The following is a 461,373-nucleotide window of genomic DNA, read 5'->3' on the forward strand; positions in this document are numbered from 1 at the left end:
CGACGAAACCGCCGCCCGCCTCCATGTAGGCCTCGAGCCCCGCTTCCTGCTCGGGGTCGAGCACATCGCCGCCCCCGGTGAGGAAGACCACCGCGTTGAACGTGCCGAGCCGCTTGGCGTTGGTGAACACGGCCGGGTCGTCGGTGGCCTCCGTACGGAAGCGGCCGGCGGCCGGGCCGGTGAGGCCGATGCTCTCGACGGCGGCGATGCCCGCGTCGACCGTCGGCGACTCGGCCGTCGCCGAGCCGTGGAAGACGAGCACCCGTACGTTCGCGCCGCCCGGCGGTGACGGCAGGGATAACGTTGTCGCCGCCCTGGCCGACGGCGGGTCCGGATCCGGCTCGGCGGCGGCCGGCGGGCCGCCGAGCAGGGAGACGGCCAGGGCGCCCGCCCCAAGTGCCGCCACTGCCATACCTGTTCTCGATCTCGACCGGTGATGTGGTGTGCGCTTCATGGGTCACCCATCCCTCTGAGGTCACAACGACAGCCGTTGAAGCTAGACCTCTTTGCACGGTTCGCCAAGGGCTATGGCTGCAACCGGACGAACTTTGTCCTGGGTGTGGATAAACCACTGCCGTCCCGCTACGGTGTGGGCCGTCCCCAGGGGCCCCCGTTGGCCCCGCCCCCCGTCAATCTCCTCTGAAGACCGGAGAGTTCGACATGGACAGACGCAGCTTCAACCGTCGCCTGCTCGCGGGCGGGGCCGTCGCCGCCACCGGCGTGACATCGTTGTCTCTCGCCTCCGCCTCCAGTGCCACATCCGACACGGCCGCCGCGGCGGCCCCGCTGAGGACTGCCCCGGCCGGAGGTCAGATACGCCGTCTCAAGCTGTACGCGGAGAAGTCGGCCGACGGGCGTATGGGATACGGCCTGGAGAAGGGCAAGGCCACCGTGCCCGGCCCCCTCATCGAACTCAACGAGGGCGACACCCTCCACATCGAGTTCGAGAACCTGATGGACGTTCCGGTGAGCCTCCACCCGCACGGCGTGGACTACGACATCGACAACGACGGTACGCGGATGAGCGGGAGCCATGTCGAAGCGGGCGCCACCCGCACGTACACCTGGCGCACCCACGCCCCCGGCCGCCGCCCCGACGGCACCTGGCGGCCGGGCAGCGCCGGGTACTGGCACTACCACGACCACGTCGTGGGCACGGACCACGGGACCGGCGGCATCCGCAAGGGCCTCTACGGCGGTCTGGTGGTGCGCCGCAAGGGCGACATCCTGCCGGACAAGCAGTTCACCATCGTCTTCAACGACATGACGATCAACAACCGGCCGGCCGCGGACCCGCCGGACTTCCTCGCCACCGTGGGCGACCGGGTGGAGATCATCATGATCACGCACGGCGAGTACTACCACACGTTCCATATGCACGGTCATCGCTGGGCCGACAATCGCACCGGCCTCCTCGCCGGCCCCGAGGACGTGAGCCGGGTCATCGACAACAAGATCACCGGACCCGCGGACTCGTTCGGGTTCCAGGTCATCGCGGGCGAGCACGTCGGGGCCGGGGCCTGGATGTACCACTGTCACGTCCAGAGCCACTCCGACATGGGCATGGCCGGTCTCTTCCTGGTGGCCAAGCCGGACGGCACCGTACCGGGCCACGGGGACCACGGAGCCCACGGCGCGGCGACGGCGAAGGACGGGCCGGCGAGGGCGGCGCCGGCGAACGGAGCGCCGGCGAAGGAGGCGCCGGCCGCGCAGCCCTCCGGCGGGACCCACCACCACTGAACGCCGCGCGGGCACGGCCGGGCCCGGCCGGGGCCGGCCGTGCCCGCGCGGCGGGGCGTACGGGCCGGCGTGACCCACATCACTTTCACCGCCGGCGCCTTTTCGTTATCGGCGCTCCGCTCCAGGCTCTCCCCTGCGCAAGCATCTCCAACGAACGGGACGGTCGGCGTGCGGCAGAGCACAGGAATCGAGCGGGACACGGAGCTGGTCCTCGCGGCGCGGAACGGTGACCCGTGGGCGAGGGACCAGCTGATCACCGCCCACCTGCCCCTCATCCACACCACCGTGGCACTCGCCATGCACGGCCGCCACGGTGCCGAACACGTCGAGCACGTCGTGCGGGAGACGATGCTCCGCGCCCTGGACGGGCTCTCCACCCTGACCGACCCCGGGGTCTTCCGGCCCTGGCTGGTCGCCATCGCCGTGGACGGGATCCGGCGGCACCGGCACCAGCAGCCCGCCGGGTACGGCGACAGCGCGGCCGCCGGACAGCTCCACGCGACGGGGGAGGCGTACGAGATCACCGAGGCGGCCCGCTGGCTGGACCCGGACGACGGCGAACAGCTGGCCCTGTGGTGGCTGGAGTGCGCGGGCGAACTGACCCGCTACGAGACGGCGGCCGCCCTGCGCTGGCCCGCCGAGGAGGCACCGGCCCGGATCGAGGCCGTCCGGGCCCGGCTCGACGCCGCGCGTGTCGTCGCCGGCGCGGTGGCGGCGAACCCGGCCTGCCCCTTCCTGGCCCGGGAGGCGGCGGACTGGGACGGCCGGCCCTCCGCCCCCTGGCGTGACCACCTGGCCCACCACACGCTCGGCTGCGGGCACTGCGCCCCGCGCTGGCACGCGCTGGTCCCGGCGGAACTCCTGCTGGCAGCCGCCTCTCCCGTCCTGGCGGCACGCACGGACGAGGCACCGTGGGGGCCGACGACGCCGGCCTCCGCGTTCGCCGCCGCCCCCGGCCCGTACACGGCCACCGGCGGTGACCCGTACCGCACGTCCGAAGGCGCCGACCCGTACGACACGGCCCGGCTCGGCGAGCACGAGCCCGACCACGCGGCGGATCTGACGGAGCCGTACCTGCTGGCCGGCACCGCGGGACACACCCGGCCCCGCGTACCCCGGTCCGCACCCGCCTCCGCGGCCTCCCAGGCGCCAGGCAGGAACGGCACGCGCGCGGCCCTCCGGCGCCGTCGCCAGACGCAGGAGCGGAGCCGGCGCCGCGCCGTCATCGCCGCCGGTGTGGTGGTCATGGCGGTCACGGGTGGGGCGTTCTCACTGTCGGGGGGCCGCGGCGGGGACGACGAGATCCTCGAGGCGAACCGTGTGACGGCCCCGGAGCTGGACCTGCCCCTCGACCAGGACCCGTCCACCCACTCCGGGTCCCCCTCCGCGGCGGCGACGACCCCCTCCACCTCCCCGTCCGCCTCCAGGTCCGCCTCCGCACACCCCACCGCCTCGGCCACGCCCGGCGCGCGGCCCACCACCGCCTCGCCCCGCCCGGTCCGCACGGCCAAGCCCGCCCCGGTGAAGACGACCCCGCCACGCACCCAGGCTCCGACCCCGGACGCGACCAGGCCCGGCTCGGGTGACGAGGCCGGGAACGGGACGGGCACGGGCCCGCAGAACGACCAGGGGCAGGGCTCGGAGGCCGACCAGGTCATCGCCCTGGTCAACGCGGAGCGCGCCAAGGCGGGATGCGGCCCGCTGAGCGCGAACGCGACCCTGACCAGGGCGGCGCAGGGCCACTCCGACGACATGGCGGCCCGCGACTTCTTCGACCACACCAACCCCGACGGCGCGGGACCGGGGGAGCGGGTGACGGCCGCCGGGTACCCGTGGTCGACGTACGGCGAGAACATCGCCATGGGCCAGAGCAGCCCCGCGCAGGTCATGGAGTCGTGGATGAACAGCCCGGGCCACCGGGCGAACATCCTCAACTGCGACTTCAAGGAGATAGGGATCGGCATCCATTCCCAGGGCGGCCCGTACTGGACCCAGGTCTTCGGCGCCCGCTGACGGGAACGGGGCGGCTCGCGCCGGCGCGAGCCGCCCCGCTCCTCGGGCGGTCAGGCCGCCGAGGTCCGAACGGTCGCCGCGACGTGCGGACGGTCTCGCACCGTTCACGCGGCGTCCGGCAAGCCGCGACGGACCGACCGGAAGGCGCCCGTACCGTAGGTCCTTGGGCGGCCGAGCGCCGCCCCGAGGAATCGACGACCAGGAGCCCCGCACCGTGATCGCCCGCGAACCCCGTCCCCTCCGCAGCGTGCGCCGGCGCCGCCGCCGGCTGTCGGCCCTGGCCTGCCTCCTCGCCGCCGGGGCGGCCGCATGCACCTCGTCCGGTGACCAGGGGGACGGCGACTCCGCGCCCACCTCCCGGCCGCCCGCCGCCGCCCGGCCGGTCGTCCCGCCCGAGCCCCACGTCGGATTCGACTACCAGATCGGCGGACCCTACGCCCCGCCGCCCGGGGTGCGCGCCGTCTCGCGCGACCGTACGGCGGAGCCGGCGAAGGGGCTGTACAACATCTGCTACGTCAACGCCTTCCAGGCCCAGCCGGACGCCACCGACTGGTGGGAGGAGCACCACCCCGACCTCCTCCTGCGCGACGCCGGGGGAGAACCGGTCGTCGACGAGGACTGGGACGAGGCCCTCTTCGACGTCTCCACACCGGCCAAGCGGGAGCGCCTCGCCGAGATCGTCGGCGAGTGGATCGGCGGCTGCGCCGACGCGGGCTACCAGGCCGTCGAGGCGGACAACCTCGACTCGTACGAACGGTCCCGGGGCCTCCTCACCCCCGAACACGACCTCGCCTTCGCCGGGCTGCTCGTCGCCCGCGCCCACGCCGCCGGACTCGCGATCGGGCAGAAGAACGCCCCCGATCTCGCACAGCGGGGCCGGAGGCTCGGCTTCGACTTCGCGGTCGCCGAGGAGTGCGGCCAGTACGACGAGTGCGGCCCCTACGCGACCGCCTTCGACGACCGGGTGCTCGTCATCGAGTACGAGCGGACGGGCCTGGCCCGCGCCTGCGCGCGCTGGGGCGGCAGGCTCTCGGTCGTCCTGCGCGACACGGACGTCCGCCCCGCGGGGAAGGCCGGGTACGTCCGCGCGACCTGCTGACGGACGGCTCCGCGCGACCTCCCGACGGACGGCTCCGCGCGACCTCCCGACGGGGGCGGCCGGGGCACCGCCGCGAGCCGCCCCCGACCGGTCAGGGGCGAAGCGCGGTCGGTACGTAGTACGGACGGTTGTGCGCGGCCACGGGAGGGGACTGGTACGACCAGGCACCGGCCGCCGCCGTCGCGTCGCCGACGAGGGCCAGGACGTCGCGCCCGAGGTCGCTCTCCGGGGCGTGCACCGCCAGCCGGGCGCGCCCCGCGTGCGCGGGCGCGGCCAGGTCGTACCAGCGGTACGGCTGATAGACGTTCATCGGGCCGGCGAGCAGGCGTCCCTCCAGATCGGTGCCGTAGCCGGTGACCGGGGCGGAGTTGGCGACGGCGGGGACGAGTCCGTCGAGTTCCGCCGTGAGGCCGACCAGCGGACCCAGGTCCTGCTCCAGGGTGCCGTCCGCGCCGATCGCCGCCGCCGCGCACCGTACGCTCCAGGTCTCGCCCGCGGGCCCGTTGAGCGACGGCAGGTCGACCTCGAACCGGCCCGGGTACTTCGGTTCGGCGTAGAGCTCGCGTCCGGCCCTGATCGCGAACGGGTTGTCGCAGACGACATGGACGCGCGCGATGCCGAGCAGCTTCGTCTGGTCCCAGCCCTGCGCGTACTGGGCGTAGCTCAGCCGCGGCAGCCGCCCCTCCGTGCCGCTCGGGAAGGCGACCACGTTGAACTCGATCTCCTGGGTGACGCCGCCACCGAACGCGTACTGCGCGAAGTACAGCTGGTAGTCGACCGAGACGAGGGCGCGCCCGTCCTCGAACGAGGCCGCGGTCAGATCCGGGTGGTGCTTCGCGAGCAGCTCCCGTACCGGCCCGGGCGCGACCAGCCAGTCCACGCCGATCTGGTGCAACGCCCCGTAGTGGAAGGGGAGCCGGAAGGGCTCGGACACCGGCGGCAGGGGCAGCGGGGACGGCGGGTTCGACGGTGCGGTCATTCCGGGACTCCTCGGATCGGTGAGGTCTCACTGTCGGTGCGGGAGGTCGGGGGCGTGGCGAGGGACACCGGGCGGTCGCGGGACGCCAGGTCCGCCTCGACGCGCTCCGCGCTGCGCAGGGCGAGCGCGGCCATGGTCAGCGTCGGGTTGGAGGTGGCCACCGAGGGCATGCTGCCGCAGCCGACCGCGTACAGGCCGGGGTGGTCCCAGCAGGCCTGCCAGGAGTCGACCACCGAGGTGGCGGGGGAGTCGCCCATGACGTGGGTGCCGGCGGCGTGGCCCGCCCCGCGATAGCCGTACACGCGGCCGTCGTGCTCGAAGCGGCCGGGCCAGGCCGCCGCCGGGGTGTAGTCGGTGTGCTCCTCGGCTCCCAGGAGCTCGAAGAGCTGGTCCGACACCGCCCCGGCCGCCGCCATCCCCGCCTTCACGTGCGCGTCGAGGTCGTAGGTGACGAGCGGGCGGGGCAGTCCCAGCGGATCACGCTCGGACGGGTGGAGCGTGACCCGGTTCGCGGGGTCGGCGCTCTGCTCCATCTCGAACTGGAGGGTGAACTGACGGCGGATCCGGTCGCCGACCGCCTTCCTCAGGTCGGCCCCGAAGAGGCCGCGTCCGTGGAGGAAGTGCCGCACGTCGGTGTCGACGGGCCCCTTGGCCCAGACCCAGCCCCAGGTCCCGAACTCCACACGGAACGGCGCCCGGAGCCGGCGCGCCGGGCCCGCCCGGAAGCCCTCGAAGCCGGAGACCGAGCCGGGACCCCGGTACGGCCCGGCGTCCTCGGGCAGCAGGCCCCAGGTCAGCAGGACGGGATGGTCCATCAGGTTCCGGCCGAGCTGGCCGCTGCGTTCGGCGAGCCCGGAGAGGAGCAGCAGCCGGGCGTTCTCCACCGCGTGCGCGGCGAGCACCACGACATCGGCGTGCGCGACGGAGACCCTCCCGTCCGCCGCGTGGTACTCGACGCCCGTGGCCCGCCCGCCCCCGTCGACGAGGACGCGGCTCACCACGGACCGGTCCCGGAGGGTGACGCCGTCGCTCCAGCGGCCCTGGGTCTTGAGGGGTGTGTACTTCGCGTACGAGGGGCAGTGCGGGATGCAGCTCGCACTGCCCACGCAGCGGCTCTCCGGGTCCGGCCGTCCGTGGCGGCCGCGCGGGACGTACCCGCGACCGGCGTCGTACCGGGGGTCCGGGACGCCGTTGCGCGCGTGTGGGGTGCCGACCACCCGCAGCTCGACCTCGCGCCGGGCCACCGGATCCCGCACGCGCCGCCCGTCGAGGCGGGCGGCGAGGACGCGGTCCAGACGGGCGGCCGGCAGCGGCCGCATGGGGAAGACATAGCCGTCGGGGAGCGGCAGCCCGAGCTGCTCGCGCTGCTCGTCGGCGTCGCCGGCCACCCCCAGCTCCTCCTCGGCCGCCCGGTAGTCGGGCTCCAGGTCCGCGTAGCCGAGCGGCCACCGCCGCCCGTACCCGAAGGCCTCGGTGTCGAAGTCCTCCGGGAGCATGCGCGGCGCGAGTCCGGTCCAGACGTTGCCGGTGCCGCCGTTGGCGCGGACGTAACCGCTGGCGTAGGGCAGCGGGCCGTCCTGCGGGAGGTGCCCGGCCGTCCGGTAGCCGGGGGTCCCGTCGGCGCCGACGAGGTCCGTCACCCCGGGCGAGGGCGCTTCCGTACGGGGCCCGAGGGGCGAACCGGGAACCATGCCGGAGGCCGCGAGATACGTGGTGAGGGGATCGCGGGCGGACCCGCCTCCAGGATCCGCTGCGCCCGCCTCCAGGACCAGCACCCGGCGCCCGTACCGTCCGAGCCGGTGGGCGACGAGCGAGCCCGCGACCCCGGCACCGACCACGATCACGTCGTAGCGCGTCACGGCCCGCTCCCCTCGATCGTGCCGAGGCCTTCGTGGCGGCCGGGAGCCTCGGCCCAACTCCCGTATCCACCAGGCTCCGTGGCGGGGGCCCGGAGCCCGGCCGCCTTCCACACCAGGCCCTCGGCGTAGGCGCGCGGGGAGACCAGGAAGGGCGGTGGTCCCGGCCAACTGCCCGTGTACCAGAGGTGGGTGACCGCCTCCGCCGCACTCCGCAGCTCCGGGTCCCCGGCGTCGTCGGGTTCCTCCGGCAGTTCGCGCAGCAACCGCGCGTACCGCCGCGCGCCGAGCTGCTCCGCGGCGACCGCACGGTACGCCTCGGCCATCCCGGTGGCGTCCAGCTCCGCTCCGTCGAAACCGGTCAGCCGTGCCGACAGGGAGGTGAAGCGCTGTGACTCGTCTGTGAGGGGCACGCGGGCATGGGTGCCCATCGTCTCCCGAGCCATGCGCCGCGCCCCGGGAAGGGCTTGATCGCGACCCTGGGCGCTCGGTTCCCCGTCGCCCGCGCCCTGGACGCCGGCCGGCGTACCGCACCGGTAAACATGAGAGTTGTTCACTTTCCATTGACAGGGCGGGTCCGGGGACCCGAAAGTGCCGTGAGCCATCCGCACGCCGCCGATCGAAGCGAGTCCTCATGACAGCGCCCCTACCCGAGTTCCCGGCCGGTTTCCTCTGGGGAGTCTCCGCCTCCGCCTTCCAGATCGAAGGCTCGCTCACGGCCGACGGACGCGGCCCCTCCAGCTGGGACGCCTTCACCGTCGAAGAGGGCCGCGTCAAGGACGGCTCCCGCGCGGACGTGGCCACCGACCACTACCGGCGCTACCGCGAGGACGTCGCCCTGATGGCCGAACTCGGCGTCGGCGCCTACCGGTTCTCGGTCTCCTGGTCCCGCGTCCTGCCCGAGGGGCACGGCCGCGTCAACGACAAGGGACTGGACTTCTACGACCGGCTCGTCGACGAACTCTGCGCCTCGGGGATCGCCCCGGTGCCCACGCTCTTCCACTGGGACACCCCGCTCGCCCTGGAGAAGGAGGGCGGCTGGCTCGTCCGGGACACCGCCGAGCGTTTCGCGGCGTACGCCTCGGTGGTCGCCGACCGGCTCGCCGACCGCGTACCCCGGTGGATCACCATCAACGAACCCGCCGAGGTCACCCTCCTCGGCTACGGCCTCGGCGAGCACGCCCCCGGCAGACGTCTGGTCTTCGACGCCCTGCCCGCCGCCCACCACCAGCTCCTGGCCCATGGACTCGGCGTACAGGCCCTGCGCGCGGCGGGCGCCCGCGAGATCGGCGTCGCCGTCTCCCACAGCCCCGTCTGGACCGCCGGCGACACCGACGACGACCGGGCGGCCGCCGAGCTGTACGACACGCTCACGAACCGCCTCTTCGCCGACCCCCTCCTGACCGGCGCCTACCCGGCCGGCCTTGCCTCGCTCCTGCCCGGACCCGTCGCGGACGACCTCAGGACGATCTCGGAGCCCCTCGACTGGTACGGGATCAACTACTACAACCCGATGCTGGTCGGCGCCCCGCGGCCGGCCGCCGACGCGTCCACCGAGGCGCCGACCGCCGGGTCCTCGTTCGGCGGCATCGAGATACCCCCGGACCTCCCGTTCGACATCCGGCAGATCGAAGGACGCGAACTCACCGACTTCGGCTGGCCGGTGGTCCCGGACGGACTGCGCGAACTCCTCGCCACCATGCGCGAGCGCTACGGCGACCGGCTGCCGCCCGTCTGCATCACCGAGAACGGCTGCTCCTACGGGGACGGCCCGGACCGCGAGACGGGGCGGATCGACGACGCCCGCCGGATCGCGTACCACGACGGCCACGTCCGCGCGCTGCACGAGGCGATGGCCGAGGGTACCGACGTCCGCGGCTACTTCATCTGGTCGATCCTCGACAACTTCGAGTGGGCGGAGGGGTTCCGGCAGCGCTTCGGGCTCGTCCACGTCGACTACGAGACGCTGGCGCGCACGCCCAAGGAGTCGTTCGCCTGGTACCGCGACCTGATCAAGAGCGGCAGATGACCGCCGAGGGGACGACGGCGGACGGAACCGCCGCCGCGCCGGCCCCCGGGACCGGCACCCCGGCCGGCGGGCGATGGGTGGGCGCGCTCTCCCTCGCCAACCTCGGGGTCTGGGTCGGCTGGTTCGGCCCGCTCCAACTGCTCCTGGCACGCCAGGCCGAACAGCTCACCCCCGACCACAAGGCGTCCACCCTCGCCCTGGTGACGGGGGTCGGCGCGGCGGTGTCGATGGTCGCCAACCCGGTCTTCGGCGCGCTCTCCGACCGGACGACGGCGTCCGTGGGCCGGCGGATCCCCTGGGTGATCGGCGGAGTGGCGGGCGGCGCGGCCGGACTGCTCGTCCTCGCCGCGGCGCAGAGCGTCGCGACCGTGATCGTGGGCTGGTGCCTGGTCCAGCTCGCCCTCAACGCGGCCTTCGCCGCGCTCACGGCGGCCGTCCCCGACCAGGTGCCGCCGCGGCGCCGCGGGCTGGTCGGCGGCTGGCTCGGCGTCTCCCAGGTCGTCGGCATCCTGGTGGGCACGGCGCTGGCCACGGTCGCGGGCGGGGTGGTCGGCGGATACCTGGCCTGCGCGGTCTTCACCGTGCTCGCGGCCGTTCCGTACGTCGTGATGCGGCGCGACACCCCGCTCGCCCCGGCCGACCGGCCGGTCTTCCGGTGGCGGACGTTCCTCGGCGGCTTCTGGATCGACCCGCGCCGCCATCCCGACTTCGGATGGGCCTGGCTCACCCGGTTCCTGATGAACCTGTCGTACTCCATCAGCACGATGTACCTGCTCTACTACCTGACCGACGCCGTGCGCTACGACGGTGACGCGGACAACGGCGTACTCGTCCTCACGGCGCTCAACGCGCTCACCCTGCTCTCCACGGTGGTGATCAGTGGCATCCGGTCGGACCGCAGCGGCCGGCGGAAGTGGTACGTGATCCGGTCCGGCCTCGTCATCTCCGCGGCCACCCTGCTGCTCGCCGTCTGGCAGACCTGGACGGGCGCCGTCGTCGCCTCCCTGGTGCTCGGCCTCGGTTTCGGCGTGTACACGGCCGTGGACTTCGCCCTGCTCACGGACGTGCTGCCGACGGCGGAGGACCGCGGCAAGGACCTGGGCGTCATCAACATCGCCAACGCGCTGCCGCAGGTCCTCGCCCCCGTGATCGCCGCCCCGGTCGTCACCCGCTTCGGCGGCTACACGGCCCTCTACGCCCTCGCTGGAGCCCTGGCCCTCGCGGGATCGGTCCTGGTACGCCGTATCCGCTCGGTCCCTTAGGCGACGGCTCGCCGTCGTCTACGGGCGGGCGGCCCCACGGCACCGCTCGGCCCGCCGCCGGGCCGCCTCGTCCGGCGCGGACCCCGGACCGCCGCCCCCGGACCTCAGACCTCGGGAAGGGACGGATGGGACGTCCACGGGGTCGGTGCGGTGATGGCCCAGCGTTCGTGGTCCCGCCAGTCCCCGTCGATGTAGAGGTAGGCGGGGGAGAGGCCCTCGTGGCGGAAGCCCAGTCGCCGGACCACGGCGAGTGAGGCCGTGTTCCCCGGCTGGATGTTGGCTTCGAGACGGTGGAGCCGCAGCTCGGTGAACGCGTACTCCAGGACGGCGGTGAGCCCCTCGGTCATGTAGCCGCGCCCCGCGGACGGGGCGAAGGCCGCGTAGCCGAGGGAGGCGCCCTGGTAGCGGCCCCGGATGATCGAGTTGATGTTGACCATGCCGGCTGCCGCGCCGGTCTCCCGGACCCGGATCAGCAGGCCCCGGTTGGTGCCGTCGTCGAAACGGCCCATCCAGGTCCGGAACTCCTCCGCGGTGGTGGGCAGTTGCATCCAGGGCCCGTGCAGCTCGGAGCTGGCGCGCACGAGCGAGCAGAACTCTTCCTGGTCGGCGAGGGTGAGCGGGTGCAGTGCGACCCGTGACGGAGTGGTGATCATGGGCCCACGGTATCCCCGCCCCCGGAGGAGGACAGGAATCGTTCCAAAACCGTCCCCAGCGGCGGTATAGGGTCGCTGGAGACCGGCCCGGACGCGACGGCCGGACGCGACGGGGGGCTCGCATTGGAACGCCTGGCCGAAGAGGACCGGCCCGCGCCCGCGGTGCTGCCCCCGCGGATGCGGGGAGGACTCGGGCTCACGGCGGTCGTCGCCGCCCTGGTGGTCGTCGCCCTCGGGGTCCTGTACACCGACGCCGGCCGGCCAGGCAGCGTGGACGCGCGGATCCTGGCCGCGGTCGAGGGAGTGGGCCCCCGGGCGCGGGACGTCGCCCTGGCCACGGACTTCCTGGGGGAACCCCTGGGCGCGGCGGCCCTGGTCGCGGCCGTCGTCACGGGCTGTCTGCTGCTGCGGCGGCCTCGGGCGGCGGTGCTCGTCGTCGCGGGCGTCGGCATCGCCGTGGTGACCACCAGGCTCCTCAAGCATCTCGTGGGACGCACCATCCACGGCGACGAGAACCTGTCGTACCCGAGCGGGCACACCGCCTTCCTCACCGCGCTCGTCCTCGTCGTGACGCTGCTCGCGACCGGCCGGACCGGCCTCGGCAGGACGGCCGGCACCGCACTCGTGCTGCTCGTGGCACTGGTCGCGGGCGTCGCCATGGGCTGGGCCCAGGTCGTCCTGGGCGCCCACTACCCGACCGACGCCCTCGGCGGCTGGTTCACCGCGCTGGCGGTGATCCCGGCGACCGCGTGGGCGGTCGACCGGGTGGCCGACTCCGTTCGGCGGAAGGCCGGCTGACGTGACGTCACCCCCACGGGGTGACGTCACGCCGAGCCACTCACACCACGCGCCGGAAGACGGGCTTCACCGGCCGCCCGCCCAGCCACGGGGTGGGGTCGGCGGCGTCCAGGGCCTTCCGGTACACCGCGCACGCCTGGGCCACCACGTCGACCGTGCGGTCGATGTCCTCGTCGTCGAGCGCGCTGCTCACCACGAACGACGGGGCGAGCACCCCGCCCGCGAGGAGCCGGCGCAGGAACAGCGTGCGGTACTCCTGCGACGGCTGCAGGTTCTCGTCGAGGGTTCCGAACACCAGGTTGCTGGCCCGGCCCCGCACGACGAGGTGGTCGCCGACGCCCATGGCGGCCGCGGCCTCGCGGACCCCGGCGGCAAGCCGCTCGCCGAGGGCGTGCAGGCGCGCGGTGATGCCCTCCTCGACATAGGTGGTCTGCACCGCCGTCGCCGCGGCGAGCGCGTGCGTCTCCGCGCCGTGCGTGGTGGACAGCAGGAACACCCGGTCTCCGGAGTGGCGCAGCCCGCCCCACTCCATCAGTTCGCGGCGCCCGGCGAGCGCGGAGACGGCGAACCCGTTGCCCAGCGCCTTGCCGAACGTGGAGAGGTCGGGGACGACCCCGTACAGGCCCTGCGCCCCCGCCTCGGACCAGCGCAGACCGGTGATCATCTCGTCGAAGACCAGGACGCAGCCGTGCCGGTCGGCCAGCTCGCGCAGTCCCGCGAGGTACCCGGGCGGGGGCTCCGTGTGCCCGGCCGGTTCGAGGATGAGGCAGGCCACCTCGTCCCGGTGGCGGGTGAGCAGCTCCTCCGTGGCGGCCAGGTCCCCGTAGGGGAACGCCACGGTGAGCTCGGTGGTCGCCGCCGGGATGCCGGCGGACATCGGCGTGGTGCCGATGAACCAGTCGTCGACGGAGAAGAACGGGTGGTCGCCGCAGACGGCCACCCGCGGGCGCCCGGTGACGGCGCGGGCGAGGCGTACGGCGGCGGTGGTGACGTCGGAGCCGTTCTTCGCGAACTTGACCATCTCGGCGGTCGGCACCGTGGCCAGGAACCGTTCCGCGGTCTCGACCTCCAGGATGGACGGCCGGACGAAGTTGCCGCCGCGGTCGATCTCCCGCCGTACCGCTTCGAGCACGCGCGGGTGGGCGTGCCCGAGACTGACCGACCGGAGCCCGGAGCCGTACTCGATGTAGCGATTGCCGTCGACGTCCCACACATGGGCGCCGCGGCCGTGACTGATGACCGGGGCCAGGTGCTCGGGGTACTGGTCGTCGCCCTTGGCGTAGGTGTGCGCGCCCCCGGGGATCAGGGCGTGCAGCCGCTCGTTGGCCTGCCGCGAGCGGGGCAGCCGGAACTCTTCGGTCTCTTCGGTGTCCACGCGGACTTCACTCTCCAGGGCGTCAGTGCTTGTGCTTGAGGGCCTCGGCGAGGCTCGGCGCCTCCCGGTCCCGCGGGGACATCGACACGGGCGGCAGCGGCCAGGGGATGGCGAGTTCCGGGTCGTCGAACGCGATCGTCACGTCCTCGGCCGGATCGTGCGGGCGGTCGATCCGGTACGAGGTGTCGGCGGTCTCGGTCAGCGCCTGGAAGCCGTGCGCGCACCCCGCCGGGATGTACAGGGTCGTCTGCGTCTCGCCGGACAGCTCGAAGAAAGCCCGGTTGCGGTAGGTCGGCGAGTCCGTCCGCAGGTCCACGACGACGTCGAAGATCCTGCCGTACGAGCACCGCACCAGCTTGGCCTCGCCGGCGCCGGAGCGCAGGTGCATGCCGCGCAGCACGCCCCGGACCGAACGGGACACGCTGTCCTGGACGAAGGCGTGCGGGTCGAGACCGACCGAGCGGATCACATCGGCGTCGAACGTGCGGCAGAAGAAGCCGCGTTCGTCGGCGTACGGGGTGGGCTCGAACAGGTACGCGCCGTCGATCTCCGGGACTGCGATCGCTTTCATGGTGTCTCCCGCAGGGCGTGGGCGTGGGCATGGCCGGTCCTCGGGAACACGGCCGCGGTCAGTGCGGTGAACTGGTCGTCGAGCTGCCGGGCGACGGTCAGGTTCCGCTCGGCGAGGGTCCGCCGCAGCTCCGGCGCCCGCCGCTCCAGTTCCCGGAACCGGTCGAGCAGCCGGTCGGCGTCGACCTCTCGGGCCGGGTGGCAGTACGCGCCGAGGCCCATCCGGTCCATGAGCGCGTCGCTCTTCGCCGCGTAGCTGAGCGCGAGCGTCGGCGCGCCGACCTTCAGCGCGCAGACCAGGTTGTGGTACCGGGTCGCCACCACGGTGTCGGCGGCCGCCATCTCCTTCATGAGGTCGGCGAGCGAGGCGGTCTCGGCTGCCGTGACCAGCGGGGAGTCCACCGCGGCGAGGATCGCGTCGACCACCTCGCGGTCGACGTCGTCGCCGGTGAGCAGCCGGACCGGCCTGCCGTCCTCGGCCAGGGCGCGGACGAAGCGGGTCGTCCCGTCCAGGTAGCGCCGGTGGATCTCCTCGGCCCGGGCGCGGTCGTCGTCGCCGCCGTGGAAGGCCATGACGCCGACGCACACCGGGCCGGGCCTCTCCGACGGGGTGCTCGACGGCGGCGTCGGGAGGGCGAAGGCGAGGTCCGGGTGGACCTCGTCGCGAGCGGTGTCGACACCCATCGCCCGCAGGGCGTCGCGGGACTGCTCGTCGCGGTACGACCGGTACGCGGCGAGCCGTGCCGACCGGCGGACCAGGGCCCGGGTCGCCCGGTTGCCGATCGGGGCGGCGCCGACGCCGACCAGCGCGACCCGGGTGCCGAACAGCCTGCCGGACGCGCAGAGCAGGAGCAGGGCGTACGGGAAGCCCCACGGCCGCAACGGCAGCGTGGCCTCCAGGACGCCCATGCCCGGCACGATCACCACGTCGTGCCGGCGCACCCAGGCGGCGGTGCGGACGGCGTCGACGAGTTTGCCGATCCCCTTGCCCACGACCGCGCCCGCCCGTGACGCGGTCCGGTACTCCCCGCGGTACCAGTGCAGCCGTGTCGCGGGGAGCCCGTGCCGGAGCCGTACGACCTCGGGACCGCCGCACATCGCGTCCACGACCGCTTCCCCGTGGTCCCGGCGGAGATAGGCGAGCACGGCCTCCATCGACCCGTCGTTGCCGAGGTTGCCCGAGCCGAGCAGTCCGAACAGTCCGACGCGGACCGGGTGCCCCGCCGGAGGCCTCATGTCCGCCTGCCTTCCCGGCCGGCCACGATCGCGTCGAGGGAGACGGTGAGCCGCGCCGGGTCGACCGGGGCGCGGTCCTCGACCCGCTCACCGGCGCCCGGCCGGACCCGGCTGGTGGCCCAGGAGACCAGGTGGCCGTAGCAGGCGCGCCGGTCGGCGGAGGTCAACGGCGCCCGTCGGATCGCCGCGACGAAGCCCCAGACGTACTCGGCGAGCAGCCGGGGCGTCGGGTGCAGCGGACCGGCCCGGCGCGGGTCCAGGTTGACGCACCGGGAACGCTTGGAGGGGTTGGCCCGCTCGGCGCGGGTGGGGTGGTCCCGGCGGAAGTACAGCAGCTCCGGCACCTGGTGGAAGGGCCCGTGCAGGCCGATCTCGGAGACGAACGTGCGGTCCGCGTGGTGATAGCTGTCGTGCGGCTTCACCCGGCGCAGCACGTCGGCCCGCATCACCCCGTAGAAGTCGTCACCGCCGGGCTCGAACAGCATGCTGCGGAAGCGCTCCGGCGCGCGCGGCGAGTCGGTGGAGAGCGTGTACTCGTACGGCACCTTGACCCGGCCCTCGCCGTCGATGACGGCCTGGTCGGCATGGGCCAGGATCACGTCGGGCCGCTCGTCCAGCGCGTCCACGCAGCGCCGCAGCAGGTCCCGCGCGTACAGGTCGTCGTGCGAGGCCCACTTGAACAGTTCGCCGCGGCACTGGGTGAACACGTAGTTGTGGTTCGGTGCGGCGCCGATGTTCCGGGGCAGCCGGATGTACCGGATGCGCGCGTCCTTCGCCGCGTACGTGCGGCAGATGTCCTGGGTGCCGTCGGTCGAGGCGTTGTCGGAGATGACCAGCTCGAAGTCCTCGTAGGTCTGACCGAGCAGGGCGTCGAGCGCCTCGGCGAGGTACTCCTCGCCGTTGTACACGGGCAGGCCGATGCCGAGCCGGGGTGGGGCGGTCATGATGTCCTCACTTCGGGAAGGGGGTTCTGGTGGTGCTCGCGCAGGGCGGAGCGCAGCTCCAGCCACCACACGGCCGAGCTGCCGAGGGTCGCGGCGGCGACACCCCAGGCCGAGCCGACCGTGCCCGCGGCGACCGCCCCGCCGAGCCCGCCGCCGACATAGAGGGTGGAGGCGATCAGCTGGCAGCGCAGGCTGCGCCGGGCCGCGGCGAGCGCGCGGAGCCCGGCGGCCGCGCCGGTGCCCAGGCTCGCGGCCGCGACGCCGAGCGCGGCCGGCACGATGAGCTCCGAGGCGGCCTGCCAGACGTCGCCGAGGACGAGCTCGCCGAGCCGGTCCGGCACGAGCAGCAGTGCCGCGCCCCAGAGCAGCGCGGCGACGGCCTGCCCGCCGCCGAGCAGGAGGCAGAACACGCGCAGGCGGTGCGGCGCCTGCCGCAGCACCCGTGCCGCCTCCGCGACGGTCACCAGCGACAGGCCCATCAGGACGGCCAGGAACGGGCCGAGCAGGAGCTCGGCGCCCCGGACCACCCCGACCGCGCTGACGCCGACGATCGCGCCGAGCCCGTACGCCCGCAGCTGGCCCGCGCCGCTGACGCCCACGTTCTCGACGAGGTACCGGTAGCCGAGGTCGCGCTGCTCGCGCATCCACGAGCGCGCCCCGGCCGGCCGGGGCGCGATACCGGACTGGAGGTAGCCGTATCCCGCGGCGACCGCGGCCGACGCCCCCCAGGCGAGCACGAAGGCGGCCACGCTGCCCACGCGGGCCGCCACGACCATGGCCGGGACCAGGGCGACGCCCATCACGACGTCGTTGACGAACGCCTTGCGCCCGGCACCCGCGGCGAAGAACGAGAACCGCCAGGCGTCCTGGAGGAGCAGCCCCGGCAGCACCACACCGAGGCAGGCGAACGCGGAGCCCACGGGGCCGCCGACCCCGAGCCCGAGGGCCAGGCACACCGTGCCGACGACGACGCCGACACCGAGCGCGGTACCCGACGACCGGGCCACCGCCCCGCGCCAGGACGCCTCCGGCACGCCGCTGAAACGGACCATGAGCGGGTCGGTGGCCAGCCCGCGGGAGATGCCGAGCACCACGCCGAAGGTCACCCAGGCCAGGCTGAACACGCCGAACGCGTCCAGCCCGAGCGAGCGCGCCACATAGATGCCCACCACGAAGTTGGTCGCGCTCGACGCCGCCTGGTCGGCGAGCCCCCAGGACAGCCGGCCGGCCATGGCACGCCGCGCGGCCGGCCGGCCGGGTCCGGCCGGGTCCGCGGGCGTCGTCGTCCTCTCCCTCTCGGTGCTCGTCACATCACGCCTTGATCAGTCCGGCGGAGGCCAGCGCGTCGGCCGCGCCGGCCACCGAGTCGAACGGCAGCCCGGACCGCTCGGCGACATCCAGCAGACCGCGCTCGCCGTCGGCCATGCTGAGCACCCACAGCATGGCCATCTGGGCCTGCTTGGCGTCGCTGCGGCCGCCGAGCGAGTCGTACAGCCCGCGGCGTCCCAACTGCGGTTCACCGTACGGGCTGAGGTTGACGTACCGCCGGTTGCGGTCGAGCAGGGAGAACGCCTCCCGGCAGACGGTCAGCGTGTCCTCCATCGCCTCCGGGGAGACGAAGCCGGGGTTGTCCGCCGAGGTGTGGTACTCGGGGTACCCGGCGTACGGGGTCCGGCTGAGCGAACCGACACCGAGATCGAAGCCGGGCGAGCAGTACTGCCGCTCGTCGTAGCCGTACGGAGTGAACTCGGTGATGTGGTGCGGGCGTTCGGAGGAGGTCAGGACGTGCCGCAGCACCCGGTCGATCTCCGCGTCGCCGCGCCTGCTCCGCTTGTACGTCAGCCGGCCGGGGTCGCCGGCACAGGCCAGCACGAGCCCGTGCCTGACCTTCTCGATCCGCTCCGCGTTGCGGGCGAGCCAGGTGATCGCACCGATGGTGCCGGGCGCGTAGATGAACCGGTAGGTGTAGTACGGCGTCTCCTCGGCCAGCGCCATCGCCAGGAACGTCGCCACCGCGATGCCGGCCAGGTTGTCGTTGGCCAGCGAGGGGTGGCAGACGTGACAGGAGACGATCACCTCCTCGGCGACCTGCCCGGGGACCACGTGCTCGGCGTAGGTGAGGTGCCCGTCCGCGAGCGTGGAGTCGACGCACACCTCGTACTCGCCGTCCGGCAGCGCGTCCAGGGTCTCCTGGGCCAGGCAGAACCCCCATTCCGGCGTGTAGTAACTGGTCCGGTACGGCACCCACGTCGGGTGGTCCGGCAGGGTGTGCAGATGCTCCCGCAGCTCCGACAGCGGCATGGTCCGCGCCACCGGCACGCTGTAGCCGAGCACGTGCAGGCTGGACGCCGCGAAGTCGACGACCCGGTTGCCCGCCGCGTCGGCGATGTACGCGTCCCGGATGTTCCACTCCTGGGGCACCGTCCAGTCGAGCACCTGCGTCCCGGTCGGCACCTCGTGCACCTCCAGCGGAACGTACTCGCCGACAATGTCCAGGGTGGCGCGCACCCCGTCGCCGGTGATGCTCCGGCAGAGCGGGTAGAGCCGCTCCACCAGTGCGTGCATCCGCCCGCCGGCCGAGGTCGTCGGCTCCTCGCCGGCCGCGGTCATCGGCGCCACCGCAGGGTGTCGTCGACGGTGCCGTTCTCGGACGCCGCGCGCAGCACGGCGAGCCGGGTGAAGCGACGCTCGAAGCCTTCCCGCGTGAGGGCGAACTCGCGGTAGGCGTCGGCGAGTTCGAGCGCGCCGCGCTTCACCGACCACTCGCAGTCGAAACCGGGCAGCGCGGCCCGGAACCGGGAGAAGTCCACCCGGTACGAGCGCGGATCGGCACCGGTCTCCCCGGTGATCACCACCTTCGAGCCCGACACCGCCTCGGCGACCTGCCCGGCGATCTCGGCGACCGTGACGTTGTTGATCTCGCTGCCGATGTTGAACGCCCGGTCGTGCACCGCCTCGCGCGGAGCCGTCAGCGCGGCGGTGAAGGCCCGCGCGATGTCGGCGGCGTGCACCAGCGGACGCCAGGGCGTGCCGTCGGACATCACGAGCACCTCGCCGGACAGCAGGGCGTGGCCCACCAGGTTGTTCAGCACGATGTCGGCGCGCAGCCGCGGCGAGAAGCCGAACGCGGTGGCGTTGCGCATGTACACCGGGCTGAAGTGGCCGTCGGCGAGCGCGTGCAGATCGTCCTCCACCCGCACCTTGGACTCCGCGTACGGCGTCACGGGGCGCAGCGGGGCGTCCTCCGCCACCAGCGCGTCACCGCCCGCGGCGCCGTAGACGGAACAGGTGGACGCGTACAGGAAGCGCCCCACCCCGGCCTCCTTGGCCAGTCGGGCGAGCCGTACGGAGGCGTGGTGGTTGATGTCGTAGGTGAGGTCCGGCGCCAGCGACCCCAGCGGGTCGTTGGAGAGCGCGGCCAGATGGATCACGGCGTCCACCCCGGCCACGTGCTCGGCCGTCACGTCGCGCAGGTCCACCCGATGTCCGGACGGGTCCGCCGGCGACGGGCCGAGCACGCAGTCCGCGAACAGGCCGGAGTCGAGACCGACGACCTCGTGCCCGGCGGCGGAGAGGACCGGGGCCATCACGGTGCCCAGGTAGCCCTGGTGTCCCGTCAGCAGTACGCGCAAGGTTCATTCCCCCAGATCGAGAGTGAGTTTGGTGACCGCGAACGCCTCGGCGTACCGCGCGTGGCATTCGATACCGCGGATCCGGGCCAGGCCGAGGAAGGCCTCCCGGTCGTACCAGGGACGGTGCCGCTGCGAGGGGTAGTGCTCCTGCAGCAGCCGTACCTTCTCCTCGGCGACCTCCGGCGACAGCGGTTGGTACGCCATCGGCCGACCGAGGTCGCCGTCCCACTTGACGATCTCGTAGCCGAGTACGAGATGGTCGCGGAACGCGGTGGGAAGCAGCCGTGCCAGGCCGCGATGATCCTGGTGCGCGTCGTCGGTGCGCGGCGCGAGGATCACGTCGGGCTCGGTCCGGGCGCGCAGCTCCTCGACCGCGGACTTGGCCTCCTCCCAGTGCGCGGGCAGCCGGCCGTCCGGCAGCTTGAGCACGGTCAGCCGCAGGTCGGCTCCCGGGCAGAAGGCGGCGAGCGCGGCGCGCTCCTCCTCCTCACGCTCGCCGCCGCCGCCGGAGAGCACCAGCGCGTCGACCCGTACGCCCGGCCGCGCGAGGCACAGGGTCAGCAGCGTGCCGCCCGCGCCGATGGCGATGTCGTCGCAGTGCGCCCCCACCGCGACGATCCGCTCCAGGCTCCCGGAGCCGAGCCGGATCACGCGGACCCCGCCGACGCGCCCGTGCTCACGCCGTCCCGCTCCCACACGGCCCACGGGCGGTCGCCGCGGGTGTACGCGGCGTCGAGCGCGGCCCGCTCCTTCACGGTGTCGGTCGGCTTCCAGAAGCCGCGGTGCTGGTAGGCCACCAGCCTTCCGCGCTTGGCCAGTTGGGCACAGCCGTCGGCGACCAGGTCGCCGTTCTCGGGTATGTGGTCGAAGACCTCCTGGCGGAGCACGAAGTAGCCGCCGTTCTCCCACAGCGGCATGTCGCTCACCGCCGTGATGCCGCCCACCAGACCGTCGTCACCCAGGTCCACGCAGTGGAACGAGGACTGCGGCGGCACCACCATCATCGACGCGCCGGCGTCACGCCGGGAGAACCGGTCGATCATCTCCGGCAGCGGGGCGTCGGTGAGCACGTCGGCGTAGTTGGCGAGGAACATCTCGTCGCCGTCCAGATGGTGGCGCACCCGGCGCAGCCGCTCGCCGATCGGCGACTCGATGCCGGTCTGCGCGAACGTGATCGTCCAGTCGGCGATGTCGGTGGAGAGCAGCTCGGTCCTCCCGCCCCGCAGGACGAAGTCGTTGGACGTCGTCTCCTCGTAGGTGAGGAAGAAGTTCTTGATGTGGTGGGCCCCGTACCCGAGGCACAGGATGAACTCCGTGTGCCCGAAGGACGCGTAGTAGCGCATGACGTGCCAGATCAGCGGGCGGGGACCGACCATCGCCATCGGCTTGGGGATGTCGTCGGTGGCTCCGCTGCGCATCCGCAGCCCGTAACCGCCGCAGAACAGGACGACCTTCATGCCTTCACCTCGACAACGCTCAGTTCCGGGATGGGGAAGACGAGCCGGCCGCCCCACTCGTGCACGAAGGACAGCTGCTCGACCAGCTCGTCCCGCAGGTTCCACGGGAGGACGAGGACGTAGTCCGGCCGGTCGGCGGCGATCCGCTCGGGCGGCAGGATCGGGATGCGGGTGCCCGGCGTGAAACGGCCGTGCTTGTAGGGGTTGCGGTCGACCGTGTAGGCGAGCAGGTCGGGCCGGATGCCGCAGTGGTTGAGGAGGGTGTTGCCCTTGCCCGGGGCGCCGTAGCCGACCACCGTCTCGCCGCGCTCGGCGGCGTCGATGAGGAACCGCAGGAGGTCCCGGCGCACCTTGGCCACCCGGGCGGAGAACTCCGCGTACCCGGACAGCTCCTGGAGCCCGGCGGCCTTCTCCCGGTCGAGGACCTCCGCCACCCGGCGGCTCGGCTCGCCGGCCACCTCGGACGGCCGCGCCCACAGCCGGATGGAGCCGCCGTGCGTGGGCAGCAGCTCGACGTCGACGAGCGTGAGCCCGCCGCTCGCGAGCGCCCGGGCGGCGGACGCCACCGTGTAGTACTGGAAGTGCTCGTGGTAGATCGTGTCGTACTGGTTCTCCTCGATCAGGGTCAGCAGGTGCTGCACCTCGACGGAGACCCAGCCGTCGTCCGCGACCAGGGCGCGCAGCCCTTCGGTGAAGCCGACCACGTCGGGGATGTGCGCGTACACGTTGTTGGCGACGACCAGGTCCGCCGGGCCGTGCTGGGCGCGGACGGCCGAGCCCGTCTCCGGCGAAAGGAACGCCGTGAGCGTGGGCACCCCCGCGTCCCGGGCCGCCGCACCGACGTTCACCGACGGCTCGATGCCGAGGCAGCGGATCCCCCGGTCCACCACGTGCTTCAGCAGGTACCCGTCATTGCTCGCGACCTCGACCACGAAGGCGTCGGGGCCGAGCCCGACCCGCCGCACGGCGTCGGCGACGTAGGTGCGCGCGTGCTCCACCCAGGAGGTCGAGTACGAGGAGAAGTACGCGTACTCCTGGAACGTCTCCTCCGGCGTGATCAGCGGCGGGATCTGCGCGAGCCAGCAGTCCGTGCAGACCCGCAGGTGCAGCGGGTACGCGGGCTCGGGCCGGTCCAGTCGGTCCGCGGCGAGAAAGCTCTCGCACGGCGGAGTCGCCCCCAGGTCGACGACGCTGGCCAGCGCCGCCGAACCGCAGAGTCGGCATCGTGTCATTTCTCCTGCCCCCCATCTCCGCTCGCGCGGGTGCCCCGCGGCGAGCCGGTCTCTTCATGCCCTGCCGGCGGCGCGCTGGTCCCGCCGCCCGACCCCACCGCGATCGCGGTGCGGTACTCCTCAAGGAGGCGTTCGAGCCCGACGGACGGGCTGAACCCCTTCTCGTAACGGCGCCGGGCCGCCTCACCCATCTCCCGGTTGCGGTCCGGCTCCGCCGCGATCCGGCGGATGCGGGACGCGAGCGAGGCGGGATCGCCCGGCCGGTGCAGCAGGCCGGTCACCCCGTCCTCGACGAGTTCGACGAAGGCGCCGTGAGCGGCCGCGACGGCCGGGACCCCCGCCGCCATCGCCTCCGCGACCACCAGGCCGAAGGTCTCCATGGCCAGCGAGGGAGCCAGCACGGCCACCGACCGCGCGACGGCCCTCCGGCACTCCTCCGGGTCCCACAGCCCGGCGTACCGGACGTCCTCCCGGCCCGCCGCCCAGGCGGACACCTCGGGCTCCAGCGGCCCCGCCCCGGCGATCACGAGCGGCACGCCCACACCGCCGCCCGCCGCGACCTCGTCCCAGGCGGCCATGAGCAGCCGTACGCCCTTGGTCTCCGCGAGCCGGCCGAGGAAGAGCAGCTGCTCGCCCGCGCCCTTCCGGAGGGTGCCCGGGTCGGGCACGAAGTTGTGCTTCACCGCCAGCCGCTCGGCCGGCATCCCGGAGCGGACCAGGACGTCGCGCTGGGCCGAGGAGATGCAGAGGAACCGCTCCACACCGGACCACCAGCGCCGCCGGTTGACCGTCAGGCTGACCGCGAGCGGCACCGTCGCCAGCCGGGAGTTCCGGTAGCAGCCGTGCCGGACGGCGGGCAGCGACGCCGCCGAGCCCACGCACTCGGTGCACTGCCGCCCGGCCCGGTGCAGCGTCCCCGGCGGGCACACCTGGGTGTAGTTGTGCAGCGTGGCGACGACGGGAACGCCGACGTCCGCGCAGGCGGCGAGCACCGAGGGCGAAAGGAGCGGGAACACGTTGTGGACGTGCACCACGTCCGGCCGGTCGGCGCGGAGCCGGGCGGTGAGCTCCGCGCGGGACGCCGGGTTCCACGGCACGAGCAGCGGCACCGCGACCTTGCCCAGCAGGGAGCGGGCGGCGATGTCGTCACTGCGCCGCTCGAACAGGTCGACCCGGTGGCCGGCCGCGCGCAGCAGCCCCACCTCTTCGTCGACGACCCGGTTCTCCCCGCTCGGCTGCGCCGAGGAGTAACGGTTGTGGACCACGAGGACATGCATGCTCAGGTCACCTCCTGGCCCAGAGCGGGATACGGCGTCGGGTGATGTCGTGCGTCGGTACGGGCGTGGCCGGGGCGGGGACCGCGAGGAGCGAGGCGGCCAGGGCCAGATGGAGCAGATACGCGGAGGCGTCGCCGAGACCCACCTCGGTGTACGAGGAGATCCCGCAGTAGCCGATCAGGAAGATCGCGCAGGCCCTCGGCAGCGACGGCGGCCGCAGCAGCGCGACACCGCCGAGCACGATGACGATGGCCGCCACGAGGGTGACGCCGACCAGCCCCTGCTCGTCGTAGACGGCCAGCCAGCTGTTGTCGATCGGCAGGCCGTCGAACGACTTGTCGCCCAGGCCCGTGCCGAACACCCTCTCGCCGGTCGTCCGGGGCGCCGAGAGGAGCGCGTCCCAGACCTTGGCCCGTCCGGTCAGGTTGGCGAAGTTCTCCTGGCTCTGCCCGCGCAGGAACCACGCCCGCAGCGCGGAGCTGAACACCACCGCGGCCACCGTCGCGCACAGCACCGCCCAGGCGAAGAACCGGCGGGCGGCGGCGCTCGTCAGGATGAGCGAGCCGATCGCCAGCACGAGCCCGATGAGCAGGCCGAGCGTGGCCGTCCGGGTGTGGGTCATCGCGAGCAGCACGAGGGACGGCACGATGACCACCGCGGCACCGGCGCCGGTGGTCCGGCGGCCGAGCAGGAGCAGCACGGCGAGCCCGATGACCACCGCGGCGTACTGGCCGATCTGCGGCGGGGTCAGCGGCCACAGCGCGCCGACCAGACGCCCGCCGTAGTACTCGGGCATGGCCGTCGCCGGTGAGACGGCCAGGCCCGCGGCCACCAGCACCAGGACCGCGAAGTACATCCGTATGTGGTGGCGGACGAAGGTCAGTCCGCCGTCCCACCAGCGGGTGAGCAGCCACAGCGTGGCGACGAAGAGAGCCAGCCGGGCGCAGCGGAACAGCGCGCCGACCCCGACCTCCAGCTGCACGCTGGCGATCAGACTCGGCACGAGCAGCAGCGTGAGCAGGAGGACGAACGCGCTGGGCCGGATCCGCAGCCGGGGGTTGAGTGCCAGAGCCAGCGCGAACGCCGCGACCAGCGCGCCCATGGTGGCCATCTGAATGAGGGAGCGGGGGATCGCGACCACGGTCTTCGCCCCCGCCGAGCCCAGCGTGTTGAGGCCCAGCAGCGCCCAGACGATCCCGACGGCCTTCGGAGTGCCGCCGGGGCGCGGCCCGTCGGCGGGGCGTGGGCCCGCCGGGTCCGCCGCGAACGGCGGCCGGTCGTGCCTCAGATCGTCGTCCATCTCAACCACCGGCCCGGGGGCCGAAGCTGCTGCCGGCGTCCTGCCCGTACGGTGCGCCCTGCCACTGCCGGGAGTCCAGCGCCCGGCTCCGGTCGCCCGCGACGAAGTTCCACGGACCCTGGTACAGGTTGCCGTGCCAGCGGTTCTGCTGCCGGTGGGTGATCGCCTCCGCCACCCGCCCGCCCTTGTACGGCGACCAGTCCGGCGAGGTGCCGTCGTTGGCGAACACCGCCATCCGCGCGCACTCCGCCGCGCAGCCCACGACGGACGGGTCGAGGACGAAGCGGTTGCCCCGGATGTCGACCCGCTGCGTCTTCCACCGGCAGTCTCCGTAGAGCGGTGCGACGGCGATCGCGGGCCGCGCGCAGCGGCCGGTGTCCTTCACCAGGAGGGTGCAGTAGCCGGTGGACGTGTTGGCCGGGCTGTTGCAGAACCGGTCGGCGTTCTCCCAGAGGGTGATCCCGTTCCAGTTGTTCTCCAGCACGTTGCCGTAGATCTCGATCCTGTCGGTGCGGGCCGGGATTCGCGGTTCGCCTCCGGCCTCGGAGACGTAGACCGTGGCGTACGGGAAGTCGTCGCCGTCCCTCGCGTACGCGCGGCCCTCGACCCAGTTGTTGCGCCGGATCGTGTTGTTCCGGACGACCGCGTTGTAGCTGGTCTCGTACATCAGCGCGGCACCGTCGTTGGACTCCAGCAGGTTGTCCTCGACGAGGAAGTCGTTGTTGTTGTTGTCGGCCCACAGTCCGGCGCCGCGGTTGGCGTGCACCCAGTTGCCGCGTACGTCGGCGCCGTCGACGGCCCAGAACTTGATGCCGCCGGTGCAGCCGCAGCCGGGCTGCCGCCGCTCCCAGTCGTCGGTGTTGTTGCCGACGATCTCGTTGCCCTCGACCACCAGGCCGCGGAGGGAGTCACCGGTCTTGTAGGCGTTCATGCCGTACTGGCCGTTGTCCCGCAGACAGCTGGCGCGGACCCGCTGGCGCGCACCTGCCATCAGGCCGGCCCCGGAGTTGTACTGGACGGTCGTGTGCTCGATCACCCACCCGTCGGCCATGTCGTGGTTGACCACGCCCTCGTCGTGCGGCGCGATGAAGCGCTCCACGGTCAGATGGCTGAGGGTCACGCCGGTGGCCGTGCCGCCGAAGGCGTACTGGTTGACCTTCCGGCCGTCGAGCACCGCGCCGGGCGCGCCGATGTAGCGGTCGCCCTCCTTGACGATGACCTGCGCGTAGGGGTCGGACTCCAGAGTGTGCCTCCCCGGTCGCAGCCAGAACGTGGTGTGCGGAGGGCTGTTCTCGGTCTTGGTGGCCAGATCGCCGACGACCGCGGGGTCGACCGTCACCGCCCCCGGCGGCGCGGTCACCGGCCCGGGTACGGCCCGGTCGCACACCCGGGCCCGGGAGGTGGCGGGCGCGCCGGGCGCCTCGGAGACGTGGGAGGAGGCGGACGCGCCGAACGGGGCGGCCGCGCCGGACCCTCCGGTCGCCCGCGCCGGGGCGTCCGGTGTGCTCGTGCAGCCGGTCGCCACCAGCAGGACCACCGTCAGTGGTGTCACCGCCCAGGCCCCGTACCGCCCCCTGATCCCCACGCGCCCCCCTAGCCGCTGAACCCGAGCACGGTGGTGAACCCGGACACGCCGTCGGCGTGGCCGGTGCCGACCAGCGTGGTGGCGGGTTCCTTGCGCCCGAAGCCCGCGGAGTACCAGCCCAGCGGCGGGTGGTTCTCCCCGCGATGCGCCCGCCAGGACAGCTCCCCGGGCAGGTCGAGCACCGCCGAGCGGTCCTCGCCGTCCCGGGTCCAGGTGAGCAGCGCCCGGTTCCCCGTCAGGTCGGCGGAGACGGCCGGACCCAGGTGGAACGCGAGACGCACCGCACCGGGGGCGCCGCGGACCTCGTCCACCACGCGCAGCTCCCGGCTGGCGGCGGTCAGTTCCACCCGGCGGCGGTGCACGGAGCGCTGGTAACCGTCGTGCTCGGCGCACCAGCGGGCCGTTCCCCCGGCGGGGCCGGGCGACGGGTCCGCCACCAGGACGCGGGTGCGGGCGTGCCGGGTCCACAGGAACGGACCGCCCGAGACGGACTGGTCGCCGCCGTCCCACTGCAGGGTGTTGTGGCCGAGGGTCGACCGGAAGTACTGCCGCCACTCGGGCTGCCCGTGGTAGCAGAACGTGCCCGGGTCGGCGAGCACGTCGACCCCGTCGTGCCGGACCTCCACGGACAGCGCGTCGGCGTGGGCGTGCGCGGCGATGGACAGGAACCCGTGCGGGCCGCCGTCGCAGCGGCACCAGATCTCCCCGGGGCCGCGCAGGATCGTCATGCCCGCGTCGGCGAAGTGGGCCGGCCGCCTCGCAGGGCGGGTCACCGCCGGTCCCGTGCTCGCGTACGGCCGGACGAGCGCGGCGAGCAGCGGCGTGCGGACATCGGTGCCCGTCACCTCCGGCCACCAGTCGAGCCGGCCGAACACGGCGCCCCCGGTGGCGAGGAGCGAGGCCCAGCGATCGGTGCCCGCGCCGTCCACGATGAGACCGTGCCCGTCGTCCGCGTCGCCCTGCCGCGGCGGCCGTAACCGGCCGTCCACGACGGCGGCGAGCGCGTCTGTCATCCGCAGCAGCACCAGCCGGACGGTCGCGGGGACCGGCAGGCCGGCCGCGTCCGCCTCGGCGACCGCGGCCAGGCCGAGTTCGAGCACCAGCCCGTGGTACTCGGTGGCCAGCTCACGGTTGAGGCCCGAGCCGAAGGTGTTGCTCCGCAGATGCCGGTCGAGGGACCGCATCGCGTCGGCCCGCCAGCCCGCCGACGACGGGAACCACGCGAACGCGCAGGCCGCGGCGAGCTGACCGGCGGCCTCGGCGATGATGTGGTTGTTCGCCGAGGACCCCCGGCTGGGAAAGGCGGCCAGCCAGCGCTGGTGGTGCCAGATCTGCTTCCGCGCCACCGGGTTGTCCTCGAACAGCGCGGCCGCGCCCGGCCAGCCGTCCAGCAGCCGGCGGATCCACACCCAGGACAGGAGCCGGATCCCCAGTTCGATGCCGCTGATCCAGTGCACCCCGCGCAGCGGCGCGTTCGCCGCCCACCACAGCCGCAGGTGCTTCGCCACCCGCTCGGCGTACCGATCGTCCCCGGTGACCGCGTAGGCGGCGGCGAGCACGGTGAGGTACTGGTGCCGGGACAGCTCCCAGATCTGCTTGATGTCCCCGACCGTCTCCTCCTTCCGGTAGGGCACGTCGAAGGCGTACCCCCACGGGGCCCGCCGCCCGGTCTTCGGGTCGTACCACCAGTCCGGGTCGGTCAGGTCGTCGCGGTGCACCCCGAAGTACTCGGCGTGCCCGGCCATCAGCCGGTCCGCCTCGGCGACGAGCCGCTTCGCCGCGTCCGGCGGCACGGCGGCGATCGTCCCGGCGGGCAGGACGGCGGTGAAGCGGGCGCCGGTCACGTCCGGCGCGTCCGGCAGCGCCGACCGCCAGCGCCGTCTGCGCACCGTGTCGCCGACCCGTCCGCCGACCTCCTGGGGCCCCATCCGGGACAACCGCCGGAGGTACCAGCCCGCACTCATGGTCATCGAGCGCCCGCCAGGGTCACGGGCGCGCCACCGGCCAGACCGGCCTGTACGGCGAGGGTGGCCGCCGTGGTGGCGACCAGGGACTCCAGCGGCACCGGCATCGGCCCACCGGTGCGCACCGCCTTGACGAACGCGGCCAGCTCGGCGTTCTGCCCCTTGTTCCTGGCCTGCGGCAGCCGGGAGCTGACCCAGCGCTTGGTGCCGTAGACCGAGGCGCGGACGAAGTCGTCGAGCCGCAGCACCTTGCCGTCGGCGACGAGGTCCAGCGTCTCCTTGGGGAAGCTCGACGCTCCGGTGGTGACGTAGCTGATGGTGGCGGTGGACCCGTCCGGGTAGCGCAGCACGACCTGGAGGTCGTCGCTGCCGGACGTCGAGACCGCGTACACCGAGACCGGATCGGCGCCGAGCAGCCAGCTCGCCGTGTCGATGAAGTGGCCGCCCTCACCGGCGAACCGCGAGCCCTCGGTGCCCTGCTGGAGGTACCAGCTGCCGTGCTGCAGCCGGCCCGCGTTGACCAGGTAACGGAGGTTCGCCGGGCCGGTCCGGACGCCGAACCGGGCCTTGGCCTCCTGCAGCAGCGGCGCGAACCGGCGGTTGAAGCCGACCTGCAGCCGGTCGTTGCCGGACTCCTCCACGGCCGAGAGGACCCCGGCCAGCTCGTCCTCGGAGAGGGCGAGGGGCTTCTCCACGAAGACCGACTTGCCGGCGAGCAGCGCCCTGCGGGTCAGTTCGGCGTGCGAGCTGTGCCGGGTGACGACGAACACCGCGTCGATGGATGCGTCGCCGAGCACCGCGTCGAGATCGGTGGTCGCCTCGGCGAAGCCGAACTTCCGCTGCGCGTTGGCCGCGGACAGCGCGGTCGTGGTGACCACGGTGGACAGTTCGACGCCGTCGCGCTTGGCCAGGTGCGGCAGCAGCATCGACGTCGCGTAGTTGCCCGCGCCGACGAACGCGAGGCGCACCGGCGCGTTCGCCGGCCGGGACAGGGCGGGCGCTCCGGCACCGCGGCGGACCGCGGGCACGGCCACCGCCGGTGCCGGGGCCGATGCCTCGTCCTTCTCCTCCGGGTACCGGAACAGCACGGCCACGGCCTTCAGGTCGCCGTCCTTCAGCCGCCGGTACGTGTCGACGGCGTCGTCGAAGCCGGCGACGTGGGACACCAGGGGCTCCACGTCGACACTGCCGCGGGCCATGAGGTCCAGGAAGCACGCCAGGTTGCGGCGCTCGGTCCAGCGGACGTAGCCGATCGGGTAGTCCCGCCCCTCCAGCTCGTACTCCGGGTCGTAGCGCCCGGGGCCGTACGAGCGGGAGAACCGGACGTCCAGCTCCTTCTCGTAGTACGCGTTCCACGGCAGGTCCAGGCGGCACTTGCCGATGTCGACGACGCGGCCGCGGTCCCGGCACAGCCGGGCGGCGAGCTCGACGGGCTGATTGCTGCCGCCGCCGGCGGCCAGGTACACCTGGTCCACGCCGTGACCGTCGGTGAGTTCGGCGACGGCGGCCTCCACGGCCGTGGAACCGGGATCACCGCAGGCCACGGCGCCCAGGCGCTCGGCGAGCTCGCACCGCGCCGGGTCGGGGTCGGCCCCGACGACGCGGACGCCCGAGGCGGTGAGGAGCTGCACCACCAGCTGCCCGATCAGCCCGAGACCGATGACGAGCGCCGTTTCGCCGAGCTGCGGCTCGCCCTGCCGGACGCCCTGCATCGCGATCGATCCGACGGTGCCGAAGGCCGCGTACCGCGGCGCGAGGCCGTCCGGCACCTTGGCGTAGAGGTTCTTCGGCACCCAGTTCAGCTCGGCGTGCAGGGCGTGCTCGTTGCCCGCGCAGGCCACGACGTCGCCGACCTTCACGTCGTCGACGCCGGGGCCGACCTGCTCCACCACGCCGCACAGCGAATAGCCCAGCGGGGTGTACGAGTCCAGCTTGCCCATCACCTTCTGGTAGGTGGCGGGAAGCCCGTTGGTCGCCACGCTCTGCATGACCTTGGCCACCTGGTCCGGGCGGGAGCGGGCCTTGCCCAGCATCGACATGCCGGCCTCGGAGACCTTCATCAGCTCGGTCCCGGTCGATATCAGCGAGTAGGAGGTGCGGACGAGCACGCCGCCCGGCTTGCACCCCGGTACCGGCACGTCGAGCACCGCGAGTTCGCCGGTCTTGTAGTTCTGTACAACCTGTTTCACCGAAGTCCCCTTGTTCCTAAGCTTTCTCGTGCGTGTCCCGGCCGGACCCGGAGGTCGCGCCGCGATACCAGTACTCGAGGGTCAGCACGTGCCAGAGATGCTTGGAGAAGTCCCGCTGCCCGGCGGCGTCCTCGGCGACCATGCGCGCCAGCGCGTCGCGGCGCAGGAAGCCGTTCCGGACGAGGACGCCGTCGTTCACCACCTCGCGCACCAGCGGGGCCAGATCCCGGCTCATCCAGGCCCGCAGCGGGGCGCTGAACAGACCCTTGGGCCGGTACACGATCTCCCGTGGCAGGACCGAGGTGGCCGCCTCCTTGAGGACGGCCTTGCCCTGCCGCCCGACGATCTTGCGGTCGCCGGGCACGGCGAACGCCGCCCTGACCACCTCGACGTCCACGTACGGCACCCGCACCTCGGTGGACGCGGCCATGCTCGACCGGTCCGTGTACGCGAGGTTCAGGCCCGGCAGGAACATCCGGGCGTCGCCCAGGCACATGCGGTTGACGAAGTCGTCGAGCTCGTTGTCCTCGTAGACGTCCGCGTGCTCGGTCAGCACGTCCCCGACCGTCCCGGCCAGATCCGGGTTCACCAGGGCGAGCAGCTCCTCCTGGTCGTACATGGTGTAGCTGCGCCGGAACGCGGTCTCCTCCGGCAGGTCGGCGAAGGAGAGGAACCGCTTGGCGAAGCGCACCGACCGGTAGCCCCGGCGGGCCGTGGCCACCGGCAGCCGGTCCACCGCCGCGGACACCCCGCGCCGCAGCGGGCCCGGGACGCGCTGGTAGCGCAGCGCGATCGTGTTGGCCAGGTGCTTGCGGTACCCGGCGAACAGCTCGTCGGCCCCCATCCCCGAGAGCATCACCTTGACCCCGGCCTCCCGGGCGGCCGAGCAGATCAGGAACGTGTTGATCGCGGCGGGGTCGCCGATCGGCTCGTCCAGGTGGTACGTCATCCGCGGCAGCAGATCGAGCACGTCCGGAGCGATCTCGATCTCGTGCAGGTCGACGCCGAACCGCTCGGCCACCTGACGCGCATAGCGGAGGTCGTCCGGCATCGCCTCGAACTTGGCGTCCTCGGCGCGGAACCCGATGGTGTAAGCGGAGATCCCGGGCCGGTCACGGGCCGCCAGGGCGGTCAGATAGCTGGAGTCGAGCCCTCCGGAGAGGAACGTCGCCACGGGCACGTCGGCGAGCAGATGGCGCCGGGTCGACTCCTCGACGATGGCGGCCACGTCCGGCAGTTCGCCCCCGAGGGCCCGCTCTCGGCCCTCGGCGGCGACGTCCTTCAGGTTCCAGTACCGGCCCCGGTCCACCCGGCCGTCGGGCCGGACGCGCAGCCAGCTCCCCGGGGGCAGTTTCTCCGCCTCGCGGTACGCGCATCGCGAGTCCGGCACCCAGTAGTAGAGGAGCGAGGCCACCAGCGCCGCGTCGTCCACCCCCAGCGATCCGCCGGTGGCGGCGGCCAGCGCCTTCAGCTCGGAGGCGAAGACCAGACCCTCCCCGCGCCGGAGCAGGAACAGCGGCTTGATGCCGAGCTGGTCCCTGGCGAGCACCAGCTCCCCGGTGCGCTCGTCGAAGATCCCGAACGCGAACATGCCGCGCAGCCGGGGCAGACAGTCCGAGCCCCAGCGCCGCCACGCCTCCAGCAGCACCTCCGTGTCCGAGGTACCGCGAAAGCGCACCCCGCCCGCCGCCAGCTCGGCCCGCAGCTCGGGCGCGTTGTACAGCTCGCCGTTGTACGTCAGCACGAGTCCGTCGGAGACCATCGGCTGCGCGCCGGTCTCCGACAGGTCGACGATCGCCAGCCGGCGGTGCCCGAGGTGCACCTCGCCGTCACCGGCGCGATGGCTGTACCGGCCCGCCCCGTCCGGACCGCGGTGCGCGAGGGTGTCGGTGAGCCGGTCGGTCACGACCTTCCCGTCCGGCCATCGGTACGTGCCTGCGATGCCACACATGTCCTACCGCCCCTCCTGGTCGTCGTTGTCCGGAACCCGCGCCGCCCACATCGGCAGCCGCTCCGCCTTCCGCCGCCCGGTCCCGTTCGGCCGGGCCGGCCGTTCGCCCTCGCCGCGCGGCGCGGCGTGCGGCCCGTCCCACAGCGTGCCGTCGGTCCGGTCGGCCGGATCGGGGTCGATCAGCACCACACCGATGACCGCGATGCGCTGGTCCGCGAGGTGCCGCGCCACGGTGTGCAGCCAGGCGGCGCTGCCGTGCCCGGCGCGTACGACGAGGACCGTCCGGGTGCCCAGGTGCTGGAGGTCGGTCCACGCCGTACCGGGTGCCACCGAGCCGACGCCGAGGCGCCGTTGCTGGTGCGGCACGGAGGCGGCGCGCTCGGCGCTCACCACCGTCGGGTCCTCCGGCTTCGGGCGGCGATGCGTGAGCGGCAGTCCGGGCAGACCGTCGATGACGGCCACGGGCCCGTCCGCCGCGAGCGCGCCGGCCAGGTCCAGGGCGATCCCGGTGGTGGCACGGGCGGAGCCCAGTTCGAGCAGCGACACCGCTCCCGCGGAGCCCCGGACGGTGCGGGCCAGGGATGCCGTGAGCCGGGTCCGGGCCGCCCGCGCCCGGCGGCGCTGCCACAACCGGGGTGACCGGCGGGGCAGTTCGGCGATGACGGAGGCGCCGAGGTTCGCCGCGATCTCCCGGCGCAGCACCGGGCGGTCCGCCACCACCGCGCCCACCGCGGCCACCGCGAGCCCGAGGGCGAGCCCCAGGGCCAGCCCGATCGCGGCGTTCATGGCGGCGGTCCTGGGCAGGGAGTGCCGCACCGCGCGGGGCGCGTCCACGATCTGCGTACCGGCGATGAGCCGGGGCGTGCCGATCCGCGCCTCCGCGGCGCGTCGGCCGAAGTCGGATATCTGCGAGGTGAGTTCGGCCCGGCGGGCGAAGAGCGACTCCATGTTCGCCGACACCTTCGGCCCGTTCTCCGCGGACCCCTCGCCGATGGCCTTGTCGACCTGGGCGAGGTCGGCCCGCAGCCGGTCCCGCTGGTCGAGCAGGGCCTTGGACTCGGCGTTCGCGGCTTCCCTTATGCGCCTGACGTGGTCCGCGACGAACGCGTCGGCGAGCGCCCGGGCGCGCGCCACGGCCTCCGCGTCGCTGTCACCCGCCACGTCGATCCGCAGCAGGTTGTTGGTCAGGCCGACACCCTCGTAGTCCTTCATGAACTCCTCGGGCTTCTCCCGGGAGCCGAGGGACCGCAGCGCCTGGTCGGCGATCCGGGTGGTCTGCAGCAGCGCGGCGTCGGTCCGGATGAGGGTCCCCGGGTCGTTGGGCTGGTCCTCCTGGTGTGCCACCAGGAGCTTGGTCGTCGCGGTCGGCGGGGGTGGCATCAGCACGGCCATGGCCACGCCGAGGAGGAGGCCGATGAGGGCCATGGAACCCCAGAGGCGGCGTCGCCTGCGGACCGCCACCACCAGCACCTGGAGGTCGAGCAGGGGAGCGGGGGACGCCGACTCCGGCGTCGTGCGGGTCGTCACCCTTCACCCCCGGTCGCGTCGGCGCCGACCGCGACGGCCTGCGGGGCGGTACGGCGGGGACGGCCGGACGAGCGCGCGGGACGGGCCCAGACCGCGCCGGCGAGGACGGTGCCGACGACCTCGTGCCGGGCGTCGGCGCAGGCCTCGGCGATCCCCGCGAGTTCCCCTGCGGTCCAGCTGCCCGCGCTGACCACGACCACGGCACCGGACTCGCCCGCGCGGTCCGGCACCATCGGCCGGGACAGCGAGACCCCGACGACGTGCAGGACGAGCAGACCGCCGCCCGAGGAGTCCGGAGAGGAGTCGTTCCCGGCCTCGGCGACGAGCTGTTCGGCCGCCCGGCGGGCGACCTCGTCGCCGTCCGGGACGACGACCAGCAGCCGCCGGGGGGCCGGCAGCCGGTCCCGGAGGCGGGCGCACACCCGCCGGTACCGGATCCGCCGGCTCTCGTCGTCCCCGGAGGCTCCCGGGGCCGGGAGGTCCCAGCGGACGTCGACGCCGAGCAGACGGCGGAACAGTGCCCGGGGGCCACCGCCCTTCTTCCGGTGCGCGGCCCGTTCACCGGGGACGTCGACGGCGCCGAGCAGCGTCGTGCCCAGTGCCGCGGTGATGTCCGCCCCGGTGCGCGGCCGACGGCCCATGCGCGCGGCGGCGAGATGGCCGATGACCGCGCACAGGACGAACAGCAGCGCCCCGGCGACGATGAGCTGCACCCTCGTCGGCGGTGCCTCCCCGGCCGGCCGGGCCGCCGGGCCCATGACGACCATGGCGGGCCGGTCGTCGGTCGTCTCGGCCTTGTCCAGCTTGTCCACGGCCTCCTGCAGCGCGGTGCGCAGCTTCGCCAGCTCGGTACGGGTCTGCACGCTCTCCACGCTCTGCCCCGGACCGGCCTCGTCGGCCAGCTCGTTGATGCGGCGGGTGGTCTTCACCACCAGCTGCCGCAGTGCCTCGGGCCGCGCCGCCGCCTCGGGGTCGCTCTCGGCTCCCATGATCTGCGCGGCGAAGGTGACGAACTGCTGGGCGACCGTGTCGGACAGACGCTGTGCGCGCTCCGGGGTGTCCGCCGTGCCCGAGATCTTGATGATGTTCCCGTCCGCGGCCTTGGCGCTCACCCGGTCCCGCAGCTCGATGCCGTCGACACCGGCCCAGCCGAGCTCGGCGGCCGCGCGGTCGACCACCACCGAACTGGTCGCGATCTCCGCCTGGGTCAGCAGCTCGCGCTCCTCCCACGCCCCGGGCAGCAGCACCGATGCCGATGTCGTGTAGCGGGGCGGAAGAAGCAGGGAGGTGCCGTAGCCGAGGAGCGCGCCCACCACGGCCAGGACGGTGAGAAGGCGCCCACGCCGACGGAGGATCCGTCCGATCGTGACCAGACGTATGGTGTCATCGCTCAACGGCGCGGCCTTCTCCCCGTCCGGACCGGGCCGTTCAGCGACACGGGGGTCTGATCACGGCAGGCGGCGGCGTAGGCGGCCAGCAGCGACTGCTGCGAGTGCCGCCAGGCGAGCTGCCCGCTGATGCGTTCCTGGCCGATCTTGCCCATCCGGGCGCGCTCCTCCGGGTCGTCGAGGAGCCGCGCGACGAGCCCGGCGAACGCGGCCTCGTCGTTGGCGGGCGCGTACACGGCTGCGTCACCGGCGGAGACCCGTGCCTCCCGGAGGTCGAACGACACGATGGGCCGGCCCATCACCATGTACTCGAGGACCTTGTTCATCGTCGACACGTCGTTGAGCGGATTGCGCGGGTCGGGAGAGAGGCACACGTCCGCGGTGGACAGGTAGCGCGCCAGGTCGGCGTCCGGAATGCGGCCCGTGAACTCCACCTGTTCCGAGAGCCCGAGCCGCCGGGACAGCTCGACCATCGCGTCGTGGGCGTCGCCGGAGCCGATGAACACGGCGTGCCAGTCGGTCCGCCCGAGCTCGTCGCGCAGCTTCGCGAGGGCCCGCAGGGCGTAGTCGACGCCGTCCTGCGGTCCCATGACACCGAGGTAGCACAGCAGATGGGGCTTGCCGTGCTTCAGTTCCGGCTCGGGCGGCACCGGGTGGAACCGGTCGATGTCGGGCGCGCTGCGCACCACGAAGACGTCCTCCGGCCGTCGGCCGCCACGGCGCAGCGCGACGTCCCGGTAGCTCTCGTTCGTGGCGAGCACCACGTCCGCGGCCCGGTAGGTCATCCGCTCCAGCGCGCACACGGCGCGGTAGAGCAGGTCCTCGCCTCGGTCGAACCGGGAGAGGTACAGCTCGGGCACCAGGTCGTGCTGGTCGAAGACGAACCGGGCGCCGCGCCGCTTCAGCCAGCGGGCCGGCAGGAACAGCAGGTCCGGCGGATTGCAGGCGTGGACCACGTCGACCGGGCCGACCTCGCGCGCCAGCCGGATCGTGTGCCACAGCGCCGTCCCGTACTCCCGCAGGTAGCCGGCCGGTCCGCCGGTGGCGGCGCGCAAGGGGTAGCGGTGGATCCGCACCCCGTCGATCACCGCCTCCGGCTCCGTGTCCCGCTTCTCTCCCCGGGGGCAGATGACGTGCACCTCCCAGCCCGCGTCGCGCAGTGTCGTGCACTCCTGCCACACCCGCCGGTCGAAGGGCACCGACAGGTTCTCCACCAGGACGAGCGCGCGCCGAGCCGGCCCGTCGTCCCCGTTCATGTCACCAAGCAAGGCCCACGTACCCCGGTTCGGCCCGGCGCGCGTCGGCGTCGGGAAGATGGATGAGATCGACGATCACCGGGCTGTCGCCATGGGGCAGCGCCGCCAGGACGGCCGGATCCCCGGTCCCGACCAGGCACACCTCGGCATGGTCGAGCACCTCGTCGACGGAGTCCGCGAGCAGCTGCGCGAGGTGCGGCAGCCGGGTCTCGATGTACTCGCGGTTCGCGCCGAGCAGCCGGGAGAGGTTCACGTTGGGGTCGTAGATCCGCAGGTCGTACCCCTTGCCGAAGAGCCGCTCCGCCAGCTCGACGAGCGGGCTCTCGCGGAGGTCGTCGGTGCCGGGCTTGAAGGACAGCCCGAACATGCCCACCCGGCGTTTGCCGGTGCGCTCGACCAGCTCGACCGCACGCTGCAGATGGTCGGCGTTGGAGGGGAGCACATGGGCGAGGATCGGCACCGAGACGTCGTGCCGCCGTGCCGCGTGGACCAGGCTGCGCAGGTCCTTCGGCAGGCAGGAGCCACCGAAGGCGAAGCCGGGCCGCAGATAGGCGGGGCTGATGTTGAGTTTGCGGTCGGCCAGGAAGACGTCCATCACCTGGTGCGAGTCCACTCCGAGCGCCTGGCACACGGCGCCGAGTTCGTTCGCGAAGCCGATCTTGAGGCCGTGGAAGGCGTTGTCCGCGTACTTGATCGCCTCGGCCGTCGGGACCGGCACCCGGAACACCTCGCCGGGCAGCCCGTCGTACAGTGCCGCGACGACGTCGCCGCTCGCCGGGTCGAGCTCGCCTATGACGGTCTTGGGCGGGTCGAAGAAGTCCCGCACGCTCGTGCCCTCGCGCAGGAACTCCGGGTTGACCGCGACCCCGAAGTCCACCCCGGCCGTGCCGCCGGAGAACTTCTCCAGGATCGGGACCAGGAGGTTCAGACACGTGCCCGGCAGCATGGTGCTGCGGAACACGACGGTCTGCCGGCCGCCCCGCTCGGCCACTGCGGCGCCGATCTCCTCGGTGACCCGCTCCAGGTAGGTGGTGCACAGGCTGCCGTTGGGCTCCGACGGCGTGCCCACACAGACCAGCGACACATCGCTGCCCATGATCGCCTCACGGACGTCCCGGGTGGCGCGTAACGTGCCGGCCCGCACGACGTCGGCGATGAGCTCGCCGATCCGCTCCTCGACCACCGGGGCCTTGCCGTCGTTGACCAGGTCGACCTTCACCTGGTTCACATCCACGCCGATGACCTCGTGACCGAGGCTGGCCAGGCACGCGGCCGACACGCAGCCCACGTAGCCGAGCCCGAAAACGCTGACTCTCATGCCCTGTTCCTCCCCCTGGGCAGGCCCTTGCGGCCTGCCGTCCCCGAGCCGACCGGACGACGTCCCCCGCGCATCAGTAGGCCCCCTTTCCGTGGATCACCGCACGCAGCGTCTTCCACAAGATCACCGTGTCCAGGGCGAGCGACCAGTCCTCCACGTAGCGCAGGTCCAGCCGGACCGCCTCCTCCCACGACAGGTCGCTCCGTCCGCTGATCTGCCACAGGCCGGTGAGCCCGGGCTTCACGAGGAGACGTCGCCGGATGTCCGGGCCGTACGCGGCGGACTCCTCCGGCAGCGGGGGCCGTGGGCCGACCAGTGACATGGAGCCGGTGAGCACGTTGAAGAGCTGCGGCAGTTCGTCGAGCGAGTAGCGGCGCAGCACCGTTCCCACCCGGGTCACCCGCGGGTCGCGGCGGAGCTTGAACAGCAGGCCGGCGCCCTCGTTGCGGTGGGCCAGCTCGGCCCGCGCCGCGTCGGCCCCGACGACCATGGTGCGGAACTTGAGAATGGTGAACTCCCGGCCGTCCTTGCCGACCCTGCGCTGGCGGTAGACCGCCCCGCCCCGGCTGTCCACCAGGACGAGCAGCGCGACCAGCGCCATCAGCGGTGCGAAGAGCATCAGCAGGAGCGCCGCGCCCATCCGGTCGACGACCTCCTTGACCGCCCGGCGACCGCCGGTGAAGGTCGGCATGCTGACCCGCAGCAGCGGGATCCCGAGCACCGCGTCGACGTGCAGCCGCGGGCCCGCCACCTCCATGAGGACGGGGGCGACGACCATCTCGGCGTCGCTGCCCTCGAGGTTCCACGCCAGTCGCTGCAGCCGGTCGGGCGACCAGTGAGGGTCGGGTGTGACCGCGACGACCCGGTATCCGTCGCGGCGCACATGGCCCGCGACGTCGGCCAGTTCACCGACGACGGGCACCCCGTCCACCTGGTCGGCGTCGAGGCCGGGGCTGTCCGCCGTGCACACCGCCTCCACGCGCCAGCCGAGGTGCGGGAACTTGCGGGTCCGGTCGATCAGGTCGCGCACGGTGGCCCGGCTGCCTGCGGCGAGCACCGGGCGCAGACACCGTCCCTCCTTCCTCTGTCTGTGGAGCCAGAGGCGGAGCAGATAGCGCTCGGTCATGGTGACGAGCGCGATCACCGGTATCGCGACGAAGATCCAGAGTTTGATGTTCCGCGAGGTCAGGGCTATCCCGACCAGCGCCAGGACGACGGCGGCCGTGCACAGGGAGCGTCCGAGCCGGCGGAACTCCTCGGCGCCCTGGCCGAGTACGGCCGGGGACCAGGACCGGCTCACCGCGAGCGCCGCGAGCACGAGCAGCTCGGTGGCGAAGGCGAGGATCCTCCACTTCTCGTGCCAGTTGGCCGCGTCACGGCCCCCGAAGAATCCACCGATCGCCGCCACCACGAAGGCGGTGGCCACGGTGTCACTGGTGATCACGGTCCGGCGGTACCGCTGTTCCCAGTCGATCGTGGCACGACTGAACGATCCGTTCTCCAGACGCCCGGGCGCCGATGGAAAAGGACTGACTAACTCACCCTGCTGCACAGACCCCCCCAGGGCGTCAGTGGGCTCGACGTGTTGGCTCCACACGGTTCCTCCCCCCGGGAGGCACCCCCGCCCCCCGCGCCGCTCCTCCCCTCGGGAGGCCCCCGCCTCCCGCGCCGCGCTGTTCCTCTCACCAGGGAGGGCCCCCGCCTTCCCCGGGCATGACGTACCGGTGTTGCAGCGTCACGTGAACACGCTCATTCAGGCGACAGGGGACGCCGTTGACGGCCGCCCCCGGCGCTGGATCGAAAGATCATGTTTTGTCGCCTGGTGTCCGAGCTGTGAAGCATGGTCAATCTAGAGCATCGGGGCCCGTCTGGAGAGGGGATGTATGCAATTTGTGCTGAACCTTTGAAGGTGAAGTCACCGAAGGGTGACGGCCGCCGATCGCCTTGACGACGGGTACATGCCGGGTGACCTGTGACGACGCGATCACTCCGGGCTTCCGGCACCTCCGGTTCCGCGCCGAAGCGGAGGTGCCGGGAGAGTCGTGCTTGGCTTGTTCTTTAGCCTGTTCGCGCCGAAGTGCGTCCGTCCTGACCCCTGTGGAGACCACGCGCCCCCCGTCGCATGTTTCAGTCGACGTCGGCCCGTGTCGTGCCCATCCTCAGGCCGTCGACCCAGTGGACCGATTCGACGTCCGTGATGGTGGAGCCGTACGAGCCCCAGCGGGGGACGTTCCCCTTGAGATCCCAGGTCCGCGCGTTCCGTCGGTCCGCGACCAACCGGCCGTTCACATAGAGGAGTACGGAACCGGTCGTGGAGGACCGGGCGTCGATGCCCAGCTCGATCCTGTTCCATGTGCCCGGCGTCCAGGCGACGTCGCCGAGGGCGATCCACTGCTCGCCCGGGGCGACGTACCAGATCTTCAGCCGGCTGTCCTCGACCTTCATGATCACCGGGTAGTTCTGGTCGTGTTCGGCGCCGGTGCCCCACGACTTCCACTGGAAGACGGTCTGGGCGTCTCCGGTCTTCGTCATGGACTCCCAGCCGAACCAGTACGTCCGGCCGGACGTCAGGGTGCGCCCGGCGATGCCGTGCCCCTCGCACCGCTCGGACCCCACCGCCTTGGTGAAGCCGAAGACCTTCCCGCGGCCGTCGCCCCAGTCCGGCTGGTAGACGTACGACGGGGAGTCGCAGAGGACCGCGTCGAACACGGCGGTGCCGCCGTTGTCCGCGTCGCCGTTCCACTCGACGGACGCGTGCGCGGGCGTCGCCAGGACCGGCGGGAGTGCCGCGGCGAGAGCCGCGACGGCCGACAGCCACCGGCGCCGGCGGCGGGCCGGCCGGTCGGCGGGGGAGTGAGGGGTGGCCGAGGGGGAGACGCGGGGGGCACCTCGGGTGACGCTGTGATGCATGAATTCCTCCGGAGGGGAGAGCAGAGTCGGCAAGAGGCGCGCGCCCGGGTGGTGTTGGGGGTGTTCACGCCCCGGGCGCGCGTCTCCGGCTCGGGCTCAGCCGAGGCGGACGGTGACCTTCTGGGGTGCGCCGGCCCGGCCGGTGAGGTCGCCGAAGGTGAGCTTCAGCGACTCGCCGGTCGTGGCGGCGGTGACCGTGGCGGGCGTGGACAGCACCTTGGTCACCCTGCGGTTCCAGACGATGTCCAGTGAGGTGGCCTGCCGGGCGGGGTCCGAGACGACGAGGGTCGCCGTGCCGTTGCGGTGTTCCCGTACGAGCACGGAGGCGGGGGCGCTCGCCCGGAGCCGCTCGACGGTGCCCGCGCTCCAGAAGTTCACCGCGGTGAGCCCCAGCCTCGGCACCCGAACGCCTTGCTGCGCACGGGAGTTGGCGAGGATCCGCAGCCATCCCCGGTCGTGGGCGCGGAGCGCGGTGGTCCGGGCGCTCGCCCCCGGGAGCAGGACGTACGCGTAGTCGCCGTCGGTCGGGTCGACGCCGTGGTCGGTGAAGAGGGTCAGGTAGCGGCGGGTGACGGGGTCGGGGGTGCCGCCGGTGTTGATGTCGCGCCAGGAGCCGGTGCGTTCCTCGCGCACCGCGCCGAGCCTGGTGCCGCCGGGGAAGACATAGCCCGCCTGCCCGGCGATATGGGCCCAGTCGGCGTCGCCGAAGGTGGCCTTCCACCCCTGGGTCACCGGCTGCGGCCGGCCGTCGACCGTGAGCACCGGGGCTCCCGTGGCGCCGAGGGCGCGGTTGTCGACGGTGGTCTCGACGGTGTGGCCGTCCGTGGCGGTGATGCCCGCGCCGAGGCAGACGACGGAGTCGTCGAGGCAGAACCAGGACTTCCTGGCGTCCAGGGTGCTGGACAGCCCCTTGAGGTGCTGGCCGATGGCGGCGTACTCGCCGTCGGTCGTGCCGCCGACCCAGGCCGCGTCCGGCATGGGCTGCCCCCAGTTGCCGCCCTCGCCGTCGGCGAGCGGCTTGCGCGAGGCGGTGATGCCGGGCAGCCGGTACGGGTCGACGGTGGGCCAGTAGGCGTCCGAGTACTGCTCCAGACCGAAGTCGCCGCCCCACCAGGAGAGCCAGCCGGCGCCCGTGTGGTAGCCGCGGGCGTGCTCGCCGTTGCCGAACTCGTAGTGGGCGATGCGGTTCGAGGCCATGGAGAAGGAGGCCGTCCAGTCGCGGCGCCGGTGGGTGGCCCGCGCCATGCTGGGGAACAGCCGGTGCTCGACGGGCTCGGGGGCGGCTTTCACGGAGGTGTCGTCCTGCAGCGCCTGCAGCAGCGATGCCCTGATCAGGCTGAGGCCGGGGTTCTTGAGCGCCGGGTAGTAGGAGTCGCGCTGGAGCCAGCCCTTGACCATCGCCCGCCAGCGGGCGTTCTCCTCGGGGCTCGCCCCCTGGCCGACCAGCAGGATGGTCGCCATCAGACCGTGGGCCCGCTGGTGATCGCTGGTGCCGACGCGGCTGATGCCCCGGCTGCTGACGTTGTCCATGATCAGGCCGTTGTGGATGAACGGCGCGACGGCCTTCTCGATCGTGTCGAGGAAGAGCTGCGTGCCGGGCCCCGTCACCTCCCAGCTCGAACCGCGCAGCAGGGCGAGCAGCCGGCCCACGCCGTCGTGCAGGACCGCGCCGTAGCCGCCGATGTAGGGGACCTTGCGGTGCTGGACGAAGGACCCGTCGTCGTAGAAGCCGTCGCCCGAGGTGACGTAGGGGAAGACGGGGGCCAGGGCCTGGGCCGCCAGCGTGATCTTGGCGGGGTCCTTGCCGACGATTCCGCGCAGGACGACCCCGCGGCACAGGTCGACCCGGTTGGCACCGGTGCTGGTCCCGGTGTACGAGGCGAAGACCGTATCCGGCACGAACGCGTCCACGGCCCGGCAGTAGTCGGCTATCCGCGTCGCCGACAGGTGGTCGTACATCAGTACGCAGGTGTCCATCAGGGCCTGCGGAGCGCCGATCTGCCAGTTGTACCAATTGCCGTACCGCGTCGTGCGCTCGTTGTAGACCTCGGCGTAGAGGTGGTCGAGGCCGGTGAGGACGGCGTCGCGGAGCGCGGTGTCGCCGGTGAGTCCGGTGCCCGGCTGCGCGTACGCCTCGGCCATGGTCCGCAGCCGGTTGTAACTGTCGTTCATGGTCGCGGAGAAGGCGTACGACTCGGCGTCGAGATCGGGCTCCGGGTCGGCCCAGGAGCGGCCCGGCCAGAGCGAGCCGCTCGCCGGCGTCATGGTCGCCAGGTAGCCCGCCGCGGTCGAGCCGAGCGTGCCGAGGATGCCCCGGAACGGTTCGGCCGTCGGGCTGAAGCCCGTACCGAGGATGAGCTCGCGCCACTTGCCGCGCAGGACGTCGAACTCCCCGTCGGACGTGGCGGTGAACGTCCCCGCGGTGCCGGGGACTTCGGAGGCGCCGGACGGGTGCGCGAGCGTCCCGGTGAGTCCGAGGGCGAGCGCGCCCCCGCCGGCGGCGTGGAGGAAGGTGCGGCGAGGCCAGGGAGATGGCATGGGGGACGACCTTTACGGGAGGAGCGCGTCGTTGCCTCGGCGCTGTCGCTGGCTCGTAAGCGTGGGGTTTCTAACACGCAGAAAAGCAAGAGAGCAACGCTTTGGACAGGAACAGCCACTGATTGTCTGTTCGATAAAGAACAGACAGGATCGATCGCAAGGTGGCTACACTGCTCCTGAACTGGGCCGTCGTTCGAGGGGAGCGGGGAAGTGCACGCGGAACACAGGCATCAGGCGATCCTGCGCAGGCTGCGCGAAGAGGGCTCCCTCCGGGGCAGCGACTTCGCCGCCGAACTGGGAGTCTCCCCGGTCACCGTCCGCCGCGACGTCGAGGTGCTCGCCGACCGCGGCCTGGTCGCCCGGGTGCACGGCGGGGCCATGCTGCCCGAGACCTGGGCGGAGACCGCACCCGCCGACGCGGACCCCGTCGCACCGGCCCGCCGCCGGGAGCGTGTCATCGGCCTGATCGTGCCGTCCGCCGACTACTACTACCCCGAGGTCATCAAGGGCGCGCGCGAGGCCGCCGCCGCCCGCAGCGCCCGGCTGGTCCTCGACATCTCGGGATACGACGCGGACGAGGAGCGCGCGCAGGTCGAGCGGATGATCGGCGACGGCGTCGACGGACTCCTCGTCGTCCCGACCGGGCCGCGCGGTTGGTACGAGCACCTGCCGGTCCCCGTCGTGATCGTGGAACGCAGGCCCGAGTCGGACGAGATGGCCGGCATCGACCACGTCGTGTCCGACCACGTCCACGGCGCGCGCCTCGCCGTACGGCATCTCGCGGAGGCCGGTCGCACCCGCCTCGCCCTGCTCGTGCGCGGCACCAGCCCGACCGCGCAGTGGATCATCGAGGGCTTCGAGGCCGGCGTCCGCGCGGCCGGGCTCGAAGCCCCGCTGCCGACGTCCGTCCTGGACACCGGCGACGCGGGCCCCGGGAGCCCGCAGTACGACGAACCGGTCGAGGAACTCCTGGAGGCCGTGACGGCCGGCCGGGTCGACGCGGTCATCGCCCATCCCGACAACCACGCGCTCGCGCTGCTGAGACGGCTTCGCGCGCGATCCGTCCAGGTCCCCGGCGACGTCGCGATCGTGGCGTACGACGACGAGGTGGCGGGACTCGCCGACATCCCGCTGAGCGCCATCGCCCCGGCGAAGCACGAAGTCGGTGCTTCCGCCGTGGAGTTGCTGGTGCGCAGGATCGAGCAGCCGGACGCTCCCCGGCACCGGCTGTTCGTCCTTCCGCGGCTGCGGGTGCGCTCCTCCAGCGGCGGCTGAGCGGAACGGGCCCCCCGGGACGGCGCCCAGGACGGGCCGGACGCTCCTCCGCGTCCCCGGCGAAGTCGTCCCCGCGACGTCGTCCCCGCCGTCAGCCGGGGGCGCCACCCGGCCCCGGTGCGGGGCCGTCGCGCCGGATCCGGGCGAGCACGATCACGGCGTCGTCGGTGGGCGCCTCGGGCAGCAGTCGCGCCAGGACGTCGTCCGCCGTCTCCTCCAGCGTGCCGTCCGCGCCTTCGAGCCGGGCGCGCAGCGCCGCCATCCCCTCGTCGATGTCGACGCCGCGGGCCTCGACGAGGCCGTCGGTGTACAACGCGAGGGTGTCGCCGTCGTGGAGCTCGATGTCGGTCGTACGGAACGGCACACCGCCGACGCCCAGCGGCACCCCCAGCACCTCGTCGACCGACTCGACCGTGCCGTCCGCCCGGCGGAGCAGCGGCGGCAGATGGCCCGCGTTCGCGACGCGGGCCAGTCCGGTCGTCGGGTCGTAGCGGATGTAGAGGCACGTGGCGTACGCGATGCCGGCGTCCTGGGCGCAGACGTCGAGCTCCTCCAGGAGGCTGTCGGGATCCAGGTTCTGGCGGGCCAGCGCCCTGGCCGTGATGCGGAGCCGCCCCATCGCCGCCGCCGCGGGCACCCCGTGACCCATCACGTCGCCGACCACCAGGGCCACCCGGCCGCCGGGCAGTTCGATCACGTCGTACCAGTCGCCGCCGACCTCGGTGGCCTGGCTGCCCGGCAGGTAGCGGTGGGCGACGCGCACCGACGGGCTGCTCGCGAGGGCCGTGGGCAACAGTGCGCGCTGGAGGGTGAGCGCGATGTCCTGCACCCGGCTGTAGAGCCGTGCGTTGTCCAGGCACAGCGCGGCACGGGAGGCGAGCTCGCCGGCCAGGCTGAGGTCCTCCTCGGTGAAGTCCGGACGGCCGGCCGCGCGGCCGAACATGGTGATGCCCTGCACCGTGCCCCGTGCGATCAACGGAGCGATCAGCAGCGAGGTGAGACCGCTGTCGACCAGGAGCCGGGCGCGGGCCTGGTGGACGACCGTGTGGGTCATGAAGTCGGCGTCGACCGGTACGCAGACGGGGCGGCCCGTCGTGAGGGCCTGGTGGATGCTCGATCCGGGCGGATACGTCACGCGCTCCAGGCCGCCGACCAGTTCGGCGGCGGGCGGCGGCAGACAGGTGCCGGCCGCGATCCGGCGGGTGAGCAGCGCCGACTCCGGATCGAGCACCTCGCGCTCGTCCTTCCACTCCACGACCTCCACCACGGAGGCGTCGCAGAACTCGGGAACGGCCGTCGCGACCAGCTCGCGGGCCGTGACGTTCACGTCCAGCGTGGTGCCGATACGGGCCGCGGCCCGGTCGAGGAGCGCCAGCCGCTGTCTGCCGGCGGCCGCCTCCACGAGGGCCTGCTCCCGGTCGGTGACGTCCACGAGGAGACCGCCCACGCCCGCGCGCGAGCCGACCGCCCGGCTGAGCGGGAACAAGCTCACGGAGCGGACCTGCTCCCGGTCGGGCCGGCCGGGGGTGCGCAGCACGACCAGCGTGCTCACGACGGTCCGGCCCTCCTCGGCGACCGCCCGCAGCATGCGCTCGTACTCACCCCCGTCGGGCGTGATCATGAACTCGGCCATGGTCCGGCCGATGTGGTCCTCGACCGGGGTCCCGTCCATGTCCGCCAGGGCCTGGTTGAGGTGGACGTACCGCAGGTTCTCGTCGAGCATCACCAGGCCGATCGGACACGTCGCGAACAGCGCGTCGAGAAAGGCCAGATTGGTCTTCACCCGGTCGAGCCCGGCACTCTCGCTGGCCAGGCCGAGAATGACGGACCGGCCCTCGGCGCCGGTCACCGGGAAGACGCGGAACCCGCAGTCGAAGACCCTGCCGTCCCGGTGCAGCGTCGGTACCCGGGCCCGCCAGTAGCCCAGCGTGCGACCGCGCTCCGCGAGACGCTCCGCCGCACCGGCCCCGTCGAGGGGAGCGGCGGGAAAGAGCACATCGGCCGGCCGGGACAGCACCTCCGCGGCCTCGTGTCCGAAGAGCCGCTGCGCACCGGGCCCCCAGTAGCAGATCAGCCCGTCCTCGTCGATGCCGAGCACGGCCACGGCCACGTGTTCGAGCAGTGTCCCGGGCTCCGACCAGAGCGGCCCCGGGGCCTGCTCGTCCCCCGGCCGACCCCCCGGTCGAGGAGAGGACACACGGCCCCCTTTCCGGGCACGGACGGACGGCGGGCGAGCTGCTCACCGGCGGAGCGGGATGCTCACGTCAATTCTGCCCGCGCGCGCCGGATCGGACATCACGGAGACCGCCGGACCGGGAAGGTGCCGGCGGTCTCCGCCGCGCCGCGACCCGTCGGGCACCCGGACGGCACCGCACGTCACGGCACCTGCGAGGTCTCCGACAGGGCGGCTCGGGCCGCTTCCTCGGCCACGGCCCGGTCCTCCGGGACCAGGCCGATACGGGTGCGGCGGTCGAGGAGGTCGGAGGTGTCGAGGGCGCCTTCGTGGCGGACGGCCCACACCAGCTCGGCGCCGGTGACCGGGTGGCCGGGGACGACGGGCCGGGCGAGGGCGGGGTCCTCCAGGCCGAGCCGGTGCACGGCGGGCGCCTCGGAGCCGTAGCGGTACACGAGCCGGGCCGGGACGTCGAGCCCGGCGAGTACCTGCGGCCGGGCGGCGCCGACGAGCGGGACGGACGCGGTGCGGCACGGGCCGGCGCTCAGCCCGCCGGCGGTCACGGCGGCGTCGACGGCGTCCTGGGCCATGCGGCGGTACGTGGTCAGCTTGCCGCCGACCACGGTGACGACGCCGGAGGGCGAGGTCAGCACGGCGTGCTTGCGGGAGATGTCGGCGGTGCGGCCCGCCGCGTCCCGGGTGTCGAGCAGGGGACGCAGGCCCGCGAACGCCCCGACCACGTCGGCGCGGTGGACGGTCACGTCGAGGGCGGAGCCGAGGACGTCGAGGAGGAAGCCGATGTCGGTCTCGGGGACCTCCGGAACGTCGGGGATGTCGCCGTCGACGGGTTCGTCGGTGAGGCCGACGTACACGCGTCCGTCACCCTGGGGCAGGACCAGCACGAAGCGGTTCGACTCCCCGGGGATCGGGATGTGCAGACCCGCGGAGAGCCGGCCGAGCTGCTCGGAGCGCAGGACGAGGTGGGTGCCGCGCGAAGGCCGCAGGCGGACGTCGTCGACGAGGCCGCCCGCCCAGACGCCGGCCGCGTTGATCACCGTACGGGCGCGGATCCGCAGCTCCTGGCCCGTGGTCTCGTCGCGGACCAGAGCACCGTCGCGGTGGAGTTCCAGGGCCCGCGTGCGGGTGAGTACGTGGGCGCCGTACGCCGCCGCCGTGCGGGCGATCGCGGTGACCAGACGGGCGTCGTCGGAGAGCCGGCCGTCCCAGGAGAGCAGTCCGCCGCGCAGCCCGGTGGGGCGGAGGGCCGGGGCGAGGTGCCGGGTCTCGACGGCGGAGAGCGTGCGCGGCTGGGGCAGCGTGCTCCGCGAGGTGCGGGCGCCGACGCGCAGCAGGTCGCCCGCGAGGAATCCGGCGCGGGCCAGGGCGGCCTGGCCGCGGCTGACGAGCGGGGTCAGGGGGAGGACGAAGGGCTGCGCGCGCACGAGGTGGGGGGCGGTGCGTTCCATGAGGATGCCGCGCTCGACCGCGCTCTCGTGGGCGACGTCGAGCTGTCCGGAGGCGAGGTAGCGCAGTCCGCCGTGGATCAGTTTGGAGCTCCAGCGGGACGTCCCGAAAGCGAGATCGTGGGCGTCGATCGCGGCGACGGTGAGCCCGCGGGTGGCCGCGTCGAGCGCGGCACCGGCGCCGGTGGCACCCAGGCCGACGACCAGGACGTCGACCGCGCTGTCGGCGGCTCCGCCGGTGAGCCGGTCCAGTTCGCGCAGGCGCCGCCGCGCGTCGAGGGAGGAGCCGGGCAGGGCGGGGCTGCTCGTGGGGTTCATGGGGCGATGGTCCTCTCCAGCAGGGTGCGCAGCTCGTCGAGGAAGGCGGCTTCGCTCAGTTCGGGATCGGTGTCGTCGGTCATGGTGCGCAGCGAGAGCGTGAAGGACTGGACGACGAGCAGCAGGGACCTGGCCTGCAGGTCCGCCCGGACGCGGCGTACGGAGCCGTCCTCGTGGCCGTCCTCGAGTGCCGTGTGGAGGAGTCCGAGCAGGGCGTCCTGGCTGGCGCCCCGGCGGTCGAGGATGTACGGCAGCAGCAGCTCGGGATCGACGTCGATGATCTTGTGGAAGAGCGGGTGGGCCCGGAACGCGGCGGCTCCCGCCACGAGCCCCGCGACGATCCGCTCCCGCTCGGGCCGGTCCTCGTCGGCGGGCGGCATCGCGCCGGCCGCCACGGCGATCCACTCACGGGTCATCAGGTCGCCCACGAGGCTGCGCACATCGGGCCAGCGCCGGTAGATCGTCATCCGGGACACGCCCGCGCGCCGGGCGATGTCGGTGAGGGTGGTCCGCCGTACGCCGACGGCGAGCACGCAGTCGCGTGCGGCGTCGAGCACGGGATCTGCGTCTTCATGGTTGTGACGAATGGGCGTCATCTGTCACAGTGTAATGCCAGCGTCGGCCGCGTGGCAGCGCCATCCGTGAAACAGACCGTAAGGAACCCTTTCGAAGTGGACATGTTGTGGAGCGGTTGGGGCGACCCGGCCAAGGCGGCACCCCTGCCCGACTCGGTCACCGGCCTCCTGCGTGACCTGCTCGGCGTCACCCCGCGCGAGAGCGGCCCGGCGGACCTCGCCGACATAGAACCGCCCGCCCCGGCGCTGGCCGACGAGGCCCGCGCCGCGCTGCGGCAGGCCGTCGGCGCGCCCGACGGCCTGCGGGAGGACGCGGAGAGCCGCGTCCGGCACACCCGCGGCAAGTCGACCCCCGACCTGCTGCGCATCCGTGCCGGAGAGGTCGACGACATCCCCGCCGCGGTCGTGCTGCCCGGCGACCACGACGAGGTCCTCGCCGTGCTGCGCGCCTGCGCCGAACACGGCGTCGCCGCCGTGCCCTTCGGCGGCGGCACCTCCGTCGTCGGCGGCCTCGCGCCCACCACCGAGCGCCCGTTCGTCGCGCTCGACCTGCGGCGGCTCGACCGGCTGCTCGCCGTCGACGAGGTCTCCCGCACCGCGACGCTCCAGCCCGGCCTGCGCGGCCCGCGGTGCGAGGCCCTCCTCAACGAGCGCGGCTGGACCCTCGGACACTTCCCGCAGTCCTTCGAATGGGCGACCGTCGGCGGCTTCGCCGCGGCACGCTCCAGCGGCCAGGCGTCGGCCGGATACGGCCGCTTCGACGAGATGGTCCTCGGCCTGACGGTCGCCACCCCCGAGGGGACCCTGGAGACCGGCCGGGCCCCGCGCTCGGCGGCCGGCCCGGACCTGCGCCAGCTGATCCTCGGCTCCGAGGGCGCCCTCGGAGTGATCACCGCCGTGACCGTCCGCATCCGTCCGCTCCCCGCGAAGCGGGTCTACGAGGGCTGGCGCTTCACCTCTTTCGAGGCAGGCACGGCGGCACTGCGCCGACTGGCCCAGGACGGTCCGCGCCCCACCGTGCTGCGGCTCTCGGACGAGTCGGAGACCTTCATCGGTCTCGCGCAGCCGGACGCCATCGGCAGCGCCGAAGTCCCGCAGAACCCGGGCTGCATGGCCATCGTCGGCTACGAGGGCACCGAGGAGGAGACGGCCGCACGCCGTGCCGCCGCCTGCGAGATCCTCCTCGCCTGCGACGGCGAGCTCATCGGCGAGGAGCCCGGCGACAAGTGGGAGCACGGCCGGTACAACGCTCCCTACCTGAGGGACGCGCTGCTCGACGCCGGAGCCTTCGCCGAGACGCTGGAGACCGCGGCCTTCTGGTCCGCCGTCCCGGGCCTCTACGCGGCCGTGCGGGACGCGCTGACCAGCACCCTCACCGAGGCCGGCACGCCGCCGCTCGTCATGTGCCACATCTCGCACACGTACGAGAACGGCGCCTCCCTGTACTTCACCGTCGTCTCCGCGCAGGGGAAGGACCCGGTCGCGCACTGGGAACCGGTGAAGCGGGCGGCCAACGACGCGATCCTGGCCGCGGGCGGCACCATCAGCCACCACCATGGCGTCGGCACCGACCACCGCGACTGGTACGCCCGGGAGATCGGCCCGCTCGGCATCCGCATGCTGCAGGCCGTCAAGGCCGAGGTCGACCCCTCCGGTGTGCTCAGCCCCGGAGTCCTCATCCCCGTCCGCTGAACCCTACTTCTGCCGCCCGGAGGCCAGATCCATGCGACAGTTCACCGCCGTCGTCAACCCCACCGCAGGGGGTTCCAGCGGCACGGCGGGTCTGCTCCCGCTGGCCCGTCTTCTGCGGGAGGCGGGTGCCAGGCTCGACACCGTCTACAGCCGCAGCCTGGAGCACGCCCGAGAGCTCGCCCAGGAAGCCGGAGCACGGGGGCACGTCGTGCTCGCCGTCGGCGGTGACGGCATGGCCGGCTGCGTCGGCGGCGCGCTCAGCGGTACGGACACGGTCTTCGGCCTCGTCCCGGCGGGGCGCGGCAACGACTTCGCCCGCGCCCTGGGCCTCCCCTCGGACGCCCGGCAGCTCGTCGAGACACTGCTCCACGGCGAGCCGCGGGCCGTCGACACCATCGAGGTGGAGTCCGCCGTGCACGCGAGGACCTGCGTGCTCGGCAGCGTGTACGCGGGCGTCGACGCGGTGGCCAACCGCCACGCCAACGCCTCCCGCGTGCTGCGCGGCGCGGCCTCGTACTACGCGGGCGGGCTGCGGGCGGTCCTCGGCTGGAAGCCCGCCACGTACCGCGTCACCGTCGACGGGGTGCGGCACGGGCGCACCGGCTACACCGTGGTCGTGGCGAACTCGGGCTACTACGGCTTCGGGAGGAACGTCGCACCGGGCGCGCGGATCGATGACGGTCTGCTCGACGTCGTGGTCATCAAGCAGGCGCCCAAGCGGCTCTTCTTCGCCATGATGAACGAGCTGAAGACGGGCGTGCACGTGAACCGGCCCGAGGTCGAGATCCTGCGCGGCAAGGAGGTCCGCCTCGAAGCGGACCGTCCCCTTCCGTACGGCGCGGACGGCGAGGTCGACGCTGTGCTGCCAGTGACCCTCAGGGTGCGGCCTGCCGCGCTGAACGTCCTGGCCTGACCGGGGGTCATGTGTGCGCGGGGCGACCCGTCACCTCGCCGGGGGACCGGGCGGGGGCGGGGCGTCCCCGCGCAGCCGATGCCCCACGGTCTCCAGTGCGTCGGCGAGCAGGGCGATCTGCCCGGGTTCGAGGGCGTCGATGAACAGCTCGCGGACGAGGGCGACGTGTCCGGGGGCGGCGTCGGGCGTCGCCGACAGCCGCACGAGGACCTCGTACTGCGGATGCGAGAGGCCCTCGTCGCCCTTGAGCTGCTGCTCCACGCGGCGGGACATCAGGCTGCTCGCCACGGCTCGTCCTGGCCGCACCGCGGCGCTTCTCCGCCGCCGTGCTGCTGTCCGGCACCCTGCCCTGGGACGCCGGGCTGCCCGAGGAGACCGGTCGGCTCGCCGGGCTCCCGGTCTTCTGGGGGCGCGACACCGCGGACACGGTGATCCCCGCCGATCTGGTCGCACGCACGGGCGCCTGGCTGCGGGAGCGGTCCGGAGCGGACCTGCGCGAGTGGACCTGTCCGGACCTGGGCCACGGCATCTCCGCCCAGGAGATCCGCGACATCCGCGACTTCCTGGCGACCGCGCCCCCGCGCGGCCCGGTCGGCCCGACATCACGAAGGCCGGACATCACGGATGCCTGACGTCGAAGAGGCCTGACGTCGAAGAGGACGGACGCGAAACCCGCGGGTGGCGTTCTCCGCCTCGGGAACCATTTCCCGGGGCGGGCTCCTCCTGCGGTCGGACGCCGGGATGGCCGGGGGAGGGATTTCGCTCAACTGCCTTGTGCGCAAGGGTGCATGAGACGCATCGTCCACCTCCCGCAAGGACCTGACTCTGTGCGAAGCACCCGCATAGCTCCCCTCGTGGCCATCAGCGCGGTCGCGACCCTCGTGCCCGCTCTCACGCCCGCCGTCGCCTCCGCTGCCGAACCGGTCACCTCCCGGACGGTCTCCGCCGACCCCTTGAAGCAGTACACCCAGCAGATACCGCGCTGGAAGCGCTGCGAGGCCGAGGCACCCGAGAACTACCAGTGCGCGACGCTCAAGGTGCCGCTCGACTACTCCCGGCCGAACGGCAGGAAGCTCGACATCGCCGTGTCCCGGATCAGGGCGACCAGCCCCCAGAAGCGACACGGTGTCCTGCTGCTCAACCCCGGCGGTCCCGGCGGCCCGGGTCTCGACATGCCGCTGTGGATGGGGCCGGAGCTGCCGGACGCGGTGAAGGAGCGGTACGACCTCATCGGCTTCGACCCCCGCGGCGTCGGGCGGAGCTCGCCCGTGAGCTGCGGCCTGAACGCGGACGAAGCGGACTGGCAGCGCCCGTACAAGGCGGCGACGTTCGACAGGGACGTCCGCTGGGCGCGGACCGTCGCCGAGAAGTGCCGGGCGAGGAGCGGCGACGTCCTGCCCCACCTGACCACGCGCAACACCGCACGGGACATGGACGTCATCCGTGCCGCGCTCGGCGAGAGGAAGGTCTCGTACCTGGGCTACTCCTACGGCACGTACCTGGGCGCCGTCTACACGCAGATGTTCCCGCGGCGGACCGACCGGTTCGTGCTGGACAGCGCGGTCGACCCGGAGCGGATCTGGCGCGGCATGATCCAGGTGTGGGCGGAGGGCGCGGAGCCCGCCTTCGCGCGCTGGACCGCGTGGACCGCCGAGCGGCACGCCACGTACGGGCTCGGCGACACCCCGGCCGAGGTCGGGAAGACCTACTGGGGCCTGGTCGCACGGGCGGAGCGCGAGCCGATCGACATCCAGGGCACGTTCGTGACCGGCGACGACATCCGCGCCGGCCGGGCCATGTTCTTCGACGTGAAGGGCGCGGCCGAGGCGATCGTCGAGCTCAGGAAGGCGGCCGAGGGGACGTCCTCCCCGGCGCCTTCGGAGCGTGCCACGACGCCCCGTCACGTACCGCCCGCGTTCGCCCGCGCCGTCCCCTCGGACAACTCGGACGCCGCCTTCTGGGCCGTGGCGTGCGCCGACACCCGTTCGTGGCCGCGCGACCCGGAGCAGTACCGCCGCGACGCGATCCGCGACAAGGCCAGGTACCCGCTGTACGGCGACTTCGCGTCGAACATCAAGCCGTGCGCGTTCTGGAAGAACGGGTCCGAGCCGGCCACCAGGGTGAACAACTCCGTCGGAGCGCTCATCCTCCAGAACGAGTGGGACTCCCAGACGCCGCTGGTCAGCGGCGAGGGGCTGCGCCGGACGATGAAGGGCGCCCGGATGGTCACCGTCCTCGGCGGCCAGGGCCACGGTGTCTACGGATCCAAGTCCTGCGCCGACGTGACCGCCACCGCCTATCTGACGACGGGCAGGCTGCCGGCCGCCGACGTGACCTGCCGGGCCACGCCGGCCCAGGCGCAGAACCGTCTGGACCTGCCGCTGCCGACGCCGCCGGGCATCCCGGGCCTGGACCGCTTCTGACCCGCACGACGAACGGCGAGTGACAGGGGCCCCGTGACGCGGGGGCCCTGTCCCGGCGCGCCGCCGGTCCCCGTCCTGGCCTCTCGCCGGTCCCGTCCCGGCCTGCGCCTCCTCGCCGGTCCCGTCCCGGCCCGCGCCTCGCCGCCGGTACCGGCGGCGAGGTCAGGAGCCGGCCAAGTACCCGGCGAGGGTGGTGCGTCGGCGATGGAGGTCGTCGATACGGGCGTCGGTGGACGCCAGTTCACGGAGCATCAGATCCCGGATGTCGGCGCACCAGTCGAACGCCGTCCCGTCCTCACCGGTGCACGGCAGGACGACCCGGATCACCTCGGTGGGCAGCCCCGCGGCCAGCAGGGCGCGGACCTTGCGCACGGTACCCACCGCGTCCTCGTCGTACGCGCGATAGCCGTTCGGGCCGCGACGCGCCTCCAGCAGCCCCTGCGCCTCGTAGTAGCGCAGCAGCCGGGTGCTCACCCCGGTGCGCCGGGACAGCTCCCCGATCAGCATGCGTACCCCGCCTTCCGCTCCGTCCGGGAGCGAGTTGACCTTGACATCAGTGTCAACGGTTAGCGTCGGGCCATGACGAATCATTCCCCGCGTCCCGCCGACCGCTCCTTCCTCTTCGTACTGGGCAGCTCGCGCGCCGACGGCAACACCGGGATACTCGCGAGGGCCGCCGCCGAGGCGCTGCCCGCCGACGTCCCGCAGCGCTGGATCGACCTGAACACGCTGCCGCTGCCGGACTTCCAGGACGGACGCCACGAGGAGGGCGACTGGCCGGTCTCGGAGGCCGAACGGATCCTCCGGGACGCCACGACGGAGGCCACCGACATCGTGATCGCCTCACCGCTGTACTGGTACACCCTCTCCGCCCAGACGAAGCGCTACCTCGACTACTGGTCGGGCTGGCTCGGCGTTCCCGGCCTCGACTTCAAGCAGCGGATGGCGGGCCGGACGCTGTGGGCGGTGGCGGCCATGGCGGACGAGGACGAGGCTGTCGCCGACGGCATGGCCACGACCCTGAACAACACGGCGGCCTACCTCCGGATGCGCTTCGGTGGAGTCCTCCTCGGCAACGGCTCCCGCCCGGGCCAGGTGCACGGCGACGAGCGGGCGCTGACCCGGGCGAAGACGTACTTCGCGGGGGAGGCGCCACTGGCGCTCTTCCCGCACGAGCGGCGGGCGGAGTCCGCGGAGCGGGCGGCGGAGACGGTCGGCGCTGCGGTCTGAGCGCGCGGAGACCCGCGGGCGGAGCGCTGACCCGGCCGGACGCGGCGGGTGCGCTGTGTGACGGAGGTGTGGGCCGAGAGGTGCCTGACCGGAGGGCCCACGCGTCAGGTGCCTGGGGTCCGCTCTCACGGACGGGGCGGCAGCTTGCCCTGACTCCTGGCCGGGCCCTCGGCCCCCGTGGGCAGGCCCTCGGGGGCCGCCGCGCTTCGGGCGACCGCCGTGTGCAGCGCCCGCAGGGCGATCAGGAGGACGCCGATGTCGTCCAGGTAGACAGGGTCCGGGATCAGGTCGATCGGCGAGACCGTGTAGACGACCGCCGCCCAGAACAGGGCCTTGGACTGCAGCGGCACCCCGGCGTCCACCAGTAGCCGGCGGGTGCGGAGGACGCGTACGAGCAGAACGGCGGCGCATGCCGCCACCGCGAGCAGGAGAACCAGGGCCACGACGAGCCAGACGTTGCCGTCCACGCCGCTCTCCTTCCTCCGTGAGGTCCAGGCCGCGCCGATGCGCGCCGATGGCCAGGGTACGACGCCGGGCGCGCTCCCCGGCGTCGTACGCCGAGCCTGCTCCACGCGGGCCGGTCTGCGATATGCCCCTTTGGCCCTACTTAAAGCGTGACTCAGAACACTCTCCGCAACGCTTTGCGCATGGATCCGGGAACCCAGGGCAGGCGGCCGAACCGCCGGTGACACCGGCAGGGGGACTCTGAGGAACGAAAGGCCATACGCGACGTGACGGCAGCACAACAGACCATCCATGTGGGCGGAGAGTGGCGCGCAGCCCTGTCCGGAGCCACGCGCGAGATCATCGACCCCGTCGACGCGACCGCCTTCGCGGTCGTCGCGGAGGGCGGTGTCCAGGACACCGACGAGGCCGTGGCGGCGGCACGCGCCGCGTTCGACGACGGTTCCTGGCCGCGCACACCGGTCGCCGAGCGCGCCGCCCTGCTGCGGCGGGTCGCCGACCTGCTGGAGCGCGACCGCGAGCGGATCGGCGCCCTGGAGAGCCAGGACGCGGGCAAGACCCTGGAGGAGGGCCGCGTCGACGTCGACTGCGTCCGCGACGCCTTCCTCTACTTCGCCGACCTCGTCGAGAAGGAGGACGGCGGACGGGTCGTCGACGCGGGTTCGGCCGACATCCGCAGCGTCGTCGTGCACGAGCCCGTCGGGGTCTGCGCCCTGATCACGCCGTGGAACTACCCGCTGCTCCAGGCCAGCTGGAAGATCGCGCCCGCCCTCGCCGCCGGCAACACCTTCGTGATCAAGCCCAGCGAGATCACCCCGCTCAGCACCGTCGTCCTGGTCGAGCTGCTCCTGGAGGCCGGGCTGCCGCTCGGCGCGGCCAACATCGTCACCGGCCCCGGCCACACCGTCGGCGCCCGGCTCGCCGAGCACCCCTCCGTCGACCTCGTCTCCTTCACCGGCGGTCTCGTCAGCGGCACGAAGGTCGCCAGGGCCGCCGCCGACAGCGTGAAGAAGGTCGCCCTCGAACTGGGCGGCAAGAACCCCAACGTCGTCTTCGCCGACGCCTGTGCGACGCCCGAGGACTTCGACACCGCCGTCGACCAGGCGCTCAACGCCGCCTTCATCCACAGCGGCCAGGTCTGCTCCGCCGGCTCCCGCCTCATCGTCGAGGAGTCGCTGCGCGAACGTTTCGTCGCCGAGCTCGCCCGCCGGGCCCGACTGATCCGGCTCGGCCGCGGCACCGACGCGGGCGTCGAGTGCGGACCGCTGGTCTCCGCGGCCCAGGTCGCGCGGACCGAGGAGTACGTGGCCTCCGCCCTCGGCGAGGGCGCCGTCCTGCGCGCGGGCGGCGAGCGCCCCGAAGGCCCCGGCTACTTCTACCGGCCCACCGTCCTCGACCGCTGCCACCGCCGCATGCGCGTCGTCCGCGAGGAGATATTCGGCCCCGTCCTCACCGTGGAGACGTTCCGCACCGAGGAGGAGGCCGTCACCCTCGCGAACGACACCGAGTACGGCCTCGCCGGAGCCGTCTGGACCTCCGACCCGGACCGCGCCCGCCGCGTCGCGGCCCGGCTGCGCCACGGCACCGTCTGGATCAACGACTTCCACCCGTATCTGCCCCAGGCCGAATGGGGCGGCTTCGGAAAGTCCGGCATCGGCCGCGAACTGGGCCCCAGCGGCCTCGCCGAGTACCGCGAGGCCAAGCACATCTACCAGAACCTCGCCCCGCGCCCCGTGCGCTGGTTCGCGGGCACGACGGCGAAGGACCGGGCATGAACGACCAGCACGTCTACGACTACGTCGTCGTCGGCGGCGGCACCGCCGGTTCGGTGATCGCCTCCCGGCTGACCGAGAACCCCGACGTCACCGTCGCCGTGATCGAGGGCGGCCCCAGCGACGTCGGCCGCGACGACGTCCTCACCCTGCGCCGCTGGATGGGCCTGCTCGGCGGTGAGCTGGACTACGACTACCCCACCACCGAGCAGCCGCGCGGCAACTCGTACATCCGCCACAGCCGCGCACGCGTCCTCGGCGGCTGTTCCTCGCACAACACCCTCATCGCCTTCAAGCCCCTGCCCTCCGACTGGGACGAGTGGGCCGGGGCCGGAGCCGAGGGCTGGGACGCGGCGTCGATGGACCCGTACTTCGCCCGGCTGCGCAACAACATCGTCCCCGTCGACGAGGCCGACCGGAACGCGATAGCCCGGGACTTCGTCGACGCGGCGCAGAACGCGCTCGGCGTCCCGCGCGTCGAAGGCTTCAACCGGGAGCCCTTCCACGAGGGCGTCGGCTTCTTCGACCTCGCCTACCACCCCGAGAACAACAAGCGGTCGTCCGCCTCGGTCGCCTATCTGCACCCGTTCCTGGACCGGCCGAACCTGCACATCGCCCTGGAGACCTGGGCGTTCCGCCTGGAGCTGGAGGGCACCCGCGCCACCGGCGTGCACATCCGCACCAAGGAGGGCACGGAGCACGTCGTCCGCGCCCGGCGCGAGGTCCTGGTGTGCGCCGGGGCGGTGGACACCCCGCGCCTGCTGCTGCACTCCGGCATCGGGCCGCGCGCGGACCTGGAGAAGCTCGGCATCCCCGTCGTGCACGACCTGCCCGGCGTCGGCGAGAACCTCCTCGACCACCCCGAGTCGGTCATCGTGTGGGAGACGCACGGCCCCATCCCGGAGAACTCCGCGATGGACTCCGACGCCGGGCTCTTCGTCCGCCGCGACCCGGAGTCCGAGGGACCGGACCTGATGTTCCACTTCTACCAGATCCCCTTCACCGACAACCCCGAGCGGATCGGCTACGAACGGCCCGCGCACGGCGTGTCGATGACCCCGAACATCCCCAAGCCGCGCAGCCGCGGCCGGCTCTACCTCACCAGCGCCGACCCCGAGGTCAAGCCCGCGCTCGACTTCCGGTACTTCACCGACGAGGACGACTACGACGGCCGGACGCTCGTGGACGGCATCCGCGTCGCCCGGCAGATCGCCGCGAGCGAACCGCTGGCCGGATGGCTGAAGCGCGAGGTGTGCCCCGGACCCGAGGTCACCTCCGACGAGGAGCTCAGCGCCTACGCCCGCCACGTCGCGCACACCGTCTACCACCCGGCCGGCACCTGCCGGATGGGCTCCGCGGACGACGAACTCGCCGTCGTCGCACCCGACCTGAGGATCCGGGGCCTCGACGGCATCCGGATCGCCGACGCGTCCGTCTTCCCGACCATGACCGCCGTGAACCCGATGATCGGTGTGCTCATGGTCGGCGAGAAATGTGTGGACCTGCTGGGAGGCACCCGACGATGAACGACCCGACGCAGGACACCACCGAGCCCGTCTTCTCCGTGCGCGAGCTGTGGAAGGTCTTCGGCCCGAAGGCCGACCGCGTGCCCGCCGACAAGGAGCTCGCCTCGCTCGACGCCGCGGAGCTGCGCGAGCGCACCGGCTGCACCGCCGCCGTCCGCGACGTCTCCTTCGACGTCCGCAAGGGCGAGGTCTTCGTCGTCATGGGCCTCTCCGGCTCGGGCAAGTCGACGCTCGTCCGCTGTCTCACCCGGCTCATCGAACCGACCTCGGGCAGCATCTCCATCGATGGCGAGGACGTGCTGTCCATGGACAGCGGCCGGCTCCGCGAGCTGCGCCGGCACCGCGCGTCCATGGTCTTCCAGCACTTCGGGCTGCTCCCGCACCGGACCGTGCTCGACAACATCGCGTACGGGCTGGAGATCCAGGGCGTGGGACGCGGCGAACGGCGCGCACGCGCGGCCGAGTTCGTCACCAAGGTCGGCCTGGAGGGCATGGAGAACCGCAGGCCGAGCCAGTTGTCCGGCGGCCAGCAGCAGCGGGTCGGACTGGCCCGCGCGCTCGCCGTGGATCCCGAAGTCCTGCTGTTCGACGAGCCGTTCAGCGCGCTCGACCCGCTCATCCGCCGGGACATGCAGGAGGAGGTCGTCCGGCTGCACCGGGAGGAGGGCCGCACGATGGTCTTCATCACCCACGACCTGAGCGAGGCGCTGAAGCTCGGCGACCGCATCGCGCTGATGCGCGACGGCCGGATCGTGCAGCTCGGCACGCCGGAGGAGATCGTGGGCGCCCCCGCCGACGACTACGTCAGGGACTTCGTCCGGGACGTCCCGCGCGAACAGGTGCTGACCGTCCGCTCGGCGATGCGCCCCGCGCTCGCCGACGAGCACGAGGCGGGCGCCGCGCTCGCCCCGAGCGCCACCGTCCACGAGGCCATCGAGGCCGTCGCCCGTACGGGCGTGAACGCGCGGGTCGTCGAGAACGGCCGCTGCCTCGGCGTGGTCGACCACGCCGGACTCCTCGGTGTCGTCGCCGGGGTCCCGGCCGCGACGGGGAAGGCGGTGGCCTGATGTACGCCCATACGACCTGGCCGCCGCCGGGCGGCACTGCCGCGAACTCCCTCGCGTGGCCCGGCGCCACGACCGCCGCCACGGGCCGGGTGACGCGCCGCCCCGCGCCCGCCGCCGACGCCACGGGGCGGTGGGGCCGATGACCGCCACCGTCACCCCCGCCTCCCCCCGCCCCACGACCGCCCCCGACACCGCGCCCGGTGCGCTGCGCGCGCTCGCGCGCCACCGCGGCCGTCTGATCGGCGCCGGCGCCGCCCTGGCGCTGGTCCTCGGAGCCGTACTCCTGGGCGGCGGCAGCTGGCCCGCCTCGCTCGCCGTCGACCTGTCCGGACCACTGGAGCGCACCAGCGACTGGATCATCGACAACCGTGACGGCCACCCGCTGTTCCTCTACTTCCTCGGGCACGTCAGCAACGTCGTCGTCGTGTCCGTCCGCGCGGTGTACCTGCTGCTGCTCGCCCTCGGCTGGGCCGGCGTCACCGCCGCCGCCGGGCTGCTGGCCTGGCGGGTCGCGGGCGTCCGCCTCGCACTGACCTCCGTCGCCGCCTTCGGCGCCTGCGGACTGCTCGGCATGTGGGTGCCGACCATGCAGACGCTCGCCCTGATGGTCGTCGCCGTCGCCGCCTCCGTACTGCTCGGCGGTCTCCTCGGCCTGGCCGCCGGCGTCTCCGACCGGATGCACCGGATCCTGCGGCCGGTCCTCGACACCATGCAGGTGCTGCCGGCCTTCGCGTACCTGCTGCCCGTCGTCCTCGTCTTCGGCATCGGCGTCCCCGCCGCCGTCCTGGCGACCGTCGTCTACGCCGCCCCGCCCATGGCCCGGCTCACCGCCCTCGGGCTGCGCGGCGCGGACGCCGGCGTCATGGAGGCCGCCGCGTCCCTCGGCGCCACCGGCAGGCAGCGCCTGCTCACGGCCCGGCTGCCGCTGGCCCGCAAGGAGCTCCTGCTCGGTGTCAACCAGTCGATCATGATGGCGCTCGGCATGGCCGTCATCGCGTCCGTCATCGGAGCGGGCGGCCTCGGCGACCGCGTCTACCAGGCCCTGGCCTCCGTCGACGTCGGCGCCGCGCTCGCCGCCGGCGTGCCGATCGTGCTGCTCGCGATCGTCCTGGACCGGGTCACCGCCGCCGCCGGAGAGCGCCTCGGCGCGGCCCCGGCCCGCGGGTCCCGGCTCGGCTGGGCCGTCGCCCTCGGGGCGACGGCCGTCGTCGCCGTCGCCGGCCGGCTGACCGACCGGCTCGGCTGGCCCGAGGCGTGGACGGTCGATCTGGCCGAGCCCGTCAACACGGCCGTCGACTGGATGACCGCCCACCTCTATTCCGGTGTGCCCCTCGTCGGCGGTACCGCCGACTGGGCGAGCGGGTTCACCACCTGGGTCCTCAACCCCCTGCGCGACGGCCTGCAGTGGCTGCCCTGGTGGGCCGTCCTGCTGACGGTCGGCGCCCTCGCCCTGTTCATCGGCACCTGGCGCACCGCCGCGACCGCCGTCCTCGCGATGGCCGCGATCGGCGTGCTCGGCGTCTGGGACCCGGCGCTGGACACCCTGTCGCAGGTACTGGCCGCCGTCGCCGTGACCCTGCTGCTCGGCGTCTCGCTCGGGATCGCCGCGGCCCGCAACACCCGCCTGGGCCGCGCGCTGCGTCCGGTGCTCGACGTCTTCCAGACGATGCCGCAGTTCGTGTACCTGATTCCCGTGGTCGCCCTGTTCGGCGTGGGCCGCGCCCCCGCCGTCGCGGCCGCCGTCGTCTACGCGCTGCCCGCGGTCGTACGGATCACGGCCCAGGGCGTACGCGGAGTGGACCCGGCCGCCATGGAGTCCTCGCGCTCGCTCGGCGCGACCGGACGGCAGCAGCTGTTCCAGGTCCAACTGCCGCTGGCCCGGCCCGCGCTGCTGCTCGCCGTCAACCAGGGCGTGGTGCTCGTCCTCGCCGTCGTCGTCATCGGCGGCCTCGTGGGCGGCGGCGCGCTCGGTTACGACGCGGTGTTCGGCCTCGCCCAGGGCGACCTCGCCACCGGTCTGGTGGCCGGTGCGGCGATCGTCTGCCTCGGCCTCATGCTCGACCGCGTCACCCAGCCGACCCAGCGCCGTGACCTCGCGGGAAAGGGGGCCTGAGATGGCTCGCACACGTATCGCCCTCGGCGGCTCCGCCCTCGTGACCGCCGCCGCCCTGGCGGCCGGCCTCACGGGCTGCGGCGCCGCCGACATGACCCGCCAGTCCTCCCCGTACGCCGACGCGAAGGGCTCCCGTACGGTGACGCTCTCCGTGCAGTCGTGGGTGGGCGCGCAGGCCAACGTCGCCGTCGCCCAGTACCTGCTGGAGCACGAGCTCGGCTACCGCGTGGACACCGTACAGATCGACGAGGTGCCCGCCTGGGACGCGCTCAGCCAGGGCCGGGTGGACGCCATCCTGGAGGACTGGGGCCACCCGGAGCAGGAGAAGCGGTACATCGACGACAAGGGGACGATCAGCCGCGGCGGCGATCTCGGGGTGACCGGCCACATCGGCTGGTTCGTGCCGACGTACTTCGCCGAGCGGCACCCCGACGTCACCGACTGGAAGAACCTGAACAAGTACGCCGACGAGCTCCGCACCGCGGAGAGCGGCGGCAAGGGACAGCTGCTCGACGGCTCCCCGTCGTACGTGACGAACGACAAGGCCCTGGTGGACAACCTGGACCTCGACTACCAGGTCGTGTTCGCGGGCTCCGAGGCGGCGCAGATCACGCAGATCAAGCAGTTCGCCAAGGAGAGGAAGCCGTTCCTGAGCTACTGGTACAAGCCCCAGTGGCTCTTCGAGAAGGTCCCGATGACGGAGGTGAAGCTGCCCGCCTACCAGGAGGGCTGTGACGCCGACGCGGAGAAGGTGGCGTGCGCGTACCCGCACACGCCTCTGCAGAAGTTCCTCAACGCCCGCTTCGCGGACGGCGGGGGCGACGCGGCCGCCTTCCTGAAGAAGTTCCGCTGGACGACCGGCATGCAGAACGACGTCGCCCTGATGATCGCGGACCAGAAGCTGTCGCCGCAGGAGGCGGCGGGCCGCTGGGTGAAGGAGAACGAGGCCACCTGGCGGACGTGGCTCCCGTCCTGACGGGGTGCGAAGGGCCGGGCCGGGTGTGTGAGCCCCGGCCCGGCCCTCCGCACGTCCTCACCCCCGGACCCCGGGCTTCGCCGGGGTGCCCCGGCCCCGGGCGTACCGCCGGCCGAGGGGCTCGGCGCTCAGTCCGTGCAGCACGATGCTGACCATGACGGTGATCACCATCACCCGGGAGACGAAGTCACCGCCACCGGCTGCGGGCAGCTCGATCGCGGCGAGCAGGCCGAAGACGACCGAGGCCACGCCTCGCGGCCCCATCCACCCCAGGAACAGCCGGTCGGAGAGGGACAGATCCGTACCGATGAGCGCGATCATCACCGGCACCATCCGCACCAGGGTGCAGGCGAGGACGGCGTAGAGCACGACGGACAGATGGAACCCGTCCCAGAACTCGTCACTGACCAACTGCCCGAAGAGGAACCACAGGGCGAGCGTCGACAGGGTCACCAGGTCGTCCGTCATCCTCACGGTGCCCTCGGGGAGATGCCGCATCGCCGGGGCGACGCAGACACCGGCCACGAACGAGGCGACGAAGCCGTTGCCGCCCAGGAAGACGGAGAGGGAGTACGCGGCGAGGGGCACGCTCAGCACCGCGAGGCGTGCCGCGGCGGGCAGCGTCCAGCCCTTCGCCCAGGACCGGCGCAACAGCCGTCCGGCCAGCCAGCCGACGAGCGATCCGGCTCCGACGGCCCAGCCCGCCGCGCCGACGGCGTCGAGGAGCGCCTCGGCGTAGTCGGCGCCGGCCGTGTGGTACTCGGCCGCCGCGGCGACACAGATCAGGAACGCCGGTGAGACCACGCCGTCGCTCAGGCCACCCTCGACGTTGAGCAGCTCCCGCAGACGCGCCGGGATGCGCTCGTCCCGTACGAGTGCCGCGGCGGGTGCCAGATCGAGGGGGACGACGACCGTCGCCAGGGTCGCGAGCACCCATCCGGGCCGGTCGGGGAAGAAGGCGAGCGCGGCCAGGAAGGCGGCGCCCAGGGTCAGCGGCAACGCGCCGCCGAGGAGCCGGGCGACGACGCTCCGCTCCCTCCGGATGGCCCCGGCCGGAACCTCGGTCGCGTCGACGAAGAGCAGCAGCGCGAGGACGACCTCCACCGCGCGTTCGAAGCCGGCCAGGTCGCCGAAGTCGAAGACGAGCGGCGGGTCCGAGCCGCTGGTGAGGGCGATGCCCGCCACCATCATGGCGATCGGTGCGGTGATGCTCCACAGCGCGAGCCGGCGCGACAGGACGCACCAGGTGAACAGAATGCCGGCGATGACGGTGACGGCAAGCAAGACATCCGTGCTTTCGGAGGGGCTCGGTCCCGGCGGGTTCGTCCCGACGGTGGAGAGGCAGCGTATGGCGAATGCCGCGCCGACCCGAGCCAGCACGCCGCTCAGGCGGACGCTTCCCCGTCCTGCCGCCGGTCCGGTACGGCGCCCGTGCCGAACGCGCGGCGGTAGGCGGCGGGCGACACGCCGAAGGCCGTCCGCATGTGCGCGCGCAGGGAGTTCCCGGAGCCGAGTCCGGCGCGATGGGCGACGAGGTCGATCGGAAGGTCGGTCGACTCCAGGAGTTGCCTGGCCAGTTCGAGGCGCTGGGCCGTGAGCCACTGCACCGGGGTCGCCCCGACCTCGTCGCGGAACCGCCGGGTGAAGGACCGCAGGCTCATCCGGGCGTGCTCGGCGAGCCGGGCCAGGGTGAGGGGCTCGGAGAGGTGTTCCAGGGCCCAGGCGCGGGTGGCGGTGGTGCTGGCCAGGGTGGGCTCGGGCACGGGCCGGTCGATGAACTGGGCCTGCCCGCCGTCCCGCCAGGGGGGCACCACGCACATGCGGGCGGCCCGGTTGGCGACCGAGGCGCCGTGGTCGCGGCGGATCATGTGGAGGCACAGGTCGACCCCGGCGGCGACGCCCGCGGAGGTCAGCACGTCGCCGTCGTCGACGAAGAGCACGTCCTCGTCCACCTTGACCCGGGGATAGGCCCGGCGGAACTCCGGCGCCAGGTTCCAGTGGGTGGTGGCCGGCCGGCCGTCGAGCAGCCCGGCGGCGGCGAGCACGTACGACCCGGTGCAGATCGAGACCAGTCGCGTGCCGGGGCGGATGCCGTCGATGGCCGCGGCGACCTCGGGCGGCAGCGGGCCGCCGCGGCCGAGCTCCGGCATGGCGTGCGTGGGAGGGAGGACCACGGTGTCGGCGGCGGCGAGCGCCTCGGGACCGGCCGCGGGCTGCACGGTGAACCCGGCGTCGCTGAGCACCGGGGCGCCGTCGGCCGTGCAGATCGTGACCTCGTACAAGGGGCTGCCGTCGGCGTCCACGGCGCTGCCGAAGACCCGCGAGGGGATGCCGAGCTCGAACGGTGGCACCCCGGGCAGGGCGAGGACGGCGACCCGGTGCGGCGTCGGTGCCGCTTCCCGTGCGGTGCCGCTGGTCGCTTCGGCTGAAATCCTCATGGCCAGATCCTGTCACATGCTGGCCAAACGGCCAACACCGTGAGGGGCTCCGGCACCGGATCGTGGACGCATCGCCGCCGGAACGGTCCGGGGCGAAGGGATCGAGACGGAAACGAGGCGGACAGCATGCGTGCGGTGGTCGTGGAGCAGTGGGGCGGACCCGAGAACCTGGTCGAGCGCGAGGTGGAGCGCCCCGAGCCCGGCCTGGGCGAGGTCCTGGTGCGGGTCCACGCGGCAGGGGTGAACCCCGTGGACTGGAAGACCCGGGCCGGCGGTGCCCTCATCGAGTGGGGCGCCGTTCCGGCCGTCGGATGGGACGTCTCCGGCACGGTGGATGCCGTCGGCCCCGGCGTGGGGATCTTCCACCCCGGCGACGAGGTCTTCGGCATGCCGCTGTTCCCCCGGCAGGCCGGCGGATACGCCGAGTACGTGGTCGCCCCGGCGCGGCACCTCGCCCCCAAGCCCGCCTCCCTGACCCATGTGGAGGCCGCGGCGCTGCCGCTGGCGGCGCTCACCGCCTGGCAGGCCCTCGTCGACGCGGCGGACGTCCGCCCCGGGGAGCGGGTGCTGGTGCACGCGGCGGCCGGGGGAGTGGGACACCTCGCCGTGCAGATCGCCAAGGCGCGCGGGGCGTACGTCATCGGCACGGCGAGCGCGGGGAAGCACGAGCTGTTGCGAACGCTGGGCGCGGACGAGGTGATCGACTACCGCGAGACCCGCTTCGAGGACGTCGTCTCCGATGTGGACGTCGTCCTGGACGGTATCGGCGGGGAGACGGCCGAGCGCTCCCTCGCGGTGCTCCGCGACGGGGGCAGGCTCATCACCCTGCCGGGCCCGGACGACGTCCCCGCCGCGCGCGACGGTGTACGGGCGGCCTGGGTCCTGGTGGAGCCCGACCACCTCGGTCTGCGCGAGATCGCGGCCCTGGTGGAGCAGGGGAGGCTGCGGCCTGTGGTCGAGGTCGTCGTGCCGCTCGCGGAGGCGGCGAAGGCCCACGCGATCGGCGAGCAGGGCCGGACCACGGGCAAGATCGTCCTGACGGTCGCCTGAGTCGGGGGACGGGGCGGGCCCGGGCGGGCAGGGGCGGGCCCGCCCCCGCCGGCCCGGTACCGCCGCCCGGGGCCCCGGGGGCGCCGTGGAGAATGATCATCCGCGTGTCCCGCCCTCGAAAGGCCCTCGATGAACCTGCCCGCTTCCGGCCGTCGTGTCCTCGTCAGTGGTGCCTCCCGGGGGCTGGGGAGAGCGGTCGCGCAGGCGTTCGCGGCCAACGGTGACCGGGTCGCCGTCCACTTCGGCTCGCGCGCCGAGGAGGCCCGCGTCACCCTGGACTCCCTCGACGGAACGGGCCACGTCCTCGTCGGGGGCGACCTCGCGGACCCGGCCGGGGCCGTGGCCGTGGCCGACGCGGCGGCCGGGGCGCTCGGCGGGATCGACGTACTGGTCAATAACGCGGCGGTGAACCTCCGTCACCCCCTCCCCGAGACCCCGTACGAGGAGTGGGTGGAGGTCTGGCGGCAGCACGTGTCCGTGAACCTGCTCGCCACGGCGAATCTGAGCCATCTCGCGGCCCGCCGCATGATCGACCAGGGCTCCGGCGGCCGCATCGTGAACATCGGCTCCCGCGGCGCCTTCCGCGGCGAACCCGACCACCCGGCCTACGGTGCCACCAAGGCGGCCGTGCACGCGCTCGGCCAGTCGCTCGCGGTCTCGCTCGCCCCGCACGGGATCGCCGTCGCCTCGGTCGCGCCCGGATTCTTCGCCACGGAACGGGTCTCCTCCCGCCTGGAGGGGGACGAGGGCGCCGCGATCCGGGCCCAGAGCCCGTTCGACCGGGTGGCCGAACCCGCCGAGATCGCGGCGGCCGTCCTGTGGCTCGCCTCCCCTGCGGCGGAATGGTCGTCCGGAACGATCCTCGACCTCAACGGAGCCTCGTACCTCCGCAGTTGACCTTGAACGGAACCTGAACGTCGAACTCGGCCTTCACGTAGCCGGCGCCGAGCCCGAACTCCATTCGCCCGTCATCGAAACGGTCGATGCTCGCCACATCACGCGCGAGAAGTGGTGGGGTTGTAGAACGGTGTGTTCAGCACGAACGTCGTCAGGCGTTCACGCCGAAGCGTAAGGGGAGCCGGGAGGGAATTGCGCCTGTCTGCCACACGTGTATTCCGCCGTCAGTGCGCCGAGTGCGTCGGGATGATCTCAACCATTTCTCCAGCGAGGTTCTTTCAGCCATGCCAGGGAGAGCGGGGTGCGAACGCGACGGAAAGGCCACGTATATGACGTCCTCTCAGTAAGGGGCGAGGGTGTGATCGGAAGCGGGTCGGTGCGTACGGTGTACCGCCCGGGAGTCAACTCGTCACGGCCTCCGGAGTCCCAGGTGCCGTCAAGTCGGCCGCACGGGAGTTGTGTTGGTTCCATGGCAACGGCGGAGGGTCCACACCGTTGGCCGGAGTGCGGCGGGATGCCGAGGTCTCGCTCTAGACTCGGTCAGGGTTTGGTAAAGCCAGGTACGGCTCGCGGGGGGAGCCCCGCACAAAACGATTGGGTAGCCAGTGCTTCTGAAGACGTTCGGCTGGTCGTTCGCGGTGACCGCGCTCGGCCTCGTCGCGGCCGTGCTGTACGGGGGATGGGCGGCCTTCGGGATCGTGGCGATCCTGTCCATCCTCGAGATCTCGGTGTCCTTCGACAACGCGGTGGTCAACGCCGGGATCCTGAAGAAGATGAGCGCCTTCTGGCAGAAGATCTTCCTCACCATCGGTGTGCTCATCGCCGTCTTCGGCATGCGGCTGGTCTTCCCCGTCGTGATCGTGGCGATCAGCGCCAAGGTCGGCCCCATCGAGGCCGTCGATCTGGCGATCAACGACGCCGAGCGCTACGAGCAGCTCGTCACCGACGCCCACCCGTCGATCGCCGCCTTCGGCGGGATGTTCCTGCTGATGATCTTCCTCGAGTTCATCTTCGAGGACCGTGACATCAAGTGGCTCGGCTGGCTGGAGCGCCCGCTGGCCAAGCTCGGGAAGATCGACATGCTGTCGGTCTGCATCGCCCTGGTCGTCCTGGCCGTCAGCGCCATGACCTTCGCGACCCAGGCCCACCAGCACGGCGGCCTGCACGTCGACAAGGCGGCCACGGTCCTGCTCTCCGGCGTCTTCGGTCTCATCACGTACCTCGTCGTCGGCGGTCTCTCCGGCTACTTCGAGAACAAGCTGGAGGAAGAGGAGGAGCGCGAGCACGAGGCCGAGGAAGAGGCCCGCAAGAGCGGCAAGAAGGTCCCGGCGGTCGTGATGGCCGGCAAGGCCGCGTTCTTCATGTTCCTCTACCTGGAGGTCCTGGACGCGTCCTTCTCGTTCGACGGTGTCATCGCCGCGTTCGCCATCACCAACGACATCGTGCTGATGTCGCTCGGCCTCGGAATCGGCGCGATGTACGTCCGTTCGCTGACGGTCTACCTGGTCCGTCAGGGCACCCTCGACGACTACGTCTACCTGGAGCACGGCGCGCACTACGCGATCGGCGCCCTGGCCGTGATCCTCATGATCTCCATCCGCTACCAGATCCCCGAGGTCGTCACCGGACTCATCGGTGTCGTCCTGATCGCCTGGTCCTTCTGGTCCTCCGTCCGACGCAACCGCAGGCTGGCGGCCGACGAGGGTGAACAGTCGGGAGCCACCGAGAAGGCCGAGGTCCCCTCCGGCGTCTGAGCCGGCCGGCCGGCGCGCGCCCCGGGGCGCGCCGGCTCGGATCACGCGGCGGGGGCTCGCGTCGTGCACCTTCGACGCGGCGTCCAGCGGGCCGCCGCGGCGCCCGAGCTCGCCCGTGGCGATCGGGAACCAGGGGATGAAGGCGATGTGCTCGGCCTCGGCGTGGGCGAGCACGTCCTCGGCCGCCCGGTTCGTCCTACCGAGCCTCGCCCCGCATGAAGGGGGGCCGGTTCGTCAGCTGTTGCTCCGTCCACGCCAGTCGCTCCTCGAGCGGTGGGCGGAGGGGGGCGGGTGCGACGGAGAGCACGCCGGTCAGGAGCTTCCGGCAGCGCGCGAGCACCATCGGCATCGCGGGCGCGATGACGAGGATGTCGTCCAGACCGACCCGGAGGAGACTCTCCCAGCCGGGCACGGGCAGGATCACCCGCACGGTGCCCGACGCGTCGGCGATCGCACGGGTCTCCTGTCCGACCGGTCCCGCGGCGGCACGGCGGAGCAGGTCCTCGACCGCGTCCAGGGCCTGGACGGCGGTGGCCGGATCGTTGATCGCCGAGGACAGCGCCCGCAGAGCGATGTCGGACAGCAGCCGGAAGGCGAGCCCGGGGTCCTGGTGGAAGGTGCGCTCGGAGCCGGCGACGACCGCCTTCAGGACCTCGGCCGCCTTGACCGTGCCGTGGTGCACGTCGGCCACCGGGTCACCGTCGTACAGGACCTCTCCCACCTTCACCCGCAGGACGACGGCCGCGCCCCCTCGTCGTGCCGCGGCCACCAGCGGAAGCAGGTTGAACTGCTCCACCAGCACGGACGCACCCCGCCAGGGGACCGACGCGGTGACGGAACCGGGCAGCAGGGGCGCTCCCGGCGGGGAGTCCCGGAAGCCCGCCTCCTCGCCCGGCGGACAGTAGACGTCGAGTACGTGGAGGCCACGGTCGCGCAGCTCGTCGAGGACATGGGAGAGCTGGATCGAGCGCAGCGCGACGAGCTGGAGGCGACGGACGAACACGAACGCGGCGGCGGCCATGACCAGGGCGGCGATCGGCACGGCCACGGACACCGTGCTCTGCGAGCCGATGGCCAGGACCGCGGTGACGGAGTAGACCAGCACACCGAGGACGAAGGCGAACACGCGCCATACGAGCGGGTCGGAGCGGAACAGGGCGAGGCGATGGCTGAAGTTGCCCGCGGCCCACTGCACGACGAGGAACATCAGCGAGAAGATCAGGGCGGTGACGCTGAGGACGCCCACACCGAGCACGTTCAGGACGGCAACGGCGCGGTCCCCGGCGACCCGGGAGCCGCCGTCGATCGCGGGGAGCAGGATGCCGAGCGCCACCGCCACGCCGGCGGCCACCGCGTGCGTGATGCCGGCGCGCAGCGCCCGCCGCGGGCGGACGACACGTTCGGCCGCATGCCCCGCGCCCACCGTCGTCATCGGCGGCTCAGACACGACCGCGTCCGCTCGCGTGCTCCCCTGAGCAGCGGCGGATGGTATGAGTCGGCATCGCCACCTCCCCGTCTCGGCGTCGTGACCCACTCTGCGCGGCTTCCGCCGCGCGTGCCCGCGTTCGGCGTACGAACGGATGACCCGGCACCGGCCCGGGGTCGTCCGGGACGTTCCGGCCGGGGCACGCCCGGTGGCCGCGCCGCCGCCCCTCCCGCGTCCGTACCGTGCTCCGCTACGAGCGGACGCCGACGGGGCCCGGCGGCCGTCGCCGTCGGCGCTGACGCACCTCACGTCCTGGCGGCCGACCGCCACCCGTCGGGTTCAGTGCTCGCAGAGCGAGAACTCTCGCTCGTAGAGCTGCTCGTTGTGCTCGTCGACGAAGAACTTGCGTTCCCGCATCAGCTGTTCGCGGAAGTCCCTGGCCTGGTCGAGCGTCATGGTCGAGGTGTCGGACCACGGCTGCTGCGGCGGCACGTCCGAGGTCGAGACGATCTTCTCCGACGGATCGACCAGGAAGAACGCGAGGATCTTACGATGTCCCGCCCGGGTGGGATCCGCGAGGCGGAACGAGCCGACGCGGTGCTGCAGGATGTTCGGGAACGCCAGGCAGCGGCCCGCCGGCGTCGAGGCCGATCCGAGCAGCTGGTTCAGCGAGTCCTCGTCCTCCAGCCCGTACACGTCACGCAGACCGTTGTCGTCGTTCTGCTCGTACTCCGGATCGTCGAGTGCCGCACGGAAGCTCAGCCGGCTCTCGGTGATGTTCTCGCTGTCCCAGTAGTAGATGCCGGTCGAGACGATCCGCTCGTTCACCATCCCCTCGACGTGCCACGAGCCGCCCGCGTACTCGGGCTTCTCCGGGGTCAGGTGAATCGTGGCGAGCTTGACGATGACCTGGAGACCGCGGCCGCGCAGATCGACCCGGGCGGAGGCGTCGGGCACCTCGGGCGCGGTGAAGGCCGGGGCGTCCGGCACGACCGGGCGGCGGTTCTCCCACCAGTCGTCCTGCGCCGTCTCCCAGGCGCGGACGGCTTCGGCGTACGCCGCGTCGTCACTGTGGTCGGACTTCTCCGGGTGCTTCGGCTCGGAGTCGTACCACCCCCATGGATCGGTCACGATCCGCACGGGCCGCGGATGACGCAGGTCGGTGAGCACGTTCTCCAGCAGCGGACGCATACGGGCGAACAGGTCCGGCAGGACGGCCGCCAGTTCGCGATGGGCCTCGGGGTGGACGTTGTTGACGTACGAGCGGAAGGAGACCTCGCCGTCGTCGTCGATGTCGACGTCCGTGGGCAGCCACTGGAACCGCTCCGAGAACTCGTACGTCGAGTAGCGGTTCGTCGGGTTCTTCCAGGCCCGCTCGTGTGTCCCGCTCACGTCCTTCACCAGGCAGTACAACGAGGGGTGCACCAGGTCGAGCACCTGGCCGTCGGAACCGGGATGCCAGTCCAGATCCGCTTCGGGGACGTCCTCGAGCACCCGGACCGCCTCGCGCAGCCGGGCCTGGAGCTTGTCGTCGATCAGGGTGTCCGACTGCCAGACCCCGTCGACGGCCGACACCTCGAGGCCGGTCCGCGGGTCCCGCAGGGCGGCGTAGTGCGCGAGTTCCGCCAGCACGTAGCGGACCTGCGCCTCCGTGAGGCCCTGGGCGATCGCCTCCTTCGTCCAGCGGGCGACGACGGCGGGGTCGTTCCTCTTGTCGAACCATTCCGGCTTCGCCCGTATGTGGGAGCTGCACTCCATCAGCTCGAGTTCCCGCAGCGTCCGGGGGGTCGCGAACGAGAGGGAACGGGACGAGTGGAAGGGGAGCGGGAAGGCAGACAGGCCGGTCAATTCTCTGGGTCCTCCGAGTCGGTGTTCGGTGGCGGGAAGCCTACTTCAGCGGACTGACACCACGGCCTCGGTCCTTCCCGGGCGCAGCCGCGGCGCTGCGGGCGCGGGCCGGACACGTGCCGTGTGCCCGGACGAGGGCCGTGGGCCCGGAGGCCGGGTCACCCGCAGGCGGCGGCCAGCGCTGCGGTGAGTTCCTCGGCGAGCCCGGTGATCACGGGGAGATCGAACGCCAGGGCGTTGTACTGCAGCCAGCACCGCAGGCCGCCCTCCGGCTGCTCGACCACGGTCAGTTCGGGCACGCCCCGGTCGCCACCCGGCAGTGGCCAGGGAACGGTGCTGCCGCGCGGCAGCTCCCACGGCTCGCAGGCCAGACCCGGCAGCTGCGCGGGCGCGGCCCACGCCTCGTAGCGGAGCCAGGCCGCGAACGGCGCGGACGGGCTGAACTCGGCGAACGGGTACAGCTGGTGGTCCAGCGCCTCGGCGTAGACCACCCGCAGCCGGTCCACCAGCTCGGCGAAACCGGGCTGCCCGCTCGCGTCGACCCTCAGGAGCAGCGACTGGACGAAGCAGCCCACCGTCCGCTCGGCGTCGGGGCGAGGGCGTCCGGGCACCGGGGTCATCACGACCAGGTCGGGATGACCGCTGCGGCTCGCCAGCAGTCCGGTCCAGGCGGCGGCGACGGCCAGGAAGGGGGTGGCTCCCAGTTCGGCCGCCCGGGCCCGCAGGGCTTCGGCCGACGCCGCAGGCACCTCGAACTCGTGCGCCTCGGTGAGGACCTCCTCCACCGCGCGGCGGCCGGCGAACTGCTCGACGGCCTCCGGCGCTCCGGCCAGCGCCGTCCCGAAGTGGGCCCGCGAGGCGGGCCAGTGCGCGTTCGCCCAGTCCACCAGCTCCTGGTAGCCCGGGCCGGAGCGGGCGGGCGGCGCCGACCGGCCCCGCCGCAGCGCCGAGTAGCAGACGCCGAGGTCGGCGAGGAGCACACCGACCGACCAGCCGTCGGACACCATGTGGTGCGTCGCGACCAGGACCACGTGGTCGGTCTCCGAGCGGCTGACCACCAGGAGGCGCGTCATCGGGTCGCGGGCCAGGTCGGTGAGACGGTCGCGTTCGGCAAGGAGCAGGGCGTCCACCTCCGCGTCCGCGGCCCCCGGTGCCTCGGTCAGGGTGATCCGCACCCGTGGCTCCTCGTCGAGGACCGCCCGCACCACCCCGTCCGCCACCGTCTCGAACCGGGTGCGCAGCGCCGGATGGCGCCGGACCACCTCGGTGAGCGCCCGGCCCAGGGTCGTCGGTTCGAGCCGGTCGGTGACGCGGAACAGCGCCGTCACCGCTCCGGCGTCACGCCCGGGTGCGTCGGCCATCCAGCGGAAGAAGTTCTCCTGCTGCGAGGTGAGGGCGACGGCGTGCGGCTGCGCACGGAGCGCGGCCAGGTACGGCGTCACGGTCTCCGCCCCCGCAGACGATCCGGCAGTGGCGGCCGGCCGCCGGTCGGAGCTGTCGACCCACGCCGCCTGGGCGCGCAGCGAGGGGCGCTCGAAGACCACGGCGGTGCCCGCCCGGATCCCGAACTCGTCGCTGATGCCGGCGGCGAGCTGGACCGCCCGGAACGAGTCGCCGCCGAGCGCGAAGAACTCGGCGGCCACATCGGTGACCGGCCGGCCGAGCAGCCGCCGCCAGAGCGCGGCCAGCCGGAGTTCCGTCGGGGTCGCGGGAGCGGCAACCGGACCGGTGGACTCCGGGGGCAGGTCGAACAGCGGGCGGAGCCGGTGCTTGACCACCTTGCCGCTCGGATTCCGGGGCAGGTCGTCCGCGAGCAGGATGCGTACCGGCAGCTCGGGCCGGCTCAGCCGGGCGCTCAGGAACATCCGCAGTTCGTCCGGGTCCAGGCCGCCGGGGCCGGCCACCACGACCGCCACCGGGACGGCGCCCATCACGGGGTGGGGCAGCCCGAGCGCGGCGGCGTCGGCGACCGCGGGGTGCTCGTGCAGCACCTCCTCGATCCGCAGCGTGGAGACCTTCAGGGCACCGCTCTTGATGACGTCGCTCTCCCGGTCGACCAGGTACAGGTAGCCGTCCGCGTCGAGGCGTCCGACATCGCCCATCCGCACCCAGCCGTCCCGGAACACCTGGGCGCTCCGCCCGCCGTCGCCCACATACCCACGGGGCGGTCCGGGCTGGCGCAGCCAGACCTCGCCGACCTGCCCGGTCGGCAGCGGCAGCCCGTCCGGGCCGAGGATCCGGAGGTCACGGGGGTCCGCCGGGCGGCCCAGCGAGCCGGGACGGCGCCTGTCCACCACGGTGGAGATCTGCGCGGGGGAGGCCTCGGCGGAGGTGTAGGTGTTGACCAGCGTGGCGCCCGGCAGGGCCGCGGCCAGCGCGGCCGCCACCGGTACGGGAAGCGCGGCGGCCGAGGAGTTGACCAGACGCAGACTCCGCAGGTCGTGCCTCTCCGCGGTGCCCGCGTTGACCAGTTCGATCACCATGGAGGGCACCAGGAAGGCGGTCCCGACCCCGAACCTCTCGACGGCGCCGCCGAACTGCTCCGCGTCGAAGCGGGGCAGGCTGAGGACGGCGGGCGCGGCGGTCAGCGCGGTGAGCAGCATCACCTGGCCCGCGTTGGTCCCGATCGGGAAGGCGTGCAGGGCGTGCCGCGAGTGCGCGTACGCACGGCGGCGGGGGTACGCGGCCAGTCCGGCGGTCAGGTTGCCGTGGGCGGCGACGACACACTTGGGCGCCCCGGTGGTGCCGGAGGTGCCGATCACCTGGGCCGGGTCGGCGGGGCCCACCCGGTGCGGCGGCTCGTCCGGCGGCTCGGGGTGCGCCGCGAGAAGGGCGTCCAGACGCAGTTCCGGCAGGCCCGGTACGGCGGGTGGCCCACCGTCCGTCAGAACGGTGCCGGCCTCGGCCAGCGCGGCGAGGGCCGCGGTATCCGCCTCGGAGAGGTCCTCACGGGCCGGGACGGGCACCCCGCCCGCGTACTGGACGGCGAGGAAGCCGACCGCGTACCTCTCCCAGCGTGTGTTGGAGAACCGCAGCACCACCCTGTCGTGAGGCTCGACTCCGGCGGCGGCCAGCCCGGCGGCGGCGCGCAGTGCCTCCTCGCGCCAGCGGCGGTAAGTGAGTTCCCCGCCGCCGACGACCTGCAGCGCCAAGCGGTCCGGGTGTTCGGTGGCCCGCGCGTCGAGGAGTTCCGGGACGGTCGTCGCGGCGGGCGGCACGGTGGTGGCGATGGCGATCTCCGGTGCGATTCGGTGGGATTCGGCGGTTCGGCGGTTCGGCGGTTCGGCGATTCGGCGGTTGAGCGGCATTCGGCGTCGGGCCGAGGGCGGGCGGGCCCCGTCGTGGAGTCCGGGCCGCGGCTGCCCGGACTCCACGACGACGGGATCCGTACCTGGATCCGAAGTCCGAAGGAGGTGTCAGTCCAGCCGGCCCACGGCCTCCTCCTCGCTGAGCGCGTCGATCTCCGCGATGAGCAGAGCCTCGACCCGGGCCGCCAGGGCCGCCGGGGTGGGGCTCTCGAAGACGTCGCGGATCGACATGTCGAGGCCGACGTCGGCCCGGATACGGGCGGCGACCCGGGTGACCAGGAGCGAGTCCCCGCCGAGGGCGAGGAAGTCGTCCAGCACGCCGACCCTCGGTACGCCGAGCACCTCCTGCCAGAGCTCGACCACCAGAGCCTCGGCATCCGTGCGGGGCGCCAGATACGCGTCGACCGCGCCCACCGGCTCAGGGTCGGGCAGAGCCGCGGTGTCGAGCTTGCCGTGAGAGGTGAGCGGAAGCGTGTCGAGGAGGACCACGGCCTCCGGCACCATGAAGGCCGGCAGCCGCAGCGCCAGGTGCTCGCGCAGCTCGTCCGCCTCCGGAGCGGCCGCGGCCCCGTCCGATGCGGTCGGCCGTACGACGGCGTAGGCGACCAGCCTGCGGCCGTCGCGGACCACGACGGCCGCCTGGCCGACCGCCGGATGGGCGGTGAGGGCGGCCTCGATCTCGGCGGGCTCGATCCGGTAGCCGCGGATCTTCACCTGGCCGTCGGCTCGACCGAGGAACTCCAGCTGCCCGTCGGTGCGCCACCGTACGCGGTCCCCGGTGCGGTACATCCGGCCGTCCGGGACATCGGTGAACGGATCCGGCAGGAACGCCTCCGCCGTCAGCTCGGGCCGGGCCGGGTATCCGCGCGCCAGGCCGTGCCCGCCGATGTACAGCTCGCCCTCGGATCCGGCGGGCAGCAGCCCGCCGCGCTCGTCCAGGACGTAGAGCCGCACCCCCGGCAGCGGACGCCCGAGCGGCGGCCGCTGTCCGGCGGCGGCCCCGTCCACGGGGCGGCCGCCGAGTTCGCCCGCGGTGACGATGACCGTGGCCTCGGTCGGGCCGTACGTGTTGACCAGCCGGACGATGTCGCCCTGCCGCTCCCGCCACTGGGCCACGGTGGCCGAGCGCGCCTCGGAACCACCGAGGATCACCAGCCGCAGCGCCGGTGGCCACGGGGTCGCGTCTCCGAGCGAGACCAGTTCCTGCCAGTACGCGGTGGGCAGGTCGAGAACGGTGACGGAGCGCCCGGACTCGCCGCGCAGCAGGTCGGGCAGGCTCCGGCCGCCGTCGGGCAGCAGGACGACGCAGGCGCCCGCGGTCAGAGCGGGCCAGATCTCCTCGGCGTGGGTGTCGAAGCCGATGGAGGCGAACTGGACGATCCGGTCGCCGGGTCCGAGCCCGTAGCCCTCCGGTCCGGCCATCCACCGCACGCGCTCGGCCAGAGCCGCGTGCTCGACGGCGACGCCCTTGGGGACACCGGTGGATCCCGAGGTGTAGAGGATGTACGCGAGGCCGCCCGGTACGGTCCCGGGCAGCGGCGCGGCCGCCGCGGGCCCCGTGCTACCGGAGCCGGCGTCCACCGGTCCGGCGGGCCCGCCCGTGCCGCGCGGACCGTCGACGGCCGGCTCCGGGCGACCGGGCTCCGGGACATCCAGTCGGGGGACGCCCAGCTCGGGTCCACCCCGCTCCGGACCTCCGACCCCGGTGAGCAGCAGGGCGGCGTCCGCCTCGCCGAGCATCAGCCGCTGCCGCTCGACCGGGTGCGCGGGGTCGAGCGGCAGATAGCCGGCGCCCGCCTTCCAGATCGCCAGCAGGGCGGTGACCAGCGCGAAGGAGGGGGCGATCCGGACGCCCACCGCACGGCCCGCCACGGGACCCAGTCGGCCGGCCAACTCATCGGAGGCGTGGTCGAGTTCCTCGTAGGTCATGATCCGCCCCGCGCAGGCGAGAGCGGGAGCGTCGGGGTGGGCGGCGACCTGGTCGGCGAAACCGCGCAGGATCGGCCGGGCGCCCTCGGCGACTGCGGGTCCCGAGCCGAGGGCGAGCAGCGCGGCGCGCTCCTCCCCGGGCAGCAGCCAGTCCCCGTGCAGCGGGACCTCCACGTCCACGACCGCCCGGGCGAGCAGGTCGCGCACCCGGCGGCCCAGGGCCTCGACCGTGGCACGCTCGAAGAGCTCCCGGTCGAAGCAGAACGACAGCGTCATCCCGCCGTCCGGGGTGCGCCAGCTGTCCAGCAGCAGATCGGTCTTGGCCCGATCGAAACCGGAGTCCATGCTCGCCGTCCGGACGCCCGCGGGCAGGCCGGTCCGCTCGTCGGCGCCGGCCAGCTCGTACTGGCTCTGGTGGACGAACACCGCCTGGTAGAGCGGGCCGACGCCGGGCAGCACGGGCAGCCCCAGTGCGGCGGCCACCCGCTCGACCGGGACGTCCTGATGGGACAGCGCGGCCATCGTGGCGGAGCGCACCCGGCGCAGCACGGTGTGGAAGCCGGGATCGCCCGTGAGGTCGGCCCGGATCACGCCGGTACGGGAGAAGTAGCCGAGCAGGGCTTCGTGGGCGGTCTCGTTGCGGCCGGCCAGCGGGGTGCCGACGGCGAAGTCGGTGGTGCCGGTCCAACGGGCCAGGACGCACTGGTACGCGGCGAGCAGCACCATGAACGGGGTGCAGCGCTGCTCACGGGCCAGGGCGTCGACTCCGGAGACGAGGTCGGGCCCGAGGGCGAGTTCGGCGAAGCCGGCCGGATGGGCGGGTTCCGCGGGCCTCGGGTGGTCCAGCGGCATCCGCAGGGCGCCGACGCCTGTCAGCCGTTCGCTCCAGTACCGGAACGCGTCCTCGGCCGCACCGCCGTCGAGCCTCGACCGTTCGGCGAGCGCGAAGTCCCCGAACTGCATTTCCAAGGGCGGGAGTTCGGCGGGTCCTTCGCCGATCTCCTCACGGTACAGCGCGAGCAGGTCGCGCCACAGCACGGTGAACGACCATCCGTCGGAGACGATGTGGTGGACCACCACGCTCACGGCGTGCTCGTGCTCCCCGGCGCTGACCAGGACGGCCCGGAGCGGCGGCCGCTCGGCCAGGTCGAAGGGCGCGTTGACGAAGGGGGCGCACGCGGCGGTGAAGGACTCCTCCGCGTCGTCCCGTATCGGAACCAGGGTGAGTGCGATGTCCCGCACGGGCTCCACGAGCTGGACGGGCTGCTCGCCGTCCGTGGCGAACCGGGTGCGCAGCACCCGGTGGCGGGCGGTGAGCCGGGTGAGCGCCGCGCTCAGTGCCCGCGGATCGACCGGACCGCTCCAGCGTCGATTCAGGTACATGTTGAACCCGGCGTCCTCCGGGTTCAGTTGCTGGAGGAACCAGAGGCGGCGCTGCTCGTCGGTCAGCGGATGCCGGGCGATCGGGGTCGGGGCGGTCATGCGTTCCTCTCACTCTTCGCGCGGGCCTGCGGAGCCTCGGGACCGGCGCCTCGCGCACGGGTCCGCAGGGTCTCCAGGCCGATCAGATCGTCGGACTCGGCGTCCGGGACTTCCCGGTCGAAGCGGGCCAGGACGGGAATGCAGAAGCTGACGAGGGCCAGCGCGGCCATGGCGAGGCCGAACACCAGATAGAGCAGGCCGATACCGCGCCCTTCGCCGGTGCCGATCAGCGCGCCGACGCTGGAGGCCAGTGCACCGCCCTCGTCCATCAGGGGCTGCAGCAGCCCGGGGCCCGCCGGAGCGACCAGGGCGAAGCCGATCGGCAGGGTGGACCAGGCGACCATGGTGTTCACCGCGATCACCCGGCCGTGGAAGCGCATCGGCACCTTGGTCTGGACGACCGTCGCGTAGATGCCGTTCAGCAGCGCGAGCCCGTAGGTCATGCCGAACGCGCCGACGGCGACCACGGTCACCGAGGGCCGCAGGCCGGTGACGAAGCACGCGGCGGCCAGGCCGAGAGTGGCGATCATGACGCCGCGCAGACGCATCCGGCGCGGGCCGCCCCAGACCAGCAGGGTGAGGCCGCCGAGAACGGCGCCCAGGCCGGCCGCCGTGGAGACCCAGCCCGCCGCGGCGGTCGTGGAGAAGGAGAGCACCAGCGGGGTGACGAGCAGGAAGAGCGGGGAGAGGAAGATGTTGAGCACCGCGAACCAGAACAGCATGGCCCTGAAGTGGCGGCTGCCGAGCGCCCGTCGGAAGCCCGCCCGGATCTCGGCGCCGACGCTCTCGCGGCGGGTGGCCGCCATCGCGTCGGGGAAGCGCACCGCCAGGGTGATGCCCGTGGCGATCACGTAACTGACGACGTCGAAGACCAGGATGCCGCCGAGGCCGATCACGTGCAGGATGCCGACGGCGATCAGCGGAACGAGGAACTGGGCCAGGCCGAGAGCCATCTGCACCACGCCGTTGGCACGGCCGAGGAAGCGCTTGGGCACCAGCTGCGGCACCGCCGAGCCCCAGGCGACGCGCTGGAACGCGAGTGCGACGGACAGCAGGGAGATCATCACGTAGGCGTGCCAGATCTCCAGCGAGCCGCTGAGGTGGAGGGCCAGCAGCACCGCCTGGGTCAGACCGGCCGCGATGTCGCCCCACAGCATCACCCGGCGGCGGTCGCCCCGGTCGACGATGGCGCCGGCCAGCGGGGCGACCACGATGCTGGGCACCAGTCCGAAGGCGGCGAGCAGGCCGAGGTGGAGCAGCGAGCCGCTCTGCAGGTAGATCCAGATCGGCAGGGCGAACTCGGTGAGGGCCGAGCCGATCATCGACAGCTGCTGGCCGGTGGCGATCGTCAGGAAGCGGCCCATGGTCGGGCGCACGGGCCGGCGCCTGCGGGCTTCACGGGACTCCGCCGGCGGCCCGGACCGCTCCGCCGTCCCCTGCCGTCCGGGATCCGGCTCAGGAGCAGGTGCGGTGTCCGGGACGTCGCGGGACAGGCCGGCCAGCCACCAGGTGGCGTCGGCGGTGCGTTCGTGCCGGGCCTCCTCACCGGCGGCGATCGAACGGTGCACCCCCGTCAGGATGTCGGCCAACTCCTCGGCTCGGTACTTGAGATAGAAGTGACCGGCTTCGTCGAGGACCACCACGGCGGCGGTTCCGGTGATCCGGTGCCACTCGCGGAACCGCTCCTGGTAGAACTCGGTCGCCGGATCGCGGTCGCCGCAGACGGCGATCACCGGCGCCGTGAGGGTGCCACCCTCGCCCTCGTACAGCTCGCCGAAGTAGCGCTCGGCACCCTGGGTCCCGACCCGGCGGTTGCGCACGATCAGCCGCAGCTGCTCCTCGTCCACCTCGTCCACGTCCAGACCCGCCGCGGCCAGGGCGTTGATCATGCCCTGGTCGCTGCGGAGGCGGGCGGCCAGTCCGGCGAAGCGTTCGGCCAGCGCGGCGCCGCGGCCCTTCGGGCGGGCGAAGGGGAAGATGCCTCCGAGGTGGACGGCGTCGATCTCCCGGCCGGCCGCCTCCACCCGGCGGGCGATCTCCACGGTCAGCCGGACGCCGACCCCGCAGTGCCCGTAGAGCACCAGCGGTCCCTTGACGTTCGCGACGATCTCCTCGGCGCAGAGCCGGGCGACCTCGTCGATGTCGAGCGCCTCCTCGCCCAGCTCGTGGCCGGGGACGGCGATGGAGTGCAGGGCCCAGTCCGCGGGCATGGCGTCGGCGAGCGGCTTGTAGATCAGCGCGCTGCCACCGCCGTAGGGGGCGCAGACCACACTCGCGGCCACCTGGCGGCGCTCGGGGGTGAGCAGGTGCAGCAGCCGGCGCGGGCCGCGTTCGCCCTCCGGGGTGGCCACCAGCCCGGCCAGCCGACGGACCGTCGGGTACTTGAAGAGGTCCATCACACCGACCGGGGTGGCCAGGTCGGGGAAGGCCCGCCGCATCCGTGCGACCACCTGCGTGGCGAGCAGGGAGTGACCGCCGAGTTCGAAGAAGTCGTCCAGGGCGCCGACCCGGGGGACGTCCAGCAGGTCCGCCCACATGGCGGCGATCACCTGCTCGGTCTCGCCCTCGGGATCGACCTGGGCGCCGGCCGCCGGGCCGTCCGCCGGCGCGGGCAGCGCCTTCCGGTCGACCTTGCCGTGGGCGAGCAGCGGCAGCCGCTCCAGGACCACGTAGCGGGCCGGGACCATGTAGTCCGGCAGGACCTCGCCCAGGGCGGCGCGCAGCTCGGCGGCGGCCGGTGCCGCGCCGCCGGCGGGGCGTTCCAGATAGGCGACGAGGTTCTGCCTGACGCCCTCGCCGCGGGCCAGGACCACCGCCTGGGTGATGCCGGGCAGCGCGGTGAGCGCGGCCTCGATCTCGCCCGGCTCGACCCGGTAGCCGCGGACCTTGATCTGGTCGTCGCCACGGCCGAGGTAGTCCAGTGTCCCGTCGGTGCGCCAGCGTGCCAGGTCGCCGGTGCGGTACATCCGCGGCCCGCCGGTCGCGGGGGTCTCCGGGCCGCCGGTCGCCGGGACGCCCCGGCCGGTGCCGTACGGGTCCGCCCCGGCCTTCCTCGCGCCCACCGGAGCGGCGTACGGAGCGGCGTACGGAGCGGCGTACGGATCCGGCAGGAACCGTTCGGCCGTCAGGTCCGGCCGCCCGAGATAGCCGCGGGCCAGCCGGTCCCCGCCCAGGTACAACTCACCGGTGACACCCGGCGGAACGGGATTGCGGGCCTCGTCGAGGACGTAGCAGCGGCCCCCCGCCAGCGGGGTGCCGATCGGGGTGTTGCCCGGCGCGTCCAGGCCGTCGGCGGTGACCTCGTGGACGGTGATCCCCACCGTCGCCTCGGTCGGCCCGTAGTGGTTGAACACCGCGCACCGGCCGAGCGCGGCGATGCCCGCGGCCCACGACCGACCGCTGGCCTCGCCGCCGAGAACCAGCGCACGGCGCGGCAGCAGCCGCTCCAGCGGCGCGTCGGCGGTCAGCGCGGCCAGATGGGAGGGCGTCATCTTGAGGTGGTCGATGCCGGCCCGCTCGATCTCCTCGGCCAGTTCCACGCCTGCGATCCGGCGCGGCAGGAGGTGCACCCGGCCACCGGTCGTCAGGGCCAGGTAGAGCATGGTCATGCTGAAGTCGAAGGCGAGCGACTGGAGCAGCCCGAAGGAGGCGCCGGGCGCGATCCGCAGCCGCTCGCCCGCCCCCGCCAGGTAGTTGAGGAACTGGCGGTGCTGCACCGCGACACCCTTGGGCGTACCGGTGGAGCCCGAGGTGTAGATCACGTACGCGAGGTGGTCGGCGCCCGACACCTCGGCGAGGGGCGCTCCGTCCTGCTCCGTGGCGGCGGCGCCGTCGTCCGTCAGCAGGTCGACCGCCGTATGGTCGCCGCACCGCGCGCGGAGCACGGTGTCGGTGATCAGGACCTTGGCACCGGCGTCGGCGACCAGGTGGGCGAGCCGGGCGGGGGGCTGCTCGGGGTCGAGCGGCAGATAGCCGCCGCCGGCCTTGAGGACGGCGACCAGGGCGACCGCCAGCTCGGCGGACTGCTCCAGGCAGACGGCCACCCGGTCGTCGGCACCCACGCCCAGCGCCCGGAGGCGCCGGGCCAGGGCGTTCGCCCGGCGGTCGAGGTCGCGGTAGGTCAGCGTGCGGTCCTCGAAGACCAGCGCCGGCGCGTCCGGCGTCCGTGCCGCCGCCCGGGCGAGGGCCTCGGTGAGCGTGGCGGGGCCGCCGTCCGGCAGCGGCGGACCGGCGGCCCAGGTCTCCAGGACGGCCGTCCGCTCGGCCGCGCCGAGCATCGGGATCCGGTCGACCGGCAAGGCGGGGTCGGCGGTGCCGGCCGAGGCCAGCAGCTCGAACCGCTCGACGAACCGTTCGACGGTGCCGGCGTCGAAGAGGTCGGTGCGATACGTGAACAGACCGTAGAGTCCGCCGTCCGCCTCCTCGCGCATGTAGAGGGCGAGATCGGCGTGGGTGGTCGTGGCCTCGTAGCCGAAGCCCTCGGCGTCCAGGCCCCCGGGACCTCCCGCGGGCACGGCGGTGTGGTCGCCGTAGTTCTGGAAGGCGAAGGTGGTCTGGAAGACGGCGGCGCGGCTCACGTCGCGTTCCACCGAGAGGTCGTTGACCATCTGCTCGAACGGCACCTCCTGGTGCGCGTACGCGTCGAGCGTGGTCTCGCGGACCCGGCTGATCAGCTGCCCGAAGGCGAGGTCGGCGGAGAGCCGGGCGCGGATCGGCAGCATGTTGACGAACGCCCCGACCACGTTCTCCAGTTCACGGTGGAGACGGCCGGCGACGGCGGATCCGACGGCGAAGTCGCGTTGGCCGGTGTGCCGGCTCAACAGGACCTGGAACGCGGCCATCAGCACCATGTACGTGGAGGCGCCGTAGGACCGCGCCACCTCGCCGATCCGCAGGGAGAGCTCCGGGCTCCAGCGGAACTCGGTCGCGGCCCCGTCGAAGGTGAGCAGCGGAGGCCGGGGACGGTCGGAAGGCAGTTCCAGGGCCGGTACGCCGTCGAGCTCGGCGCGCCAGTACGCACGGGAGGCGTCGAGCCGACCGCTCTCCAGGCGGTCCCGCTGCCAGGCCGCGTAGTCGCCGAACTGCACATCGAGGGGCGTGAGTTCGCCCGGCGCGCCATGGGCGTGGTGGGCGTAGCGGAGATCGAGCTCGCGGTTGAGGAGGTCGATCGACCAGCCGTCGCTGATGATGTGGTGCATCACCAGCGCCAGGACGTGGTCGTCCTCGGAGACGCGCACCACCAGAGCGCGTACCAGCGGTCCGGCCTGGAGGTCGAAGGGCTCCGCGATGACCGCGCCGAGCGCGGCGGCGGCGCGCGCCTCGGGGTCCGGGTCCGCGCCGGCGTCCACGTACGCGGCGGCGAACGGCGCGGGCTCGGCGAGCTTCACCTCGGCGGTGCCGGCCTCGGTGGTGCGGAAGGTCATCCGCAGGCTCTCGTGCCGGGCCACCAGATCGGTCAGCGCGGCATCGAGGGCGGCACGGTCGAAGGCGCCCCGGAACCGGCGGGCGGGTGCCAGTGTGTAGGCGGTGGAGCCGGGTGCGAACTGGTCCATGAACCAGAGCCGTTCCTGACCGCTGGAGAGCGGTGGCGCGGTGTCCGCCGGGCGGGGGTCCACCACCCGGGCGGGGGCTGCGGCGCCGCGCAGCCGCTGGCTGAGCAGGGCACGCTTGGCTGCGGACCAGCCGGTGGGCAGGTCCTGGGTATCCGTCATCGGGTTCCTGTTCGGGCGTTCGGCAGGGGAATCGGAGGATGCGGGCGCGGCGGGTCCGGGCACGGCGGAGAGGCCTGTGCCCGGTGGGACGGGCGCAGGTTCGGGGCGGAGCTGTGCGCGATCGGCGGAGGCCGGATCGGGCCCCGCAGTGCGTGATCGGGGGGTGCCGGGCGTGCGGTGGGGCGACGCCGGGCTCGCGGTGGGGCGGGTGCGGCGCCTACCGGAGCGCGCGGACGGCGGCGGCGATGCCCGACGGGGTCGGGACGTCGAAGAAGATGTCGAAGTCCACGTCCACGCCGAGTGCGTCGCGGATCCGGGCGGCGATCTGCACCACCGTCAGGGAGTGCCCACCGAGGTCGAACAGGTCGTCCTCGGGGCCGACATCGGGCAGGCCCAGTACCTCGGCCCAGATCCCGCGGACCGTCGCGGTGGTCTCGTCCGCGGAGTCCGCCGAGTCGGTGGAGTCGGCGGAGTCCGCGGACTTCGCTGTGTCGAGGGCGGCGGCCGTGCCGGTGGCCTGTGGCGCCGGGACCTCGCGTGCCGGGACGGGCAGGGCCCGCCGGTCCAGCTTGCCGTTCGGGGTGAGCGGCAGACGTTCCATCGTGAGCCAGCGCTGCGGCGCCATCGCGGCCGGCAGCGTACGCGTCAGGTGGTCGCGCAGTTCCGCGGGGGAGGGGGACCGGGCACCGGTGGCCGGGACCAGGTAGCCGGTCAGGAAGGGCTCACCGTCCTCCTCGGTGCGCACGGCGACGGCGGCCTCGGCGATGTCGGGGTGGTCGAGCAGCGCGGACTCGATCTCGCCGAGTTCGATCCGGTGGCCGCGGATCTTGACCTGGTCGTCGATCCGGCCGAGGAAGTCGAGTGCGCCGTCGGGCGTCCGGACGGCCTGGTCCCCGGTGCGGTAGAGCAGGGTGCCGGGCGGGCCGAACGGGTTCGGCACGAAGCGTTCGGCGGTGAGTTCGGGTCGGCCGAGGTAGCCGTGGGCGACACCGTCGCCGCCGATCAGCAGCTCTCCGGGGATGCCGAGCGGCGTGGGACGCAGCTGTGCGTCGACGACGTAGGTCTGGGTGTTGGCGATCGGGCGGCCGATCCCGACGCGTTCGGGCTCGGCGGGTATCTCGGCGCAGGTGGACCAGATGGTGGTCTCGGTGGGCCCGTACACATTGAACAGCCGGGCGGTCCGCGCGCGCAGATCGCGGGCGAGCGGGAGGGGCAGCGACTCCCCGCCGGCCAGGCCCGTGACGGTGCCGAGTGCCTCGGCACCGGCTCCCGCCGTGAGCATGACCCGCCATCCGGACGGGGTCGCCTGGACATGGGTGACGCCCTCGCCGCCGATGAGCGCGAGCAGCCCGGGGCCGTCCACGGCGAGGCCGTCGGGGGCCAGGACCAGGCGGCCACCGGTGATCAGCGGCAGGTAGAGCTCGAGGGCGGAGATGTCGAACGAGAGCGAGGTCAGGCCGAGCCAGGCGTGCCGGGGGCCGGAGTCGAGCAGGCCGGCGAAGGAGGTGAGCAGGTTGACCAGGGCCCGGTGGCCGACCGCGACACCCTTGGGGCGGCCCGTGGAGCCGGAGGTGTAGAGGACGTAGGCCACGTCGTCCGGACCGGGGGAGGCGTCGGGGGCGGTCTCGTCCGGGGCTTGGCGCGCGGGCCGCCGCCTCGATGGGCCGTCGCCGGCCTCCGCCGACGGCACCGGGAGCCGCAGGACCGCGGGGGCGGCATCGGCGACCAGGGGCGCGGGCTCGCGGTCGGCGAGCACCAGGACGGCTCCGGAATCGCGCAGGACGAGCGCGAGGCGTTCGGCAGGGTAGCCGGGATCCAGCGGAAGGTAGGCGGCGCCGGTGGAGAGGGTGGCGAGCAGTGCGGCGGGCAGGTCGGCGGTGCGGTTCAGATGGAGGGCGACCAGGTCGCCGGGCCGCACGCCTTCGGCGCGTAGTGCTGCGGCCAACTGATCTGTACGGAGGAGCAGTTCACGATAGCTGAGGCGGCGGTCGACGGCGCTGACCGCGATCGCCTCGGGGGTGGCGGCGGCCTGGGCGCGGACCAGGTCGAGCACGGTCCGGTCGGCCGGGTAGGGCCGGTCGGTGGCGTTCGGAGCGGTCGTGACGGAACGGAGTTCCGCGGCGTCCAGAAGGGGCAGGTCGAGCAGCGGCGCGGCGGGCGAGGCGACCGCGCCGGCGAGCAGGGTGCTGTAGTGGCGGGCGATCCGGCGGGCGGCGTCCGGGGCGAGCACGGCCGGGTCGTACTGGAGGCTGAAGTCGATGCCACCGCCCGGGGTGTCGGCGGTGTCGGGGGTCTCGACGATCTGGAGGTGGAGGGTGTTGCGGGCGGTGCGGTTGAACACGGACCAGTCGATCCGGGCACCGGTGCCCGCGAACTCCGGGTCCGGACCGCGCCGACGGTAGCCGAGCGAGACCGGGGCCAGGCCGACGCGGGGACCCAGCCCGGCGACGGCGGTGCCGAACGGCACGCCGCGGTACGGATATCCGGCCCGGAGTTCGGCCCTGACGGCGGAGGCGAAGGCGGCGAAGGTCGGCGACCCCTCGACGGCAGGTGCGTGGACGGGCAACTCGTTGACGAACATCCCTATCTCGTCGGCCAGTTCGGGAGTCCGGGTGGAGAAGGGCACGGACACCGGCACCGCTTCGCCTCCGTAGCGGCGCAACAGTCCGTGGAGGGTTGCGAGCAGGAACTCGAAGACCGTGGTGCCGCCCCGTGCCGCCGCGGCGGCCAGCTTGCGGACCTCTGCCCCGCCGGCACGCCACTCGATCGCGTCACCGGCTCCGGCGGCGGTCGGGGTGCGCGGCGCGCCGGGCAGGACCGGTTCGGTGGCGGCGGCCCAGCGCGGCCCGTACCACTCGGCGGCCCGCCGCACGGTGTCCGGATCCGCGGTCGGCCCGGCCGCTGCGGCGGGGGCGGGCAGGGGTGCGGAGGCGTACGCGGTCGCGAGGTCCCGGGTCAGGACGTCCTTGGAATGGCCGTCGAAGACGGAGTGGTGCGCGGTGAACAGCAGTTCGGCGCTCCCGTCGGCGCGGCGGTACAGGGTGAAGCGGCTGAGGGGGCCGTCCTCCAGGGCGAAGGGACGAGCGGTGTCCTCCTCCAGCCGTTTCTCCAAGTCGGCCTCGTCCGCGGGCGCTTCGAGCGTCACCAGTGCGGGTCGCCGCACGGCGGGTTCCTGCCGGACCTGGCCGTCACGCTCCACCAGGCGTGCGGCCAGGGCCGGATGACGTCTCGTCAGGGCGTCCACGGCGCGGCCCAGTGCCGCGGTGTCGATCAGGTCGAAGGAGATCCGCACAGGCATGTGGAACGCCTCGCGGGCCAGTCCCAGCCGATCGGTCAGCCAGACCCCCTGTTGAGCCGGGGAGGCCGGAATACTGTCGGTCAGGGAGAGGGCTTCGGACATCTGCGGCTCACTTAGGACGTCGGAGCGGAGTGGAGGAGCGGCGCGGGGGAACGTACGGACGCGGCATGGGGCACGGGCTACCGCGTATCGCCGCCCAGGACGCCGACGGCGTCCGGGGCGGCCTGGTTCGGTGACGGCACCGGCCGACGTGCGACGTAGGTCCACCCCCCGGGGACCGGTCGACGGCCGTGAGCGGTCAGGACCACCGGACACGCCAGGATGCCCCGAGGCGTCTGGTATCTCCGGCCCCGCCCGATGAAGACCATTGGTCCAGACCTGTCGAGAGATTCGCACAACGCGAAAGCACCGTCAAGAGCCGTCCGCTGCCCGGAATCAGCCTCCATGTCCACGCCGAGTTCTACCGACGTGCCCCTAAACATCCGTGTGTATGATCGGCCCTGACTGTCCGTCAACAGTTCTTCTTCCAGGGGTGGATGAGCCACGCTCCGACCTTCGCCCCTGCCGTCTTCCGGCTGCCGGGGGCGAGTGCGGGGCATGGTGGCGGGGGACGTGGTCGGCCTCGCTCCGCTTGTCGTCGATCAAGGGATCGAAGGGCAGGTGGAAGGGGCGTCCGGAGCCGCGCGGCGGGTTCCGGGAGAGCCGTCGGTGTACAGGGCAGGACGGACCAGGCGAAGGTCAAGATCCGACGCCGGCCGACGAGCGTGCGACGCCGTGCGGAAGGCGTCAGGGACTCGCTCAGGCGCGACCGCTCCTAGGGCCTGTCGTCAAACTCCCGTCTGCCCCGCGATGCTCTGTACGGTGCTCCCGGCGCGGGCGTCGCCCACCCCGTGCGCCCCTCCCGTGCCGGGCGCACGGCACGGGTGACGGGTAGCGTGGATCGACGGAGGGGCAGGACGACCCGCTGGTGAGACAGCCGAGGACGGGACCACTCCAGTGCCCTGCGGCGATCCGGACGAACCCGAGCGACCCCCGGTACGAGGGCGTCCCGCAGCGGTCAACGCGTTCGGTTATGTCGTCGGCTACCTGCTGCGGTGAGCGCGCCCGCGGGACGAGGCGGCCGGGCGTCGGACGTGGGCCGCGGAAGCCCCGAGGGCCGGGTCAGTGCGGCGGAGGCTGGATGACCGTGCGCAGCCGCTCCAGGTCCTGCGGCGTGAAGCCCGAAGGCCGCATCACGGCGTTCCAGCCGTCGACGTACGCGGCCTTGTACGTGTGACCGTGGCCGTCCGGCACCCCCGTGGAGAACGGCAGGTCCGCCGTGACCTGCCAGAAGGTGACGAAGGGGATCCAGACCATCCCTTCGAGCACGTCGCCGCCGGGGGCCTCGCCGATCCAGTCGGGCTCGGAGAGCGCCAGATCCGGGCTCCACCAGACGATCGGATCGGACGGGTGGACGAGGTACAGCACCCGCGTGCCGTTCCACGGGGCGTCCTCCGGAGCGATCCCGGTGGTCGGGTCGTCCGTGAACCGCACGGTCCGGCCCTGCTTGTAGACGGGGTCGATCTCCGGGCTTCCCGCGTCGCGGTGGTCACTGAACTCGCGGAACAGGGTGTTGAAGTTCGGCGGGCCGGCGAACAGGGTGCCGGCGGTGCGGTTGCGCAGATCGTACTCGCCGCTGAACGCCGCCTCGCCGCCGAACGACCCCAGGCTCTCGCCGGCGACGAACAGCCGTGGGCGCCGGTCCTGCGGCAGCTTGGACCAGACGTCGTAGACGGAGTCGAAGAGCTCCCGGCCGGCCTCGCGCGCCTTGGACTGGTCCACGAGGTAGGAGAGCCACGACGGCAGGTACGAGTACTGCATCGCCACGGTGGCCGAGTCGCCGTCGCCGAGGTACTCGAAGGAGTCCACGGCGGCGGGGTCGACCCAGCCGCTACCCGTGGTCGTCATGACGAGCAGGTTGGCGCGCTCGAAGCCGCCCGCCCGCAGGAGGTCCGCGACGGCCCGCTCGGCGCGGGTCTCCGCGTCGTCGGAGGTCGCGAGTCCGGCGTAGGCCCGTACCGGCTCCCGCGCCGGGCGGTGGGTGAACGCGCCGATGTCCGTGGCCGACGGACCGCTGCCGGTGAAGACCCGGCCCTCCCTGCCCAGGGTGTCCCACGGCACCAGCGATCCCGGCCCGCCGGAGCGCAGGGCGGACGTGGGCTGGTGCACACCCTCCGGCGTCTCGTTGTCACGCACCGAGAACGCCTCGTTGGCTCCGTTCACGAACCCGGCCAGCAGGACGCCGCTGACGACCGACCAGGACAGGCCCGCCACCACGAGCCAGCCGACGACCCGGGCCGCGCGCGGCCCGATCCAGCGGCGGAGGAGACGGGCGCACCACCGGTACAGGCGGCGCAGCCCCCGGCCGGCGAGCAGCAGGAGCCAGAAGACGAGTACGGCCACGAGCGGGGAGACGACGGTGGTCAGGATGTCGTGCTCGGTGACCCCCATGAGCGAGCGGATCTCGTGCTGCCAGTACTGGCCGAGCCCGAACGACAGGGCGTACAGCACGATCGCGCAGACGACGAAGACCTGCCACGACCCGCGCGAGGCCTCTCGTGCCTCCTCGCGGTCGGCGAACGCGCGCCACACAGAGGCCGCGACCACACCGAGCCCGTAGCCGATGGCCGCGCTGATGCCGCAGATCAGCCCTTGGAGCACCCCGCCGCGAGGCAGCAGCGACGGGGTGAAGGAGAGGCAGGCGAGGAGGAGCGCACCCCAGCAGCCGGGGAGCGTGAGACGGAGACGCGGACGGCGCCTCCCACGGCCCGTGACCGGCTGGGCGGCGTCGGAGCCGCTGTCGGATCCCTCAGTTCTCGCGGTCTCCTCTTTCGCGTCCTCCGGGCCCGGGACGTCGTCCGGCGCGGGCCTCTCCACCTCAGGAGCCATCGGTGCCGTCCGGGAGACGATCCGGCGCGGTCACCGTGCCGGCGGATTCAGGAGGGCGCCGGAGTGGGTGCCCGGTCGGGTGTCCTCACCGGGCGGCGGGGACGGCTGGGCGCTCAGGAGCGCGGTGAGGATCAGGCCGAGCACCGCGATCAGCGCGAAGAGGATGGCGGCCGGCCTGCGGAGATTTCGTCTGCCCCTACGGCCGGACGACGGGCGGGACTCTTCCGGTACGGGCGGGAACCGCTGGATCAGCGTGGCGAAGAGAGCAAAGAGCTGTGGATCGTCGCGCGCGAGGCGCTGCTCGATCTCGGCGAGCACACGCCGGTCGTCCGTGGAGTGACTCATGGCGACCTCCTCGGTACCACGCGGGGCGGAGTCGAGGCTCGGACGTTCCCTCGATCGCGCCCGCGTTCCATTGTGACCGCATAAGCCCCGGGGGGCCTCCGGGGCGAGGGGCGGCGCAGCGGAGGCTTGCGCACCCGGAGGCCTCCTGGGCCGTCGGACCTCCGTACCCAGGACCCTCCGCGCCCCCGTACCCCGCGCCCGGCGCCCCTGGCCGCGGAGCGCCAGAAGGGGCGACGCCGCGTGCGTCGCCCCCCTTTCGCCTCCGGCCCTCAGCGCGGGGCGCGTACCGGGTCCGCGGCCGGGTCCGCGCGGCGGTCCGGGGCGGTGTCGGCGCGGACGGCCTCGGCGTCCGCGCCGCTGTGGCGTTCGGCCCATGTCTCGAGCGCCGCCCTGCAGGCGTGGTCGAGGTGGTGGACCCCGGTGAGGTCCAGGACCACCCGGCGGTCGCCGGGGAGGGCCTCCAGGCTGTCGAGTATCTGCGGCAGCCTCAGGAACGTGATCGTCCCGTGGAGCCGTACGCGGACCGCGTCACGTCCGTCGTCACTGTGCTCGATCCGCAGGTGCGAGGCCTCCCAGGCGGCTTTCGCGACCGACAGGACGAGGCCGATCAGCACACCCTCGAACATGCCGACCGCGACGATGGACGTCGCCGTCGCCAGCAGGACGAAGGCCTCGCCCCGGTGACGGCGCCAGAGTGTCCGTACGCCCTTGAACGGGATGAGCTTCCAGCCGGCGTGCACGAGGATCCCGGCCAGGGCGGCCAGCGGGATGTACGCGAGGACGGCGGGCAGCAGCGCGACGAAGAGCAGCAGCCAGACACCGTGGAGGACCCGGGACGCCTTCGTCCGGGCGCCCGCCTCGACGTTCGCCGAGCTGCGCACGATGACCGCCGTGAGCGGCAGCGCTCCGAGCAGGCCGCACAAGGTGTTGCCCGCGCCTTGTGCGACGAGTTCCTTGTCGTAGTCCGTCCGCGCTCCGGTGTGCAGCCGGTCGACCGCCGCCGCGCTGAACAGCGACTCGGCGGAGGCGATCAGGGCGAAGGCGAGCACCGTGCCGAGGAGGGCGGGATCGGCGAGGGAGGAGAGGGCGTCGGACCCCGGCAGGTGGACGGCTTCCAGGACGCCGCTCACCCGCACGGTCCCCACCGGAAGGTCGAACAGCGCGGTCGCGAGGGAGGCCAGGAGAACCGCCACCAGGGCACCGGGTACCGCTCGGGCCCGGCGCGGCATCCGGCGCCAGGCGACGATGAGGACGACGGTCCCGGTCCCCACGGCGAGCGACACCAGGGCCGTACGGCTGCCCAGGACGTCGACCAGGGCCCCCGGCAGGCCGGTGAGTTTGTCGAGGCCGGAGTCGGGGGCGGGAATCCCCGCCGCCGCATAGAGCTGCCCGGCGATGATGACCAGGCCGATGCCCGCGAGCATGCCCTCGACGACGGAGAGGGAGATCGCGCGGAACCAGCGGCCCCAGCGGAGGAGGCCCATGGCGATCTGCAGCAGGCCGGCCGCCAGCGCGACGACTCCGAGCGCGGGGAGACCGAAGGTACGGACCGTCTCGAGGACGAGCACGGTGAGGCCGGCGGCGGGACCGGAGACCTGGAGGCTGCTGCCCCGCATCAGGCCGGTGACGATGCCGCCGACGATGCCGGTGATGAGACCCAGTTCGGCGGGGACGCCGGAGGCGACGGCGACGCCGATGCAGAGGGGGAGGGCGACGAGGAAGACGACGAGCGAGGCGGCGAAGTCCTGGCGGAGGAAGGGGAAGGAGCGCGGCATCCGGACGTCCCCCGTCACGGCGTCTCGAAGGCGTCTGCCCCGGAGCGGCACTCCAGGACGGCGCCGGGGGGCACCTCGTGGTCCCGGCCGCGGGGGCCGTGGCTGTCGTGCGGTGGGAGGAGGCCGTCCGCCGGGCTCCGTCCGACGCGGGCGGAGGAGCGTGCGCGGAGCAGGGGGGCATGGTCGATGAGGGGCTGCATGAATGTTTCCTCCTGGCGCGCCGCGGGGGCGCGTCGGGCTGACAGGTCGGCGCGTGGTGAGGCCGCCTGTCAGCAGAGGAACACCTGGAGGGCGGAGGAGTCGTGACGGGCGAACGGTCTCGTCCGGGCCGGGCCCCCGGCGCGGCCGGCCGGCCGGTCCGTGAGGTGTGCGGTACGCGTGACGAGCGGTGGCGGACCGGGAGGGCCCGCGGCCGCGGTGCCGGACCGCCGACGGTCACGGTGGAGGACGGACCCTTGGGACGCGTCGGCCTTGCCGTCCCCGGCGTCCGCGAACGCGGGCGCCGCGGCCTGCTGGGCACGGGACTGTTCGGCCAGGGGCGAGGGACCGGAGGGGGCGGGCAGGACGAAGGTGCCGCAGACGAGGGCGAGGAGGAGGAGCGTCACGCGCAGGGCGGCGGAGGTACGGACGGACATCGACGACAACGCTCCTCCCGCTGGTCACACCCTCATCGGAATTCACCAAAGCAAGCCCAAGGGCGGGTCAACGAAGGGTAATGCGCCCCGGTGGACAGCACCCTGCGACATCGGTGCTGTGCGAGCGTTTTCGAATGGAATCGGCCTGATGTTGACGCGAACGGCAGCGTCGGAGCGCTGTGCGCTCCCGGAGTCGGTCAGGTCGGCCCTCGCCGTCGGCGCGTTCTCCGCGTCGTCCGGAGGGTTGCGCGACCCCTTGACGTGCCTCGTGCGGCCTCCCTACTGTCGCGCCAGAATTTCGAACGCCTGACGAAATATCGAACGAACGGCAAGGGGCAAGTGCTGTGCGGATCACGGTTATCGGCGCGCGTCTCTTCCATCCGAAGGGCGCGGACGCGTCGGCCGGATCGTCCGCCGCCTGACCTTCGCGCCGTTCGCGCGGCCGGAAGGCCACGGATATCCATGCCTGCGATCTCGAACCATGTCCGAAATCTCGAACGTGAAGGACGGTCTGTGACCGACGACTCCTCCCCGCCCTCCCGCCGGCCCGCCGAGCACGCGCTCGCCGTGCTCGGCCTGGGGGCGCCCGCCCCCGCGCCCGCCGACTCCTCCCCGCACACCTTCCCCGGCGGTGGCCGCTGGCGCACCGAGATCCCGTCCTGCGAGGGCCCCGAGGCGCTGGCCGTCGTCCTGGCGGAGGCCGAGCGGCTCGACGTCCCGGTGCACCGGATCAGCCAGGGCAGCGGCGTGTGGATGCTGACCGACGCGGAGATCGCCGAGATGGTCGCCGCCACCGCCGAACGCGCCGTCGAACTCTGCCTGTTCACCGGCCCGCGCGGCACCTGGGACATCGGCGGCTCGGTGCGCACCGACTCACGTGGGGCCGGACCCCGCGCACGGGGCCACGACGCCGTCGCCGGGTGCGTCGAGGACGCCGTCCGCGCCACCGAACTCGGCGTGAGATGCCTGCTCGTCGCCGACGAGGGCGTGCTGTGGACCCTGCACCGGGCGCGCCTCAAGGGTCTCCTCCCGGCGGACACCACGCTCAAGGTCTCCGCGCTGATCGGCCCGGTCAACCCCGCCTCGTACGCGGTGTACGAAGGGCTCGGCGCCGACTCGATCAATGTCCCGAGCGACCTGACGCCGGATCATCTCACCGGCATCCGGCGGGTTTCCGCGGCCCCCATGGACCTGTACATCGAGGCGCCCGACGACCTCGGCGGCTCCGTGCGGATGTACGAGCTCGCCGAGCTGATCCGGCGCGGCGCGCCGCTCTACCTGAAGTTCGGCCTGTCCAGGGCTCCCGGGATCTACCCGTACGGCCACCATCTGCGGACCCTCGCCCTGGACACCGCCAGGGAGCGGGTGCGGCGCGGCCGCCTCGCCCTGGACCTGCTCGCCCGGCACGGCGCGGACGGCGCGATGGCGCCGCTCGGCTCCCGGCTGCCGGGGCCCCTGAATCGCTTCGATCTCGACGACGAGAAGAACGAGGACCGATGACCATGAGCAACCGCAGCGCCGCCGTGATCGGCGCCCTGGCCGTGACCGCCTCCCTCGTGCTCACCGCCTGCGGGCAGAACGCGGAGGGCGGCGGCAAGGACGACTCGGGCGGCGCCGAGGGCGCCACCATCGGCATCGCCATGCCGACCCAGTCCTCCGAGCGGTGGATCGCCGACGGCAGGAACGTCGTCAAGAACCTGGAGGCGAAGGGGTACCGGACCAAGCTCGTCTTCGGCGAGGACGATCCGGACCAGCAGGTCGCCCAGATCGAGAACCTGATCACGCAGGGCGTGAAGGCACTCGTCGTCGCCGCGATCGACAACAAGTCCCTGAACAACGTGCTCCAGCAGGCCGCCGACGCGGGCATCCCGGTCATCGCCTACGACCGGCTGATCCTCGGCTCGAAGAACGTCGACTACTACGCCTCCTTCGACAACACGAAGGTCGGAGAGCTCCAGGCCACGTACATCGTCGAGAGGCTCGGCCTGGAGGACGGCTCGAAGAAGGGCCCGTTCCGCATCGAGCTGTTCGCCGGGTCCAACGACGACAACAACACCAAGTACTTCTTCGACGGTGCCATGAGCGTGCTCAAGCCGTACATCGACACGAAGCGGCTGGTCGTCGGATCCGGCCAGACCGCCCTCAACCAGGTGACCACCCTGCGGTGGGACGGCGGCCAGGCGCAGCGACGGATGGACGACATCCTGACCTCCGCCTACAAGACCGAGCGGGTCGACGCGGTGCTCTCCCCCTACGACGGCATCTCGATCGGCATCCTGTCCGCGCTCAAGTCCGACGACTACGGCTCGAAGTCGAAGCCGCTGCCGGTGGTCACCGGCCAGGACGCCGAACTCGCCTCGGTGAAGTCGATCATCGCGAGCGAGCAGACCCAGACCGTCTACAAGGACACCCGGGAGCTCGCGAAGGTCGCCGGGAACATGATCGACGCGGTGCTGCACGACAAGAAGCCGGAGGTCAACGACGAGAAGACCTACGACAACGGCAGCAAGGTCGTCCCCGCCTACCTGCTCCAGCCGGTGAGCGTCGACAAGGCCAACTACGAGCAGGTCCTGGTCGGAGGCGGCTACTACACCGCCGCGGACCTGAAGTAACCGGGGGAGGCGACCATGACGGGACCCGTCCTGGAGATGCGTGCGATCGGCAAGACCTTCCCCGGAGTCCGGGCGCTCTCGGACGTCACGCTGACGGTCCGCCGGGGCGAGGTCCACGCGCTCTGCGGGGAGAACGGCGCCGGCAAGTCGACCCTGATGAAGGTCCTCTCCGGTGTCCACGCGCACGGCGGTTACGAGGGAGAGATCCTCTTCGAGGGAGCGGTCTGCCGCTTCCGGGACATCCGGGCGAGCGAACGCCTCGGGATTGTGATCATCCATCAGGAACTGGCGCTCGTGCCGTACCTGTCCATCGCCGAGAACATCTTTCTCGGCAACGAGCGGGCGACGCGCGGAATCGTCAGCTGGAACGAGACGCTGAAGGAGGCGGCCCGGCTGATGCGCCGGGTCGGCCTCGACGAGCATCCGCAGACCCGTGTCGCGGACATCGGCGTCGGCAAGCAGCAGCTGGTGGAGATCGCCAAGGCGCTGTCCAAGGAGGTGAAGCTGCTCGTCCTGGACGAGCCCACCGCCGCTCTCAACGACGAGGACAGCACCCAACTCCTCGGTCTGATAGCCGATTTGCAGGGGCAGGGCATCACCTCGATCATCATCTCCCACAAACTGGGGGAGATCCGGCGGGTCGCCGACAGGGTGACGATCCTGCGCGACGGCCGGAGCGTCGAGACGCTCGACGTGGCGGATCCGGCCACCACCGAGGACCGCATCATCAGCGGCATGATCGGCCGGGACCTGGACCACCGGTTCCCCGACCGCACACCCTACGCGGGCGACCCGGGCACCGCCCCTGCCCTGGAGATCCGCGACTGGACCGTGTTCCACCCCATCGACCGGCGGCGCAAGGTCGTCGACGGGGTGTCGCTGTCGGTCCGGCGCGGCGAGATCGTGGGCATCGCGGGCCTCATGGGCGCGGGCCGCACCGAGCTGGCGATGAGCGTCTTCGGCCGCTCGTACGGGCGGTACGGGGGCGGCACGGTCCTCAAGGGCGGTACGGCCATCCGCACCCGCAGCGTCCCGGAGGCCGTCGCCCACGGCATCGCGTACGTCACCGAGGACCGCAAGCACTACGGGCTGAACCTCATCGACACCATCGGGCGGAACATCTCGCTCGGCGCGCTCGGCCGGGTCGCCCGGCGGGGCGTGGTCGACGCCCACGAGGAGCGCAGGGTCGCCGAGGGGTTCCGTACCTCCATGAACATCAAGGCGCCCACCGTCTTCGAACCGGTGGGACGGCTGTCCGGCGGCAACCAGCAGAAGGTCGTCCTCAGCAAGTGGATCTTCGCCGGGCCGGACGTGCTGATCCTGGACGAGCCGACGCGCGGCATCGACGTCGGCGCCAAGTACGAGATCTACACGGTCGTCGACCGACTGGCGGCCGAGGGCAAGGCGGTGATCGTCATCTCCTCCGAACTGCCCGAGCTGCTCGGCATGTGCGACCGGATCTACACCATGTCCGCGGGCCGGCTCACCGCCGAGGTGCCCCGTTCGGAGGCGAGCCAGGACGTGCTGATGCGCCACATGACCAAGGAAGACACGAGGGAGAACGACGATGAGCGCTGACGTCACGGCCGAGAAGCCGGTGGCCCGACCGGCCGGGGGAACCATCCGGCCGCTGCTCGACGGCATGCGTCGCAACATGCGCCAGTACGGCATGCTCATCGCGCTCGGCGTCATCGTGGCGCTGTTCGCGGTGTGGACCGGCGGCGACCTGCTGCTGCCGCGCAACGTGTCCAACCTGGTGCTGCAGAACAGCTACATCCTGATCCTCGCGATCGGCATGATGATCGTCATCGTGGCCGGGCACATCGACCTGTCGGTCGGCTCGATCACCGCGTTCGTCGGCGGTGTGGCGGCCGTGCTGATGGTCCAGCACGATCTCCCGTGGCCCGTCGCGGCGCTGCTGTGCCTGGCCATCGGCGCCGTCGCGGGCGCCGCTCAGGGTCTGCTCATCGCCTATGCGGGGATGCCGTCGTTCATCGTCACGCTCGCCGGCATGCTGGTCTTCCGGGGCCTCACCGAGGTCTTCCTGGAGGGCCGGACCCTCGGCCCGTTCCCCGAGGGCCTGCAGAAGCTCGCCAACGGCTTCCTGCCCGAGGTCGGCCCCACCACGAACTACCACAACCTGACCCTGGTGCTCGGCCTCGTACTGATCGCCGTGGTGATCCGGCAGGAGGTCCGCGACCGGCGTCGGCAGAGCGCGTACGCGCTCGACGTGCTTCCGGCCCGGCTGTTCGCGGTGAAGCTCGCCGCGCTCACGGCCTCGGTCCTCGTCTTCACGTTGCTGCTCGCCAGTTACAAGGGCGCGCCGGTGGTGCTGCTGATCCTGGCGGCGCTCCTGGTCGGCTTCGGCTATCTGATGCGCAACGCGGTCATCGGCCGCCATGTGTACGCCATCGGCGGCAATCTGCCGGCGGCGAAGCTGTCCGGCGTACGGGACCGCAAGGTCACGTTCCTGGTCTTCCTCAACATGGGCATGCTGGCGGCACTCGCGGGTCTGGTCTTCGCGGCCCGCTTCAACGCCGCCTCCCCGAAGGCCGGCCTCAACTTCGAACTGGAGGCCATCGCCGCCTCGTTCATCGGCGGCGCGTCGATGAGCGGCGGCGTCGGCACGGTGCTCGGCGCGATCATCGGTGGTCTCGTGCTCGGTGTGCTGAACAACGGCATGAACCTCGTCGGCATCGGCACCGACTGGCAGCAGGTCATCAAGGGGCTCGTCCTGCTGGCGGCGGTCGGTTTCGACGTGTGGAACAAGCGACGGGCCGGCGCGTAGCACCGCGGAGCGATCTGAGGACGCCCGGTGTCATGGAGGCGGCCCGGGTGCGCGGGCCGCGCGGAGTCAGGGGGCCGCCCTGTCGGCCAGGCCGTGCTCGCGGCGTGACCGAAGGGGCTCCTCCTGGGCGGCGTCGGCCGCGGGAGCGGTGACGACCTTGGGGAGGGCGCCCGGGTGCTCCCGCGCGAGCCAGCCGACCAGCTCCTCCCGTACGGCGCACCGCGTCGTCCACAGGTCGTCGGCGTCCTTGGCGGTCACGATCGCGCGTACCGTGATGCCGGTCGGCGAGGTGTCGGTGACCGCGAGGTCCCAGGCCCGCCCGTCCCATGTGGCGCACGTGCCGAGGAACTCCTCCAGGTGCTTCCGCGCGAGGGCGACCGGCGTCGTGTGGTCGCAGTGGACGAAGACCGCCCCCGTCATCTCCGCGCCGCCGCGCGACCAGTTCTCGAACGGCCGCGAGGTGAAGTACGAGACGGGCAGCGTGACACGGCGCTCGTCCCAGGTCCGGACCGTCAGGAAGGTGAGGGTCACCTCCTCCACGACACCCCATTCGCCGTCCACGACGACGGTGTCCCCGATGCGGACCATGTCGCCGAACGCGATCTGGAAGCCGGCGAAGAGGTTGCTCAGCGTCGACTGGGCCGCCACGCCCGCCACGATGCCGATGATGCCGGCCGAGGCGAGCAGGGACGTGCCGAGGGTCCGGAAGGAGGGGAAGGTGACGAGGGCCGCGGCGGCGGCGATCACCCCGACGCCGACAGACACCACCCGCATGATCAGCGTGACCTGGGTACGGACCCGGCGGAGCCGGGCGGCGTCGCGTGAGCGTCCGGCGTACCGCGCGTACGAGGACTCGACGACGGCCGCCACCGTCCGCACCGTCAGCCAGGCTCCGCCGCCGATCAGGCACAGCAGCAGGAAGCGGCTCACCGCCTCCGCGTGCTCGACGAGCGGTCCCCGGTCCGGCGACGCCATCGGGTAGGTCCAGCGCAGCAGCGCGGCCATCACGACGACGTACAGCGGCGTGCGGCAGCGGCGCAGCAGCCCCCACAAGGGGGTCTCCGGATGCCGCGCGTCGGCGAACCGTGCCAGCAGGTCCGCCACGCGGCATACGGCGAGGGCCGCCAGCGCCGAGCCGCCGACGGAGATCGCCAGGCGAATTGCGCTCTCCATGTGCTCCCCAGGGATGAGACGAACAGATACGTCCTGTACGCCTGACCGCCTGCGAGTACGCCAAACACATCCGCCGACGCGGGGGTGGGAGCCGAGGTCCGGGGTACGCGAACAGCATCCGACCCCCAAGGGAGGACACATGGGTCTGGGAGTCTGCATCATCCTGATCGCCGTCGGAGCCATCCTCGCGTTCGCGGCCGACTGGCAGATCGAGGGGGTCGACCTCGATCTCGTGGGGCTGATCCTCATGGCCGTCGGCATCGTCGGCACCGCCGTGTACACGAGCATCCTGCGGCGCCGTCGGGTCGTCGTTCCGCCGGTCGCCCCGACGGTGACCGAGGACGACCGGCGGGGCCTGCGCTGAGTGGTGGCTCCGGTCCTGCGGTGCGGCGGGTGGCCGGGGACGGGCCCGTCCCCGGCCACCCGCCGCACCTCCGTCGTGGGCGGCCGGATCACGACCGGCCGGCGCTCACAGGGGCCGGCAGAGGAGGGCGGCGGGCTTGTCGCCCCTCGCCCAGGCACCGCTGTGCGCGACGCCGGCCGCGTACTCGCCGTCGCCGCACTGGCCCTTGTAGTCGCCGAGGGCGAACTCGCCGCCGGACGCGCCGGCGGGACGGTTGTCGCCGCGGTCGAACCAGAGCGTGCGGCCGGTCTTCGGCAGGGCCCGGGCGGCCTCGGCGCACAGCACGGCGGACACGGCCCGGCCGCGGAGGCTGTAGCCGACCATGAACTGGTTCGCCGGGCACTGGAACTTGGTGTAGCCGCCGGCCCAGTCGCCGTCGGTGACGTGCCGCTCGTCGGTCACCACGGTGAACGCCCCGGCGGGCGCGGCGAGTCCGTGGGCTCCGGTGTCGGTGCACAGCCCGCGCCCGCCGTCGTGGGAGAGACCGACGATCCGCTCACCGTCGGGGCAGGCCGCCTTGCGGGCGCCGCGGTCCCAGTCGCCCTTCCCGCGGGCGCGCAGTGACTGGACGAAGTCGGTGTGGTCCGTGCTGAGCATGTTCCAGGAGTCGGCGACGGGTACGGCGCCGGACCTGCCGGGGGTGCCGACGAGCCGCTGCCAGTGCGGGGCGCGCCAGTCGTCGCCGTCGAGGATGCCGGAGCGCCGGCCCTCGGTGTCGTAGTCCAGCAGCTTCCACCGGCCGTGGCCGGTGAAGCCGACCGCCGGCCAGTAGGCGAAGTCGGCGTCGTGCGCGACGAGGTAGTCGACGAAGTTCGCGAACCACGTCCGGCCCTGCGGAGAGGTCTCGTCGGCGCCGATGCCGAACTCGCTGATCCAGACGGGCGCGGTGTAGTGGCGCCGGGCGTCGTCGGCGACGAAGAGAGCCTGGCGCCGCAGGGTCTCGAAGAGCTCCGCGCGGGGGAGTTCCTGGTACCGCCAGTCGCTGGTCTCGCCCGTGCCGGTCGCGCCGGTGTGCCGGGGGCCGGTGTAGCCGTAGAAGTGGGCCGAGTAGACGAGCTTGTCCGAGGCGACCAGGGTGTGGGACAGCTCGCGGGCCGGTTCGAGGGTGGGCCGCCCGTGCGGGGTCAGGTCGGTGGGTATGCCCTGCCAGTTGATGCCCTCGACGATGACCAGGAGGTCGGGGTTGGCCTCGGTGAGCAGCCGGTCGCCGACCCGCTGGGAGGCGGCCCACCAGTCGTGGTCGTCGCCCCAGCCCCAGTTGGCGTCGTCCATGACCGTGCGGCGGACCTCGTTGTAGAGGTCGGCGCCGACGACGCGCTTGTCGTTCTTGTAGCGCTTGGCGAGGAAGAGCCAGTCGGCCTCCCACTGGGCGGTGGACTGGCTCGTGTTCCACCGTTCGTTGCCGTCCAGCCCGCAGCACCAACGGGAGGTGTTGGTGTGGTTGTTGAGGATGACCGCGAAGCCCTCCGCGGTGGTCGCCGCGATCACCGCGTCGAAGACCTGGAGCGGGGTCCTGCCTCTGAGGGCCGGGTTGGCCGCGACGGCGGCGTCCGGCACGACCCGCTGGTCGTGCAGCATCTCGTTGGAGAACGGCAGTCGGATGCTGTTGGCGCCGAGCCGGTGGAAGTCGGCGAGGACCGTCGCGAGGGGGACACGGTCGAGGCCCAGGGGCACCTGGTCGGACTTCTCGGCGTCGTGGTGACTGGCGGGGTCGTTCACGTCCCCGCTGCCGTTGTACGACCCCTGGGCGCCGTGCCAGTTCACGGACTTGAGCTTGAAGCGGTCGCCGTCGGCGTCCACGACGTAGCGGCCGCGGGTGCTGAGCGGCGGCTGCCAGCTCTCGGCGAGCAGGGAACCGGCGGGGGAGGGGGCGGGCCCGCTCGCGCGGGCCGGTGCGGCGGTGGCCGGGGCCCCCGCGACGACGAGGGCCGCGGCGAGCGCGACCCCCAGCAGTGACTTCTTCATGACGGCCTTAGGTGGGGGACGGATGGGAGCCGTGCCGCAGCATGTTCGCGTGAACAAGGAGCGGCTGACAAGAGTCCGTACCCACAAGTAACCGGAGTGCGGGCTCCGTTGGCCCCGGCGCGCCGCCGTGACCACCGCGCACACCGTCCTCGCCCCCACCGCGACGAGGCGGCGCCGCCGGACGGCCGCACGGCGCGGACCGACGGCGCCGGGCGAGCGCGTCAGCGACCCAGGGCCGACCGGAGCGTGAGTCCGTGGTGGCGCCGCAGCCGGTACAGCTCCCAGACCGACAGGGCCGTCACCGTGACGGGGGCACCGAGGACGAAGACCGCCCGCGCGGCCGGCGGGACCTGGGCGTAGCTTCCGGTGATCACGTCCACGAGGGCCATCTCCCACACCAGGACGCCGGCGAGGATCGGCGGCAGCACCTCGTGGATGTCGGCCGTGCGGAACACGTGCACCAACGACAGTCCGATGCCGTAGAGCGCGAAGCCGAGCGACCAGATGAACAGCGTGACGAGGACGATCCTGCCGGGAAGTCCCACGGCGTCCCGCAGGCCCGCCAGCTCCGGCGCCATGACGAGGGCGGAGGTGCCCATGGACGCCATGATGGCCAGGACGGAGCCGAGGGGACGCAGGACCCGTCGCAGATACACCCGGCGCAGGCCGTCCCGTGCCGCCGCCACGAAGGCGCCTACCACGACGGGGAAGGTGCAGACGAGAACGAGCACGCTGGACCAGCTCTGGTCGAGACGTTCACCCGCCACGCCCTGGACGTCGTCGGCGCTCGCGACGGCGTTGTAGGTGACCATCAGGCCCACCCAGGCGACGAGTCCGAGCCCGGTCCGCCACAACTGGAGCCTGCGGACCTCCCGGTCGTCGACGATCCCGGGGCGGGAGGGACGGAAGGTCCGCTGCGCGGCGTACAGGGGGTTGTAGACGCCACGCAGGATCTTCCGGGCCCGGGAGGGCTCGGGGTGCGACGGCGGCACCGGGGCGTAGGCCGGCGGGTACGGGTGACCCGGCGGAGGGCCGGATCGCGGATACGGGTAGCCCGGGGGAGGCCCGGACTGTGCGTACGGATACCCCGGCGGCGGACCCGGCCGGGCGCCCGGGTGCCCTTGTGGAGGGACCGGGGGAGTGCGGGGGTGACCCTGCGGCGGGTGACCGGACCCACCACCCCCCGCCGCGCTGCCCGCCCCGTCGCCGTACCCGCCGCTGCCGTATCCGCTCATGCCACGTACCCCCGATGTCCCGCACGTCCGAACCCGGGCATCCTAGGGCCTGTCGCCGGACTCCCGTCCGCCCCGGGAGTCCGGGTCGACGGCGGGGGACGGGGCGGCAGATCATGGCACTTCGCCGGACCGCGCATGTCCGGCTGGCGCCGGACGCCCCGGTGGTGGCTTCATGAGGGTGCGGCGGCGTGCGTGCCGCCGCGCTCCGCGTACCACCCCGTCGACGCGCCGAGGTGATCCTTGATGGTGACTGACCGGTACGGCAACCCGTTGCACGAGTGCACCCAGGAGACGGCCGCACATCTGGACCGGGCCGTCGAGGCCCTGCTCCACTTCAGCCCCGAGGTGGAGCGAGCGGTCGGCGACGCCCTCGGGAGCGCGCCGACCTCACCGGTCGCCCAGTCCTTCGCGGCCTACCTGGGGGCGTTGGGCACGGAGCCCGCCGACGCCCTCGCCGCGCGGCGCCGGTTCGACCGGTACGCGGCCGGCGTGGACGTCTCGGCCCTGCCCGTGCGGGAACGTCTGCACGTCGCCGCGGCCGGGACGCTGCTGGCCGGGGACCTCGTCGGGGCCGCCGGACTGCTAGAGGAGCTGTCCCTGGCGTGCCCGAGGGACGCGCTCGCCCTGGCCGTGGGGCACCAGCTGGACTTCTTCACCGGAGACGCGGTCCGCCTGCGCGATCGCATCGGGGGAGCCCTCTCGGCCTGGGATCCCGCCGAACCCCACCGCGGCCTGGTGCTGGGCATGTACGCCTTCGGGCTGGAGGAGTCGGGTCACTACCGCCTGGCCGAGGAGGCGGGCCTCGCGGCGGTCGAGCGGAACCCCCGCGACGTCTGGGCGATCCACGCCGTGGTGCACACCTACGAGATGCAGGGCCGGGTGTCGGACGGCATCGGCTACCTGGACGCCCGCCGCGAGGACTGGGCGCGGGACAACTACCTCGACGTCCACAACTGGTGGCACTACGCCCTCTACGCCCTGGAGGCGGGAGACACCGGCACCGCCCTGACCGTCTACGACGCGTCCCTGCACAACGACGCGTCGGCCGGTCTGGCCATGGAACTCCTGGACGCCGCGGCGCTGCTGTGGCGGATCCGGCTCGCGGGTGGGGAGACCGGATCCCGATACGGGGTGCTCGCCGACGCCTGGGCCGCCCGAGCCGATCCCCCTTTCTACGCGTTCAACGACGTGCACGCCGTCATGTCCTTCGTGGGGGCCGGGCGGCTCGGGGAGGCGGCGCGGCTCGTCGCCGACCGACGGCGCTGGCTGGCCGAGGGAGGTCCGGACACCGTCACCAACCGGCGGATGACCGCGGACATCGGTCTGCCGGTGTGCGAAGCGCTGGTCGCGCACGGGGAGGGTGAACACGCCACCGTCGTGGAGCTCCTGTGGCCGCTGCGCCGCAGGCTGCACGAGTTCGGGGGCAGTCACGCGCAGCGCGACGCGCTCCAGAAGACCCTGCTCGACTCCGCGCTCCGCTCCGGACGGCACGACCGGGCCCGGGTGCTCATCAGCGAGCGGATCGGACTGCGGCCCGACAGCTCGTACAACTGGGCGGCGCGGGCCCGCCTCGCCGATGCCCTGGGCGATGCCGGTCTGGCCGTCGTCGCCCGCGGCCATGAGCGGGACGCGGCCGCGGCAGCGGCCGGGACCCTCCGGCCCCCGACCCTCCGCTAGGGCCTGTCGTCAAACTCCCGTCGTCGCCCGGAGGGCGGCCCCGCGGCGTCTGGTGCGTGCTCTCGGTGTGCCGGGAGGAAGCCCTCGTACTGGACGTACTCGGGCTTTCGCCCGGTGCGGCGAGAGTGCGTGCCAGGCGTCGCGGGGCAGACGGGAGTTTGACGACAGGCCCTAGGCGCCCCGGCACAGTCCGGCAGGCCCCGCCCACCGTCCGGCAGGCGCCCCCGCACCGTCCCTCAGGCCCCCGCCCACCGTCCGGCGAGAGCGCCGCGCCCGCCCCTACAGCGCGGCGTCCGCCGGCGCCTCCGGGCCGTGGGCGTGGGTGTCCGCCTCAGGCCTCCGCCGCTCGGAGTCGCCCGCGGGGACGCGCACCATCGCGAGGACGAGCACCGAGGCAACCGCCCCGAGCGCCGCCGCCACGACCAGGACCGCGTTCAGGCCGGAGGCGAACGCCTCCCGCACCAGGCCCGCCAGCTCGGCGCGTTCGCCCTCCGGCCGGCCGGCGACGATCGACCGGGCCTGCCCGCCGCTCAGCGCGACGGCCGCCCCGTGCGGGTCCGCGACACCGCCGTCGGCCCTGAGCACCCGCTCGATCCGCGACTGGAAGATCAGGCCGAACACGGCGATCCCCAAGGCGAAGCCCAGCTGCCGGAAGGTGTTGACGGCACCGCCCACCATGCCCGCGCGCTCCGGCGGCACGGTGGCCAGGGCCGCCGCCGACAGACTCGGCGTCACGAGTCCGACGCCCAGCCCGGAGACCACCAGCCCCGCCACGAGGTCGCCGCCCGAGGACCCCGCGTCGAGCGTGGCCTGCATCCCCGAGCCCAGGGCGATCAGCGCCAGCCCGCCCCCGATGGTCGCCCTCGGGGGCCAGGGGCCGAAGCGGCCCGCCAGCGCGGACACGGCGAACGCGGAGGCACACATCGGCAGGAGGTACAGACCCGCTTCGACGGGCTCGTACCCCAGGACGGACTGCATCCACAGGGACTCGTACAACAGGTAGGCGAACGCCGCGCCCTGCAGGAACAGGGCGCTGACCATGATGCCCGTGAACGACGGTCCGCGGAACAGCGACAGATCGAGCACGGGATGCTCGTGCCTCGTCTCGGCCACCACGAAGAGGGCGAGCGCGACGGCCGCCGTGGCGAACAGACCGAGGGTGAAGGGTGTCGTCCAGCCCTCGGAGTGGGCGCGGATCAGCCCGAACGTGAGGGCCCCGCTCGCCACCGTGAAGGTCACCGTGCCGAGCACGTCCGCACGCTGACGGCCCCGTCCCTCGGCCTCCCGCACCGACCGCAGCGTCAGTACGACGGCGGCCAGACAGACCGGCAGGTTCACGAAGAAGATCCATCGCCAGTCGAGGTACTGGGTGAGGAGTCCGCCGGCCATCGGTCCGGTCGCCGCGGCGACCGAGTTGGTGGCGCCCCACACGGCGAAGGCCACGCCCCGGTCCCGGCCGCCGTAGTGCGTGCCGAGCAGCGCGATCGTCGTACCGAACATCCCGGCGGCGCCCAGCCCCTGCACCGCCCGGGCACCGACCAGCACACCCGCGTCCGGCGCGACCGCGCAGACCACCGACGCCCCGGTGAAGACGATCAAGCCGGCCAGGTACACCTTCCGGCGGCCGATCCGGTCCGCGCGGGAACCGACACCGAGCAGCAGGGACGCCAGCGCCAGCGCGTAGGCGTCGACCACCCACTCCAGGTCGGAGAGCGTGGTGCCCAGGTCCGCCGCCATGGCGGGCAGCGCCACGGTCACGATCGTGACATCCAGGAGAAGCATGAACGTGCCCAGACAGATCGCGGCCAAGGGCCCCCACTTACGCATCCGAACCCCTTCGCCGCCCGCCGCACCGAAGAGGGCCCCCGGCGGCGCCCATGATCCACGCGCGAGCGGCGTTCTCCCTCAGGACCCGCCGCCACGCCCACAGCGTGGACCGCAGGGAGGTATGCCTAGGTCCGCCTGGAGGATCAGCGGTGGCGGGGCCGAAGGGCCGCTCATAGCTTCGCCGTATGACCAAACGACAGCTCGCCTACCTGGCATGCACCGTGACCCTCGTGGTCTCGGGAATGGGGGCCGCCGCTCCGACGGCCGACCATCGGACGGTGCACCGGGTCAAGCCCGGCGGATCGATCCAGAAAGCGGTGGACGCGGCCAAGCCCGGGGACACGGTGATCCTCTCTCCCGGCACCTACCGTGAGAGCGTCCGCATCACGACCTCGAACCTGACCCTGCGGGGCTCGACCGTCTTCCCCACCGTCCTCGAACCCGGCAGGGCCGCCGCGGAGGACACCTGCGCCACGGCCGGCCACGGCATCTGCGTGACCGGCGAGGACGGCAGTCCCGTCGAGGGCGTCACCGTGCGCTCGCTGACGCTCAAGGGCTTCACCAGGAACGGCCTGTGGGCCTCGCGGACCGACCGGCTGAAGGTCCACCGGGTCACCGCCGAGAAGAACGGCAACTGGGGCATCGCCCTGGAGCGCTCTGTGCGCAGTGTGCTGACCCACAACGTCGCCCGGGACAACGCCGACGCCGGACTGTTCGTCTCCAACACCACCGACACCGAGGCGGGCGCCGTCGACACCAAGGGGACGGTGATCAGCCACAACCGCCTGTCGGGCAACCGGATCGGCGTCACCGTGCGGCGGCTGCGGAACCTGACCGTCGAGCGCAACGAGGCGACGGGCAACTGCGCCGCCGTGTTCGTGGTGGGCGACGAGTCCACGCCGCGTGCCGGGGCGATGAGCCTGCGCCGGAACGACATCCACGCCAACAACAAGAACTGCCCCAAGACCCCCCGCCTGCCCTTCCTGCAGGGCTCCGGGATCGTCCTCACCGGCGCCGAGGAGACGCTGGTGGCGGAGAACAGGATCGTGGACAACGTCGGCGCCTCGCCGCTGTCCGGCGGCATCGTGCTCTTCAAGAGCTTCGTGGGCGCCCTCAACGAGCGCAACGACATCCGCGACAACGTCGTGCTCCGCAACGGCTCGGCCGACCTCGCCAACCGTGACACCGGCACGGGCAACACCTTCCGCGGCAACACCTGCGGGGTCTCGGAGCCCGCGGGCATGTGCTGACGCCCGTCCCGCTCCCCCCTCCACCCACGGCACCACAGCACAGACAAGGCGACAGATGACGACTGTTGATCCGGTTTCCCCCCCTGTCGATCAGACTCCGCCGCCGCCCATGCGGCTCAGGGAGCTCGTGTTCGGGGCGGCCTGCGCCGCCGCCGTACGCGCGGCCGTCCGCCTCGGAGTGGCGGACGCCCTGGACGACACGCCCATGACCGTCGAGGACCTGGCGGCCGCGGTGAAGGCGCAGCCGCGGACCCTGCGGCGACTGCTGCGCGCCCTGTCCAGCCAGGGCGTCTTCACGGAGCGCCCCGACGGCACGTTCGCCCACACGGCCATGTCCCGGCAGCTGCGCGAGGACGACCCGCACAGCCTGCGCTACATCGCCCTGTGGTGCACGGAGCCGTGGACCTGGGACGTCTGGCCCAAGCTCGACGAGGCGGTGCGCTCCGGCCGCAACGTCTTCGAGGACGTGTACGAGAAGGAGTTCTTCCCGTACCTCAACGAGGACGCACCCGAGTCCGCGTACGTGTTCAACCGGGCCATGACGACATCCAGCCAGCAGTCCGCCCGAGACGTCGCCGATCTGCTCGACCTCCAGGGAGCCACCTCGGTCGCCGACATCGGAGGCGGACAGGGGCACGTCCTGGCGAGTCTGCTGGAGCGGCACCCCACCCTGAGCGGCACGCTGCTCGACCTGCCGGGCGTGGTGGGCAACGCCGATCCGCGCCTGCGGGACGGCGGCGCGCTGGCCTCACGGGTCCGTGTCGTGGCCGGCGACTGCCGCGAGGACATCCCCGTCCAGGCCGATGTCTACATCATCAAGAACATCCTGGAGTGGGACGACGAGAGCACCCGCAGGGCGCTCGCCAACGTCCGCGCGGCGGCGCGCCCCGGCGCCCGGGTCGTCGTCATCGAGAACCTCGTCGACGACACCCCGTCGATGAAGTTCACGACGGCGATGGACCTCCTGCTGCTCCTCAACGTCGGCGGTGCGAAGCACACCCGGCAGAGCATGGTCGACCGGCTCACGGAGGCGGGGCTTCTCATCGGTGAGATCCGCCCGGTCAACGCGTACCTCCACGCCTTCGAGTGCACCGTGCCCGCCTGACCGGGACGCGGGAGGAGAACCCGAGGCCGCCCGCTCCGCGTCGATCGCGGGGCGGGCGGCCTCGGGTTTCTCCGTCGTGCCTGTGTCCGGGAGGTCAGGACCGTGCGTCCCGCTCCCAGCTGTAGAAGCACTGCGCCATGGCGTCCTTGGGGCTGCGCCACGTCTTCGGGTCGTACGCGCTGACGTACGCCGACAGCTTCTCGCTGGCGTCACGGAACTCCGGGTGTCCCGTCAGCTTCGCGATGGCCGGCGCCGGGTCCTGCTCCGACTCGATGAGATGCAGGTACACATCACCGAACTGGAAGAGCCGACGCCGGGTGACGCCGACCAGGTGCGGGAGTTCTCCGCGGTCGGAGGCGGCGAACACGTCGGCGATGTCCGGCGCCGAGTCGGGCGCCATGCGGGCGACGATCAGAGCGTGATGCATCGAGCGTCCTTCCTGGATGCGAGGGGTGAGGGGTGAGCGGGGGTGGGGCGGGGCGGCCGCGCCGGCGTGCGCGGCCGAGTGAGGTCAGCCGGGCAGGACCGGGGCGCTCCGGCGGTCGCGGGCGACCTGCTCGATGCGGTCCTTGATGAGGGCCATCTGCGTCCGCGAGTTGCGGTTGATGTTGTCCGTCATCCAGTCGTCGTCGACCGGAGCCTCGGGCTTCATCGCGAAGTCCTGCACCCAGCGCATGTGGACACCCGCCGGCGTCTCCTCGTACTCCCACCGGATGTTCATGTGGTCGAACGGGCCGGTCTCCACACGACGGGCGCGGACGGTGCGTCCGGCACGGTCGACCGTGCGCTCCGACACCCAGCTCCAGACCTTCCCCGCATCGTCCGGGTGCATGGTCAGGCGGAAGGTGGTGGAGTCGCCCTCGCGGGAGAGCACCTCGAGGGAGGCGTACTCGCTGAAGAGGTTCGGCCAGTTCTCGATGTCGTTGGTGACGTCCCACACGAGGTCGAGCGGGGCGTCGATGGTGACGCTGTTGTCGGTGTGTCCGGACACGTCAGACTCCCGTCCGAAGCGCGCTGTTGACCAGGTCGAGGAACTCGGCCGGCGTCTTGCAGCGCTCGGCGTCCGTCGGCAGCGCCACGCCGTACCGGTTCTCCAGCTCGCCGACGATGCCCAGCAGGCCGAGCGAGTCGAGGCCGAGGGTGGTGAACGGCGCGTCGGGTGCCTTCTCCAGGTCCCTGGCGTCGACGGTGACACCGGCCGCCTGCTTCATCAGCGCGGCGAGTTCGTCGTGGGTCAGTGCGGTGATGATCATGTGTGCTCTCCTTCCCGCCCGGTCCTACCGGGCGGAGTCGTCGCCGCGGCGCACGACCAGCGCCGCGTTGGATCCCATGAGTCCCCGGCTGAGGACGAGGGCCGTGTTCAGCTCGGCGGGGCGAGCACGGGACACCACCAGATCGAGGTCGTGGCAGATGTCGAACACGTTGGGGGTGGGGGGCACCACGCCGTGCTCCATCGCGAAGACCGCGGCGGCGGTGTCCAGGACGGGCGCCCCGCAGTAGGCGCGGCCGATGCCCGTCTTGGGCGCGGTCACGGGGACGCGCGCGGCGTGCGCGCCGAGGGCGTCGGCGATCGCCAGCGCCTCGGCGCGGTCCGCCTCCGGCACACCGAGGGCGTCGGCGAAGACGACGTCGACCTCCTCGGGAGCGCAGTCGGCCTCTTCGAGGGCGACCCGGACGGCGCGGGCGAGGCCCTCCCGGGACTCCTCCCACCGGGAGGCGCCGGTGAACGTGGCGCCGTGTCCGGCCACCACGGCCCGGACGGCCGCTCCCCGGTCGCGGGCGCGGCGCTCGTCCTCCACGACGAGCATCGCGCCGCCCTCCGCCGGGACGAAGCCGCAGGCTCCGGCGGTGAAGGGCCGATAGGCGCGGTCCGGGTCCTCGACGGTGCTCAGCTCGGGATAGCCGAGCTGGCAGACCATCGAGTACGGGGCGAGGGGAGCCTCGGCCGCGCCGACGATCACCGCGCCCGTACCGCGGCGTACGGCACGGGCGGCGTGGGCGATGCCGTCCAGCCCGCCCGCCTCGTCGCTCGCGACCACTCCGCACGGTCCCTTGAACCCGCTCCGGATGGAGATCTGTCCCGTGCTCGCCGCGTAGAACCAGGCGATGGACTGGTACGGGCCGACGAACTTGGATCCCTGGCCCCAGAGCTTCTGGAGCTCGCGCTGGCCGAACTCGCCACCGCCGGAACCGGCCGCGGTGACCACACCGATCTCGAACGGCTCCGCCGGGTCCTCACGGGCGAGGCCGGCGTCGTCGAGGGCGAGCTGGGCCGCGGCCATGGCGTAGTGGCTGAACCGGTCGGTCTGGACGAGGAAGCGCTCCTCGATCAGGGCGGAGGCGTCGAAGCCCCGGACCTCGCCCGCGACCTTGAGGGGCATGTCCTGGCACCCCTCGCGGGTGATCCTGTCCAGGACGCCGAGCCCTTCCCGGACCGACTTCCAGTAGGCGTCGGCACGCAATCCGTTGGGCGCGATCACACCGACCCCGGTGACGACCGCCCGCCCTGGGCGCTCAGTGCTCATCGTGTCCTCCCACCCGGCCCCGTCAGGAGCACCGCGGACTGGAAGCCGCCGAAACCGCTGCCCACGGAGAGCACGTTCCTGAGCTTCCGGGAGCGGGCGGTGCGCGGCACGTAGTCCAGGTCGCACTCGGGGTCAGGTGTCTCGTAGTTCGCCGTCGGAGGTACCACCTGGTGCTTCAGCGCGAGGACGCACGCGGCCACCTCGATCGCGCCGATCGCGCCGAGCGAGTGCCCCACCATGGATTTGATGGAGCTCATCGGCGTCTCGTAGGCGTGTGCGCCCAGCGACCGCTTCACGGCGGCGGTCTCGTGCCGGTCGTTCTGCCGGGTGCCCGAGCCGTGCGCGTTGACGTAGTCGATCAGCGTGGGATCGAGCCGGGCCTGGTGGAGCGTGGAATCGATCGCCCGGGACATCTCCAGTCCCTCACCGGTCAGACCGGTCATGTGGTACGCGTTCCCGAAGGTGGCGTAGCCGCCGATCTCGCAGTAGATGTGCGCACCGCGGGCCCTGGCGTGTTCGTACTCCTCCAGGACGAGGACGGCCGCGCCTTCGCCCATGACGAAACCGTTCCGGTTGTTGTCGAAGGGCCGGGAGGCGTGCTCCGGGTCGTCGTTGTCGGGCGACGTGGCCTTGATGGCATCGAAGCAGGCCATGGTGATCGGGGAGATCGGGGAGTCCGACGCCCCGGCGATGCAGACGTCCGCCCGGCCCTCCTCGATGGTGTGGAAGGCGTAGCCGACGGCGTCGAGGCCGGAGGTGCAGCCCGTGGAGACGGTCTGCACCGGGCCGCGGGCGCCGAACTGTTCGGCCACGACCGAGGCGAGGGTGCTCGGCGAGAACGCCATGTGCAGCTTGGGGTCGGCCGCCCGGTGGTCCACGTCCCACCGCTGCCCGCCCGCGCTGACCAGGACGTAGTCGCTTTCGAGCCGGGTGGTGCCGCCGACGGCGCTGCCCAGGGACACGGCGACGCGCCAGGGGTCCTCGGCGCCGGTGTCGAGTCCGGAGTCGCGAACGGCCTCGCCGGCGGCGACGACGGCGAACTGGATGTAACGGTCGGCGTGCCGGCTCAGCTCAGGGTCCAGGCCGTGTTCCGCCGGGTCGAAGTCGCACTCGGCGGCTATGCGTGAGCGCAGCCCGACCGGGTCGAACAGGGTGATGCCGCGGGTCGCGGTACGGCCGGCGGCGAGGAGGTCCCAGAACGCCTTCGCTCCGGTGCCGCCCGGAGCGACCACACCGATACCGGTGACGGCCACTCGCCGGGTCACTCGATGGCCCCGCTTCGCTCGGACACCAGTCCCGGGTCGCCCACGGTCAGGTGCGGGCCCGCGGCCGCGAGCTGCGCCTCGTCGGTGACCTCCGTGTCGACGTGACCCAGGCTCGGACGCGGTGCGAGCGGACCCAGGTGGAAGACCATGCGGGCCTCCACGTCGCCGACGTTGCGGAAGCGGTGCCGCACGTCGATGGGGATCAGCAGCCCGTGGTCGGGCTGGAGCGCGTACGTCTCCCCGTCCAGATCGACTTCGAGCGCGCCCGAGACGACGTACACGAACTCCTCGGAGTACGGGTGGTAGTGCTCACCGATGCGCTCGCCGGGTTGGACGATGGCCAGGCCCATGAAGCCGCTGGTGGAACCCACGGTGGCCGGCGTGAGCATGGCCCGCAGGTCACCTCCGCGCCTGCGGTTGGGTTCCGTCTCGCTCAGGGTGATGATGCGAGGGTGCTGCTTGAGCATGGTTGTTACCTCCGAGTGTGGCAGTGACGTGCGGGGGAGGGGCCGCGGCCCGGAGGCCGCGGCCGAACGTCAGGAGTCCGCCGAGCTGCGGTCGGTGACGGGCAGCATGTCCGCGTGCGACAGGAGCCGGTTGATGTTGCGGTCGTTGTCGAGGGCTCCCTCGACGCCGATCGCGGCACCGTCGAGGAGGCGCGCCAGGACCGCCGCCTTCCGGGGGCCCGTGAGACCGAGGGACGCGACGGGGTCGACGTCGAGGTCGCCCGTGATGTCGATGAGGCGCACGACGATGTCGTCGCGCTGGAAGACGGTGCTGCCCCACACCGGGCTGTCCGGGTCGTCCGCCGCCGCCTCGTCCTGCTGGGCGAGCAGCTTGGCCAGGTCCGTCCCGCGGCCTTCCTTCGCCGGGTAGAACAGCGCGTGGCGTCGCAGGTCGTCGGGGGCGGGGCGGCCGGACACCACGTGGTGCACGGCCGGGAGGGCCGCCCGGGTGAAGAAGACGCGGGCCGACTCGGGGTCGGTCAGGTCACGGTCCTGCTCCAGGTACGGGTTGATGGCCTCCTCGACCGCTCGTACCTCGGGCTGGCGGGCGACGTGACGCAGGGCCGCGAGGAGGTCGCCCTCCACCTCCACGGCGCGCACGACGCGGTTGCCGTGCATGAAGAGCGAGGTGCGGCGCAGCCGGGTGTTCTCGTCGACCTGGGCCTTGGGGGACTGGTACCCGGCCAGGAGCTCCGCGACCTTGGACTCGGAGCCCGGCTTCACGGTGAAGGTGAGGGCGTGGCGTGCCACGCCGTCGCCGACGCGGGCCGCGACCTGCTCGACCGCGGGCGTCGCGCCCGGGGTCGCCTGATGACGGGGACCGGTCTCACGGACGATGCTGTAGCGCATCGACCGGGTGTCCCTGACGCAGCTGTGCATCGGCCGGACCGTCTCGACGTGCTCCTCGCTGTTCACCCAGGCGAGGAACGGCGGCGCGCTCTCCCACTCGCTGGTGATGAGCCACTGCGAGGGGTTCTCGATGGACTGGCAGAGCTGGTCACTGATGTGACCGGGAACGGAGGCGACCTGCTTCCGCATGAGTTCGTACGCGTCCAGGAACTGCTCCTGAGCTCCCTCGTACAGGTCGAGCAGCAGGATCACCCGCAACCTGGAGCCGTCGAACACAGACTGCGAGATGCGTCCCGAGGGGGCCATCCGGCACACCTCTTCTCTTCTCGGTGGGGGGAGGGGGACGACCTGTGTGGCCGAAACGCCGAGGCCGTCATGTGTTGATCCTTGACAGGAGCGCCGAAAGCGCGCGAGCCCCATGAAGCGGACGAGTGAACCGCGTGTCATCCGGGTGCCCCGGGCAGGCGGACCCGTCTCCGAAGGGAAGGAATCTGCATCCCATCCCCAACTCGCGTCGCAGGTGACGCCGGAGACGAGCAATGAACCGATCTGACGCGGCCGGCGAAGAGCCCGGTCACCGCACGTCCGTACTCATCGTCGGCGGCTCGCTGGTGGGCCTGTCCACCGCACTGTTCCTGGGGCGCCTCGGAGTACCGTGCACCCTGGTCGAGCGCCACGCGGGTACCTCGATCCACCCGCGCGGCCGCGGCAACAACGTGCGCACGATGGAGGTCTTCCGCAGTGCCGGGGTCGAGCAGCCCATCCAGGAGGCAGCCTCGGTCCTGGCCGGCAACAACGGCATCCTGCAGGCGCCGAGCCTGGTGGGCGAGACCGGCGAGTGGCTGTTCAAGGAGATCGACCCCGGCGGCGGGGTCGCCCGGTTCAGCCCCTCCGGGTGGTGCCTGTGCAGCCAGAACGACGTCGAGCCGGTGCTGCGCGAGCGCGCCGGCGAGCTGGGCGGAGACCTGCGGTTCGCGACCGAGCTGATGTCCTTCGAGCAGGACGCCGACGGGGTGACCGCCCAGGTCAAGAACCGCGACACCGGTGAGCACACCACCATCCGCGCCGACTACCTCGTCGCGGCGGACGGCCCCCGCAGCCCGGTGCGCGAGCAGCTCGGCATCGGGCAGAACGGTCCCGGCGACCTCTTCCACAACGTGAGCATCACCTTCCTCTCCCGAGACCTCGCGGACATCGTCGGCGACCGCAAGTTCATCGTCTGCTACCTGACGAACCCGGAGGCCGACGGAGCCCTGCTGCCGGTCGACAACCAGGAGCGCTGGGTGTTCCACGCCCCGTGGCACCCCGAACACGGCGAAACCCTGGAGGAGTTCACCGACGAGCGGTGCAGGGAACACATCCGGCGCGCCGTCGGGGTCCCCGACCTCCACGTGGAGATCACGGGCAGGGCTCCCTGGCACGCGGCCGAGCGGATCGCCGAACGGTACGCGGACGGACGGGTGTTCCTCGTCGGCGACTCCGCCCATGAGATGCCGCCCACCGGGGCCTTCGGCTCCAACACCGGTATCCAGGACGCCCACAACCTCGCCTGGAAGCTCGCCGCCGTCCTGGGCGGCTGGGCCGGCCCCGGCCTGCTCACCTCCTACGACGCGGAGCGCCGGCCGGTCGCCGAGACGACGAGCGCCCGGGCTTCGGCGCGATCGGTCGAACACAGCCACCCCGGGTACGCCCCCGGCCCCGGAGCCGGCGGCCCCGGGGGCAGGAAGGGCGGCATCCTCAACGTGGTGCTCGGCTACCGCTATCCGCGGGGAGCGGTCCAGGGCGCCGACCCGACGATGCCGGTGGTGTCCGACGGACTGCGGCTGACCGGCGAACCAGGAACCCGGGCACCCCACATGTGGCTGAACCGCGCCGGCACCCGGGTCTCCACCCTCGACCTGTACGAGCGGTCCCTGGTGCTTCTGAGTGCCGCGGACGACGGCGGCTGGCACAGCGCGGCCGCCCGCGCCGGACAGGAACTGTCGGTCCCGCTCGACTCGTTCCGGATCGGCCACGGGCCCGACGCCGAGCTCTCCCCCGAGGGCGACACGGACTGGGCGGAGGTCCACGGCGTCACCCCGGACGGCGCGGTGCTGGTCCGCCCCGACGGGTTCGTGGCGTGGCGGTCCGAGGGAGCGGCGGCGGACCCCGGAGCGGCGCTCCGACAGGCCCTCGCGGCGATCCTGGACCGGGACTGACCGCTCGCTCCCTGCCCGCACGGCGGGGATGCCCCGGGGCCCGGTCATCGGTGGGTGAGCCACACCGACGACCGGGCCCCCGTGTGACCGGCGTGTCCGGGGCGGCTCCCGGCCGAGAACCGACCCGGCGTCAAGACGGCGCATGGCCACCTGGCCGCGGCGACCAACCCATTCGCGCGCAGGACGCCACTCGTTCCCGGGCACCGTACACGCCGCCGTGACCTGCGGTGATGATCACAGTCAAGGACGATCAAGCCCCCGACCGGGGGACATCGCGCCTGATCCTCCCGTTGCGGTGATCACCGGCCGGGGATCTTCTCGTGCATGGAGCACAGCACAGGAGCCGCGCGGTCCAGCCGGCCAGGAAAGCTCCAGCGAAAGAGAGAGAAGCATGCGTCTCGCACGTACGGGTACCCAGCTCGCCCTGGTCCTCGGCGCCCTCGCCCTGTCCGCACCCTCCTCCGTCGCGGCGCCCGCCGGTGAGGCCCGGGTCAACCCGGGGAAGGCGTCCCCCGGCAGCACCGTCACCGTGACCACCACCGCCTGCGGCAACGAGACCTACGGCAAGGGCGAGTCGGTGGCGGGCGGGAAGTTCCACCTGCTGCCCGGCGATCGGAAGGGCGTCCTGGTGGGTCGGTTCACGCTCCCGCTGGACGCCGCCTCCGGTACGGACACCGTGACCCTCAAGTGCCCGCCCCGCATCAAGCAGACCGTCACCTACCAGATCTCCGGCCGGCCGATCGGCGCCGTGGAGGCCGGCTTCGGCTGGGCCGCGGGCGCCGGTGCGGACGGGGGAGACGGCGCCGGCCCGTACGCCCTCGGCGCACTGCTCCTCGGCGGTGCCGGCGCCGGCGTCCTCATCAGGATGCGCCGTCGCGCCACCGCGGCCCGGAACTCCGCCTGAGCCCACGCCCCGACGCCCCACCCGCCAGGGCCCCGGCTCCGCGAGGAGATCCGGGGCCGTGGCACGCAGCGGAGACACGATCCCCATGAAGAACGGCTCGTCGCCGGCGCCCGGCGGAGCGCCGTCCCGGAGCGTCCCCTCGGTCAGGGCACTGGCCTGGACGACGCTCGTCGGCATCCTCCTGCTCGCCCACGTCCCGGACGGCGCCGGCTCGCCGCCGCCGACGCCGGCGCGGGCCTCGCCCCTGCTCGCCCGGCCCGCGGCCGGAGCCGACCGGGACCGCTCACGACCCCGGCCGCTGCCCTCGTCCGACGCGGCGCGGATCAGGATCCCGGCCATCGGGGTCGACGTCCCCCTCGTCCCGCTGGGCCTCGACGGCTCGGGAGCGCTGCGTCCCCCGCCCGCGACGGCCCCCACCGTGGCGGGCTGGTACGCGGACGGCACCGCTCCCGGAGCCCTCGGCACGGCCGTCGTCGCGGGACACCTGGACACCCCGCTCGGCCCCGCCGTGTTCCACCGGCTCCACACCCTCTCCCGGGGCGCCAGGATCGAGATCGACCGCGCCGACGGCCGTACGGCCCTCTTCACCGTCGACGCGGTGGAGGTCCATCCCAAGGACCGTTTCCCCGACGGCAGGGTCTACGGCAACGCGGGCCGCCCCGAGCTGCGGGTGATCACCTGCGGCGGCGACTGGTCCGGCGACACCGGCTATCGGGCCAACACCGTGGTCTACGCGACCCTGACGGGGACGGACTAGGCCCCGACGGTCCCGCTCGCGCCCGGTGCTCGCTCCGAAGGGCTCACTGCCCGCCCGGCTCGCTCCGACCCGCCCGGAGTACGCCGAATACCCCTTCTGAACGCGCGCGGCGTGCGCGATGCGGCGGGCGGGATCAGACTGGACAGGGTGAGCAGCCGGACAGAACCTGGCCCGCAGCCGCGCCCCGCGCAGAACAAGGGCGGACGGCTCCCGAATCAGACAGTGGCACTCGCGGCCATGATGTTCGCGGTGGCGATGACCTTCATCGACCAGACCATCGTCTCCATCGCCGCTCCCGACATCGTGCGCGAACTGGGACTCTCCAGCGCGGGCATGCAGTGGGTGGTCAACGCCTACCTCCTCGCCCTCGCCGCGTTCTTCGCCCTCGGCGGGCGTCTTGCCGACCTGTACGGGCCACGGCGCATCGTCGTCATCGGCACCCTCGTCTTCGTCATCGCGTCGGTCCTCTGCGGCTGCGTCCCCTCCGGCGACTACGCCCAGCCCTGGCTCATCGCCTTCCGGGCCGTGCAGGGGTTCGGCGCGGCACTGCTCTTCCCGGCCGCGCTGGCCGTGGTCGTGGCGGTGTTCCCCGTCGAACGGCGGGGCAGGGCCCTCGCCCTGTTCTTCGGGATCTCCGGCGCGCTGACCGCCGTCGGCCCCCTGCTCGGCGGCTGGCTCACGGCCTCGTGGACCTGGCGCGCCGTCTTCTGGGTCAACGTGCCGGTCGCGATCGTCGCCCTCGTCCTGACCGCCCTCGCGCACATCGCCGACCGCCCGCGCTCCGGAACCCTCGACATGCCCGGCGCGGTGCTCGTCGCCGCCGGCATGGGCCTCAGCGTCCTCGGCTTCCAGCAGGCGTGGTCATGGGGCTGGGGGAGCTGGGCGACCTGGCTGTGCGTCGTCGGAGGCCTCGCGATCCTGTACGTGTTCGTACGGTACGAGCGCGGCGTCCGCCATCCGCTGATCGACCTCAGGGTCTTCGGGGACAAGGCGTTCACGGTCGACTCGGCCGTGCTGTTCTTCGCGATGCTCGCCTTCGTGCCGGTCTTCTTCTTCTCCTCCGTCTACGCCCAGGTGTCCCTCAGCGCCTCTCCCAACCAGGCGGCGCTCTTCCTGCTCTACTTCTTCGCCGGCTTCGCCCTCGCCTCCCAGTGGGGCGGCCGGATCCTCGACAAACGGGGCGCGCGTCCCGCGCTGAAAGCGGGCACGATCCTGGGGGCGGTCGGCTTCGCCCTGTGGGCCAACGAGTTGACGAACCTGTCCATGCACGACCAATGGCCCTACGCGGCCCTCGCGGGCGCGGGAATCGGCTTCATCCTGGCCCCGGCATCGACCGACGCGGTGAACCGGGCCATCGGCACCTCGTACGGCGAGGTCACCGGCATCACCCAGACGGTCCGCAACTACGCGGCGAGCGTCGGCCTCGCGGTGTTCGGCACCCTGCTGTCCCGGGCCATGACGGAGAACGTGACGGACACCCTGCGGGCCCGTGGCATCTCACCCGCCGTCGCGGACCAGGTCGCGCGAGGCATCACCGACTCCGTCTCGGGCCACGGCGACTCCACCCCGCCGACCGGCACAGGCCAGGTCGCCGAGGCCACCCGCGACGCGATGTCCTCGATCCAGATGGACTTCGCCCAAGCCAACCAGTGGGTCTTCTACGGCATGGCCGTCGCCCTGGGACTCGGCTTCCTGTGCGCCGTCCGTCACCCGGGCGACCGCGCCCTTCCGAAGGAACCGGACCCGATGGAGAAGGCCCCGACCCCTCCGGAGTGAGCGGCCGCCCGAGCCGTGAGCAGGACGGGGCCTCCGCCGATCAGGGCCGCATGAGGTGTGCTGCCGCCTCCTTGAGCAGTGTCTCCCCGTACCGTGCGCCTGTCTCCGGCAGCGGTACGTGAGCCGGCAGCAAGGTGATCGGCAGCCCGGTCGGCACCACCGCCTGGAAGACCGACTGGAGCACCAGGTACTGCTCCCGTGTCGGCTGCCAGCGCGGTACCGCCGACCCGGCCGGCGGAGTCAGGCTCACCCCCAGGCGGGCCAGCCGGTGAAGCAGCGGGGCGTCCTGCACCAGATGCTCCGCGGAGGGGAGCCGGCCCACCGCGGCGAGCAGTGCCCGCCCCACCCGGCCGGTCTCGCTCTGCGGCATTCCCGCCGGGCGTTCCATGACGGCCCGCGCGAAGTCCTCGACGGAGGCCACCTGACCGAAGGACAGCTCCCGCGTCAGATAGAGCGACCGGAGCCTGCGCCAGTCGCCGTCCAGCACATGGCGTTCCGGCCGGGTCAACCACTCGGTCACGAGCGACTCCGTGTGCAGCGAGCACACCGCCCGGTCACCGACGCGGGCCAGCAGGAACGCCTGCCAGCCGTACGGCAGCTGGCCGGCACCGGGCGGCAGCATGGCCCCGATCCGGCAAGCGGCCAGCACCGGCGCGAGGTCCACGGCCGCGTCCTCCTGGAGCACGATCGGCCTGCCGACGTCGGAGCAGAGCCACTCCGCCACCGCGGCCGTCGCGGTCCGCCGCGCCTCCACGTGCTCCTCGCCGGACGCGTGCTCCAGCGCGCCGAGCGACCAGATCACCTTTCGTCCGGCGGAGGTCCCGGTCGGCGTCGGCTCGCCCTCGATCCCCGCCCGATAGGCGTTCCGGTATTTGCCGAACCAGATGGGGACCAGGTCCTTGACCGGCCTCGGACGCTCGGCGAACGTCCGCAGGGACAGCTTCTTGAGCCGCTCGCACAGCCACTCCGGCAGGTCGACGACCGTACGCCGGAACCCCGGTTCCACGAGCCGGACGATGCCCCGGTCCGCGATCCGTTCCAGCCGGGCGACCTCGGCCATCATGTCGTCGCCGGGCCCGCGCACCGTGCGGCCCCTCGCGTACTGGGCCAGCAGGCCGAGCGGCGCGACGGCCACGAGCAGCGGGTTCGCGGAGTGCTTGGTGGCAGCGGCCCCCTCGCCGACCACGGTCACCCGCACGAGCTGGCCGGGCGTCAGGTTCTCGTATTCCCGTGCGACGAGAGGGTGGTGGACCAGGCTGACCTGGCAGCGGTCGCGGCGCAGCACGGTCAGCTGCCGCGCGGCGCGCAGCCTCGTGGCGAGCAGCTCGCCGGGCACGCCCGTGGTCCACGCCGCGTCCCGTGCCGGGAGCCAGCAGAGCGCCTGGCTGCGCTCGTCCCGGCAGAGCACGCCGAGGCAGTCACCGTCCGGACCGTCGACGGCGAACAACGCCTGGACGACCGTCTCGTCGAGCCCGGTCCCCCCGGTGGGCAGTCCGCTCCGCAGGGTCCTCGTCGACCGGTCCCAGTGCAGCCGGAGCAGCCGCCGGTCCGCCACGAGCGCGGTCGCGGTCGCCGCCGTCGCCTCCGGCGGCAGCCCGGGCAGCAACGTCTCCACGTGCACCCGCACCAGCGCAGCACCGTTGTGCATCACGACGAAGCCGTTCCCGAGGTCGGCCACGGGACGGGCCAGCACCGTACCGTCCGGCCACACGCCCCCCGGCTGATGCCTGCGGGAGACCGTGACGACCGGCTCGGGCCCGTCCTCGACGGCCTCGACGGTCACGGGCAGCACGCCCAGCTGCTGCAGGACGGTGCTGCCCGTCCCGGCAGCCGCGGCCAGGTCGTCCCGCAGCCACTGTGTGTGGAACCAGTGGTCCTTGGCGAGCGGCGCGAGCTGCACCCGGGCCCGCTGCAGCCCGGCGACCCGCAGGCCTCCGCCCGCCGCGTCCGCCGCGAGGAGGACCACGTCGCCCGCCCGTACGGAGTCCGGGGTCGCGGGGATCACGTCGTTGGCCTGGTCCAGCCAGGCGCTGCTGCCGACGGGGCACCGCTCGATCAGCTCCCGCTCCGCGGGATAGGGGAACTCCGCCTCGCCCTCGCCGAGATGGAGGGCCCCGGCCACATCGTCCGTGCGCGTGACGGGGAGGAGGACCCGGGAGCGGCCCCTGGGCCGCAACGAGCCCCGCAACCCCGGCTGCCAGTCCTCCAGCACCAGGTGCCCGCACTCGTTCACGCCTCCGTCGACGTGTCCGTAGAGCAGGTCTCCCGGGGCGAGACGCGACCAGTCGAGGTCGGCCAGCGAGTGTCCGTCGGAGAAGCGCACCAGCTCGCCGCGGACCTCGGCGACCCGGCCCGGCGTCAGTTCCAGCCAGACGCTCCTGCCCTCTGTCCGGGCCACCGCCCAAAGCGTGCGCCGTCCGCCCGAGAGATCCTGGAAGGTCTCCTCCAGCAGCTCCGTCGCGGGGAAGCCGTGCTGACGCAGGGAGTTCGAGTCGTGCCGGAGGGTCCAGCCGGCCCCCTTCGGCGAGAAGAAGACCGGCTCGGCGACGGCGCGGGCGGTCGCCGGCAGACCACGCCGGTGGGGAGCGTCGCCGTTCGTCGGCCACGTCTGCGTCCGGGAGTCGTGATAGCGCCAGCCGCCCTTCTCGCATGCCTCCGCGATCTGCCGCGCGGGTGCGTCCTGGAACGACAGCTGTGCCCAGGCCACGCGCCTGGCGGCCACGGGCTCCGGGCCGGTGGGGACGCCGACGGGCCGGACCAGCACGCCCTCCGTGGGCGCGTCGGCGTCGAACGCGAGGATCCCGGCACGCGGGTCGTCCATGGGGACCAGTTGGGTCTGCGCCCTCGGCAGCGCCTTGCGGATCACCCCGGCGATCTTGGGGTGTTCCGTGTGCAGCAGGGCCGCGCCCGTCCCCCGCTGGGCGGTGGCGCTGAGACCGGGGAGTCCGGCGACGGTGAAGCGCCCGTAGGCGTCCGCGTTCCGGATGTCCTCGGCGGTCTTGAGGCTGTCCTTGGGGAACACCACAGCGGGCCGTGGCCTGTCGTCGAGATAGCTGATGTCGGCGGGGATCGCCTGGTGGACGAGGATGTCATCCGCCGCGTCCAGAGTGAGCCGGACCACGGATCCGGGGACGATGCCGTGTGTCACCCGCAGCCCGGAGAGCGCGAAGACCACACCCGGCCGCAGCTCGATCTGCAGCCCGCCGGAGTCGACCACCCCGAAGCACCCCTGCGGCCTGCGCCGCAGATGGCCGCGCAGGGTCTCGGTGCTGCGGGCCGGCGGCGACTTCGTGGACCCGTGCCAGTGGTTGGCCGACTGACCGGGGACCTCGTTGTGGTTCCCGAGGCGTACGAGCATGCGTGCCCGCCCGCGGTACGCCGCGAGGCCCTCGGTCTTCGCGGCGCGGCGGAGGCAGCTCTCGCGGTGCGAGAAGTCGCGCCGGGGCACGACCACCGCGAGGGGGTCGCCCTCCTGATGGAGTTCCTCGGGCAGTCCGAACCGCAGCAGGAAGTCGTTGTGGGTCTCGTGGATGACCCCCGCCTCCAGGTAGAGCCGGTCGTGCTTGCGCAGCCCGGCCCCCCCGTCGGCCGTCGCGTACGGGGCGACCGTGGCGAAGCGCAGGGCCCGGCGGTGTCGGCCGATCGCCTCGGGAACGAGTCGGCCGAGCATGAGCCGGCGCTGCGAGCCCGACTCCAGGGACGCGAGCAGTGCCAGGGCGTCGCGCGCCTCGATGCGGGCGCTCACCGGCTGCTCCTTGGCGTGGGTGTCCTCCTCGGCGCCGCGGCCGAGCTCCCGTGTACGGGTGAGGACACGGTGCACGGTCACCCGGCCGCGGTCCCGGTCGACGGTCAGTTCGAGGAGGTGGACGACATCGGCCGTCGTCGCCTCCGTATGGACCTGCCACTCCACGCCCTTGGAGATGTCGGCCAGCTCGATGTGCACGACGAGTCCGCCGGAAGCCGTGTTCTCGTCGGCCAGGAAGGCCATCGCCTGGATGCGGTCGCCGTGGAAGAGCGCCAGACCGTCCGGGTCCAGCGGCTCTCCGCCGACCACGAGCGCCTCGACGGGGATGTCCACGAACCACCCGTGGCCGAACTCGAAGCGGGCGGCGAGGCCGGCGTCGTTCTCCTCGATCCCCACGTAGAACAGGGCCCCCCGGGTGTGCCGTGGTTCGCGGAAGTCGCAGCGGCGTCCGTCCGGCGTCGCGTACGGGACGAACGTCGTCATGAACTCGGCGACGGACAGGGGCGCGGCCCGCAGGAACGACCCCGCGTACCCGGCACCGTTCGGCACCGGCGAGGCCCGTACCAGCTCGGTCGGGTAGTTCCGGCCCCCCACCCAGGCCCACGGCTCGTCGAGCAGCTCGAGCCACGGCCGGTACACGCCCTCGGAGTCCGGCGCCGCGCAGACGGTCAGCTCCAGGTGGTCGTCGTCGACGAGCCGGCCGGTGAGGGCGAGATCGGGCAGTTCGAGGAGTTGCTGCCACGCGGCGGCAGGGTCCTGCACCTGTGGGACCCCCGCGGTCTCCCACGGACGTGCGGAGCCGACGGGCGACAGGTCGAACCGCCGTCGCACGCGCACGTACCGGGTGTCGTCCACTCCCGTGGGGCCCGGTGGCGCGGGAGTTCTCACATCCCACACGTCCACGACCTCCTGTTCCACGTGGACAGGACGGAACTCGGTGACCAGCTCGATACCGGTGGTGTGGCCGACCCGGTAGGTGCCCTCGTGCTGCACCACGACCGGAAAGGAGCCGTCGTTCCGCTTCTTGCCGCCGCGCCGGGCACCGGCCCGGCCGCTCGTCCCGAGGCCGTCGTCGGCCGGCGCCGTCGCCAGACGGGGCCGCCCGGAGACGTCCTGCCGGACCAGGAGCGAGGTGCCGTCATTGCCGCGGGTGTGCCCGACCGCCTTCCAGTCGGATCCCGGCGTCTCCGCCCACTCCCACAGCGCCTCCAGGTGCAGCAGGCGTCGGTGCACCTGGAACACCCAGCCGTCGGGCGTCCGCGCCCCGACGAGGTGGTCGCCCACCGACGGCGCCTCGACGTCCAGGCAGCCCACCGGCAGCACGGCCACCGCGATGTGCGTGCCCAGGTCGAACCAGGCACGGACATGACCGCCCTCCTTCGTCCGGGCGACGACGAGGCCGTCGAGCGACGGCGCGTCCAGCGGCGCCGGATCGCACGGCGGAACGCAATGGCTCGCCAGCTGCGCCGCCGACAGAGCCGTGGTGGGCTCCCGGCGGTGGTCCGCGTACGGCGGCACGGCATAGTCGGACGTGACGACGGCGCGGCGCGGAGAGGTGCGGGACAGGAACGGGAAGTGGCCGCTGAGGGTGAGCGACTCCGTGGTGATCCGCCCCCGCAGTCCCTCCTTCGTGGCCGCGGTGTTCACCGCGACGAAGGCCTTCCGCGTGGCCCAGACGAGGTCGACGACGGTGTGGGTGGGCACCTTCGAGAACCAGGCGTACAGCTCGGGAGTCGGCTTCTCCTCCCGGATGCCCTCCTCCTCGAAGGGCTGAACGGTCACCTCCGGCCGCCGCGCGGCCGTGTCGTCCCAGGACTCGACGCTGCACACCACGTGCGAGGTCCTGGGGGTCGCACCGACGAACTCGGCCCTGACCCACGAGGGGAAGCCCTCGACGGCGGGCACGTCGATCCGCCACTCCGGACGCCCGGCGGCGTCGGAGCGGAGGAACGCCTCCTCATGGGCGGGCCGGTCCCTCGTCTGGTCCTCGTCCTCGTCCCCTGCCGGGTCGCGAGGACCGTTCACATGGTCGAAGATCCCCAGCCACTGCACATTGCGCCGGTCGAACGGCCGCTCGGGCGCCAGGCGGAGCCGGTTCTCCCCGGGACGGAACTCGGCGTGGAGGATCAGCCCGGCCGGCGCCGCCAGGCACTCCTCCTCGACGCGCCCCCGGTCCTCGGGGTCCCAGGCGGACGGCCCCAGGACGTAGCAGCGCCCGGGCTCGGTGACGAACCGCCGGGCCGTTCCGAAGCCGGACCTCTCGTTGGCGACCCCGGACAGCACCAGGCGCACCGGCGTCGCCCGGCCGCCGTCCGCGGCGCCGGCCGCGACGGCCAGCTCCGGCAGACCCGCGTCGACGGGTACCCAGTGGTTGAGTTCCCGGTGCCATCGGACCAGGGTCTCGGAGGGCCGGGCGGTCGTCCCCCGGTCGCCGAAGGCCCGCGAGAGGTCAGGGTCCCACCGGCGGCGGGCCATGACGTCCTTCTCGCCGCCTCCACGGGGATACGCGTCGGTGGCGACGCCGTCGACGGTGAGCGCGAGCCAGGGGAAGCCCTCCGTGCGGGCGAGTTCCGCCTCGCGTACCTCTCCGTCGTGCTGGGGCAGCGGTGCGAGCCGGGTGACGCTCCACGACTTCGGGTCGGCGGGGGCCCCGAGCCGGACTGCCACCGGCTCCCCGAGCTCCCAGTTCCTCGTCTCGTGCGCCTCCAGGCGGACCTGCGCGAGCTGGTCCATGCCGCAATTGACCTGGAGGGTGGGCTGATTGCCGCGACGGGGCGGCGAGGAGACGAAGCCGAGCACATAGGCGCCCTGTTCATGGGGACGGACACCGGGACCGTCCCGGAACAGGTCGTGCACGTACGGTCGCGCCGACCGCGACATCCCGACGCCGCTGTTCTCGTTCCGCCGGTACTCGACGATCTCCCCGGCGTGCCGGGCCCGGACGACCGCCTCGACGAACCGGCGGTCCCCGTCGGACCGGCCCGACGGCTGCCGGGACGCCGGGAGACGGGCGGGGCGCTGTGTACGGTTCCACAGGGAGGACATCACCTCGTCGAGCGTCATCCCCTGCCCCTGGAGCTCCTCCGCCGCCGTCGCCCGCAGGAACCGGACCAGCGCCGCCTCGGTGCCCCGGCCGGAGACCTGGCTGAGGTACGTCGACCACGGGCTCCCGTGCGTCACGACCGGAGGGTTCCCGCCCCACTTGTGGTAGACCGCCCGCAGCGTCCGCACCCGGAGCCGGTTCGCCATCTCCGGCGGCAGCCCGTGGGCCGTCAGCTCCTCGAACAGCCGGTCGTAGTAGAACTGGGCGGCACCGCTCAGATCGACGATCACGTCCACCACGTGTTCGAGGACCTGCATCAGCCGCTCCTGCGAACCGGCGCTGCCGGTCGGCGAGCGGAACATGTCGAACATCCGGGCGCGCACGTAACGCGGCAGGTGTGCCGCCGTGTTGAGGGACGTGACCCGGCCGCTCCATTCGGAGACCCAGTCCTGGAACGCGCCCTCGTCGCCGAGATCGGGCCGTCCCAGCAGCGCCGCGAGCCGTAGCGTCCCGACCGTGACCGGGGTGATGGCGTACTTGTCGGTCTCCGTGAGGAAGTCGGTCACGCCCTGGGCCATCTCCCGCCACTCCTCGACGGAGAAGGAGTCGCGGCTCGGGTCGACAGGGCCGCTGAGGGCCAGCGCGCCGGGGGCCAGGTGCGTGAGGAGCACCCCGTCGCCGGTCCGGGGGCCCTCCGGCGTCCAGTCCCAGCGCAGCACGTCGTAGCGGGAGTGCGCGTGGAGGTCGCGATGCAACTGGGTCGCGCGGATCGCCCGCGCGGAGTGGCGGAGTGTCTCCCGCTCCCGGATCAGCGAGAGCAGGGTGTCGGCCGGAGGCCGGTCACCGGTGAACCACCGTCCGCCGGCCTCGGTCCGGTGCGGCCCGGTGCCTCCCGCCGACGCCTCCTGCGCCCAGTGCAGGGCCACACCACGCGCGCCCCAGTCCGGCAGCGGGGGATACGGAGGGCTGCTCGGCGGACCGGCGAGCGCGGCCACCACCCGCACGATCTCGGCCGGATGGACCCCGGCGCGCGCCCCCTTGCCGATCGAGTCGGCGACGCTCGCCGTGTGCAGGAGGAGGGAGGACAGATGGCCGGCGTACAGCTGGGCCTGGTGCGGCTTGCCGTGGACGACGTCCATCAGCGCGCTGAACGTCCGGTACAGGGTGTCGCGCACATGGACGAGCAGCACCAGGAGGTGGTCCCGGTGCCCGCTCGCGCCGCCCTCCGCCGTGCGGCAGGCCTCGTCGGGCGCGGCGCCGGTGAGCAGTCGGCCCGCGATCAGCCCCGCGCCGAGCAGACGCACCAGTTGTTCGGGCTGATCGCCCCAGAGCTTCGGAGTCGGCGCCTGAGTCGCCGGAGCCGCCTGAGTCGCCTGGGCGGCCGTGCCGGGCCGGTGGCGCGGCGCCTTGGGCGGGGACGGCGGAGTGTGGTGGAGGAGCCAGGGCGACCACAGCCATGCCGCCGTGCCCGCGTCGGTCTCCCCGGCCGGACCGGTCGTGAACAGGGGGGTGGGGTTCTGGCCGGCGGGATAACGCAGGGACGACAACCGGTAGGTGTGCCGGAGGACGAAGTCGTACGAGCGGTAGGGCAGCGTCACCGTCGGGCTCGCGTGCGCGCGGTGCCGCGCGCCCGGATCACCCGTGCGTCCGGACGGATCGGGCGCCTGCCACCACCGTGCCAGCCGCTCCACGGTCGGCCGCGGGGCGTACTCGGCCGCGACGGACCACAGCGCCGACTGCCAGAGGACCGACGGCATGGCGGAGTCCCGGGCGGAGCCCACCCCGCCGAGCCGCCGGTACGCCAGCTCCCGCGCCTCGCAGTCCGTCGGCGGCAGCAGGCCGTCGTCGGTCCACGCCTTGAGCCAGCCGAAGAGGGACTCACCAGTCAACGCCTCGTGCTCCACGGCGTCCAGGGTGCCGCTCCCACGCGACGCATCCGGTCCCGCGATCCCGCCGGACAGGGCGAAGGAGACCCGGGCCGCGGTCGCCAGGAGATCGGGCTCCATGTCGAACGCCCCGCGTGACACCACCGCGAGCGCTGTCCGAATCCTGTCGGTCGCTTCCGGCCGTACCATCGCCACCGTCTCGGCCGCCTGGAGCAGCGCCAGCCGACCGTGGTCGCCGCGGAGCGCCGCCTCGATCAGGGACGGGCGCTCGTCGAGGAGTTCACCGACGGCCCGAGGGTCACGGCCGGCCAGGAACCGGGCGATCACCAGGGCCGTCGTCGGGGCCAGTTGCTCGACGAGATCGTGGTACGGGACGATCGAGGTGTCGGCCTCGGCCGTGCTGTCGCCCGCGTCGTCGAGGAGTTCGCCCAGTGCCACCACGGCCAGTGCGACCTCAGGGCCGGCGGAAGCGCGCAAGGCGGCGCCCAGGCGGGCCCGCAGGTGTTCCGGGGCCACGGACGCGATGCTCCGGTAGTAGGCCGCCGCCCGCGCGGCCACCTCGGTCACACCTGCGAACCGCCGCTGAGCGGACAGGACATGGGGGAGGGCGTAGAGCGCGGTGACCGTCCCCGCACGGGCGAGGCCCTCCACCGCCAGGGAGACGATCTCCTCGGACCGGTCCGTCTCCACCGGCTCCTGGAGGGCGGCCAGGAGGTCGAGCTGTATCGCGGCAGACTGTGGGGGCAGCCCCAACGCGGCGCAGAAATACCAGTGTTCGAGCATGGGCGTCCCCTTGCCTGCGGTTCCCGGCCACGTTGCCAGGAGGAAAGAGCGAGTGGACCAGCATACGAAGAGGATCGGACGAATCAACGGATTCTCGCCAACTGAACGTCGTCACAAGCCCCTCAGCAGCGTTCCCGCCCCCGGGGCAGCGGAGGGAACAGCGCCTCCTGGTACGCGGTGAGCTGGACCTCCAGCTCCCTGTCAGCGGCCTCCGGACCGGGACCGGCCGAGGGGACGAGCCCGAGGACGCGGCGGGGGGCCTCACGCAGGCCGTACAGCCAGCGGGCGGTCGCCTCGGTCAGCGGGCGTCTGGCCAGCAGCGCCCACGTCCCTCTCCACCTGCCGGCCGGATCCAGCCGCCCCGGGTCGATGCCGTCGAGCACGCGGGCACGGTCCAGTGCCACGACGACGTCGGGAAGGGCGAGATCCCTGCCGAGGATCGTCGCCGGTCCCCGTTCCGCCGTCGCGACGGCTTCGACGACTTCCGGGGGCGCCTCCGCCAGCCACTCCCCGAAGGCGTCGGTGTCCGTGTGCCCGGCGCGCAGCAGCCCCAGGACGACCGTGCCCACGAACGCGTGCCCCCGGTCCAGGGCGCCGACCTCGTCCGGGAACGGCAGCCGCTCTCCGGCGGCTCGCAGCCACCGGTCCAGGTCGTCGTCACGACACGCCGCCAGCCGGAGCGAAAGACCCCGCGTCGGCCGCGAACGCGCGGACGCGTAGGCCTCCAGCAGCGGGTGGTACAGCGTCGGCCAGTAGTGCCGGACGACGGCGAGGACACCCCGCTCCTCCCGCGGACCGCCCCACGCGGCCTCCGCGTTGAGTTCCTCGACGACGGCCAGGGGGGCGACCTCGAAGACGGGCCCCGGCCGTCCCCTCTCGTCCGCGTCCCGTGCCCAGGCGAGAACATCGCTCGCACCCCGGGCTGAGGTGTCGGAGCCCGTGCTCGCCATCAGCGGGCGACGCGGCCGTGGGGCCGTGCCGGACACCGCGGCCGGGGGGACGGGAGCCCGGAGCAGGTATTCGTCCAGGCCGAGAGCGCGCGCCAGCTCCTCGGCGGCGTCCCGTACCCGCGCGGGGTCCTCGTCCCTGATCTGCAGGACCACCACGCGCAGGTCCCAGCCGAACCGGTACAACCGGTCGAGCTCCTGGCGGAAGCCGGCATGAGGAACGGCGCCGTCGACGCGCAGGACGAGCCCCACGCCTCGGTCGCCGCCGGGCACCGGCCGCTCGTACGCGGGCGAGACGCGGGCCCGGAGCTCCGACTCCGTGAGGGGCAGCCGGCCGGCCGTGACGTCGTGGACGTACCAACGGCGTGGTGCCTCGCCGGAGAGGCCCGCCGCGTTGCGGGCCCGCACCAGCAGCCGTTCCGCATCCTGCATGAGCCGGGGCAGATCGTCGGCCGTGGGATCGGCCAGGACGTCGAGCACGGGCCGCGCGAAGAGACACCACCGGGCGTCCAGGTGCACCCGGTGCCGTTCATCCGGTTCGGGCGCCCAGGCTCCCTCTCCGAGGGGCAGACGGTGGGCCACGGGCGCCCGCCGCGCGTCCCGCAGCCCGGGAAGCAGCTCGACGGCGAGCTCGCGGGCGTCGTGCCGGGTGAAGAGCACCGGCACGGCGGCGGCTCCTTCGAGGCGTGCCCGGCCCTCGAGGAGCGCGCGGTCGATCTCCTCCCCCCGGGTCAGCGCCGAGAAGAAGGCCCCGGCGAACTCCGCCGCCTGACCATGACTCACCTGGCCCATCACCGCGACGACATGGGGCACCCCGGCTCGCACGAGCCGCCGGGCCGCCGACTGGTCGGGCTGCTCCCCGTTGGCCGACACCGCCGAGTCACATGCCATGAGCACCGCGAGCCGGACGCCGGCCTCGAGCAGCCAGCCGGCCAGGGTGTCCACGTCCAGGCATTCCGGACCGTCACCGGCCTCCGCGCTCATCACGAGCCCGGAGGCCACATGATGACCACCGAAGTAGAAGACCTGCGTCCCCTCGGACAGCGCCTGCCGGAGCGCCTCCGATGTCGCCGGAGCGTCCACGACGCGCGCCGAGAGCCGTGAACCGTCCACCACGCGCCGGACGATCAGGCCGTCGGCGCCGCCCGGCGTCCCCGGAGGGGGCCCGTGCAGCGTCACCGGCTCGTCGAGGCCGCCGGCGGTGATCTCGCCCTGGACGGCCGTCGCGTCGGCGATCGTCACCTTCCCGACCGTGACGGGGGTCGACGCGGGCACCGGGGTGGTGGCCACGACGTCACGGACGAGAGCGAACGAGGGATGGACTCCCAGCGGGCAGCCGCCGTCCGCGGGCGGCGTCGAGGGCTCCGCCGCCCAGTCGTGCCATTCGGCGCGCGAGGCCTTCGCCGAGGGGACGGGGACCGCTTCCCAGCGCAGGCCGGCCAGGTCACGGGAGCCGTCGTCGGGAGTGACCACCCGGAGCCGCGCGTACCGCCCGCCCATCTCCTCGGCACGCCTCGCGAGGTGCCCGCGCACCGGCGGAGGCAGCAGAACGTCCCCCAGCATCCCGGTCACCGCGGGGAGGACGGGCCGTGCCCAGGGCACGAACATCCCCCGACGCACACGGACCGGCGGCGCGGCCTCGTGGAGGGGCTCGCCCCGGTCGTCGAGGACGACCGCGGTGACCCCGTCGCCCTGCCACGACAGTCGAACGACGATGTCCTGATCCCGGTCCATGGTTGGCCCCCGTTCCCCGGCCTGCCCCAGAATGCCACCACCAGTCGGAGGCGAGGGGCGATCGGGCGTGGAGATGCGGGACTCGGTGACATACGGATGGGCACCACGGTGTGAACACGAGCGGCTCCTGCGAGCCCTTCGGGAATCCGACCTCTGGCACTCGGCCATGCTGGAGGAGGAGGCCCGCGCGGGCTGGCTCGCCCTGCTGAACGACCCGGACCTCGACGGCGACGCCTTCACCGAGGCGTTCGAGGAGGTGCACGACGACTTCACCGGCGCCATCGAGATCTGGTACGCCTTCCGGCGGCGGGACCAGGAGGGCCTGCGGGGCGTGCCCGAGGGCGAGGTGCCGGAGGAGTGGAACGTCGGGTCCGACGGGTGGGGCGAGGAGGCGTCCGACGCCGCTCCCGAGGCGGACGCTGCCGACTGGCCGGACGGTGCCGACCGGCCGGACCTCGTGGAGCGCTTCCTCAACGTCGTGGTCGTGTGGCCTCTCTCCCGCGGGGTCGTTCCCCCCGACCGATTCCTCGCCTCAGGCAGGACGTACGAACTCCGTTTGGACATCGGCGGCCTGGAGCCCCAGAGCCTCCTCGCGGCGCAGGCCCAGCCCTTCCCCGAAAGCGGCCTCGACCACACGGACGACGACGGCAGCGGTGACTGGCTCCAGGTCACCGTCGTCAGCGACGACCTGATCCTTCGCGACGCGCGGCACTGGCTCTTCCTGCCCCGCGAGGGGAGTGCGTGGGTCTGCCACTGCCCGCCGGGAGGCCGGCACACCTGCGAGCCGGGACATCGTGGCCGGCACCTTCACATTCCGTTCGTCGCTCCGGAGGAGCCGGGCCCGGCTCGACTGCGCCTGTTCGTGTCGTACCGCGGCAACCAGGTGCAGTCGGTCACCCTGACCGCGTCCATCGCCGCCGACGAGGGACGAGGAGGAGCGACCACAGCGGTGGTCGACTACACGCTGACCTCGGGATTCACCGCGTTGAGCGAGCTGCCCCGACGCTCCGCGGCGGTTCGTGTGGGGCGCCAGGGCAGCGCCATGACCATCGACGTCACCGCCGCCGAAGGGCCGCTCGCCACGTTCTGGCTCAGCGAGCACCAGGTCGTCACCGCGCTGGAACGAGCACGGGCGGCACTCTTCGCCTGCCACGCCGAGTCACGCGTCGAGGGCGGAGAAGAGCGGCTGGTGAACCTCCTCGACGAGAACCACGGCAAGGCCATCCCCGAACTGCTCGGGGACACGACACGGCTCGCGCGGCTCGGCTGGACGCTCTACCAGACGGTCGCGCGCAGCCGCCCGGAACGAACCGCCCTGCGTCACGTGCTGCGAGAGCCCGCCGAGATCCAGGTGTGCCGGACCGAGCTGAACGACCTCGTCTTCCCCTGGGCCCTCCTGTACGACATCCCGGTGGAGAGCGACGCCACGCTGGAACCGTGCGCCGCGGGGTGGGAGCGGGTACGAAGGGACCCCACGGCCCGCTCCTGCCCGGAGGGCCCCGAGCACCCGCTCAACGTGCTCTGCCCGTACGGGTTCTGGGGCTTTCGGCACATCATCGAGCAGCCTCCGTCCGTACGGAGGGGACGCCGGATCCGTCTGCGGGCGGGCCGGGAAGGAGCCGCCCCCTCCCTCACCGTGGCACGGAGCCGCGCACTCGCCGACGATGTGGCGAGCCGTCATGTGACCGCCCTGCGGGCGAGCTTCACGGACCTGCGCGTCTATGACCGGAAGCAGGCGCTCAGGGAGGCCCTGACGTACGCCCCCGGCGACTGTCTCTACTTCTACGGCCATGGACGGCGTCCGCAGGCGGGGGAGGTGTCGACACCCACCGTCCTGGAGATCGGCGGCACGGACCGGATCCTGCCCGAGGACCTGAACGCCTGGGGCGAGGACCCGGGGTGGGAGAGCTGGGAGGAGGTCGCCCCGTTGGTCTTTCTCAACGGCTGCCACACGGCCGACCACGACGCCCGGTCCTGGCTGCCGTTCGTCACGGCCTTCGCCGGACTGCAGGCATCCGGAGTGATCGGCACGGAGATCACCGTCGAGCAGGGGCTGGCGGGCCGGTTCGCCGAGCGGTTCTGGGAGCTGCTCCTCGCCGGCAGCGACGTGGGACGCGCCCTGCACCAGGTCCGGATGGAGCTTCTGGGGCAGGGCAACGTCCTCGGGCTGGCCTACACGGCCTACTGTTCGGCCGCCCTGCGGCTGAGTTCCGCCTCCTGACGGACCGCCCGCCGGTGCGACGGGGCGTCAGATGTCGCCCATCCAGGTCGAACTGCGCGGCCCCGCCTCGACCGGCTCGGTCGTCCCGGCGGGCGCCGCCTCCACCACCGGCGTCGCCTGCCCGGGGATCCGCGCCGCCTCGCGCTTGGCCTGGGCCTTCCGCTCCCATCGGTCGACCAGGAGTCCGACGACGAAGTACGCGAAGAAGCCGGCGAACAACCCGATGCCGTAGCAGGCGAAGAGGTCCGGCTCCGCGAACTGCGTGTTGATGACCGCGCCGCCGCCCAGCGCCGCGATCACCGTGATGAGATCGGTGATCCTGGGCGCGTTCGCGGCCCGTCGCAGCGTCCGGTAGGCGATCCAGCCGATGACGGCGCCGAACGCGCCCGCACCCCAGAGGCTGAACATCGAAACCTGCACGTCTGTTCCTTCCGGTCGTCCGGTCACCCTGGTGACTCCGGGTGTCAACGTACAGCCCGTGACCCCGGTGTACGCCGCGGTGGACTCCACGAGCGGCGAGCGGCGTGCGCTCAAGACCATCAGCGACACGGGGGCCGATCCCTCCTGAGGCGGTCGCCCTCTTCGCACGTCGGGTGGGACGGTGCACCGCGAGGGCGACCGGAGTTCACCGAGCGGTGGTTCACGTCGCACATCGGCTGGTCCGCCGTCCGCGTCGTCGAGGGCGACGACGCCGGCGCGGAGGGAGTGGTCCGCGAGATGCGCCGGCAGGTGCGGGACTTCCGGCCGCAGGAGGCCGGGGCCTGGGAGCAGCGAGCGCACAACACTCTGGGGGAACTCTGGGAGCATCTCGGCTGACCACCCGGCGCGCCCCGCGATCAGGTGCCGGCACCCCACGGCGTCGGGCGAACGGCCCTGGCCGGGGCCGGTGGCGGGGCCACCGGTCCCGGGGACCGGCACGCTACATCGGCTCGGGGAAGATGTCGCTGATGCTCCACGCGACGCTGAAGCACGGGGGAAGGGCGTGGGTCTCCGGCTCGGGGTCCAGGGTCTGGAGCGCGAGGATCTGGGTCATGGCTGTTCTCCGCCTTCTTCTCGGGGTGGTGCCGGTCGGCACCTGCGGACCTCCGGCACGGCGCGGATCGCCGCCCTGCCGGGGTGTTCGTGGGACGCCCTCCGGACGCCGTCAGCCGACGGCCGGGGCCAGGGGACGGGCGTGGTGGGGCTCCGTCAGGAGGGGCCCGGCCAGCAGGCGGTGGAGGGTCAGCAGCACCCCGGCCCCGCCGCTGGACAGGTCGGCGGTGAACCGCTGCGAACCCGCTCCGAGGAAACGGACACCGCGCCGGTACGGGACGGCGTACTTCAGCAGCCCGGTGGCGGCGCGCACCGCGTCCCCGCGGGCGGCGTCCGTGCCGGTGAGTTCGGCGTGCTCGGTCAGGAACCACGTCAGCCCGGCCAGCCCCCGGTGCAGCCCCACCTCCTTCGTGACACAGGAGACCCGGATGCCGGCGACCAGCCTCGGCAGCGCCTCGGCGCAGCGTTCGTCCGGCGCGGTGGCCATGTAGCGGGTGAGCACCGACGCGACGCCGGCCGCGCCCGTGGCCAGGTACGGCATGGCACGGGTGAGCCGAGCGTCGTCGGAGAGGGACAGGGACCCGTCGTCCAGCGCGAAGGTCCGGTCCAGCTCCTGGTGGAGCAACGCGCGGCCAGCCTCCAGACAGCGCGCCTCGTCCGTCGCGCGGGCCAGGCGGTACAGGAAGAGCGCGAGCCCCGAGCGGCCGTGCAGCAGGCCGCGGGCGTCGTGCTCGCCGAGGACGGCCGACAGGTCGGTCGTGCGCAGCAGGGCCTCTCCGGCCGCGGCGGCCCGCTCCAGGTGGCCGCTCTCCCCGGTCAGCCGGTGCAGGGCGAGCCACGCCAGACCGACCCCGGCCCGCCCGCCGGCCAGCGTGCCGCAGGAGGTGGTGAGCGGGTGGTCGTCGGCGTCCCCGAGCAGGTCGACGGCCTCGTCCAGCAGACCGAGGCCGGCCAGGACCCGGGCGATGCCGGCGGTGCCGACGAGCAGTCCGGGAGGCAGCGCGTGGCGCTGCGCGAGCGTGTCGCGACGCAGCCGGCCGCGGATCTCCTCCGGGACCGCTGCCCCGGCGCGACGCAGGGCGTGCACCACCCCCGCCGTGCCGTGGGCCAGACACACGTTGTTGGTCCGGAAGGCCTCGGGCGAGGGCGGGAAGGCCCACTCCGGCCGGTCGGCGTCAGCCGTCTCCAGCAGCCCCGCGGCCACGTCCTCGGCCAGCCGGGCCAGGCAGCCGCGCGGATCCGCGTCCAGCTCGGCCGGGGAGGGCAGGGGGTCACGAACGACGCGGCCCCGTACGGGGTGGAAGGCGGTGGCCCGCTGCCACAGGTCCCGCGGCGGAGCCACGTCCGCCAGGTCACGGCGCAGCAGGGCGAGGTTGGCGGGCGCGTGTTCGGCGATCTCGTGGAACGGCGCCACGCAGGCGAACGCGACCGCCGACATGCCGTACCGGTCCTGCAGCAGCGGATCGTCGGCGGTCCGGAGCAGGCCGGGCGGCGGCGTGAACCCCGGGGTGCCCATCGGGGAGGGCGGCGCGGACAGCTCCGAGGCCGCCTCGAAGTCCACCAGCCGGACCCCGCCCTCCGGCGTGACCAGGACGTTGCCCAGGCTGAGGTCACCGAACCGGTGGCCGGCGGCGTGCAGCCGGTCCAGCGCGGCGTCCAGCCTGTCCAGCAGGCGCCGGCACGCCTCGTAGTACGCGGCGACGGACGCGGCCGTGCGGTCGGCGCGGGCCAGCGGGGAGGACCGGCTCAGCCAGCCCACCAGCGGCTGCCCGGCGATGTGCTCGGTGACGAGGAAGTCGTGCTCCCACTCCGTGAAGTGCTCCAGCGGCTCCGGACCCACTCCGGGGGCGGCCGCGTGGAGCTCGCGCAGGACGCGGTACTCGTGCCGCAGCCGCCGCCGCGCGTCGGTCCCGTCGAGGACCAGGCCGTTGTGGGCGCGGGCCTCCTTGACGAAGACGGTGCGGCCGGTCCGCCGGTCCCGGGCCTGGTAGGTGCCACCGGCGTTGCTCAGGCGCACCGCGCGGGTCACCTCGTAGTCGCGGATCAGGATCGGGCCGGCGTGCGGCCGCTCCTCCTGCTCGACGAAGGGGTCCGTGATCCCGGCGGGCAGGTGGAAGGCCGGAAGCCGCAGGTCCACGGTCTCGCGGCCGGAGCCGTCGAGGACGAGCCCCTCCCGGGTGCCGTCGGCGCGCAGCCTGCTGCGGTCACCGAACGAGCCGTAGCGGTAGTGGACCGTCCGCGAGTCGCGGAAACGCCGGTCGGTGAGGACGTACGGTCCCTCCTCACCGTCGAGCGCGTCGCGCAGACGTTCGAGGAGTCGGCGGGCAGTGGCCGTGTCCGGCGGGTAGACGGCACAGAACTTGCCCGCCTGGGCCCGCTCTGCGTGCTTGTGATGGAGGAAGAGGAAGAAGAGCCGGGCGCTCAGGTGCTTGAACGGCACACCTTCGGAGAAGCAGATCCCGGCGACCGTGTCGAGCACGTGCTGCGCCCGGTCGAGCCGCGCGGACACGTGGATCTTCCAGCCCTGCTCGGCGAGCACGGTGCGCGGACCGCTCCAGACCGTCCAGACGCCCTGGGCGGCGCCGCGCACACCTGGCGGCACCTCGCCGGGAACGAAGCGCGGCCCCGGGTCCGCCACGCAGGTCAGCGGCCGGTAGTACTCCCGGTCCGCGAGCGCTTCGCCGAAGCCTTCGAGCACGGCATCTCCTCGCACGGTGGTAAGGGGCGGCCACAACGGCTGTGCCGGACGCTAGGACCGGCGGGTATGGAAACGGTTCGTCGCCGGCATGCGACCGGTATCGGGGAGGAACGCCCCGCTACCCGGGAGAACGCCCGGGCCGTGGAGTGCGCCGAGCACTCCGGCGTAGGAGCCTGGTGGTGTGGTGAAGCCAAGGAGGGCGGCGACCGACGCGTACCGGCGGAGCTGGCTGAGTGGAGCCCCGCCGCCCCGTTGGGTGCGGGTCCTGCCCGTGCTGCTGCTCGTCGGGGTCGGAGCGGCCTCCCTGACCGACTCCGCTCCGCTGGACCTCGGCTTCCTGCTCGGCGCCGTGCCCCCGCTGGCCGTCCTGGCCTACGGACCGCTGGCCACGGCGATGCTCGGCGCGGCGACGATCGGGCTGCTGACCATCCCCGCCTTCCATCTGAACCGGCCCGGCAACACCGATCTCTTCACCCTCGGCTTCGTCGCGACCCTGAGCATCTTCGTCTCCTTCGTCCGAGGGCGCCGGGACCAGCAGCTCGATCTGGAACGCACCATCGCCGAGACGGCCCAGCGCGCCATCGTGCCGGACGTACGGCGGCGGGTCGGACCCGTGCGCTGCGCCAGCCTGTACCGCGCCGCCGAGCGCGGCGCGCTGGTGGGAGGCGACTTCTTCGACGTCCGGCCCGGCCCCCACGGGGTGCGGGCGGTCCTCGGCGACGTACAGGGCCACGGTCTGTCGGCCGTCGCGACGGTCGCCTCGGTCATGGGGGCGTTCCGCGAGGCGGTACTGGACGACGCGGACGCGGAGTCGATCGCGGCGAGGCTGGACCGCAGGCTCGTGGTCGACTCGGCGCGGACGGAGCACGCGGAACTCTTCGCCACGGCCGTCATCCTGGACTTCGCGCCGCACCGGCGGGAGGTCCGGGTCCTGGCCTGCGGCCACCCGCCGCCGGTCCTGCTGCGCGGCGGAGCCGTGAGCACCCTCGAACTCGATCCCGGACCGCCCCTGGGACTGGGGCTCGCCGACGTCCTGCCCGGAGCCGCCGCCATGGTGTCGCTGCTGCCCGGGGACCGCCTGCTCCTGGCGTCGGACGGCGTCCTGGAGGCGCGGGACGCCTCCGGCGTCTTCTACCCCTTCGTCGAGCGTCTCGCCCGGATGACCGATGTCGGCCTGGACGAGCTGCCCGACGAGATCTGGGCCGACCTGAGCGTCTACGCCCCCAAGATCCAGGACGATGTCACCCTCCTGATCCTCACCCTGGACACCACCGGGCAGGACTGACGGGACGGGGCCCCGGGCCGGCTCCCGTCGGTTCCCGGGACCCGACGTGCCGCCTGCCGGGGGGACGAGGGCGGGACACGGCCGTACCGCCACGGGCCGGGTGAGAGCCGGACACGGCCGTACCGCCACCGGAGCCGCGCCGTGTCACTCGATCGGTCCGCTCCTCGTCGCTGTGGCCCCTCCCGACGACGAGAGTGGGCGCGTGGGCCTGACCGGGCCGTCGGAGAGGACCGATCCCGTGGTGAGCATTGCCGTCGATCTGAACCGCTGCCAGGGGTACGCACAGTGCGCGTTCCTCGCTCCCGAGATCTTCACCATGCACGGCGACGAGGCGCTGCTGTACGACCCGGACGCCGACGAGGCGCAACGCGAGAAGCTGGCCCAGGCCGCCGCGGCCTGCCCCGTGCAGGCCATCCTCGTCGACGCCGTGGACGAGCCGGCCGAGGCGGTGCCCGGTGCTCGGTGACGGAGCCCTGGAGCGGCTGAGACATGAGGGCCGCATCGTCGTCGTCGGCGCATCGCTGGCAGGCCTGCGGGCTGCCGAGACCCTGCGTGCCAAAGGTTTCGCGGGATCTCTGACCATGATCGGCGATGAGCCCCACGAACCGTACGACCGGCCTCCGCTGTCCAAGGGCGTGCTCCTGGGCAGGGCGCGCGCGGACCGCACCGCGCTGCCCCGGCTCCGGACCGTCGACGCGACCTGGCGGCTCGGCGTGCCCGCCACCGCCCTGGACATGGCCGGGCGGAAGGTGCGGCTGGCCGACGGCGACGAGGTGCCGTACGACCGGCTGCTGATCGCCACCGGTGTCCGGGCGCGGCCGTGGCCGCGCGAGGAGGAGGCCGAACTCGACGGCGTCTTCGTGCTGCGGACCCGCGACGAGGGGGCCGCGCTCGCCCGTCGGCTCGACGGGGGACCGCGACGGGTCCTCGTCATCGGGGGAGGGTTCGCGGGCTCGGAGGTCGCCTCCGCCTGCCGCGAACGCGGCATCCCCGTCACCGTCGCCGAACGGGGCGCCGCGCCCCTGGTCGGCGCCCTCGGCGGGGTGGTCGCCGCGGTGGCCGCGGGACTCCAGCGCGAGCACGGTGTGGACCTGCGGTGCGGGATCATGGTGACCGCTCTGGAGGGCGACGCCTCGGGACGGGTGCGCGCCGCCCATCTGTCCGACGGCTCCACCGTGGAGACCGACGTGGTGGTCGTCTCGCTCGGCGCCCTCCGCAACACCGAATGGCTGGACGGTTCCGGACTCGGGGCCGGCCCCCGCGGTATCGCCTGCGACGCCGGCTGCCGGGCCTTCGACATCCGCGGCATCGTCACCGACGACATCTACGCCGCGGGCGACGTCGCCCGCAGCCCTCATCCCCTCTTCGGCTACCAGTTCCTGTCCCTGGAGCACTGGGGCAACGCCGTCGCCCAGGCCGGGATCGCCGCGCACAACATGCTCAGCGAGAGCGTCGACCGACTGCCGCACATGGACGTGCCGGCCTTCTGGTCCTCCCAGTTCGGCGTCAACGTCAAGTCGGTCGGAGTGCCGTCGATGGCGACGGACATCATGATCACGCAGGGCTCGCTGGACAGCCGCCGCTTCGTCGGTGTCTACGGATATCAGGGGCGCGTCATCGGTGCCGTCTCCTTCGACCAGGGCCGTTGGCTGCCGTTCTACAAGGAACTCATCGAGCGCACCGCTCCGTTCCCTCCGGAGTTCCCCACGGTCGACCGGCACGCGGACGGACAACGGCCGATGGACGCGGACTTCCCCGACCCGTCGGTCCCCAGCCACGGCCCCACCGTGACCCTCAGCGGATACTCGCCGGCCGACCGCCGGATGACGTTCGTCCCCGCGCACTGACCCGAACGGCCACAAGGACCTGCCATGACGCCCACCCTGCTGCACCAGATCCTGGACTACGCCAACCGGGCCGACCCGTACCCGATCTACGAAGAGCTGCGGAGGACCCCGGTCCACCACGAGGCGGACGGACCGTACGTGATCAGCACGTACTACGAGATCCGCAGCCTTCTGCACGATCCCCGGATCAGCTCCGACGCCCACAACCTGGCGTCCGGCGGTGCTGATCCGCTGGCGGACCCGGCCCCCGAGGAGAGCGCCCTGCCCCCGAGCTTCCTCCGGCTCGACCCACCGGAACACGACCGGCTGCGACGCATGACGAACCGGCACTTCGGCCCGCCGCACTCCCCGCACCGGGTCGACGGAATGCGCCCGGAGCTCGACGACATCGTCTCCGGCCTCATCGACGGCCTCGCCGATCCCGGCCGGATCGATCTGGTGGAGGAGTTCTCCTACCCGTTCCCGGTGACGGTGATCTGCAGGCTGCTCGGCGTGCCGCGCGAGGACGAGGCACGCTTCCACAGCTGGGCGGACACCCTCGCCGCCGGCCTGGACCCCGACCCGGACGCCGATCCCGCCGAGCGCGGCAGAGGCGCGCACGAGGCCCGGACGGAACTGGGCATGTACCTCGCCGGCCTGATCGAGGAGCGCCGCAAGAACCCCGGGGACGACATGCTCTCCCAGCTGGCGACGGCGAAGGGCCAGGACGGCCCGATGACCACCATGGAACTGCTCAGCACCGCGGCTCTGCTCCTGATCGCGGGACATGAGACCACGGTCAACCTCATCAGCAACGGAATGCTGACGCTCCTGCGCAACCCCGACGTCCTGGGGCGCCTGAGGAACGAACCGCGACTGGCCGTGCCCCTCGTCGAGGAACTGCTCCGCTTCGAGCCGCCGGTCCAGCTGCTGCCGCAGCGCACCACGCTCACCGACATCGAGGTACGCGGCGTCACCATCCCCAAGGGCGCCGCCCTCTGGCTGGTCCTGGCGTCCGGCAACCGTGACCCGGGGCGCTTCGAGAACCCGGACCGCTTCGACCCGGATCGTCCGGACATCCAGCACCTCGGCCTGGGCAGCGGCATCCACAGCTGTTTCGGCGCACCGCTCGCCCGACTGGAGGCCCAACTCGCCCTGTCGGAGCTGGCCAGGAGACTGGAGAACCCCCGCCTCCTGGACGACCCGCCCCCGTACCGCCAGAACGCCGTACTCCGCGGGCCGCGTCATCTGCGCATCGCCTGCGACGGGATCCGGCCGTAGACACGGGTAGCGTATCCGGCACCGGCACAGTCACGGCGTCGTACGGAGTGGTCATGAGCAGTGAACCCGTCCCCTTCCAGGTCTACGAGGCGGGCACCCTCCTCCACGGGACGAAGGCGGACCTCGCCCCCGGCGACCTGCTGAGCGCGGGACACGACTCGAACTTCGAGGCCGGGCGGGTGTCCCGCCACGTCTACGTCTCCGAGACCCTGGACGCCGCCGCCTGGGGCGCCGAACTCGCCGCCGGTGACGGCCCGGGGCGGATCTACGTGGTGGAACCGACCGGCGGCCTGGAGGACGACCCCAACGTCACCGACAAGAAGTTCCCTGGTAATCCCACCCGTTCGTACCGCACGCGCGAGCCCGTGCGCGTGGTGTCGGAACTGGAGGGGTGGCGCGGGCACTCCCCGGAGCGGATCCAGGCCATGCGGGACGGGCTGGACGAGCTGCGGCGCCGGGGCATGGCCACGATCCTCGACTGACAGGCGCCGGGCGGCCGTTCAGGTCCCGTCGACGAGGTGCTGGATGCCGGGGGCGTAGAGCTCCGCGAGCCGTCCGGCGGTGGCGTGGGAGGTGGCGCCGTCGGGTCGGTGCAGACTCAGGGTGGCTCCCAGGCCCAGGAGTTGGCCGGCGACGAGTTCTGCGCGCAGGCGGGCGTCGGGACCGGCGAGGAGGCCGGTGAGCCGGTCGGTGACCTGCTCGCGGAAGCGGGCGCGGAGCTGGGTGCGTTCGTCCTCGATGCCGAGAGAGAAGACGACCCGCAGCAGCGGGTCGCCGCGGAGCCGGTCCCGGAGGTCGACCATCGTCAGGACGAGGTGCCGGCCCAGGTCGGGAAGCGGGGCGGCGAAGAGTTCGGCGGCGGCCGGGCGGAAGTCGACGACCGTGTTGAACAGGGCCTCCTTGCTGCCGAACCGTTTGACGATCAGCGACGGGCTCACCCCGGCGGCCGCGGCGATGCCGCGCAGGGTGACCTCGGCGTAGGGCTTGAGCGTGAACGCCCGTCGCGCGGCCAGGATGATGGCTTCGCGCCCGGTCCCGGGGCCGGTGTCGGGGGCGGTCTGACCGGTGGCCGGGGCGCTGGGTTCGTCGGCGGCGCTCATGCGTTCCCCCGGGTGGCACTGGTGGATGGTGACACCGCGACCGTACCGCCCGTCCGGTCGCCGTCGCGCGGGGCGTCCCGGCCGGGGCGGTCGGAGGGCAGGAGCAGGGTGGCGGCGAGGGCGACGAGCGCCGCACCGGCCGCGACCAGGAAGATCAGCAGATAGGCGCGCAGTGTCGGCGCGGGGCCGCCGGGCGTGACGAAGGTCAGGCGGGCCAGTACGGCGGTGACGACGGCGCTGCAGCACGCCTGGCCCACCGAGCGCATCAGCGTGTTGAGACCGTTGGCCGAGGCCGTCTCGCTGACCGCCACGGCCCGCATCACGAGGGCGGGCAGCGCGGAGTACGCGATGGCGGTGCCGCAGGCGACCACGGTGGCACCGGCGACGATCAGCCAGAGGCTGTGGGTGGTGAAGAAGCGCACGACGTAGCCGAGGGTCATCACGACGGCCGCGAGCGCGAGCGCGGTGCGGGCTCCGTACGTGGCGGAGATCCGCGCGGAGAGCGGGGACAGCGCCACCATCGCGAGGCCGCCGGGCAGCAGGCAGAGTCCGCTGACGACGATGGAGGCGCCGAGACCGTATCCGGTGCTCGTGGGCTCCTGGACGAGCTGCGCGGTGACCAGGGAGTTGGCGTAGAACGAGAAGCCGATGAACAGCGCCGCGAGGTTGGTGAGCAGTACGGCCGGCCGGGCGGACACCCGCAGGTCCATGATCGGGGACGGGGTGCGCAGCTCGTACCGGCCCCAGACCAGTCCGACGGCCGCCGAGGCGCCGAGCAGGCCGAGGGTCAGCGGGGAGGTCCAGCCCCAGCCCGAGCCCTGCGTGATGGCCAGGAGCACGCCGACGAGCACCGCGGCGAGGCCGAGCGTGCCGGGTACGTCGAAGCGACCGGGGGAGCGGACGGCCGACTCCGGCACGATCCACAGCACGAGCGCCAGGTCGAGCAGACCGAGCGCGGCGGACGCCCAGAACATGGTGTGCCAGTCGAAGTTCTCCGTGACGACGGCGGCCAGCGGCAGTCCGATGGCGGCGCCGATGCCGAGGGTGGAGCTCATGAGCGCGATCGAGGGCAGGACGCGTTCGGCGGGGAGCTCGTCGCGGATGATGCTGATGCCCAGCGGGATCACCGCGAGGGCCGCGCCCTGGAGGGCCCGGCCGGTGATCAGCACGCCGATGTCGGAGCTGACCGCGCAGAGTACGGAACCGAGGGTGAGTACGCCGAGCGAGGCGAGCAGGACCCGGCGCTTGCCGTACATGTCGCCGACCCGGCCGAGCACGGGGGTGAACACCGCGCCGGTGAGCAGGGTGACGGTCACGAGCCACCCCGCGGCGCCCGCGCTCGCCCCGGTCAGCTCGGGCACATGCGGCAGGAGCGGCACGACGAGGGTCTGCATGACCGCGACGACCACGCCGCAGAAGGCGAGGACGGGCACGACGAACCGGGAACGGGCGGGGCCGGGCGTCGTAGCGGGCGTCGCGCCGGGCGCGGATGTCGCGGGGGTCATCGTGCTCCAGGGGCGGTGCGAGAGCGAGGCTGCGGGCGACGGGCCGGGGGAGAGGCTGAGGGGAACCCTGGGGGTGTACAACTGTTCACCCCCAGGGTAAACAAGCGTGCACCCCCTGCCAAGGGTGGGGAGGGACGGAGCGACATGGGGTCCACGCCGCAGCGCCGGGCGGCCTGGGGCGCGGCGCGCGCCTGAGGTGTGGACATCGCCGGTGGGGGCGCGAACGGGGGGCGCGCGAGCCTCCCCGTGCCACCGGGCGCTGTTGTGGCGCGATCACTCGCGGGCAGGATCGCCGACGACCGGACCCCCGCGAAGAGAGCAGACCATGGCCAGTGAGTTCCAGCGTGCCAAGATCACCAACATGTTCCGGGCGTTCGACGCCGACGACAACGGCTATCTCGATCAGCGTGACTTCCACGCCCTGGCGGAGCGCTGGCGGCGCCTGCCGCGCGTGACACCGGGATCCGAACTCTCGGTGCGCGTCGATGCGGTCATGCTGGGCTGGTGGGACCACCTCGCCGCCCACGTGGACGCGGACGGCGACGGCAGGGTGGACCTGGACGAGCTCCTCGCCATGGTCGACCGGCTGCCCACGATGCGCGAGGTCGTCGCCGCGACCGCCGAGACGGTCTTCGACGCCGTCGACGAGAACGGTGACGGACGCATCTCGCCCTCCGAGCACCAGCGGTTGGTCGACACGTGGCACGGCGAGAAGGTCGGGGTCGGCGACGTCTTCGCCCACCTCGATCAGGACGGGGACGGCTACCTCAGCCGGCCCGAGTTCACCGAGCTGTGGATCCAGTTCTGGATCAGCGACGACCCGGCCGAACCCGGCAACCACTTGTGCGGACCCGTACCCGTCCGCCGCTGACGCCCACGCCGTACGGAAGGTGCCGCCGGCGCGACCCGTGCCGCCGTGGAGCCCGGCCCGGGCCGACCGAGAGGCGCCTGACGGGCGGAGGCCCCGTGCGGGCGCCTCTCCTCATGCCTGAGAAGAAGCCGGGCGCACGGAGTCAGGAGCGGTCGAGTGCGCGGGAGAGGAAGCGCCGGGTGGCCTGCTCCCGTGGAGCGGTGAGCACCTGCTCCGCGGTGCCCTGCTCCACGATCACGCCGCCCTCCAGGAAGCAGACCCGGTCCGCGACCCGCCGGGCGAAGTCCATCTCGTGGGTGGCCATCAGGATGGTCAGGCCGCGCCGTTTCAGGTCGGCGACGACCTCCAGGACCTCGCCGACCAGTTCGGGATCGAGGGCCGAGGTGATCTCGTCGAAGAGCAGCAGCTCCGGCTCGGTGGCCAGGGCGCGGGCGATCGCCGCCCGCTGCTGCTGCCCGCCGGAGAGCCGGTCGGGGTGTTCGTGCGCCTTGTCCGCGAGCCCGAGGCGGTCGAGCAGCTCGCGCGCCGAGGCCTCGGCCTTCCCGCGCGGGACGCCGTGCACCCGGCGGGGCGCGAGCGTGATGTTGTCCAGGACACTCAGATGCGGGAAGAGGTTGTACGCCTGGAAGACGATGCCGATCCGACGGCGGGCGACGTCCGGGTCGAGACGGGGATCGGTCAGCTCGGTCCCGTTCAGGTGGACGGTCCCGTCGTCGACGACCTCCAGCAGGTCCACACAGCGCAGGAGGGTGGACTTGCCCGAACCCGAGCCGCCGATCAGGCAGACGACCTGGTGCTCGGCGACGTCCAGGTCGATCGAGCGCAGTACCAGCCGCTCCTCGTACTGCTTGCGGAGGCCGCGGATGCGCAGCAGCGACTGGCTCATCGGTCCGCCCCCGCCCAGGTGCGCCGGGCGGCCCGCCGCTGGAGCCGGTCGGCGAAGCGGGTCAGCGGGATGGTCACCGCGATGAACAAGAGGGCCGCTCCCAGGTACGGGGTGTAGTTGAAGTCGTAGTCCGCCTTGATCTGCGCGGCCCGCAGCGCTTCGAGCGGGCCGAGGACGGCGACCAGCGCCGTGTCCTTCTGCAGGGCGATGAAGTCGTTGAGCAGGGGCGGCAGCACGTTCCGTACGGCCTGGGGCAGGACGACGTGCCGCAGGGTCTGACGCTCGTCGAGGCCCAGGGCTCGGGCGGCGTTCCGCTGGGCCGGGTGGACCGAGTTCAGTCCCGCCCGGAACACCTCGGCGACGTACGCGGTGTAGGAGAGGGTGAGGGCGATCACGCCGAGGAGCCAGGGCTCGGAGGGGGTTCCCTGCAGTTGCAGCGCGGGCAGTCCGAAGCCGACGAGGAAGACCAGCAGCAGGGTCGGTACCCCGCGGAAGACGTCCACGTAGACCGTGGCGGCGAGCCGCAGCGGCTGGAGGCCCGGTGCGCGCGTCACCCGCACCAGGGCGATCAGCAGTCCCAGGACGAGGATCAGCATCTCGGCGACGAGGAACATCTGGATGTTGAGCCAGAAGCCCCGGAGAAGGTCGGGGAAGGCGGAGCGGAGCTCGGCGCCGTCGAAGAACAGGCGGTCGACGCGCTCCCAGCCCGGTGAGGCCACCGCGGCCGCGCCCACCGCCGCCAGGCCGAGCAGGGTGCAGAGAGTCGAGACCCAGGTGTGGCGACGCTTGCGGGAGCGGCGGTACCGCTGCCGCTCCCGTTCGTGGTCGCTGGGCCGGTAGCCGGTGTCGGGCGAGTCCGGAGAGGTGGCCGACCGATTCGGTACGGCCGTCTTGCCGATGTCCACAGCCGGTTATCGCTTCAGCTCGGGGACGTTCGCCGAGGCGGAGAGCCACTGGGCGGTGAGCCTGGCGAGCGTGCCGTCGGCCTTGAGCGCGCCGAGGGCCTCGTTGACGCAGGAGGTGTACCCGCTGTTCTTGGGCAGCAGCAGACCGAACTTCTCGGGGGTGCCGCCCGCGTAGCCGAACTGGCCGACGATCTCGCCGTTCTCCAGTTCCGCCCCGGCCAGGTAGAAGACGGTGGGCAGGTCGGTGACGATCGCGTCGATCTGACCGTTCCGCAGCGCGGTGACCTCGTCCTTGGTGGTGCTGAAGACGCTCGGCTGCTTCGAGGGCTTGAGCTGGTCGAGCACGGCCTGGTAGCTGGTCGTCGCGACCTGCACGCCGATCCTGGCGTCCTTGAAGGCGCTCAGGGACGTGGCCTTCGCGTACGGGGATCCGTCGAGCGTCAGGATGGCCTGACTGGCCGTGTAGTAACTGGCCGAGAAATCGACGGCCTTCGCGCGCTGCGGCGTGATGGAGATCTGGTTGATGTCGAAGTCGAAAGCCTTGGGGCCGGGGGCGTACGAATGGGCGAAAGGCTCGACGACCCATTTCACCTGGTCGCGTTCGAAGCCCAGCTTCTCGGCCACCGCATAGGCCACGGCGCTTTCGAAGCCCTTTCCGTTCGACGGGGTGTTGCTGTCGAACCACGGTTCATAGGCAGGGGAGTCGGTCGCGACGGTGAGTCGGCCACTCTGGTGGAGGCTCGGGCTGTCGGTCGTGCACCGGGAGGCGTCCTCGGGGCCGGCCGCCTCGGGGGTGTTCTGCGGCTGCGGGGCGCAGCCGGCCGCGGCCAGCGCGACGAGGGCGGCGGCGGAGGCCGCCAGGGATATGCGGGTACGGGACATCGGAGGTCCTTCGCGAGAAGTCCGGGAAAGGTTCGGGAAACAGGGCCGGTGCTGTGCGCTCAGCGACACAGATCGGCCGCACAGCGCACGTTGTCCACGTGGCGGCGGCGTACCAGCGGGAGAGTTCCGGACATGCTTTCAGCATTCCGGCCCACGGAGACCGGCGTCAATCAGTAAGACCGTTGCCGGGGTAACGCGTTGATAACGTGTCAGCGGGTGAGATGGAATACCCGGTCGCCTTGACGCAGTCCGAATGCCTCGGCCGCGGAACCACCGCGGACCACCAGTTCGGCGAATCCGACCCCGGAACTCCCGACGGTGATTCCGGGCTCGCCGAGCGGGACATCGGGGAGTCGGTCGTAACAGCGCACCCGGATGTCGCGACCGTCGAGCCGGTTGCGTACGAGAAGGCTGTCGGCGGTGTCGTAGCCGGGCAGTTCGGCGGCCGGGCGGTCCAGCTTGCAGTTGCCGAAGTTGTCGACGACGGCGATCCGCACGTCATCGTCGTCGGCGGCCGGGCGCACCGCTGTCGGCCGCGCGGGAACGGGGTGGCCGTCCACCAGCCAGCGGGCCAGCAGGGGCGCGTACCAGAGGCTCCGGAACTGGGTCCGTACCATCTCCTCGATCTCGGCCGGCGTCAGCTCGGCCCAGTCGGCGGCGGCGGCTTCCAGCACCTCGCGGACATCGGTGACCTGAACCTCCGTCAGACCCAGGTAGGTCGCCAGCGGGGCGAGGACCCGCTGGTTCAGCGTGCTGACGACCAGGTGGTTCCCGTGGCGGAAGGAGCAGAAGGGCACGCCGTTGGGCCAGTGTCCGTCCCGCGGCGCGATGTTGACGAGGACCACGACCGGCCCGCTCGGGCCGCCGATCAGGTCCGTGGAGCGGAGCAGGTCGAGCAGGGTGAGGGCGGCGGCGCCCTCCGGGTCCGGCCCGCCGAGCGGCAGGACGGTCGGCGTGGAGCCGAACAGGGTGGCGATCCGGGTGGACTGGCGGGCGAGCGCGTTGGGGTCGGCGCAGTCGGTGAGGGAGACGACCGGGGGAAGGGGCATGGCGGTACTTCGCCCTTCTGTCGAGGGGTACGGATACGGGGTGGGCGGGGTTTCGAGGTGTGGGGCCGGGCCGGGACGACAAAAAACGGACCCTCCGTTTCCGGAGGGTCCGTCGCGTCCTGCGCGCACACGGCTTCGCTAGCGAAGCGCCTCCGGGGGCGGGGGCATCATTCGCATCATGGCGAGGGTGGCGGTGTGCTGCATGAGGTGCACGCTAGCACCGGCGGAATTCGTCTCAGGCGCCATTCCACATACTGGACATTCCTTTCCGGTCTCCCGCAATCGGGCCGGCGCCTCGGCGCGCTTCTCCCCCTGGATCGGTGGAGTCCGGTCGGATCCGGAACTCTGCGTGCGTCACTCCTGTGGCGCTGCCGGCGGACCAGACCGTGGCGAGCATCAGACACCACCCGTATCCGTTCCCGGAGCCGGTTCGTTGGGCTTGCATGAATGATCACGGAGTGAGCTCTCCGCCGGCGCGACTTCGCTGCCCGGCCGTCTCGGCCGAAGCCTGTGAAGCGTCCGCCGCCCACCGGGCGCCGGGTGCCCCGTCCGTCTCTTCGGCACCTGAGGAGACCTCGTGAGTGAGGAGACCGTACGGCTGTCCCATGAGGGCTTCAGCTACTCGTGCCGCGTCAACCGGCGGCCGCACGGCACCCGCCCCCCGGTCTTCCTCTTCGGCGGTGCGCTCCACCGCAACCACGGTTGGGCGAGGAGGCTGGAGAGGGCTCTGCCCTCCCAGACCGCTGTCGTCACGGTAGACCTCCCGGGGTTCGGCGCGGCCGACTCCCTGCCCCCGACGCACGATGCCACGTTCCTGGCCGGCGCGGCCTGGCGGGCGGTCGAGAGACTCGGCTTCCAGCAGTACGACCTCGTCGGTCAGTGCCTGGGCGGATTCGTGGTGCACCAGATGCTGCGGCAGGCCAGGCCGGGCGTCAACAGGGTCGTTCTCTCCGGCGTCTGCGCGGGGCCCTGGCCGGGCCCGCAGCTGCGGGCCGAACTGCGGAACGCCGAAGTCGCCAGCGACTCCGGGGACCGCGCCACCCTGCTGCACGTGGCGACGCGCCTGTTCTTCGGTTCGGCGGCATCAGCAGCCGGCGAGCGAGGGGACCAAAGCGTGCTGCCCCAGTTCAGGGACAGGATCGGATCGCTGGACCCAGGGGTTCTCGAAGACCTCCGAAGCCATCTGTACCGCGCGTGGTTCCCTCAGCAACGCGCGGCCTCACCCACGCCCGACGTTCCTGTGCTGGTCTTCACAGGGGTCAATGACGTCCTGACCCCGCCCCGCGAAGCGCACCAGCTGGCCTCGAGCTTCCCGCGGGGGAGGTTCGCCGTCGTCGAGGACGCCGGCCACATGATCCACATCGAACGCCCCGATGAGTACGGTCTGATCGTGGCCTCGCACCTGAGCCACCGCCCCGGAGCCGTTCCTCACTGCCGCCCGCTCAGCGCATCAGAACGACAGGCACAGCTCACATGACACGTTTCCTCCCGTCCCGCGGGCGGGCTGCCCGTGATTAGGACAGCCGCCTCCCGTTCCGGCCGGTTCGTCCTACTCCGGGAACTGGCACCGGCCGACCTGGATCAGGCGGCGGAGATGTGGGGCGACCCCGATGCCACGCGTTATCTGACCGCGGAACCGATGAGCCGGCAGGCGGCCGAGAAGACCCTCCGCCGCGCTGCGCAGGCAGCCATGTCGCCACATCGCAGGACCTACCACTTAGGGATTGCCCAGCGTGACGACAATATGCTCGTCGGTGCCGTGGCCGTGAATCTGGAAGGCAGGAGCAGCGCGTACGTGCATTCGTTCGTCCTGCACCCGCGGGCACGCAACCTCGCCCTCGCCGGTGCCGATGCCGCCCAGCTGACGGCGGCATTCTGCTTTCAGGAACTCGGGCTGCACCGATTCTGGTGCATGTGCCGGGAGGACAACATCAGAGCCAAGCGCCTCTACATCGCCCTCGGAATGCAGCAGCAAGGTCTCTTCCGCGAGGTCGACTTCAAGGAAGGGCGCTGGCACAACCATCTGATCTTCGACTGGCTCGCACCTCAGTGGGAGGACCGGCGCAAACCTCCGCCCCAACGGCGGGCTTCGGTCGAGGCCGCGGCCCACGGGGCCGTACATCTGTGACAGTGCGCCACCGCGCCGGGCCACCTTCTCCGGGCCCGTGGATCCTCGGATACCCGGGAGGTGGCGGATGACAGCACCACGCCGAGGCCACGTCCGGCCGTCCACCGAAGGATCCCGGGGTCAGGCAGCCTCTGCCCTTCGGTCAGGCGTCTCGTAAGGTGGTGGCATGCCTAGAACCTCACCCGCAGTAGCCCTCGAAACCCTCCTCGCCGGGAACAGCCGATTCGTGGCGGGTACGCCCGGGCACCCCAACCAGGACGCCGCCCGTCGAGCTGAGCTGGCCCCGGGCCAGGAACCGTTCGCCGTCGTCCTGGGATGCTCCGACTCCCGCCTGGCAGCGGAGATCATCTTCGACCAGGGGCTCGGTGACCTGTTCGTGGTGCGCACCGCGGGTCACGTACTCGGCTCCGAGGTACTGGGCAGCGTCGAGTACGCCACCACGGTGCTGGGCAGCCGCCTCGTGGTCGTCCTGGGCCATGACTCCTGCGGCGCTGTCGCGGCGGCGCGGGCCGCGGTCGAGGACGGCTTCACGGCGAGCGGCTTCGTCCGCGACGTGGTCGAGCGCGTCACCCCGAGCGTGCTGGCCGCCCGAGCCGCGGGCCTGACCGCGGACAGCGACATCGTCGACGAGCACATACGGCACACGGTCAGCCTGCTTCTGGAGCGCTCCCGCGTCCTGTCGGAGCAGGTCGAAGCGGGCGAGGTCGCCGTGGTCGGACTGGGGTACCACCTCGCCGACGGCAGCGCCCGGATCGTGGCGTCCCACGGAGCCGTCTCCCCCGAAGCGCTGTCGGGCGTGGTGCAGGCCTGACAGCGAGAAGATCCGACAGCCGGCCGCCCCGACCGGACTGTGCGGGCGGCTCCGGGAAACGAGCCCCGCACAGGCCGGTGCCGCGGCCCCGGGCCGGCTCGCACACGCGGGACCGGCAGGGGCGCGCGAGCGTGAACCGTCGCGCACCCGGCCGGGCACGGGGGTGACGTTCGCGCATCCCTGCCGAGCCTGGGCACCGTCGGCCGCGGCCGGGACGAGTCCGCCGTGGTGCGGCGGACGCCGCCGAGCCGTTCACGTCGTGATCACGGCGCGTACCAGTCGGCGGGGGTGGGTGCCATGGCGGACGCTCCTTCGAGGGTGGGGCGTACGGCGAGGATCTGGTCGACGCCCATGCGACGTTCGGAGAAGGCGAGCGAGGCACCTGCCAGGTACAGGCGCCACACCCGGGCGGTGGTGCGCCCGACCTGGTCCTCGATGGCGCTCCAGCGTCGTTCGAGGTTGGAGCGCCAGGCGTCGATGGTGGTCGTGTAGTGCTCGCGGATCGATTCGACGGAGCGGGCCTCCAGGCCCGCGGCTTCCAGAAGGTCCACGGTGCGACCGACGGGGCGCATGTGCATGTCGGGGGCGATGTACGTCTCGATGAAGGCGCCTCCGCCGGGTGCGTGCGTGCCGCGGGACATCTGCTGGATCAGGAGCCGTCCTTCGGGGCTGAGCGCGTTGTACAGCTTGGTGGCGAACGCGGGGTACTCGGCGTCGCCGACGTGTTCGCCCATCTCGACGGCGGAGGCCGCGTCGTAGCCGCCGCCGTCGATGTCCCGCCAGTGCCGCAGCTGGACGTTCACGAGGTCCGCCACCCCTTCGCGTGCGGCCCGTGCGGTGACGTAGTCGTGCTGCGCGCGGGAGAGGGTCACGGCGGTGACGCGGGCTTTGTGCTCGCGGGCCGCGTGGACGGTGAGGGAGCCCCAGCCGCAGCCGACGTCGAGGAGCCGGTCCCCCGGGCCCAGGGCGAGTTTGCGGCAGATCAGCTCGAGTTTGTCCCGCTGGGCGTCGGCCAGGGTGTACGTGGGGTCGTCCGGCCGGGTCCAGTAGGCGCAGGAGTACGCCATCGACTCGTCCAGGAGGAGGGCGTAGAAGTCGTTGGAGAGGTCGTAGTGGTGGCTGATCCCCGCCCGGTCCCGGGAGACGCTGTGCAGGCCGCCTGTCAGGCGCGCCCGCCCGTCGGGGCGCTTCGGGGGCGGACCGACGACACCCATACGTACCGCGAGGGTGGTGGCCGCGGCCATGCCCGAAGGTCCGGGGCGTGCCGACGGCCGGGCTCGGACGTTTCGGCCTGCTTGGGAGAGTGCGTCGGCCAGGTCGCCTTCGACGTCGAGGTCTCCGGTGATGTACGCCTCGGCGAGTCCGAGCTCGCCGGGCTGCCAGAGCAGGCGGCGCAGGGCCTCGGGGGCGCGGAGGACCACCAGGGGCGCGTCATCGGGACCGGTCTGGCTGCCGTCCCAGGCGCGGATGCGGACGGGGAGCGGGCCGGGCAGGAAGTGGCCGAGGAGCTGTGCGAGTCGGTCGGCGGCGGGTCTCATCGGGGGGTTCCCTTCGGTAAGGAGGAGCCGGCGGACGGAGGGGCTGCGGGAGAGTCCTGACGCTGAGCAGGCGGGAGAGGAGTCCCGCACGGGCTGCGCGACCCTGCGGCGGCCGTGTCAGGCCCGCGCCCCCGCCCACGACGGCCGTCCTCCGGGGTTCCCGCACGACCGCTCCCGCCACTCGACACTCAGCCCGGCTGCTGCGTTTCACCCGTACTTCGCAGCGGGCGGCCCGTCGGATGGGGACGTTCTCGATGCCCATGGCGGTGACGTGCTTTCCGTGGAAAGCAAGGCGGAAGGCGCCGACGGCGTCTCCGCTCCGGGGACTCCGAGGGACCTCGATGTGTCGGGGCGGAAGCCGGATCAGGAGGGAAGCGCCATCAAGAGCAGGGGGGGCGTGGTGGGTTGGGGGGATCCGCCGGTGGGTTCGAGGGTGAGGCCGACCGCGCCCGCGTCCGCCGGGCTGCCGGTGAGGATCACCGTGCCGTCGCGGTCGATGAGACCGGCCGGGCGCATGGTGCCGTCGTGGTCGAGCCACAGCTGGTAGGTCTTTCCGGCACCGGGTGCGGGCAGGTTGGCGGCGGTGAAGACCGCCATGTCCTGCTGGTCGGAGGAGACGACCGTGGTCATCGCTCCGTTGGCGGCCTTGCCGTGGACGGTGCGCGCGTCCGGGTTCGCCAGCACCGAGTTGACCGCGGCGAGTTGCTGCTGGGCCTGGCGGGCCTGCTGTCGGAGGTCCTGTCCGTTCTGCGTCTGCCATACCGCCACACCGCCCAGCACGGCGGCGGCGACGCCGGCGGCGAGCGCCAGAGGTACTGCCCGACGGCGCAGGACGCCGCCGATGAGGGGTGCCTGGCTGGGGGCGGGGATGCGCGGGGGCAGCTGGCGTACTCCGTCGATGGCGGCCATGACCTGCGCCTTGGCCGCCGTCGGAGGCGTCTGGGAGACGGCCGCGGCGAGGCGTGCAGTGGTGGCCTGGAACTCGGCTGCCTCCTGACGGCATGCCTCGCACGTCCGGAGGTGGGCGTCGAAGTCCTTGCGCTCGGCGTCGTCGAGTGCGCCGAGGGCGTAGGCGGCGGCGAGGGTGTGGGCGTCGGTGGTCTGGTGTTTCATGTGGTCACCCCCATGCAGTCGCGGAGCCGGATGAGTCCGTCGCGCATGCGTGTCTTGATGGTGGGAAGCGGTGTGCGCAGGGATTCGGCGACTTCACGGTAGGTCAGTCCCTGGTAGTAGGCCAGGGTCACGGCCTGGCGCTGTACTTCGGTCAGGCCGCGCAGGCAGCGCCGTACCTGCTCGGACTCCAGGCGGATCTCGACCTGTTCGGCCACCTCGTCGAACGCGGTGGTGTGCTCGCGGGCGGCCTGGGCGTGTTCCCGGTCGGTGGCTGCCTGGGCGGAGCGGACCCGGTCCACGGCCCGACGGTGGGCGATGGTCGCGGCCCACGCGGTGACGGAGCCGGCCTCGGGGCGGTAGCGGGCGGCCTGACGCCACAGTTCGATCATGACCTCCTGGGCGACCTCCTCGGACTGGGCACGATCGCGCACGACTTTGAGAACGACGCCGAAGACCATGGGGGCGAGAGCGTCGTAGAGGGCGGAGAACGCCTGCTTGTCGCCGTGCGCGACCTGCCGCATGACGTCGGTGATGTCGCTGCGGTCGATGTCGGCGGGCCGGTCGGCGCTGAAGGGGATCGATCGGTTCACTTGCGCCGCTCCGGCCGTGGGCAGGAGGCGAAGGGCCGGCCTGGGGCGGCCGTCGGGGGGCGGGGCGTCCATCGCATGCCGCTCCTTGTTTCGTCGCTCGTACGGGGCAGGACCGTCCCCGGAGACGGTCCGGCGTGGGGAATCTGTTCGTGTGTCGCCTGTTCTTCGTAGCGGGCGGGCCCGCGGATGGGAGGGCTCTTCGTCACCTCCACCACGCGTGCTTGCCCCCTTCGAGGGAACAGCGGTGGACGGTGGGGTCTGGCTGCGCCCTGGCGGCCGGAGCGGTGGATGGTCCCCGGTCCGCCGCCGAGAAGACGGGGTGGCGCGGACCGGTGACCCGCCGCAACCCCGGCATACGCGTAAAGCCGCTCGTCGTCCGTACTGATGCGCCATGGGTAGCTCTTTGGAGTGAGCGGTGCCGGGCGGACCCATCCGTCCGAGATGCGGATCCGAAGCATGGGTGAAGGGCGGCGGCTTCTCCCCTTGAGTGTCCGGGACGGGGGGAGCCGGCGGGTCCGTCGTACCGATCACACCCCGCGTGAGGCGGAGTCATAGGTGTGGAAGGGACGGGCCGGAGGGCGGAGGACGGCAACGTTCCTCCGCCCTCCATTGCTCTGAGGCGCGCCGGGACCTGGTGGCCAAAGCGGCCTCCGACAAGCCGGAGCTGTCCACTCCGGTCGCCGCCGTCATACAGGCCGGTCTGGTGGACACGCTTCGAGACCCTGCGGACCGGCACCGTCACCAAGGAGAGGGTCAGAGCCCCGCCGCAGGCTCCGCTGTGCTCGGCAAGCGGCCGGCAGGCGCGGATGGCCTGCCGGCCGTCGGCGCCTTGGTCAGCGCTGGTCGAGGGGGAGGGCGACGTCGACGATCTGTCGACCGGCCGGGAAGGCGCCGATCAAAGTGGCCTTGCCGGTCAGGACATCGACCTTGTAGAAGCGCTGCCTACCGCCGGTGGACAGGGCCGCATAGCCACGGTTCGAGCCGTCGGAAGCCTGGTGGTAGATGTCGAAACCGGCGGACGGGCCGGCGTTGACGCCGAGGTTGCCGGTGGGGGCGAGGGTGCCGGCGTTGGCGGGGGACTGGAGCGAAACGCGGTCGTTCGTGGTGTCGATGTCGAACAGGGTGGTCGCGGTGGCCGCGTCGAGGTCGTTGTTCGAGTACGCGGCACCCGTGACGCCGAGGGCTGTCGACGGCGGCACGGTGGGGTTGGTGAGGGTGCCGTCGGCGGTCGTGGTCAGCGGGGCGGCGGGGTCGTCGATGTTGTGACGCAGGTTCTGGCCGGTGTCGCTGATGACGCGCAGGCGGTTGGCGGCGGGGTTGAAGTCGACGCCGAAGTGCCGGCCCTGGAGCGCGACGGTCAACTGCGAGACCTTCAGGGCCTTGGCAGCGCTGTCGACCGAGTAGACGCCGCCCTTGTCGCCGACGCCGTACAGCTTGCCGTTCTGGACGCGGAAGTCGATCCCGACGAGCCTGTCGTCGCCCTGGAGGCCACTGACCTTCCCCAGTGACCAGGTGTCGGCCGGGTCGCGGACGTCGAATCCGACGAGACGCTGGTCCGAGGTCAGGCCCACGCTGATCAGGCCGTGGCGGGCACGCTCCGACGGACCGAACGGATCGCCGCCCGCCACCGTCGCCGAAGCCAGGACCGGGGAGAGCAGAGAGACCACCACGGCGGCTGCGGCCGCAGAGGCAGCGGTGGATCGAGTACGCACGAGAGAGCTCCGATCGATCAGCGGCCCGCACTCTTGATGAGGCGAGTCCGTGGATCCTTCGACGTCCCATCGGACGAGGACGGGGCCGGACGGCCGAGATGCCCCGATCAGCCCGCAATAGTGCGACTGCCACGCCCACTCCCAGCCCAACCCGCGGCGCGGGGGAGCGGGAGTATCGGGTCGCGTGCCGCCTCGGCGACCACCAGGGCGTCGGGGCCGCGGCCCTCCGCCTCTTGGGCGACGTCGCGGACGGTGCCGGGCCGCACGGAAGCGGAGAAGCCGAGGCCCACCGCGGGCCGTTGCGCGGGCCCGCGGTGGGAGTCGGCCTGTTGCGAAGGTCATGCACGCCGGAGACCGTCAGAGGCGGACCGTCCAGCTGACCGTGGACCTCATCGTCCGGGCGATGGCGCGGTCCCGCACCGAGGGCGTGCGGTCCTCGGCCGTGAGTGACAGTGTGTGCTTCCGAAGGTCGAGCAGTCGTAGGGCCAGGTCGGACACGCGTACCTCGGTGCGGCCCGCGAGGGACTTCACCTCGCGCCCGTCCAGATGCCAGCGGATCGTGAGTTGACGCCCGTCCGCCCCCGTCAGCCGGGGTACGAGGGCCTTGGCGGTGTCGCGGGCGCGGAGGGTGCGACCGGTGGCCGTCACGGGGGAGGCGATGCGCGCCTCGCGGTAGAAGCCTGCGATCATCGCCTCCACTCCAGGCAGGTTGAAGGGCTTGTCGAGGGAGCGCATCAGAGAGTTCTCGGTGGGGCGCCGGAGCCCGGTGACGTAGTAGCCGCCGCCCTCGTACGCGCCGACGGTGCCGCCGTCGGGAGACCGCTCACCGAGCCAGCGGTGCCACTTGGTGCCCCGGTCGGCCATGTCGTCGGCGGTGAGGGTGGTGATGTTGGAATCGGTGGGCTCGGGACCCGGATACCGCTCGTAGCCGGGGTAGTCGGCGTAGAAGTACTCGTCGGCGAGCTTGCCCAAGGAGTGGCCGGTCTCGTGGATCGCGACCTGGCCGGACTTCTCGTTGCCCGCCGAGGCCGTCGATATGCCCTCGTAGCCGAGGGTCTCACTGCGCTCGTTGTAGCCCGCGCCACCGTATTTGGTGCTGTTGGCGAGGACGAGCACCAGGTCGGCCTCCGGTGCCTTCGCGACGTATCCGTCGACCTTGTCCTGGTCGACGCAGAGCAGCCGTTCGATCGAGTCGCACCAGAAGTACGAGCCGAGAGCCGTGTCCCGGACGGTGTCGGGCGAGGGGTCGCCGGAGACGCCGGACTCGTTGGAGACGGCGTCGACGGTCCAGACGTTGAAGAGGCCGCGGTAGGTGGTGTACGGCTCGACGGCCGTCAGCTCGGCCCATTTCCGCTGGGCGTCGGCGTGGAAGCGGGGCAGTTCGGCGGCGGTGTAGCCGTCTCCGACGACGACGATGTCGAGCCGGTCGGCGGTGGGGCCGTTGTCGACCGTCTTGGCCACCTCGCCGTCGGCGGCCACCTCGGCCGCCGTCAGACGGGAGGCCGCCCGGTTCCGGCCCTCCGCCGGTACACGTGTGTGGCCGGATCCGGCGGACGTCCCGTGTTCCGGCCCCGGTATCTCGACCTCGACCCGGGCCGTGGGGGGCGCCGTCGGGTCCGCGGCCGCACTGCCGGGTGCGGCGGCGAGTACCGCCGTGAGGGCGACGGTCACTCCGACCGCCATGGCTCCTCGTCGTGCCGAACGCATGAAATCAGCCCCTTGCCAGGCGAGTTAAGTGCAGCAGTAAATGTGCTGAACAAGTCGCTTAACCTAGGGGGAGTCGAGGGCGTGCGCAATGCCTGCCGCTTCTGAATACTGGGCAGTTCACGAACCAGGGGGATCCAGATGGACGATCCGGCCACGATCGGCCACCGAGTCCAGCGGCTGCGCGCTCAACGAGGGCTGACGCAGCGCCAGTTGGCCGAGCCTTCCTACACCCCCGCGTATGTGTCGACGCTGGAGTCCGGCAAGGTCAGGCCCTCGGAGACCGCGCTGCGGTTCCTCGCCGAGCGGCTCGGCACGTCGTACGAGGAGCTGGCCACCGGCAGGCCCGCGCACCTCGCCACGGAGCTGCGGCTCGGTCTCGTCGACGCGCGCCGGCAGCTGGACACCGGGACGGCGGAGGAGGCCGCCGTGAGCTACCGGCGTCTGCTCGCCGACGCGGAGGACCTCGGCCTCGTGCCCGAGCAGGCCGAGGCGCGGCTCGGGCTCGGCGACTGCGCCCTGGAGACCGGTGAACTGGTCGACGCGGGCGACCACTTCCAAGCCGCCGAGCGGCTCCTCGCCGAGAAGCCGCTGCCCCGCCGCGCACGCGCGATCCGTGGCCGTGCCGTCGCGCACCTCCTGGCCGGCGAACTGCGTTACGCCTGCTACCTCCTCGAGTCCACCATCGACGAGCTCGGCGCGAGCGGACTGGCCGACCCCGAGGCGCTGGTCATCCTGTACGCCGCCGTGATCGGCCCGTACATGGACATGGGCGCCCACGCCCGCGCCGCGCACGCCGCCGAGCTCGCCCTGGCGCTCGCGCCGCAGGTCGACGACCCGGCGCTGGTGGCGGGCATGCACCGGCAGGTGGCCCGTACCTTCCTCGCCGAGGGGCGCACGGCTGACGCGGATGCCTCACTGGCCAAGGCGCAGGCGATCTACCAGCAGCTCAGCCTGCGGACCGATCTCGCGCACTGCCACTGGATGCGCGGCTACGTCCAGGCTCAGAACGGAGAACTCGCCGCGGCCGAAAGGGAGTTGCGTGCCGCCCGGGACATGCTGAACGTCAAGCGCGCGGCGCTGTTCACCGCACACGTGGAAGTGGAGCTGGCCGATGTCCTCCGGCGGCTGGGACGGCACGGCGAGGCGTCGGACCTGCTCTCCGCCTTTCTCGAGCCCGGTGATCGGCACGGTGCCGTGCACGCGGGGGGTGCGCACAGACTGCTCGGGCTGATCGCCGAGGAGCGAGGAGACAGCGAGGCGGCCGAGGAGCACTACGTCATGGCGCTGGGGCTGCTGGAGCGCAGCGGCGCGAGCGGCGACCTCGCCGACCTGTGCCGTCTGCTGGGCGACCTCCTGCGCCGCGGCGGCCGTACCGAGGCCGCGCTGGACGCGTACCGCACGGGGCTGGGCCACCGGTCGCCCCCTGGCACGACGACGCTGGGGCCGGCTCCGACGGCGGTGGCGTTCCGGCGGCACTGACGGGGAGTGCGATCTGGGCGAGGGCGAGGGCTCGGCCGCGCCTCACGTTCCACCACCTTCCGCCCTGGGCATAGTGGTTGCGTGATCACCAAAAGTGGCGAGGCCGGTGACGGGCGCGACGCGGGCGGCTCGGGTCCTGAAGGCGCAGGTGACGAAGAGGCACGGGTCATCGTGGTGGGGGCGGGTCCGGCGGGATCCTCCGCCGCGCTGCACCTCGCGAGAGCGGGTGTGGACGTGCTGCTCCTGGAGAAGGGCGGTTTCCCCCGGGAGAAGGTGTGCGGCGACGGGCTGACACCGCGCGGCGTGTACCAGTTGGTGCGGATGGGCATCGACATCGATGCACCGGGGTGGATGCGCAACAAGGGCATGCGCTGGGTCTGCGGCGGCGAGCAGGCGGAGCTCGACTGGCCGCGCCTGGGTGCCCTTCCCGACTTCGGGCTCACCCGGAGCCGGCACGACTTCGACGACCTGCTCGCCGCTCACGCCCGCGCCGCCGGAGCGCGCCTCCGTACCCACGTGAAGGTGACGGGCCCGCTGACCGACCGGGCAGGACACGTCATCGGCGTGTCCGCCTCCCGCGGACCGGGGCAGGAACCGGTCCGCTACCGGGCGCCGTTGGTGGTCGCCGCCGACGGAGCCTCGGCGCGCACGACGCTCGGCCTGGGGTTCGAACGAGACGGCAAGAGGCCCGTCGCAGCCGCTGCCCGGCGGTACTACCGCAGCGAGGCGCGTACGCACGACCCCTACCTGGAGCTCTGGGCCGACCTGCGCTGTCCTCGTACCGGACGGGACCTGCCCGGATACGGATGGGTGTTTCCCCTGGGGGACGGGCGCGTGAACGTGGGTCTCGGTGTCCTTCCGCAGCAACGGCGGCGCAGGCCGGTGGACCTGCGAGCGACGCTGGAACACTGGCTGCCCCGCCTGCCCGCGGACTGGGGGCTGGACGAAGAGACCGCCGAATCGCCGCTGCGCAGCGCGCCGCTGCCGATGGGACTGAACCGGCATCCTCAGTACCGGCGGGGCGTGCTGCTCGTGGGCGACAGCGCCGGCATGGTCAGTCCGTGGAGCGGCGAGGGCATCGCCCAGGCCATGGAGGCCGCAGAGGTGGCGGCGGACATCATCGCCCTGGCGCTGGCCCGCCCGGCAGGACCCCGCAGGGAACACGCCTTGCACCAGTACCCGGCCGAGATCGGGCGCCGATGGGCGCGCTACTACCGGCTGGGCAACCTCGTCGGGGATCTGGTCCTCTCACGCTACGGCTTCCGGCCCGTCCTGCATCCCCGTGTGATGGCCTCGCCCCACGTGCTGCGCACCCTGGCCCGCCTGCTCACCCATGTGACCGACGAGCCCGCTCAGGACACCGTCGACGCTGTCCTCCACGGGCTGCTGCGCCTCGTTCCCGCACCGCGGAGGTAGACCCTGTGCAAGGAGATCGCCCGCCGGCTCACCGCCGACCACCGCACAGCCGGCTCAGACGCGGACGATGACGAGGGCGATGTCGTCCCGGGCTCCGCTGGCGACGCCGAGGCGCGCGAGCAGCGCGTCGGCCAGCTGGGCCGGGTCGAGGCCGACGAGGTCGCCCAGGGCGGTGGTGAGCCGGTCCAGGCCGGTGTCGATGTCCTCGTCGCGGCGTTCGATCAGTCCGTCGGTGTAGAGGGCGAGCGTGTCACCCGAGCGGTAGGAGATGCCGGCCTGCGGCCGGGGAACGTGCTCAGGCCTGGCTCCCAACGGCGGGTCGGTGGCCTGGTCCAACATCTCGCATGTGCCGTCGGCGTGCAGCAGCACCGGCGGCGGGTGCCCCGCGCTGGAGTAGACGAGCAGTTTCGAGCGGGTGTCCACGAGCACGCTGACGGCGGTCGCGGCGAGCGCGCCGTCCACCGAGCGTGCGTACATACCCAGGACTTCCAGAGCCCCGGCGGGCCCGGCCACCGCCCGACTGGCCGCGGACAGCGCGCTGCGGAGCATGCCCATCACGGTGGCCGCTTCCAGCCCGTGCCCGACGACGTCGCCCACGGCGACGGTGAACCGCCCCTCGGCCAGGTCGACGGTGTCGTACCAGTCGCCGCACACGTTCAGCGAACCGATCGCCGGCAGATAGCGCACCGCCACGTCACTGTGCCGGGCCAGGTCGGGGGAGTGCAGCATCGCCTCCTGCAAGGTGACGGCGACCTCCCGCTCCCGGGCGTGCGCGGCCCTCAGCTCCTCGTTCAGCCGCTGCAGCTCCCGCGCGCGGGCGTACAGCTCGGCCTCCATCCCCTCCTCGCGCTCGGTCATCCGCCGTCCCTCGGTCCGGCCCCGGAACCGTCGGGATCTCATGAACGCCGTCACGTCCTCCACGCGGTGGATGATCCACGCGACGCGCCCGTCCGCGTTCTTGACCGGGGTGTTCACCGGCGACCACCAGCGCTCCTCGAACGCACCGGGCTGCGAGACGACGGGGATGTCGTACTTCTGCACCGCCATGGTGTCGGGCTCACCGGTGGCCAGTACCCGCCCCAGCGACGCTCCGAGGTTCTTCACGCCGTCCGCGTTCGGGTCGTCGGGATTGTCGGGGAACGCGTCGAACACGTGCTGCCCGAGCAGATCGTCCCGGGTGCGGCCGGTCGCCCGCAGATACGCCTCGTTGACGTCCACGATCACCAGATCCGGTGCCAGCACCAGATACGGGCTGGGCGTCGCGGCGAACAACGCCCCGTGGTCGATCTCCGGCCTCACAGACGTTCCGATCGTCGTCCCGAGAGGAGCCCCCACAGACCAGCGTACGCAGCACTCCGGCCGCCCGCGCCCCAGCGGGCCCGGGCTGCCCCGCGGGCGTGTGGGACGACGAGTACCGTCCGGGCCATGCGGAGGTTCGGCGGCTTGTCTCGCCACGGGTGCCGCTCGCCGGTGCCTGCGGACGGGTGTGTCGGCCGGGTCCGGAACAGGTGGAAGCAGACCTCCCTCGATTGGAGCACATGTTCGAATATGGGTGCCACGTCTGGCTCCCGGTCCGGTGACCGGGCTGCGGTGATCAAGGCCGCGCAGCGGCTCGGGTACTCGCTGGAAGAGGTCGCCGAGCTGCTGGCGGCCGGCCGCCACCACCCCGTCGCCGGACTCCAGGAACGTGCCGCCAAGCCGGCCGAGGCCGACGCGAAGAGCGCAGGTCGCCGGGTGGCGGAACGTGACACTCTCCGGTCCACGGCCCGCCTGCCCTCGTCGGTGACGCGCGGCAAATCGTCCAGCCGGAGATGTCGTTCGACGCGGTGCTGATGCTCGGAGCCCTCCATCATCTGCCGGACGGAACCGGGCGTGCGCAGGGGTGGTGGGAAGCCCGTCGAGTGAAGGACCTGGGCGCGACACGACCGCGGGAGGCCAGGGGGTGACAGGGGTTTCGGGGGTGGGCGGGCGGTGCGCCCTCCGAGATGACCGAGGAGGCCGGCAGCTGGTTGCGAAGCGCAAAGGCTCCTGGTGGACGGCATTCGTCGTCGACTCGTTCGCCTTCACCGGGTGTCCGTCCGGGGAATCAACCGAGGGATCCCCGCCGTTGCCCCGACATGAACTCCACGCGGGAAACTCCCGACGTCCTCCGTTACACCGCTTTCTCCGACGATCCCGAGGGAGGAAATCCCGCCGGAATCGTTCTGGACGCCACGGGCCTCAGCGCCGAGGAGATGCTCGCGATCGCCGCCGAAGTCGGCTACAGCGAGAGCGCGTTCCTGACAGTGCCGTCCGAGCAAGCGGGCTCCGGCGCGCCGGACGACGGGCGTACCTACACCATCCGCTACTTCAGCCCCAAGGCGGAAGTGCCCTTCTGCGGTCACGCCACCGTCGCGACGGCCGTGGCCCTCGGCGAGCGCATCGGCCCCGGCGACCTGGTGTTCACCACGCGGGCCGGGACCGTACCGGTCACCGTGACGCGCGAGGGCGGGGCCCTGCGGGCCACGCTCACGAGCGTCGAGCCGCACATCGAGGAGGTCGCGGCCGATGACGTGGCCGAGGCACTCGCCGCGCTCGACTGGCCGGCCGGCGACCTCGACCCCGCCCTGCCGCCCCGCATCGCCTTCGCGGGCGCCCGCCATCTGGTCCTTGCCGCCGCGAGCCGCGAGCGCCTGGCCCACCTGGCGTACGACTTCGCCCGCCTGGAGGCCCTCATGCACCGGCTCGACCTGACGACGCTGGAGTTGGTCTGGCGCGCCTCTGCGGAGGTCTTCCACGTCCGCGCCCCGTTCCCGGTGGGCGGTGTCGTCGAGGACCCGGCGACCGGGGCGGCGGCCGCCGCCTTCGGCGCGTACGCCCGTGAGCTCGGACTCGTGCCCGAGGCGACCGTCCTCACCCTCCACCAAGGGGAGGACATGGGACGTCCCGGCGTCCTGACGGTGGAACTGCGGGCAGACGACCGGCGGATCAGGGTCAGCGGCGCGGGGACCCGTATCCCGGCCTGATCCACGTGGCCCGGCAGCGTCCCGAGCTTCTCTCAGGGGCGGTGCCGCCACGCTGCTCCCGGAGTGACGGTAGTCGCGCGGTACTGGAGTGGCGGCCCACCAGGGCGAGTGAGAGGCGCCTGACGGGCGGACGTCGGCGTGTAGGGGAAGGAACACATGAGTCATCTCGACGTCTTACGGCTGCTGGGTCTCGACGCCCCGGTGCGGCCGGAGGGAGAGGGGTACGGCCAGATCGTCCCCGAGGGCTTCGAGTGGCTGGTCCAGGCCCTGCCGCAGGGGGTGATCGCGTCCCCCGTGCTGCTCGGAGGGACCGACGTCCCGGTGCGTCTTCTGGAGGACTTCACGCGGGACACCGCGCCGCGCGTCGCGGACATGAAGGAGACCCTGGAGAGCCGCGAGCAGGAGATCTGGCTGCCGCTGCACCCGCGGCCCGGTGGCATGGTGCCCTGGGGGCGCACCGCCAATGACGGCGTGCTGCTGTGGGACACCACCTCCACGGACACGGCGGACTGGACGACCGTCCTCACGGACACCGACTTCCAGTTCTGGCTGGACCTTCCCTTCTCCGCTTCGGAGTTCGTCGCGCGGGCCCTCGCTGGACGTGGGGAGGGGACGCCCGCCTTCGAGACGTACCAGGAGTACGAGGCGGGCACGTTCTGGACCGTGGCCGAGGACAAGCGTGCGACGGCCACGGTGCTGGCGTACCGCGACATCGGGGCGGTCGAGGAGATCGTCACCCGCGTGCGGAGCATCGGCGTCCCCGGCGTCCGGCAGTACGCGGAGGAGCTGCTCGGCCGGGCGGGCGAGTCCTTCGGCGCGCTCCCGGAGGACTACCTGGCGATCATGAGGGAGTTCCCCGGCGGAGTCGTCGCCGGCGTGCGGGTCTTCCCCGTCGTTGCGAGCCTGCGTCGGCCGGACGAGGACGGGCTGTTCCTGCAGTGGGGGGAGGCCGGTGGCCGTGCGTTCGGCTGGCGCACCGCCGAGGGCGCTCCCGAGGAGTGGCGCGTGGCCTGCACCGAGCCGGACGCGTCGGCGCTCACGTGCCTGGAGGACCGGACGTTCGCCACGTTCCTGCGACGCCGGCTGCGGGGTGACCACTCGACGTTCTGACCGCCGGTCGGCCCGTCGCCGTTCGAGACGCTTGCGCCGGACCCCGTTCATACACCTGAGGGTGCGGCCGGCGGTCCTGTCCGTACAGCACGGTGGCAGGGCATCAGCCCCGGATCGGCCCCGGAGCCTGGGTCATGCGGAGGCAGCGGCGGATGCCCTGGTCCCAGATCTCCCAGTGGTGCTTGATGCGGTCACGGGTGTTCGGGCCGTACACACCGTCCGCGACGAGGCCTTCGGACGCCTGGACCTTCTTCAGGGCGGCCTCGGTGCCCGGACCGAAGATTCCGTCCTTGGCCAGATTGATCTGGCCGTAGCAGAAGTGCATGGTCCACTGCAGAGCCTCGACGCCGTTGCCCGTGGCTCCGCGTCCCATCACGCAGAAGTTGGAGCCGTCCTCGTAGTCGGTGGGCATCCGCATGGTGTAGCCGACGGCATCCACATAGGTGTTGGCGCCGGTGCAGGTGGGCATGGCCGCCGACGCGGTTGTCGTGCCGGTGGCCAGCAGGCCGACGGCGAGGACGACGGCGGCTCCGAGCGAGGTCACGGTGTGCTTCATCGATGTTCTCCGGGAAGAGTTCCGACGGTGGATGGAGGGGCACCGGATGGCGCTGGGGAGGGGATGCTCGGCGAGGACGGCATTGGTGACCGCTCCCGAACGGCGGCAACGCTAGACCGGGTTCAGCCGCGTCCCGGTGTCCCGGGCGTCCCGGAGGAGTCCCGGCCGGCCGGCGGGCCGTCCCGGCGGTGCGCATTCCCCGCTCGGCAGGAGCACCGCGGGGAGCTGTCCCGCGCATCGTCCCGGGACGGCGTCCCGTGAGCCGCCGCTCCACGCGGGACGTCCAGGGGAAGGGTCTGGGGCCGCGCCTTGCCGCGCCGGGCTGACCCGTGCCGGGCTTCGAACGTCCGCTACGACGCTCCGCATGTGGCCAGGGCGGTTCGAGCGAGTTCGCGCAGCCAGGTGTGGGCGTGGTCGGTGTCATGGCGCTGGTGCCATGACAGGTACACCGGCGCCGAGGGGAGTTCGAGGGGCAGAGGAAGCACGGCCAGGCCGAGGTCGGCCGCCGCGGTGCGCGTGGTGATCTCGGGGACGCTGATCACGAGGTCGGTGCCGCGCGCGAACATCAGCGCCGCCGCTTCCGTGGGGACGGCCGCCACCACCCGGCGGGTGAGGCCGAGGCGGGTGAGGGCCTCGTCGATGGCATTGCCGAGGTTTCCGCGTCGCGAGACGGTGGCGTGTTCGGCGGCGGCGTACCGCTGCGCGGTGACGGTCCGGAGTCGGGTGAGGGGGTGTTCCTGCCTGACGACGGCGACGAGGCGGGTCTCGCCCACCTGCTCGGCGCGGATGTCCGCCGCGCTTGGGCGATGCGCGTTCGCCTCCAGATCGACCTCACCCCGTCGTAGTCCGGGGGTGTCCGTGCTCGACTCCGCGACGAAGCGCAGCCGTACGCCCGGGGCCTGTTCGCGTACGGCAGCGAGCAGCGCGGGGCCGTAGAGGGTGACGAGGGAATCGTGCCAGCGGAGTGTGAAGGTGCGTTCCAGTGTCGCCGGATCGAGTTCACGACTCGGTGCCAGCACATCCCGAACCTGGTGCAGCAGCTCGTGCACCTGTTCCCGGACGGCGATCGCGTAGGGGGTCGGGGTCATGGTGCGCCCGGTGCGCACCAGGATCTGGTCCCCGGTGGTGCGCCGGATCCGGCCCAGACTCCGGCTCATCGCGGGGGCGGTGACGTGCAGGCGTGCGGCCGCCTCGGCCACGCTGCCTTCCTCCAGCAGCGCGTCGAGCGCGGTGAGCAGATTCAAATCCAATTGCATGGGAGTAATCCCACCCGTGTCTGACATGCACTTGATGCTAATGGAGAGGGTGCGTAGCGTCGTCACCACGGCGCAGGACGGAACGCGCGGACTGGCCCGAGGTCTTCTTCAACACCCCCTTCTCAGACGGGAGTACCACCATGTCCGAAACCCTTCAGGCCACTGACGCCACCGTCACCGCCTCCGACGCCGACCTGCTCGCCCAGACCGCGGCCGCCGTGCGCGAGGCAGGCGCGGCACTGCGCGAGCGGTTCGGCGAGGTGGTCCCGTACCGGACCCGCGAGGAGCTGATGAGCGCGCTCGCGGCCAACGACGACACGGCCCTCCGCGTCCTGCGCCCCCGCCTCACGCGCCTGCGCCCGGACGCCGGCTGGGTGGAGGACGAGCTGGACGGCGGCGCGCTGCCGTCCGGCGAGTGGTGGGTCGTGGATCCGGTCGAAGGCAACATCAACCACCTGCACGCCCTGCCCGAATGGGCGGTGACCGCCACCCTCGTACGCGACAACCAGCCGGTGCTCACCGCGGTCCATCTGCCGCTGACCGACCAGACCTACACCGCGCTCACCGGCGCGGGCGCTCACCTCGACGGCCGGCCCCTGCACGTCTCCCAGACCGCGGACCTCGGTCTGAGCGTCGTGGCCACCAGCCAGGCCCGGCCCGACGAGAACGTGGACGTCGTCCGGCGCGTCGGCTCCTCGATCACGGAGATGCTCCTCGACGCACTCGTCGTCCGCGTCGCCGTGCCGGCGACCCTGCACCTGTTGAACGTGGCCTCCGGCCGGCTCGATGCCTTCTGGCAGTTCGCCGGCGCCCGCGCGGACCTGCTGCCCGGCGCGCTCCTCGTCTCCGAGGCCGGCGGACGGATCTCCGATGCCGAGGGCCGCCCCTGGACCCCTCAGAGCGCCGGCTTCCTGGCGGCTGCGCCCGGCGTCCACGCCCAGGCCGTCAGCACCCTCTCACGCTGACCGAACACTCTCCACCCGAACACACGACAAGGGGCCACACCACCATGACCACGATCGCCGTACTCGGAAACGGCCGCGTCGGCGGCAACCTGGCCGCCGCCCTCATCCGCGCGGGGCACGAGGTGACCGTCGCGGACAGCACACCGGGCGCCGCCGCCGAAGCCGCCCGTCGCGCCCGCATCGTCATCAACGCCACCCCGGGCGCAGGCTCTCTGGAACGGCTCGCCGCCCTGCGCGACGAACTGCGCGACACCCTCCTCGTGGACGTCTCCAATGCCACCACGGACGGACCGGACGGCCTGCCCGCCGACTTGCTCCACCCCGGCTCGAGCCTCGCCGAGCGACTCCAGGAAGCACTCCCCGACACGCACGTCGTCAAGACCCTCAACACCATGCTCTTCCCGGTGATGACCGCCCCGGCCACGCTCACCCAGGCGCCGACGGCGTTCCTCTCCGGCGAGGACCCCTGGGCCAAGCAGACCGTGCGTGAACTCCTCAGGGACCTCGGCTGGCACAACGAGTGGATCACCGATCTCGGCGGGATCAGGACGGCCCGCGCGACGGAGGCCGCGATCCTGTTCGTGCCCCACGTGATCCGCTCCAGCGGATTCGCCCCCTTCGCCCTCTCGATCACCCGCTGACCCGGACGCGGCCCCCTGGAGCCCGCCGGCCGACGAGCCCCGGCTACTCGTCGTCCTCGTCGTCCTCCTCGTACCAGCCCTCGACCATGCCGACGAGCCGTTCGTCGATGGGGTTGTCGAACTCGTCCTCGGTGACGAGGAGTCGGCGCAGCGTGTTCAGGGGGTACCAGTGTTCGCCGGGCTTGGCGTCGGGTGCGCCGACGCAGGGGGTGTCCAGGTATGCGGGGTCCGGGACCGCGGGGTAGAACGCCGGGAGCAGGCCGAAGGTGACGTCCGGTTCGAACTTCCACACCCAGCCCTCGCGCCGTCGGCGCAGGGTCTCGCCGATGTACCACGCGGCACCCTGGACGAAGGGGGAGCGGCGCTGGGCGGTGATCTCCTCCGACTCGGCGAATCTCTCCTTGACCAGGTCTTCCAAGGCGTCGAGGGAGGCGTCGGAGAAGTCGAACGTCTCGACGCCGCCGGATTCCCGCGCCCAGCTCTCGAAGGCGGCCCGGCGTTCGGTGAGCCAGACCAGGAGATCGGGGTGGCGGGTGGAGTCGTAGTCGGAGTGGGGTGTGGTCATGGCCAGAACCTACCGAACCGTGCTGTCGCCCGCGCAGGATCTTCGCGGAGTCATCACACGACGCGTCAACAACCCCTTTCACGTCAGGCGTTGACGGCCTCTAGTGTGGTGCGTCGGCAGGAGCGGGCAGATACGGGGGCCCTTGTCCGGCCTGCCCTCGCAGTCTTGAGTCCCATGGCCCCCACGACCAGGGACACTACGTGAGCACACCTATACGACAGCGCCTGAAGAGGCGCTTATCTGCCGCGCTGGCGGTCGTCTCCTCAGCGGCGGTGCTGCTGGTCGGCCTGCCGTCCGTGGCGTCGGCCGCGCCCGGCGACTACGCGAAGATCACGGGCGGCAAGCGGTGCGATCAGATGCACCTGAAGAAGACCATCCCGCGTACGCCGAACAACTCGGGTGCGCCGACGGGTCAGCAGCACTGGACGAGGTCCGGGCCTGACGAGGAGTACTACTACAACAACGCGTTCAAGGGTTTCGAGAACGTTCCGGCGCCCACCGCGGCCGAGCTGGGGCAGGTCACCGGCAGTCGAGCGGACATCGACAAGTGGGACAAGGCGTATGCGGCCTCCAAGAACCCGGAGGACATGCGTAAGGCGATCTACGCCCGCTATCAGCGGCATCGGAACGAGTCGAACAACCCCAAGCCGTTCGGCAGCTGGAAGGTCAACCTGATCAGCGCGCAGGTCAGCAAGCAGAAGGGGGGCGTGTTCGAGGTCAAGGCGGTTCAGGACTTCAACATGGTCGGCCCCGACTGGCTGTGCGAGGTCACGATCGAGATCTTCGACAAGGACGGCAAGAAGATCGCCTCCCGGCGGTACGACTCCTACAACCAGCGCACCGGTGAGCTGGGGGAGTTCAAGTCCGACGGGAAGCGGAAGCCGGCCCAGCTCCGCGCCGACAGGATCATCCTGCGGCACAAGGACGCGAAGCACGACTTCACCCGGCACCGCCTGACGATGTTCACCTCGGAGAAGCCGAACGGGGCGACCCTCCGCGACTACAAGGCCGAGAACGACAAGCTGCGGGCGGAGCGGGGGACGGGGAACAACCCGGTCCGGATCGCGGAGCGCCGGGCGACCGCGAAGGGTCAGTGGCCGCAGACGAAGTACACGAAGACGTACAACGTGTTCAACCCGCTGCCGAACAGGGGCACCCAGGGCCCGGGCGCGTCGATGGCCTACGGGTCGGGACAGAACCCGGCCCAGGCCCGGCAGTTGCAGAACCAGTACGTGGCCGACAACGCCCGGTCGGCGCTCGGCCGGGGCCCGGGCGGGGTGGACTTCTCCACTCTGGAGCTCCAGTACGTCGGCAACCCGGTCAAGGGCAAGGCTCTGGACTACTCCATGAAGGCCGACCTCATGCCCGATGAGGACGACAACCCGGGCTGGGGCGGACAGGCGAAGCTCGAACTGGCCTCCGACGCGCTGTTCACGTGGCTGGCGCTCACCCCGGACCGGCAGTGGGTGAACCTCAACCCCGACCAGCCCGACACCGTCATGGACAAGGCCTTCGGCGAGACCGACGCCGGCCGTGTCCTCCTCGTGGCCGACATGGAGATGAAGCGGGACTTCTCCCGTGCCATGGACCCCAAGAAATCCCCGGGCAAGGAGTTCCTGGACGCCGCCCCCAAGGTCGACGGGGTGCCGTGCTGGGGCTCGGGACGCAACTGGATCGTTCCCGGCCGGGCGAAGGTCCGCGAGCAGGACGGCGGGATCTACATTCTCGACGCCCCGCTGGAGGTCAACCACGCGGCGATGGACTTCACCACCCCCGTACCGGGAGAGGACTGCTCGAAGAAGCTCAGCAAGGAGGAGAAGGAGCGCAGCCACCGGCTGATCAGCCAGTATCTCGTTCCGCACGTCCAGAAGCAGATCAACACGGAGCCCAAGTACGCCGACCTGCGCCGCGTCTACAAGTCCCGCGTCGCGGCCGAGTGGATCCGCCAGCAGGACGCGAAGAAGGCCACCGACTTCCGTCCCCTCATCGACAGCAACGACGTGAAGCGTTGGCCGCTGCGGGGTGAGAACGCCCACTGGGACAAGCGGACCGTGTGGCAGGAGATGGTGAAGTCCTTCACCAAGGGCGACTTCACCTACGAATGGCCCCTCGGCGACGGCCGGATCTACACGTTCTTCGTCGGCGGCATCGACTTCGCGAAGGCCCCCAAGCGGAACGTCACGAGCGTCGAGTTCACCGCCCGGCATCGTGAACTGCCCCGCGCGACGAAGGACTCCGTGCGCAGCGAGACCTCCGACCGCGACAGCGACACCGCGTTCCTGGGCGGCAACGGCGCCGCTCTGACGGATGACGGGAAGCCCGACCCGACCCCGACGCCGGCCCCGAACCCGACGCCGACCGATCCCCCCACGTCGCCGGGCCCGGACCCGACCAAGCCCGGCAACGGTGACACCGGCGGCAGTGGGGCCGCGACGCCTCCGGCGAACCGGCCGGACCCGGACGGCGGCCTCGCCGACACCGGATCGGACACCCCGATCGGCCTGATCTCCGGCATCGCCGCGGCGATCGCAGTCATCGGCGCGGTCCTGGTGTGGTGGACGCGGCGTCGCCGCAGCGCCCAGGAGTAGCCTGAACGAGCCGCACGAAAAGGAAGGGTCCCACCCCGGTTCGCCCCGGGCTGGGACCCTTCCCCTGTGTACGGGACGGCGGCTGACCGGACGGCCGGTGTTCTCACGGGGAGCGCGAGGCGCGGGGACCTTCGTGGTCCGTCGACAGCTGAGGGTCTACGGCCTCAGTGAGCCGCGGCGGGTCCCCTCCAGGCGTGCGCCGTCCAGGATCGTGCCCGCCGTCCTGGCCGCCACCATCACGGCGTCCGACAGGTCCGCGTCCGAGAAGTCCGCGTCGCCGAGTTCGGCCGCGACGAACTTCACCCGGCGCAGGGAGGCGCCGGAGAGCCGGGTGCCGACGAGGCGGGCACGGGAGAACACGGCGTCGTCCGCGGTCGCGCCGCTGAGGTCGGCCCCGCTGAGGTCGCAGAGCCCGGCGTTCACGCGGGTGAGGGTCGCGTTCACCAGCGTGGCGTCGCGGAGGTCGGTGCCCGTCAGGAACGCGTCGGTGAGGTCGCAGCCGGTCAGGTCGCAGCCACGCAGGTCGGCGTAGCTGAGGATGACGTCCTTCAGGTCCACGCCGCCGAGGCCCACACCGGCAAGCGGAATGCCGGCCAGATCGTTCTCGGTGCCCCAGGGCAGGGTCCACTCGCGCACGAGCGCGCGCCAGTCGCCACCACCGGCGAGGGCGGCGCGGATGCCGTCGAGGGCGGCGGCGTTCTCCGGGCGGGCCCACCGCTCGCGTACCTCGGTGGCGTGGCTGTTCTCGTCGGTCATGGGCGCACTGTTCCGTTTCTGGGGTCGGTCATGGCTGCTGCTTGATCTGGTGCAGGAAGCCTTTCACACGGTCCAGGTGGTAGACGGTCTCGTCGTGCTTCTTGAGGAGCACTTCGAGCCCGCGCTCGGTCATGCCGTCCGGCAGCTTCTCCATCTCCTTCCACAGGGCCTTGCGGACGTTCTCCAGTCCGTTCGCGGCCTGTGTGAGGTCCTGGACGTGGTCGAAGGGGGTGCCGTCCGGCTTGCGGGCCACCACCTCGCCGCCCGCCTCGCGCCGCGCCGCCGAGTAGTGGTTGTGGTTGGGCTCGGAGTTGATGCGGCCGATCGGGTCGGCCTTGATGTTCTCCAGCTTCTGGATGGCGTTCATCGCCTCGTCGCTGAGTCCGAGCCCGCGGTAGGGGGAGAGGCCGAGCGGGTCGGACCAGGTGACCGGGTTGTGGACGTAGGAGGCCGGGTTGGGGGCGGGGAGGAGTCCCAGCGGGTCGGGGGTGAGGTAGCGGGCGGTCTCCGGGTCGTACTGCCGGAAGTAGTTGTGGTGGAGACCGGTCTCGGGGTCGAAGTACTGACCGGGGAACCGGAGCGGGGTGTAGGCGGTGGCGCCGCCGTTCCACGTGGTGGTGCCCCAGAGCGTGGCGCGGCTGTGCCAGGCCACCCGGCCGGTCTCGTCGACGAGTTCGGTGGGGGTGCCGACGAGGTCGGTGGCGATGGCGAAGAAGCGCTCGTCGACGGCCTCCTGGGAGGCGTCGGCGTTGAGGACGCGTTCGGTCTGGGCCAGCGGCTTGGCGTGCCGGTGGTCCCAGGTGAGGGCGACGGGGCGGGGCAGCCCGGGTGCGGTCGTGACCTGTTCGCACAGGGTCGGGCCGTCCCAGGTGAAAAGGGTCTCCTCGACCACCGTCGCGCCGTCGTCGGCGAGCCGCTGCTTCGCGGTGCGGCGGCCGAGCGGGTCGTACCGGTAGCGCCAGCGCGTCCCGTCGGGCGTGGTGACGGCGGTGAGGCGGCTCTCGGCGTCCCAGGTGAACCGCCAGGTGTCCGCCTTTCCGGAGAGCGTGACCCGGCGGCGCAGGGTGGTCCGGCCGCCGGAGTCGTGCTCGTACCGGACCGCTCCGGCGCGCAGGAGCGTGGTTCCGGTGTAGCTGCGGGGGCCCGTGGCGTCCTGGCCCGGGTGGCCGCCGGGCCAGGACGCGGAGGTCTGGTTGCCGGAGGCGTCGTAGGCGTACGACTCCTTCCAGCCCGCGGCGGTGACCGTGGTGACGCGGCCGGTGGCGTCGAGGCCGTAGCGGAAGGAGCCGCGCAGGGCGTCGTCGAGCGCGGTGAGGTGGCCGTCGGCGCGATAGGTGTAGGCGCGGCGGTTGACGGTGCGGCCGCCCGCGGTCAGGTGCTGGCCGGCCAGTCGTCCGGACCCGTCCCAGGACGAGGTGAGCGCGAGGGTGTCGCCGAAGGCGCGGCGCAGTTCCCGTCCCGTCGTGTCGTGGGCGAAGGAGATCCGCCGGGTGCCGCTGGTGAGCTGGGCGAGCCGGCCGGTGGCATCGTACGCGTAGCTGGTGACGTGTCCGGTGGGGGTGATGCGGCGGGAGAGTCGTCCGGTGTCGTCGTAGGCATAGGTGAGCGGGCGGCCGTCGACGAGTTCTGCCTTGAGTTCGCCGCGGCGGTCGTACTGCCGGACGAGTTCGCCGTCGGGGCCCTCGGCGCGGACCATCCGGCCGGCGGCGTCGTACGCGTAGGTGGTGGCGGCTCCGCCCGCCTCCTTGCGGACGACCCGGTCGAGCGCGTCCCGCTCGTAGCGGACGGTCTGGCCGGTGGCGGTGGTGCGGGCGGCGACCTGCCCGACCGCGTTCAGTTCGTAGGCGACGGTCCGCCCGTCGAAGTCGGTCTCGGCGACCGTGCGGCCGGCCCGGTCGTACGTGTAGTCCCAGGTCAGCCCCTGGGGGTCGGTGACCCGGGTGAGGCGGAGGGCGGCGTCGTGCTCGAAGGCGTGGCGCGCGCCGTCGGGGCCGGTGCGGGCGGCGAGCAGGTCGAAGTGGGTGTATTCGAAGCGGGTCGTGAGGCCGTTCGGATCGGTGTACGCGGTGCAGTTGCCCTCACCGTCGTAGGCCCATGCCTCGACGGTGCCGTCCGGGCGGACGCGCCGCGCGAGTTCGCCGTCCTCGGTCCACTCCAGGCTGGTGACGGCGCCCCGCGGGTCGGTGACGCGGACGAGCCGGCCGTGGGCGTCGCGCTCGCACCGCGTGGTGCCGCCGAGGGGGTCGCCGACCTCGAGGGGGAGTCCGGCGGGGTCGCAGCGGAAGGTGGTGACGGCGCCGGAGGGGTCGGTGGTGGTGGCGAGGTGGCCCCGGGCGTCGTAGGCGTAGCGCGTGGTGTGGCCGGCGGGGTCCGTGACGGCGGTGAGGTTGCCGAGGTCGTCGAACTCCTGGCGGGTCCGCCCGCCGTCGGCGTCGGTGAACTCCACGGGCAGGCCCCGGTCGTCACGGACGGTGGAGAGCCGGCTGCCGTCGGCCCGGAGGACCGTGAGCAGCCGGCCCTCGTCGTCGTACGAGAAGGCCGTCGTCCGGCCGAGGGCGTCGGTGCGGGTGAGGAGGTTCCCGCGGGCGTCGTGGCCGAGCCGGGTGGTGTGGCCGAGCGGGTCGACGGTGGCGAGGACGTGGCAGGCGCCGTCGATCAGATGGCGGGTGACCCGTCCGTCGGCGGTGGTGAGGGTGGTGGTGCGGTGGCCGGTGGCCGGATCGGGGTGGCCGTAGGCGAGGGTGAGCTGGACGTGGCCGTCCTCGCCGCCCTCGCCGATGACCCGGTCGTGCTCGTCGTAGGCGTAGTCGTAGCGGCTGCCGTTGGAGTCGGTCCAGGTGATCACCCGGTGCCGGTCGTCGTAGGCGAGGGCGAGGGTGGCACCGGAGGGCTTGGTGACCGCGGTCAGGTCGCCGTCGGTGTGGCCGTAGCGGACGAGTTCCTGTCCGGTGCCGTCGGGAAGGCGCAGGGCGAGGCGTGTCACCCGGCCGTCGTCGGTCGTGACGTCGACGTGGTAGCCCGCGGTGTGGACGAGGGCGAGCGGGGTTCCGTCCTCGGTGCGGTCGACGGTGACGGCGTGGCCGTTGCGGTCCACCGTCCGCACGAGCCATGCCTCTCCGTCGCCGCCCGGTTCGGTGCCGGCGGGCGCGGCGAAGTGCCGGGTCAGACCGGTGTCCGGATCGGTGAGCGTGTACTCGCCGGACTCGTCGCGCGCGAGCGGCCGGCGGCCGGTGCCGGACTCGGGGAGCGTCGGGAGGCCGGGCACGGGGTGCGGGTAGGGGAGAAGGAGGCCGTCGGCCGTGACATGGACGACCCCCTGCGCGTCGATCTCCAGGTGCTCGTCGACGGTGGAGGACCACGAGGGGCCGAAGAAGCGTCCGGCGGTGTACCCGGACTCGACGCGTCGGGTGAAGGTGAGCGGGAGGGTGCCGGGGAGGGAGACATCGGTCTGGGGCAGGAACATCCGGCCCGAGGCGAGGTCCACCGGGTCGGTCTCGTCGACGAGTCGGTGGGCGTCGGGGCGGTTGTGGGTGCCGTTCGGCGATCCGTCGATCAGGCGGCGGGCGCGGTTGGCGTCGGACGCCAGGTCCGCTCCCTCGGCCGCGACCCGGACGCCCTTGACGGCCGCGCCACCGCCGGCGGTGGCGGCGGTGAGCAGCAGGTCGGGGACGAGTCGGCCGAAGCCTTCCGCCGGGTCCTTCATGAAGTTGTCGATCATCTGCTTGCCCGTGCCCCACGGGTCGTTGGCCATGAGGACGAGGCCGGAGGCGAGGCTGTTGAGCTGCAGGAGGTATTCGGCGGGGTGGGTGAGGTTGTACGGGTCGGTGGGGTTGACGCTCCGGACGAAACTGAGCAGCCCTGCCGTGCCCTTGACGATGCCGCCGCCGAAGTGGGTCTGCATCACCTGGAGTTCTTCGAGCCCGTCCATGGCCTGGTCGGCGTACGAGGGTTTGGGCGGGGCCGCGTCGCGGGCGGCCCGGACGGCGGTGCGGGCCGTCTCGGCGGCGGCGTTGCGCTGCTTGCGGGCCTCGGCGAGGATCTCCTGCGCCTCCTGCATGCCCGCCTTGCCGGGGTCGGTGAAGGCGCCCGGCTTGGGTGGCAGGGAGGCCGGGTTCCGTTTGTCGGCGGGCTGGGCGTTGTAGCCGTCGACAGCCTTGTTGTAGTCGTCGACGCTCTTGTTGTGCGCGTCGGCCGCGTCGGCGGACGCCTTGGTGCCCGCCTTCCACTTGTCGATGGCGGTCTGGGCCTGTCCCTGGGCCCACTCGACCGTGAGGCCGAAGCTCGCCAAGGCGTCCGCGGCCTTGCCGAAGGCGTCCGCGCCCTTGAACCACTTGGGCGGTTCGACCGCGACCTTCTCCCGGAACGCGTCGGCGGCCTCGCCCTTCACCGCGGATGAGTCGAGGCCCTTCAGCCCCTGGCCGACCTTCTCGAACGAGGTCTGGAGGTCCCGCAGATGGGAGGCGGTGTCCCTCAGCTTGGAGGGACTGCCGTAGATCAGCTTGGTCTTGTCCTCGGTCTGCCCGAGGTCCATCTCGTCGACCTCGGCGCCCATCCGGTTCGCCACCGAACGCGACTGCTCGCGCACCCAGTCGGCGCCGGACTCCCAGCCGACGTCGTCCAGCCGGTCCGCGGTCCAGTTCCCGGCGTCCTCGACCCGGTTGCCGACCCACTCGACGCCGTCCTCGACCGCGTCCTCGACGACATCCGGAGTGATGTCGCTGATGAAGTCCCCGATACCCACGGTCAGTTCCCCCCGGTGTCCTGCTGCTGCGCCCGCTGTTCAGGGGACGGGCCGAACGTCTCGTCCACGGCACGGTCGAAGTCGCCCTGGTCCACCCCGAGGAGTTCGTTGAGGATCCGTGCCCGGCTCCCGCCCTGGCCCTCCGTGAGGACCTCCCGCCCGGTGTCCTTCCAGGTCTGGGCGGCCTCGTCCCCGGCGCGCTGGAAGGACTCGGGACTCCAGTCGGGGTTCAGGTAGTCCGGGGTGAACACGTCGCCCCAGTCCTGCTTGACGATGTCGGCCTCGGAGGCGTGCGGGTTGCCCACGGCGGAGTTCACGGCGATCTTGAAGGTGCCCTGGAGGTACTGGTCCTCCTCCCAGACGAGTCCGGCGGCGAGGCCCAGCGCCGCGGCGAGGGTGTTGGCGTCCTGGACCTGCGCCCGTACGCCCCATTCCCAGCGCTCGCAGTAGTCCTCGAAGTCCACCGAGAGACCGTGGTGCCCGGCTTCCATGCCGGTCATCGAGAGGTCGGAGAAGCCCTTGCCGAGCACGGCCCCCGTGCCCGTGCCGATGTCCCGGAGTTCGGCGGTGGCCGCGCGGATCCCCTCGGTGATCTTCTTGATGCTCTCCGCGTCGAACCGCAGGTTCTCCTGCCCGCCCCCGCTCATCGGGCGTCACCGCCGCCGGCCGGCCCCGAGGCCGCGGTCGGCCCGTGGGGCGGAGAGGGCGTCGGCCCGTCGGGCGGCCCGTCGATCGCCACGTCGTCGGGCACGATGCCCCGGACCGGCGGGAAGGCCATCGCGCCCTCCGGATCGGCGATGTCGACGGCCACCCCGGCGGGGACGCCCAGAGCGGGGACGATCTCGTCGAGCAGCCGCGCCCCGCGCAGTTCCGCGAACTCCCACGCACCGCCCGCCTCGCGCCCGGTGTCCCCGCCGGCGGCGTCCCGGGCCCGGGCGAACCGGGCGAGCGCCGCCTCGTCGGTGAAGGCGCAGATCCAGCGCACCCCGCCGAACTCCGCCGTCCACAGGCCCTCGGAGTCCAACGGGACGAGGACGAGGGCACGCCGCAGCTCCCCCACCAGCTCCCTGGGATCACCGAGCCCGGCCCGCCGCTCGGCGATCCGTTCCGCAAGTACCGTAGCTCCGCCCACCGGCCCGCCTCCCCGACGTCGTACCGGGGGCCTCCCCCGTTTCTCGGGTGTACACGCCTGTCCTCCCCGCACGGTTCCCCGGATCGACCGTACGAACGCTCGACCGTCGTGAACCGGTTCAGGATCCCGGTGGGGATCCCTGCCCCACGCCGGTGGACACGCGGGCCGCCCGGCGGCCGAGGGCGCCGGAGGCGACCACGGCCACCGGGCGGAGCCGCCTGGTTCGCGGACGTGCCGACGCGCGCCGCTCAGCAGTTCCGGATGGACCACACGGGCGCCCAGTCGTACGTGAAGGGCGTGGGCTCCGGCAGGACGACGTCCAGCACCTGGCCGTTCTGGCCGTAGAAGAACGCGGCGGCGCCGACCTGGTTGTTCACCACCTGGCCCACGCCGTTCCAGTGGGACAGGGAGTACTGGTGGCACCGGTAGAGGAAGAAGACCTTGTACTTGCCGACCACCGGGTCCCAGACCCCGGTGCAGAGATTCCCCGACGCGCACGTGACGGGGCTGCCCGACGACGTGTGCACGTAGTCCGCCCAGGGCGAGACCGTCGGCGACACGGCCGCCACGGCACGCGAGGACGGCCCCTCGCCCCTGGGCGCCGGCGGCATGACCACGGTGCGGCCGCCGCCCTCGCGAGGCCCGTCAGAGGCCGCCGCCTGGGCCGGTCCCGCCGCGGAGGCGGACACCAGCACCCACAGGAGGGCACCGACCACACCGAGGGTGGAACGCCTGGTACGTGACATCGTCACTCCTTCTCCGGGAATCACCGGGTTCACTTCTGACTCGTGCACAGCGGTACGTCCGGCAACTGGTTGTCCGGATGGCTGAGATAGATGTGGGTGACGTAGCCCCCGTACTGCGGCAGATACGCCCACCAGTCGTTGGTGTACGGCGGGACGGAGACGAGCTGCCCCTTCTTCTGGCAGCCCACCAGCACCTCCACGCCGGCCGGGAGCCTGGTCAGCAGGTTGTCCCCGACGACCGGTTCCGTACGGACGGCGACGTCCTGGCCCCACGTCCCGTACCACTTCCCCTTCGGCGCCGTTCCGCCGGGAACGTTCAGGGAACGGGTCAGCCGGCCGAGGTCGGTGTACGCCTTTCCGTACGACGTGCCGTCCGCGTGCAGCGTGAGGACGGCCACGATCGAACGGTCACCGGCTCCGACGGTGCCGGTCGTGTGCAGCGCCGGCCGGCTCAGGTCGACGCTCGCGTCACCCGGGCCGGCGGACGTGGGTGCCGAGGCGTCGATGCCACGAGCCTCAGCGGTGCTTGCGGAGCCGCAGTTCCCCTTCGCGTACCTCCCCGACCAGCCCTGCTTCACGGCCCACGGACGGTCGAACGCGGCGGCGATGCCGAAGTGCTGGTCGAAGGAGTCCGACGCGCACCGGGTCGACCGTCGCAGACGCTCCATGATGAAGTCACGCACCGGTGCGGGAGCGGACTCCAGGATGTGCCGGTAGGTCTTCACGGTGTCGCGGGCCGACATGGCGGTGTAGCCCCAGTACCCCTCGTAGCCCGCCGGTGGAGGAGCGGTGTCGGCGAGCCCGAGCCGCGTGACCATGCGCTCGACGATCGCCGGCCCGCCGTACGCCGACCAGTAGTGGCTGGCGGCGGCGTCCTGACTGCCGCGGAGCATGACGTCCAGCCGCGTGCGGTCGGCGGCCGGGAGGGTGTCGGGGCTGCGGTTCCACAGGACGTCGAGGGCGATCAGGAGCTTGACGACCGACGCGGACCGGAACCTGGCGTCCGGGGCGAGCTGTTCGGTGAACGTCCCGGTCTGCCGGTCGAACACGGCCACGCCCGCGGTGACCCCCGCGGGCACCCGGGGGCTCGCGGGCGTGACCGGCACGGAGCCACCGGCCGGTTCCGTCGCGGCCGCGACGGAGTGCGGGAGCGCCGCGCCGGTGAAGGAGAGGGAGAGGAAGGCCGCGGTCGCGGCGAGCAGGCGCCGAGGCGTACGGCGAGCGGCGGGGTGGGAGTGCCTGACGATGCGGAGCATGGCGTGAGGATCCTCGCTGGGTGGGAGAGCGGTCTGCCCGGGTGTCGGCAAGGGGCGGTGAACGAGGGCGGCGGGACCGGGGCGCGGAGCCCCCGGCGGGACGCGAGGGGCTCCGCCGGAGCGGGCCGCGCGGACGGCTCCCTACGGGATGTTGCACTCCGTCATGCCGGGCCAGGGATCGGTCGACGTCCACACGTCCACGGCGGGGATGAAGCCCCACCCGTGATGGCGCTCGCGACCGGGAGCGATGCGGTCACCCATGGTGTAGTACCAGATGTTGTTGCCGCCGCTGTGCGCGGCGCCTCTGCCCCAGCACACGAACCAGCTCGTCGACGTGTCGATCCAGCCGATCGCCGAGCAGGCGGCGATGAAGCCGGCGCAGCCGTACAGCGGGGCGCCGGCACGATTGCCGCACACCCAGTCACGCGTCCAGGTGCGCCCGGTGTACGCGTCGTAGTGACTGACGTTCCGGGCGGTGCACGACGCCTGAGCCGCGAGGGGCGCGGCCTCGGTCGTGGGCGGCGCGCTCCGCACCGCACGGGTGGTGGTGCCGGCCTGCGGCGAAGACGCCTGAACGGCGCCGGCGCTGAACAGCACGGCCAAGAGGGCGGCGAGCATCGCCACCGCTCGTCTCACAGACATGTTTCGGCCCCCGTTGTCGAGAAAGCAATGGTCGGACTGCCCTGCGGAACCGAGGGGTTGTCACGGGGCGTCGCTTGAGAGCCGAGCCTTCCACTCGCACTCTGTTCATGTCATCGCTTGTGGCCATGCGACATGAAAGACGATCGATAAGGGATTCATCATGGTTACTGGCGATACGGCCGCTGGAGGCGCCGCGCCGACGGGCCCCGATCCGCGGACGCCGAGCGCCCATCAACTCCGGCTGTTCGTCGCCCTCGCGGAGGAACTCCACTTCTCGCGCGCCGCCGCCCGGCTGTTCATGACGCAGTCGGCGCTGAGCCAGCAGATCCGGGACCTGGAAAGACGCCTCGGTGTGCGGCTGTTCGACCGTTCGAGCCGGGCCGTCTCCCTTACGCCGCAGGGCCGGGTGCTGTTGGCGGACGCGCGCGGCGTGGTGGCGGCCATGGACCGGCTCAGCCGCAGCGCGTCGACCCAGGCGCGCAGGCTCTCCGGACGCCTCGTCGTCGGCACCATCGGCGCGGAGGCGGCGATGCCGTACACCCGCGCCGTGCTGCGTCTGCGCCACGAACGGCACCCGTTGGTCCAGGTCGACGTGCGCAGCCTCCACTTCGCCGACCACTTCGACGCCCTGTTCCGGCATGACGTCGATGTCGCCTTCCTCCGTCCACCGGTCCCGCCCGGCGTCGAGGTGCAACACCTCGCCACGGAACCCCGGTCGGCCTGTCTACCGGCGAGCGACCCGCTCGCGGACCGCGACCGGATCGCCCTCGCCGAGCTGGCCCGCCACCCGGTGATCGACGTCCCGCCCCAGGTACCACGGCTCTGGTGGGACTTCTGGGCCGCCGACCCGCGACCCGACGGCACCCCGGTCCGCTACGGACCCGTCGCCTCGGACCTGGAGGGCCTTCTGCACCTCGTTGCCCAGGGCAAGGGCATGTGTTTCCTGCCGGCCGCCGCGCGCGACCTCTTCCCGCGCCCCGGCATCCGCTACGTCGAGGTCACGGACCTGCCCCCGTCTACGGCGGGCCTCGCCTGGCTGAGGGAGAACCGCACGGAACCGCTCGTCGAGGCCGTGGTGGCAGCCGCCGGCCACGTGGCCTCGGCGCGCGACCGGGGGGCCGTCCGGGGCAGGAGCCAGACCGAGGACTGACCCCGTGCCACGGGCTCGGCGACGTGCACGCACCCGTCGTCACGTCAGGGAAGGGCCCACTTCTGGGCGCCCGTCCCGTTGCAGGTCCACAGCTGGACCTTCGTGCCGTCCGCCGTGGCGCCGCTCGCGACGTCCAGGCACTTGGCGGACTGCGGGTTCCGCAGACTGCCGTCGGCCTGGGCCTGCCAGGTCTGGGCGCCTGATCCGTTGCAGGTCCACAGTTGGACCTTGGTGCCGTCCGCCGCGCCGCCGTTGGAGACGTCCAGGCACTTGCCGAGCACCTTCAGCGTGCCGTCCGTGGCCACCGTCCACTGCTGGGCGCCGGTGCCGTTGCAGCCCCACACCTGGATCTTCGTGCCGTCCGCGGTCTGGGAGTCGTCGACGTCCAGGCACTTGTCGCCGAGGCCCCGCACCTCTCCCGTGGGCACACCACCGGCCAGCCGGTTGAGCGTGTACCAGGCCTCGGTGCTCCACAGGGTCTCGCCGGTGGACGAGCTGAAGGGACGCGGTGAGCGGACGTGCACCACCCGGTCGCTCTTGAGGCCGGGGATGGCCAGGGTGACCGTCCTGCGGTCGGTGGAGAGGGTGGCCGACTGCGCGGTCAGCGTCTCCTCGTTGGTCTTCGGGCCGCCGTAGGCGGCGGTCGGCGCGTAACGCCACTGCTCGATCTTGTAGTGCTTGGCCAGGTCGGTCGCCGTCTGAGTCGACAGCGGCTGGGTGTACTCCAGGGCGAAGCCGCCCGGTACGGCGCGCATGGCGCGGATGTCGAAGGCGTTGGCGCCGTTCGGCGACAGCTTTTGCAGGCCGAAGGTGAGCTTGCCCTCCTGGCCCCAGTTGCCACCCGCGCCGAGCCCGCCCGCGTACAGCGCGCCGTCCGGGCCGATGCTGATGCGGGTCACGCCCGCCTCCAGGCCCTGTGTCAGCCGGAAGACCGCGCCCTGGTACTCGCCGCCCACCTTCTCCAGGAAGGCGCGCTGCACGCCGCCGTACGTCACGTCGCCGAACAGCATCTGCCCGGTGAACGGGCCCTCGGTCAGCTGAACGGGCGTGCTGGGGGAGTTGGCTATCTCGTTCTGCGGCAACCAGAGCACCGGCTTGGTCACCGGCCGGGCGTCGAAGGGGCCGGCCGGGTTCATGTAGTGGTTGAAGAATCGGTCCTGCTTGATGTGCAGCAGCTTCGACGAGGGCAGCCAGCCGCCCTGGTTGTCAGTGACGAAGATGCCGCCCTCGGGGCCCCACCCGATGCCGTTCGGGGTGCGCAGCCCGCCGGCCACGTACGAGACCTCGCCGGTCTGACGGTTCACCTTGATGGTGGTCCCGCGGTTCGGTGCCGGCTGCGGGTTCGTGGTCGCCCCGCCGTAGTCGATGGAGACCGACAGGTTCAGGTAGAAGAACCCGTCCTTGTAGAGGAGGCCGAAGGCGAACTCGTGGAAGTTGCCGCCGTACGGCCAGGTCGCCACCCGCCGGTACTGGTCGACGACCTCGTCCCCGTTGGTGTCGTTCAGCTCGGTCAGCTCATGTTTCTGGGAGACGTAGAGCTTGCCGTCGACGTACTTGACGCCCATCGGCTCCTTCAGACCCGAGGCCACCTTCTTCACCGTCACCTTGTCCGGACCGGTGTTCCCCGTGACATTGCCGAGCAGGTAGACCTCGCCCGTGGTGTTGTTGCTCCCTCCCCAGGTGGTCACGGCCAGGCGGCCGTCCGGCAGCCAGTCCATCGCGGAGACCTGCGGCTCGAAGCCCTGGGGCCGGAGGCCGGTGAGGGTGTAGTTCGGGTGCACGCCGGTGAGCGGGAGGCCGTCGCCAGGCGTGTCCGCGACGCCCTCGCACTCCTTGCGGCCCGGCGCGGTCACCCGGACGACGTCGGCGTCCGTGCTCAGGGCCGAGTTCGGCACGACGCTGAAGCCGGTGACGCCCGGCGGCTTCCAGGACAGCGTGATCTGCTGGCCGCCGTCGCGCTCGAAGTGCTCGATGCGCAGCGCGTGGACGCCTGCCGTCAGGTTCACGGTCGCGTCCTTGGGATCCGGACCGTGCAGACCGTCGTGGTTGATCACTACCTGGTCGTCGATCAGGAGGCGGGAGCCGTCGTCGCTGGCGAGGCGGAGGGTGTAGCTGCCCGCCTGCGCGACGTCGAGGTTGCCGGTCGTCTGGGTGACGAAGCCGGTGTCCAGGCCGAAGTCGGCGGTCGTGGACCAGTCGATCACCGGCATCAGCTTGTCGATGTTGGGGGTCTGCCCCGGCTTCAGTACGCAGAGGTTGTTGAGCGCGACCTGCACGTCGAAGACGCGGAGCGTCACGCCGGGCGTCTGCGGGGGGAGCGCCGCGGCGGAGCGGCCCTCGAGGGTGGAACCGGCCGGGACGGCGGCGCCCTTCACGCGGACGGGCCGGTCGGTGCCCGCGGGATCCCTGGCGGGTCCCGAGGAGACGGGCGAGGCCGGCGAGGTCGGGGGCGGGGGAGGCTTCGGGGAAGCGGGAGAGGCCGGGGAGGCCGACAGGGCGGCGGTCAGTAACGAGGCGATGAGCGTTCCGGCCAGACGTCTGGCCGGCCGGTGGGGGTACAGCCGTGGATACACGTGACCTCCTGACGGTCCTTCAGGGCATGAAGGACTCGATCGGACAAGGGAGGGATCCACCGCTGCCGGGACGCGTCGTCGGCCCGGACACGGAGGCGCTGCGGGCGGGACGGGAACGGGTCCGCATCACCGCGTCGGACACAGTAGGGACTTCTCCCGACACCGTCCATACTTTGTCCCCAGCGAGAATGAAGTGACGAAAACTCGCGCACACCGGGTTACGGACTTCGACAAAGCCCGCTAACTTCCTTGAAATGAACCGGTCATGAGCTGTCGACCGTTTCCTGCGGCGTGACGGCGCACGCCCGTGCCCCCTCAGCAGCACCCCGAGGGTGCCACCATCCCACCCACTCCTGCTGGGAGACCTCTGTGCGCATGAGAACGCCCGGGCGCGGACGCGCCCGCTCCTTGCTGACCGCCGTGGCATGCACCCTCGGCTGCCTCCTGCCGGTGTCCCCGGCCCACTCCACGCCCGCTCACCGGGACCACGACGCCGGGACCGGGACCACGGCCGCGGCCGCGGCCGCCCCGGAATTCCAGCAGGTCACGCTCGCCAAAGGCGTATCCGAGACCGGCGAGCCCATGACCCTGGCCGTGCTCCCGGACCGCTCGGTCCTGCACACCTCGCGCGACGGCACGCTCCGGCTGACCGACGCCGCGGGCACCACCACCGTGGCGGGCAAGCTCGACGTCTACAGCCACGACGAGGAGGGCCTGCAGGGGGTCGCGGCGGACCCGGGCTTCTCGTCCAACCGGCAGCTCTACCTCTACTACGCCCCCAAGCTGACCACGCCGGGCGGGGACGCCCCCGCGGACGGCACGGCCGCCGACTTCACCCCGTACGACGGGGTCAACCGCCTGTCCAGGTTCGCCCTCAGGACGGACGGCACCCTCGACCTCGCCAGCGAGAAGAGGATCCTGGACGTCCCCGCCTCCCGCGGCCTGTGCTGCCACGTCGGCGGCGACATCGACTTCGACGCCGCCGGCAACCTCTACCTGTCCACCGGCGACGACAGCAACCCCTTCGCCTCGGACGGCTTCACCCCCATCGACGAGCGGGCCGGCCGCAACCCCGCCTACGATGCCCAGCGCTCGGCCGGCAACACCAACGACCTCCGCGGCAAGGTCCTGCGCATCAAGGTGAACACCGACGGCTCCTACGCGATCCCCAGCGGCAACCTCTTCGCACCCGGTACGGCGAAGACGCGTCCCGAGATCTACGCGATGGGCTTCCGCAACCCCTTCCGGATGAGCGTCGACAAGGCCACCGGCACCGTCTTCCTCGGCGACTACGGCCCCGACTCGGGCACCGCCTCGCCCACCCGGGGGCCGGAGGGCCAGGTCGAGTTCAACCGCATCACCAAGGCGGGCAACTTCGGCTGGCCGTTCTGCACGGGCGACAACAACGCCTACACCGACTACGACTTCGCCACCGGAGCCTCGGGAGCGGTGTTCAACTGCGCAGCCCCGAAGAACACCTCCCCGCGCAACACCGGCCTCACCGACCTGCCGCCCGCCCAGCCGGCCTGGATCCCGTACAACGGCTCCTCCGTCCCCGAGTTCGGCGGCGGCTCGGAGTCGCCCATGGCCGGCCCGGTCTACCGCTACGACGCCGCCTCCACCTCCGACGTGAAGTTCCCCCAGGAGTACGACGGAGACTTCTTCGCCGGTGAGTTCGGCCGCCGCTGGATCAAGCGGATCGAGATCACCGCCGACGGCACCGTGCAGTCGATCAACCCCTTCCCCTGGAGCGGCACCCAGGTGATGGACACGGCCTTCGGACCGGACGGCGCCCTGTACGTCCTCGACTACGGCACCGGCTACTTCAACGGCGACGAGAACTCCGCCCTGTACCGCATCGAGCACGTCACCGGCGGCCGCGCCCCGATCGCCCAGGCCCGGGCGAGCGTCACCTCCGGCAAGGCACCGCTGGCCGTCTCGTTCTCGTCGGCCGGGACCTCCGACCCCGACGGCGACGCCCTCTCCTACGCCTGGACCTTCGGCGACGGCGCCACCTCCACCGCCGCCGACCCCTCCCACACGTACACCGCCAACGGCCGGTACACGGCCACCCTCAAGGCCACCGACACCACCGGCAGGTCGGCCACCGCCTCGGTCCTGATCACGGTCGGGAACACGGCCCCCACGGTCCGTCTCGACCTGCCCGCCGACGGCAGCGTCTACGACTTCGGCGCGGTGATCCCCTTCAAGGTGACCGTGACCGACCCCGAGGACGGCACCATCGACTGCGCCAAGGTGAAGGTCACGTTCATCGTCGGCCACGACAGCCACGGGCACCCGCAGACCTCGACCACCGGCTGCACCGGCACCCTGCGGACCCTCGCCGACGGGGAACACGACCCCAACGCCAACATCTTCGGCGTCGTCGACGCCGAGTACACCGACAAGGGGGCGAACGGCCAGCCCGCCCTGACCGCCCACGACCAGCGCGTCACCCAGCCCGGCCACCGCCAGGCCGAGCACTACACCGACGCCTCCGGAGTCCAGGTCGTCACCCACGCCGCCGCCCACGGCGGGAAGACCGTCGGGTACATCGACAACGGCGACTGGATCGCCTTCCGGCCGTACGCCCTGGAGAACACCGACCGGTTCACCGCCCGGATCTCCTCGGCGGGTACGGGCGGCACGATCGAGGTGCGCGCCGGTTCCCCGACCGGCACCGTGCTCGGCACGGTCACCGCACCGGTCACCGGCGGCTGGGAGACCTTCCAGGACGTGACCACCGCGCTCACCGGCCGGCCGGCCGGCTCCACGACCCTGTACCTCGTCTTCAAGGGCGGCAGCGGTTCGCTGTTCGACATCGACGAGTTCTCCTTCACGACCACCGGCGGAGCCCGCTCGGGCCCGGTCAAGGGCGTGAACGCCACGTGTCTGGACGTCGACAACGCCGGCACCGCGGACGGAACGAAGATCCAGATCTGGACCTGCAACGGCAGCGCCGCCCAGATCTGGACGGTCCCCGGCGACGGCACCCTGAAGGCCCTCGGCAAATGCCTGGACGTCTCGGGCGGCGGCGCGGCGGACGGCACGAAGGTCCAGCTGTGGACCTGCAACGGCACCGGCGCCCAGAACTGGGCGCCCCAGATCGACGGCACCGTGCGCAACCCGCAGTCAGGCAAGTGCCTGGACGCATCGGGCGGCATCTGGAACGACGGAACGGCCGTCCACCTGTGGACCTGCCACACCGGCCCCAACCAGAAGTGGACCCTGCCCTAGAGCCCGTCGGCAAACTCCCGTGGTGGCCGAGGCCGACGCAAGTTCGACGACAGGCCCCGGCCCCACGGCCCCACGACTCCGTACTCCCGCAGCTCCGCAGTCCCCAGACAAGGAGGCGACCGTTCCATGCGCACCCCCCTGAAAGCGGTTCTCGGCCTGCTGGCCGGTGCCGCCCTCTGCCTGACCCCCCAGGCGGCGGCCCACGCCGCACCGCCAGGACACTCCGCCGCCGCGGTCGGCACCGTCGCCGCGGACCCGTCGTACAAGATCCTCGTCTTCTCCAAGACCGCCGGCTTCCGTCACTCCTCGATCGCTCCTGGCATCGCAGCCCTGCGCGACCTGGGCGCGGCGAACAACTTCACCGTCGACGCCACCGAGGACGCCCAGGCCTTCACGACCGGCAACCTCGGCCAGTACAAGACGGTCGCCTTCCTGTCGACCACCGGCGACGTCCTGAACGCGGGCCAGCAGACCGCGTTCGAGCAGTACGTGAGGGGCGGCGGCGGATCGTCGGCATCCACGCCGCCGCCGACACCGAGTACGACTGGCCCTTCTACGAGGGCCTGGCCGGGGCCCTGTTCCACTCCCACCCGGCCATCCAGCCCGCCACCGTGAAGGTCGAGGACCGGGCGCACGACGCCACCGCCCACCTGGGCGCCACCTGGCAGCGCACCGACGAGTGGTACAACTACCGCACCAACCCGCGCGCCACCGCCCGTGTCCTGGCCTCCCTCGACGAGTCCAGCTACTCGGGAGGGAACATGTCCGGCGACCACCCCATCGCCTGGTGCAAGGGCTACGAGGGCGGCCGGGCCTTCTACACCGGAGGCGGCCACACCGACGAGTCGTACGCCGACCCCGCCTTCCGGCGGCACCTTCTGGGCGGAATCCGCTGGGCCGCCGGTATGACAGAGGCCGACTGCCGCCCGGAGACCGGCTACACGTCCCTCTTCAACGGCTCCTCCACGACCGGCTGGAGCCAGGCGGGACCGGGCGGCTTCACCCTCACGGACGGCACGCTCACCTCCCAGGGCGGCCTCGGCATGCTGTGGTACTCCGCCACGGAGTTCACCGGCGACTACTCGCTCAAGCTCGACTGGAAGGCCGCCGGGGACGACAACTCCGGCGTCTTCATCGGATTCCCGGCCTCCGACGACCCGTGGTCCGCCGTGAACAACGGCTACGAGATCCAGATCGACGCCACCGACGCGGCCGACCGCACCACCGGCGCCGTCTACGGCTTCAAGTCCGCCGACGTCGCCGCGCGCGACGTCGCCCTGAACCCGCCCGGCGAGTGGAACACGTACGAGCTCCGGGTCACCGGCGAACGCCTGGAGATCTTCCTGAACGGCAGCAAGATCAACGACTTCACCAGTACCGACCCGGTCCGGAGCCTGCGCCAGGGACACATCGGCCTCCAGAACCACGGGACCGGCGACGACGTGTCCTTCCGCAACATCCGGATCAAGCAGAACGGAGGACAGCCCGCCCCCCGCACGGGCGAGGTCAAGGGCGTCAACGGCAAGTGCCTGGACGTCGACGACTCCCAGACCGCGGACGGCACGAAGGTCCAGCTGTGGACCTGCAACGGCACCGGTGCCCAAAAATGGACGGTCGGAACCGACGGCACGGTGAAGGCCCTCGGCAAGTGCCTGGACGTGTCGGGCGGCGGAAGCGCGGACGGTACGAAGGTCCAGCTGTGGACCTGCAACGGCACGGGCGCGCAGAAGTGGACGCCGCAGTCCGACGGCACGGTCCGCAATCCACAGTCGGCCAAGTGCCTGGACGCCTCGGGAGGCGTGTGGAACGACGGCACCCCGGTCCACCTGTGGACCTGCCACACCGGCGCCAACCAGAAGTGGAACCTGCCCTGACGGGACCCGCTTCGACGGGACGCACACCCCGGTGACGCTCCTGATTCCTGTCCCGGCACCGGCGCGGGGATCACGGATTCCGGTGCCCGCCGGGCGGGGCTGCCCCGCTCTCGGCGGTGCCGGGTGGACCCGGTGAGGGCTCGCCCGCCGCGAGGTGCTCCAGGACCTCCGCCAGTTCCTGGCAGGCGCGGCGCACCGACCGGCGGGTCGCACGCTGCTCGGTGATGACGGAGGCGAGAAGCAGGGCGGTCAGGGCGGCGGAACCGTTGAACGCCTGGAGCTTGGCCATGATCTCGACGTCTGGGAGGTGACGGAACGCGCCCCGTCCGGAGGTCGCCTCGAAGGTGGCGAGCACGGAGGCGAAGAGCGCGCACAGCATGCTTCCGGCGAGCTGGAAGCGGAGCGCCGCCCAGATCAGCAGGGGGAAGACGAGGAAGAGCATGCTCATCCGGCTGAGCACGGCCATGGGCATGAGGACCAGGGTCGTCAGGCCCAGAAAGGCCGCCTCCTTCCAGCGCCGTACCCCGAACCGCCCGGCCGGCCCCGCGAGGAAGAGCAGGAGCGGGGCGACGAGCAGCACCCCCATCGTGTCGCCCACCCACCAGGCCAGCCAGACGGGCCAGAACTCGCTCCTGTCCAGGGAGTCCTTCGCCACCTGCAGACCGACCCCCGCGGTCGCGCTGATCAGCATGGCGCCGAATCCGCCGAGGAAGACCAGGGAGAGTCCGTCCCGCAGCCGCGCCATGTCGCGCCGGAAGCCGGTCCGTCTCAGCAGCAGGAAGGCGCAGAGCGGCGCGACGGTGTTGCTGACCACGGTGACCACCGTGGTGGGCCCCGGAGTGGTGAGGGAGGCGATGACGAGGAAGGAGCCGAGGGCGATCCCCGGCCAGACCCGCGCGCCGAGCAGCAGCAGGGCGGCGACGGCGACGCCGGTGGGAGGCCAGATGGGGGTGACCACCACGCCTTCGACGACGAGGCGTCCCATCAGGCCGAGTCGTCCGGCCGCGAAGTAGCAAACCGCCACGGCCAGCGACATCAGAGCCGCCTCCGTGGAGAACCGGTACTGCCGAATATCCAACACGTCAGCCATCAGACACCGGCCGGGCCGCCACGACCGGGCAAGGCCCCTGCGTGTCGGGCGCCGCCGTCCGGCACAGGCCCGGGCGGGTCCTCACCCCTCGGCCGCTGACCGGGCCGGACCGCCGTCATGGCCGACGACCAGGACGGCCGCGTCGTCCTCGTGCCCCACCGTGGCCGCCAGCTTCATGACGGCGGTGGCGAGCGCGTCGACGTCCAGTCCGGCGACGGCGGTGATCCCGGCGAGCCGCGTCACCCGGTCCAGTCCCTCGTCGATGTGGAGCGAGGGCCCCTCCACCACCCCGTCGGTCAGCAGGACGAAGACACCGTCTGCGGTGAGCCGGTGGCGCGTAGCCGGGTAGTCCACGCCGCGCAGCACACCGAGGGGAGGCCCGCCCTCGCTGTCGTCGATGCCGGAGCGGCCGTCGGTGGTGGCCCAGATGTGGGGGATGTGACCGGCCCGGGCGCACTCCAGGGTGCCGGCAGCGGGGTCGAGCCGCAGGAAGGTACAGGTGGCGAAGAGGTCGGCGCCCAGAGAGATCAGCAGGTCGTTGGTGCGACCGAGCAGCTCTCCCGGGTCTCCGGTGACGGAGGCCAGCGCGCGCAGGGCGACGCGGACCTGTCCCATGAAGGCGGCGGCCTCGATGTTGTGTCCCTGCACGTCACCGATGGACATGCCGATCCGCCCGCCGGGCAGGGAGAAGGCGTCGTACCAGTCACCGCCGACGTTGAGCCCGTGGTTGGCGGGCTCATAGCGGACGGCCAGCCGGGCGCCGGGAAAACTGGGCAGGTCCGAGGGCAGCATGCCGCGCTGCAGGGCCACGGCGAGCTCGACACGGGAACGCTGCGTCTCGGCCAGTTCCCGCGCCCTGGCGGTCAGCGACCCGAGCCGGACCAGAAGGTCCTCGCTGCTGTCGGTCGGCCGTCTGCTGAACATCGATCACTCCGACGTCACGACAATCCACGCATCACTCCGTCCCGTCTCCAGCATGCGGGACCACAGGGGACCACCTCGGTACGAACAGGTCCTTCCCACTCTGCCCGGAGGCGACGGCGTCCGCATCTCATCGGCGGAGAACGCGGCGGATCCATGCGGCGACCCGCGGCGTGCCTGGGGCCCGCACCCTTGCCAGGTGCGGGCCCCACGCGGCTGCACCGCGTTCACGGGGGGGCGTGGATCGCGCTGCGCGAGCGTGTCCCTTCGCTCAGGGCTCTGGTGCCCCGTCTCCCGCGATCCATGCCTGCCTTCTTGGACGGGCCCGACCGGCGACGGGCCGACCCTCCCCTGGCTACGGAAGGTTCTCCTTGATCTTGGCGATGGCGAAGCCCCAGCCCTGCGACACCGTCGGTTTGCCGGGCACCGCCACCTCGTCGGGGTTCGTCACGACGTCCAGGAGCACCGGGCCGGGAAGGGCCAGCGCCCGGCGCACGGCCTCGTCCAGCTCGCCGGGTTCGGTGACGCGGATGCCGGTCAGCCCGAGGGCTTCCGCGACCGCGGCGAAGTCGGGGTTGTCGAGGACGGTTCCGAATTCGGGAAGCCCGGCCTGCTCCTGCTCCAGCTTGACCATGCCGAGACGGCGGTTGTCGAAGACGACGAGCTTGACCGGCAGCTGTTCCGAGCGAATGGTCATCAGGTCGCCCAGCAGCATGCCGAGGCCGCCGTCGCCGCAGAAGGCGACCACCTGGCGGTCGGGGGCCCAGAGCTGTGCCCCGATGGCCTGGGGCATCGCGTTGGCCATGGACCCCAGGTTGTAGGAGCCGATCAGCCGGCGGGCGCCACGCATCCGTACGAGCCGCGACAGCCACACCGTGGTCATCCCGGTGTCGGAGGTGAAGATCGCGTCGTCCGCCGCGTGCCGGTCGACCGCGGCCGCCAGGGCCTCGGGGCGGATCTGTTCCACGCGGTTGTCGAACATCGCCCGCACGCGTCCGAGCAGACGTGTGTCGTGGGCGGGGTCGGCCAGGTCCGCCTGGCCCTTCTGCCAGCGTGCGAACCGTTCGCGTGCCTCGTCGAGGTGGTCCCGCGACGAGACGGGGGTGAGCAGGGGCAGCAGCGCCCGCAGGGTCGCGGCCACGTCGCCGGTGAGACCGATATCCACCGGGACGCGGCGGCCGAGGTGCTCCTCGCGCACGTCGATCTGCACGACGCGGCAGTCCTTCGGGTACCAGTCCCGGTAGGGGAAGTCGGTGCCCAGCATGATCAGCGTGTCGCAGGTGTCCATGGCGTGGGCGGCGCCCGGGTTTCCGATCAGGCCGGTCTGGCCGACCTCGTACGGATTGTCCTCCTCGAAGCCCTCCTTGCCCTTCAGGGTCAGCACCATGGGGGCCGCGAGCAGCTCGGCGGTGCGCAGCACCTCCGCACGGGCGGCCTGCGCGCCGCGCCCCACGAGGAGCGTGACCCGGGAGCCCGCGGCGATCGCCTCGGCCGCCTCGGCGAGCGCCGGGTCGTCGGGACGGGTCACGGCGGGGCGGGGGAGCGCGAACCGTGCGGGCCGGTCCTCGTCGACCTTCTGGTCGCCGAGGTCCCCGGGCACGGTCAGCACGGCCACGCCCCGCCGGGTCACCGCGGCCCGTACCGCCGACTCCAGGAGCCGCGGCATCTGGCTCGGGGAGGTCACGGTGGCCCGGTACACGGCCACGTCCCGGAAGAGGAGGTCGTTGTCCACCTCCTGGAAGTAGTCTCCGCCCAGCTCCGACAGCGGCACCTGGCCGCAGATCGCCAGGACCGGCGCACCGCTCTTGGCCGCGTCGTACAGCCCGTTGAGCAGATGCACCGAGCCCGGGCCCACGGTGCCCATGCAGACCGCGAGGTCGCCGGAGAGCTGGGCCCGCGCGCCGGCGGCGAAGGCCGCGGCCTCCTCGTGGCGGAAGCCCTTCCAGTCGATTCCCTCGGTGGTCCGGATGGCATCGGTGACGGGGTTGAGGGCGTCGCCGACCACGCCGAAGACGTGGCCGACACCGAGGTCCGTGAGGCCGTCGACGATCACCTGCGCGACGGTACGAGTCATGGGGTCTCCCTTCCGGAAGGACGTCGGACGGTTCACGAGAGCGTGAACCGGTCAGGATGAGCCGCGTTCCAGTCGCCTGCCCACGCGGCCGGCATCGATGCGGCCGAGAGGAGCTGCCCCGGTTCGAGGGGCGCGTACAGCTCCGCATGGGACCGGACGGCGTCCGGTCCCACCCGGTGCAGGAGCATCCCGGGCCCGAGTCCGCTCGGATCGTCGACGCCCATGGCCGCCATGATCTGCAGGGCGCTCTTGACCGTCGCCTCCTGGAAGCGCTGGACGCGCCGTGCCTTGTCCTCGACGTCGAGGGCCCGGGCGCGCCTGCGGTCCTGGGTGGCGACCCCGACGGGACAGGTGTTGGTGTGGCAGCGCTGTGCCTGGATGCACCCGAGCGCGAACATCATGGCCCGGGCCGAGTTCGTGTAGTCGGCGCCCTGGATCAGCCGCTTGACGATGTCGCTTCCGGTGGCCACCTTGCCGGAGGCGCCGATCCGTATCCGGTCGCGCAGGCCCGCGCCGACGAGCGCGCGATGGACCGTCGTCAGGCCTTCGGTGAGGGGAAGGCCGACGGTGTCCGCGAACTCCAGCGGCGCGGCCCCGGTGCCGCCCTCCGCCCCGTCGACGACGATGAAGTCGGGCGTGATGTCCTCCTCCAGCATCGCCTTGCAGACGGCGAGGAATTCGCGGCGCGATCCCACGCACAGCTTGAAGCCCACCGGTTTGCCCCCGGAGAGTTCCCGCATGTGGTGGAGGAACCGCACCAGTTCCCGGGGAGTCCGGTAGACGCGGTGGTACGGCGGCGAGATCACGGTGCGGCCCTCGGGGACACCCCGGACAGCGGCGATCTCCCGGCCGACCTTGGAGCCGGGCAGGACGCCTCCGATGCCGGGCTTGGCGCCCTGGCTGATCTTCAGCAGGACGCAGGCGACCTGGTCGAGTGCGGCCTTCTCCGCGAACTGGCGCGGGTCGAAGCCGCCGTCCTCGCCGCGGCAGCCGAAGTATCCCGTGCCGATCTCCCAGACGAGGTCCCCGCCGGGGGAGAGGTGGTGCTCCGATATCCCGCCCTCGCCGGTGTCGTGCGCGAAGCCGCCGCGCCGGGCCCCCTCGTTCAGGGCGCGTATCGCCCGGTGGGAGAGGGCACCGAAGCTCATCGCCGACACGTTGAGCAGGGCCATGTCGTAGGGCCGGTCGCACCCGGGGCCCCCGATCCGGACCTTCGGCGGCGCGGTCGGCACAGGGAGCGGGGCCATGGAGGGGACGAGGTACTCGGTGCCGGGTTGTTCCAGCTCCAGCTCGGTTCCGAAGGGGTCCTCGCCGTCCGTCCCCTTGGAGCGTTCGTACACGATCGAGCGGGTGTCGCGATCGAAGGGCACGCCGTCGACGTTCCGTTCGACGAAGTACTGCTGCACTTCGGGACGGATCGACTCCATCGCGAACCGCAGGTGTCCCAGGACCGGGTAGTTGCGCAGGATCGAGTGACGCCGCTGCGCGAGGTCGTACGAGGCGACCGCCGCGAGCAGCAGGGTGGGGCCGGCCGCGCACCACCACCAGGGGGACACGGCGAGGGCCAGCAGGCCGGAGGCGAGCGCGGCGAGTGCCACGGGAAGAATCTTCACCATGGACGGCCGTCTGTCCCGGATGGGCTGAGCCAAGCACGGAGGGGCGGGAGTGACGAGGGGAGCGGAAGCGCGATGTCCGAGTGAGACTCCTTCCTGTCGTGCGAGGAGGTCACCCCGGACGAGCTGGGGCTCGGGGCAGGCTGATCGGCCGGAAATCCCACTCCCGCGGGTCACACCGCGCCCTAGACTGCGACCGCTCCAAGACCTGGAGATGATCGGAAGGGTGTGCAAGATGAGACGAGCACTGATCAGTGCATTCGCGGCCGCGGCGTTGGTGGTGACCGGCGGGAGCGTCGCCACCGCTTCCGACAGTGCTCCGCCGCGCACCACGCACGGTCCTTGCCAGTACAGCCAGACCCCGGACGAGCCGCCGGCGCGCCGTGTCCCGCTGCCGCCCGACCCACGGCGCACCCCTGATCGCGGCACGGTCGACCTGGCTGTTCCGACCAGCCAGGGCCCGCTTCCGCTGCGCTTGGACCGGGCCAAGGCGCCGTGCACGGTCCAGAGTTTCCTGCACCTGGCACGGCACGGTTTCTACGACCGTACGGTGTGTCACCGCCTGACGGCGTACCCGACGCTGAAGGTCCTGCAGTGCGGCGACCCGACCGGCACCGGTGAGGGCGGGCCCGGGTACAAGTACAAGGACGAACTCCCGGTGGACCTGCCGCCCGCGGCCACGGATCCCACGGGCACGCGCCGGCTCTACGGACGCGGCCTGCTGGCGATGGCCAACGCCGGCCCGAACACGAACGGCTCACAGTTCTTCGTCGTCTACGGCGACTCCGCGCTGCGACCGAACTACACGGTGTTCGGCACGGTCGGCCCCGCCGGTCTGGTGACGCTCGACAAGGTCGCCGCCGGAGGCATCGAGCCGACGGCGGAGGACCCGGCACCGGTCGACGGCACCCCCGCACTGCGGACGGAGCTGCTGCACGTCCGGCTGTCCTGTCGGCACTGACGCACCGCGTCGGAGAGCGCACCCCTGTGCGCCCCGCCCGTCAGCCGCCCAGGATCTCGTCGTTCGGGTCGAAGGTGTGGTCGTCGGCCGGCAGGTTGTCGAGGATGTCGGAGTGGATCTCTCCGGTGAGCACGGAGAGGATGAACCGGGCACTCGGCACCGGGTGGTGCTCCCACTCCGGTCCGCGGCCCGCGTTCGCCAGGACGGTCCAGTCCTCGGGGCGCACGTTCTCGCCGGTGAGCCAGTAGAGGTAGGCGCCCGTCCCCTCGATGTACGCGAAGGGGAGCAGCCCCGCGCCGTCGTCCTCCAGCTGCTCGGGACGGGGCTCGGGGCCGATCTCCCACAGCCGGGCCAGTACCTCGGCGCGCTCCCCCTTCATGGCCAGGAGGTCGTAGTCGGGGTCGGCGCAGTCGGGCTCCAGGATCCAGATCGTCTCGTCGAAGACGCCCCCGCCGTAGGCGTCGACGAGGTCCTTGAAGTCCTCCGGCAGGGCGCTGCCCAGGCGGGCCTCGACCTCGGGCCAGGCCCTCGGCCGGCGCTCCGCCGGCGGGGGGACGAGGCGGGTGAGCTGTTCCACGTCAGGGTGCATCAGGGTGTCTCCGGGAGAGGGCTCAGGGCTTGGGGACGTTCAGGATAGTGATGTGGTTGGTCGGGGACGCGCCTTCGTAGGGGGTGAACTGGAACCCCTTGTTTCCGGTGGCGTGGATCGACAGGCCGATCGGGACCAGGTCCGTCGGGTCGTTGGTCCGGTAGATCGGGGTCACTGTGTAGTTGATCGTCTCGTTGTTCTTGTCCACGGCGTGCCGGATCTGGTCCTCGATCGCCTTCATGACCGGGCTGTTGGCGTTCCGGTGCATGGCCACGAAGTTGCGGGTGTCCTTGTTGGAGCCGCCGATCTGGGCGCCGAGCAGGTGGGTCTTGTTCCAGCCCTTGTACTTCTGGTAACCGACGACGTTCGTCGGCGGCTTGGTCTTGCCGCCCGTCATTCCCGGTTCGATCCTCGCGCGCATGGTGCCGGACCGGCCGCCCGGTCCGGTGCTGAACCGGACGCGGCCGCCCCAGGTGGGGTCGTTCTCGTCGCACGGGGTCAGGCCGAGCGGATCCTGGAGGGTGAAGGGGTTGTCGACGTAGGCGAACGGGTTGGGGCCGGGGTCGAGTCCGAGCGGGTCGAGCGTGAGGTAGCGCGCGGTCTCCGGGTCGTAGTGGCGGAAGTAGTTGTGGTGGAGTCCGGTCTCCGGGTCGTAGTACTGGCCGGGGAAGCGCAGTGGTGTGTACGAGGAGGCGTCCCGGTTCCACACGGTGACGCCCCAGACGGTGCTGCGGCTGTGCCAGGCGATGTGCCCGTTCTCGTCGACCATCTCGGTCGGCGTGCCGACGAGATCCGTCACGATGGCGAAGAAGCGCTGGTCGACGATGTCCTGCGGGGCTTCGGCGGCCGACTTGCTCTCGACCTGGAGCAGCGGCCGGTAGCCGTCGTGCTCCCAGGTAAGATGGACCGCTTCGGCGGTGTCCCGGCCCCGCGTGGTCTGCTCGACCAGGGTGCTGCCGTCCCAGGAGAACAACGTCTCCTCGACGACGGACGTGCCGTCGGCTGCCAGCCGCTCCTTCGCCACGCGGCGGCCGAGCGGGTCGTACCGGTAGCGCCAGCGGGTCCCGTCGGGGGTGGTGACGCCCGTGAGGCGGTCCTCCGCGTCCCAGGCGTAACGCCAGGTGTCCGGCTTGCGGGACAGCCGGGTCTTCTGACGCAGCACCACGCGGCCCTGGGCGTCGTACTCGTAGCGCACGGCCCCCGCGCCGACGAGTCGGCTGCCCTCGTACCGCCGGCCGCCGGTGGCCTCCGCCCCGGGCATGGTGGCGGGCCAGGAGGCGTGGTGCTGGTTGCCCGCCTCGTCGTACGCGTAGTTCTCCTGCCATCCGGGCCCCTCGGCGGCGGTGACGCGCCCGGTGCCGTCGAGGGAGAAGGCGCGTCGTGTGGCCCGGGAGCCGGTGACGGCGAGCAGTCGCCCGTCCTGGTCCCAGCTGTAGCGACGCTCCCTGCGGCGGTCGGCCGCGGTGGCGCCGTCCTCGGTCGCGGGGGCGGACGGGGCGAGGACCTGGGCCTCCAGCCGGCCGACGGGGTTCCAGGTGTGGGCGAGGCGGAAGACGTCCTCGAGGGTCCGGGTGATCTCGCGGCCGACGGCGTCGTAGGTGAACCGCAGGGTCCGTCCGGCGACGGTGAGGGCGTCGCGGTGGCCGGCCTCGCCGTAGGACTGCCGGGTCACGGTCCCGGACGGCGTGGTGCGGGTGAGCCGGCGGCCGGCGGCGTCGCAGGTGGTGGCCACGGTCCGGCCGTCGACGGTCTCGGCGACGACGCGGCCGACCGCGTCGTAGGCGTACTCCAGGACGGACTCGGGTGACTCGGCCCGCAGGAGGCGTCCGTCGGCGTCGTGCGCGTAGTGGACGAGGTGACCGGCGATGTCCTTCTCGACGAGGTTTCCGACGCTGTCGTAGCGGTAGCCGGTGGTCTGCCCCAGCGCGTTGGTGCGGCCGGTGAGCATGCCCGCCGCGTCGTAGGCGTACGAGGTGGTGCTGCCGTCGTAGTCGGTCTCGGCGATCAGCCGGCCGGTCGCGTCGTAGGCATAGCCCCAGGTCAGCCCACGGGCGTCGGTGGTCGCGACGAGCCGCCGCTCCGAGTCGTGACGGAAGCCGATTCGCGTGCCGTCCGGGTTCCTGATCTCGGTCGGCAGGTCGAAGTGGGTGTACGCGTACGCGGTGGTCCGGCCCGACGGGTCCGTGTACCGGAGGCAGTTGCCCTCACCGTCGTACGCCCACTGCTCGGCGGTGCCTGCGGAGGAGGTGCGCGAGGTCAGAGCGCCTTCGACGGACCAGGTCAGCCGCGTGCCTCCGCCGAGCGGGTCGGTGACCTCTGCCGGCCGGCCGAACGCGTCGTAGGCGCACCGGGTGACTGCTCCGGTGGGGTCCGTCAGAGCGGTGGCCAGTCCGGCCCGGTCGCGCTCGATGGTCACCGTGTTGCCGACAGGATCGGTGACGGAGGTGGTGGCGCCCCGTCCGTTGGAGGTGTAGGTGGTGCGGGCGCCCGCGGGGTCGGTGAGCATGGTGCGGTTCCCGTGCTCGTCGTACCGGTGGTGCCAGGTCGCGCCGTTCGGCTCGGTCACGGTGGCGGGCAGGCCGAGTTCGTTGTACGAGACGCTGGTGATCCGCCCGTCGGGCCGCAGGACGCTCGTGGGGCGTCCCTTGTCGTCGTACGTGATGCGCACGGTCGCCCCGAGCGGGTCGCCGGCGGAGACGACGCGGTCGTGTTCGTCGTACGAGCTGGTGCTGGTGTGGCCGAGGGCGTCCGTCCACGCGACGAGGCGGTAACGGGCGTCGAACCGGAACGCGGTGGTCGCCCCGGTGGAGTCGGTGTAACGGGTGGTCCTGTGGGACTCGTCGGCGTGGTCGTACGACAGCGTGGCGGACATGATGCCGTCGGGGCCGACCGTCTCGGCTACGCGGCCCGCGGAGTCGTACACGTAGCGGAACGTGCTGTCGTTGCGGTCCGTCCACGAGGTGATCCGGGCGTCTCCGTCATACGCGAACAGGGACGGCAGTCCGGAGGAGTTGGTGACCCGGGAGAGGTTGCCGTGCTCGTCGTAGCCGTAGGACAGCACAGTGACGGGACCCGTCGGGGTGCGGAGGGACAGCTCCGTGATCCGGCTGCCGTCGGTGGCCAACTGGGCCTGGTAGCCGCCGTCGTGGGCGATGACGCTCGGCGAGCCGTCCGGGCGGCGGGCGAAGGTGACGCCGTTGCCGTGGCGGTCTTCCACCTCCGTCAGCCAGTACGCGGTGGAGGCCGCGTAGGGATCGCCGGTGAAGTACCGGGAGAGCCCGGTGTCGGGATCGGTGACGCGGTACGTCGTCCGGGCGTCCGCTTCCTCGCTGTGCGACAGCGCCAGACGCGGGCCCTCGACGGGCAGGACCGGATCGTCGCCGGCGGCGGGAACCCGGGGGTAGACCAGGAGGCTGCCGTCCTCCCGGGCCCATATGAGCCCGCCCCCTGTCGGATCGACCTCCAGCCGCTCGTCCAGGGTGGACGCCCAGCTGCGGCCGAACCACTGACCGTAGCGGTACTGCGAGAGGTGGACACGGCGCAGGGTCAGGGGAAGCACACCCGGCAGGTCGAGGTCGGTCTGCGCCAGGATCATCTCTCCCGTCGCCACGTCGATGGGGTCACCCTCGCAGTGCGTCCTGTCCAGCGGGATGCTGTTGCGCTGTGCGTCCCCGCGGGCGTTGCGCAGGGCGTTGGGCCGGGTTCGGACGTCGTCGTCGCGACGTCGGTCGCCGGAGCCCGGCTTGCCGCCCCCGCCGCCTTCGTCGTGGTCGCCCTTGCGCTGACGGGCGATGCGGTCGCGGGTGTTGTCGTCGTTGTTCTTGTGGTCCTTGGAGATCTGTGTGACGGCCTTGGGGAGTGTCTCGCCGATGTGGTCGCCCATGGTCTTGGCGGACTTCACCAGTGCGCCCATGGCCTTCTCGATGACCGGGTCCAGCGCGTCGGCGATGTCGTCCCGGCCCTTGTTGCGGCCCTGATGCCCCTTGGCTCTGGTCAGCTTTCCGGCGGTCCTGCCGTGGATGCCGACGCTGACACCGTTCAGCCTCGTGCCGGCCTGGTCGTGTTCGTCGTGCTCGATGTGGAAGCCCTTGCCCTTGCCGCCACCGCCACCGCCACCGCCCCCGGCGGAGGCGAGCGTCAGGCCCTCCTTGGCGCCCTGCACCCCCTGGCCGAAGCCGTCCTTGCCGGCCTGCTTCGTCTGGTCGAGGTCGACACCGTTCTGAACGCCCAGCGCGTCCATGCTCACCTGGACGACCAGGTCCGCCGCCATGTTCTCCAACGCGGCCACGACCGGCTCGGTCATGACGGAGACGATGTGGCCGACGGCCTCCTCCATCGCCTGTGTGATCAGCTTCAGCAGTTGCTTCTTCGTGAACGCGATCGCTCCCGCGCCGAGCAGCGCGGACAGCCCACCGGTCACCGGGATGAGCGCCATGGCGAGTCCGGTCTGCCCGGCCAGGACCCCGAGTTCCGCGACGGCCTTCCACTTCATGGCCTCGATCGCGCCCGCCGCGAGGTCCAGTGCCTCCGCGATCGTGCGGGCAGCGGAGACCATGTCCTTGAGGTGCTTGCCCTTGACCTGGGTCCAGTGCTCGTTGAGCGCGTCCATCGCCTCGCCGTGCCCCGACGACAGCAGACGCTCCATGTGGTTGTTGGCGAGCTGGCCGTCGTCGGCGAGGTCGTCCGCGAACTCCCGCAGCGCGTCCGCCATGTCGCGGTACGCGTCCTCGTCGACGTTGGGCCAGTTCACCCCCACCAGATCCAGCAGCGTGTCCGCCCAGTCCGGCACCGTCACAGCCATGGTCGAAAAGCCCCCGTGCGTAAACGTGTTCGCAGAATGCGAGTGCGAACACTTTGTCACGGGAGGACGCACATGATCAACGCGACCTCGCTCTCGTCCGGATGGTGGCGAAGCGGCCGACGCCCGGGGCGGGCGCCGGCCGCTTCTCCGGCCTTCCGGGCTACTGCCAGGCGCAGTGGACGTGGTTGCCCTCGTCCAGGGCTTCCGTCGCGCCGTACGCGCGGCAGGCGCTGACGAAGGTGGCGTTGCTGACGGACATGTTGTCCGCGTCGAACGCGATGCCCCTGTAGTGGTTCGAGTTCGACGAGTGGTCGCCGCCCGCGATCTCGGTGACCAGGAAGGTGTAGCCCCGCTCCGTGGCCAGCTTCAGCATGCCGTTGAGCATGGCCGTGGAGAGCCACACCTCGCGCTCGCCGACGTCGCCGTAGTTGCTGGTCTCGGCGGTGGTGCCGTTCTTTGTGTCGGTGATGTTCGCCTGGGCCGTGGAGTCGGCGTCGACGACCCCGCTCACGTGATAGGTGAGCAGGGAGATACGGGAGTTGGCGTCGATCGACGCTGCGAGCTGGGCGCGGCCGGTGCCGCCCCCGCCGCTGCCGGAGCCGCCGACCAGGGCGTTCCAGGTGTTCGGGCCCACGATGCCGTCCGCCGTCAGGCCGTGCTTGGACTGGAAGTCCTTGGCGGCGTTGGTGGACGCGGTGCCGAAGGCACCGTCGACGACGAGGCCGTACCCGTAACGGTTCAGCTGGGTCTGGGCCGCTCTGGCAGCGTTGCCGGTGCTGCCGCTCTGCACCGTGGCGACCAGCTTGGGCCAGGTCAGCGGACCCACCGAGCCATCGGCCGTGAGCCCGTTGGCGCTCTGGAACGCCGAGACCTTCGTCTCGGTCGCGGGACCGAACCGGCCGTCGGCCGCGATCGCGTACCCGCGGTGGTTGAGCAGGTGCTGGATCGTCGTCACCTGGGCCCCGCTGTCGCCGTTGGCGATGACGGGCCAGGTGGCGGCCGAGGCGGAGTTCGGCCCGAGCAGGACGGCCACCATCGCGGTGATGACCGCGGCGACCAGCGCCGGGAAGCGTCTGCGCATGTCTCTCCTTCGCGTGCTGCGCCGGCCCGTGTCAGCGGTAGCGGACGTGCAGGTGGTTGTCGTGGTTCGGGTACTGCGTGGTCAGGCCCTCGGAGATCAGCGTCGGGTCGTTGAAGTAGACGACCTCGATGTGCCCGGGGGCCGCCGCGCGGATCGCCTGCACGAGCTGGCGGGTCGCCGCCCGGTCGTAGGTGCCGGACTGCCAGGTGATCCGGCCCGCCGAGCACTGCGCGGAATCGGTGCGGATCGGCCAGATGTCGATGTCGAGCCCGACCTCGTGGCTGGCGTGGCCCGGGATGTCGCCGCCGTGTTCGAAGCCCGCGTCGCCCATCGGCAGCTTGCCCTGGCCGGTCGAGGCGAACGACGCGGCTGCGGCCTCCAGCTGGCCGACGGCCGCGGCGGTGGCCCAGTTCGCGGTCGCGTTGCCGTCCGGGTTCTGGTCGCAGATGTTGGTGAAGTTCACCAGCTCGTAGTGCCAGACCAGGTTGCGCCAGGTGTCGGGGCCGACGACCCCGTCGGCGGAGAGGCCCGCGTGGCTCTGGAAGTTCTTCACCGCGGTGGCGGTCCCCGGGCCGAAGTCGCCGTCGACCGTGAGGCCCGCCGAACGCTTGGCGTTGAGCAGGTGCTGCACGGCCTTCACGGCCGATCCCTTGTCACCCTGGCGCACCGTGGCGACGAGCTTGCCCCAGGTGTTCGGGCCGACGATGCCGTCCGCCGTCAGGCCCTGGGAGCTCTGGAAGGCCTTGACGGCGGTCGCCGTGCCGGAGCCGAAGACCCCGTCGGCGGCCACGGACTGGCCGTGCGCGCCCAGCAGGTACTGGAGGGCGACGACGTCGCTGCCTCGGTTGCCCGAGCTCTGCAGGTGGTACGCCGCTCCCGCGAACGCCTGGGCCGGGGTGCCCGTCTGGACGAACAGGGCCGTGGTCAGGGCGAGGAACAGGGCGATCCGTGCGCTCCGCTTGCGCAGACCGGATGATCGGAGCATGGTGCGATTCCTCTCGTGTCGAATCATGTCGGGCTCGGTTGCGATGGGTTGAGGGGATGGGGGACGCGAGGCGGGTCACGCGCGCGGGGTGTGCCCGGCATGTCTCCCTGGACGTCCTCGTGACGTGCTCAGGGGACGGGGTGCCCGAAGGTCAGGCCGTGCCTGTGCTCCAGCTCCCGGATGCGCGGCAGCAGGCCGCGTTCCAGCGCGCGGAGTTCGTCGCGGTGCGCCGCCTCGAAGGCGGTGCGGCGGGCGGCACGCAGGGGTTCCCGGACCGCTTCCACCGGGGCCATGCAGACGGCGTAGGCAGCCCCGAGGCCCCGGTCGGCGCGGGCGGCCTCCGCCCCGTCCTCGATGCCCTGGACGGTGCGGTCGACGAGGGCGAAGAAGCCGTCCTCGTCCTCGACCTCGACGCCGTACCGCGTGAGGCAGCCGGGCAGGGTCCGCAGGGCCTCGCGGGCCCGGGGGTCGTCCCGGACCGCCGAGACCTCCGGCCACCACAGCGACTGGAGCGGCGAGTACAGGTCCTTGAACTCCTTGGCCGCGGCGCGGCCCTCCGCCTCGCAGCGTTGTTGCGCGGCCCGGTCCGCCCGGCCCGCCGCCCGGCCGCTCGGGGAGGCCGACGGCAGGGCGGGCACGCTCATCGTGAGGCCGTGCCGCCCGATGAAGCCCAGGTCGGGCAGGTCGGACCAGCCGATGTACACGGGGGGCGGCACCTCGGCGGGCCGCACGCCCGCCCGCTCCGCGCACTCCTGGAGCCGGGCGTGGCCCACCAGTTGGGCGAAGCCGTCGAGCCCCTGGGTCAGCCTGCTGTCCGTACCGGTCGCGGGCAGCACCATCGCCGTCAGGTCCCGCTCCGCAGGCAGGCCCCGCGCCACCGTCGGCGGCCGTGCGGGGCCCGGCGCGGTGGGGAGGGACGCCGTGGCGAGACCGGGCGCGGCGCCCCCGCAGCCCGTCAGGGCGGCCGCCGCGATGACGGCGCCCAGGGCCGCCGAGGTGATCGGTCTCTTCTTCACGGTGTTTCGTGCCTCTCGGTTGTCCGGGCGCCGCGGGGCCGTCATGCCGGTGGCCCCGCGGCGTACTGCCGATCCGCCGGGGAGCGGGTCAGTGGGTGATCCGGACCGTGTCGCCGCCGTCGAGCAGGCTGGAGACGCTGAACTGGGTGCCGGCGGAGAGGCCGGTGATGAGCCAGTAGGTCGAGTCGTTGACGCTGTGGGAGCCGTCGGACGCCTGGACGTACCGCTTCGAGCCGGTCACCCAGCCGGACGACTTCTTGTAACGGCCGGCGTAGTGGTCGTAGGTGCGGCTGCCGGAGTTGTACGAGTAGGTCAGGTTCAGGTCACCGCAGCCACTGGAGGCCTTGGTGGCGATGGTGCCCTGCGACTCGTACTCACCGGTGGTGAGGGTGGTGACCGTGCACGCCTGGGCCGAGGCGGAGGCCGCCGGGGCGAGTGTCACGCAGGTGGCGGCGAGACCGGCGAGGGCGAGGGCACCTGCGGTGAGGGTGGTGCTGCGGATGCGACGCATGTCATGACTCCCGTGGTCGGTTGGGTGGTGGGGACGGGCGGTGCGAGAGGGGCCTGTTCCGGCCGCCGCTTTTTTCGGCCCAGCGGAATCCTGACCATGCCGACCGGCGAATGCGTAGGTCCCATCGCCCACTCGGGACACTCCCGGGACGCGCGCCCACCGGGACGCGGGGGAGGGGACACGAGGGGACGGGACAGGAACAGGGAAGGGACGGGGAGGGACGGGCAGCGGGAGGCCAGGAACCCGGGGTACGTGAGAGGGGGTGAGGCGGGAGACCGCCTCACCCCCTCTCCCGTACCGGGACACCGGCCACTCAGCCCAGCAGCCGGCTCCAGGTGCGGGCGTCCGCCACGCCGTCGGCCGACAGGCTCGCCGAGGTCTGGAACGCCCGCACTCCCGCCTCGGTGCCCGGGCCGAAGCCGCCGTCGACGACCAGCGTCTGACCGCGCGCGTTGAGCTGGCCCTGCAGCGCCTTCACCGCGTCGCCCTGCGCTCCACGCGCGAGCGGGTTGGCGAGCTGGTGCCAGGTCTGGTTTCCGGCCACGCCGTCGACCCCGGCCCGGTTGGTCGACTGGAAGGCACGCACCGCGCTCTCGGTCGCCGGCCCGAAGGAGCCGTCGGCCACGACCGTGGCACCCCGGGAGTCGAGCAGGTACTGCAGCGACCTGACGCGCTCGCCCGAGTCACCGAGCCGCGCCACCGGCCAGCCGCCCCACGCCGGGCTGCCGCCGATCCGGGCGGCGACGTCGGCCCTGAGCTGCGGCAGCAGCGCGTACAGCCGGTCGCCGGGGCACTCGGTGTTGTTGAAGTCCCGGTGCCCGAAGATCTGGTAGGCGCGCAGCCCGTACTGGGAGCAGATGTACGCGCAGAGGTCGACCAGCTTCGCGTACTGCGCCGACCGCGGGTCCACCGACGTGTACGTGCCCTCGTTCTCGATGCCGACGGCGACGGTGTTCTGGCTGGTGCAGTGCGCCGACTCGACCTGCTGGGTACCGGCGGCCAGCGCGGCGACGCTGGAGTGCCTGCCCTCGGTGATCCAGCCGCCGCGGCTGATCGTGAAGTGCTGGCCCGAGTCGATCCAGCCCCGCGCGTCCATGTGGTCGGCCTGGATCGACCGGGACAGATCGAAGGCGTGCGCCTGCGAGTAGTCGGTGCTGTTCGGGGTCGCCGTGTGATGGACGATGATCTTCTGCGGTCCGGTGGCCAGCAGCTTCACCGGGGTGCTCGGCTCGCGGGCGCTCCAGGCCACGCACCCGGAGATCACCGGTCCGGCGAGCGCGGTGCCCGCGGCGGCGCGCGCGGTCCCCGGCAGCGCGGTCCCCAGGACCGCTCCGGCACCGAGGGCGAAGGCCCCGGACAGCAGCGCGCGGCGTCGCGGACGCGGCATCGGCAGGTCGCTCATCGTCTCTCCCCATGTGTTCGGCAGCCGCCCCGCACAACGCGGAGCGGCGGCCGAATGCTATGAGCAACCTCCCTGTCCCATCAGCGAGTCCCGCACCTCAGACTTGGGCGCGTCGGCTTCTCGGGACGCCCCGGGATCCCGCCCGGCGTCACCGCCTCAGGGCTGCGGGGCGTCCTGCGAGGGGTCGCACTCCTGCTCCTTGACCTTCGGGATCACTCCGCAGATGGAGATGGTCGAAAGGGGGTACTCGGCCACCGACAGCATCCGCGTGTAGGTGTCGCGGTCCACCCGGATGGTGGACTCCTCCGTCCGGCTGCCCTTGTCGGTGATGATCACACCGTCGCCGATCGCCCCGTTCTCCAGCCGCCCCCAGACCGCCTGGCAGGAGGCACTGTGCCGGAGCTGGATCCGCAGCCCGCGCAGGTAGAGGAGCCGGACGGTCTTCGCGTCCCACTGGCAGTTCATCGTCTGCGGTTCGCGTCCGAGGCAGGACTCCCCGGAGCAGCCGGGCAGGGGGTGGTCGGACTCGGCGCCGGGCGTGCGCTCGGCCGCGCCCTGGGCCGTCACCACCCCCGAACTCTCGCCGCTCACCGTCGGCTTGCCCGCGTCCGACCGCGCGCCGTCCGGAGCGGACCGCACTCCGAGGACGGCGATCACGACCAGGGCGCCCACGACCGCGCCGATCGCCATGTGGACGAGCGGCCGAACCCGTCCGGCGGGGCGGGGCCCGGGCCAGGCGCCGCGGTCCGGATCCGGCGCGGCGCCGGGGGCCGTGGCCGCGCCTCCGAAGGGCTCCGCGGCCGGACCGGCCCCGGCCCGCGCGGGCCTGTCGGCGCCGTCGGGCTCTCGGGGCGAGGACCGCGCGCCACCCGGCGCGGGCCGCTCCTCCCGTACGGGTCCCCTCTCCCGTACGGGTTCCCCGTCCCGTACGGGCTTCCCCGGGCCCGTCGGCTCCTCCGGTTCGGGCGCCGTCGCGCCCCGGCCCTCGTCCCGCCCCTCACTCAGGCCGTCCGTCCCCTCTCGCTCTCCCCGCTCTCCCCGCTCCGGCTCCTGCTCCCCCCGGCCCTCTGGTCCGGCTCCGTCGCGTCTGCTTCTCCGGGCCAGCTTCTCGGCGTGTTCCCAGAGGGCGACCAGGGGCGTGGGGTCCTGTCCGACCACGTCCGCGAGCTGCTGGATCGCGGCTCGGCTCGGCCACTGCTTCCCGTTGAGGAAGCGCTCCCAGGACGAGCGGCTGTAGTGCGTCTTCTCGGCGAGCCGGCCGTAGCTCAGACCGAACTCCTCCTTGATCTGGCGCATCCCCGCCAGGACCCGTTCGCGGACGGCGCTGAGTTCGGCGTCCCGCCGACGCCGCTCGTCCCGGTCCTGCTTCTCGACAGCAGTCATTCGAAGCCTCCCCCGTGTTGAACCCCCCTTGCAGGCAAGGGAGTTCATGAATAACTTGCCGCTGCCTGCGGCAGGACTTTGTCACACCGGGACACCTGCGAAACAGCGGACTCACAGACCTCCAGGGCCCGTGCGAGTGATCTGCGCCACAAGGGGCCGCGTGGCATGAGTCGTCCCGCCCCATCCCGTCCCGCACGCCCCCGGCGTCCCGCGCGTCCCGGTCCCGTCCCGTATCGCTCGCGAGAGGCTCCGAAGCGACCAACCCGGCAGCACCATGACTTCGGCCGCTCCCTGATCCACCGCGAAGACAAGGACTCCGAGTGATACCCACCCGAACGCCGGACCTCCGGCGCCGCCTGCCGCTCGCCCAGGCGGCGCTCGTGCTGGCCGCCGCCCTGCTCGCCGTGCTGGCGCCCGCCGTCCCCGCGCACGCCCTGGACTCCACCACCTGGATCCAGCGCAACCTCGCGGGCATCGGCTATCTGTCGGTCGGCGGGATCGACGGCGTCTACGGCGCACAGACCACCGCCGCGGTCCGCTCCTTCCAGCAGGACAACGGGCTCGCCGAGGACGGCGACTACGGCAGCCGCACCGAACTCGCCCTGCACAACAAGGTGAAAGAGGTGCAGCGCAAGGCCGGCGCCACGGCCGACGGCGCCTACGGCGACGGCACCAAGTCCAAGGTGACGTCCTGGCAGCAGGCGAACGGCCTGTCCGCCGACGGCGTCGCGGGCACCGCGACCATGAACGCGATGCGGGTGGCCCGTACCGTGAAGATCACCGCACAGTGGAAGATCGGCGAGCACGGGTGGTCCGTGAGCGGCCAGTTCGGCTGCCTCGACAACCTCTGGATCCGCGAGAGCACGTGGAAGGTGTACGCGACGAACCCCTCGTCCGGCGCCTACGGCATCCCGCAGTCGCTGCCCGGCGACAAGATGGCCGCGGCGGGCCCCGACTGGCAGACCAACCCGGCCACCCAGATCGAGTGGGGACTCGACTACATCAAGTCCCGCTACAGCACTCCGTGCGGGGCGTGGTCCTTCTGGCAGTCCCACAACTGGTACTAGAAAAAGAGGAGTTCACCATGACATCGGCATCCGACCTGTCCCGCCGTTCTCTGCTGCGCTTCGGCGCCGGCGCCGCTGCGGCCACCGGCCTTGCCGTCGGCGGCGGTCTGGTCCTGGCCTCCCCGGCCGCCGCGTACGGCTGGCCCTCGCAGCTCGCCCAGGGCGCGAGCGGCGCGGCCGTCACCGAGCTCCAGATCCGGATCGCCGGCTGGGCGGCGGGCTCGGCCCAGCAGACGTACGTCACCGTCGACGGCCAGTTCGGCCCCGGCACCGGCGCGGCGCTGCGCCGCTTCCAGGCGGCGTACGGGCTCTCCGCCGACGGAGTGGCCGGGCCCCAGACCTTCAGCCGGCTCAACGCGCTGGAGAGCTCCGACGGCTCGACCGCGCACTTCGACTTCTCCGAGTTCCAGAGCAAGGACGGCTCAGGCTTCTCGGGCGGCAAGGTGGGCGCGGCGACCGTGAAGGAGAACGTGCGCCGCAACATGTACAAGCTGGAGGCGCTGCGCAAGAAGTGCGGCGACCGGGCCGTCACGATCAACTCCGGCTTCCGCAGCATCTCCCACAACTCCTCGGTGGGCGGCGCCTCGAACTCCATGCACCTGTACGGCATCGCCGCGGACGTAGCCCTCTCCGGGCTGTCCACGAAGAGCATCTACCAGAAGGCCGAGACCTGCGGATACTCGGGTCTGGAGACGTACACGGTGTCGTGGCAGCACGTCGACTCCCGGGTCGAGTACCCGTACGGCTCGCAGTCGTGGTGGTGGGAGGACGGCGTGGCCTGAGCCCGGACGCGCGCCCGCCACGGCGGGCACAGGAGGTGCGGAGTGGAACGAGATACGCGCTTCCCCTCTCCAGGCCTCGTCATGCCGTGCGGGCCCTCCCCTCCGGGGTCCGCACGGCTCCCTCCGCCCCGCCCTGACCGCCGCGGGGCGTGCACGCCGGGTGGGACGGCCACTCCGTCGACGCCGACCACCTCGGTTTCGGCGTCGCCGTCATCACCCCGCAGCCGCTCCCTTCCTGAGCGCCGACCCGGCGGCAAGGCCGATGGGCGACGGTCAAGCCGTTGTCAGCCGTCGGCCCTAAGGTCGGCCTATGACATCAGACCTGGTCCAGAAGTCATGGACTCGCATCGACGCGTGGCTGCGCGAGCACGCGCCCCGCACCTTCGCCACGCTGCGGCCGCCCGCGGGAGACGAGGAGATCACAGCAGCGCAACAGGAACTGGGGGTCACCTTCCCTCCGGACCTGGTCGCTTCACTCCTCCGGCACGACGGGGCGCTGGAGGGACCTGAGGCTTTCCGGTTCAGCACGGGCGACCGGCTGCTCGGAGTGAGCGGAATCCTCGGGGACACCGGGTTCATGCGCGGCATCGACCAAGGCCCCGACGGGGAGAACGAGGACTACTGGCTTCACGGCTACGTGAAGTTCGGTTCCTACGACGTGACGTCGGACGGTCTTCTGACGGACTGCCGTACCGGGCGGGACTCCTTCGGCGCGATCGGGCGGTTCTTCGACGAGACCGGCACCGGTTTCGGACAGGCCGACTCGCTGGGCGAGTATCTGGCCGAACTGGCCGACACGCTTGAGCGCGGCCAGGACGCCGGTGTCGTCACGTTCAACGGCCGGCTGTTCTGGGAGGGGCTTCTGCCCACCAGGCCGCGGTACGGTGCCGACGAGCCCCTTCCCGGTCCTGATGAGCAGCTGCCGGAGCTGGACCTGTCCCACAGTCCCCGCGACCTCCTCCACGTGAGCCACCTGGACGGGCATGAGGAACTCGGTGCGCTGATCGCGGTCCTGCCGTACGAGCGGGTGGTCGAGGCCGCGCGGAAGCAGCTGCGCAGACTGGCGGTCGAATCAGGGCTGAACGACTATCCGGAGGTCAAGGCGGCCCTGGACGCGTGGGAGCGCGGTGCGCTCCCGCCCCAGCCGGACCAGTCCGGCCCGCTCGCCTTGCGTCTCCGCGCGGTGCTCGCGCAGGCCGACGCCGGACGAGATCACACGCGCAGGTGGGCCGCGGAGAGGATAGCGCTCGGGATCTGGGGATCCCCGTACAGGTCCGTGTGCGAGAGCGCGGAGATCCGGAGCCATTTCACTCTCGACTGGCGTGCGGATCTGCATGCGGACCTGGGCCATCCGCCGCTGCCACCGATACCTGACGACCGATTCTGGGGGGCGCTGCGCAACCCTGCCATCGACTCCAGCTGGTACGCGGCCCAGTACGCCCAGGATCAGGACTGACCCCAGGGGTCTCGGTTCCCCGTGAGCGCTTCATACGGCGGTCATCGCCAGACGAGGCGCTCACCAAGGACGCTCAGCGCTGCCGCTCCAGCGTGTGGGCCCCGATCGGAGCGGCACGATGTGCGGACACCGGGCCATGGCTCCGCCGTGACGAGGTGAGAGGGCGAGCGCTGTGCCAAGGCGTGCGTCGCTCAGCCGCGAGAGAGCACCGTGCCGAGGAAACGGATGTGGGGGCGGCCGTCCGGGCCGGGGCGGGACACGGAGGCGCGGACGCCGTAGACGTCCGCGACGAGCTGTTCCGTGAGGACGCCCTCGACCGGCCCGGCGGCCACCACCCGTCCCTCGTGCAGGACCACCACCTGGTCGCAGTGCATCGCCGCCAGGTTGAGGTCGTGCAGTGCCATGACGCATGTGAGGCGCAGGCCCGATATCAGGGTCAGCAGGTCCAGTTGGTGCTGGATGTCGAGATGGTTCGTCGGCTCGTCGAGGAGGAGTTCGCGCGGTTCCTGGGCGAGGGCGCGGGCGAGCTGGACCCGCTGGCGTTCGCCGCCGGAGAGGGTGCGCCAGGTGCGGTGGGCATGACCGGTCAGTCCGGTACGTGTGAGCGCGGACCGGACCGCCTCCTCGTCGTCGCCCGTCGCCGGTGACCAGGCGCGGCGGTGCGGGACGCGGCCGAGTCGTACGGCCTCGGCCACGGTGAGGTCGACCTGGGTGTCGGCGTGCTGCTCGACGACTGCGAGTCGCCGCGCGAGGGCGCGGCGCGGGACGGTGTTCAGTGGGTCGCCGTCCAGGGTCACGACCCCCGCGTCCGGAGTGAGGACACCGGCCAGCACTCTCAACAGGGTGGATTTTCCCGAACCGTTCGGGCCCAGAAGGCCGGTGAGCGTACCGGGGCGCGGCGCGATGGTCACGCCGTCCAGGACCAGTGCGCCGCCGGCGGTACGGGAGACGCGCTCGGCCCGCAGTCCCGTAGGACTGCCGAGATTTGCGGCGGCGTGTTCACCCGACGTCAGCCGCGTCCGGCCCATGCCCCGTGCGACCGCACCGTCATTGCCGTGTCCGGACGCGCAGAGCCTGGACGGACCAGTCGAACACCGGAGCCAGACTCTCCGGGGCCGACCAGCCGTTGACCACTGCGAGGGGCTGGAGGTACCGCTCCCTGCGGGGGTCGTTCACGCTCTCCAGCCGAGTCGCCAGCCGGCGTCGAAGCCCGACGTCGGCGGGGCGGCCGAGGAGGTGCGCGTAGTGCGCCGTGAAGGCCGCGACGATCGGATCGGCCTGGGGCGATGCCGGGTCGATGCCGGCGGTCAGGGCCGGGCCGACCTGATCACGGACGGCTGCGGTGATGTCGCGGCGCGGGCCCGTCGTGTCGCTTCGCGCCTGCTCGGCTGCCTGGTCCTCGGCCATCCGCCGCACGGAAGCGCGGAAATCCGGGTCAAGGTACATTTCGGCCAACTCCACCCACGCCTGGACCTGCTCCGCATCCGGGTTGTCGGGCAGCTCGGGGGTCATCGAGCGCATGACCCCCGCGAACGCGGGGGCGGCGTCAAGACCGCCGAAGACGGCCACGAGGAAATCGCCGATCAGCCGTCGGCGTTCGTCCTCGGAGAGCTGGGCCAGTCGGTGCATGAGTTCCGTCTCCTCAGGTGTGGACCCGCGCTCGGCCACCGCCGTCAGCACCGCGCGCCGCAGGCCCAGGACGCGGATCTGCACTGCCAGTGCTTCGGCGTGCGCCGCTGCGACCTCGGGAAGCGAGAGCTCGCGGTCCACGACCTTGCGGATCGTGGGAAGGTCCAGTCCCAGCTCGCGCAGGGTCCGTACGAGGTCCAGGCGTGCGACGGCGTCGATGCTGTAGAGGCGGTAGCCGGCCGGGCTGCGATCCGTCGGCGCCACGATTCCGCGATCGGAGTAGAACCGAATGGTCTTGACCGTGAGACCGGTCCGCCGAGCGAGCTCGCCGATCGGCGAGGGTGCCGCAGGCTCTCGATCACCTTCGGGTTCGCGACGCGGGATGCGAGGCGGACGGGGGCGAGGCGCCGGTACGCGGGCCACCCGCCACCCGCCCCGCCGTACGCCCCAGGCCGACGGGCCCGCCACCTGGCGGACCCGCTGTGAGGAGCCCGGCCGCGTCGAGGTGGAGATCGAACCCGACGTACGGGGCCGACCGCGCGGCTTCTACGTCTGCGTGTCCCCCGATACAACGGCCGGACAGACCACGCCCCCGCCCTTGCTGGGCCCCCACCGGCACCATGTGCGCGAGCGCTTCCACGTCGGACCGCCGGGCTGGCTGTCGGACGCCGATCTCGAACTGTGCGCGGGCGAGTGCGAGCGCACCGGCCTGACCGGCGCGCTGAACTGCTACCGCGGACTTCGACCAGGGACCGATGAAGGATGGCCGAGGACCCGGCACGCACGGGGTCCGCCCCTCCGCCCCGGGCTCCCTTCGGGAGGGGACCGTGGGCAGAGGGGCGGAAGGGGAGGGGTGAGGTGAGGCGGGCTCAGGTCAGGGCCTGGGCAGAATGCACTCCTGGCGCTTGAGATCCAGGGTGTTGTCGTCTCCGATGCACGCGGCGATCGCCGCGGTCTGGGTGGCGTACCCGCGTCCCTGGTGGACGGTGGTGACCGTCCCGTCGACCTCGCAGGGGTTGTTCAGTTCGCACTCCTTGCCGTCGCGGTTGCTGGTGCTGTTCACGGCGACGAGCTCCCGGGTCTCGGCGTCGATGACGGGCGAGCCGGAGCTTCCGGGCCGGGTGTCGCATTCCTTCGCGTAGCGGATGGCGCGGGTCGATGTGTAGTCGCCCTCCTTGAGGGTCGGGACCACGGCCTCGGCCTGGCACGACCAGACGCTCTCCAGGAAGCTGGACGCCACCTTGATCTTCTGCCCGGGCACGGGCGAGGACGAGGCCAGCGGGAATGCCTCAACCTTGTACTTCTGCTGGATCTCCGCGTACGTGGAGTCCAGTTGTGCCAGCGTGATGTCGGTTCCGGTCATCGTGGCGTAGAGGACCCGCCCGGTCACCGGGCCGAGCTCGCGGCCTGCCGGGCTCATGACGGTGCCTTCGATGGGGGCGTTCTTGTCGGTGATCACTTCACCCGGCTTCGGCCGTCCCGCAGGGTGGCAGTGCCCGTTCGTGAGAAGGAGCGCCTTGTCCTCGTCACGGGCGGTGCGGGGGCGGACCAGCGAAGCGGAGCAGTACGGGAGTTTCACGGTTCCCGCCATGTTGCCGGCCGGTCCCGGGGGGCCCGTCCGGTCGGCGGGGAAACCGGCGCAGCTGCCCTTCGCGGGTGTGCCGTCCCGGAAGAAGTCGAGCACCTTGGAGCCGCACGCGAGGTCCTTGGACTTCATGGTGGAGTGCTCCGCGTCCATGACGGTCAGCAGCGATCCGCCGATCTTCTTGTGCATCATCTTGGCCCATACGTAAGGCGTGACGGTTTCGAACTTGTGGCCGGACAGCTGCAGTCGGCTCTTTCCGGGCTTCAAGTCCCACGGCTTGCCCGCGGGCCAGCCGGCGCAGTTCGCGACGGGCTCGTTGTTGAAGTCGGTGGAAAATGGGTACTTCACCTGCCGTTCCTTCCTTATTCGGACGAGATCGGCATACGTCCGGCCGTCGGGGCTGGCGTTGCACATGAAGGCGTCGTGGGTGAAGCCATAATTACGCCCCATCTCTCCGAAGCCGAAAGACTTCCGGTCCGCATTCTGCTGCGTGGAGGTCACCTCTGCTCCGCTGTCCCGGACCTCCATCAACTTTGCGGCTGATCGCTCCCACCGATCCGGTATGGCTTCCAGGTTGGTATCCAGGAGGGCGGCGAATCCTTCCCGTCCGACCTTCTTCTGCAGCTCCTTCAATGCGGATGCCACCTTCTTGGGCGAGGTTCCGAACCCGTAGGTGGAGTCCTTTCCGGCCAGCCACTTGAAGAACCGCTGGTATCCGGCATCGTATGCGGCTACTTCCGCTTCGACCGCTGCACTCTGACCGACCGGGGACATGATCGAGTCCAGCCACATGCGGTCGACGCGCTTGTCGAACATGGAGCGATAGACTGCGCCCAGCGCCGTCCCGCCGGAATTTCCGTAGAAGTTCATCTTGTTGAAGCCCAGCACCTGCCGGATGCGGTCCATGTCCCGGGCTGCATTCTCCATGCTGATGGAGAGGGCCAGTGCCGGGTCCTTGGCGATGCATGCGCGCTTCGCATCCGCCTGCATCTCGAACATCTCTTTCTCTGTTTCACTCCCCTGGAATTCAGGCTCATCGCAGGAGATCTGGGCGCTGTAGCCGGTCCCGCGGGTGTCGATGCCGATGAAGTCCAGTGTCTCGTTCATGGGCGCCAGACGGCTGCTGAGGAGCTCACGGGCGGACGGGGTGCCGGCCAGACCGGGTCCTCCGGGGTTGCCGAAGAGAGCTCCGGTCCGCTGTCCCGTGGCCTTGACCCTGCTCACCGCGATGTCTATTTTCCTGCCCTCGGGCTTGGAGTAGTCCACCGGGACAGGGATGAGTGTGCATTCGCTGCGGTTGTCGTTGCGATTCCAGTCCGACACCGCATCCCGGCAGAGCTCCCACTGCACGCCTTCCGGGGCCGGGGTGGACGCTGCGTCGGCGGGAACGGCTGACAGGGTGATCAGCGAGGCGGCAACGCTGATTCCGGCTGCAATCGATGGGACGGTCAAATACCGCAAGATGATCTGCACCTCTTCGGTGGGAAACGGCAACGTGGTGGTACGGATGCGGTCCGGCGGGCGCCTCGTGGTGACGGCACCCGGGGCGGGGCCGAACCGGACAGTCGGCAGGAGGTGTGTCCTCCTGCGCCGCTGCTGGACAAAGACTCGTCTGCGAAGGCTGCCGTCGTCCGTCGGAAATGTTTCAGCAGGCACTCGGTCGTGTTTTATCGGTCGAGGCCGGGAGCGACGATCACGTCGGTCGCCGGTGATCTCGGGGTGGACACCCAGACGCTGAGGAACGGGATCCGGGTCGCCGAGCCGCCCTGGCGCCCACTCCGCACCGCAGGCCGCCTCGCAGGCCGTCGGCGACGCCGTTCAAGCGGAGCTGGACGCCGCCCGCTAGAGGATCCGCGAGCCGAAGGAGGAAAAGGACTCTCTACGCAAGGCGGCCCGACGGGGTTGAGGACGGGTGCGTAGGGCGGCAAGGAGGAGAGGGCGAGCCGGTCCCGGGCGCTCGCGCATACCTTGAATCGTGCAGGCCGGATGGAAGCGTCGGCCGATCGCCGTCTTGACCCGCGCCGGCGTCCGGCGCTGGTCCTCCCAGCCACGCGCGGCCGGCCCCTCAGGGAGCCTCTTCTCGCCCTGCGGTGAATCTGCTCCGTGACCGGTCCGGGCGACGGGACTGAGGGGCTCCGTTCCGCACGTCGCGTGATGATTTCGTGCCGGTGGGCGATGGTCTGGGGCTGCTCCCGGGAGAGTAACTGCCCTCCCTGGAGATCGACTTGGCGCTCCAGAAGAAGCCGAGCTTCCGGGGCTGGTCCGGATCTTGGTCCGGCTGTTGCCTACCTGGCCCGTAGCCGGGCCGTAGTGGCAGGGATGGGGCGGGGATGCCATAGGCCGTTCCCCGGCTTACGATCTGCGTCACGCACACCGCGGGCAGCACGGTGCGGGGCCACAACCTCGACGCCACCGGCCGGTTCATTCTCTGTACCGGTTGTCCTGGCGTTCTGTTCAGGTGGGGGCCGCCAGGCCCCGTACCCCACCGGCCTGCGCCATTGAGGGTCGCGCCGCCGCCGACCGCGATGGCGCATCAGTCCTCGCCGCGGATGATGTTCCAGTCAGGCTTCCTCTCACCCGTCGCCTCGTCGGTCTGCGGCTGGCGCACGATGGCGGGGCGGCACGTCCGGACCCGTTCGTCGAGCGGCACACGGCTTCCGGCCGGCTGGGCCGCTGCCTGGCCCTCCATGACTCACATCTCCTTACTCGGTGCTCGCATCTCAGCATGAGCTTTTCTGGTGATATGCGTGTACCCGGTGTGGCGAGGCCCAAGCGCGCGACGACCCGGCCTGGTATGCGTGGGGCGGCTGGCCGTGGCCGGGGTGGGCTGCCGCGCCGCGGGCAGGGGCCGTGGGTGAGAGGACGTGAGTCGTGGGTCGGACGGCACTCATCGTGATCGACATGCTCAACACGTACGAGCACGAGGATGCCCAGGTGCTGGTGCGATCGGTCCGCGAGGCCCTGCCGGGTGTGAAGACGCTCCTTGAACGGGCGCGGGCTGCGGACGCGCCCGTCATCTACGTGAACGACAACTTCGGCCGCTGGCGCTCCCACCACGGTGAGATCCTCGAAGCGGCCCTGGCCGGCCCCCGCGCCGACCTGGTCGAGCCGATCGCACCGGACGAGGAGTCCCTCTTCGTCGTCAAGGCGCGGCACTCGGCCTTCTACGAGACCCCACTGGCCTACCTCCTGGGCCGGCTCGGCGCCGAGCGGGTGGTGCTGTGCGGTCAGGTGACCGAGCAATGCGTGCTGTACTCGGCCCTGGACGCCCACATCCGGCACCTCGACGTCGTCGTGGCCCTGGACGCGGTCGCTCACATCGACGCCGATCTCGCGGATGCTGCTCTGCTGATGATGGAACGCAACATGGCGGCCGAGCTCCGTCCGAACGGCGACATCACCTTCGGGGACGCCCGCTCGGACTGACGGCTCCGTGGACGCTCGGACGGGGGGCCGGGGGCGGGTCGCCGACTCGCTCGACGAGAGTGAGGGCAGCTGCGGCGGTCTTGAACAGCGGCTGCTTGGAGACGGGGTCCCAGAGGGTGGCGATCAGCTCGTTGGCCGCACGCCCCGGCGTCCCGGCGCCGGGGGCGTTGCCGCCCGGAGTGTCCCAGTATCCGTAGTGGAAGGGCACGAACAGGACTCCCGGCCGGACCGTGCCCACACGCAGACGCCCGCGTCGCCGGGGCCTGCGCGCTGCTGGCGCCGCAGACCCGCGAGCAGCTGGAGCAGGACGAACAGAAGACCTGCCCCGCCGCGCTCGCCTCCCGGGAGTTGCCGACGGCGGCCGGCGTGAAGGGTGTGGAGACGTACGGGCGGCAGGCATTGGTCCGCCTGGCGGGCGACACCCTGTTCCTGTCCCAGTTCACCGGCGGCTGGAAGGTAGTGGCCGCCGGCTGCACACCTCGCCCTGATCAGCCCTACGACTGTTCGATCAAGGGAGGCTGAGGCGTGCGGATCCTGTTCGCGACCACCCTGGTGGTCATCCTCGGCGGACTCGGCTACTTCATCACCATCGGAGTGCTCCAGCGATGAACGACAGCCGCGTGCGGCGCAGGGGGTTCTGGCGGGAGAACAGCCTCACCCTCACCTTCGGTATCGCCTTCCTGGTCGTCCTCGTCTGCCAGGCGATCGCCGGACGTGCCGAGTTCAACGAACAGCTGACGGTCGAAGGGCTCCAGCAGCTCACCTTCGGGGAGTACCTGACGACCTCGGACTTCGCCGTGGACGTCACCGAGAACTGGCAGTCGGAATTCCTGCAGTTCTTCCTCTACATCTTCGGCACTGTCTACCTCGTCCAACGCGGCTCCCCGGAATCGAAGAAGGTCCACGAAGCGGGCACCGAGAGCGATCAGGAGCAGCGCGTGGGCGACCACGCGCGACCCGATTCACCGCGCTGGGCAGGGACGAAGGACTGGCGGCAGACCCTCTACGCCCGCTCCCTGGGCGCCGTCATGGGCAGCCTGTTCATCCTGTCCTGGCTGGCCCAGTCCATCTCCGGCACCGCTGCGTACAACGACCAGCAGCTCCGTCAGCTAGAGGATCCCGTCTCCTGGGCCGACTACGTGGTGACGCCCGACTTCTGGAGCCGGACCCTGCAGAACTGGCAGTCCGAACTGCTCGCCGTCGCCGCCATGGTCGTCCTGTCCATCTACCTCCGCCAGCGCGGCTCCCCGGAGTCCAAGCCGGTCGGCGCCGCCCACACCACGACCGGCATCGAAGGCTGACCGATCCCGACCAGGGCGCAGAGCCGCAACCGGCCTGTCCCGAACGCGGAGGGCGCCGGGTGTGCGGGGCTGCTGGTGCAGGGCAGGCGCAGCAATGCAGGGGTACCCCTCGTGTCGTCCCCCCTTCCGCGCGTCCGTAGGGCTCAATAGGGGGCGTGGAAGAGTCACTGGATGGCGCACATCAGGTATCGGACGACGTCGGTGAGGCGACCGTGGCCGCCCTCGGCGCCCTGTCCAAGGCCTTGGAGACGACGGAGCGAGCCCGCGGACACCTGTACGGATTCCATCAGCTGACGGGCACGGCGGACTTCCAACTGGACGACGCCGTAAGGCTCTTGAGAGAGGCGGGCCACGAGGAACAGGCCCGCCGGGTGGAGCGGGAGGTCCTGGGGCGGAACGTCATCCCCGGGCACTGGACGTTCCAGATCGTGGAGGCGTACAACGACACCTACTACGGTCCCTTCGCCGCCGTCGAGCGGGACATCGTCGCCCAGTTGGCCGACGGCCGTGACCATCTCCACGAAGCGCGCCTGAAGCAGCGGCGGCGCACCGACGGGCATCCCGACCACACCCCTTGACCGCTGCGCGGCCGCCCGGGCAACGAGCGCCCGCGGCTCTGCCGTGGCCGGCCGGTCGACCGGAGAGGGAAGACGAAGAGTCTGCCGACTGAGTGGGAGGTCGGGTGTTCTGGGACACAGATGTGACCGTCGTGGGCGCAGGGGCCGCCGGTCTCTCCCTTGCCGTCGAGCTCGCGAAGCCGCTCGCCGGACGGCCGACGCCGAGAGTGGCCGTGGTCGAGGCTCCGCCGGGTCCGCTGCGCCCTCCCCCTCGAACCTGGTGTTACTGGGAGGCGGACGACGGGCCGTACGACGCCCTGCTGACAGCGCGATGGGACCAGCTGCGTGTCTACGGCCCGAACCACGTGAAGCTCGACCTGCCGCTGGGACGGTTGCGCTACAAGATGCTCAGGTCGGACCGGTTCGAGGCCGCGATGACGAAGCGCCTCGCTGCCTACGGCGTCGAGGTGCGGCGGATCTCGGTCGACTCCGTGCGAGACGTGGGAGACGCGGTACTGGTCCGTGGCCGTGACGCCTCGGGGGAACTCGCGGCCGTCCGGTCGGGGCTCGTGTTCGACTCGCGGCCGCTCCGCAGCCCGCCCGCTGCGCGCACCACGCTGCTCCAGCACTTCCTCGGCTGGTTCGTGCACACCGCCCGGCCCGTGTTCGATCCGGACGCGGCCACGTTGATGGACTTCCGCCTACCCCAGCCGCCCCGCGGGCTCGCCTTCGGCTACGTGCTGCCCCTCAGCCGCCACGACGCCCTCGTCGAGTACACGGAGTTCTCCCCGGCCGTGCTGGACGACGCGTCCTACGAGCGTGCCCTGCGCTCCTACCTCGTATCGGTGCTGGGCCTCGGCCCCTACACCGTGCGGGAGCGAGAGCAAGGAGTGATCCCCATGAGCGACGGCCGCTTCCCGCGGCACGCCGGTCGCCGGATCTTTCCCATCGGAGCTGCGGGCGGGGCGACCCGGCCCTCCACGGGCTACACCTTCGCCGCCATCCAGCGTCAGAGCCGCGACCTCGCCCAGGCGGTGCGGGCCGGGCGCTCGCCCGCCCGGGTACGGGCCGTGCACAGCCGTCGGGCCCGCGCGATGGACGCGGTACTGCTGCGCGCGCTGGACACCGGGCGCGTCGACGGAGGGCCGTTCTTCTCCCACCTGTTCTCCGCCGTGCCCGCCGAACGGGTCCTGCGCTTCCTCGACGGGGCGACCTCGCCGATGGAGGACCTCGCCATCGGCTTGCGCACACCCGTCATGCCCATGCTGCGGTCTCTGCTGGAGCTGCCGCTGCTCGCCCGAACCGTCCCGGCCGGACGGCCGGGAACCCCCTGAGAGGCTGCCATGTCCCTCCTTCGCGACGCCGCCCTGTCGGACGCCTTCGACCATGCCGCCGCTCGCTACGACCTGATGGTCGCCGCGAGCCCCGGGTACCACGGGCATCTGCGTCGTTCCGCCCGCCGTCTTGGTCTGCCCGACATGGGAGTCGACGCCCGCGTTCTCGACCTCGGATGTGGGACCGGCGCCTCGACAGCAGCGCTCCTGTCAGCCGCACCCTCGGCCGACATCACGGCGGTGGACGCCTCGGCGGGCATGCTGGAGCGAGCCGAGGCCAAGCGGTGGCCGCGTGCGGTCCGCTTCGTCCGGGCCCCTGCGGACCATCTCGGCGCGGCCGGTGTCGACGGACCGTTCGACGCCGTCTTCGCCGCCTACCTCTTCCGGAACGTGCCCGATCCCGATCGCACCCTCGCCGCCGTGCGCGCCGTCATGGCCCCGGGCGCCCGGATCGCCGTACACGAGTACGCGCTCAGCGGCAGGCCCGTGCACCGGGTGCTGTGGTCGGCGGTGTGCCGGGCGGTGATCCTGCCGATGGGCCGGGCGGGTGGGGACAGGGAGCTGTACGAACACCTGTGGCGCAGTGTCCTGGGCTTCGACACCGCTGCCGATTTCGCCACCCGGATGCGGGCGGCCGGGTTCGAGGACGTGCGGATCCTGCCGATGCCGGGGTGGCAGACCGGGATCACCCACACCTTCGTGGGGCGGGTGGCTGCATGAGCGCGATCCGCCCGGGCAGAGACCGTCTGGCCCGACGCATCGACGCCCGCGCAGGCCGGGACCGGGTCGCGGGAGAGATCCCACGGGTGGCGGTCGTCGGTGGGGGCATCGCCGGTCTGTCAGCGGCCACCGTCCTCGCCGAACGCGGAATCCGAGTCTGCCTGTTCGAGCGGGACGCGCAGCTCGGCGGCCGGCTGGCAGGGTGGCGGACGCGGCTCGCGGACGGCTCCCACGCGACGATGAGCCGAGGCTTCCACGCCTTCTTCCGCCAGTACTACAACCTGCGTGCGCTGCTGCGCCGCACCGACCCCGGCCTGCACGGTCTGACGTTCCTGCCCGACTATCCGCTGCGGCATCGCAGCGGCGGCCAGGACAGCTTCGCCCGCGTCCCGCGCACCCCACCGCTCAGCGCTCTCGGGTTCGTCGCGCAGAGCCCGTCCTTCGGCTGGCGCGACCTGGGGCGCATGGATCCGCGCGCCGCTCTGCCCCTGCTCGACGTCGGGGTTCCGCAGGTGTACGCGTCGCTGGACGGAGTGAGCGCCGACGACTTCCTCGCGGAGATCCGCTTCCCCGAGGCCGCGCACCATCTGGCGTTCGAGGTGTTCTCGCGGAGCTTCTTCGCCGATCCGGCGACGCTGTCCGCGGCGGAACTGGTGCTCATGTTCCACATCTACTTCCTCGGTTCGAGCGAGGGGCTGCTCTTCGACGTACCGCGAGAGCCGTTCCCACAGGCCCTGTGGGACCCCCTGGCCCGCCGTCTGGACGATCTCGGTGTCGACATCCGCACCGGCACGGCGGTGCGGGAGGTCGCACCCGTCGGTGACGGCCCGATGGAGGTCGCCACGGAGGCGGGAAGAGAGCGGTACGACGGCGTGGTGCTGGCCCTCGACACCGCCGGGCTGCGGGAGGTCGTCCTCGCCTCCCCTCGGCTGGTGAACCCGGAATGGAGGAGGCGCGTCGGCGGTCTGAGGACGGCACCGCCGTTCCTGGTGTCACGGCTGTGGCTGTCGAGACCCGTGGCGTGCGACCGGCCCGGCTTCCTCGGTACCAGTGGCTTCGGGGGCCTCGACAACGTGAGCGTCATGGACCGATGGGAGGGTGAGTCGCACCGGTGGGCGCTGCGGACCGGCGGCTCCGTCGTGGAACTCCACGGCTACGCCGTCGACCGCGATCAGCGGGGACCGGAGCTGGAGGCCCGGCTGGCGCGCGGACTGCGCGAGGTGTACCCGGAGACTGCCGGTGCGCAGATCGTCGACTCCCGGCACGAGTGGCGCGAGGACTGCCCCCTGTTCACTGTCGGCGGCTACCGGGACCGGCCCGGCGTGCGCACGGGCGACGAACGGGTGGTCGTCGCCGGCGACCTGGTACGTACGGGCCTGCCGGTCGCCCTGATGGAACGGGCGGCGACCAGTGGGTTCATGGCCGCGAACGCGCTCCTGGAACGCTGGGGTGTCCGGGGCGAGACCTTGTGGACCGTACCGCTGCGCGGCCGCTCGGCCGCCGGTCGGGCCCTGGCCGCGCTCGGCCGCCGCCGCACCGGCCGGCCGTGACACGCGCTCGCGGCGCCGTCCCGTAGCGGCCGGGTCAGCCGGGGAAACGCCCGGTGCTGCGCAGATGCCATCGGCGCTCCGCGTAGGCGAGGTCGTCCCGCCACAGACGGCCCGACGCACGGCGTACCAGGGGGCGCAGCAGAGGCGCGGCGGTGCGGGCCAGTCGGAAGCCCGTCCGGTGGGAGGTCGCGACGACCGCTTCCGTGACCAGCGTACGGGGGCGGCCGTCGGGGCCGGCTCCCAGGGGAGTGGCGTGCGTTTCGACGACGGACCCGCGGCCTTCGCCCTCGGTGATGCGCATGACGACACTTCGGGGGCCCGGAGCGGTGAACTCCGCGGTCACCGGAACGACCACGTTCCGGGCCAGCTTGAAGGAGACGCGCACGGTGAGGACGTCGCTCAGGGCCCCGTCGTCGACGACGGTGAGGTCGACGAAGGAGTAGGGATGCAGCCATGCGCCGTGCCACGGGTCGAGCCGGTTGGCGACGATGTCCTCGGGCTCGCAGACGCCCGTGCCGGTGTAGACGGCGGTCAGGGAACGGGCGGCCGGCGGCCGGGGCGGCACGACCGGAACGGGCAGGGGTTCCTCTCCGCCGAGGTGGTCCAGACGGACCCAGACGAGAGCCCCGTCGTCGTGAGCCGGATAGGGATTCCAGCCCGCGAAGGGGGCACCGTCGAGAGCGAGTCCGTGCCAGGAGCAGACCAGAGTGCCGCCGCAGACCGGAGCCTCGGCCAGCGGGGCGCCCAGGTGCGGACAGGCCCCGGGGCCTGCGAGGAGGGCCCCGGAGGCGTCGCGCCAGAGGACGATCTCCGAACCCTCGACCGTGGCCGGGTGGCCGGTGTCCGAACGGACCGCGGTACTCGGGCCGACGACGTACCAGTTGCCGGCGGGCCGCGCCTCCGCGCGTTTGAGGGCCGCGTCGATGAGCCGGGGCGAGGCGTCCCGCCAGGTCGGATTCTGGCGGCCCCAGGCCACCGGGTGACGGCGCAGCCTGACCGGAAGGCCGAGGCGCCGGGAGGGTCGTCTCATCGGGGGAGCCCTTCCACGGGGGTGGGTGCGGTCAGGCGGGCGGCCGTGATCCTGGCGAAACCGGCCGCCGCGACACCGGCCCGCCGGGGGAGGGACACGGAGGACCGGCGGTGGACGCTGGCGTACCCGTCACGCGCCACGGCGTCCAGGATCTCCCGGTAGAGGACGAAGGCCGTGCGCACGCACGGCCGGGACACCGGTTCCAGCATGCCCAGACCCGGCCTCGCCGCCGCGTAGAAGCGCCTGGTGAGAGCGGCTGCGGAACGCAGCGCACGCGTGATGCGGGGGTCGCGGCGGCCGGTCCGTCTGCTCCAGCACAACAGCTCGCGGTCGACGCCCTGGGCGGCCAGGAGGTCGGCGGGGAGGTAGACGCGGCCGCGGTCGAGGTCCTCGCCGACGTCACGGATGAAGTTGGTGAGCTGGAACGCCTCGCCGAGCGCGGCGGCATGCGGAGCCGCTTCGTCCCAGCACGTGGTGTGGCCCAGTACGGGAAGCATCTGCAGTCCGATGACCGCTGCCGAACCGTGCATGTATCGGCGCAGGTCGTCCAGGGTGTCGTAGCCGGTGACCGTGAGGTCGCTGCGCATGGAGGCGAGGAAGTCGTCGAAGTGGCCGTGAGGGATGTTGTACCGGCGGGCGGTGTGCGCCACGGCGACGACCACGGGGTGGTGGCCGGAGCCCCCCTCCATCGCCGTGCGCAGGTCGCGCGAGAAGATCCGCAGACGTCGGGCACGCTCGTCGGGCGTGGACACGCCGGTCAGGTCGTCGACGATGTCGTCGGCGTGCCGGGCGAAGCCGTAGAGGGCGTGCACGGCGGGACGCCGGGAGACGGGCAGGAGCCGGGTGGCGAGGAAGTACGTCCTGCCGTGGCGGGCGTTGAGGCGCCGGCAGTGATCGAAGGCGGCGCGGAGGGCGTGGTCGGTGATACCAGCGGCGTCGAGTTCGCGTCGTGTCATAGGGGATCGCCTTCCAGCGCTGCGGAGGGAGGGGGCGCGCCGCGCCGTCGGCGGACTCCGGGCAGCCCGGTGATGCGGGCCGCGGCCAGGCGTCCGGAGATCAGGACGGTGGGGACGCCCACGCCCGGGGTGGTGCCGCAGCCCGCGAGGACGACGTTGGCCGCACCTCGTACGAGGTTGCGCGGGCGGAACGGTCCGGTCTGCGGCATCGTGTGCGCCACCGAGAACGGGGTCCCGGCGCCGTGACCGCCGGCCGCCCAGTCGGCCGGGGTGACGAGGACCTCGGTGCCGATGGCGTCCGCGAAGCCGGTGAGGCCGCGGTGCTCCAGTTCCCGCAACAGGCTGTCGCGGTAGCGAGGGCCGAGCGACTTCCAGGCGACGGCGGAGGGGCCGATGTCCGTGTTGGGGCACGGCGCCAGCACATAGTGGATGTGCCCACCGGCCGGGGCGAGGCTCGGATCGGTGGCGGTGGGCCGGGTGATCAGCAGCGAAGGATCGCTCATCAGGGAGCCGGTGCGGGTGAGTTCGCGGAAGGTCTGCTTCCAGGCGGCACCGAAGGAGATCGTGTGGTGGGCGAGCTCCGGCCACGTACGGTCGGTGCCGGCGTGCAGGACGACGGCCGACGGGGAATGCCGCAGGGCGAGCGGGCGACGCGGACGCCTGCCGAGGAGCCGGTAGGCCTGCGGCAGGTCCGGGGTCAGCACGACCGCGTCACAGGGGATGCGCTCCCTGTCGGTGACGACCGCAGTGATCCGTTCCCCCGTACGTTCGAGACGCAGGACACTCTGCCCGTACAGGAGGCGGGCGCCCGCGTCGGCGGCAGCCGCGGACAGGGCCGTCGGGACGGCGTGCATGCCGCCTTCGGGGAAGTACACCCCGGCGACGGTGTCCATGTAGGCGATCACGGCGTACGCGGCGAGAGCGCGGGCCGGAGGCACACCCGCGTAGAGGGACTGGAAGGTGAAGACCCGCTGGAGCCGCTCGTCCGTGATGAACCGGGCCACTCTCGGCTGCAGGCGACCGAAGCCTCCCAGCGCCGCCAGTCGGGCCAGATCCGGGTTCAGGAGCGAGAAGGGAGAGTCGAAGTTGGCCTCGATGAAACGCCCCGTCTGCGCCTGGTAGAGGTCGCCCAGCCAGCGGCGCAGCCGCTGGTACCCGAGCACCTCCCGGCCTCCGGCGAACCGCTCGATCTCCTCCTCCATGGCCTGGGCGCAGGTATGGACGTCGAGTTGGCTGCCGTCCGCGAAACGCGCGCGGTAGGCGGGGTGCAGAGGGCGCAGCGACAGCCGGTCGCACATGGTCCGGCCGACCGCGGCGAAGCACTCCTCCAGAAGGTGCGGCATCGTCAGAACGGTGGGACCCGTGTCGAATCGATGGCCGTCGCGCTCGACGCGTCCGGCCCGGCCGCCGGGAAGCGCCTCGCGTTCGACGAGGGTCACCCGCCGTCCCGCACCCAGCAGGTGCAGGGTGGCCGACAGGCCGGCCAGTCCCGCGCCGACGACCACCACGTGGTCGGTACGTCCGTCGACGGTTCTCATCGGGCGGCCGTCCCGCGACCGGACCCCGCCGGGGCGGCGGCCGTCTCCCGGTACGGAGCCCCGGTCACCTGGCGCAGAAGTTCGCTGAGGCGTTCGACGCCGGGGCCGCGCAGACCCGCCGAGGCCAGGTGGCGTTCCGATGCCCGAAGCAGGCGCTCGATGCGCCGTTCGACCAGAGCAGGGGCTCCGGTGGACCGCAGGACCTCGCGGATCGTGGCCAGATCGGTCTCGGAGAGGCGAGCGGTCTCCCGCGACGAACGCAGGAGGTCCGTCACCGTGCTCGAGCCGGTGGCCCGGGCACGGGAGTGGGCCAGGGCCAGGAGGTACGTCGCCTTGCCGGAGCGGATGTCCTCACCCGCCGGCTTACCGGTCACCTCGGGGGCGCCGAACACCCCCAGCAGGTCGTTGCGGAGCTGGAAGGCGATGCCGGCGTACCGACCGGCGACGGTCAGTTCCCGGGTGGTCGGTTCGTCCGCGCCCGCCACCGCCGAGCCCAGGGCGATCGGGTGTTCCACCGAGTAGCGGGCGGTCTTCAGGCATACGGTGCGGATGGCCTGGACCTGTGAGCGGGCGAAGGTCGCCTGCCCGTGCAGGTCGAGGTACTGGCCGGCGATCATTTCCGTGCGCATGGCCCGCCAGATCCGCAGAACGGTCGCGCGTGTCGCGGGGGCGAGGTCGACGGCGGCCACGAGGTCGTCGGCCCACGACAGCGCAAGGTCTCCGGCGAGTACCGCGGCCGACCTGGGGAAGCCGTACGGCTCCGGCGGCTCGGTGACCGAGGGGTACCTGAGTGCGATCTGTGTGTGGAGGGACGGCCTCCCGCGACGCACCGCCGACTCGTCCATCACGTCGTCGTGGACCAGCGCGCAGCTCTGGATCAGCTCGAGTGCGGAGGCGATGCGCAGGGCCCCGGCTGCCGCGTCGTCACCACCGCCGGAGGCCCGCAGGGCCCACCACAGGAATCGGGGCCGGATGAGTGATCCCCCGGCCAGGGTGAAGGCCACGAGGCGTTCCGCCACATCGGCGGCGAAGACGGCGTCGAGCGACCGGCTGTAGTCCACGAAGTCGGCACAGCAGGTCCTCAGGTCCTCGATGACGGCGCCGGCCACATCGGCGTCGACCGCAGCGGCGGAGAGCGGAGAGGGCGTGCGTGGGGCCGGGGGTGGGGCGGCCGAGGTGGGGCGGTGTACAACCGACTCCGCGGGCATTCTGTCCTCCGTGTCATGGATGGGGGTGCTTTCCACCTGTTCTGTTACTCGGCGGCGGACGGACGCATGCGGAAGCGCTCGCGCGTGACGCGGTCTATGCGTCCCCGCGAGGTGAAGGGCTGAGACGGTAATCGGCGCGATCCACCCGAAGGGGCGCAGTCGAAGAGCGGGTTGGGGCCGCCATCGAGCACCTCGTCGCGTGGTGCGGACGCGGGCCGTAGCCGCCGTCGGAAGCAGGGAGGGCGGTGCCAGGCCCCGGGGTCCCCCCCCGCACGCAGGGCCAGGACGGCCCCATGGCGCCGGACTGCTCTGATGTCCGCGTCCTCACCGAGGCCGAACCTGCCCTGCTCGACGGCACAACCAGGTGGTCACCGACTTCGGCCGGTCGCTGCTCGCCAAGAACGGCTTCACCGCGGCGGTGGTCGAGTACGTCAAGACCTCGGGCGGCCGACGGATCGCGCTCATCCATGCCGGAGCGCAGATCGCGACCCGTACGGTGCTCATGCCCGACGTCTGGCCCGTGCGGACCACCGGTCACGCCCCGGACGGCATGCTCGACACGACTCCCGCGGTGCCCCAGGACGTCGCCGGGCTCCTGTGCTTCGCGGGGGACGTGGTGGCGTACGAACGCTTAAGGCCCTGGCGTAAGGCGACCTCGTCGTGTTGCACGACACCGGGGCCTACTGCTTTTCCGCGCCGTGGGTACAACAACTTTCCGCGACCGGGGAGCCGGGGACACCGTGCTCGTTCCGGTGCGCACGCCTTCGTCCCCACCTTGAGCCTGCTCCATACGGCAGGCGCACTGGCCCGCACCGGTCAGCTCGACCTTCCGCTGCGGATCGCGACCGCCTCCTGCGCGGTGGTCGCGGGTGACTTCCTCGGCCACCACACGGGCCGTGTGCTCGGCCCCCGCCGGCGCACCGGCCGCCTGGGCCGCCGTCTGCCCGACGCCGCATGGCAGCGCACCGAAGGGCTGATGGCCCGTCGCGGTAGCCAGGCCGCCCTGTTCTCCCGCTTACTGCCGGTGACCAGTCGCGCCACCACAGCCGGAGCCGCACGCCGTCACCGGCTGCGCGCCGGGAGCGGGCAGAGTTCTTCTCCGCAGCCGCTCTGGCAGGCTGACGCTCAACGGCCTCACCGCGGGGGAGCCGGGGCGCTATCGCGGCCGATTGCGCCGGACGAGGGAGAAGTTGAGAGCCGTGGCGAAGAGACACCAGGCGGCATAGGGGGCGAGTGCCGCGGCAGCCGTGCGGTCGGTGCGGGCGAGCCGGCGGATGAGGAGGGCGTTGCTGACGTCGAGGAGCGTGATGCCGACCAAACCTGCCCGTGGGCTTCTGAACCGGAAGAACAGATGGTTCCACGTGGCGTTCAGCGCCAGATTCGCGCCCAGAGCGGCTGCCGATCGCGTGCGCTCAGTGGAGGCGGCCCGGCTGATCCCTCGACCGCCGGCCCATGCGAGCGACGCGTACAGAGGAGTCCACACCGCACCGAAAGCCCAGGACGGCGGCTGCCACTCCGGCTTGTCCAGCTCTCTGTACCAGTCGCTGTCCGCGTCGACCGCCCGGGATCCGGCCACCGCCGCCGCGGCTACGGCCACTGCGGCGAAGGTGTAGCTCTTGCGCCGGTCGCCCCTGGCGGTGCGTGTCTGCTGATTCATGATTCTCACGCAACACGTATGCCCGCGATCCGGGGGGATGCTCCGCCTGCGCGGTCCGGGAGGGGGCGGCGATTCACTCCGCTGGACGGCCCCGCCATGAGCCGCCGCAGCGGCAGTATCGACCCCGGCCTGCTGCTGTGGCCCCAGACGGACCCACGCGCTGAGACCCGACGACCGACACCGTCACGAGGCCGGTCCCGGCACCCAGGGGGTGCCGGGACCGGCCTCGTCGTGCGGGAACGCGATCAGGCGGGTCGGCCGCCGAAGGGAGGGCCGGAGCTGTAGTACGTGCCCAGATCCTCCCGGTACCCGGCGTCGCCGAGGTGCTTGTCCCGGTGGAACTCGGGGGCGTTCTTGATCTGTTCCTTGGTGCGGTCGACGTAGATCTTCTGGTCCTCCGTGTCGATCCTGACGACGGTGGCGGCCGGCAGCAGGACCTCCTTGCCGAAGATCCATACGCCGGTGTCCACGACCAGGTAGGCGTCACCGACCTCGTCGGAGTGCTTGTCGACCTTGCCGATGCTGCCGTCGGCCGCCTCGACCTTGTAGCCGGTCAGATCGTCACCGGCCAGGCGGCCCGCGGTCGGCTGGTAGCTCCACACATGCTCAGTCACGCGAAAGACAACTCCTCCGGTCAACGGGAGACGGCGGAATGGTGAACTCGCCGCCGGTCGTCCCTGTTCCGTATGCCGTGTTCGGCGGTTGTACTGCGTTCCGCCTGGGCTTCGCCTTCCCCGCCGTCCCGGCTCCACGCACCCGGATCGAGAGAGGGGGGCGGGTGGTCACAGACGCCTCCAGCGGGGAGAACGCACGGGCGGCGGCATGGTCGAGGGGAGGCAGGGCAGGTGCGGGATACCTGACGGTTCGATCCACGGGCGGCGACATGCGAAGCGTAGGCGTGGAAGAAGAGCTGCTGCTCGTGGACGCGCACGAGGGCGCCCCGCTCGCGGTGTCGGGGGCCGTGCTGGCGGCCGCTGACCGCTCGGTTTGGCAGCGCGCCGGCACGAGCGGTCGACGGGACCACGAGTTCGACAAGGAACTGCAGAGGGAGCAGTTGGAGTTCGCCACCAAGCCCGTCACCGAGATGGGGGAGCTCCAGGAGGAGATCGTCCGCATCCGTCGCGAGGCGGCCCACCACGCGGCGGATGCCGGCGCCGTGGTGGCGGCGGTCGCGACGTCTCCGCTGCCCGTCAAGCCGTCGTTGAACGTCGGACGGCGCTACCGGTGGATGGGCGAGCAGTTCGGACTGACGGCGCAGGAGCAGCTGACCTGCGGCTGCCACGTGCATGTGTCGGTCGCGTCGGACGACGAGGGTATAGCCGTCCTGGACCGCATCAGACCGTGGCTGGCCGTCCTGACGGCGATGAGCGCGAACTCGCCTTTCTGGCAGGGCGAGGACAGCGGGTACGGAAGCTATCGCAGCCGAGTGTGGAACCGGTGGCCGTCCGCCGGCCCGGTGGACATCTTCGGCTCAGCAGACCGCTACCACGAGCAGGTCCGCGCGATGATCGACACCGGGGTGCTGCGCGACGAAGGCATGATCTATTTCGACGCCCGCCTGTCGGCCTCCTACCCCACGGTGGAGGTACGGGTCGCCGATGTCTGCCTGGACGCCTCCACGCCGGTCCTGCTCGCCGCCCTCGTCCGCGGTCTGGTCGAGACGGCGGCCCGCGCTTGGCAGGAGGGGCGGCCTCCGGCCAGGATCGGTACGAGTCTGCTGCGACTGGCGTCCTGGCGGGCCGGCCGGTCAGGACTGGATGGTCCCCTGCTGCACCCTGAGACCATGCGGGAGACGTCTGCCGAGGACGCAGTCGACGCCCTGTACCAGCACGTGTGCGAGGTGTTGAAGGAACAGGGTGATGACGAGCGGGTCCGGGAAGGCATCGCGCTCCTCCACGAGCGGGGGAACGGCGCCCGCGCGCAGCGCCTGCTGTACGCCGAAGGGCAGGATCTCGCATCCGTCGTCACTCGGTGTGCGGAGCTGACCATCAAGCCGTGAGGTGGCGCCGCGCCGGTTCCGTCGCGACGGACCCGAGCCCGACGACGGTGATGTCCTCTGCGGACCCGAGCCCGACGACGGTGATGTCCTCTGCGGGGCTACGGTGGCCGGGCCGGCGTCGCGCGACCTTGCCCGGCGTGGTGTGAGGCACGCGCGTCCGTCAGTCCGGTCTCACTCGTGCGCGGCCGGGCGCCGCCGCAAGCGTCACACGCGTTGCGCGCGGTGGAGGAGGGCGTGGAGGCCGTGTGCGCGCAGGGCGGCCCGGGCGGCGTTCGCTCCGGGGGCGCCGTGTACGCCGCCGCCGGGGTGGGCGGCGGCGGAGGCGAGGTAGAGGCCCTTCACGGGCGTCTCGGGCCTGCCCGTGCCCGGGGTGGGGCGGAAGATCACCTGCTGGTGCAGGGCGGTGGTGCCGTTGTTGATGGCGCCGTTGTGGAGGTTCTCGTCCATGGCCTGGAGGGTGGTGGGGGCCAGGATCCGCCGGGCGCCGATGAGCCCGCGGAAACCGGGCGCGAAGCGCTCCACCTGTGCTTCGACGCGGTCGGCCATGGCTTCCCGTTCGCTGGCGTCCCAGCGGCCGGTGATGCGATCGGTTCCTGCGTCGGAGGTGATGTGCTGCGGGAGGTGGGTGTAGGCCCAGGCCGACTCCGTGCCGGCCGGTGAGCGGGTGGGGTCCGCCGTGGTCATCTGGCCGAACAGGACGAACGGCTCGTCGGGGACCTGCCTCATGGCGATCTGCGAGGCGAACCGCGTCAGGCCGTCGACGCCGTCGGCCACATGGACCGTCCCCGCCCCGGCGGCCTGCGGCGCCGTCCACGGCACCGGGCGGGTCAGCGCCCAGTCGACCTTGAAGGTCGCGAAGTCCCACTGGAACCGTTCCAGGTCCTGTATCAGCCGGCCCGGAAGATGCTCCTCACCCACGAGGTCCCGGTACAGGGCAGGTGCTGACGTGTCGGCCAGGACCGCCCTGCGAGCGTCGACCGTCTCTCCGCCCGCGGTCCGGACCCCGGCCACCGTGCCACCGCGTACGACGACGGACGCGACGCGCTCCCCGCAGCGCAGGACACCTCCGCGGCGCCGCAGGCGGCTCACGAGCGCCGCGGTCAGGGCGCCGGCGCCGCCGACGGGGACCGGGAAGCCGTGGCTCTGCCCGAGCATCGACATCAACCAGCCGAAACCACCACTCCCTGCCGCCTCCGGGGCCAGATCGGAGTGCAGGGCGTTGCCGGCGAGCAGGAGCCGGCCCCCGTCCCCGGCGAACTCCTCCTCGCCCAGTCGGCGTACCGGCAGGGACAGCTTCCGTGCCAGCCGCAGGCCCCCGGACGTACGAAGTCTCGCAGCGAGCCGGATTCCGGAGCGGATCGGCGGGAAGGGCGTGAACAGGGCTTGCAGGAGGTCCGGCCCCACCCTGGCCCACGTCCGGTACAGGTTCTCCCAGGCGTCGGCGTCGGCGACGGCGAAGTCGGCCAGGCCGGCACAGGTGTCCTGTACGCGGCGCTCCAGCACCGCGCACCGGCCGTCCGGCAGCGGGTGGGCGAGCACGGACGGGGCGTGGCTCCACCGCAGCCCCTCCTCGGCCAGGCCGAGACCCGCGAGGACGGGAGAGGCGGCGGCGAGCGGATAGAAGGCGCTGAAGACATCCGAGACGTAGTCCGGGTGCACCCCGCGGTCACTGCGTACGGCTCCTCCGGGCTCGTCCTGCGCCTCCAGGACCTCCACGCTCCACCCCGCGTCGAGCAGGAGGTTCGCAGCCACCAAACCGTTGGGGCCGGCGCCGATCACCACCGCGTCAGGCACGGAGCACCTCGCCGGGCTGCCGTTCCACGACTCCGGCCAGGCGGGCCAGCATGCCCCGGTGCCGGAACTGGAGGGCCGTCTCGGTCACGGAGTTGTGCAGGGAGCCGCCCAGGCCGCGCAAGGGGTGCTCGTCGCAGACGACGAGGGTCTCCTCACCCCAAGGCCGGAGCTGGAGGAAGATCCTCGCGGTGCCCAGCGCCTTGAACGACGCCTCCAGCTCCAGCTCCTCGCCGGGTTGCCGGTGACGTACCGTCGTCACCCCTTCGGCCGACCAGGGGCCCAGCCGCACCGTGTAGCGGAGCCGGGATCCGACCGCGGGCCAGAGCTGATCGAGCGGCGTGGACTCCGACGGTCCCACCACCCACTCCCCGTACAGGGTCGGGTCGGCGAGCACGGCCCACACGCTTTGAGGAGGGCGCCGGATAAGTCGATGACGTACGGCCACGGGAACTCCTTCTGCCATGGAACGAATGGACGGGGCGCGTCGCTTGCGACGTACCTGCGCCGGGGAGGCGTGGAGCCGGCCCCGAGGATGCCGCTCCGTGGTCAGTGGCCGAGGGCGTTCTTGAGCTGCTGCTTGGTCATGGTGGAGCGGCCCTCGATGCCGCGCTTCCTGGCCTCCCGGTAGAGGTCGTCCTTGGTGCGTTCGGCGGAACTGCCGCCTCCATGGGACTTCTCGCCGCCGCGCTGCGAGGCGGACTTGCCCTGCGTGGAACTGCGGCTCGCGGTCTTGCTCTCGCCGGAGCGGGCACGTTCCTTGTTCACCGTGCGGGAGGCCATCTCCTCGGCGCGACTCTCCGACATGCCGCGCTTCTCGCCCGACTCCTTGATGTGTTCGTACTGACGCTCGCGCTTGGGGCTGGAACCTCGGGGCATGACGGAACCCTTCATCGCGGTGTGATGTCACAGTCATGCTGCGCGTACCCCGATAACGGCGCATCTCACGCAATCCGAATATTTCTCTCGCTGAGGAGTCGCGCCCCCGTCGGGGCACAAGGGGGGCCTGGATCTCGGTCGTCCCAGGGGACGTGCGCAGGTGCTGCGTGGCCTGACCGGTCCGGGCCACGGATGGCGGAGGCATCCGGCGGTGCCGATGTGGGCGAGGTGCGAGGAGGCTCTCGTCCGGTACGGGCTGGAGATCTGCGGTGTGTGGATCACGGAGGGGCACGCCGGTACCTGAGCCGTCACCCCGGTCCAGGACTTCCGGGAGTGGCAGCCGGGAGGCGCGCTGCGGGCGCCGGAGCAGTTGGCCGCCGACAGGGACCTGCCGCCGTGGTGGGGCGCACCGGACCTCCATCGAAGCCGTCAGCCCGCTCTGGTGCGCAAGGTGGATTGAGAGTCCCTTCAAGGCGACGGCACCCGTGGTGCATGGGACACCAGTGCCGGGGCAGGCGAGGTGCCGGGGCCATCGGCCGCCGGAACTCCGCCGTGTGTGAAGGAGCGAGATCATGCTGATGGCCCACCCCGCGATGCTGACACGTCTGGTGAAGGAGTACGAGAGGGAATCGGAGCTCCGGGCCGCAGGTCTCCACAGGCCTGGACGGCAGCAGATGGAAGACGTGGTCTACACGCTGTGCGTGTCGACCGGGACGCGGGACATAGACGCAGCGCTTGCCGCGGCGCGCGAGCGGCTGCACACGGCATGGCTCGGTGACGCGTACGATCCGGCGGCGGCACAAGCCGGTCGGCCCTCCATGGGTGCGGCGGGATAGTCCCCCCCCCACGACGTACCGGCCCAGGTCGGGTGCCGCTGCCATGCCTGCGTCGGAGCGGTCGGACGGCAGTGGCCGGAACGGTGTCGATCAGCCGCCGACGGTTGTCGGGCGGCCGGTGATCGACGACGGAGGGCATTCGTAGAATGCTGGTACGAAGACCTTCAGCGCGGCTCTGGCGCGATGACCGCCCACAACGGCACCGTCCCGCGTTCGTGGAGAGGAATCGGGTTTGAATCGGTTCGCCCGGCTGGCAGCGCGGCTGCTGTCGGCCCCGCAGGGAATGGTGTGGCTGAACCCCGCCGGGCAGACGCCGGACGTGACCTCCGAATGCTGGCCGGCCGAGCTGCCCGTCGCACCTTCCGTACGGGACTGGTGCGCGCGCGTCGTGGAGTTGGGAGAGCCCGTGTTCCTGCCGGTCTCCGGAGACGGCGGAGTGCCCTTCGCCTTCGCCGGAGTCCCGCTCGTCGGCAGCGAAGGGGAACCTCTGGGCGTCCTCGCGGTGGTGGACGTGGTGCCTCATGCCTGGAGCGCGGGCGAGGAGCGGGATCTCATGGACCTCGCGAGCGCCTGCAGCGCCCAGATCCGCACGCGGGCGCGCTCCGGCGTCGCACGACAGGCAAGCGAGAACGCGCAGCACGCGGCGGACACCGCCGAGGACGAAGCCATGCGCGTGCAGAGGCTGCTCGACCGCTCCCAGCTGCTGCTGCGAGTGTCCGAAGACCTCGCCGACACAAGCGGCCTGGACGACGTCCGCCGCAAGGTCGGCGACCTGGTCAGGGGCGACCTCAAACCGTCCTACATCGGCCTGGTCCTGCTCCGCCAGGGCATGCTGCACCGCGTCCCCGATCCCATCGCCGGGGACAGCCCTCTGGAGGACGTCCCCACGCCGTACCCCGTCGACACGAGCTGGCCCAGCGCCGCGTCGGTGCGCGAGAACCGCATGGTCGTGATCAACGACCGAGCGGAACTCACCGCCGCCTACGGTCCCGAGGCCGTCGCCGGATTCGACTCGCTGGGCTTGCTCGTCGCGGTCTTCCTCCCCCTGCGGGGAGCGCACGGCGTCCTCGGAACGCTCATCCTCGCCTGGGACAGCCCCCAGCCCATCGACGTGGCCGAGCGGGCCGTCCTGACCACGATCGCCGCATACACCGCACAGGCCGTCGAGCGCGCCGTCCACCTCGACGAACGCGTCATCGTGGCCCACGAGCTCCAGCAGGCCATGCTGACCGACCTGCCCGCCGTGACCGGCCTGGAACTGGCAGCCCTGTACCAGCCGGCCGCGCAGGACGACATGGTCGGCGGCGACTGGTACGACGCCTACCCCCTGCCCGTGGTGTCGGACGAATGCGACACGCCGGCCTTGGCCATCACCGTCGGCGACATCACCGGCCACGACATGAAGGCCGCCGCCCTCATGGGCCAGGTTCGCAGCATGCTGCGCCAAGCCGACCACGATCACCCCGGAATGGGCCCCGACCACGTCCTCAGCGCCCTCGAAGCAGCCTGCGGGTGCCTCGGCATCCCGGCCAGCGGCACCCTCGTCCACGCCCACCTCACCCCCGCCGACAACGGCCACTGGCATCTGACCTGGACCAACGCCGGGCATCTGCCTCCGCTCCTGACCCTCCCCGACGGGACCGCGCACCAGCTGACCCCGCACGACCAGCTCATGCACCCCCAGCTGCCACCCCGCCCGCGCACCAGCCACAGCCGCCTGCTCCCGCCGGGCAGCGTCCTCTTCCTCTACACCGACGGCCTCGTCGAGAAGCGACACGAAGACACCGAGGAGAACGTCGAGCGACTGGCCCGCCTCCTCACCACCGCTCCCGTCGGCGTCCCCCTGGACACCTTGCTGCGCTCCCTCCGAGACGCGGCCGCGCCCGCACCGACCGAAGACGACGTGGCCATGCTCGCGGTACGAGTCCCCGCCAGGGACGACACTGCTTCTCGATAGTTCCTGTCGCCCTTGAGGACCGAGGCGGCCGTGGCCGTGATCTGGTCGAAGCCGACGTGTGGGGGAACGGGAGGGACGGCGGAGTCCATGCGGAAGTCGATGACGAAAGGCCGGTCCGCGTCCGAAGCCCGGCGCCAGGCAGGCTCGACGCCGGCCCGCTCGTCCACCTGAACCCCGTCGAGGCGATCAGACGGGCGAAGTCCGCGTACGGCAGGTCGGGAAGGGACGGGGAGGGCAGGAACGGCGGGGCTTCGCTCAGTTCCGGAGAGCTATCCGCGCATCGTCACCCGCATCCGCAGATGCCGGGCGGATCAGGTCGCGGCGGCGAGCATCACGATGTCGGACAGCAGGGAGTCGAGGGCGTGCACCACGTACTACGGGTTGACGGGGCTGCCTCCACGCCGGCGCGCTGCTCCATCACGGTCCACCCTTCGTGGCATCGTCACGCCGGACTCGCCCCACGTGCCCGGGCGGTATTCTCCCCGGAAGCTCGACCGCTCCGCCGGGTGGCCGGGGGACGAGGGTGAAGCGATGCCTCACCCGGGCGTGTTCGATGCCCGCGGCGTCGCTCATGCGCGCCGTCACGTCATAGGGCCCGCAGTGGGCGCGTCCGAGAGGCAGCCGTTCGGGTGGCAGACGGATCTCGTACGGGCCTCCGGCGCGATAGCTGCCCAGGACGTTCCGCCGGGCCACGGGTTCCTCGCCCTTTCCGACCCGGAGGGTCTCGAAGACCAGGCCGTCGGTGTCCGCTCTCAGCCGGAACGTCATGGCGAGGCTGACCACGGTGCCTTCCGGCAGTTCGTGAGTGATGGCGTCGTCCGGTCCTTCGAGGGGCACGGTGAACGTTCCCAGCTCGTCGGAGATGAGCGTCAGCTCCATCAACTCGACGACGCGCGCGGCGAGTCCGCTCGTGCCCTCGGGGGAGGGAGGCGACGAGGGGGAGCGAGTGGCGGGCGGCATGTCGATCATCTCCGGCAGAGAGGTAGGGGTGCGAGGCCCTGCGGGGGCCGGCCGCCCTGTCACGGCGCGTCAGGCGAGTCCGATACGGGCCCGGTCAGGGAGGACGGTGAACAGGCGAAGGGTGCCCGTCCGCAGGAACAGGTGGTGCAGCTGACGGGGGAGCGGTTCGACCAGGAGCAGGCGTCCCGCCCGGCCCGCGGCCCGGCAGCCCTCCTGCACCGCGTGTGGCCGTCTCGCCTGTGGCGTCGGCGGGCCTCGCGGCCGAGCGGACAGGGGGTACGACCGGAGGCGTGAGGTCGATGCGGTCTTCATGGCCGGTCACTCCCGTGCGGGTCGGGTCGGGGCCTTTGCACGGCGACTGCCCGCCGTTCCACCCCGCAACCGTCGGAAGCGCGGCTTCCTCGCGCCGGTCCGCAGGCGCCGGTGCGCCGTACGCCATGGTTCCCTGCTTCTCGTCCTGCTGGTGATTCTGATCCCCTTCGGCGCGGGCTTCGGGCTCGACGTGCTGTGGTGGGTGGCCATCGCCGTACTCGTGGTGTGGCTGCTGGGCTTCTTCATGCGGAGCGGCAGCGGCCGCAGGTACCGGTGGTGATCCGGAGCCGACGCGCGACGCCAGGGTCGGCAGAGAAACGGGGTGCGGCTGCCGATATCGATCTCGGCGAATACCGGTCGGCCCCCGCGGCCCGCGCTCCGACCTGTGGACGTCGTACCCGGAGCGCCGCGCGGGCCTGGCCCGCCGGCTGGAGCTGCACGGTACCCGGGGTGCCGTCTCGCGCTGCCGCGACTTCACGGCGGAGGCGCTCGCCGACTGGAGCTGGATACCGGACGGGCGGCGAACTTGACCATGCTGAGGTTGAGTCCGACCAGGGTGTTCTGGACGTAAGCAGTCCTCTGGCGTGCCCTCCTCAAGTTTGCGTAACCGCCGGAGGAGGGCGACCGACAGGGTGCGAGCGTCGTTCGTCGAGACGCGAGGGTCGGCTGATGCGTGAAGAGGAGCGGCGGGCGGGTGAACCGTCGGTGTTCCGGCCGTGACGGCCGAACCGGCGCGTCGGGCGCGTCAGCGGGCCGAGACCCTCGGCGGACCAGGCGAACCAGCGAGGAAGCATCGCGCCAGTCGACGGTAGGAGAGTCCTCATCCTCCCGACGAACTAGGGTACGGAGCAAGACGAGTTGACGAAGCCGACGGCCGCCCTGCGAAAGGCCGACGCGCGGCGTCTCCCCTCCGCCTTCGCCGAAGCGGGGAAGCCTGTCGCCGCCATCTGCCACGGACCCTGGCTGCTCGTGGAGAGCGGGCTGGCCGGCGACCGTGAACTCACCTCGTACCCCTCGCTCCGCTCCGACCTCGAGAACGCGGGCGCCACGTGGCTCGACCGGGAGGTCGTCGTGGACACCTCCGGACGCCATTCCCTCATCACCTCGCACAGACCCGGTGACCTCGACGCCTTCGCCGCGGCGATCGTCGACGCCCTCGACACCGGCGGCAACCGGGAACGACGGCCCACGGGCCCCGGCGGACACTCTGCCGGGGCTCTGCCGTGCGGGGTACCGTCGTAGTCCGTGTCCCGTGACCGTGTGCACGCGGTGCGCGACCGTACGGCCAGGCGGAGCGCGGTCGTATCACCACTTCGTGTGCGGCCGTGGGCTCGCGCCCGCGTGGTTCGCCGGGGCGGACCGGTCAGGGGTGGGCCTCGCCGTGCGGCAGGACGTCCAACAGTTCCAGCAGGTACAGGAAGGCCATGGCCATCGGGGCGCCACCGGTCTCCTCGCGAACCCGCGACCAGTCGACCCGCTCCCGCAGCCCCCGGGCCATCGGCAGCAGGGTCCCGAAGTCGCAGTGGTGCTCGGAGAGCGCCAGCAGACGCGCGGTCATCAGGTCACTCGGCGCCAGGACCGGCATGTGGACGGAATCCACGGGAAGGGTCTGGGCGCGGTCGAGGAGCTCGGAGGTGACTGGCCGGCCGGCGAGGGAGAAGATCAGATCGATCTGCTCCCCGCCCGAGCGGGCCTTGACCAGCCAATCCTCGGGCGGGTCCATGATCCGTATGCCACGTTCCCGCAGGGCACCCGTCACCACATCCGCATCCTCCTGGCGCACCGCGAAGTCGGTGTCGTGCTGGAGACGCACGGGGATGCCGTGCGCGTAGGCGGCGACACTGCCGACCAGGGCGAACGGGCGACCCGAGACCTTCAGGACGGCCGCCACCTCCTTCGTCGCCTCCAGAATCGCCTGTGTGTGGTCGGAGGGAAGTGCGGGACCTCCGCCGTCGTCCGTTCCTCCCGGCACGCCCCCGCTGCCGTGCCCGGCCCCACCGGTCTCGTCCCGGCCGGGGTCGCTGAACCGGGCGGGAGGACGGGAGGGTGAGCGTTGCGCCGTCCCGGCCGCCCGGTCCGCACCCGATCCGTCCCTGAGGTCCATGGCCTGCTCCCGTCTTCACCGTCGGTAGCGGATCGCCCTTCCGGGCGGGACTTGCGTCTACCCCGCTACACCACGGTCATCCGTGCCGAATCGGTCGACTCCGAGCGCCGGTCGTACGCCGGTCCCGTACCGCTCACGCCAGCAGCCGCAGCACCGCCCGTTCGACCGAACCCCGCGTGGCCGGATGTCCGAATCTGCCGTGCTCGCCGAGCTTCTCCAGCGAGGGAGCGATGGTGACACCGTCTTCGAAGCGTTCGACGACGAGCGGGTCGATGTACGAAGCCCGGCAGACTGCGGGCGTGTTGCCGAGATAGTCGCTGACCTCCCGGACGGCGCGTCGCACCGCCGCGGATCGTGCGGCACGTGAGTCCCCGGCGACCTGGTCCGAGACCGCGAGCGCCACGGCCGCGAGGACCGTGGCATGCCAGGTCCGGAAGTCCTTGGCGGTGATGTCGCTGCCCGAACGCTCTCGCAGATACGCGTTCAGCTCCTCGGCGCGGAGATCGTGCCATGCGCGGCCCTCCCAGTACACGAAGAGCCGCTCGCCGGGTCCGCGCCGCCGTACCAGCGCCTGTACGACCCGGTATGCCGGCTCGTCCACGAGCGCACGGGTCTGCCGGCGTCCCGACTTTCCCGGGAAGCTGAGACGGACCTCGCCGCCGCCGCAGTGGGCGTGCTCGCGCAACAGGGTGGTGAGGCCGTAGGACGCGTTGGCGCGCCGGTAGCTCTCGCCTCCGATCCGGAAGAAGCCGAGGTCGAGCAGGCGCGCGGCGCAGGCGAGTACCCGGTCCGCGCACAGGCCGCGCAGGGCCAGATCGGTCTCGACGGCCCGCCGCAACCGGGGGAGCCCATGGGCGACCAGCCGTACGTGTTCGTGCTTCGCCTCGTCCTGCCGCCGCCGGAACTCCTCGTGGTAGAGGTACTGCCGGCGGCCCGCCGCGTCGGTTCCGACGGCCTGGATGTGTCCATTGGGCCAGGGGCACACCCAGACGTCCCGCCATGCCGGAGGAATGGCGAGCCCGACGGCCCTGTCCCGGTCGGCGGCGCTCACGGGCACTCCGTCGGTGTCCAGATAGCGGAAGCCCCGGCCGTGCGCCATGCGCCGCCAGCCGGAACCGTCGGGATCACTCGTTCTCAGCCTCACGGCTCCACTGTGTCGCGGCGGGGCGCCGACCGCCTCCGTGGTGCACGCCGCGCGCGGTCGCGGCGATCGGACACCGGATCTCCGAGTGTCCCGGCACGGAGCGGGTAGTCGCGGCGAAGACCACCGTCATGGAAAGAGGCGCGTGATGCGAGCGATCACCGACCGGCGGAGGAAGAGCGGCCGTCGCACACTCACGGATGCCGAGTTCCTCACGCTGATGCGCGAGGCCCGAGCCGAGGCGCGCAGACGCTCCTTCGGCGAGCCACCCGTGGCGGAAACCGACTTCGCGCTGCGCAGCCGGCACGCCGAGTTCGGGGCCGCTGCCCACTAGAGCCTGTCGGAGTGGGAGACGACGATGAACAGCGACGAAGGCGAATACCGGATCGCCCGCTTCCGGGAGCGACTCGCGCGCGACGACGTGGCCGAGCTCGGTGTGCGCGCCGAGATGCGCGGCACGGCCGTGGTCCTGACGGGCACCCTCCCGACCGCCGGCCGGCGGGACGAGGTCCTCAGGATCGCCGACGCCGAGCTGTCCGGCTTGGCGGTCCGCGCCGACCTCCTGGTCGCCTGTGCCGATCCCCCCGACAGGCCCGAGGAGCTGCCGTGACGATCCGGAACGAGCAGGACGGGGGAGTCGTCCGAGTGGCGGCGGTGGGCGACATCCATCTGAGTCCGGACTGCGGAGGTCTCCTGCGCCCCTCCTTCGCGGCCCTGCCCCAGTGCGCGGACGTCCTCCTTCTCGCCGGCGACCTGACGCGGCACGGCACCGTCCCCGAGGCCGAGGTGGTCGCCGACGAGGTGCGGGACATCGGCGTCCCCGTGGTCGCCGTGCTCGGCAACCACGACTACCACTCCGAACGGGAGGCGGATGTCGGGCGGGTCCTCACCGATGCGGGAGTCACGGTCCTGGAGGGCGAGAGAGCGCTCCTTCCGGTGGCCGGCCGCACGATCGGCATAGCCGGGGTGAAGGGCTTCTGCGGCGGCTTCGCGGGCCGGAGCGCGGGCGAGTTCGGGGAGCGCGAGATGAAGGAGTTCGTCCGCGCCGCACGCCGTGGTGCCGAAGGCCTGTACCGCGCCCTGCGCAGCATGGACGGCGACGGCTGCGCGGTCAGGATCGCCCTCACCCACTTCGCGCCGGTGCCCGACACCCTCGCCGGCGAGCCGGTCGAGATCTACCCCTTCCTGGGGAGCTACCTCCTCGCGGAGGCCATCGACGAGGGGGGCGCCGACCTCGCGGTCCACGGCCACGCCCACCTGGGAACCGAGCACGGTACGACGGCCGGCGGGGTACGCGTCCGCAATGTCGCCCAGCCCGTCATCCGCAGGGCCTTCGCCCTCTACCACCTGCCGCTGGCCTGGACACCGGCCGCCGGCCCGCCGCCCGCTAGGCCGGGCGGGGACCATGAGGTCTGACCGCCTGCCTTCTCGGCGAGCCGTCCGAGAAACCATACGGTGGCGCCGAACGGGGAGGTCAAGGTCGGACACGGCCGGTTGTCCGCAGCCGACGCGACACCCGTCGGCCCTGGCTCTCCGCGTGCCTCAGTCGTGCCGGCCGACGGCCCCCGGCCGTCTGCGCGCAGCCGACGCGTCTTCCTTCCACGCCGGCTGCCACCCGCGAGTACGCCCTTGCCCTGTCTGACGCTCCCTGCCTGGTCGGGTGGTGCGTTCTCGTACATACGGAGCAGCCGCCGCGATGGCCGCCACGACGACCAGGAGAGGAACGGGGAGGCTGGGCCAGGCTTGCGGTGTTCCGTCGTACCGGTAGGTGTCGCTCTCGACCTTCTTCACGCTGAGCAGGTCCGCGAGGGTTTGTCGCCTGACGCGCTCCGAGCGGGAATCGGGTCCGTGACCGGTCCGGTAGGCGTGACTGAGCGGCTCGGCTTCGCACTGAGCATAATGATTCCGTTTCGGTGGGTGATGCTCGGGGGCTGCTCCCGGAAGGTTGATTGCCCTTTCGGGAGCGAGACTTGGCGCTCTAGAAGAACCCGACTGCCTTCGGCGAGTAGCTGACCAGCAGGTTCTTCGTCTGCTGGTAGTGGTCCAGCATCATCCTGTGGGTCTCGCGGCCGATGCCCGACTGCTTGTAGCCGCCGAAGGCCGCGTGGGCCGGGTACGCGTGGTAGCAGTTCGTCCAGACGCGGCCCGCCTGGATCGCGCGGCCCGCGCGGTAGGCCGTGTTCGTGTCGCGGGTCCAGACGCCGGCGCCCAGGCCGTACAGGGTGTCGTTCGCCGTGCTGATCGCGTCGTCGAAGTCCGTGAAGGACGTCACCGCCACCACCGGGCCGAAGATCTCCTCCTGGAAGACCCGCATGCGGTTGTCGCCCTCGAAGATGGTCGGCTGGACGTAGTAGCCGCCCGCCAGATCGCCTCCGTGTTCGACGATTTGACCTCCCGTCAGGATGTGCGCGCCTTCCTTCTGGCCGATCTCCAGGTAGGAGACGATCTTCCGCAGCTGCTCCGCCGAGGCCTGCGCGCCGATCATCGTGTCGGTGTCCAGGGGGTGACCCGGGACGATCTTCTCCGTGCGGGCGATCGCCGCCTCGAGGAACTCGCCGTAGTGGCCCCGCTGGACGAGCGCGCGCGAAGGGCAGGTGCAGACCTCGCCCTGGTTGAGGGCGAACATCGTGAAGCCCTCGAGGGCCTTGTCGCGGAAGTCGTCGTCCGCCGCCCACACGTCGTCGAAGAAGATGTTCGGCGACTTCCCGCCGAGTTCCAGCGTCACCGGCTTGAGGTTCTCGGAGGCGTACCCCATGATCAGCCGGCCGGTCGAAGTCTCGCCCGTGAAGGCGATCTTGGCAACGCGCGGCGAGGACGCGAGGGGCTTCCCCGCCTCCTCGCCGAAGCCGTTGACGACGTTCAGGACGCCCGGCGGCAGCAGGTCCGCGACCAGGCTGAGCCAGAAGTGGATCGAGGCCGGGGTCTGTTCGGCCGGCTTGAGGATCACCGCGTTGCCCGCCGCGAGTGCCGGCGCCAGCTTCCAGACCGCCATCAGGATCGGGAAGTTCCACGGGATGATCTGCGCCACCACGCCCAGCGGCTCGTGGAAGTGGTACGCCACGGTGTCGTCGTCGATCTCGCTCAGCGCGCCCTCCTGGGCCCGCAGCACCCCTGCGAAGTAGCGGAAGTGGTCGACGGCGAGCGGGATGTCGGCGGCCAGCGTCTCCCGGACCGGCTTGCCGTTGTCCCAGCTCTCCGCGACCGCGAGCGCCTCCAGGTTGCTCTCCATCCGGTCCGCGATCCGCAGCAGGACGGCCGCCCGCTCGGCCGGCGCCGTCCGGCCCCATGCCGGGGCCGCCGCGTGCGCCGCGTCGAGGGCGCGTTCCACGTCCTCGGCGGTGCCACGCGCCACCTCCGTGAAGGGACGGCCGTCGACCGGGCTCGGGTTCTCGAAGTAGCGGCCGAGCGCCGGAGCGACGTACGCGCCTCCGATCCAGTGGTCGTAGCGGGACTCGTACGAGACGAGCGCGCCCTCGGTGCCGGGTGCGGCGTAACGCGTCATGGGCATGGCCTCCCTGGGGGACGCGCCGGTCGTCCCTGACCGGCGCTCACCCGCGAGTCTGCGGACCGGGACGTTGCAAGACCGTTGCACCGGAGGACAGTTCCGTCTCCAGGGAGTCGAGACGCGCGCGTACCGGGGGGAGCTGGGCCGCCGGAACCGCCGCGCACAGCGCCCGCCAGACCACCAGGTCGTCCTCGCCCCAGCCGCTGTACGCCCAGTCCGCGAGCAGCCCGGGATCGCCCCGGTCCACCAGCGCCGCCCGCAGCCGGCCCGCGAGCCGCTCCCGCAGCCGTACGACCCCGGGGGCGAGCGAGGCCGGAAGCAGCGGGCCCGCGTACTCCCCGGCCGCCGCGGCGACGGCCCCCGAGGCGAGCCGCCGGTCCACCGCCGCGAAGTCCGCGTCCACCCCACCCGCCAGCCGGTACGGGCGCGACCGCAGCACATCCGGCCCCAGCAGTGCCCGGAGCCGTGACAGCTCCGCCCGCAACGTCACCGGAGTCACGGACTCGTCCTCGTAGAGAAGGGTGAGGAGCTCGTCGCCGCCGATCCCCTCCGGTCGGTGCGCGAGCAGGACCAGGATCTCGCTGTGCCGACGGCTCGGTCGGAACCGTCGGCCGCCGAGCGACCACAGCGCCTCGTCGCGGCCGAGCGCGGCGAGGCTCGCCCTGCCCGTCTCCCGCGCGGGCCCGAGCAGCGCGAGCTGCGACTCCGCCGCCCGCGCCACCGCCTGGACGAACCCGAGGCTGTGCGGATGCGCGAGCCGCCTCCCGCCCGTGATGTCGATCGCGCCGAGCACCCGCCCGCTGTGCGGGTCGTGAACGGGGGCGGCGGCGCAGGTCCAGGACCGCACCGGGTGCCGGAAGTGTTCGGCGGCGACCACCTGGACCGGCCGGTCGACCGCGAGGGCCGTGCCGGGTGCGTTCGTCCCGGCCGCCGCCTCCGACCAGCGGGCCCCGGCCACGAAGTTCATCCCCCGCGCCTTGCGCAGCGTAGCCGGGTGGCCCTCGACCCACAGCATCCGCCCGGCGGCGTCGCACACCGCGAGGAGATGCTCCCCGTCGGTCGCGTACGCCCCCATCAGTTCCCGGATCACCGGCATCGCCGCCGCCAGTGGATGGCCGTCCCGGAAGTCGGCGAGCTCGTCCTCGTCCAGCTCCACCCGGGCCGCCCCGTCGGGGCTCACGTGCGCGCGTGCGGAGCGCCGCCACGACGCGGCGACCAGCGGCCGGACCTGCCCGGAGTCGGCGGCCCCGGCAGGGATCTCGGGTGTCGGCCTCGTCCCACCTCCGCCGCGGGACGCCTCGTCCGCCCTTATCCCCCGTCCGGTCACCCACGCGTCGCTCAACTCGGCCTCCTCGTCGAGGTCGTCCCGGCCCGTCGGGCTCATCGTGATGCGCGCGGGCGCCGTCGACAAGCGTCCGGGCACCCGATCCGCCCCCCTGTCCGGGACCGGTCCCCGGCCGCTCACGTACAGTAGGGCTCGGGCCGTGACTGGCGCTTGAGGTGGATCACCACCGGGGAGCGGCCCGGGCGGGGGCGTGCGCGACCGGCGCGCCCGTACCGATGCCGTGCGCCTGGGCGAATCACCTGTCAGAGACGACGCCCAGGAGTTGCCATGTCCACCAGCACCGCCATCCTCATGGACGGCACGGCCCTCGCCCGCCGTACGGTCGAGGAGACCGCTGCCCGCGCCGCCGAGATCACCCGCCGTACCGGTGTCACGCCGTGTCTCGCGACCGTACTGGTCGGCGCCGACCCGGCCTCGGTGACCTACGTGAAGATGAAGCAGAACCGCTGCGCGAAGGCCGGAATCCGCTCCAAGCACGTCGAGCTGCCCGCCGCCACGACGACCGAGGAACTCGTCGCCGCGATCACCGCCCTCTCCGAGGACCCCGAGGTCCACGGCATCCTCCTCCAGCACCCCGTCGGCCCTCACATCGACGAGCGCGCCGCCTTCGAGGCGATCGCCCCGGAGAAGGACGTCGACGGCGTCACCATGGCCTCCTTCGCGGCCATGGGCTTCGGCCTGCCCGGCTTCGTCTCCTGCACGCCCGGCGGCATCATGCGCCTCCTCGACGCGTACGACGTGGAACCCCGCGGCAAGCGCGCGGTCGTCGTCGGCCGCAGCGCGATCCTCGGCAAGCCGGCCGGACTGCTGCTCCTCGGCCGCGACGCCACCGTCACCTACTGCCACTCCCGCACCGAGGACCTCTCCTCCGTGGTCCGCGAGGCCGACATCCTCGTGGCCGCGGTGGGCAAGCCGAACTTCATCAAGGGCGCGGACATCAAGCCGGGCGCCGTCGTCATCGACGCCGGCTACAACCCGGGCAACGTCGGCGACGTCGACTTCGCGTCGGCCGCCGAGCGCGCCTCCCTCATCACGCCCGTTCCCGGCGGCGTCGGCCCCATGACCATCGCCGTGCTCCTCGCCCAGACCGTCGAGGGCGCCGAGCGCCAGCTCGGCCTGTAGGGCCGGTTCGTGACGGGGTGGCGGACGGAGCGGCAGGCGGGATCGCGGCCGACGATGGTCACGTTTCTGTACAGGCCGCTTCCCGGACCCCTAAAAAGGTGGCTGCGGAGCCGCCGACCGGCGAACCTTGACCTTGTGCCCCACCCGTCCACCGCCACCCCGCCGCCCGACCGCCGACCGGGCGAGCGCGACTCGCCCCGTGAGCCCGGATCGTTCGAAACATCGAATATGTCCGGCGTGTCGGATGTGACCGCCGAGGCGATCGATGCGGAGGCCGTCCCGCTCGACCCGTCCGGACCGCTCCTTCCGTCTTCCGCCGCCTCAGGCCCACTCGTCCCGTCCTCCGTCCCCGGCCCGTCCGACGTCTCCGGTCCGTCCGGTCCGTCCGGTCCGTCCGGCTCGCTCGGTGAGCCCGGGCCGCGTGACGTCTCCGGTGCGAGCCCGCTGAGCCGCTCCGTACCGGCCGAGCGGCCTGGCTTCGGTTCCGGTGGCGGTTCCCATTCCGGTTCCGACTCCGGGTGGTCGCCCCGCATCGTCCGGCTCGGCGCGCCCAGGCCAGGGCCTGCCGCCCGCGGCGCCCGCCGGTTCGGCGTGCCGCTCGTCCCGCTGCTCGTCGCCGGGCTCGTGGCGGGCGCGTTCGTCGCCGCGCGGGGCGGGAACGAGCAGAACCTCTCCACGGCCGAGCGCCCCGGCGGCGACCGGATCGGCGCGCCGTCCCCTGTCATCTCCGGTGACGGCGAACGCCGCAACGAGGCCACACCGCCGAGCGCTGGAGGACGCGCCCCCGCGAGCTCGGGCGCCCCGGAAGCGGCCGGCGGCCGTACCGCCGACACGCCTTCGGCCGACACGACCCCGGACGCCACGCCGACCCGTACCGCGTCCCCGCACCGGACCGTCGCCCCCGGGAAGGGCCCGTCCGCCACGCCCCCACGGACCGGCGGCACCACCGCCACCACCCGGCCGAACCGCCCCGCGACGGGTGGCGGCGGATCGTCCCGCCCCGTCTCCTTCGAGGCTCTGCGCGTCGGAGACTGCTTCGACATCGACCGCGGCGCGCCGGGCACCGCACTCCGGCGCAGCTGCGACACGCCGCACCACGCCGAACTCGTCGCCCGGCTCCGCCTGACCGGCCTTCACGCCACGGACACCGCGATCCGCGAGGCGGCCGCTCTGCTCTGCCGCGAACCCCTGCGCCGCAAGGCCGCGCGGCAGCCGCTCGGGACGCGCTGGACGACCTTCGTCCAGTACCCGTACCGGACGAGCTACCTCCTCGGCTCGGACGTCGTCGCGTGCAGTCTGGCCGTCACCACCAGGGGTGACGGCGCCCTCAGCCGCCCGCTCACATAGGCCCGGCGGCGAAGGCCGTGGCCAGAGCCGTCGCCGGATCCCGGTCAGGCGGTCCGGCGGGGGACCAGCGGCCACCCGCCTTCAGATACGGCCACCAGCGCCCGTCCTCGCCGAGCCGCAGCTGCGCCTCCGCGCCCACCACCGTCCACCGCGCGCCACCGGAGCGTCGCAGGGCCGGGCGATCGTCGTCCTCCCAGGCTTCCGTGAGCCGGGTCCCCGCCCACACGAGCGCCTCGGCGTCCGGCGTCCACTCCTCCTCCAGTACGGCGAGGGCGGCGGCGCCTCCGAACCCCCACGCGCGCGTGGCGAGGTCCATCTCCGCCCGCGTCCGACCCGAGCCGGTGGCGAGCCGCGCCGCGATCCAGGGCAGGGGGGAGCCCGCCGCGAGCCGCGCCGCGTCCTGAGCGACCGTCAGCGGAGCAGCCGGCACGGTCCGAACCGCCGCTGCCGCCCTGTCCGCCGGCGCCGTCCGAACCACCGCCGCCGTCCGAGCCGTCGGCGTCGCGGACACCGCGGCCCCGTCGTGGACCGACGTGCCACCGAGCGGCTTCACCTCGGCCGCCGCTCCGGCCGCGAGCGCCTCGACCAGCATCCGGTGGGCGCGGCCCGCCGCGTCCGAGGCGAGGAACTCCAGAGCCGCCGGGTCGACCCCGGGCTCCGGTTCCGTCTCCGTGTCCAGGGACAGCGACCGGCCCGGCGCCTCCGCGGCGACCGGAGGTGCGGGAAGCGGTGGCACGAGGAACCCCGCCGCGTAGGCCTCCTCGGCCGACACGCCCGGCATCCCTCCGGGACCCTCGGCCGCCTCCGCGCCCGGCGTGTCGTCCGTGACCCGCCCGCCGGTCGCGGCACGCGAGGCGCTGCGCGCCTGCAGCTGGTCCACGATGGTGCGCTCGCCGCGCCCCCGCATCAGGAGCAGGACGAAGGGATCCTCGTCGAGCAGCCGGGCCACCTGGTAGCAGAGCGCCGACGAGTGCGGGCAGTGGTCCCACGCCTCGCAGCCGCACTCCGGTTCGAGATCACCGATCCCCGGCAGCAGATCGAGCCCGGCAGCCGCCGCGTCCTCGACGAGGTGCGGCGGCATCTCGCGGTCGAGGAGGGCGGCGATATGACCCGCGCTGTCGACGGCGAGGTCCAGAAGCCGCTCCCACTCCTCCTCCGCGAACTCCCGCACCAGGACGTCGCTGCGGTACGCCGTGCCGTCGCGGTCCTTCACCACCGCCGTGATGCGGCCGGGCCGTACCGACACGGCGCCCACGGCTCCCGCGCGCGCGTGCCGTCGTCCCGCCTTGAGCTGCTGGCCGTCGAGCGCGGTGTCCTCCAGGGCCTTCAGCCATGCCAGACCCCACCAGGTCCTGGCGAAGGCCGCGCCCCGCGCGGGCGGCAGCGCCGCGAACGTCCGCTCGTCGGCCTCGTGTCCGTACCCGCTCATCGTGCGTCACCCCGCAGTCGTACGAGCTCCGCCAGCTCGGCATCGGTCAGTTCGGTCAGCTCCGGCGGGGTGTCCCCGCCGGTCCCGAGAACGGTGTCCGCCAGCTCCCGCTTGCGGTCGAGCATGGTGGCGATCCGGTCCTCGATCGTCCCCTCGGCGATCAGCCGGTGCACCTGCACCGGGCGGTCCTGTCCGATCCGGTACGCCCGGTCGGTGGCCTGGGCCTCGACGGCCGGGTTCCACCACCGGTCGTAGTGCACGACGTGCTCGGCACGGGTGAGGTTGAGCCCCGTACCGGCGGCCTTGAGGGAGAGCAGGAAGACCGGGACCTCTCCGTTCTGGAAACGGGCGACCATCGCCTCGCGCTCGGCGACCGGCGTCCCTCCGTGCAGGAACTGCGTCCGCACGCCCCGCGCCGCGAGGTGGGTCTCCAGGAGCCTGGCCATCCCGACGTACTGGGTGAAGACGAGGGTGCACGCGCCCTCGGCGAGGATCGTGTCGAGGAGTTCGTCGAGCAGCTCCAGCTTGCCCGAGCGGCCCTCGATCCTCGGGCGCTCCTCCTTGAGGTACTGGGCGGGGTGGTTGCAGATCTGCTTGAGCCCGGTCAGCAGCTTGACGACCAGGCCGCGCCGCGCCATGCCGTCGGCCTCGGCGATCGCCGCCAGGGTCTCCCGTACCACCGCCTCGTAGAGACCGGCCTGCTCCGGTGTCAGGGAGACGGCCCGGTCGGTCTCCGTCTTCGGCGGCAGCTCGGGCGCGATGCCGGGGTCCGACTTGCGGCGGCGCAGCAGGAACGGGCGGACCAGCGCGGCGAGTCGCGCCGCGGCGGCCTGGTCGCGCCCGCCCTCCACGGCGGCCGCGAACCGGGTCCTGAAGGCACCCAGGGTGCCGAGCAGCCCCGGCGTGGTCCAGTCGAGGATCGCCCACAGCTCGGAGAGGTTGTTCTCGACGGGCGTCCCGGACAGCGCCACGCGCGCGCGGGCGCCGATGGTCCGCAGTTGCCTGGCCGTCGCCGAGTAGGGGTTCTTGACATGCTGAGCCTCGTCCGCGACCACGAGACCCCAGCTCTGCTCGGCGAGTCGCCCGGCGTCGAGCCGCATGGTGCCGTACGTGGTGAGGACGAACCCACCGTCGGCGAGGTCCTCCAGACCGCGGGTGGCGCCGTGGAAGCGGCGCACCGGCGTTCCGGGCGCGAACTTCTCGATCTCCCGCTGCCAGTTGCCCATGAGGGAGGTGGGACAGACGACGAGGGTGGGGCCGGAGGAGGACGGGTCGGCCTGGCGGTGCAGATGCAGGGCGATGACCGTGATGGTCTTGCCGAGGCCCATGTCGTCGGCGAGACAGCCGCCGAGGCCGAGCGAGGTCATCCGGTGCAGCCAGTCCAGCCCGCGCAGCTGGTAGTCGCGCAGGGTCGCGGCGAGCGCCGGGGGCTGGGAGAGCTGCGGCCGGTCGCCCTCGGGCTCGGCGAGCCGTTCCCGCAGGCGTTCCAGCCAGCCGGTCGCCGCGACCTCCACGGGCCGGCCGTCGATCTCGGTGGTGCCGGTGAGGACAGCCGAGAGGGCGTCGACCGGAGTCATCGTGCGGTCCTGCCGCGACCGTGCCCGGTGCACCTCGGCGGGGTCGACCAGCACCCAGCGGTCACGCAGGCGGACCAGGGGCCGTCCGGCCTCGGCGAGCCGGTCGAGCTCAGCGCGGGTCAGCTCCTGATCGCCGACGGCGAAGCGCCAGTTGAAGCCGAGCAGGGCGTCGGCGGAGAGGAAGGAAGGGAGGGTCGAGGAGGGCCGTGCCTCCTCCGCCCCGTCGCCGGATCCGAACGCCGCCACGCCGGTTTCCTCGGCGCCGGACCGGAGTCCTTCCGTACCGGACCAGGACCCGTCGACGGCACCCGCGCCCCCGGCGGTGTGCTGTCCCTCCGGCGGTGGATCGCCCACCGGTCCGATCACCGCACTCGCGGTCAGCCGGTCGGCGAGTTCACGCGGCCAGTGCACCTGAACGCCCGCGGCCGCCAGGGCCGGGCCCGCCGTACCGAGCAGCTCCGCGACCTCCTCGTCGGCGAGTTCGACGGTGTCCGGCACGGCCGCCGTCAGGAGCGGCGCCAGCGGGGGCCAGGCCCGTGCGGCGCGCCGGAGGGCGAGCAGGGCGTCCATCCGGGCCCGGGGACCGAACGCCGCCGCCGTCCGGCCGGAGCCCGCCCACACCTCCGCCGCGTCCGCGACGAGGTTCGGGTCGGCGACGTCGTGCAGCTGCAGAACCGCCCGGAAGTCGGGAGCCTTCTCCGACTCGGCGGTGAAGCCCGGCAGTTCGAGCCTGAGTGACAGCCGGACGCCCGCGTCGTACACCGCCGCCACATCGGCGGCCCACGCCCGCTGCCCGGGAATCGACTGCGGCGCGTCGGCGGCGAAGGCCGAACCACCGGCGGCGAGCGGAGCGGCCGGGGTACGGGGAAGCGTGTCCGCGACGGCGTCGGTGAACGCGCGCAGCAGGGCCTCCGGTTCGGGAAGGAGCGGCGGCTCGTCCGACGTGAGCGGTACGGCGTGGGCCTCGGGAGGCATCGACGCGGCGAGCGTCCGCAACCCGGCGAGCTCGCCCGGCCCCAGCGGACCGGCCCGCCACGCGTCGACGCCGCCGGGGGTGAGGCCGGGCAGCAGCAGGCCGCGGGAGACCAGGTCGAGAGCGAGGAGCGAGGCGGCGCCCCAGAAGGCGCTGGCGGGTGCCGCGGTGTCGGAGAAGCGGGCATGCGCGAGCAGCGGCAGGGCATCGCGTACGGACAGGACACGCGCGGGGACCGTCACCGGCCGGAGGGTCTCCTCGTCCACCACCGTGATGTCGGCGCCGTCGACACGGGCGCAGCCGCTCCAGCTCACGACGGCGGTGTCGCTGTCGGTCCAAGTGTCCGGCCGGGTGCCGGTCGCGAGGTCTTCGGGGCCCGGCAGCACGTCGCCGTCCGCGGACCAGAAGGCGATCAGGCCCGCGCGGGGCGGATCGGCGGGGAGGAAGACGGCGGCGTGGCGGGTGAGTTCGAGCGAGGGGTTCCGGGAGGCGTCCCGGAAGGGCTCCTGGGCGGATACCGGAGGGGACGGCTGAGCGGGTTCGCGGGCGGAATCATCGGGTCCGTGCGACAGCGACAATGCATTCCTCAAATTTGACTACCTGACGTCCGAGCGGCCGAGGGTACCTCACCGCACCGGGTCGACAAGGTACTTGCCGCGCGTGATCCAGGCCACAGTCGCCACGGGGTGGGGCGAACCCCACCCCGTGCCCCCGGCGCACCCCCGATCGGGGAGGGGTGGTGACGCCATGGCCCGGATGATCACGGATCCGTACGTTCTCGGTAGGCGCCAAGGACCGTCACCGGCACGGTCGTAAGCGCCGCCACCGCCACCGCCCCCTGCGCCGCAACCGCCGCCACCGCCACCGCCCCCTGCGCCGCAACCGACGCGGACGCCACCGCCCCCTGCGCCGCCGGCGACACCACCGCCACCGCCCCCAGCGCCGCAACGGACGCAGACGCCGACACCGTCCGGACACCGAGGCTGACGCCGTCACGGACGCCGTCACCGCCCCACGCGCCGCCGCCCCGTCACGACCGACAGAAACCGGAGCCCGCCATGTCCCAGGCCACCGTCCTGCCCCCGGCCGCCGCCGCACCCGCCGCGGCGCCCGCCCGTGCCAAGGGCGGCAGCGAGTTCACCCCGCTCCTGCGGACGGTCAGGTCGCAGGGCCTCCTCGATCACCGCCCCGGCTGGTACGCCCGCGGAATCGCCGTCAACCTCCTCGGCGTCGCCGCCGTGGTGACCGGTCTCGCCCTGATCGGCCCCTCCTGGTGGGCGCTCCTCCTCGCCGTACCCCTGGCGCTGTTCTCCGCCCGGGCGGCGTTCGTCGGCCACGACGCGGGCCACACCCAGATCACCGCGAACCGCAAGGTCAGCCGGATCCTCCAGCTCGTCCACGCCAACCTCCTCCTCGGCATGAGCCGCGAGTGGTGGAACGACAAGCACAACCGTCACCACGCCCACCCCAACCACCTCGACAAGGACCCGGACGTCGCGGCCGACATCCTCGTCTTCGCCGAGCATCAGACGGCCGGCCGCACGGGGCTGCGCGGATTCCTCACCCGCCACCAGGCCTGGCTGTTCTTCCCGCTGACGACCCTGGAGGGCATCGCGCTCAAGGTGTACGGCGTCCAGGCCCTGCTCGCCGAGGACGGCCCCTGCCGTTCCCGCCGCGAGCGGCTCGTCGAAGGCGCGCTGCTCCTGGCCCACTTCGGCGGCTACACCGCCCTGCTGCTCACCCTCCTCACCCCCGCCCAGGCGCTCGTCTTCGCCCTCGTCCACCAGATGCTCCTCGGCGTCCACCTGGGCATGGCCTTCGCTCCCAACCACAAGGGCATGGAGCGGCCCGACGAGCACGCGGACGGCGACAGCTGGGGGCATCTCCGGCGCCAGGTGCTCACCTCGCGCAACATCCGGGGCAGCGCTCTGACCGACTGGTTCCTCGGCGGTCTCAACTACCAGGTCGAGCACCACCTCTTCCCGAGCATGCCGCGCCCGAACCTGCGTCTCGCCCAGCCCGCCGTACGCGCGCACTGCGCCGCCCTGGGCGTCCCGTACACGGAGACCGGTTTCGTGGAGTCGTACCGCCAGGCACTCGGCCATCTCCACGACGTGGGCGCGCCGCTGCGGTCCGAGTGGGCCGAGTAGGGTCGCAGTCGGTCACACCCGATGTGATCATCGGTGCGGTGGTCGGTGCTCCGGCCGTCGGAAAGCGGAGAAGGGGAACTCCTCGCCATGAGCGACGGCACGGTCATCACGGTCAGCAGCAACGGCACGTACACGTTCACCAAGCCCAACCGCGAGGGCATCACCCTCCTCGCCGGGCTCGGCGTGGAGGGCGACGTCCATGCGGGCGTGACCGTCAAGCACAGGTCGCGCGTCGCCCAGGACCCGACACAGCCGAACCTGCGTCAGGTCCACCTCATCCACGCGGAGCTCTTCGACGACGTCGCCGACGCCGGCTTCGAGGTCGCTCCCGGCGACCTCGGCGAGAACGTCACCACACGGGGGATCGACCTCCTCGGCCTGCCCACCGGTACCCGTCTGCACCTCGGCGCGGAGGCCGTCGTGGAGATCACCGGACTCCGCAACCCGTGCGCCCAGATCGACGCCTTCCAGCACGGACTGCTCAAGCAGGTGGTCGGCCGTGACGCGAACGGCGAGATCGTGCGCAAGGCCGGGATCATGGGCGTCGTGCTGGCCGGCGGCGACGTCCGCCCCGGCGACCCGATCCGCGCCGAGCTGCCGGAGGGCCCGCACCGTCCGCTGGAGAAGGTCTGAGCGACGGGCGCCGGGGCTCCTCCGGGGCCCTCGGGCTCACCCCTCCAAGGCGCAGGAGTCGACCACGTCACCGCTCGCGGGCCGGGTGATCGTCCGGTCCGCCGGGGGAGCCGTACCCCTCTCGACCCAGCCCGTCAGCGCGTCGAACGCGGAGCGGTAGCACGGCAGGATCGGACGCAGACGGTCCGGATACGTGTCGTACAGACCGTCGGTGTGCGTCCCGCCCTGCACCGTGTAGAACCGGTGCAGCCCGCCCCGGCCCCGCTCGTCGATCATCCGCGCGTACACGTCCGAGTCCGTGGCGAGCGGCAGCAGCGTGTCGAGGTCGCCGTGGAGGGTGATGAGCGGCTTGCCGATGCGACCGGTGAGCGCGACCTTCGCCACCGCGCGGTGGACGGAAGCGGGCCGGGAGGCGTAGTCGTACGCGGCGTCCGAGGCACAGGGCGCGAAGATCTGTTCCACGGTCCCGCCGGCGGTGGAACCGGGGCAGGCGGGATCGTACGTGGGGTCGAACTCGGCGCGGAAGATCTTCTGGGTCAGCCCCCAGTACGCCTTCTCGTAGTACGGCCACAGGAAGCGCGAACCGGGCGCGAAGCCCGCCGCGATCAGATCCTCGTCGGAGGCCTGTCCGAGCGACCGGGCCACCGTCACGGGCAGGCTCGTCAGGAGGTTGGGCCCGCGGGAGGTCCACAGCACGCCCTCCCAGTCGACCCCGCCGTCGTACAGCTCGGGCCGGTTCTCCAGCTGCCAGCGCGTCAGATAGCCGCCGTTGGAGATGCCCGTCATGTACGTACGCTCCGGGGCGCTGCCGTAACGCTGCCGAGCCGCCTTCTTCGCTGCCCGCGTCAGCTCCGTCACCCGGCGGTTCCACTCGGCGACCGCGTCGCCGGGACCGCGCCCGTCGGTGAAGAAGTCCGGCCCCGTGTTGCCCTTGTCGGTGGCGGCGTAGGCGAAGCCCGCGGCGAGGACCTGGTCGGAGATCAGCGCGTCCGTGGAGTACTGGCGCCGGGTGCCGGGCGCGCCGGTGACGACGAGGCCACCGTTCCAGCGGTCGGGCAGCCGGATGACGAACTGGGCGTCGTGCGCCCAGCCGTGGGTGGCGTTGAGCCGCGAGTCGTCGGGGAAGTAGCCGTCGATCTGGACGCCGGGGACGCCCGAGGGGTGACGGGACCCCAGGGCGGCGAGCCCGGCCTGGTCAGCGGTGTCGGTGTACGGCGTGCCCGCGAGCCCGGCGGTCGTCAGATCCGCCAGGCAGGCGGACTGCTGGTGCTCGGCGCCGGGAACGTGGAGCCGGTCCTGACGCGCGCAGTGCGCGGGGGTGCCCGCCCCTGCCTGCTCCTCCGCCCCTGCGGGACCCGCGGGAGCCAGGACGGTGACGGCGGTCAGGAGCGCTGCGAACAGCGGGACGCCTGGGAACAGGCGCATGGAGGCCTCCGAGGGGGCGAGGGAAAGGGATGCGGCGCCACATCGTGCGGCGCACCCTCACCACCGGGCCATGGTCCCGGACCACACCTCGGGCCGTCGGGTGGTGTGGACCGGCATGACACCCTCGCCGCGCGCCTCTGGAGAAGGACGAAGGCACTGTCGGCGGCCGACCAGGCCGACCAGGCCGACCAGGACCCGATCAGGAAGGCCGGACGGCCATCGCGTCGAGCCCCTCCAGCAGCGCCGGCAGCCGCGGACCGCGGGCGACCGGCAGGACCTCGCCCGGCAGCTCGTCGAGCAGGACGAAGGCCATGTCGTCGGGACGCGCCACCAGCGACCAGCCGGGGCCGTCCGCGCGCAACGTCCGCACGCCGCCGTCCGTACCGGAGTCGGAGGACCGCACCCGTCCGACCGGCGGCGGCTCCTCCAGATAGCCGCGCAGCTCGTCGAGGGCGCGGCGGACCCCGGCGTACGGGTCGGCGGCGGCCGGTGCCGCGTCGGTGGACGGCGCGGTCGTCACCGACGCCGCCGTGCCGGTGGACGGAGCCGTGCTGGCGGGAGAGGACGCCTGAGCGGACGGCGCCGACTTCCGGGCGGAGGGCCTGTCGAACCACGTCGTGGGCCTGGGCGTGGTCTCGACCGGTGTCCCGGACGGGACGACGGGCGTGGACGGCGCCGTGATCCCGGACGGCGCCGGTGTCCCGGACGGGGTCTCCGACCCTGTGCCGGGCGGCGCGTCGTCCGTCACCTGGCTCCGCCAGGCCGACCACTGGAGCGCCACCTCGTCCGCGCCGAGGCGCCGCTGGGCAGGTCCCCACGCGTCGCCGGACGGCGGTACCAGCGGCGCCGGGTCGCCCTCCTCGGGCTCCGGGTCGTGCGGGTCGGGCACGCCGGGCGCGCGGGTCGCCACCGCGAGCGGCCAGCCCGGCAGCCCGGCGACCACCGAGTGTTCGTCGGGGGAGAGGTCGTAGGCCATACCGCAGTCCCAGGAGGCGATGGCCACCGCGACCAGTGACACATCGTCCACGACGACCGTCCACCGCGCGCCGAGCCCGTCCTGGCCGAACACGAGCCCGTACCCCTCGGCGTACGGCTGGAGCCCGAGGGCCGCGCAGGCCGCCGGGTAGTCGTCGCCGAGGACGCTCGGGAAACGCGCGGGCGTCAGAAGTGCCGCGGTCAGCACGAACAGCGCGTCGGCAGCGCCCTCGCCCTCGGCCTCGGCGATCGGGTCCGTCCCAGCCACGCATGCCTCCCCATCTGGTTGTCGGCGCACCTTAACCAGTGAGCAGGGAGGCCTGTCCATAGCCCGGCGCCGTGACCTGCATCGCCGTACGGGTCCGGGCCGGGCGACAGACCGCGGCGGCGGCGTGCCCCGGCCCGCCCCGTACCGAGGGCTATGCCTCGGCCGGCGGTCGCCCCGCCGGGTCCTCCCGCAGGCCGAGGAGCGAGCGGGCCACCGCCCTCGGCGACTCGTTCCGTTCCCTGGCGAGGGTGAGGACGGCCCGGCAGGCCAGTTCGTTGACGCCGAACGACAGCATCCCGGGGGAGACCCGGCTGGCCGCCTCCTCGGCGCGAGCCGGATCGTCCTCGGCGGACGCGGCCACGTACTCGGCGGCCGCCTCGAAGAGGTTGTGCCCCTGCCGCGGGCGCGGTGGCGCCGGCGCGGCGGCCTCGGGGGCCCGCCGGGCGGACGGAAGGAGCCTCCGCAGTCTTTCGGGTACCCGTGCCACGCCGCACCGCCTTTCCCGGGCACGACTGCCCGGCACATCCACGGTAGTCAGTGCAGTGCCGCGAAAGAAGGGTGCGTTGGGGTCTGTCAGGGAGCCCCACCGCTGGTGGGCCACTGCTGGGCAGGCGGTGTGGCGTCGCTGAGGAGCGGGAGGTTCCTCTCGACGGCCTTCTTCCAGGAGCCGTCGTCGATCATCTTCTGGAGTGCCCGTCGGACGGCGCCGTTCGCGTCGCCGCCCTCCGGAACGCCGATGCCGTAGGGCTCGTCGCTGACGCTGAAACCGGCGAGCTTGAACCGGCCCTTGTACGTGTCTCGCGCCGCGTACCCGGCGAGCAGCGTGTTGTCGGTGGTGACGGCGTCGACGGCGCCCGTGGCGAGGTCGTCGATGCAGCGGGAGTGGCTGTCCCGGGTCACGACCTGTGCCTGGGGGGCGAGCTTCGTCCGGATCAGCAGCGCGGTACTGGAACCGGTGGCCGTGCAGACCTTCCGGCCGTCGAGATCCGTCGGGCGCTTGACCGTGGTGTCGTCCGAGGGGAGCAGGACGTCCTGATGGGCCATGAAGTAGGGGCCGACGAAGTCGACCTTCTGGTCCCGCAGGGAGTTGTACGTGTACGTGGCCACGACGAGGTCGACGTCCCCGCCGGTCAGGAGCGACTCGCGCAGGGAGCTCCGGGCCTCCTTCCAGACGATGTCGGCGGGAGCGTGCCCGAGCACGCGGGCGACGTAGGTCGCCACGTCCACGTCGAGACCCGCGTACGTGCCGTCCGGGTTCTTGAAGCCGAGTCCGGGCTGGTCGAACTTGATGCCGATGGTGATCTTGGCTCCGCCGGTCGGGTCGGCGCCGGACGCGCCCGTGGCGGGCGTGGACGGTCCCGACGGTGAGGATCCCTGGCCGCTCGGCTTGCCCTCGGCACGATCGCCGTCTCCGTCGTCCTTCGTGCCTCCGAGCGGGAGGAGGTTCCAGACGAGCACACCGCTGAGGACGACGGCCGCCCCCGCGACCGCCGCGTACATCCCGCCGCGCCGTCTGTGCGCCGTCGGCGGCCGGGCCGGGAGCGGGGGCGCGAGGGGGAAGGAGGTGGCGGTGTCCGCGCCCGCGTCGACGGCGGGGCGTCCGTCGCCCGGGCCCGCATGCGGAACCCGTTCCCGCGGCTCAGGCCGCGGCTGCGCTCGATGCGGGGGCCGAGGCGGAGACGGGGTCTCCGGCCCCGGCCGGTGGTGGGCGTCCGTTCCGGCACGGGCCTCCACGTCGGCGAGCATCCGGTCCAGGGCCTCGCCGTCCGGGCGCGCCGCCGGATCCCGTACCAGCACGTTCGTCAGGACCCGGGTCAGCGCCCCGGCCCGCAGGGGCGGCGGCACGTCCTCGCCGAGGACGGCCGCGAGCGTGGCGAGCGTGTTCGCGCGTCGCAGCGGATGGTGGCCCTCCACCGCGACGTACAGCGTCATGGCCAGCGACCAGAGGTCGGCGGCGGGCCCGCCCTCCTCGCCGCTGACGCGCTCGGGCGCCATGTAGTCGGGCGTGCCGATGATGGACCCGGCGGCGGTGAGGGCGGTGGCCCCGTGGATCGCCGCGATGCCGAAGTCGGTCAGGACCGGCTGCCCGTCGGGCCGCAGCAGGACGTTCGGCGGCTTGATGTCCCGGTGCTGGATGCCCACCGCGTGGGCCGCCCGAAGTCCCGCGAGGATTCCGCGCCCCAGAGTCGCCGCCTCGCCGACGGTGAGTTCACCGCGGTCGAGGCGGTCCTGGAGGGAACCGCCGGGGACCAGTTCCATGACGAGCCAGGGGTACGTGCCCTCCCCGCCGTCCACGATGTGATGGATGGTCACCACCTGGGGGTGCGCCACGCGCGCGAGTGCCCGGGCCTCACGCAGAACCCGGATGCGGAGTTCGCGGGCGGCCTCGGGGTCGTACTCGGCCAGTGCGGGGTCGGGCGGGCGGACCTCCTTGAGGGCCACCTCACGATGGAGCGCGAGGTCCATGGCACGCCACACGGTGCCCATACCGCCCCCGCCGAGCCGCTCCATCAGCTCGAACCGATCGTCGACCACCCGCGCCACTCAATGCCCCCTCCGTCACACCACCGGCTTTGCCCGACTCTGCCACATCCGGGCGAGCTATCCGGTCGGATCAAGTACGGGGCCAGGGGGCCCTCTTCGGGCCTGTCCGGTCCGTTCGCGCTCCGTACGGAAGTACGGAGCGCGAGCATCCGTGCCTCAGTTCTCCCGTACGGCCATGGCCAGGTAGCGGGCGTCCTCGTCGACGTAACCGACGAGCCGCCAGCCGGCCTCGGCGAGTACGGGACGCAGCCGGGGTTCGGCGCGCAGGTCGTCGGGGGTGATCCGACGGCCGTGGCGGGCCGCGAGGGCCGCGCGACCGATCGGGTGGAAGAGCGCGAGCCGGCCGCCGGGCCGCACGACGCGGGCGAGTTCCCGCAGATCGGCCACGGGATCCGCGAGATGGGAGACGAGCCCCGCGCCGAAGACCGCGTCGAGCGCGCCGTCGCGCACCGGCAGGCGTCCGACGTCGGTGAGCAGCAGCGTCGCCGTTCCGGCCGTGCCGCCGCGCCCGGCGGCGACGGCCCGCGCGAGCATCTCGGGGGTGAGGTCGGCTCCGAGTACGGTGCCGGACGAGCCGACGGCCTCGCGGAGCGGTGTGAGGGCGCGTCCGGTCCCGCAGCCGGCGTCGAGCACCGCGTCGCCCGGGCGCAGGCCGAGTTCCCTCACCGCGGCCGCGTACGCGGGGCCGTCGTCGGGAAAGCGGCTGTCCCAGTCGGCGGCGCGGGCGCCGAAGAACTCTCGGACGTGTGTGGGGTCATCGCTCATACGCCCATGATTCCGTACCCGGAGGAGTGACCGTCGTCTGTGAACATTTTGTGTGCATCGTCTGCGTGCACGTTCGAGCCCGGTGTGATCGTTCGGGATCATCTCTCTGTCATATTCCATCAGCTTTCGAAATGCGCCCCTGGTGCGCCCCCTGATGCGCACTAGCGTTCCGGAGCCATGGGACACCTGGACCACGCCACCTTCGGCTGGCTGACACCTGTACTGGCGTACGCGATGGCCTGCGTCGGCGCCGCCCTCGGGCTGCGCTGCACCGTTCGCGCCCTCGACGCGACCGGCCGCTCGCGTCGCAACTGGCTGCTCACCGCGGCCTCCGCGATCGGCACCGGCATCTGGACGATGCACTTCGTGGCGATGCTCGGCTTCGGCGTGGCCGGCACCGACATCCGCTACAACGTTCCGCTCACCCTTCTCAGCCTCGTCGTCGCGATGGTCGTCGTCGGCGTCGGGGTGTTCGCCGTCGGCTACGGACGCGACCGCGTCCGCTCGCTCCTGATCGGCGGACTCACCACGGGTGTCGGCGTGGCGAGCATGCACTACATGGGCATGGTCGCCCTCCAGCTCCACGGTGAGGTCCACTTCGACCCCCTCTTCGTCGGCCTCTCCGTGCTCATCGCCGTCGTCGCCGCCACCGCGGCCCTGTGGGCGGCCCTCAACATCCACTCGCCCGCCGCCGTGGCCGTCGCCTCGCTCGTGATGGGCGCGGCCGTCACGAGCATGCACTACACCGGCATGTTCGCGGTGCGGGTGGACGTGGTCCCCTCGACCGCCACCCTCCCCGGCGCCACGCTCATGCAGTTCATCTTCCCGCTCGCCGTCGGCCTCGGCTCGTATCTCTTCATCACCTCCGCCTTCGTCGCCCTCTCGCCGACGGCCAAGGAGCGTGCGGCGTACGCCTCCGCCGGCCGCCTCACCGACGACCGGGCGGTCGACGTCGCGCCTCCGGGCTTCCGGTCCGCCGAGGCCGTCCGCACATCGACGAGCTGAACCGAACCCCGTACGCCACGCACCAGAGACCGTCGCAGCCGGAACGAGGAGGCCATGCGAACTCCCCGCAGGACCAACGACGCCGAGGCGCCGGCGCCGCCGTCGGCGGCCGCGCGCGGGCGGCGCGCACACGCCGGGCCCCCCGCCGACGAGCCGGGCGAACCCACACCCGAGGGCTTCCCCGGCGCCGGTCACCCGGCCTCCGCCGGACACCCCCCGGCTTCCGCCGGACACGGACCCGACGCGGGACACCGCCCGGCCTCCGCCGGACACGGAGACGACGCGGGGCACGTGGCCGGGACCGGCCGTGTCCCCGGTCGCACAGCCGCCCTCGGTCGATCGGCCGCCCCCGGAGACCACGTCGCCCCCCACGGCCGCCCGTCGTCGCCTCATGCCGCGGCCGGGCACGGGGCAGGCGTTCCGCGTCACGGCCTGCGGCCCCGCACCGTCCGCGCCAAGATCGTCTCGCTCCTGATGGTCCCGGTCGTCTCGCTCCTCGCACTCTGGGGCTTCGCCACCGTCACCACGGCCCAGGACGTCGCCCGGCTCCGTCAGCTCCAGCGCGTCGACGCCGAGATCCGCGAGCCCGTGACGGCCGCCCTCGCCGCCCTCCAGGCCGAACGGCGCGCCGCCGTACGGCAGACAGCCGCCCCCGGCGCCACCCGGGCCGCCGAGCTCAAGGACCGGATGCGCCGCATGGACGAGGCCGTCGACCGCCTCCGCCTGGACGAGACGCACACCGTCGGCGACACCGGGGACCTCCCCGGCGACGTGGGGGAGCGGGTCAGCGCCTTCGTCGGAAAGGTCGAGGGCCTCGCCCGGCTCCGTACCGCCGCCTCCGACGGACACGCCGACGGGAACCAGGTCTACGAGGAGTACACCGCCGCCGTCTCCGCCGCCTTCGCCGTCGGCGGAGCCCTCGCCGGCATCCAGGACGCCCAGCAGGGCTCCGACGCGCGCGTACTCCTGGAATTCGGCCGGGCCGGCGAGATGCTCTCCCGCGAGGACGCGCTGCTCACCGCCGCCCACCTCACCGGACGGTTCTCGGAGGAGGGGCTCCGCGCCTTCTCCGGCGCCGTCGAGACCCGGCGCACCCTCACCGCCTCCGCCACCGCCGACCTGCCCGCCGCCGCACGGGCCGCGTGGGACCGGCTCGCCGTCGGCGGAGACCACACGCGGCTCACCCGGGCCGAGGACCGCATCCGCGCCGAGAGCCCCGGCCGCGCCGCCGCCCAGGCGGTCCCCAGCGCCGACTGGGACGACACCCTCGCGGCCGTACGGAGCGGACTCACCGCGATCGAGACCGACGCCCGCGCCGCCGCGACCGACCGCTCCGACCCCTTCGCCGGTGGCGTCCTCACCGCGGCCGGCGCGGCGGTGAACCTCGGTCTCGCGGCCGTCGCCGCCTCCCTCGTCATCTCCGTCCGGATCGGCCGGGGCCTGGTCGTCGAACTCGTCAGCCTCCGCAACACCGCCCTCGGCATCGCACGCGGCAAACTGCCCGCCGCCATGCGGCGGCTGCGCGCCGGGGAGGAGATCGACGTCGAGGCCGAGACCCCGCCCGGTCCCGTCTCCCAGGACGAGATCGGACAGGTCGGCGAGGCACTCACCACCGTCCACCGCGCGGCCCTCTCCGCCGCCGTCGAACGCGCCGAACTCGCCAGCGGCATCTCCGGTGTCTTCGTCAACCTCGCCCGGCGCAGCCAGGTCCTCGTCCACCGCCAGCTCAACCTCCTGGACAGCATGGAGCGGCGCGCCGACGACCCCAACGAACTCGGCGACCTCTTCCGGCTCGACCACCTCACCACCCGGATGCGCCGCCACGCCGAGAGCCTCATCATCCTCTCCGGCGCCGCCCCCGGCCGCGCCTGGCGGATGCCCGTCCCGCTGACCAACGTCGTCCGTGCCGCCGTCTCCGAGATCGAGGACTACGCGCGCGTGGAGGTCCGCCGGCTCCCCGAGACGGCCGTCGTCGGCGGCGCCGTCGCCGACCTCACCCACCTCCTGGCCGAACTCATCGAGAACGCGGCCCAGTTCTCTCCGCCCCACACCAAGGTCCGAGTCAGCGGGGAGCCCGTCGGCAACGGATACGCCCTGGAGATCGAGGACCGGGGACTCGGCATGGGCAAGGAGACCCTCGCCGAGGCCAACGCCCGCATCGCCCAGTCCGAGGCCCTCGACCTCTTCGACAGCGACCGGCTCGGCCTCTTCGTGGTCAGCAGGCTCTCCTCCCGCCACGACATCAAGGTCCAGCTGAGGACCTCCCCGTACGGCGGCACCACGGCCGTCGTGCTGCTCCCGACCGATCTCCTCCAGGGCGCCCTGCCGCCGGGCCGCAGCGCCGCCGCGAGCGGCGGAGGAACCGACACACCCCCCGCCGGAACGCCGCAGGCGCGCGACCCCCGGACGCCCGCCCCCGACCGGGGAGAGCCGGGCGCGGACCATCGGCAGAGCGGCGACGACCGGACGACGGGCGACCGGTTCGGCCCCGACGGGATCGGCTCGCACCGCCTCGGTTCCGACCGGCGCACGGACGACGCGCGCGCCGCACGCGAACGCGAGGAGGCCCAGCGCGCCGAGGCCCGCCGCTTCGGCCGTCCCCCGGTGCCCCGCCCGCCGGCGCAGGCCGGTCCGCCCACCCAGGCCCCCACCCTCGGGGGAGGCACCCCCACGGGGCCCGTCCCGGCGCCGCGCGGGTCCGCCCCGCAGCCACCGGGCGGCGCCCGGCCCGGAATCCTGCCCAGGGAGACGGGCGGCGCCCGGCCGCCGGTCCCGCCGCAGCCCCCCGCTCCCACGCGCCCGCAGTCCTTGCCGCGCCCGACCGTCGTGCCCGCGCTCACGGCCCCCACGGAGCCCGGACCGCCGCCCTCCGGCGTCACCGAACTGCGTCGCCGCGGACCGTCCGTACCGCCGGCCCGGCAGCAGCAGCCCGGCACGCCCGCAGGTGCCACAGGTCCCGCGGGTGCGGCCGAGCACGCCGGACACGGCGACGACGCGGACGGCGAGCTGCCGCGCCGGGTACGACAGGCGAGCCTGGTCCCCCAGCTGCGCGAGGCACCCCCCTCGGCACCGGTGTTCGTACCGGCCGATCCGGGCACCGACGCCCGTACCCCGGAAGTCGTGAGGGACCGCATGGCGGCCTATCGCGACGGCTGGCGGCGGGGCGGCGGTGCGGCCCCGGGCAGCAGACGTCCCCTCGGAACCGGCACCGGTCACGAACCCGGCCACGGCACCACCCCCCTCGACGCACCCCGCCCCGAAGGAGACCAGCGATGATCGACCACCAGAGGATCTCCCACCACCGGTCCGGCGAGCTCGACTGGCTGCTCGACGACCTCGTGATGAGAGTCCGGGAGGTCCGCCACACGGTGGTGCTGTCCAACGACGGGCTCGCCGTCGGGGCCTCCAACGGGCTGAGCCGCGAGGACGCGGAACACCTCGCCGCCATCGCCTCCGGCTTCAACAGCCTCGCCAAGGGGGCGGGGCGTCAGTTCCACACGGGCGGCGTCCGCCAGACGATGGTCGAGATGGACGACGGATTCCTCTTCGTCGCCGCAGCGGGCGACGGCTCCTGCCTCGCCGTCCTCAGCTCCGTGAGCGCCGACATCGGCCTCATCGCGTACGAGATGGCCCGCCTCGTCAAGCGCGTCGGCGAGCACCTGCACACCCCGCCGCGGCTCACGGTGACCCCGCCGGCCGCCGGCTGACCCGGAGAAGGCCCATGAACGAGGACAGCACCGGCGGCGGCCCGTCCGTGCCGGGCAGTCAGTGGTACGACGCCGACGCGGGACCGCTCGTGCGCCCGTACGCGATGACCGGTGGCCGGACCAAACCGGGGCCCAGCAACGTACGGTTCGACCTCATCGCCCTCGTCGTCGTCGACGACGACCCGCCCGGACCGGCCGAGGAATCGCTCCTCGGCCCCGAACACCGGTCCCTGCTCGCCCTGTGCCGGGCCGAGACCCAGTCGGTCGCCGAACTCTCCGCCGACGCCGACCTGCCCGTCGGTGTCGTGCGGGTCCTCCTCGGCGATCTCCTCGAGTCGGGCTTCGTACGCGTCAGCCGGCCCGTACCGCCCGCACAGCTCCCCGACGAAAGAATCCTGAGGGAAGTAATCGATGGCCTACGAGCGCTCTGAGAGCACCGGTGCGGACGACGAAGTGGACACCACCGCCCTCGCCCTGAAGATCCTGGTCGCCGGTGGGTTCGGCGTGGGCAAGACCACCCTGGTCGGTGCCGTCAGCGAGATCCGGCCGCTCCGCACCGAGGAACAGCTCAGCCGTGCCGGCGAGTCGGTCGACGACACCGGGGGAGTCGCCCAGAAGACGACCACGACCGTCGCCATGGACTTCGGCCGCATCACCATCCGCTCCGGACTCTCCCTGTACCTCTTCGGGACGCCCGGTCAGGACCGGTTCTGGTTCCTGTGGGACGAGCTGTCACAGGGCGCGCTCGGGGCCGTCGTCCTCGCCGACACACGGCGACTCGAGGACTGCTTCCCGGCCGTCGACTACTTCGAGCACCGGAAGATCCCCTTCGTGGTCGCCGTCAACTGCTTCACGGGCGCGCGTACGTACGGCGCGGCCGACGTCTCCCGCGCACTCGACCTGGACCGGGGGACGCCCGTCGTCCTGTGCGACGCGCGCGATCGTGACTCCGGCAAGGAAGTGCTCATCCGGCTCGTCGAGTACGCCGGGCGGATGCACACCGCCCGGCTCCTCGACACGGTCTGCTGAGTCGCCGTACCACCGGCCGTGCCGGGCCGGGCCGGTCAGTCGGCCACGCCGGCCTGGGCGATCACCTTCTGGACGCGTACCCGGACGAGGAGTTCGCCCGGTACCGCGTTGCGCTCCCCGAACTCGTCGGCCCGGTCCTCGCCCATGTAGCGGGCGCCGATGCGGCTGGCCCAGTGGCGCAACTCCGCCGGTTCCTCGCTGAGTTCGGCGCGACCGCTGAGCACGACGAAGGAGAACGGCGGGGTGTCGTCGTCGACGCACAGGGAGACCCGGCCGTCGCGCGCGAGGTTGCGTCCCTTCACTGTCTCCTTGCCCGTGTTGAACACCAACTCGTCCCCGTCCAGGAGGAACCAGATCGGCGCGACGTGCGGACTGCCGTCGTCGCGCACGGTCGCCAGCTTGCCGGTACGGGTTCCCTCGGACACGAAGGTCCGCCACTGATCATCGGTCATCCTCGTCATGCCCCCATCCTGCGGCACGCGCGGGCGTGGTGCAGTGCTTGCCCTGTTCACGACAGTGCGTAAGGCTTGCGGCGATACGGCGGACCACCGCGGCACGGGGACCACGGGACAACCGGGTCACCGGGACGCACCACCCAGGGGGAGGACCACTGATGGCGTTGGACAAGGGACTGGACTGGCTGCTCGACGACCTGACCAAGCGAGTCGGATTCATACGGCACGCGCTCGTGCTGTCGAACGACGGCCTGGTGACGGGCGCGAGCAGCGGACTCGCACGCGAGGACGCCGAGCACCTCGCGGCCGTCTCTTCGGGCCTGCACAGCCTGGCCCGGGGCTCCGGTCGGCATTTCAGGGCGGGGCGGGCGCGCCAGACGATGGTGGAGTTCGACGAGGCGCTGCTCTTCGTGACGGCGGCGGGCGAGGGCAGCTGCCTCTGCGTCCTGAGCGCGGCGGAAGCGGACGTCGGCCAGGTGGCGTACGAGATGACGCTCCTGGTCAACCGCGTAGGCGAGCACCTCGGCGTGGCGGCCCGGCAGCCGGGACGCCCGGAGGGCGGCCTGATCTGACGCCACCCCAACCGTCCTGAGGGAGTCGTCCACAGACGGTTGTCCACAGGCCGTGCGGAAGTCGTCACTCTGCGTTACGTTTTCGGTGGCGGGTCGGAGCGATCCGCGACACGGAGAGACCACGGACGTACGGGGGAGGGCCACGCGATGACGGTGGACGAGGGAGCGCGCACGGTGACGGTGACGCCGGGGCGGGCCGCGCAGGAACTGGAACTGAGGCGCGACGAGTTCCGGCTCGCGGTTCAGCTCGGCCTGGTGAGGACGGTGCCGGCGGGGGAGGGCGGACGACGGCGGGTCGAGAGGGGTGAGCTCGACCGGCTCAGGGCCGCGCCCGACTTTCCCGTCGGCCTGCGCGAAAGGGTGCACGCGGTCGGCACGGGGGAGGCGGCGGCGCTCCTGGAGATCACTCCCGAGCGCTTCGTCAGGCTGGCCCGGACGGGCCACGTCAGTCCCGTGCGGTTCTCCCTGAACCGCTACCGGGCGGTGGTCTGGACGTATCTCGCGGAAGAGGTCGCCGCGTTCGGCCTCACCTGCCCGGCGCTGCTCACCGGGCGGCTGCCCGTGGAACTCCGTGAACGGCTGGCCGCGCACGAGGACCTGCGACCCAGGAACTGGCGGACACGGCGGCTCGGCGCGCTCCTGCGCGCCACGGACGACCCATGGGCACGGGCCGCCGCCATGGCCTCGATGCTCGACCCCGTCCAGGTGGCCGAGGTCGTCGACGACCCCTACGAGCGCGCCCACCTCGACCGGCTGCGCCCCTCGGCGCCGCCCGGGATGCCGGTGCGGGCGGAGGCACGCGACATCGCCGAGCGGCTCATGAGGGCCGACGACCCGGACGAGATCCTCTGGCACCGGATGAGCCTGGCCCTGGCGCTCGACGAGGCTCGGACGGAGCAACCCGCGCCGTATCCCGGCGCTTCGGGGCGGCCAGGTGCTGCGGGGGAGTGGCCCGGGGGCGGGGTGTCCCTGGGGATGTCGCGGCGGCCGGGTGTCGCGACCGCGGAGCCCGGACCGCTCCTGCCGCCCGCGCGGGCCGTACCGGCCATGAGGGCCGTGCCGTCTCTGCCGCCCCTGCCACCGGCGGTACCGGTGGCCTCGGCTCCTGTTCATGGCCTCGTCCCTGCGTCTGCGTCTGGGTCTGCACCGGCTCCTGCACCGGCTCCACCTCCAGCTCCGGCTCCACCTCCAGCTCCGGTTCCGGCGGGGCTGCCGAGCGCGGTGGACCGTCCGCCGAGCCGTCCGGCCGCGCGCGCCAGGCTCCTCGACCGGCTGCGGCGCCGGAGGGCCGCCGACCGTGGGCGGGCCGGTGGGCGGAAGCGCCCGGCCTCCTGGCCCTGACGACGGCGGCGCGCGGCGTGCGGCGCGGGCGCGGTGTGGGGAGGATGGCCTCATGCTGCTCGCCCGTGTTGCGGAGGTGTCCCGCGAGGTCGCGGCCACATCCGCGCGTTCGCGCAAGATCCGGCTCCTCGCCGAGCTGTTCGCCGAGGCCGAGCCCGAGGAGAGCCCGCTCGTCATCGCCTACCTCTCCGGTCGGCTCCCGCAGGGGCGGATCGGGGTGGGCTGGAGCGTTCTCAAGGAGGTGGTCCCGCCCGCGGTCCCGCCCGTCGAGCGGCCGGGCCTCACGCTCGGGCGCGTCGACGCGGTGATGACGGAGCTCGCGGCGGTCTCCGGCGCCGGCTCCCGTGCCGAGCGGACCCGGCTCGTCCACGCCCTCTTCGCCGCGGCCACCGACGACGAGCAGCAGCTCCTGCTGCGGCTGCTCACCGGGGAGGTGCGCCAGGGAGCGCTCGACGCCGTCGCGCTGGAAGGCGTCGCCCAGGCCGCCACCGTGCCCGCCGCCGAGCTGCGGCGTGCCGTGATGCTCGAAGGCTCTCTGCCCCCGGTCGCGCAGGCCGTGCTCGCCGAAGGCGCCACCGCCCTGGACCGGTTCACCCTCCGCGTCGGCAATCCCGTGCAGCCGATGCTCGCGCACACCGCGGCCTCCGTCACCGAGGCGATCGGTGCTCTCGGGCCCTGTGTCGTCGAGGAGAAGCTCGACGGCATCCGGGTCCAGGTCCACCGGCGCGGTGACGACGTCCGGGTCCACACCCGCTCGCTCGACGACATCACCGACCGGCTGCCCGAGGTCGTCGCGACCGCGCGCGCCGTACCGGCCGACGGTTTCATCCTGGACGGGGAGGTGATCGCGCTCGACCCCGGCACGGGACGCCCCGTGTCGTTCCAGTCCATCGCCTCGCGGGTCGGATCCCGCACCGATGTCGCCGGAGCACACGCCGCCCTGCCCCTCACCGCGGTCTTCTTCGACGTCCTCGCGGCCGACGGCGAGGGACTGATCGACCGGCCCGGCCAGGAACGGCACGCGGTCCTCGCCGGACTGCTCCCCGAATCCCAGCGGGTCCGCCGCCTCGTCGTGGCCGACCCCACCGATCCCGCGCAGATGGAGGCCGCCGAGCGGTTCTTCACCGACACCCTGGCCAGGGGGCACGAAGGAGTCCTGGTCAAGGCCCTGGAAGCGCCCTATGTAGCCGGCCGCAGGGGGCGGACTTGGTTGAAGGTGAAGCCCGTCCACACCGTCGACCTCGTCGTCCTCGCCGTCGAGCGGGGCCACGGGCGCAGGACCGGGCTCCTCTCCAATCTGCACCTCGGCGCCCGCACGGCGGACGGTGACTTCGTGATGCTCGGAAAGACCTTCAAAGGGCTCACCGACGACATGCTGCGCTGGCAGACCGAGCGGCTCGGTGAACTCGCCGTGGAGGACGACGGATTCACCGTCCGGGTCCGGCCCGAACTCGTCGTCGAGATCGCCTACGACGGACTCCAGGCCTCGACGCGCTATCCGGGCGGTGTCACCCTCCGGTTCGCCCGCGTCCTGCGCCACCGCCCCGACAAGCGGGCCTCCGAGGCCGACACGGTCGAGGACATCATCGGCCGTTCCTGAGCGGAGGGGCGGTGGACCTCGCGTGACGACGCCCCGCGAGGGATGCTGGAGACGTGGTACGACGAGCGCCGGCACGACGAGCGCGGGGCTCCACGAGCGACCGGCGGGCCGCGAGGAGATGAGCGACGTGTACGACTTGCACATCGACACCGACGTGACCGTGCAGCTCAGTGGCTGCAGCCGGGAGGACGCGCAGGCCGTCTTCGGCGTCCTCGACGGCGTCTACGAGCTGGAGGACATGACGGCTCCGGGCCCCCAGGCGGCCGCGGGGCCTTCCCCCACGGTCTGGACCGCGACCTTCGACACGGCCGGCGGACGCCACCAGGAGGTGCGCCCCACCTCCCTGACCTCCCCGGTCGGAGCCACGCTCAGCGGTGGCTACCACGCCGTCAACGAGGTCGAGAAGGTGCTCGCCGCCGGCTTCGACATCCAGTCCCAGCAGTCCGTCTCCGGTGACCAGGAGACGGAGGCCCGGTTGCTGCTGGCATCCCGCTGAGCAGGAGGCGCGAACTCCCCGGACGGAGCGGACGGGCGCCGTCCGGGGTTCGCGTGCGCCCGCGGGCTTGAAGGACCCCCCTGCCTTCCCCGGTATACACCGTGTGTAGAGTTTTCCGTCTGCCGTGAGTACCGCCCTGACCAGGTGGTTTTCCGGCATGACCGAAGACACCACCGGGGAAAGCGGGTTCCACCATGTTCCGATCCAGGCCGGGCCGACGCAGGGGGGCGGCCACTGTCCTGATCGCCGCGGCGTCGTTGATGCTGACGCTCGGCGGCTGCGGAGTCGACACCGTCACTCCGCAGGACGCCCGAGGAGAGGGCGGAACGGACGACAAGGCCGGCGCCGAGGCCCGTCGCGTCGACTGCGCCGAGGTCAAGTGCATCGCTCTCACCTTCGACGCCGGTCCGGGCGAGGACACCCCCCGGCTCCTCGACATCCTCAAGGAGAAGAAGGTTCCCGCGACCTTCTTCCTGCTCGGCAGCAAGCACGTCGACCGCTATCCGAAGGTCGTCAAGCGCATAGCCGACGAGGGTCACGAGGTCGCCAACCACACCTGGACCCATCGGATACTCACCGATCTCGACGAGTCCGAGATCCGCGACGAGCTGTCGCGTACCCAGGACGCCGTCGAGAAGATCACCGGCCGTAAGCCCACCCTGATGCGCCCGCCGCAGGGCCGCACCGACGGAGCGGTGTCCGACGTCAGCCGGGAACTCGGGCTCGCCCAGATCCTGTGGAGCATCACCGCCAAGGACTACGCCACCACCGATTCCGCCCTCATACGCCAGCGCGTCCTCGAACAGGCGCACCGGGACGGGATCATCCTGCTCCACGACATCTACGACGGCACCGTCCCGGCCGTTCCCTCGATCATCGACGAGCTCAAGCTGCGGGGCTTCACCTTCGTGACCGTGCCCGAACTGCTGGCCCCGGGCAAGGCCGAACCGGGCTCCGTCTATCGCCCCGAGAAGGACTGACGAGATCCCCCGAAACCGGGTGAGGCGCCTCACACCGCCCACGGGGGAACGCTCGGAACATTCGGGAAAGGTCTACCGTTCATACGTATGTGACACCGAAGGGGCCCGGTCCCCAAGGTCCCCCCCATTGAGGTGACCGCTCTTCGCGTCACGGCAGATCGGCCCCGGTTGGAATCCCCCGTCCAACCGGGGCTCTGTCGTTCCCGGACACCGCCGCGCACGCCGCCCGAAGGAACGGCGCCGCCGGCCCCACGACCTCCCGCAGGGCACCCGTCGGCCCGCCGACCTCCCGCAGGGCACCCACCCGGCCCGCCCCCTCCCGCAGGACACGACAGCGGCGCGTGAGCGGCGCGCACCCCGGCGCGTTCGACCCGTTCGAGTGAGCCACTGCATGGTGGCTCCGCCCTCGGGCACTGATCATCCCGAGCGCTGAGCCGATCACTCGCCGGCCGCTCCGACCAGGGACGATCGAAGGGGGACCCATGTTCCGCACCACCTCGCGCACCCGCCGTGTGCTCCTGACCGCGGCCGCCGCGCTCGTGCTGTCCGGCTGCACGGCCGTCGGTCCCGGAACTTCCACGACCCCCGGCGTTCCCTCCGGCAAGGCCGCCCAGGACGCGCTCCTCAAGGCCGCCGAGCACCGGCTCGTCGTGGACTGCCTGAGCGGCCGGGGGCTCTCGCTGACGCCTAGGCCCCGCGCTCCCGACGAGGAGCGGAAGCTCCGGACGGCGCTTTTCGGCGACGGTCCCAGAGAGCTCTCCGTCACCCTCGCCACGGGCGCCACCGTCACGGCCCACGAGGACGGCTGTGTCGCCGGTGCCCGGCAGCGCCTCTACGGCGACCAGCGCCGCTGGTTCCGGGCGCAGGTCGTCGTCGACAACCTCCGCGCCGAGGCCCAGGCCCGGATGCGTGACGACCCCGCCCACCGCGCGGCCCTCGCCCGGTGGACGGGATGCGTGACACCACCGGGCGGCCCGCGGCCCGGCCGTCCTGATCCGGCTGTCGCCGCCCGCTGCTCACGCGAGAGCGGACTCGACGAGGTCCGCGAGCGTCTGGAGGCCGCCGAGCTGACCGCGGTGCGCGCGCTGCGCCGGGACGAGCTCACCACATACCGGCAGCTGCGCGACCGCGCGCTGCGGCAGGCAGTCGAACTGCCCGCGCCCACCCACCCGCAGAAAGGCACCACCCTCTCGTGAAGCGACTTCTCGTCACCACCGCCGCGGCCCTCTTCGCGGCCACCGCCGGTCTCGCCCTCGCGACCTCCGCCGGCGCGGCCGAATGCCCCAGCGGTGAGTTCTGCGTCTGGCAGGACTCCGGCTTCGGTGGCCAGCGCGCCAACTGGAGCGGGGACGACGGCTGGTGGGAGAGCTGGATCTCCGACACCGACTCCTCCTGGGCCAACCACGGCATCTCTGGACCCGGCATCAAGGACCACGTCAAGGTCTATGAGAGCGCCTGGCAGGGCGGCAGCATGACGATCTGTCTCGCCCCGGGCCAGGAGGTCGGCTACAACGGAGCGGCCAACGACCGGGGTGACTCCCACACCTGGTCGATGGGCTGCTGACCCGCTCCACGCGCCTCCCCGCGTCGTGGAGGTCGCCCGTCCTTCCGCCCCGACGTTCACCGGGCGGGGCGGAAGGACGGCGCGGCCCATCAGCTCTCGTTGCCCAGCCACAGGTCGGGGCCGAAGACCTCGTAGTGGATGTCGGCCGCCGCGACGCCCCGGCCGACGAGGTCGCCTCGGACCGCGCGGAGGAAGGGCAGCGGTCCGCAGAGGTACGCCGTGACGCCGGCCGGCAGGTCGAGCGTCGTGACGTCCGCGCGGCCCTGCCGGGCTCCGGAGTCGCCCGGCTCCTCGTACCAGAGGTGCAGCGTCCCCTGGGGCAGCGCGTCCACGAGGCGGCGCAGCTCGGTGGCGTGTGCGTGGGACTCGAGAGCGCGGTCGGCGTGGACGACGACGACCGGCCGGGTCGAACCGGTGGCCGCCAGGTGATCGAGCATCGCCATCATCGGGGTGCTGCCGATTCCGGCGGAGGCGAGCAGCAGCGGGCTCTCGCCCTCGGGAAGGACCAGGTCGCCGAACGGGGCGGAGACCTCCACCGTGTCGCCGGCGCGTGCGTGGTCGTGCAGCCAGGACGAGACCTCGCCGGCCGGGTCGCCGTCGACCCGCTTGACGGTGATCCGCCACTGCGGGTGACCGGGCGCGGCGGACAGGCTGTACTGGCGGATCTGCCGGGCACCGTCGGGCAGGGTGACCTGGACGCTCACGTACTGGCCCGGCCGGAACGCGGCCGTCGGGGTGCTGTCAGCGTTCCGCAGGACGAAGGAGGCGGTGTCGGACGTCTGCTCCTGTCGCTCGGCGATCTCCATCGACCGCCAGACCTGGCCCTCGGTGACGCCGGCCGTCCGGTAGAGCCGGGCCTCCACCGCGATCAGCGCGTTGGCCATCAGCCAGTACACCTCGTCCCATGCCTGCGCGACCTCGGGCGTGACCGCGTCGCCGAGCACCTCGACGATCGCGGCGAAGAGGTGCTCGTGCACGGTCTTGTACTGCGCGGAGGTCACGCCGAGCGAGGCGTGCTTGTGGGCGATCCGCGACAGCATCACGTCGGGACGCTCGTCAGGGCGTTCGAGCAGGGCGACGGCGAAGGCGGCGATGGAACCGGCGAGCGCCTGGCGCTGCTCGCCGCTGGCCTGGTTGCCCCGGTTGAACAGATCGCGCAGCAGCTCGGGATGGGCGGCGAAGAGGCGGTCGTAGAACCGCTCGGTGATCCGGTCGAGCGCGCCGCCGACGGCGGGCAGGGTGGCGCGGACGACCGGGACGGCCTGCTCGGACAGCATGGGAACTCACAATCTGGTAGATGATCTACGTATTTAAAAAGATGCGCACACGCCGACGGGCGATGGTCGGCTCAGGAGGAGGGGCGGGAGGTGAGGGAGAGGAGCAGGGGGCCGGTCGGGGAGTCGACGAGCTCTGCCACGGTCAGCGGGTCGAGTGCGCGGTAGAACGCCTCCTGCGCGTCACGCAGCGCCCCTCGCAGTCGGCAGGCGCTCCGCAGCGGGCACGGGGGATCGCCTTCGCAGGCGACGACCTCCTCCTCGCCCTCCAGGGTGCGGGCCAGCCAGCCGACCGAGGAGCGGCGACCCCGTTCCGTGAGGGCCAGGCCGCCGCCGCGACCGCGACGGGCCTCGACCGCACCGAGGTGCTGCAGCCGGGTGACCACCTTCGCCATATGGGCGTAGGGCACGTCCATCGACTCCGCCACCTCGCGGGTGGTGACGGATTCCTCCGGTGCGGTGACCGCCAGGCGCATCACGGCGCGGAGTGCCAGGTCGGTGAACTTCGTCAGCCTCACGCCATGACCGTATCAAAGCAGTATTCGACATACGTATTAAGGGTCCTGTCGGGCGGCTCGACGGCGTCGTCGGTGGTGACGCCACAGCCACCAGCCGCCCGAGACCAGGCAGCTGGTGGTGAGGACGATGACCGCGACGGGCCAGCGTCCGCCCGCGATACGGATGTCCGTGACCACCACAAGGAAGAGGGCGACCGCCGGCAGCAGGACGGAACCCATGGCCCGCAGCCCCGCACGCGCCATGACGGGGTCGAGCCGGCCGCCGCGCGAGGAACGCGGGTCGGGAGAGCCGACGTAGAAGACGGTCGCGCGGTCGGTCAGGCGCGTGGTGCCCCGGTAGTACCCGACGGCCATGTACGGGAGCCAGACCAGCGGCGCCACCAGGCCGACCAGGAACACGCCGCCGAGCAGAGCCCACCTGCCGACGCGGACCCGGCGCCCGGCCGCGTCGTCCGGGGTGACGAGACCGAGGAGCCGGGTCATCCGGGCGATCAGGTACCAGAAGGCCGCCACGCGCCCCCGGCCGTCTCCCCTCCCCGGCCGGGTTCCGGCCGGGTCGAGCGCCGCCCGCGCGGTCTCGGTGTCCCCGTACACCCCTTGCAGGACGAGGAGTTCGGCAGCGCGTTGCGGGTCCGTGGAGTCCCGCCCTTCGACGGCGGCGATCTCGAGCACGGTGCGCACCTGCGTGAGAAGCGCGCCGCAGAAGGCCAAGGGGATGAGCAACAGGAAGGGGCCGCCGACGAACGCGCCCTCCGCCGTCACCGTGCGCCGTCCACGGGTCACGACCAGGGCGCGCAGCGCGGCCGCGTCGGCCTCGGGGTGATCCTCGCGGAGCCGGGCGACGGTCGGACCGGCGCCAGGGCCGAGGTGGCGCAGAGCGAAGGACGCGAGCGACTCCGGAAGCCTGCCGGGCTCCGCCCGGACCTCCTTCAGGAGGGAGCCGGCGAGCCCGGCGGCCGGTGCCGCCCGCGTCCTCTTCCGCACGTCCGCGTGCGCCTTCTTCCCATGCCCCTCCTGGGACCTCAGGCCAGGACCCTGGCCTTCGCCTTCTCGAACTCCTCGGGCGTGATCGCGCCCTTGTCCTTCAGCTCCGCCAGCCGTGCGAGTTCCTGGGTGGCGCTGCCACCGCCGCCGCCCTCCTGGGTGGAGGCCGTCTTGCGGATGTAGTCCTGGAAGGCCGCCTCGCTCTCCCTGGCCCGCTTGACGTCACGCTCGCCCATGCTCTTGCCGCGGGCGATGACGTAGACGAGCACGCCGAGGTACGGGAGCAGGATGCAGAGCACCAGCCAGCCGGCCTTGGCCCAGCCGTTCAGGGAGTGGTCCCGGAAGATGTCGCCGATCACCTTGAAGAGCAGGAACAGCCACATGATCCAGAGGAAGAACCACAGCATGGTCCAGAAGAGGTTGAGGAGAGGGTAGTCGTCCATACCGGCGCACTCCGTTCCCGCACCGGCCGGGAGGCCGGGCATGGAGCGAGTTTCACCCAGCCCGGCCGCCTCCGCATGTCGTGGGCGCGCGTCACGCGCCCTCCTTCACACGCCCCGCAGGGCCGCGAGCGCGCGGTCGGCGTGGGCGCTCATCCGCAGCTCGCTGCGGACGACCTCCCGCACCCGCCGGTCCTGGCCGATCACGAACGTCACCCGCTTCGTCGGCGCGAGCGAGAATCCGCGCTTCACGCCGAACCGCTCGCGCACGACACCGTCCGGGTCCGACAGCAGGGGATAGCCGAGGGAGTGCCGCTCGGCGAACTCCTGCTGCCGCTCCACCGGGTCCGTGCTGATGCCGACGGGCAGCGCGCCGACGGCGCGGAACTCGCCCGCGAGATCGCGGAAGTGGCAGGCCTCGGCGGTGCAGCCGGGGGTGAGCGCCGCCGGGTAGAAGAAGAGGACGACCGGCCCTTCGGCCAGCAGTCCGCCGAGGGAGCGCGTGGCTCCCGTCTCGTCCGGCAGGCTGAAGTCCTCGACGAGGTCACCGACGTTCATAGAGGCCCGTCCCCGATCCGTACGTGATCCGCCACCGGCGCCTCCGGTGACCGGCCGGTGACGTTACCGCACGGTAGACCTGTCGTCACCCTTTCGGGTGAGCCGTCAAACGAGGTCACGTCGGTCAGACCCGGTGTGCCGTCGCGGTGCTCGACGCCGCCGTCGTTGCGCCCCGGGCCGCGGCGCGCCCGTCCAGCACGGTGAGGGCGCGCTCGCCCCAGCGCAGGTTCTCCTCCTCGAAGAACCGGCCGCGCATCAGCGTGAGGTACGGGCCGACCCGCTCCGCCTCGACGAGGTACGTCTCCTCGTCCCGTCCGGCGAGCATCCATTCCCGCAGCCGGTCGTAGCGGGCCAGCTTGGCCCGCGACGTCTCCATCCGCTGCGCCACGAACCCCCGGACGGCCGTCGTGTCACCCCCGTCGCAGGCCTGGACCTGGACCAGCAGCTCGTCCCGTACGGCGCTGGGGCGGGGCGGAGTGGCGGTGTAGGCGGCCAGATCCCGCATCCCCGGCTCAGTGAGGCTGAACATCCTCTTGTTGGGGCGCCGTTCCTGCTCGACCACGCGCGCCGTGATGAGGCCGGCTTCGGCGAGCTTGTCCAGCTCGCGGTAGAGCTGCTGCGGGGTGGCGGCCCAGAAGTTGGCGACGGACACGTCGAAGATCTTGGCAAGGTCGTATCCGGATGCCTCGCCCTCCAGAAGAGCTGCGAGGACGGCGTGCTTGAGCGACATCCCGTCACGCTAGCAGCACGTTGAATAGTTTCCTCCGCACCTATTCAACCGGCGATCCGCAGGCCGGACGGGGGTTCTACGCTGGCACGTCCGTCCGGCGCCTGCCTAGGCTGGAGGGAGGGGACGGCAGATCCGAGGGGCAGCGCGATGGACAGCCATACGTTTGTCTATACCACCTATATCCGGACCACCCCCGACGAGCTCTGGAAGGCGCTCACGGACCCGGTGTTCACCCGCCGCTACTGGGGTGTGGCCTTCGAGAGCGAGTGGACCCCCGGCGCCCCCATGGTCTGGGACGAGGTCGGCCGCAGGACCGCCGACCCCGAGCAGGTCGTCCTGGAGGCCGAGCCCGGCCGCCTCCTCTCGTACACCTGGCACACCTTCACGCCGGCCTGGGCGGAAGCCGTGCGTCTCGGCCGGGACGTGTACGAGCGGCTCGCCCGGGAACCCCGGTCCACGGTGACCTTTCGGATCGAGCCCTCGGGCGACACCGTCAAGCTCACGGTCGTCCACGGCGATCTGGACCCCGACGGGCTGATGAAGGGGATGATCGCCGAGGGCTGGCCCGCGCTGATCTCCAGCCTCAAGTCGCTTCTGGAGACGGGCGAGGAACTCCCGGAACCGCCCCGCTGACCCATTCGAGTCGTCTCGGCCGCCAATCCGCCGCCACACCCAGCCCCTTGATCATCCGATCCTCATCTCATCCGATGTGATGCTGAGGTCGGCACCCCCTGCCGACGTCCTGGTGGCCGACGGAAAGGGGAGGGTGTGTCGGACGCGTCGTCACGCAGATACGTACGGGGGTGGGGAGCGCTCTCCCTGGCCGTCGGAGCGGTCCTCGTCAGCACGGCGGCCCAGTCGCCCGTCGACCCCGACGCGGGTTCCTTCGTGGTCCCGGAACCCACCGCCCTCGTCACGGTGGACGGCTGCTCCGCCGTGCAAGGTCTCTGCTCCGCACCCCGCCACGCCGTCGCGCTCCGCGGCGGAAGCGTTCTCACGGGGGAGGCGTTCACCCTCGGACCACAGGTCTCCGGCCCCGTCGAACTGGCGCTGCGCACCCCCGGCGTACTCGCCGACGTCACCGTCACCGACCAGCGCGGCCGCCGCGTCGCGGGAACGCCGAGCGCCGACGGCACGCGCTGGACCAGCGCCGCGCCGCTCCCCGCCGGCGCCCGGTACGCGGCCCGGCTCGTCGTCGAGCGGGCCGGCGCCCCCGGTCCCGACCGCCGTCTCGCCCGCCTGGACTTCCGTACGGTGGCCGCCCCCGTCGGCGAACGGCTCACCGTCGCCTTCGGCCCCGACGACGGCGGTACGTACGGCGTGGGCCAGCCGGTCACCGCCGAACTCAGCCACCCCGTACCGGCGGACGAACCCGAGGCCCGCCGGGCCGTCGAACGCGCCCTCGTCGTGCGGACCGCACCCCGCGTCGAGGGCGCCTGGTACTGGGTCGACTCCACCACCCTCCACTACCGGCCCCGTGCGTACTGGCCCGCCCGCACCACGGTCCGGGTGCGCAGCGGCCTCGACGGGACCAGGGTCATCGGCGGCCTGTACGGCGGCCGCTCACGGCCCCTCACCTTCACCACCGGGGACCGGATCGAGGCCGTCACCGACATCGCCGCCCTCCGGACCACCGTGTTCCGCGACGGAGAGCCGGTCCGCACCATCCCGGTCACCACCGGCAAGGCCGGCTACCGCACCCGGGGCGGCACCAAGGTCGTCCTCGGCAAGGAGCCGCTCGTCCGGATGCGCGGCGACTCCATCGGCATCGCCCGTGGCAACAGCGACTACTTCGACCTGAAGGTCCGCTGGGCCACCCGGGTGACCTGGAGCGGAGAGTACCTGCACGCCGCCCCGTGGTCGCTCGACGCGCAGGGCAGCGAGAACGTCAGCCACGGCTGCACGGGCATGAGCACCGAGGACGCGGCCTGGCTGTTCTCCACGGTGCGCGAGGGCGACCTCGTCCGCGTGGTCAACGGGTACGGCGAGCTCATGACCCCCTTCGGCAACGGCTTCGGCGACTGGAACCTCAGCTGGCCCGAGTGGCGCCGGGGCAGCGCTTTCGCCTCGGGCACCGCGGCGCCTCGATCCGGAACCGCCGCGACCGCCCTCCGTCCGGCACTGTGACCTGACCTGACCTGACCTGACCTGACCTGACCTGACCTGACCCCGGCCGGGGACGACCTGCCCGTGGAGCTCGCCGCCCCGGCCGGAGCAGTAGGGTCCACGACCCGTCCTCCTACCGGTACTCGACCGTCAGAGTCACCGGCGTCGCCTGGTTCACGAAGAGGTACGCGGTCCCGGCCGGCGCCGACGTGAAGCCCAGCCGGAACTGGGTGACCCCGCCCCGGTTCAGCGCCGCGAGCGCCTCCGCCGACAGGTCCGTCGACACCGCGCTCCCCGAGGTGAACGCGTCGACGCGCGCCGCACCCGCCACCGTGGCCGCCGCCGACCAGTCCGCGGGCTCGACCGCGCAGCCGCCGAAGCAACCCGTGCGCAGGTCCACCTGCAGCCGGTTGCCCGAGGGCGACGCCCACGGATCACCGGAGCCGCTCGACCTGGTGACGGTCAGCCAGGCCCGGGCGACCTCCTTGCCCGCCGGAATCCGGGAGGTGTCGAAGGAGACCACCGACCGGTTCACCTTGCCGTCCGTACCCCGCCCCAGCGCGAGCCCGTACACGTCCTCCAGGGTGCCGACCGCCGCGCCGGAACCGTCCGCCGCCGCCTTCACGTACCCGTCCTCGGTGTCCGTGCTCGACAGGACCGTCCGGTCGCCGGTGGGCGGAGGCGTGCCGGTGCCGCGCAGCGCCCGCACCATGCCCATGATCGCCTCGATCTGCTTCCCGCCGTGCCGGGCGTAGGCGGTGTCACCGAGGTAGCCCCACCAGTTCCAGCAGCCGTTCGGGTTCTCCAGGGTCGCGGTCGCCGCCGCCTGCGGATACAGGACGATCATGTCGTTGGTGTCGGCGTACTCGTTCAGGTACGCGTTCTCGACGAACCGGGTTCCGAACCCCTGGTACGTGTATCCCTGCTTGCAGCCGTGCAGCGCCACGAGCAGCTTGCAGCGCGCTCCCTGGGCACACGAGGCCGGCACGTACGCGAAACCCTCCGCGCCCATCGACAGGGCGGACGCCGAGCCGCCCGGAGCGTACGCGTTCTGGTCGAAGCGGATCAGCGAGCCGCCGGTGCCCGAACCGGGCGCCGTGACCGAGCCGAGGAGATGCCCGAGCAGCGCCGCCTCCGCGTCGATCCCGCAGTTGTTGAGGAACGGGGTCTGCGTCACCGTGCAGGAGTTGGGGCCGAGCGGAGTGATCCAGGCGTGCCCCGCCGCCGTCGACCGGTCGTACTGGACCCGGGCGCCGAAACGGCCGTAGTAGTCGGCGAGCGCGTCCGCCACCGGCCGCTTCACCGTGGTGTCGCCCGAGCCGCTGAACACGTACACCGGGTCACCGGCCAGATTCGCCACCGGGTCGACCTGGCCCTGCGCCGACCGGTCGCGCGTGGCCTGTTCCAGCGCGGCGAGCTGAAGGCTCTGCGTGGTGTCCATACAGGCGTTGAGCGCCGTCGCGAGCTGGCCGCGTGCACAGTCGTACGGCCCCGACGCGAACGCGGCCGAGCCCTCGAACGTACCCGAGTACGCGACGTGCAGCTGGGTGGCCATGTACCCGCCGGACGACACCCCGGCAGTGAACACGGAGCCGATGTCGTAGCCCTGGAGCGTGCCGGGCACGGGCGGGGGAGCGGCGGCCCCGGCGGGGGACGCGGTGGGAGGCAGGGTCGCGGCGACGCACAGCAGCAGTGCCGCGAAGCGGCGTGGCCCGCGGCGACGGGTGGGACGGGGTGAACGCATGTGATCTCCCGGGCGGCTCGTTCCTGACGGAGGGTTGGCCGGGAGGCTATGGCCGGTCGGGAGCCCCCTTCCATGGGCGAGGACGCCACAATGCGGGCACTCCGGTATGGCGGCCCGTCACCTGGCAGCCGCCGTGGGGCCGCCCGACGCGAGCTGCGAGGATGCGGTCATGGAACACCACGAGGACCGGGACGCCCGCCTGGCGGAGGCGGTCGCACTGCGAGGACAGGGTCACCGGGAAGAGGCCCGCGAGCGGCTCGTCGCCCTCGCCGCCCGGCACCCGGAGGACGCGGAGATCGCGTATCAGACGGCCTGGGCGCACGACGTGCTCGGCCTGGAGACGGAGGCCGTGCCGTACTACGAACACGCCCTCGCGGGCGATGGGGCCACGGGCAGCGGGCTCACCCCCGAGGACCGGCGCGGGGCGCTCCTCGGACTCGGCAGCACCTACCGCGTCCTCGGCCGCTACGAGGAGTCCGTCGCCCTCCTGACCGGCGCCGTCGATGAGTTCCCGGAGGACGGCTCCCTGCGGACCTTCCTCGCCATGGCCCTGTACAACACCGGCCGGCACCACGAGTCCGCCCGGCTGCTGCTCCGGCTCCTCGCCGCCACCAGCGAGGACCCGACCGTACGCGCGTACCGACGGGCCATCGATCACTACGCGGAGGACCTCGACGCGATCGGGTGAGACGGGGACGGTCCCCGTACGTCGGCCTCGTAGGGTCCGAAGCCCTCGGTCGCGCACGGCCCGGGCCCTCAGCCGGTCACACTGCCCGGGCCCTCAGTCGTTCACCGCCGTCAGGAGCACCACCGCGTCGTCCAGGGCGGTGATCCCGTGCCGCTCCCTGAGCATCCGCAGCGTGCCCGTCGACAGTTCCTCCGCCCGGCCCGCCATCGTCAGGTTCACCCGCCCCCGCAGCACCTGGAGGCTCGCCGCCGGGGGCGCGTTGTGCTCGTCCAGGGACGTGCCCGCCGTCAGGGCGATGACGGACTGCCGGAGCACCCCGTCGTGCATGATCAGATGGGCGCTGCGCCCGTGCGGCGCGGTGCGGGCCGCGGCCATGTGCTCGTCGGCGAGGGCGGTGAGGTCCAGCTTCATGACTCTCCCTGCGGGATGCGCGGGCGGATACACCCAGCCTCGCGTGTGCCGACCGGGACGCAACTCGGGACCGCCTGTCCGAAACGCACCGCCACGATCCCGCCGGCGGCGACGAAGGCCCCGGCGGCGAGCAGCGCCGCTGACCAGCCGTGCTCCGCGTACAGCCAGGACCCCGTGAGGGAGCCGAGCGCCCCGCCGCCGAAGGTGGCCAGCATGAAGACCGTGTTGACCCGCGCGGCCACCTCCCGGCCGATCCCGAAGATCCTCGCCTGGTTGGCCACCTGGCAGGTGCTGACCCCCACCACCAGCAGGTTCGCCGCGACGACCAGGCCCACGGGGGAGTGCGGCACCAGGCCCGCCACCCCGAGCCCGAGCCCCGCGAGCCCCAGCCCTCCGGCGCTCACGCGAGGTGCCCCGTACCGGTCGGTGAGGGGCCCCGCCGTCGCGGAGAGCAGCGCGGCGGGCAGGGTCAGCACCCCGAAGAGTCCGGCCGCACCCGGTCCGTACCCCAGCGGCGGCGCCGCCAGGTGAAAGGCGAGCACCGCCCAGAAGACGCTGAACGCGGCGAAGACACAGGCACCGAGCAGCGCCGACGCCCGCAGGGCGCGATGAGCCGCCAGGAGCCCGGGCAGTCCGGCGAGGAGCCCGGCGTACGAGGCACGACCGCGGGTCCCCAGCCGCTCGGGCAGCCGTCGCGGCAGGACGCACAGCAGGGCCGCCGTCGCCGCGGCGGCCACGAGGTAGGCCGCCCGCCAGCTGCCGCTCGCGTCCGTGACGGCGCCCGAGACCGTACGCGAGAGGGTCGAGCCCAGCGTGAGCCCGAGCCCGACGAGCCCCACCGTCCTGCCCTGCCGCCCGGGGCCCGCGAGCACGGCCGCCACCGGGGTGAGGATCTGCGGCAGCACCGTGGTCGTGGACAGCGCGAGCGTCGCGAGCGTCAGCGTGACCACCCCGGGTGCCGCCGCCGCGACGAGCAGCGCGGCGGTGGTGAGGGCGAGCAGCACCGAGGTCAGGCGCCGGAGCCGCGCGGTGTCGGCCAGCGGAACCAGCAGCAGGATGCCGAACGCGTACCCGATCTGCGCGGCCGAGGCGACCAGGCCCGCCGTCCGCTCCGTCACGTCGAGGCTCCGGGCGACGGCGGCGAGGAGCGGCTGCGGGAAGTAGATGTTGGCGACGGTGACGGCGCCGGCGACGGCGAAGAGCGGGACGTTCACCTTCATGGGCCGCTCGGGCGCGGTGGAGGGGGCCGGGGCGGTGGCGCGAGGGGGCACGAAGTCTCTTCCGTACGGGGGAGCGGAGGCCTCCAGGCTCCCCGCCTCCGCCCCGCTGGAACAAGCTGTCATCATGAAACCGGCGTTGAGCCACACTCAACGATCAGGGCGGTCGTCCAGGAGGTCCGGTGCTCGAACGGTACGAACTGGAGACGTTCCTCACGCTCGCCGAGGAGCTCCACTTCGGACGCACCGGCGAGCGTCTCGGCGTCTCCACCGGCCGCGTCAGCCAGACCGTGAAGAAGCTGGAGCGCCGCGTCGGCACCCCGCTCTTCGCCCGCACCAGCCGCAGCGTCGTCCTCACCCCGGTCGGACTGCGTCTGTACGAGGACCTCCTGCCCGCCTACGAGCAGCTCCGGACGGCCCTGGAACGCGCCACCGAGACCGGACGCGGCGTCCACGGGAGACTGCGGGTCGGCTTCGGCACCCCCTGGGACGCCGAACTGCTCACCGCCGCCGCGGACGCCCTCCTCGGCCGCCGTCCCGGCTGCGAGATCACCGTCCGCGAGGTCCCCCTCGACGGCGGCGTCCGGCCCCTCCAGGACGGCGCACTCGACATCCAGCTCGCGGCCCTCCCCGTGCGCGAACCGGGACTGACCACCGGCCCCGTCGTCGTCCGTGACGAGCGGGTCCTGCTCCTGCCCGCGGCACACCCGCTGGCCGGACGGCCGTCCCTCGGCCTGGAGGACCTCGCCGAACTGCCCCTGATCACCACCGGGGGAGCCCACCCTCGCCACTGGCTCGACCACCACTACCCCCGGCACACCCCGTCCGGGGCCGTCATCCCACGCGGCCCCGTCGCGGCCACCTGGCAGGAGGTCCTCTCCCATGTCACGGCCGGCCGGGGCGTCACCCCGGGCGCGGCCCGGGGCGCCCGCTACCACCCCCGGCCCGGCATCGCCTACGTCCCCCTGCGGGACGCCCCGCCCCTCGCATACGGCCTGGTCTGGCCCACCGCCGCCGACTCCGCCCTGACCAGGGAGTTCGTGGCGGCGGTCGGCAGCGTACGGGAGCCCTGACCCCGGACCTTCAGCCGCCGCCGAGTGCTCCGCGAGCGTCGTCAGGCGCTCCTGGACCCGCGCCATGAGCTAGCCGATCGTGACCACACGGGCCCAGTCGGGCGGGGTGTCCGGCTCGTAGTCGGGATCGTTCTCGATCCACGAACCGCCGCGCGACGCGTCACGGGGGAAGAGACCCACCACCGTCCGGCACGACGGCCGGTCCTCCGGCCACGGCGTCTGGCCGTCCGTCAGGACCACGATGACGTCGGGCCGGGGCGCCGTCCGCAGCGCCCGGGCGAAGCCCGCACGGAGATCCGTACCGCCGCCGCCGACCAACGGGATGCCCTCGGCGCTGCACAGCGGATGGACGGTGCGGGCCGCCGCGTCGCAGGACATCACCGTCACCAGGTCACGACGCCCGCCCACGGCCCGGGAGATCGCGGCCACCTCCAGGAGCGCGCCGCCCAGCTCCGCGTCGCTCACCGATCCGGACGTGTCCACGATCACCATGACCCGGGGCGGTCTCCGCCGGAGGCTCGGCAGCACGGCACCCGGCACTCCCGCCGAGCGCCGGGACGGCCGGCCGTACGAGTAGTCCTCACCGGCGCCGGAAGCCGAGGCCGCCGAACGGACCGCCGCCCCCAGCAGGTCCCGCCACGGCTGCGGCGAGTGGAAGACCTCCTCCGCCCACCGCTTCCATGCCCTCGGCGCGTTCCCCGGGCGGCTCTTGACGGCCTGTGCCACCCGGAAGCGGACGGCGTCCTGCTGCTGCTTGCTGAGGCCGTCCGCACCGTCGGTGCCCAGATCCCACTCCCGTTCCAGACCGTCGGCACCGCTGCCGCAGTCCAGCCAGGCGAGGTGCTGCATGCCGGCGCCGAGACCGATCCGGCTCAGGTAGTCCTCCATCAACTCGCCGGAGGCGAGCCCGAGGGAGCCCGGAGTGACGGCGTCCTCGGGCATCACCAGTCCGTCACCGAACACGTCGTCGTTGATCTCGCAGTCCGCCGCGATGTTCATCAAGAGCCGGGCGCCCGGGCCGGTCAGACCACGCTCCCGTGCCACCCGGTCGCCGCGCCCGTGGTGGTCGCGCAGAAGGTGCGACACCTCGTGGACCCACACCCCGGCCAACTCCTCGACCGGTGTCCGGTTCACGAAGACCGGCGAGACGTAGCAGCGCCAGTGCCGGTCGACCGCCATCGTCGGCACCCGTCGGGACTCGACGACGTGCAGGGCGAACAGGGCGGTCGCCAGATAGGGCCGTGCCCGGACGGCGAACAGCCGGGCGGCGAAGAGCTTGTCGCGGTCGAGCACGCTCCCCGTACGGGAGCCCGCACCGGGACCGGCTTCCGCGCCGGCAGCGGCGCTCGCGTCCGGGCCCGCACCCGCGCCCACCACCCCCGTGCCCCCGCCCTCGCGCGTGTCCGTACGCGCGCCCGTGATCGTCCTCATCGCGCGCCCGCGACGGACCGCGCGCCGCGCGCGACCAGGGCCGCCGCCTCGTCCGCGCGCCGGGACATGGAGACCGCTCCCGCGAGCCGCTCGATGGTGGGCGGCACGTCCCACTCCGTACGGCGGAGCGCGGCGAGCGTGGTCGCCGGGACGACGACGAGATCCGGCGCGCCGGTCTCCGCCGCCCTGGCGAGCACGGCCCAGGCGGCGTCCCAGCGGGCCTTCTCGGGGCGCGCCCCGATCGCGGCCACGACACCGTCGAGCGCGGCCTGGCGCAGATCACCGCGCTCCGGCAGCTCGGCGCCTGCCGGGTCGGCGAGCAGCGTCTCGGGGTCCGGGAGGTCCATCCGGTCCAGACTCGCGAGGAGTTCGAGCCCCGGACCGTCCCCCACGGTGCCCCGCACCAGGAGCGAGATCACCTCGCGGGAGGACCCGGCGGCGGAGGCGAAGGCGAGGAGGCGCAGGCTCATCTCCCAGCTGCGGGGCGAAGGCCAGGCGCCGCCCCGCCGGGTCTCCCCGCCGGGCAACCGGTGGACGAGGGTGGGGCGGGTGGCGAGGAGTCCGCACACCGCCCGCCGCGCGTGGTCCACGGCGTTCGGCAGGCGCTCCGGGTCGAGCCGGGGCAGTGTCGCCCGCGGCCAGGTGCCGCCGAGGCCGCGGACGACCACGTCGTGATCGTGGGTCCACTGGAGGTGCACGAAACGGTTGGCCAGCGGCGGACTCAGCTCCCAGCCGTCGGCGGCCGAGGCCCGCGGGTTGGCGGCGGCCACGATCCGCACCCCCGACGGCAGGCGCAGGGCGCCGATCCGTCGCTCCAGGACGAGACGCAGCAGCGCCGCCTGTACCGCCGGCGGGGCGGTGGACAGTTCGTCGAGGAAGAGCAGACCGCGGCCGGCCTTCACGAGTCGTACGGCCCAGTCCGGCGGGGCCATCGGAACGCCCTGCTCGGCGGGGTCGTCGCCGATCACGGGAAGTCCCGAGAAGTCGGACGGCTCGTGCACGCTGGCGATCACCGTCGTCAGCGGGAGGTCCAGGGACTCGGCGAGCTGGGTCAGCGCGGCCGTCTTGCCGATGCCGGGCTCGCCCCAGAGGAGTACGGGCAGGTCGGCGGCGACGGCGAGGGTCAGTGCCTCCAGCTGGTCGTCGGGGCGCGGCTCGGTCGTGGAGTCGCGCAGCAGGGCGAGCAGTTCGTCGGCGACGGCGAGCTGGTCGGGGGAAGGGGTGTGCAGAGCCATGGGTGATCACCTGTGGGTTCGTCGTCAGTGGGCCGGTACCGGCGGGACAGCCGGTACCGGCGAGGGTGGGGGATACCCGCGGTACCGGTGCGTGCCCGGTGTCGCTTCGATCAGAGGGCGCGGCTGTGGCGAGGCCGGGCGCGGTGGCGCCGGGGGCGGCCCTGCCCGGGCAGCACGCGGCCCGGCCCCGGGCCGTAGAGGTCCGCCCGGTAGAGCCCGTACACGATCCGGCGCCGGGCGGCCGATTCCAGTGCGTCCCGCAGCGCGCCGTTGCGGAGCGCGGCGCCGGGGCCGAGCAGGGCTTCGACGACGGCCAGCGCGCCGGCGGTGTCGCCGTGGTCCAGGCGTTCGCGGACACCGGTCAGGCAGTCCGGTCGGCGGTGGGCGTCGTCGATGGCCTGCAGGCAGGGGAGGGGCGGCCCGCCCAGCGCGACCAGGAGCTCTTCCCGCCGGATCTCGGCGGGGTCGTGGTCGAGCGGAGCGAGGACGCCGTCGGAGAGGCCGATCCGGTGCCGGGCTCCCCGGCAGTCCACCAGGCGCGACCGGCCGGGCGGGTCCGCGACCGTGGCCGGCCTCGCGGGCCGGTGGTCGGGCACGAGCGCCGAGGCGACCAGTGGGTGCAGCCGCCCGGCGTCGATCAGACCGGCGCGCAGCAGTTCCAGATCGGGCGGCACCCAGGTCGCGGCGTCGGGCAGCGTGGGCAGCGCCCGTACGCCCGCCGCGGGCATCGAAGGGGCTGCCGATGCCGGTCCGCCGGCCGTCGGCACGTCGAGAACCAGCTGGTGGCGGGCCCCGATCCGGACACGGACGTGTCCGGAGTCCCGTCCTTCGGCCCGCAGCAGGATCCTGGCCTCCGCCGCCCAGCGGTCGACGGCGCGGCCGGGTGCGGCCTCGTCCGGCCAGGGGGGATCGGACGACGGCACCGCGTCGGCCCCGGAACGGATCCGCAGCTCGTCGCTGCGCCGCGCGTCCCAGAGATGGCGGTGGAGATCCAGGCGGTACCGCCGGCTCGGGCGTGGATGTGGATGCCGGTGTCGACCGTCCGGGGAAGCGGATCCGTCCCACAGTGCGAGGCTCAACCGCTGCCCGGCGTCCGCCCAGGCCGGCGCGGTCCGCACCACAAGGGACACGGAAGAGGGGTCGCCTCCCCCGTCGTCCCCCGAGATCGCCCCCGAGACGGCGTAGCGCGCCAGCGGAACGGTGAGCCCCGGGCGCAGCACTCCGTCGGGAGCGATCCGCGGCATGTGCCAGCGCAGCAGGTCGGGAGCGAGTCGCCGGAGGTCGGCTTTGATCAGGGCGGCGAGTTCCCGCCCGTACGTATGGGCTGCGGAGCGCAGGTCGAGATCGACGTCGACGCCTGCGGCGGCACAGGCGCCCGCCCAGTCACCGGCTGTGCGCCGGAGGCCGGCGGTCTCGATCATGGAGGGCGGCACGGCGAACTCGCGCACGCGCAGCCAGAGGGAAAGGCGGGAATCGCCGTTCGCGGCATGAGTGAGCATCAGCACTCACCTTGCGCGGACGGGACCCCCGATCTGATAGCAGCGTAGGTCGTCATCTCGATGATCGTATCCAGGGGTGCGCGGCGGGACCAGTGGTTTTCTCCGGAGGGCTCAGGCCTCGCGGCCGCCCACCGCGTGGAGGCCTGGCCGGCCGGTCGGGTACCCCCGGCCGGCCAGGCCTCCTACGGGTCCTACGCCGTGCTCGCCGCGTCGGGGCCGCTGCGCGCGATGATCGCCGCCGTGTCCACCCCCGCGGGCAGCGTGCCGAACGCGAGGCCGTGGTCGCCGTCGAGCCGCGACGCGCAGAACGCGTCCGCCACCGCCGGATCACCGTGCCGTACGAGCAGCGAGCCCTGCAGCACCAGCGCCAGGCGCTCGACGAGCCGCCGCGCCCCGTACGCCGCCGCGTCCGGGTCGGTGAGCCCCGTGACGTCCTTGCGGAGGTCCGCGACGGCCGTGTCGAGGCGCCGGTCGGCCCCCGCGCCCAGGTCGACCTCCGCGAAGAACGCCTCCACCGCCTGCGGCTGACGGGCCATCGCCCGCAGCACGTCGAGCGCGGCGACGTTCCCCGAGCCCTCCCAGATCGACGGCAGGGGCGCCTCGCGGTAGAGCCTGGAGAGGCCAGAGTCCTCCACGTAGCCGTTGCCGCCCAGACATTCGAGGGCCTCCGCCGCATGGGCGGGAGCCCGCTTGCACACCCAGTACTTGGTGACCGCGAGCCCGAGCCGCCGCAGCTGCTCCTCCGCCTCGTCGCCGCGGGTGGCCCGGTCGACCGCGCCGGCCAGGCGCAGCGCCGCGAGCGTGGCCGCCTCCGCCTCCACCGCGAGGTCGGCCAGGACGTTCCGCATCAGTGGCTGGTCGACGAGCCGCGCTCCGAACGCCTCGCGGTGCGTCGCGTGGTGCACCGCCTGGACGAGCCCGAGACGCATCCCGGAAGCCGAGCTGATGGCGCAGTCGAGCCGGGTCATGTTCACCATCCGGATGATGGTGGCCACCCCGCGCCCCTCCTCGCCGACCAGTCGCCCGAGGGCGCCGTCGTACTCGATCTCGGAGGAGGCGTTGGAGCGGTTGCCGAGCTTGTCCTTGAGCCGCTGGAGGTGGATCGGGTTGCGGCTGCCGTCCGGCAGGACACGGGGCACCAGGAAGCAGGAGAGGCCGCCCGGCGCCTGGGCGAGGGTGAGGAAGACGTCGGACATCGGCGCCGAGGTGAACCACTTGTGGCCGGTCAGTGCGTACAGGCCGGGCTCGCCCGTCGGCACGGCCCGGGTCGTGTTCGCCCGGACGTCGGAGCCGCCCTGCTTCTCGGTCATCGACATCCCGGCGATGATCCCGCGCTTCTCCGTCGGTACCCGCAGGCCGAAGTCGTACGAAGAGGACGTCAGCAGCGGCTCGTACACCTCGGCCAGTTCCGGCTGGGCGCGCAGCGCCGGCACCGCCGCGTACGTCATGGAGATCGGGCACAGGTGCCCCGCGTCGGCCTGCCCCCACACGAACACCTTCGCCGCGCGGGCGACATGCGCGCCCGCCCGCTCGTCGCGCCAGGGCGTTCCGTGCAGCCCGTGCCGGACGGCCACGTCCATCAGGTCGTGCCAGTGCGGGTGGAACTCGACCTCGTCGATCCGGTGGCCGTACCGGTCGTGGGTGTGCAGAACGGGGGAGTGGCGCTCGGCGAGCCGCCCCCACTCCTGTGCCTGGGCGCCACCGGCCCGAGCGCCGAGCTCGCGGACCTCGGACTCGGCCCAGCCGGCCCCCTCCCGGCGCAGCGCCTCCAGGAGTGCGGGGTCGGCGGAGACGTCGTAATCGGACAGGGGCGGTACCTGGTTGGTGACCTCATGCGTGGTCGGCATCGGGAACTCCCAGTGCTCGCAGGGTGAAGGTGACGAGTGCGGGTACGGTGCCGGGCCCGACGGACCCCTCCGCCAGCGGGCCGACGAGCGCCTCCGCGCCCGCCCCGACCAGTGCCGAGGCGGTGAGGACCGGGTCCTGGGGCGGCAGTTCGCCCGCGTGCACGCCCTCCTCGACGCGCGCGGCGAACACGTCCCGGAAGGCGCGCCGGAAGACAAGCCGTTCGGCGTCCACGGCCGGGTCGACCGGCTCGGCGAGCAGCGCGTAGGCGAGGCGGGGCGACTTGAGGGCGCGCAGGGCGAAGGTCTCGATGACGGCGACCACCCGCTCGGCGGCCGAACGGTGTCCGGGGTGTCCGGCCGCCTCGGAGACGGCCGCGACCTCCCGGCTCACCACGGTCCGGAAGAGCTCCACGGAGAGCTCCGTCTTGCTGGGGAAGTGGCGGTAGACGCTGCCCGTGGCGATTCCGGCGCGGGCGGCGACCGCCGCCACCGTGCATCCCGCGTACCCCTGCTCGGAGAGCAGTGCCCGGGCCGCGTCGACGACGGAGGCGCGCTGGGCGTCGAGTCGGGCCTGGACGGCGGGGGTGCGTCGGTAGGGCATGGAAGGAGTGAAGCAGTGATTCATTGCTTCATCAAGAGTCGGGACGCACCGGGCGAGGGTGCGCGAACGGCGAACGCCCCCACCCGATGGGGGTGAGGGCGTTCGCCGTACTGCGGGGTGGCCGAGCTCGGCCGGCCTCAGCCGGTGAAGACCTCGGTCAGGGACCAGATCGCGAGCCCCGCCATGCAGATGCCGCCGATGCGCTGCACGGTCTTGAGTGGAACGCGCTTCGCGATGAAGCGGCCCGCGACCAGGGCGAGCGCGGAGACGCTCATCAGGGCCGCGAGGGAGCCGATCGCCGTCGACCAGGTGCCGTTCGTGGCGGCCAGGTTGGCGGTGGTGATCTGGGTGAGGTCGCCCCACTCGCTGATGAACACGGCCATGAAGGCCGTCGAGAAGACGGGCAGGAAGCCGGTGACGGTCTTGCCGCCCTCGTCGGCCTCGTCGTCGTCGCCCCCGCCGCGCAGCAGCATGAACGCGCCGAAACCGAACAGCAGGGCGGAGACGAGCTTCACCGACCAGCCCGGGAGCAGCCCGAGCAGGCTGCCGGCGCCGACCGCGATGGCGACATGCGCGAGGAAGGCGGTCGAGGTGCCGAACCATACGTACAGAGGACGCATCCGCGTGCCCATGGCGAGGGAGGCGAACATCGTCTTGTCGGGAAGCTCGGCGAGGAAGATCAGCCCGAAGGCGGTGAGGATCGCCAAGGGGTCGAGGTGCATACCGGGGCTCTCTGCTCGGTCCGGGCCTGTGGACTCGGCACGGCGCCTCGGTGGGCGACAGGAGGACCACTCGGCCCGGCATGACGGACCACGCCCACACGAGCGTGGACGCGGTTGATGCCTGGCCGAAGGTCTCGCCCGTCCGCGTCGCACGCGGACCCGGTCACCGGGAACCCGGGGGTTCCAGTATGTCGACGACCGGTTTGCGGGGCTACTCCCCTTCGCTGTCCCTCAGTGTAGCGGACCGGGGCGCGCGGGTGAGTGGACAGTGTCTGCGCGTACTGGGTAGACACTGTCTACTCGATCTTGGTAGACAGTGTCTATGCATGACGAGACCGAAGATCACCAGGTATCCCCGGACGGTGGCGGCGACGACGGCGGCGGTTTGCGCGAGCGGCTCGTCCGCGTCGGCGTCGAACTCGTGAACGCCGAAGGCGCCCAGGCCCTCTCGCTGCGAGAGATCGCCCGCCGCGCCGGCGTCTCCCACGGCGCCCCTCGCCGCCACTTCCCGACCCACCTCGAACTGCTGTCGGCCATCGCCCGCCAGGGCTTCACCGAACTGGCCGGCCGCGTCGCGGCCGAGGACCGGGAGACCGCCACGCCGCGCGAACGGATCGCACTCCTCGCCCGCGTCTACCTCGACTACGCCAGGACCCGGCGCGGCATGTACGAGCTGATGTTCCGGCACGACCTGCTGGAGAGCGGCACCCTCGGGCTGCGCGAGACGAGCCTGCCGCTCTTCGCCCGCCTCACCCAGCTCGTCGGCGGCGCCCGCCCCGGCGCCGCCGACCCCGCCGTCCTCGCCGGCGCGCTCTGGGCCAACCTCCACGGCATCGCCCAGCTCTGGCACTGGGGCAGCCTCCGGCTCGCGACCGGCGGCGACGACCCCGCTCCGCTCCTCGCGGCCGCCCTCGACGCCCACCTCGGTCCCGCGGAGCGGACCTCATGAGCCCGCGCCGTACCCCGGTCCTGGCGTGCAGCGTCGTCGGCGCGGCCGTCGTCGCCCTCGACGGAACCGTCCTCACCGTCGCCCAACCCGCCCTCCAGCGCGATCTGCACGCCGACGTGGGCCAGGTCCAGTGGACCAGTACCGGATACCTCATCGCCGTCGCGAGCCTCCTGGTCTTCGCCGGACGGCTCGGCGACCGCTACGGCCACCGCCGCGTCTTCGCCCTCGGCGCCCTCGGCTTCGCCGCGACCTCCACCGGCATCGCCCTGGCCCCCGGCATCGGCACCGTGATCGTGTTGCGGGTACTCCAGGGAGTGTGCGGTGCGCTCCTCCAGCCCGCGACGCTCGGCATGCTCCGGACCGCCTACCCGCCGGACCGGCTCGGCACCCCCATCGCCGTGCGCACCGCCGCCATCGGCCTCGCCGCCGCGGCCGGGCCGCTCGTCGGCGGCGCGCTGGTCTCGGCGTACGGCTGGCGCTCGGTCTTCCTCCTCGGCGTGCCCCCGACCCTCGCCATCGGCCTGTTCGCCCTCGCCACCCGCGAACGCCGGACCGAACCGAGCCGGACCCAGCCGAGCCGGACCCGCGAACCGAGCCGGACCGAACCGAGCCGGACCCAGCCGAGCCGGACCGAACCGAGCCGCACCCGCGAACCGAGCTCGCTCTCCGGGGCGGAGCAGGCTCCCGCCCCGCGGCCCCCCGCGGCCACCGGGCCGTCCGCGCTCGACCCCGCCGGTGCCCTGCTGCTCGCCGTCACGCTGGGGCTGCTCGTCCACGGGCTCGTCGAGGCCGCCCGTCCCGGAGGCGCCCCCACCGGCCTGCTCGCGGTCGCGGGGGCCGTCGTCGCCGGGCTCGTCCTCGCCCGGCACGAGCGTCGTGCCGCGCGCCCTCTGCTGCCCCCGGAGCTGCTCCGGAGCGTGCCCGTCGTCGCCGGTCTCGCCGTGCTGCTCGCCGCCTCGGCCGCCCTCTTCGGCTCGCTCTTCGTGGCGACGTACTTCCTCCAGGACGTCCAGGGCCTCGATCCCCTCGACTGCGGACTGCGCGTCCTCCCGCTCGCCGTCCTCATGGTGCTCGGCGCGCCCCTCTGCCCGCCGCTCCAGCGCCGCTTCGGCCCCCGGCGCACGGCGACCGCCGGCGCCGCCCTGCTCACGCTCGGAGTGCTGCTCCTCTCCCGGCTCGATGCGACGGCCGGTGCCGCCGCCGTCGGCGTGAGCGCCGCACTGCTGGGCGCCGGGTTCGTCACCCTGATGGTCACCGCCACCTCGGTCGTGGTGCACCGCGCCCCCGAGGCCCACGCCGGAGTCGCCGGCGGTCTCCAGCAGACCGTGATGAACGTCGGACCCGCGCTCGGCGTGGCCACCGTGACCCTGCTGCTCGCCCTCGTCCCGGACGGCGGCTTCGTACCGTCCGAGGGCGCCGCCCTCCCGGCGCTCGTCCTGATCGCCGCACTCGCGCTCCCTGCCGCGCTGGCCCTGCCCCGCGACACCGACCGGCGTCGGACACGCCCGGAGCCGCCGTCACCCCGGGCCGAACCCCGATCCTGCGTACGATCATGAAATGCCAGCAGGTCAGCAGACTCGCTCCGGCGCCCCGACGCGCACCCAGTTCAATCTCGGCCGAGCGCTGCCCTTCCTGGTCCTGGCGCTGGCGTTCGTCGCCGATCTGCTGACCCCCGACCGGGAGCGCTTCGACCGGCTCCTCGTCGCCGCCCCCGCGCTCGCCGCAGTCACCTGGAGCGTGCGCGGCACGATCGGCATCGGGCTGCTCGCCGTCGCCGCCCGGCTGCTCCTCAGCGCCATCAGGGGCGAGTTCGCCGCGGCACCCGAACTCGTCGCGAACCTGACCGTGATCGTCGGTGTCACCGCCTCCGCTGCCTGGGTCAGCCGGGTCCGCACCCGCTACGAGCGGGACATGCGCGAACTCACCGCCGTGGCCGAGGTCGTCCAGCGGGTCGTGCTGCGCCCGCTCCCCACCCACCTCGGCCGCTACGACCTGCATCTGCTGTACGTGGCGGCAGCGGCCAAGGCCAGGATCGGCGGTGACTTCTACGAGGCCGTACGGGTCCCCGGCGCCGTACGGCTCATGCTCGGCGACGTTCAGGGCAAGGGCCTCGGGGCCGTCGAGACGGCCTCCGTGCTCCTCGGCTCCTTCCGCGCCGCCGTCAACGACGCCCCCGACCTGGCCGCGCTCGCCGACCGGCTCGACGAGGGTCTCGCCCGCTACGGGGCCTGGGACCCGGACTCCGACGCCGCCGAACGCTTCGCCACCGTCGTCCTGGTGGAACTCCCCGACGGCGAGGACATCGCCCGGCTCCTCAGCTGTGGCCACCCCGCCCCGCTGCTCCAGCGCGGCGGCGACGTCGAGCCCGTGCGGTTCGGCGACCCCTCGCTGCCCGTGAACCTCGCGGGCCTCGCCGACTCCCGCCACCGCATCGAGGAGGTGCCGTTCGGGCCGGGGGACCGCATGCTCCTCTACACCGACGGCGTCAGCGAGACCCGCGACCGGACCGGCACCTTCTACCCGCTGGAGCTACGGCTGCGCGGCTGGGCGCGAGAACCGGCCGAGGAGGTGCCGGCCCTCCTCCACAAGGACCTCACCGACTACGGCTCCGGCGGCCTCGACGACGACGTCGCCGCCCTGCTCGTGGTGGTTCCACCGGCGTCCCGCTGAACCCGAACCGTCGTCGTCGTCCCCAAACATCGAGTTCGGGGCGGCTTGTGTCGTTCCCGACCGGTTGCGTGACACGTGCGCTGTTCGTGCGCTCTGGTCGCTCCACCTCCCATAGGTGAGGCTTGCGAGCGTCCGCATCGCGGACAGTCACCAGCCCAGTCGAGAGGAACGGGTGCACGTGCCCAAGGAGAACCCCTTCACCACCGGCTCGTCCGAACGCTTTCCCGGCTTTCCGGACGTCACGGCGGCCCTGACCGCCGCCGAGACCTCCCGGATCACCGCACGCGGTCTGTGGGCCGCCGACGCAACGGTGGACCCCGGCGCCGTCCGGCTCGGCCAGACCCTCGCCAACGCGCTCCTGAGCGACACGCCCGAGGGCACCGACGCCGCCATGGCGCTGCTGCCCGCCGAACTCGCCGCGGTCGTCGAGGAGGTGCGCGGTCTGGCGCTGCCCGCCTACCACCGCGTCGAAGGGGCCGCCGAGAGCGAGGGAGCCGCGGAGAACGTCAGGCTGTCCGCGTTCAGCCTCCGGCAGCTCGGCCAGGGCCCGCACCCGCTCGTCGTCGTGCCCGCAGGCTGGACCCCCTTCGGCTGGCCGCTGTTCCTGTGGTCGTACCTCGTCCTCGCCCGCAGGGGCTACCACGTCCTCGCCTACACCCCGCGCGGCCTTGGCATCCCCGGACTGCCCTCCACCTCCGGCGGCCTGGTCGACGTCGCGGGGCCCCACGACTGGGCCGACGGCTCCGCGGTCATCGACTTCGCCGTCGACCGCTTCGCCCCGAGCGTCATCGGCTTCATGGGAGAGTCGTACGGCTCCGGCATCAGCCAGCTCGTCGCCGCCCACGACGACCGGGTCGCCGCCGTCGTCGCCCTCAGCACCTGGGGCAACCTCGCGACCAGCCTCTACGACCACAACACCCGCCACCTCGCCGCCGTGAAAGCTCTCCTCGCCCTCACCGGCGGACCGGTCGAGAGCAAGTTCGACGCGGCGAACCGGGAGATCCTCGCCGACTTCCAGGCCGACCGGAACCTGGACGCCGTCGTCGAGTGGGGCCTCAAGCGCGCCCCCGAGTCGTACCTCTCCCTGACCAACGAGAAGGGCACGCCGACCTTCTTCTCCCAGACCTGGCACGAGAGCCTCTTCGCGGTCAACCAGACCCTGACGACCTTCGAGGGCCTGGACGTGCCCAAGCGGCTCAACGTGTGGATCGGCGACCACGCCGCGCCCGAGGGCCCCGCGCTGATCGGCCCGCCCGCCGTCCGGGGCGAGGTCAACCTCCCCATGGCGGAGGCGTACGCCTGGCTCGACCACCACCTCAAGGGCGAGCGCAACGGTGTGGAGGAGTGGCCGCAGGTCTGCAGCCAGGTGATGTTCTCGTACGTGACGGAACCCGTCCTGGACCCGGAGACCGGCGAACCCACCGGCGAGAACCGGATCGTCGTGCCCGCCCGCCGCGAGACCAGTCCCGGCTGGAACGAGGTCACCACCGGCACCGAGGTGTTCGGCCTCACCGCCGACGGCGCGGGCGGCACCGACGGCCGGCTCGTCCCCGCGTCGGGGACAGGGGCGGAGGACACCGGCTGGCGGCGTGCGTTCCTGGCGGGCGTGGACACCGAGGCCACCGCCATGGACGCGATCATGAAGACCGGTCAGGCGGAGTGGCGGGGCAACCCCAAGATCTACGACACCCACAAGATCGACCGCCGCCACGCGGTCGCGTGGACGACCGAACCGCTCGTCTCGCCCGACGGGGACGAGGGCGTCGGCCGCCGCGTCCGGGGCATTCCGCGACTGCGCCTCACCGTGCGCTCCACGGCCACCTCGGCGAGCCTCTACGCCCACCTCCTGGACGTCGCCGAGGACGGCACGGCCCGGATCATCAGCCATGAGCCGCTCAACGTCTACGGCCTGACGCCCGAACAGGACACCACCGTCGCCTGGAGCCTCCAGGCGGCCGCGTACGACATCCCCTCGGGGAACCGGCTGATGCTGGTCGTCGACAGCAAGGACCCGCTGTACGGCGACGCCTCCGTGACCTGGACGCAGACCGTCATCGGCTCCCCGGAGGGCGAGCCGTCCCGTCTGGAACTGCCGCTCGGCTGACCGGGCCGGCGTCTGCCGGGGCGGTACGGCGGACGGGGCGCGGCTCCCCGCGCGCGTGCCCGTCCGTCGTGGGCGGCTGATTGCGCGGCAGGGTGGCGCACCACCGGCGCCGGCCCGGCGGTCACCCGACCGGGGCGAGCCCCAGATGTTCCCGGAGCGTCGTGCCCGTGTACGCGGTCCGGTACACGCCCCGCTCCTGGAGCTCGGGCACGAGCAGCTCCACGATGTCGTCGAGACCGTCCGGCACCAGGTACGGCGAGACGTTGAAGCCGTCGAGGGCCCCGTGCCGGACGAAGCGGGCGAACTTCTCGGCGAGCCCGGCCGGGGTTCCCACATGGCCGCGCTGCGGACCGAGTTCGATGACGGTCTCGCGCAGCGACCAGCCGTTGGCCTCGGCCTTCGCGCGCCACTCGGCCACCGTCTCCCGGGTCTCGCCCAGCTGACGGGTGCCGAACTTCCCGTCGTACGCGGCGACCACCGGGTCCTCGGTGGGCAGGGGACCGTCGGCGTCACGCCCCGACAGGTCGAGGCCCCACAGCCGGCTCGCGATGCCGAGGGCCACCGCGGGAGTGACCTGTTCGAGGCGGACCCAGCGCTCCTTCTCCTCCGCCTCCTTCTCGGTGGCCCCGATGACGATCTCCGTGCCCGGCAGGATCCTCAGCGCGTCCTCGGCCCGGCCCGCCGCCCGCAACCGTCGCCGGATGTCCTCGGCGAAGGCGAGCGCGTCGTCGAAGTCCGTCCCGTGCGCCGAGAACACCACATCGGCCTGACGGGCGGCGAAGTCCCGACCCTCACCGGAGTCGCCCGCCTGGAAGATCACCGGATGTCCCTGCGCACTGCGCGGCAGCGTCGGCACGAGGTCGACGTCGAAGTGCGCGCCCTTCGACCGCACACGTCCCACCCCGCCGGGCACCGCCCACGAACGGGCGTCGACGGACCCGGCCACCACACCTTCCGCCCAGCCGTCCCACACGGCCCGCGCCACCGAAAGGAACTCCTCGGCGCGCCGGTAGCGGTCGGCGTGGTCGAGGAAGCCGCCGCGCCGGAAGTTCTCCCCGGTCCAGGCGTTGTGCGTGGTCACCACGTTCCAGCCGGCCCTGCCGCCGGACAGCAGGTCGAGACCGGCGAGGCGCCGCGCGAGGTCGCCCGGCTCGTTGAACGTGGTGTTGGACGTGGAGACGAGACCGATCCGCTCGGTCGCGGCGGCGAGCGCCGACAACTGGGTGATCGAGTCGGGGCGGCCGGCGACGTCCAGCTCGTGGACACCGCCCTCCGACTCGCGCAGGCGCAGACCGTCGCCGAGGAAGAAGGCGTCGAAGAGCCCGCGTTCGGCGGTCCGCGCGACTCGCAGGAAGGAGGCCGGATCGATCTGGGAGCCGCTCGAAGGGTCCGACCAGATCGTCCAGTGGTTGACGCCCTGGAAGAACACCCCGAGGTGCAGCAGGGCGTCCGGGCGGGGTACGTCGGCGGGATCGGTGCGGGTCATCGGATCTCCTCCCGTACGGGCGTGGTGGCGGCACCGTCGGTCGTCGTGAAGCGGCTGAGGGGCCGGGGGAGGCCCAGGGAGGCACGCAGGGTGGTGCCGGGCAGCGGCCGGGCCGCGGTCCTCCGGACGAACAGTTCGGGCAGCACGAGCCGGGAGAGCACCGCGAGGTCCTCGTCGAGCACGAGCGGGTGCAGCCGCACCCCGTCGACGCGTCCGTCCAGCTCGGTGAGCAGCGACACCAGACCGGTGGCGGGGCCGGTGTACCGCAGCCGGTCCGGCCGGGCGCTCCACGGTGCGTACCGCTCCAGGTCGGTGATCCGTTCCCGCGCCGTCTCACGAGGGGTGTCCAGGGCGACCTCGATCTCGGCGAAGGCCCGGGGCGACGTGCTGTCGTCCGCGGCCGCCACCACGTCGGCGACGCTGCCACCGCCGATCAGGGAGACATCGGTCAGCCCGGCCGGAACGATCCCCGGGCGGGCGAGGACCACGGGCCGCCCCTGCGGCGGGCGCGGCACGATCGACGGGCCCTTCACGGAGTACGTCTCGCCGGTGAAGTCGATGGGATGGAGGCGCGAGCGGTCGAGATAGCGGCTGGTGGCCACGGACCGAATCACCGCGTCGTCCTCCCACGAGTCCCACAGGTCCCGTACGACCCGGAGTCCGTCGCGGGCCTCGCGCGCCGTCGCGTCGGGCCCCCCGACCGGCGGCCGCCCCCAGGCACGGGCGGCTGCGGGATCCGTCTCGACCCCCACCACCCAGCCGGCCCGGCCGGCCGAGACATGATCGAGCGAGGCGAGCTGCGAGGACACGTGGAACGGCTCGGCGTACGTGGTGGCGAGGACCGGAGCCACCCCGAGGACACTCGTGGACGCGGCCACGAACGCGGCCCGCTCGACCGCGCCGATCCGGCCCGCGGGACCGGCGTCGGAACCCGGAGGCAGGATCGAGTCGTCCAGGGTGACCAGGGTGAATCCGGCGTTCTCGGCGACGGCCGCGACCCGGGCGAGCCGACGCGGGGTCAACAGCTCGCCGGGGGAGTGCGCGGCACGGCGCCACGCGGCCGGATGGGCGCCGTCACCGTCGATCTCGACGGCCAGGCGCAGGGCGGGGCGGGGCATGGGAAGTCCTTCCGGGACGACAGGAGCACGCGGCGGGACCCACGGGCGCGCGGGGGCGCGACGGCGCGGGGCCGGGGCGGCGGGATGTCAGCGGACGCGCGGACCCACGGGCGGCGGGGTCAGACGCGAGGGGAAGGACAGATGGCCGAGGAGGTACGGCAGAAGTCGACGTGCCGTCGGCAGACGAGCCGAGCGCTCACCCGGAGACCGGGACGGAGACCGTGCGTCACCGCGACGCTCGCCGCACGCACATCCGCCTCCCGCGGGTCCGGACCGAGACCCCGTCCGGGTTCAGGACGGGAACGTTTCACCTTAGGCAGGCCGCCTTCCGCACTGTCAAGACCGTTCCGCGGGATGGGCGGACGGACGCCGACGGCAAGGGATCTCACCCGCGCTCCCGGCAAGTGGGCCGGGCCCGGGAGCACTTCACCGGGACCACGGCGTGTACACCTGTGGTCTGATGGCACATGGGCCCGCAGCAGGACGCGGCACCGCCGCGGCGACTCCTAGCGTGTCCCCATGATCCGATTCACCAGGGCGGCCGTCGCCGCGCTCCTCGTCTGCTCCGTCGCCTTACCCGCCGGTGTCGCCACCGCGGCGACCCCCGACACCCCGCCGCCGTCGGCCGCGCAGCCGGCCAAGGCCGCCACGCTGCCCGCACCCACCGGGCCGTACTCCGTCGGAAGCACCGTCCTCCCGCTCGTCGACCGGTCCCGTACCGACCCGTGGGTACCCACCGCCGACGGACGCGCGCTCATGGTCACCCTCCACTACCCGGCCTCGGCGGCCGGCGGCGGCCGCCCCGCCCCGTACGCCACCCGCGAGGAGGCACGACTGCTCGCCGCGGAGCTCGGGCCCGGCGTCTCCGGCGACCTCCTCGCCCGGACGCGCACCCACAGCAGGACCGACGCGCGGCCCGCCCCGGGCCGTCGCCCCCTGGTACTGCTCTCACCGGGATTCAGCGTCTCCCGCTGGACCCTCACCCATCTCGCCGAGGACCTCGCCTCGCGCGGCTACGTCGTGGCCTCCGTCGACCACGCCTACGAGTCCTACGGCATCAGCCTCCCCGGCGGCCGCACTCTCACCTGCGTCGCCTGCACGGCCCTCGACGAGGGAGGCGTGCACGGCAGCGTGGTCACCTCGACCCGCGCCGCCGACATGCGTTACGTCCTGGACCGGCTCACCGGGCCCCGGCCCGTCTGGAAGCACGCCGACGTGATCGACGCCCGCCGGATCGGGATGGCGGGTCACTCCATCGGCGGGGCGAGCGCGGCCTCCGCGATGGTGGCCGACCAGCGCGTCGACGCCGGGATCAACATGGACGGCTCCTTCTGGGAGGAGCTGCCGGCGGACGGCCTGCGGGGTCGCCCGTTCATGATGCTTGGGACGCACGACGCCATGCATCTGCCCGGCGGGACGGACACCACCTGGGACCGGACGTGGACCGGACTCGACGGGTGGAAGCGCTGGGTCACCGTGGCGGGCTCGGAGCACTTCACCTTCTCCGACGGACCCGTCATCTCGCGCCACTTCGGCCTGCCGCAGCCCGAGCTGCCCACCGACCGCGCCGTCGACGTCACCCGGACGTACGTCGCCGCCTTCTTCGACCAGCACCTGCGCGGAATCCCGCGCCCGGTCCTCGACGGACCCTCCCCGGCGAACCCGGAGGTCCACTTCCAGCACCGCTGAGCCGTGGCCCCGGCGGCCGTCACACGACGGCCGCCGGGGCCGTCACGCCCGAGGGCCCCGGCAGCGGCCGGGGCCGTCGCCCTCAGACGCGGTACGGGGTGTTCGCCGCCGCCCAGTCGGCGAGGATCCGCGCGCACGCGGCGACCGACTCGCGCCAGGTGCGGGCGGCGCCCTCCCCGGCCTCGTCGCTGACGTGCTTCACGATCCGCAGCGGCACCCCGGCGATCGCGGCGGCGTGCGCGAGCGCGTACCCCTCCATGTCGACGAGGGCGGCCTGCTCCGCGAGCCGGGCACGGGCGCTCTCGTCGGAGATGAACGTGTCACCGGTCGCCAGGACCGTGTCACCGCCGTCCGGGAGCGTCAGCGGCGTGCCGTACGACTCGCCCGTCAGCGTGGCGAGCAGCCGGCCGTCGAAGTCGTGCTGCACCACGGTGCCGATCACATGCGTCCCGGTCATGCCGGGACGCAGCGCCCCCGCCGTACCCAGGTTCACCACCCCGGACGGCCGCGGTCCGCGGCCGAGGGCGAGCGCCAGCGCGGTCGCCGCGTTCACCTTGCCCATGCCCGTCAGCAGCACCGGCAGGTCCGTGTCCAAGAACTGCGCCTCCTCCTTGACGGCGAGGACGAGCAGCGGACGGTCGGCGGTGATCTCTCCCAAGAGTTCCATGGGGGTCACGCTAGTTCGCGTGCCTTCCCCCGTACAGCCGAGGTCTCGGTGGGGCCCGACGGGCCCTCAGCGCAGCGCCAGGCCTCGCTGGGCGAGCTCCTCGGCGAGCAGCCGCAGCGCCTTCGGGCCCACGCCGTGCAAAGCGGCGAGTTCGGCGGCGGGAACCCCGTCGAGCTGGTCGAACCGGGTGTACCCGGCCGCGGCGAGCGCACGGGTCGCGGGCGCGCCGATGGCGCGGGGGAATTCCGTCTCGGGACGGTCGGATCCGGTGGCCATGGACCGATGGTGCCACGCGGCGAGGGGTTCGGCCCGCTCCGCGCCGCCGCGCGCCGCACGGTCACACCGGCAGCAGCCGGCCGATCAGCGCCCCCAGCTGGCGGGCGTTCCGGCACGGCCGCATCTCGACGAGACCGGCGTAGGCCGGCGCCACCGAGTCGCCCGTTCCCCACAGCGAGGGCTGCTCGGGGTTGAGCCAGTGGACCCGGCGGGCCCGGTCCGCGATCCGTCTCAGGGCCGCGAGGTTCGGGTCGGCGCCGTTGGTGCGGGCGTCCCCGAGGACGAAGAGCACGGTGCGCGGGCCGAGGGCGTCGGCGTACCGGTCGGCGAACTCTCCCAGGGCCGTGCCGTAGTCGCTCTGCCCGTGCCACCCGGTCAGCTCCGCCTCCGCGAGGATGCGGTCGCCGAGCCCCGCCGGATCCGCGGAACCCCGGGCGATCAGCCCCGTCACCTCGTCCACCCGGTTCACGAAGGCGAAGACGCGGACCCGGCTGAACTGGTCGTGCAGTGCCTGCACCAGCAACATCGTGAACTGCGCGAAACCGGCCACCGACCCGGACACATCGCACAGCAGGACCAGCTCGGGCCGCCGGGGAGGGCGCCGGCGCAGCACCGGTCGCACCGGTACGCCACCGGTCGACAGGGAGCGGCGCAGCGTCCGCCGCAGATCGATCTCCCCGCGCGAGGCCCGGCGGCGACGGGCCGCGAGCCGGGTGGCCAGCTTCCGCGCCAGCGGCCGTACCGTGCGGCGCAGCTCGTCCAGCTGCGCCCGCCCGGCCAGGAGGAAGTCGACGGTGTCAGCCGTGCCCGCGACCGCGCGGCGGGCGACCCGGTCGCGGCCCTGGCGCTCGGCCACGCGCCGCCGGGCCTCGGTGCGCACCCGCTCACGGAAGGCCTCGATACGGCGCCGGATCTCGTCGTCGAGCAGGCGCTCGGTGAACTCGGGCCCCGCCGACCCGGGCGCGGTCCGGAGGCGCTCCCGCACGCGGGCGAGCAGCGTCTCCGGCCGCAGCCGGGAGAGCGTCTGGTACGAGGACCAGCCGTCCGACTCGGGGCCGGAGCCGAATCCGCCGAATCCGCCCACCGCCTCGGCGGCGAGCCGGTCGAGGGCGGCGCCGTCAGCGGCGCCGAGGGCCTCGGCGAGCCGGTCGCGCAGGGCCGCGAGACCGGCCGGTCCGGCCGCGGTGTTCTCGTACGCCTCCGTGTCCCGGGTGTGGCCGAGGGGAAAGTACAGGTCGAAGACGCGGTCGAAGACGGGGCGCTGCGTCTCTCCGTGCAGCAGGGTCGCGGCGAGCGCCTCGCGTACCCGCTCCCGGTCGGTGAAGCCGACGGCTTCGAGGGCGTGCCCGGCGTCCACGGTCTCGCCGGTCCCGATCCCGAACCCGTGGGCCCGAAGGGCCCCCACGAGCCCGGTGAGGCGGGTGGCGGCCGTCGTCTGCTCGGTGGCGGGGCCCGTGTCGTGGACGGGCCGGCTCACACGGCGTCCAGGTCGAGCTTGACGGCGGCCCTCACGATGTCGTCCTGGTGCTTGAGCAGAACGCCCAGGGTCTCCCGTACGACGGCCTCGTCCAGTCGGTCGGCTCCGAGCGCGAGCAGCGTACGGGCCCAGTCGATCGTCTCCGAGACCGACGGCACCTTCCGCAGGTCCATCGCCCGCAAGGCCCCGACGACCCGCACCACGGACCCCGCGAGCGCCTCGTCGAGACCGGGGACCTTGAGGGCGACGATCCTGCGCTCCAGCTCCTCCTCGGGGAAACCGATGTGCAGGAAGAGGCAGCGGCGGCGCAGCGCCTCGGAGAGCTCGCGGCTCGCGTTGGAGGTGAGCACGGTGAAGGGCCGCCGGATCGCCTTGATCGTCCCCAGCTCGGGCACGGTGATCTGGAAGTCGCTGAGGACCTCCAGGAGCAGACCCTCCACCTCGACGTCGGCCTTGTCCGTCTCGTCGATGAGGAGCACGGTCGGCTCCTCGGAGCGGATCGCGGTGAGCAGCGGGCGGGGGAGCAGGAACTCCTCGCCGAAGATGTCCGTCCGCGTCTCGTCCCAGGACTCGCCCCGCCCGGCCGTGATCCGCAGGAGCTGCTTGGCGTGGTTCCACTCGTACAGCGCGCGGGACTCGTCGACGCCCTCGTAGCACTGGAGCCGGACCAGACGGGCGCCGGTGACCTCGGTGACCGCCTTGGCGAGCTCCGTCTTGCCGACACCGGCCGGGCCCTCCACGAGGAGCGGCTTGCCGAGGCGGTCGGCGAGGAAGACGGTCGTGGCGACGGCCGGTGAGGCAAGATAGCCGGTCGCGGCGAGCCGTTCGGCGACGTCGTCGACGGAGCTGAAGAAACCGGTCGTCATTGGCTGTCCCCCCGGGGAGCGGATTCTCGTACTGGCCAGTAGCCTCTGCTGTACTTGACCAGATCAGGCACCGCCGCACAACCGTCCCGCGCAAGGTCCGTGCCGCGCGCGGGGCGCCACCCGCTGGTGCAATGGGGAGACCGGGTACGCCACCCGGTGACCGCGCGGCGGTGGAGGTGTCGTGGCGGAACGGGAACCGGAGCGGGGCGAGGCCCTCCTGAACAGGGTGCGGGCCATGGAGCAGGCGGTCGGCGAGATAGGCACGGCGCTCGACGAGGCGAGCACCTGCCGCGAACTCGCCGCCTTCACCGCCCGCCACCTGCGTGCCTCCACCTCGGTCGACCTCCTGACGGAACCGGGCGCCGCGCCGTGGCGCGCGGCCCGCGCGGGCCCGCCGGAGTCCCCGAGGCGCACGGACGAGGCCGCCGCGGAGGCCGAGGACAGCCCGACCGCTCCGCACGACCCGACGGGCCTCCCGGGAGGCCCCGCCGCCCCCGGCGACCCCGGGACGCCCCGGCTCTCGCTCCCCCTCACCGTCCACGACGAGGAGCCGCTCGGGGCACTCACCCTGACCCGCACCGGCGGCACGCCGTTCACCGATGACGAGGTGGCCCTGGCCCGGCACGCGGCCCGCCTCGCGGCCCGGCACCTCGCGCACGCCCGCCGCCTCGTCGCCGCCGAGGACGCCGCCCTCCACCTCCAGCGCGCCCTCGTCGCCGAGCCGGGACGGCCGCACCCCAATCTGGAGATCGCCGGCGGCTACCTGCCTGCCGGGCCCCGCGCCCTCGTTGGCGGGGACTGGTTCGAGACCGTACGGCTCCACTTCGGCCGCAGCCTGCTCGTCGTCGGCGACGTCATGGGGCACGGTCTCGACGCGGCCGTCGACATGAACGCCTACCGCTCCGCGCTCCGCGAGGTCGCCGCGACCGACCTGCCCCCGCACCGGGTGCTGCGCCACCTCGACTCGGTGGTCGCGGAGGACGACGCCCGCCGCCCCGCCACCGTCCTGCTCGTCCGCGTCGACCCGGCCCGCGGCACCGCGACCTTCGCGAGCGCCGGGCACCTCCCGCCCGTGGTGTTCGGCGCCGACGGCTCGGCCGAGCTCGTCGACCTCCCCGTCGGCCCTCCCCTCGGCACCGGCGTCGGGGGCTACGAACCGACCACGCGGCCGCTCCGCCCCGGCGACACCCTGCTGCTCTTCACCGACGGACTCGTCGAGCGGCGCGGCGAGGACATCGACGACTCCCTCGCCCGGCTCGCCGCCCTCCGCCTTCCTCCGGACTCCGGCCCCGGCCGGGTCGTCGACGAGGTGCTCAGCCGTCTCGGCGCGCACGGCGCGGAGGACGACGTGGCCGCCCTCGCGGCCCGCATCCGCGCGCGTGCACCCCAGTGACGCAGGGTCACATCAGCCCCGCGGAGCGCGGTGACGCACGGTCACACCACCCCTGGCCGCGGCATGTTTCGGACCTCGGTGGGATTCTTCCGGCCGGACGCTTGTGCACGGACCCGGGGCCCGGCACGCTCCTCGTATGAACACGGCCAGGCATGCCAGTGAACGTCTGATGAGCTGGCCCTCGCTGACCCCCGGCCGCGCCCATTGCGGCGCCGCGCTCGGACTGGGCACCGCGACGCACGAGATCGTGCACTTCCACGGCGAGCACGAGGCCGACGTCCATCTCACCCGTGCCATGGTCGCGAAACTGCGAACGGCCCTCCTGGGGTCGAGCGCGGTCCGTCTGCGCGCCGGATCGGGATGGGTGACGGTCCGGCTGGACATGGGGTCGGACATCGACCTGCTCGCCACCCTGGTGAGCGCCGCCCTCCAGGCCAACGGCGTGCCGGACGTCGCCCCGGACGGCTGCACCCGCACCCTCCCCGTCCCCGGACACCGCTGACCGCACGGGGCACGAGACCGCCCCGGCCGCTCTCCGCGGCGGCCTCGTACGGGACCGGGACCGGTCCCGTACGGCCACCGCCCGGACGGCTCTACGCGCGCGTACTCCCCGAACCGCCCGCCGGGACCGGGAACAGCATGCACGTGCTGGTCGCGTGCGCGAGCAGGCGGTCCTCCGTGTCGTACAGACCCGCCTCCGCGAGCGCGGTCCGGCGCCCGCGGGAGATCACCGTGCCGATCGCCCGGACCTTGCCGGTGTCGACCGTGATCGGTCGCAGGAAGCGGGTCGACAGGTCGAGCGAGGTGTACGCCGTGCCCAGCGGGAGCGTCGAGTGGACCGCGCAGCCGGCCGCCGAGTCGAGCAGGGTCGCGTAGACCCCGCCGTGCACACTGCCGATCGGGTTGTAGTGCTCCTCGCCCGCCTCGAAGGTGAACACCGCGCGTCCGTCCTCGACCTCCTCCAGGCCGAAGCCGAGGAGCGCCGCGATCGGGGGGCCCGGCAGGCGTCCCGCGACCATCTCCCGCAGGAAGTCCAGGCCCGCCATCGTTCCGGCGGCCCGTGCGGTGGCTCCGGCGTCCTCCCACTCGACCGTGCGCGACCGCCCCATGACCACTCTCCGCCCTCTGCGTCCGGCTGATTCCCAGCTGGCTCTGTACAGCGAAGCTAGCCGTCCGGAAAGCTGACTGTCAACGACACAGTCAGGTGGCTACAGTGTGACGATGAAGTGGCTGGAGACGGACACGGAGAACTGCCCGGTCCGCCGCGCCCTGGACCTCGTGGGCGAGAAGTGGACCCTGCTGATCCTGCGCGACGCCTTCAACGGCGTCCGGCGCTTCGACGAGTTCCGCCGGCACCTCGGGCTCTCCGAGGCCGTCCTCGCCGACCGGCTCCGCAAGCTGGTCGCGGCCGGCTTGCTGAGGGCGGAGCCGTACCAGGAGCCAGGCACCCGCACCCGGTACCAGTACCGGCTCACCCGCAAGGGCGTCGACCTCTGGCCCGTACTCCTGGCCCTGAAGCAGTGGGGTGACACCCACGCGGCGGAACCGGAAGGTCCGGTCCTCGACATCCGGCACACCGACTGCGGAGCCCCCGTCCGCGTCGTCGTGCAGTGCGAGGGCGAGGAGCGGGCCGACCTGGCCGCCCGCGACGTGACCGTCCGCCCCGGCCCCGGCGCCCGCCCGCTCACTCCCTGACGTCCTGACGGACGGCTTCGCCGGCGAACCCCCGGTCCTCCCGCCCGGCACCCGTTCGGCCGCACCCCTGCGATGCCCCACCGCCCAGCCGGGTACCTCACGAGGCATGCCCTCCACACCCGGTCCGCCGTACGACGGTGCCCCCGCCGGACACGGCCCCGAGCCCGGCCGAGAACACGACCACGGACACGGTCATGAACACGGCCACTGGTTCCAGCGACTCCACACCCGCGTCCTCGGCTCGCCCGTCGGACTCGCCTGGAACCGCGGCCGCGCCATGGAACTCATGCACCGCGCCATGGGCTTCGCCGCGCTCAGTCTGCTCACCCTCGTGCCGCTCCTCATCGTCATCGCCGCGGCCGACCTCGCCAGCGGTCAGGGCTTCGCCCGCTGGCTCGTCCAGGGCCTCGGTGTCTCCGAGGTCTCCGAGGAGGAGGTCGAGCGGCTCTTCGGGCAGCCGGGGCAGGCCCTGCAACGCACCACCGCGTTCGGTCTCGCCGCCCTCGCGGCCTTCGGCGTCACCTTCGGATCCGCCGTGCAGACCGGCTACGAGCGGGCCTGGGACCTCCCCACGGCCCGCTGGCACACCATGTGGCGGCACGTCGTCTGGCTGGCCGTCCTCGTCGGCTGTCTGCTCCTGTTCGTCGCCACCCCCGCCCCGGCCGAGTCGCCGGCCATGATCACCACACTCGTGGCCCTGGGCGACCTGATCGGCACCTTCCTCTTCTTCTGGTGGTCGCAGCGGTTCCTGCTCTGCGGACGGATCCGCTGGCGCGCCCTCGCCCCGGGAGCCGTCCTGACCGCTCTCGGCCTGCTCGGGCTGCGGATCTTCTCCCAGCTCGTCTTCTCCCCGCTCATCGCCTCGAACGCGGTGACATACGGCCAGTTCGGCACCGTCCTCGTCCTCCAGTCGTGGCTCGTCGGCGTCGGATTCGTCGTGTACGGAAGCGCCCTCGTCGGCCGGCTGGTCCACGAGGGCCTGCTCGACCGGCGTCTGCGCCGCGACCCGCCGACCGGCGCCTGACCCCGCCCGGCCGGGTCGGCGGACCGGCGGGAAATTGATCACACGATCCGGTGATCCACCCCCGAGCGGCCTGGTGCCGCCTCCCGGACCGCTTGGATGAAGGCGATCCCATCGGCCCGTCGAAGGAGAGCCGCCCATGGCGAACATCTGGCTGCCGCCCGTCGAGTACGTCGCGACCCTGCCGAGAGCGACGGCATACGCCTGCCTCTACTTCACCGACACCCGAGGCCGCCCCTTCCAGCTCCGCGCGAGCTACGACACCGAGCTGTGGCAGTGGCCCGGCGGGAACATGGACCCGGGGGAGACCCCCTGGGAGACGGCGGTGCGCGAGTGCCACGAGGAGACCGGGATCACCTTCACCGGCGAACCGCGCCTCCTCGGCACCCACTTCGTCACCGACCGGGGCGAGGACTGGCCCGCCAACCACATCGGTTTCGTCTTCGACGGGGGCGAGCTGACGGACGACCAGATCGCCGGCGTCGTCCTCGATCCCGAGGAACACAGCGCATACCGCCTGTGCACGCTCGACGAGTGGCAGCGGGAGATGGAGCCGCGTGAGTTCGCCCGTCTCGCGGGCACCGACCGGGCCCGCAGGACGGGCATCCCGTTCTACCTGGAGACCGGCTCCCGAGGGGACCGGGCATAGGGCCTGTCGTCACACTTCCGGCTGCCCTCCGGGCGACGACGGGAGTGTGACGACAGGCCCTGGCCGTACGCGGAAGGAGTGCGGAGGTGGGGACGGCCCTCCGGACCGCCCCCGCCTCCGGCCGGGATCCCTCAGGCCCGGCAGCCCACCGGGTGGGCGATGTCGACCACGAAACGCTCCGGAGAGTGCAGCCGGAAGGACGTGTAGACGGGTGTCGTGTCGAAGGCGGCTCCGATCGTGACCACGCCCTCGAAGTCGCCGGTCAGGGCGACCCCCTTGAGCGCGGGCAGGTGGATCTTCACCAGCCGGGGTCCCTGGTAGACGGACTTGCCGGCGTTGTCGTGGGCGGCCGCGGGGGAGAAGCGGATCTCCAGGAACCGTTTGCCCGCCAGCGGGACCTTGTGGCCCGAGCCGTCGTAGCGCAGCGCCCCGACCTGATGCACGGTGACCGGGGGCATGGCGCCCCGTACGTCGATCACGAGCCGGTCGAAGGTCGCGTGGCCGCCCCAACGGGCGTTGACGACCAGGGCTGTGGCCTGGTGCGACGAGCGCGGGGACGGGGTGTTCGTGGCGCCGGCCGGGATCGTGGCGCCGATCCCGGCGGTCAACAGGATTCCCGCGGCGACCGCCGCGAGGGTGTGACGGTGATGCATGACGTCCCCCGATTTCTCCTGCGACGGGGACAGTGCTGTCACTGAAAGAGACATCCACCCACACCATACGGTTCCACCTGGTATGGGGTAAATTATCCGGCCCTCTGGAGGTGCGCGTGCGGCTAGGCGTGCGCGTGCGATCGGGGGAGCGAGAGGGACCGGGCGGACGAACAGGGTGGCCGGTGGGGCGCCCCGCTCCTCATGGCGTTCGCGCCCGGATCCGGCTCAGCCCGTAACTCCTGGCCCGCTCAGCAGTTGACCAGGGCATGAAGAAGCGCAGCATGCTCGCCATCGCCTCCCTCGCCGCAGGCGTCGTCACGGCTCTCATCACGCCTCCGCCGCAGGCCAACGCCGCCGAGAACCCGCTGGCCGGCACGACCGGCCTCCTCCAGGAGGACCAGGGCGTCGACACCGTCCTCGACACCGTCCAGGGCGCCCAGAGCACCCTTCCGGCCCCCGGCGCGGGCGGGCTGATCTGACCCCGTGCCCTCCGCGGCGACCGGTGCCCCGCGCCCCCGACGGGCCGCGGGGCACCGGCACACCGTGACCCGGGAGGAGGCGGCCCGTGCGCGCGCCGTGCGTGACTAATGACAGGATGTCCCCATGAGCGACAACGTTTACTTCGACATCACCATCAACGACGAGGCCGCGGGCCGGATCACCTTCAAGCTGTTCGACGACGTCGTCCCGAAGACGGCGCAGAACTTCCGCGAGCTCTGCACCGGCGAGCACGGCTTCGGTTACGCCGGCTCCCCGTTCCACCGCGTCATCCCGCAGTTCATGCTGCAGGGCGGCGACTTCACCCGTGGCAACGGCACCGGCGGCAAGAGCATCTACGGCGAGAAGTTCGCCGACGAGAACTTCAAGCTCAAGCACGACCGTCCGTTCCTGCTGTCGATGGCCAACGCCGGCCCGAACAGCAACGGCTCGCAGTTCTTCATCACCACGATCGTCACCGACTGGCTCGACGGCAAGCACGTCGTCTTCGGCGAGGTCGTCGAGGGCCAGGACCTGGTCAAGAAGATCGAGGGCCTCGGCTCGCGTTCCGGCGCCACCTCCGCGGTCATCAAGGTCTCCGAGTCCGGCGTCGTGAAGGCCTGATCGCCTTTCCGAGCTGAGCCGAGGGCGCCACGCGCCCTCGTTCGACCCACCCGGCCGGGGCGGGGGACGCCGTCCGAGCGACGCGCGTCCCCGCCCTCGCCGAGGTTCACCGGCGGCTTCCTGAGCCGCCGTCCGCACGACGTGGTCTTCGTGAGCCCCCTCCGGCCCGTCCATGAACCGCGCCCCGCGCCGTTCTCAGGCGAAGGCGGGCGCGTTCCGCTCCGCCCAGGCCGCGAACGGCCGCGCCGCCCGGCCGAGGACACGTTCCACATCGGGACTCACCCGCCGCTCCTCCGCGCTGGGCTCGCCCATCACCGCCAGCATCCCGTCGACGGCCTCCTCCGGCAGGAACCGCACCAGCTGGGAACGGGCCTCGCTCGCGCTGAGCCCCACGAACGCCACCGGGTCGCCCACCGCTCCGGCCAGGGCACGCACCTGCTCCCGCGGTGACACCGCCACCGGACCGGTCAGGACGTACGTCCGCCCCGCGTGCGCCGCCGGGTCCCGGAGCACCTCCCCCGCGACCTCGGCGATGTCCGCCGGGTCCACCACCGGAAGCGCCACATCGGCGAACGGGGCCGCCACCGTACGCGCGGAACGGACCTGCTCGGCCCAGAGGAACGCGTTGGAGGCGAAGCCCCCCGGCCGCAGCACGGTCCAGTCCAGGCCCGACTCCCGTACCGCCGACTCGAAGGCGCGCAACACGTCGTGCGACACCGAATCGGTCCGCGTTCCCACCAGTTGCGAGGACTGGAACACGATCCGCCGCACCCCGGCCGCCACCGCCGCCGCGACGATCTCGCGCGGGTTCAGCTCGTCACCCAGACCCGCGACGAGCAGGTACACCGCCTCGGCACCGTCGAACAACTCCTCAAGGCCGTTCACATCGGCCAGATCCCCCTGCCGGTGCGTCACTCCGGCGGGCAGCCCGGCAGCCGGCGTACGGCTCACCGCCGTCACCGTCTCACCGGCCCCGGCCAGCAGCTCCACCAGCGGTCGTCCGACGTTTCCGGTCGCTCCGGTCACCACGATCACAGTTCTTCCCCTCCAGGGAGTCGTCGGCGGAGCGCGAGCGCTCCGCCGTCTTCGTGACCTCATCCTGGAAGGCGAACCGGCCATCTTCTGACCAGTTTCGCGAGCGGGATCGGAAGATCTCAACGGGAACGAGGGACTGCGAGGGCGCGCCGGGGCGCTCAGCCCTCCTCGCCGAAGCGCCGCTCGAACTTGGCGATCCGGCCCTCGGAGTCCACCGTCCGCGCCGTGCCCGTGTAGAACGGGTGGCTCTCGGAGGAGATCTCGACATCGACCACGGGGTACGTGTTGCCGTCGTCCCACTCGACGGTCCGGTCGCTGGTCGCGGTGGACCGGGTCAGAAAGGCGTACCCGGCCGAGCGGTCACGGAAGACCACCGGGCCGTACTCGGGCTGCTTGTCCTGCTGCACGTCTCCTCCTCGGGCTCACGCCCTGACTCGTCCGGCCTGATCGGCACGGCACCCCCAGCCTCCCCGCGCCCACGGCCACCGACCAGCGCCACGGGCCCGACCGGGTGACCCTCACCCGTGGTCCGCCCAGCGCGCCGCGAGCAGCAGGGCGATGTCGTCCGGCCGGGACGTGACCTGCCGGGCGTCCCTGATCACCCGGTCGGCGGCTTCCGCGAGCGGCAGCGAAGCGGTCGTCGCGAGCGTTCTGCGCAGCAGTTCGATCCCGTCGTCGATGTCCTGGCCGGGCTTCTCCACGAGCCCGTCCGTGAACAGGGCGAGCACCGCGCCCGGCGCCAGCCGCAGCCGCGTCACCGGATACGACGCGCGGTCGTCGATCCCGAGCACCATGCCGCCGGCCAGCTCCACCCGCTCGGTCCTCCCGTCCGGGTGCATCAGCAACGGTGGCGGATGCCCGGCCCGAACCGCCCGCAGTTCCCCCGACTGCGGATCGAGGAGTACGTAGCAACAGCTCGCGAACTGTCCGGGGTCCAGATCGATGAGCAGCCGGTTGGTCCCGCGCATCACGTCCTGCGGCCGATGGCCGGCCAGAGCGAAGGCCCGTACGGCGCTGCGCAGCTGACCCATCGTGGCCGCGGCCGCCACCCCGTGGCCCTGGACGTCGCCGATGACGAGCGCGAGGCGTCCGTGCCCCGCCTCGATGACGTCGTACCAGTCCCCGCCGACGTCCATGCCCTGCGTGCCCGGCAGGTAGCGGCCCACCGTGTCCACACCGTCCCGGACGAGCAACCGGTGCGGAAGCAGCGCGTCCTGGAGGCCCCGCGCCACCGCCGACTCCGTGTCGTACCGCTGCGCCCGCTCCAAGGCCTGCGCGATGAGTCCGGCGAGCGCCGTGAGGACGGTTCGTTCCTCGGAGCTGAAGCCACGCGGCCGGTCGAAGCCGAGGATGCAGGAGCCGACCGGCCGGCCGGAGGCGATCAGCGGCAGGAACGCCCGCGCCCCCGAGTGCGCGTCCAGCGGCAGATCCGGGTAGCGCCGACCCAGCTGTTCCATCGACTCGAAGAAGAGCGGCCTGCCCGTCGTCAGCGTCTCCACGCCGGGCACGTGCGCGTCCAGGGCCACCCCGTCGAACGGTTCGAGGAAGCCCGGCGGGAACCCCGTCTCCCAGGCCAGGTACAGCCGCCGGTCGCTGAGCAGATAGATGGCCAGCTGCCGCCCGCCGAACGCCGGAAGCAGCTCCTCCGTGACGACCGCCGACACCTGGCGGGCCGTCACCGCCTCCGACAGCGCGATCGCCAGGGCGACCGGACGGTACAGGGCCGTGACCCGGTCGTCGGGCAAGGACAGGGTGTCTTCCCTCGGCCCGCCGGCCTTGATGTTCCGCAAGGGCCTGCCGGGATCGTTCTCCGGCACCAGGACCATGGTCACGCCGTCCCGCCCGGGGTGGAGGGAGACCGAGAGCCACTGGCCATGCTCCGGATGGGCCAGGAACCGCACCGGGTCACCGGAGAGCATCGCGGCGCGGAGCTGCTCCTCGTGGAACGGGAGACCGAACCAGGGCAGGGCCTCCCACAGCGGCCTTCCCGCCAGGGACCCGCGGGGGCGCCCGAGCAGCCGCTCGGTGCGCTCGTTGACGTAGGTGACGCGTCCGAGACGGTCGATCGCCAGGATCGCCCGCGGGAGGCGGTCCGTGGCGTCGGAGCCGATCAGACCGGTGCCGAGGTCGACGAGGGTGCAGGTGAGCCGTAGGCCGGCGCTGAAGCCGCCGAGGCCGAGACGGGGCGCCGCGTCCCCTCCCGAGCCCGAGCCGGATCCTGCGCCCAGGTACGTCTCCGCGTCCGGGGAGGTCCTCCGCGCCCGCGTGGAGACCTCCAGCAGGTGCAGACCTCCGTCCGGGCCCTTGAGCCGGATCCGGCGCACCACCGGCCGCCCGTCCGGCCCCGTCGCCTGCCGGGCCGCCGCCCACAGGGCGTACCCGTCCTCCGGTTCCAGGAGTGCGGTGAGGACGTCGATCGGGCACGGCGAGGGCACGTCCGCACCGAGGATCCCCAGGAGGCCGGAGTCCAGCGTGACCATGCCGGTGTCGAGGTCCCACTCGAAGGACCCGAAGCGCACCGGTGCCGCGCCCGAGGTGGAGAGCTGGACGCACACCGGGTCGCCTGGCCATTCGAGGGTCGTCCCCTGTCGGGCCAGGTCGGCCAGGGTCTCGCCGAGGCGGAGCGCGCCGCGTGTCATCCGGTTGCGGTCGCGGGTGTCCACAGGGACCCCGGGGGTCGGCGCCCGCAGCGCCACGAGGACCCCGAACCGCTCGCGACCGGCGACGACCGGCGCGTACAGCGAGGCGAAGGGGAACGGCAGGCTGGCCACCAGCTGGGGGAACCGCCGCATCGCCTCCTCGACGTCGTGGAGGTGCACGGACTGTCCGGAGCGATGGACCTCGGCTACCGGGAACGGCCGGTTCGTGTGCATGCGAAACCACGGGCGGAACAGAGGACCAGGCAGCCCCACCAGGGCCGCCATCCGCAGCAGTCCGGGAGTCCCGGAGCGCAGGTACACCCCGCCCGCGTAACCCCCTACCTCGTCGACCGCCCGGAGCGCCGCCTCGGCGAGTGTCCAGGTCAGGGCGCCGGAAACGGGCCCGTCGGCAGTTCCTCTCCCGGACAGACGCCCGGTACTGCCCGCCGGGCCGCGGCCGGTCGTGCCGTGCGCGGTCACACAGCAAGGATGCGCCTGACCGGAAAGGCACCGCATCCCGGACCCGTTCCCCGCCTCGCTGCCCGCCGTGTTCGAGGATCCGCCCGCCGCCCCGTTTCCGTACCCACTGCCCCGCCGTGTCCGGGCGGGAGGGGTGTTGACCGTTCGCGTCCGTACCGTCACACTCGGTCGTCGACCGGCGCCCCAGGGCGCGCGACACCACCTCGAGACCAGGAGGCAGGATGACGGGCCGGGTTCTTCCGTACGAGGTGCAGGGCGAGGGGCCGAGGCGGGCCCTCCTGCTGCACAACTGGTTCGGCGACCGCACCAGTTTCGCTCCGCTGCGGGCCCATCTGAACGACACGTCCGGCTCCTACGCCTTCGTCGACTGCCGCGGCTACGGGGAGGCGCTCGACCACGCGGGCGCGTACACGATGGAGGAGGTCGCGGCCGACGCGTTCGCGGTCGCGGACGACCTCGGCTGGGACTCCTTCTCCGTCGTCGGGCACTCGATGGGCGGCAAGGCCGCGCAGCTGATGCTCCTCGACGCCCCCGAACGCATCCGTTCGATCATCGGCATCTCGCCCGTCTCGGCGGCGGGATTCCCCATGGACGGTGCGACCTGGGAGCTGTTCGCCGGTGCCGCCGAGCAGGCGGGGAACCGGCGGGCGATCATCGACAACACCACCGGCGGCCGGTACGACGACGCCTGGCTGAGCACCCTCGTCGAGCGCTCGGTCCGGCGTTCCTCGGCGACGGCCTTCCGCGCCTATCTGGACTCCTGGTCGCGCACGGACTTCCACGAGCGCGTCCGCGACAACCCGGCGCCCGTGCTGCTCGTCGTCGGCGCCCACGACCCGGCGCTCGGCGCCGACGCGATGGAGGCGACCTGGCTGCGCTGGTACCCCAACGCGCGTCTGGAGGTTCTCAAGGACGCCGGCCACTACGCGCCCGAGGAGACCCCGCAGGCGCTCGCCGAGGCCATCGAGGCCTTTCTCGCCGCCTGACGGACGAAGCAGGGACCTTTCGCGGTGTCACCGGGGACTTCGGTCCCGGTGACACCCCCCCGGCCACCGGGCACCCGACCCGTGAAGGGTGCGGAGCGCACCGGCCGGAGGAAGGAAGGGCGGGATCGGGATGGCGGAGCGGAGCGAGCGGAACCCTCACGGTCAGGTTCAGGGTGAGGGTCATGTTCAGGATGACGTTCAGGGCGCGGGCGGAAACCCGGGTCCCGTCGGGGCCCGGGGCTCGCGTGAAGGCCGTCGGGGTCGAGGTGGCCACGACGTTCGGGGCCGGGCCGTCAGGGTGCTGGTCGGGGTCGACGGCTCCGAGTCCGCACTGCGGGCCGTGGAGGCCGCCGCCCGCGAGGCCGCGGTGCGCGGTACCGGTCTGAGCCTCGTCCACGCCTTCGTCTGGCCGCTGCTCAAGGTGCCCCTCGGCCCTTCGCCGTACGGCCCGCCCACCGGCGGCCTCCGGCGACAGGCCCAGGCCATCGTCGACACGGCCGTGGCACGCGCCCGCGTGACCGTCCCGGACATCGATGTCGCCGGGGAGATCGTGGAGGGGGAACCGCTCACCGTCCTGGCGACCCTCTCGCGGTCGGCGGCGCTCGTGGTCGTCGGCAGCCGGGGCGCGGGCGCCTTCACCGGCCTGCTGCTCGGCTCGGTCGCCGTCCATCTCGCGGCGCACGCCGCCTGCCCCGTCCTCGTCGTACGCGGCCGTGAGCGGCCGAGCGGGCCCGTCCTGCTGGCGGTCGACGGCTCGGCGGACGCCGACGCCGCCGTGGCGTTCGCCTTCGCGGAGGCGGAGGCCCGCGGCGCGGAGCTGCGCGTGGTGCACGCCTGGACGCCGGCGACGGGACCGGCCGATCTGACGCCCCTCTTCCACGGCACGGAGGAGATCCGGGACGAGGAACGGCGAGTCCTCGACCAGGCGATCGAGGCCGCGGCCGCGAGCCGCCCGGAGCTGCCCGTCGAGCGGCGACTCGTGCGGGGCGGGCCACGGCCGGTCCTGCTCGCTGAGAGCGCGGACGCGCAGCTCCTGGTGATGGGGGCGCGGGGACGTGGCGGATTCGCGGGACTGCTGCTCGGCTCGGTCAGCCAGGCCCTGCTCCACCACGCGGAGTGTCCGGTCGCGGTGGTGCGCGGGGAGCCCGTGGAACGGTCCGACTGACGTCGCGGTCGGCACCGGCGGTCCCCGGCCGGTCCGCCGTCGCCGGTTCGGCGCCCCCTAGGAATCTCATCCGAACGTCGACGAAGGCGACGACTTTCGAGGACAGCGGTGCGGCCCCTCGGCACCGGATCATCGTGCTCACGACCTCATGGGGCGGGTCCTCCACCGACTCGCCCACGACCGGCAGGAGCACGTCCGATGGGCCTCGCGCAGACGCAGCACCGCTTCCTCGTCCGGCAGAAGGTGACGCCCCTGGCCAACCGCTATCTCGTGCACACCGCGGGAGCGGACGCCCAGGAGGGCGAACTGGTCGCCTTCGCCCACCAGAAGAGAATGGCGCTCAAGGAGCACGTCACCTTCTACACCGACGAGTCCCGGCGCCAGGTCCTCTTCACCTTCAAGGCCCGCCAGGTCGTCGACCTCGGCGCGACCTACGACGTGCACGGAGCGTCCGGCACCCGGCTGGGCGGCTTCCGCAAGAACTTCGGCGCCTCCCTGCTGCGCAGCACCTGGCATCTGACCCGAGAGGGCGCCGTGGGGGAGTCGACCGGGCAGGAGCGGAGCGAGGGCCTGGCGCTGCTGCGGCGGGCCTGGGAGTTCCTTCCCTTCACCGACCTGCTTCCCTTCGTCGTGCCGTACCACTTCGACTTCACCGAGTCGGGCCGCTCGGTGATGTCCGTCGAGAAGCTCTTCGGTCTCCGCGACCGGTACGTGGTCGAGATAGCGGACCCGGAGCTGGACAGGCGGCTCGCGATAGCCCAGGCCGTGGCACTCGACGCGCTCCAGTCCCGCTGACGGACGGCTCACCCGCCCGTCGGGGAGGGTGCCGTCCTACCCTGGAGGGACGGCCCGGTGACGGGGCACGGCGCTCTCCCGGGCCCGGAGCCGTGGAGGCGGAAGGGCGGCGGGCCATGTTCTTCAGTGATCGCACCGACGCCGGTCGGCAGCTGGCCGCCCGGCTCGGCCATCTCAAGGGTCATGACGTCGTGGTGCTCGGTCTGCCGCGCGGTGGGGTGCCGGTCGCGGCGGAGGTGGCGGACGCCCTCGACGCCCCGCTCGACATCTGTCTCGTACGGAAGCTGGGGGTGCCCCAGCAGCCGGAGCTGGCGATGGGCGCGCTCGGCGAGGGCGGCGTCCGGGTGGTGAACGAGCGGGTGCTCCACGAGGCCGGGGTCGGGGCGCGTGACCTGGCCGCGGTGGAGGAGCGCGAGCACGCCGAGCTGGATGAGCGGGCCCGCCGCTATCGGGGCAGCCGGCCGTCCGTTCCCCTGGAGGGCCGAACGGTCCTGGTCGTGGACGACGGTCTCGCCACGGGCGCGACGGCGCTGGCGGCCTGCCGGGTGGTGCGGGCCCGGGGCGCCGCCCGGATCGTCCTCGCGGTTCCGGTGGCGCCCCGTGGGTGGACGGCCCGGCTCGGCGGTGAGGCCGACGAGACCGTGAGCGTGCACGCGCCGGAGCTGTTCTACGCGATCGGACAGTTCTACCGGGACTTCACCCAGACCCCGGACGAGGAGGTCGTCGCCTGTCTGGACCGGCTCCGCGCGGTGCACGGACCGGTCGTCCAGGACGCGGACGTACGGATCCCCGTCGCCGACCGCGTCACACTCTCCGGGCATCTCGCGGTGCCCGAGGACGCCAGGGGCATCGTCCTGTTCGCCCACGGCAGCGGGAGCAGCCGCCACAGCCCGCGCAATCGGGCGGTGGCGGCGGTGCTCAACCGGGCGGGACTGGGAACGCTGCTGTTCGACCTGCTCACCGAGGGCGAGGCAGTCGACCGGGCGCACGTCTTCGACACCCCGCTGCTCGCCGGCCGGCTCACCCGCGCCACGGAATGGCTGGCCGGGCGGCCGGAGAGCGAAGGCCTTCCGCTGGGCTACTTCGGGGCCAGTACGGGAGCGGCCGCCGCGCTGTGGGCGGCGGGCGACCCCGAGTCCTCCGTGGCCGCCGTCGTCTCACGCGGTGGCCGGCCGGACCTCGCGGCCGACCACCTGGCGCGGGTCGCGGCACCGACGCTCCTCGTGGTCGGGGGCAGGGACGCGCTGGTCCTGGACCTCAACCGGCGGGCCGAGTCGCTGCTGCGCTGCGAGAGCCGACTGGAGGTCGTGGAGGGCGCCACGCACCTCTTCGAGGAGCCGGGCGCCCTGGAGGAGGTGGCGGAGCTCGCCACCTCCTGGTTCACCGGGCACTTCCGGGATCAGTAGGCGCCGTTGACGTTGTCGATGGAGCCGTAGCGGTCGGCCGCGTAGTTGCAGGCGGCGGTGATGTTGGCGACCGGGTCGAACAGGTCCATCGAGGTGCCGGGCACGTGGTAGGCCAGGAAGGTCGGCTCGATGACCTGGAGCAGGCCCTTGGAGGGGGTACCGGCCACGGCGTTGGAGTCCCAGAGGTTGATGGCCTGGGGGTTGCCGGAGGACTCCCGCATGATGTTCCGGTGGATCCCGTCGTACGAGCCGGGGATGCCGCGCTGGGACATGATGTCCAGCGACTCGCGGATCCAGCCGTCGAGGTTGTCCGCGTACGAGGTGGCGGCGGCGGGCGCGGCCTGGACCGGAGCGGCGGCGGCGGCGAGGGGCGCGGCGGCCGAGGCACCGCTGCCGGTGGCGACGGCAGGGGTGGCGCTCCGGCGCTCGGAGCGGCTCGCCCGTTCGGTCGTGGAGGTCTTCTTCGCCTGCGCGGGTGCGGCCTTCACGGAATCCCGACGAAGCGTCAGTTCAAGACCCGGGTGAATAAGTGACGGATTGTCACCCACCGTGCTCCTGTTGGCCTTGTAAAGGCCCTTCCAGCCGCCCTGAATTCCCTTCTTCTGGGCGATCAGAGAAAGCGAGTCACCGCTGACGACCGTGTAGGTGCGTGCGGCGGCCGGAGCGGCGGGAGCCTTGGTGGCGGCCTTGGCGGCGACCGGAACGGCGGGGGCGGTGATCGCCTTGGCAGCGGTTTCCGGAGTGCCGGAAAGGGGCGCGGCGCCGGCCACGGCCGGGGCGATCAGGGGGAGGGCGAGAGCGGCTCCGCCCGTGCCGACCAGCGCGAGTCCACGGGAGACGGAGCGGCGGCGGGGACGGCGGTGCTTACCGTGAGCAGGCATGACGGGATTCCTCTCCGGCGCCTTCGGGGTGAGCTGTCGGGTTCGGACTGGAGATGTCCGGCCGCGCGCACGCGGCTTCACCCCGAGCCGTCCCGGAATCCGGGCCGGCGTATTCGTGGGTCCCCCGCTCCTGCCGTCGGGTGAAAGGGAGGTATTTCGAGCGGTGGCAGGATTCGGCGATCCACTCGAATGGAGGTGACCGTAGGCCAGTAATGCGACGGAGAACAAGAGGATCTCTGTCCGGAGGCCGGTGAAAGGATCACCGAATTCATGTAATTCAAGATCGAAGGGGTCCGCCGCGCTTCGAACCTCCTTGTCCCGCATGGGCGGCGCGAATTCTGATCAAGGGGGAGTTCCCAGGAAAGTGAGTCGCATCACCAGGTGCCTGATGTCCGAATTCGCACGGTAATTCTTTTAATGGCGGAGTGGCCGGTAAGGCCCCGTTCGGCCGTGTGGGCACTCAAGGGTATAAGTCGCAAAACCGACATTCCTCGTGAACGATGAAGTCACCCGACCGAGGAGCCACCCGGATGCCGCCCTCCGCCTCCCTGCTCACCCCCGAGACCCTCGACCAAGAGGCCGCCGCCCTTTACGAGAGCGCCGCCTGGCAGCGGATCGTCACCGACTGGACCGAGCCCCAGGTATCCGCACCCGGTGCGGAGAGCTGGCGTGAACTGCTCAGCGTGCCGGTGGAGCGGCTCGTCGCCGACGCGCTCGACGCGCTGCCGCCGGCCCTCCCCGCCGAGCGCCGCCTCCCCGGCCGGATCGGGGCCGTCCTGCCCGACCGGCTGCACGTCTGGCGCCGCATCGGCCGACCGGAGCTGCGCCCCTCCGTCCACCTCGGCTACGCGCGCCTCGTGCTGACGGAGTGGGGCTGGCAGAACGCCCCGTACAAGCTGCGCGACGCACGAGGTGCCCGGTGCGTCTGCGGCGCGCTCCTCGCCGCGCACCGTCTCGGCCACGGCAGCGCGACGACGATGAACGAGGCGGGCGCCTGGATCATGGCCGAGCTTCGGTCTCGGGGATGGCACGAGCTGATCGGGCCCTGGAACCGGGCCCCGGGCCGTACGGCCGCCGACGCGGTGGCCCTCCTCGACGCCACGATCCTGCGCGCGTCCCAGGCCGGACGGTGACGGCCTGCCCGCGGGTGCGGGGCGGCCGGCGTAGAGCCGTCGCACCGCACCCGGTGGGCGGCATCAGCCGGTGATGCTCGGGGCTCCGGTCTCGATGTGGCCGGTGTACCGGCGCGACCAGGTCCCGTCGATGTCGGCCACGACGGTGAAGTCGTACCAGCCGTTGTTGTAGGCGACCGCGTTGAAGAAGTCCTCCCGCGTGGAGCCGGCCGGGACCGTGTAGGTCCAGGGGCCGTCCGTGCGGTAGCCGTTCGAGCGGATCGTGAACGTCACCGGCCCGGCCGAGGTGTTGCTCAGCTTGAACCACAGGGCCGTCCGGCCCGTCCCCGCCTCGGTCGCGAACCGGGAGGTCACCTCGATGGCCTTGCCTGCCTTGGACGCGTCCCCGATGAACCGGCGCAGGAAGCGGTTGGGGCCCATCATGGAGATGTCGTACTTGCCGGACCCCGACCCCAGACCGATGTTGAAGTAGTCGGTGGCGGTGCCGCCCGGGTCGACGGTGTACTGCCAGGCGGCCGTGTCGCGGTGCTGGTGCGGGTGGATCGAGAAGTGGGCCGCCCGCTTGGCCTCGGTGCCCTGGTTCGTCATCGAGAACCAGGCGAGGATCTTGCCCGCGGCCCCGAACTCGAAGCGGTCGAGATTGCCGTTCACCTGGTAGGGCAGCGCGCGAGCGGGCCGGGTGCCGGACTCCTGCGCGGGCTGCGCGTTGTTCTGGGGCGCCGGGTTCGGCAGCGGGCCGCAGGTCGCCTGGCCGATGACCTTCGCCGTGGAGGGGAGGCCGGCCGGCACGCCGTACACCGGGTGGGCGAAGTCGAAGACGCCGGTCAGATCGCCCGTCACCTTCCGCCGCCAGGCACTGATGTTGGGGCAGGTGGCCGGGGTGCCGAGGGCCGTCGTCCATGTCTCCATGAAGCGCAGTACCGAGGTGTGGTCGAAGACCTCCGAGCTCACCCAGCCGCCCCGGGTCCACGGGGACATGACAATCATGGGGACCCGGAAGCCCAGTCCGATCGGCAGGCCGTCGAGGTACTCGCCCGGGGTGCCCGGCGGTGCGACCGGCGGCGGCACGTGGTCGAAGAAGCCGTCGTTCTCGTCGTAGTTGAGGAACAGCACGGTCGAGTCGAAGACCTCGGCGTCGGCGGAGAGCGCGCGGTAGACGAGGTCGACGAAGTGCGCGCCGTCCCCGGGCGGAGCGTAGGGGTGCTCCGAGAACGCCTCGCTCGCGACCACCCACGAGACCTGGGGCAGGGTGCCCGCGACGACGTCGGCGCGGATCGCGGCGGCGATGTCGTCCGGGGTCGAGCCCGTCACCTTGGGGACCGAGCCCATCCCGCGGTCGTACAGCGGGTCCCCTGGCCGTGCGTCGGTGAACCTCTTGAAGTACGCGAGTCCGTTGTCGCCGTAGTTGTCCTGGGCGTTCTGGTAGACCTTCCAGCTCACCCCCGCCCGCTGGAGCGCCTCGGCGTACGTCTCCCAGGTGAGTCCCGACTCGTCGCCGCCGTCCTTGCTGGAGCCGTCGATCTTCCCGCTCCACAGGAAGGTGCGGTTGGGGCCGGTGGCGCTCAGCGCCGAACAGAAGTAGGCGTCGCAGACGGTGTAGTGGTCGGCGAGCGCGTGGTGGAAGGGGATGTCCTCGCGGTCGAGGTGCCCGAGCGTCCGGGTGTTGCCCACTCCGGTGACCCAGTTGTCGAGACGGCCCTTGTTCCACGCGGCGTGCTGGGAGTTCCAGCTGTGCGGGAGATCGCCGTTGCACTGGGCGAGGGTCTCGCCGTCCACCCCGCCGGCGGGCGGGGTGTCGCTGAGCTTCCAGGGATACTGCCGACCGCCCCAGTTGGGCTGGTTGAACATGCCCCAGCCGCCGGGGATGTTGCCCGCGGCGCGGTCGCCGAAGCCCCGTACCCCGCGCAGGGTGCCGAAGTAGTGGTCGAAGCTGCGGTTCTCCTGCATGAGGATCACCACGTGCCGGACGTCGGTGAGGGTACCGATGGCCGCCTTCGCGGCGGCGGAGGCCCGGGCCGTCGGCAGTGCCGCGCCCGCCACGAGCCCCGCGCCGATGCCGACGAATCCTCTGCGGCTGATGGGAATCATGCTCCGCCTCTCCTGTCACGGTGTGCCCTGGCGGCACGTCGGAGACATGATGGGGGAGGGGAGCTTAAAGGTATACAGCCGTGCGGTAATTAGTGGATTAACATCCCTGGGCGCCCTGGATCCTTGGGGTTCAGGGCCGTAGATTGGTTCAGCTGCATACCAATGAACGTCGAAGGTTCAGACGGTGAGGACCTTCACTCCGGCCTCGGTGAGCTGGGCGACCGTCTCCGCGTCGATGCCCGTGTCGGTCACGAGCAGATCGATCCGGTCCAGACCACAGATCCGCGCGAAGGCCCTGCGGCCCATCTTCGAGGAGTCGGTCACCACGACGACCCGGCTCGCCCGCTCCGCGAAGAGCCGGCTGATGCTCGCCTCGTCCTCCTGGTGCGCCATCACGCCGAGCCCGGCGTCGACACCGTCGACCCCGAGCACGACCACGTCGAGCACGACCTCGTTGAGCACCCCGACCGTGAGGGGGCCGACCAGTTCGTATGTCTGGGGGCGTGCGACGCCACCGGTGGTGACGATCTTGATCTGTGGGCGCACCGCGAGCTCGCCCGCGATGTTGAGCGCGTTGGTGACCACGGTCAGCGCGGGTCCGGAGCTCGCTGTTCCCGCCGTTCCGGCCGTCCCCGCGGTGTCGGCCCGACCGCTCGCGAACCGCAGGGCGAGGGCGCGCGCCACCTCCGTCGTCGTCGTGCCGCCGTTGAGCCCGACGACCTCGCCGGGCGCGATCAGGTCGGCGGTCGCCTCGGCGATCCGCCGCTTCTCCGCGGCGTGCCGCGTCGACTTGTACCGCAGCGGCAGCTCGTAGGAGACGCCGTGCGCGACCGCCCCGCCCCGTGTCCGTATCAACAGTTGCTGCTCGGCGAGCTCGTCGAGGTCCCGGCGGATGGTGGCGGCCGAGACGTCCAATGCGGTCGCCGCCTCCTCGACCTCCAGCTTCCCCGAGGCGGCGAGTAGTTCAAGGAGCGTGTTCCACCGCTCGTGCTTGGACATGGGTCCCTCCCTCGGGCTCGTGCGCGCGTCCGATTCTATCCGCCGACGGGCGCGGGACCTGGAAAGCTGATGCTTGTTTCTGCTTGAATAGCATCGACTTCAAGCATCTTCCATCATTTCAGTGCACGCTTCTTGCAAGGAGACCGGCATGAGTACCACCCGTACCGCCGTGGAGATCGCGTCCCAGCCGACGACCTGGCGTCAGGCTGCCCGCACGCTGCCCCAGCACACCTCCGCGCTGCCCCGCCGCGGTGAGCGGGTCGCGGTGATCGGCTGCGGCACCTCCTGGTTCATGGCTCTGGCCTACGCCGAGCTGCGCGAGTCCGGCGGCCACGGGGAGACCGACGCCTTCGCCGCCTCCGAGTTCCCCTACGGACGTGGCTACGACCGGGTCGTGGCCATCACCCGCTCCGGCACCACCAGCGAGGTGCTGGCCGTGCTGTCCCGGCTGCGGGGAACGATCCCCACGGGAGCGATCACGGCCGATCCCACGACCCCGGTCATGGACCTCGCCGACGAGGTCGCCGTCCTGGACTTCGCCGACGAGGAGTCGGTGGTCCAGACCCGCTTCGCGACCACGGCGCTCGCCCTCTTCCGCGCGCACCTGGAGGCCGAGGACGCTCTGCCCGAGGGGGTGGCCACCCTCGAGGAGGCCGCGAAGGACGCCGAACTGGCCCTCGCCTCTCCGCTCGCCGAGGACGTCCGGGGGGCGGAGCAGTTCACCTTCCTCGGCATGGGCTGGACCTACGGCCTCGCCCTGGAGGCCGGTCTGAAGATGCGCGAGGCCGCGGGCGCGTGGACCGAGGCATACCCGGCGATGGAGTACCGCCACGGCCCCATCAGCATCACCGGACCCGGCCGGGTCACCTGGGGCTTCGGCACGCTGCCGGCCGGACTCGCGGACGAGGTCCGCAAGGTGGGCGGCACCCTCGCCGAGAGCGACCTCGACCCGCTCGCCGACCTGATCCGGGCCCAGCGGCTCGCGGTGGCCGTCGCCGAGGCCCAGGGCCTGAACCCGGACACCCCGCGGAACCTGACCCGCTCCGTCGTCCTCACCGACGCCCAGGCCTGAGCCCCCGCGCGGGCCCGGCAGCCGCCCGGGCCCCCCGCCGCGGCGGTGAAGCCCGCTCCCGCGGCCCCCGACCCGCCCCACACCCGTTCACACCCCCGGAGAAGGACCACCATGCCGTTGACGCCGACCGATGAGATCGTCCGCCGCGCCCGCGCGGCGGGTACCGGTGTGGGGGCGTTCAACGTCCTCCAGCTCGAACATGCCCAGGCCATCGTGGCCGGCTCCGAGAGCGCCGACCGCCCGGTCGTCCTGCAGATCAGCGAGAACACCGTCCGCTACCACGGCGCCCTTGAGCCGGTCGCCCTCGCGTCCCTCGCCATCGCCCGCGCGGCCAAGACCTCCGTCGCCGTCCACCTCGACCACGCCGAGAACCCCGACCTCGTCCGCGAGGCCGTCGGACTCGGCCTGGGCTCGGTCATGTTCGACGCCTCGAAGCTCCCCTACGCCGAGAACGTGGCCTCGACGCGTGAGGTCGTGGAGTACTGCCACCAGCACGGCGTCTGGGTCGAGGCCGAACTCGGCGAGGTCGGCGGCAAGGGCGGCGCCCACACCCCGGGCGTACGGACCGATCCCGACGAGGCCCGTGCCTTCGTCGCGGCCACCGGCGTCGACGCCCTCGCGGTCGCGGTCGGCAGCTCCCACCAGATGCTGACCCGGGACGCCGTCCTCGACTTCGCCCTCATCGCGCGCCTGCGTGCCGCCGTCGACACCCCGCTCGTCCTGCACGGCTCCTCGGGCGTGTCGGACGGGGACCTCACCGCCGCCATCGCCGCGGGCATGACCAAGGTGAACGTCTCCACCCATCTGAACAAGGCCTTCACCCGGGCCGTCCGCACCCACCTGACCGAGCACCCCGAGGCGGTGGACCCCCGGCACTACCTGACCCCCGCGCGCACGGCCGTGGCCCGGGAGGTCGCCCACCTCCTGACGGTCCTGTCTCCCGCCTGAGCCGGCCGCGCCGGATGCCTCCCCGCCCCCGATCACGCTCCCTGGAGCGCCGCGAGGAGGCCGCGTACGGCGGGCAGGGACAGCGAGGACTTCCGTACCGCCGCGTGGATCGACCGGACCGGCTCCGGCCCGCGGACCCTGCGCACGACCACCTGCGGATGGCGGCTGCCCAGGCCCATCAGCGGGATCAGGCTGACGCCGAGGCCGGCCGCGACGAAACCCTGCGCGGTGGCGTACTCCTCGCACTCCACCGCGATGTCCGGGGCGAACCCGGCCGCCGCGCAGGCGCCGAGGACCGCGTCGAGACAGGGGCCGGGCCGCTCGCTGCCCACCCACGGCTCGCCGGCGAGTTCGGCCAGGTCGACGGCGGTACGGTGCTCGGCGAGCGGATGGCCCTTGGGCAGTACGGCGCGATAGGGGTCGTCGAGCAGATGGACCAGCCGGAGGCCGTCGCCGGCCGCGTCGGGACCGCCGCCCCGGGGCCGTACGACAAGGGTGAGGTCCGTCTCCTCGTCGGGCGGCGCGCCGTCGGCGATCCTCAGGTCGACGCGCACGCCCGGGTGTTCGGTACGGAAGCGGGCCAGGGCCGGGGCCACGAGATCCGCGCCCGCGGTGGCGAAGTAGCGGACCGAGATCCGGCCGGTGCGGCCCGCCCGCAGATCGGCGAGGGCGGTCTCGGCCTCGGCGACCTGACGGCCGATCACGGCGGCGTGCTCGGTGAGCAGCCGCCCTGCGGCGGTCGGCCGCACGCCCCGGCCGAACCGTTCGAGCAGTGCGATGCCCGCCTCCTTCTCCAGGACGCCGATCTGCTGACTCACGGCGGACGGGGTGTAGCCGAGGTTCGCGGCGGCGGCGGTGACCGATCCGCTGGTGACGACGGCCCGGAGCACCTGCATGCGTCTCACATCCAGCATGTAGCACAGCTTAACGCTGGATGCATGATTCATCGCTTGTTCTGTTGGATCCGGCGCGGGACGGTGAGGACATGACATCGGCGATACGTATGGGCGTGCTGGCCCTGCTCTGGGGCTCCGGCTTCCTCTGGATCAAGATCTCCCTCAACGAGGGCCTCACCCCCGGGTGGATCACCTTCGTCCGGTGCGTGCTGGGCGCCGCGGTGCTCCTCGCGCTCGCGTACGGGGCGGGGCAGCGGCTGCCACGCGACCGGGCCACGTGGGGGCGGCTCGTCGTCGCCGCCTTCTTCTGCAACGCGCTGCCGTTCCTGCTCTTCTCGGTCGGAGAGCAGACCGTGGACAGCGGGGTCGCGGGCGTGCTCAACGCGACGACCCCGCTCTGGTCCCTCCTCATCGGCCTGGCCCTGGGCACCGAACGCCCGCTGCGCGCCGCCCGCCTGACCGGACTCGGCCTCGGCTTCGCCGGAGTGCTGCTGATCTTCGCCCCCTGGAGTCACGGCTCCGGTCTGATGAGCTGGGGCGCCCTCGCGCTGCTCGGCGCCTCCGCGAGCTACGCCGTGGCCTTCGCCTATATGGCCCGTCACCTCACCGGCCGTGGCACCGCGCCGCTGGCACTCTCCGCCGCGCAACTCCTCACCGCGACCACCCTGAGCACGCCCGCGCTCGCGACCGGCGGAACGGCGGCGGTGACCTGGACGGGCGTCCTCGCGGTCGTCGTCCTCGGGGTCTTCGCCACCGGGCTGACCTTCCACCTGAACTACCGGATGATCGCGGAAGAGGGCCCGACCGCCGCCGCCACGGTCGGCTATCTGCTCCCCGTGGTGTCCGTGACCCTGGGTGCGCTGATTCTCGACGAACCGCTGACGGCACGGGTGACTGCGGGAATGGCGGTCGTGCTGGTGGGGGTGGGGCTGACGAGGGGACGGATGCGAGCGCCCCTCAAGGCGCCCGAAGCGACGGATACGACAGAGGCGACGGATGCGACAGAGGTGACGGGCCGGCCCGGGGCGAAGCCCGCGATCGCGACGGACGGTGTGTCCCTGGTGACCGACCCGCCTCTCGCGGCCGACCCGCCCCGGGCGGTCGCACCGACCGCCCGGAGCACCTGCGCGAGGACCTAGCCGACCCGCTCGACCACGAAGACGGGGATCTCGCGCTCGGCCTTGAGCTGGTAGTCGGCGTAGTCGGGGAAGGCCGCGACCGCCCGGTCCCACCAGGTCGCGCGCTCCTCACCGGTGACCTGACGGGCCTCCATGTCCCACACCTGGGTGCCGTCGCGCACCTCGACGAGGGGGAAGGCGACGAGATTGTGGTACCAGACGGGGTGCTTGACGGCCCCGCCGTTGGACGCGACGAGCGCGTACGCCCCCTCGTGCTCGACCCGCATGAGGGGGGTCTTGCGGAGCTTGCCGCTCTTCGCGCCGCGGTTCGTGACCAGGACGACCGGCATGCCCCGCATGGTGGTGCCCTCGGTGCCGCCGGACGACTCGTACAACTCGACCTGATCGCGTACCCACGTCGACGGGCTGGGCTCGTATTCACCTTCGAGTGGCATGGCATCCCTTTCGTTGATCCGGCATCGCCGCCCCCTCGCCCCGGCGTTGTCAGTGCCGACTCCTAGGCTGGCTCACGACGTGACGGACAGGCGCGACACAGGGGAGAGCACACAGTATGCGGGAATTGTTCCTGGTGGATCAGCAGGCGTACGTCCGATGGACGGACCTGCCGGGCGAGGGTGACGGGCCCGTGCGTGTGTTCGTCCACGGCCTCGGATGCACCTCGGCGTCGGACTTCGCCCACATCGCGGCCCACCCCGCGCTCGGCGGCGGCCGGGCGCTGCTCGTGGATCTCCTCGGGTACGGACTGAGCGACCGGCCCGCGGACTTCGACTACCGCATGGAGTCCCAGGCGGAGGTGGTCGCCGCGGTCCTGGACCACCTCGGGCTCACGGGCGTGGACCTCGTCGGGCACTCCATGGGCGGTGCGGTGGCGATCCATCTGACGGCGGCGCGCCCGGAGCTCGTGGCGCGGCTCGTGGTGGCGGAGCCGAACCTCTACGGGGGCGGGGGAGCGTTCAGTTCGCCGGTGGTCGCGCAGGACGAGGAGGTGTTCGTCGCGGAGGGGTTCACCCGGATGGTGGCGGACACCGACCGCGCCGACTACGCGGCCCGGCTGCGCCTCGCGGACCCCCGGGCCCTGCACCGCAGCGCGGTCGCGCTGGTCGAGGGCGGCACGCCGGCTCCCGGTGACCTCCTCGCCGGGCTCGGGGTGCCCCGGACGTACCTCGTGGGGGAGTTGAGCCTGCCGGACGCGGACGCGGAGAAGGCGGCCGCGTTCGGCCTCCCGGTCATCGAGATCCCCGGCGCGGGACACAACCTGACGCTGGACAACCCCGACGGCTTCGCGACGGCCCTCGCCCGTGCTCTCGGGGACTGACGGGACCCCGCTTACCGGCCACGACAGAAGCTGATTCGGCCACGTCAGCCGGGTTCGGCGGGGGTTCGATCGCCGGCGTATGGCAGATCCATGACAAGGTCTCAGCTTCCTTGAGCCACGCCCCTGGAGAGGCCAGGCTGCTGATCACGCCGGGACCGGAACCCGCCCAGGCGGCCGCCGCCGAAGGCACCGTCCTCGCTGCCGGCTCGGCCGACGCCGTGGCCGGCAGCTACATCGTCACCCTCAAGCAGGGCGCGGGCTTCAAGGCCGCCTCCGCCAAGGGGCGCCACCTGAGAGCCGCGTACGGCGGCACCGTTCGCAAGACCTTCGGCTCGGCCGTCAACGGCTACACCGCGACCCTCGGCGAGGCGGAGGCCCGTCGACTCGCCGCCGACCCGGCCGCCGCCGTCGAGCAGAACCGGACCGTGCGGGCCGACGCGACCCAGACCAACGCCCCCTGGGGCCTGGACCGCATCGACCAGGCGAACCTGCCCCTCTCCGGCACGTACACCTACCCGGACTCCGCCGGCGGCGGAGTCACGGGGCAACTCCGGGGTCAACGCCTCCTCGTCGTCGCCCGCCCGGGTCACCGAGGCCATCACGGTCGGCGCCACGAGCAACACCGACGCCAAGGCCGACTGGTCCAACTACGGCTCGGTCCTCCACCTCTTCGCCCCCGGTGTGTCCATCACCGCGGGCTGGAACACCAGCGACACCGCCACCAGCACCATCTCGGGCACCTCGATGGCCACCCCGCACGTCGCCGGAGCCGCCGCGATCTACCTCGCGGGCCACCCGTCCGCGACGCCCGCCCAGGTCGCCACCGCCCTCGTCAACGGTGCGACGACGGGCAAGGTGACCACCCCGGGCAGCGGCTCCCCGAACCGGCTCCTGAGGATCGTCCCGTAGCCCCGAGCGGCGACAGCACCGCCCCGGAGGCAGCCGGCGCCTCCGGGACGGTGCCGTGCCCGGCCCCGCCACGGGGGACCGCATGCCTGAGAGGATCGACGACATGACCGTCCCGCTTCCCTCCGGCCCCCGGCACCCCCACCCGCACCAGGAGCCCCCCGTGCACACCCGCCTCACCCACGCCGACGTCAAGACCGCCGCCGACCGGATCGCCGGACAGGTCCGCCCCGTCACGGTGGCCGAGGCGGAGCCGGGCGCCGAACCGTACACGCTCCACCTCGCCCTGGAACACATGCAGCACACCGGCTCCTTCAAGGCACGCGGCGCGCAGAACTTCCTGCTCGCCCACCGGGAGGACGGCACCCTTCCCGAGGCCGGAGTCACGATCGCCTCCGGGGGCAATGCCGGGCTCGCCTGCGCCTGGGCCGCGCTGCGGCAGGGCATCAGGGCCACCGTCTTCCTGCCGGCCACCGCCCCGAAGGTGAAGGCCGACAAGCTCGTCCGCTACGGCGCCGACGTCCGGCTCGTCGGCACCGAGTACGCCGAAGCCCTCGCGGCCTGCGAGGCGTTCGCCGCCGAGACCGGGGCGCTCGCCTCCCACGCGTACGACCATCCGCTGATCGCCGCCGGGGCAGGCACCCTGCTCGACGAGATCCACGACCGGATCCCCGACCTCGACACCGTCGTCGTCGCCGTCGGCGGGGGCGGACTCTTCGCCGGCGTCGCCACCGCCGCCCGGCACCACGGGATCCGTACCGTCGCCGTCGAGCCCGAGAACTGCCGCGCCCTCGACGCCGCGCTCCGGGCCGGGCACCCCGTCGACGTGACCGTCGACTCCGTCGCCGCCGACTCGCTCGGCGCCCGCCGGGTCTCCGCCACCGCCCTCGCGGCCGCCCGGCACGAGGATGTCCACACCGTCCTGGTCCCGGACACCGAGATCATCCGTGCCCGCCGGGCCCTGTGGGACGACCGCCGCCTCGCCGTCGAGCACGCCGCCGCCACCGCACTGGCCGCTCTCACGGCCCCGGACCCGCGGGGCGCGACCACCTACGGCTACCGTCCGGCCCCGGGCGAGAAGATCTGCGTCGTCCTCTGCGGCGCCAACACGGACCCCGCCGACCTCACGCACACCGCGGAAGACGCGTAGCACGGCCCATGGACCGCGCCCGCCCCGAAGCCGCCCTCCCCCTGACGAACGCCCGGCCCTCCGGGCCCGGCTCCAGGGGCTCCCGCACCTGAGACCACGATGTCCAGGCGGACTCGGCTCGCCGGGCGGACCCGCGTTCCTCAGGTCGGTCGCGGCCTGGGTCCGCTCGGTCACCGCCCACGTCGTGGCACCGCTCCCGGGCTGAGCGACCGGGAGGGCCGGTGGCGTGAGGTGCGCGTTCTGTGCGTCAGGATGGAGGCATGACCGACATTCGCACCCCCCGTCTCATCCTCCGGCGCTGGAGCGACGACGACCTTGTCCCGCTGGCCGAGATCAACGCCGATCCCGAGGTGATGCGCTGGATCGGGGACGGCTCGGTCCTCGATCTGGAGCGGACCGCCGAGGACATCGAGCGGTACGAGGAGGAGTGGGACGAGGAGGGCTTCGGGATCTTCGCCGTCGAGCTCATCGCCTCGGGCGAGCTGATCGGCTTCGCCGGCCTGTCCCTGCCGGAGTTCCTTCCGGAGGTGATGCCGGACGTGGAGATCGGCTGGCGCCTGGGCCGGCAGTTCTGGGGCCAGGGGTACGCCTCCGAGGCCGCCCACGCGGTCCTGGAGTTCGCACTCCAGGACCGCGGGCTCGACCGGGTCGTCGCGATCGCCCACATCAGCAACCAGGCCTCCGAGAACGTGATCGGCAAGCTCGGCATGACCGAGGAGCGCGAGACGACCCACCCGGACTTCGGCCTTCCCCTGCGGATCTACGCGATCGACCTCACCGAGTACGAGGCCTGACCGGCCCGGTCGTCACCGTCTCAGTGACGCTCGGGCAGGTCCCGCTCCGCCGGCAGCGAGGTGACGTCACGGGCCGTGGGCGAGGCGGCGGCGCGCGAGGACGCGGCGGGCGCCGGCTTCTTCCCGCAGAACGCCGCCTCCAGCGTCCCGCCGAGCGCCGTGTTGGCGGCACCGTGGTTCGAGGTGTTCGCCATCGCCGAAAGGCTGCGGCGGCCGTCGCGGGTCGAGAAGGTGTACGTGTAGAAGCCCTGCACGGTGCCCGTGTGACCGTACACCTGCGTCCCGCACGACAGGTCGTAACGGCGCAGACCGAGCCCGTAGAACCGGGTGCCGGCGGCGTCGGTCGGCGTGACCGTCGTCATGGCCTCCATCATGGCCGGGGACAGCAGCCGGCCGCGCATGAGCGCGCTGGTGAAGGTGTTGAGGTCGGCGGGGCTGGAGATGACGGCCCCGGCCGACTGCGCCCAGGAGACCGTCTGCTCCGTGGAGTCCACCAGCGCGCCGCCCTCCTCGTCCGGGTGCAGGTAGCCGCGCACGTGCCCACCCTTGATCCGGGTGTCGGGGTGCACGTAGGAGGTCTTGGTGAGCTTCAGCGGCTTGAAGACGCGGCGCTCGTAGGCGTCGGCCACCGGCCGGCCCGTGAGCTTCTCGATCAGCATGCCGACGACCACGAAGTTGGCGTTCGAGTACTGGTAGGAGACGCCCGGCTGGGTGGTCCGCGGCTCGCTCAGCGAGAGGTCCACGAGCTCCTGGTAGCTGAACACCCGGTTCCGTACGGCCTCGAAGCCCGGCACCGTGTGCTCGAACATCGCGTTCGTGTAGTCGGCGAGACCGCTGCGGTGGGTCAGCAGATGACGGACCGTGATGCGGTCGTCGGGGAGCAGACCGGGGAGGTGGGTGTTCACGGAGGTGTCGAGCTGGAGCTTCCCCTCCTCCACGAGCTGCAGGAGCACGACGGTGGAGAAGGTCTTGCTGACGCTGCCGATCCGGAAGCGCGAGTGGATGTCCATCGGAGCGCCCGAGACGCGGTCCTGGACGCCGACGGTCCGGCTGCGGACCCCGTCGGCACCGACGAACCGGGCCATCGCGCCCGGCGCCCCGTTGGCCATGGCCGAGTTCAGCGCGGCGACCACGCCGTCCATGTCGGGCGCGGGGACCGCGGGTGTCGTGGTGGCGGCGGGCGCGACAGGCGCGCCGGGAGCGGCGAACGCGCTGGTCGCGGGGGCGACGCCCGCGGCGAGCGCGGCGATCAGGGTGGCACTCACGGCCAGGCGTCGGTTCGACGTCAGGGGCACGGTGATTCCTCGGCTTCTTCCGGGTTCTTCCGGATCGTTCGGTACGGCGCACGGCTCGGGCACGCCGCAGGGCAGGGGCGGCACCCGACCGCGAGGTCTGGTCCCGGCCCCATGGATCATGAGTGCCAACGCCCGGGAACGGTTCCTGACACGGGGGCACGGGTTGTGGAACCCGAACGTCCGCGCCGCCGCCCGAAGTCGCTCACCGCGCCCCGGGTGCCCGAGTACGGCGCGGCTCCTCCGGCGGGCATGACGCGCAGCACGCGCGAAGGCCCGGCCGGTCGACTCAGTCGACCGGCCGGGCCCTGGGATCACACGGGGTTCAGCCGCCTACAGCCGTCGCCGGCCGAGGATCAGGCGACGTCGAACCGGTCCAGGTCCATGACCTTGACCCACGCGGAGACGAAGTCGGACACGAACTTCTCCTTCGCGTCGTCGCTCGCGTAGACCTCGGCCAGCGCGCGCAGCTCGGAGTTCGATCCGAAGACCAGGTCGGCGCGGGTACCCGTCCACTTGACCTCGCCGGTGGCGGAGTCGCGGCCCTCGTAGGTGGTCGCGTCCGCGGAGGTCGCCGTCCACGTCGTGCCCATGTCGAGCAGGTTGACGAAGAAGTCGTTCGTCAGGGAGCCCGGGGTCGTGGTGAGAACACCGTGCGCGGACTGCTGGTGGTTGGCGCCGAGGACGCGGAGGCCGCCGACGAGGACCGTCATCTCCGGCGCGCTCAGGGTCAGCAGGTTGGCGCGGTCGACCAGCAGGTACTCGGCCGGAAGGCGGGTGCCCTTGCCGAGGTAGTTGCGGAAGCCGTCGGCCTGCGGCTCCAGGGCGGCGAAGGACTCCACGTCCGTCTGGTCCTGAGCGGCGTCCACGCGGCCCGGGGTGAACGGCACCTCGACGTCGAAGCCGCCGTCCTTGGCCGCCTTCTCGACGGCCGCGGAGCCCGCGAGGACGACCAGGTCGGCGATCGAGACCTTCTTGGCGCCGGCGGCCTCGAAGGAGGACTTGACGCCCTCGAGCGTCCGCAGCACCTGCGCGAGCTCGTCCGGGTTGTTGACCTCCCAGTTGCGCTGCGGCTCCAGGCGGATGCGGCCGCCGTTGGCGCCGCCGCGCTTGTCGCTGCCGCGGAAGGAGGAGGCCGAGGCCCAGGCCGCGGAGACCAGCTGCGCGACGGTGAGGTCGGAGCCGAGGATCTGCTCCTTGAGGGAGGCGATGTCCGCGGCGTCGAGGGTCTCGCCCTCGCGCGCCGGCAGCGGGTCCTGCCACAGCAGGACCTCGGCGGGGACCTCCGTGCCGAGGTAGCGGACGGCCGGACCCATGTCACGGTGCGTCAGCTTGTACCAGGCGCGGGCGAAGGCGTCCGCGAACTGCTCCGGGTTCTCGTAGAAGCGCCGCGAGATCTGCTCGTAGGCAGGGTCGAAGCGCAGCGAGAGGTCGGTGGTGAGCATCGTCGGGAGGTGCTTCTTCGACGCGTCGTGGGCGTCGGGGATGATCGCCTCGGCGTTCTTCGCCACCCACTGGTTCGCGCCGGCCGGGCTCTGGGTGAGCTCGTACTCGTACTCGAAGAGGTGCTTGAAGAAGTCGTTGCTCCACTGCGCGGGCGTGGTGGTCCAGGTGACCTCGAGACCGCTGGTGATCGCGTCGGCGCCCTTGCCGGTGCCGTACGAGTTGGCCCAGCCGAAGCCCTGCGCCTCCAGGGGCGCGGCCTCGGGGTCGTCGCCGACGTTGTCCGCGGGGCCGGCGCCGTGGGTCTTGCCGAAGGTGTGGCCACCGGCGATGAGGGCGACGGTCTCCTCGTCGTTCATCGCCATGCGGCGGAACGTCTCACGGATGTCGCGGGCCGCGGCGACCGGGTCCGGGTTGCCGTTGGGGCCCTCGGGGTTGACGTAGATGAGGCCCATCTGGACGGCGCCGAGCGGGTTCTCCAGCTCGCGGTCACCGGTGTAGCGCTCGTCGCCGAGCCAGGTGGTCTCGGGGCCCCAGTAGACGTCCTCGTCGGCCTCCCAGACGTCGGCCCGGCCACCGGCGAAGCCGAAGGTCTTGAAGCCCATCGTCTCGAGGGCCACGTTGCCCGTGAGGATCATGAGGTCGGCCCAGGAGATGCTCTGGCCGTACTTCTTCTTCACCGGCCACAGCAGACGGCGGGCCTTGTCCAGGTTGCCGTTGTCCGGCCAGCTGTTCAGCGGCGCGAAGCGCTGCTGACCGGCACCGGCGCCACCGCGGCCGTCACTGATGCGGTAGGTGCCCGCGCTGTGCCAGGCCATGCGGATCATGAGCGGGCCGTAGTTGCCGAAGTCTGCGGGCCACCAGTCCTGCGAGGTGGTGAGCACCTCGGCGATGTCCCGCTTGACGGCCGCGAGGTCGAGAGCGCCGAACGCCTCGGCGTAGTCGAACTCCGCACCGAGCGGGTTCCCCACGACGGGGTTCGTGGCGAGGATCTTCAGGTTGAGCCGCTCCGGCCACCACTGGCGGTTGCCGCCGCCCTGGGTCGGGTGCGCGGCACGGCCGTGCGCGACCGGGCAGCCGCCCGAACCCTCGGGGGTGGGGTCGGTGACGATTGCGTCGTGGTTCTCGGACATGCAAATCCTTCCGGACGGGGCGGATCGTGGTGCTCAGCCGGGGCGGGCACCAGTGGGATGTCTCGTGCCCGACCGGAGCCGTGGTGTGCCTTGGCTATTGCCGGAACCGATCCTACGATGGACAGAGTCCAAGTCAAGAACCACGCCAATGATCCGAAGGGGTGAGCCGAAAATGAGCGATCTGCTGGAGCGCCTGCGTGCGCGTGGCTGGCGGATGACGTCCCAGCGGCGCGTCGTCGCGGAGGTCCTTGCCGGCGAGCACGTCCACCTCACGGCCGACGAGGTGCACGCGCGGGCCGTGGCACGCCTTCCGGAGATCGCGCGGGCGACCGTCTATAACACCCTCGGCGAGCTGGTGGCGCTCGGTGAGGTCGTGGAGCTCTCCACGGACGGCCGGGCGAAGCGGTACGACCCGAACGCGCACCACGCGCACCAGCACCTCGTGTGTTCGAACTGCGGCATCATCCGCGACGTCCACCCGACGGGGGACCCGCTGACGGTTCTCCCGCCCGAGGAGCGGTTCGGCTTCACCGTCTCGAAGGCCGACGTGACGTACCGCGGGCTCTGCCCCGCCTGCGCCTGACGGGCCGCGCGGCGCCGGGATCCCGGACCCGGGAGAACGGCGGGAGCCCCTCCACCGTGGCGGTGGAGGGGCTCCCGTGCGTCGCCGTGGGGCGGCGGCGTTCCTACTTCTCGAGCGCGGAGAGCGCGTCGTCGTAGCTGGGCTCCTCGGCGATCTCGCCGACGAGCTGCGCGTGCAGCACGGTGTCGTTCTCGTCGAGGACGACGACCGCGCGGGCGGTCAGGCCGGCCAGCGGGCCGTCCGCGATCTCCACGCCGTAGTTGGTGTGGAACTCGCGGCCGCGGAGCGTCGAGAGGTTCTTGACGTTCTCGAGGCCCTCGGCGCCGCAGAAACGGGCCTGCGCGAAGGGGAGGTCGGCGGAGATGCAGAGCACCACCGTGTTCTCCAGGGCGCCGACCTTCTCGTTGAAGGCGCGGACCGAGGAGGCGCAGGTCGGGGTGTCGACACTCGGGAAGATGTTGAGGACCTTGCGCTGACCGGCGTAGTCCTTCAGCGACTTGTCCGCCAGGCCCTCGGCGACGAGCGTGAAGTCAGGAGCCTGGCTTCCCGGGGTCGGCAGGGTGCCGTTGACCTGTACCGGGCTGCCCTTCAGCGTGACCTGGGCCATGGGAGATCTCCTTCGGACGATGTAAGTGACAACGAGGGGAATCGTAGTGCGTGGTGGCCTGCCCACCGGACACGTGCATCAGGTCGGGCTAGGAGTGATCGATCCCGCGTGGTTCATAGATGTGAACACTCGTGGGGCCTTACGCGCCCCGCCCATCGACCGCTCACTCTGGCGGAAGGGTGCACCGGGCATGAACCTCACCATCTTGACGCCTTTGGTTCAGACCTTTAGGTTCCACCCTCGACAGTCACGCAGGGTTCACATATCTGACCAAGGAGCAACTCCATGTTCATACGGCGCGACGCCTCCCATGTGAAGCGCAGGGGAAGGAGGGTGCTGCTCGCCGTCCCCCTGCTGGCCGCCGCCCTCCTCGCCACTCTCGTCGGGGGGCCCGGGGGAGACCGCGCCGAAGCGGCCCCCGCCACGTTCGCGCACCCCGGTGTCCTGGTCTCCCGCGGTCAACTCGACTTCGCCCGCGAGCGGGTCGGGGCGGGCGCGCAGCCCTGGAAGGGCGCCTACGACCGGATGATGGCGAGCAGGTACGCCTCGCTCTCCCGGGTCCCGAAGCCCCGCTCGGTGGTGGAGTGCGGCTCGTACTCGAACCCGAACAACGGCTGCACCGACGAGCGCGAGGACGCCATCGCCGCGTACACCCTCTCCCTCGCCTGGTACGTCACGCGGGACAGCCGGTACGCCCAGAAGGCCATCGAGATCATGGACGCCTGGTCCGGTGTGATCACCGATCACACCAACTCCAACGCACCCCTGCAGACGGGCTGGGCGGGATCCTCCTGGCCGCGGGCCGCCGAGATCATCCGCTACACCTACACCGGCTGGCCCCAGGCCCGCGTCGACCGGTTCAGGACCATGCTGCGCGACGTCTATCTCCCCGAGGTCGCCAACGGCTCCCACTCCAACGGGAACTGGGAGCTCAGCATGACCGAGGCGGCCATCGGCATCGCCGTCTTCCTGGAGGACCGCGCCGCGTACGACAAGGCGGTGACCAAGTTCCGCGGCCGTGTCCCCGCGTACATCTACCTCGCGAGCGACGGCGCCCTGCCGAAGGCGGCGCCGGGCAGCGGCCTGGACACGCGCGACGAGATCGTCCGGTACTGGCAGGGTCAGACGACCTTCGTCGACGGCCTCACCCAGGAGACCTGCCGCGACCTCACCCACACCGGCTACGGCCTGTCCGCCATCTCGCACATCGCGGAGACGAGCCGAATCCAGGGCCAGGACCTCTATCCCGAGGTCGCCGACCGGTTGCGGCACGCCCTCGGCCTCCAGGCCAAGTACGAGCTCGGCGCGGCGGTCCCGAGCTGGCTCTGCGGCGGCACCCTCAAGGACCACCTCGGGCCGGTCACCGAGGTGGGCTTCAACGCGCTCCATCACCGCATGGGGTACGGGATGACGAACACCCAGACCCTCACCGAGGCCCGGCGCCCGGCGGGCACCGACAACCTCTTCGTCGCGTGGGAGACCCTCACCCACGCCGGCAACCCCGAGTGACCCGGACGCGCGGGGGAGTCCGCACCTCTTGACGCCCCCTTACTTCACTTCTTAAATCATGGAGGCGTCCGAAGCGCCTGTCATGTCATGGGCATGGCAGGTGCTCGGTCGTTCCCCCACACCCGACGGAAGTGAGAGTCATGCCCTCCGCCCGCTCAGCACGGCGGCCGCTGTTCACCGCCGTGACAGCGCTCGCCCTGGCCCTGGCCACCACGGCGCTCGCCCCCACCGGACTCGCCCGGCACACGGGCCCCGCCGCATCGGACACCCTCCGGACCGCCGCCCTCCAGCCGGCCGCCGAGGCCGCCGCCGTGACCTTCTCGGACACCTTCGACGGCGCCGCGGGACTCCCCGTGGACGGCTCGCGGTGGCAGATCGAGACCGGCGACAACGTCAGCAACCACGAGCGGCAGTACTACACGGCCGGCAACCGCAACGCCGCCCTCGACGGCCAGGGCCACCTCGTGATCACCGCCCGCAAGGAGAACCCCGGCAACTACCAGTGCTGGTACGGCCGGTGCGAGTACACCTCGGCACGGCTCAACACCGCCGGGAAGTTCACCGCGCAGTACGGCCACGTCGAGGCCCGGATGAAGGTGCCGCGCGGCCAGGGCATGTGGCCCGCGTTCTGGATGCTCGGCAACGACCTCGGACAGGTCGGCTGGCCCGCCTCCGGCGAGATCGACATCATGGAGAACGTCGGTTTCGAGCCGTCCACCGTGCACGGCACCCTGCACGGTCCCGGCTACTCCGGCTCCGGCGGCATCGGCGCCGGCTACACCCTGCCCGGCGGCCAGGCCTTCGCCGACGCCTTCCACACCTTCGCCGTCGACTGGTCGCCCGGGAAGATCACCTGGTCCGTGGACGGGACCGTCTACCAGACCCGTACACCCGCCGACCTCGGCGGCCGCGCCTGGGTCTTCGACAAGCCGTTCTTCCTCATCCTGAACCTCGCGGTCGGCGGCTACTGGCCCGGCGACCCCGATGGCTCGACCGCCTTCCCGCAGCAGCTCGTCGTCGACCACGTCCGCGTCACCACCGCCGACACCCCGGCCACCGGGGGACCGATCACCGGCATCGCCGGCAAGTGCGTCGACGTGGCAGCCGCGAACAGCGCCAACGGCACCCCCGTGCAGCTCTACGACTGCAACGGAACGGGCGCCCAGCGGTGGACCGTGGGGACCGACGGCACGATCCGGGCCCTCGGCAAGTGCCTCGACGTCACCTCCGCCGGTACGGCCGACGGCACTCCCGTCCAGCTGTGGGACTGCAACGGCAGCGGCGCCCAGCAGTGGACCGCCAACGCCGCCCGGGACATCGTGAACCTGGGATCCGGCAAGTGCCTGGACGCCACCGGCAACAGCTCCGCCAACGGCACCAGGCTGCAGATCTGGTCCTGCGGCGGCGGCGCGAACCAGAAGTGGACGGTGACGCGCTGACCGGCTGACCCGCTGACCCGCTGAGCCGTCCGCGGGCGGCGCGGCCGCCCGCCTACGCTGGTACCCGTGCCGCCCACTCCTCGCCTCCACCGCGTCGCCGTCCTCGTACTCGAAGGGGCGAAGCCGCTCGACGTCGGCATCCCCGCACAGGTCTTCACGACCCGCGCGAGCATGCCGTACGAGGTGCGGGTGTGCGGTGCGGAACCCGGTCTGGTCGCCGGGGGCGACGGCCTCTCCTACGCCGTCGCCCACGGCCTCGACACGCTCGCCTGGGCCGACATCGTGTTCGTCCCCGGCTACCGCTTCCCCGACCGCGAGGACCCGCCGCGCGGGGTGGTCGACGCGCTGATCGAGGCCCACGACCGGGGCGCCCGTCTCGCCGCCATCTCCACGGGCGCCTTCGCGCTCGCCGCGACCGGGCTGCTCGACGGCAAACGGGCCACCACCCACTGGCACTACACCCAGGCCCTCGCGGCGAAACGCCCCCTCGTCCACGTCGACGAGAACGTCCTCTTCGTCGACGAGGGGAGCGTCCTCACCTCCGCCGGCGCGGCCTCCGGCATCGACCTGTGCCTGCACATCCTGCGCGGCGACCTCGGCGTGGCCGCCGCGAACCACGCCGCCCGACGCCTGGTCGCCGCCCCCTACCGCAGCGGCGGCCAGGCGCAGTACGTGCCGCGCAGCCTGCCCGAGCCGCTCGGAGAACGGTTCGCCGCCACCCGAGAATGGGCCCTGCACCGGCTCGGCGAGCCGCTCACCCTCGACGTCCTCGCCCACCACGCGGCGGTCTCCGCCCGCACCTTCTCCCGGCGCTTCGTCGAGGACACCGGGTACACCCCCATGCAGTGGGTGATGCGCGCCCGCGTCGACCTCGCGCGGGAACTCCTGGAGCGCTCGGAGCGGAGCGTCGAACAGATCGCGGCCGACGTGGGCCTCGGCACCGGAGCCAATCTGCGCCTGCACTTCCAGCGCATCCTCGGCACCACGCCGAGCGAGTACCGGCGCACCTTCACCAAGGGCGAGTAGACGCCTCGCCGAGCCTTGGCGCGATCCTTGCGGACCGTGGCGATCTCGCCTCTGTCAGGACCGTTCCCGGCGAGCGAACCTGGTGGCGACGCAGAAGTTGAAGGGACACCATTCATGACTCGCATCGCCATCAACGGATTCGGCCGCATCGGACGCAACGTGCTCCGTGCCCTGCTCGAGCGCGACACCGACCTCGAGATCGTGGCCGTGAACGACCTGACGGAGCCGAAGGCCCTCGCGCGACTGCTCGCCTTCGACTCGACCTCGGGCCGCCTCGGCCGTCCCGTGAGCGTCGACGGCGACACCCTCGTCGTCGACGGCCGCCGCATCAAGGTCCTCGCCGAGCGCGAGCCGGCGCAGCTTCCCTGGGCCGAGCTCGGCGTCGAGATCGTCCTCGAGGCCACCGGCCGGTTCACCAACGCCAAGGCCGCCCGCGCCCACATCGACGCCGGTGCCAAGCGCGTCCTCGTCAGCGCCCCCGCCGACGGTGCCGACGTGACCCTCGCGTATGGCGTCAACACCGACGCGTACGACGCCGACCTGCACACCATCGTCTCGAACGCCTCGTGCACGACGAACGCGCTCGCGCCGCTCGCCAAGGTCCTCGACGACCTGGCCGGCATCGAGCACGGCTTCATGACGACGGTGCACGCCTACACGCAGGAGCAGAACCTGCAGGACGGCCCGCACCGCGACCCGCGTCGCGCCCGCGCCGCCGGCGTCAACATCGTTCCGACCTCGACGGGTGCCGCCAAGGCGATCGGCCACGTGCTGCCGAACCTGGACGGCAAGCTGTCGGGCGACTCGATCCGCGTTCCGGTTCCGGTCGGCTCGATCGTCGAGCTCAACACGACCGTCGCCCGCGACGTGACCCGTGAGGACGTCCTCGAGGCGTACCGCACCGCCGCCGCCGGTCCGCTCGCCGGTGTCCTGGAGTACTCGGAGGACGCCCTGGTCTCCTCCGACATCACGGGCAACCCGGCCTCGTCGATCTTCGACTCGGAGCTCACCCGCGTCGAGGGCCGCCACATCAAGGTCGTCGCCTGGTACGACAACGAGTGGGGCTTCTCGAACCGCGTGATCGACACGCTCCAGCTGCTGGCCCGCTGACCCCGGACGCCACCGCGCAGCACCGCCACCACACGTCGCCCCCGCCGAACCACGGATTCGGCGGGGGCGACGTGCGTGCTGGGCAGATGCCCAAGGGGGTGGCGCGAGGTCTGGGCTCCTGCGGACAGACACCCGCCCCGGCACGCTCGATCATGGCCTGGTCACGCTTGCGAGGACGCGCAACGTGCGGGATCCGTAGAGGAGTTCGTATGCCAGGGAGAACGAGCCGTGTGTTCGGCGGTCTGCTGCTCGCCGCCGTGATGGCCGTGTGCACCGCGCCGGGCACGGCCGGTGCCGCCGCCGAGGCGGGGACCGCGGGCAGCATTCCGTCCGTCGGCACCGACTGGGGCCGCACGGGGCCGTACGAGGTGGACGTCGACATCGAGGCGGTGCACACCTTCTACTACCCCCGGACCATGGGGCGGTCGGGCGAGCGCCACCCGGTCGTCATCTGGGGCAACGGTACGGGGGCGGTGCCCGGCGTCTACAGCTCGCTGCTGCGGCACTGGGCGAGCCAGGGCTTCATCGTCGCCGCCGCCAACACCCCCACGTCGAACTTCGCGATCAGCATGCGCGCCGGGATCGACGTCCTGGAGCACCGTGACGCCGACAGTTCCAGCAAGTTCCACAACAAGGTCGACCTCGACCACATCGCCTCCGCCGGTCACTCGCAGGGCGGAGCCGCCGCCGTCAACGCGGCCGTCGACCCTCGGGTCGACACGGCGATCCCGATCCAGCCCGGTCCGCTGACCGACCCGGATCTGATGGACGAGCCCGTCTTCTACCTGGCCGGCCAGCGTGACCTGACGGTGTGGCCGGCCCTGGTGAAGGCCCTGTACCGGGACACCGACCACGCCCCCGCCGTGTACGGCGAGGTCCGCGGTGCCGGGCACCTCAGCTCCATCGGCGACGGTGGGGACTTCCGGGCCCCGACCACCGCCTGGCTGCGCTACTGGCTGCTCGGCGACGAGAACGCGCGGGGGATGTTCTTCGGTCCGGGGTGCGGCTACTGCGTCGACAGTGACCTGTGGTCCGGTTGGGATCGCAACGCCCAGGCCCTGCGGATTCCCGGGCCGGTCGCCTGACGGCGGCTGCTCCGCACCGGCGACCGCTTCCGGGACGGCCCCTCGGTGAGGGCGACCGTCCCGGAACCGGGTCGCTCCCCGGTCTCAGCGGCGTGCGGCCCGCAGCAGCAGGACGGCGCCGAGGAGCGGGACGACCAGCGAGAACACGAGCATCAGCAGGAGCTCCACGATCCCGATCCGGGACGCGTCCCCGAGCAGTACGCCCAGGAGGACGGCGACCGGCACCGCCACGCCCGCTGCGGTCCCCAGGGCCTTCTGGCGGCCGGTCCACCGCGGTGCGCCCCAGAGCAGCACCAGGGCGGCGATCAGTACGACGGCCCCGACCCACGGGTTGAGCAGCAGGAGCACTCCCGAGGCTCCCAGCAGGATCGCGGTCAGCCTGACCTTTCCGGCTCCGGACACGGGCGCCCGTCCGGCCGGGGCCTCCTCGGCGAGCGCGGAGGCGGCCACGGTACGGGGCTCGCCGAGCCCGGCGAGGACGGCGCGGACCTGGTCGTCGCCCTCCGCGCCGCTGACCTCGATGTGCTCGCGGAGGTCCGCGAGGAGTTCGGCCCGGCGCTCGGCGGGCAGCTCCGCCGTCTCGCGTGCGACGGCGTCGAGGTAGGTGGCGACGAGCGGGTGCTGGTCGGTGGCGTTCATGCGGAATCCCCCTGTGGGTCGGTGAGGAAGTGATCGACGGCGTCCCTGAACAGCGGCCAAGCCTGGGCGAACTCGGCGAGGGAGGCCCGGCCGACGCCCGTCAGCGTGTAGTAGCGGCGCGGCGGTCCGCTGGGGGAGTCGCGCAGCTCGGTCGCGACGAGCCCTTCGCGGCGCAGGCGTGACAGCAGGGGGTAGATCGTGCCCTGACTGGTGGTCATCACGCTGACCGCGGAGAGTTCGGCGACGAGCTCGACGCCGTACTTCGGCTCGTCCCTGAGCAGCGCGAGGACGCAGTACTCCAGCACTCCCTTGCGGAGCTGGCTGGGGACCCTGTCGCCCGCCTCGTTCATTGCGTTACCAGGAACCATGCAATGCAAGATAGCTCCGGACGGTGATCATGACAAGCCCGGCCCCCGGGGAGGTCTCCCCCCGGGGGCCGGGCCCTGCTGGTGCTCGTTCCGTCAGCCCGCGGCCCGGTACGCCTCGGTCAGCTTCCCGACCGCGCCCGCGAGATCCCCCGTGAGCAGCAGATGGTCCGCGTCGGCGAACGGCTTCGCCGATGCCTCGGCGATGTTCTGGCCGATCCTCTTCTGCGTGATCTGCCGCGCCACCGCGACGAGCTTGCGCCCCTCGGGGGAGTCGCCCCGGCCGATCGTCTGGAGTGCCTTGGCCGCGACCCGGAGCGCCCGCAGCGCGGGCTCCCCGCCGGACGGCGGCGGGGTGAGGGTGGTCAGCCCCCAACCGTAGGGGTACTGCGGGTCGTAGCCGCTGTCACCGACGTTGAGGGGCAGCTGGGCCTCCGACTTCGGCCAGGTCACCGGCAGCTGTCCGGTGAACGGCCGCCTGCCGTAGAGGACGTCGGCGACGCCGTCGCCCTCCGTGCCCGGCAGCCAGGACGCGACCAGGGCGTCGATGGCCGGCAGCCGGTCGCCGAGGAGCTGCGGGCGGCCCGACACGACCAGGACCGCGCACGGCATCGCCGCGCAGACCTTGTCGACCGCGGCCTTGTCGGCGGCCGTCAGCTCGAGGTCGTTGCCGTTGCCCACGTCGCCGAACCCCTCGGCGTACGGGGTCTCGCCGACCACCACCACACCGACGTCGTAGCCGTCGGTCGGCGCGGAGGCGTCCTTCGACCAGCCGATCTCGGTCCCCGGCGCGGCCTTCCGCATTCCTTCGAGGATCGTCGTACCGGTCGTCGTACGTCCGGAGGAGCCCTGCCAGCTGATGGTCCAGCCGCCGGCCTGGTTGCCGAGGTCGTCGGCGTTCGAACCGGCCACGTACACCTTCTGGGAAGGTTTCAGCGGCAGGACGGAGCCCTCGTTCCTGAGGAGCACCTGCGACTTCGCCACGGCTTCCCGTGCCACCGCGCGGTGCTCGGCCGAGCCGATCGACGGCAGGTTCGTGGTGTCCGCGTACGGCTTCTCGAAGAGACCGAGGCGGAACTTCTGGGTCAGGACGCGGGCCACCGCGTCGTCGATCCGCGCGGTGGGGATCCGGCCGGCGCCGACCTCGGAGGTGAGGGTCCGGGTGAACTCCTGGTAGTTCGTCGGCACCATGATCATGTCGAGGCCGGCGTTGATCGAGGTGCGCACATCGCTGGGGTAGTCGCCGGGGATCTGGTCGATGGCCTGCCAGTCGCTGATCACGAATCCCTCGAACCCCATGCGGTCCTTGAGGACGCCGTTGATCATCTCGGCGTTGGCGTGCATCTTCACCGGACCCTGCTCGTCCCCGAGGACGTCGAGCGAGGAGTACGAGGGCATGACGGTGCCCGTGCCGCGTTCGACCGCCTCCGCGAACGGCGCCAGGTGCACGGCCTCCAGCTCCGCGCGGGTCACCTTGGTGACGCCCTGGTCGGTCGTGTACGAACCGGTCGTCGAGGAGCCGAACGCGGTCCCGCCGTCGCCGACGAAGTGCTTGGCGCTGGTGAGGACCTTGTCGTTGCGGTCGAGGTCCTTGCCGTTCCGCGCGCCCTGCATGCCGTTGATGACGGTCTCCATCGCGGTGACCAGCGCCGGGTCCTCGCCGAAGGCCTCGTAGGAACGGCCCCAGCGCTCGTCGCGGGTCACGCAGAGGCAGGGGGCGAAGTCCCAGGGGACGCCGGTCGCCCGTACCTCCTTCGCGGTCACCGCGCCGGTCCGCGCGGCCAGCTCCGGGTCACGGCCCGCGCCGATGCCGATGTTGTGCGGCATGATCGTCGCGCCGATGACGTTGTTGTGCCCGTGCACCGCGTCCACGCCGTAGATCAGCGGGATCTGGTGGCGGGTCGCCTGCGCGCGCAGCTGGTACGCGTCGACCATCGCCGCCCAGGCCGCGGGCGTGTTGGGCGTGGGGACCGAGCCGCCGCCGGAGAGCAGGGACCCGAGTGCGTATCCGGCGATGTCGCCCGGGGCCCGCAGCGCGTTGCGCTCGGCCTGTGTCATCTGGCCGACCTTCTCCGCCAGGGACATCCGGGAGAGCAGATCGGCTACCCGCTTCCGTACCGGCAGCCTGGTGTCGAGGTACGGCAGGCCGTGCGCGTTCACCACGACCAGCGGGTTCTCCGCGGGCGCCTTGGCGCCGTCGACCGTGAGCCGCAGCGGAATCGTCTCGGCGGCCTCGGCCGCACCGTCCTCGAGGGTCTGCACGGCGATCGAGCGGGTCGTACCGGAGGGCGTCCCCGCGGGGAACACGACGCTGCCCGTGACCGGCCGGTAGTCCTTCCCCGGCTCGGCCCCTCCCGGTTCGGAGCCGCCGCTCTCCGTCGTGTAGGCGACGGTGACGGGCTCGCCGGTCGGCCCGGAGCCGGTGGTGGCCACCGACACGTCGACCGTGGCGGTGCCGCCCTCGTCGACGGGGTGCACGACGGACCTCGTGACCACCTTGGTGTTCAGGGCGGGCTCCGCCGTGCCGTACAGCTCGACGCCGTCCAGGGCGAACGCCCCCGGTCCGCCGGTCGGGAGCGTGACCGCGTACCCCCACATCCGGTCGAGCCCGAGCACCTGGTCGATGCCGCCGACGGGCTGGTAGTCGGTCCGGTACTGGAACTCCGCGAACGGGATCTCGACGAGGTGCCAGCCCTCCCAGTCGTCGGTGAAGGAGGTCGTCCACAGCTCGGAAGCCTCGCCGTTCGCCCCGCCGTCCTTGAGCTCCAGGGCGATCCGCTTGCCCGAGCCGGGCGGCAGGGGCGCCGTGTTCTGGCCGTACCACCAGAACCGGATGCCCTTGTACGCGGTCCAGTCGTGCGCCGGCCGGTCGAAGGCGAAGTCGTGGGTGAAGCCGCCCCAGCCGCTGATGTCGTAGCGGCCTTCGAGGACCTTGCCGCCCTCGGGGGCGTCGGCGCGTTCCCTCAGTTCGAGGGTGGGGTGCGACTCGGTGGCGTTGCCCCAGGTGAACAGACCTTCCGCGGGCGGTGACGCGAAGGGGACCTCGCCTTCGAACCGGTCGACGGCCCGGGGCGCGGGTTCCTGGGCGGCGGCGCTCGGGAGGCCGCCGGTGAGCAGACCGGTGAGGACGGCCGTCGCGGCGACGACGGCGGCGCTCACCGTTCTGCGGGGACGTGCGGGTGGCATGCGGGCTCCTTGAAGGGCCTGTGCGGCGGCCCTTGACGGGGGAGGGGGACGGTGACGGGACGGAGGCGGGGGTCAGGCCGCGTTGTGGGTCCACTTCTGGTTGGCCCCGCCGGTGCAGGTCCAGATCTGCGCACGGGTCCCGTCGGCGGAGGAGTTGCCGGTGATGTCCAGGCACTTGTTCGCGCCGGTGTTGACCACGTCGTGCGTGGTGGCGTTGTACGTCCAGCGCTGAGCGGCGGTGCCGTTGCAGTTGTACAGCTGGACCTGGGCGCCGTCGGCCGTCGAACCGCCGGTGACGTCGAGGCACTTGCCGAGCGCCCGGACACTGCCGTCGGCGGCGAGCGTCCAGCGCTGCGCCTCGGTCCCGTTGCAGCCGTACAGCTGGACGGCGGTGCCGTCGGCGGAGGCGCCGCCGGCCACGTCCAGGCACTTGCCCGCCAGGCCGGTCAGCGTGCCGGCGCCGGTCCCGCCACCGCCCGTCGTCCCCGACCAGGTGAAGGTCGCGGTGGTGCGGGCGGGCAGGGTGTACGTGAAGGACTGGCTGCCCCAGTCGACCCGGACGGACTGGGCGGAGGTGCCGCCGTTGTGGGCGATGAGCGCCTTGGAGCCGTCCGTGTTGCGCCAGGCAACGTTCTGGACCGTGCTGTTCGCGGTGGAGGCGATGCGGTACGCGCCCGGCCTGACGAACTTGGTGAGGTGGCCCGTCGTGTAGTACTCGACCGTGTAGTCGACCTGTCCGGCGCGGGCGCCGCCCTCCTGCACGGTGATGAGACCGGTGCAGGTGCCGCAGCCGCCGTTGTGCGGGCCCATGTTCTGGTTGAGCCCGAGGCTCCACTTGACCAGGCTGCCGCTCCAGTTTCGGGCATAGTCGACGATGTCGCTCATGTCCTCGTTGTGCTGGTTCCCGATCCAGGTGCCGCCCGAGTGCTCGGTGCTGAACTGCTTCACCGACGGGTACTGGTTGTGGACCTGGGTGCCCACGGCCGGGTCGCCGGCATAGCCGTGCCAGGCGATGCCGCCGAACAGCGGGTCGTTGCGCACGCCCGCGTCGTTGAGGATCCCGGCGCCGAAGGCGGCGTAGTCGCCGTAGTTCCAGTCGTGGACGAGGACCTTGGTGGTGATGCCCGCGGCCCGGAAGGCGGGGTAGACGTGGTTCTTGGTGAACTCGACGAGCCCGGCCGGGTTCCAGCTCATGCCCGGGTAGTTCATGGCGGTCGGGTTGCCGGCCTGGCAGCAGTTCGGCTCGTTCTGCACGGAGAGGTAGTCGACCTTCACCCCGGCGGCCTGGTAGCTCTGCACGTACTTCACCAGGTACTGGGCGTACAGCGGGTAGTACTCCGCCTTGAGCCAGCCCATCTGGTCCATCCGGCCGTTGTCCTTCATCCAGCCCGGCGCGCTCCAGGGCACGCCCATGACCCGGAGGGCGGGGTTCAGCTGTTCGGCCTGCGCGGTCAGCAGCCGGACGTCGGTGTCGTAGCCGTTGGCGCCGAAGTCGCCGAGGTCGCAGCAGGTGTCGTCGAGGGACACGTTGCCGGGGCGGGAGAGGTCCGAGGCGCCGATGGGGTTGCGCACGAAGGACAGTCCGATGCCCTCGGTCGGCGAGAACAGCTTGCGCATCACGGCGTCACGAGTGGCGGCGCTGACGGCGCCGCCTCGCAGCAGATGGGCGGTGGTGTCCGTGATCGACGCGCCCCCGCCCTCGAACTGCTGGTACGTGGTGTTCTCGTCGACGGTGATCGTGTGGTTCGCCGAGCCGCCGGCCGGGCCGAACGCGAGGGGTGTCTGCGGGGCGAGACCGCGTGTGACGGTACGGCCGCCGGAGTCGGAGGTCGTGGTGAGCCAGACGTCGACCCGCTCGCCCGCGGCCTGGGCGGTGCCGGGTCCGGTGAGGACCAGGCTGCCGGCGACCAGGGCGCCGGCGGTCAGCGCGGTGAGCGGCCGGAGGCGGCCGGTGCGGAGTCCGGCAGCCGCCCGACGCTCTCGTCTCACCGCTCCGCGCCGGAGGAACGTGCGTACACGTAAAAGTGTGTTATGCACCTGACAATCCTTTCGCCGTCTCGCGCCAACGGGCAACACCGGTAAGGCTTTTATCAAGTCCTGAAGTTATGAGGCCCCCTTCGGCCCGTCAACCCTTCAAGCGTTGTCCGCTCGCATGGGTTGCGTTCGTTCACCGCAAGAGCTTGGCAACGACGCAACTCGCTTGCGAAGTTTGCGATACTCTTGCGTTCATGACGCGACGACTTGCTCAAGTGGCCAAGAAGGTGGGAGTCAGCGAGGCGACGGTCAGCCGTGTCCTCAACGGAAAGCCCGGTGTCTCCGAGGCGACACGGCAGTCCGTCCTCACCGCGCTCGATGTGCTCGGATACGAGCGGCCCACCCAGCTGCGGGGCGAGCGCGCGCGCCTGGTCGGCCTCGTGCTGCCGGAACTGCAGAACCCCATCTTCCCCGCGTTCGCGGAGGTGATCGGCGGCGCGCTCGCGCAGCAGGGGCTGACGCCGGTCCTGTGCACCCAGACCAAGGGCGGCGTCTCCGAGGCGGACTACGTCGACCTCCTGCTCCAGCAGCAGGTGTCCGGAGTCGTCTTCGCCGGAGGCCTGTTCGCGCAGGCCGACGCCCCTCACGACCACTACCACCAGCTCGCCGAGCGCAACATCCCGGTGGTCCTGATCAACGCCTCCATCAAGGGGCTCAACTTCCCCTGCGTCTCCTGCGACGACGCCGTCGCCGTCGAACAGGCCTGGCGTCACCTGGCCTCCCTCGGGCACGAGAGGATCGGCCTCGTCCTCGGCCCCAGCGACCACGTCCCCTCGCGCCGCAAGCTCGAAGCGGCCCGGGCCGTGGCCGAGGCCGCCGGCGGAGAACTGCCGGACGAGTACGTCGTGCGGTCGATCTTCTCCCTCGAAGGCGGGCAGGCCGCCGCCACCCGCCTCCTGGAGCGCGGCGTCACCGGCGTCGTGTGCGCCAGCGACCCGCTCGCCCTCGGTGCCATCAGGGCCGCCCGCCGCCGCGGCCTCTCGGTTCCTTCGCAGGTCTCCGTGGTCGGCTTCGACGACTCCGCCTTCATGAACTGCACCGAGCCGCCGCTCTCCACCGTGCGCCAGCCCATCGAGGCCATGGGGCGTGCCGCCGTCGAGCTGCTCTGCGCCCAGATCCAGGGCACGCAGACGGACCCCGGTGAGCTCCTCTTCGAGCCCGAACTCGTGGTGCGCGGCTCGACGGCGCCGCCCCCTGCCGTCTGACCCCTCCGCTCCTCGTTCTCCGGCTCCGGCGCCGGGGAGGCCTCACCGCCTCCCCGGCGCCGGAGCCGTTCTGCGTTGACCTGCGGGGATGCGGCGGCCCAACCCCCGTTTCTGTCACGGCTGTTGACAAAGCGGTGACCTGCTAGAAACCTGACACCCCGGCGGCGCAAAAGATTAACGAAAACGCTCAATAACTTTGTAACTTGCCGTCATTCATTGTCAGAGTTCCGCTGGGTTCCTGGCGAGAGGCCCTGTGCCGGCTCCTGGCCGGAGGCCCAGCAGACGGAGAGGCCCCTATGAGAGGCAAAACCCTGAGCTGGCGGCTGACGATCGGCGTCCTGATCGCCGGACTGATAGCCGTCGGACTCCTGCCGGTCACCGCGTACGCGGCGCCCGCGACCAACCTCGCCCTCGGCAGGACGACCACGGCATCGGGCGCCCACGGCGCCTACCCGGCCGGCAACGTCACCGACGGCGGTCAGCAGTCGTACTGGGAAGGCCCCGCCGGATCGTTCCCGCAGTGGGTCCAGGTCGACCTCGGCGCCGGAACCCGCGTCGACAGCGTCGTCCTGAAACTCCCCACCACCTGGGAGGCCCGCTCCCAGACCGTCGCCGTGCTCGGCAGCGGCGACGGCAGCACCTTCACCCCCCTCGCCGCGGCCCAGGCGCGGGTGTTCGACCCGTCCGCGTCGAACACCGTCACCCTCGACATCACCTCCACGACGACCCGGTACGTCCGCGTCCAGGTGACGGCCAACACGGGCTGGAACGCGGCCCAGCTCTCCGAGGTCGAGGTATACGGCGAGAGCGGCGGCGGCCCGGTCGACCCGCCCCCCACCGGCACCAACCTCGCGCGCAACAAGCCCATCGAGGCGAGCTCCACGACGCAGACGTACGTCGCGGCCAACGCCAACGACGACAGCACGGGCACCTACTGGGAGTCCGCCGGCGTACCCGCCGACCTCACGGTGAAGCTCGGCGCCAACGCCGACGTCACCGCCGTGGTCGTCAAGCTCGATCCGGCCCAGGTCTGGGGCCCGCGCACCCAGGCCATCCAGGTCCTCGGCCGGGAGCAGGCCGCCTCCGGCTTCACCTCGCTCAAGGCACGGGCCGACTACGCGTTCAACCCCTCCACCGGGCAGAACACCGTCACCATCCCGGTGACCGGCCGCTACGCCGACCTGCGGCTGACCTTCTTCTCCAACACCGGAGCCCCCGGCGCCCAGGTCGCGGAGTTCCAGGTCGTGGGCGCGGCCGCGCCCGGCCCCGACCTGACCGTCACCGATCTGACCTGGACTCCGTCCACCCCCTCCGAGACGGACGCCGTGACGGTCCAGGCCACCGTCCGCAACGCGGGCAGCGCGGCGGCCGCCGCCACGACCGTCGAGGTCAGCGTCGAAGGCGCCGTGGCCGGTTCCGCCCAGGTCGGCGCCCTCGCCGCCGGCGCCTCGGCGACCGTCCCGGTCACCGTCGGCAGGCGGCCCGTGGGCTCGTACACCGTCTCGGCGGTGGTCGACCCGACCGACACCGTGCCCGAGCAGGACAACGGGAACAACAGCCGGACGGCCGCCACGAAGCTGGTCGTCGGCCAGAGCCCCGGTCCCGACCTGCGGATCACCGCGATCACCAGCAATCCGACCAGCCCCGCCGTCGGCTCCGCCGTCACCTTCACCGTCGCGGTCCAGAACCGCGGCACCACCACCGCCGCCGGTACGGTCACCCGCCTGACCGCGGGCACCACCACCCTCAACGGCAGCACGGGCACCATCGCCGCGGGCCAGACGGTCAACGTGCCGATCTCCGGCAGCTGGACCGCCACCACCGGCGGTGCCACGCTCACCGCGACCGCCGACGCCACGGGCACCCTCACCGAGACCGACGAGACCAACAACGTCTTCTCGCGCTCCCTCGTCGTCGGCCGGGGCGCCGCCGTTCCGTACACCGAGTACGAGGCGGAGGACGCCCGCTACCGGGGCACCCTCCTCACCTCCGACCAGAAGCGGACCTTCGGGCACACCAACTTCGCCACCGAGTCCTCCGGCCGCAAGTCGGTCCGGCTGGGCACCACCGGTGAGTTCGTCGAGTTCACCTCCACCAACCCCGCCAACTCGATCGTCGTCCGCAACTCGATTCCCGACGCGGCCGCCGGCGGCGGCGCCGAGGCCACGATCAGCCTCTACGCCAACGACGTCTTCGTCCGCAAGCTCACCCTGACCTCCAAGCACAGCTGGCTCTACGGCAGCACCGACGACCCCGAAGGCCTCACGAACCGCCCCGGCGGCGACGCCCGGCGTCTCTTCGACGAGTCCCACGCCCTGCTGGCCCAGTCGTACCCGGTGGGCACGAAGTTCCGTCTGCAGCGCGACGCCGGGGACTCGGCGTCCTTCTACATCATCGACCTGATCGACCTGGAGCAGGTCGCGCCCCCCGCCGCCAAGCCGGCGAACTGCGTCTCCATCACCGCGTACGGCGCCGTCCCCAACGACGGCATCGACGACACCGACGCCCTGCAGCGCGCGGTGACCGCCGACCAGAACGGCCAGATCCCCTGCGTCTGGATTCCCGCCGGCCAGTGGCGCCAGGAGCAGAAGATCCTCACCGACGACCCGCTCAACCGCGGCCAGTTCAACCAGGTGGGCATCCGCGACGTCACCATCCGCGGCGCGGGCATGTGGCACTCCCAGCTCTACACCCTGACCCCGCCGCACGAGGCCGGCGGCATCAACCACCCGCACGAGGGCAACTTCGGCTTCGACATCGACCACAACACCCAGATCTCCGACATCGCCATCTTCGGCTCCGGAGCCATCCGCGGCGGTGACGGCAACGCCGAGGGCGGCGTCGGCCTCAACGGCCGCTTCGGCAAGAACACGAAGATCAGCAACGTCTGGATCGAGCACGCCAACGTCGGCGTCTGGGCAGGCCGCGACTACTCCAACATCCCCGAGCTGTGGGGCCCCGGAGACGGCCTCGAGTTCACCGGCATGCGGATCCGCAACACCTACGCCGACGGCATCAACTTCGCCAACGGCACCCGCAACTCGACCGTCTTCGACTCGTCCTTCCGCAACACCGGCGACGACGCCCTGGCCGTCTGGGCCAGCAAGTACGTCAAGGACACCTCGGTCGACGTCGGCCACGACAACCACTTCCGAAACAACACCATCCAGCTGCCCTGGCGTGCCAACGGCATCGCGGTATACGGCGGTTACGGCAACACCATCGAGAACAACATCATCTCGGACACCATGAACTACCCCGGGATCATGCTCGCGACCGACCACGACCCGCTGCCCTTCTCCGGCCAGACCCTCATCTCCAACAACGCCCTGCACCGCACCGGCGGAGCGTTCTGGAACGAGGACCAGGAGTTCGGCGCCATCACCCTCTTCGCCCAGGGCCAGCCCATCCCCGGCGTCACCATCCGGGACACCGACATCTTCGACTCGACCTACGACGGCATCCAGTTCAAGACGGGTGGCGGCGAGATGCCGGACGTGAAGATCACCAACGTCCGCATCGACAAGTCGGTCAACGGCTCCGGGATCCTCGCGATGAGCGGCGCCCGCGGCAGCGCGACGCTGACCGGCGTCACCATCACCGACTCGGCCGAGGGCGACGTCCTCGTCGAGCCCGGTTCCCAGTTCGTCGTCAACCGGACCGGCTGACCCCGTGCACATGAATCGAGAGCGAGGACGGATGAGTTTCCGCCACTGGAGATCACGGGGCCTGAGCGCCGTGATCGCCACCAGCCTCCTGGCACTGGGAGGACCCCTCATGTCCGCCCGGGCGGCGGGCGGCCCCAACATCGCCCTGGGCGACGCCGCCGCGGCGTCCGGATCCCACGCCGAGTACGGCGCCGCGAACATCACCGACGGCAACCAGGGAACGTACTGGCAGAGCGCCGGCACCACCCTGCCCCAATGGGTCCAGGTCGACCTCGGCACCACCACCCGCGTGGACGAGGTGGTCCTGAGACTGCCCGCCGGCTGGGAGAGCCGCAACCAGACGCTGTCCGTCCAGGGCAGCGCCGACGGCGCCAGCTTCGCCACCCTCAAGAACTCCGCCTCCTACACCTTCGCCCCGGGCGCCGCCAACACGGTGACCGTCTCCTTCCCGGCTACCCAGGCCCGGTTCGTCCGGGTCGACATCACCGCCAACTCCGGCTGGCAGGCCGCGCAGCTCTCCGAGCTGGAGGTCCACGCGGCCGACGGGTCCTCCGCCAACCTGGCGAGCGGCCGCACGCTGACCGCGAGCAGCCACACCGAGGTGTACACGGCGGGCAACGCCAACGACGGCAACCGGGCCACCTACTGGGAGAGCGCCAACAACGCCCTCCCGCAGTGGATCCAGGCCGACCTCGGCTCGTCCGTCCGCGTCGACCGGGTCGTCCTGCGGCTTCCCGACGGCTGGGGCGCCCGCAGCCAGACCCTCAAGATCCAGGGCAGTGCGAACGGCACCGCCTTCACCGACCTGACCGCCTCCCAGGCGTACACCTTCGACGCCGCCGGGGGACGGGCCGCGACGATCACCTTCGACGCGACCACCACCCGCTACGTCCGGGTCCTCGTCACGGCGAACAGCGTCCAGCCCGCCGCCCAGCTCTCCGAGCTGGAGGTCTACGGGCCCACCTCGGGCGACACCCAGGCACCGTCCGCACCCGCGAACCTCGCCCTCACCCAGCCGGCCACCGACCAGATCCGGCTCACCTGGAACGCCGCCACCGACAACACCGGCGTCACCGGCTACGACATCTACGCCAACGGAACCCTGTTGACCAGCGTCGCCGGAAACGTCACCACCTTCACCGACACCCGGCCGGCGAACCAGACGGTCACCTACCGCGTCCGCGCCAAGGACGCGGCGGGCAACCAGTCCGCCGACAGCAACGCCGTCACCCGCACCGGCGACACCGGCGACACCCAGGCCCCGACGGCGCCCGCGAACCTCGCGTTCACCGAGCCCGCGGCCGGACAGATCAGGCTGACCTGGAACGCGTCCTCGGACAACGTCGGAGTCACCGGCTACGACGTCTACGCCGACAACGTCCTCCGGGGCAGCGTCGCAGGGAACGTCACCACCTACACCGACACCCGGCCGGCCTCGGCGACCGTCACCTACCGCGTCCGCGCCAAGGACGCGGCGGGCAACCAGTCGACCGACAGCAACGCCGTCACCCGCACGGGCACCGGCGGCACCGGCTCCAACCTGGCGGTCGGCAAGCAGATCGACGCCTCCTCCACCGTCCACACCTTCGTCGCGGCCAACGCCAACGACAACAACGTCAGCACCTACTGGGAGGGGGCGGGCGGCAGCTATCCGAACACCCTGACCGTCAAGCTGGGCTCCAACGCCGACGTCGGCAGCCTCGTCCTCAAGCTTGACCCGGCCACGGCCTGGGCGACCCGCAGCCAGACCGTCGAGGTCCTCGGCCGCGAACAGAGCGCCACCGGCTTCACCGGCGTCGCCGCCGCGAAGAGCTACACCTTCGACCCGGCGAGCGGCAACACCGTCACCATCCCCGTCTCCGCCCGCGTCGCCGACGTCCAGCTGAAGTTCACCGCCAACACCGGCTCGGGGGCGGGCCAGCTCGCCGAGTTCCAGGTGATCGGCGTCCCCGCACCCAACCCCGACCTGGAGGTCACCGGCCTCACCACCACGCCCGCCTCGCCCGTCGAGTCGGACCCGATCACCGTCAGCGCCACCGTCCGCAACAGCGGCCCGGCCGCCGCACCGGCCAGCGCCCTCGCGCTGCGCCTCGGCGGCACGAAGGTCGCCACCGCGCAGGTCGGCGCCCTGGCCGCCGGCGCCCAGACCACCGTCAGCGCCTCCATCGGCGCCCGCGACGCCGGTTCGTACCAGCTCAGCGCCGTCGCCGACGAGGCGAACGCCGTCATCGAGCAGAACGAGACCAACAACACCTACACCCGGCCCACCGCACTGGTGGTCACGCCGGTCTCCAGCTCCGACCTGGTCGCCGCCTCGGTGACGACCTCGCCGTCCAGCCCGTCCGCCGGTGACGCCGTCACCTTCAAGGTGGCCGTCAGGAACCAGGGCACCGCGGCGAGCGCGGCGGGTGCCCACGGCGTCACCCTCGCTCTCACCGACTCGACGGGAGCCGTCGTCAAGACCCTGACCGGTGCCCACACCGGAGCCCTCGCGGCCGGTGCGAGCGCCGAGGTGAACCTCGGCCCGTGGACGGCGGCCAACGGTTCGTACACGGTGAGGACGGTCCTCGCCGACGACGCCAACGAGCTGCCGGTGAAGCGGGCCAACAACACCTCCACCCAGCCCCTCTTCGTCGGCCGCGGCGCCGACATGCCGTACGACATGTACGAGGCGGAGGACGGCACCGTCGGCGGCGGAGCCACCGTCGCGGGCCCCAACCGCACCGTCGGCGACATCGCGGGCGAGGCCTCCGGCCGCAAGGCCGTCAGCCTGGACGCGACGGGGGAGTACGTCGAGTTCACCGCCCGGCGCTCGACCAACACCCTGGTGGCCCGCTTCTCGATCCCGGACTCCCCGGGCGGTGGCGGGATCGACTCCACCATCAGCGTCTACGTCGACGGGGTGTTCAAGAAGTCGCTCCCGCTCACCTCGAAGTACGCCTGGCTGTACGGCGCGGAGGCCGGGCCCGGCAACTCCCCGAGCGCGGGCGCCCCGCGCCACATCTACGACGAGGCGCATCTCCTGCTCGGTGAGACCGTCCAGGCGGGCAGCAGGATCCGCCTCCAGAAGGATGCCGCGAACACCTCCACGTACGCGATCGACTTCGTGAACCTGGAGCAGGTCGCCCCGGTCGGGAACCCGGACCCGGCCACGTACACCGTGCCGGCCGGCTTCGGACACCAGGACGTGCAGAACGCCCTGGACAAGGTCCGCATGGACACCACCGGCACGCTCGTGGGCGTCTATCTGCCGCCGGGCGACTACCAGACGGCGAGCAAGTTCCAGGTCTACGGGAAGCCGGTCAAGGTGGTCGGTGCCGGGCCGTGGTTCACCACGTTCCACGCGCCGTCGACCCAGGACAACACCGATGTGGGCTTCCGCGCCGAGGCGGCGGCCAAGGGCTCGCTGTTCAAGGGCTTCGCCTACTTCGGCAACTACACCTCGCGCATCGACGGGCCGGGCAAGGTCTTCGACTTCGCGAACGTCACCGACATCGTCATCGACGACATCTGGAACGAACACATGGTGTGCCTCTACTGGGGCGCGAACACCGACCGGATGACCATCAAGAACTCCCGGATCCGCAACCTGTTCGCCGACGGCATCAACATGACCAACGGCTCGACGGACAACCACGTCGTCAACAACGACGCGCGGGCGACCGGTGACGACAGCTTCGCCCTGTTCTCCGCGATCGACGCCGGCGGCGCCGACATGAAGAACAACGTCTACGAGAACCTCACCACCACCCTGACATGGCGAGCGGCGGGCGTGGCCGTCTACGGCGGCTACAACAACACCTTCCGCAACATCCACATCGCCGACACGCTCGTCTACGCGGGCATCACCATCTCGTCGCTGGACTTCGGCTATCCGATGAACGGCTTCGGGACCGACCCCACGACCTTCGAGAACATCTCCATCGTCCGGGCGGGCGGCCATTTCTGGGGCTCCCAGACCTTCCCCGGCATCTGGGTGTTCTCCGCCTCGAAGGTCTTCCAGGGCATCAGGGTGAGCCATGTGGACATCGTCGACCCCACGTACAGCGGGGTGATGTTCCAGACGAACTACGTGGGCGGTCAGCCACAGTTCCCCATCAAGGACACCGTGTTCACGGACGTCTCGATCACGGGCGCGCGCAAGAGCGGTGACGCGTTCGACGCCAGGTCCGGGTTCGGGCTGTGGGCCAACGAGCTGCCCGAATCGGGGCAGGGACCGGCCGTGGGCGAGGTGACCTTCAACGGCCTGCGGCTGAGCGGCAACGCCGTCGACATCCGTAACACGACCCCCACCTTCAAGATCAACGTCAACCCGTAGTCCGGCCGGCGGGACATCCCGCCCCTTCCCTCGCGAGGCCGATGCAGGTGGCTTGCAGCCACTTGCATCGGTCTTGCGTGCGTTCTGGCACCCACTTCGCGCGAAGAGGGCCGGCGACCCCAGCCCCGAGCCCTTGAACTGTCGGTTTCCTGAGTAGCCAACCCGGCCCATCAGCTGCTGACTGTCAGGCAATTACAAAATCAGCGCGATATCTTGCGTTCACTTGTTGAGGGTGGTTGAGTGTGCGACGCCCCACAACGCACAGGCGGTGGGGCGACCTCCACGTTCAGGCCCGAAGGGGACCACCCATGAGAAGTGCCCGGTTCCGCCGTACGCGCCGCGCCAGCGCGGTCACCCTCGTCTCCGCGCTCACGCTGACCGCGCTCGCCGCCTGCGGCACGAGCAGCAGCAACAACAACGGCAGCGGCGGTTCCGAGGGAGGTGGGTCCTCCGACCCCACCGCCCCGCTGGACCCGAAGACCAAGGTCACGCTCACGATCGACTGCATGCCCCCCGCGGCGAAGGCGGCCGAACTCAAGGAGTGGAAGGAGGACGTCGCCGAGTTCAACAAGACGTACCCCAACGTCACCATCGAGGGCCGCTCCACCCCCGGCCAGTGTCTGGAGCCGCCGCGGTTCACCGCGATGCTCAAGGCCAAGTCCCAGCCGGACGTGTTCTACACCTACTTCACCGACCTGCCGCAGGTGCTCTCCGAGAACGGCGCCGCGGACATCACCGCGTACGTCAACGACAAGAGCGTCCCGCTCCTCAAGGACATCGACCCGAACGTCCTCGGCTCCCTCAAGCAGGACGGCAAGCTGTACGGCCTGCCCACCAGCAACTACACGATGGGCCTGCTCGTCAACCGCAAGCTCTTCACGCAGGCGGGCCTGGACCCCGACGCCCCGCCGCGCACCTGGGACGAGGTCCGCGCCGCCGCCAAGAAGATCGCCGGACTCGGCAACGGCATCGCCGGCTTCGGCGAGTACAGCGCCGGCAACACCGGCGGCTGGCACTTCACCGCCCAGATGTACAGCGTCGGCGGCGAGGTCGTCGACGCGAGCGGCAAGAAGGCCGCCTTCAACGACGAACTCGGCAAGCAGGTCGCCAAGAACATCCACGCCATGCGCTGGGAGGACGACAGCATGGGCAAGACCCAGCTGCTCCAGTGGGGCGACCTGCAGAAGCAGATAGCCACCGACAAGCTCGGCATGTTCCTCGCCGCCCCCGACGACATCGCGTATATGGTCCAGCAGCTCGGCGCGAAGTACGAGAACTTCGGCATGGGCCCCATCCCCGGCGAGAAGAACACCCTGGCCGGCGGCAACAACTACATGGTCAAGCAGGGCATCTCCGGCGACAAGATCAAGGCCGCCGTCGCCTGGCTCAACTTCAAGAACCTCACCGTAGGCAAGGGCCAGTTCGACTGGGCCCGCACCAAGCGGGACGCCCTCCCCGTCGGCGTCCCGCAGCCCAACTTCTGGCTGAACGGCTCCAAGGCCACGGACGACGCCGCACGCGTCGCCAACGCCACCATGCCGGTCCAGAACTTCAAGTCCTTCATGGACAACCCCGTCGCCGGCAAGGCCGAGCCGCCGAAGGCGCAGGAGGTCTACAAGGTCCTCGACAACGTGATGTCCGGCCTCCTCACCAACAAGGACGCCGACATCGACAAGCTCCTCGCCACCGCCGAGACACAGGTCAACCAGGTCCTCGCCACGCGGTGACGGGCCCCGGCGGGGGCGGACCGACCGCCCGCCCCCGCCGGCCTCCGCCCCCTCCCAGGACCACCCCGGCAGACCAGTACCAAGGAGCGACGATGTCGGCCCCCAGCCTGACCCCGAGCACGACGGGCAGCGCCCGCCACTCCCCGCCGGCCGCGGCGGGACCCGTACCCCCCGGTGGCCGCGCCCGCTTCGCGAAGAGCCTGCGGCGCAACCTCACCGCCCACGGCTTCCTCATCGGCGCCGTGCTCTGCTTCGCCTTCTTCTCCTGGTACCCGATGGTCAGGGAGTTCCTCCTGGCCTTCCAGAAGACCGAGAGCGGACAGTCGACCTGGGTCGGCTTCGACAACCTCGTCACCGTCGTCAACGACCCCGCCTTCTGGCAGGCCTGGCGCAACACGCTCCTCTTCACCGCGCTCGCGCTCGTCTTCGGCTTCGTCGTCCCCTTCGTCGTCGCCCTCGTCATCAACGAGTTCCACCACGGCCAGGGCTATCTCCGACTGCTCGTCTACCTGCCCGTGATGCTCCCGCCGGTCGCCTCGGTGCTCCTCTTCAAGTACCTCTACGACCCCGGCTACGGACTCCTCAACGAGCTCTTCCGCTTCCTCCACCTCCCCGAGCAGCAGTGGCTCCAGGACCCCGACCTCTCCATGCTCTCCGTCGTGATCGCCTCCACCTGGATGAACATGGGCGGTGCGGCCCTGATCTACCTGGCCGCGCTCCAGAGCATCCCCGGCGAGCTGTACGAGGCGGCCGAACTCGACGGCGCCGGGCTGTTCCGCAAGATCTGGCACGTCACCATCCCGCAGACCCGCCTGATCCTCTCCCTGATGCTGCTCATGCAGGTCATCGCCACCATGCAGGTCTTCGTCGAACCGTTCCTGCTCACCGGCGGCGCGGGCCCCGAGGGATCGACCACGACCGTCGTCTACCTCATCTACCAATACGCCTTCAACTTCAACAACTACGGTGCCGCGGCGGCGCTCGGCCTGCTCCTCCTCGTACTCCTGGCCGGATTCTCGGCGGCGTACGTGAGGCTCAGCCGCGCCGAGGACGAGTAGGACCGGGGAGACCAGCATGTCCACACGCACACTCATCTCGCCGGCGCTGCTCGCCCGCCCCCGGGGCAGGCTCCTCTACCGGGTGGTCTTCGCCGTCGTCGTCGGCGGCTTCACCCTGGCCTTCCTGGGCCCCCTCTACTGGATGGTGTCCAGCGGCTTCAAGGACACCCAGGAGGTCATCCAGACCCCGCCGACCCTGGTGCCGCACACCTTCGCGCCGGAGAACTACTCGCGGGCCTGGGAGGTCATGGACCTCTCCACCCTGCTCTTCAACACCCTCTACTACGCGTTCGGCGCGCTCGCCTTCCAGCTGGTCCTGGACGTGGCCGCCGCCTACTCCCTCTCCAAGCTCCGGCCGGTCTTCGGCAAGGCCGTGCTCGGCATGATGCTCGCCACCCTGATGATCCCGGCGACCGTCCTCGTCGTACCGCAGTACCTGACCGTCCTGGACCTGCCGGTCTTCGAGCGCAACCTGCTCAACTCGCCCTGGGTGATCTGGCTGCCCTCGGTGACCAACGCGTTCAACATCTTCCTGCTCAAGCGCTTCTTCGACTCGATCCCCAAGGAACTCCTGGACGCCGCGTCCATCGACGGAGCCTCACCGATGCGGATCCTGTGGTCGATCGTGCTGCCCATCTCACGGCCGATCCTCGGAGTCGTCTCGATCTTCGCGGTCGTGGGGGTCTGGAAGGACTTCCTCTGGCCGATGCTCACCCTGCCCGACCCGTCCGGCCAGACCCTCAACGTCGGCATCTACTCCCTCTCCAACGGCGTCCCGGTCAATGTCCTGATCGCCGCGCTCACCATCGCGTCCGTGCCGACGCTCCTCATCTTCCTGGTCTTCCAGCGCAACATCATGAGCGGCCTCACGGCGGGCGGCCTCAAGGGCTGACCGGCCGTCCGCGCCACCGCTGCCGACGGCGCCACCCCGGCCGACCCGCCGGACCGGCCGACCGTCCCCCGCGGGCCCCGCACCACCCCATGCCTTCGTCGCCGGCCCGACTTCCATGCCCCGCAGCAACCGGGCCGGCGACGAAGAACCCCGACCTGCCCGAAAGGACCGTCACGTGGCAGCCCCTCACTCGCATCGCACCGACGACTGGTGGCGCGACGCCGTCATCTACCAGGTGTATCCGCGCAGTTTCGCCGACGGCGACGGCGACGGCACCGGGGACCTCGCGGGCGTCCGGGCGAGACTGCCCTACCTCGCCGAACTCGGCGTCGACGCCGTCTGGTTCACGCCCTGGTACCTCTCGCCCCTGGTCGACGGCGGCTACGACGTCGCCGACTACCGCACCATCGACCCCGCGTTCGGCACCCTGGCCGAGGCCGAGAAGCTCATCGCCGAGGCCCGCGAACTCGGCATCCGCGTCATCGTCGACATCGTCCCCAACCACGTCTCCGACCAGCACGCCTGGTTCCGCGCCGCCCTCGCGGCCGGCCCCGGCAGTCCCGAGCGTGAGCTCTTCCACTTCCGGCCCGGCCACGGCGAGAACGGCGAGATCCCGCCCAACACCTGGCCCTCCCAGTTCTCCGGACCGACCTGGACCCGGGTCGCGGACGGTGAGTGGTACCTCCACCTCTTCACCCCCGAACAGCCCGACCTCAACTGGGCCCACCCCGCCGTCCGCCGCGAACACGAGGACGTCCTCCGCTTCTGGTTCGAACGAGGGGTCGCCGGCGTACGGATCGACTCCGCCGCGCTGCTCGCCAAGGACCCGGCCCTCGCCGACTTCGTCGAGGGCGTCGACCCCCACCCCTACATCGACCAGGACGAACTCCACGACATCTACCGGGCCTGGCGCGCGATAGCCGACGAGTACGGCGCCGTCTTCGTCGGCGAGGTCTGGCTCCCGGACTCCGAACGCTTCGCCCGCTACCTCCGCCCCGACGAACTCCACACCGCCTTCAACTTCAACTTCCTCTCCTGCCCCTGGGAGGCGGACCGGCTGCGCCGCACCATCGACGACACCCTCGCCGAACACGCCCCCGTCGGCGCCCCCGCGACCTGGGTCCTCTGCAACCACGACGTCACCCGCACGGTCACCCGGTACGGGCGCGCCGACACCGGCTTCGACTTCGCCACGAAGACCTTCGGCACACCCACCGACCTCGCCCTCGGAACCCGACGGGCCCGCGCGGCGGCCCTGCTGACCCTGGCACTCCCGGGATCGGTGTACGTCTACCAGGGCGAGGAACTGGGCCTGCCCGAGGCGGAGGTGCCGCTGGACCGGATCGAGGACCCCATGCACGCCCGCTCCGGCGGCACCGACCCCGGACGTGACGGCTGCCGTGTTCCGCTGCCGTGGACCGCCGGAGCGCCCTGGTACGGGTTCGGTTCCGACGCCGTGTCCGAGCCGTGGCTGCCTCAGCCCCGGGACTGGGACGACTACGCGGTGGACCGGCAGCAGGCGGACCCGGACTCGATGCTGACGCTCTACCGCGAGGCGCTCAGGCTGCGCGGCTCGGCCGAGGGCTTCGGCGACGGGCCTCTCGCCTGGCTCCCCGCCGCACACGGCGTGCTCGCCTTCGCCCGCGGCGAGGGCCTGGTGTGCCTGGTCAACCTCGCCACGGACCCGGTCGAACTCCCGGCGTACGAGGAACTGCTCCTGGCGAGCGGCCCCCTGGACGCCGACGGCCGGCTGCCCGTGGACACGGCGGTGTGGCTGCGGACCTGACGCCTCCCGTACGGACGCGGAGCACGCCCGGCACCGGGCGTGCCGCCGCGCGGCCCGCCGCCGGACGCGGTCCTCAGCCCGCGTCGCCGTACCGTCGGAGGACCTGAGGCAGATAGTCCGCGCCCGGACCGAGGCGGCCGGCCTCGGCGGGCGAGGAGACGAAGGCGATCTCGTCCAGCTCGGGTCCGGCGCCGTGCCCGGTCTCCAGGGTTACGAGCCCGGCGTGCCGACGGAGCACGAGGGCGCTCGCCACGGGCTGGGCGCGGAAATGGAAGCCGAGACTGCCGAACCGGCGTCCCCGGGTGACCGCGAACAACCGCAGCTCCGCGTCCGCGATCCGGAACCCGAGCTCCTCGGCGAGCTCCCGCGCGGCGTCCCGCCGCAGCGCGTCCCCGTCGAGCGGCTGTCCGTCGGCAGGCGGTTCCACCGAGCCGCCCGGAAGCGTCCAGCGGCCGGGCGCGGCCGTCGTGGGAGCCCCGCGGCCGACGACGAGCCCCCGCTCGGTGGGAAGCAGTACGGTGACGAACACCGACCCGGGCACGTCTTCGGAGGGCCGGAGGACGCGCAGGGCCCTGTACCGGTACGAGAGCCGCGCCCAGCGCGCCACCAGTACGCCGGGCGAGGGCAGTTCGATCCCCAGACTCGCGACCAGCGGTCCGTCGAAGGTGGTGGGGCTACCGGTCTTCGTGCCCTCCCACAACCTGTCCACCTCCCGCCGCTCCCACGGAGTCAGGACGGGCGGAGGGTGCTCGACGAAGCCGATCCGGCGCACGTCGAGGAACTCCACGGGCGGCGCCCCGCTACCCGAGGCGGTCACGGAGCACCTCCTCGACCCGGACCTCCGCGCCACGGATCAGGTCCATCACCGCGTCCGCCACGGCGCGGGTCCGCGGCTCGCGGAGGTCGAGGACCGGCGTCGGGTTGGAGACGCCGTGGGCGACGAGCAGGTTCATCAGGGGCCAGAGGACCTCGGAGCGTCTCGGCAGCGGGACGCCGAGCCCGTCCGGCGTGATGACCTGGGCCGTCGTGACTCCGGCGAGAAGACCGGTCCGGGCCCAGTCGACCACCTGGGACCTGCCGTTCGGGCCGACCCGGAGCACGACGTCCCTCGTGTGGTGCAGGACCGCCAGATAGTTCATCGGCACGGTGAGACGCCGCTCCACGTCGTACGCCGGAGAGCCGTCCGCGGGACGGACGCGGAGCAGGGTGTCCAGGACCGGACCGTGGTCCTGGAACGTGGTCCGGCCGCGCAGCGACAGGAACCGGGCGAGCACCAGATGCCCACCGCGCCGCGACCAGCGGCGGGAAACGGAGCCGAAGGCCCCCTCCTCACCCGGGAGGAACTCGGCGAGCCGACGGGCCTCCTCGCCCGGTTCGGCCACCGGCGCCCGCTGCTCGACGACCTCGCGGGCCACGGCGGCGTACCGGGCCGCCGTCGCCGCGTCGAGGCGCCGGAGATCGATGACGTCGCCGTCCATCACGACGCCGCCGACCGACATCGAGATCCGCATCTGCTCCAGCTGACGACGGGCGTAGCGGGTCACGTCGGTCATGCGGCCGTCGAGGTCGATCACCCGGCAGGTGCGCGTCCCCGCGAGGAGGAGGCTGCGCGGCCAGAGGACCGTGACCTTCCCCGGCGTCGGAGCCTCCGGGGGATCGACGAGGACGGCCAGCCGACCCGCCGTGATCGCCGACAGGCACAGGGACGGCACCTGGACCTCCTCGGTGACCTCGCGTCCCTCCGAACCCGGGCCGTCCGCCCCGTCGTGGACCCGCAGCCGCAGCCCGATCGTCGCCTTGAACTCCGCCGGGTCGTGATCTCCCCCGTACGTCGTGAACGTCGCCTCCCCTTCGGGGCTGTACCGCACGAACGTCGCCTCGATGACGTCCGCCCGTACCAGGCGCGCGCCCGCCGCACCCTGAGGGGAGCGAGGGGCCCACACCACCGAGGTGTCGTCCCCGTACGCGGTGCCCGCGCCCCGCACCCTGCTCCGCCGCGTGATCCGGGGGAACTCCTGCCGGGCGCTCCGGACGGCCGAGAAGGGGATCATGGCCGTGCCGGCCGCCCCGACGACCGACGCGCCGGCCACCCAGAACCACGGGGTCCCTCCGGTCCAGGCGGCGTACGCCACGACGAGGAACACCGGTCCGGCCAGGCCGGCGAACGCGGCGAGGATCAGATTGCCGATGAGCACGCCGGTGTAGCCGCGCATGGACCCCTCCTCCGGTCAGGTACCCCGGGGATCATCGTTCTTCCCCGTCCGGCTCCTGAGAAGGGGTCCCGCCCTGTTTTCTCGCCGACCCCGGCCACGGGGTCAGGACACGGACCTGCCGAAGAACTCCAGCTCCGCGACGGCCACCTGCTTCGTGGGGTCCGCCCGCCACGCCGTGCGCAGCACCAGCTGCACCGTCAGCGCGTCCCGTACCCGCACGTCGACCCGCTGGGTGCCGCCGTCGTTGATGCGGTGCTGCGAGACGTGCGTCTCCCCGGAGGAGTCCTTGACGACCAGGTCGAAGGTGCGCGGCGTCGCCTGGCCGTCGGCCTGCGTCGTGTTCTTGGAGCTGCCGGGGGTGATCAGGACGCTCAGCAGATCGGTCGGCTCGGCGAACCGGGCCTCCATGTACTGGCCCGCCGAGTCGCCCGCGTAGCCCGTGCCCCACCAGGTGTTGGAGTAGCCGTCGCCCGCCAGCCCGGCCTGCTGCCTCGGCGCGGAGTGGGAGGCCGCCCAGGCCACCGGATGGACCGGGACCCGTGTGGCGAAGTGGTCCTGGATCGCGCGGACGGCCGGCGGACCGCCGACGATGCCGCCGACCACCACGGTGACGACCCCCGCCGCGATCAGGGCGCGGACGAGCCAGCGGCTCCGGTCGCGGGTGAGCCCGGGACGCCGGCCCGCGTACGGCCCCTCGGCCGTCGAGAGCTGCTCGGGGACCATCGGCGTCGCACAGAAGCGGCAGAAGTGACGGCCCGGAGTGTTGGCCAGCGCGCAGGCCGGGCACGGCGTGCCGCCCGGCACGGGCACGGCGGTCTCGGCGGCCCGGACCACCGGCCGTGCGGCATCCGGACGCGCGGGAAGGACGGGCGCCGCGACGGCCGGCTCGACGGGGCGGTTCCCCGGGACCGGTACGAGGAGCGACCGTACGAGTGTGTCCGACGGCCCGTCGGACACCGGCGCCGACTCCGCTACGGGGCCGGGCGCCGGGTCGGGCGCGGGAGCGGGCACCGGATCGGCCACCGGAGCGGAGACCCGACCGGGCGCGGGTGCCTCGGAGCCGGAGGCCACGGCGGGCAGCGGAGCGGTCACCTCCTCGGGACCGACGGAGGACCGGTTCCCGGGGACGGCGGCGGGGGAGTCGGCCGGACCTTCCGCGGCGGCCCGCGGCGCGTCGTCGGCCGGCGCGGCGGCGGACGAGCCCTCCGCGCTCGCCGTGCCGGCCGGACTGTCCCAGCGCAGGAACGCCCCGCAGCTGTCACAGAACGACTGGTCCGCCGCACGCACCGGGCTCGCGCAGTCCGGGCAGGGGCGGGACTGGGGCGCGTCACTCATCAGGGTCAAGCTCCTTCGGATGTACGGGAAGAGGTCGCCGGGGGCGACGCGGAGGCCGCCACCGAGACCGTGAACGGCAGGTGCGCGGGACGGGCCGCGGCCACGACCGCGCGCAGCCGGTGCGGGTCCACGGCGGCCGGGTCGGCGACCCGGAGCACCACGCGCAGTCCGGCGACGGGCGCCCCCGGGAACGGCCCGAGGGGCGCGGAGGACCAGCTCGCGCCCCCGCTCTCGGTGATCTCGGGAGGCACGCCGAAGGCGAGCCGGACGGCCGCCGCGAGCCCCTGCCGGGTGCCGCGCACCCGGTGCAGTGCCACGGCGGAGGCGACCGCGTGGCGGCGCAGCGGAAGCGGCTCGTCGCCGCCCAGCTCCGCGCCGACCCAGGTCGCCAGGTAGTCCACGAAGTCGGCGGGGGCGAGCGCCGGCGAGAAGTACGCCTCCAGGGAGTCGAGGACGGTGAAGAGCGGAGCGAGGACGACGTCGAGACCGGACACGAACCGCTGCCCGAAGTCGTCCTCCGCGTACACGGCGGGCAGCGCCGCACCCAGCGGGTACGGGGTCGCGAGGCCCGGAACCGTACCCCGCGCGGACCCGCTCACCGCGCCTCGATCACACGGACGCGATGGTCGAACGGGAAGAGCAGCGCGGACGGCGCCAGCTCGATCCGGTCCGTCGTCTCACCCCTGCGGCCGGTCAGCGGATCGGCCGGATGCAGCAGGACCTCGTCCACCAGCTCCACGCCCGGCACCCGCTGCAGCGCCGCGAACACCTCACCGGCGCGCAGTGGACGCCCGAACGGCCATCCCTCGCCGTGCGCCCCGCCCGTCAGCGGGTCCAGATACGCGTACAGCGCGTCCAGCGCCTCCGTCCGTACCCGCTCCGCCTCGGCCGCCCGGAAGGAGTGCAGCGTCGCCACCACCGTCACGCCCTGGTAGAACGGCGGCCCGACGGCCAGCCGCGTCCCCAGCGGGCGCCGCTCGTCGAGGAAGCCCGTCACCCGGGACAGCAGCTCCTCGCCCGGCACGAGCTGCTCGAACCGCAGCCGGCCGCCCCGGTCCGGAACGGCCTGCGGCACGACCAGGACCCGGACCGCGTTGTCGCCCGCCTCGGCGGAGTCCGCCGCCAGACAGGAGATCCGCGCCGCCTCGGGCGCCGCCCGGCGCGCCAGCTCCTCGTAGTCCCTCGCGGTGACCGCCCGTTCCTGTGCCCGGAGGCTGATCGGCGCGCGGGACTTGGCCTCCTCGACGGTCTCCCCGTCCACCCCGCCGCGCGCCGCCTCGCGGTTCTCCACACGCGCGATGTACGGGATGGAGCTGCGCAGCACCGTGATCGTGGAGCGGGCCACGTTCCCCGCCCGGCCGCCCCCGGTGCCGTACCGGACCGCCCGGATCGCCGCCCCCTTCGGCGGTACCGCCCCGAACTGCCGCAGAGTGCCGTCCGGCTGACGTACGCACGGACCGAAGGCGATCTCACCGGTCGTCGCGTCGAGGGTGACGTGCCGGTCACCGGGGCGCGAGGACGCGAAGTCGCGGACGACGGACCACTCCTGCCAGCCGGCCTCCGGGTCCTCCTCGTCGACGCCGCTGTCCGCCCGCTCGGCGACCTGGAGCAGCAGCGGAGGCCGGTCGACGACCGGCGCGTGCGCCAGCCGCAGCCGCTGCGCCGGTACGCCCTCGGACTCGCCGAGCCGCTCGTCCCGCACCGCCTCGGCGTGCGCCGCGCGGACCGTCCCGCCGATGGTGAACGCCTCCGCCGCCCGTACCGTCGGCGACTCGCTGTACGACGGCAGGCCCGCCGCGGGCTCCACGACCCGGCAGCGCACCCAGCCCGCCTCGTGCCCCCCGAGGCGCGACACCGCGTGCCCGGACGGCATGTGCAGCACCACCTCACCCGGGCGGTTGAGCCCGCCCGTGCTGTCCTCGTCGACTTCGCACACGACCCAGCCCTCGGCCCCGGTCCACGCCTCCCACACCAGCGGCGGCCTGCGCGGATCCACACCGACACCGTCCACCCGGCTGTCCAGGTCGAGGACGAGGACACAGTCGGGCACCGCCGCCGAGAGGCCGAGCAGCAGAAGATCACCGACGCGCGGCAGCGGAGAGAAGGCCGGCACGTCCTCGCCGCCGAGGAGATCCTGCGAGCGGTCCTCGGGAGCGCCCCCCGCCTCCTGGCGCAGGATGTGCGTCAACGAGCAGGGCACGACCGTCAGATCGGCGGCCGTCGCGAAGACGACCGCCTCCTCCGTCTCCGTACGCCCGGTGGACACCTCCGTGCCCGTGGGCAGCACGACCGGCTCCGGCTGCGGCGCCGAGAGCCGGAAGGTGATGTCCGCGCGGGCGGCCGCGGGCGGGAACAGCGTCACCCCGAGCAGGTCGAGGAAGGCCAGATGGTTCTTCTCCGGGACCCGGTTGAGGCGGTAGACGAGCTGGTCCGCCATGTGCGCGACCGCCTCGACCAGGGTGACGCCCGGGTCCGAGACGTTGTGGTCGGTCCACTCGGGGCACGCCTGCTGGATGTAGCGCTTGGCGTCGTCGACGAACTGCTGGAAGCGGCGGTCGTCGAGATGGGGTGCGGGCAGGGCCATGGTGGCTCTTTCAGTCCTCGGAGGGGATGACGTAGAAGGGGAAGACGAGGTTGCGGGGGTTGTTGGCACCGCGCACCCGGTAGCGGACGTCGATGAAGAGGGTGGTCGGCTCCCCGGGCGCGGGAGTGACCGTGACGTCCTCCACGTCGATGCGCGGCTCCCAGCGGTCGAGCGCGGACACGACCTCGTACCGGACCCGGCCCATCGTCGAGTCGTTCACCGGAGCGAACACCAACTCATGCACGGCGCAGCCGAACTCGGGCCGCATGGGCCGCTCGCCCGGCGCGGTGGCGAGGACGAGCCGCATCGACTCCTCGATCTCCCGGTCGCGCCGGACGAGCGCGATGGACCCGCTCGGGCCGGTCCGCAGCGGGAAGGCCCAGCCCGCACCGACGAAGTGCTCACTCAAGGGAAGGTCCTCCTCTGGACGTCATGGGAACGGGCGGCGGGGCCGGTCATCAGAACGGCAGGTTCGCCACGACGGGATTGGGCATCGGGACGGTCGAGGTGACGAAGGCCGGCGCGTTGACGACGGCCTGCGTCAGCGCCGAGACCTTGAACTTCGCCCCGGCCTTGATGTCCACCCCGAGCCCCGCGTCGAGCTTGATCCGCCCCTTGGCGGAGAGCGTCAGATCCATCCCCGACTCGACCGTGATCCCGCGCGCCCCCGAGATGGTCACGGTGCCGTCGCTGTCGATCGTCAGGGTGGTGCGTGCCTCGTTCAGCTCGACGCTCAGTCCGCCCTTCGCGGTACGCAGCCGGATGCCGTGCGAGGCCCGCGTCCGGCCGCCCTCCTCGCGCAGCTCCACCGTGTGACCGGTACGGGACGTCAGGGCGCGCCACTGGACGCGCCCGCTGGTCGGATCCACGGGCGCCACCCGGTCGGTCGCCGGAGTGTGCTTGTCGACGCCGTTGTACAACCCCGCCAGCACATAGGGGTGTTCGAGGGATCCCCGGTCGAAGGCACACAGCACCTCGTCGTCCACCTCGGGGAGCATCAGGCCGCCGCCCCCGCGTCCGCCGAGCTGCGCGACCCGGCACCAGCCGCTCTCGTACGTCGCCGACAGCCACGGGAACCGCAGTCTGACCCGGCCGAGGGAGAGCGGGTCCTTGGTGTTCGTGACCAGCGCGACCGCGACACCGGGCATGGGCGGCGCCGCCTCCCCGCCGCCGGAAGCCGTCCCGTACAGCGAACGGAACTGCCGGCCGGACACCGTCAGCCACGTGGCGAACTGCCTCCCGGACGCGAAGACATGACGGACCCCCGTCGCGGTGTACCGCCCCTCGAAGGGGAAACCCGCCCCCTTCACGGCCACCGGCTGCCCCGGCTTCAGCGCCGGATTGCCGGTGACGGCGACCTCCAGCTCCGCGAACGAGCCGGTGACGTCGTCCGCGAGCGCCGTCGCCGCCTGCGTCACCTCCGACTGTGTGGTGAACGGCGTGTCCGTCGCGGCGAGTTCGGCCGGACCGAACGGCGCGGACAGCTGCGCCGGAGTGATGTCCGAGACGATCTCCTTGCTCGCGACGGCGGGCGTCGGCGAGGACAGGGCCTGCTTGGTACGGGGGTCCCAGCCCCGCACGTCGACCTTCCCGACCTGCCCCGCGGCCGTCACGGACACCCGGCTCTGCAGCGTGTTGCTCCCGAAGTCCAGGACGTACGGACTGGCCGCCGCGGGCGTCGTGTCGGCGGGCGCCGAGGACGCCGGGGGCAGCGCCGCGAACACCAGCCGGCCCGCCGGGTCGAGCGACAGCCGGACGTCGTTCTCGCGCGCGAGCCGGGAGAGGAAGTCCCAGTCGGTGATGTTGGGCTGGGTGGCCAGCTCGTACACCGTCGGCGTCGCGTCGACCTTGCCGAGCGGGATCCGGTTGAGCCCGGCGAGCTTCCGGACGATGTCGGAGGCCGTCATGTTCGGATACCCCTCGACGCGCCGACTGCGCAGCAGCCGGTGGCCGGGGTCGTAACCGCGCACGATCAGGTACCTGCCGTGCCCGGGAGCCGCGTCCACCTCGACGGCCGTCACCTCGCCGGTGAGCATGGGCTCCCCGAGCCTGCCGTCGGTGAACGGGGACAGCACCGCCATCGCGCCGACCTTGAGGAACGGGAACTTCGTGGTGAGGGTGCCGTCCTTGTCGCTGAACGTCAGCTGGAACGCGGACGGCACGTTGACGCTCGCGTCCACCCAGCCCTCGGTGAGGCGGACCGCGAGCGGGTCCGGCAACGGCGTGCCGTCGAGCTGCACGTGGAGGACGGTGGTGAAGGTCTTCTCGCTCATGAGGCGCCCTCGGTCTCCGGCGTTTCGGTGGTGGACGGGAGCAGCAGTTCGGTGCCGGGACGCAGCCGCATCGGGTCGTCGATGCGGTTCGCCTCCGCGATGACCCGCCAGCGGGTCGCGTCGCCGTACTCGCGCCAGGCGAGCGAGGCGAGGGAGTCACCGGCGACCGTGCGGTGGACCCGGCGGGCCGAGAGCGCGCCGGACGTCGGGTTCTGCTTCTTGGTCGCGCTGGAGATCTCGGTGAGGGACAGCGAGCACGTCGCGCGAATGGGGATCCCGCTGGGGCTGAAGAGGGTGTACGTCGCCGACACGGAGGTCACGTACGCGACGAACCGCACCGTCGAGAACGACCCCCAGGAGAACTGCACCCAGGGCGGCGACGGCGCTTTCGCGGCGATGCTCTGCTGGGTCACCTCGCAACAGGAGAGCAGCAGTTCCACCTGCTGCTGCACGTCGTTCGACGAAGGATCGCCCGAGCGGTCCAGGAAGACCTCCAGCTGGAGCTGGGCCGGCTCGCTCCCGGTGAACTTGGGCGGCGCGCCCCGGTCGTACGCCACGGCCTGCTCGGTGAACCAGTGCGCGGAGCGGCTCAGTTGGAGCTGGTCGGGGTTGAACTCGAACTTCACCTCGCCCAGCCTGCCGCCGTACGAGCTCGACAGATCGGTCGGCGGCTGGTGGATGGCGAGCGAGGCCCGCGAGAGACCGCTGGCCGTCAACCCGCCGAAGGACGGGGCCATCTCAGGCGCCTCCCGCGTCGGTGAACCCGTGATGCGCGATCTCCAGGGTCTCCGTCGCCACGGCCGGACTGGCCGGGTCGAGGGTCGGCCCCGTCCAGCGCACCGGCAGCACCTCGACCAGGCCCCACTGCGCCACGATCGACCCGTCGGCCCGCAGGGCCGCGATCTGCGCGGTCGGACGGGTGATCCCCGTGGCGAGCGACGAGATCCAGGCGGCCACGTTGGCGGTCTCGGGGGTGAGGGGGCGGGTGAGCCGGATGGTGGAGAAGGTGACACGGGTGGGCAACTGCCAGACGAAACCGTTGTTGCCGCCCTCCCGGCGCTGTTCCACCTCGACCTCGGAGGAGAGGCCGTCACAGCTGTTGAACACGCCGAGGTCCTCGCCGTCGATGGTGAGCTTGAAGAAGACGGTGGATGCGGGGTCCGGCTGCTGGGGCATGGGTGCGGGTCTCTCGGATCGGCGCGGTCAGTGGGTGGGGTGAGGAGGCGGCTGCGGTCAGCGGCCGTGGTCGCGGAGACGGCCCACGCGCTCGCGGTCGGCACGGAGCTCGGCACGGAGGAGCCGTGACAGAGGGGTCACCAGACGGCGGGCCAACTCGTCCAGCTGGGTGGGCGATTCAGCCTCGGGTGGATCCGCTGCGGCGGTGCGCTGCACGGAGGGAGCGGTCCGGGTCGGGGCGCTCCGGGTGACCGTGGTGGCGGCCCGCGGCGCGTGCGGGGCGGGAGCCGGGGCCGGGGCGGCCGAGGAGCGCTGGAGCGGGGTGGGGGTGACCACGGGGACGGTCGGCGCGGGCGTGGGCGCCGTCGCCGGGATCGCCCCGGCGACGGCCTGACGCTGGACCACCGGCCGGGCGACGGGCCGCGCGGCGGACGGCCGGGAGAGGGGGACGACGGGTCGGGGGGAGCCCTGGGGTGCGACCGTGCCGCCGGGGGAGAGGGCGGCCTGGGCGCGCTGAACGGTCGGGGCGGCGGCGGTCGGCGTGGCGAGGGGAACGACGGGGGTGGCCGCGGGCTGGTTGCCGGGTGCGGTGCGAAGAGCCGGGGTGCTGGTCGGGGCACTCGCGGGGTTCGGCAGGCTCGGGGCGAGCGGACGGGCGGTGGCGAGCGGACGGACGGCACGCCGCTGCACCGGGGGCGCGGTGGCGCGGGGGATGTCGGTCACGGTGACGACGGGCGGCCGCGCGGGATCCGGGCCGGTCGGCGGGGCGGTCACGGGAGTGCGCGGGCCGGTGGGCACCGCGGAGGCGGGGGAGTCGGCGGGGGACGGAAGGCGCGGTGCGGCCGTGGCGCGCTGGACCGGGGGAGGAGCCGACGGGGCCGGGGCGGTGTGAGGGAGTGCGGGGCCCGACGGGGCCGTCGGAGCGGCCGGCGCCTGGTGCCGGTGCGGGGTCGCTCGCTGCGCGGGGGCCTGCGGCGCGGGCGCGGACTCGGCCGAGGTCGGGACGGGGGCGGTCGCCGAGGTGGGCTCCTGCGGTCCGGCCGGGCGGACGGGCCCGACGGGCCCCGGGCTGGACGTCGACGGAGGCGTGGAGGCGCGGGGAATCGGTGCGCCGATCGGAGACCGACGCGGCGCGGGGCGCGGACGTGACACCGGAGTGTCGGCGGCGGCGCGCTGGACGGGGGCGCCGAGTCCGGGTCGTGTCGGGGTGGCCGACGGGGTTGCCGGTGTCGCGGGAGAGGCCGCGGGCGTCCGTGAGGCCAGGGGTGCCGGAGTGGCCGGGCTCGCCGGAGACGCCGACGTGGTGGGACGTACGGGCGCGGTCTGGACGCTGGGCACACCGGCGTCCGGGCTCGCCGGGGACGCCGACGCGGGGGGACGTACCGGAGCGGTCGACGGCCCGGGCGAGGTGACGGGCGAGATGAGGGGCGCGCCGACGGGTGCGGGAGTCGACGGGCGCGAGGGGGAGGGGGAGCCGGGTGCGGGTGCCGCGCCCGTCGGGGGGCCGGCCGTGACGGGCGGCGTGGCCGCGGGGGCCGACGGAGTCACGGGAGGGCTCGTGGAAGAGGCGGACCTGGTGACCGCGCGGGCCACCGGAGTCGCAGGGTTCGCGGCAATCTCCGGGGCCGAGGGGGCCGAGGGAGCAGACGGGGCCGAGGGAGCAGACGGGACCGACGGAGCCGACGGGGCCGTGGACGCGGCGCGGGCGGCGCTTCGGGCCACCGGAGTGGCCGGAGTCGTGGGGCCCGCCGACGGAGTGGGGGCGCTCTTGGCTTCCCGCGCCACGGGCCCGGCGGGCGCGACGGGCCCGGTCGTCCGCGCCGGAGCCGTAGGACCGGCGGGCGCCGATGCCGGCGCCTGACGCGTCGCGGGGCCCGCCTGCGGCGGCGGCCCGGCCGGTGCCGCAGGTGCCGTCGAGGCCGACGGAGCCACCGGTGGCGGCGACGCCGTCGTGTTCCAGTCGGCGCCCGGTGCGCGCCGCGAGCGGCGCACGGGAGGACGGCGCTGCACCGGAGTGCCGGATGTGAGGCCGGGAGTCCCGGGCCCGCCGGGGGAAGCGAGACCCGGGACGTTCTGGGGCCGACCGGAAGCCGAGGGCTCCGGTGCGGCGGTGTCGGGCGCGTCCGTGGGACGCGCCCCGTTCTCCGGTGTGCGGGCAGGGGCCGCTGCCCGCTGGACCGGCGCCGTGCCGGGCGCGGCCGTGTCCACGGCATGCGCGACACCGGCGGGAGCCAGTCGCCGTGGCGGCTGTGCGGGGCGTGCGGAGACCAGCGGCGAGCGCCGGACGGCCGCGGGCCGCATCGGCCTCGGCCGCGCGGAAGACGCGGTCGGCCGCGCGCCCCCGGCCGCATCGCCCTGAGGCGCGGCCGCCGGGGCGACCCGGTCCTCACCGGGGGTCACGGCGGCACGCTGGACGGCGGGAGGCGCCGAGCGCGGCGCAGCCGACGCCCCCGTGCCCGAGGGCTGTCCGGCCTTCCCCGCCTCGCGCGCCGTGCCGCCGCCCCGTACCGGAGCGGCCGCGGTCTCCTTCGGTACGGGCCGAGGCACCGGAGCGGGTCGGCCGAACGGCGTCGCGGGCACACGCTGGACGGCCGGAGCCCCGTCCTGGCCCGCACCGGCCGCACCCTCGGCACCCGCCGGGCCTGCCGCGCCCGCGACCGGCAGCCGCAGCCCCGGCAGCTCCGCCGCCCCGGAGCGTTCCGCCGACTCCCGCTCCCGGGGCAGGGACACGGCCCGCACGGCGTCGAGCATGACGCCGCCCGGTGCGTCAGGCACGGCCCCGTGACCCAGGTCGCTCTGGAAGGAGGGGTTCCAGTGGGTCGCGAGCGACGTGGAGAAGCCGTACTCCGCGACGGTCCGAGGACCCGCGGCCAGGACCCGCTGCACGGGCGGCAACGCCCGCCAGGCGTCCCCGGACGCCACCGCCGGTGCGGCGGACGCCGTGCTCTCCTCGGGTACACCGGACTCCGTGCCCGGCGCGTTCCGCGTCCTGGCCGTCCGCCACTTCTCGAACATCCCCACAGTCCCCTCCAACCTCCCTTCCCTGTCCTGCCGTTACGCCTGCGACCGCTCCACCAGCGACGCCACCTGGGCCACGTACCCCCGCCGGTCCGCGTGTTCCAGATCGAGGATGTCGTCCATGCCCCAGTGGAAGTGGAAGGCGAGGTACGCGGTCTCCTCCTCGATCCGGTCGGCCGCGTACGTCACGATTCCCCCAGGCGGCTCCCGGCCAGCTCGACCTCGAAGGACTCCTCGCAGTGCGGGCACGCCACGGCGGCCCTGGTGTGGCCCTCCGCGTTGATCTGCCGGTAGAAGTCCTGGAGGAACGCCAGGTCGGAGGCGAACATGTTCTCCACCGTCCCGTCGTGGACCGACGGGAGCGTGCCGAGCCGGGTGATGACCCGGCCGAGCAGCACCACGGACAGGTACGCCGGGTTCTCGCGGACCCGGATGTCGCGCAGCGGGAGCAGCTCGTCCCGGGCCGTGGCCAGCCGCATCGCCCCGTTGCGGTGCACGGTGCCCGCCTCGTCGACGAACCCCCGCGGCAGCTCGAACTCGAACTCCGTGCGGAGCGGCTCCTGTGGGCGGCCCTGCTGCGTGCCCGCCGATCCCTCGCGTCGCATCAGCCGAGCGTCAGCTCTTCGAAGGTGATGGTGACCTGCTCGGTGAGGGCCGCGGCGTCACCGGCCTTCGTCGCGCTCAACTCGACCTTGGTGCACCAGGCGTTGCGCAGGTTGTACCGCTTGACCTCGCTGAGCTGGTAGTCGAGGAAGATGATCGACGCGTCCTTGCGGGCCGAGCCCATGTCGCCCGCGATGGAGGACGTGATCCACTCGGTGAAGGCCGCGGACTGGGTGGCGCCACGGGTCACCGTGCACTGACCGGCCTTCTTCACGCCGGGGAGCTTCTTGATGATCGGCTTGCCGTCCGCCGATACCTGCTGGAACTCGATGACGTCCTGCTCCATCGAGAGGCCGCTGATCTCCTGCAGGGTCTCGACCATGACGCCGTCGATCTGCAGGCCGAAATTGTGGGTGGTGAGGGCGTCACCGGTGTCCAGGGACATGGGGGTTCACTCCTGTTCGAGGGGCGGGTCCGGGCGCGGCAGGCGCGGGGACCCGGGGTCGGAAGGGCGGTGTGGTGAGAGGGACGGAGGGCGAGGAGGGGCGGACTACTCCTCCAGCTCGCCCCCGCCGCCCTGGATCTGCGCGAGCCGGAAGACCACGAACTCGGCCGGCTTCACCGGGGCGATGCCGATCTCGCAGACCACCCGGCCGAGGTCGACCGACTCCGGCGGGTTGGTCTCCGCGTCGCACTTCACGTAGAAGGCGTCCTCGGCCCGCTGGCCGAACAGCGCGCCCTGGCGCCACTCGTTCACGAGGAAGGCCGAGATGTTGCGGCGGATACGGGCCCACAGCGAGGGGTCGTTGGGCTCGAAGACGACCCACTGCGTCCCGACGAGGATCGACTCCTCGAGGTAGTTGAAGTAGCGCCGGACGTTGAGGTAGCGCCACGCCGGGTCGGAGGCCAGCGTCCGCGCGCCCCATACCCGGATGCCGCGGCCCGGGAAGGCTCGGATGCAGTTCACGCCGATCGGGTTGAGCAGGTCCTGCTCGCCGCGCGTGATCTGCAGCTCCAGGTCGACCGCGCCGCGCACGATCTCGTTGGCCGGGGCCTTGTGGACACCACGCTCGGCGTCGTTGCGCGCCCAGACGCCGGCCATGTGACCGGAGGGCGGAACCACCCGGGTCTGGCCGCTCGCCGGGTCGAAGGCCTTGATCCACGGGTAGTAGAGGGCCGCGTACGGGGAGTCGTAACCGGCGATCTCCTGACGCCACTTGCGGATGTCGCGGGCGTTCAGCGACGGCGGCGGGTCGAGGATCGCCATCCGGTCGCCCATCAGCTCGCAGTGCGCGATGAGACCGATCTGGACGGCCTTGACCTGCTCCAGGTCGATGAGCCCCTGCTGGTAGGCGGCCATCAGGTCGGGCACGGCGACCATGTTGATCTCGTCGTACGCCTCCAGACCGCCGAAGCCGGTGCGGTCGGCGGAGTCGCCGATGAACTGCCCGGACTCCAGGGCGGCGGCGACGTCGGCGCCCGCGTCCACCTGCGCCGGAATCCGCGCGGGCGGGGCGAGGGTCACGGACTGGGCGTCGGGCCTGGCGAGCTGGGCGGCGGCCGCGGCCTCCTCCAGGACGATCGTCTTGGAACGCTGCTTGACCTGCGCGACCACGTAGTTGCGGGCGCTCTTCTTGGCGGAGGCGTCGAAGCTCTCGACGACCTTCTCGCCGTCCTTGACGACCAGCTTGAAGCGCTCGGCCTCGCCCTCGACGTCCTGCACCTCCACCGTGAGCGCCCCGCCGGCCTCGGAGCCCGCCGTGATCGCGGCGACCTTGAAGGTGCCGAGCGCGACGGCCTCACCGGGGACGGGCCGCGGCGCGGCGGCCGCCGCGGCGGCCGATCCGACGGCGCGCGTGGCGCCCTGCGCGTCGCCGCCGCCGACCCGCACGACGTAGGCCGCGGTGCCGCCGTTGTTGAAGAACCCGTACACGGAGTGGGCGAGGTAGTACCCGTCCGCGAAGTCACCGAACGACGCTACGTACTGGGACCAGTTGGTGACGAGCACGGGCTCGTTGAGCGGCCCGACGGGCGCGAGCCCGACGAACGCGGCGACAGAGGTTCCGAGGCCCTCGATGGGACGGGAGCCGCTGGCGACTTCCTCGACGTAGACGCCGGGGGACAGGTACGTGGGCATGGTGCGTGTTCTCCTCGGAGAGCGTGGTTCTGCGGAATGCGGTGGCTCTGCGGTGTCACAGCGTGGGGCGTGCGGTTGCCCGCGTCCGGCGTGCTGCGGTGCGTCGACCTCATCCCGCTCGCCCTCCCCTCGGCCGTGGACAGCGGTCGTACTCCTCCGACTCTCGCCGAGCCGTGCCGCGCCGAGCAGGGGAGAAGGGGCGCTCCCGAGGGCAGGGCCGACTGCCCTCGCGGTCATCGCGCACCCGACGTCCGACCCGCGGGGCGCGCGGTCCGCCCCCGCGGTTCCCACGGGCCGACCCGCGCACTCCCAGGGTCTGACCTCGTCGTTCGTACGGCTCCGGAACCAGGGTCCGCACGCCGTGGAACCCCGGCCCCGTACGGCCCGGCGTCCCAGACCCGGCCGACGGACTGCCGGGGCACGTCACACTGCCCCCGAGCAGGGACTTTCGGGCAGCCGCACACCCCGCCCGCGCACTTAGCGTTCGCCCATGACCATGTGGACCTCTCTGGACCCGGCCGAGGTGACCGTCGAGCCCGGAGCCCGGGCCGGCGCCCGACTGCGGGTGCGGAACACCGGCGACACCGTCGAGGAATACCGCCTCTCCCTCGTCGGCAAACCCTCGGGCTGGTCCCGGATCGAGCCGGACGTGCTCCGCCTCTACCCGGGAAGCGAGGGGACCGCCGAGATCTCGTTCGCCCCGCCCCGCTCCTCGGACGTGGAAGCCGGGCCCCTCGCGTACGGCATCCGCGTCGACCCCCGGGAGAACTCGGGCGCCCGCGATGTCGTGGAGGGCCGGCTGACCATCACGCCCTTCACCGAGACGCGCGCCGAACTGCTGCCGCCCACCCTGCTCGGCCGCTTCCGCGGGCGCGCCCGCATCGCCGTGGACAACCTCGGCAACACCCCGCTGACCGCGTCCCTCGTGGCACGCGACGAGTCGAACCGGCTCACCTTCGACGTACGGCCGAACGCCGTGCAGATCGCCCCCGGCCGCGCGGCCTTCGGCGAACTGGTGGTGCGGCCGCAGGCCGTGCGATGGACCGGCGCCGAGGAGTCGCACCGCTTCACCGTGGCCGTCCGACGGGCCGGCGACGACACCGCCCTCGACCTCGACGCCACCTTCGACCAGCGCCCCGTCTTCGGGAACTGGCTCGTCGTGGTGGGAGGCCTTCTCCTCACGGCCGTGATCGCGTTCGTCGTGCTCTGGTTCAACTTCTCTCCGAAGGTCGTCAGCGCGGCGAAGGACCTCCGGGCGACGGACGCGCCCCGGCCCGCGCCCCAGGGCACCGGCGACACGCTCCCCGACGCGCCGCCCCCGCCCGGCGGGTCCGGCGGACCCACTCCCGGCCAGAAGCCGCCCGGCTCCCTGCCGCCGCTGACGGGCGAGGGCCCGCCGCCGGCCGGCGGGGGCGACGACACGGGCGGCGGCGGCCCGACCGAGGGCGGCGCACCCGGGGGCGGGGGCGGCGCACCCACCGAGGGCGGTTCGCGACCGGGTGACGGCGGGAACGAGAAGGCTCCGGTCTCGCCCGTCGCGCCGGTCGACGTGCCGCCCTGGCGCCTCGGTTACCCGAAGGACGACGTCGTGGAGTTCGCCCAGGAGCGTCTCGCCTCCCTCGGCAACGCGTGCACCCTCCAGCCGGGCTGGAATCCCGGCGTGATCGACGCGGCCACACGCAACTCGCTCATCTGCTACCAGCGACTCGTCTACAAGGACGGAGTCGAGAAGCAGAAGAACTCCGCCGAGATCTTCCTGACGGACACGGAGGGCGAACTCGGCCGCGCGACCCTCGTCTCCCTCTGGGCCCAGCGCATCACCCCCGACTCGGTGGAGCCCGGCTCGACCACGATGCAGACCACTCAGCTCACGGCGGCCTTCTGGTGGGCGTACAACCGTGAGTCCAGCGCGGCGGACCTCACCAGGGAGCGCACGTTCGCGCGCCAGGGCATCGCGTACCTCCGTACGAACAAGGAGACACCCAGCACGTACAGCAAGCAGGTGGCCGACAAGATCCGCGCCTACCAGACGGCCGTCGGAGTGCCCGCGACCGGCAAGACCGACTGGGCCACGCTCCGCAAGATGATCGGCGGCAGCGTCATGTGACCTGAGGGCCGACGGAACCGACGACGGAGGAGGGGGGCCACCCACCGGGTGGCCCCCCTCCTCCGTGCTGTTCCCCGTGCGCCGTCACGGTGCCCAGGGCGCCCGCCCCTCCAGGACCAGCCGCCCGGCCTTCCGGTACTCGCGCCGGGCTCCCGCCCGTACGTCCTCGCCGGTCACCGCGGAGCCGCGGGCCGCGGCCAGGTATCCGGCCGTCACCGCGGCCGAGCGGATCGCGCCGCCCGCCAGCTCGAACTCCTTGGCGCAGCGCGTGACCTCCTCGGCCACGTCCTCCGCCTTCGGGGTGCCCGCCAGACAGGACTGCCACAAGGACACGCGCTGCTCCGCGTCGGGGAAGGGAAAGTCCACGACCACATCGAGCCGGCGCGTGAACGCGTCGTCGATGTTGGCCCGGAGATTGGTGGTGAGCACCGCGATCCCGTCGAACGCCTCGAGACGCTGCAGCAGATACGCGCTCTCCAGGTTGGCGTACCGGTCGTGCGAGCTCTTCACCTCCGACCGCTTGCCGAACACCGCGTCGGCCTCGTCGAAGAGCAGCACACAGTCGGTGCGATCCACCTCCACGAAGATCCGCTCCAGGTTCTTCTCGGTCTCCCCGACGTACTTGTCGACCACCGACGAGAGATCCACCACATAGAGGTCAAGGCCCAGTTCGCCCGCCACGACCTCGGCTCCCAGGGTCTTGCCGGTGCCCGACTCGCCCGCGAAGAGCGCCACGACACCGCGCCCGCGCCCGCCACCGGTGCGCAGCCGCCATTCGCCGAGCACCCGGTCCCGGTGCCGGGCCCGAGCGGTCAGCTCGTGCAGCAGACCCAACGGCTCCTCGGGCAGCACGAGATCGGCGAACCCGACCGCCGGGCGGATCCGCCGGGCATGGGTGTCGAGCAGCGGTGCGGAGACCAGCCGGGCACTCTGCCGCACCTGCGCCAGGGTCGGCGCTGTGCCCTCGAAGGCGGCCAGTGACCGCGCCGCACGGGCCGCCCGGCGGATCTGATCGCCGCTGAGACGGTACGCCGCCGTGGCCTCGGCCAGATCGAAGTCGCCCTCCAAAGGCCCGAGTTCACGCTGCCAGAGGTCGGCCGTGCCGACCGCGCCGCCCGGCGCGTCGAGGGCGAGGAGTTCCGCGTCCGGAGCCCAGCCGGGGTCGGGCGCGTCGGAGCCCGAGAGGACCACCGTGATACCGGACGAGGCGAGCGCGCGCACCAGCGGCCCCGGCCGCTGCGGCAGCGGCTCGACGACCACGGCGGCCCCGCGCAGCCGTGCCTCACGCAGCACGGCCCGCGCCACCGTCGCGTCGGCGGACTCCGGCCGGTACCGGAGGACGGGCCGTCCGGCCCCGAGCAGCGCCGACACGACCGCGTCGGTACCGGCCCCCGGCACCCGCTCCCGCAGATGCACGGTGACCGGCCCGGCGGCGGCGATCCGCTCGGCGAGCGGCGTGGTCACCGCCGCCGTCCCCGCCTCCGCGCTCGCGGGCGGCGGGGTCGACAACTCCACTCCGGCCGACATGAGTGGGGCATCCAGTCGGGTGTCGTCACCCAACAGGTGCGCCACCACCCGCTCCGGTACGCGCAGCGCCCGGCCCGGCAGCGGCCGGTCCTCGTCCTCGACGTCGAGCAGGCCGCCGGAGAGCAGCGGCGCTCCCGGATGGAAGCGGTCCCGTGCGACGGGGTCGAAGGGACCCGTACCCGCCAGGTCGAGGGCGAGCGCCATCGTGGCGCGGCGCCGGCCGACATCGTCGTTGAGATATCCGTAGAGCGCCTCGAACCCCCGGTCCACATCGGGCGCGAGCGCCACGAGCAGGATGTGCGCGTCGAGCGGGGACAGGCCGAAGACCCGCGCGAGCGCGGCGAGGCGATCGTCCCCGCCGAGGTCCGGCAGCGGGACGGCGGGGTCGGGGGCCCCGACGGCCTCGGGTGCCAGGCGCGCCTCAAGGGGTTCATGGGCCTCATGGGGTTCATGGGCCTCGTGCACCTCATGGGCCTCGTGCACCTCATGGGCCTCGTGCACCTCATGGGCCTCGCGAGCCCCAGGGCCGACCGGCCCCGCCGCGATCCGGCGTACGCCCTCCGCGGACAGGTAGAGCCCGCGCAGGGGATCACCGGCCGTCGGGTCCCCGGCACTGCGTGCGTCGACGAGCGCGCCCACCCGCGCGCGCAGGCCGGCGAGCTGAGCGAGCAGCGGAGGAACCGGGAGGCTCCCGGGGCCGCTCATGCGCCGGCCCCGTCCCGGGCGCCGCAGCCACCGCTGCCGCCCTCCGGGGCTTCCAGCGCCTCCAAGGCCTCGGACGCCGCCGCACTCTGCCCGGCCCTCCAGGCCTCCTCGGCCCTCCGGGTCCTCTCCGCCTCAGAGTCCCTCGCTCCGTCGGGCGTCGGGGCCTCACGGTTCCCCCGGGCCGTCCCCTGGCGCCGTACCACCCGGGGTCGCGATGCCGCGGGAACCCCCGCGACGCCACGTACGACGATCTCCCCCTCGATGACCGGCGGAGCCACGTCGTACACCGGCGTCACCGGGAACGGCGTGGTGATCACGACGTCGAGCGAGGGCTTGAGCTCACCGCCGAGCGCCGACCAGATGTCGGCGAGCGAGCGCGACTCGGCGGGCGGGACCGCGACGGAGATCGGCAGCTGGGTGGTGATCGGACGCACCGACTCCGGCACCGCGTCGTCGGGCAGCACCTCGTGCGGGAGCAGCAGCGCCATCGCCCCCGACAGCAGCCGGTGCTCGTCCTCGGGCCGCGAGGTCCAGGCGGTCACCAGGTACGAGAGCCGGAACCAGCGCGGCGGCCGGCGCTTGCGCGTCATGATGCCCTGCGCGTCCCACTCGGCGTAGGCGCCGCGCTCGCGCCGCGCCACGTCCTCCCGGATGTCGTACAGATAGGCGTTCAGGGTCGGAGCGTTGCGGCGTGCCGCCCAGTCACGGGTCGGCGCGTCGAAGGCGACGTCGCCCTCGACGGCGGGCGTGAGCAGCCGGCGCAGTCCCTCGTCGATCTCATGGAGCATCAGATATAGCCTTCGCGGAGCGCGTACGCGACGGCATGCGCCCGGTTGGTGAGCTGCAGACGCGTCATCAGCGCGTGCAGGATGTTCTTCACGGTGCGCTCGGAATAGGCGAGCTTCTCGCTGATCTGCCGGGTGTCGAGCCCCTCGGCGAGCAGCCTCAGGACGTCCACCTCGCGCGGCGCCATCCCGAAGAGCGGTGCCGCGCCCCCCGTGGAGGCCCCCGCCGTCGTCGCCCGCTGCAGGCGGCCGACCTGGTTCAGGAGCCGGCTGACGAGGTCGGGCGGGAGTTCGCCCTCGCCGCGCGCCGCGCTGTGCACGGCGCTCAACAGCCTTTGTTCGGTGGCCTGATGGCGCCAGATGATGGCCCGCACCCCGTACTCGACGACGGCCAGCAGGTCGGGCTCGCGCAGCTCGCGCGCGACGAGCACGACACGCTGGTCCCTGCCGCGCAACAGGCGTCGCAGTTCGGCCGTGGTGGGGTCGTCGATCCGCTCCGCGAGCATCACCGCGACCGCCGGGGAGTCCCGGCACGAGTCGTCCTGGTCAGGGACGACGTCGACGGTCGGCTGATGCCTCAAATGACTGATGAGCCCGGCCCGACTGAGTGGGTCGGACGCGTGGACGGTCACCGTCACCCGTTTGGTGAGCACTTCCGCTACCTGCTCCTTCTCACTCGCCTCGACCGTCCGTGCGGTCGCATGGTGAGGTCCCCGTGGTCTGCTGATGACTGGTCTGCTGATGACTGATCCGCTGTGACGCGGTCCGTGGCCGGCACGCCGGCCACGGTGGTCCTCCCAGGTTCCCGTGTGCCGCTCACGTCCCGCTGCCGCCGTGCTAACGCATCGCTGTCGTCCTCCGGAACCCCGTGCTCGGGCCCTGAACAGCCAATTCTCCTGTGGCGCAGCTCACTTGTGACCGCCCGCGATCCGCTCCACGTCCGTCATGAGCGAGTCCAGCCACTGCGCGGCCGCGTAGTACGGCCGGGGAGCACCCGGTGGTTCGGCGGCGAAGTCGGCGAAGTCGCGGGTCCCGACGGCGGCCGGTGTCCCCGGCGTGTCGCCACTGGGGTCGAGACGGGCCGAGACCAGCAGCATGCCCGCGGCGACCCGGTCGCCGATCCGGGTGACCGCCTCGGCCGGCTCCGGCGGCAGGGGCGGCACGACGGTCGGCTCGACCGGCACGAGCAGCCGGTCCGCACCCCACAGCGTGTGGTGGCCGGACAGGAGCGCGGCCTGCCAGTCCTGCGGGTCGTGCGGCGTGTCCAGCTGCTTCGGCTCGCTCCGGTACTGCGCGTACGCCGATTCCGCCATGATCAGCGCGTGCTGCAACGACCGGTGGCCCGGCGAGGTGGCCACGGGCGCGCGCGCCCCGCCCGTCGCGAGCTGGGACGTCGTGGCCACCACGGTCTCCGCGGCGGTCCGGAGCATCGTCGCCACCGCCCGCCGCAACTCGTCATGGGCCCCCTTGGGCCACGCGAGCAGCCCGAACACCGCGCCGACCGCGCTGCCCGCGAGCACGTCGAGGAGCCGGAACTCGGCGAGCCGCCAGGTGGCGGAGGCCAGCTGGGCGAAGACCAGGGCGACGACCATCGTGAACATCGCCTGGGCCCACCCCACGCCCTTCACCGGGCCGAGCGTGAAGGCGACCAGCATCAGCGGCGGCAGCGCGGCGGCGTACACCGTCGTGTCCGTGCCGACCAGGGCGAGCAGCGCGGCCACGACGACGGCTCCCACGAGGGTCCCGGTGAGTGCCGTCCGCACCGTGCTCCGCGTCTCCCGCGCCGTCGTACGGGTCAGGGTGAGCGTGGCGAGGAGCATCCAGAATCCGTGCGGCAGCGTGTCGAGACCGGCGATGGTCCGTGCCGCCGCGAGCGCCAGGGCGATGCGCACCGCGTTCTGGAAGAACACCGACCGCTGCCCCGCATGCCCGGACAGCCGCCGCCACCACAGTTGGGGTGCCCGCATCCGCGCGTACCAGAACCGGCCCGGAGCCGCGGCCGGTGCGTCCCTGCCACGGACGGCGATCTCCGCCGCCGTGGACATCGCCAGCGCGGCGTCGGCCACCTCGAGGACCGCCGCGTGGCGGCGCAGTCCGGCGGGCGAGGTGCCCGGCTCGGCGCCCGCGGTCAAGGCGCGGCGGACCTCCTGGAGCCGGGAGAGGGCGGCGGCGGAGCTCTCCCGGCCGGCCTCTCCCTGCCGGGCTGTGGAGCTCGCCCGGCCGCGCAGCAGGGACGCCGTCTCCAGGCACGCGTCGCGCACCGCGTGCAGCACCCCGGGCCACGTCCGGGCCTCCGCCGGGCCTCCGGGCGGAGGAGGGAGCGAGGTCAGCCGTCCGATGAGGGTGCGGGCGGCCAGACCGGTGTGCGCCAGGGCCCGGGCCCTGATGCCCGGACCCGCGGGCCGTTCCGCCTCCGGCACCCGTGAGGTCCGCAGGCCACCGCTCAGGTCGCGGGCGGCCCGCGACGCCGTGTCGTCGAGCGTGTACGGGGCGGAGGCCAGCTCGTCGGCGCAGCGCGCCGCCTGGTCGGCGGCCCGGGCGGCCAGCTCGCGGTACGGGACGCCCGGCGCGCGATCGGGCAGCAGGAACGCCTCGGCGAGGATCAGCAGCGCAAGACCGGCCGTCGCCCCCACCAGGCGTTCCCCGAGGGTCTCGGGGACGTACGGCGGAAAGGACGGCAGGATGTACATCAGCTGCAGCCCCGGAGCCGCGCCGGCCGGCCGTGGCCCTCCCACGGCCATGAACGCCAGGACGAATCCGACGACCAGCATGCCCAGGACCGCGCTCCAGGTCCGTACGGACAGGTAGGTGCCGATGGTGATGAGCACCCAGCAGGAGGGGACCACCGGCAGCAGGGTCGCCGCGCGCTGCTGCCCGGTGCCGGGGATGTGCGAAAGACCCGCCATCGCGACCGCCGCGAAGAGCGCGTAGGTGGCGGCGACGGCCGAGTCGAAGCCGTACAGGAAGAGGTAGAAGCCGGCGGTGGCGGAGAGCGTGACGCGCACCGACCGCCGTACTGCCGCCGCGTAGGCGGACGGGAGCCGGGCCTTCGACCGCCGCTCGCCGGGAGTGCCACCCATGTCCCCAGGATCCACCGGGACGCCCCGTCCGGCATGCGGCGACCGTCCCGTCCCTGCTCCGGGCCGGGTGGCGCGGGTCGGAACTGAGTACGGCTACTCATGCGGTCGTCCGCGCGGATCGACATCGTGGCGGGCATGACCCGACACACCTTGGGCTCCGAGCGGACGGGCGACCACGCGGACCGCGGTGCCGACATCGGCGCCGGTTGCGGCCTCCTGGTCCTGGAACTGGCACTTCTGGTGGTGATCTTCGGTGCGTGGCTGCTCACCGGGGTGTCGCTGGACCCGGCGAAGCCGGGCAGGACCGATCCGCTGTCGGGATATCTGCCCTGGGCCGGCGGCGTGGGGCTGCTCGCCTTCGGAGTGACGGTGATCGCCGCCAGGGCCAAAGCCATGATCACCGTGATCAGCCAGGGCTTCATGGCCACGCTCGTCGCCGTCGTCATCGCGGGCGGGCTTGCGGCGCAGCGGGTCGAGGACGGACGCGACCGTCCCGTCACCGAGCAGTCCGACACGGGCGGGGGCTGCCGCAGCGGCGGTGACAGCGGCGAGTGCGCCCGATCGGGCGGCTGAGCGCTCCGGCGGGGCGGCGGACCGGGCCTGGCGTGCCCCGCAGCAGGTGGTGGGCCCTCCGGCCGGGGCGGTGTGGGCCTGAGAGAACGAGATCCGTCCGCCGCGACCGGCTCGGCGAGAACACCGGCCCCGCTCGCGCCACCCGGTCCCCGGGCCCGCCGTACGGGGCGGGCGCGGGGACCGGGACGGGGCACCGGGGCGCTACGAGGCCGGCACGGTGTCCTGGAAGGTCGTGCCCGCCGTGCGGTACGCCCCCACCTTCGCGGCCACCTGCGCCGGGGTCAGGACCTGGTCCTTGACGTGCAGGACGTAGTCGACCTTCTGGTCGTAGGAGCGCGGTGTCGTCGAGGTCTGCCCGGCGAGGTCGATCAGCCACTGGTTGAAGTTGATCGACATCGGGCGCTCGGGCAGGTACCGGGCGTCGTGCCGGCCGAACTCCTGGCCGTCGACGTAGTAGACGATCGCGTTGTCGTCGATGGTCAGCACGAGGTCGTGCCAGCCCGCGTAGCTCGTGCGGGACTCGGAGTGCTGGTTGACGGCCTCCCAGGGGTCGGGCCGGTAGGTCTCCCACGAGGTGGTGTACAGGATGTTGGCCGGCTCGCCCCAGCCCCCGTTGGGCAGGTACTCGAAGTCGTACTCGGCGTAGTCGTCGGCCATCGGCGCCTTGAGGTCGTTGATGGTGAAGAAGGTCTGCACGACACGGTCGCCGTCCGGACCCGACACGGGCGCGTCGGAGAAGCGCACCCGCGCCGCGTACGTGCCGTTCCTGAACTTGGAGGCCCGGGTGAGGATCTCGGTGTGCCGGGTGGACTCACCGGTCCCGGCGGTCGAACTCCGCAGGTTCATGATCGAGTTCGTGCCCTCCTTGGCGAAGGTCACGTTCTCGGGCGCCCACGTGGCGCCCGGCACCCCCGGACCGCCGGAGTTGGAGCGGACGCTCCAGCCGTGGGCGTCGATCGCCGGATCGGTGTGCCCGGCGTAGTCGAAGTCGTCGAAGAGCGTGGCTCCGTTGGGCGGCGGGGTGGTCGGGGGAGTGGTCGGATCGGTGGGGGTCGGGGTGGGTTCGTTGCCCGCCGGGGCCGTTCCCCAGACCGGGACGCCGCCGACGGTCGCCGTGACCTTGGACCAGTTGGCGTACGAGGTCTGGGCGGGCCCGAAGGAGTAGTCGTCGCTCTGGTTCAGCGACTGCCAGTTGGAGCGGTGGAAGCGCAGCTGCATGTCACCGGTGTCCGCGCCCGGCGCGAGGGAACCGGCGCCGGCGGTGAAGCCGACCTCGAGGTAGCGGTCGGCGGTCGCGGTGGGGTGGGCGAGGGTGCCGAAGGTGCCGGTGAGGTTCGCGCAGCCCTTCACCGCCCAGGAGCAGGCGTAGGTGTACGAGGCTCCCGCGTCGGCCTTGAAGTAGTAGCGGACCTTGACCTGGCTCAGCGGAACGCTCGACGCGCCGGTGTTGACCACCTTGAGCCAGGGTTCGACCTGGTCGCCGCCGGTCGAGCTCTGCCGGTACTGGACGGTGACCGCCTCTCCGGCGGCCGCCGCCGGCAGGGCGGTGAGGGCGGTGGCGCCGAGCCCGGTCACCGCGGCGACGGCGAGCGCGGCACGGAGCCGCAGGCTCCTGGTCCTTGTGGGGTCGTTCATGGTGATTCCTCTCCTTGGGCGGGGTGTTTCCGGTCTTCGGACGGGTCGGGTGCGGGTCAGGGGGCGGGGATGAGGAGGGGTGCGGGCGCGGGCGGCAGACGTCGCGGCACCCCGAGGGCGTCGAGCCGTGTCCGGTGGTGGCGGAGACGCTCCTGGAATCCCGGCCAGTCGTGACGGCCGGTCCAGACGACCTCGGCGAGCGCGCAGAGCCGGGGGAACGTGAGGTACTCGGCGTGCGCGGTGGTGGGCACGTACTCGGTCCACAACTGCACCTGGGAGCCGAGGACCTGGGCCGCCTCCTCCGGACTCCAGTCCGCCGGAGCGGGTTCGTAGCCGTGCACGGTGCGCAGATCGACGACCTCTCCGGCCTGCCCCGGCGGCTCGGCCGGGCTGGCCGACTGCGGGTAGTCGAGATAGGTGGTGCGGTGCGGCGCCATGACGACGCGGTGCCCGCGGCGGACGGCCGTCCGGCCGTGGTCGGCGTCGCGCCAGGGCATGACGGTGAAGTACGGCGGGAGGTCGGCGCCGTTCTCGGTCCAGCTCAGCGGCTTCCGCCCCGCGTCGAGGAGGTGCCGGCCGATCCGTTCCATGAACCAGCCGTGCAGGGCCGCCGGGCCCGGCAGCCCCTCCTCGGCCGCCCTGCGGCGCGCGGCGGCCGAGTCGTGCCACTCCGTCGTGGGGCACTCCTCGCCGCCGATGTGCACGTACGAGGAGGGGAAGACGTCCATCACCTCGTCCAGGACGGTGCGGCAGAAGTCGAGCGCGCCGTCGTGGACGCCGAGGATCGTGTCGCACACGCCCCACCGGTCCCAGACGTCGTAGGTGCGGCCCGAATGGTTGCCGAGCTCGGGGTAGGCGGCGAGCGCGGCCCGGACATGCCCCGGCATCTCGATCTCGGGCAGGACGGTGACACCGCGCTCCGCCGCGTACGCCACCAGGCCGGTGAGTTCCGTACGGGTGTAGGCACCGCCGTGCGGCAGTCCGCCGACCTCGGTGAGCCGGGGGAGCGCGGCGACCGGCATGCGCCAGCCCTGGTCGTCGGTGAGATGGAGATGCAGGACGTTGAGCTTGTGGAGGGCGAGGAGGTCCACGTACCGCCGGAGGTAGGAGACCGGCCGGAAGCGGCGGGCGACGTCCAGCATGGAGCCGCGCCAGGGGAAGCGGGGGGTGTCGGTGATCTGTGCGCAGGGCACGGACCACGCGACGCCGGCCACGGGTTCGGCGCGGAGGGCCTCGACGGGCAGCAGCTGGCGGAGCGTCTGGACGCCTGCGAGGAGCCCCTGCGGGCGGGCGGCCCGCAGCAGCACCCCTTCGGTGCCGATGGTGAGGCCGTACCCCTCCTCACCGAGCCCGGTGAGGGCGCGGTCGAGCGCCAGGACGACGGAGCCGTCCGCGCGTGCCGGCAGCGGCAGGCCGGTGGCGGGGCCGAGCAGGGTGCGCAGGAGTCCGGCCGCGCCGTCGGCGCCCGGCGAGACCTTGAGCGCGGTCGAGTCGTCGAAGGTGAAGGTGCCGGGCAGGAGCTGGAGGTGGGCGGGTTCGGGAACGAGTCGGGGCTGAGGCATCGCGGTGCGTTATCCCTTCACGGCTCCGCCGGTCATTCCGGCGGCGACCCGGCCCTGCAGGACCAGGAAGAGGACGAGGACGGGCAGGGCGAAGAGGGTGGAGGCGGCCATGGTGGCGCCCCAGTCGGTGCCGAAGACATTGGAGAAGGACGACAGCCAGACGGGCAGCGTCCGGTCGTCCTGGTTCTTGATGATGAGCATGTTGGCGAAGGCGAACTCGTTCCAGGCGGTGATGAAGCCGAAGAGCGAGGTCGCGAGCAGCCCGGGCGCGAGGAGCGGGAGCGTCACCCGGCGGAACGCGGCGGTGCGGGTGCAGCCGTCGACCTGCGCCGCCTCCTCCAGCTCGGCCGGGACCGCCGCGAGGAAGGAGCGGAGGGTCACGATGGTGAAGGGCAGGGTGACCATGAAGTAGATGAGGCTGAGCGTCGCGAGCCGGTCGAGCAGGTCGGCGTCCCGGGCGATCACGTACATCGGGATCAACAGCGCCTCCCAGGGGGCGACCTGGGCGATGAAGACCATGAGGATGAAGCCCCGCCGCCCGCGCCAGTTCATCCGGGCGACGGCGAACGCCGCGGCGAGCGCCACCACGAGGGCGAGCACGACGCAACCGGCGGTCACGAGCAGGCTGTTGCGCCAGAAGATCCAGAACCCGTCGGCGGCCACTGCGTTCCGGAAGTGCTCCAGGGTGACGGAGCCGGGCAGGAACCGCGGTGTCTCGGACTGGATGTCGCGGGTGGGCCGGAAGGCCGTGAGGACCATCCAGTACACCGGGAAGACGGCCAGGACGAAGACGAGTGCCGCCGCGGTGTTCAGGGGGAGTCGGCGCAGGACGCGCGGTGTCACCGGTCGGCCTCCTGTCGGAGCATCTGGCGGAAGTAGGCGATCAGCACGGCCACGAGGAGCAGGACGGTCAGCGTGGACACGGCCGCGCCCAGGTCGTACCGGTGCAGCGACTGGGCCACCCGGTAGGCGTACACGGGCAGGGTGGTCGTCGCCTCGCCCGGCCCGCCCTTGGTCACCGCCCAGATCTGCGCGAAGCAGCGGAAGACCCAGATGACCTCCAGACAGAGGACGAGACCGAAGATCGGGCGCAGCAGGGGGAGCGTGAGCGAGCGGAAGATCCGCCAGCCCCCGGCTCCGTCGAGCCGCGCCGACTCGTACAGTTCGGTGGGGACGGTCAGCAGCGCCGAGTGCAGGGTGATCGCGGCGAAGGGCACCGACTGCCAGACCACCAGCAGGACCAGGACGGTGAAGGCGGCGGGGCCGTCCGCCAGCCACGAGTACCCCTCGAAGGACTCGAACCCGAGCCGTACGAGCACCCAGTTGACCACCCCGAGCCGGGAGGCGAAGAGCCACTGGAAGACGGTGGTGGTGGCGATGACCGGGCTGGCCCAGGCCAGGACCAGCCCCGTGGTCACCAGGATCCGCATCCGCCGGCCGAGCCGCTGCATCATCAGGGCGACCAGCGTGCCGATCACCATGATCAGGACGACGTTGACCAGGGTCCACCAGAAGGTGCGCCGGACGACCTCCCAGAACTCGGGGTCGGCGAGCACGGTCCGGTAGTTGCGGAGCCCCACGAACGAGGCTTCACCACGGATGAGTTCGCCCAGTCCGTACTGCTGGAAGGAGATCAGCAGATTGCGGACGAAGGGGTATCCGAGGAGGAGCAGACCGCCGAGGACGGTGGGGGCGACCAGGAGGTAGGGCCAGAAGGCCGCCCGCCCCGACGGGCCGGCGCCGCCCGCCGGGCGGGCGGCGGGCCCCGTCGGCCGTCCGGCGAACCGCCTGTCGAGCCGTCCGCCGGACTGCGCGTCGGACCGTGCGCCGGGCTGTGCCTCCAGCGGGCTGTCGAGCCGCTTCACGGATCGGCCCACGGGTGGGCTCACGGACCGTCTCACGAGCCGAGGGTCTTGGTGATGCTCTGCGAGGCGGCCGCGGCCGCCCGCGCGGGATCGGTACCGGTGAGCACGGCGGTCATGTACTGCTTGATCGGGTTGGTGGCCTCGACGGCCGCCCACTGCGGGGAGTTCGGCGTCGCCCGGCCCTGGGCCGCGCCGGCGGCCATGGCGGCCGTCCCCGCGTCGTCCTGGATCACCCGCGCGAGCGAGGTCCGGTTGGGTACGTAACTCATCGTTCTCGCCATGTCCGTCTGCCACTTCTCGCCCGCCAGCGCCTTGACCACCTCGTACGCGGCGTCGGGGTGGGTCGACGCCTCCGGCACGATGAGGTCGGAGCCGCCCGTGAAGACCGCGCCGGGCTTCCCCGCGGTCTTGCCGGGGATCGGGAAGAAGCCGAGCCTGCCCTTGAGCGCGGGGTTGATCTCCTCGACGATCTTCGCGCCACCGGGTACGGCGATGATCTGGGCGACCTCGCCCTTCGCGAACACCTCGGCCTGCGGGGGCTTGGCCTCGTCGGAGTCCTTGGGGCCCTTGCCGAGGGCCTGGAGCTGCCGGTAGAAGTCCATGCCGGCGCGCGCCGGGGCGGTGTCGAGCGCCCCCTTCCACGTGGAGCCGTCCTTGACCGCGAGGTCGCCGCCCTCCTCCCAGACGAAGCCGGAGAGGGTGTACCAGTTCTGGCCGGGCAGGTAGATGCCCTGGGTCTTGCCCCGGTTGAGCTTCGCGGTGACGGCGAGCCACTCGGCCTGGGTCTTCGGGGGCGTGGTCACGCCCGCCCGGGCGAACAGGTCCTTGTGGTAGATCACGACCCGGTTGGCCGCGTACCAGGGGATGCCGTACTGCTTGCCGTCGACCTTCCCCGGCTCGGCGAGTCCCGGCAGCCAGTCCGCGCCGTTCAGTTCGGCGGTCCTGTCACTGAGGTCGCGGACGCCGCCGCTCGCCGCGTACTGGGCGATCTGGGTGTTGCCGACCTCGATGACGTCCGGGGCGTCCTTGCTGGCGAGGGCGGCCGTGACCTTCTCGCCGATGCCGTCCCACTCCTGGATCTGGATGTCCAGGTCGATGTCCTTGTGCTCCGCCTCGAAGCCGGTGCGGAAGCGGTCGAGGAAGGCGTCGGTGACGCTGTCCTTCATGATCCATACGGTGACCTTCTCCGGTCCGCCGGAGGTTGCCGGGTCGCCCGATCCGCCACAGGCCGTGGCGGTGAGGGCGACGGTCGCCGCGAGCGCGACGGAGCCGGCGAGGGGACGAGTCTTCACGGGCACCTCGATGAATGGTTGACCAATTGGTCAAGTGGTCAGGTGTGTGACCAGAAGGTGGCACGGTCGAGAGAAGCCGTCAATCCCTTGAAAAACATGGGTTGTTCACCGGGTCTCAGATCAACGGCTGCGGTTAGTATCGGACTTACCAGTTGACCAGTCAGGGTGAGGGTGGGTGGCATGAAGGACGGCTCCTCCAGCGGGGTGCTGAAGAGGGAGCGGGTACGGGAGCACCTGCTGGGCCTGATCGAGGCGGGCGGCCCCGGCGACCCGATCCCCTCCGAGCGCACCCTCTGCGCCACCCTCGGCGTCTCCCGGCCCACCCTGCGCGCGGCTGTCGACGAACTCGTCGCGACCGGCGCGCTGGTGCGGGAGCACGGGCGCGGCATGTTCGTCGCCCCCGCCAAGATCACCCAGCGGCTCGCCCCGGACGACGCGGCCTTCACCGTGCCCCGCGCGTCGGGCAGCTGGTCCAGCACCGTCCTGGAATCCGCCACCGTCCGGGCCGGCGCCCGCATCGGCCGCAGACTCCGTCTCTCGCCCGCCGCCGAACTGCTCTACGTCGCCCGCCTCCGCCTGGTCGACGGCTCGCCCATGGCCATCGAGCACCTCCACATCCCGGCGGACCTGGTGGGCGCCACGCTCACCCCGGAGGAGCTCGAAGCGGGCGACCTCTACGACCATCTGCGCGAGCACCACCGGGTCCACGTCCAGGAGGCCACCCAGTCGATCGAACCGACGGTCGTCAGCGAGGACGAGGCCGCGCTCCTCGACGTCCCGGTTCTCTCGCCGGCCCTCCTGATCGAACGCCTCACCCTCGACACCGCGGGCCGCCCCGTCGAGTACGTCCACTCGGTCTACCGGGGTGACCGCTACCGCATCGTCTCCCGCCTCGACTTCACCCGCGACGGTCTCGTGACCTCCTCGACGGAGGGGGATGCATACTGACCGGCAGCGGAACGGCGCACGGGGGAGTGGACGGCATGGAGCTGAAGCGGGAGCGCGTACGGGAGCATCTGCTGACCGTGATCGAGAGCCGCCGTCCCGGCGACGCCATCCCGTCCGAACGCACCCTCTGCGCCACCCTCGGAGTCTCCCGGCCCACCCTGCGCGCGGCCGTCGACGAACTCGTCGCCACGGGCCTGCTGGTGCGGGAGCACGGCCGCGGCATGTTCGTCGCACCGGACAAGATCACCCAGGAGCTGGTCGCCGAGCACCGGGCGGCCGGCGCCCCCCGGAGCCGCGGCGACTGGACGAGCACGGTGCTCGAGCTCCGCACCGTCCGGGCCGGCGCCCGGATCGGCCGCAGACTGGCGATCTCCCCGGCGGCGGAGCTCGTCCACGTGACCCGCCTCCGGCACGTCGACGGCGCCCCGATCGCCCTCGAACACCTCCACGTCCCGGCCGACCTGGTCCCCGGACTCACCGCCGCCGACATGGAGGGCGGCTTCTACGCGCACCTGCGGGAGCGACGCGGCATCCGGCCGGCCCACGCGGTGCAGTCGATCGAGCCGACCGTCCTGAGCGAGGAGGAAGCGGCCCTGCTCGACGTGCCGGTCCTGTCGCCCGCCCTCCTCTTCGACCGGATCACCTCCGACACGGACGCCAGACCCGTCGAGTACGTCCGCTCCCTCTACCGGGGCGACCGCTACCGCATCGTCTCCCGCCTCGCCCTCGGCGACGGCCCGCCCGGCGACCCGGCGGCGGACGCGGCGCGGGGCGGGACGTGGTGGGGGACGGTCGAGTGACGCCGGCTCATCCGGTGCGCCGGGTGAGCAGGACCCGGGCGAGCACGTCACGGGTGAGGGCGAGGTGGGACTCCTCGGGATGCGTGGTCAGCCGGATCCTGACCCACGCCTCGTCGTGACTCACCCCGGACACCCGGGAGAGCCTCCTGGCCTGCCAGGAGGTGATGGGGGACCAGATCCAGCGACGTCGTCCGAGCTGCTTCATGTGGTGATCAACGAGGCGAAGGCCTGGATGAAATCACCCGAAACGGGCTAAACGGAGCGCCCTCGGTACGGAGATGGCGAGGGTCCCCACCGTGCGCGCTCCCGGAATTCACCATGTCGTCCGAGCGGGCGTACCCGGCCGGCGGGACACGGCCCGGGCCGGGAGGCCTCACGCCCGCCCGACCCGCCGTCGCGGTGGGGTCGGGACCCGAGCCCGGCACCGGTGCGGAGGCGGGCTCGCGCCACTCGCGCTCCGGCAGCGCGGTCGGGTCGGCCGTCAGCACCTGCAGGCAGACGTGGTCGGCCCCGGCGTCGAGGCGCTGCCGCACACGTCGCACGGCGGCGTCGGTGTCGCCGTACGCGACGATCGCGTCCACCGGTCGGCGCCTCGGGCCCCGCCGAGGTCCTCGTCGGCGAAGCCGAGCCGGCGCGTGGAGGACCCGGCCCGCGAGCGCCGTCGCGCGACATCCACTGCAGCACCGTCGGGGACTCGTCCAGGAGGCGATCGACCCGCATCCCCTCGGCGCGGTCCGTCACCCTCGGCAGAGGCGCGAAGTCGTCCGGCAGCAGGTCGAGCAGACTCATCACATGCTGCCCGTCGCGCAGCGCGAGCAGCAGCTCGCAGCGCAACTGCCGCGGAACGTCCGGGCGATGGGGTGTGCTGTTCCACAGGGCCGGCCACAGGTAGTGCGCTCCGTCGGACGCCGCGTGCGCCTCGACCCATGCGGGATCCAGCCGCTGGTCGAGCCTGAGATCCCGAGCCCGCTCCTCCAGCGCGAGCAGGGCGGGCGTGTCCAGGATCTTCACCTGACGCGGTACCGGACCGTCGGGTCCCGCCGTCACGGGACGAGCCGCGGCAGTGGTTCACGGGCCGCGCGCCAGGCTGCCGGGAGGGTGGCGACGCCCGTTCGCGCGGCGATCACCCCGCCCGCGACGGCACAGGTGGTGTCGATGTCCCCGCGCCCGCCGACCGTGACCCACAGGCCCTCGTGCAGGTCGTCGAGGTGCCCGGCCGCACACCACAGCGCGAAGGGAACGGTGTCGGGTCCGGACATCCGGTAGCCGGACCCCAGGACCTCCGCGGCGTGCCGGACCGAGGTGCCCCCGGGCATCCGGGCCGCGATCCGCACACCCGAGCGGACGTCGCTGTCGGGGAGACGATCGGCGACCGCCCGGAGGAGATCCGGCCGCCCCGGAGCGGGTCCGCCGCGGCTGCGCGTCGCCAGCGCCGCGGCGAGAGCGACCCCCACGGCCCCGGCCACCGCCTCCGGATGGTGGTGCGACACCTCGCTCTGACGGGCCGCCTGCTCGGCGACGACATCGAGATCGGCGGCGTGCCAGGCGCCGAGCGGGGCGACGCGCATGGCCGCGCCGTTGCCCCAGGAACCCTGGCCGCCGAACTGTCCGGCGACCACCTCCCGCCAGGGCTCGCCCGCTCCGATCCGCCGGAGCACGTCGTGCATCGAAGCGCCGTACCCGCGGTGCGTGTCAGCGGCGTAGGCCGCCGCGAAGCCCCGGGCGAGACGGTCCTGGTCGACGCTGCCGCCACCGTCGGCGAGCTCCCGGACGAGCACGAGCGCCTGGGCGGTGTCGTCGGTCCACCGCCACGGCGACTCCGGCGGCAGCGTCCGCGCCTCCAGGGCCGCCGGACCCTCCCGGCGCAGGACGCCGAACCATCGGTCACCGAAGGCGTCGCCGAAGGCGAGCCCGTGCAACGAGTCGAGGACAGCGGCGGGAACGTTGATCATCGGACGAGTATCACAGCGGCCCGCCGCCTTCGGCACCGCGTTTTCCTGGCCTCCCGGTCCCTCGGGGAAAGGCTCACCGCCGGTGCGCCACCGCCAGTTCGAGGAGATACCGCTTGGTCACCCGCCCGTCGTACCGCCCGTCGATCAGCTCCGCCACGCATCCGAGCAGTCCGTTCCTGGCGGCTTCCGGAAGGGCCCGGTGTCCGGAGTAGGTCCGCAGCAGCTCCAGGTAAGCGGACGTGGAATACGTGATGTCCCGCTCGTGGCGACGGAAGACCGTGGGCCCGAACGCCCCGCTCCGCGCGACCTCCTGAGCGTGGTCCGAGCCGTCGACGTCGGCGGCCTCCGGAGGCCGCGTCCCGGGCGGCGTGTCCGGATCGAAGCGCTCGTAACAGCCCTGCACCTCGGCGAAGAACTCCTCGGTGCCGCCGCGCACATGCTGGGTCCGCACCACGGCGAGCGCCCCGCCGGAACGCAGCGCCTCGGCGGCCTTCCTCATCCGCACCGCGGGGTCGATCCAGTGGAAGGAGGTCGCCGCGAGGACCACGTCGAACGACTCCTCCGGCAGAGGCCAGGTCTCGAAGTCCGCCGTGACGACCTCCACCCCCGTGGTCCCGGCCAGGTTGCGGCGGGCGACCGCGGCCATGCTCGGCCCCGCTTCGACGGCCGTGATCCGACAGCCGCGCTCGGCCAGCGGCGCGGTGGCCTGCCCGGTTCCGCAGCCGATCTCCAGGACCCGGCTGCCGGGGCGGATGCCGGCCGACTCCGCGAGGTCGTCGTACAGCTCCGGCGGGTAGCCCGGTCTGACCCGGTCATACAGCTCCGCGTCCTCGTCGAACGTCCGGCTCAGGCGCGGGCGCCGGGATTCCGCGGGTCGGTCGTCGCGCAGGGCGCGCGTGGTGTCGTCGGGCATACAGGGCAGGCTAGGGCCTGTCGTCACACTCCCGTCTGCCCCGCGGGCGACGACGGGAGGGTGACGACAGGCCCTGGGCCGTCCGGTCCGGACCGTGTCGGGCGCCGAGGCCCCGAGAAGGACGGGGGGACGGCCCGGGCGGTGCCTGTGTGTGCCGACGGCCGCGGCCGGGCGGTACCTGTCCGTGCCGACGTCCCCGGCCGCCCGGCGGTGAGCCGGGCGGCCGGGGACGTGCGGGCGGCCCGGGAGTGAGCCGCGTGGCCGGGGAGTGCGGCGCAACCGCGTCGCGCGTGGGTCCCGCTGTTCCTACGCCGTCGCCAGCGCCAGCGTCGGCGACAGCCGGGACGCCCGGACCGCCGGGTACAGCCCCGCCACCGTGCCGATCGCGAGCGTCGCCGCGAAGCCGCCGCCCACCGCCCACAGCGGAACGACCCACGGCAGCCCGCCCGTCGAGGCGTACACCCCCGTCGCCGCCCCGCCGAGCGCCACCCCCGCGAGACCGCCGAGGCCGGACAGCATCAGGGACTCCGTCACGAACTGGATCCTGATCTGGCCCCTGGTCGCCCCCAGCGACCGGCGGAGGCCGATCTCGTGGCGGCGTTCGAGGACGGAGATGATCATCGTGTTGGCGACGCCGACCCCACCCACCAGGAGCGCGATCCCACCGAGCCCGAGGAGCAGCGTGGAGAACGCCCCCTCCGTCGCCGCCTTGGCCTTGAGCGCCGACGACGGATCGCCGACCGACACGTTCTGCGGGTTCTGCGGGTCGATCGTCGGGGCGAGCAGCCGCTGCACGTCCTCCACGGACGCGTCGGTGGACCGCTCGTACACCGTCGTCGGATGGCCGTCGAAGCCCAGCAGCAGCTCCGCGCCCGCCCAGCCGACCAGTGCCGAACGCTCGATCTCGGGCGCGAGCGGCAGCGGGTCGAGGATGCCGATGACCGTGAAGTACCGGTCGCCGATCCAGACCTGCCGCCCCGGCCCGGTGATCCCCAGCCGTTCCGCGGCCACATGGCCGAGGACGACGGACGGGTAGCGTCCCGTGGCGGCGTTCAGCCAGGTGCCGGACGCGAGCCCGCCCCTGAGGACGTCGAGGAGGCCCTCCGTCGCCGCCTTCACCGCGATCCCGCCGGTCTCGGCCTCCGGGATCTTCTCGGAACGGCGCACCGAACTCATGAGGTCCCCGGTCCCGGCCGCCTCCTCCACTCCCGCGATCCGGCCGACCATCCCCACGGCGTCCTTCGGCAGCTTGACCTCCTGCCCGCTGAACATCCCCTCGCCCGGCCTGGCGACCAGCATGTTCGTACCGAGCGCGTCGAGCCGGCGCAGCACATGGGCCTGGCTGGAGGCGGAGATGCCCACGACCGCGATCATCGTGGCGATCCCGATGGCGATGCCGAGGGCCGAGAGCACCACACGGACGGGCCGGCTCCGCAGCCCGGCCGAGCCGACGTGCAGGACGTCCCTCGGGCCGAGCCGAGCAGTCGTGAGTTTCCTCGTACGGGGCATCAGGCCGCGACCTTTCCGTCGCCGGACGGACCGGACGGACCGGACCCGTCCGCTCCACCGGACGTACTCGACCCGCCAGCCGCATCCGCCGCACCGGCCCCGCCGGAGGCACCGGAGGTGAGTGACGTGTCCTCCACCACCCGCCCGTCCCGGATCCGCACCTGGCGCGGCAGTCGTCCCGCGATCTCCGTGTCGTGCGTGATGACCGCGATCGTCGCGCCCTCCGCGTTGAGTTCGTGCAGGAGCGTCATCACCGCGTCCCCGGACGTCGAGTCCAGCGCGCCCGTCGGTTCGTCGGCGAGCAGCAGGGCCGGTTCGCCGACCACCGCGCGGGCGATGGCGACGCGCTGCTTCTGCCCGCCCGACAGCTCGTGCGGCCGGTGCTTCATCCGGTCGGCGAGGCCCACCCGGGCCAGCGCCTCGGCGGCCAGCGCGCGCCGCCGTGCGCGGGGGAGGCCGGAGTACAGGAGCCCCTCGGCCACGTTCTCCAGTGCCCCCACTCCCGGCACCAGATGGAAGGCCTGGAAGACGAAGCCGATGCGGCGGGCGCGCAGTGCCGACAGCCTCCGGTCCGACAGTGAGGCGATGTCGTGCCCGGCGATCTCGACCGTGCCGGCGCTCGGCCGGTCCAGAGTGCCGACGATGTGCAGCAGCGTCGACTTGCCGGATCCGGACGGACCGACGATGCCGAGCAGTTCTCCTTCCCCGATGGTGAGATCGACGCCGTCGAGGGCACGGACACCCCCCGCGTACTCCTTGGTGACGCCCCTGAGCCGTACGACCGGCGTCAGCGGGCCACCCGGAGCCGTCGGCGCACCGGGTGCCGACGGCAGACCGGGCGCCGGGGGCGCGCCCGCGTTCATGGCCGAGGTCGTCGTCATGCGGACGGCACCCCGACCTTCATGCCCTCGCGCAGCCCCTCGCCGGTGACCTCGACCCTGCCCTGTCCGAACATGCCGAGCTCGACCTCCAGGTCCCTGGCCGTTCCGTTCTCGACGACCTGGACGCCGAATCCGCCGCCGGGCAGGGCGAGCAGCGCGTTCACGGGCACGGTCAGGACGTCCCGGCGCGTCTCGCCGGTGAGGTCGACGGTGACCGGGGACTGGTCGATGCCCTTGACCTTCTCCGGCTGGTCGAAGGAGACCGTGACCGGGATCTTCGGCGTCTTGTCCTGCGGATCGTCGCCCGCCGACGCGGTCTTCCCGACGGCCGACACCCTTCCCGGAAGCTCCGTACCGTCCGGCAGCCGGACCTTCACCCGGGTCCCGGTCTTCGCCGACTCGGCCTCGGACACGGGGATGTCGAAGCGGACGACCCGCTCGGAACCGGTGACGGTGAGCACCGGCCCGCCGGGCGTGATCCGGTCGCCGGGCGCGGAGCCCGCCTCCTTCACCCGTACCGCACTGCCCGCGAAGGCGATCAGGTCCGGGCCGATCGTCCCGGTCTGCTTGAGGTCGTGGGACTTCTGCCACCGCTTCACTGCGGCGGCCGTCTTCGCCGTGTACTCCTCGTCGACGTCGAACCCGATGTAGCCGAGGGCGGCGAGATTCTCCTCCAGCTGGTGGACGTCCTTGCCCTTGTCACCGGTCTTGAGCGTCCGGTACATGGGCTCGGCGCCGTACATCAGGCGGACCGGCCCGCCCTCGACCTCGTACAGCCGCTCGTCCCGCCTGACGACCGAGCCGGTCGCCGCGACCCAGGTCAGGATCCCGGCGGGACCCGCGTTGATCTTCCGCTCGCCGAGGTGGCCGAGGGTGCCGTCCTGTGCGGAGCTGTTGCTGAGGTCGCCCCGGGTGACGGGAGCGGTCGCGGCGGGCAGGCCCTTCGGGTCGGCGGCACCGCCTGACCCGTCGGCCGCCCTGTCGGGCGCGGACACGGCGGTGACCGCCGCGCCGCCGCCCGCGACGGCGACGATCGCCGCGAGGGCGAGCACCAGCCGGCGCCGGGCCATCGGCCGCTCGCGCTCGCTCATCGGGCCACGCTCTCGCAGGCCTTGGCGGCCTTGTCGAACTTCTGCTTCTCCGCGCCCTGCGGTATCGGCATGGCCGCCTGCGCCCCGCCGTCGAACGTGGGGTCGGGCATGTTGAAGCCGTTCTTCCGCATGCACTTCGCGTATGCGAGCGCCTTGTCCTTGTCGGCCTGCGTCGGCTCCTTGCCGAAACCGGCGCCGCCGGCCTTGTCCTTGCAGGCCTTGAACGCCTTCTCCATCTTCTCCTTCGACATGCCGTCACCACCGATGGTGAGTCCGACGCCCTGCTCGCCCGGCTTCGGCTCGGGCACGTCGAGTCCCTGCTCGCGCAGGCACTTGCGATGCGCGAAGGCCTGGTCGGCCTTCTTGCCCTCGTCGCTCACGCTCCCGTCCTTCTGTCCGCTCCCGTCGCCGCCCGAGTCCGAGCCCGCCGCGCAGGCGGTGGCGAGCAGGGTGAGGGCGGCGGCCAGGGAGGTGGCGGCGGCGGCCCGGGTGATCCGTCGAATCGTCATGGCGTGGAGCGTGCCGCGAAGGGGTGTTTCGTTTCCCTCAGCGGTTTTGTTTACACCGGCGAAAGGTCGCTTTCGGATACACAGGACCCATGCGCGTACTGGTGGTGGAGGACGAGGCGTTTCTCGCCGAGATGATCGCCGAGGGGCTGCGCCGCGACGCGCTCGCCGTGGACATCGCGGCCGACGGCCTCGAAGCACTGCGGAAACTGCAGCTGGGGGAGTACGACGTGCTCGTCCTGGACCGGGACCTGCCCGGGATGCACGGTGACGACGTCTGCCGCCGCGTGGTCGAACAGCGGCTGATGACCCGGGTGCTGATGCTGACGGCGGCGGGAACGGTACGGGACCGGGTCGAGGGACTCGGCCTCGGCGCCGACGACTACCTGGCCAAGCCCTTCGCGTACGACGAGCTGCTCGCCCGCGTCCTGGCGCTCGGCCGGCGGGCCCGGCCCGCCCTGCCGCCCGTGCTGGAGCGGGCGGGGGTCGTCCTGGACACCGCCCGCCGTCAGGTCAGCCGGGACGGCCGCCATCTGCAGCTGTCGCGGAAGGAGTTCGCCGTCCTGGAGGCCCTGCTGCGCGCCGAGGGCGCCGTGGTCAGCGGCGAGGACCTGATCGAGCAGGTCTGGGAGGAGCACACCAGCTACCGCACGAACGCCGTACGGGTCACGCTGAGCAAGCTGCGCGCGAAGCTCGGTGAGCCTCCGGTGGTGGAGACGGTCCCGGGCTCGGGCTACCGGATCGGGTCATGAAGCGGTTCGTGGGGCGTCTCCCGAAGCGGGTCGTGACGGGGGAGCGGGCCCGGCTGACCGGCCTGTACGGCGGCCTGCTGCTGCTCGCGGGCGCGCTGCTGACGGGAGTCGTGTACTTCCTCGTCAAGGAGGGCCTCTACTCGTCGATCAGTCTGGCCGTCACCGGGACCGTACCGGCGAAGAGGCTGGAGGAACTGCCCAGCACGCATCCGACCGCGCTGACCAGCGCCGCCCCGGCCAGTCCGTTTCCCGCCACGGCCCACCCGGTGGGCCCGGTCCCCGCGAGCCCCGCCCCGAGCGCCGCGTCCGAGCTGCCCAGCGAAGTGCTCGCGATCACGCGGTCGGTCAGCGGCGCGGCGGAGTCGGCGGCGCTGGAGCGGCTTCTCACGGTGTCGTTGATCGTGCTCCTCGTGTACGCGGTGCTCTCCGTCGTGCTCGCGTGGTGGATGGCCGGCCGGGTGCTCCGGCCGGTTGCCGTGATCACGGAGACGGCCCGCAGGCTGTCGGGCGAGAACCTGCACGAGAGGATCGCGCTCGACGGGCCGCCCGGCGAGCTGAAGCGGCTCGCCGACACCTTCGACGGGATGCTCGGCCGGATGGAGGGGCTGGTCTCCGCCCAGCAGCGGTTCGCGGCGAACGCCGCACACGAACTGCGCACACCGGTGGCCGTGCAGCGCGCGGCAGCCGAGATCGGGCTCGCCGGGGACCCCTCTCCGGAGCGCGTCACCCGCATCCGGGCGAAGCTGATCGAGGTCGCGGACGACAGCGAGCGGATCATCGAGGGCCTCCTGCTCCTCGCCGCCTCCGACCAGGGACTCCGGGAGCGACGCCCGGTGGCCGTGCACGAGATCGCCCGCCAGGCGGCGGACGCGCTGGCGACGGAGGCCGCGGAACACCAGGTGACGCTGTCGGTACGGGCCCTGCCCCTGACGGTCGACGGCGACGCCGTGCTCCTCGACCGCCTGGTGCACAACCTGGTCGTGAACGGTGTACGGCACAACGTCCCCGGCGGCCGGGTCGAGGTCCGGACGGGCCCGCGAGGCGTCGAGGTGTCGAACACCGGCCCCGAGGTTCCGCCCGAGACGGTCCCGCTGCTCTTCGAGCCCTTCCGCCGCCTGACGGCACGCACCCATGCCCCCGGCGAGGGCGCGGGCCTCGGCCTCTCGATCGTCGAGTCGATCGCCCGGGCCCACGGCGCGACGACGGAGGCGTTCCCTAACCCGGACGGCGGCGGCCTGACCGTGCGGGTGCGGTTCGGCGGTGCGCGGCGGGACGGCGACCGCCCAGGGCGCGGACGCGCTTGACCGACCGCCCGGGGCGCGGACGCGCTTGACCGACGTCACATCGCCAGGGCGGAAGGGACCGACGCGGCCGGACTCGTCGACCGGCGGATCCCGTTCGACCTCGGCCTCGTCCTGGGCGCACAGGGCCGCGGCTCAAGGTCTTGCAGCCTTTCGGACGGCGTGTCAGGCGACGGCGAGCCGGTCCACCAGGAGTTCCACTCTCCACTCGGTGTGCTCCGCCGGCAGCCGTCCCGCGCGGGTCAGGGTGGCCAGCCCGTGCAGGGACGCCCAGAACGTCTCGGTGAACAGCCCCGGGTGGACGCCGTCCCCGGCGACCGCGCCGAGGCTCTCCAGCAGGGCGGCGAAGGCGTCCTTGAGTGGCTCCGGGGTGTCCTCGTGGGCGAATGCGAGGCCGCCGTCGAGCTGGAACATGGCGTCGTAGACCGCCGGGTTGCGCTCGGCGAAGTCGAGGTACGTGCGGGCGAGTGCGGCGACCCGGTCCCGGGGGTCGTCCGTGGCGGAGGTCGCGGCCCGCAGGGCAGCGGCCATCTCGGAGGCCCCCTGGAGGGCGACGGCGCCGATGATCTCGCGCTTGCCGCGGAAATGGCTGTAGAGGACGGGCTGGCTGTATTCGATGCGCTCGGCGAGCCTGCGGGTGGTGACGGCGTCCCAGCCCTGCTGCTCGGCGAGTTCGCGGGCCGTGGTCACGATGAGGCGCTCGCGGTCCGCCCGTTCGCGTTCCTTGCGCTGCTGTACCGACATGAAGGAATTCTAGCACTGCTAGACAATCGAGCGACAGCAGCGCTAGCGTTGCACCATCAGCTAGCAGCGCTAGATCCTGAGAGGGGTCATCATGCTCAACGCACTCGAGGTCTTCACCACGGTGGTCGTCGGCCTCATGGTGGGGGTGGAGTTCGCCGTCGCCTTCGTCATCAACCCGATCCTCGGCGCCCTCCCGGAGGACAGCGGCATACTCGGCCGGGCGCACGGGGGCCGGATGCTCGGCGCCGTGATGCCGTTCTGGTACATCGGCTCGCTCGTCCTCGTCGCGGTCTGGGCCGTCGCGGGATGGCGCAACCCCGGAGCGGGTCTCGTCGTCACCGCCGGCGCGCTGCTGATCCTCAGCGTGATCATGTCGGTCCTGCTGCTCGTCCCGATCAACAACCGCGGCAAGACGTGGACCCCCGACAACCGGCCCAAGGACTGGAAGGAGCAGCAGAACCGCTGGGACCGCTTCCACTACGTCCGTGTCGCCGTCATCATCGGGGCCTTCGCCCTGCTGGCCACCGCCCTCGGCTGAGCCCGCCGTGCCGACACCGCGCCGGTGGCGCACCGGGGCGTCGGAGTCGGCGGCGAGCGTCTTGCCGGCGAGTCCGGCCGGGCGGCTCCGTCCGCGCCACACGGATGCCGAAGACGCGGGCGCGGCTGGTCCAGCCGTCGACGCGGCCGTGGTGGGTGCCGACGACGAGGTGCCACGCGGGGAGACGTCCGGGGCCGCACTCCACGACCCCGGACGCCGTGCGGTCGGCGGGCCCGGCCGCCGGTCGCTCCCTCAGCCGGTCGAGCGGTCGGTACGTGCCTCCGGCGGGGCCGTGCGGGCGAAGTGACGGGCCGTGGGGACCAGCGCCGCGGCGGCCGGTACGAGGAAGCAGGCGGCGGCACACGCCGCGAGGACCGGGGTGACGCCGAAGCGGTCGATGGCGGGCGCGATCAGGGCGAGGCCGATGGGCGCGAGGCCGTAGGACACCAGGAAGTCCAGTGACGAGACCCTCGCCAGTTTGTCCGGCGCGACCTCGCGCTGGGTGGCGGTGAACCAGGGCACGTTGAACAACTCGATGCCGATTCCGGCGACGGCGTACGCCGCGACCACCACGACCGGGTGCACCGGCAGCATCAGGCTCAACGGCGCCGCACCGTACGCGCCCAGCCCGGCCAGCGCGGCCCAGCCCTGTGAGCGTGGACGCAGGCGGGCGATCACGAGAGCCCCGCCGAGCGCGCCCACGGTGTACGCGGTCATCGCCGCGGCGAGAACCCACTCGGTGCCGTAGCGGTCCCGGCTGATCAGCGGCAACGCGACGCTCGTGGCCGAATAGCCGAGCGCGATGACGGCGACGAGGGCGCCGAGTCCGGCGAGGAACCACGGGTGGCGGCGCGCCTCCCGTATGCCCTCCAGGAATTCGGTGCGGAACCCGGTGCGCGGGGACGGGCCCGAGCCGGACCCAGCGGTCGCCGCCACGTCGGGCTCCGCCTCCGCCGAGCTCGGCCGGACGCCGGCCGCCGTACCCGGCTCCGCCTCCCTCGCCCTTGTCGCCACGCCGCTCGGGGCGAACGCGGCGACCAGCCAGAGCGCTCCGATGCCGAGCAGCAGCGTACGGACGTCCAGGAACGCCGCGAGCAGCGCTGTGAGGGCCGGTCCGGCCAGCGTGGAACCGCGGACGGCCATGGTCATGGCGGCGTTGGCCTGCTGGCGTCGCCCGGCTTCCACGGTCTCCGCCGTGAGTGCCTGGAACGCCGGTCGGCAGGCGCCCTGTCCGGCGCCGGCCAGGGCCGCGGCGCATGTCATCAGGGCGAGCGACCGGCCGAGGCCCGCGGCGAGCAGGGGTGCGGCGGCGGCCGCCGCGAGTGAGGACCAGAGAACGACCGCGCGGCGGGAGTGCCGGTCGGCGAGCACGCCGCCGACGGTGACGGCGGCGAGGAATCCGGCGGTGCGGGCGGCGAGGACGAGACCGAGTCCCGCGGCGCCGAGGTCGCGGTGGAGTACGGCGAGTCCGAGGACGAAGGGGAGGGCCCAGGTCGCGAGGCCGGACGCGGTGGTGCCCGCCCACAGGCGCAGGAAGGCGGGGTCGCGGAGAACCGAACGCGGCGCTGGGGGAGGCGACTTGATCGCTGTCGGTGAGGGCGGGGTGGCCACGGTGTGCTGCTCCTCGTACGTGGGGGAGCGGTGCGATGAGCCGCCCCCGGGGTCGTTAATGAAAATGATTGCCATTACAGTACCCTTCGAACGCGGCACTCCTGCCCGGTGCACGACCACACCCATGCCCGCCCCTCCCAGACCGGAGAACCCATGCGTCACCCCGCCCGTCTCGGTATCGCCCTGACCCTCGCCCTCGCCACCGCGGGCTGCTCCACCGCGGGCGGCGGTGGGCCGGAGGCGGACGGCGAGTCCGCCGCGCGTCCCCCGTCGACCACCGGCGCCGCGCACGGCGCGGGTCAGCAGGCCTCCGTCACCAGCTGCGGCCGCCAGATCTCGCCCGCCGAGCCGCCGCGGCGGGCCGTCGCCCTGGACCAGAGCTCGACCGAGACCCTGCTCGAACTCGGTCTCCAGGACCGGATGGTGGGCACGGCCAACCTCAAGACCAAGATCCCCGCGCCGTACGCGGCCGCGTACGCGAAGATCCCCGTGATCGCCCCGAAGATCGCCACCGGCGAGCAACTGCGTGCCGCCACACCCGACTTCGTCGTCGCGGGCTCCGCCGACCTCTACACCGCGGACCGTGCCGGGACCCGCGAGGAGCTGGACGCCCTCAAGGTGCCCACCTTCGTCAGCGCCGTGGACTGCCCGCAGCACAACCCGCCCGGCCGGACCCCCTTCGAGCTGCTCTTCTCCGACTACGAGAACCTGGGCAGGCTCTTCGGCGCAGAGGAACGCGCCGGCAAGCTCGCCGCGGACCAGCGCGCCGCGGTCGCCCGGGCGGGTGCCAACACCTCCCGGCTGCGGCACGGAGCGGACCGGCCGACCGTGGTCTACCTCTACTCCGTGTTCAACGGCATGCCCTACGTGGCGGGCAGGACCGGCCTGCCCAGTGAGATGAGCCGGATCGTCGGCGCCGACAACGCCTTCGACGACGTCGAGGAGGACTGGCCCGAGGTCTCCTGGGAGGAAGTCGCCCGGCGTGACCCGGACTTCATCGTGATCGGCGACCTGTCCGAGCGGGGCCGCCCCGGCGACAGCGCCGCCGAGAAGCGGGCCACGATGAAGGCGCACCCGGTGATCTCGCGGCTGGCCGCCGTCCGCGACGACAGGATCCTCGAAGTGCCGGGCATCGAACTCGACCCCTCCGTCCGCTCCGTCCACACCCTCGGCCTGCTCGCCCAGGGCATGAAGGACCTCGGACATGCCCGCTGAGCCGCCCGCTGTCCCGCCTGCCCCGCCGACTCCGGCCGACCTCCTGCTCCCGACAGCCCGCTCACGCGGCCGTGCGGCGGACACCGCCACCTCTCCGCATCTGACACCGGGGCAGCCGGCCCCGGGCGGCCGACCCGGCGGGTTCGGCGAGCCCGCACCCCACCGCCCCGGAGACTCCCGCCGGAGAGGCCTCCGTCCCGGAGGTCCCCGCCCGGGAAGCCTCCACACCGGAGGCTCCCGCCCGGGAAGCCCCCACCGGTTCCTCCTGCTCCTCTCCCCGGCCGTGCTCCTGGGCTCGATCGCCGCAGCCGTCCGCATCGGCACCGCCGACACCGGCTGGACCGACCTGGCCCGCGTCCTCGCCACCCACCTCGGCCTGGACGTCGCACCGCTGCCCCCGCTGGTGGACTCGCTCATCTGGGACCTGCGGCTGCCGCGCGTCCTGATGGCCGCCCTCGTCGGCGCCGCGCTCGCCGTGTGCGGCACGGTGCTCCAGGCGGTCACCCGTAACGCGCTCGCCGACCCCTACCTCCTCGGCGTCTCCTCAGGAGCGTCGACCGGAGCCGTCGCCGTCGTCGTCCTCGGGGTCGGCGCGACCACGCTGGGGGTCACCGGCGGCGCGCTCGTCGGCGCCCTGCTCTCCTTCGCGCTGCTGCTGCTCCTGTTGAGGCGTACCGGCCTCGACTCCGTCCGCATCGTGCTCACCGGCGTGGTCGTCGGACAGCTGCTCACCGCGTTGACCTCACTGATCCTGATGGCATCGGCGGACGCGGACACGACGCGGGCCGTCACGCACTGGCTGCTCGGGTCGATGGCGCCCGCCCGCTGGAGCACGGTCGTGGTCTGCGCGATCGTCACCCCGCTGGGCCTGACCGTGGCATGGCTCTGTTCGAGCGCCCTCGACGGGCTCGCGTTCGGCACCGACACCGCCGCCTCCCTCGGCATCGGCGTACGGCACACCCGGATGCTGCTGCTGGTCGTGACGGCCGCGCTCACCGCGGTCGCCGTGGCCACCGTCGGGGCCATCGGATTCGTCGGGCTGATCGTGCCCCACGGTGTGCGGTTCCTCGTCGGACCGCTGCACCGGGTGCTGTTGCCGTACGCGGCACTCGCCGGCGCGGTGTTCCTCGTATGGACGGACGCGCTCGCACGGATCGCCTTCGCACCCCGCGAGGTCCCCGTCGGCGTCATCACCGCACTCCTCGGCGTACCGCTCTTCCTCCTCGTCCTGCGCAGAAGGGGCGAGCTGTGAGAATCACCGCCGAGAACCTGAGCTGGTCGGTGGCGGGCACACCGGTGGTACGCGAAATCACCGCGAGCATCGCCTCCGGCGAGACCGTGGGCCTCCTCGGCCCCAACGGTTCCGGCAAGTCCTCCCTGCTGCGCTGTCTGGCCGGGCTCCGGGCTCCCGACACGGGCGCGGTCCGGTACGACGGCGCGGCGGTGGGGGAGTGGAGCGCGCGCGGGATCGCCCGCCGTGTCGCCTACGTCGCTCAGGACTCGGGCGCCGACAGCGACCTGCGGGTCGCCGACGTCGTCGGTCTCGGTCGCACCCCGTTCCGGGACCGCTGGCGCGGAGCGGACGCCACCGATCGCGCGGTGATCGCCGCCGCCCTGGAGGTCGTCGGCCTCACCGCGCTCGCCGGCCGTTCCTGGAAGGCCCTCTCGGGCGGCGAACGGCAGCGTGCCCACATCGCCCGCGCGCTGGCCCAGCAGCCGTACGCACTGCTGCTCGACGAACCCACCAACCACCTCGACGTGAGACACCAGCTCGAACTGATGGAGCTGCTGACGGGCACCGGCCGGACCGTCCTCGTCGCCCTGCACGACCTGTCGCTCGCGGCCCGGTACTGCGACCGGCTCCTGCTCCTGCACCACGGCCGGCTGGTCGCGGCCGGCACTCCCGACACCGTGCTGACGACCGATCGACTCGCCGAGGTGTTCGAGGTCGACGCCGAACTGACCCGCGACTCCCTGGGGCACCCGGTGGTCACGTACCGCCGGCCCCTCGGCGCGTCCGACCGTCCGGTGCCGCCCCCACCCACCCGCTGAAAGGACACGACCATGACCCCTCCCTCACCCACCCCCGTCGAACCTCCGTCCGGCAGCACGCTCCCCGCCGCCGTCCTCAGCGCCCCCGCCCTCTCGTCCTCGCTCTCCGTCGACAGGCTCATCACCGCCGCGCTGGCCGGCGGGCACGGCCCGCTCCCCGCCGGACTCACCGCGACCAGCGTGTTCTGGATCCACCACGGAACCCGCCTGGCCGGCGGCGACACCACCTACCTCAACCAGTACGTCCTGGTCCGCGTCGGCGGCACCTTCGGCGGCTGCGCGTTCGAGGCCGGCGAACTCACCCCGGCGGTCTGCGGCGACTTCTCCGGTACGCCGCTCGACGTCCTGCTGCGCGAGGCACCGAACCCGCTGCGGATCGCCGCTCTCGACGCCTACCTCGCCCACACGCGACCGCACGGGGTCGCCGCCGAACACGGGGACGCCGAGCCGGTCAGCCTCCCGAGCGGCACTCCGGAGATCCGCGCGAGGGCCCGCGACGCGGCCATCGCCGGTCTGCTCGACATCGAGAGGGGCGCGAAGGTGGGCCTCATCGGTGTGGTCAACCCACTGGTCGCGGCGATCCGCGAGCGCGGCGGCGAGCCCCTGCCCTGCGACTTCAACCTCCGGACCACCCAGTGGGGCGACCCCGTCACCGACGACATGCACGAGGTGCTCGACCGCGCCGACGCGGTCGTCGCCACCGGAATGACGCTGAGCAACGGCTCGTTCGACACGATCCTGGACCGCTGCCGCCACCGCGGCATCCCGCTGATCGTGTACGCGCAGAGCGGCGGCGCCGTCGCCCGCGCCTTCCTCGGCTCGGGCGTGACCGCCCTGTCGGCGGAGCCCTTCCCCTTCTCCCAGTTCAGCGCCGAGGAGACCGTCCTGTACCGCTACCGCGCGGAGGGCGGCGCATGACCGCCGCCGCACACCGGGGCGCCACTCCACCCGCGACCCACCCGGCCGCGCCCGACGCCGAGCCCGGAGCCGCCGTGGACTCCGGCCGTCACCTCACCGGTACCGGCCACGCCCCCTGCCACCACGGAGAGCTCCTCCAGGGCGTCTTCCTCGACGCCGACGGACGCAGGTGCGCGGGCCTCGTCACCCTCCCCCTGGCCGGCCCGGGCAGCCGGGCCGAGTTCACCCGTCGGCCCGGCACACCGCCCGAGGCGCTCGCCGTCGTCCCCGCCGACCGCGGGAAAGCCGCACGAGCCGCGGCCCTCGCGGTGACGGAGTGCGCCCGGCGGACCGGACTGCCGCCCAGCGGCGGGCGGTTGCGGCTCACCGGTGACGTACCCGTGGGCCTCGGCATGGGCAGTTCCACCAGCGACGTCATCGCGGCGGTCCGCGCGGTCGCCGACTCCTACGGGCTCCGCCTCGCCCCCGAGGCCGTCGCCCGCCTCTCCGTCCGCGCGGAACGGGCCAGCGATCCCTTGATGCTCGACACCCGCCCGGCCCTGTTCGCCCAGCGCGAGGGCCGGATCCTTGAGGTCCTGGGTCCGGCCCTCCCGCCCCTGGCCGTCGTGGGCTGTCTCCTCGGCGGGGGAGCGCCCGTCGACACCCTCGCCCTGCCCGTACGGGAGACCACCGACGCCGACGTCCGGGAGTACGCGCGGCTGCGCACCCTGCTGCGCCGCGCGATCGCCACGGGAGACGTACGACTCCTGGGGCAGGTCGCCACGGCCAGCGCGCGACGAGGCCAACACGTACTGAAACACCGGGAGTTCGGCGATCTGGTCGCGATCGCCCGGCGGTCCGGTGCGGTGGGCGTGCAGATCGCGCACAGCGGCGCCGTGGCAGGCGTCCTCTTCGACCCGGCAGCACCCGGGGACCCGCGTCAGCGCCTCCGTGCCTGCCGCCACGCCCTGGACGCCCACGGGATTCCCACCACCCGCACCTTCACCACCATCCCCTCGCTCACCACCAAGGAGTGCCTCGATGGACCAGCACATCGCCGAGGCGATCGGCCGGCCCGACCTGATACGTCTCGACGACCGTCTCGTCTGCCTTCGCTTTGAGACGATGAAGGTGGTCTCCGCGCTCGCCGCCGTGCGCCACCTCCTCGACACCGGAGCCGTACGTCGCGGCGACACACTGCTCGACAGCTCCAGCGGAATCTACGCGTACGCCCTCGCCCTGGCCTGCCACCGGCACGGCATGCACTGCCACGTCGTCGGCTCCACGACCGTCGACAGGACGCTGCGCACCCAGCTCGCCGTACTCGGCGCCACGCTCGAACAGATGGAACCCTGCGACGACCTGAAACTCGACCAGAAGCGGCGCGTGGAACGCGTCCACGAGATCCTCGCCGCACACCCCGAGTACCACTGGATGCGGCAGTACCACGACGACATCCACTACCTCGGCTACCGCGGCGTCGCCGACCGCATCCGCGAGGCGACGGGCACGGACCGGCTCACCGTCGTCGGGGGAGTCGGTTCGGGCGCCTCCACCGGTGCCCTGACCCGCTACCTCCGCGGCGCGCCGGACACCGCCCCGCCCGGCGGCCCGACGGACACCCGGCCCGGATCCGCCCCGGCCGACGTCGCACTCGTCGGCGTCCAGCCCTACGGCAGCCTCACCTTCGGTGCCCAGCACACCTCCGACCCCGAGATCATCATCGCGGGCATCGGAAGCTCGATCCCCTTCGGAAACGTGTCCCACGAGCTGTACGACACCCTCCACTGGATCTCGTTCGACGCCGCCCTGTCCGGCGCCGTCGACCTCCTGCGCCGCCACGCCGTCTTCGCGGGCCTCTCGACCGGCGCGGCCTACCTCGCCGCCCGCCATGAACGCGACCGCGCCCCCGACCGCACCGTCCTCTTCATCGCTCCCGACACCGGCCATCGGTACACCGACAGCGTCTACACCCGCCACCGCGAAGCGACCCCCCTCGCCGGCCTCGCCCCCCGGGACATCGCCGACCAGGCCGAACTCGCCCTTCCCTGGTCCCGGATGCCCTGGAACCGCACCCCGGTGGCCGCGTCGGAGGCGGTGAGCGGCGACGGCGTCCCGTGAGCCGGTGCCGGGCGGACAGGCCCGCCGTACACGGAGGGCCGTCGCGTCGTCAGATGCCGCAGCTGGACGCGGACCAGAAGCGGCCGGCCCGGTGGTCGACGTGGGCGTGGTCGCCGTGCCCGGGGTACCCCGGGCCGAGGATCCCGTTGAAACCGTGGTTACGGGCCTGCTGGGCCAGTCGGCACAGCGAGTGGGGTCCGGCGCCGAGGTCGGCCGCGTCTCCGTAGAGGTGGCGGCTCGAGGCGGCGCCCCCGACCGCGTTGTTGCAGGCCTGACTGCGGAAGCCGCTGGTGACGCGGATGCTCTGGTCCCCGAGGGCGTGCCGCAGGGCCTCCAGTTTCCACATGGTGCGCAGGGCGTTGGACTTGGCGGTGGCCGCGCTCACGGCGCCGCCGGCCCAGGTGGTGTTGCAGTTGTTCAGCTCGGCGTAGGAGAAGTGGGCGGGGGTGCAGTCGTCGTCCTGGAGCGCGTAGATCTTGCTGAAGGTCGCGGGGCCCGCGACACCGTCGGCGGCGAGCCCGTAGGCGGCCTGGAAGCGCTGGACGGCAGCCGCCGTTCCGGGGCCGTAGGCGCCGTCGATCGCCAGCACCCCGCCGTAGCCCGGGTACCCGGCCACACGGATCTGCAGCGCGGTGACGTCGGCGCCGGAGGCGCCCTGGGAGAGGGTGCGCGACCAGGTGTAGCAGCCGTCGGCCTGAGCGGTGCCGGCGGTGGCGACCACCCCACCCAGGGAGGCGGTCATGATCATGACAAGTGTAAGAAGCAGCCGGAACGGCAGGGAACGCGGGGGGCGTCGGGACATCGATCCTCCATGGCCTCACGAATCAGGGGTGACCCAGGGGTGAGAGTCCCCCCGAGACTGACGGCCCGGTCGACGCGCGTCAACCACGCCGGAGCGGGCGTCATTTGTCGAGCCAATGACGCCCGCGTGAACGGGGGGCGGGCCCCTGCCGCCACCACCGAGGACGCCGGAGGGCGTGTCAGGGGCGTCGTGAGCCGCTCACCCCTGTCTCACAGGCGCTTCGCGCTGCGCAGTGTCTTGGCGTAGTAGCCGTTGCCGTCGAGCCGGGAGACGCCGCCGATGTCGCCGATCGTCGGGCCGTTGACCTCCTCGCGGCTGGAGATGAAGATCAGGTGCCCCTCGGTGTCGTGGCCGAGGACCATGCCCACGTGGTCCAGGCGCGGCCCGGTCCGGGCGTCCAGCTTGAAGAAGACGAGGTCGCCCGGCTGCAGCTGGTCGATCGCCGCGGGGCGGTCCTGCTCCGTGATGCCGGTCAGCGGCAGGACGTCCACCCCCTGCTTGGAGCGCGCCATGCCGTTCGCGGTGCGCGGCAGCCCGTCCCCGGAGGTGTCCGACGCCATCAGCGGGTACCGCGCACGGTAGCCGAGCACCATGCGCATATAGCCCGAACAGTCCAGGGACCGGGCCCGCATGGGCTCCGGCGTGCCGACCGCGCCGTTCCGGAACGCGTACGGGATGCCGAGGTAGTCGTAGAAGTCGGACTGCTCCAGACGCAGGTCCCCGCCCTCCGCCCCCGAGGTGTTCAGCGGCCCGAAGTTCGCGTCACCCGCGAAGACGACGCCCTTTCCGTCCTTCTGCTGCCGCGCGCCCGCCACGTACTGGGACGCGAACGCGAAGACGTCGTCCTCCGTGCTGCCGGCGACCTCGGCGTACCACGCCTTGAACCACTTCTGCGTCTCCGCGCCCTTGACCCAGGGCCGGGGCATCAGCCGCACCCAGTCGGTCGTCGACACCTTGGACGCCGTGGACGTCGGCTCGGCGAAGGTCCGTGCCGGACCCGTCAGTTTCGCCGTGCGCGCCCCGTCGGTCAGTACCGCCTCGACCTGGCCGTCGGCGCCCCGGAGTACGCTCCGGGCCGGGTTCTCGTGCCGGGTCCACCGCTCCTCGCCCGTGGGCCAGGACGCCGTGGCCTTCCCTCCGGCCCCGGCGAGCACTCCGACGTCGCGCACCTCGGCGACGCCCCGCACCTCCTGCTTGCGCAGTTCGAGCGTGAGGTATCCCGAGGTGCCCACGAGCCCGAGGACCACGAGGCCCGTGACGAACGGGCGTGTCTTCTTCTTCCCAGCCATGGTGGTTCCTCGATTCTCAGGCGGTGGGCATGACGCTGAGCAACAGGCCGGCGACGACGATGCAGGCCATCAGGGAGACGGAGGCCGTCGCCAGAAGGGTGGGGCCCTTGGGCTGGCGGACTGCTCCTGGACGACGGGCAGCACGGCGACGACGGTCAGTCCCAGCCCGGCGGCCACGCTCTGCTTCTCCTCGGGATCGGAGGAGGCGAGCGAGGCGTAGCCGGCGGTGGCCACCCGGCCGTTGTAGTCGTCGCCGACGAGGGTGCCGCTCACGCCGGGGTACCCGCGCGAGCCGGGCTCCTTGGCGCGGACCGGGTGCTGTTCGGTGCGTTCGGCGGCCTGGTCGGACAGCCGCTTCATCTGCCGGTGGAGGAAGGAGAGCTCCTGGCGCTCCTGGTCGGAGTTGAGCGCCTCCACGTGCTCGAACCCGGCCGTGCCGAGGATCTCACCGTCACGCGCCACGACCGCCATGGTCCGGAAGGGGCCGAGGTTGATGGCGGGCACGGACAGGCTGCTGGACGCGATCAGCAGCTGCTGAGGCCGGTCTCGCCAGTCGAGCACGGCCATGGTCATCAGACGTACGTCGCCGGTCCCGAGCCGCACCATGCGGGGCGTCAGCGCCTCGGCGCCGGTGAGCACGTCCTTGTCCAGCCAGCCGAGAGGAATCGTCTCTCCCCGGGTGGCGAGCACGTCCGCGCTCTCCAGGTCCACCACCGTGGTGCCGGTCCACTTCTGGTACGTCCGGCCGAGGTCGGACAGGATGCGCTCGGGTGCCACCGGCCTGCCCGCGCTCAGCGCCGCGGCGGTGCGCTGGAGGTCGGCGACCCGTTCGTCGACCGAGGCGCGCAGCGCGATGGCCCCGTCCTCCGCGAAGTACCGCTGCGAGGACAGCACCGCCTGCGGCGCGGCCGACTCCTCGCCCGGTTCGAGCACCCTGACGGTCAGACCGGCGAGCGCGAGGACCAGGACGCACAGGAGCGCGATGGGCGGCCGGATCCCGCCGAGGAGCGGCATGTCCGCGCGCCGGCGGCTCCGCCGCCGGCCTCCGCGCACGGAATACGCGGCTCTGCTCGATGTCACTGGTGCTCTTTCCTGAAGTCCTGCGGCCGTGGCTCCCGGAGGGGCCGGCGACGGAGCTGGCGCGGGGACGCCGAGGGCGTCGCCGGCGCCGGGACGGTTCGGGGAGACCGCGGGGCGGGTTCGCCCGGCGGCGGTACGTGGTCGGGTGCCGGTGCTCAGTCCGCCAGGGAGAGCTCGGCCAGACCGTCGCCCCCGGAGCTCCCCGGTTGAACAGGAAGCCCCGTGTGCGGTCGGCGGCGAGCCGGTAGCGGGCGAGCCGGTCGGCGGACAGCTCACCGGGATCGGCGAGCATGTGCTCGACGTCGACCAGCCGATGGCGCCCTCCTCGGTCAGCCCGGTGGGGGAGGAGTGCCGGGCCACCAGGTTGCCCAGGCTGTACGCCACCCAGGTGCCGTTCAGCTTCTGTATCGGCTGCACCACATGCGCGTGATGACCGATCACGAGGTCGATCCCGGTCTCTTTGGTGATCCGCTCGGCGAGCTGCAGCTGGGGGGCGCTCGGCTCGTTGTAGTCCTCCAGGCCCCAGTGGAGCGAGAGGATCACCACTTCGGCGCCCTGCTGCCGAGCCCGGGCCTCGGCCTTCTTGATCTCGGCCGTGCCGATCCGGTTGAAGGCCCAGCGCTCCTTCTGGGGCGTGGGATTGAGGAAGGACTCCCACGAGTATGCGAGGTGGGCCACCTTGACGCCCTTCACGTCGCGGATGTTGGTCTTCTCCGCCTCCGCGGGCGTACGGGCCGAGCCGGCGTGGCCGAGCCCGACCTCGTCCATGGCGTCCAGGGTGCGGCGGACGGCCTCGAGACCGTGGTCGTAGGTGTGGTTCGAGGCGGTGGAGCAGGTGTCGTACCCGACGTCCTTCAATGTCGTGAGGATCTGCGGCGGCACCCGGAACTCCGGGTACCCCTCGAACGGGCCGCGCGGTGTGCCGACGGGGGTCTCCATGTGGCAGATGGCCAGATCGGCCTTGCTGATCACGGGACGCACACCTGCCATCAGCGGGCCGAAGTCCAGCCCGGCGCTCCCCTTGCCCGTCTTCTTCGCGTCCTTGGCGGCCTGCTGGACGAGTTCGGGGGCGCCGGTACGGAAAGTGCCCTGGCGCACCACAGGAGTTCGCCGCAGGGCCCATGGAACCGCCGACCGGAAGCAGGCTCACGACAAGAGCCACGAACGGGCTCGCGCCCGCGGTCGCGTAGGGGAATCAGTCGAGGCAGAACTCGTTGCCCTCGACGTCCTGCATCGTGATGCACGACTCGTTGACGCCGTCGGCGCGTTGCGTCAGCACGTGTCGCGCGCCGAGCGCCGTCAGCCGTGCGCATTCGGCCTCGAGCGCGGCCAGCCGCTCGTCACCCACGAGCCCGGCGCCGGCCCGCACACAGAGATGCACCCGGTTCTTGACGACCTTGCCTTCGGGAACTCGCTGGAAGAGCAGGCGCGGGGCCACTCCCGAGGGGTCCGTGCACGCGAAGTAGATCTCGTCCCCGGGCGGCAGCGAGCGGTGGTACTCCTCCCACGTGGCGAAGCCCTCCGGGACCGCCGGTGTGACGTACCCCAGCACCTCGCACCAGAAGTCGGCGAGGCGCGCGGGTTCCGCGCAGTCGAAGGTCACTTGGAACTGCTTGATCGTTGACATCGGCGCACGGTAGCAGGGGCTCTGCCGGTCACCGGGGGAACCGACGGGCCGCACCTCGGCTCACGGCCATTGTCAGACCCTCGCGAGAGGATCTCCTCATGACGACGATTCCCGCCGAAGAGGCGCTGTCCGGCGTGTCCGGCCAGCCCGCCATGTCCGACCGCGCCGCGTACGAGGCCGCTCTCCAGCGGCTTCGTGAGGCCTCGCAGTGCTACTACGGGGACGGCGACAGCGCGATGGACGACACCTCGTACGACCGGCTTCGGCTCGCCGTCCTGGCCTGGGAGGAGGCGCACCCGGCGGAGGTCTCCCCGGACAGCCCCACCGGCCTGGTGGCCGACGGTGCCGCCCCGGCCGGGGACGTCGCCCACACCACCCGACTGCTGAGCCTGGACAACGTCTTCGACGCCGAGGGCCTCGTGGCGTGGGGCGCCTCCGTGGAGCGCCGTCTCGGCCGCGCGCCGGCCGGTGGATTCACCGTCGAGCCGAAGATCGACGGAGCGGCCGTGGCCGCCCGCTACCGCGACGGCCGCCTCGTGCAGGTCATCACCCGCGGCGACGGCAGGCACGGTGAGGACGTCAGCCATGTGATCGGCCAGATCGACGGATTGCCCGAGCAGCTCGCCGAGCCGGTCACCGTCGAGGTCCGCGGCGAGGTCGCGTTCACCCAGGAGCAGTTCGAGACGGCGAACGAGGTCCGCACCGCCCATGGCGCCCAGGTCTTCGTGAACCCCCGCAACGGCACGGCGGGCACGCTGAGGGCGAAGGGCCGTCCGTACCGGCTCCGCATGACGTTCTGGGCGTACGGAGTGGTGGAGCTGGACGGCGTACCGTTCCTGCCGGCGGGAGCGACGCACGCCGAGGCGCTGGCAGCGGTGGCCGACGCCGGGGTGCGGACGACCGCGGCCTCCCCGGCGGGCCTGCTCGTCGTCTCCGACCTGGCCGCCGCCCAGGCGCAGGCCGATGCCGTCGCCGCGATGCGTACGGACCTTCCCGTAGGAATCGACGGCCTGGTCATCAAACTCAACGACACGGCCGAGCAGGAGGCGGCCGGGCTCGGTTCCCGGTTCCCGCACTGGGCCATCGCGGTCAAGCTGCCCGCGATCGAGCGCCAGACGGTGCTCGAGGACGTCGTCTGGGAGGTCGGCCGCACCGGCGTCCTGGCCCCCACCGCGATTCTCACGGCAGTCGAGATCGACGGATCGACGGTCACCCGTGCCACCCTGCACAACCCCGCGGACATCCGCCGCCGCGATCTCCACATCGGGGACACGGTGACGGTGTACAAGGCGGGCGACATCATCCCGCGCGTCCAGGCGGCGGTCGTCCCGCTCCGCCCGGCCGGAGCGACGCCGGTGCCCCTGCCCGACGCGTGCCCCCGCTGCGGTGGCGAGATCAACACGGCCCAGGAGCGGTGGCGCTGCGCGAAGGGCACGGCGTGCGCCCTCCCGGCCCTGATCGAGTACGCCGCCGGGCGCGAGATGCTCGACATCGACGGCCTCGGCAGGACGTACGTGGCGGCCCTGGTCGAGTCGGGCGACGTCCGCGACGTCGCGGACCTCTTCACGCTGACCGTCGAGCAGCTGACGACCGCGTCCGGCAGCGCGAAGCGGGGCGTCAAGCTCGCCGAGCAGATCACGGCCGCGAAGGACCGCCCCCTCAACCGCGTCTTCTGCGCCCTGGGAGTGCTCGGTACCGGGCGCAGCATGTCCCGCCGGATCGCCCGGCACTTCCGCACCATGGACGCGATCCGGCAGGCCGACGCGACCGAGATGCAGGACGTGGAGGGGATCGGCCCGGAGAAGGCTCCCGTCATCGTCGAGCAGGTCGCGGCGCTGGCCTCGGTGATCGACAAGCTGACGGCGGCCGGCGTCAACATGAGCGAGCCCGAGGACCCGTCGGCGGCCCAGGGCGGCGGTCCGCTGGAAGGCAAGGTCGTCGTGGTCACCGGCAAGATGTCGGGCCCGCTGGACGGCTTCGGCCGCTCTGAGATGAACGCCCTGATCGAGAAGGCCGGAGGCCGCGCGGGAAGCAGCGTCAGCGCGAAGACGTCCATCCTCGTGGCGGCCCCGTCCGCGAACGGCAAGCCGAGCTCGAAGGCGGTCAAGGCCGCCGAACTCGGCATGGAGGTCCTCACCCCGGAGGCGTTCGCGGAGCGGGTCGCCGACTACCTGACCTGAGGGGCCGCATCCCTGATGGCCCGATGGGCTGATGGACCGATGAGCTGATGGGGGCGGGGCGCGGCGATGCGCCGCGCCCCCGCCCCGCCGGGAGGCGACGATGACATCTCGTGCCGAAGCCGCGGAGTCCCCGAACCACCCGGGCGCGGCACCTCGCGCTCCGCCGTCGCGCTTGGGCCCGTTCCACCGCCGTCGCCCCGACCGGATGCCCGACGACCGATGAGTTCGCACCCCGCACCCGGTCTACCCTGCACCACCCACGCACCCAAGGAGCGGCAGATGACCGAAACGACCTTCGACCTCGGGCCGCAGGCTCGCGTCGTGGCCCGCCTCGCGGCGGCCGTCCCCGACGCGAGCCTCGCCGACCCGACGCCGTGCCCCGACTACGCGGTCCGGAACCTCCTGGGCCATCTCACGGGACTCGCCGTGGCCTTCCGCGACGCGGCGCACAAGGACCTGGGGCCCACGACGAACACGTCCCCCGACACGGCCGTGCCCTCCCTTCCGGCCGACTGGCGCGAGGCGCTCCCGCGCGTGCTGGACGAACTGGCCGAGGCCTGGCGGGATCCGTCCGCCTGGACGGGCATGACCCGTGCGGGCGGTGTGGACCTGCCCGGCGAGATCGCCGCGGCGGTCGCCGTCGACGAACTGGTGATCCACGGTTGGGACCTGGCCCGGGCCACCGGCCAGGAGTACAGCCCCGACGAGACGGCCCTGGGAGCCTCGCACGCGTTCCTGCTGGCGGCCGCCGCGGACGAGAGCCGCGGCGGAGGCATCTTCGGAGCCGTGGTGCCCCTCCCGGACGACTCGCCGCTGCTGGACCGGGCGGTGGGCCTGAGCGGCCGGGACCCGAGCTGGAAGCCACCGGCGGGCCGGTGACCCGCGCGGCCCGTTGGCCGGCGCGCCCGGTGAACACGGCGAAGGCGGTCCAGAGGCTCGTGGAGAAGACCGGGGCGGCGACCACGCGGCGGTGCCGACGAGATCGGCGAACAGGGACCAGCAAGCCGCCCGAGCAGACGGTCGACGCTCGTGACGGTGAGCGCGCCGACCAGTCCACCGCCGCCGAGTGCGGCGGAACAGCGGGCCGTACGCGCGGACCGCCCGCGCGCACCCGCCCTGGCCCGACCGGCGTGACGCCGGATGTCCCCCCGTACGAGGGCTGTTCATCCCTGCCCCGAGGCCCCACCATGCTCCTGACTACTCGTGCGTAACACGTCGTAGGGGGAAGTGTGTTGAAGTCCGGTTCCCGGATCGCCGCCAGGATCGCCGTCCCGGTGCTCGTCACCGTCGTGTCCTTGCTCGTGCCGACCGCCACGGTCCGGGCCGAGCCGCCCGCCCGCGGCACGGTCGCCCGCACACCGGTCGTGTTCGTGCACGGCTACAACGCCGACCCCGGCGTATGGGGCGGCCTGCGCGAGGACTTGAGGGCCGACGGATACACGGACGCCGAACTCTTCTCCTTCGGCTACGACACGCACCGCTCCGTGAACGAGGTCCTGTCCGGCCAACTCGCCGCGTACATCGAGGAGGTGAAGAGGCGGACGGGCGCCGCCCGCGTCGACCTCGTCGCCCACTCCTTCGGTAGCCTCGTCACCCGGTGGTACACCAAGTACGACCCCGCCGGCCAGGCCTCGGTCGCCCACTGGGCCTCCCTCGCCGGCCCCAACCACGGCACGAGCACCGCGTGGGCCTGCGCGCTGTGGGACCAGGCGTGCCGCGACATGACGCCGGGCTCGTACGTACAGAAGGGCCTCGCGTCGGGCGACGAGACGCCCGGGACCGTGCGCTACGCCACCTGGTGGTCCGACTGCGACGAGGTCATCAACCCCGACAACAGCGTCCCGCTGACCGGCGCCACGAACAACGCCGCGGGCTGCCTGGCCCACAACGACCTCCTCGGGGACGACACCGTCTCCCGGGGTGTCCGCGCGTTCCTCCGGACGACAACGACGTGAAGCGGGCCGGTGCTTGACCCTCACGTGGCGTCAGGCCGCATAGTCGGTGCCGTGGAAGATCATTGGACCGTGGGACGCGTGGCCGAGCTGTCCGGCGTGAGCGTCCGCACGCTGCATCACTATGACGAGATCGGGATCGCCCGGCCCTCGACACGGACGGCGGCCGGGTACCGGGCCTATTCGGCGGACGACGTGGAGCGCCACGTGACCGCGGTGGAGCCCTCGGCGGTCATGCGCGGACAGCGGCCCGCCGGCTCCGCGCCCTGTCTGGCCGCCGCAGCGGAGGGCCTGCCGTTCGAGGACCGGTCCTTCGACGTGGCGATGGCCGTCTCCACGGTCCACCACTGGGGGGACCCGATGGCGGGACTGCGCGAGATGCGGCGCGTGGCGCGTCGCGTGGTGGTGCTCACCTTCGACACGGACGAGCCCGGTTGGCAGGACCGGTTCTGGCTCACCCGTGACTACCTACCGGAGTTCGCCGCCGTCCTCGACGACTTTCCGTCGCTCGGCGACATGGCGGCCGCGATCGGCGCCCGGGCCGAGCCGGTGCCCGTCCCGTGGGACTGCGCCGACGGCCTGTTCGAGGCGTACTGGCGCCGACCGGACGCCTACCTGCAGACACACGTGCGCCGTGCGATGTCGGTGTGGACGAGGGTGGGGCCGGAGGCCGAGCAGCGGGCGGTACGACACCTCCGCGATGACCTCGACTCGGGCAGGTGGGCCGAGCGGAACGGCGACCTCACCGGCCTCGACGCAGCGGACCTGGGTCTCCGCCTGCTCATGGCCTGAGCGGAGACCAGCCGGGGAACCGGGCGGAGACCAGCCGTGGCCTGAGGGCAGACATGCGGCCGCCCGCACCTCACGTCTTCCGGTGCGGGCGGTACATGCGACGGAGAGCCTAGGCCTCGAGGATCCTGCGCTTCTGTTCCTCGAACTCGGCGTCGGTGAGTACGCCCTGGTCCTTGAGCTCGCCGAGCTGCTTCAGCTGATCGATCTTGCTCGTCATGTCGGAGCCCGCCGGCGCGGGCGCGGCGGCAGGCGGCGGCGGCGGAGGCGGCGCCGCGTACTGCGGTTCCTGCTGCGCGGCCCACCGCCCCTGCTGGCGGCGGCTGACCCGATTGGACACGGCGGTTGCGGTTCCGGCGACGACGGCCGTACGCGCGACCCCGCGGAGGAGGCCTGGCATGGAAGTTCCCTTCTTTCCTCGACTGACGTCGGCCGACGGTCAGCCGGCGTCGTCCGTGCTGTCGAGCGCGGCCATGAGGGCGGGCACCGGGATCCGTCCGGAGGCGACCACCTGGGCGCCGCCACGGCTCAGCGCCGCCGCGAAGGGCGCGGCCCACCGGTTCTCGTAGACGAGGATGCCGGCGGAACTGCCCGGCTGCAGAGCGCTCGCCGCCTCTTCGAGGTCGTCCTGACCGATGAGTCCGGAGGACACCCCCTCGAAGACGGCCAGATCGAGCTCACCGTCACCGGTGAGGTCGGCGATCTCCAGTCCGCTCACGGAGCCGTCCTCCTCCTTCCTCACGAACGTCAGGTCGAGGATGCGGATCAGGCCACGGTCCACGAGATCGACCAGGAGGGGCAGACCCTCGCCGGTCATTCGGTTGCCCGGAAACTCCACGATCAGGTAGTCGATCGGTCCCAGCTCTTCGGCTTCGTCGTTCACGGCGTAACCCCTGGTGTCGTGGCTCTCTCAGTGGCTCCATTGCATCACCGGGCGGGGCCGCGCGCATGTCGGTACGACGGCACCCCGGCTCACCGGGACCGGCGCGGGACGACCGCCTCCTTCTTCGCTCCTGTCGAGGCGGCGAGGGCGAACCGCGCCCCGGACCACGGGACGCGGAGTTCCGCGGAAAACCGTTGGCGGGCACACGGCGACCGTTGCTAGCCTCGCGGAGGCCGTGCGAGAGAACGAGGAGGTGGTACCCGTGAACGCAGTATCGACATGGGTGCTCCCCTCCGTGGTCACGGCCGGGCGATAGGTCGTCCGGGAGCGCCGTTCAGCAGCTCTCCCGAAAGGCACGACCGTGCACTTCACCTCCGAACAGCACCTCGACGACGGCGTCCTCGAGCGCGCGTTCACCCTCGGCGATATCCCCGGCACCCTGTGGACGTCTGGTTCCGCACCGGCTCCGCTCGTCCTGATGTCGCACAACAACGGCCTGCCCATGGCCGACCCCCGGCTGGTGGCCCGAGCCCGTCACACCGCGTCGCGCGGCTACGCGGTGGCGACCATCGACGCCGCCGGGTGCGGCGACCGGCCCCGCTCCGCCGCCGACGAGGAGCTCCGGGCCGAACTCCGGCGGGCGATGCGGGCCGGTGAGCCGGTCGACGAGATCTTCGAGTCCCTCATCGGCCCGCTGGTCGCGAACGCGGTCCCGGATTGGCGGACCACCCTGGACGCCGTCCTCGAGCTGCCCGAGGTCGGTGACCGCGTCGGGTACTCAGGAGGGTGGACCGCCCTCGGCATCCGGCTGGCGGTGACCGAGCCCCGCATCGCGGCCGCGGGCTTCTTCGCCGGGGGATTCGTGCCCCGCGCCCAGCGCGAGGAGGCCCGGCAGGTCACCATTCCCCTGCTGTTCCTGCTGCAGTGGGACGACGAGGGAAACCCCCGGCAACGGGCCCTGGACCTGTTCGACGCGTTCGGCAGCGAGGAGAAGACGCTCCACGCCAATCTCGGCGGGCACACCGGCACCCCGTGGTTCGAGCTGGAGGACGGCTGCCGGTTCCTGGACCGCCACCTCAAGTGACGCCGGAGCACCCGGCCGGCGGCGGGCGGTAGCCGATGCCGTACGGCCCGCCGCCGTCGAGGATGGGCCCCGGCCCTCGTCGGCGGCGGTGGGCCGCGAGCGCCTCGCCACGGGCGGCCGGGCTCGGCGCCCGCGTCAGCGGCAGTCGTACGTGAACGACGCGGCCGCCGCGTGGGCGCTGGGGGAGATGACCACGAGCCGCGCCTCGGCACGGTGTGTCCCGGGCCCGTGGAAGGTCCACAGGAGACGGAGGCTCGCCTCCTTCTGCCCGCGGGCCAGCTTCTCCGTCAGGAGCCCGGACCGGGTTCCGTCACTCCGCTCCCAGCGGTACGTGACGGTGCCCGGGCGCCCGTCCGTGCGCACCACGCCCCTCACGTTCGCCGTGCCGTCGCAGCCGAGCGCGTTCCCCGGGGCGCTGACGTGGACGTCCCGCACCGCGACGCCGGGACCGAACTGCCGCCAGGCGAGGAAGAGCAGGACGGCGATCAGCACGACGGCGGCGAAGGCGTAGCGCCGGGGCCATCGGGAGCGGGCGGGACGCGGCGCCGGGACGCCGGGGAGCGTGCCGTGCCAGATCTCCACCATCGTGGGACTGTTCTCGGCCCGTCGGAGGGCCGCCGTGGTCACGCCGGGCCCGAACCGCAGCACGTCGCCTTCCACCCGGTCCGGTGTCGCGTCCGCCGTCGGACGCTCCAACCAGTGGCTGCCGAGCTCGGTGGCGCTGTAGTCGTCGTCGTTCATGAGATCGTGCACCGCCGGATGAAGATCTGCTGCAGGGAACCGCCGTTCGGGGCGGAGGGGTCCGTGGTCGCGCGCAGCCCCCAGTAGCATCCGGTGCCGCGGACGTCGTGGGCGAGCGTGAGGGTGTACCGGGTGGCCCCCTCGCGCTGGTAGGTGTCGGAACCGTCGGGCGCGCCCGGCGCTCCCTTCTCGTCCCCGGTGAACCACTCGACGAGGATCGTCACCGGCCCGGTGCCGTCCGTCGTGACCTCGACCGAGCCCGAGGCGGTGGTCGGCCCCGTCTGGCGCAGGCTCGTGACGGAGACCGAGGTCACGGCGACGGGTGGGGTGGGGGGAGTCGTGGTCGGGGTGGGCGGGGACGTGGTCGGGGTGGGCGTCGCCGAGCTCGACGTGGCGGTCGGGGGAGAGGTCACGGTCGGCGTCGTCGCGTCGTCGGTGGGAGGCACGTCGGAGGTGGCGCTCGGCCCGGTGCTGCCGGAGGGGGTCGGTGCCGAAGTCGTCGCGGTCGGGGAGAGTTCCGGGCCGGAGGGCGACACCGACGGCGACGGTGGTGCGGTGGTGACCCCGGGCGGGGACGTGTCCGGCCCGGTGCTCGTCGTCGCGAAGGCCTGGGCGGCTCTGTCGCCGTTCGCCTCCTCGCCCCCGGACCGTGCGGCGAGGGCGAGCAGCAGTGCCAGGACGAGCGCGGCCGCACCCGCCGGCACCCCGCGGGGGAGACGACGCCACCGGGGGCGCGGGGACGGGGTCGGCAACGTGGTGGTGGCGAGCGCGGTCGTGCCCTCCGACACACCTCCTCCGGAGGAGGGGAGGAGCAGCGGCAGGAGCGCGGCCAGCGCCGCCAGCCGTCCCCGGCCGCGCTCCTCCCAGTCCGGCCCGTAGGCGGCCGCGGCGACCGCTTCCAGCTCGGTCACGAACGCGGCCGCGTTCTCCGGCCGTTCGTGCGGGGACTTCGCGAGGCCCCGCCGGATGAGCGGGCGCAGCGGCTCAGGCGCCTGCCCTTCGGGTACGGGCGCGTCCAGGTGCTGGAGTGCGAGCTCGGCGAAGTTGTCGCCGGTGAAGGGCTTGCGTCCGGTCAGGCACTCGAAGAACGTCGCCGTCGCCGCGTAGACGTCGGCCGCCGGTGAGGCGGGAGCGCCGTTCCACTGCTCGGGCGCCATGTAGGCGGGCGTTCCGGCGACGCCCGGTGTGGCGCCCCGGCCGGCCGCGATCCCGAAGTCGACGAGCTTGGACGATCCGTCGGTGGCGACCAGAACGTTCTCGGGCTTGTAGTCGCGGTGCACGACGCCCGCGCGGTGAGCGGCGGCGAGGCCCAGGAGCGAGCCCTTGAGCACCACGAGAGCGGCTTCGGGGCCGGTCGACCCCTCCCGCGCGATGAGAGCACGCAGGGCGACGCCGTCGACGAGCTCCATGACGATGGCCGCGCCGCGCGGTGCCTCGACGTACTCGTAGAACCCGACGACGTACGGACTGTCCAGGGCCCCGAGCAGCCGGGCCTCGGACCGGAAACCCCGGACGAACGCCTCGTCCGAACGGAACCGCTCACTCAGGTACTTCACGGCGACCGGCATACCGGTCTCCTCGTGCGTGGCGAGCACCACGCGCCCGCTGCCACCGGCACCCAGTTCCCTGGCTTCGGCGTACCCCGGCACCATCCATGCGCCCATGTCCGTCCCCCTCGACGCCGTGGCCGGCTTTCCCCCTGACAGGGACAGATTCTGGCCACGGCCGGTTCCCCGGGGAAGGGGGCAACCGCGCGCACCTCCGAACGAGGCCCCCGGAAGGGGCCTGGGGGACCCCGGGGGCCCGAGGGAAGGACGCACTGCCCGCGGACGCACTGCCCGCGGACGAGCCGGGACCGCCCCGTGCGGCACCGCGTCGCCGGACTCGCGCACGCGCGGCGAGGCTGCCGGCGGCCCCGTGCAAGGGAACCCGGCTCACTCGGGCCGCGGACTCCCCGCCAGAACCGTTTCGCGGAAGGACGACACCACCGGCCGGAGATCGACCCGGTGCCACGCCGCCCACAGCCGCACCGAGCCGTCGTACCAGGGAAGTTCCCGTACGACGACGCCCTCGGTCGAGCCGCGCACCATGCTCCGCTGGACGAACGCGAGGCCGAGGCCCGAGGCGACCAGGCCCAGCGCCGTGAGGGCGTCGGCCGCGTCGAGGCGGATGTCCGGAGTGAAGCCGGACGCGGTGCACGAGGCGACGAACGCGTCGCGCCACCCGGGGGAGGGGGAGTCGCCCACGGCGATCCACGGCTGACCGTCCAGGTCATCGGGTGTCACGTCCTCCCGCCCCGCGAGGGGATGGTCCTCAGGCAGCGTGAGCAGCAGCGGGTCCCGCAGCAGGGCCGAGGCGTCCAGGTCCGGGTCGTCCTCCGGAGGGGGCGTGCGGACGAGGGCGATGTCCAGGCTCCGCTGCCGCAGCCCCTCGAACTGGTCGGCCGACTCCTGGTCGTACAGCGCCACGTGGATGCCCGGCCGCTCCTCGCGCAGGGTTCGCAGGGCCGTGGGCAGGACACCGGTGTGCATGGCGTCGGAGACGTAGCCGATGCACAGTCCGCCCTCCTCGCCCCGGCCGAGACGCCTGCCCAGGTTCTCCAGCCGGTCCGCGTGCCGCAGCAGAGCACGGGCCTCGGTGAGGAAGACATGTCCGTCGGAGGTCAGCCGGATGCGTTGCTGGCTGCGCTCGAAGAGGGCGAGGCCCAGGTTCTTCTCGAGCTGGGCGATCTGCCTGCTGAGGGGCGACTGGGAGATGTGGAGCCGTTCGGCGGCCCGCCCGACGTGCTCCGTCTCGGCGACGGTCACGAAATAGCGGAGTTGTCGCAGGTCAAGCATGTGGGACCTCAAAGGACTGAAGTGAGCCCGAGTGAGTCTTGGACAGTCTCATGTAGGGATCCTAACCTCGGAAGCACAAGGTCGACGGATCACCTGTTCATGGATGATCCCTCTCATTTCCCTCCCCGAAGGATCTTTCATGAGCATCGCCTCCCTCCTCCCCGGCCCTCTCGGTTTCGGCACCGCCCCACTCGGCAACATGTTCCGCGCCATCCCCGACGACGAGGCCGCGGCCACCGTCGAAGCCGCCTGGACCCAGGGCATCCGCTACTTCGACACCGCCCCCTTCTACGGCGCGGGCCTGTCCGAGATCCGGCTGGGCGACGTCCTCGCCCAGCACCCCCGCGAGGAGTTCGTCCTCAGCACCAAGGTCGGCCGTCTCGTCCTCGACGAGGTCGAGGACCCCGCCGCCCGCGACCTGGGAGAGAAGGGCGGCCTCTTCGCCCACGGGCGCCCCCACAAGATGATCAACGACTACGGTGCCGACGCCACGCTGCGTTCCATCGAGGACAGCCTGCGCCGACTCAGGACCGACCGACTCGACATCGTGTGGGTGCACGACGTCGCCCAGGACTTCTACGGGGACGAGTGGCTGTCCGCGTACGAGACCGCCCGCACCGGCGCCTTCCGCGTCCTCCAGCGGCTCCGCGACGAAGGCGTCATCAAGGCCTGGGGCCTGGGAGTCAACCGCGTCGAGCCCCTGGAGCTCACCCTCGACCTCGACGAGCCGAAGCCCGACGCCTTCCTCCTGGCCGGCCGCTACACGCTGCTCGACCACGACCGCGCCCTGCAGCGCCTGCTGCCCGCTGCCGCCGAGCAGGGAGTCGACATCGTCGTCGGCGGTCCCTACAGCTCGGGGATCCTCGCCGGGGGCACGCACTTCGAGTACCAGAAGGCACCCACGGCCATCGTCGACAAGGTGGAGCGGATCAAGTCCGTCGCCGACCGCCACGGCATCGGCATCAAGGCCGCCGCCCTGCAGTTCTCCCTCGCCCATCCGGCCACCGTCGCCGCGATCCCGGGCGCCACCAAGCCCAGCCGTATCGCGGAGGACGTCGCTGCGCTGCGGGAGACGATCCCCACCGCGTTCTGGAACGAACTCCTCGCCGAAGGCCTCATCGCCGGGGACGCCCCCGTGCCCGCACCCGCCGTCTGACCGTTCGTCCCCCACCGCACGACCGACCTGCCCGGCATCCCGGCCCCGCCGTGGCTGCCCTGCATCCCCGCCGGCAGCCTCGGGGAGGGAGGCCGGTCCCAGGGGACCTCCTGGCGGCCCACCGGCCACGGCGACTCCGGGCCACCGACCTTCACTCGACGAACGAAAGGTACCGACGAAGCGGGCCCCCTTGCCCCGCCGCCGTGAGGCGGCGGCCGCTCTACTGATCGAGTACGGCGGCCACGGCCTCGATCTCGACGAGCTGCTCGTGGTAGCCGAGGACGGTGACGCCCATCAAGGTGCTGGGGACGTCGTGGTCGCCGAACGTGTTCCGTACGACCTCCCAGGCGGTCACCAGATCCGCCTGGGAGGCCGATGCGACGAGGACCCGCGTACTGATGACGTCCTGCAGCGAGGCGCCGGCGGCGCCGAGGGCGACCCGCATGTTCTCCAGGGCTTTCGCCGCCTGGCCGGCGTAGTCCCCGACGGCGGCCGTCGAGCCGTCGTCGTTCAGGGGGCACGCCCCGGCAAGGAAGATCAGACGGGCCTCGGCGGGCGCCGTGGCGGCATAGGCGTACTCGGCGACGTCGGAGAGCGAAGCGGAGCGGATCAGCGTGATGGCACGGGGCACGGCCGGCGGTTCCTTTCCCAGCGGATGTCGAGCGCGGACATCCTGTCAAGGGCATGCCGCCGTCGCCTCTCCTTTTCTCTCGCTCCGACCGCGTGGCCCCGAGGGCGGCGTGCTCGGCCGCACGGTCCGTCAGTCCTCCTCCACGGGGCGGAGGGTGACCAGATCGTCGCCGTCGCAGTAGGTGAGGCGGACGCCGGGGCCCTTGCCCTCGCCCGCGAAGGCCTGGCAGTCCGATGTCCCCTCCCAGAGGACGTGATCCTCGCGGCCCGGCAGCGACAGGCGTCGGCCGTCCTGCCAGAATCCGGCCGTGACGAGGCGAGCGGCGGGGCCCAGCCCTCGGGGGCGGATCGGTCGGTCGGATCGGTTCAGACTGCGGTCAGGCCGCCCGGGTGCGCGGACGATCTGGTTCATGGTGCCGTCGGTGACCAGGTACTCGCCCGGTGCGAGCCGCTGGGAGTGTTCCAGCGTGCCGCCGTAGAACGGGACGACCAGGGCCCCGTCGGCCTCGGGCAGCACCATGCCGTAGCCCACCATCAGCGGGATCGTGCGGTCCCAGCGGCAGCCGGTACCCGGGTCGCGAGGGGCCTGGGGCTGATCCCACACGAACGTGCGCTGCCAGTCGAGCTTCTCGTGACCGTCGTACTTCTCGATCCGCCGGGCGATGACCGTGACGCGACAGCTTCCCCTGGCCGGGGCGGTGGCCATCGTGACGTGATCGCCCCTCTGGGTGATCCGGTCGATCCTGCCGCCGGGCAGCCGGAGGCCGGTCATCCAGAACGACCGGCCGTTCTCGGGGTCGAGGACGGCGACGCGGCCGGACGCGACCAGATAGGGCCGGCAGCGGTGCACGTCGGAGCGCCGTTCGACGGCGAAGGCGTCCGCCCGGCAGCCGTCCAGGACCTGTACCGACCCGCGCTCCGTGCGCGTCCAGCTGCGCCGGCCCGAAAAGGCGTCCCAGCCGGTCAGGCGACAGGATCCCGGGCCACAGTCGGCCACCAGCACCGTCGCGCGCCCTCCCTCGTACAGGAACACCTTGCTGTTCGGCATCAGATCCCGCCGCCAGGACAGACGACCGTGCTCCGGATCGAGTCCCGCGATCGCACTCGGCCCGGGGTGGCCTGCGCGCCCGCCGACCAGTACGACCCGGTGGCCCTCGACGAACGCGGAGTGGGCGGTGCCGGGCCGTGGTGAGGTCAAGGCGAACTCGTCGGGCAGCGACAGCCGCCAGCCCCGGCGCTCCGGATCCGCCAGCTGGACAAGCGCGCGGCCCTGGCCGAGCAGCCCCTCCTCGGCGGAGTTCACCACCCAGTCGCCGTCGGGCCCCGGCCGCACCGGCATCCGAACCCGCGCGACCTCCCCGGGGACCGACGAACCATCCCCGAACTGTGGCCCCGGCGGGGCGAAACACCCCGTGACCAGCAAGCCCAGCACCCCGCCCAGCACCCACCGCCACCCACGACGCCGCACAGCACCCCCCGGATCCACGCCCACGGTAGGGCTGCCACCGGCCCGGGCGCCGACCCCGTTCTCCTTTCGTGACGACCTCGTAGCCTCAAGGCGGCCCAGGCCCTCGGCGACTGCATCCTTCGGCCCAGTCCGTTCTCGGCCCTGGGGAGGACGTTCTCGCGGCGCCGCCGCGAGAACGTTGATCCGTGCGGACAACCATCGGATACACCCTCGAAAGCATCGGCTACGTCATAGGAGCCCAGGGCCTTGTCAGCTTCGCCTCGCAGACCCTCTTCGGCACGGAGTGGGGCTGGATCCACAAGGTCGTCGACCTCCCGTCCGCCGCCTACCTCGGCATCCTCCTCGGAGGACTGGCACTCGTCGTCGGCGGCGTCAGGACGCGGAAGGCCGCCGAGCACCAGTAGGCCGCCCGACCCGGCCGCCGGCTCCGCGCCGTCAGAGCCAGACCATCGCCAGTCGGCTGACGACGGCAGCGGTGCCGAGCAGTGTGACGTTGAGGGTGATCTGCCGGTCTCCGCCGGTCAGGTGGACGGGGACCGCACCGATCTGCAGAACCACGAAACCGAGGGCGGCGACCAGCGCCAGCCAGGGCGCGACACCGGTCAGCGGCGGCAGGATCAACCCCGCGGCACCGAGGATCTCGACGGTCCCGAGCGCCCTGACGGCGGGCAGGGGCACGCGGTCGACCCAGGCCATCATCGGGCGCAGCTGATCACGGCTGCGGGTCGCCTTGACCGCGCCCGCGTAGAAGTAGAAGAGGGCGAGCAGGCCGCCGACGATCCAGTAGGCGATGTTCATGTTTCCCGTCCACGGTCACGAATCGAAGATGAGGCGGCGCCCCGTGCTGCTGTTCGGCAGGGCACGGCCGAGCGGGGCGAGGCGTCCGTCGTGCTCCGAGTGCACCGCCGGGACCCGGCGCCTGTCCAAGATCTGTTCCGTGCCATCGATACCTCGTGGGTATCGTTGCAGGGTGGAGCTACGCACCCTGCGCTACTTCGTGGCCGTCGCCGAGGAACTGCACTTCGGCCGGGCCGCCGCTCGCCTGCACATGAGCCAGCCGCCCCTGAGCCGGGCCATCAAGCAGCTGGAGGGGGAGATCGGTGCGCTGCTGTTCGCCCGCTCTCCCGCCGGCGTGACACTCACCCCGGTGGGAGCGGTGCTGCTCGACGAGGCGCGTGCCCTGCTGGCCCAGGCCGACCGGGTCCGCGCGCGGGTCTCCGCGGCGGCCGGAGGAGCGGGCCTCACGGTCGGCATCCTGGGAGACAGCACCGACCCGGGAGCGAACAGACTGGCCGAGGCCTACCGCCGCGGCCACCCCGACATCGACATCCACGTGCGCGACACCGACCTCACCGATCCGACCTGCGGGCTGCGCGCGGGACTGGTCGACGTGGCCCTGACCCGGGCGCCGTTCGACGAGACAGCCCTGACGGTGCGTGAACTGCGCAGTGACCCGGTGGGAGTGGTCCTGCGCGCGGACGACCCGCTGGCCCGCCGCGGCCGGTTGAGGCTGGCCGACCTGGCCGACCGCCGCTGGTTCCAGTTCCCCCGGGGAACGGACCCGGTGTGGCAGGCGTACTGGAACGGCGGAGAGCCACGCGAGGGACCGGTGGTGCGCGTCGTCCAGGAATGCCTTCAGGCCGTGCTGTGGAACGGCACGGTCGGCCTCGCCCCGCTCGGGCACGACCTGCCCGCGGACCTGATCGCGGTGCCGCTCGTCGACATGGCGCCCAGCCGGGTGGTCGCGGTGTGGAACAAGGGCGACGCGAACCCGTTGATACGGTCCTTCGTCGAGACCGCGACAGCCGCGTACCGCCCCTGAACGCACGCCGAAACCGAAGGGTGCGAGCCCTGGCCCCGCGGTGACCGGCCTCAGGCCGGCTTGCGCCACACGGAGATGTGCTTCCCGGAGTCCTGGGTGAACGGCGTCCCGTCCCAGTCCGCGACCCGGCGTTCCGGTTCGAGCCCCGCGATCCGTGCCATCAGGTCCAGCTCGGCCGGCCAGGCGTACCGGTGACGGGAGTCGTCGCGGCGGTAGTGGCCGTCGTCGCCCTCGCGGGTGAGGTGGTGCGAGACGAGAACCTGCTCGACCAGGTCGAAGGTGTCGAAGCCGAGATGCCCCTCGGACACGTCGAACGGCACCGCGACCTGGCCGGGCGGCAGGAACCGCAGCGGCGGCACGCCCAGCTCGATGACGAACCGGCCGCCGGGCTCCAGATGACGCGCGGCGTTGCGGAAGCACTCGACCTGCTCGTCCTGCGTGAGCAGGTTCGAGATGGTGTTGTAGACGAGGTAGACCAGGCTGAACGCGCCGGGGACGACGGTGGTGGCCATGTCCCCGATGGTCACCGGGAGCGCGTCCTCGTCGATCTTCCGCCGCAGCACCGCCGCCATGTGCTCGGAGAGTTCGATGCCCACGACCGGCACGCCGCGTTCCCGGAGCGGGACGCCCACGCGGCCGGTGCCGATGGCGAACTCCAGCGCCCGGCCGTCCCCGGCCAGCTCCTCGAGGAAGTCGAGAGTCGGTCCGAGAACGGCGGCCGAGGACGTCTCGGTCTCCTCGGCGTCGTAGCGTTCGGCGTTCGCGCGGGTCCACAGTTCGCTGCTCGTCACGGAGGGCCACTCTGCCGGGAGCGGAGGGGCGCTGTCGACGCAATTACGGCTCCTCGGCGCGGTGTTCACCCGTCCCGCCCCGCCCCGCCTCGGCGCCGCCGGACGGGCACGGCGTGCCCCCGCGGTCCGGGGACGACGGACGAGCGCGTGGGGGGTGACGGACGAGGGATCGGGGAACGTGGATCACCGGCGGTCGGCGAGGGCCGGGGGTGAGGCGATGATCGCCGAGACGCGTGGGAGGGCGGGGTAGTCGGTGTAGCCGTTCTCGCCGCCCGTGTACATCAGACCCTCCTCGCGTACGGGGTTGATGGCGGCACCCGTCCGCAGGCGTTCGACGAGGTCGGGGTTGGCCAGGAACGGACGGCCCAGGGCGATGAGATCGGCTCCGGCGGCGAGGAGGCGTTCGGCGGCGTGGCGGCCGCCGTCGGCGGGCAGGGGCCCGCCCCAGCCCAGTACCGGGTTCGCGATGAGCGTGCGGGGCCAGCTCTCACGGATGTCGTGGAACAGCGGCTGGTCCGGGTCGGCGAACACGACGTGCAGGTAGGCGGGACCGATGTCGTTCAGCGCGGCGACGAGGGCCGGGTAGATGTCCTCGGTGTCGCCTTCCTCGATGCCGTTGACGGTGAGGCCGGGGGCGATCCTGACACCCACCCGGTCGGGGCCGAGGGCGTCGGCGACGGCCCGGACCACCTCGACGACGAAGCGGATGCGGTGGGCGACCGGGCCGCCGTAGGCGTCCGTGCGGTGGTTGGTCCCCTTGGCGAGGAACTGGTGCAGGAGGTATCCGTTGGCTGCGTGGACCTCGACACCGGCGAAGCCCGCCTCGAGGGCCTTGCGGGCCGCCGCGGCGAAATCGGCGACGGTGGAGCGGATGTCCTCGACGGTCATCTCCCGCGGGGCGACGGCCGTTCGACGGCCGCTCGCCGTGTGGATCGGCTCGGGGAGGGCGATCGGGGAGGGCGCCAGGGGCGTGAGCCCGCTGGTGGCGGGGTGGCCGACCCGGCCGCCGTGCTGCAGCTGGAGGAACATCCGGCCGCCGGCCGCGCGCACGGCGTCGGTCACCTGCCGCCACCCGGCCACATGCGCGTCGTTGTGGATGGCCGTGATGTTCGGGTACGTCTGCCCGACCGCGTTCGGCGTGGAGGCCTCCGCGATGATCAGGCCGGCCGACGCCCGCTGGGAGTAGTAGGTGGCCATGAGCGGCAGCGGGACGCCGTCGGCGGAGGCGCGGTTACGGGTCATCGGCGCCATGACCAGGCGGTTGGGCAGCTCCAGCGGGCCGAGGAGGGCGGAGTCGAAGAGGCGGGATCCAACCGGTGCGTTCGTCATGCCCGTACGGTAGAAGTTGACACTGGTGTCAGGGGCAAGGCCGTGACCGGTGATCGGGGTGGGGAATGCGGATCGGTGAACTCGCTCGGCGCAGCGGCGTGAGCGACAGGTCACTGCGCTACTACGAGGCACAGGGCCTGCTGGCCTCCGAGCGCACGCCCGGAGGACAACGCGACTTCGGCGACTGGGCGGTCGACCGGGTCATCCGTATCCAGGCGCTGTACGCGGCGGGGCTCACCAGCAAGAAGATCGCGCGGCTCCTGCCCTGCATGAGGGACGCGGACGGCGCGCCCAGCGAGATCGCGACCCCCAGACTGGTCGAGGAGCTGCACGCGGAACGCGCACGCATCGACGGCACGATCGCGGACCTGATCCGCTCCCGGGACGTACTCGACGAGGTCATCTCCGCGGCCACGTCGGCCGCCACGTCCACCACCGCTGCCTCCTTCCCGGCCGCCCTTCACGCGGAGGCGTCGAACGCCGCCGTGTGAGGCGCCGGCGCACCCGCCACCGCCGTCGCCGACCTCAGTGCACGGTCACCGGCAGGGGCCCCCGGCCCCGGGGGCGCCGCGCCTCAAGGCCGTAGCCCGATGTGTTTCAGGGCGACCGCGCTGAGGTCGGCGATGGCTTCCCGGTCACCCTGACGCCAGGCGTCGGCCCATCCGCCGGGTGGGACCGGCAGCTTGGCGAGTGCGCGCGGGGGGCCCGTGAGGGCGCGCAGGGCGAGCAGGTCCGCGCCTCCGGGAGCCTCTGCGAGCCGGCGCAGGGTGCTGCTGCGCCGGATCCAGAGGAGGCGCGGCGGCAGCCACAGCAGAAGGACGAAGAACACCGGGATGACGATGAGGGCGGTCGTGACGACGTCGGCGACCTGGGTGACGGTCTCCTGGAGCGACACCCCCGCGTCGGCGATTCCGGCGCCGGCGTCGGCCGCGGACTCGAGCGGTTTCTTCAGGACGCCGCCGATGAGCGGTACGCCCGAAGCCGCCTCTCCCGCGTTGCCGAGGCCTTCGGCGAGGCGGTCACCGGAACTCTCCACCCGGCGCCCCGGTTCGGCCAGCAGCATGATCGTGTCGCGCACGACGAGCGCTGCCCAGACCGCGACGGCGATCAGGGCCACGGCGATCAGGTCGACGAGCACCTGACGGTTCCGACGGGCGGGTGTCTGGGCGTAGAAGCGCAAGGATGACTCCCGTTCGAGTCGTGGCGTCGAGGAGGTCCGGCCGTCCGGGCCACGACGCGGCCGACCAGTCGTCGTTCAACTCTTCCACCGCGCCTCACGGACAAACATGCGACACACGAGCCACGCCGACGCGCCACCGGGAAAACCGACCCGCAGGGCGATGAGCACGGGCTGGGACGATCCTGCCGCCCCCGGGACGATATCCATCCCGGCCGGAACGCGTAGGCGTGCATGTCCATGGCCACCTTCAACGCGTGGCCTCTCATACGGCGGTTGGTCCGGGGATGCTACGGCGGTGACGGCGGGCGCCACCGTAGGCATGTCGGACCGCGATTCGAGCGGCGGTTCGAGCCGCGATCGGGACCGTGATCCGAGCCTCCGCTCGGGCCGCCGCGCGGAGACGGCATCACCCCGGCGGGGGCCTACGCTGGGGGAGAGCCGACCGGGCTCGGCAACCGTGCCCGTGTGTTCCTCAGGGCCGGGCGTCCCGTATCCGCCGATTGGGCATTAGGTTAGGCTGACCTTGCCTGACGTGCGGATCCGGGCGTGCGAGTTCGGGTTCCGTCGCCTCGGGCGGTAACCCAGACGTCGGAGCGGGCAGAGGCAGGGCGCAGGTGAGAGACAGCGAGCGAGCTCGTGCGCGGCGTGCGCCCGGCGAAGCGGTACGCCACATGCGAGTGACATGGGCCGCGGGCTCCCGCCCGGTGCCCGGAACGAGGCGTCGTGGATAAGATCGCGCTCACTGCGGGAGCCCTCTACGTCATCGTGCTCCTGCGCGCCGGAGGGACCTTCGCCGTCGGGTGGCTCGCCGGCGCCGGAGCCCGGCGCAGCAGGTTCTCCGGGCGGATCTCCTCGGCGAAGTTCCAGCGTGCCGAGCGGGCGATCCAGCGGTGGGGCGCGCCGGTGGTGGCCGTCTCCTTCCTGACCGTCGGCTTCCAGACCGCCGCCAATTTCCTCGCCGGCAGCATGCGCATGCCGTTGCCGCGCTATCTGCCCGCCCTGTTCGTGGGGGGAGCGGCCTGGGCGCTGGTCTACGCGACTGCGGGTCTCGGCGTGCTCGAGGTGCTGGGAAGGCTCTTCGCCGAGCAGACGGCCGTCGGGGTCTCCGCCGTGGTCGTCCTCCTGCTCGCCCTGTGCGGGGTGGTGGTTTACCGCAGAAGGAAGGCGGCCCCGTCATCCGCCGACGTCGCGGCCGACGAAGCGTGAAGCCGTCCGACACGGCGGTGCCCCGACGGGCGTGCCGTAGGCATCTCCCCAGGTCTCCCCGGACGGGATCTGCCGGGCGCGGCCGTGCGGGACCCCGGGCCGCCTGCCCCGGCTCCCACGCCTAGTCAAGCGCAGCGACCGCGGCGCCGCTCGCTCGCCGGCCGGGCCCCGTGTCGGCGGTCGCCCGTAGGGTGCACCGCGTGAGTGACATCCATGAGCTGACGATTGCCGTTGACCTGCGGGACGAGATCTCCGAGGGGGAGCTCGCCGAGTTGAGCTGGCACCTGGGGATCGGGCCCCGACCGGAGCGCCTGTCCATCGTCACGGAGTTCCCGCTCGTGGTCGTCGACGACTCGGGGACCCCGGTGATCGAGGACGAGCCCTACCCGCTGCTGGCCGGGCGGGGCGCGGCCCCGCGGGTGGGCGGGGTGCTGTGCTCCGCACTGGCCGATCGCGCGGACCTGCCCCGCAAGGGCTGGTCGCTGACGTCCCGGCAGGAGGTCCACCCGGACGAGTTCGAGAGGGTCGGCGAGCTGCTCGCCTGGCTGGCCGCGAGAGCCCACGCGACGCACCGGCTCGGGGACCGTGCGGTCGGGATCGGCTTTCTCCGGTTCTGCGAGGCGGAGGTTCCGGAGGTGCTGCGCGTCGAGGGCGGACAGGTCGGCTGGCCGGCCTGAAGGGCCCCGGAAGTCTCTCCCCGCTCCGGCACCCCCGGAAGCGACTCTTCCGGGGGTGCCGTCACGGGGACGCGCGGACCGTCAGTAGGCGACGGCCGCCTTCGGGTTCGGGCCGTAGGCGTTCTGCTGCTGCTCGCCTTCGGAAGCCAGGAAGACGATCAGGATGATGCCGCCGACCACCGGTATCAGGCCGAAAAGCACCGACCATCCGGAGCGTCCGGTGTCGTGCAGGCGTCGTACGGTCACGCCCAGGTGCGGCAGGAGCACGGCGACGAAGTAGATCGGATAGAGCAGCGGGAAGGTGCCGATCGCGAGATCGACCGCCGCGACGACGATCACCGCGACGATGTTGAACAGGAAGAACATCCAGTGTTCCTTGCGGCGCGCACGCCCGCTGAACACCACGTACTTCTTGAGAACTTCGAGGTACCAGTTCACATGTCCCCCAATGAGTAGGTCGGGCGAGAGGAGCCTGTGCCTGTGGTGCAAGCCGTACGATCGCGCTCTCGGCGGCGCGTACCACGAGGGTCGGCCTCCGAGCGCGTTCCGCGCGGAGGCACTGCCGCAGGCACGGCGCTGCGAAGTGTACGGAGGGCGCGCACATCGAAGGACGGTAACCAGTCAGCCTCGTAAGGGAGTTCAGGGCACGGCGGCGCGTGACCCCGTCCGGCCGGGGCGCCGAGCGCGCCCCGGATAGGATCTGTCGCATGGACCGTCATTTCGATCTCGTCGTCATCGGCTCCGGATCGGGCAATTCGATCGTCGACGAGCGGTTCGCCGACTGGAACGTCGCCTTCATCGAGAAGGGCGTCAGCCCGCTCGACAGCTTCGGCGGCACCTGCCTCAACGTCGGCTGCATCCCGACCAAGATGTTCGTGCACACCGCCGACACGGCCAGGGCTCCCGAACACGGCGCGGCACTGGGCGTCGACCTGGTCCTGCGTGGCGCGGACTGGCCCGCCGTACGCGACCGGATCTTCGGCCGCATCGACTCCCTCACGGCCGACGGCGAGCAGTACCGCGCGACCGGCAGCGACAACGTCACCCTCTACCGCGGCACGGCCCGCTTCACCGGCGAACGCCGTCTGACGGTGGACACCCCGGACGGGCCGGTCACGATCACCGCCGACCAGGTCGTCGTGGCGGCGGGCAGCCGCCCGAGCATCCCCGACGTCCCCGGCCTGGACGACGACCTCGGCCTCCACACCAGCGACACCGTCATGCGGCTGGAACGGCTCCCGCGCCGCATGGCCGTCCTGGGCTCGGGCTTCGTCGCCACCGAGATGGCCCACGTCTTCTCCTCCCTGGGAGTCGAGATCACCCTCGTCGCCCGCGGCGGCACACTGCTGCGGAGCGAGGACGAGGACGTCGCGCGCCGCTTCACGAAGCTCGCCCGGGACCGCTGGGACGTCCGCCTGGACCGCAAGCTGACGCGTGCCCGCAGGGAAGGGGACACCGTGCTCCTGGACCTCGACGGCCCGCAGGGCGCGCAGACGCTGGAAGCCGACGAGCTGCTGGTGGCCACCGGCCGCCGCCCCAACTCCGACCTCGTGGACGCCGCGGCGGGAGGCCTCGCGCTGCACCCGGACGGCCGGATCGTCGTCGACGAGCGGCAGGCGACCTCGGTGCCCGGAGTGTGGGCCCTCGGCGACGTCTCCTCCCCGTGGCAGCTCAAGCACGTCGCGAACCACGAGGCGCGCACCGTCCGGCACAACCTGCTGAACCCTGACCGGCCCCGAGCCTCCGATCACCGTCACGTCCCGCACGCGGTCTTCTCCGCCCCGAAGATCGCCGCGGTGGGCATGACCGAACAGGAGGCCCGGGCCTCCGGACGCCCCTACGTGACGGGGACACAGGACTACAGCGGCATCGCGTACGGCTGGGCCATGGAGGACACCACCGGTTTCGCGAAGATCCTGGCCGACCCGGCCACCGGGCGACTGATCGGCGCGCACATCATCGGCCCCGAAGCACCCACGTTGATCCAGCCGTTGATCCAGGCCATGTCCTTCGGGCTGGACGCCCGGACCATGGCCACGGGCCAGTACTGGATCCATCCGGCCATGCCCGAAGTGATCGAGAACGCCCTCCTGGGGCTCCCGCTCGACTGACCCGGGCCGCCGAGCGAAGCCGCTCCGGGCATCCGCCGATCGGCCTACGCTTTCGCTCGAATGTGTGCCCCCTCTGCCGTGATGGACCGTCAACTTTTCACCAAATCAGCGCTATTCGGCCATCATCTCGACGAGTTCGGTGCTCCGGACAACCTGGAATCGGGTCTCCTCCTCTCACCGCACGGGCGCGGCGTCTGCCTCCCACGGTGTCCGACGGGGCGGTTGTGCCGTCCGGTCGGGCCAGGAGCCCGCTGTCCGCTTCCTTCTCACAGCACCCGGAGAACGAGGGAACGATGACCACCACACGCACCACCCGGCTGCGGCGTCCGCTGCTCGCCGGTGCCACGGCCGTCGCCGTCATGGCCGTGACGGCCGGCTTCATCACCGCCACGTCGGAGCGGGCCACCGCCGCGGCGTCGGGGCCGAAGCTGAGCCTCATCGCGGCGACCGACGCGGTCACGCTCACCTCCTGGAAGGAGGAGCCGGGCGTCTATCTGGACCTGGGCACCTACCTGACGGCGGAGGGCACTCCGCTGGAGCTCAAGGTGACCCGGAAGTCCTACAAGGACCCGGTGACCATCAGCCAGACCGTGTACGAGGGCGGCAAGGCCAAGGTCAAGACGCTGCCCGTGGGCACCGTGAAGGACTTCTCCGGGCTGCCCGGCTTCGCCGAGATCACCGTCACCGACAGCACGGGCAGGAAGGTCCTCGGCAAGAGCGAGAGCTTCTGCCCGAACAACGCCAGCGGACGGGTCCGTCCCGACGCGCCGGCCACCTCGAAGTACCCGGAGAGCTGCCCCACCAACGCCTTCACCCTCGGCTCCGTCTGGGGCGTGGAGAAGGGATGGGCCGCCAACACCTACGGCGGTTCCTACACGACGCCGGTGAAGCTCCCCGCGGGCACGTACACGGCGAAGGTCGGGGTCGCGAAGAAGTACCGGGACCTCTTCGGCATCGCCGACAAGCCCGCCACGGTGAAGGTCACCATCGTGGAGCGCAGCTGGGAGGACGGTCCCGGGGTCGCGGCCCTCCGCCAGGACGGTGAGCACGCCGGACACGGCGGGGGCCACCAGGCCCCGAGCGGTCACGCCGGGCACGGGCCGGGCCACGGCCCCACGCCCGCCCAGGTCGCCGCACCGGACACCAGCGGTGGGAGCCCCTCGTACAACGTCGGCCACGGGCCGTTGAAGGCCGCGCCGCCCGCCGTCCCGTGGGCGGTGAAGAAGCAGCAGGCCGCGCGCGCCGACATGCAGACAGCTGCCGGTGACGGCACCGGCCGGACCGACGGCTCGCGCCAGGCCCCCGCCCTCTCGCCGCAGTCCAAGCGGCCCACCGGTACTCCCTCCGTCCCGAACGTTCCCAGGCCCGACCTGCGGTCGCTCCCGGCCTACGGCATCACCATCAGCGACGGCGGCCAGAACGTCCCCGGCAAGGACTACCTCGCCTTCAGCGCGAACGTCTGGAACGCCGGTCCGGCGCAGCTCGTCGTCGACGGCTTCCGGTCACCGGGCAAGGCACTGATGGACGCCTACCAGTACTTCTACGACGCCAACGGCAAGCAGGTCGGCTACACCCCGACCGGCACCATGGAATGGGACCCGCGCCCCGGCCACGTGCACTGGCACTTCACCGACTTCGCCAGCTACCGGCTGTTGAAGGCCGACCAGAAGGAAGCGGTGCGCAGCGGCAAGGAGGCCTTCTGCCTGGCCAACACCGACGCCGTCGACTACACGGTGAAGAACGCCAACTGGCACCCCTTCAACACCGACCTGTCGACCGCCTGCGGTCAGGAGAACTCCATCTCCGTCCGCGAGGTGCTGGACGTGGGCTCCGGCGACACCTACACCCAGGACCTGCCGGGCCAGTCCTTCGACATCACGGACGTGCCCAACGGCACCTACTACATCCAGGTACTGGCCAACCCGGCCAAGCGCCTCAAGGAGACGAACCTCGACAACAACAGCGCGCTGCGGAAGATCGTCCTCGGCGGCACGAAGGGACAGCGCACCGTGACCGTGCCGGCGCACGACCTGGTGAACGCGAACTGATCCCACCCCGCGCACCGAGCACACGCACCGAACTGCCGTACGGGCCACCCTGAGGCCCGTACGGCGTGCACCATCGTGTACCCCCGGGAAGCGGGTTCTCCGGGGGTACACGCGCGGAGACGCCCCGGGGGCGCCGAGCCACGATCGGCCCCCCCGAAGCCGTGCGGGCGACGACCGGCGACTACCGCAGGAAGTCCGCGGGCGGCAGGTACGCGACAGGCCCCCGCCCACGAGGCCAACGCGCCGGCGATCGCCACGCCCGCCGTGCCCCGGCGGCCCGACGTCAGCCTGTCGGGGTGAGATCCGCCCAGAGCGCCTCGGCATCGGGGGAGAGCGGCGAGACGGACTCGCCCGGAGCGTCGTCGTCCCCGCTCCACCACACGCCCTGCCCGGACGCCATCGCCTGCCCGTCCTCGCCCGGCTGCCACCGGCCGTGCATGACGTAGAGCAGTCCGGCGTGCCCGGAGGGCGGCGCGATCCGGCTGGTGACCCGCCTCACCCGAGCGGTCCACCGTCCGCGCCGCACCATGATGTTGAGCACCCGGCAGGCCCCGCCGGAGAGTTCGGCCGAGAGCGTGAGGTCGCCGGAGAACTCGACCGGCACGCCTGCGCGGGCCGGCAGCCGCTCGAACGTCCCGGGGCAGGTCAGCAGGACGCCCTCGCCCGCGAGCAGGGTGAGCGTTCGGTCGACCCCGGGAAACACGGAGAACGGCCCGGCCCGGTCGATGTCAGCGACACTCGCACGCCACCCGAACCCCGCGGTGCCCACCGGCCGGGAGGCGATCTCCCTCGTTGCGCCACCGCCGTTGCGCCAGCGGCCCGGCGTCAGAGTCTCGACATCGAAGTGGTGCATAGGCGGGCTCCTGAGCTGCGTGGTTGAGGGGTACGGATCACCCTGGAGCGCCGGACACCGGGTCGGTGGCACGCACGCGGAGGGCGACGGCCGTGTCCGTGCGGGCCGAGCCGCCGATGCCGACGACCGCCGAGGCAGTCTATGCGGCGCCGGGTGTCAGAGACGGCCGTCGAGGAGTTCCCGGACGTCGGTGGTGAAGGGCCCCGTGCCCTGTGCCACCGGTTCGCCGTCCACGAGCAGCACGTAGGAGGCGGCTCCTGTGATCCCGTACCGCTCGGTGGCCGCCGGGCAGCGGGTGATGTCGGCCCGGACGGTGGTGACACGGCCCGTGTACTCGTCGGCGATGCCGCCCATGACGAGGTCCATCGCCCGGCAGGGCTCGATGGCCTTGGGCCATGTCCCGGTGAAGTACGCGAGGACCGGGACCGCGCTCATACGGAGGATGAAGTCGAACTCCGCGTCCTCACGGGGCTGGTGAACCTGCTTCGCCACAGAAGCTCCTGACCTGGTGTTCCGTCGTTGCCCCCATCATCCCCCGCGTGCCGCGCCGCACCGCCCGGCTCAGGCGCTCCGGGCCGAGCCGCCCGCCGGGACTCAGGCGCGCCGCTTCGCGACCGTGCCGGACCAGGCCACCCCATGACCGCGCGTACGGTCGTCCCCTCGGCCTCCCGAGGCGAAAGTCCCCCTCGCCGGCGACGGCCGTGCACGGCCTTGACCTCCGCGGACCGGTGAGTGCGGTGCACCGGATGCCGAGGCCACGGTGTCCGGCCACAGTCTTCCGAGAAGCCGTCCATGTGACCGGATCAAGAGAGTGAGCCAGAACCACTGCCGCACCGGGCGGCCGGCCGCTACCGTGGTCCCTATGGCGCGGGAAATCAGGATCGAGATCAGCGACGAGGCGTACGAGGCGCTCGAGCGCGTCGCGGCCGAGAAGCACGTGCCCGCCGAGGACTACGCGGGCCGTGTACTGGACGCCGACCTGACCCGGGCACGGTTCGTCGAGGGCGCCCGTTCGTTCGTCACCCAGCACGGCCAGGCCTTCGCGAAGCGATTCGGCCGCCCCGTCGACGCGGACGCGGCCTGAGCCGGACCGCGCGCGGGTGATTCTCACGGTCGATCTCTCCTGGTTGCTCGACATAGCCCAGCAGGAGATCCCCGGCGACCCGGAGATCGCCGACTGGGGCTCGCTCGAGGCGGCCCGTGCCCGCCACGCCTTCCGCGTCATGGACGTCCCGGTCTACGAACGCCCGCACCACCGGGCGGCCGCGCTGCTGGAACAGCTCGTCCGCGTTCCGGCCCTGGAACACTCCAACGAGCTGTACGGAGTGGTCGTCGCGGCTGCCTACCTCCACGCCTGTGGATATCCGGTCGAGGTGACGGCGGAAGAGGCGATCGACCTCGTCGAGCGGGTGTCCGAAGGCAGCGTCGACGTCCGGCAGGTTGCCGTGGTTCTCAAGGAATGGGTTCGCTGACCCCTTCACCTCATGCGTGCCCGCGTTCCGAGCCATCGGGTGAGCACATCGCACGCGAGGTGCTCACCCGTTCAGGGGCGCGAGTGAATCGGCGAAGAGGGAATGCGAGCCCTCAGGCGTCGTCCGGCCATGTCGGACGGCGGGCGAAGTGTGCCCACGCGACCACGACCGTCAGGAGGGCGACAAGGCCGCCGAGCGTCATGAGCGTGGACGGGGAGGTCCGGTCCACGATGACTCCACCGGCCACCGCGCCGAGCGAGATCGTCATCTGGAAGGAAGCGGTGAAGAGCACCGACGCCGCCTCGGGCGCGTCGGGGCTTGCCTTGGCGAACCACGTCCGGGAGGAGACGGGGACGGCGCCATAGGCGACACCCCAGACGATCAACAGGGCGACGGCGCCGATCTGCCGGTGCCCCAGGATCGGCAGCAGCAGGGTGACGGTCGCGATCAGGCCGGCGGCGAGACCGAAGGTGGCTCGGGGGTAGCGGGTGACCATCGCTCCGCCCAGGAAGTTGCCGACGATTCCTGCGGCACCGTAGACCAACAGGAAGACGGTGATCAGCTGTGAGTCGGCATGGGTGACCTGCTCCAGGAACGGAGCGACGTAGGTGTAGGTCCCGAAGTGCGCCAGCACGGCCAGAAATGTCAGCAGCAGCGCAAAACGCGTATGGACACTCTTGAACATGCCGCGCAGCACACTCATACGGGCCGTCCGGTCGGGCGGCAGCGGCGGCATGACCAGGAGCAGCATGGCCAGTACACCGACTGCGAGGGCACCCATGACGACGAAAGCCGCGCGCCAGCCGGCCACGTCCCCGATGAACGTGCCGGCCGGTACACCGAGCACGGAGCCCAGTGGTACTGCGGAGAAGATCACCGACGTGGCGCGGCCGACCGACGCCGCAGGTACCAGGCGCTCGGCCAGTCCGGCGCTGATCGACCAGAAGCCTCCGATGACGACGCCGACGACGGCACGGGAGACCAGGATCATCCAGTAGTCGGGTGCCGCAGCGGCCAGAAGGTTCGCCATGGCCAGCAGGAGCATGAACACGCACAGCATCAGACGGCGGTCCACGTCCGCGGTCACCACGGTGACCACGGGTGCGGAGACGGCCGCGAGAAGTCCGGGCAAGGTGATCATCAGCCCGGCCGTCCCGTCGGAGACGGCCAGACCGGAGCCGATCGTGGTGAGCAGGCCGACCGGCAGGATCTCGGTCGTGACGATCGAGAAGATTCCCAGCATGACCGAACTCACGGCCAGCCATCCGATCAGGGGAGACCGAGTCGGCAGGCCGACTTCGGGAGAGTGACACGTGGTGGTGTTCGAGGTCATGATTCCCGTCCCGTGCAGGGCCTGCGGTTGCGTGATCAGTGCAACAGGCCCCGCACGGTGAGGGCTGGCAGGTCTGCGACACCACCCGTGTGGCGCGAGGGTGATGTCGCAGACCTGCCGAATCACAAGGTGCCGGTACGCGGGGCCGCCCCCGTGGCGGTCCCGAGCACCGGCGCCCTGTCGGTGGCCGTCAGGCGCGCGTGAACTCCATCACCCAGTTCGTCACCCACGGGCCGCCGTCCAGCGCGAACGACTGCTCCCAACGTGCCGTGTCGGCCGAGATGCCCGACCAGCGGAAGAGCACCTGGACCTCCTTGCCCGCGTAGACGTCCACGCCGTGGAACTCCCCGGTGCCGTCCTCGGACCACCGGCCCCTGACGGGCGGATCCAGGCGCCCCGTACGGCTGTTGGACCAGTTCAGGGTCCACTCGTCGGTCTCCGGCTCGTACAGCCGCAGCGTCAGTCCGCTGAATCCCTCCGAGGGGAAGACGATCTCGTCGACGTGGGCCTTGCCGTCCCAGAAGAGCAGCCCCGTGGTGTGCCCGTCGAACTCCTCGCCACCGGCGTGCCCCTCTACGGCGACGCCGGTCACGCCGGGGAGTCGAGGAAGGAGAAGCGCGCGTGGTGACGGGCCGGGGGCTACCAGTTGCTCGCCGGCCACCGCTCCCCGCTGACCGATCTGTACACCGGTGAGGCCGAGGCCCTCTTCCTGGCGGGGATCCCCGGCGCCGCCGCCGACCTCGGACTCGGCGGAAATTTCGTGGACGCCCAGCTCAAGCTGCGCGCCTCCCTGCAGGCGCCGCTGCGCGACCATGTCGACCGGCTGCGAACCCGGTTCCACATCGACGCGCCCGGCTGGTACGCGGAAGACACCGACGCCCCCTTCCTTCCCCAGGTCGCAGGGGCCGTCCGGGCCGGCCGGGTCCTCGCCGTCCGCTACCGCCGCTGGAAGGAGCCCACCGATGTCGAACGACGCATCGCACCGTACGGACTCGTCCTCAAGGCCGGCCGCTGGTATCTGGTCGCGGGGCCCGGGCCGCGTACGTACCGCGTCGACCAGATCCTCGAACTCCAGCTCACGGAGGAGGAGTTCGAGATCCCCGAGGACTTCTCCCTGACGGCCTACTGGACCGACCACCAAGCCTCCTTCCATGCCCGGCTTCACGGCGGCGACGCACTCGTCCGGCTCTCACCGGACGGGGCGAAACGCCTCACGGGCGCAGCCGCCCGGGCGCTCGCCGCGAACGGCTCCCCCGAGCCGGACGGCTGGACCCGCGCCACCCTCCCCATCGAGTCCCTCACTCACGCCCACGACACCTTTCTCGCTCTGGGCGCGCACATCGAGGTCCTGGAACCCGTCGAACTCCGCGCCAGGATCGCCGACACCGTCGCTCGCATGGCGGCCCACTACGGAGCGGTACCCCCGGCCTCGACCCCGTCTCCGCCGCGAACGCCGGCTTGAGGCGGGAGCTACGAGGTGGGGCGGGTCCGTGCCGGGAGCCGCGCGAAGTCACGGCACGCGTCGGTCGCGTGTTCCTGTGCGTCGTCCCGAGCTACGGGCAAGGCCGGACACCTGCTCACCCGGCAGGGGCGGACCCACGGCCTCCCCGGCACGCCGTAGCGGCTGGCAGGCCCCGGCACATCCCGGCGGCACCGCCCGGCTCGTGACGGGTGTCTCGATCGCGCTCATCGTGCTCATGCCGGCCGTCGCGTGGCAAGGACTCCTCGGAGCCCAGACGACGGAGGCGTGGTTGCGAGCAGACGCAGCCCTGCGGCAGTTGGTGGTATCGGTGCGAGGGGACCCGTGTGTGGCGCGCCCGGATCCAGGAGAGTGACCGGATGTCGCCGCTACGCCCGGCACCGCGGCCGCGTTGGACACGGCATGAGTGCGCACGACGCCGGCCCGCGGGGCCTGATCAGGATCGCGATCACGGTCGATGACCGGAGCGAGGCGAAGGCGGCAGCGGACCGGATGCTCCGGTTGTGGCTGTCCGGCTCCGTCCCGTCTCAGCCGACCGCAGACGAAAGGGTTCCGGGCGCCGACGTTCCCGACGACCGTCCACGCTGACATCGACCGCGGCCCTGCCGAAGGCGGGCCCCTGACGTCGCGCGTCTGCTCGTCCGGCACCGAGAACGGGACCGCCACCAGGGCGATCGCCGGCCGTCGTTCGCGGTGGTTGCGGGGCGGTGACCCTCACAGTCGTCCGCGGAGCCCGCGGTTGTGGACCGATGGGCCGGGCGGGCGGAGTGAGGTGCTGTCCGATGCGCCGAGCAGCGGAAACTCCGTATGGTGCCTCCAGCTGCGGCCGTCACTGACGAACAGGCTGACCGACGAGACCGTCGCGGTGACGGGTAGCCGGGGGGCCAGCTCCACCTCCATCTTGTCCAGCACTCGGGGCGGCTGCCCGTGGGCGACGGTCAGGTGCGGGACGACCTCGGCGAACTGTCCCCCGTAGGGCGGTGCCTCCGGCCACCGTGCGGCGATCGACTCGGTGAGCACGCGAAACGGCTGGTCCGGGACCGGCGCCAGATAGAGTCCGTTCCTCTGGATTCCGCAGCGGCGACCCCCGGGGACAGGGCAACTCTCGTAGGCGACCCGCTCCGCAGGGACGCGACTCTCCGCCCCGCGCTGTCAACGCTTGCTCCCCGCCGATCCGGGGCGACGGCGGCTTCTAGGATCTGCGGCATGGCGACAAGACTCGTGCAGATCAATATGAAGGCCCAGGACGACTCCGCGCTCGGCCGGTTCTGGGCGGAGGCACTGGGGTGGGGTGTCGACAGCGAGGGGCCCGGGGTGACCAACCTCGAGCCGGTGGGTTTCGCCTACCCGGATGCCGCTGCCGTCTGCATCGACATCGTCGCCCGCCCGGAATCGAAAACGGTGAAGAACCGGGTGCACCTTGATCTGGCCACCATCTCGACCGCTCATCAGGACGAGCTGGTCGCGCGGCTGAAGGGGCTCGGCGCGACGCTCGCCGACGTCGGGCAGGGCGACGTGCCCTGGACGGTCATGGCCGACCCGGAGGGCAACGAGTTCTGCGTTCTGGAGCCCCGTCCGATCTACCAGGACATCGGGCCGATCGCCGCGGTGGTGGTCGACTGCACCGACCCACGGGGAATGGCCCGGTTCTGGGGCGAGGCGATGGACTGGACGGTGCACGAGGCCACCGACGAACAGGCGACCATGCGCTCCGCCCAAGGCGTGGGCCCTTACCTGGAGTTCATCCGTACTCCCGACCTCAAGACCGTGTGGAACCGCGTGCATCTCGACGTCAGGCCCTACCCCGGGGGCGACCTGGCAGCAGAGGAAGCCCGCCTGCGCGCCCTGGGCGCCAGGGACCCTGGCATCGACCAGTCCGAGATCTCGTGGCGGATTCTGGCCGACCCGGAAGGCAACGAGTTCTGCCTCCTCGCCCCTCGCTGACCCTGACCAGCGGGCCCGGCCGCTTCTGGCCGTCACAGACCTCGCCCAGGTCCAGGAACAGGGTGTCGCTCCTGCCGTTGCCTGCAATCGGAAGAAGGCCGTCCAGCGAGACCTCCTGGGCGAGCCACCCATCACGGCTGCGGCGGTACTCGCTCAGCGGAGTGCCCCCGCCGTATGCGCACTCGTCGACCTCGATGTCAGTGGCGGCGCCTATCTTTCGCGCATGACTGATCAGCGATGGGCGGGCATCCGCCAACGGGTCGAGATTCTGAGTGCGGCCCCCACCAGCAGCGAGGTGTTCGGGGCCCTGGGGCACCAATGGGTGCTGGAGCAGCCGCTCAGCCAGGACGATCTCGCGGAGCTCGAGGCGCAGATGAAGGTGAGACTGCCGGAGGAGTTCCGCACGTTCCTCCTGTCCGTGGGAGCGGGTGGCGCCGGTCCCGCCTATGGCGTGTTCCCGGTGCGGCGCGTCCAAGGCCGCTGGCAGTGGGAAGGCGACGGCGCCGAACTGGCAGACCTGTCCCGCCTGGCCGAACCGTTTCCCGAGCGGGGACCGGACCCGCAGCTACTGGAGGAACTGGCGGCCCAGTGCCCTGAGGAAGAGGACTTCGACGAAGTCGAAGCGTTCGACGAGGCCTACGAGGCCTGGGACGAGCGCTGGGGCGCGGTCATGTTCGACCCCGAGCGCACCGTCGGTGCCATCGTCATCTCCCACCGTGGCTGCGCCCTGCGTGACTGGCTGGTGATCACCGGCGAGCATCGAGGCACGATGTGGACCGACGCCCGCGCGGACGACGCCGACCTCGCCCCCCTTCGCACCGACGACGGCACTCCGGTGACCTTCGCTCACTGGTACACCGACTGGCTGCGCCACGCCGAACGCTCGACGTCGTGAGCGACCTGGCGAGCCTGAGGACACTCCTGGAGGAGCGAAAGCCGGGTCAGGAGTCGATCGCCCAGTAGCGCTTGCGTGTCTGGGAGAGATCCGTCCCCAGTACGTCGGCTCGACGAGGGCGCAGCAACGGGCCTGAGACGATCTCCGCGTGGCTGGTGCGATGACTGCAGCGGAAGCGTCCTGGACAGCCCCGTTCACCGGGGTGCCTGCTACGGAGGCTCCGCCGCACCACCACCTGCATCACCGGCCTGGCAAAGGCAGCCCTCACCTTGGAGCTGACCTCCTCAACCTGAGGAGGAACCCACTGCCTCCTATACTCCTGACGTGCTTGATACATCGAACTTCCTCCATGTTTCGTCCGTGCTCAACCGGCAGTCGATCGCGCGGCACGGCCTGGACTGGAGCCGGATGGGCGCCGCACGGGGAATCGCCGGCAGCCGCCGCCCCGAGGTGGAGGGGATCTTCGTCTGCCGAGGTGAGGAGGACGCAGAGTTCTTCCTGCAGATAAACAACACCGGTGGGCCGGCTGATCTCTGGTCCGTGGACGGCATCGATGAGGGACTGCTCCTCGACAACGGCAACGGATTCGTCTACCTACCTGACCGCATACCGGCCACGCGAGTCCGCCTCGTGCGGTCAGACGTTCCTCCGCAGCGTGGGTTTTGACTTCGCGCGGCACCACGGTTGACGCTCCTGGTGGGCGACGGTCAGGTGTCGACCCGTCAGAGAGTGAGAGCCGGCTCCGCTCCCTGCGCGGAGCCCCTTCGTGGCCGACAACCCGCGCGGCTGCCATGATGGGGGCGTGTCCTCCGATTCCTTGCTTGCCGCCCGGGTGGCCCTGCGAGCGCACCTGCAGCGGCATTTTCCCGGGCAGGTCATCGACGAGTTGCCGGGCGTCGATGGGCCCATCGAGGAGCGGGTACCCGGGTTCCGCGTGTTCCGGATCCATCCCGGTAGGCCGGGCGGGTGGTGGGTATACGTGACGTCGGGCTGCTGGGCCGCGGCCCAGGAGGGCGGGCACGGGGCGGAGTTCTTCCTCGCGGCCCCGCGGGACGACTGGCTGAATCGGGAAAGCCTCACCGTGAACGCGTACTACCACTGCGGCCCCGACCATCAGCGACTGGACGTCGGGCACACGGTTCCCATCGGCCGGCCGTGGCTCGACGACTCCACGTGCGACCACTACCTGATCAGCCTGCCGTACCCGTACGGCCCCGACTTCGAGGTCTGCGCCTGGGACGAAACGGCCCACGCCCGACTCCTGTGGCTGCTGCCGATCACCAAGGCGGAGAAGGATCACCGTCGCGAACACGGCCTTGAGGCCCTGGAGTGCCTGTTCGATGAGCGGGAGATCGACCCGGTCGACCCGCACCGCCCGTCCGTGGTCTAGAGCGTGTCTCCTTGCTCTGTTCGTCGGTTGATCGGATGTGCCTGTCCGGTTGGTGATCACTGATGCGATGTGGGATCGGGTCGAGCCGTTGATGCCGGCTGATCCGGTTCGGGGCCGGCGATGGGTTGAGCACCGCCGCACTTTGGAGGCCATTGCGGGTTGAACCCGCCGACCACCCGCTGGGACGCTCCCGCGGCGGACTGAGTGCGAAGGTTCACCTCGCCAGTGATGATCGCGCGCCCCCTGGCTCTGCGGGTGACACCTGGCCAGGCAGGTGACGCGCCGGTCTTCGAGGCCGTCATGGCGGCCATTCGTGTTCCGCGAAAGGGGCCGGGAAGGCCGAGGACTCGCCCTGACACGGTTCTGGCCGACCGCGCGTACTCGTCTCCCGCGATCCGAAGTCACCTTCGCCGGCGTGGAATCCGTGCCGTGATTCCCCAGCCATCGGACCAGGTGGGCCACCGTCTGCGGCGAGGTCGAGCGCTGCATCAACCGGCTCAAGCAGGGGCGTGGCCTGGCGATGCGTACCTGCAAGCCGGCCGTCGCTTATCAGGCCGCGCTCCACGGCGCCGCCATCCGCATCTGGAGTCGGGGCTGAAACCGCTCATACCAGACAGTGGGCGGGAAACGGGTGAGCATCACCTGGAGATGCCCCAAAAGAATACTTAACGTGACGGAGTGGATACAACTGCTAACTCTGCGTATATGGTCGGGGTGGAATCGTCACCCCCCACTTTGGAGATGTCGTGGCACGCTTCCGTACCCATCTCGCCCTGCTCGGGTCCGCCGCAGCCCTCACCGCCGCCGCCGCCCTTCCCTCCCAGCTCGTCGGAGCCCAGCCCGCCTTCGCGGCCGAGGATCCGCAGTGGGTCGCCCTGGGCGACTCCTACACCGCCGGAGTCATCCAGGCCGCGGGCGAAAACTTCGAATTCCCGCGTGACGGCTGCGAGCGCACCGAGCGGTCCTACCCCCAGGTCGTCGACCGGGACCTCTCCGGTGCCTTCGAGCTGACCAACGTCAGCTGCGGCGCCGCCACCATCAACAACGTCACCGACACGGCCCAGAATCCGATCGGCCGTCACCTGCCGCCGTTCTCCGAGGACCCGGACTACCCCTTCCCCGCGGTGCCTCCTCAGTCCGAGGCGGTGGGCGCCGACACCGACGTCATCACCGTCGGGGTGGGCGGAAACACCCTCGGCTTCGCCGACCTCATCAACCAGTGCATGAGGCTGGGCGGCGAAAGCGAGGAAGGTGCGGGCACCCCGTGCAAGGACGCCCTGGCCGCCGGCATCCCCGCCCGGCTGAAGAACGTGCGCCAGGACTACGACCGGATGCTCACCGTGCTCCACGAGCGCGGCCCGAAGGCGAAGATCCTGGCCGTCGGCTACCCCACGGTCATCCCCAAGGACACCTCCAAGTGCGGCTACGGCGACCCGACGAAGTTCTACACGATCACCCAGGGGGACCTTGACTGGCTGCGCCAGGACGTCCTGGAACCCCTCAACACGACCATCGAGAACTCGACC

The 461,373-nt window shown here is 72.4% G+C and carries 377 protein-coding genes, 6 pseudogenes and 2 riboswitches (2 of these 385 running past the window's edge); of the genes and pseudogenes, 167 read left to right on the plus strand and 216 right to left on the minus strand.

Going from position 1 to position 461,373, the window contains the following annotated elements; genetic code table 11:
• Positions 1-454 carry the 5' end (the start) of a ThuA domain-containing protein gene (locus tag OG392_RS34180; protein ID WP_329285981.1) on the minus strand. It extends 2,039 nt beyond the left edge of the window, so only the first 454 of its 2,493 coding nucleotides appear in the window; the start codon lies at positions 452-454; its stop codon lies off the left edge, out of view.
• A 206-nt stretch (positions 455-660) separates the two neighbouring features.
• Here OG392_RS34180 and OG392_RS34185 point away from each other — a divergent pair, with 206 nt between their 5' ends.
• The 3 genes from OG392_RS34185 (at position 661) to OG392_RS34195 (ending at position 4,852) form a co-directional block, all read left to right on the plus strand.
• Positions 661-1,740: a multicopper oxidase domain-containing protein gene (locus OG392_RS34185; protein WP_329285982.1), complete on the plus strand. Its 1,080-nt coding sequence runs from the start codon at positions 661-663 to the stop codon at positions 1,738-1,740.
• Positions 1,741-1,908: 168 nt separating this feature from the next.
• A complete protein-coding gene (locus OG392_RS34190) occupies positions 1,909-3,753 on the plus strand; it encodes a CAP domain-containing protein (RefSeq protein ID WP_329285983.1) in 1,845 nt (614 codons plus the stop codon).
• Between the two features lie 217 nt (positions 3,754-3,970).
• Positions 3,971-4,852, plus strand: a complete 882-nt coding sequence (locus OG392_RS34195; RefSeq protein WP_443055112.1) for an endo alpha-1,4 polygalactosaminidase — start codon at positions 3,971-3,973, stop codon at positions 4,850-4,852.
• A 91-nt stretch (positions 4,853-4,943) separates the two neighbouring features.
• On the opposite strand, the gene OG392_RS34200 is transcribed toward OG392_RS34195, so the two are convergent.
• The 3 genes from OG392_RS34200 to OG392_RS34210 are packed head-to-tail and all read right to left on the minus strand — an operon-like array spanning position 4,944 to position 8,100.
• Positions 4,944-5,831, minus strand: a complete 888-nt coding sequence (locus tag OG392_RS34200; protein WP_329285984.1) for a hypothetical protein — start codon at positions 5,829-5,831, stop codon at positions 4,944-4,946.
• Positions 5,828-7,690 carry a GMC family oxidoreductase gene (locus OG392_RS34205; protein WP_329285985.1) on the minus strand — a complete coding sequence of 621 codons (1,863 nt, stop codon included), beginning with the start codon at positions 7,688-7,690 and terminating at the stop codon, positions 5,828-5,830. The genes OG392_RS34200 and OG392_RS34205 overlap by 4 nt, the downstream gene beginning before the upstream one ends.
• Positions 7,687-8,100, minus strand: coding sequence for a hypothetical protein (locus OG392_RS34210; protein ID WP_329285987.1), 414 nt, complete (start codon positions 8,098-8,100; stop codon positions 7,687-7,689). The genes OG392_RS34205 and OG392_RS34210 overlap by 4 nt, the downstream gene beginning before the upstream one ends.
• Positions 8,101-8,321: 221 nt before the next feature.
• Between OG392_RS34210 and OG392_RS34215 the strand changes: the two genes are divergently transcribed.
• Positions 8,322-9,716: a GH1 family beta-glucosidase gene (locus tag OG392_RS34215; protein WP_329285989.1), complete on the plus strand. Its 1,395-nt coding sequence runs from the start codon at positions 8,322-8,324 to the stop codon at positions 9,714-9,716.
• Positions 9,713-10,978: an MFS transporter gene (locus OG392_RS34220; RefSeq protein WP_329285991.1), complete on the plus strand. Its 1,266-nt coding sequence runs from the start codon at positions 9,713-9,715 to the stop codon at positions 10,976-10,978. The genes OG392_RS34215 and OG392_RS34220 overlap by 4 nt, the downstream gene beginning before the upstream one ends.
• 104 nt (positions 10,979-11,082) lie before the next feature.
• Here the strand turns inward: OG392_RS34220 and OG392_RS34225 are convergent, their stop codons facing one another.
• On the minus strand, positions 11,083-11,631 hold the full coding sequence (locus tag OG392_RS34225; RefSeq protein ID WP_329285993.1) for a GNAT family N-acetyltransferase: 549 nt from the start codon (positions 11,629-11,631) through the stop codon (positions 11,083-11,085).
• A gap of 177 nt (positions 11,632-11,808) precedes the next feature.
• Between OG392_RS34225 and OG392_RS34230 the strand changes: the two genes are divergently transcribed.
• Positions 11,809-12,429: a phosphatase PAP2 family protein gene (locus OG392_RS34230; RefSeq protein ID WP_329287628.1), complete on the plus strand. Its 621-nt coding sequence runs from the start codon at positions 11,809-11,811 to the stop codon at positions 12,427-12,429.
• A 40-nt stretch (positions 12,430-12,469) separates the two neighbouring features.
• Here the strand turns inward: OG392_RS34230 and OG392_RS34235 are convergent, their stop codons facing one another.
• From OG392_RS34235 to OG392_RS34345, 23 genes are all read right to left on the minus strand, one after another.
• Complete coding sequence (locus OG392_RS34235) at positions 12,470-13,804, minus strand: glutamate-1-semialdehyde 2,1-aminomutase (protein WP_329285994.1); 1,335 nt, start codon at positions 13,802-13,804, stop codon at positions 12,470-12,472.
• Between the two features lie 22 nt (positions 13,805-13,826).
• A complete protein-coding gene (gene rfbC / locus OG392_RS34240) occupies positions 13,827-14,375 on the minus strand; it encodes a dTDP-4-dehydrorhamnose 3,5-epimerase (protein WP_329285996.1) in 549 nt (182 codons plus the stop codon).
• Positions 14,372-15,610 (minus strand): polysaccharide pyruvyl transferase family protein, encoded by a 1,239-nt coding sequence (locus OG392_RS34245; protein ID WP_329285997.1) that lies wholly within the window; start codon positions 15,608-15,610, stop codon positions 14,372-14,374. The genes rfbC and OG392_RS34245 overlap by 4 nt, the downstream gene beginning before the upstream one ends.
• Positions 15,607-16,554, minus strand: a complete 948-nt coding sequence (locus OG392_RS34250) for a glycosyltransferase family 2 protein (protein WP_329285999.1) — start codon at positions 16,552-16,554, stop codon at positions 15,607-15,609. The genes OG392_RS34245 and OG392_RS34250 overlap by 4 nt, the downstream gene beginning before the upstream one ends.
• Positions 16,551-17,786: a hypothetical protein gene (locus OG392_RS34255; protein WP_329287631.1), complete on the minus strand. Its 1,236-nt coding sequence runs from the start codon at positions 17,784-17,786 to the stop codon at positions 16,551-16,553. The genes OG392_RS34250 and OG392_RS34255 overlap by 4 nt, the downstream gene beginning before the upstream one ends.
• Positions 17,787-17,865: 79 nt before the next feature.
• The gene (locus OG392_RS34260; protein ID WP_329286001.1) at positions 17,866-19,164 is read right to left on the minus strand and encodes a DUF4910 domain-containing protein; all 1,299 of its coding nucleotides are present in this window, start codon (positions 19,162-19,164) and stop codon (positions 17,866-17,868) included.
• Complete coding sequence (locus OG392_RS34265; RefSeq protein WP_329286002.1) at positions 19,161-20,186, minus strand: NAD-dependent epimerase/dehydratase family protein; 1,026 nt, start codon at positions 20,184-20,186, stop codon at positions 19,161-19,163. Before OG392_RS34265 ends, OG392_RS34260 begins: the two co-directional genes overlap by 4 nt.
• 3 nt (positions 20,187-20,189) lie before the next feature.
• Entirely contained in the window at positions 20,190-20,837 is a 648-nt protein-coding gene (locus OG392_RS34270) for a PIG-L deacetylase family protein (RefSeq protein ID WP_329286003.1), read from the minus strand.
• Positions 20,834-21,643, minus strand: coding sequence for a glucose-1-phosphate cytidylyltransferase (locus OG392_RS34275; protein ID WP_329286005.1), 810 nt, complete (start codon positions 21,641-21,643; stop codon positions 20,834-20,836). Before OG392_RS34275 ends, OG392_RS34270 begins: the two co-directional genes overlap by 4 nt.
• Positions 21,640-22,875 carry a class I SAM-dependent methyltransferase gene (locus tag OG392_RS34280; protein WP_329286008.1) on the minus strand — a complete coding sequence of 412 codons (1,236 nt, stop codon included), beginning with the start codon at positions 22,873-22,875 and terminating at the stop codon, positions 21,640-21,642. The genes OG392_RS34275 and OG392_RS34280 overlap by 4 nt, the downstream gene beginning before the upstream one ends.
• Positions 22,872-24,152, minus strand: coding sequence for a glycosyltransferase family 4 protein (locus OG392_RS34285; RefSeq protein ID WP_329286009.1), 1,281 nt, complete (start codon positions 24,150-24,152; stop codon positions 22,872-22,874). The genes OG392_RS34280 and OG392_RS34285 overlap by 4 nt, the downstream gene beginning before the upstream one ends.
• A 7-nt stretch (positions 24,153-24,159) precedes the next feature.
• Complete coding sequence (locus tag OG392_RS34290; protein ID WP_329286012.1) at positions 24,160-25,452, minus strand: O-antigen ligase domain-containing protein; 1,293 nt, start codon at positions 25,450-25,452, stop codon at positions 24,160-24,162.
• 1 nt (position 25,453) lies between these two features.
• On the minus strand, positions 25,454-27,037 hold the full coding sequence (locus tag OG392_RS34295) for a right-handed parallel beta-helix repeat-containing protein (protein WP_329286015.1): 1,584 nt from the start codon (positions 27,035-27,037) through the stop codon (positions 25,454-25,456).
• Between the two features lie 8 nt (positions 27,038-27,045).
• A complete protein-coding gene (locus tag OG392_RS34300) occupies positions 27,046-29,007 on the minus strand; it encodes a heparinase II/III family protein (RefSeq protein ID WP_329286016.1) in 1,962 nt (653 codons plus the stop codon).
• On the minus strand, positions 29,004-31,190 hold the full coding sequence (locus OG392_RS34305; protein WP_329286018.1) for a bi-domain-containing oxidoreductase: 2,187 nt from the start codon (positions 31,188-31,190) through the stop codon (positions 29,004-29,006). Before OG392_RS34305 ends, OG392_RS34300 begins: the two co-directional genes overlap by 4 nt.
• Before the next feature lie 16 nt (positions 31,191-31,206).
• Positions 31,207-33,141, minus strand: coding sequence for an asparagine synthase (glutamine-hydrolyzing) (asnB, locus tag OG392_RS34310; protein ID WP_329286019.1), 1,935 nt, complete (start codon positions 33,139-33,141; stop codon positions 31,207-31,209).
• A gap of 3 nt (positions 33,142-33,144) precedes the next feature.
• On the minus strand, positions 33,145-34,668 hold the full coding sequence (locus OG392_RS34315; RefSeq protein WP_329286022.1) for a Wzz/FepE/Etk N-terminal domain-containing protein: 1,524 nt from the start codon (positions 34,666-34,668) through the stop codon (positions 33,145-33,147).
• Entirely contained in the window at positions 34,665-36,062 is a 1,398-nt protein-coding gene (locus OG392_RS34320; protein WP_329286024.1) for a Wzz/FepE/Etk N-terminal domain-containing protein, read from the minus strand. The genes OG392_RS34315 and OG392_RS34320 overlap by 4 nt, the downstream gene beginning before the upstream one ends.
• A complete protein-coding gene (locus OG392_RS34325; protein ID WP_329286026.1) occupies positions 36,059-37,312 on the minus strand; it encodes a glycosyltransferase family 4 protein in 1,254 nt (417 codons plus the stop codon). Before OG392_RS34325 ends, OG392_RS34320 begins: the two co-directional genes overlap by 4 nt.
• Before the next feature lies 1 nt (position 37,313).
• Positions 37,314-38,630, minus strand: a complete 1,317-nt coding sequence (locus OG392_RS34330) for a nucleotide sugar dehydrogenase (protein WP_329286027.1) — start codon at positions 38,628-38,630, stop codon at positions 37,314-37,316.
• Between the two features lie 73 nt (positions 38,631-38,703).
• Positions 38,704-40,182 carry a sugar transferase gene (locus OG392_RS34335; RefSeq protein WP_329286030.1) on the minus strand — a complete coding sequence of 493 codons (1,479 nt, stop codon included), beginning with the start codon at positions 40,180-40,182 and terminating at the stop codon, positions 38,704-38,706.
• A gap of 575 nt (positions 40,183-40,757) precedes the next feature.
• Complete coding sequence (locus OG392_RS34340) at positions 40,758-41,540, minus strand: heparin lyase I family protein (protein ID WP_329286032.1); 783 nt, start codon at positions 41,538-41,540, stop codon at positions 40,758-40,760.
• Between the two features lie 96 nt (positions 41,541-41,636).
• Complete coding sequence (locus OG392_RS34345; protein ID WP_329286035.1) at positions 41,637-44,078, minus strand: polysaccharide lyase 8 family protein; 2,442 nt, start codon at positions 44,076-44,078, stop codon at positions 41,637-41,639.
• 210 nt (positions 44,079-44,288) lie between these two features.
• On the opposite strand from OG392_RS34345, the gene OG392_RS34350 reads away from it, so the two are divergent.
• Positions 44,289-45,353, plus strand: coding sequence for a LacI family DNA-binding transcriptional regulator (locus tag OG392_RS34350; RefSeq protein ID WP_329286036.1), 1,065 nt, complete (start codon positions 44,289-44,291; stop codon positions 45,351-45,353).
• A 91-nt stretch (positions 45,354-45,444) separates the two neighbouring features.
• Here OG392_RS34350 and OG392_RS34355 read toward each other — a convergent pair whose 3' ends face one another.
• From OG392_RS34355 to OG392_RS34365, 3 genes are all read right to left on the minus strand, one after another.
• On the minus strand, positions 45,445-47,550 hold the full coding sequence (locus OG392_RS34355) for a SpoIIE family protein phosphatase (protein WP_329286039.1): 2,106 nt from the start codon (positions 47,548-47,550) through the stop codon (positions 45,445-45,447).
• 179 nt (positions 47,551-47,729) lie between these two features.
• Entirely contained in the window at positions 47,730-49,307 is a 1,578-nt protein-coding gene (locus tag OG392_RS34360) for a glycerol-3-phosphate dehydrogenase/oxidase (RefSeq protein ID WP_329286041.1), read from the minus strand.
• On the minus strand, positions 49,304-49,903 hold the full coding sequence (locus OG392_RS34365; RefSeq protein WP_329286042.1) for a TetR/AcrR family transcriptional regulator: 600 nt from the start codon (positions 49,901-49,903) through the stop codon (positions 49,304-49,306). The genes OG392_RS34360 and OG392_RS34365 overlap by 4 nt, the downstream gene beginning before the upstream one ends.
• A 75-nt stretch (positions 49,904-49,978) precedes the next feature.
• Between OG392_RS34365 and OG392_RS34370 the strand changes: the two genes are divergently transcribed.
• Together OG392_RS34370 and OG392_RS34375 are read left to right on the plus strand one after the other, a co-directional pair.
• Positions 49,979-51,574 (plus strand): FAD-binding oxidoreductase, encoded by a 1,596-nt coding sequence (locus OG392_RS34370; RefSeq protein ID WP_329286043.1) that lies wholly within the window; start codon positions 49,979-49,981, stop codon positions 51,572-51,574.
• Positions 51,575-51,605: 31 nt separating this feature from the next.
• Positions 51,606-52,487, plus strand: coding sequence for a diacylglycerol/lipid kinase family protein (locus OG392_RS34375; RefSeq protein WP_329286045.1), 882 nt, complete (start codon positions 51,606-51,608; stop codon positions 52,485-52,487).
• 30 nt (positions 52,488-52,517) lie between these two features.
• On the opposite strand, the gene OG392_RS34380 is transcribed toward OG392_RS34375, so the two are convergent.
• Entirely contained in the window at positions 52,518-52,775 is a 258-nt protein-coding gene (locus OG392_RS34380; RefSeq protein WP_329286047.1) for a hypothetical protein, read from the minus strand.
• 38 nt (positions 52,776-52,813) lie between these two features.
• Between OG392_RS34380 and OG392_RS34385 the strand changes: the two genes are divergently transcribed.
• Both OG392_RS34385 and OG392_RS34390 read left to right on the plus strand, forming a co-directional pair.
• Complete coding sequence (locus OG392_RS34385; RefSeq protein ID WP_443055001.1) at positions 52,814-53,119, plus strand: alpha/beta hydrolase; 306 nt, start codon at positions 52,814-52,816, stop codon at positions 53,117-53,119.
• A gap of 195 nt (positions 53,120-53,314) precedes the next feature.
• On the plus strand, positions 53,315-54,910 hold the full coding sequence (locus OG392_RS34390) for an alpha/beta hydrolase (RefSeq protein ID WP_329286049.1): 1,596 nt from the start codon (positions 53,315-53,317) through the stop codon (positions 54,908-54,910).
• A gap of 162 nt (positions 54,911-55,072) precedes the next feature.
• On the opposite strand, the gene OG392_RS34395 is transcribed toward OG392_RS34390, so the two are convergent.
• Positions 55,073-55,417, minus strand: a complete 345-nt coding sequence (locus tag OG392_RS34395) for a MerR family transcriptional regulator (protein WP_329286051.1) — start codon at positions 55,415-55,417, stop codon at positions 55,073-55,075.
• A gap of 72 nt (positions 55,418-55,489) precedes the next feature.
• On the opposite strand from OG392_RS34395, the gene OG392_RS34400 reads away from it, so the two are divergent.
• A complete protein-coding gene (locus OG392_RS34400; RefSeq protein WP_329286053.1) occupies positions 55,490-56,140 on the plus strand; it encodes a flavodoxin family protein in 651 nt (216 codons plus the stop codon).
• Between the two features lie 125 nt (positions 56,141-56,265).
• On the opposite strand, the gene OG392_RS34405 is transcribed toward OG392_RS34400, so the two are convergent.
• On the minus strand, positions 56,266-56,607 hold the full coding sequence (locus tag OG392_RS34405) for a YkvA family protein (protein ID WP_329286055.1): 342 nt from the start codon (positions 56,605-56,607) through the stop codon (positions 56,266-56,268).
• Between the two features lie 264 nt (positions 56,608-56,871).
• On the opposite strand from OG392_RS34405, the gene OG392_RS34410 reads away from it, so the two are divergent.
• The 5 genes from OG392_RS34410 to OG392_RS34430 all read left to right on the plus strand — a co-directional run bounded on the left by OG392_RS34410 (position 56,872) and on the right by OG392_RS34430 (position 64,059).
• On the plus strand, positions 56,872-58,380 hold the full coding sequence (locus OG392_RS34410; protein WP_329286057.1) for an aldehyde dehydrogenase family protein: 1,509 nt from the start codon (positions 56,872-56,874) through the stop codon (positions 58,378-58,380).
• A complete protein-coding gene (locus tag OG392_RS34415; protein ID WP_329286059.1) occupies positions 58,377-59,903 on the plus strand; it encodes a GMC family oxidoreductase in 1,527 nt (508 codons plus the stop codon). The genes OG392_RS34410 and OG392_RS34415 overlap by 4 nt, the downstream gene beginning before the upstream one ends.
• Positions 59,900-60,970, plus strand: coding sequence for a quaternary amine ABC transporter ATP-binding protein (locus tag OG392_RS34420; protein ID WP_329286061.1), 1,071 nt, complete (start codon positions 59,900-59,902; stop codon positions 60,968-60,970). The genes OG392_RS34415 and OG392_RS34420 overlap by 4 nt, the downstream gene beginning before the upstream one ends.
• Positions 60,971-61,109: 139 nt before the next feature.
• Complete coding sequence (locus tag OG392_RS34425) at positions 61,110-63,083, plus strand: ABC transporter permease (protein ID WP_329286063.1); 1,974 nt, start codon at positions 61,110-61,112, stop codon at positions 63,081-63,083.
• 1 nt (position 63,084) lies between these two features.
• The gene (locus tag OG392_RS34430) at positions 63,085-64,059 is read left to right on the plus strand and encodes an ABC transporter substrate-binding protein (RefSeq protein WP_329286064.1); all 975 of its coding nucleotides are present in this window, start codon (positions 63,085-63,087) and stop codon (positions 64,057-64,059) included.
• A gap of 57 nt (positions 64,060-64,116) precedes the next feature.
• Here OG392_RS34430 and OG392_RS34435 read toward each other — a convergent pair whose 3' ends face one another.
• Positions 64,117-65,343, minus strand: coding sequence for a cation:proton antiporter (locus OG392_RS34435; protein ID WP_329286066.1), 1,227 nt, complete (start codon positions 65,341-65,343; stop codon positions 64,117-64,119).
• 101 nt (positions 65,344-65,444) lie between these two features.
• On the minus strand, positions 65,445-66,497 hold the full coding sequence (locus OG392_RS34440; protein ID WP_329286068.1) for a GlxA family transcriptional regulator: 1,053 nt from the start codon (positions 66,495-66,497) through the stop codon (positions 65,445-65,447).
• A 126-nt stretch (positions 66,498-66,623) separates the two neighbouring features.
• Here OG392_RS34440 and OG392_RS34445 point away from each other — a divergent pair, with 126 nt between their 5' ends.
• From OG392_RS34445 to OG392_RS34455, 3 genes are all read left to right on the plus strand, one after another.
• Positions 66,624-67,547 carry an NADP-dependent oxidoreductase gene (locus tag OG392_RS34445; RefSeq protein WP_329286070.1) on the plus strand — a complete coding sequence of 308 codons (924 nt, stop codon included), beginning with the start codon at positions 66,624-66,626 and terminating at the stop codon, positions 67,545-67,547.
• Positions 67,548-67,676: 129 nt separating this feature from the next.
• Positions 67,677-68,444 (plus strand): SDR family NAD(P)-dependent oxidoreductase, encoded by a 768-nt coding sequence (locus tag OG392_RS34450; protein WP_329286073.1) that lies wholly within the window; start codon positions 67,677-67,679, stop codon positions 68,442-68,444.
• 605 nt (positions 68,445-69,049) lie between these two features.
• Complete coding sequence (locus tag OG392_RS34455) at positions 69,050-70,198, plus strand: DUF475 domain-containing protein (protein ID WP_329286074.1); 1,149 nt, start codon at positions 69,050-69,052, stop codon at positions 70,196-70,198.
• Positions 70,199-70,394: 196 nt separating this feature from the next.
• Here the strand turns inward: OG392_RS34455 and OG392_RS34465 are convergent, their stop codons facing one another.
• The 11 genes from OG392_RS34465 to OG392_RS34515 all read right to left on the minus strand — a co-directional run bounded on the left by OG392_RS34465 (position 70,395) and on the right by OG392_RS34515 (position 94,883).
• Positions 70,395-71,645 carry a DUF2254 family protein gene (locus tag OG392_RS34465; RefSeq protein ID WP_329286077.1) on the minus strand — a complete coding sequence of 417 codons (1,251 nt, stop codon included), beginning with the start codon at positions 71,643-71,645 and terminating at the stop codon, positions 70,395-70,397.
• A gap of 318 nt (positions 71,646-71,963) precedes the next feature.
• Positions 71,964-73,472 (minus strand): DUF4246 domain-containing protein, encoded by a 1,509-nt coding sequence (locus OG392_RS34470; protein WP_329286079.1) that lies wholly within the window; start codon positions 73,470-73,472, stop codon positions 71,964-71,966.
• 158 nt (positions 73,473-73,630) lie between these two features.
• Positions 73,631-76,780: an AMP-binding protein gene (locus tag OG392_RS34475; protein WP_329286081.1), complete on the minus strand. Its 3,150-nt coding sequence runs from the start codon at positions 76,778-76,780 to the stop codon at positions 73,631-73,633.
• Positions 76,781-76,888: 108 nt separating this feature from the next.
• The gene (locus tag OG392_RS34480; RefSeq protein WP_329286083.1) at positions 76,889-80,191 is read right to left on the minus strand and encodes an amino acid adenylation domain-containing protein; all 3,303 of its coding nucleotides are present in this window, start codon (positions 80,189-80,191) and stop codon (positions 76,889-76,891) included.
• Complete coding sequence (locus tag OG392_RS34485) at positions 80,188-85,902, minus strand: non-ribosomal peptide synthetase/MFS transporter (RefSeq protein WP_329286086.1); 5,715 nt, start codon at positions 85,900-85,902, stop codon at positions 80,188-80,190. Before OG392_RS34485 ends, OG392_RS34480 begins: the two co-directional genes overlap by 4 nt.
• 217 nt (positions 85,903-86,119) lie before the next feature.
• The gene (locus tag OG392_RS34490; protein ID WP_329286089.1) at positions 86,120-89,302 is read right to left on the minus strand and encodes a non-ribosomal peptide synthetase; all 3,183 of its coding nucleotides are present in this window, start codon (positions 89,300-89,302) and stop codon (positions 86,120-86,122) included.
• 1,059 nt (positions 89,303-90,361) lie between these two features.
• A complete protein-coding gene (locus OG392_RS34495) occupies positions 90,362-92,128 on the minus strand; it encodes an alpha/beta hydrolase (protein WP_329286091.1) in 1,767 nt (588 codons plus the stop codon).
• A 30-nt stretch (positions 92,129-92,158) separates the two neighbouring features.
• Entirely contained in the window at positions 92,159-92,473 is a 315-nt protein-coding gene (locus OG392_RS34500; RefSeq protein WP_329286092.1) for a DUF3040 domain-containing protein, read from the minus strand.
• A 269-nt stretch (positions 92,474-92,742) separates the two neighbouring features.
• Positions 92,743-94,248 (minus strand): SulP family inorganic anion transporter, encoded by a 1,506-nt coding sequence (locus tag OG392_RS34505; RefSeq protein ID WP_329286094.1) that lies wholly within the window; start codon positions 94,246-94,248, stop codon positions 92,743-92,745.
• 14 nt (positions 94,249-94,262) lie between these two features.
• Complete coding sequence (locus OG392_RS34510; RefSeq protein ID WP_329286095.1) at positions 94,263-94,448, minus strand: hypothetical protein; 186 nt, start codon at positions 94,446-94,448, stop codon at positions 94,263-94,265.
• Between the two features lie 69 nt (positions 94,449-94,517).
• Positions 94,518-94,883 carry a hypothetical protein gene (locus OG392_RS34515; RefSeq protein WP_329286097.1) on the minus strand — a complete coding sequence of 122 codons (366 nt, stop codon included), beginning with the start codon at positions 94,881-94,883 and terminating at the stop codon, positions 94,518-94,520.
• Between the two features lie 513 nt (positions 94,884-95,396).
• Here OG392_RS34515 and OG392_RS34520 point away from each other — a divergent pair.
• The 4 genes from OG392_RS34520 to mmsB are packed head-to-tail and all read left to right on the plus strand — an operon-like array spanning position 95,397 to position 100,283.
• Positions 95,397-96,383 carry a hypothetical protein gene (locus OG392_RS34520; RefSeq protein WP_329286099.1) on the plus strand — a complete coding sequence of 329 codons (987 nt, stop codon included), beginning with the start codon at positions 95,397-95,399 and terminating at the stop codon, positions 96,381-96,383.
• A gap of 2 nt (positions 96,384-96,385) precedes the next feature.
• Positions 96,386-97,495, plus strand: coding sequence for a multiple monosaccharide ABC transporter substrate-binding protein (gene chvE / locus OG392_RS34525; RefSeq protein ID WP_329286101.1), 1,110 nt, complete (start codon positions 96,386-96,388; stop codon positions 97,493-97,495).
• A gap of 15 nt (positions 97,496-97,510) precedes the next feature.
• Positions 97,511-99,073 (plus strand): multiple monosaccharide ABC transporter ATP-binding protein, encoded by a 1,563-nt coding sequence (mmsA, locus tag OG392_RS34530; protein ID WP_329286103.1) that lies wholly within the window; start codon positions 97,511-97,513, stop codon positions 99,071-99,073.
• Entirely contained in the window at positions 99,063-100,283 is a 1,221-nt protein-coding gene (gene mmsB, locus OG392_RS34535; protein ID WP_329286105.1) for a multiple monosaccharide ABC transporter permease, read from the plus strand. Before mmsA ends, mmsB begins: the two co-directional genes overlap by 11 nt.
• A 66-nt stretch (positions 100,284-100,349) precedes the next feature.
• Here the strand turns inward: mmsB and OG392_RS34540 are convergent, their stop codons facing one another.
• Positions 100,350-101,456: a mechanosensitive ion channel family protein gene (locus OG392_RS34540; RefSeq protein ID WP_329286107.1), complete on the minus strand. Its 1,107-nt coding sequence runs from the start codon at positions 101,454-101,456 to the stop codon at positions 100,350-100,352.
• Between the two features lie 139 nt (positions 101,457-101,595).
• Here OG392_RS34540 and OG392_RS34545 point away from each other — a divergent pair, with 139 nt between their 5' ends.
• The gene (locus OG392_RS34545; protein WP_329286109.1) at positions 101,596-101,820 is read left to right on the plus strand and encodes a DUF6458 family protein; all 225 of its coding nucleotides are present in this window, start codon (positions 101,596-101,598) and stop codon (positions 101,818-101,820) included.
• 105 nt (positions 101,821-101,925) lie between these two features.
• On the opposite strand, the gene OG392_RS34550 is transcribed toward OG392_RS34545, so the two are convergent.
• Both OG392_RS34550 and OG392_RS34555 read right to left on the minus strand, forming a co-directional pair.
• Positions 101,926-103,824 carry a cellulase family glycosylhydrolase gene (locus tag OG392_RS34550; protein WP_329286111.1) on the minus strand — a complete coding sequence of 633 codons (1,899 nt, stop codon included), beginning with the start codon at positions 103,822-103,824 and terminating at the stop codon, positions 101,926-101,928.
• A gap of 221 nt (positions 103,825-104,045) precedes the next feature.
• The gene (locus tag OG392_RS34555) at positions 104,046-104,816 is read right to left on the minus strand and encodes a hypothetical protein (protein ID WP_329286113.1); all 771 of its coding nucleotides are present in this window, start codon (positions 104,814-104,816) and stop codon (positions 104,046-104,048) included.
• 486 nt (positions 104,817-105,302) lie between these two features.
• Between OG392_RS34555 and OG392_RS34560 the strand changes: the two genes are divergently transcribed.
• Entirely contained in the window at positions 105,303-106,736 is a 1,434-nt protein-coding gene (locus tag OG392_RS34560; RefSeq protein WP_329286114.1) for a tetratricopeptide repeat protein, read from the plus strand.
• Positions 106,737-107,015: 279 nt separating this feature from the next.
• Here OG392_RS34560 and OG392_RS34565 read toward each other — a convergent pair whose 3' ends face one another.
• Complete coding sequence (locus OG392_RS34565) at positions 107,016-108,563, minus strand: MFS transporter (protein WP_329286116.1); 1,548 nt, start codon at positions 108,561-108,563, stop codon at positions 107,016-107,018.
• 185 nt (positions 108,564-108,748) lie between these two features.
• On the opposite strand from OG392_RS34565, the gene OG392_RS34570 reads away from it, so the two are divergent.
• Positions 108,749-109,813, plus strand: a complete 1,065-nt coding sequence (locus tag OG392_RS34570; RefSeq protein ID WP_329286118.1) for a right-handed parallel beta-helix repeat-containing protein — start codon at positions 108,749-108,751, stop codon at positions 109,811-109,813.
• 55 nt (positions 109,814-109,868) lie between these two features.
• Positions 109,869-110,918, plus strand: a complete 1,050-nt coding sequence (locus tag OG392_RS34575) for a methyltransferase (protein ID WP_329286120.1) — start codon at positions 109,869-109,871, stop codon at positions 110,916-110,918.
• Positions 110,919-111,012: 94 nt separating this feature from the next.
• Here the strand turns inward: OG392_RS34575 and OG392_RS34580 are convergent, their stop codons facing one another.
• The 7 genes from OG392_RS34580 to OG392_RS34610 all read right to left on the minus strand — a co-directional run bounded on the left by OG392_RS34580 (position 111,013) and on the right by OG392_RS34610 (position 116,369).
• On the minus strand, positions 111,013-111,345 hold the full coding sequence (locus OG392_RS34580; protein WP_329286121.1) for a TcmI family type II polyketide cyclase: 333 nt from the start codon (positions 111,343-111,345) through the stop codon (positions 111,013-111,015).
• A gap of 84 nt (positions 111,346-111,429) precedes the next feature.
• Positions 111,430-111,909: an SRPBCC family protein gene (locus OG392_RS34585; RefSeq protein ID WP_329286122.1), complete on the minus strand. Its 480-nt coding sequence runs from the start codon at positions 111,907-111,909 to the stop codon at positions 111,430-111,432.
• Position 111,910: 1 nt separating this feature from the next.
• A complete protein-coding gene (locus OG392_RS34590; RefSeq protein WP_329286124.1) occupies positions 111,911-112,171 on the minus strand; it encodes a phosphopantetheine-binding protein in 261 nt (86 codons plus the stop codon).
• A 24-nt stretch (positions 112,172-112,195) separates the two neighbouring features.
• On the minus strand, positions 112,196-113,443 hold the full coding sequence (locus tag OG392_RS34595) for a ketosynthase chain-length factor (RefSeq protein WP_329286127.1): 1,248 nt from the start codon (positions 113,441-113,443) through the stop codon (positions 112,196-112,198).
• Entirely contained in the window at positions 113,440-114,708 is a 1,269-nt protein-coding gene (locus OG392_RS34600; RefSeq protein ID WP_329286128.1) for a beta-ketoacyl-[acyl-carrier-protein] synthase family protein, read from the minus strand. Before OG392_RS34600 ends, OG392_RS34595 begins: the two co-directional genes overlap by 4 nt.
• Positions 114,705-115,175 carry a cupin domain-containing protein gene (locus OG392_RS34605; protein WP_329286130.1) on the minus strand — a complete coding sequence of 157 codons (471 nt, stop codon included), beginning with the start codon at positions 115,173-115,175 and terminating at the stop codon, positions 114,705-114,707. The genes OG392_RS34600 and OG392_RS34605 overlap by 4 nt, the downstream gene beginning before the upstream one ends.
• A gap of 69 nt (positions 115,176-115,244) precedes the next feature.
• Entirely contained in the window at positions 115,245-116,369 is a 1,125-nt protein-coding gene (locus OG392_RS34610; RefSeq protein WP_329286131.1) for a SchA/CurD-like domain-containing protein, read from the minus strand.
• 233 nt (positions 116,370-116,602) lie between these two features.
• Here OG392_RS34610 and OG392_RS34615 point away from each other — a divergent pair, with 233 nt between their 5' ends.
• From OG392_RS34615 to OG392_RS34630, 4 genes are all read left to right on the plus strand, one after another.
• On the plus strand, positions 116,603-118,261 hold the full coding sequence (locus OG392_RS34615; protein WP_329286132.1) for an FAD-dependent oxidoreductase: 1,659 nt from the start codon (positions 116,603-116,605) through the stop codon (positions 118,259-118,261).
• Positions 118,262-118,652: 391 nt separating this feature from the next.
• Positions 118,653-119,165 carry a sortase gene (locus OG392_RS34620; protein WP_329286134.1) on the plus strand — a complete coding sequence of 171 codons (513 nt, stop codon included), beginning with the start codon at positions 118,653-118,655 and terminating at the stop codon, positions 119,163-119,165.
• 58 nt (positions 119,166-119,223) lie between these two features.
• Positions 119,224-119,922 carry a class F sortase gene (locus OG392_RS34625; protein WP_329286136.1) on the plus strand — a complete coding sequence of 233 codons (699 nt, stop codon included), beginning with the start codon at positions 119,224-119,226 and terminating at the stop codon, positions 119,920-119,922.
• 237 nt (positions 119,923-120,159) lie between these two features.
• Positions 120,160-121,698, plus strand: a complete 1,539-nt coding sequence (locus OG392_RS34630) for an MFS transporter (RefSeq protein WP_329287635.1) — start codon at positions 120,160-120,162, stop codon at positions 121,696-121,698.
• 40 nt (positions 121,699-121,738) lie between these two features.
• On the opposite strand, the gene OG392_RS34635 is transcribed toward OG392_RS34630, so the two are convergent.
• Both OG392_RS34635 and OG392_RS34640 read right to left on the minus strand, forming a co-directional pair.
• Positions 121,739-131,155 (minus strand): hypothetical protein, encoded by a 9,417-nt coding sequence (locus tag OG392_RS34635; RefSeq protein WP_329286138.1) that lies wholly within the window; start codon positions 131,153-131,155, stop codon positions 121,739-121,741.
• A gap of 122 nt (positions 131,156-131,277) precedes the next feature.
• Positions 131,278-133,836 carry a CHAT domain-containing protein gene (locus OG392_RS34640; protein ID WP_329286140.1) on the minus strand — a complete coding sequence of 853 codons (2,559 nt, stop codon included), beginning with the start codon at positions 133,834-133,836 and terminating at the stop codon, positions 131,278-131,280.
• Positions 133,837-134,002: 166 nt separating this feature from the next.
• Here OG392_RS34640 and OG392_RS34645 point away from each other — a divergent pair, with 166 nt between their 5' ends.
• Entirely contained in the window at positions 134,003-136,057 is a 2,055-nt protein-coding gene (locus OG392_RS34645) for a CHAT domain-containing protein (RefSeq protein WP_329286143.1), read from the plus strand.
• Between the two features lie 27 nt (positions 136,058-136,084).
• Here the strand turns inward: OG392_RS34645 and OG392_RS34650 are convergent, their stop codons facing one another.
• Both OG392_RS34650 and lanKC read right to left on the minus strand, forming a co-directional pair.
• A complete protein-coding gene (locus OG392_RS34650) occupies positions 136,085-136,477 on the minus strand; it encodes a hypothetical protein (RefSeq protein ID WP_329286145.1) in 393 nt (130 codons plus the stop codon).
• A gap of 724 nt (positions 136,478-137,201) precedes the next feature.
• A complete protein-coding gene (lanKC, locus tag OG392_RS34655; protein WP_329286148.1) occupies positions 137,202-139,787 on the minus strand; it encodes a class III lanthionine synthetase LanKC in 2,586 nt (861 codons plus the stop codon).
• Positions 139,788-139,968: 181 nt separating this feature from the next.
• Here lanKC and OG392_RS34660 point away from each other — a divergent pair, with 181 nt between their 5' ends.
• The 5 genes from OG392_RS34660 (at position 139,969) to arr (ending at position 144,661) form a co-directional block, all read left to right on the plus strand.
• Positions 139,969-141,072: a PP2C family protein-serine/threonine phosphatase gene (locus OG392_RS34660; protein WP_329286151.1), complete on the plus strand. Its 1,104-nt coding sequence runs from the start codon at positions 139,969-139,971 to the stop codon at positions 141,070-141,072.
• A 241-nt stretch (positions 141,073-141,313) separates the two neighbouring features.
• Positions 141,314-141,538 carry a ferredoxin gene (locus tag OG392_RS34665; RefSeq protein ID WP_030691051.1) on the plus strand — a complete coding sequence of 75 codons (225 nt, stop codon included), beginning with the start codon at positions 141,314-141,316 and terminating at the stop codon, positions 141,536-141,538.
• The gene (locus tag OG392_RS34670; RefSeq protein WP_329286152.1) at positions 141,528-142,919 is read left to right on the plus strand and encodes an NAD(P)/FAD-dependent oxidoreductase; all 1,392 of its coding nucleotides are present in this window, start codon (positions 141,528-141,530) and stop codon (positions 142,917-142,919) included. Before OG392_RS34665 ends, OG392_RS34670 begins: the two co-directional genes overlap by 11 nt.
• Positions 142,920-142,943: 24 nt before the next feature.
• Positions 142,944-144,179, plus strand: coding sequence for a cytochrome P450 (locus OG392_RS34675; RefSeq protein WP_329286153.1), 1,236 nt, complete (start codon positions 142,944-142,946; stop codon positions 144,177-144,179).
• A 53-nt stretch (positions 144,180-144,232) separates the two neighbouring features.
• The gene (gene arr, locus OG392_RS34680; protein WP_329286154.1) at positions 144,233-144,661 is read left to right on the plus strand and encodes an NAD(+)--rifampin ADP-ribosyltransferase; all 429 of its coding nucleotides are present in this window, start codon (positions 144,233-144,235) and stop codon (positions 144,659-144,661) included.
• Between the two features lie 18 nt (positions 144,662-144,679).
• Here arr and OG392_RS34685 read toward each other — a convergent pair whose 3' ends face one another.
• The gene (locus OG392_RS34685; RefSeq protein WP_329286156.1) at positions 144,680-145,279 is read right to left on the minus strand and encodes a TetR/AcrR family transcriptional regulator; all 600 of its coding nucleotides are present in this window, start codon (positions 145,277-145,279) and stop codon (positions 144,680-144,682) included.
• Positions 145,276-146,784: an MFS transporter gene (locus OG392_RS34690; RefSeq protein WP_329286159.1), complete on the minus strand. Its 1,509-nt coding sequence runs from the start codon at positions 146,782-146,784 to the stop codon at positions 145,276-145,278. Before OG392_RS34690 ends, OG392_RS34685 begins: the two co-directional genes overlap by 4 nt.
• Positions 146,785-147,109: 325 nt before the next feature.
• On the opposite strand from OG392_RS34690, the gene OG392_RS34695 reads away from it, so the two are divergent.
• The gene (locus tag OG392_RS34695; RefSeq protein WP_329286160.1) at positions 147,110-147,655 is read left to right on the plus strand and encodes an EF-hand domain-containing protein; all 546 of its coding nucleotides are present in this window, start codon (positions 147,110-147,112) and stop codon (positions 147,653-147,655) included.
• A 142-nt stretch (positions 147,656-147,797) separates the two neighbouring features.
• On the opposite strand, the gene OG392_RS34700 is transcribed toward OG392_RS34695, so the two are convergent.
• The 4 genes from OG392_RS34700 to OG392_RS34715 all read right to left on the minus strand — a co-directional run bounded on the left by OG392_RS34700 (position 147,798) and on the right by OG392_RS34715 (position 151,377).
• Positions 147,798-148,541 (minus strand): amino acid ABC transporter ATP-binding protein, encoded by a 744-nt coding sequence (locus OG392_RS34700; protein WP_329286162.1) that lies wholly within the window; start codon positions 148,539-148,541, stop codon positions 147,798-147,800.
• Positions 148,538-149,440 (minus strand): amino acid ABC transporter permease, encoded by a 903-nt coding sequence (locus tag OG392_RS34705; protein WP_443055114.1) that lies wholly within the window; start codon positions 149,438-149,440, stop codon positions 148,538-148,540. Before OG392_RS34705 ends, OG392_RS34700 begins: the two co-directional genes overlap by 4 nt.
• Positions 149,441-149,452: 12 nt before the next feature.
• The gene (locus tag OG392_RS34710) at positions 149,453-150,328 is read right to left on the minus strand and encodes an ABC transporter substrate-binding protein (protein WP_329286167.1); all 876 of its coding nucleotides are present in this window, start codon (positions 150,326-150,328) and stop codon (positions 149,453-149,455) included.
• A gap of 209 nt (positions 150,329-150,537) precedes the next feature.
• On the minus strand, positions 150,538-151,377 hold the full coding sequence (locus tag OG392_RS34715; RefSeq protein WP_329286170.1) for an SAM hydroxide adenosyltransferase: 840 nt from the start codon (positions 151,375-151,377) through the stop codon (positions 150,538-150,540).
• 577 nt (positions 151,378-151,954) lie between these two features.
• Here OG392_RS34715 and OG392_RS34720 point away from each other — a divergent pair.
• The 3 genes from OG392_RS34720 (at position 151,955) to OG392_RS34730 (ending at position 154,316) form a co-directional block, all read left to right on the plus strand.
• Positions 151,955-152,854, plus strand: coding sequence for an alpha/beta fold hydrolase (locus OG392_RS34720; protein WP_329286173.1), 900 nt, complete (start codon positions 151,955-151,957; stop codon positions 152,852-152,854).
• A 33-nt stretch (positions 152,855-152,887) separates the two neighbouring features.
• The gene (locus OG392_RS34725) at positions 152,888-153,505 is read left to right on the plus strand and encodes a GNAT family N-acetyltransferase (RefSeq protein WP_329286175.1); all 618 of its coding nucleotides are present in this window, start codon (positions 152,888-152,890) and stop codon (positions 153,503-153,505) included.
• Between the two features lie 166 nt (positions 153,506-153,671).
• Positions 153,672-154,316, plus strand: a complete 645-nt coding sequence (locus OG392_RS34730; protein ID WP_329286177.1) for a carbonic anhydrase — start codon at positions 153,672-153,674, stop codon at positions 154,314-154,316.
• Between the two features lie 263 nt (positions 154,317-154,579).
• Here OG392_RS34730 and OG392_RS34735 read toward each other — a convergent pair whose 3' ends face one another.
• The 3 genes from OG392_RS34735 to sigK all read right to left on the minus strand — a co-directional run bounded on the left by OG392_RS34735 (position 154,580) and on the right by sigK (position 157,629).
• A complete protein-coding gene (locus OG392_RS34735) occupies positions 154,580-155,854 on the minus strand; it encodes a cyclopropane-fatty-acyl-phospholipid synthase family protein (protein WP_329286179.1) in 1,275 nt (424 codons plus the stop codon).
• 363 nt (positions 155,855-156,217) lie between these two features.
• The gene (locus OG392_RS34740) at positions 156,218-156,967 is read right to left on the minus strand and encodes an anti-sigma factor (protein ID WP_329286180.1); all 750 of its coding nucleotides are present in this window, start codon (positions 156,965-156,967) and stop codon (positions 156,218-156,220) included.
• Positions 156,964-157,629 carry an ECF RNA polymerase sigma factor SigK gene (gene sigK / locus OG392_RS34745; protein ID WP_329286181.1) on the minus strand — a complete coding sequence of 222 codons (666 nt, stop codon included), beginning with the start codon at positions 157,627-157,629 and terminating at the stop codon, positions 156,964-156,966. Before sigK ends, OG392_RS34740 begins: the two co-directional genes overlap by 4 nt.
• Positions 157,630-158,182: 553 nt before the next feature.
• Between sigK and OG392_RS34750 the strand changes: the two are divergent.
• Positions 158,183-158,272, plus strand: a pseudogene (locus OG392_RS34750) (fasciclin domain-containing protein); the annotation flags it as partial.
• A 118-nt stretch (positions 158,273-158,390) separates the two neighbouring features.
• Here the strand turns inward: OG392_RS34750 and OG392_RS34755 are convergent.
• Both OG392_RS34755 and OG392_RS34760 read right to left on the minus strand, forming a co-directional pair.
• Entirely contained in the window at positions 158,391-159,269 is an 879-nt protein-coding gene (locus OG392_RS34755; RefSeq protein WP_329286183.1) for a DUF4394 domain-containing protein, read from the minus strand.
• Positions 159,270-159,626: 357 nt separating this feature from the next.
• On the minus strand, positions 159,627-160,952 hold the full coding sequence (locus OG392_RS34760) for a M64 family metallopeptidase (protein WP_329286187.1): 1,326 nt from the start codon (positions 160,950-160,952) through the stop codon (positions 159,627-159,629).
• A 162-nt stretch (positions 160,953-161,114) separates the two neighbouring features.
• On the opposite strand from OG392_RS34760, the gene OG392_RS34765 reads away from it, so the two are divergent.
• Together OG392_RS34765 and OG392_RS34770 are read left to right on the plus strand one after the other, a co-directional pair.
• Positions 161,115-162,455: a helix-turn-helix domain-containing protein gene (locus OG392_RS34765; protein ID WP_329286189.1), complete on the plus strand. Its 1,341-nt coding sequence runs from the start codon at positions 161,115-161,117 to the stop codon at positions 162,453-162,455.
• Positions 162,456-162,536: 81 nt separating this feature from the next.
• Positions 162,537-163,871 carry a geranylgeranyl reductase family protein gene (locus OG392_RS34770; RefSeq protein WP_443055007.1) on the plus strand — a complete coding sequence of 445 codons (1,335 nt, stop codon included), beginning with the start codon at positions 162,537-162,539 and terminating at the stop codon, positions 163,869-163,871.
• Between the two features lie 54 nt (positions 163,872-163,925).
• On the opposite strand, the gene OG392_RS34775 is transcribed toward OG392_RS34770, so the two are convergent.
• Positions 163,926-165,170 carry a PP2C family protein-serine/threonine phosphatase gene (locus tag OG392_RS34775; RefSeq protein ID WP_329286191.1) on the minus strand — a complete coding sequence of 415 codons (1,245 nt, stop codon included), beginning with the start codon at positions 165,168-165,170 and terminating at the stop codon, positions 163,926-163,928.
• A gap of 249 nt (positions 165,171-165,419) precedes the next feature.
• Here OG392_RS34775 and OG392_RS34780 point away from each other — a divergent pair, with 249 nt between their 5' ends.
• The 3 genes from OG392_RS34780 (at position 165,420) to OG392_RS34790 (ending at position 167,986) form a co-directional block, all read left to right on the plus strand.
• A complete protein-coding gene (locus tag OG392_RS34780) occupies positions 165,420-165,704 on the plus strand; it encodes a MerR family DNA-binding protein (RefSeq protein WP_329286193.1) in 285 nt (94 codons plus the stop codon).
• Positions 165,705-165,988: 284 nt separating this feature from the next.
• Complete coding sequence (locus OG392_RS34785) at positions 165,989-166,876, plus strand: PhzF family phenazine biosynthesis protein (protein WP_329286194.1); 888 nt, start codon at positions 165,989-165,991, stop codon at positions 166,874-166,876.
• Positions 166,877-167,032: 156 nt separating this feature from the next.
• Complete coding sequence (locus tag OG392_RS34790) at positions 167,033-167,986, plus strand: hypothetical protein (protein ID WP_329286195.1); 954 nt, start codon at positions 167,033-167,035, stop codon at positions 167,984-167,986.
• Positions 167,987-168,089: 103 nt separating this feature from the next.
• Here OG392_RS34790 and OG392_RS34795 read toward each other — a convergent pair whose 3' ends face one another.
• Both OG392_RS34795 and OG392_RS34800 read right to left on the minus strand, forming a co-directional pair.
• On the minus strand, positions 168,090-168,542 hold the full coding sequence (locus tag OG392_RS34795) for a peptidoglycan-binding domain-containing protein (RefSeq protein ID WP_329286197.1): 453 nt from the start codon (positions 168,540-168,542) through the stop codon (positions 168,090-168,092).
• A 350-nt stretch (positions 168,543-168,892) separates the two neighbouring features.
• Positions 168,893-169,798 carry a LysR family transcriptional regulator gene (locus OG392_RS34800; protein ID WP_329286199.1) on the minus strand — a complete coding sequence of 302 codons (906 nt, stop codon included), beginning with the start codon at positions 169,796-169,798 and terminating at the stop codon, positions 168,893-168,895.
• A gap of 140 nt (positions 169,799-169,938) precedes the next feature.
• Between OG392_RS34800 and OG392_RS34805 the strand changes: the two genes are divergently transcribed.
• Complete coding sequence (locus tag OG392_RS34805; protein WP_329286201.1) at positions 169,939-170,763, plus strand: inositol monophosphatase family protein; 825 nt, start codon at positions 169,939-169,941, stop codon at positions 170,761-170,763.
• A gap of 44 nt (positions 170,764-170,807) precedes the next feature.
• On the plus strand, positions 170,808-171,404 hold the full coding sequence (locus OG392_RS34810) for an NADPH-dependent F420 reductase (protein WP_329286203.1): 597 nt from the start codon (positions 170,808-170,810) through the stop codon (positions 171,402-171,404).
• A 43-nt stretch (positions 171,405-171,447) separates the two neighbouring features.
• Here OG392_RS34810 and OG392_RS34815 read toward each other — a convergent pair whose 3' ends face one another.
• Complete coding sequence (locus OG392_RS34815; RefSeq protein ID WP_329286204.1) at positions 171,448-171,969, minus strand: hypothetical protein; 522 nt, start codon at positions 171,967-171,969, stop codon at positions 171,448-171,450.
• Between the two features lie 272 nt (positions 171,970-172,241).
• Between OG392_RS34815 and OG392_RS34820 the strand changes: the two genes are divergently transcribed.
• Positions 172,242-174,557, plus strand: a complete 2,316-nt coding sequence (locus OG392_RS34820; protein WP_329286206.1) for a hypothetical protein — start codon at positions 172,242-172,244, stop codon at positions 174,555-174,557.
• 156 nt (positions 174,558-174,713) lie between these two features.
• Here OG392_RS34820 and OG392_RS34825 read toward each other — a convergent pair whose 3' ends face one another.
• The 7 genes from OG392_RS34825 to OG392_RS34855 form a co-directional block, all read right to left on the minus strand.
• Entirely contained in the window at positions 174,714-175,313 is a 600-nt protein-coding gene (locus OG392_RS34825; protein WP_329286208.1) for a pentapeptide repeat-containing protein, read from the minus strand.
• A 28-nt stretch (positions 175,314-175,341) separates the two neighbouring features.
• A complete protein-coding gene (locus OG392_RS34830) occupies positions 175,342-180,054 on the minus strand; it encodes a putative T7SS-secreted protein (protein WP_329286210.1) in 4,713 nt (1,570 codons plus the stop codon).
• Positions 180,055-180,056: 2 nt separating this feature from the next.
• Positions 180,057-180,701: a hypothetical protein gene (locus OG392_RS34835; RefSeq protein WP_329286212.1), complete on the minus strand. Its 645-nt coding sequence runs from the start codon at positions 180,699-180,701 to the stop codon at positions 180,057-180,059.
• On the minus strand, positions 180,698-181,186 hold the full coding sequence (locus tag OG392_RS34840; RefSeq protein WP_329286214.1) for a hypothetical protein: 489 nt from the start codon (positions 181,184-181,186) through the stop codon (positions 180,698-180,700). Before OG392_RS34840 ends, OG392_RS34835 begins: the two co-directional genes overlap by 4 nt.
• A 248-nt stretch (positions 181,187-181,434) precedes the next feature.
• A complete protein-coding gene (locus tag OG392_RS34845) occupies positions 181,435-181,932 on the minus strand; it encodes a hypothetical protein (RefSeq protein ID WP_329286216.1) in 498 nt (165 codons plus the stop codon).
• A 29-nt stretch (positions 181,933-181,961) separates the two neighbouring features.
• Entirely contained in the window at positions 181,962-183,188 is a 1,227-nt protein-coding gene (locus tag OG392_RS34850) for a hypothetical protein (protein WP_329286219.1), read from the minus strand.
• A 141-nt stretch (positions 183,189-183,329) separates the two neighbouring features.
• The gene (locus OG392_RS34855; protein WP_329286220.1) at positions 183,330-183,830 is read right to left on the minus strand and encodes a hypothetical protein; all 501 of its coding nucleotides are present in this window, start codon (positions 183,828-183,830) and stop codon (positions 183,330-183,332) included.
• Positions 183,831-183,990: 160 nt separating this feature from the next.
• On the opposite strand from OG392_RS34855, the gene OG392_RS34860 reads away from it, so the two are divergent.
• A complete protein-coding gene (locus OG392_RS34860) occupies positions 183,991-184,980 on the plus strand; it encodes a LysR family transcriptional regulator (RefSeq protein WP_329286221.1) in 990 nt (329 codons plus the stop codon).
• A gap of 44 nt (positions 184,981-185,024) precedes the next feature.
• Here the strand turns inward: OG392_RS34860 and OG392_RS34865 are convergent, their stop codons facing one another.
• Entirely contained in the window at positions 185,025-187,355 is a 2,331-nt protein-coding gene (locus OG392_RS34865; RefSeq protein WP_329287642.1) for a ricin-type beta-trefoil lectin domain protein, read from the minus strand.
• A 573-nt stretch (positions 187,356-187,928) separates the two neighbouring features.
• Between OG392_RS34865 and OG392_RS34870 the strand changes: the two genes are divergently transcribed.
• The 3 genes and pseudogenes from OG392_RS34870 (at position 187,929) to OG392_RS34880 (ending at position 192,664) form a co-directional block, all read left to right on the plus strand.
• On the plus strand, positions 187,929-190,790 hold the full coding sequence (locus OG392_RS34870; RefSeq protein WP_329286224.1) for a PQQ-dependent sugar dehydrogenase: 2,862 nt from the start codon (positions 187,929-187,931) through the stop codon (positions 190,788-190,790).
• 126 nt (positions 190,791-190,916) lie between these two features.
• A pseudogene (locus OG392_RS34875) lies at positions 190,917-191,629 on the plus strand (ThuA domain-containing protein); the annotation flags it as partial.
• Between the two features lie 66 nt (positions 191,630-191,695).
• On the plus strand, positions 191,696-192,664 hold the full coding sequence (locus OG392_RS34880) for a family 16 glycoside hydrolase (protein WP_329287643.1): 969 nt from the start codon (positions 191,696-191,698) through the stop codon (positions 192,662-192,664).
• A 70-nt stretch (positions 192,665-192,734) separates the two neighbouring features.
• On the opposite strand, the gene OG392_RS34885 is transcribed toward OG392_RS34880, so the two are convergent.
• From OG392_RS34885 to OG392_RS34900, 4 genes are all read right to left on the minus strand, one after another.
• Entirely contained in the window at positions 192,735-193,754 is a 1,020-nt protein-coding gene (locus tag OG392_RS34885; protein WP_329286226.1) for an MASE1 domain-containing protein, read from the minus strand.
• Between the two features lie 81 nt (positions 193,755-193,835).
• On the minus strand, positions 193,836-194,678 hold the full coding sequence (locus tag OG392_RS34890) for a PP2C family protein-serine/threonine phosphatase (RefSeq protein ID WP_329286228.1): 843 nt from the start codon (positions 194,676-194,678) through the stop codon (positions 193,836-193,838).
• A gap of 352 nt (positions 194,679-195,030) precedes the next feature.
• Complete coding sequence (locus OG392_RS34895) at positions 195,031-196,749, minus strand: thiamine pyrophosphate-dependent enzyme (protein ID WP_329286230.1); 1,719 nt, start codon at positions 196,747-196,749, stop codon at positions 195,031-195,033.
• Positions 196,750-196,781: 32 nt separating this feature from the next.
• Positions 196,782-198,365 (minus strand): FMN-binding glutamate synthase family protein, encoded by a 1,584-nt coding sequence (locus tag OG392_RS34900; RefSeq protein ID WP_329286232.1) that lies wholly within the window; start codon positions 198,363-198,365, stop codon positions 196,782-196,784.
• Between the two features lie 232 nt (positions 198,366-198,597).
• On the opposite strand from OG392_RS34900, the gene OG392_RS34905 reads away from it, so the two are divergent.
• Positions 198,598-199,323 carry a peptidylprolyl isomerase gene (locus OG392_RS34905; RefSeq protein ID WP_329286234.1) on the plus strand — a complete coding sequence of 242 codons (726 nt, stop codon included), beginning with the start codon at positions 198,598-198,600 and terminating at the stop codon, positions 199,321-199,323.
• 40 nt (positions 199,324-199,363) lie between these two features.
• On the opposite strand, the gene OG392_RS34910 is transcribed toward OG392_RS34905, so the two are convergent.
• From OG392_RS34910 to OG392_RS34945, 8 genes are all read right to left on the minus strand, one after another.
• Positions 199,364-199,912, minus strand: a complete 549-nt coding sequence (locus OG392_RS34910; protein WP_329286236.1) for an SMI1/KNR4 family protein — start codon at positions 199,910-199,912, stop codon at positions 199,364-199,366.
• Between the two features lie 22 nt (positions 199,913-199,934).
• Positions 199,935-204,713, minus strand: coding sequence for a DUF6531 domain-containing protein (locus OG392_RS34915; RefSeq protein WP_329286238.1), 4,779 nt, complete (start codon positions 204,711-204,713; stop codon positions 199,935-199,937).
• A 160-nt stretch (positions 204,714-204,873) separates the two neighbouring features.
• A complete protein-coding gene (locus OG392_RS34920) occupies positions 204,874-205,794 on the minus strand; it encodes a peptidoglycan-binding domain-containing protein (protein ID WP_329286240.1) in 921 nt (306 codons plus the stop codon).
• Positions 205,795-205,825: 31 nt separating this feature from the next.
• Entirely contained in the window at positions 205,826-206,779 is a 954-nt protein-coding gene (locus OG392_RS34925) for a penicillin-insensitive murein endopeptidase (protein ID WP_329286241.1), read from the minus strand.
• Positions 206,780-206,907: 128 nt separating this feature from the next.
• Complete coding sequence (locus OG392_RS34930) at positions 206,908-207,795, minus strand: hypothetical protein (RefSeq protein WP_329286243.1); 888 nt, start codon at positions 207,793-207,795, stop codon at positions 206,908-206,910.
• Positions 207,796-207,883: 88 nt separating this feature from the next.
• On the minus strand, positions 207,884-208,306 hold the full coding sequence (locus tag OG392_RS34935; protein ID WP_329286245.1) for a hypothetical protein: 423 nt from the start codon (positions 208,304-208,306) through the stop codon (positions 207,884-207,886).
• 313 nt (positions 208,307-208,619) lie between these two features.
• A complete protein-coding gene (locus OG392_RS34940) occupies positions 208,620-209,708 on the minus strand; it encodes a peptidoglycan recognition protein family protein (protein WP_329286247.1) in 1,089 nt (362 codons plus the stop codon).
• 156 nt (positions 209,709-209,864) lie between these two features.
• On the minus strand, positions 209,865-211,091 hold the full coding sequence (locus OG392_RS34945) for a helix-turn-helix domain-containing protein (RefSeq protein ID WP_329286250.1): 1,227 nt from the start codon (positions 211,089-211,091) through the stop codon (positions 209,865-209,867).
• Positions 211,092-211,411: 320 nt separating this feature from the next.
• On the opposite strand from OG392_RS34945, the gene OG392_RS34950 reads away from it, so the two are divergent.
• The 3 genes from OG392_RS34950 to OG392_RS34960 all read left to right on the plus strand — a co-directional run bounded on the left by OG392_RS34950 (position 211,412) and on the right by OG392_RS34960 (position 214,396).
• The gene (locus OG392_RS34950; RefSeq protein ID WP_329286252.1) at positions 211,412-212,158 is read left to right on the plus strand and encodes a peptidoglycan-binding domain-containing protein; all 747 of its coding nucleotides are present in this window, start codon (positions 211,412-211,414) and stop codon (positions 212,156-212,158) included.
• Positions 212,159-212,175: 17 nt separating this feature from the next.
• Positions 212,176-212,940, plus strand: coding sequence for a D-Ala-D-Ala carboxypeptidase family metallohydrolase (locus OG392_RS34955; protein ID WP_329286254.1), 765 nt, complete (start codon positions 212,176-212,178; stop codon positions 212,938-212,940).
• A gap of 310 nt (positions 212,941-213,250) precedes the next feature.
• Positions 213,251-214,396: an SMI1/KNR4 family protein gene (locus tag OG392_RS34960; protein ID WP_329286255.1), complete on the plus strand. Its 1,146-nt coding sequence runs from the start codon at positions 213,251-213,253 to the stop codon at positions 214,394-214,396.
• 191 nt (positions 214,397-214,587) lie between these two features.
• On the opposite strand, the gene OG392_RS34965 is transcribed toward OG392_RS34960, so the two are convergent.
• From OG392_RS34965 to OG392_RS34980, 5 genes and pseudogenes are all read right to left on the minus strand, one after another.
• The gene (locus tag OG392_RS34965) at positions 214,588-215,424 is read right to left on the minus strand and encodes an ABC transporter ATP-binding protein (RefSeq protein ID WP_329286257.1); all 837 of its coding nucleotides are present in this window, start codon (positions 215,422-215,424) and stop codon (positions 214,588-214,590) included.
• A gap of 19 nt (positions 215,425-215,443) precedes the next feature.
• Positions 215,444-216,358 (minus strand): MerR family transcriptional regulator, encoded by a 915-nt coding sequence (locus OG392_RS34970; protein WP_329287644.1) that lies wholly within the window; start codon positions 216,356-216,358, stop codon positions 215,444-215,446.
• Between the two features lie 541 nt (positions 216,359-216,899).
• Positions 216,900-219,083, minus strand: coding sequence for an alpha/beta fold hydrolase (locus OG392_RS34975; RefSeq protein WP_329286258.1), 2,184 nt, complete (start codon positions 219,081-219,083; stop codon positions 216,900-216,902).
• Positions 219,084-219,566: 483 nt separating this feature from the next.
• Positions 219,567-219,683, minus strand: a pseudogene (locus tag OG392_RS37620) (IS630 family transposase); the annotation flags it as partial.
• 460 nt (positions 219,684-220,143) lie between these two features.
• A complete protein-coding gene (locus OG392_RS34980; RefSeq protein WP_329286260.1) occupies positions 220,144-220,299 on the minus strand; it encodes a hypothetical protein in 156 nt (51 codons plus the stop codon).
• Positions 220,300-220,481: 182 nt separating this feature from the next.
• Here OG392_RS34980 and OG392_RS34985 point away from each other — a divergent pair, with 182 nt between their 5' ends.
• Positions 220,482-221,036 carry a cysteine hydrolase family protein gene (locus OG392_RS34985; RefSeq protein ID WP_329286262.1) on the plus strand — a complete coding sequence of 185 codons (555 nt, stop codon included), beginning with the start codon at positions 220,482-220,484 and terminating at the stop codon, positions 221,034-221,036.
• On the opposite strand, the pseudogene OG392_RS34990 reads toward OG392_RS34985, so the two are convergent.
• Positions 221,008-221,304, minus strand: a pseudogene (locus tag OG392_RS34990) (molybdopterin dinucleotide binding domain-containing protein); the annotation flags it as partial. The gene OG392_RS34985 and the pseudogene OG392_RS34990 overlap by 29 nt on opposite strands.
• A gap of 337 nt (positions 221,305-221,641) precedes the next feature.
• Here OG392_RS34990 and OG392_RS34995 point away from each other — a divergent pair.
• The 5 genes from OG392_RS34995 (at position 221,642) to OG392_RS35015 (ending at position 226,498) form a co-directional block, all read left to right on the plus strand.
• Positions 221,642-222,337, plus strand: a complete 696-nt coding sequence (locus OG392_RS34995) for a DUF6766 family protein (RefSeq protein ID WP_329286264.1) — start codon at positions 221,642-221,644, stop codon at positions 222,335-222,337.
• Between the two features lie 146 nt (positions 222,338-222,483).
• Entirely contained in the window at positions 222,484-222,915 is a 432-nt protein-coding gene (locus tag OG392_RS35000) for a hypothetical protein (protein WP_329287646.1), read from the plus strand.
• A 104-nt stretch (positions 222,916-223,019) separates the two neighbouring features.
• Entirely contained in the window at positions 223,020-224,228 is a 1,209-nt protein-coding gene (locus OG392_RS35005) for a lycopene cyclase family protein (protein WP_329286265.1), read from the plus strand.
• Between the two features lie 9 nt (positions 224,229-224,237).
• Complete coding sequence (locus OG392_RS35010) at positions 224,238-224,948, plus strand: class I SAM-dependent methyltransferase (protein WP_329286267.1); 711 nt, start codon at positions 224,238-224,240, stop codon at positions 224,946-224,948.
• Positions 224,945-226,498, plus strand: a complete 1,554-nt coding sequence (locus tag OG392_RS35015; protein WP_329286269.1) for an FAD-dependent oxidoreductase — start codon at positions 224,945-224,947, stop codon at positions 226,496-226,498. Before OG392_RS35010 ends, OG392_RS35015 begins: the two co-directional genes overlap by 4 nt.
• A gap of 34 nt (positions 226,499-226,532) precedes the next feature.
• Here the strand turns inward: OG392_RS35015 and OG392_RS35020 are convergent, their stop codons facing one another.
• The 6 genes from OG392_RS35020 to OG392_RS35050 form a co-directional block, all read right to left on the minus strand.
• Positions 226,533-227,528 (minus strand): DUF5914 domain-containing protein, encoded by a 996-nt coding sequence (locus tag OG392_RS35020; protein ID WP_329286270.1) that lies wholly within the window; start codon positions 227,526-227,528, stop codon positions 226,533-226,535.
• Complete coding sequence (locus OG392_RS35025) at positions 227,525-228,484, minus strand: phytoene/squalene synthase family protein (protein ID WP_329286272.1); 960 nt, start codon at positions 228,482-228,484, stop codon at positions 227,525-227,527. Before OG392_RS35025 ends, OG392_RS35020 begins: the two co-directional genes overlap by 4 nt.
• Positions 228,481-230,022 carry a phytoene desaturase family protein gene (gene crtI, locus OG392_RS35030; RefSeq protein WP_329286273.1) on the minus strand — a complete coding sequence of 514 codons (1,542 nt, stop codon included), beginning with the start codon at positions 230,020-230,022 and terminating at the stop codon, positions 228,481-228,483. Before crtI ends, OG392_RS35025 begins: the two co-directional genes overlap by 4 nt.
• Entirely contained in the window at positions 230,019-231,131 is a 1,113-nt protein-coding gene (locus OG392_RS35035) for a polyprenyl synthetase family protein (RefSeq protein WP_329286276.1), read from the minus strand. The genes crtI and OG392_RS35035 overlap by 4 nt, the downstream gene beginning before the upstream one ends.
• Positions 231,132-232,386: 1,255 nt before the next feature.
• Positions 232,387-232,887 carry a TspO/MBR family protein gene (locus OG392_RS35045; RefSeq protein ID WP_329286277.1) on the minus strand — a complete coding sequence of 167 codons (501 nt, stop codon included), beginning with the start codon at positions 232,885-232,887 and terminating at the stop codon, positions 232,387-232,389.
• 245 nt (positions 232,888-233,132) lie between these two features.
• Positions 233,133-233,501 (minus strand): PRC-barrel domain-containing protein, encoded by a 369-nt coding sequence (locus OG392_RS35050; protein ID WP_329286279.1) that lies wholly within the window; start codon positions 233,499-233,501, stop codon positions 233,133-233,135.
• Between the two features lie 269 nt (positions 233,502-233,770).
• Between OG392_RS35050 and OG392_RS35055 the strand changes: the two genes are divergently transcribed.
• Positions 233,771-234,886, plus strand: coding sequence for a glutamate--cysteine ligase (locus OG392_RS35055; RefSeq protein ID WP_329286280.1), 1,116 nt, complete (start codon positions 233,771-233,773; stop codon positions 234,884-234,886).
• 204 nt (positions 234,887-235,090) lie between these two features.
• Here the strand turns inward: OG392_RS35055 and OG392_RS35060 are convergent, their stop codons facing one another.
• The 3 genes from OG392_RS35060 to OG392_RS35070 all read right to left on the minus strand — a co-directional run bounded on the left by OG392_RS35060 (position 235,091) and on the right by OG392_RS35070 (position 237,556).
• Positions 235,091-236,680 (minus strand): phytoene desaturase family protein, encoded by a 1,590-nt coding sequence (locus tag OG392_RS35060; protein WP_329286281.1) that lies wholly within the window; start codon positions 236,678-236,680, stop codon positions 235,091-235,093.
• Positions 236,673-237,074: an SRPBCC family protein gene (locus OG392_RS35065; RefSeq protein ID WP_443055014.1), complete on the minus strand. Its 402-nt coding sequence runs from the start codon at positions 237,072-237,074 to the stop codon at positions 236,673-236,675. Before OG392_RS35065 ends, OG392_RS35060 begins: the two co-directional genes overlap by 8 nt.
• 152 nt (positions 237,075-237,226) lie before the next feature.
• On the minus strand, positions 237,227-237,556 hold the full coding sequence (locus OG392_RS35070; RefSeq protein WP_329286284.1) for a plasmid stabilization protein: 330 nt from the start codon (positions 237,554-237,556) through the stop codon (positions 237,227-237,229).
• 160 nt (positions 237,557-237,716) lie between these two features.
• Here OG392_RS35070 and OG392_RS37625 point away from each other — a divergent pair, with 160 nt between their 5' ends.
• The 3 genes from OG392_RS37625 (at position 237,717) to OG392_RS35080 (ending at position 240,349) form a co-directional block, all read left to right on the plus strand.
• The gene (locus OG392_RS37625) at positions 237,717-237,860 is read left to right on the plus strand and encodes a pyrimidine dimer DNA glycosylase/endonuclease V (RefSeq protein ID WP_443055015.1); all 144 of its coding nucleotides are present in this window, start codon (positions 237,717-237,719) and stop codon (positions 237,858-237,860) included.
• 268 nt (positions 237,861-238,128) lie between these two features.
• Entirely contained in the window at positions 238,129-238,392 is a 264-nt protein-coding gene (locus tag OG392_RS35075; RefSeq protein ID WP_329286285.1) for a DUF5133 domain-containing protein, read from the plus strand.
• 232 nt (positions 238,393-238,624) lie between these two features.
• The gene (locus OG392_RS35080; protein ID WP_329286287.1) at positions 238,625-240,349 is read left to right on the plus strand and encodes a SpoIIE family protein phosphatase; all 1,725 of its coding nucleotides are present in this window, start codon (positions 238,625-238,627) and stop codon (positions 240,347-240,349) included.
• 417 nt (positions 240,350-240,766) lie between these two features.
• Here OG392_RS35080 and OG392_RS35085 read toward each other — a convergent pair whose 3' ends face one another.
• A complete protein-coding gene (locus tag OG392_RS35085) occupies positions 240,767-241,309 on the minus strand; it encodes a hypothetical protein (RefSeq protein ID WP_329286289.1) in 543 nt (180 codons plus the stop codon).
• A gap of 445 nt (positions 241,310-241,754) precedes the next feature.
• Here OG392_RS35085 and OG392_RS35090 point away from each other — a divergent pair, with 445 nt between their 5' ends.
• The gene (locus OG392_RS35090; protein WP_329287649.1) at positions 241,755-241,901 is read left to right on the plus strand and encodes a hydrophobic protein; all 147 of its coding nucleotides are present in this window, start codon (positions 241,755-241,757) and stop codon (positions 241,899-241,901) included.
• A gap of 578 nt (positions 241,902-242,479) precedes the next feature.
• Positions 242,480-242,863, plus strand: a complete 384-nt coding sequence (locus OG392_RS35095; protein WP_329286290.1) for a DJ-1/PfpI family protein — start codon at positions 242,480-242,482, stop codon at positions 242,861-242,863.
• A gap of 121 nt (positions 242,864-242,984) precedes the next feature.
• Here OG392_RS35095 and OG392_RS35100 read toward each other — a convergent pair whose 3' ends face one another.
• A complete protein-coding gene (locus tag OG392_RS35100) occupies positions 242,985-243,725 on the minus strand; it encodes a nucleotidyltransferase family protein (RefSeq protein ID WP_329286292.1) in 741 nt (246 codons plus the stop codon).
• A gap of 133 nt (positions 243,726-243,858) precedes the next feature.
• Entirely contained in the window at positions 243,859-244,869 is a 1,011-nt protein-coding gene (locus OG392_RS35105) for a DNA topoisomerase IB (RefSeq protein WP_329286294.1), read from the minus strand.
• A 145-nt stretch (positions 244,870-245,014) separates the two neighbouring features.
• Here OG392_RS35105 and OG392_RS35110 point away from each other — a divergent pair, with 145 nt between their 5' ends.
• Genes OG392_RS35110 through OG392_RS35120 form a run of 3 tightly spaced genes read left to right on the plus strand, consistent with a single transcriptional unit; the run spans position 245,015 to position 246,282 of the window.
• Positions 245,015-245,200 carry a hypothetical protein gene (locus OG392_RS35110; RefSeq protein WP_329286295.1) on the plus strand — a complete coding sequence of 62 codons (186 nt, stop codon included), beginning with the start codon at positions 245,015-245,017 and terminating at the stop codon, positions 245,198-245,200.
• A gap of 24 nt (positions 245,201-245,224) precedes the next feature.
• Positions 245,225-245,476, plus strand: a complete 252-nt coding sequence (locus OG392_RS35115) for a hypothetical protein (RefSeq protein ID WP_329286297.1) — start codon at positions 245,225-245,227, stop codon at positions 245,474-245,476.
• The gene (locus OG392_RS35120) at positions 245,473-246,282 is read left to right on the plus strand and encodes a metallophosphoesterase family protein (protein WP_329286299.1); all 810 of its coding nucleotides are present in this window, start codon (positions 245,473-245,475) and stop codon (positions 246,280-246,282) included. The genes OG392_RS35115 and OG392_RS35120 overlap by 4 nt, the downstream gene beginning before the upstream one ends.
• Positions 246,283-246,844: 562 nt before the next feature.
• Here the strand turns inward: OG392_RS35120 and exaC are convergent.
• Positions 246,845-248,368 (minus strand): acetaldehyde dehydrogenase ExaC, encoded by a 1,524-nt coding sequence (exaC, locus tag OG392_RS35125; protein ID WP_329286302.1) that lies wholly within the window; start codon positions 248,366-248,368, stop codon positions 246,845-246,847.
• Between the two features lie 46 nt (positions 248,369-248,414).
• Complete coding sequence (locus tag OG392_RS35130) at positions 248,415-249,713, minus strand: GAF domain-containing protein (protein ID WP_443055116.1); 1,299 nt, start codon at positions 249,711-249,713, stop codon at positions 248,415-248,417.
• A 132-nt stretch (positions 249,714-249,845) separates the two neighbouring features.
• Positions 249,846-249,955: riboswitch (ZMP/ZTP riboswitch) on the plus strand.
• Between the two features lie 28 nt (positions 249,956-249,983).
• Here OG392_RS35130 and OG392_RS35135 point away from each other — a divergent pair.
• Positions 249,984-250,838: a bifunctional 5,10-methylenetetrahydrofolate dehydrogenase/5,10-methenyltetrahydrofolate cyclohydrolase gene (locus OG392_RS35135; RefSeq protein ID WP_329286306.1), complete on the plus strand. Its 855-nt coding sequence runs from the start codon at positions 249,984-249,986 to the stop codon at positions 250,836-250,838.
• 237 nt (positions 250,839-251,075) lie between these two features.
• The gene (locus OG392_RS35140) at positions 251,076-252,185 is read left to right on the plus strand and encodes a hypothetical protein (RefSeq protein ID WP_329286307.1); all 1,110 of its coding nucleotides are present in this window, start codon (positions 251,076-251,078) and stop codon (positions 252,183-252,185) included.
• Here OG392_RS35140 and OG392_RS35145 read toward each other — a convergent pair.
• Both OG392_RS35145 and OG392_RS35150 read right to left on the minus strand, forming a co-directional pair.
• Positions 252,178-253,614 carry an SWIM zinc finger family protein gene (locus OG392_RS35145; protein WP_329286309.1) on the minus strand — a complete coding sequence of 479 codons (1,437 nt, stop codon included), beginning with the start codon at positions 253,612-253,614 and terminating at the stop codon, positions 252,178-252,180. The genes OG392_RS35140 and OG392_RS35145 overlap by 8 nt on opposite strands.
• Complete coding sequence (locus OG392_RS35150) at positions 253,611-256,742, minus strand: DEAD/DEAH box helicase (RefSeq protein WP_329286310.1); 3,132 nt, start codon at positions 256,740-256,742, stop codon at positions 253,611-253,613. Before OG392_RS35150 ends, OG392_RS35145 begins: the two co-directional genes overlap by 4 nt.
• A gap of 480 nt (positions 256,743-257,222) precedes the next feature.
• Between OG392_RS35150 and OG392_RS35155 the strand changes: the two genes are divergently transcribed.
• Together OG392_RS35155 and OG392_RS35160 are read left to right on the plus strand one after the other, a co-directional pair.
• Positions 257,223-258,314: a fatty acid desaturase family protein gene (locus OG392_RS35155; RefSeq protein ID WP_329286312.1), complete on the plus strand. Its 1,092-nt coding sequence runs from the start codon at positions 257,223-257,225 to the stop codon at positions 258,312-258,314.
• A gap of 87 nt (positions 258,315-258,401) precedes the next feature.
• The gene (locus OG392_RS35160) at positions 258,402-258,947 is read left to right on the plus strand and encodes an MOSC domain-containing protein (protein WP_329286314.1); all 546 of its coding nucleotides are present in this window, start codon (positions 258,402-258,404) and stop codon (positions 258,945-258,947) included.
• A 36-nt stretch (positions 258,948-258,983) separates the two neighbouring features.
• Here the strand turns inward: OG392_RS35160 and OG392_RS35165 are convergent, their stop codons facing one another.
• From OG392_RS35165 to OG392_RS35185, 5 genes are all read right to left on the minus strand, one after another.
• A complete protein-coding gene (locus OG392_RS35165) occupies positions 258,984-260,372 on the minus strand; it encodes a tannase/feruloyl esterase family alpha/beta hydrolase (protein WP_329286316.1) in 1,389 nt (462 codons plus the stop codon).
• 199 nt (positions 260,373-260,571) lie between these two features.
• Positions 260,572-261,615: a hypothetical protein gene (locus OG392_RS35170; protein WP_329286317.1), complete on the minus strand. Its 1,044-nt coding sequence runs from the start codon at positions 261,613-261,615 to the stop codon at positions 260,572-260,574.
• Between the two features lie 151 nt (positions 261,616-261,766).
• Positions 261,767-262,102: a hypothetical protein gene (locus tag OG392_RS35175; protein WP_329286318.1), complete on the minus strand. Its 336-nt coding sequence runs from the start codon at positions 262,100-262,102 to the stop codon at positions 261,767-261,769.
• An 86-nt stretch (positions 262,103-262,188) separates the two neighbouring features.
• Positions 262,189-264,126: a bifunctional serine/threonine-protein kinase/glutamate ABC transporter substrate-binding protein gene (locus tag OG392_RS35180; RefSeq protein ID WP_329287652.1), complete on the minus strand. Its 1,938-nt coding sequence runs from the start codon at positions 264,124-264,126 to the stop codon at positions 262,189-262,191.
• A gap of 189 nt (positions 264,127-264,315) precedes the next feature.
• The gene (locus OG392_RS35185) at positions 264,316-264,924 is read right to left on the minus strand and encodes a class I SAM-dependent methyltransferase (protein WP_329286321.1); all 609 of its coding nucleotides are present in this window, start codon (positions 264,922-264,924) and stop codon (positions 264,316-264,318) included.
• A 177-nt stretch (positions 264,925-265,101) separates the two neighbouring features.
• Between OG392_RS35185 and OG392_RS35190 the strand changes: the two genes are divergently transcribed.
• From OG392_RS35190 to OG392_RS35210, 5 genes are read left to right on the plus strand one after another with little or no spacing between them, the layout of a single operon-like run.
• Positions 265,102-265,929, plus strand: coding sequence for an MHYT domain-containing protein (locus tag OG392_RS35190; RefSeq protein ID WP_329286322.1), 828 nt, complete (start codon positions 265,102-265,104; stop codon positions 265,927-265,929).
• Positions 265,930-265,983: 54 nt separating this feature from the next.
• On the plus strand, positions 265,984-269,205 hold the full coding sequence (locus tag OG392_RS35195) for a sensor histidine kinase (protein ID WP_329286324.1): 3,222 nt from the start codon (positions 265,984-265,986) through the stop codon (positions 269,203-269,205).
• Complete coding sequence (locus tag OG392_RS35200) at positions 269,202-269,636, plus strand: roadblock/LC7 domain-containing protein (protein WP_329286325.1); 435 nt, start codon at positions 269,202-269,204, stop codon at positions 269,634-269,636. The genes OG392_RS35195 and OG392_RS35200 overlap by 4 nt, the downstream gene beginning before the upstream one ends.
• Before the next feature lie 14 nt (positions 269,637-269,650).
• The gene (locus OG392_RS35205; RefSeq protein ID WP_030316908.1) at positions 269,651-270,067 is read left to right on the plus strand and encodes a DUF742 domain-containing protein; all 417 of its coding nucleotides are present in this window, start codon (positions 269,651-269,653) and stop codon (positions 270,065-270,067) included.
• Positions 270,048-270,665 (plus strand): GTP-binding protein, encoded by a 618-nt coding sequence (locus OG392_RS35210; protein ID WP_329286327.1) that lies wholly within the window; start codon positions 270,048-270,050, stop codon positions 270,663-270,665. The genes OG392_RS35205 and OG392_RS35210 overlap by 20 nt, the downstream gene beginning before the upstream one ends.
• Before the next feature lie 35 nt (positions 270,666-270,700).
• On the opposite strand, the gene OG392_RS35215 is transcribed toward OG392_RS35210, so the two are convergent.
• Positions 270,701-271,126 (minus strand): PPOX class F420-dependent oxidoreductase, encoded by a 426-nt coding sequence (locus OG392_RS35215; RefSeq protein ID WP_329286329.1) that lies wholly within the window; start codon positions 271,124-271,126, stop codon positions 270,701-270,703.
• Between the two features lie 152 nt (positions 271,127-271,278).
• On the opposite strand from OG392_RS35215, the gene OG392_RS35220 reads away from it, so the two are divergent.
• The 7 genes from OG392_RS35220 to OG392_RS35250 all read left to right on the plus strand — a co-directional run bounded on the left by OG392_RS35220 (position 271,279) and on the right by OG392_RS35250 (position 277,673).
• A complete protein-coding gene (locus OG392_RS35220; protein WP_329286331.1) occupies positions 271,279-271,692 on the plus strand; it encodes a roadblock/LC7 domain-containing protein in 414 nt (137 codons plus the stop codon).
• Positions 271,693-271,839: 147 nt separating this feature from the next.
• The gene (locus OG392_RS35225) at positions 271,840-273,033 is read left to right on the plus strand and encodes a DUF6397 family protein (protein WP_329286333.1); all 1,194 of its coding nucleotides are present in this window, start codon (positions 271,840-271,842) and stop codon (positions 273,031-273,033) included.
• A 52-nt stretch (positions 273,034-273,085) separates the two neighbouring features.
• Positions 273,086-274,633 carry an ATP-dependent DNA ligase gene (locus OG392_RS35230; RefSeq protein WP_329286336.1) on the plus strand — a complete coding sequence of 516 codons (1,548 nt, stop codon included), beginning with the start codon at positions 273,086-273,088 and terminating at the stop codon, positions 274,631-274,633.
• A 118-nt stretch (positions 274,634-274,751) separates the two neighbouring features.
• Positions 274,752-275,129 carry a hypothetical protein gene (locus tag OG392_RS35235; protein ID WP_329287654.1) on the plus strand — a complete coding sequence of 126 codons (378 nt, stop codon included), beginning with the start codon at positions 274,752-274,754 and terminating at the stop codon, positions 275,127-275,129.
• Between the two features lie 194 nt (positions 275,130-275,323).
• Positions 275,324-276,109 (plus strand): polysaccharide deacetylase family protein, encoded by a 786-nt coding sequence (locus OG392_RS35240; RefSeq protein ID WP_329286338.1) that lies wholly within the window; start codon positions 275,324-275,326, stop codon positions 276,107-276,109.
• A 482-nt stretch (positions 276,110-276,591) separates the two neighbouring features.
• Complete coding sequence (locus OG392_RS35245) at positions 276,592-277,305, plus strand: hypothetical protein (RefSeq protein WP_329286341.1); 714 nt, start codon at positions 276,592-276,594, stop codon at positions 277,303-277,305.
• Positions 277,302-277,673, plus strand: a complete 372-nt coding sequence (locus OG392_RS35250; RefSeq protein WP_329286342.1) for a peptidase inhibitor family I36 protein — start codon at positions 277,302-277,304, stop codon at positions 277,671-277,673. The genes OG392_RS35245 and OG392_RS35250 overlap by 4 nt, the downstream gene beginning before the upstream one ends.
• 89 nt (positions 277,674-277,762) lie before the next feature.
• Here the strand turns inward: OG392_RS35250 and OG392_RS35255 are convergent, their stop codons facing one another.
• The 6 genes from OG392_RS35255 to OG392_RS35280 all read right to left on the minus strand — a co-directional run bounded on the left by OG392_RS35255 (position 277,763) and on the right by OG392_RS35280 (position 282,177).
• On the minus strand, positions 277,763-278,950 hold the full coding sequence (locus OG392_RS35255) for a globin domain-containing protein (protein WP_329286344.1): 1,188 nt from the start codon (positions 278,948-278,950) through the stop codon (positions 277,763-277,765).
• Positions 278,951-279,021: 71 nt separating this feature from the next.
• The gene (locus OG392_RS35260; RefSeq protein ID WP_329286347.1) at positions 279,022-279,465 is read right to left on the minus strand and encodes an RrF2 family transcriptional regulator; all 444 of its coding nucleotides are present in this window, start codon (positions 279,463-279,465) and stop codon (positions 279,022-279,024) included.
• A 36-nt stretch (positions 279,466-279,501) separates the two neighbouring features.
• On the minus strand, positions 279,502-280,449 hold the full coding sequence (locus tag OG392_RS35265; RefSeq protein ID WP_329286349.1) for a hypothetical protein: 948 nt from the start codon (positions 280,447-280,449) through the stop codon (positions 279,502-279,504).
• A gap of 38 nt (positions 280,450-280,487) precedes the next feature.
• Positions 280,488-280,892, minus strand: a complete 405-nt coding sequence (locus tag OG392_RS35270; RefSeq protein ID WP_329286351.1) for an SHOCT domain-containing protein — start codon at positions 280,890-280,892, stop codon at positions 280,488-280,490.
• 105 nt (positions 280,893-280,997) lie between these two features.
• Positions 280,998-281,447 (minus strand): peroxiredoxin, encoded by a 450-nt coding sequence (locus tag OG392_RS35275; RefSeq protein ID WP_329286353.1) that lies wholly within the window; start codon positions 281,445-281,447, stop codon positions 280,998-281,000.
• Positions 281,448-281,571: 124 nt separating this feature from the next.
• Complete coding sequence (locus OG392_RS35280; RefSeq protein WP_329286355.1) at positions 281,572-282,177, minus strand: PadR family transcriptional regulator; 606 nt, start codon at positions 282,175-282,177, stop codon at positions 281,572-281,574.
• A gap of 147 nt (positions 282,178-282,324) precedes the next feature.
• Between OG392_RS35280 and OG392_RS35285 the strand changes: the two genes are divergently transcribed.
• Both OG392_RS35285 and OG392_RS35290 read left to right on the plus strand, forming a co-directional pair.
• Positions 282,325-282,810, plus strand: coding sequence for an SRPBCC family protein (locus OG392_RS35285; protein ID WP_329286356.1), 486 nt, complete (start codon positions 282,325-282,327; stop codon positions 282,808-282,810).
• Between the two features lie 255 nt (positions 282,811-283,065).
• A complete protein-coding gene (locus OG392_RS35290; protein WP_443055117.1) occupies positions 283,066-284,304 on the plus strand; it encodes an Ig-like domain-containing protein in 1,239 nt (412 codons plus the stop codon).
• 112 nt (positions 284,305-284,416) lie between these two features.
• On the opposite strand, the gene OG392_RS35295 is transcribed toward OG392_RS35290, so the two are convergent.
• Positions 284,417-286,027, minus strand: coding sequence for an extracellular catalytic domain type 2 short-chain-length polyhydroxyalkanoate depolymerase (locus tag OG392_RS35295; RefSeq protein WP_329286361.1), 1,611 nt, complete (start codon positions 286,025-286,027; stop codon positions 284,417-284,419).
• A 169-nt stretch (positions 286,028-286,196) separates the two neighbouring features.
• Here OG392_RS35295 and OG392_RS35300 point away from each other — a divergent pair, with 169 nt between their 5' ends.
• The gene (locus OG392_RS35300; RefSeq protein ID WP_329286362.1) at positions 286,197-286,715 is read left to right on the plus strand and encodes a tetratricopeptide repeat protein; all 519 of its coding nucleotides are present in this window, start codon (positions 286,197-286,199) and stop codon (positions 286,713-286,715) included.
• Positions 286,716-286,808: 93 nt separating this feature from the next.
• Here OG392_RS35300 and OG392_RS35305 read toward each other — a convergent pair whose 3' ends face one another.
• Both OG392_RS35305 and OG392_RS35310 read right to left on the minus strand, forming a co-directional pair.
• The gene (locus OG392_RS35305) at positions 286,809-287,126 is read right to left on the minus strand and encodes a cupin (RefSeq protein WP_187624761.1); all 318 of its coding nucleotides are present in this window, start codon (positions 287,124-287,126) and stop codon (positions 286,809-286,811) included.
• Entirely contained in the window at positions 287,123-288,397 is a 1,275-nt protein-coding gene (locus OG392_RS35310) for an MFS transporter (RefSeq protein WP_329286364.1), read from the minus strand. Before OG392_RS35310 ends, OG392_RS35305 begins: the two co-directional genes overlap by 4 nt.
• Positions 288,398-288,525: 128 nt before the next feature.
• On the opposite strand from OG392_RS35310, the gene OG392_RS35315 reads away from it, so the two are divergent.
• On the plus strand, positions 288,526-289,416 hold the full coding sequence (locus OG392_RS35315) for a LysR family transcriptional regulator (protein ID WP_329286366.1): 891 nt from the start codon (positions 288,526-288,528) through the stop codon (positions 289,414-289,416).
• 69 nt (positions 289,417-289,485) lie between these two features.
• Here the strand turns inward: OG392_RS35315 and OG392_RS35320 are convergent, their stop codons facing one another.
• From OG392_RS35320 to OG392_RS35345, 6 genes are all read right to left on the minus strand, one after another.
• A complete protein-coding gene (locus OG392_RS35320; protein ID WP_329286368.1) occupies positions 289,486-290,847 on the minus strand; it encodes a vWA domain-containing protein in 1,362 nt (453 codons plus the stop codon).
• Complete coding sequence (locus tag OG392_RS35325) at positions 290,844-292,082, minus strand: AAA family ATPase (protein WP_329286369.1); 1,239 nt, start codon at positions 292,080-292,082, stop codon at positions 290,844-290,846. Before OG392_RS35325 ends, OG392_RS35320 begins: the two co-directional genes overlap by 4 nt.
• A gap of 110 nt (positions 292,083-292,192) precedes the next feature.
• A complete protein-coding gene (locus OG392_RS35330) occupies positions 292,193-293,581 on the minus strand; it encodes a hypothetical protein (RefSeq protein ID WP_329286371.1) in 1,389 nt (462 codons plus the stop codon).
• Between the two features lie 191 nt (positions 293,582-293,772).
• Positions 293,773-295,428: an acyl-CoA dehydrogenase family protein gene (locus OG392_RS35335; protein WP_329286372.1), complete on the minus strand. Its 1,656-nt coding sequence runs from the start codon at positions 295,426-295,428 to the stop codon at positions 293,773-293,775.
• A complete protein-coding gene (locus OG392_RS35340) occupies positions 295,412-296,029 on the minus strand; it encodes a TetR/AcrR family transcriptional regulator (protein WP_329286375.1) in 618 nt (205 codons plus the stop codon). Before OG392_RS35340 ends, OG392_RS35335 begins: the two co-directional genes overlap by 17 nt.
• 137 nt (positions 296,030-296,166) lie before the next feature.
• Entirely contained in the window at positions 296,167-296,751 is a 585-nt protein-coding gene (locus OG392_RS35345) for a TMEM165/GDT1 family protein (RefSeq protein WP_329286377.1), read from the minus strand.
• Between the two features lie 322 nt (positions 296,752-297,073).
• Here OG392_RS35345 and OG392_RS35350 point away from each other — a divergent pair, with 322 nt between their 5' ends.
• The 4 genes from OG392_RS35350 (at position 297,074) to OG392_RS35365 (ending at position 302,474) form a co-directional block, all read left to right on the plus strand.
• Positions 297,074-297,700 (plus strand): TetR/AcrR family transcriptional regulator, encoded by a 627-nt coding sequence (locus OG392_RS35350; protein WP_329286379.1) that lies wholly within the window; start codon positions 297,074-297,076, stop codon positions 297,698-297,700.
• Positions 297,697-299,256, plus strand: a complete 1,560-nt coding sequence (locus OG392_RS35355; RefSeq protein WP_329286382.1) for an MFS transporter — start codon at positions 297,697-297,699, stop codon at positions 299,254-299,256. Before OG392_RS35350 ends, OG392_RS35355 begins: the two co-directional genes overlap by 4 nt.
• 1 nt (position 299,257) lies before the next feature.
• A complete protein-coding gene (locus OG392_RS35360) occupies positions 299,258-300,370 on the plus strand; it encodes a PP2C family protein-serine/threonine phosphatase (RefSeq protein ID WP_329286383.1) in 1,113 nt (370 codons plus the stop codon).
• Between the two features lie 178 nt (positions 300,371-300,548).
• A complete protein-coding gene (locus tag OG392_RS35365; RefSeq protein WP_329286386.1) occupies positions 300,549-302,474 on the plus strand; it encodes a CocE/NonD family hydrolase C-terminal non-catalytic domain-containing protein in 1,926 nt (641 codons plus the stop codon).
• Between the two features lie 121 nt (positions 302,475-302,595).
• On the opposite strand, the gene OG392_RS35370 is transcribed toward OG392_RS35365, so the two are convergent.
• Positions 302,596-303,960 (minus strand): NtaA/DmoA family FMN-dependent monooxygenase, encoded by a 1,365-nt coding sequence (locus OG392_RS35370; protein ID WP_329286389.1) that lies wholly within the window; start codon positions 303,958-303,960, stop codon positions 302,596-302,598.
• The gene (locus tag OG392_RS35375) at positions 303,957-305,078 is read right to left on the minus strand and encodes an LLM class flavin-dependent oxidoreductase (RefSeq protein WP_329286391.1); all 1,122 of its coding nucleotides are present in this window, start codon (positions 305,076-305,078) and stop codon (positions 303,957-303,959) included. Before OG392_RS35375 ends, OG392_RS35370 begins: the two co-directional genes overlap by 4 nt.
• Before the next feature lie 519 nt (positions 305,079-305,597).
• On the opposite strand from OG392_RS35375, the gene OG392_RS35380 reads away from it, so the two are divergent.
• The gene (locus OG392_RS35380; RefSeq protein ID WP_329286392.1) at positions 305,598-306,767 is read left to right on the plus strand and encodes an alpha/beta hydrolase family protein; all 1,170 of its coding nucleotides are present in this window, start codon (positions 305,598-305,600) and stop codon (positions 306,765-306,767) included.
• A gap of 82 nt (positions 306,768-306,849) precedes the next feature.
• Here OG392_RS35380 and OG392_RS35385 read toward each other — a convergent pair whose 3' ends face one another.
• The 4 genes from OG392_RS35385 to OG392_RS35400 form a co-directional block, all read right to left on the minus strand.
• Entirely contained in the window at positions 306,850-307,434 is a 585-nt protein-coding gene (locus OG392_RS35385; protein WP_329286394.1) for a nucleosidase, read from the minus strand.
• Between the two features lie 66 nt (positions 307,435-307,500).
• Complete coding sequence (locus OG392_RS35390) at positions 307,501-307,710, minus strand: DNA-binding protein (RefSeq protein ID WP_329286396.1); 210 nt, start codon at positions 307,708-307,710, stop codon at positions 307,501-307,503.
• A 61-nt stretch (positions 307,711-307,771) separates the two neighbouring features.
• The gene (locus OG392_RS35395) at positions 307,772-309,187 is read right to left on the minus strand and encodes a VWA domain-containing protein (RefSeq protein ID WP_329286398.1); all 1,416 of its coding nucleotides are present in this window, start codon (positions 309,185-309,187) and stop codon (positions 307,772-307,774) included.
• Positions 309,184-310,053, minus strand: a complete 870-nt coding sequence (locus tag OG392_RS35400) for an AAA family ATPase (RefSeq protein WP_329286400.1) — start codon at positions 310,051-310,053, stop codon at positions 309,184-309,186. Before OG392_RS35400 ends, OG392_RS35395 begins: the two co-directional genes overlap by 4 nt.
• A 235-nt stretch (positions 310,054-310,288) precedes the next feature.
• Here OG392_RS35400 and OG392_RS35405 point away from each other — a divergent pair, with 235 nt between their 5' ends.
• Positions 310,289-311,446, plus strand: a complete 1,158-nt coding sequence (locus tag OG392_RS35405; RefSeq protein ID WP_443055119.1) for a PP2C family protein-serine/threonine phosphatase — start codon at positions 310,289-310,291, stop codon at positions 311,444-311,446.
• Between the two features lie 136 nt (positions 311,447-311,582).
• Positions 311,583-311,948: a luciferase domain-containing protein gene (locus tag OG392_RS35410; protein WP_329286403.1), complete on the plus strand. Its 366-nt coding sequence runs from the start codon at positions 311,583-311,585 to the stop codon at positions 311,946-311,948.
• 91 nt (positions 311,949-312,039) lie between these two features.
• On the opposite strand, the gene OG392_RS35415 is transcribed toward OG392_RS35410, so the two are convergent.
• A complete protein-coding gene (locus tag OG392_RS35415) occupies positions 312,040-312,555 on the minus strand; it encodes a PaaI family thioesterase (RefSeq protein ID WP_329286405.1) in 516 nt (171 codons plus the stop codon).
• Between the two features lie 112 nt (positions 312,556-312,667).
• On the opposite strand from OG392_RS35415, the gene OG392_RS35420 reads away from it, so the two are divergent.
• The 3 genes from OG392_RS35420 to OG392_RS35430 all read left to right on the plus strand — a co-directional run bounded on the left by OG392_RS35420 (position 312,668) and on the right by OG392_RS35430 (position 314,811).
• Positions 312,668-313,141, plus strand: coding sequence for a winged helix-turn-helix transcriptional regulator (locus tag OG392_RS35420; protein ID WP_329286407.1), 474 nt, complete (start codon positions 312,668-312,670; stop codon positions 313,139-313,141).
• A gap of 106 nt (positions 313,142-313,247) precedes the next feature.
• Positions 313,248-314,165, plus strand: coding sequence for a YhjD/YihY/BrkB family envelope integrity protein (locus OG392_RS35425; protein ID WP_329286408.1), 918 nt, complete (start codon positions 313,248-313,250; stop codon positions 314,163-314,165).
• 136 nt (positions 314,166-314,301) lie between these two features.
• Complete coding sequence (locus tag OG392_RS35430) at positions 314,302-314,811, plus strand: NUDIX hydrolase (RefSeq protein ID WP_329286410.1); 510 nt, start codon at positions 314,302-314,304, stop codon at positions 314,809-314,811.
• Between the two features lie 131 nt (positions 314,812-314,942).
• Here the strand turns inward: OG392_RS35430 and OG392_RS35435 are convergent, their stop codons facing one another.
• A complete protein-coding gene (locus tag OG392_RS35435) occupies positions 314,943-315,464 on the minus strand; it encodes an AMIN-like domain-containing (lipo)protein (protein WP_329286411.1) in 522 nt (173 codons plus the stop codon).
• Between the two features lie 266 nt (positions 315,465-315,730).
• Here OG392_RS35435 and OG392_RS35440 point away from each other — a divergent pair, with 266 nt between their 5' ends.
• On the plus strand, positions 315,731-315,943 hold the full coding sequence (locus tag OG392_RS35440) for a hypothetical protein (RefSeq protein ID WP_329286412.1): 213 nt from the start codon (positions 315,731-315,733) through the stop codon (positions 315,941-315,943).
• A gap of 124 nt (positions 315,944-316,067) precedes the next feature.
• Entirely contained in the window at positions 316,068-316,565 is a 498-nt protein-coding gene (locus OG392_RS35445) for a peptidylprolyl isomerase (protein WP_329286414.1), read from the plus strand.
• A gap of 195 nt (positions 316,566-316,760) precedes the next feature.
• On the opposite strand, the gene OG392_RS35450 is transcribed toward OG392_RS35445, so the two are convergent.
• From OG392_RS35450 to OG392_RS35460, 3 genes are all read right to left on the minus strand, one after another.
• Complete coding sequence (locus OG392_RS35450; protein ID WP_329286416.1) at positions 316,761-317,600, minus strand: SDR family oxidoreductase; 840 nt, start codon at positions 317,598-317,600, stop codon at positions 316,761-316,763.
• Between the two features lie 158 nt (positions 317,601-317,758).
• The gene (locus OG392_RS35455; RefSeq protein ID WP_329286418.1) at positions 317,759-318,007 is read right to left on the minus strand and encodes a type B 50S ribosomal protein L31; all 249 of its coding nucleotides are present in this window, start codon (positions 318,005-318,007) and stop codon (positions 317,759-317,761) included.
• A 111-nt stretch (positions 318,008-318,118) separates the two neighbouring features.
• Positions 318,119-320,719, minus strand: a complete 2,601-nt coding sequence (locus OG392_RS35460) for a SpoIIE family protein phosphatase (protein ID WP_329286419.1) — start codon at positions 320,717-320,719, stop codon at positions 318,119-318,121.
• Positions 320,720-320,940: 221 nt separating this feature from the next.
• On the opposite strand from OG392_RS35460, the gene OG392_RS35465 reads away from it, so the two are divergent.
• From OG392_RS35465 to OG392_RS35480, 4 genes are all read left to right on the plus strand, one after another.
• Positions 320,941-321,705: an alpha/beta fold hydrolase gene (locus OG392_RS35465; RefSeq protein WP_329286421.1), complete on the plus strand. Its 765-nt coding sequence runs from the start codon at positions 320,941-320,943 to the stop codon at positions 321,703-321,705.
• 298 nt (positions 321,706-322,003) lie between these two features.
• On the plus strand, positions 322,004-322,870 hold the full coding sequence (locus tag OG392_RS35470) for a universal stress protein (protein WP_329286423.1): 867 nt from the start codon (positions 322,004-322,006) through the stop codon (positions 322,868-322,870).
• A gap of 198 nt (positions 322,871-323,068) precedes the next feature.
• Entirely contained in the window at positions 323,069-323,665 is a 597-nt protein-coding gene (locus OG392_RS35475) for a hypothetical protein (protein WP_329286424.1), read from the plus strand.
• Positions 323,666-323,781: 116 nt separating this feature from the next.
• Positions 323,782-325,071, plus strand: a complete 1,290-nt coding sequence (locus OG392_RS35480) for a phosphoribosyltransferase family protein (RefSeq protein ID WP_329286426.1) — start codon at positions 323,782-323,784, stop codon at positions 325,069-325,071.
• Here OG392_RS35480 and OG392_RS35485 read toward each other — a convergent pair.
• On the minus strand, positions 325,065-325,952 hold the full coding sequence (locus tag OG392_RS35485; RefSeq protein ID WP_329286428.1) for a LysM peptidoglycan-binding domain-containing protein: 888 nt from the start codon (positions 325,950-325,952) through the stop codon (positions 325,065-325,067). The genes OG392_RS35480 and OG392_RS35485 overlap by 7 nt on opposite strands.
• Before the next feature lie 5 nt (positions 325,953-325,957).
• Positions 325,958-326,141, minus strand: a riboswitch (cyclic di-AMP (ydaO/yuaA leader).
• A gap of 341 nt (positions 326,142-326,482) precedes the next feature.
• On the opposite strand from OG392_RS35485, the gene OG392_RS35490 reads away from it, so the two are divergent.
• Positions 326,483-327,085, plus strand: a complete 603-nt coding sequence (locus OG392_RS35490; RefSeq protein WP_329286429.1) for a DUF6197 family protein — start codon at positions 326,483-326,485, stop codon at positions 327,083-327,085.
• Between the two features lie 63 nt (positions 327,086-327,148).
• Here the strand turns inward: OG392_RS35490 and OG392_RS35495 are convergent, their stop codons facing one another.
• Both OG392_RS35495 and OG392_RS35500 read right to left on the minus strand, forming a co-directional pair.
• Positions 327,149-329,173: a phosphocholine-specific phospholipase C gene (locus OG392_RS35495; RefSeq protein ID WP_329286430.1), complete on the minus strand. Its 2,025-nt coding sequence runs from the start codon at positions 329,171-329,173 to the stop codon at positions 327,149-327,151.
• 177 nt (positions 329,174-329,350) lie between these two features.
• Complete coding sequence (locus OG392_RS35500) at positions 329,351-330,172, minus strand: DeoR/GlpR family DNA-binding transcription regulator (protein ID WP_329286433.1); 822 nt, start codon at positions 330,170-330,172, stop codon at positions 329,351-329,353.
• A 148-nt stretch (positions 330,173-330,320) separates the two neighbouring features.
• On the opposite strand from OG392_RS35500, the gene OG392_RS35505 reads away from it, so the two are divergent.
• Together OG392_RS35505 and OG392_RS35510 are read left to right on the plus strand one after the other, a co-directional pair.
• Positions 330,321-331,244 (plus strand): SIS domain-containing protein, encoded by a 924-nt coding sequence (locus OG392_RS35505; RefSeq protein WP_329286436.1) that lies wholly within the window; start codon positions 330,321-330,323, stop codon positions 331,242-331,244.
• 111 nt (positions 331,245-331,355) lie between these two features.
• Positions 331,356-332,192, plus strand: a complete 837-nt coding sequence (locus tag OG392_RS35510; protein WP_329286438.1) for a class II fructose-bisphosphate aldolase — start codon at positions 331,356-331,358, stop codon at positions 332,190-332,192.
• A 32-nt stretch (positions 332,193-332,224) separates the two neighbouring features.
• Here OG392_RS35510 and OG392_RS35515 read toward each other — a convergent pair whose 3' ends face one another.
• Entirely contained in the window at positions 332,225-333,106 is an 882-nt protein-coding gene (locus OG392_RS35515) for a LysR family transcriptional regulator (protein ID WP_329286441.1), read from the minus strand.
• A 71-nt stretch (positions 333,107-333,177) separates the two neighbouring features.
• Here OG392_RS35515 and OG392_RS35520 point away from each other — a divergent pair, with 71 nt between their 5' ends.
• The gene (locus OG392_RS35520) at positions 333,178-334,227 is read left to right on the plus strand and encodes a DMT family transporter (RefSeq protein ID WP_329286444.1); all 1,050 of its coding nucleotides are present in this window, start codon (positions 333,178-333,180) and stop codon (positions 334,225-334,227) included.
• Here the strand turns inward: OG392_RS35520 and OG392_RS35525 are convergent.
• Positions 334,224-334,661, minus strand: coding sequence for a nitroreductase family deazaflavin-dependent oxidoreductase (locus tag OG392_RS35525; protein WP_329286447.1), 438 nt, complete (start codon positions 334,659-334,661; stop codon positions 334,224-334,226). The genes OG392_RS35520 and OG392_RS35525 overlap by 4 nt on opposite strands.
• A 116-nt stretch (positions 334,662-334,777) precedes the next feature.
• Here OG392_RS35525 and OG392_RS35530 point away from each other — a divergent pair, with 116 nt between their 5' ends.
• The 4 genes and pseudogenes from OG392_RS35530 (at position 334,778) to OG392_RS35545 (ending at position 338,392) form a co-directional block, all read left to right on the plus strand.
• The gene (locus tag OG392_RS35530) at positions 334,778-335,542 is read left to right on the plus strand and encodes an alpha/beta fold hydrolase (protein ID WP_329286449.1); all 765 of its coding nucleotides are present in this window, start codon (positions 334,778-334,780) and stop codon (positions 335,540-335,542) included.
• A 110-nt stretch (positions 335,543-335,652) separates the two neighbouring features.
• A pseudogene (locus OG392_RS35535) lies at positions 335,653-336,451 on the plus strand (S8 family serine peptidase).
• Between the two features lie 82 nt (positions 336,452-336,533).
• Positions 336,534-337,598, plus strand: coding sequence for a serine/threonine dehydratase (locus OG392_RS35540; RefSeq protein WP_443055024.1), 1,065 nt, complete (start codon positions 336,534-336,536; stop codon positions 337,596-337,598).
• A 260-nt stretch (positions 337,599-337,858) separates the two neighbouring features.
• Positions 337,859-338,392, plus strand: a complete 534-nt coding sequence (locus OG392_RS35545; protein WP_329286451.1) for a GNAT family N-acetyltransferase — start codon at positions 337,859-337,861, stop codon at positions 338,390-338,392.
• 20 nt (positions 338,393-338,412) lie between these two features.
• Here OG392_RS35545 and OG392_RS35550 read toward each other — a convergent pair whose 3' ends face one another.
• Together OG392_RS35550 and katG are read right to left on the minus strand one after the other, a co-directional pair.
• Positions 338,413-339,687: a serine hydrolase domain-containing protein gene (locus tag OG392_RS35550; RefSeq protein WP_329286453.1), complete on the minus strand. Its 1,275-nt coding sequence runs from the start codon at positions 339,685-339,687 to the stop codon at positions 338,413-338,415.
• Positions 339,688-340,040: 353 nt separating this feature from the next.
• A complete protein-coding gene (gene katG / locus OG392_RS35555; protein WP_329286456.1) occupies positions 340,041-342,260 on the minus strand; it encodes a catalase/peroxidase HPI in 2,220 nt (739 codons plus the stop codon).
• Between the two features lie 172 nt (positions 342,261-342,432).
• Between katG and OG392_RS35560 the strand changes: the two genes are divergently transcribed.
• Positions 342,433-342,843, plus strand: coding sequence for a Fur family transcriptional regulator (locus tag OG392_RS35560; protein ID WP_030317047.1), 411 nt, complete (start codon positions 342,433-342,435; stop codon positions 342,841-342,843).
• A 103-nt stretch (positions 342,844-342,946) separates the two neighbouring features.
• On the opposite strand, the gene tpx is transcribed toward OG392_RS35560, so the two are convergent.
• Complete coding sequence (gene tpx, locus OG392_RS35565; RefSeq protein WP_329286458.1) at positions 342,947-343,450, minus strand: thiol peroxidase; 504 nt, start codon at positions 343,448-343,450, stop codon at positions 342,947-342,949.
• 285 nt (positions 343,451-343,735) lie between these two features.
• Here tpx and OG392_RS35570 point away from each other — a divergent pair, with 285 nt between their 5' ends.
• From OG392_RS35570 to OG392_RS35590, 5 genes are all read left to right on the plus strand, one after another.
• Complete coding sequence (locus tag OG392_RS35570) at positions 343,736-344,959, plus strand: alginate lyase family protein (protein ID WP_329286459.1); 1,224 nt, start codon at positions 343,736-343,738, stop codon at positions 344,957-344,959.
• A gap of 140 nt (positions 344,960-345,099) precedes the next feature.
• Complete coding sequence (locus OG392_RS35575) at positions 345,100-346,398, plus strand: ricin-type beta-trefoil lectin domain protein (protein WP_329286460.1); 1,299 nt, start codon at positions 345,100-345,102, stop codon at positions 346,396-346,398.
• A 66-nt stretch (positions 346,399-346,464) separates the two neighbouring features.
• A complete protein-coding gene (locus OG392_RS35580; protein WP_329286461.1) occupies positions 346,465-347,424 on the plus strand; it encodes a GlxA family transcriptional regulator in 960 nt (319 codons plus the stop codon).
• A gap of 114 nt (positions 347,425-347,538) precedes the next feature.
• Positions 347,539-348,534, plus strand: a complete 996-nt coding sequence (gene gap / locus OG392_RS35585; RefSeq protein WP_329286463.1) for a type I glyceraldehyde-3-phosphate dehydrogenase — start codon at positions 347,539-347,541, stop codon at positions 348,532-348,534.
• 209 nt (positions 348,535-348,743) lie between these two features.
• Positions 348,744-349,619, plus strand: coding sequence for a poly(ethylene terephthalate) hydrolase family protein (locus OG392_RS35590; protein WP_329286465.1), 876 nt, complete (start codon positions 348,744-348,746; stop codon positions 349,617-349,619).
• A gap of 84 nt (positions 349,620-349,703) precedes the next feature.
• On the opposite strand, the gene OG392_RS35595 is transcribed toward OG392_RS35590, so the two are convergent.
• The 4 genes from OG392_RS35595 to OG392_RS35610 all read right to left on the minus strand — a co-directional run bounded on the left by OG392_RS35595 (position 349,704) and on the right by OG392_RS35610 (position 355,798).
• The gene (locus OG392_RS35595) at positions 349,704-350,258 is read right to left on the minus strand and encodes an HAAS signaling domain-containing protein (RefSeq protein WP_329286466.1); all 555 of its coding nucleotides are present in this window, start codon (positions 350,256-350,258) and stop codon (positions 349,704-349,706) included.
• A complete protein-coding gene (locus OG392_RS35600) occupies positions 350,255-350,626 on the minus strand; it encodes a PadR family transcriptional regulator (RefSeq protein ID WP_030317059.1) in 372 nt (123 codons plus the stop codon). Before OG392_RS35600 ends, OG392_RS35595 begins: the two co-directional genes overlap by 4 nt.
• 93 nt (positions 350,627-350,719) lie before the next feature.
• Complete coding sequence (locus OG392_RS35605; protein WP_329286469.1) at positions 350,720-353,809, minus strand: glycoside hydrolase family 3 protein; 3,090 nt, start codon at positions 353,807-353,809, stop codon at positions 350,720-350,722.
• Positions 353,810-353,881: 72 nt separating this feature from the next.
• Positions 353,882-355,798, minus strand: coding sequence for a lectin (locus OG392_RS35610; protein WP_329286471.1), 1,917 nt, complete (start codon positions 355,796-355,798; stop codon positions 353,882-353,884).
• 239 nt (positions 355,799-356,037) lie between these two features.
• On the opposite strand from OG392_RS35610, the gene OG392_RS35615 reads away from it, so the two are divergent.
• From OG392_RS35615 to OG392_RS35645, 7 genes are all read left to right on the plus strand, one after another.
• Positions 356,038-357,048, plus strand: coding sequence for a LacI family DNA-binding transcriptional regulator (locus OG392_RS35615; RefSeq protein WP_329286473.1), 1,011 nt, complete (start codon positions 356,038-356,040; stop codon positions 357,046-357,048).
• A gap of 296 nt (positions 357,049-357,344) precedes the next feature.
• On the plus strand, positions 357,345-360,716 hold the full coding sequence (locus OG392_RS35620; protein ID WP_329286474.1) for a CARDB domain-containing protein: 3,372 nt from the start codon (positions 357,345-357,347) through the stop codon (positions 360,714-360,716).
• 31 nt (positions 360,717-360,747) lie between these two features.
• Positions 360,748-365,034 carry a discoidin domain-containing protein gene (locus OG392_RS35625; RefSeq protein WP_329286477.1) on the plus strand — a complete coding sequence of 1,429 codons (4,287 nt, stop codon included), beginning with the start codon at positions 360,748-360,750 and terminating at the stop codon, positions 365,032-365,034.
• A 308-nt stretch (positions 365,035-365,342) separates the two neighbouring features.
• The gene (locus tag OG392_RS35630) at positions 365,343-366,761 is read left to right on the plus strand and encodes an extracellular solute-binding protein (protein WP_329286478.1); all 1,419 of its coding nucleotides are present in this window, start codon (positions 365,343-365,345) and stop codon (positions 366,759-366,761) included.
• 92 nt (positions 366,762-366,853) lie between these two features.
• Positions 366,854-367,819, plus strand: coding sequence for a carbohydrate ABC transporter permease (locus tag OG392_RS35635; RefSeq protein WP_329286480.1), 966 nt, complete (start codon positions 366,854-366,856; stop codon positions 367,817-367,819).
• 16 nt (positions 367,820-367,835) lie between these two features.
• Complete coding sequence (locus OG392_RS35640; protein WP_329286482.1) at positions 367,836-368,711, plus strand: carbohydrate ABC transporter permease; 876 nt, start codon at positions 367,836-367,838, stop codon at positions 368,709-368,711.
• Positions 368,712-368,886: 175 nt separating this feature from the next.
• Complete coding sequence (locus OG392_RS35645; protein WP_329286484.1) at positions 368,887-370,497, plus strand: glycoside hydrolase family 13 protein; 1,611 nt, start codon at positions 368,887-368,889, stop codon at positions 370,495-370,497.
• 73 nt (positions 370,498-370,570) lie between these two features.
• On the opposite strand, the gene OG392_RS35650 is transcribed toward OG392_RS35645, so the two are convergent.
• From OG392_RS35650 to OG392_RS35695, 10 genes are all read right to left on the minus strand, one after another.
• Positions 370,571-371,314 (minus strand): NUDIX hydrolase, encoded by a 744-nt coding sequence (locus OG392_RS35650; RefSeq protein ID WP_329286487.1) that lies wholly within the window; start codon positions 371,312-371,314, stop codon positions 370,571-370,573.
• Entirely contained in the window at positions 371,298-372,710 is a 1,413-nt protein-coding gene (locus OG392_RS35655; protein ID WP_329286491.1) for a hypothetical protein, read from the minus strand. The genes OG392_RS35650 and OG392_RS35655 overlap by 17 nt, the downstream gene beginning before the upstream one ends.
• 102 nt (positions 372,711-372,812) lie before the next feature.
• The gene (locus OG392_RS35660) at positions 372,813-374,045 is read right to left on the minus strand and encodes an NADase-type glycan-binding domain-containing protein (protein ID WP_329286493.1); all 1,233 of its coding nucleotides are present in this window, start codon (positions 374,043-374,045) and stop codon (positions 372,813-372,815) included.
• Positions 374,046-374,050: 5 nt separating this feature from the next.
• Positions 374,051-374,644, minus strand: a complete 594-nt coding sequence (locus OG392_RS35665) for a phage tail protein (RefSeq protein ID WP_329286496.1) — start codon at positions 374,642-374,644, stop codon at positions 374,051-374,053.
• Entirely contained in the window at positions 374,641-376,629 is a 1,989-nt protein-coding gene (locus OG392_RS35670) for a putative baseplate assembly protein (protein WP_329286499.1), read from the minus strand. The genes OG392_RS35665 and OG392_RS35670 overlap by 4 nt, the downstream gene beginning before the upstream one ends.
• A gap of 10 nt (positions 376,630-376,639) precedes the next feature.
• Positions 376,640-377,038 carry a GPW/gp25 family protein gene (locus OG392_RS35675; protein ID WP_329286500.1) on the minus strand — a complete coding sequence of 133 codons (399 nt, stop codon included), beginning with the start codon at positions 377,036-377,038 and terminating at the stop codon, positions 376,640-376,642.
• A gap of 49 nt (positions 377,039-377,087) precedes the next feature.
• Positions 377,088-378,902 (minus strand): VgrG-related protein, encoded by a 1,815-nt coding sequence (locus OG392_RS35680; protein WP_329286502.1) that lies wholly within the window; start codon positions 378,900-378,902, stop codon positions 377,088-377,090.
• Positions 378,899-379,639 carry a CIS tube protein gene (locus OG392_RS35685; protein ID WP_329286503.1) on the minus strand — a complete coding sequence of 247 codons (741 nt, stop codon included), beginning with the start codon at positions 379,637-379,639 and terminating at the stop codon, positions 378,899-378,901. Before OG392_RS35685 ends, OG392_RS35680 begins: the two co-directional genes overlap by 4 nt.
• 1 nt (position 379,640) lies before the next feature.
• On the minus strand, positions 379,641-380,078 hold the full coding sequence (locus OG392_RS35690) for a phage tail protein (RefSeq protein WP_030317091.1): 438 nt from the start codon (positions 380,076-380,078) through the stop codon (positions 379,641-379,643).
• A 57-nt stretch (positions 380,079-380,135) separates the two neighbouring features.
• Positions 380,136-380,801 (minus strand): hypothetical protein, encoded by a 666-nt coding sequence (locus OG392_RS35695; RefSeq protein WP_329286506.1) that lies wholly within the window; start codon positions 380,799-380,801, stop codon positions 380,136-380,138.
• 484 nt (positions 380,802-381,285) lie between these two features.
• Here OG392_RS35695 and OG392_RS35700 point away from each other — a divergent pair, with 484 nt between their 5' ends.
• Positions 381,286-381,939 carry a hypothetical protein gene (locus tag OG392_RS35700; protein WP_329286507.1) on the plus strand — a complete coding sequence of 218 codons (654 nt, stop codon included), beginning with the start codon at positions 381,286-381,288 and terminating at the stop codon, positions 381,937-381,939.
• A gap of 1,193 nt (positions 381,940-383,132) precedes the next feature.
• On the opposite strand, the gene OG392_RS35705 is transcribed toward OG392_RS35700, so the two are convergent.
• The 4 genes from OG392_RS35705 to OG392_RS35720 form a co-directional block, all read right to left on the minus strand.
• Positions 383,133-383,285: a DUF6760 family protein gene (locus tag OG392_RS35705; protein WP_329286508.1), complete on the minus strand. Its 153-nt coding sequence runs from the start codon at positions 383,283-383,285 to the stop codon at positions 383,133-383,135.
• Positions 383,282-383,701, minus strand: coding sequence for a hypothetical protein (locus OG392_RS35710; protein ID WP_030317097.1), 420 nt, complete (start codon positions 383,699-383,701; stop codon positions 383,282-383,284). The genes OG392_RS35705 and OG392_RS35710 overlap by 4 nt, the downstream gene beginning before the upstream one ends.
• Positions 383,701-384,144 (minus strand): phage tail protein, encoded by a 444-nt coding sequence (locus tag OG392_RS35715; RefSeq protein WP_329286510.1) that lies wholly within the window; start codon positions 384,142-384,144, stop codon positions 383,701-383,703. The genes OG392_RS35710 and OG392_RS35715 overlap by 1 nt, the downstream gene beginning before the upstream one ends.
• A 105-nt stretch (positions 384,145-384,249) precedes the next feature.
• Positions 384,250-385,836 carry a phage tail sheath subtilisin-like domain-containing protein gene (locus OG392_RS35720; RefSeq protein ID WP_329286511.1) on the minus strand — a complete coding sequence of 529 codons (1,587 nt, stop codon included), beginning with the start codon at positions 385,834-385,836 and terminating at the stop codon, positions 384,250-384,252.
• 490 nt (positions 385,837-386,326) lie between these two features.
• Between OG392_RS35720 and OG392_RS35725 the strand changes: the two genes are divergently transcribed.
• A complete protein-coding gene (locus tag OG392_RS35725) occupies positions 386,327-387,943 on the plus strand; it encodes a COG1470 family protein (RefSeq protein WP_329286512.1) in 1,617 nt (538 codons plus the stop codon).
• Positions 387,944-388,027: 84 nt separating this feature from the next.
• Here OG392_RS35725 and OG392_RS35730 read toward each other — a convergent pair whose 3' ends face one another.
• The 4 genes from OG392_RS35730 to OG392_RS35745 all read right to left on the minus strand — a co-directional run bounded on the left by OG392_RS35730 (position 388,028) and on the right by OG392_RS35745 (position 394,040).
• A complete protein-coding gene (locus tag OG392_RS35730) occupies positions 388,028-390,175 on the minus strand; it encodes an AAA family ATPase (protein ID WP_329286514.1) in 2,148 nt (715 codons plus the stop codon).
• A complete protein-coding gene (locus OG392_RS35735) occupies positions 390,172-390,963 on the minus strand; it encodes a DUF4255 domain-containing protein (RefSeq protein WP_329286515.1) in 792 nt (263 codons plus the stop codon). The genes OG392_RS35730 and OG392_RS35735 overlap by 4 nt, the downstream gene beginning before the upstream one ends.
• A complete protein-coding gene (locus OG392_RS35740; RefSeq protein ID WP_443055026.1) occupies positions 390,963-391,613 on the minus strand; it encodes a response regulator transcription factor in 651 nt (216 codons plus the stop codon). The genes OG392_RS35735 and OG392_RS35740 overlap by 1 nt, the downstream gene beginning before the upstream one ends.
• Positions 391,614-391,868: 255 nt before the next feature.
• Positions 391,869-394,040 (minus strand): FUSC family protein, encoded by a 2,172-nt coding sequence (locus OG392_RS35745; RefSeq protein WP_329286519.1) that lies wholly within the window; start codon positions 394,038-394,040, stop codon positions 391,869-391,871.
• 135 nt (positions 394,041-394,175) lie between these two features.
• On the opposite strand from OG392_RS35745, the gene OG392_RS35750 reads away from it, so the two are divergent.
• Positions 394,176-394,613 (plus strand): DUF6234 family protein, encoded by a 438-nt coding sequence (locus OG392_RS35750; protein ID WP_329286521.1) that lies wholly within the window; start codon positions 394,176-394,178, stop codon positions 394,611-394,613.
• A 201-nt stretch (positions 394,614-394,814) separates the two neighbouring features.
• Here the strand turns inward: OG392_RS35750 and OG392_RS35755 are convergent, their stop codons facing one another.
• The 5 genes from OG392_RS35755 to OG392_RS35775 form a co-directional block, all read right to left on the minus strand.
• Positions 394,815-396,248, minus strand: coding sequence for a cellulose binding domain-containing protein (locus OG392_RS35755; RefSeq protein ID WP_329286523.1), 1,434 nt, complete (start codon positions 396,246-396,248; stop codon positions 394,815-394,817).
• Between the two features lie 56 nt (positions 396,249-396,304).
• Positions 396,305-397,810 (minus strand): beta-N-acetylhexosaminidase, encoded by a 1,506-nt coding sequence (locus tag OG392_RS35760; protein WP_329286525.1) that lies wholly within the window; start codon positions 397,808-397,810, stop codon positions 396,305-396,307.
• Positions 397,811-397,819: 9 nt separating this feature from the next.
• Positions 397,820-398,653 carry a carbohydrate ABC transporter permease gene (locus OG392_RS35765; RefSeq protein WP_329286526.1) on the minus strand — a complete coding sequence of 278 codons (834 nt, stop codon included), beginning with the start codon at positions 398,651-398,653 and terminating at the stop codon, positions 397,820-397,822.
• The gene (locus OG392_RS35770; RefSeq protein WP_329287659.1) at positions 398,650-399,510 is read right to left on the minus strand and encodes a carbohydrate ABC transporter permease; all 861 of its coding nucleotides are present in this window, start codon (positions 399,508-399,510) and stop codon (positions 398,650-398,652) included. Before OG392_RS35770 ends, OG392_RS35765 begins: the two co-directional genes overlap by 4 nt.
• Before the next feature lie 197 nt (positions 399,511-399,707).
• Complete coding sequence (locus tag OG392_RS35775; protein ID WP_329286528.1) at positions 399,708-400,967, minus strand: extracellular solute-binding protein; 1,260 nt, start codon at positions 400,965-400,967, stop codon at positions 399,708-399,710.
• A 180-nt stretch (positions 400,968-401,147) separates the two neighbouring features.
• Here OG392_RS35775 and OG392_RS35780 point away from each other — a divergent pair, with 180 nt between their 5' ends.
• Both OG392_RS35780 and OG392_RS35785 read left to right on the plus strand, forming a co-directional pair.
• The gene (locus OG392_RS35780) at positions 401,148-401,915 is read left to right on the plus strand and encodes a GntR family transcriptional regulator (RefSeq protein ID WP_329286529.1); all 768 of its coding nucleotides are present in this window, start codon (positions 401,148-401,150) and stop codon (positions 401,913-401,915) included.
• Between the two features lie 35 nt (positions 401,916-401,950).
• Positions 401,951-402,715 (plus strand): GntR family transcriptional regulator, encoded by a 765-nt coding sequence (locus OG392_RS35785; RefSeq protein WP_329286530.1) that lies wholly within the window; start codon positions 401,951-401,953, stop codon positions 402,713-402,715.
• A 7-nt stretch (positions 402,716-402,722) separates the two neighbouring features.
• Here the strand turns inward: OG392_RS35785 and OG392_RS35790 are convergent, their stop codons facing one another.
• From OG392_RS35790 to OG392_RS35825, 7 genes are all read right to left on the minus strand, one after another.
• The gene (locus OG392_RS35790; RefSeq protein ID WP_329286532.1) at positions 402,723-402,920 is read right to left on the minus strand and encodes a hypothetical protein; all 198 of its coding nucleotides are present in this window, start codon (positions 402,918-402,920) and stop codon (positions 402,723-402,725) included.
• An 838-nt stretch (positions 402,921-403,758) separates the two neighbouring features.
• Positions 403,759-404,667 (minus strand): ADP-ribosylglycohydrolase family protein, encoded by a 909-nt coding sequence (locus OG392_RS35800; RefSeq protein ID WP_329286534.1) that lies wholly within the window; start codon positions 404,665-404,667, stop codon positions 403,759-403,761.
• Positions 404,668-404,740: 73 nt separating this feature from the next.
• Positions 404,741-405,580: a class I SAM-dependent methyltransferase gene (locus OG392_RS35805; RefSeq protein ID WP_329286535.1), complete on the minus strand. Its 840-nt coding sequence runs from the start codon at positions 405,578-405,580 to the stop codon at positions 404,741-404,743.
• Positions 405,581-405,886: 306 nt separating this feature from the next.
• On the minus strand, positions 405,887-407,089 hold the full coding sequence (locus OG392_RS35810) for an ABC transporter permease (protein ID WP_329286537.1): 1,203 nt from the start codon (positions 407,087-407,089) through the stop codon (positions 405,887-405,889).
• Entirely contained in the window at positions 407,089-407,970 is an 882-nt protein-coding gene (locus OG392_RS35815; RefSeq protein ID WP_329286539.1) for an ABC transporter ATP-binding protein, read from the minus strand. Before OG392_RS35815 ends, OG392_RS35810 begins: the two co-directional genes overlap by 1 nt.
• Positions 407,967-409,061 (minus strand): peptidoglycan-binding protein, encoded by a 1,095-nt coding sequence (locus tag OG392_RS35820; protein ID WP_329286540.1) that lies wholly within the window; start codon positions 409,059-409,061, stop codon positions 407,967-407,969. The genes OG392_RS35815 and OG392_RS35820 overlap by 4 nt, the downstream gene beginning before the upstream one ends.
• The gene (locus OG392_RS35825) at positions 409,058-409,570 is read right to left on the minus strand and encodes a hypothetical protein (protein ID WP_329286541.1); all 513 of its coding nucleotides are present in this window, start codon (positions 409,568-409,570) and stop codon (positions 409,058-409,060) included. Before OG392_RS35825 ends, OG392_RS35820 begins: the two co-directional genes overlap by 4 nt.
• Positions 409,571-409,659: 89 nt before the next feature.
• Here OG392_RS35825 and OG392_RS35830 point away from each other — a divergent pair, with 89 nt between their 5' ends.
• Together OG392_RS35830 and OG392_RS35835 are read left to right on the plus strand one after the other, a co-directional pair.
• The gene (locus OG392_RS35830) at positions 409,660-410,319 is read left to right on the plus strand and encodes a response regulator transcription factor (protein ID WP_329286542.1); all 660 of its coding nucleotides are present in this window, start codon (positions 409,660-409,662) and stop codon (positions 410,317-410,319) included.
• Positions 410,316-411,623 carry an ATP-binding protein gene (locus OG392_RS35835; RefSeq protein ID WP_329286543.1) on the plus strand — a complete coding sequence of 436 codons (1,308 nt, stop codon included), beginning with the start codon at positions 410,316-410,318 and terminating at the stop codon, positions 411,621-411,623. Before OG392_RS35830 ends, OG392_RS35835 begins: the two co-directional genes overlap by 4 nt.
• A 162-nt stretch (positions 411,624-411,785) precedes the next feature.
• Here the strand turns inward: OG392_RS35835 and OG392_RS35840 are convergent, their stop codons facing one another.
• Positions 411,786-412,364, minus strand: a complete 579-nt coding sequence (locus tag OG392_RS35840) for a TetR/AcrR family transcriptional regulator (protein WP_329286544.1) — start codon at positions 412,362-412,364, stop codon at positions 411,786-411,788.
• A 91-nt stretch (positions 412,365-412,455) separates the two neighbouring features.
• Between OG392_RS35840 and OG392_RS35845 the strand changes: the two genes are divergently transcribed.
• On the plus strand, positions 412,456-412,902 hold the full coding sequence (locus tag OG392_RS35845) for an anthrone oxygenase family protein (RefSeq protein WP_329286545.1): 447 nt from the start codon (positions 412,456-412,458) through the stop codon (positions 412,900-412,902).
• A gap of 252 nt (positions 412,903-413,154) precedes the next feature.
• Here OG392_RS35845 and OG392_RS35850 read toward each other — a convergent pair whose 3' ends face one another.
• Complete coding sequence (locus OG392_RS35850) at positions 413,155-414,513, minus strand: MFS transporter (RefSeq protein ID WP_443055121.1); 1,359 nt, start codon at positions 414,511-414,513, stop codon at positions 413,155-413,157.
• A 153-nt stretch (positions 414,514-414,666) separates the two neighbouring features.
• Between OG392_RS35850 and OG392_RS35855 the strand changes: the two genes are divergently transcribed.
• The 6 genes from OG392_RS35855 (at position 414,667) to OG392_RS35880 (ending at position 420,798) form a co-directional block, all read left to right on the plus strand.
• Positions 414,667-415,728, plus strand: coding sequence for an ABC transporter substrate-binding protein (locus tag OG392_RS35855; protein ID WP_329286546.1), 1,062 nt, complete (start codon positions 414,667-414,669; stop codon positions 415,726-415,728).
• A 283-nt stretch (positions 415,729-416,011) separates the two neighbouring features.
• On the plus strand, positions 416,012-416,980 hold the full coding sequence (locus OG392_RS35860; protein ID WP_329286548.1) for a FecCD family ABC transporter permease: 969 nt from the start codon (positions 416,012-416,014) through the stop codon (positions 416,978-416,980).
• Positions 416,977-417,780, plus strand: a complete 804-nt coding sequence (locus OG392_RS35865; protein WP_329286549.1) for an ABC transporter ATP-binding protein — start codon at positions 416,977-416,979, stop codon at positions 417,778-417,780. Before OG392_RS35860 ends, OG392_RS35865 begins: the two co-directional genes overlap by 4 nt.
• A 12-nt stretch (positions 417,781-417,792) precedes the next feature.
• Positions 417,793-418,698: a Rossmann-like domain-containing protein gene (locus OG392_RS35870; protein ID WP_329286551.1), complete on the plus strand. Its 906-nt coding sequence runs from the start codon at positions 417,793-417,795 to the stop codon at positions 418,696-418,698.
• Entirely contained in the window at positions 418,695-419,798 is a 1,104-nt protein-coding gene (locus OG392_RS35875) for a GHMP family kinase ATP-binding protein (protein WP_329286554.1), read from the plus strand. The genes OG392_RS35870 and OG392_RS35875 overlap by 4 nt, the downstream gene beginning before the upstream one ends.
• A complete protein-coding gene (locus OG392_RS35880) occupies positions 419,719-420,798 on the plus strand; it encodes a pyridoxal-phosphate dependent enzyme (RefSeq protein ID WP_329286556.1) in 1,080 nt (359 codons plus the stop codon). The genes OG392_RS35875 and OG392_RS35880 overlap by 80 nt, the downstream gene beginning before the upstream one ends.
• A gap of 49 nt (positions 420,799-420,847) precedes the next feature.
• Here the strand turns inward: OG392_RS35880 and OG392_RS35885 are convergent, their stop codons facing one another.
• From OG392_RS35885 to OG392_RS35910, 4 genes are all read right to left on the minus strand, one after another.
• Positions 420,848-421,540 carry a D-Ala-D-Ala carboxypeptidase family metallohydrolase gene (locus OG392_RS35885; protein ID WP_329286557.1) on the minus strand — a complete coding sequence of 231 codons (693 nt, stop codon included), beginning with the start codon at positions 421,538-421,540 and terminating at the stop codon, positions 420,848-420,850.
• 269 nt (positions 421,541-421,809) lie between these two features.
• Entirely contained in the window at positions 421,810-422,889 is a 1,080-nt protein-coding gene (locus OG392_RS35890; RefSeq protein ID WP_329286558.1) for a C40 family peptidase, read from the minus strand.
• A gap of 69 nt (positions 422,890-422,958) precedes the next feature.
• A complete protein-coding gene (locus tag OG392_RS37630) occupies positions 422,959-425,067 on the minus strand; it encodes a CapA family protein (RefSeq protein WP_443055027.1) in 2,109 nt (702 codons plus the stop codon).
• Positions 425,068-425,164: 97 nt separating this feature from the next.
• Entirely contained in the window at positions 425,165-425,596 is a 432-nt protein-coding gene (locus OG392_RS35910) for a VOC family protein (protein WP_329286562.1), read from the minus strand.
• Between the two features lie 98 nt (positions 425,597-425,694).
• On the opposite strand from OG392_RS35910, the gene ligA reads away from it, so the two are divergent.
• The 4 genes from ligA (at position 425,695) to OG392_RS35930 (ending at position 430,520) form a co-directional block, all read left to right on the plus strand.
• Positions 425,695-427,776, plus strand: a complete 2,082-nt coding sequence (gene ligA / locus OG392_RS35915; protein WP_329286564.1) for an NAD-dependent DNA ligase LigA — start codon at positions 425,695-425,697, stop codon at positions 427,774-427,776.
• Between the two features lie 279 nt (positions 427,777-428,055).
• Positions 428,056-428,655, plus strand: coding sequence for a TIGR03086 family metal-binding protein (locus OG392_RS35920; RefSeq protein ID WP_329286566.1), 600 nt, complete (start codon positions 428,056-428,058; stop codon positions 428,653-428,655).
• Positions 428,656-429,071: 416 nt separating this feature from the next.
• Positions 429,072-429,731 (plus strand): esterase/lipase family protein, encoded by a 660-nt coding sequence (locus OG392_RS35925; RefSeq protein ID WP_443055122.1) that lies wholly within the window; start codon positions 429,072-429,074, stop codon positions 429,729-429,731.
• Positions 429,732-429,800: 69 nt separating this feature from the next.
• Positions 429,801-430,520 carry a MerR family transcriptional regulator gene (locus tag OG392_RS35930; RefSeq protein WP_329286568.1) on the plus strand — a complete coding sequence of 240 codons (720 nt, stop codon included), beginning with the start codon at positions 429,801-429,803 and terminating at the stop codon, positions 430,518-430,520.
• Positions 430,521-430,629: 109 nt separating this feature from the next.
• Here the strand turns inward: OG392_RS35930 and OG392_RS35935 are convergent, their stop codons facing one another.
• Both OG392_RS35935 and OG392_RS35940 read right to left on the minus strand, forming a co-directional pair.
• Positions 430,630-430,917: an SHOCT domain-containing protein gene (locus OG392_RS35935; protein ID WP_329286569.1), complete on the minus strand. Its 288-nt coding sequence runs from the start codon at positions 430,915-430,917 to the stop codon at positions 430,630-430,632.
• Between the two features lie 39 nt (positions 430,918-430,956).
• Entirely contained in the window at positions 430,957-431,400 is a 444-nt protein-coding gene (locus tag OG392_RS35940) for a DUF6325 family protein (protein WP_329286571.1), read from the minus strand.
• A gap of 361 nt (positions 431,401-431,761) precedes the next feature.
• Between OG392_RS35940 and OG392_RS35945 the strand changes: the two genes are divergently transcribed.
• The gene (locus OG392_RS35945) at positions 431,762-432,484 is read left to right on the plus strand and encodes an alpha/beta hydrolase (protein ID WP_329286573.1); all 723 of its coding nucleotides are present in this window, start codon (positions 431,762-431,764) and stop codon (positions 432,482-432,484) included.
• A gap of 135 nt (positions 432,485-432,619) precedes the next feature.
• Here OG392_RS35945 and OG392_RS35950 read toward each other — a convergent pair whose 3' ends face one another.
• The 3 genes from OG392_RS35950 to OG392_RS35960 form a co-directional block, all read right to left on the minus strand.
• A complete protein-coding gene (locus OG392_RS35950; RefSeq protein WP_329286575.1) occupies positions 432,620-433,225 on the minus strand; it encodes a hypothetical protein in 606 nt (201 codons plus the stop codon).
• Entirely contained in the window at positions 433,222-434,889 is a 1,668-nt protein-coding gene (locus OG392_RS35955) for a serine/threonine-protein kinase (protein ID WP_329286577.1), read from the minus strand. The genes OG392_RS35950 and OG392_RS35955 overlap by 4 nt, the downstream gene beginning before the upstream one ends.
• 270 nt (positions 434,890-435,159) lie before the next feature.
• Positions 435,160-436,062, minus strand: coding sequence for a LysR substrate-binding domain-containing protein (locus OG392_RS35960; RefSeq protein WP_329286578.1), 903 nt, complete (start codon positions 436,060-436,062; stop codon positions 435,160-435,162).
• A 139-nt stretch (positions 436,063-436,201) separates the two neighbouring features.
• On the opposite strand from OG392_RS35960, the gene OG392_RS35965 reads away from it, so the two are divergent.
• Positions 436,202-437,218 (plus strand): aldo/keto reductase, encoded by a 1,017-nt coding sequence (locus OG392_RS35965; protein ID WP_329286579.1) that lies wholly within the window; start codon positions 436,202-436,204, stop codon positions 437,216-437,218.
• A gap of 220 nt (positions 437,219-437,438) precedes the next feature.
• Here OG392_RS35965 and OG392_RS35970 read toward each other — a convergent pair whose 3' ends face one another.
• Positions 437,439-437,849 carry a RidA family protein gene (locus OG392_RS35970; protein ID WP_329286580.1) on the minus strand — a complete coding sequence of 137 codons (411 nt, stop codon included), beginning with the start codon at positions 437,847-437,849 and terminating at the stop codon, positions 437,439-437,441.
• Between the two features lie 129 nt (positions 437,850-437,978).
• Positions 437,979-439,187, minus strand: coding sequence for an outer membrane protein assembly factor BamB family protein (locus OG392_RS35975; protein ID WP_329286581.1), 1,209 nt, complete (start codon positions 439,185-439,187; stop codon positions 437,979-437,981).
• Positions 439,188-439,501: 314 nt separating this feature from the next.
• Here OG392_RS35975 and OG392_RS35980 point away from each other — a divergent pair, with 314 nt between their 5' ends.
• Positions 439,502-439,720 (plus strand): hypothetical protein, encoded by a 219-nt coding sequence (locus tag OG392_RS35980; protein WP_329286584.1) that lies wholly within the window; start codon positions 439,502-439,504, stop codon positions 439,718-439,720.
• A gap of 31 nt (positions 439,721-439,751) precedes the next feature.
• Here the strand turns inward: OG392_RS35980 and OG392_RS35985 are convergent, their stop codons facing one another.
• Positions 439,752-440,114: a DoxX family protein gene (locus tag OG392_RS35985; protein WP_329286586.1), complete on the minus strand. Its 363-nt coding sequence runs from the start codon at positions 440,112-440,114 to the stop codon at positions 439,752-439,754.
• A 172-nt stretch (positions 440,115-440,286) separates the two neighbouring features.
• Here OG392_RS35985 and OG392_RS35990 point away from each other — a divergent pair, with 172 nt between their 5' ends.
• Positions 440,287-441,138, plus strand: coding sequence for a LysR family transcriptional regulator (locus OG392_RS35990; protein WP_329286588.1), 852 nt, complete (start codon positions 440,287-440,289; stop codon positions 441,136-441,138).
• 50 nt (positions 441,139-441,188) lie between these two features.
• Here the strand turns inward: OG392_RS35990 and OG392_RS35995 are convergent, their stop codons facing one another.
• A complete protein-coding gene (locus tag OG392_RS35995; RefSeq protein ID WP_329286589.1) occupies positions 441,189-441,929 on the minus strand; it encodes a class I SAM-dependent DNA methyltransferase in 741 nt (246 codons plus the stop codon).
• A gap of 183 nt (positions 441,930-442,112) precedes the next feature.
• Positions 442,113-443,258 carry an alkene reductase gene (locus OG392_RS36000; RefSeq protein ID WP_329286591.1) on the minus strand — a complete coding sequence of 382 codons (1,146 nt, stop codon included), beginning with the start codon at positions 443,256-443,258 and terminating at the stop codon, positions 442,113-442,115.
• A 65-nt stretch (positions 443,259-443,323) separates the two neighbouring features.
• On the opposite strand from OG392_RS36000, the gene OG392_RS36005 reads away from it, so the two are divergent.
• Positions 443,324-443,749 carry a MerR family transcriptional regulator gene (locus tag OG392_RS36005; protein ID WP_329286593.1) on the plus strand — a complete coding sequence of 142 codons (426 nt, stop codon included), beginning with the start codon at positions 443,324-443,326 and terminating at the stop codon, positions 443,747-443,749.
• A gap of 83 nt (positions 443,750-443,832) precedes the next feature.
• Here OG392_RS36005 and OG392_RS36010 read toward each other — a convergent pair whose 3' ends face one another.
• A complete protein-coding gene (locus OG392_RS36010; RefSeq protein ID WP_329286594.1) occupies positions 443,833-444,438 on the minus strand; it encodes a hypothetical protein in 606 nt (201 codons plus the stop codon).
• Between the two features lie 723 nt (positions 444,439-445,161).
• Between OG392_RS36010 and OG392_RS36015 the strand changes: the two genes are divergently transcribed.
• Together OG392_RS36015 and OG392_RS36020 are read left to right on the plus strand one after the other, a co-directional pair.
• On the plus strand, positions 445,162-445,644 hold the full coding sequence (locus OG392_RS36015; protein ID WP_329286595.1) for a DedA family protein: 483 nt from the start codon (positions 445,162-445,164) through the stop codon (positions 445,642-445,644).
• A 200-nt stretch (positions 445,645-445,844) separates the two neighbouring features.
• Positions 445,845-446,321: a hypothetical protein gene (locus OG392_RS36020; protein WP_329286596.1), complete on the plus strand. Its 477-nt coding sequence runs from the start codon at positions 445,845-445,847 to the stop codon at positions 446,319-446,321.
• 81 nt (positions 446,322-446,402) lie between these two features.
• On the opposite strand, the gene OG392_RS36025 is transcribed toward OG392_RS36020, so the two are convergent.
• Positions 446,403-446,759, minus strand: coding sequence for a DUF805 domain-containing protein (locus OG392_RS36025; protein WP_329286598.1), 357 nt, complete (start codon positions 446,757-446,759; stop codon positions 446,403-446,405).
• Positions 446,760-447,028: 269 nt separating this feature from the next.
• Between OG392_RS36025 and OG392_RS36030 the strand changes: the two genes are divergently transcribed.
• Both OG392_RS36030 and OG392_RS36035 read left to right on the plus strand, forming a co-directional pair.
• A complete protein-coding gene (locus OG392_RS36030; protein WP_329286599.1) occupies positions 447,029-448,432 on the plus strand; it encodes a mycothione reductase in 1,404 nt (467 codons plus the stop codon).
• Positions 448,433-448,725: 293 nt separating this feature from the next.
• Positions 448,726-450,480 (plus strand): lysyl oxidase family protein, encoded by a 1,755-nt coding sequence (locus OG392_RS36035; RefSeq protein ID WP_329286601.1) that lies wholly within the window; start codon positions 448,726-448,728, stop codon positions 450,478-450,480.
• A gap of 283 nt (positions 450,481-450,763) precedes the next feature.
• Here OG392_RS36035 and OG392_RS36040 read toward each other — a convergent pair whose 3' ends face one another.
• Both OG392_RS36040 and OG392_RS36045 read right to left on the minus strand, forming a co-directional pair.
• Positions 450,764-451,333, minus strand: coding sequence for a HutD/Ves family protein (locus OG392_RS36040; protein WP_329286602.1), 570 nt, complete (start codon positions 451,331-451,333; stop codon positions 450,764-450,766).
• 156 nt (positions 451,334-451,489) lie between these two features.
• Positions 451,490-451,825, minus strand: coding sequence for a thioredoxin family protein (locus OG392_RS36045; protein ID WP_329286604.1), 336 nt, complete (start codon positions 451,823-451,825; stop codon positions 451,490-451,492).
• 370 nt (positions 451,826-452,195) lie between these two features.
• Here OG392_RS36045 and OG392_RS36050 point away from each other — a divergent pair, with 370 nt between their 5' ends.
• Positions 452,196-452,417, plus strand: a complete 222-nt coding sequence (locus OG392_RS36050) for a hypothetical protein (protein WP_329286606.1) — start codon at positions 452,196-452,198, stop codon at positions 452,415-452,417.
• 16 nt (positions 452,418-452,433) lie between these two features.
• Complete coding sequence (locus OG392_RS36055; protein WP_329286607.1) at positions 452,434-452,805, plus strand: fic family toxin-antitoxin system, toxin component; 372 nt, start codon at positions 452,434-452,436, stop codon at positions 452,803-452,805.
• A 112-nt stretch (positions 452,806-452,917) separates the two neighbouring features.
• On the opposite strand, the gene OG392_RS36060 is transcribed toward OG392_RS36055, so the two are convergent.
• Together OG392_RS36060 and OG392_RS36065 are read right to left on the minus strand one after the other, a co-directional pair.
• On the minus strand, positions 452,918-454,138 hold the full coding sequence (locus OG392_RS36060; RefSeq protein WP_329286609.1) for an MFS transporter: 1,221 nt from the start codon (positions 454,136-454,138) through the stop codon (positions 452,918-452,920).
• Between the two features lie 190 nt (positions 454,139-454,328).
• Positions 454,329-454,730: a hypothetical protein gene (locus OG392_RS36065; RefSeq protein ID WP_329286612.1), complete on the minus strand. Its 402-nt coding sequence runs from the start codon at positions 454,728-454,730 to the stop codon at positions 454,329-454,331.
• A 54-nt stretch (positions 454,731-454,784) separates the two neighbouring features.
• Between OG392_RS36065 and OG392_RS36070 the strand changes: the two genes are divergently transcribed.
• Positions 454,785-455,600, plus strand: a complete 816-nt coding sequence (locus OG392_RS36070) for a helix-turn-helix transcriptional regulator (protein ID WP_329286613.1) — start codon at positions 454,785-454,787, stop codon at positions 455,598-455,600.
• Positions 455,601-456,332: 732 nt separating this feature from the next.
• Here the strand turns inward: OG392_RS36070 and OG392_RS36075 are convergent.
• The gene (locus OG392_RS36075; RefSeq protein WP_329287664.1) at positions 456,333-456,689 is read right to left on the minus strand and encodes a 2'-5' RNA ligase family protein; all 357 of its coding nucleotides are present in this window, start codon (positions 456,687-456,689) and stop codon (positions 456,333-456,335) included.
• 135 nt (positions 456,690-456,824) lie between these two features.
• Between OG392_RS36075 and OG392_RS36080 the strand changes: the two genes are divergently transcribed.
• The 6 genes and pseudogenes from OG392_RS36080 to OG392_RS36105 form a co-directional block, all read left to right on the plus strand.
• Positions 456,825-457,562, plus strand: coding sequence for a VOC family protein (locus OG392_RS36080; protein ID WP_329286616.1), 738 nt, complete (start codon positions 456,825-456,827; stop codon positions 457,560-457,562).
• Between the two features lie 223 nt (positions 457,563-457,785).
• A complete protein-coding gene (locus tag OG392_RS36085; protein WP_329286618.1) occupies positions 457,786-458,457 on the plus strand; it encodes an SMI1/KNR4 family protein in 672 nt (223 codons plus the stop codon).
• Between the two features lie 324 nt (positions 458,458-458,781).
• Positions 458,782-459,123 (plus strand): hypothetical protein, encoded by a 342-nt coding sequence (locus tag OG392_RS36090; protein WP_329286621.1) that lies wholly within the window; start codon positions 458,782-458,784, stop codon positions 459,121-459,123.
• Positions 459,124-459,223: 100 nt separating this feature from the next.
• Positions 459,224-459,847, plus strand: a complete 624-nt coding sequence (locus OG392_RS36095; protein ID WP_329286624.1) for a suppressor of fused domain protein — start codon at positions 459,224-459,226, stop codon at positions 459,845-459,847.
• Positions 459,848-459,914: 67 nt separating this feature from the next.
• Positions 459,915-460,445, plus strand: a pseudogene (locus tag OG392_RS36100) (transposase).
• Between the two features lie 148 nt (positions 460,446-460,593).
• Positions 460,594-461,373, plus strand: the 5' portion of a protein-coding gene (locus OG392_RS36105) for an SGNH/GDSL hydrolase family protein (RefSeq protein WP_329286626.1). The gene runs 198 nt beyond the window's last position; the window shows 780 of its 978 coding nt (coding positions 1-780); its start codon is at positions 460,594-460,596; the stop codon falls past the right edge of the window.

The sequence above is a fragment of the Streptomyces sp. NBC_00691 genome, assembly GCF_036226665.1.
GTDB lineage: Bacteria > Actinomycetota > Actinomycetes > Streptomycetales > Streptomycetaceae > Streptomyces.

Excerpts from the sequence above, each read along its gene's own strand:
- OG392_RS34185 (WP_329285982.1), top strand. The coding sequence starts at position 661 with ATGGACAGACGCAGCTTCAACCGTCGCCTGCTCGCGGGCGGGGCCGTC.
- OG392_RS34200 (WP_329285984.1), bottom strand. The coding sequence starts at position 5,831 with ATGACCGCACCGTCGAACCCGCCGTCCCCGCTGCCCCTGCCGCCGGTG.
- OG392_RS34215 (WP_329285989.1), top strand. The coding sequence starts at position 8,322 with ATGACAGCGCCCCTACCCGAGTTCCCGGCCGGTTTCCTCTGGGGAGTC.
- OG392_RS34220 (WP_329285991.1), top strand. The coding sequence starts at position 9,713 with ATGACCGCCGAGGGGACGACGGCGGACGGAACCGCCGCCGCGCCGGCC.
- OG392_RS34225 (WP_329285993.1), bottom strand. The coding sequence starts at position 11,631 with ATGATCACCACTCCGTCACGGGTCGCACTGCACCCGCTCACCCTCGCC.
- OG392_RS34230 (WP_329287628.1), top strand. The coding sequence starts at position 11,809 with ATGCGGGGAGGACTCGGGCTCACGGCGGTCGTCGCCGCCCTGGTGGTC.
- rfbC (WP_329285996.1), bottom strand. The coding sequence starts at position 14,375 with ATGAAAGCGATCGCAGTCCCGGAGATCGACGGCGCGTACCTGTTCGAG.
- OG392_RS34245 (WP_329285997.1), bottom strand. The coding sequence starts at position 15,610 with ATGAGGCCTCCGGCGGGGCACCCGGTCCGCGTCGGACTGTTCGGACTG.
- OG392_RS34250 (WP_329285999.1), bottom strand. The coding sequence starts at position 16,554 with ATGACCGCCCCACCCCGGCTCGGCATCGGCCTGCCCGTGTACAACGGC.
- OG392_RS34255 (WP_329287631.1), bottom strand. The coding sequence starts at position 17,786 with ATGGCCGGCCGGCTGTCCTGGGGGCTCGCCGACCAGGCGGCGTCGAGC.
- OG392_RS34260 (WP_329286001.1), bottom strand. The coding sequence starts at position 19,164 with ATGACCGCGGCCGGCGAGGAGCCGACGACCTCGGCCGGCGGGCGGATG.
- OG392_RS34275 (WP_329286005.1), bottom strand. The coding sequence starts at position 21,643 with ATGAAGGTCGTCCTGTTCTGCGGCGGTTACGGGCTGCGGATGCGCAGC.
- OG392_RS34280 (WP_329286008.1), bottom strand. The coding sequence starts at position 22,875 with ATGACACGATGCCGACTCTGCGGTTCGGCGGCGCTGGCCAGCGTCGTC.
- OG392_RS34285 (WP_329286009.1), bottom strand. The coding sequence starts at position 24,152 with ATGCATGTCCTCGTGGTCCACAACCGTTACTCCTCGGCGCAGCCGAGC.
- OG392_RS34290 (WP_329286012.1), bottom strand. The coding sequence starts at position 25,452 with ATGGACGACGATCTGAGGCACGACCGGCCGCCGTTCGCGGCGGACCCG.
- OG392_RS34300 (WP_329286016.1), bottom strand. The coding sequence starts at position 29,007 with ATGACCATGAGTGCGGGCTGGTACCTCCGGCGGTTGTCCCGGATGGGG.
- asnB (WP_329286019.1), bottom strand. The coding sequence starts at position 33,141 with ATGTGTGGCATCGCAGGCACGTACCGATGGCCGGACGGGAAGGTCGTG.
- OG392_RS34325 (WP_329286026.1), bottom strand. The coding sequence starts at position 37,312 with ATGAACGGGGACGACGGGCCGGCTCGGCGCGCGCTCGTCCTGGTGGAG.
- OG392_RS34330 (WP_329286027.1), bottom strand. The coding sequence starts at position 38,630 with ATGAGAGTCAGCGTTTTCGGGCTCGGCTACGTGGGCTGCGTGTCGGCC.
- OG392_RS34340 (WP_329286032.1), bottom strand. The coding sequence starts at position 41,540 with ATGCATCACAGCGTCACCCGAGGTGCCCCCCGCGTCTCCCCCTCGGCC.
- OG392_RS34345 (WP_329286035.1), bottom strand. The coding sequence starts at position 44,078 with ATGCCATCTCCCTGGCCTCGCCGCACCTTCCTCCACGCCGCCGGCGGG.
- OG392_RS34360 (WP_329286041.1), bottom strand. The coding sequence starts at position 49,307 with ATGAACCCCACGAGCAGCCCCGCCCTGCCCGGCTCCTCCCTCGACGCG.
- OG392_RS34365 (WP_329286042.1), bottom strand. The coding sequence starts at position 49,903 with ATGACGCCCATTCGTCACAACCATGAAGACGCAGATCCCGTGCTCGAC.
- OG392_RS34375 (WP_329286045.1), top strand. The coding sequence starts at position 51,606 with ATGCGACAGTTCACCGCCGTCGTCAACCCCACCGCAGGGGGTTCCAGC.
- OG392_RS34395 (WP_329286051.1), bottom strand. The coding sequence starts at position 55,417 with ATGCTGATCGGGGAGCTGTCCCGGCGCACCGGGGTGAGCACCCGGCTG.
- OG392_RS34400 (WP_329286053.1), top strand. The coding sequence starts at position 55,490 with ATGACGAATCATTCCCCGCGTCCCGCCGACCGCTCCTTCCTCTTCGTA.
- OG392_RS34415 (WP_329286059.1), top strand. The coding sequence starts at position 58,377 with ATGAACGACCAGCACGTCTACGACTACGTCGTCGTCGGCGGCGGCACC.
- OG392_RS34420 (WP_329286061.1), top strand. The coding sequence starts at position 59,900 with ATGAACGACCCGACGCAGGACACCACCGAGCCCGTCTTCTCCGTGCGC.
- OG392_RS34425 (WP_329286063.1), top strand. The coding sequence starts at position 61,110 with ATGACCGCCACCGTCACCCCCGCCTCCCCCCGCCCCACGACCGCCCCC.
- OG392_RS34430 (WP_329286064.1), top strand. The coding sequence starts at position 63,085 with ATGGCTCGCACACGTATCGCCCTCGGCGGCTCCGCCCTCGTGACCGCC.
- OG392_RS34440 (WP_329286068.1), bottom strand. The coding sequence starts at position 66,497 with ATGAGGATTTCAGCCGAAGCGACCAGCGGCACCGCACGGGAAGCGGCA.
- OG392_RS34445 (WP_329286070.1), top strand. The coding sequence starts at position 66,624 with ATGCGTGCGGTGGTCGTGGAGCAGTGGGGCGGACCCGAGAACCTGGTC.
- OG392_RS34450 (WP_329286073.1), top strand. The coding sequence starts at position 67,677 with ATGAACCTGCCCGCTTCCGGCCGTCGTGTCCTCGTCAGTGGTGCCTCC.
- OG392_RS34475 (WP_329286081.1), bottom strand. The coding sequence starts at position 76,780 with ATGCCGCTCAACCGCCGAATCGCCGAACCGCCGAACCGCCGAACCGCC.
- OG392_RS34480 (WP_329286083.1), bottom strand. The coding sequence starts at position 80,191 with ATGACCGCCCCGACCCCGATCGCCCGGCATCCGCTGACCGACGAGCAG.
- OG392_RS34485 (WP_329286086.1), bottom strand. The coding sequence starts at position 85,902 with ATGACGGATACCCAGGACCTGCCCACCGGCTGGTCCGCAGCCAAGCGT.
- OG392_RS34490 (WP_329286089.1), bottom strand. The coding sequence starts at position 89,302 with ATGTCCGAAGCCCTCTCCCTGACCGACAGTATTCCGGCCTCCCCGGCT.
- OG392_RS34495 (WP_329286091.1), bottom strand. The coding sequence starts at position 92,128 with ATGGCTCCTGAGGTGGAGAGGCCCGCGCCGGACGACGTCCCGGGCCCG.
- OG392_RS34500 (WP_329286092.1), bottom strand. The coding sequence starts at position 92,473 with ATGAGTCACTCCACGGACGACCGGCGTGTGCTCGCCGAGATCGAGCAG.
- OG392_RS34505 (WP_329286094.1), bottom strand. The coding sequence starts at position 94,248 with ATGCCGCGCTCCTTCCCCTTCCTCCGCCAGGACTTCGCCGCCTCGCTC.
- OG392_RS34510 (WP_329286095.1), bottom strand. The coding sequence starts at position 94,448 with ATGCAGCCCCTCATCGACCATGCCCCCCTGCTCCGCGCACGCTCCTCC.
- OG392_RS34515 (WP_329286097.1), bottom strand. The coding sequence starts at position 94,883 with ATGTCCGTCCGTACCTCCGCCGCCCTGCGCGTGACGCTCCTCCTCCTC.
- chvE (WP_329286101.1), top strand. The coding sequence starts at position 96,386 with ATGAGCAACCGCAGCGCCGCCGTGATCGGCGCCCTGGCCGTGACCGCC.
- mmsA (WP_329286103.1), top strand. The coding sequence starts at position 97,511 with ATGACGGGACCCGTCCTGGAGATGCGTGCGATCGGCAAGACCTTCCCC.
- mmsB (WP_329286105.1), top strand. The coding sequence starts at position 99,063 with ATGAGCGCTGACGTCACGGCCGAGAAGCCGGTGGCCCGACCGGCCGGG.
- OG392_RS34540 (WP_329286107.1), bottom strand. The coding sequence starts at position 101,456 with ATGGAGAGCGCAATTCGCCTGGCGATCTCCGTCGGCGGCTCGGCGCTG.
- OG392_RS34545 (WP_329286109.1), top strand. The coding sequence starts at position 101,596 with ATGGGTCTGGGAGTCTGCATCATCCTGATCGCCGTCGGAGCCATCCTC.
- OG392_RS34550 (WP_329286111.1), bottom strand. The coding sequence starts at position 103,824 with ATGAAGAAGTCACTGCTGGGGGTCGCGCTCGCCGCGGCCCTCGTCGTC.
- OG392_RS34560 (WP_329286114.1), top strand. The coding sequence starts at position 105,303 with ATGGTGACTGACCGGTACGGCAACCCGTTGCACGAGTGCACCCAGGAG.
- OG392_RS34565 (WP_329286116.1), bottom strand. The coding sequence starts at position 108,563 with ATGCGTAAGTGGGGGCCCTTGGCCGCGATCTGTCTGGGCACGTTCATG.
- OG392_RS34570 (WP_329286118.1), top strand. The coding sequence starts at position 108,749 with ATGACCAAACGACAGCTCGCCTACCTGGCATGCACCGTGACCCTCGTG.
- OG392_RS34575 (WP_329286120.1), top strand. The coding sequence starts at position 109,869 with ATGACGACTGTTGATCCGGTTTCCCCCCCTGTCGATCAGACTCCGCCG.
- OG392_RS34580 (WP_329286121.1), bottom strand. The coding sequence starts at position 111,345 with ATGCATCACGCTCTGATCGTCGCCCGCATGGCGCCCGACTCGGCGCCG.
- OG392_RS34590 (WP_329286124.1), bottom strand. The coding sequence starts at position 112,171 with ATGATCATCACCGCACTGACCCACGACGAACTCGCCGCGCTGATGAAG.
- OG392_RS34595 (WP_329286127.1), bottom strand. The coding sequence starts at position 113,443 with ATGAGCACTGAGCGCCCAGGGCGGGCGGTCGTCACCGGGGTCGGTGTG.
- OG392_RS34605 (WP_329286130.1), bottom strand. The coding sequence starts at position 115,175 with ATGCTCAAGCAGCACCCTCGCATCATCACCCTGAGCGAGACGGAACCC.
- OG392_RS34610 (WP_329286131.1), bottom strand. The coding sequence starts at position 116,369 with ATGGCCCCCTCGGGACGCATCTCGCAGTCTGTGTTCGACGGCTCCAGG.
- OG392_RS34615 (WP_329286132.1), top strand. The coding sequence starts at position 116,603 with ATGAACCGATCTGACGCGGCCGGCGAAGAGCCCGGTCACCGCACGTCC.
- OG392_RS34620 (WP_329286134.1), top strand. The coding sequence starts at position 118,653 with ATGCGTCTCGCACGTACGGGTACCCAGCTCGCCCTGGTCCTCGGCGCC.
- OG392_RS34630 (WP_329287635.1), top strand. The coding sequence starts at position 120,160 with ATGATGTTCGCGGTGGCGATGACCTTCATCGACCAGACCATCGTCTCC.
- OG392_RS34635 (WP_329286138.1), bottom strand. The coding sequence starts at position 131,155 with ATGCTCGAACACTGGTATTTCTGCGCCGCGTTGGGGCTGCCCCCACAG.
- OG392_RS34640 (WP_329286140.1), bottom strand. The coding sequence starts at position 133,836 with ATGGACCGGGATCAGGACATCGTCGTTCGACTGTCGTGGCAGGGCGAC.
- OG392_RS34645 (WP_329286143.1), top strand. The coding sequence starts at position 134,003 with ATGCTGGAGGAGGAGGCCCGCGCGGGCTGGCTCGCCCTGCTGAACGAC.
- OG392_RS34675 (WP_329286153.1), top strand. The coding sequence starts at position 142,944 with ATGACGCCCACCCTGCTGCACCAGATCCTGGACTACGCCAACCGGGCC.
- arr (WP_329286154.1), top strand. The coding sequence starts at position 144,233 with ATGAGCAGTGAACCCGTCCCCTTCCAGGTCTACGAGGCGGGCACCCTC.
- OG392_RS34685 (WP_329286156.1), bottom strand. The coding sequence starts at position 145,279 with ATGAGCGCCGCCGACGAACCCAGCGCCCCGGCCACCGGTCAGACCGCC.
- OG392_RS34690 (WP_329286159.1), bottom strand. The coding sequence starts at position 146,784 with ATGACCCCCGCGACATCCGCGCCCGGCGCGACGCCCGCTACGACGCCC.
- OG392_RS34695 (WP_329286160.1), top strand. The coding sequence starts at position 147,110 with ATGGCCAGTGAGTTCCAGCGTGCCAAGATCACCAACATGTTCCGGGCG.
- OG392_RS34700 (WP_329286162.1), bottom strand. The coding sequence starts at position 148,541 with ATGAGCCAGTCGCTGCTGCGCATCCGCGGCCTCCGCAAGCAGTACGAG.
- OG392_RS34710 (WP_329286167.1), bottom strand. The coding sequence starts at position 150,328 with ATGTCCCGTACCCGCATATCCCTGGCGGCCTCCGCCGCCGCCCTCGTC.
- OG392_RS34715 (WP_329286170.1), bottom strand. The coding sequence starts at position 151,377 with ATGCCCCTTCCCCCGGTCGTCTCCCTCACCGACTGCGCCGACCCCAAC.
- OG392_RS34730 (WP_329286177.1), top strand. The coding sequence starts at position 153,672 with ATGCCTAGAACCTCACCCGCAGTAGCCCTCGAAACCCTCCTCGCCGGG.
- OG392_RS34735 (WP_329286179.1), bottom strand. The coding sequence starts at position 155,854 with ATGAGACCCGCCGCCGACCGACTCGCACAGCTCCTCGGCCACTTCCTG.
- OG392_RS34740 (WP_329286180.1), bottom strand. The coding sequence starts at position 156,967 with ATGAAACACCAGACCACCGACGCCCACACCCTCGCCGCCGCCTACGCC.
- sigK (WP_329286181.1), bottom strand. The coding sequence starts at position 157,629 with ATGGACGCCCCGCCCCCCGACGGCCGCCCCAGGCCGGCCCTTCGCCTC.
- OG392_RS34760 (WP_329286187.1), bottom strand. The coding sequence starts at position 160,952 with ATGGCGGTCGGAGTGACCGTCGCCCTCACGGCGGTACTCGCCGCCGCA.
- OG392_RS34765 (WP_329286189.1), top strand. The coding sequence starts at position 161,115 with ATGGACGATCCGGCCACGATCGGCCACCGAGTCCAGCGGCTGCGCGCT.
- OG392_RS34780 (WP_329286193.1), top strand. The coding sequence starts at position 165,420 with ATGGGTGCCACGTCTGGCTCCCGGTCCGGTGACCGGGCTGCGGTGATC.
- OG392_RS34785 (WP_329286194.1), top strand. The coding sequence starts at position 165,989 with ATGAACTCCACGCGGGAAACTCCCGACGTCCTCCGTTACACCGCTTTC.
- OG392_RS34790 (WP_329286195.1), top strand. The coding sequence starts at position 167,033 with ATGAGTCATCTCGACGTCTTACGGCTGCTGGGTCTCGACGCCCCGGTG.
- OG392_RS34795 (WP_329286197.1), bottom strand. The coding sequence starts at position 168,542 with ATGAAGCACACCGTGACCTCGCTCGGAGCCGCCGTCGTCCTCGCCGTC.
- OG392_RS34800 (WP_329286199.1), bottom strand. The coding sequence starts at position 169,798 with ATGCAATTGGATTTGAATCTGCTCACCGCGCTCGACGCGCTGCTGGAG.
- OG392_RS34805 (WP_329286201.1), top strand. The coding sequence starts at position 169,939 with ATGTCCGAAACCCTTCAGGCCACTGACGCCACCGTCACCGCCTCCGAC.
- OG392_RS34810 (WP_329286203.1), top strand. The coding sequence starts at position 170,808 with ATGACCACGATCGCCGTACTCGGAAACGGCCGCGTCGGCGGCAACCTG.
- OG392_RS34815 (WP_329286204.1), bottom strand. The coding sequence starts at position 171,969 with ATGACCACACCCCACTCCGACTACGACTCCACCCGCCACCCCGATCTC.
- OG392_RS34825 (WP_329286208.1), bottom strand. The coding sequence starts at position 175,313 with ATGACCGACGAGAACAGCCACGCCACCGAGGTACGCGAGCGGTGGGCC.
- OG392_RS34835 (WP_329286212.1), bottom strand. The coding sequence starts at position 180,701 with ATGAGCGGGGGCGGGCAGGAGAACCTGCGGTTCGACGCGGAGAGCATC.
- OG392_RS34845 (WP_329286216.1), bottom strand. The coding sequence starts at position 181,932 with ATGTCACGTACCAGGCGTTCCACCCTCGGTGTGGTCGGTGCCCTCCTG.
- OG392_RS34850 (WP_329286219.1), bottom strand. The coding sequence starts at position 183,188 with ATGCTCCGCATCGTCAGGCACTCCCACCCCGCCGCTCGCCGTACGCCT.
- OG392_RS34855 (WP_329286220.1), bottom strand. The coding sequence starts at position 183,830 with ATGTCTGTGAGACGAGCGGTGGCGATGCTCGCCGCCCTCTTGGCCGTG.
- OG392_RS34860 (WP_329286221.1), top strand. The coding sequence starts at position 183,991 with ATGGTTACTGGCGATACGGCCGCTGGAGGCGCCGCGCCGACGGGCCCC.
- OG392_RS34870 (WP_329286224.1), top strand. The coding sequence starts at position 187,929 with ATGAGAACGCCCGGGCGCGGACGCGCCCGCTCCTTGCTGACCGCCGTG.
- OG392_RS34880 (WP_329287643.1), top strand. The coding sequence starts at position 191,696 with ATGACAGAGGCCGACTGCCGCCCGGAGACCGGCTACACGTCCCTCTTC.
- OG392_RS34885 (WP_329286226.1), bottom strand. The coding sequence starts at position 193,754 with ATGGCTGACGTGTTGGATATTCGGCAGTACCGGTTCTCCACGGAGGCG.
- OG392_RS34890 (WP_329286228.1), bottom strand. The coding sequence starts at position 194,678 with ATGTTCAGCAGACGGCCGACCGACAGCAGCGAGGACCTTCTGGTCCGG.
- OG392_RS34895 (WP_329286230.1), bottom strand. The coding sequence starts at position 196,749 with ATGACTCGTACCGTCGCGCAGGTGATCGTCGACGGCCTCACGGACCTC.
- OG392_RS34900 (WP_329286232.1), bottom strand. The coding sequence starts at position 198,365 with ATGGTGAAGATTCTTCCCGTGGCACTCGCCGCGCTCGCCTCCGGCCTG.
- OG392_RS34905 (WP_329286234.1), top strand. The coding sequence starts at position 198,598 with ATGAGACGAGCACTGATCAGTGCATTCGCGGCCGCGGCGTTGGTGGTG.
- OG392_RS34910 (WP_329286236.1), bottom strand. The coding sequence starts at position 199,912 with ATGCACCCTGACGTGGAACAGCTCACCCGCCTCGTCCCCCCGCCGGCG.
- OG392_RS34915 (WP_329286238.1), bottom strand. The coding sequence starts at position 204,713 with ATGGCTGTGACGGTGCCGGACTGGGCGGACACGCTGCTGGATCTGGTG.
- OG392_RS34920 (WP_329286240.1), bottom strand. The coding sequence starts at position 205,794 with ATGCGCAGACGCTTCCCGGCGCTGGTCGCCGCGGTCATCACCGCGATG.
- OG392_RS34925 (WP_329286241.1), bottom strand. The coding sequence starts at position 206,779 with ATGCTCCGATCATCCGGTCTGCGCAAGCGGAGCGCACGGATCGCCCTG.
- OG392_RS34935 (WP_329286245.1), bottom strand. The coding sequence starts at position 208,306 with ATGCGTCGCATCCGCAGCACCACCCTCACCGCAGGTGCCCTCGCCCTC.
- OG392_RS34940 (WP_329286247.1), bottom strand. The coding sequence starts at position 209,708 with ATGAGCGACCTGCCGATGCCGCGTCCGCGACGCCGCGCGCTGCTGTCC.
- OG392_RS34945 (WP_329286250.1), bottom strand. The coding sequence starts at position 211,091 with ATGACTGCTGTCGAGAAGCAGGACCGGGACGAGCGGCGTCGGCGGGAC.
- OG392_RS34955 (WP_329286254.1), top strand. The coding sequence starts at position 212,176 with ATGACATCGGCATCCGACCTGTCCCGCCGTTCTCTGCTGCGCTTCGGC.
- OG392_RS34960 (WP_329286255.1), top strand. The coding sequence starts at position 213,251 with ATGACATCAGACCTGGTCCAGAAGTCATGGACTCGCATCGACGCGTGG.
- OG392_RS34965 (WP_329286257.1), bottom strand. The coding sequence starts at position 215,424 with ATGGGCCGGACGCGGCTGACGTCGGGTGAACACGCCGCCGCAAATCTC.
- OG392_RS34980 (WP_329286260.1), bottom strand. The coding sequence starts at position 220,299 with ATGGAGGGCCAGGCAGCGGCCCAGCCGGCCGGAAGCCGTGTGCCGCTC.
- OG392_RS34995 (WP_329286264.1), top strand. The coding sequence starts at position 221,642 with ATGAACGACAGCCGCGTGCGGCGCAGGGGGTTCTGGCGGGAGAACAGC.
- OG392_RS35010 (WP_329286267.1), top strand. The coding sequence starts at position 224,238 with ATGTCCCTCCTTCGCGACGCCGCCCTGTCGGACGCCTTCGACCATGCC.
- OG392_RS35015 (WP_329286269.1), top strand. The coding sequence starts at position 224,945 with ATGAGCGCGATCCGCCCGGGCAGAGACCGTCTGGCCCGACGCATCGAC.
- OG392_RS35020 (WP_329286270.1), bottom strand. The coding sequence starts at position 227,528 with ATGAGACGACCCTCCCGGCGCCTCGGCCTTCCGGTCAGGCTGCGCCGT.
- OG392_RS35025 (WP_329286272.1), bottom strand. The coding sequence starts at position 228,484 with ATGACACGACGCGAACTCGACGCCGCTGGTATCACCGACCACGCCCTC.
- crtI (WP_329286273.1), bottom strand. The coding sequence starts at position 230,022 with ATGAGAACCGTCGACGGACGTACCGACCACGTGGTGGTCGTCGGCGCG.
- OG392_RS35045 (WP_329286277.1), bottom strand. The coding sequence starts at position 232,887 with ATGAATCAGCAGACACGCACCGCCAGGGGCGACCGGCGCAAGAGCTAC.
- OG392_RS35055 (WP_329286280.1), top strand. The coding sequence starts at position 233,771 with ATGCGAAGCGTAGGCGTGGAAGAAGAGCTGCTGCTCGTGGACGCGCAC.
- OG392_RS35070 (WP_329286284.1), bottom strand. The coding sequence starts at position 237,556 with ATGCCCCGAGGTTCCAGCCCCAAGCGCGAGCGTCAGTACGAACACATC.
- OG392_RS35075 (WP_329286285.1), top strand. The coding sequence starts at position 238,129 with ATGCTGATGGCCCACCCCGCGATGCTGACACGTCTGGTGAAGGAGTAC.
- OG392_RS35085 (WP_329286289.1), bottom strand. The coding sequence starts at position 241,309 with ATGCCGCCCGCCACTCGCTCCCCCTCGTCGCCTCCCTCCCCCGAGGGC.
- OG392_RS35100 (WP_329286292.1), bottom strand. The coding sequence starts at position 243,725 with ATGGACCTCAGGGACGGATCGGGTGCGGACCGGGCGGCCGGGACGGCG.
- OG392_RS35110 (WP_329286295.1), top strand. The coding sequence starts at position 245,015 with ATGCGAGCGATCACCGACCGGCGGAGGAAGAGCGGCCGTCGCACACTC.
- OG392_RS35115 (WP_329286297.1), top strand. The coding sequence starts at position 245,225 with ATGAACAGCGACGAAGGCGAATACCGGATCGCCCGCTTCCGGGAGCGA.
- exaC (WP_329286302.1), bottom strand. The coding sequence starts at position 248,368 with ATGACGCGTTACGCCGCACCCGGCACCGAGGGCGCGCTCGTCTCGTAC.
- OG392_RS35135 (WP_329286306.1), top strand. The coding sequence starts at position 249,984 with ATGTCCACCAGCACCGCCATCCTCATGGACGGCACGGCCCTCGCCCGC.
- OG392_RS35145 (WP_329286309.1), bottom strand. The coding sequence starts at position 253,614 with ATGAGCGGGTACGGACACGAGGCCGACGAGCGGACGTTCGCGGCGCTG.
- OG392_RS35155 (WP_329286312.1), top strand. The coding sequence starts at position 257,223 with ATGTCCCAGGCCACCGTCCTGCCCCCGGCCGCCGCCGCACCCGCCGCG.
- OG392_RS35160 (WP_329286314.1), top strand. The coding sequence starts at position 258,402 with ATGAGCGACGGCACGGTCATCACGGTCAGCAGCAACGGCACGTACACG.
- OG392_RS35165 (WP_329286316.1), bottom strand. The coding sequence starts at position 260,372 with ATGCGCCTGTTCCCAGGCGTCCCGCTGTTCGCAGCGCTCCTGACCGCC.
- OG392_RS35180 (WP_329287652.1), bottom strand. The coding sequence starts at position 264,126 with ATGGAGCGGCTCGGCGGGGGCGGTATGGGCACCGTGTGGCGTGCCATG.
- OG392_RS35185 (WP_329286321.1), bottom strand. The coding sequence starts at position 264,924 with ATGAGCGATGACCCCACACACGTCCGAGAGTTCTTCGGCGCCCGCGCC.
- OG392_RS35190 (WP_329286322.1), top strand. The coding sequence starts at position 265,102 with ATGGGACACCTGGACCACGCCACCTTCGGCTGGCTGACACCTGTACTG.
- OG392_RS35195 (WP_329286324.1), top strand. The coding sequence starts at position 265,984 with ATGCGAACTCCCCGCAGGACCAACGACGCCGAGGCGCCGGCGCCGCCG.
- OG392_RS35200 (WP_329286325.1), top strand. The coding sequence starts at position 269,202 with ATGATCGACCACCAGAGGATCTCCCACCACCGGTCCGGCGAGCTCGAC.
- OG392_RS35205 (WP_030316908.1), top strand. The coding sequence starts at position 269,651 with ATGAACGAGGACAGCACCGGCGGCGGCCCGTCCGTGCCGGGCAGTCAG.
- OG392_RS35210 (WP_329286327.1), top strand. The coding sequence starts at position 270,048 with ATGGCCTACGAGCGCTCTGAGAGCACCGGTGCGGACGACGAAGTGGAC.
- OG392_RS35215 (WP_329286329.1), bottom strand. The coding sequence starts at position 271,126 with ATGACGAGGATGACCGATGATCAGTGGCGGACCTTCGTGTCCGAGGGA.
- OG392_RS35220 (WP_329286331.1), top strand. The coding sequence starts at position 271,279 with ATGGCGTTGGACAAGGGACTGGACTGGCTGCTCGACGACCTGACCAAG.
- OG392_RS35225 (WP_329286333.1), top strand. The coding sequence starts at position 271,840 with ATGACGGTGGACGAGGGAGCGCGCACGGTGACGGTGACGCCGGGGCGG.
- OG392_RS35230 (WP_329286336.1), top strand. The coding sequence starts at position 273,086 with ATGCTGCTCGCCCGTGTTGCGGAGGTGTCCCGCGAGGTCGCGGCCACA.
- OG392_RS35235 (WP_329287654.1), top strand. The coding sequence starts at position 274,752 with ATGAGCGACGTGTACGACTTGCACATCGACACCGACGTGACCGTGCAG.
- OG392_RS35240 (WP_329286338.1), top strand. The coding sequence starts at position 275,324 with ATGTTCCGATCCAGGCCGGGCCGACGCAGGGGGGCGGCCACTGTCCTG.
- OG392_RS35245 (WP_329286341.1), top strand. The coding sequence starts at position 276,592 with ATGTTCCGCACCACCTCGCGCACCCGCCGTGTGCTCCTGACCGCGGCC.
- OG392_RS35255 (WP_329286344.1), bottom strand. The coding sequence starts at position 278,950 with ATGCTGTCCGAGCAGGCCGTCCCGGTCGTCCGCGCCACCCTGCCCGCC.
- OG392_RS35270 (WP_329286351.1), bottom strand. The coding sequence starts at position 280,892 with ATGGACGACTACCCTCTCCTCAACCTCTTCTGGACCATGCTGTGGTTC.
- OG392_RS35275 (WP_329286353.1), bottom strand. The coding sequence starts at position 281,447 with ATGAACGTCGGTGACCTCGTCGAGGACTTCAGCCTGCCGGACGAGACG.
- OG392_RS35280 (WP_329286355.1), bottom strand. The coding sequence starts at position 282,177 with ATGTCGCTCAAGCACGCCGTCCTCGCAGCTCTTCTGGAGGGCGAGGCA.
- OG392_RS35285 (WP_329286356.1), top strand. The coding sequence starts at position 282,325 with ATGGACAGCCATACGTTTGTCTATACCACCTATATCCGGACCACCCCC.
- OG392_RS35295 (WP_329286361.1), bottom strand. The coding sequence starts at position 286,027 with ATGCGTTCACCCCGTCCCACCCGTCGCCGCGGGCCACGCCGCTTCGCG.
- OG392_RS35300 (WP_329286362.1), top strand. The coding sequence starts at position 286,197 with ATGGAACACCACGAGGACCGGGACGCCCGCCTGGCGGAGGCGGTCGCA.
- OG392_RS35305 (WP_187624761.1), bottom strand. The coding sequence starts at position 287,126 with ATGAAGCTGGACCTCACCGCCCTCGCCGACGAGCACATGGCCGCGGCC.
- OG392_RS35320 (WP_329286368.1), bottom strand. The coding sequence starts at position 290,847 with ATGAGGACGATCACGGGCGCGCGTACGGACACGCGCGAGGGCGGGGGC.
- OG392_RS35325 (WP_329286369.1), bottom strand. The coding sequence starts at position 292,082 with ATGGCTCTGCACACCCCTTCCCCCGACCAGCTCGCCGTCGCCGACGAA.
- OG392_RS35330 (WP_329286371.1), bottom strand. The coding sequence starts at position 293,581 with ATGCTCACTCATGCCGCGAACGGCGATTCCCGCCTTTCCCTCTGGCTG.
- OG392_RS35335 (WP_329286372.1), bottom strand. The coding sequence starts at position 295,428 with ATGCCGACCACGCATGAGGTCACCAACCAGGTACCGCCCCTGTCCGAT.
- OG392_RS35340 (WP_329286375.1), bottom strand. The coding sequence starts at position 296,029 with ATGCCCTACCGACGCACCCCCGCCGTCCAGGCCCGACTCGACGCCCAG.
- OG392_RS35345 (WP_329286377.1), bottom strand. The coding sequence starts at position 296,751 with ATGCACCTCGACCCCTTGGCGATCCTCACCGCCTTCGGGCTGATCTTC.
- OG392_RS35350 (WP_329286379.1), top strand. The coding sequence starts at position 297,074 with ATGCATGACGAGACCGAAGATCACCAGGTATCCCCGGACGGTGGCGGC.
- OG392_RS35355 (WP_329286382.1), top strand. The coding sequence starts at position 297,697 with ATGAGCCCGCGCCGTACCCCGGTCCTGGCGTGCAGCGTCGTCGGCGCG.
- OG392_RS35360 (WP_329286383.1), top strand. The coding sequence starts at position 299,258 with ATGCCAGCAGGTCAGCAGACTCGCTCCGGCGCCCCGACGCGCACCCAG.
- OG392_RS35370 (WP_329286389.1), bottom strand. The coding sequence starts at position 303,960 with ATGACCCGCACCGATCCCGCCGACGTACCCCGCCCGGACGCCCTGCTG.
- OG392_RS35375 (WP_329286391.1), bottom strand. The coding sequence starts at position 305,078 with ATGCCCCGCCCCGCCCTGCGCCTGGCCGTCGAGATCGACGGTGACGGC.
- OG392_RS35380 (WP_329286392.1), top strand. The coding sequence starts at position 305,598 with ATGATCCGATTCACCAGGGCGGCCGTCGCCGCGCTCCTCGTCTGCTCC.
- OG392_RS35385 (WP_329286394.1), bottom strand. The coding sequence starts at position 307,434 with ATGGAACTCTTGGGAGAGATCACCGCCGACCGTCCGCTGCTCGTCCTC.
- OG392_RS35390 (WP_329286396.1), bottom strand. The coding sequence starts at position 307,710 with ATGGCCACCGGATCCGACCGTCCCGAGACGGAATTCCCCCGCGCCATC.
- OG392_RS35400 (WP_329286400.1), bottom strand. The coding sequence starts at position 310,053 with ATGACGACCGGTTTCTTCAGCTCCGTCGACGACGTCGCCGAACGGCTC.
- OG392_RS35405 (WP_443055119.1), top strand. The coding sequence starts at position 310,289 with ATGGAGCAGGCGGTCGGCGAGATAGGCACGGCGCTCGACGAGGCGAGC.
- OG392_RS35410 (WP_329286403.1), top strand. The coding sequence starts at position 311,583 with ATGAACACGGCCAGGCATGCCAGTGAACGTCTGATGAGCTGGCCCTCG.
- OG392_RS35415 (WP_329286405.1), bottom strand. The coding sequence starts at position 312,555 with ATGGGGCGGTCGCGCACGGTCGAGTGGGAGGACGCCGGAGCCACCGCA.
- OG392_RS35420 (WP_329286407.1), top strand. The coding sequence starts at position 312,668 with ATGAAGTGGCTGGAGACGGACACGGAGAACTGCCCGGTCCGCCGCGCC.
- OG392_RS35425 (WP_329286408.1), top strand. The coding sequence starts at position 313,248 with ATGCCCTCCACACCCGGTCCGCCGTACGACGGTGCCCCCGCCGGACAC.
- OG392_RS35430 (WP_329286410.1), top strand. The coding sequence starts at position 314,302 with ATGGCGAACATCTGGCTGCCGCCCGTCGAGTACGTCGCGACCCTGCCG.
- OG392_RS35435 (WP_329286411.1), bottom strand. The coding sequence starts at position 315,464 with ATGCATCACCGTCACACCCTCGCGGCGGTCGCCGCGGGAATCCTGTTG.
- OG392_RS35440 (WP_329286412.1), top strand. The coding sequence starts at position 315,731 with ATGAAGAAGCGCAGCATGCTCGCCATCGCCTCCCTCGCCGCAGGCGTC.
- OG392_RS35445 (WP_329286414.1), top strand. The coding sequence starts at position 316,068 with ATGAGCGACAACGTTTACTTCGACATCACCATCAACGACGAGGCCGCG.
- OG392_RS35465 (WP_329286421.1), top strand. The coding sequence starts at position 320,941 with ATGACGGGCCGGGTTCTTCCGTACGAGGTGCAGGGCGAGGGGCCGAGG.
- OG392_RS35475 (WP_329286424.1), top strand. The coding sequence starts at position 323,069 with ATGGGCCTCGCGCAGACGCAGCACCGCTTCCTCGTCCGGCAGAAGGTG.
- OG392_RS35480 (WP_329286426.1), top strand. The coding sequence starts at position 323,782 with ATGTTCTTCAGTGATCGCACCGACGCCGGTCGGCAGCTGGCCGCCCGG.
- OG392_RS35485 (WP_329286428.1), bottom strand. The coding sequence starts at position 325,952 with ATGCCTGCTCACGGTAAGCACCGCCGTCCCCGCCGCCGCTCCGTCTCC.
- OG392_RS35490 (WP_329286429.1), top strand. The coding sequence starts at position 326,483 with ATGCCGCCCTCCGCCTCCCTGCTCACCCCCGAGACCCTCGACCAAGAG.
- OG392_RS35495 (WP_329286430.1), bottom strand. The coding sequence starts at position 329,173 with ATGATTCCCATCAGCCGCAGAGGATTCGTCGGCATCGGCGCGGGGCTC.
- OG392_RS35500 (WP_329286433.1), bottom strand. The coding sequence starts at position 330,172 with ATGTCCAAGCACGAGCGGTGGAACACGCTCCTTGAACTACTCGCCGCC.
- OG392_RS35505 (WP_329286436.1), top strand. The coding sequence starts at position 330,321 with ATGAGTACCACCCGTACCGCCGTGGAGATCGCGTCCCAGCCGACGACC.
- OG392_RS35510 (WP_329286438.1), top strand. The coding sequence starts at position 331,356 with ATGCCGTTGACGCCGACCGATGAGATCGTCCGCCGCGCCCGCGCGGCG.
- OG392_RS35515 (WP_329286441.1), bottom strand. The coding sequence starts at position 333,106 with ATGCTGGATGTGAGACGCATGCAGGTGCTCCGGGCCGTCGTCACCAGC.
- OG392_RS35520 (WP_329286444.1), top strand. The coding sequence starts at position 333,178 with ATGACATCGGCGATACGTATGGGCGTGCTGGCCCTGCTCTGGGGCTCC.
- OG392_RS35525 (WP_329286447.1), bottom strand. The coding sequence starts at position 334,661 with ATGCCACTCGAAGGTGAATACGAGCCCAGCCCGTCGACGTGGGTACGC.
- OG392_RS35530 (WP_329286449.1), top strand. The coding sequence starts at position 334,778 with ATGCGGGAATTGTTCCTGGTGGATCAGCAGGCGTACGTCCGATGGACG.
- OG392_RS35540 (WP_443055024.1), top strand. The coding sequence starts at position 336,534 with ATGCCTGAGAGGATCGACGACATGACCGTCCCGCTTCCCTCCGGCCCC.
- OG392_RS35545 (WP_329286451.1), top strand. The coding sequence starts at position 337,859 with ATGACCGACATTCGCACCCCCCGTCTCATCCTCCGGCGCTGGAGCGAC.
- katG (WP_329286456.1), bottom strand. The coding sequence starts at position 342,260 with ATGTCCGAGAACCACGACGCAATCGTCACCGACCCCACCCCCGAGGGT.
- OG392_RS35560 (WP_030317047.1), top strand. The coding sequence starts at position 342,433 with ATGAGCGATCTGCTGGAGCGCCTGCGTGCGCGTGGCTGGCGGATGACG.
- tpx (WP_329286458.1), bottom strand. The coding sequence starts at position 343,450 with ATGGCCCAGGTCACGCTGAAGGGCAGCCCGGTACAGGTCAACGGCACC.
- OG392_RS35570 (WP_329286459.1), top strand. The coding sequence starts at position 343,736 with ATGTTCATACGGCGCGACGCCTCCCATGTGAAGCGCAGGGGAAGGAGG.
- OG392_RS35575 (WP_329286460.1), top strand. The coding sequence starts at position 345,100 with ATGCCCTCCGCCCGCTCAGCACGGCGGCCGCTGTTCACCGCCGTGACA.
- gap (WP_329286463.1), top strand. The coding sequence starts at position 347,539 with ATGACTCGCATCGCCATCAACGGATTCGGCCGCATCGGACGCAACGTG.
- OG392_RS35590 (WP_329286465.1), top strand. The coding sequence starts at position 348,744 with ATGCCAGGGAGAACGAGCCGTGTGTTCGGCGGTCTGCTGCTCGCCGCC.
- OG392_RS35595 (WP_329286466.1), bottom strand. The coding sequence starts at position 350,258 with ATGAACGCCACCGACCAGCACCCGCTCGTCGCCACCTACCTCGACGCC.
- OG392_RS35600 (WP_030317059.1), bottom strand. The coding sequence starts at position 350,626 with ATGGTTCCTGGTAACGCAATGAACGAGGCGGGCGACAGGGTCCCCAGC.
- OG392_RS35605 (WP_329286469.1), bottom strand. The coding sequence starts at position 353,809 with ATGCCACCCGCACGTCCCCGCAGAACGGTGAGCGCCGCCGTCGTCGCC.
- OG392_RS35615 (WP_329286473.1), top strand. The coding sequence starts at position 356,038 with ATGACGCGACGACTTGCTCAAGTGGCCAAGAAGGTGGGAGTCAGCGAG.
- OG392_RS35620 (WP_329286474.1), top strand. The coding sequence starts at position 357,345 with ATGAGAGGCAAAACCCTGAGCTGGCGGCTGACGATCGGCGTCCTGATC.
- OG392_RS35625 (WP_329286477.1), top strand. The coding sequence starts at position 360,748 with ATGAGTTTCCGCCACTGGAGATCACGGGGCCTGAGCGCCGTGATCGCC.
- OG392_RS35630 (WP_329286478.1), top strand. The coding sequence starts at position 365,343 with ATGAGAAGTGCCCGGTTCCGCCGTACGCGCCGCGCCAGCGCGGTCACC.
- OG392_RS35635 (WP_329286480.1), top strand. The coding sequence starts at position 366,854 with ATGTCGGCCCCCAGCCTGACCCCGAGCACGACGGGCAGCGCCCGCCAC.
- OG392_RS35640 (WP_329286482.1), top strand. The coding sequence starts at position 367,836 with ATGTCCACACGCACACTCATCTCGCCGGCGCTGCTCGCCCGCCCCCGG.
- OG392_RS35655 (WP_329286491.1), bottom strand. The coding sequence starts at position 372,710 with ATGCGCGGCTACACCGGCGTGCTCATCGGCAATCTGATCCTCGCCGCG.
- OG392_RS35660 (WP_329286493.1), bottom strand. The coding sequence starts at position 374,045 with ATGAGTGACGCGCCCCAGTCCCGCCCCTGCCCGGACTGCGCGAGCCCG.
- OG392_RS35670 (WP_329286499.1), bottom strand. The coding sequence starts at position 376,629 with ATGGCCCTGCCCGCACCCCATCTCGACGACCGCCGCTTCCAGCAGTTC.
- OG392_RS35680 (WP_329286502.1), bottom strand. The coding sequence starts at position 378,902 with ATGAGCGAGAAGACCTTCACCACCGTCCTCCACGTGCAGCTCGACGGC.
- OG392_RS35685 (WP_329286503.1), bottom strand. The coding sequence starts at position 379,639 with ATGGCCCCGTCCTTCGGCGGGTTGACGGCCAGCGGTCTCTCGCGGGCC.
- OG392_RS35690 (WP_030317091.1), bottom strand. The coding sequence starts at position 380,078 with ATGCCCCAGCAGCCGGACCCCGCATCCACCGTCTTCTTCAAGCTCACC.
- OG392_RS35710 (WP_030317097.1), bottom strand. The coding sequence starts at position 383,701 with ATGCGACGCGAGGGATCGGCGGGCACGCAGCAGGGCCGCCCACAGGAG.
- OG392_RS35715 (WP_329286510.1), bottom strand. The coding sequence starts at position 384,144 with ATGTCCCTGGACACCGGTGACGCCCTCACCACCCACAATTTCGGCCTG.
- OG392_RS35720 (WP_329286511.1), bottom strand. The coding sequence starts at position 385,836 with ATGCCCACGTACCTGTCCCCCGGCGTCTACGTCGAGGAAGTCGCCAGC.
- OG392_RS35725 (WP_329286512.1), top strand. The coding sequence starts at position 386,327 with ATGACCATGTGGACCTCTCTGGACCCGGCCGAGGTGACCGTCGAGCCC.
- OG392_RS35730 (WP_329286514.1), bottom strand. The coding sequence starts at position 390,175 with ATGAGCGGCCCCGGGAGCCTCCCGGTTCCTCCGCTGCTCGCTCAGCTC.
- OG392_RS35735 (WP_329286515.1), bottom strand. The coding sequence starts at position 390,963 with ATGCTCCATGAGATCGACGAGGGACTGCGCCGGCTGCTCACGCCCGCC.
- OG392_RS35745 (WP_329286519.1), bottom strand. The coding sequence starts at position 394,040 with ATGGGTGGCACTCCCGGCGAGCGGCGGTCGAAGGCCCGGCTCCCGTCC.
- OG392_RS35750 (WP_329286521.1), top strand. The coding sequence starts at position 394,176 with ATGACCCGACACACCTTGGGCTCCGAGCGGACGGGCGACCACGCGGAC.
- OG392_RS35755 (WP_329286523.1), bottom strand. The coding sequence starts at position 396,248 with ATGAACGACCCCACAAGGACCAGGAGCCTGCGGCTCCGTGCCGCGCTC.
- OG392_RS35760 (WP_329286525.1), bottom strand. The coding sequence starts at position 397,810 with ATGCCTCAGCCCCGACTCGTTCCCGAACCCGCCCACCTCCAGCTCCTG.
- OG392_RS35780 (WP_329286529.1), top strand. The coding sequence starts at position 401,148 with ATGAAGGACGGCTCCTCCAGCGGGGTGCTGAAGAGGGAGCGGGTACGG.
- OG392_RS35785 (WP_329286530.1), top strand. The coding sequence starts at position 401,951 with ATGGAGCTGAAGCGGGAGCGCGTACGGGAGCATCTGCTGACCGTGATC.
- OG392_RS35790 (WP_329286532.1), bottom strand. The coding sequence starts at position 402,920 with ATGAAGCAGCTCGGACGACGTCGCTGGATCTGGTCCCCCATCACCTCC.
- OG392_RS35800 (WP_329286534.1), bottom strand. The coding sequence starts at position 404,667 with ATGATCAACGTTCCCGCCGCTGTCCTCGACTCGTTGCACGGGCTCGCC.
- OG392_RS35805 (WP_329286535.1), bottom strand. The coding sequence starts at position 405,580 with ATGCCCGACGACACCACGCGCGCCCTGCGCGACGACCGACCCGCGGAA.
- OG392_RS35810 (WP_329286537.1), bottom strand. The coding sequence starts at position 407,089 with ATGCCCCGTACGAGGAAACTCACGACTGCTCGGCTCGGCCCGAGGGAC.
- OG392_RS35815 (WP_329286539.1), bottom strand. The coding sequence starts at position 407,970 with ATGACGACGACCTCGGCCATGAACGCGGGCGCGCCCCCGGCGCCCGGT.
- OG392_RS35820 (WP_329286540.1), bottom strand. The coding sequence starts at position 409,061 with ATGAGCGAGCGCGAGCGGCCGATGGCCCGGCGCCGGCTGGTGCTCGCC.
- OG392_RS35825 (WP_329286541.1), bottom strand. The coding sequence starts at position 409,570 with ATGACGATTCGACGGATCACCCGGGCCGCCGCCGCCACCTCCCTGGCC.
- OG392_RS35830 (WP_329286542.1), top strand. The coding sequence starts at position 409,660 with ATGCGCGTACTGGTGGTGGAGGACGAGGCGTTTCTCGCCGAGATGATC.
- OG392_RS35835 (WP_329286543.1), top strand. The coding sequence starts at position 410,316 with ATGAAGCGGTTCGTGGGGCGTCTCCCGAAGCGGGTCGTGACGGGGGAG.
- OG392_RS35840 (WP_329286544.1), bottom strand. The coding sequence starts at position 412,364 with ATGTCGGTACAGCAGCGCAAGGAACGCGAACGGGCGGACCGCGAGCGC.
- OG392_RS35845 (WP_329286545.1), top strand. The coding sequence starts at position 412,456 with ATGCTCAACGCACTCGAGGTCTTCACCACGGTGGTCGTCGGCCTCATG.
- OG392_RS35855 (WP_329286546.1), top strand. The coding sequence starts at position 414,667 with ATGCGTCACCCCGCCCGTCTCGGTATCGCCCTGACCCTCGCCCTCGCC.
- OG392_RS35870 (WP_329286551.1), top strand. The coding sequence starts at position 417,793 with ATGACCCCTCCCTCACCCACCCCCGTCGAACCTCCGTCCGGCAGCACG.
- OG392_RS35875 (WP_329286554.1), top strand. The coding sequence starts at position 418,695 with ATGACCGCCGCCGCACACCGGGGCGCCACTCCACCCGCGACCCACCCG.
- OG392_RS35880 (WP_329286556.1), top strand. The coding sequence starts at position 419,719 with ATGGACCAGCACATCGCCGAGGCGATCGGCCGGCCCGACCTGATACGT.
- OG392_RS35885 (WP_329286557.1), bottom strand. The coding sequence starts at position 421,540 with ATGACCGCCTCCCTGGGTGGGGTGGTCGCCACCGCCGGCACCGCTCAG.
- OG392_RS35890 (WP_329286558.1), bottom strand. The coding sequence starts at position 422,889 with ATGGCTGGGAAGAAGAAGACACGCCCGTTCGTCACGGGCCTCGTGGTC.
- OG392_RS35910 (WP_329286562.1), bottom strand. The coding sequence starts at position 425,596 with ATGTCAACGATCAAGCAGTTCCAAGTGACCTTCGACTGCGCGGAACCC.
- ligA (WP_329286564.1), top strand. The coding sequence starts at position 425,695 with ATGACGACGATTCCCGCCGAAGAGGCGCTGTCCGGCGTGTCCGGCCAG.
- OG392_RS35920 (WP_329286566.1), top strand. The coding sequence starts at position 428,056 with ATGACCGAAACGACCTTCGACCTCGGGCCGCAGGCTCGCGTCGTGGCC.
- OG392_RS35935 (WP_329286569.1), bottom strand. The coding sequence starts at position 430,917 with ATGCCAGGCCTCCTCCGCGGGGTCGCGCGTACGGCCGTCGTCGCCGGA.
- OG392_RS35950 (WP_329286575.1), bottom strand. The coding sequence starts at position 433,225 with ATGAACGACGACGACTACAGCGCCACCGAGCTCGGCAGCCACTGGTTG.
- OG392_RS35955 (WP_329286577.1), bottom strand. The coding sequence starts at position 434,889 with ATGGGCGCATGGATGGTGCCGGGGTACGCCGAAGCCAGGGAACTGGGT.
- OG392_RS35960 (WP_329286578.1), bottom strand. The coding sequence starts at position 436,062 with ATGCTTGACCTGCGACAACTCCGCTATTTCGTGACCGTCGCCGAGACG.
- OG392_RS35965 (WP_329286579.1), top strand. The coding sequence starts at position 436,202 with ATGAGCATCGCCTCCCTCCTCCCCGGCCCTCTCGGTTTCGGCACCGCC.
- OG392_RS35975 (WP_329286581.1), bottom strand. The coding sequence starts at position 439,187 with ATGCCGGTGCGGCCGGGGCCCGACGGCGACTGGGTGGTGAACTCCGCC.
- OG392_RS35985 (WP_329286586.1), bottom strand. The coding sequence starts at position 440,114 with ATGAACATCGCCTACTGGATCGTCGGCGGCCTGCTCGCCCTCTTCTAC.
- OG392_RS36000 (WP_329286591.1), bottom strand. The coding sequence starts at position 443,258 with ATGACGAACGCACCGGTTGGATCCCGCCTCTTCGACTCCGCCCTCCTC.
- OG392_RS36005 (WP_329286593.1), top strand. The coding sequence starts at position 443,324 with ATGCGGATCGGTGAACTCGCTCGGCGCAGCGGCGTGAGCGACAGGTCA.
- OG392_RS36030 (WP_329286599.1), top strand. The coding sequence starts at position 447,029 with ATGGACCGTCATTTCGATCTCGTCGTCATCGGCTCCGGATCGGGCAAT.
- OG392_RS36035 (WP_329286601.1), top strand. The coding sequence starts at position 448,726 with ATGACCACCACACGCACCACCCGGCTGCGGCGTCCGCTGCTCGCCGGT.
- OG392_RS36040 (WP_329286602.1), bottom strand. The coding sequence starts at position 451,333 with ATGCACCACTTCGATGTCGAGACTCTGACGCCGGGCCGCTGGCGCAAC.
- OG392_RS36050 (WP_329286606.1), top strand. The coding sequence starts at position 452,196 with ATGGCGCGGGAAATCAGGATCGAGATCAGCGACGAGGCGTACGAGGCG.
- OG392_RS36060 (WP_329286609.1), bottom strand. The coding sequence starts at position 454,138 with ATGACCTCGAACACCACCACGTGTCACTCTCCCGAAGTCGGCCTGCCG.
- OG392_RS36080 (WP_329286616.1), top strand. The coding sequence starts at position 456,825 with ATGGCGACAAGACTCGTGCAGATCAATATGAAGGCCCAGGACGACTCC.
- OG392_RS36085 (WP_329286618.1), top strand. The coding sequence starts at position 457,786 with ATGACTGATCAGCGATGGGCGGGCATCCGCCAACGGGTCGAGATTCTG.